Annotated in this window: 443 protein-coding genes, 2 tRNA genes, 1 other RNA gene and 2 pseudogenes (2 of these 448 running past the window's edge); 198 read left to right on the forward strand and 250 right to left on the reverse strand. The window is 59.6% G+C overall.

The genetic code is table 11. The features are described from left to right. The 5 genes from nrdR to WNZ14_RS16360 all read right to left on the reverse strand — a co-directional run. A protein-coding gene (gene nrdR, locus WNZ14_RS16340; protein ID WP_342869678.1) for a transcriptional regulator NrdR crosses the window boundary here: on the reverse strand, positions 1-294 show its 5' portion. 189 nt of this gene lie to the left of the window's left edge; only the first 294 of its 483 coding nucleotides appear in the window; it begins with the start codon at positions 292-294; its stop codon lies off the left edge, out of view. A gap of 6 nt (positions 295-300) precedes the next feature. Further along, positions 301-1,614, reverse strand: coding sequence for a serine hydroxymethyltransferase (gene glyA / locus WNZ14_RS16345; RefSeq protein WP_342869679.1), 1,314 nt, complete (start codon positions 1,612-1,614; stop codon positions 301-303). A gap of 245 nt (positions 1,615-1,859) precedes the next feature. Next, entirely contained in the window at positions 1,860-3,131 is a 1,272-nt protein-coding gene (locus tag WNZ14_RS16350) for a L,D-transpeptidase family protein (RefSeq protein ID WP_342869680.1), read from the reverse strand. A gap of 414 nt (positions 3,132-3,545) precedes the next feature. Further along, a complete protein-coding gene (locus WNZ14_RS16355) occupies positions 3,546-4,070 on the reverse strand; it encodes a MarR family winged helix-turn-helix transcriptional regulator (protein WP_342869681.1) in 525 nt (174 codons plus the stop codon). A 125-nt stretch (positions 4,071-4,195) separates the two neighbouring features. After that, a complete protein-coding gene (locus tag WNZ14_RS16360) occupies positions 4,196-4,642 on the reverse strand; it encodes a DUF6163 family protein (RefSeq protein WP_342869682.1) in 447 nt (148 codons plus the stop codon). A 232-nt stretch (positions 4,643-4,874) separates the two neighbouring features. Here WNZ14_RS16360 and hemB point away from each other — a divergent pair, with 232 nt between their 5' ends. Beyond that, positions 4,875-5,930, forward strand: coding sequence for a porphobilinogen synthase (gene hemB / locus WNZ14_RS16365; RefSeq protein WP_342869683.1), 1,056 nt, complete (start codon positions 4,875-4,877; stop codon positions 5,928-5,930). A 151-nt stretch (positions 5,931-6,081) separates the two neighbouring features. After that, positions 6,082-6,513, forward strand: coding sequence for an RDD family protein (locus WNZ14_RS16370; protein WP_342870261.1), 432 nt, complete (start codon positions 6,082-6,084; stop codon positions 6,511-6,513). Between the two features lies 1 nt (position 6,514). On the opposite strand, the gene WNZ14_RS16375 is transcribed toward WNZ14_RS16370, so the two are convergent. After that, the gene (locus WNZ14_RS16375; protein ID WP_342869684.1) at positions 6,515-6,985 is read right to left on the reverse strand and encodes an Lrp/AsnC family transcriptional regulator; all 471 of its coding nucleotides are present in this window, start codon (positions 6,983-6,985) and stop codon (positions 6,515-6,517) included. Positions 6,986-7,111: 126 nt separating this feature from the next. Here WNZ14_RS16375 and WNZ14_RS16380 point away from each other — a divergent pair, with 126 nt between their 5' ends. The 5 genes from WNZ14_RS16380 to WNZ14_RS16400 all read left to right on the forward strand — a co-directional run bounded on the left by WNZ14_RS16380 (position 7,112) and on the right by WNZ14_RS16400 (position 15,182). After that, complete coding sequence (locus WNZ14_RS16380) at positions 7,112-10,531, forward strand: indolepyruvate ferredoxin oxidoreductase family protein (protein ID WP_342869685.1); 3,420 nt, start codon at positions 7,112-7,114, stop codon at positions 10,529-10,531. 214 nt (positions 10,532-10,745) lie between these two features. Continuing rightward, on the forward strand, positions 10,746-12,566 hold the full coding sequence (locus WNZ14_RS16385) for an SLC13 family permease (protein WP_342869686.1): 1,821 nt from the start codon (positions 10,746-10,748) through the stop codon (positions 12,564-12,566). Positions 12,567-12,585: 19 nt separating this feature from the next. Beyond that, positions 12,586-13,335 carry an arginyltransferase gene (locus tag WNZ14_RS16390; protein ID WP_342869687.1) on the forward strand — a complete coding sequence of 250 codons (750 nt, stop codon included), beginning with the start codon at positions 12,586-12,588 and terminating at the stop codon, positions 13,333-13,335. Positions 13,336-13,437: 102 nt separating this feature from the next. Next, positions 13,438-14,349, forward strand: coding sequence for a DMT family transporter (locus WNZ14_RS16395; protein WP_342869688.1), 912 nt, complete (start codon positions 13,438-13,440; stop codon positions 14,347-14,349). Positions 14,350-14,447: 98 nt separating this feature from the next. Further along, the gene (locus tag WNZ14_RS16400) at positions 14,448-15,182 is read left to right on the forward strand and encodes a DUF3750 domain-containing protein (RefSeq protein ID WP_342869689.1); all 735 of its coding nucleotides are present in this window, start codon (positions 14,448-14,450) and stop codon (positions 15,180-15,182) included. A gap of 72 nt (positions 15,183-15,254) precedes the next feature. Here WNZ14_RS16400 and parC read toward each other — a convergent pair whose 3' ends face one another. Next, the gene (parC, locus tag WNZ14_RS16405; RefSeq protein ID WP_342869690.1) at positions 15,255-17,501 is read right to left on the reverse strand and encodes a DNA topoisomerase IV subunit A; all 2,247 of its coding nucleotides are present in this window, start codon (positions 17,499-17,501) and stop codon (positions 15,255-15,257) included. A gap of 169 nt (positions 17,502-17,670) precedes the next feature. Here parC and WNZ14_RS16410 point away from each other — a divergent pair, with 169 nt between their 5' ends. The 5 genes from WNZ14_RS16410 to WNZ14_RS16430 all read left to right on the forward strand — a co-directional run bounded on the left by WNZ14_RS16410 (position 17,671) and on the right by WNZ14_RS16430 (position 21,426). Further along, a complete protein-coding gene (locus WNZ14_RS16410) occupies positions 17,671-18,060 on the forward strand; it encodes an MAPEG family protein (protein ID WP_342869691.1) in 390 nt (129 codons plus the stop codon). Between the two features lie 102 nt (positions 18,061-18,162). Beyond that, positions 18,163-18,513 (forward strand): YciI family protein, encoded by a 351-nt coding sequence (locus WNZ14_RS16415; RefSeq protein WP_342869692.1) that lies wholly within the window; start codon positions 18,163-18,165, stop codon positions 18,511-18,513. Between the two features lie 5 nt (positions 18,514-18,518). After that, positions 18,519-19,784 carry an RNA polymerase sigma factor gene (locus tag WNZ14_RS16420; RefSeq protein ID WP_342869693.1) on the forward strand — a complete coding sequence of 422 codons (1,266 nt, stop codon included), beginning with the start codon at positions 18,519-18,521 and terminating at the stop codon, positions 19,782-19,784. A 135-nt stretch (positions 19,785-19,919) separates the two neighbouring features. After that, the gene (locus WNZ14_RS16425) at positions 19,920-21,125 is read left to right on the forward strand and encodes a hypothetical protein (RefSeq protein WP_342869694.1); all 1,206 of its coding nucleotides are present in this window, start codon (positions 19,920-19,922) and stop codon (positions 21,123-21,125) included. 145 nt (positions 21,126-21,270) lie between these two features. Continuing rightward, the gene (locus WNZ14_RS16430; protein WP_342869695.1) at positions 21,271-21,426 is read left to right on the forward strand and encodes a hypothetical protein; all 156 of its coding nucleotides are present in this window, start codon (positions 21,271-21,273) and stop codon (positions 21,424-21,426) included. Between the two features lie 103 nt (positions 21,427-21,529). Here the strand turns inward: WNZ14_RS16430 and aspS are convergent, their stop codons facing one another. Next, entirely contained in the window at positions 21,530-23,317 is a 1,788-nt protein-coding gene (gene aspS, locus WNZ14_RS16435) for an aspartate--tRNA ligase (RefSeq protein WP_342869696.1), read from the reverse strand. A gap of 233 nt (positions 23,318-23,550) precedes the next feature. Between aspS and WNZ14_RS16440 the strand changes: the two genes are divergently transcribed. Together WNZ14_RS16440 and rnd are read left to right on the forward strand one after the other, a co-directional pair. Beyond that, positions 23,551-24,834, forward strand: a complete 1,284-nt coding sequence (locus WNZ14_RS16440; protein WP_342869697.1) for an MFS transporter — start codon at positions 23,551-23,553, stop codon at positions 24,832-24,834. A gap of 15 nt (positions 24,835-24,849) precedes the next feature. Then, the gene (gene rnd, locus WNZ14_RS16445) at positions 24,850-25,995 is read left to right on the forward strand and encodes a ribonuclease D (protein WP_342870262.1); all 1,146 of its coding nucleotides are present in this window, start codon (positions 24,850-24,852) and stop codon (positions 25,993-25,995) included. 20 nt (positions 25,996-26,015) lie between these two features. Here the strand turns inward: rnd and WNZ14_RS16450 are convergent, their stop codons facing one another. Continuing rightward, entirely contained in the window at positions 26,016-27,311 is a 1,296-nt protein-coding gene (locus WNZ14_RS16450) for a cyclopropane-fatty-acyl-phospholipid synthase family protein (protein WP_342869698.1), read from the reverse strand. Positions 27,312-27,493: 182 nt separating this feature from the next. Between WNZ14_RS16450 and WNZ14_RS16455 the strand changes: the two genes are divergently transcribed. The 8 genes from WNZ14_RS16455 to WNZ14_RS16490 all read left to right on the forward strand — a co-directional run bounded on the left by WNZ14_RS16455 (position 27,494) and on the right by WNZ14_RS16490 (position 32,055). Beyond that, complete coding sequence (locus tag WNZ14_RS16455) at positions 27,494-28,114, forward strand: TetR/AcrR family transcriptional regulator (RefSeq protein ID WP_342869699.1); 621 nt, start codon at positions 27,494-27,496, stop codon at positions 28,112-28,114. Next, positions 28,111-28,590, forward strand: a complete 480-nt coding sequence (locus WNZ14_RS16460) for an SRPBCC family protein (protein WP_342869700.1) — start codon at positions 28,111-28,113, stop codon at positions 28,588-28,590. The genes WNZ14_RS16455 and WNZ14_RS16460 overlap by 4 nt, the downstream gene beginning before the upstream one ends. A 55-nt stretch (positions 28,591-28,645) precedes the next feature. After that, positions 28,646-29,323: a DUF899 domain-containing protein gene (locus WNZ14_RS16465; RefSeq protein ID WP_342869701.1), complete on the forward strand. Its 678-nt coding sequence runs from the start codon at positions 28,646-28,648 to the stop codon at positions 29,321-29,323. 44 nt (positions 29,324-29,367) lie between these two features. Further along, positions 29,368-29,847: a VOC family protein gene (locus WNZ14_RS16470; RefSeq protein ID WP_342869702.1), complete on the forward strand. Its 480-nt coding sequence runs from the start codon at positions 29,368-29,370 to the stop codon at positions 29,845-29,847. Positions 29,848-29,858: 11 nt separating this feature from the next. Next, positions 29,859-30,089, forward strand: coding sequence for a DUF4287 domain-containing protein (locus tag WNZ14_RS16475; RefSeq protein ID WP_342869703.1), 231 nt, complete (start codon positions 29,859-29,861; stop codon positions 30,087-30,089). A 23-nt stretch (positions 30,090-30,112) separates the two neighbouring features. Next, a complete protein-coding gene (locus tag WNZ14_RS16480) occupies positions 30,113-31,039 on the forward strand; it encodes a VOC family protein (RefSeq protein ID WP_342869704.1) in 927 nt (308 codons plus the stop codon). 21 nt (positions 31,040-31,060) lie between these two features. Beyond that, positions 31,061-31,414, forward strand: a complete 354-nt coding sequence (locus WNZ14_RS16485; protein ID WP_342869705.1) for a DUF1428 domain-containing protein — start codon at positions 31,061-31,063, stop codon at positions 31,412-31,414. A gap of 362 nt (positions 31,415-31,776) precedes the next feature. After that, complete coding sequence (locus tag WNZ14_RS16490; protein ID WP_342869706.1) at positions 31,777-32,055, forward strand: YrhK family protein; 279 nt, start codon at positions 31,777-31,779, stop codon at positions 32,053-32,055. A gap of 9 nt (positions 32,056-32,064) precedes the next feature. Here the strand turns inward: WNZ14_RS16490 and ppx are convergent, their stop codons facing one another. The 5 genes from ppx to WNZ14_RS16515 all read right to left on the reverse strand — a co-directional run bounded on the left by ppx (position 32,065) and on the right by WNZ14_RS16515 (position 38,568). Beyond that, complete coding sequence (ppx, locus tag WNZ14_RS16495) at positions 32,065-33,591, reverse strand: exopolyphosphatase (protein WP_342869707.1); 1,527 nt, start codon at positions 33,589-33,591, stop codon at positions 32,065-32,067. Between the two features lie 278 nt (positions 33,592-33,869). Beyond that, on the reverse strand, positions 33,870-36,083 hold the full coding sequence (locus tag WNZ14_RS16500) for an RNA degradosome polyphosphate kinase (RefSeq protein WP_342869708.1): 2,214 nt from the start codon (positions 36,081-36,083) through the stop codon (positions 33,870-33,872). 58 nt (positions 36,084-36,141) lie between these two features. Continuing rightward, entirely contained in the window at positions 36,142-36,846 is a 705-nt protein-coding gene (gene hdaA / locus WNZ14_RS16505; protein ID WP_342869709.1) for a DnaA regulatory inactivator HdaA, read from the reverse strand. Beyond that, positions 36,846-37,973, reverse strand: coding sequence for an AI-2E family transporter (locus tag WNZ14_RS16510; protein WP_342869710.1), 1,128 nt, complete (start codon positions 37,971-37,973; stop codon positions 36,846-36,848). Before WNZ14_RS16510 ends, hdaA begins: the two co-directional genes overlap by 1 nt. A 49-nt stretch (positions 37,974-38,022) precedes the next feature. Further along, a complete protein-coding gene (locus tag WNZ14_RS16515) occupies positions 38,023-38,568 on the reverse strand; it encodes a CDP-alcohol phosphatidyltransferase family protein (RefSeq protein WP_342869711.1) in 546 nt (181 codons plus the stop codon). 203 nt (positions 38,569-38,771) lie between these two features. On the opposite strand from WNZ14_RS16515, the gene purM reads away from it, so the two are divergent. The 3 genes from purM to WNZ14_RS16530 all read left to right on the forward strand — a co-directional run bounded on the left by purM (position 38,772) and on the right by WNZ14_RS16530 (position 41,900). Continuing rightward, positions 38,772-39,842, forward strand: coding sequence for a phosphoribosylformylglycinamidine cyclo-ligase (gene purM / locus WNZ14_RS16520; protein WP_342869712.1), 1,071 nt, complete (start codon positions 38,772-38,774; stop codon positions 39,840-39,842). Continuing rightward, positions 39,839-40,462 carry a phosphoribosylglycinamide formyltransferase gene (purN, locus tag WNZ14_RS16525; RefSeq protein WP_342869713.1) on the forward strand — a complete coding sequence of 208 codons (624 nt, stop codon included), beginning with the start codon at positions 39,839-39,841 and terminating at the stop codon, positions 40,460-40,462. The genes purM and purN overlap by 4 nt, the downstream gene beginning before the upstream one ends. Positions 40,463-40,628: 166 nt before the next feature. After that, the gene (locus WNZ14_RS16530) at positions 40,629-41,900 is read left to right on the forward strand and encodes a cyclopropane-fatty-acyl-phospholipid synthase family protein (protein WP_342869714.1); all 1,272 of its coding nucleotides are present in this window, start codon (positions 40,629-40,631) and stop codon (positions 41,898-41,900) included. A 28-nt stretch (positions 41,901-41,928) separates the two neighbouring features. On the opposite strand, the gene WNZ14_RS16535 is transcribed toward WNZ14_RS16530, so the two are convergent. The 3 genes from WNZ14_RS16535 to WNZ14_RS16545 all read right to left on the reverse strand — a co-directional run bounded on the left by WNZ14_RS16535 (position 41,929) and on the right by WNZ14_RS16545 (position 43,181). Next, positions 41,929-42,129: a hypothetical protein gene (locus WNZ14_RS16535; RefSeq protein ID WP_342869715.1), complete on the reverse strand. Its 201-nt coding sequence runs from the start codon at positions 42,127-42,129 to the stop codon at positions 41,929-41,931. Between the two features lie 44 nt (positions 42,130-42,173). Next, on the reverse strand, positions 42,174-42,554 hold the full coding sequence (locus WNZ14_RS16540) for a hypothetical protein (protein ID WP_342869716.1): 381 nt from the start codon (positions 42,552-42,554) through the stop codon (positions 42,174-42,176). A gap of 204 nt (positions 42,555-42,758) precedes the next feature. Continuing rightward, entirely contained in the window at positions 42,759-43,181 is a 423-nt protein-coding gene (locus WNZ14_RS16545; protein WP_342869717.1) for an organic hydroperoxide resistance protein, read from the reverse strand. Between the two features lie 121 nt (positions 43,182-43,302). Between WNZ14_RS16545 and WNZ14_RS16550 the strand changes: the two genes are divergently transcribed. After that, complete coding sequence (locus tag WNZ14_RS16550) at positions 43,303-43,773, forward strand: MarR family transcriptional regulator (protein WP_342869718.1); 471 nt, start codon at positions 43,303-43,305, stop codon at positions 43,771-43,773. A gap of 97 nt (positions 43,774-43,870) precedes the next feature. Here the strand turns inward: WNZ14_RS16550 and WNZ14_RS16555 are convergent, their stop codons facing one another. Together WNZ14_RS16555 and WNZ14_RS16560 are read right to left on the reverse strand one after the other, a co-directional pair. After that, entirely contained in the window at positions 43,871-44,830 is a 960-nt protein-coding gene (locus tag WNZ14_RS16555; protein WP_342869719.1) for a VOC family protein, read from the reverse strand. A 125-nt stretch (positions 44,831-44,955) separates the two neighbouring features. Beyond that, positions 44,956-47,094 (reverse strand): molybdopterin oxidoreductase family protein, encoded by a 2,139-nt coding sequence (locus WNZ14_RS16560; protein WP_342869720.1) that lies wholly within the window; start codon positions 47,092-47,094, stop codon positions 44,956-44,958. An 85-nt stretch (positions 47,095-47,179) separates the two neighbouring features. Here WNZ14_RS16560 and rlmJ point away from each other — a divergent pair, with 85 nt between their 5' ends. Next, positions 47,180-48,031, forward strand: coding sequence for a 23S rRNA (adenine(2030)-N(6))-methyltransferase RlmJ (rlmJ, locus tag WNZ14_RS16565; protein WP_342869721.1), 852 nt, complete (start codon positions 47,180-47,182; stop codon positions 48,029-48,031). 9 nt (positions 48,032-48,040) lie between these two features. On the opposite strand, the gene WNZ14_RS16570 is transcribed toward rlmJ, so the two are convergent. Further along, positions 48,041-48,646 (reverse strand): Crp/Fnr family transcriptional regulator, encoded by a 606-nt coding sequence (locus WNZ14_RS16570; protein WP_342869722.1) that lies wholly within the window; start codon positions 48,644-48,646, stop codon positions 48,041-48,043. A 43-nt stretch (positions 48,647-48,689) separates the two neighbouring features. On the opposite strand from WNZ14_RS16570, the gene WNZ14_RS16575 reads away from it, so the two are divergent. From WNZ14_RS16575 to WNZ14_RS16600, 6 genes are all read left to right on the forward strand, one after another. Then, the gene (locus WNZ14_RS16575) at positions 48,690-49,277 is read left to right on the forward strand and encodes a hypothetical protein (protein ID WP_342869723.1); all 588 of its coding nucleotides are present in this window, start codon (positions 48,690-48,692) and stop codon (positions 49,275-49,277) included. Between the two features lie 141 nt (positions 49,278-49,418). Further along, complete coding sequence (locus WNZ14_RS16580) at positions 49,419-49,841, forward strand: hypothetical protein (RefSeq protein ID WP_342869724.1); 423 nt, start codon at positions 49,419-49,421, stop codon at positions 49,839-49,841. 7 nt (positions 49,842-49,848) lie between these two features. Next, positions 49,849-50,559, forward strand: a complete 711-nt coding sequence (locus tag WNZ14_RS16585; RefSeq protein WP_342869725.1) for a ribonuclease — start codon at positions 49,849-49,851, stop codon at positions 50,557-50,559. Between the two features lie 39 nt (positions 50,560-50,598). Next, positions 50,599-51,195, forward strand: coding sequence for a glutathione S-transferase (locus tag WNZ14_RS16590; RefSeq protein WP_342869726.1), 597 nt, complete (start codon positions 50,599-50,601; stop codon positions 51,193-51,195). After that, positions 51,192-51,587, forward strand: coding sequence for a diacylglycerol kinase (locus WNZ14_RS16595; protein ID WP_342869727.1), 396 nt, complete (start codon positions 51,192-51,194; stop codon positions 51,585-51,587). The genes WNZ14_RS16590 and WNZ14_RS16595 overlap by 4 nt, the downstream gene beginning before the upstream one ends. Before the next feature lie 160 nt (positions 51,588-51,747). Next, positions 51,748-52,401, forward strand: a complete 654-nt coding sequence (locus tag WNZ14_RS16600) for a DsbA family oxidoreductase (RefSeq protein ID WP_342869728.1) — start codon at positions 51,748-51,750, stop codon at positions 52,399-52,401. A gap of 111 nt (positions 52,402-52,512) precedes the next feature. Here WNZ14_RS16600 and WNZ14_RS16605 read toward each other — a convergent pair whose 3' ends face one another. Continuing rightward, the gene (locus WNZ14_RS16605) at positions 52,513-53,151 is read right to left on the reverse strand and encodes an outer membrane protein (protein ID WP_342869729.1); all 639 of its coding nucleotides are present in this window, start codon (positions 53,149-53,151) and stop codon (positions 52,513-52,515) included. 275 nt (positions 53,152-53,426) lie between these two features. On the opposite strand from WNZ14_RS16605, the gene WNZ14_RS16610 reads away from it, so the two are divergent. The 4 genes from WNZ14_RS16610 to uvrC all read left to right on the forward strand — a co-directional run bounded on the left by WNZ14_RS16610 (position 53,427) and on the right by uvrC (position 58,721). Then, a complete protein-coding gene (locus tag WNZ14_RS16610; protein WP_342869730.1) occupies positions 53,427-54,365 on the forward strand; it encodes a calcium/sodium antiporter in 939 nt (312 codons plus the stop codon). A gap of 46 nt (positions 54,366-54,411) precedes the next feature. Next, positions 54,412-55,176 (forward strand): SDR family oxidoreductase, encoded by a 765-nt coding sequence (locus tag WNZ14_RS16615; protein ID WP_342869731.1) that lies wholly within the window; start codon positions 54,412-54,414, stop codon positions 55,174-55,176. A 223-nt stretch (positions 55,177-55,399) separates the two neighbouring features. Then, a complete protein-coding gene (locus tag WNZ14_RS16620) occupies positions 55,400-56,371 on the forward strand; it encodes a flagellin (RefSeq protein ID WP_342869732.1) in 972 nt (323 codons plus the stop codon). Between the two features lie 256 nt (positions 56,372-56,627). Further along, positions 56,628-58,721, forward strand: a complete 2,094-nt coding sequence (uvrC, locus tag WNZ14_RS16625) for an excinuclease ABC subunit UvrC (protein ID WP_342869733.1) — start codon at positions 56,628-56,630, stop codon at positions 58,719-58,721. A 62-nt stretch (positions 58,722-58,783) separates the two neighbouring features. Here uvrC and WNZ14_RS16630 read toward each other — a convergent pair whose 3' ends face one another. Beyond that, positions 58,784-61,333 (reverse strand): membrane-bound PQQ-dependent dehydrogenase, glucose/quinate/shikimate family, encoded by a 2,550-nt coding sequence (locus WNZ14_RS16630; RefSeq protein ID WP_342869734.1) that lies wholly within the window; start codon positions 61,331-61,333, stop codon positions 58,784-58,786. A gap of 364 nt (positions 61,334-61,697) precedes the next feature. Between WNZ14_RS16630 and pgsA the strand changes: the two genes are divergently transcribed. The 6 genes from pgsA (at position 61,698) to WNZ14_RS16660 (ending at position 66,218) form a co-directional block, all read left to right on the forward strand. Continuing rightward, positions 61,698-62,282, forward strand: coding sequence for a CDP-diacylglycerol--glycerol-3-phosphate 3-phosphatidyltransferase (gene pgsA / locus WNZ14_RS16635; RefSeq protein ID WP_342869735.1), 585 nt, complete (start codon positions 61,698-61,700; stop codon positions 62,280-62,282). Continuing rightward, complete coding sequence (moaD, locus tag WNZ14_RS16640) at positions 62,279-62,536, forward strand: molybdopterin converting factor subunit 1 (RefSeq protein WP_342869736.1); 258 nt, start codon at positions 62,279-62,281, stop codon at positions 62,534-62,536. Before pgsA ends, moaD begins: the two co-directional genes overlap by 4 nt. A 1-nt stretch (position 62,537) precedes the next feature. Further along, the gene (locus WNZ14_RS16645) at positions 62,538-63,035 is read left to right on the forward strand and encodes a molybdenum cofactor biosynthesis protein MoaE (protein ID WP_342869737.1); all 498 of its coding nucleotides are present in this window, start codon (positions 62,538-62,540) and stop codon (positions 63,033-63,035) included. Beyond that, on the forward strand, positions 63,035-63,742 hold the full coding sequence (gene ung / locus WNZ14_RS16650; RefSeq protein ID WP_342869738.1) for a uracil-DNA glycosylase: 708 nt from the start codon (positions 63,035-63,037) through the stop codon (positions 63,740-63,742). Before WNZ14_RS16645 ends, ung begins: the two co-directional genes overlap by 1 nt. Before the next feature lie 36 nt (positions 63,743-63,778). Further along, entirely contained in the window at positions 63,779-64,561 is a 783-nt protein-coding gene (locus WNZ14_RS16655) for a DUF4344 domain-containing metallopeptidase (protein ID WP_342869739.1), read from the forward strand. Positions 64,562-64,865: 304 nt separating this feature from the next. Then, positions 64,866-66,218, forward strand: a complete 1,353-nt coding sequence (locus WNZ14_RS16660; RefSeq protein ID WP_342869740.1) for a ferric reductase-like transmembrane domain-containing protein — start codon at positions 64,866-64,868, stop codon at positions 66,216-66,218. Positions 66,219-66,323: 105 nt separating this feature from the next. Here WNZ14_RS16660 and ndk read toward each other — a convergent pair whose 3' ends face one another. Next, entirely contained in the window at positions 66,324-66,746 is a 423-nt protein-coding gene (gene ndk / locus WNZ14_RS16665) for a nucleoside-diphosphate kinase (RefSeq protein WP_342869741.1), read from the reverse strand. Between the two features lie 256 nt (positions 66,747-67,002). On the opposite strand from ndk, the gene WNZ14_RS16670 reads away from it, so the two are divergent. Beyond that, positions 67,003-67,578, forward strand: coding sequence for a hypothetical protein (locus tag WNZ14_RS16670; protein ID WP_342869742.1), 576 nt, complete (start codon positions 67,003-67,005; stop codon positions 67,576-67,578). Between the two features lie 8 nt (positions 67,579-67,586). Here WNZ14_RS16670 and WNZ14_RS16675 read toward each other — a convergent pair whose 3' ends face one another. Continuing rightward, entirely contained in the window at positions 67,587-68,279 is a 693-nt protein-coding gene (locus WNZ14_RS16675) for a glutathione S-transferase family protein (protein ID WP_342869743.1), read from the reverse strand. A 166-nt stretch (positions 68,280-68,445) separates the two neighbouring features. On the opposite strand from WNZ14_RS16675, the gene WNZ14_RS16680 reads away from it, so the two are divergent. From WNZ14_RS16680 to WNZ14_RS16715, 8 genes are all read left to right on the forward strand, one after another. Continuing rightward, positions 68,446-69,459, forward strand: coding sequence for a zinc-binding alcohol dehydrogenase family protein (locus WNZ14_RS16680; RefSeq protein WP_342870263.1), 1,014 nt, complete (start codon positions 68,446-68,448; stop codon positions 69,457-69,459). 144 nt (positions 69,460-69,603) lie between these two features. After that, positions 69,604-71,484 carry an ABC-F family ATP-binding cassette domain-containing protein gene (locus WNZ14_RS16685; protein ID WP_342869744.1) on the forward strand — a complete coding sequence of 627 codons (1,881 nt, stop codon included), beginning with the start codon at positions 69,604-69,606 and terminating at the stop codon, positions 71,482-71,484. Between the two features lie 117 nt (positions 71,485-71,601). After that, positions 71,602-72,228: a DUF922 domain-containing protein gene (locus WNZ14_RS16690; RefSeq protein ID WP_342869745.1), complete on the forward strand. Its 627-nt coding sequence runs from the start codon at positions 71,602-71,604 to the stop codon at positions 72,226-72,228. Positions 72,229-72,543: 315 nt separating this feature from the next. Then, complete coding sequence (locus WNZ14_RS16695) at positions 72,544-74,325, forward strand: PAS domain-containing methyl-accepting chemotaxis protein (protein WP_342869746.1); 1,782 nt, start codon at positions 72,544-72,546, stop codon at positions 74,323-74,325. Positions 74,326-74,677: 352 nt separating this feature from the next. Continuing rightward, complete coding sequence (locus tag WNZ14_RS16700) at positions 74,678-76,459, forward strand: PAS domain-containing methyl-accepting chemotaxis protein (protein ID WP_342869747.1); 1,782 nt, start codon at positions 74,678-74,680, stop codon at positions 76,457-76,459. Between the two features lie 246 nt (positions 76,460-76,705). Beyond that, positions 76,706-77,962: an efflux RND transporter periplasmic adaptor subunit gene (locus WNZ14_RS16705; protein WP_342869748.1), complete on the forward strand. Its 1,257-nt coding sequence runs from the start codon at positions 76,706-76,708 to the stop codon at positions 77,960-77,962. Further along, on the forward strand, positions 77,959-78,693 hold the full coding sequence (locus WNZ14_RS16710; protein ID WP_342869749.1) for an ABC transporter ATP-binding protein: 735 nt from the start codon (positions 77,959-77,961) through the stop codon (positions 78,691-78,693). The genes WNZ14_RS16705 and WNZ14_RS16710 overlap by 4 nt, the downstream gene beginning before the upstream one ends. Beyond that, positions 78,683-79,897: an ABC transporter permease gene (locus WNZ14_RS16715; protein ID WP_342869750.1), complete on the forward strand. Its 1,215-nt coding sequence runs from the start codon at positions 78,683-78,685 to the stop codon at positions 79,895-79,897. Before WNZ14_RS16710 ends, WNZ14_RS16715 begins: the two co-directional genes overlap by 11 nt. Positions 79,898-79,933: 36 nt before the next feature. On the opposite strand, the gene WNZ14_RS16720 is transcribed toward WNZ14_RS16715, so the two are convergent. Together WNZ14_RS16720 and WNZ14_RS16725 are read right to left on the reverse strand one after the other, a co-directional pair. Beyond that, positions 79,934-80,383, reverse strand: a complete 450-nt coding sequence (locus WNZ14_RS16720; RefSeq protein WP_342869751.1) for a DNA polymerase III subunit chi — start codon at positions 80,381-80,383, stop codon at positions 79,934-79,936. 8 nt (positions 80,384-80,391) lie between these two features. Beyond that, on the reverse strand, positions 80,392-81,879 hold the full coding sequence (locus WNZ14_RS16725; protein ID WP_342869752.1) for a leucyl aminopeptidase: 1,488 nt from the start codon (positions 81,877-81,879) through the stop codon (positions 80,392-80,394). Between WNZ14_RS16725 and WNZ14_RS16730 the strand changes: the two genes are divergently transcribed. The 7 genes from WNZ14_RS16730 (at position 81,866) to rsmA (ending at position 89,864) form a co-directional block, all read left to right on the forward strand. Then, complete coding sequence (locus WNZ14_RS16730) at positions 81,866-82,282, forward strand: hypothetical protein (RefSeq protein WP_342869753.1); 417 nt, start codon at positions 81,866-81,868, stop codon at positions 82,280-82,282. The two genes, WNZ14_RS16725 and WNZ14_RS16730, sit on opposite strands and share 14 nt — an antisense overlap. Then, positions 82,246-83,451, forward strand: coding sequence for an LptF/LptG family permease (locus WNZ14_RS16735; RefSeq protein ID WP_342869754.1), 1,206 nt, complete (start codon positions 82,246-82,248; stop codon positions 83,449-83,451). Before WNZ14_RS16730 ends, WNZ14_RS16735 begins: the two co-directional genes overlap by 37 nt. Further along, positions 83,448-84,536, forward strand: a complete 1,089-nt coding sequence (gene lptG, locus WNZ14_RS16740; RefSeq protein ID WP_342869755.1) for an LPS export ABC transporter permease LptG — start codon at positions 83,448-83,450, stop codon at positions 84,534-84,536. The genes WNZ14_RS16735 and lptG overlap by 4 nt, the downstream gene beginning before the upstream one ends. Before the next feature lie 149 nt (positions 84,537-84,685). Continuing rightward, positions 84,686-86,899, forward strand: a complete 2,214-nt coding sequence (locus WNZ14_RS16745; protein ID WP_342869756.1) for an LPS-assembly protein LptD — start codon at positions 84,686-84,688, stop codon at positions 86,897-86,899. Between the two features lie 133 nt (positions 86,900-87,032). Further along, positions 87,033-87,974 (forward strand): peptidylprolyl isomerase, encoded by a 942-nt coding sequence (locus WNZ14_RS16750; protein ID WP_342869757.1) that lies wholly within the window; start codon positions 87,033-87,035, stop codon positions 87,972-87,974. 13 nt (positions 87,975-87,987) lie between these two features. Continuing rightward, entirely contained in the window at positions 87,988-89,034 is a 1,047-nt protein-coding gene (gene pdxA / locus WNZ14_RS16755) for a 4-hydroxythreonine-4-phosphate dehydrogenase PdxA (protein ID WP_342869758.1), read from the forward strand. After that, the gene (gene rsmA / locus WNZ14_RS16760; protein ID WP_342869759.1) at positions 89,034-89,864 is read left to right on the forward strand and encodes a 16S rRNA (adenine(1518)-N(6)/adenine(1519)-N(6))-dimethyltransferase RsmA; all 831 of its coding nucleotides are present in this window, start codon (positions 89,034-89,036) and stop codon (positions 89,862-89,864) included. Before pdxA ends, rsmA begins: the two co-directional genes overlap by 1 nt. A gap of 8 nt (positions 89,865-89,872) precedes the next feature. On the opposite strand, the gene gmk is transcribed toward rsmA, so the two are convergent. The 7 genes from gmk to fabD all read right to left on the reverse strand — a co-directional run bounded on the left by gmk (position 89,873) and on the right by fabD (position 96,460). Then, complete coding sequence (gmk, locus tag WNZ14_RS16765) at positions 89,873-90,529, reverse strand: guanylate kinase (protein WP_342869760.1); 657 nt, start codon at positions 90,527-90,529, stop codon at positions 89,873-89,875. A 2-nt stretch (positions 90,530-90,531) separates the two neighbouring features. Next, entirely contained in the window at positions 90,532-91,419 is an 888-nt protein-coding gene (locus tag WNZ14_RS16770) for a YicC/YloC family endoribonuclease (RefSeq protein WP_342869761.1), read from the reverse strand. 55 nt (positions 91,420-91,474) lie between these two features. Beyond that, complete coding sequence (gene mltG, locus WNZ14_RS16775) at positions 91,475-92,674, reverse strand: endolytic transglycosylase MltG (protein ID WP_342870264.1); 1,200 nt, start codon at positions 92,672-92,674, stop codon at positions 91,475-91,477. 143 nt (positions 92,675-92,817) lie between these two features. Then, positions 92,818-94,083, reverse strand: coding sequence for a beta-ketoacyl-ACP synthase II (gene fabF / locus WNZ14_RS16780; RefSeq protein WP_342869762.1), 1,266 nt, complete (start codon positions 94,081-94,083; stop codon positions 92,818-92,820). A gap of 100 nt (positions 94,084-94,183) precedes the next feature. Beyond that, a complete protein-coding gene (locus WNZ14_RS16785; protein ID WP_342869763.1) occupies positions 94,184-94,420 on the reverse strand; it encodes an acyl carrier protein in 237 nt (78 codons plus the stop codon). Between the two features lie 285 nt (positions 94,421-94,705). Then, a complete protein-coding gene (fabG, locus tag WNZ14_RS16790) occupies positions 94,706-95,443 on the reverse strand; it encodes a 3-oxoacyl-[acyl-carrier-protein] reductase (RefSeq protein WP_342869764.1) in 738 nt (245 codons plus the stop codon). A 72-nt stretch (positions 95,444-95,515) separates the two neighbouring features. After that, positions 95,516-96,460 carry an ACP S-malonyltransferase gene (gene fabD, locus WNZ14_RS16795; protein ID WP_342869765.1) on the reverse strand — a complete coding sequence of 315 codons (945 nt, stop codon included), beginning with the start codon at positions 96,458-96,460 and terminating at the stop codon, positions 95,516-95,518. A gap of 279 nt (positions 96,461-96,739) precedes the next feature. On the opposite strand from fabD, the gene WNZ14_RS16800 reads away from it, so the two are divergent. From WNZ14_RS16800 to WNZ14_RS16810, 3 genes are all read left to right on the forward strand, one after another. Next, on the forward strand, positions 96,740-97,006 hold the full coding sequence (locus WNZ14_RS16800) for a hypothetical protein (RefSeq protein ID WP_342869766.1): 267 nt from the start codon (positions 96,740-96,742) through the stop codon (positions 97,004-97,006). 119 nt (positions 97,007-97,125) lie between these two features. Further along, positions 97,126-98,052 (forward strand): calcium/sodium antiporter, encoded by a 927-nt coding sequence (locus tag WNZ14_RS16805; RefSeq protein ID WP_342869767.1) that lies wholly within the window; start codon positions 97,126-97,128, stop codon positions 98,050-98,052. Between the two features lie 104 nt (positions 98,053-98,156). Further along, positions 98,157-99,200, forward strand: coding sequence for an aldo/keto reductase (locus WNZ14_RS16810; RefSeq protein ID WP_342869768.1), 1,044 nt, complete (start codon positions 98,157-98,159; stop codon positions 99,198-99,200). 86 nt (positions 99,201-99,286) lie between these two features. Here the strand turns inward: WNZ14_RS16810 and WNZ14_RS16815 are convergent, their stop codons facing one another. Together WNZ14_RS16815 and WNZ14_RS16820 are read right to left on the reverse strand one after the other, a co-directional pair. After that, positions 99,287-99,676, reverse strand: a complete 390-nt coding sequence (locus WNZ14_RS16815; protein ID WP_342869769.1) for a hypothetical protein — start codon at positions 99,674-99,676, stop codon at positions 99,287-99,289. Between the two features lie 120 nt (positions 99,677-99,796). Next, complete coding sequence (locus tag WNZ14_RS16820; protein ID WP_342869770.1) at positions 99,797-100,159, reverse strand: helix-turn-helix transcriptional regulator; 363 nt, start codon at positions 100,157-100,159, stop codon at positions 99,797-99,799. 199 nt (positions 100,160-100,358) lie between these two features. Here WNZ14_RS16820 and WNZ14_RS16825 point away from each other — a divergent pair, with 199 nt between their 5' ends. Next, on the forward strand, positions 100,359-101,444 hold the full coding sequence (locus WNZ14_RS16825; RefSeq protein WP_342869771.1) for an alpha/beta hydrolase fold domain-containing protein: 1,086 nt from the start codon (positions 100,359-100,361) through the stop codon (positions 101,442-101,444). A 223-nt stretch (positions 101,445-101,667) separates the two neighbouring features. Here WNZ14_RS16825 and WNZ14_RS16830 read toward each other — a convergent pair whose 3' ends face one another. Continuing rightward, on the reverse strand, positions 101,668-102,144 hold the full coding sequence (locus tag WNZ14_RS16830; RefSeq protein WP_342869772.1) for a pyridoxamine 5'-phosphate oxidase family protein: 477 nt from the start codon (positions 102,142-102,144) through the stop codon (positions 101,668-101,670). 447 nt (positions 102,145-102,591) lie between these two features. Here WNZ14_RS16830 and rpsF point away from each other — a divergent pair, with 447 nt between their 5' ends. The 6 genes from rpsF (at position 102,592) to WNZ14_RS16860 (ending at position 107,499) form a co-directional block, all read left to right on the forward strand. Continuing rightward, positions 102,592-103,020, forward strand: a complete 429-nt coding sequence (rpsF, locus tag WNZ14_RS16835; protein ID WP_342869773.1) for a 30S ribosomal protein S6 — start codon at positions 102,592-102,594, stop codon at positions 103,018-103,020. An 11-nt stretch (positions 103,021-103,031) separates the two neighbouring features. Beyond that, the gene (gene rpsR / locus WNZ14_RS16840) at positions 103,032-103,280 is read left to right on the forward strand and encodes a 30S ribosomal protein S18 (protein ID WP_342869774.1); all 249 of its coding nucleotides are present in this window, start codon (positions 103,032-103,034) and stop codon (positions 103,278-103,280) included. Positions 103,281-103,430: 150 nt separating this feature from the next. Beyond that, positions 103,431-104,390 carry a DUF2232 domain-containing protein gene (locus WNZ14_RS16845; protein WP_342869775.1) on the forward strand — a complete coding sequence of 320 codons (960 nt, stop codon included), beginning with the start codon at positions 103,431-103,433 and terminating at the stop codon, positions 104,388-104,390. 24 nt (positions 104,391-104,414) lie between these two features. Further along, complete coding sequence (rplI, locus tag WNZ14_RS16850; RefSeq protein WP_342869776.1) at positions 104,415-105,008, forward strand: 50S ribosomal protein L9; 594 nt, start codon at positions 104,415-104,417, stop codon at positions 105,006-105,008. Between the two features lie 121 nt (positions 105,009-105,129). Next, entirely contained in the window at positions 105,130-106,035 is a 906-nt protein-coding gene (locus tag WNZ14_RS16855) for a uracil-DNA glycosylase (protein WP_342869777.1), read from the forward strand. Between the two features lie 180 nt (positions 106,036-106,215). Next, positions 106,216-107,499, forward strand: coding sequence for an MFS transporter (locus WNZ14_RS16860; protein WP_342869778.1), 1,284 nt, complete (start codon positions 106,216-106,218; stop codon positions 107,497-107,499). 46 nt (positions 107,500-107,545) lie between these two features. On the opposite strand, the gene WNZ14_RS16865 is transcribed toward WNZ14_RS16860, so the two are convergent. After that, complete coding sequence (locus WNZ14_RS16865; protein ID WP_342869779.1) at positions 107,546-108,457, reverse strand: DMT family transporter; 912 nt, start codon at positions 108,455-108,457, stop codon at positions 107,546-107,548. Positions 108,458-108,716: 259 nt separating this feature from the next. Further along, positions 108,717-111,014 carry a xanthine dehydrogenase family protein molybdopterin-binding subunit gene (locus WNZ14_RS16870; protein WP_342869780.1) on the reverse strand — a complete coding sequence of 766 codons (2,298 nt, stop codon included), beginning with the start codon at positions 111,012-111,014 and terminating at the stop codon, positions 108,717-108,719. A gap of 600 nt (positions 111,015-111,614) precedes the next feature. On the opposite strand from WNZ14_RS16870, the gene pepN reads away from it, so the two are divergent. Together pepN and WNZ14_RS16880 are read left to right on the forward strand one after the other, a co-directional pair. Then, positions 111,615-114,257 (forward strand): aminopeptidase N, encoded by a 2,643-nt coding sequence (gene pepN, locus WNZ14_RS16875; protein WP_342869781.1) that lies wholly within the window; start codon positions 111,615-111,617, stop codon positions 114,255-114,257. A gap of 366 nt (positions 114,258-114,623) precedes the next feature. Further along, positions 114,624-116,888, forward strand: a complete 2,265-nt coding sequence (locus WNZ14_RS16880; protein WP_342870265.1) for an ATP-binding protein — start codon at positions 114,624-114,626, stop codon at positions 116,886-116,888. Positions 116,889-116,962: 74 nt separating this feature from the next. On the opposite strand, the gene WNZ14_RS16885 is transcribed toward WNZ14_RS16880, so the two are convergent. The 33 genes and pseudogenes from WNZ14_RS16885 to WNZ14_RS17045 form a co-directional block, all read right to left on the reverse strand. Beyond that, the gene (locus WNZ14_RS16885; RefSeq protein WP_342869782.1) at positions 116,963-118,021 is read right to left on the reverse strand and encodes a putative zinc-binding metallopeptidase; all 1,059 of its coding nucleotides are present in this window, start codon (positions 118,019-118,021) and stop codon (positions 116,963-116,965) included. 266 nt (positions 118,022-118,287) lie between these two features. Beyond that, positions 118,288-120,102, reverse strand: coding sequence for a methyl-accepting chemotaxis protein (locus tag WNZ14_RS16890; RefSeq protein ID WP_342870266.1), 1,815 nt, complete (start codon positions 120,100-120,102; stop codon positions 118,288-118,290). A 326-nt stretch (positions 120,103-120,428) separates the two neighbouring features. Next, positions 120,429-123,455, reverse strand: coding sequence for a bifunctional [glutamine synthetase] adenylyltransferase/[glutamine synthetase]-adenylyl-L-tyrosine phosphorylase (locus WNZ14_RS16895; RefSeq protein ID WP_342869783.1), 3,027 nt, complete (start codon positions 123,453-123,455; stop codon positions 120,429-120,431). After that, positions 123,452-124,855, reverse strand: coding sequence for a HAMP domain-containing sensor histidine kinase (locus WNZ14_RS16900; protein WP_342869784.1), 1,404 nt, complete (start codon positions 124,853-124,855; stop codon positions 123,452-123,454). Before WNZ14_RS16900 ends, WNZ14_RS16895 begins: the two co-directional genes overlap by 4 nt. A gap of 6 nt (positions 124,856-124,861) precedes the next feature. Further along, complete coding sequence (locus tag WNZ14_RS16905; RefSeq protein WP_342869785.1) at positions 124,862-125,539, reverse strand: response regulator transcription factor; 678 nt, start codon at positions 125,537-125,539, stop codon at positions 124,862-124,864. A 165-nt stretch (positions 125,540-125,704) separates the two neighbouring features. After that, positions 125,705-127,270, reverse strand: a complete 1,566-nt coding sequence (locus WNZ14_RS16910; protein ID WP_342869786.1) for a Do family serine endopeptidase — start codon at positions 127,268-127,270, stop codon at positions 125,705-125,707. A gap of 194 nt (positions 127,271-127,464) precedes the next feature. Next, entirely contained in the window at positions 127,465-128,694 is a 1,230-nt protein-coding gene (locus WNZ14_RS16915; RefSeq protein ID WP_342869787.1) for a bifunctional alpha/beta hydrolase/OsmC family protein, read from the reverse strand. A 34-nt stretch (positions 128,695-128,728) separates the two neighbouring features. Further along, positions 128,729-129,211, reverse strand: a complete 483-nt coding sequence (locus WNZ14_RS16920) for a cytochrome c-type biogenesis protein (RefSeq protein ID WP_342870267.1) — start codon at positions 129,209-129,211, stop codon at positions 128,729-128,731. Positions 129,212-129,213: 2 nt separating this feature from the next. Then, positions 129,214-131,196 (reverse strand): heme lyase CcmF/NrfE family subunit, encoded by a 1,983-nt coding sequence (locus WNZ14_RS16925; RefSeq protein WP_342869788.1) that lies wholly within the window; start codon positions 131,194-131,196, stop codon positions 129,214-129,216. 66 nt (positions 131,197-131,262) lie between these two features. Further along, a complete protein-coding gene (ccmE, locus tag WNZ14_RS16930) occupies positions 131,263-131,733 on the reverse strand; it encodes a cytochrome c maturation protein CcmE (protein ID WP_342869789.1) in 471 nt (156 codons plus the stop codon). Next, on the reverse strand, positions 131,730-133,358 hold the full coding sequence (gene ccmI, locus WNZ14_RS16935) for a c-type cytochrome biogenesis protein CcmI (protein ID WP_342869790.1): 1,629 nt from the start codon (positions 133,356-133,358) through the stop codon (positions 131,730-131,732). The genes ccmE and ccmI overlap by 4 nt, the downstream gene beginning before the upstream one ends. Before the next feature lie 233 nt (positions 133,359-133,591). After that, positions 133,592-134,056, reverse strand: a complete 465-nt coding sequence (locus WNZ14_RS16940; RefSeq protein ID WP_342869791.1) for a hypothetical protein — start codon at positions 134,054-134,056, stop codon at positions 133,592-133,594. Between the two features lie 156 nt (positions 134,057-134,212). After that, positions 134,213-135,595: a HAMP domain-containing sensor histidine kinase gene (locus WNZ14_RS16945; protein WP_342869792.1), complete on the reverse strand. Its 1,383-nt coding sequence runs from the start codon at positions 135,593-135,595 to the stop codon at positions 134,213-134,215. Continuing rightward, entirely contained in the window at positions 135,592-136,278 is a 687-nt protein-coding gene (locus WNZ14_RS16950) for a response regulator transcription factor (RefSeq protein WP_342869793.1), read from the reverse strand. Before WNZ14_RS16950 ends, WNZ14_RS16945 begins: the two co-directional genes overlap by 4 nt. A gap of 145 nt (positions 136,279-136,423) precedes the next feature. Further along, positions 136,424-136,705: a hypothetical protein gene (locus WNZ14_RS16955; protein WP_342869794.1), complete on the reverse strand. Its 282-nt coding sequence runs from the start codon at positions 136,703-136,705 to the stop codon at positions 136,424-136,426. A 116-nt stretch (positions 136,706-136,821) separates the two neighbouring features. Further along, entirely contained in the window at positions 136,822-137,028 is a 207-nt protein-coding gene (locus WNZ14_RS16960) for a hypothetical protein (RefSeq protein ID WP_342869795.1), read from the reverse strand. Positions 137,029-137,058: 30 nt separating this feature from the next. Beyond that, on the reverse strand, positions 137,059-140,907 hold the full coding sequence (locus WNZ14_RS16965) for a glycoside hydrolase/phage tail family protein (RefSeq protein WP_342869796.1): 3,849 nt from the start codon (positions 140,905-140,907) through the stop codon (positions 137,059-137,061). A gap of 16 nt (positions 140,908-140,923) precedes the next feature. Next, positions 140,924-141,367, reverse strand: a complete 444-nt coding sequence (locus WNZ14_RS16970) for an NlpC/P60 family protein (RefSeq protein WP_342869797.1) — start codon at positions 141,365-141,367, stop codon at positions 140,924-140,926. Further along, positions 141,364-142,254, reverse strand: coding sequence for a DUF2163 domain-containing protein (locus WNZ14_RS16975; protein WP_342869798.1), 891 nt, complete (start codon positions 142,252-142,254; stop codon positions 141,364-141,366). The genes WNZ14_RS16970 and WNZ14_RS16975 overlap by 4 nt, the downstream gene beginning before the upstream one ends. Next, positions 142,251-142,892, reverse strand: a complete 642-nt coding sequence (locus WNZ14_RS16980) for a DUF2460 domain-containing protein (protein WP_342869799.1) — start codon at positions 142,890-142,892, stop codon at positions 142,251-142,253. Before WNZ14_RS16980 ends, WNZ14_RS16975 begins: the two co-directional genes overlap by 4 nt. A 9-nt stretch (positions 142,893-142,901) precedes the next feature. Then, positions 142,902-143,486, reverse strand: a complete 585-nt coding sequence (locus WNZ14_RS16985; RefSeq protein ID WP_342869800.1) for a phage tail tape measure protein — start codon at positions 143,484-143,486, stop codon at positions 142,902-142,904. Further along, positions 143,476-143,697, reverse strand: coding sequence for a rcc01693 family protein (locus WNZ14_RS16990; RefSeq protein ID WP_342869801.1), 222 nt, complete (start codon positions 143,695-143,697; stop codon positions 143,476-143,478). Before WNZ14_RS16990 ends, WNZ14_RS16985 begins: the two co-directional genes overlap by 11 nt. A gap of 2 nt (positions 143,698-143,699) precedes the next feature. Then, the gene (locus tag WNZ14_RS16995; RefSeq protein WP_342869802.1) at positions 143,700-144,113 is read right to left on the reverse strand and encodes a gene transfer agent family protein; all 414 of its coding nucleotides are present in this window, start codon (positions 144,111-144,113) and stop codon (positions 143,700-143,702) included. A gap of 7 nt (positions 144,114-144,120) precedes the next feature. Continuing rightward, complete coding sequence (locus WNZ14_RS17000; RefSeq protein WP_342869803.1) at positions 144,121-144,528, reverse strand: phage major tail protein, TP901-1 family; 408 nt, start codon at positions 144,526-144,528, stop codon at positions 144,121-144,123. Positions 144,529-144,577: 49 nt separating this feature from the next. After that, positions 144,578-144,976, reverse strand: coding sequence for a DUF3168 domain-containing protein (locus tag WNZ14_RS17005; protein ID WP_342869804.1), 399 nt, complete (start codon positions 144,974-144,976; stop codon positions 144,578-144,580). Beyond that, the gene (locus tag WNZ14_RS17010) at positions 144,973-145,329 is read right to left on the reverse strand and encodes a phage head closure protein (RefSeq protein ID WP_342869805.1); all 357 of its coding nucleotides are present in this window, start codon (positions 145,327-145,329) and stop codon (positions 144,973-144,975) included. The genes WNZ14_RS17005 and WNZ14_RS17010 overlap by 4 nt, the downstream gene beginning before the upstream one ends. Continuing rightward, the gene (locus WNZ14_RS17015) at positions 145,308-145,874 is read right to left on the reverse strand and encodes a head-tail connector protein (RefSeq protein WP_342869806.1); all 567 of its coding nucleotides are present in this window, start codon (positions 145,872-145,874) and stop codon (positions 145,308-145,310) included. Before WNZ14_RS17015 ends, WNZ14_RS17010 begins: the two co-directional genes overlap by 22 nt. Before the next feature lie 88 nt (positions 145,875-145,962). Continuing rightward, positions 145,963-147,204, reverse strand: a complete 1,242-nt coding sequence (locus WNZ14_RS17020; protein WP_342870268.1) for a phage major capsid protein — start codon at positions 147,202-147,204, stop codon at positions 145,963-145,965. Between the two features lie 249 nt (positions 147,205-147,453). Then, positions 147,454-147,927, reverse strand: a pseudogene (locus WNZ14_RS17025) (HK97 family phage prohead protease); the annotation flags it as partial. A gap of 45 nt (positions 147,928-147,972) precedes the next feature. Continuing rightward, on the reverse strand, positions 147,973-148,284 hold the full coding sequence (locus tag WNZ14_RS17030) for a DUF6107 family protein (RefSeq protein ID WP_342869807.1): 312 nt from the start codon (positions 148,282-148,284) through the stop codon (positions 147,973-147,975). A gap of 82 nt (positions 148,285-148,366) precedes the next feature. Next, positions 148,367-149,545, reverse strand: a complete 1,179-nt coding sequence (locus tag WNZ14_RS17035) for a phage portal protein (RefSeq protein WP_342869808.1) — start codon at positions 149,543-149,545, stop codon at positions 148,367-148,369. 247 nt (positions 149,546-149,792) lie between these two features. Next, complete coding sequence (locus WNZ14_RS17040; protein WP_342870269.1) at positions 149,793-151,022, reverse strand: terminase family protein; 1,230 nt, start codon at positions 151,020-151,022, stop codon at positions 149,793-149,795. 618 nt (positions 151,023-151,640) lie between these two features. Then, positions 151,641-152,228 carry a hypothetical protein gene (locus tag WNZ14_RS17045; RefSeq protein ID WP_342869809.1) on the reverse strand — a complete coding sequence of 196 codons (588 nt, stop codon included), beginning with the start codon at positions 152,226-152,228 and terminating at the stop codon, positions 151,641-151,643. Positions 152,229-152,511: 283 nt separating this feature from the next. Here WNZ14_RS17045 and WNZ14_RS17050 point away from each other — a divergent pair, with 283 nt between their 5' ends. Both WNZ14_RS17050 and WNZ14_RS17055 read left to right on the forward strand, forming a co-directional pair. After that, the gene (locus WNZ14_RS17050) at positions 152,512-152,721 is read left to right on the forward strand and encodes a hypothetical protein (RefSeq protein ID WP_342869810.1); all 210 of its coding nucleotides are present in this window, start codon (positions 152,512-152,514) and stop codon (positions 152,719-152,721) included. A 1,171-nt stretch (positions 152,722-153,892) separates the two neighbouring features. Beyond that, positions 153,893-154,135, forward strand: coding sequence for a type II toxin-antitoxin system ParD family antitoxin (locus WNZ14_RS17055; RefSeq protein WP_342869811.1), 243 nt, complete (start codon positions 153,893-153,895; stop codon positions 154,133-154,135). A 52-nt stretch (positions 154,136-154,187) separates the two neighbouring features. Here WNZ14_RS17055 and WNZ14_RS17060 read toward each other — a convergent pair whose 3' ends face one another. From WNZ14_RS17060 to WNZ14_RS17080, 5 genes are all read right to left on the reverse strand, one after another. Beyond that, a complete protein-coding gene (locus WNZ14_RS17060) occupies positions 154,188-154,583 on the reverse strand; it encodes a hypothetical protein (RefSeq protein ID WP_342869812.1) in 396 nt (131 codons plus the stop codon). Positions 154,584-154,677: 94 nt separating this feature from the next. Next, complete coding sequence (locus WNZ14_RS17065) at positions 154,678-154,968, reverse strand: addiction module antidote protein (RefSeq protein WP_342869813.1); 291 nt, start codon at positions 154,966-154,968, stop codon at positions 154,678-154,680. After that, complete coding sequence (locus WNZ14_RS17070) at positions 154,969-155,277, reverse strand: type II toxin-antitoxin system RelE/ParE family toxin (protein WP_342869814.1); 309 nt, start codon at positions 155,275-155,277, stop codon at positions 154,969-154,971. A gap of 105 nt (positions 155,278-155,382) precedes the next feature. After that, a complete protein-coding gene (locus WNZ14_RS17075) occupies positions 155,383-155,544 on the reverse strand; it encodes a DUF1328 family protein (protein WP_342869815.1) in 162 nt (53 codons plus the stop codon). 94 nt (positions 155,545-155,638) lie between these two features. After that, a complete protein-coding gene (locus tag WNZ14_RS17080; protein WP_342869816.1) occupies positions 155,639-156,091 on the reverse strand; it encodes a YcgN family cysteine cluster protein in 453 nt (150 codons plus the stop codon). A 180-nt stretch (positions 156,092-156,271) separates the two neighbouring features. Here WNZ14_RS17080 and WNZ14_RS17085 point away from each other — a divergent pair, with 180 nt between their 5' ends. From WNZ14_RS17085 to WNZ14_RS17095, 3 genes are all read left to right on the forward strand, one after another. Further along, complete coding sequence (locus WNZ14_RS17085) at positions 156,272-158,464, forward strand: PBP1A family penicillin-binding protein (protein WP_342869817.1); 2,193 nt, start codon at positions 156,272-156,274, stop codon at positions 158,462-158,464. Between the two features lie 174 nt (positions 158,465-158,638). Continuing rightward, positions 158,639-159,226 carry a DUF1214 domain-containing protein gene (locus tag WNZ14_RS17090; protein WP_342869818.1) on the forward strand — a complete coding sequence of 196 codons (588 nt, stop codon included), beginning with the start codon at positions 158,639-158,641 and terminating at the stop codon, positions 159,224-159,226. Next, positions 159,219-159,773: a DUF1254 domain-containing protein gene (locus WNZ14_RS17095; RefSeq protein WP_342869819.1), complete on the forward strand. Its 555-nt coding sequence runs from the start codon at positions 159,219-159,221 to the stop codon at positions 159,771-159,773. The genes WNZ14_RS17090 and WNZ14_RS17095 overlap by 8 nt, the downstream gene beginning before the upstream one ends. Positions 159,774-159,805: 32 nt before the next feature. Here the strand turns inward: WNZ14_RS17095 and WNZ14_RS17100 are convergent, their stop codons facing one another. Continuing rightward, complete coding sequence (locus tag WNZ14_RS17100) at positions 159,806-160,417, reverse strand: TetR/AcrR family transcriptional regulator (RefSeq protein WP_342869820.1); 612 nt, start codon at positions 160,415-160,417, stop codon at positions 159,806-159,808. Between the two features lie 90 nt (positions 160,418-160,507). Here WNZ14_RS17100 and WNZ14_RS17105 point away from each other — a divergent pair, with 90 nt between their 5' ends. Together WNZ14_RS17105 and WNZ14_RS17110 are read left to right on the forward strand one after the other, a co-directional pair. Then, the gene (locus WNZ14_RS17105) at positions 160,508-161,005 is read left to right on the forward strand and encodes an anthrone oxygenase family protein (protein ID WP_342869821.1); all 498 of its coding nucleotides are present in this window, start codon (positions 160,508-160,510) and stop codon (positions 161,003-161,005) included. Between the two features lie 153 nt (positions 161,006-161,158). Continuing rightward, positions 161,159-162,433, forward strand: coding sequence for an FAD-dependent oxidoreductase (locus WNZ14_RS17110; protein ID WP_342869822.1), 1,275 nt, complete (start codon positions 161,159-161,161; stop codon positions 162,431-162,433). A 167-nt stretch (positions 162,434-162,600) separates the two neighbouring features. On the opposite strand, the gene WNZ14_RS17115 is transcribed toward WNZ14_RS17110, so the two are convergent. Continuing rightward, entirely contained in the window at positions 162,601-163,053 is a 453-nt protein-coding gene (locus tag WNZ14_RS17115; RefSeq protein WP_342869823.1) for an Lrp/AsnC family transcriptional regulator, read from the reverse strand. A gap of 354 nt (positions 163,054-163,407) precedes the next feature. On the opposite strand from WNZ14_RS17115, the gene WNZ14_RS17120 reads away from it, so the two are divergent. Then, entirely contained in the window at positions 163,408-164,367 is a 960-nt protein-coding gene (locus WNZ14_RS17120) for a nucleoside recognition domain-containing protein (protein ID WP_342869824.1), read from the forward strand. Between the two features lie 3 nt (positions 164,368-164,370). Here WNZ14_RS17120 and WNZ14_RS17125 read toward each other — a convergent pair whose 3' ends face one another. Then, on the reverse strand, positions 164,371-164,604 hold the full coding sequence (locus WNZ14_RS17125; RefSeq protein WP_342869825.1) for a hypothetical protein: 234 nt from the start codon (positions 164,602-164,604) through the stop codon (positions 164,371-164,373). A gap of 149 nt (positions 164,605-164,753) precedes the next feature. On the opposite strand from WNZ14_RS17125, the gene WNZ14_RS17130 reads away from it, so the two are divergent. Beyond that, positions 164,754-165,911, forward strand: a complete 1,158-nt coding sequence (locus WNZ14_RS17130) for a hypothetical protein (RefSeq protein WP_342869826.1) — start codon at positions 164,754-164,756, stop codon at positions 165,909-165,911. A 103-nt stretch (positions 165,912-166,014) separates the two neighbouring features. Here the strand turns inward: WNZ14_RS17130 and WNZ14_RS17135 are convergent, their stop codons facing one another. The 4 genes from WNZ14_RS17135 to WNZ14_RS17150 form a co-directional block, all read right to left on the reverse strand. Continuing rightward, on the reverse strand, positions 166,015-166,797 hold the full coding sequence (locus WNZ14_RS17135) for an MOSC domain-containing protein (protein ID WP_342869827.1): 783 nt from the start codon (positions 166,795-166,797) through the stop codon (positions 166,015-166,017). A 14-nt stretch (positions 166,798-166,811) separates the two neighbouring features. Next, entirely contained in the window at positions 166,812-168,143 is a 1,332-nt protein-coding gene (locus WNZ14_RS17140; protein WP_342869828.1) for an amidase family protein, read from the reverse strand. A gap of 69 nt (positions 168,144-168,212) precedes the next feature. After that, entirely contained in the window at positions 168,213-169,079 is an 867-nt protein-coding gene (locus WNZ14_RS17145; RefSeq protein WP_342869829.1) for an NAD(P)H-binding protein, read from the reverse strand. 5 nt (positions 169,080-169,084) lie between these two features. Further along, positions 169,085-170,101, reverse strand: coding sequence for a nitronate monooxygenase (locus WNZ14_RS17150; protein WP_342869830.1), 1,017 nt, complete (start codon positions 170,099-170,101; stop codon positions 169,085-169,087). A 127-nt stretch (positions 170,102-170,228) separates the two neighbouring features. Here WNZ14_RS17150 and WNZ14_RS17155 point away from each other — a divergent pair, with 127 nt between their 5' ends. Then, positions 170,229-171,164, forward strand: coding sequence for a helix-turn-helix domain-containing protein (locus WNZ14_RS17155; RefSeq protein ID WP_342869831.1), 936 nt, complete (start codon positions 170,229-170,231; stop codon positions 171,162-171,164). A 76-nt stretch (positions 171,165-171,240) separates the two neighbouring features. Further along, positions 171,241-171,720: a GNAT family N-acetyltransferase gene (locus tag WNZ14_RS17160; protein WP_342869832.1), complete on the forward strand. Its 480-nt coding sequence runs from the start codon at positions 171,241-171,243 to the stop codon at positions 171,718-171,720. Positions 171,721-171,757: 37 nt separating this feature from the next. Here the strand turns inward: WNZ14_RS17160 and WNZ14_RS17165 are convergent, their stop codons facing one another. The 3 genes from WNZ14_RS17165 to WNZ14_RS17175 are packed head-to-tail and all read right to left on the reverse strand — an operon-like array spanning position 171,758 to position 174,877. Next, entirely contained in the window at positions 171,758-172,099 is a 342-nt protein-coding gene (locus WNZ14_RS17165) for a DUF1491 family protein (protein WP_342869833.1), read from the reverse strand. Then, complete coding sequence (locus WNZ14_RS17170) at positions 172,096-173,019, reverse strand: peptidoglycan-binding domain-containing protein (protein WP_342869834.1); 924 nt, start codon at positions 173,017-173,019, stop codon at positions 172,096-172,098. Before WNZ14_RS17170 ends, WNZ14_RS17165 begins: the two co-directional genes overlap by 4 nt. Further along, a complete protein-coding gene (locus WNZ14_RS17175) occupies positions 172,994-174,877 on the reverse strand; it encodes a PAS domain-containing sensor histidine kinase (RefSeq protein WP_342869835.1) in 1,884 nt (627 codons plus the stop codon). Before WNZ14_RS17175 ends, WNZ14_RS17170 begins: the two co-directional genes overlap by 26 nt. A gap of 456 nt (positions 174,878-175,333) precedes the next feature. On the opposite strand from WNZ14_RS17175, the gene WNZ14_RS17180 reads away from it, so the two are divergent. Beyond that, positions 175,334-175,657 carry a DUF5330 domain-containing protein gene (locus WNZ14_RS17180; RefSeq protein ID WP_342869836.1) on the forward strand — a complete coding sequence of 108 codons (324 nt, stop codon included), beginning with the start codon at positions 175,334-175,336 and terminating at the stop codon, positions 175,655-175,657. A 311-nt stretch (positions 175,658-175,968) separates the two neighbouring features. Next, positions 175,969-176,397 carry a SufE family protein gene (locus WNZ14_RS17185; RefSeq protein WP_342869837.1) on the forward strand — a complete coding sequence of 143 codons (429 nt, stop codon included), beginning with the start codon at positions 175,969-175,971 and terminating at the stop codon, positions 176,395-176,397. Here the strand turns inward: WNZ14_RS17185 and WNZ14_RS17190 are convergent. The 10 genes from WNZ14_RS17190 to WNZ14_RS17235 form a co-directional block, all read right to left on the reverse strand. Then, positions 176,360-177,190, reverse strand: coding sequence for a DUF6456 domain-containing protein (locus tag WNZ14_RS17190; protein WP_342869838.1), 831 nt, complete (start codon positions 177,188-177,190; stop codon positions 176,360-176,362). The genes WNZ14_RS17185 and WNZ14_RS17190 overlap by 38 nt on opposite strands. Continuing rightward, positions 177,177-177,623, reverse strand: coding sequence for a helix-turn-helix domain-containing protein (locus tag WNZ14_RS17195; protein ID WP_342869839.1), 447 nt, complete (start codon positions 177,621-177,623; stop codon positions 177,177-177,179). The genes WNZ14_RS17190 and WNZ14_RS17195 overlap by 14 nt, the downstream gene beginning before the upstream one ends. A 437-nt stretch (positions 177,624-178,060) precedes the next feature. Further along, positions 178,061-178,483 (reverse strand): MucR family transcriptional regulator, encoded by a 423-nt coding sequence (locus WNZ14_RS17200; protein ID WP_342869840.1) that lies wholly within the window; start codon positions 178,481-178,483, stop codon positions 178,061-178,063. A gap of 317 nt (positions 178,484-178,800) precedes the next feature. Next, positions 178,801-179,139: a monovalent cation/H(+) antiporter subunit G gene (mnhG, locus tag WNZ14_RS17205; RefSeq protein ID WP_342869841.1), complete on the reverse strand. Its 339-nt coding sequence runs from the start codon at positions 179,137-179,139 to the stop codon at positions 178,801-178,803. Then, complete coding sequence (locus WNZ14_RS17210; RefSeq protein WP_342869842.1) at positions 179,132-179,563, reverse strand: cation:proton antiporter; 432 nt, start codon at positions 179,561-179,563, stop codon at positions 179,132-179,134. The genes mnhG and WNZ14_RS17210 overlap by 8 nt, the downstream gene beginning before the upstream one ends. Next, positions 179,560-180,033, reverse strand: coding sequence for a Na+/H+ antiporter subunit E (locus WNZ14_RS17215; protein WP_342869843.1), 474 nt, complete (start codon positions 180,031-180,033; stop codon positions 179,560-179,562). Before WNZ14_RS17215 ends, WNZ14_RS17210 begins: the two co-directional genes overlap by 4 nt. Next, positions 180,030-181,598, reverse strand: a complete 1,569-nt coding sequence (locus WNZ14_RS17220; RefSeq protein WP_342869844.1) for a Na+/H+ antiporter subunit D — start codon at positions 181,596-181,598, stop codon at positions 180,030-180,032. Before WNZ14_RS17220 ends, WNZ14_RS17215 begins: the two co-directional genes overlap by 4 nt. Positions 181,599-181,611: 13 nt before the next feature. Continuing rightward, positions 181,612-181,989, reverse strand: a complete 378-nt coding sequence (locus WNZ14_RS17225) for a Na+/H+ antiporter subunit C (protein WP_342869845.1) — start codon at positions 181,987-181,989, stop codon at positions 181,612-181,614. Next, a complete protein-coding gene (locus WNZ14_RS17230) occupies positions 181,989-182,408 on the reverse strand; it encodes a Na(+)/H(+) antiporter subunit B (RefSeq protein ID WP_342869846.1) in 420 nt (139 codons plus the stop codon). Before WNZ14_RS17230 ends, WNZ14_RS17225 begins: the two co-directional genes overlap by 1 nt. Next, complete coding sequence (locus tag WNZ14_RS17235; protein ID WP_342869847.1) at positions 182,408-184,798, reverse strand: putative monovalent cation/H+ antiporter subunit A; 2,391 nt, start codon at positions 184,796-184,798, stop codon at positions 182,408-182,410. The genes WNZ14_RS17230 and WNZ14_RS17235 overlap by 1 nt, the downstream gene beginning before the upstream one ends. Positions 184,799-185,185: 387 nt before the next feature. Between WNZ14_RS17235 and WNZ14_RS17240 the strand changes: the two genes are divergently transcribed. Next, a complete protein-coding gene (locus tag WNZ14_RS17240; protein WP_342869848.1) occupies positions 185,186-186,448 on the forward strand; it encodes a PLP-dependent aminotransferase family protein in 1,263 nt (420 codons plus the stop codon). 41 nt (positions 186,449-186,489) lie between these two features. Then, positions 186,490-186,801 (forward strand): DUF1272 domain-containing protein, encoded by a 312-nt coding sequence (locus WNZ14_RS17245; RefSeq protein ID WP_342869849.1) that lies wholly within the window; start codon positions 186,490-186,492, stop codon positions 186,799-186,801. A gap of 158 nt (positions 186,802-186,959) precedes the next feature. On the opposite strand, the gene WNZ14_RS17250 is transcribed toward WNZ14_RS17245, so the two are convergent. From WNZ14_RS17250 to WNZ14_RS17290, 9 genes are all read right to left on the reverse strand, one after another. Next, a complete protein-coding gene (locus tag WNZ14_RS17250; protein WP_342869850.1) occupies positions 186,960-188,870 on the reverse strand; it encodes a methyl-accepting chemotaxis protein in 1,911 nt (636 codons plus the stop codon). A gap of 218 nt (positions 188,871-189,088) precedes the next feature. Next, complete coding sequence (locus WNZ14_RS17255; protein ID WP_342869851.1) at positions 189,089-190,282, reverse strand: acyltransferase family protein; 1,194 nt, start codon at positions 190,280-190,282, stop codon at positions 189,089-189,091. A 167-nt stretch (positions 190,283-190,449) separates the two neighbouring features. Continuing rightward, complete coding sequence (locus tag WNZ14_RS17260; protein WP_342869852.1) at positions 190,450-191,595, reverse strand: GGDEF domain-containing protein; 1,146 nt, start codon at positions 191,593-191,595, stop codon at positions 190,450-190,452. Between the two features lie 157 nt (positions 191,596-191,752). Beyond that, positions 191,753-192,772, reverse strand: coding sequence for a ketol-acid reductoisomerase (gene ilvC / locus WNZ14_RS17265; protein ID WP_342869853.1), 1,020 nt, complete (start codon positions 192,770-192,772; stop codon positions 191,753-191,755). Between the two features lie 75 nt (positions 192,773-192,847). Further along, positions 192,848-193,531, reverse strand: a complete 684-nt coding sequence (locus WNZ14_RS17270; RefSeq protein ID WP_342869854.1) for a TetR/AcrR family transcriptional regulator C-terminal domain-containing protein — start codon at positions 193,529-193,531, stop codon at positions 192,848-192,850. A 143-nt stretch (positions 193,532-193,674) separates the two neighbouring features. Next, positions 193,675-193,965: a type II toxin-antitoxin system RelE/ParE family toxin gene (locus WNZ14_RS17275; protein ID WP_342869855.1), complete on the reverse strand. Its 291-nt coding sequence runs from the start codon at positions 193,963-193,965 to the stop codon at positions 193,675-193,677. A gap of 3 nt (positions 193,966-193,968) precedes the next feature. Further along, on the reverse strand, positions 193,969-194,253 hold the full coding sequence (locus WNZ14_RS17280) for a hypothetical protein (RefSeq protein WP_342869856.1): 285 nt from the start codon (positions 194,251-194,253) through the stop codon (positions 193,969-193,971). Positions 194,254-194,333: 80 nt separating this feature from the next. Beyond that, positions 194,334-195,428, reverse strand: coding sequence for a nickel/cobalt transporter (locus WNZ14_RS17285; RefSeq protein WP_342869857.1), 1,095 nt, complete (start codon positions 195,426-195,428; stop codon positions 194,334-194,336). Further along, complete coding sequence (locus tag WNZ14_RS17290) at positions 195,419-196,072, reverse strand: DUF1007 family protein (RefSeq protein ID WP_342869858.1); 654 nt, start codon at positions 196,070-196,072, stop codon at positions 195,419-195,421. The genes WNZ14_RS17285 and WNZ14_RS17290 overlap by 10 nt, the downstream gene beginning before the upstream one ends. 250 nt (positions 196,073-196,322) lie before the next feature. On the opposite strand from WNZ14_RS17290, the gene WNZ14_RS17295 reads away from it, so the two are divergent. Beyond that, on the forward strand, positions 196,323-197,126 hold the full coding sequence (locus WNZ14_RS17295; protein WP_342869859.1) for a lipid II flippase Amj family protein: 804 nt from the start codon (positions 196,323-196,325) through the stop codon (positions 197,124-197,126). A gap of 22 nt (positions 197,127-197,148) precedes the next feature. On the opposite strand, the gene WNZ14_RS17300 is transcribed toward WNZ14_RS17295, so the two are convergent. Continuing rightward, a complete protein-coding gene (locus WNZ14_RS17300; protein WP_342869860.1) occupies positions 197,149-197,634 on the reverse strand; it encodes a hypothetical protein in 486 nt (161 codons plus the stop codon). A gap of 157 nt (positions 197,635-197,791) precedes the next feature. Then, complete coding sequence (locus tag WNZ14_RS17305; protein WP_342870270.1) at positions 197,792-198,157, reverse strand: helix-turn-helix domain-containing protein; 366 nt, start codon at positions 198,155-198,157, stop codon at positions 197,792-197,794. Between the two features lie 184 nt (positions 198,158-198,341). Here WNZ14_RS17305 and WNZ14_RS17310 point away from each other — a divergent pair, with 184 nt between their 5' ends. Next, complete coding sequence (locus WNZ14_RS17310) at positions 198,342-199,229, forward strand: SDR family oxidoreductase (RefSeq protein WP_342869861.1); 888 nt, start codon at positions 198,342-198,344, stop codon at positions 199,227-199,229. A 93-nt stretch (positions 199,230-199,322) separates the two neighbouring features. Here WNZ14_RS17310 and WNZ14_RS17315 read toward each other — a convergent pair whose 3' ends face one another. Then, on the reverse strand, positions 199,323-200,066 hold the full coding sequence (locus WNZ14_RS17315) for a pyridoxine 5'-phosphate synthase (protein WP_342869862.1): 744 nt from the start codon (positions 200,064-200,066) through the stop codon (positions 199,323-199,325). A gap of 200 nt (positions 200,067-200,266) precedes the next feature. Then, complete coding sequence (locus WNZ14_RS17320) at positions 200,267-200,539, reverse strand: hypothetical protein (RefSeq protein ID WP_342869863.1); 273 nt, start codon at positions 200,537-200,539, stop codon at positions 200,267-200,269. A gap of 250 nt (positions 200,540-200,789) precedes the next feature. On the opposite strand from WNZ14_RS17320, the gene WNZ14_RS17325 reads away from it, so the two are divergent. After that, positions 200,790-202,175, forward strand: a complete 1,386-nt coding sequence (locus WNZ14_RS17325) for a diguanylate cyclase (protein WP_342869864.1) — start codon at positions 200,790-200,792, stop codon at positions 202,173-202,175. A gap of 286 nt (positions 202,176-202,461) precedes the next feature. On the opposite strand, the gene WNZ14_RS17330 is transcribed toward WNZ14_RS17325, so the two are convergent. From WNZ14_RS17330 to WNZ14_RS17340, 3 genes are all read right to left on the reverse strand, one after another. Further along, on the reverse strand, positions 202,462-203,967 hold the full coding sequence (locus WNZ14_RS17330; RefSeq protein WP_342869865.1) for a globin-coupled sensor protein: 1,506 nt from the start codon (positions 203,965-203,967) through the stop codon (positions 202,462-202,464). A 410-nt stretch (positions 203,968-204,377) separates the two neighbouring features. Beyond that, positions 204,378-205,049, reverse strand: coding sequence for a spermidine synthase (locus tag WNZ14_RS17335; protein ID WP_342869866.1), 672 nt, complete (start codon positions 205,047-205,049; stop codon positions 204,378-204,380). A 49-nt stretch (positions 205,050-205,098) separates the two neighbouring features. After that, positions 205,099-205,530 (reverse strand): hypothetical protein, encoded by a 432-nt coding sequence (locus tag WNZ14_RS17340; protein WP_342869867.1) that lies wholly within the window; start codon positions 205,528-205,530, stop codon positions 205,099-205,101. Between the two features lie 412 nt (positions 205,531-205,942). On the opposite strand from WNZ14_RS17340, the gene WNZ14_RS17345 reads away from it, so the two are divergent. Continuing rightward, a complete protein-coding gene (locus WNZ14_RS17345) occupies positions 205,943-206,620 on the forward strand; it encodes a TorF family putative porin (RefSeq protein WP_342869868.1) in 678 nt (225 codons plus the stop codon). Between the two features lie 180 nt (positions 206,621-206,800). Here WNZ14_RS17345 and WNZ14_RS17350 read toward each other — a convergent pair whose 3' ends face one another. Both WNZ14_RS17350 and WNZ14_RS17355 read right to left on the reverse strand, forming a co-directional pair. After that, complete coding sequence (locus WNZ14_RS17350) at positions 206,801-210,409, reverse strand: autotransporter-associated beta strand repeat-containing protein (protein ID WP_342869869.1); 3,609 nt, start codon at positions 210,407-210,409, stop codon at positions 206,801-206,803. Positions 210,410-211,385: 976 nt separating this feature from the next. Then, on the reverse strand, positions 211,386-212,075 hold the full coding sequence (locus WNZ14_RS17355) for a hypothetical protein (protein WP_342869870.1): 690 nt from the start codon (positions 212,073-212,075) through the stop codon (positions 211,386-211,388). A 54-nt stretch (positions 212,076-212,129) separates the two neighbouring features. Between WNZ14_RS17355 and WNZ14_RS17360 the strand changes: the two genes are divergently transcribed. Then, positions 212,130-212,405, forward strand: a complete 276-nt coding sequence (locus tag WNZ14_RS17360; RefSeq protein ID WP_342869871.1) for a helix-turn-helix transcriptional regulator — start codon at positions 212,130-212,132, stop codon at positions 212,403-212,405. A gap of 112 nt (positions 212,406-212,517) precedes the next feature. Here the strand turns inward: WNZ14_RS17360 and WNZ14_RS17365 are convergent, their stop codons facing one another. Further along, positions 212,518-212,886, reverse strand: coding sequence for a helix-turn-helix domain-containing protein (locus WNZ14_RS17365; RefSeq protein ID WP_342869872.1), 369 nt, complete (start codon positions 212,884-212,886; stop codon positions 212,518-212,520). Positions 212,887-212,988: 102 nt separating this feature from the next. Between WNZ14_RS17365 and WNZ14_RS17370 the strand changes: the two genes are divergently transcribed. Continuing rightward, the gene (locus tag WNZ14_RS17370; RefSeq protein ID WP_342869873.1) at positions 212,989-214,110 is read left to right on the forward strand and encodes an NADH:flavin oxidoreductase; all 1,122 of its coding nucleotides are present in this window, start codon (positions 212,989-212,991) and stop codon (positions 214,108-214,110) included. Between the two features lie 91 nt (positions 214,111-214,201). Here the strand turns inward: WNZ14_RS17370 and WNZ14_RS17375 are convergent, their stop codons facing one another. Further along, on the reverse strand, positions 214,202-216,097 hold the full coding sequence (locus WNZ14_RS17375; protein ID WP_342869874.1) for a PAS domain-containing protein: 1,896 nt from the start codon (positions 216,095-216,097) through the stop codon (positions 214,202-214,204). A gap of 75 nt (positions 216,098-216,172) precedes the next feature. Here WNZ14_RS17375 and WNZ14_RS17380 point away from each other — a divergent pair, with 75 nt between their 5' ends. Then, complete coding sequence (locus WNZ14_RS17380; protein WP_342869875.1) at positions 216,173-217,039, forward strand: AraC family transcriptional regulator; 867 nt, start codon at positions 216,173-216,175, stop codon at positions 217,037-217,039. A 386-nt stretch (positions 217,040-217,425) separates the two neighbouring features. After that, positions 217,426-218,250, forward strand: coding sequence for an outer membrane beta-barrel protein (locus WNZ14_RS17385; protein ID WP_342869876.1), 825 nt, complete (start codon positions 217,426-217,428; stop codon positions 218,248-218,250). 76 nt (positions 218,251-218,326) lie between these two features. Here WNZ14_RS17385 and WNZ14_RS17390 read toward each other — a convergent pair whose 3' ends face one another. The 10 genes from WNZ14_RS17390 to WNZ14_RS17435 form a co-directional block, all read right to left on the reverse strand. Next, positions 218,327-219,085: an ABC transporter permease gene (locus WNZ14_RS17390; RefSeq protein WP_342869877.1), complete on the reverse strand. Its 759-nt coding sequence runs from the start codon at positions 219,083-219,085 to the stop codon at positions 218,327-218,329. Then, positions 219,082-219,876 carry an ABC transporter ATP-binding protein gene (locus tag WNZ14_RS17395; RefSeq protein ID WP_342869878.1) on the reverse strand — a complete coding sequence of 265 codons (795 nt, stop codon included), beginning with the start codon at positions 219,874-219,876 and terminating at the stop codon, positions 219,082-219,084. Before WNZ14_RS17395 ends, WNZ14_RS17390 begins: the two co-directional genes overlap by 4 nt. A 2-nt stretch (positions 219,877-219,878) precedes the next feature. Continuing rightward, positions 219,879-220,880, reverse strand: coding sequence for an ABC transporter substrate-binding protein (locus WNZ14_RS17400; RefSeq protein ID WP_342869879.1), 1,002 nt, complete (start codon positions 220,878-220,880; stop codon positions 219,879-219,881). A 254-nt stretch (positions 220,881-221,134) separates the two neighbouring features. Beyond that, positions 221,135-222,262, reverse strand: coding sequence for an ATP-dependent RecD-like DNA helicase (locus WNZ14_RS17405; protein WP_342869880.1), 1,128 nt, complete (start codon positions 222,260-222,262; stop codon positions 221,135-221,137). Between the two features lie 61 nt (positions 222,263-222,323). After that, entirely contained in the window at positions 222,324-222,785 is a 462-nt protein-coding gene (locus tag WNZ14_RS17410; RefSeq protein ID WP_342869881.1) for a GNAT family N-acetyltransferase, read from the reverse strand. Between the two features lie 24 nt (positions 222,786-222,809). Continuing rightward, a complete protein-coding gene (locus WNZ14_RS17415; protein ID WP_342869882.1) occupies positions 222,810-223,184 on the reverse strand; it encodes a nitrile hydratase accessory protein in 375 nt (124 codons plus the stop codon). Continuing rightward, positions 223,171-223,830, reverse strand: coding sequence for a nitrile hydratase subunit beta (gene nthB, locus WNZ14_RS17420; RefSeq protein WP_342869883.1), 660 nt, complete (start codon positions 223,828-223,830; stop codon positions 223,171-223,173). Before nthB ends, WNZ14_RS17415 begins: the two co-directional genes overlap by 14 nt. Next, positions 223,827-224,507 carry a nitrile hydratase subunit alpha gene (gene nthA, locus WNZ14_RS17425; RefSeq protein WP_342869884.1) on the reverse strand — a complete coding sequence of 227 codons (681 nt, stop codon included), beginning with the start codon at positions 224,505-224,507 and terminating at the stop codon, positions 223,827-223,829. The genes nthB and nthA overlap by 4 nt, the downstream gene beginning before the upstream one ends. Before the next feature lie 26 nt (positions 224,508-224,533). Further along, positions 224,534-225,127, reverse strand: coding sequence for a LysE family translocator (locus tag WNZ14_RS17430; protein ID WP_342869885.1), 594 nt, complete (start codon positions 225,125-225,127; stop codon positions 224,534-224,536). 205 nt (positions 225,128-225,332) lie between these two features. Next, positions 225,333-225,926: a LysE family translocator gene (locus WNZ14_RS17435; protein ID WP_342869886.1), complete on the reverse strand. Its 594-nt coding sequence runs from the start codon at positions 225,924-225,926 to the stop codon at positions 225,333-225,335. A 119-nt stretch (positions 225,927-226,045) separates the two neighbouring features. On the opposite strand from WNZ14_RS17435, the gene WNZ14_RS17440 reads away from it, so the two are divergent. After that, on the forward strand, positions 226,046-226,891 hold the full coding sequence (locus WNZ14_RS17440) for an aldo/keto reductase (RefSeq protein ID WP_342869887.1): 846 nt from the start codon (positions 226,046-226,048) through the stop codon (positions 226,889-226,891). 15 nt (positions 226,892-226,906) lie between these two features. On the opposite strand, the gene ilvN is transcribed toward WNZ14_RS17440, so the two are convergent. Both ilvN and WNZ14_RS17450 read right to left on the reverse strand, forming a co-directional pair. Then, a complete protein-coding gene (gene ilvN, locus WNZ14_RS17445) occupies positions 226,907-227,479 on the reverse strand; it encodes an acetolactate synthase small subunit (RefSeq protein ID WP_342869888.1) in 573 nt (190 codons plus the stop codon). Positions 227,480-227,505: 26 nt separating this feature from the next. Next, complete coding sequence (locus WNZ14_RS17450; protein WP_342869889.1) at positions 227,506-229,281, reverse strand: acetolactate synthase 3 large subunit; 1,776 nt, start codon at positions 229,279-229,281, stop codon at positions 227,506-227,508. Positions 229,282-229,595: 314 nt separating this feature from the next. Between WNZ14_RS17450 and WNZ14_RS17455 the strand changes: the two genes are divergently transcribed. Beyond that, the gene (locus tag WNZ14_RS17455; protein ID WP_342869890.1) at positions 229,596-231,563 is read left to right on the forward strand and encodes a DUF87 domain-containing protein; all 1,968 of its coding nucleotides are present in this window, start codon (positions 229,596-229,598) and stop codon (positions 231,561-231,563) included. A 138-nt stretch (positions 231,564-231,701) separates the two neighbouring features. Here the strand turns inward: WNZ14_RS17455 and WNZ14_RS17460 are convergent, their stop codons facing one another. Both WNZ14_RS17460 and miaA read right to left on the reverse strand, forming a co-directional pair. Further along, positions 231,702-232,475 carry a GGDEF domain-containing protein gene (locus tag WNZ14_RS17460; protein WP_342869891.1) on the reverse strand — a complete coding sequence of 258 codons (774 nt, stop codon included), beginning with the start codon at positions 232,473-232,475 and terminating at the stop codon, positions 231,702-231,704. A gap of 107 nt (positions 232,476-232,582) precedes the next feature. Further along, on the reverse strand, positions 232,583-233,482 hold the full coding sequence (gene miaA / locus WNZ14_RS17465; RefSeq protein WP_342869892.1) for a tRNA (adenosine(37)-N6)-dimethylallyltransferase MiaA: 900 nt from the start codon (positions 233,480-233,482) through the stop codon (positions 232,583-232,585). Here miaA and serB point away from each other — a divergent pair. Both serB and WNZ14_RS17475 read left to right on the forward strand, forming a co-directional pair. Beyond that, the gene (gene serB / locus WNZ14_RS17470; RefSeq protein WP_342869893.1) at positions 233,481-234,371 is read left to right on the forward strand and encodes a phosphoserine phosphatase SerB; all 891 of its coding nucleotides are present in this window, start codon (positions 233,481-233,483) and stop codon (positions 234,369-234,371) included. The genes miaA and serB overlap by 2 nt on opposite strands. Beyond that, on the forward strand, positions 234,368-234,922 hold the full coding sequence (locus WNZ14_RS17475; protein ID WP_342869894.1) for a GNAT family N-acetyltransferase: 555 nt from the start codon (positions 234,368-234,370) through the stop codon (positions 234,920-234,922). Before serB ends, WNZ14_RS17475 begins: the two co-directional genes overlap by 4 nt. 71 nt (positions 234,923-234,993) lie before the next feature. On the opposite strand, the gene WNZ14_RS17480 is transcribed toward WNZ14_RS17475, so the two are convergent. The 7 genes from WNZ14_RS17480 to WNZ14_RS17510 form a co-directional block, all read right to left on the reverse strand. Further along, positions 234,994-236,424, reverse strand: a complete 1,431-nt coding sequence (locus tag WNZ14_RS17480) for a DegQ family serine endoprotease (RefSeq protein ID WP_342870271.1) — start codon at positions 236,422-236,424, stop codon at positions 234,994-234,996. Positions 236,425-236,630: 206 nt separating this feature from the next. Beyond that, complete coding sequence (locus tag WNZ14_RS17485) at positions 236,631-236,813, reverse strand: DUF2065 family protein (RefSeq protein ID WP_342870272.1); 183 nt, start codon at positions 236,811-236,813, stop codon at positions 236,631-236,633. Positions 236,814-236,836: 23 nt separating this feature from the next. Next, positions 236,837-237,793, reverse strand: coding sequence for a protease modulator HflC (locus WNZ14_RS17490; RefSeq protein WP_342869895.1), 957 nt, complete (start codon positions 237,791-237,793; stop codon positions 236,837-236,839). Next, positions 237,793-238,917: an FtsH protease activity modulator HflK gene (gene hflK / locus WNZ14_RS17495; protein WP_342869896.1), complete on the reverse strand. Its 1,125-nt coding sequence runs from the start codon at positions 238,915-238,917 to the stop codon at positions 237,793-237,795. Before hflK ends, WNZ14_RS17490 begins: the two co-directional genes overlap by 1 nt. A 144-nt stretch (positions 238,918-239,061) precedes the next feature. Continuing rightward, entirely contained in the window at positions 239,062-239,589 is a 528-nt protein-coding gene (locus WNZ14_RS17500) for a dihydrofolate reductase (RefSeq protein ID WP_342869897.1), read from the reverse strand. Between the two features lie 8 nt (positions 239,590-239,597). Further along, positions 239,598-240,392: a thymidylate synthase gene (locus tag WNZ14_RS17505; RefSeq protein WP_342869898.1), complete on the reverse strand. Its 795-nt coding sequence runs from the start codon at positions 240,390-240,392 to the stop codon at positions 239,598-239,600. A gap of 157 nt (positions 240,393-240,549) precedes the next feature. Beyond that, positions 240,550-240,858: a DUF2853 family protein gene (locus WNZ14_RS17510; RefSeq protein WP_342869899.1), complete on the reverse strand. Its 309-nt coding sequence runs from the start codon at positions 240,856-240,858 to the stop codon at positions 240,550-240,552. Positions 240,859-240,974: 116 nt separating this feature from the next. Here WNZ14_RS17510 and ssrA point away from each other — a divergent pair. The 4 genes from ssrA to WNZ14_RS17530 all read left to right on the forward strand — a co-directional run bounded on the left by ssrA (position 240,975) and on the right by WNZ14_RS17530 (position 242,636). Continuing rightward, positions 240,975-241,360: a transfer-messenger RNA gene (gene ssrA / locus WNZ14_RS17515) on the forward strand. A gap of 238 nt (positions 241,361-241,598) precedes the next feature. Then, positions 241,599-242,162: an SspB family protein gene (locus WNZ14_RS17520; RefSeq protein ID WP_342869900.1), complete on the forward strand. Its 564-nt coding sequence runs from the start codon at positions 241,599-241,601 to the stop codon at positions 242,160-242,162. 12 nt (positions 242,163-242,174) lie between these two features. Next, on the forward strand, positions 242,175-242,369 hold the full coding sequence (locus WNZ14_RS17525) for a DUF4169 family protein (RefSeq protein WP_342869901.1): 195 nt from the start codon (positions 242,175-242,177) through the stop codon (positions 242,367-242,369). Positions 242,370-242,372: 3 nt separating this feature from the next. Continuing rightward, positions 242,373-242,636, forward strand: coding sequence for a ribbon-helix-helix domain-containing protein (locus tag WNZ14_RS17530; protein WP_342869902.1), 264 nt, complete (start codon positions 242,373-242,375; stop codon positions 242,634-242,636). A 41-nt stretch (positions 242,637-242,677) separates the two neighbouring features. Here the strand turns inward: WNZ14_RS17530 and WNZ14_RS17535 are convergent, their stop codons facing one another. Together WNZ14_RS17535 and WNZ14_RS17540 are read right to left on the reverse strand one after the other, a co-directional pair. Next, the gene (locus WNZ14_RS17535) at positions 242,678-246,685 is read right to left on the reverse strand and encodes an AsmA family protein (RefSeq protein ID WP_342870273.1); all 4,008 of its coding nucleotides are present in this window, start codon (positions 246,683-246,685) and stop codon (positions 242,678-242,680) included. A gap of 43 nt (positions 246,686-246,728) precedes the next feature. Beyond that, positions 246,729-248,144, reverse strand: coding sequence for an FAD-linked oxidase C-terminal domain-containing protein (locus WNZ14_RS17540; protein ID WP_342869903.1), 1,416 nt, complete (start codon positions 248,142-248,144; stop codon positions 246,729-246,731). A gap of 159 nt (positions 248,145-248,303) precedes the next feature. On the opposite strand from WNZ14_RS17540, the gene WNZ14_RS17545 reads away from it, so the two are divergent. Together WNZ14_RS17545 and WNZ14_RS17550 are read left to right on the forward strand one after the other, a co-directional pair. Further along, the gene (locus tag WNZ14_RS17545; protein WP_342869904.1) at positions 248,304-248,792 is read left to right on the forward strand and encodes a thioesterase family protein; all 489 of its coding nucleotides are present in this window, start codon (positions 248,304-248,306) and stop codon (positions 248,790-248,792) included. 209 nt (positions 248,793-249,001) lie between these two features. Next, positions 249,002-249,988, forward strand: coding sequence for a hypothetical protein (locus tag WNZ14_RS17550; protein ID WP_342869905.1), 987 nt, complete (start codon positions 249,002-249,004; stop codon positions 249,986-249,988). A gap of 115 nt (positions 249,989-250,103) precedes the next feature. On the opposite strand, the gene WNZ14_RS17555 is transcribed toward WNZ14_RS17550, so the two are convergent. After that, positions 250,104-251,918: a chloride channel protein gene (locus WNZ14_RS17555; RefSeq protein ID WP_342869906.1), complete on the reverse strand. Its 1,815-nt coding sequence runs from the start codon at positions 251,916-251,918 to the stop codon at positions 250,104-250,106. Positions 251,919-252,303: 385 nt separating this feature from the next. Here WNZ14_RS17555 and WNZ14_RS17560 point away from each other — a divergent pair, with 385 nt between their 5' ends. Both WNZ14_RS17560 and WNZ14_RS17565 read left to right on the forward strand, forming a co-directional pair. Continuing rightward, positions 252,304-252,558, forward strand: coding sequence for a DUF2164 domain-containing protein (locus WNZ14_RS17560; protein ID WP_342869907.1), 255 nt, complete (start codon positions 252,304-252,306; stop codon positions 252,556-252,558). A gap of 133 nt (positions 252,559-252,691) precedes the next feature. Further along, on the forward strand, positions 252,692-253,108 hold the full coding sequence (locus WNZ14_RS17565) for an MAPEG family protein (RefSeq protein ID WP_342869908.1): 417 nt from the start codon (positions 252,692-252,694) through the stop codon (positions 253,106-253,108). A gap of 52 nt (positions 253,109-253,160) precedes the next feature. On the opposite strand, the gene WNZ14_RS17570 is transcribed toward WNZ14_RS17565, so the two are convergent. From WNZ14_RS17570 to WNZ14_RS17590, 5 genes and pseudogenes are all read right to left on the reverse strand, one after another. Next, positions 253,161-253,943: a GGDEF domain-containing protein gene (locus WNZ14_RS17570; RefSeq protein WP_342869909.1), complete on the reverse strand. Its 783-nt coding sequence runs from the start codon at positions 253,941-253,943 to the stop codon at positions 253,161-253,163. Between the two features lie 197 nt (positions 253,944-254,140). Then, positions 254,141-255,547 (reverse strand): PepSY domain-containing protein, encoded by a 1,407-nt coding sequence (locus WNZ14_RS17575; RefSeq protein ID WP_342869910.1) that lies wholly within the window; start codon positions 255,545-255,547, stop codon positions 254,141-254,143. 44 nt (positions 255,548-255,591) lie between these two features. Continuing rightward, a complete protein-coding gene (locus tag WNZ14_RS17580) occupies positions 255,592-255,969 on the reverse strand; it encodes a hypothetical protein (RefSeq protein WP_342869911.1) in 378 nt (125 codons plus the stop codon). Positions 255,970-256,176: 207 nt separating this feature from the next. Then, positions 256,177-256,326: pseudogene (locus WNZ14_RS17585) on the reverse strand (Flp family type IVb pilin); the annotation flags it as partial. Between the two features lie 275 nt (positions 256,327-256,601). Further along, positions 256,602-257,318 carry an META domain-containing protein gene (locus WNZ14_RS17590; RefSeq protein WP_342869912.1) on the reverse strand — a complete coding sequence of 239 codons (717 nt, stop codon included), beginning with the start codon at positions 257,316-257,318 and terminating at the stop codon, positions 256,602-256,604. 930 nt (positions 257,319-258,248) lie between these two features. On the opposite strand from WNZ14_RS17590, the gene WNZ14_RS17595 reads away from it, so the two are divergent. After that, positions 258,249-259,430, forward strand: coding sequence for a DUF4062 domain-containing protein (locus tag WNZ14_RS17595; protein WP_342869913.1), 1,182 nt, complete (start codon positions 258,249-258,251; stop codon positions 259,428-259,430). Between the two features lie 2 nt (positions 259,431-259,432). Here WNZ14_RS17595 and WNZ14_RS17600 read toward each other — a convergent pair whose 3' ends face one another. Further along, positions 259,433-261,934, reverse strand: a complete 2,502-nt coding sequence (locus tag WNZ14_RS17600) for a UvrD-helicase domain-containing protein (RefSeq protein ID WP_342869914.1) — start codon at positions 261,932-261,934, stop codon at positions 259,433-259,435. A gap of 263 nt (positions 261,935-262,197) precedes the next feature. Between WNZ14_RS17600 and WNZ14_RS17605 the strand changes: the two genes are divergently transcribed. Both WNZ14_RS17605 and WNZ14_RS17610 read left to right on the forward strand, forming a co-directional pair. Beyond that, the gene (locus WNZ14_RS17605) at positions 262,198-262,758 is read left to right on the forward strand and encodes a glyoxalase superfamily protein (RefSeq protein WP_342869915.1); all 561 of its coding nucleotides are present in this window, start codon (positions 262,198-262,200) and stop codon (positions 262,756-262,758) included. Between the two features lie 82 nt (positions 262,759-262,840). Then, positions 262,841-263,752 carry a fatty acid desaturase family protein gene (locus tag WNZ14_RS17610; protein WP_342869916.1) on the forward strand — a complete coding sequence of 304 codons (912 nt, stop codon included), beginning with the start codon at positions 262,841-262,843 and terminating at the stop codon, positions 263,750-263,752. Between the two features lie 36 nt (positions 263,753-263,788). Here WNZ14_RS17610 and WNZ14_RS17615 read toward each other — a convergent pair whose 3' ends face one another. The 3 genes from WNZ14_RS17615 to WNZ14_RS17625 form a co-directional block, all read right to left on the reverse strand. Continuing rightward, positions 263,789-264,649 (reverse strand): polysaccharide deacetylase family protein, encoded by an 861-nt coding sequence (locus tag WNZ14_RS17615; RefSeq protein WP_342869917.1) that lies wholly within the window; start codon positions 264,647-264,649, stop codon positions 263,789-263,791. 201 nt (positions 264,650-264,850) lie between these two features. Further along, positions 264,851-265,324, reverse strand: coding sequence for a YchJ family protein (locus WNZ14_RS17620; RefSeq protein WP_342869918.1), 474 nt, complete (start codon positions 265,322-265,324; stop codon positions 264,851-264,853). 43 nt (positions 265,325-265,367) lie between these two features. Then, entirely contained in the window at positions 265,368-265,955 is a 588-nt protein-coding gene (locus tag WNZ14_RS17625; RefSeq protein WP_342869919.1) for a TetR/AcrR family transcriptional regulator, read from the reverse strand. Between the two features lie 109 nt (positions 265,956-266,064). Between WNZ14_RS17625 and WNZ14_RS17630 the strand changes: the two genes are divergently transcribed. Then, positions 266,065-267,060: an SDR family NAD(P)-dependent oxidoreductase gene (locus WNZ14_RS17630; RefSeq protein ID WP_342869920.1), complete on the forward strand. Its 996-nt coding sequence runs from the start codon at positions 266,065-266,067 to the stop codon at positions 267,058-267,060. A gap of 39 nt (positions 267,061-267,099) precedes the next feature. On the opposite strand, the gene WNZ14_RS17635 is transcribed toward WNZ14_RS17630, so the two are convergent. Continuing rightward, positions 267,100-268,074, reverse strand: coding sequence for a magnesium transporter CorA family protein (locus tag WNZ14_RS17635; RefSeq protein ID WP_342869921.1), 975 nt, complete (start codon positions 268,072-268,074; stop codon positions 267,100-267,102). Positions 268,075-268,077: 3 nt separating this feature from the next. Further along, entirely contained in the window at positions 268,078-268,491 is a 414-nt protein-coding gene (locus WNZ14_RS17640) for a carboxymuconolactone decarboxylase family protein (RefSeq protein WP_342869922.1), read from the reverse strand. 495 nt (positions 268,492-268,986) lie between these two features. Between WNZ14_RS17640 and WNZ14_RS17645 the strand changes: the two genes are divergently transcribed. After that, on the forward strand, positions 268,987-269,865 hold the full coding sequence (locus tag WNZ14_RS17645) for a dienelactone hydrolase family protein (protein WP_342869923.1): 879 nt from the start codon (positions 268,987-268,989) through the stop codon (positions 269,863-269,865). Positions 269,866-270,014: 149 nt separating this feature from the next. Continuing rightward, on the forward strand, positions 270,015-270,371 hold the full coding sequence (locus WNZ14_RS17650) for a DUF2267 domain-containing protein (protein ID WP_342869924.1): 357 nt from the start codon (positions 270,015-270,017) through the stop codon (positions 270,369-270,371). A gap of 87 nt (positions 270,372-270,458) precedes the next feature. On the opposite strand, the gene WNZ14_RS17655 is transcribed toward WNZ14_RS17650, so the two are convergent. Further along, positions 270,459-271,016 (reverse strand): iron transporter, encoded by a 558-nt coding sequence (locus tag WNZ14_RS17655; RefSeq protein WP_342869925.1) that lies wholly within the window; start codon positions 271,014-271,016, stop codon positions 270,459-270,461. Positions 271,017-271,231: 215 nt separating this feature from the next. Between WNZ14_RS17655 and WNZ14_RS17660 the strand changes: the two genes are divergently transcribed. Together WNZ14_RS17660 and WNZ14_RS17665 are read left to right on the forward strand one after the other, a co-directional pair. After that, positions 271,232-272,632 carry a TIGR03808 family TAT-translocated repetitive protein gene (locus tag WNZ14_RS17660; RefSeq protein WP_342869926.1) on the forward strand — a complete coding sequence of 467 codons (1,401 nt, stop codon included), beginning with the start codon at positions 271,232-271,234 and terminating at the stop codon, positions 272,630-272,632. A 172-nt stretch (positions 272,633-272,804) separates the two neighbouring features. Further along, positions 272,805-273,164, forward strand: a complete 360-nt coding sequence (locus tag WNZ14_RS17665; protein ID WP_342869927.1) for a hypothetical protein — start codon at positions 272,805-272,807, stop codon at positions 273,162-273,164. A 207-nt stretch (positions 273,165-273,371) separates the two neighbouring features. On the opposite strand, the gene WNZ14_RS17670 is transcribed toward WNZ14_RS17665, so the two are convergent. The 4 genes from WNZ14_RS17670 to WNZ14_RS17685 all read right to left on the reverse strand — a co-directional run bounded on the left by WNZ14_RS17670 (position 273,372) and on the right by WNZ14_RS17685 (position 276,597). Continuing rightward, positions 273,372-273,818, reverse strand: coding sequence for a hypothetical protein (locus tag WNZ14_RS17670; protein WP_342869928.1), 447 nt, complete (start codon positions 273,816-273,818; stop codon positions 273,372-273,374). A gap of 167 nt (positions 273,819-273,985) precedes the next feature. Next, on the reverse strand, positions 273,986-274,588 hold the full coding sequence (locus WNZ14_RS17675) for an SDR family oxidoreductase (protein ID WP_342869929.1): 603 nt from the start codon (positions 274,586-274,588) through the stop codon (positions 273,986-273,988). A gap of 21 nt (positions 274,589-274,609) precedes the next feature. Next, the gene (locus tag WNZ14_RS17680) at positions 274,610-275,224 is read right to left on the reverse strand and encodes a glutathione S-transferase (protein WP_342869930.1); all 615 of its coding nucleotides are present in this window, start codon (positions 275,222-275,224) and stop codon (positions 274,610-274,612) included. Then, positions 275,221-276,597 carry an NAD-dependent succinate-semialdehyde dehydrogenase gene (locus WNZ14_RS17685; RefSeq protein ID WP_342869931.1) on the reverse strand — a complete coding sequence of 459 codons (1,377 nt, stop codon included), beginning with the start codon at positions 276,595-276,597 and terminating at the stop codon, positions 275,221-275,223. The genes WNZ14_RS17680 and WNZ14_RS17685 overlap by 4 nt, the downstream gene beginning before the upstream one ends. A 229-nt stretch (positions 276,598-276,826) precedes the next feature. Between WNZ14_RS17685 and WNZ14_RS17690 the strand changes: the two genes are divergently transcribed. After that, positions 276,827-278,086, forward strand: coding sequence for a cation:proton antiporter (locus WNZ14_RS17690; RefSeq protein ID WP_342869932.1), 1,260 nt, complete (start codon positions 276,827-276,829; stop codon positions 278,084-278,086). Between the two features lie 78 nt (positions 278,087-278,164). Here WNZ14_RS17690 and WNZ14_RS17695 read toward each other — a convergent pair whose 3' ends face one another. Further along, positions 278,165-278,467, reverse strand: coding sequence for a hypothetical protein (locus WNZ14_RS17695; RefSeq protein WP_342869933.1), 303 nt, complete (start codon positions 278,465-278,467; stop codon positions 278,165-278,167). 225 nt (positions 278,468-278,692) lie between these two features. Here WNZ14_RS17695 and WNZ14_RS17700 point away from each other — a divergent pair, with 225 nt between their 5' ends. From WNZ14_RS17700 to WNZ14_RS17720, 5 genes are all read left to right on the forward strand, one after another. Beyond that, positions 278,693-279,316, forward strand: a complete 624-nt coding sequence (locus WNZ14_RS17700) for a LysE family translocator (RefSeq protein WP_342869934.1) — start codon at positions 278,693-278,695, stop codon at positions 279,314-279,316. A 205-nt stretch (positions 279,317-279,521) separates the two neighbouring features. Further along, positions 279,522-279,974 (forward strand): PilZ domain-containing protein, encoded by a 453-nt coding sequence (locus tag WNZ14_RS17705; protein ID WP_342869935.1) that lies wholly within the window; start codon positions 279,522-279,524, stop codon positions 279,972-279,974. A gap of 167 nt (positions 279,975-280,141) precedes the next feature. After that, on the forward strand, positions 280,142-280,744 hold the full coding sequence (locus WNZ14_RS17710) for a superoxide dismutase (RefSeq protein ID WP_342869936.1): 603 nt from the start codon (positions 280,142-280,144) through the stop codon (positions 280,742-280,744). A gap of 201 nt (positions 280,745-280,945) precedes the next feature. After that, positions 280,946-281,392, forward strand: coding sequence for a cytochrome c (locus tag WNZ14_RS17715; RefSeq protein ID WP_342869937.1), 447 nt, complete (start codon positions 280,946-280,948; stop codon positions 281,390-281,392). 40 nt (positions 281,393-281,432) lie between these two features. Further along, on the forward strand, positions 281,433-282,356 hold the full coding sequence (locus WNZ14_RS17720; protein WP_342869938.1) for a cytochrome c: 924 nt from the start codon (positions 281,433-281,435) through the stop codon (positions 282,354-282,356). A gap of 36 nt (positions 282,357-282,392) precedes the next feature. On the opposite strand, the gene WNZ14_RS17725 is transcribed toward WNZ14_RS17720, so the two are convergent. The 6 genes from WNZ14_RS17725 to WNZ14_RS17750 form a co-directional block, all read right to left on the reverse strand. Continuing rightward, a complete protein-coding gene (locus WNZ14_RS17725; RefSeq protein ID WP_342869939.1) occupies positions 282,393-283,484 on the reverse strand; it encodes a pilus assembly protein in 1,092 nt (363 codons plus the stop codon). 362 nt (positions 283,485-283,846) lie between these two features. Then, a complete protein-coding gene (locus tag WNZ14_RS17730; RefSeq protein WP_342869940.1) occupies positions 283,847-285,088 on the reverse strand; it encodes a pilus assembly protein in 1,242 nt (413 codons plus the stop codon). Positions 285,089-285,274: 186 nt separating this feature from the next. After that, entirely contained in the window at positions 285,275-287,380 is a 2,106-nt protein-coding gene (locus tag WNZ14_RS17735; RefSeq protein ID WP_342869941.1) for a S9 family peptidase, read from the reverse strand. A 630-nt stretch (positions 287,381-288,010) separates the two neighbouring features. Beyond that, entirely contained in the window at positions 288,011-288,511 is a 501-nt protein-coding gene (locus WNZ14_RS17740; RefSeq protein WP_342869942.1) for an anthrone oxygenase family protein, read from the reverse strand. Positions 288,512-288,587: 76 nt separating this feature from the next. Next, positions 288,588-288,983: a DUF4345 domain-containing protein gene (locus WNZ14_RS17745; protein ID WP_342869943.1), complete on the reverse strand. Its 396-nt coding sequence runs from the start codon at positions 288,981-288,983 to the stop codon at positions 288,588-288,590. A 33-nt stretch (positions 288,984-289,016) separates the two neighbouring features. Continuing rightward, complete coding sequence (locus tag WNZ14_RS17750) at positions 289,017-289,844, reverse strand: NAD(P)H-binding protein (protein WP_342869944.1); 828 nt, start codon at positions 289,842-289,844, stop codon at positions 289,017-289,019. A gap of 103 nt (positions 289,845-289,947) precedes the next feature. Between WNZ14_RS17750 and WNZ14_RS17755 the strand changes: the two genes are divergently transcribed. Next, a complete protein-coding gene (locus WNZ14_RS17755; RefSeq protein WP_342869945.1) occupies positions 289,948-290,988 on the forward strand; it encodes an AraC family transcriptional regulator in 1,041 nt (346 codons plus the stop codon). 38 nt (positions 290,989-291,026) lie between these two features. Here WNZ14_RS17755 and WNZ14_RS17760 read toward each other — a convergent pair whose 3' ends face one another. Beyond that, a complete protein-coding gene (locus WNZ14_RS17760; RefSeq protein ID WP_342869946.1) occupies positions 291,027-292,031 on the reverse strand; it encodes an asparaginase in 1,005 nt (334 codons plus the stop codon). A gap of 373 nt (positions 292,032-292,404) precedes the next feature. Between WNZ14_RS17760 and WNZ14_RS17765 the strand changes: the two genes are divergently transcribed. Both WNZ14_RS17765 and WNZ14_RS17770 read left to right on the forward strand, forming a co-directional pair. Beyond that, a complete protein-coding gene (locus WNZ14_RS17765; RefSeq protein WP_342869947.1) occupies positions 292,405-293,031 on the forward strand; it encodes a transglycosylase SLT domain-containing protein in 627 nt (208 codons plus the stop codon). Positions 293,032-293,142: 111 nt separating this feature from the next. Continuing rightward, on the forward strand, positions 293,143-294,021 hold the full coding sequence (locus tag WNZ14_RS17770; RefSeq protein WP_342869948.1) for an EamA family transporter: 879 nt from the start codon (positions 293,143-293,145) through the stop codon (positions 294,019-294,021). Here WNZ14_RS17770 and WNZ14_RS17775 read toward each other — a convergent pair. Further along, positions 294,005-294,757: an SDR family NAD(P)-dependent oxidoreductase gene (locus WNZ14_RS17775; protein ID WP_342869949.1), complete on the reverse strand. Its 753-nt coding sequence runs from the start codon at positions 294,755-294,757 to the stop codon at positions 294,005-294,007. The two genes, WNZ14_RS17770 and WNZ14_RS17775, sit on opposite strands and share 17 nt — an antisense overlap. Further along, on the reverse strand, positions 294,757-295,923 hold the full coding sequence (locus WNZ14_RS17780) for an acetyl-CoA acetyltransferase (protein WP_342869950.1): 1,167 nt from the start codon (positions 295,921-295,923) through the stop codon (positions 294,757-294,759). The genes WNZ14_RS17775 and WNZ14_RS17780 overlap by 1 nt, the downstream gene beginning before the upstream one ends. A 301-nt stretch (positions 295,924-296,224) precedes the next feature. Between WNZ14_RS17780 and WNZ14_RS17785 the strand changes: the two genes are divergently transcribed. Then, the gene (locus WNZ14_RS17785; RefSeq protein ID WP_342869951.1) at positions 296,225-296,668 is read left to right on the forward strand and encodes a hypothetical protein; all 444 of its coding nucleotides are present in this window, start codon (positions 296,225-296,227) and stop codon (positions 296,666-296,668) included. Positions 296,669-297,367: 699 nt separating this feature from the next. After that, positions 297,368-298,060, forward strand: a complete 693-nt coding sequence (locus tag WNZ14_RS17790) for a L,D-transpeptidase (RefSeq protein WP_342869952.1) — start codon at positions 297,368-297,370, stop codon at positions 298,058-298,060. A 71-nt stretch (positions 298,061-298,131) separates the two neighbouring features. On the opposite strand, the gene WNZ14_RS17795 is transcribed toward WNZ14_RS17790, so the two are convergent. Beyond that, positions 298,132-298,740, reverse strand: coding sequence for a glutathione S-transferase family protein (locus tag WNZ14_RS17795; protein WP_342869953.1), 609 nt, complete (start codon positions 298,738-298,740; stop codon positions 298,132-298,134). Between the two features lie 256 nt (positions 298,741-298,996). Between WNZ14_RS17795 and WNZ14_RS17800 the strand changes: the two genes are divergently transcribed. The 5 genes from WNZ14_RS17800 (at position 298,997) to betB (ending at position 304,394) form a co-directional block, all read left to right on the forward strand. Next, entirely contained in the window at positions 298,997-300,031 is a 1,035-nt protein-coding gene (locus WNZ14_RS17800) for a DMT family transporter (RefSeq protein ID WP_342869954.1), read from the forward strand. A gap of 128 nt (positions 300,032-300,159) precedes the next feature. Beyond that, complete coding sequence (gene betI / locus WNZ14_RS17805; RefSeq protein ID WP_342869955.1) at positions 300,160-300,753, forward strand: transcriptional regulator BetI; 594 nt, start codon at positions 300,160-300,162, stop codon at positions 300,751-300,753. After that, positions 300,750-302,288 (forward strand): choline-sulfatase, encoded by a 1,539-nt coding sequence (gene betC, locus WNZ14_RS17810; protein ID WP_342869956.1) that lies wholly within the window; start codon positions 300,750-300,752, stop codon positions 302,286-302,288. Before betI ends, betC begins: the two co-directional genes overlap by 4 nt. A 1-nt stretch (position 302,289) precedes the next feature. Further along, on the forward strand, positions 302,290-302,934 hold the full coding sequence (locus WNZ14_RS17815; RefSeq protein ID WP_342869957.1) for a glutathione S-transferase family protein: 645 nt from the start codon (positions 302,290-302,292) through the stop codon (positions 302,932-302,934). After that, positions 302,931-304,394 carry a betaine-aldehyde dehydrogenase gene (gene betB, locus WNZ14_RS17820; RefSeq protein ID WP_342869958.1) on the forward strand — a complete coding sequence of 488 codons (1,464 nt, stop codon included), beginning with the start codon at positions 302,931-302,933 and terminating at the stop codon, positions 304,392-304,394. Before WNZ14_RS17815 ends, betB begins: the two co-directional genes overlap by 4 nt. An 18-nt stretch (positions 304,395-304,412) precedes the next feature. Here betB and WNZ14_RS17825 read toward each other — a convergent pair whose 3' ends face one another. Both WNZ14_RS17825 and WNZ14_RS17830 read right to left on the reverse strand, forming a co-directional pair. Further along, on the reverse strand, positions 304,413-304,763 hold the full coding sequence (locus WNZ14_RS17825) for a helix-turn-helix transcriptional regulator (protein ID WP_342869959.1): 351 nt from the start codon (positions 304,761-304,763) through the stop codon (positions 304,413-304,415). 6 nt (positions 304,764-304,769) lie between these two features. Next, positions 304,770-305,015, reverse strand: coding sequence for a cytotoxic translational repressor of toxin-antitoxin stability system (locus tag WNZ14_RS17830; RefSeq protein ID WP_342869960.1), 246 nt, complete (start codon positions 305,013-305,015; stop codon positions 304,770-304,772). 136 nt (positions 305,016-305,151) lie between these two features. On the opposite strand from WNZ14_RS17830, the gene betA reads away from it, so the two are divergent. Further along, on the forward strand, positions 305,152-306,828 hold the full coding sequence (gene betA, locus WNZ14_RS17835) for a choline dehydrogenase (RefSeq protein ID WP_342869961.1): 1,677 nt from the start codon (positions 305,152-305,154) through the stop codon (positions 306,826-306,828). A gap of 43 nt (positions 306,829-306,871) precedes the next feature. Here betA and cysQ read toward each other — a convergent pair whose 3' ends face one another. Then, positions 306,872-307,705: a 3'(2'),5'-bisphosphate nucleotidase CysQ gene (gene cysQ / locus WNZ14_RS17840; protein ID WP_342869962.1), complete on the reverse strand. Its 834-nt coding sequence runs from the start codon at positions 307,703-307,705 to the stop codon at positions 306,872-306,874. Between the two features lie 226 nt (positions 307,706-307,931). Here cysQ and WNZ14_RS17845 point away from each other — a divergent pair, with 226 nt between their 5' ends. Genes WNZ14_RS17845 through cysN form a run of 3 tightly spaced genes read left to right on the forward strand, consistent with a single transcriptional unit; the run spans position 307,932 to position 311,199 of the window. Next, positions 307,932-308,747: a phosphoadenylyl-sulfate reductase gene (locus WNZ14_RS17845; RefSeq protein WP_342869963.1), complete on the forward strand. Its 816-nt coding sequence runs from the start codon at positions 307,932-307,934 to the stop codon at positions 308,745-308,747. Between the two features lie 20 nt (positions 308,748-308,767). Further along, complete coding sequence (gene cysD, locus WNZ14_RS17850) at positions 308,768-309,700, forward strand: sulfate adenylyltransferase subunit CysD (protein WP_342869964.1); 933 nt, start codon at positions 308,768-308,770, stop codon at positions 309,698-309,700. Continuing rightward, positions 309,700-311,199 (forward strand): sulfate adenylyltransferase subunit CysN, encoded by a 1,500-nt coding sequence (cysN, locus tag WNZ14_RS17855; protein WP_342869965.1) that lies wholly within the window; start codon positions 309,700-309,702, stop codon positions 311,197-311,199. Before cysD ends, cysN begins: the two co-directional genes overlap by 1 nt. A gap of 17 nt (positions 311,200-311,216) precedes the next feature. Here cysN and WNZ14_RS17860 read toward each other — a convergent pair whose 3' ends face one another. Next, complete coding sequence (locus tag WNZ14_RS17860; protein WP_342869966.1) at positions 311,217-312,137, reverse strand: LysR substrate-binding domain-containing protein; 921 nt, start codon at positions 312,135-312,137, stop codon at positions 311,217-311,219. Between the two features lie 322 nt (positions 312,138-312,459). On the opposite strand from WNZ14_RS17860, the gene WNZ14_RS17865 reads away from it, so the two are divergent. From WNZ14_RS17865 to sthA, 6 genes are all read left to right on the forward strand, one after another. Further along, entirely contained in the window at positions 312,460-313,113 is a 654-nt protein-coding gene (locus WNZ14_RS17865; RefSeq protein WP_342869967.1) for a malonic semialdehyde reductase, read from the forward strand. Positions 313,114-313,261: 148 nt separating this feature from the next. Then, complete coding sequence (locus WNZ14_RS17870; RefSeq protein ID WP_342869968.1) at positions 313,262-314,467, forward strand: MFS transporter; 1,206 nt, start codon at positions 313,262-313,264, stop codon at positions 314,465-314,467. Further along, a complete protein-coding gene (locus WNZ14_RS17875; protein ID WP_342869969.1) occupies positions 314,464-315,384 on the forward strand; it encodes an alpha/beta hydrolase in 921 nt (306 codons plus the stop codon). Before WNZ14_RS17870 ends, WNZ14_RS17875 begins: the two co-directional genes overlap by 4 nt. Before the next feature lie 10 nt (positions 315,385-315,394). Beyond that, positions 315,395-316,030 carry a hydrolase gene (locus tag WNZ14_RS17880; protein WP_342869970.1) on the forward strand — a complete coding sequence of 212 codons (636 nt, stop codon included), beginning with the start codon at positions 315,395-315,397 and terminating at the stop codon, positions 316,028-316,030. A gap of 323 nt (positions 316,031-316,353) precedes the next feature. Then, complete coding sequence (locus tag WNZ14_RS17885) at positions 316,354-317,004, forward strand: pyridoxamine 5'-phosphate oxidase family protein (protein WP_342870274.1); 651 nt, start codon at positions 316,354-316,356, stop codon at positions 317,002-317,004. Between the two features lie 171 nt (positions 317,005-317,175). Beyond that, entirely contained in the window at positions 317,176-318,594 is a 1,419-nt protein-coding gene (sthA, locus tag WNZ14_RS17890; RefSeq protein ID WP_342869971.1) for a Si-specific NAD(P)(+) transhydrogenase, read from the forward strand. Between the two features lie 4 nt (positions 318,595-318,598). On the opposite strand, the gene WNZ14_RS17895 is transcribed toward sthA, so the two are convergent. Genes WNZ14_RS17895 through WNZ14_RS17905 form a run of 3 tightly spaced genes read right to left on the reverse strand, consistent with a single transcriptional unit; the run spans position 318,599 to position 320,770 of the window. Next, a complete protein-coding gene (locus WNZ14_RS17895) occupies positions 318,599-319,021 on the reverse strand; it encodes a Fur family transcriptional regulator (RefSeq protein WP_342869972.1) in 423 nt (140 codons plus the stop codon). Further along, positions 319,018-319,863, reverse strand: coding sequence for a metal ABC transporter permease (locus WNZ14_RS17900; protein WP_342869973.1), 846 nt, complete (start codon positions 319,861-319,863; stop codon positions 319,018-319,020). Before WNZ14_RS17900 ends, WNZ14_RS17895 begins: the two co-directional genes overlap by 4 nt. Further along, on the reverse strand, positions 319,853-320,770 hold the full coding sequence (locus WNZ14_RS17905; protein WP_342869974.1) for a metal ABC transporter ATP-binding protein: 918 nt from the start codon (positions 320,768-320,770) through the stop codon (positions 319,853-319,855). The genes WNZ14_RS17900 and WNZ14_RS17905 overlap by 11 nt, the downstream gene beginning before the upstream one ends. Positions 320,771-320,870: 100 nt before the next feature. On the opposite strand from WNZ14_RS17905, the gene znuA reads away from it, so the two are divergent. The 3 genes from znuA (at position 320,871) to WNZ14_RS17920 (ending at position 324,193) form a co-directional block, all read left to right on the forward strand. Beyond that, positions 320,871-321,893 (forward strand): zinc ABC transporter substrate-binding protein ZnuA, encoded by a 1,023-nt coding sequence (znuA, locus tag WNZ14_RS17910; protein WP_342869975.1) that lies wholly within the window; start codon positions 320,871-320,873, stop codon positions 321,891-321,893. Between the two features lie 178 nt (positions 321,894-322,071). After that, positions 322,072-323,010, forward strand: a complete 939-nt coding sequence (locus WNZ14_RS17915; RefSeq protein WP_342869976.1) for a DUF808 domain-containing protein — start codon at positions 322,072-322,074, stop codon at positions 323,008-323,010. A 259-nt stretch (positions 323,011-323,269) separates the two neighbouring features. Beyond that, entirely contained in the window at positions 323,270-324,193 is a 924-nt protein-coding gene (locus WNZ14_RS17920; protein WP_342869977.1) for an NADP-dependent oxidoreductase, read from the forward strand. A 72-nt stretch (positions 324,194-324,265) separates the two neighbouring features. Here WNZ14_RS17920 and WNZ14_RS17925 read toward each other — a convergent pair whose 3' ends face one another. The 5 genes from WNZ14_RS17925 to WNZ14_RS17945 form a co-directional block, all read right to left on the reverse strand. Continuing rightward, positions 324,266-327,376 (reverse strand): efflux RND transporter permease subunit, encoded by a 3,111-nt coding sequence (locus tag WNZ14_RS17925; protein ID WP_342870275.1) that lies wholly within the window; start codon positions 327,374-327,376, stop codon positions 324,266-324,268. A gap of 74 nt (positions 327,377-327,450) precedes the next feature. Further along, positions 327,451-328,692: an efflux RND transporter periplasmic adaptor subunit gene (locus WNZ14_RS17930; RefSeq protein ID WP_342869978.1), complete on the reverse strand. Its 1,242-nt coding sequence runs from the start codon at positions 328,690-328,692 to the stop codon at positions 327,451-327,453. Positions 328,693-329,004: 312 nt separating this feature from the next. Beyond that, on the reverse strand, positions 329,005-330,168 hold the full coding sequence (locus WNZ14_RS17935) for an MFS transporter (RefSeq protein WP_342869979.1): 1,164 nt from the start codon (positions 330,166-330,168) through the stop codon (positions 329,005-329,007). A 144-nt stretch (positions 330,169-330,312) separates the two neighbouring features. Then, positions 330,313-330,660, reverse strand: a complete 348-nt coding sequence (locus WNZ14_RS17940) for an antibiotic biosynthesis monooxygenase (protein ID WP_342869980.1) — start codon at positions 330,658-330,660, stop codon at positions 330,313-330,315. Further along, a complete protein-coding gene (locus WNZ14_RS17945; protein WP_342869981.1) occupies positions 330,657-330,986 on the reverse strand; it encodes an NIPSNAP family protein in 330 nt (109 codons plus the stop codon). Before WNZ14_RS17945 ends, WNZ14_RS17940 begins: the two co-directional genes overlap by 4 nt. Before the next feature lie 70 nt (positions 330,987-331,056). Between WNZ14_RS17945 and WNZ14_RS17950 the strand changes: the two genes are divergently transcribed. After that, positions 331,057-331,743 (forward strand): winged helix-turn-helix domain-containing protein, encoded by a 687-nt coding sequence (locus WNZ14_RS17950; RefSeq protein WP_342869982.1) that lies wholly within the window; start codon positions 331,057-331,059, stop codon positions 331,741-331,743. 4 nt (positions 331,744-331,747) lie between these two features. Here the strand turns inward: WNZ14_RS17950 and WNZ14_RS17955 are convergent, their stop codons facing one another. Both WNZ14_RS17955 and WNZ14_RS17960 read right to left on the reverse strand, forming a co-directional pair. Next, complete coding sequence (locus WNZ14_RS17955) at positions 331,748-332,146, reverse strand: tautomerase family protein (protein ID WP_342869983.1); 399 nt, start codon at positions 332,144-332,146, stop codon at positions 331,748-331,750. Between the two features lie 75 nt (positions 332,147-332,221). Continuing rightward, positions 332,222-332,416 (reverse strand): hypothetical protein, encoded by a 195-nt coding sequence (locus WNZ14_RS17960; protein ID WP_342869984.1) that lies wholly within the window; start codon positions 332,414-332,416, stop codon positions 332,222-332,224. A gap of 104 nt (positions 332,417-332,520) precedes the next feature. Between WNZ14_RS17960 and WNZ14_RS17965 the strand changes: the two genes are divergently transcribed. Then, complete coding sequence (locus tag WNZ14_RS17965) at positions 332,521-333,426, forward strand: LysR family transcriptional regulator (protein ID WP_342869985.1); 906 nt, start codon at positions 332,521-332,523, stop codon at positions 333,424-333,426. Positions 333,427-333,472: 46 nt separating this feature from the next. On the opposite strand, the gene WNZ14_RS17970 is transcribed toward WNZ14_RS17965, so the two are convergent. The 3 genes from WNZ14_RS17970 to WNZ14_RS17980 all read right to left on the reverse strand — a co-directional run bounded on the left by WNZ14_RS17970 (position 333,473) and on the right by WNZ14_RS17980 (position 334,919). Further along, positions 333,473-334,288 carry an EAL domain-containing protein gene (locus WNZ14_RS17970; protein WP_342869986.1) on the reverse strand — a complete coding sequence of 272 codons (816 nt, stop codon included), beginning with the start codon at positions 334,286-334,288 and terminating at the stop codon, positions 333,473-333,475. Between the two features lie 178 nt (positions 334,289-334,466). Further along, positions 334,467-334,543 (reverse strand) — tRNA-Pro (locus WNZ14_RS17975). A gap of 127 nt (positions 334,544-334,670) precedes the next feature. After that, on the reverse strand, positions 334,671-334,919 hold the full coding sequence (locus WNZ14_RS17980) for a hypothetical protein (protein WP_342869987.1): 249 nt from the start codon (positions 334,917-334,919) through the stop codon (positions 334,671-334,673). Between the two features lie 316 nt (positions 334,920-335,235). On the opposite strand from WNZ14_RS17980, the gene WNZ14_RS17985 reads away from it, so the two are divergent. Then, on the forward strand, positions 335,236-336,204 hold the full coding sequence (locus WNZ14_RS17985; protein ID WP_342869988.1) for an efflux RND transporter periplasmic adaptor subunit: 969 nt from the start codon (positions 335,236-335,238) through the stop codon (positions 336,202-336,204). Then, on the forward strand, positions 336,201-339,419 hold the full coding sequence (locus WNZ14_RS17990) for an efflux RND transporter permease subunit (RefSeq protein WP_342869989.1): 3,219 nt from the start codon (positions 336,201-336,203) through the stop codon (positions 339,417-339,419). Before WNZ14_RS17985 ends, WNZ14_RS17990 begins: the two co-directional genes overlap by 4 nt. A gap of 41 nt (positions 339,420-339,460) precedes the next feature. Here WNZ14_RS17990 and mog read toward each other — a convergent pair whose 3' ends face one another. Further along, the gene (gene mog, locus WNZ14_RS17995; protein ID WP_342869990.1) at positions 339,461-339,988 is read right to left on the reverse strand and encodes a molybdopterin adenylyltransferase; all 528 of its coding nucleotides are present in this window, start codon (positions 339,986-339,988) and stop codon (positions 339,461-339,463) included. A 348-nt stretch (positions 339,989-340,336) separates the two neighbouring features. Here mog and WNZ14_RS18000 point away from each other — a divergent pair, with 348 nt between their 5' ends. Next, positions 340,337-342,145 carry a PAS domain-containing methyl-accepting chemotaxis protein gene (locus WNZ14_RS18000; protein WP_342869991.1) on the forward strand — a complete coding sequence of 603 codons (1,809 nt, stop codon included), beginning with the start codon at positions 340,337-340,339 and terminating at the stop codon, positions 342,143-342,145. An 86-nt stretch (positions 342,146-342,231) separates the two neighbouring features. On the opposite strand, the gene WNZ14_RS18005 is transcribed toward WNZ14_RS18000, so the two are convergent. The 6 genes from WNZ14_RS18005 to WNZ14_RS18030 all read right to left on the reverse strand — a co-directional run bounded on the left by WNZ14_RS18005 (position 342,232) and on the right by WNZ14_RS18030 (position 347,244). Next, complete coding sequence (locus WNZ14_RS18005) at positions 342,232-343,845, reverse strand: FAD-dependent oxidoreductase (protein WP_342869992.1); 1,614 nt, start codon at positions 343,843-343,845, stop codon at positions 342,232-342,234. A 124-nt stretch (positions 343,846-343,969) separates the two neighbouring features. Continuing rightward, positions 343,970-344,695, reverse strand: a complete 726-nt coding sequence (locus WNZ14_RS18010; protein ID WP_342869993.1) for a Crp/Fnr family transcriptional regulator — start codon at positions 344,693-344,695, stop codon at positions 343,970-343,972. A 348-nt stretch (positions 344,696-345,043) separates the two neighbouring features. Beyond that, the gene (locus WNZ14_RS18015) at positions 345,044-345,652 is read right to left on the reverse strand and encodes an SCO family protein (protein WP_342869994.1); all 609 of its coding nucleotides are present in this window, start codon (positions 345,650-345,652) and stop codon (positions 345,044-345,046) included. Between the two features lie 3 nt (positions 345,653-345,655). Then, positions 345,656-346,189, reverse strand: coding sequence for a copper chaperone PCu(A)C (locus WNZ14_RS18020; RefSeq protein ID WP_342869995.1), 534 nt, complete (start codon positions 346,187-346,189; stop codon positions 345,656-345,658). Positions 346,190-346,383: 194 nt separating this feature from the next. Next, complete coding sequence (locus tag WNZ14_RS18025) at positions 346,384-346,734, reverse strand: hypothetical protein (RefSeq protein WP_342869996.1); 351 nt, start codon at positions 346,732-346,734, stop codon at positions 346,384-346,386. Positions 346,735-346,914: 180 nt separating this feature from the next. Then, a complete protein-coding gene (locus WNZ14_RS18030; protein WP_342869997.1) occupies positions 346,915-347,244 on the reverse strand; it encodes a hypothetical protein in 330 nt (109 codons plus the stop codon). 220 nt (positions 347,245-347,464) lie between these two features. Here WNZ14_RS18030 and WNZ14_RS18035 point away from each other — a divergent pair, with 220 nt between their 5' ends. Beyond that, a complete protein-coding gene (locus tag WNZ14_RS18035; protein ID WP_342869998.1) occupies positions 347,465-347,908 on the forward strand; it encodes a hypothetical protein in 444 nt (147 codons plus the stop codon). A 70-nt stretch (positions 347,909-347,978) separates the two neighbouring features. Here WNZ14_RS18035 and WNZ14_RS18040 read toward each other — a convergent pair whose 3' ends face one another. The 9 genes from WNZ14_RS18040 to WNZ14_RS18080 form a co-directional block, all read right to left on the reverse strand. After that, positions 347,979-348,263 (reverse strand): copper-binding protein, encoded by a 285-nt coding sequence (locus WNZ14_RS18040; protein WP_342869999.1) that lies wholly within the window; start codon positions 348,261-348,263, stop codon positions 347,979-347,981. A 37-nt stretch (positions 348,264-348,300) separates the two neighbouring features. Continuing rightward, the gene (locus WNZ14_RS18045) at positions 348,301-348,783 is read right to left on the reverse strand and encodes a cupredoxin family protein (RefSeq protein ID WP_342870000.1); all 483 of its coding nucleotides are present in this window, start codon (positions 348,781-348,783) and stop codon (positions 348,301-348,303) included. 43 nt (positions 348,784-348,826) lie between these two features. Then, the gene (locus WNZ14_RS18050) at positions 348,827-350,188 is read right to left on the reverse strand and encodes a copper oxidase (protein ID WP_342870001.1); all 1,362 of its coding nucleotides are present in this window, start codon (positions 350,186-350,188) and stop codon (positions 348,827-348,829) included. Between the two features lie 21 nt (positions 350,189-350,209). Further along, positions 350,210-351,721 (reverse strand): TolC family protein, encoded by a 1,512-nt coding sequence (locus WNZ14_RS18055; protein ID WP_342870002.1) that lies wholly within the window; start codon positions 351,719-351,721, stop codon positions 350,210-350,212. Continuing rightward, positions 351,718-351,945: a hypothetical protein gene (locus WNZ14_RS18060; RefSeq protein WP_342870003.1), complete on the reverse strand. Its 228-nt coding sequence runs from the start codon at positions 351,943-351,945 to the stop codon at positions 351,718-351,720. Before WNZ14_RS18060 ends, WNZ14_RS18055 begins: the two co-directional genes overlap by 4 nt. 76 nt (positions 351,946-352,021) lie before the next feature. Further along, entirely contained in the window at positions 352,022-352,543 is a 522-nt protein-coding gene (locus WNZ14_RS18065) for a hypothetical protein (protein ID WP_342870004.1), read from the reverse strand. Beyond that, the gene (locus tag WNZ14_RS18070) at positions 352,530-352,943 is read right to left on the reverse strand and encodes a c-type cytochrome (protein ID WP_342870005.1); all 414 of its coding nucleotides are present in this window, start codon (positions 352,941-352,943) and stop codon (positions 352,530-352,532) included. The genes WNZ14_RS18065 and WNZ14_RS18070 overlap by 14 nt, the downstream gene beginning before the upstream one ends. Further along, positions 352,940-353,335 carry a Cu(I)-responsive transcriptional regulator gene (cueR, locus tag WNZ14_RS18075; RefSeq protein WP_342870006.1) on the reverse strand — a complete coding sequence of 132 codons (396 nt, stop codon included), beginning with the start codon at positions 353,333-353,335 and terminating at the stop codon, positions 352,940-352,942. The genes WNZ14_RS18070 and cueR overlap by 4 nt, the downstream gene beginning before the upstream one ends. A 69-nt stretch (positions 353,336-353,404) precedes the next feature. Then, positions 353,405-355,795 carry a heavy metal translocating P-type ATPase gene (locus WNZ14_RS18080; RefSeq protein WP_342870007.1) on the reverse strand — a complete coding sequence of 797 codons (2,391 nt, stop codon included), beginning with the start codon at positions 355,793-355,795 and terminating at the stop codon, positions 353,405-353,407. Positions 355,796-356,094: 299 nt separating this feature from the next. On the opposite strand from WNZ14_RS18080, the gene WNZ14_RS18085 reads away from it, so the two are divergent. From WNZ14_RS18085 to WNZ14_RS18095, 3 genes are read left to right on the forward strand one after another with little or no spacing between them, the layout of a single operon-like run. Further along, entirely contained in the window at positions 356,095-357,588 is a 1,494-nt protein-coding gene (locus WNZ14_RS18085) for an FAD-binding oxidoreductase (RefSeq protein WP_342870008.1), read from the forward strand. 16 nt (positions 357,589-357,604) lie between these two features. After that, the gene (locus WNZ14_RS18090) at positions 357,605-358,015 is read left to right on the forward strand and encodes a hypothetical protein (RefSeq protein ID WP_342870009.1); all 411 of its coding nucleotides are present in this window, start codon (positions 357,605-357,607) and stop codon (positions 358,013-358,015) included. Beyond that, entirely contained in the window at positions 358,012-359,091 is a 1,080-nt protein-coding gene (locus tag WNZ14_RS18095; protein ID WP_342870010.1) for a hypothetical protein, read from the forward strand. The genes WNZ14_RS18090 and WNZ14_RS18095 overlap by 4 nt, the downstream gene beginning before the upstream one ends. A gap of 47 nt (positions 359,092-359,138) precedes the next feature. Here WNZ14_RS18095 and WNZ14_RS18100 read toward each other — a convergent pair whose 3' ends face one another. Beyond that, entirely contained in the window at positions 359,139-359,498 is a 360-nt protein-coding gene (locus WNZ14_RS18100; RefSeq protein WP_342870011.1) for a cupin domain-containing protein, read from the reverse strand. 394 nt (positions 359,499-359,892) lie between these two features. Here WNZ14_RS18100 and fdhD point away from each other — a divergent pair, with 394 nt between their 5' ends. Genes fdhD through glp form a run of 4 tightly spaced genes read left to right on the forward strand, consistent with a single transcriptional unit; the run spans position 359,893 to position 363,144 of the window. Then, complete coding sequence (gene fdhD / locus WNZ14_RS18105; RefSeq protein WP_342870276.1) at positions 359,893-360,759, forward strand: formate dehydrogenase accessory sulfurtransferase FdhD; 867 nt, start codon at positions 359,893-359,895, stop codon at positions 360,757-360,759. Continuing rightward, positions 360,756-361,376, forward strand: a complete 621-nt coding sequence (mobA, locus tag WNZ14_RS18110) for a molybdenum cofactor guanylyltransferase MobA (protein WP_342870012.1) — start codon at positions 360,756-360,758, stop codon at positions 361,374-361,376. The genes fdhD and mobA overlap by 4 nt, the downstream gene beginning before the upstream one ends. After that, a complete protein-coding gene (mobB, locus tag WNZ14_RS18115) occupies positions 361,373-361,891 on the forward strand; it encodes a molybdopterin-guanine dinucleotide biosynthesis protein B (RefSeq protein ID WP_342870013.1) in 519 nt (172 codons plus the stop codon). Before mobA ends, mobB begins: the two co-directional genes overlap by 4 nt. Continuing rightward, positions 361,888-363,144 carry a gephyrin-like molybdotransferase Glp gene (glp, locus tag WNZ14_RS18120; protein WP_342870014.1) on the forward strand — a complete coding sequence of 419 codons (1,257 nt, stop codon included), beginning with the start codon at positions 361,888-361,890 and terminating at the stop codon, positions 363,142-363,144. Before mobB ends, glp begins: the two co-directional genes overlap by 4 nt. On the opposite strand, the gene WNZ14_RS18125 is transcribed toward glp, so the two are convergent. Genes WNZ14_RS18125 through apbC form a run of 4 tightly spaced genes read right to left on the reverse strand, consistent with a single transcriptional unit; the run spans position 363,145 to position 366,638 of the window. After that, a complete protein-coding gene (locus WNZ14_RS18125) occupies positions 363,145-363,960 on the reverse strand; it encodes a substrate-binding domain-containing protein (RefSeq protein ID WP_342870015.1) in 816 nt (271 codons plus the stop codon). Between the two features lie 32 nt (positions 363,961-363,992). Next, complete coding sequence (locus WNZ14_RS18130) at positions 363,993-364,778, reverse strand: ATP-binding cassette domain-containing protein (protein ID WP_342870016.1); 786 nt, start codon at positions 364,776-364,778, stop codon at positions 363,993-363,995. After that, on the reverse strand, positions 364,771-365,478 hold the full coding sequence (locus WNZ14_RS18135; protein ID WP_342870017.1) for an ABC transporter permease: 708 nt from the start codon (positions 365,476-365,478) through the stop codon (positions 364,771-364,773). The genes WNZ14_RS18130 and WNZ14_RS18135 overlap by 8 nt, the downstream gene beginning before the upstream one ends. Positions 365,479-365,480: 2 nt before the next feature. Continuing rightward, a complete protein-coding gene (gene apbC / locus WNZ14_RS18140; protein ID WP_342870018.1) occupies positions 365,481-366,638 on the reverse strand; it encodes an iron-sulfur cluster carrier protein ApbC in 1,158 nt (385 codons plus the stop codon). Between the two features lie 107 nt (positions 366,639-366,745). Here apbC and WNZ14_RS18145 point away from each other — a divergent pair, with 107 nt between their 5' ends. Beyond that, positions 366,746-366,991 carry a DUF3144 domain-containing protein gene (locus WNZ14_RS18145; protein ID WP_342870019.1) on the forward strand — a complete coding sequence of 82 codons (246 nt, stop codon included), beginning with the start codon at positions 366,746-366,748 and terminating at the stop codon, positions 366,989-366,991. 8 nt (positions 366,992-366,999) lie between these two features. Here WNZ14_RS18145 and WNZ14_RS18150 read toward each other — a convergent pair whose 3' ends face one another. Both WNZ14_RS18150 and WNZ14_RS18155 read right to left on the reverse strand, forming a co-directional pair. Further along, the gene (locus WNZ14_RS18150) at positions 367,000-367,698 is read right to left on the reverse strand and encodes a DUF3306 domain-containing protein (protein ID WP_342870020.1); all 699 of its coding nucleotides are present in this window, start codon (positions 367,696-367,698) and stop codon (positions 367,000-367,002) included. Continuing rightward, the gene (locus WNZ14_RS18155; RefSeq protein WP_342870021.1) at positions 367,691-368,215 is read right to left on the reverse strand and encodes a DUF3305 domain-containing protein; all 525 of its coding nucleotides are present in this window, start codon (positions 368,213-368,215) and stop codon (positions 367,691-367,693) included. Before WNZ14_RS18155 ends, WNZ14_RS18150 begins: the two co-directional genes overlap by 8 nt. A 162-nt stretch (positions 368,216-368,377) precedes the next feature. Here WNZ14_RS18155 and WNZ14_RS18160 point away from each other — a divergent pair, with 162 nt between their 5' ends. After that, positions 368,378-370,360, forward strand: coding sequence for a 4Fe-4S dicluster domain-containing protein (locus WNZ14_RS18160; protein WP_342870022.1), 1,983 nt, complete (start codon positions 368,378-368,380; stop codon positions 370,358-370,360). A gap of 112 nt (positions 370,361-370,472) precedes the next feature. Further along, positions 370,473-370,736 (forward strand): hypothetical protein, encoded by a 264-nt coding sequence (locus WNZ14_RS18165; protein WP_342870023.1) that lies wholly within the window; start codon positions 370,473-370,475, stop codon positions 370,734-370,736. 42 nt (positions 370,737-370,778) lie between these two features. Here the strand turns inward: WNZ14_RS18165 and WNZ14_RS18170 are convergent, their stop codons facing one another. From WNZ14_RS18170 to WNZ14_RS18220, 11 genes are all read right to left on the reverse strand, one after another. Then, positions 370,779-371,801 (reverse strand): DUF6352 family protein, encoded by a 1,023-nt coding sequence (locus tag WNZ14_RS18170; protein WP_342870024.1) that lies wholly within the window; start codon positions 371,799-371,801, stop codon positions 370,779-370,781. Continuing rightward, entirely contained in the window at positions 371,798-372,532 is a 735-nt protein-coding gene (locus WNZ14_RS18175; protein ID WP_342870025.1) for a biotin/lipoate--protein ligase family protein, read from the reverse strand. The genes WNZ14_RS18170 and WNZ14_RS18175 overlap by 4 nt, the downstream gene beginning before the upstream one ends. A gap of 8 nt (positions 372,533-372,540) precedes the next feature. Continuing rightward, positions 372,541-372,732 carry a DUF6494 family protein gene (locus tag WNZ14_RS18180; protein ID WP_342870026.1) on the reverse strand — a complete coding sequence of 64 codons (192 nt, stop codon included), beginning with the start codon at positions 372,730-372,732 and terminating at the stop codon, positions 372,541-372,543. 68 nt (positions 372,733-372,800) lie between these two features. Further along, on the reverse strand, positions 372,801-372,929 hold the full coding sequence (locus WNZ14_RS18185) for a hypothetical protein (RefSeq protein ID WP_342870027.1): 129 nt from the start codon (positions 372,927-372,929) through the stop codon (positions 372,801-372,803). A 19-nt stretch (positions 372,930-372,948) separates the two neighbouring features. Then, positions 372,949-374,106 carry a formate dehydrogenase subunit gamma gene (locus WNZ14_RS18190; protein WP_342870028.1) on the reverse strand — a complete coding sequence of 386 codons (1,158 nt, stop codon included), beginning with the start codon at positions 374,104-374,106 and terminating at the stop codon, positions 372,949-372,951. Between the two features lie 93 nt (positions 374,107-374,199). Next, positions 374,200-374,796: a formate dehydrogenase FDH3 subunit beta gene (gene fdh3B, locus WNZ14_RS18195; protein WP_342870029.1), complete on the reverse strand. Its 597-nt coding sequence runs from the start codon at positions 374,794-374,796 to the stop codon at positions 374,200-374,202. 12 nt (positions 374,797-374,808) lie between these two features. Further along, entirely contained in the window at positions 374,809-377,790 is a 2,982-nt protein-coding gene (locus tag WNZ14_RS18200) for a molybdopterin-dependent oxidoreductase (protein WP_342870030.1), read from the reverse strand. 51 nt (positions 377,791-377,841) lie between these two features. Continuing rightward, the gene (locus WNZ14_RS18205; protein WP_342870031.1) at positions 377,842-378,039 is read right to left on the reverse strand and encodes a twin-arginine translocation signal domain-containing protein; all 198 of its coding nucleotides are present in this window, start codon (positions 378,037-378,039) and stop codon (positions 377,842-377,844) included. A gap of 105 nt (positions 378,040-378,144) precedes the next feature. Then, a complete protein-coding gene (locus tag WNZ14_RS18210; RefSeq protein ID WP_342870032.1) occupies positions 378,145-378,927 on the reverse strand; it encodes a molecular chaperone TorD family protein in 783 nt (260 codons plus the stop codon). A 78-nt stretch (positions 378,928-379,005) separates the two neighbouring features. After that, positions 379,006-379,079, reverse strand: a tRNA-Gln gene (locus WNZ14_RS18215). Between the two features lie 216 nt (positions 379,080-379,295). Continuing rightward, positions 379,296-379,877 carry a biotin transporter BioY gene (locus WNZ14_RS18220; protein ID WP_342870033.1) on the reverse strand — a complete coding sequence of 194 codons (582 nt, stop codon included), beginning with the start codon at positions 379,875-379,877 and terminating at the stop codon, positions 379,296-379,298. A 176-nt stretch (positions 379,878-380,053) separates the two neighbouring features. Here WNZ14_RS18220 and WNZ14_RS18225 point away from each other — a divergent pair, with 176 nt between their 5' ends. Continuing rightward, positions 380,054-380,968, forward strand: a complete 915-nt coding sequence (locus tag WNZ14_RS18225) for an MBL fold metallo-hydrolase (protein ID WP_342870034.1) — start codon at positions 380,054-380,056, stop codon at positions 380,966-380,968. Between the two features lie 8 nt (positions 380,969-380,976). Here the strand turns inward: WNZ14_RS18225 and WNZ14_RS18230 are convergent, their stop codons facing one another. Then, positions 380,977-381,894, reverse strand: coding sequence for a DUF1499 domain-containing protein (locus tag WNZ14_RS18230; protein ID WP_342870035.1), 918 nt, complete (start codon positions 381,892-381,894; stop codon positions 380,977-380,979). Between the two features lie 178 nt (positions 381,895-382,072). Here WNZ14_RS18230 and WNZ14_RS18235 point away from each other — a divergent pair, with 178 nt between their 5' ends. From WNZ14_RS18235 to WNZ14_RS18245, 3 genes are all read left to right on the forward strand, one after another. Then, on the forward strand, positions 382,073-382,525 hold the full coding sequence (locus WNZ14_RS18235; protein WP_342870036.1) for a hypothetical protein: 453 nt from the start codon (positions 382,073-382,075) through the stop codon (positions 382,523-382,525). Positions 382,526-382,602: 77 nt separating this feature from the next. Continuing rightward, a complete protein-coding gene (locus tag WNZ14_RS18240; RefSeq protein ID WP_342870037.1) occupies positions 382,603-383,844 on the forward strand; it encodes an aconitase X catalytic domain-containing protein in 1,242 nt (413 codons plus the stop codon). Further along, positions 383,841-384,260, forward strand: coding sequence for a DUF126 domain-containing protein (locus WNZ14_RS18245; protein WP_342870038.1), 420 nt, complete (start codon positions 383,841-383,843; stop codon positions 384,258-384,260). Before WNZ14_RS18240 ends, WNZ14_RS18245 begins: the two co-directional genes overlap by 4 nt. Here the strand turns inward: WNZ14_RS18245 and WNZ14_RS18250 are convergent. Both WNZ14_RS18250 and ppdK read right to left on the reverse strand, forming a co-directional pair. Further along, on the reverse strand, positions 384,244-385,332 hold the full coding sequence (locus WNZ14_RS18250) for a YeeE/YedE family protein (protein ID WP_342870039.1): 1,089 nt from the start codon (positions 385,330-385,332) through the stop codon (positions 384,244-384,246). The genes WNZ14_RS18245 and WNZ14_RS18250 overlap by 17 nt on opposite strands. 175 nt (positions 385,333-385,507) lie before the next feature. Then, a complete protein-coding gene (gene ppdK / locus WNZ14_RS18255) occupies positions 385,508-388,180 on the reverse strand; it encodes a pyruvate, phosphate dikinase (protein WP_342870040.1) in 2,673 nt (890 codons plus the stop codon). A 458-nt stretch (positions 388,181-388,638) separates the two neighbouring features. Here ppdK and WNZ14_RS18260 point away from each other — a divergent pair, with 458 nt between their 5' ends. Continuing rightward, entirely contained in the window at positions 388,639-389,781 is a 1,143-nt protein-coding gene (locus tag WNZ14_RS18260; RefSeq protein ID WP_342870041.1) for a DegT/DnrJ/EryC1/StrS family aminotransferase, read from the forward strand. 31 nt (positions 389,782-389,812) lie between these two features. Here WNZ14_RS18260 and WNZ14_RS18265 read toward each other — a convergent pair whose 3' ends face one another. The 4 genes from WNZ14_RS18265 to WNZ14_RS18280 all read right to left on the reverse strand — a co-directional run bounded on the left by WNZ14_RS18265 (position 389,813) and on the right by WNZ14_RS18280 (position 395,942). Next, positions 389,813-390,760 carry an alpha/beta hydrolase gene (locus tag WNZ14_RS18265; RefSeq protein ID WP_342870042.1) on the reverse strand — a complete coding sequence of 316 codons (948 nt, stop codon included), beginning with the start codon at positions 390,758-390,760 and terminating at the stop codon, positions 389,813-389,815. Between the two features lie 148 nt (positions 390,761-390,908). Beyond that, positions 390,909-394,373: a chromosome segregation protein SMC gene (smc, locus tag WNZ14_RS18270; protein ID WP_342870043.1), complete on the reverse strand. Its 3,465-nt coding sequence runs from the start codon at positions 394,371-394,373 to the stop codon at positions 390,909-390,911. Positions 394,374-394,460: 87 nt separating this feature from the next. Beyond that, positions 394,461-395,216, reverse strand: coding sequence for a DsbA family protein (locus WNZ14_RS18275; RefSeq protein WP_342870044.1), 756 nt, complete (start codon positions 395,214-395,216; stop codon positions 394,461-394,463). Between the two features lie 195 nt (positions 395,217-395,411). After that, positions 395,412-395,942, reverse strand: coding sequence for a DciA family protein (locus tag WNZ14_RS18280; RefSeq protein WP_342870045.1), 531 nt, complete (start codon positions 395,940-395,942; stop codon positions 395,412-395,414). 177 nt (positions 395,943-396,119) lie between these two features. Between WNZ14_RS18280 and WNZ14_RS18285 the strand changes: the two genes are divergently transcribed. The 3 genes from WNZ14_RS18285 to WNZ14_RS18295 all read left to right on the forward strand — a co-directional run bounded on the left by WNZ14_RS18285 (position 396,120) and on the right by WNZ14_RS18295 (position 398,284). Continuing rightward, positions 396,120-396,302, forward strand: coding sequence for a PLDc N-terminal domain-containing protein (locus tag WNZ14_RS18285; protein ID WP_342870046.1), 183 nt, complete (start codon positions 396,120-396,122; stop codon positions 396,300-396,302). A gap of 270 nt (positions 396,303-396,572) precedes the next feature. After that, positions 396,573-397,670, forward strand: a complete 1,098-nt coding sequence (gene mutY, locus WNZ14_RS18290) for an A/G-specific adenine glycosylase (protein WP_342870047.1) — start codon at positions 396,573-396,575, stop codon at positions 397,668-397,670. Then, positions 397,667-398,284 (forward strand): HAD family phosphatase, encoded by a 618-nt coding sequence (locus WNZ14_RS18295; RefSeq protein WP_342870048.1) that lies wholly within the window; start codon positions 397,667-397,669, stop codon positions 398,282-398,284. The genes mutY and WNZ14_RS18295 overlap by 4 nt, the downstream gene beginning before the upstream one ends. A 19-nt stretch (positions 398,285-398,303) precedes the next feature. Here the strand turns inward: WNZ14_RS18295 and WNZ14_RS18300 are convergent, their stop codons facing one another. Next, positions 398,304-399,527 (reverse strand): FAD-dependent oxidoreductase, encoded by a 1,224-nt coding sequence (locus WNZ14_RS18300; RefSeq protein WP_342870049.1) that lies wholly within the window; start codon positions 399,525-399,527, stop codon positions 398,304-398,306. Between the two features lie 169 nt (positions 399,528-399,696). Between WNZ14_RS18300 and WNZ14_RS18305 the strand changes: the two genes are divergently transcribed. The 3 genes from WNZ14_RS18305 (at position 399,697) to WNZ14_RS18315 (ending at position 401,426) form a co-directional block, all read left to right on the forward strand. Further along, entirely contained in the window at positions 399,697-400,173 is a 477-nt protein-coding gene (locus WNZ14_RS18305; protein ID WP_342870050.1) for a ferritin-like domain-containing protein, read from the forward strand. Positions 400,174-400,467: 294 nt separating this feature from the next. Further along, entirely contained in the window at positions 400,468-400,830 is a 363-nt protein-coding gene (locus WNZ14_RS18310) for a MerR family transcriptional regulator (protein ID WP_342870051.1), read from the forward strand. Continuing rightward, positions 400,827-401,426, forward strand: a complete 600-nt coding sequence (locus WNZ14_RS18315) for a short chain dehydrogenase (protein WP_342870052.1) — start codon at positions 400,827-400,829, stop codon at positions 401,424-401,426. The genes WNZ14_RS18310 and WNZ14_RS18315 overlap by 4 nt, the downstream gene beginning before the upstream one ends. A 59-nt stretch (positions 401,427-401,485) precedes the next feature. Here the strand turns inward: WNZ14_RS18315 and WNZ14_RS18320 are convergent, their stop codons facing one another. The 3 genes from WNZ14_RS18320 to WNZ14_RS18330 form a co-directional block, all read right to left on the reverse strand. Beyond that, the gene (locus tag WNZ14_RS18320; RefSeq protein WP_342870053.1) at positions 401,486-402,607 is read right to left on the reverse strand and encodes an AI-2E family transporter; all 1,122 of its coding nucleotides are present in this window, start codon (positions 402,605-402,607) and stop codon (positions 401,486-401,488) included. Between the two features lie 78 nt (positions 402,608-402,685). Beyond that, complete coding sequence (locus WNZ14_RS18325) at positions 402,686-402,868, reverse strand: CsbD family protein (RefSeq protein ID WP_342870054.1); 183 nt, start codon at positions 402,866-402,868, stop codon at positions 402,686-402,688. Between the two features lie 308 nt (positions 402,869-403,176). Beyond that, on the reverse strand, positions 403,177-404,310 hold the full coding sequence (locus WNZ14_RS18330; protein WP_342870055.1) for a site-specific DNA-methyltransferase: 1,134 nt from the start codon (positions 404,308-404,310) through the stop codon (positions 403,177-403,179). A 362-nt stretch (positions 404,311-404,672) separates the two neighbouring features. Between WNZ14_RS18330 and WNZ14_RS18335 the strand changes: the two genes are divergently transcribed. Beyond that, positions 404,673-405,362 carry an HAD family hydrolase gene (locus WNZ14_RS18335; RefSeq protein ID WP_342870056.1) on the forward strand — a complete coding sequence of 230 codons (690 nt, stop codon included), beginning with the start codon at positions 404,673-404,675 and terminating at the stop codon, positions 405,360-405,362. 46 nt (positions 405,363-405,408) lie between these two features. On the opposite strand, the gene WNZ14_RS18340 is transcribed toward WNZ14_RS18335, so the two are convergent. Continuing rightward, entirely contained in the window at positions 405,409-405,972 is a 564-nt protein-coding gene (locus tag WNZ14_RS18340) for a hypothetical protein (protein ID WP_342870057.1), read from the reverse strand. Between the two features lie 156 nt (positions 405,973-406,128). Between WNZ14_RS18340 and thrC the strand changes: the two genes are divergently transcribed. The 4 genes from thrC to WNZ14_RS18360 all read left to right on the forward strand — a co-directional run bounded on the left by thrC (position 406,129) and on the right by WNZ14_RS18360 (position 412,422). Then, complete coding sequence (gene thrC / locus WNZ14_RS18345) at positions 406,129-407,532, forward strand: threonine synthase (protein ID WP_342870058.1); 1,404 nt, start codon at positions 406,129-406,131, stop codon at positions 407,530-407,532. Between the two features lie 19 nt (positions 407,533-407,551). Beyond that, a complete protein-coding gene (locus tag WNZ14_RS18350; protein ID WP_342870059.1) occupies positions 407,552-408,850 on the forward strand; it encodes a pitrilysin family protein in 1,299 nt (432 codons plus the stop codon). Between the two features lie 21 nt (positions 408,851-408,871). Next, positions 408,872-409,495 carry a GNAT family protein gene (locus WNZ14_RS18355; RefSeq protein WP_342870060.1) on the forward strand — a complete coding sequence of 208 codons (624 nt, stop codon included), beginning with the start codon at positions 408,872-408,874 and terminating at the stop codon, positions 409,493-409,495. A gap of 74 nt (positions 409,496-409,569) precedes the next feature. Next, complete coding sequence (locus WNZ14_RS18360; RefSeq protein WP_342870277.1) at positions 409,570-412,422, forward strand: EAL domain-containing protein; 2,853 nt, start codon at positions 409,570-409,572, stop codon at positions 412,420-412,422. A gap of 91 nt (positions 412,423-412,513) precedes the next feature. Here WNZ14_RS18360 and WNZ14_RS18365 read toward each other — a convergent pair whose 3' ends face one another. Next, positions 412,514-413,143 carry a YqgE/AlgH family protein gene (locus tag WNZ14_RS18365; RefSeq protein ID WP_342870061.1) on the reverse strand — a complete coding sequence of 210 codons (630 nt, stop codon included), beginning with the start codon at positions 413,141-413,143 and terminating at the stop codon, positions 412,514-412,516. Positions 413,144-413,295: 152 nt separating this feature from the next. Between WNZ14_RS18365 and WNZ14_RS18370 the strand changes: the two genes are divergently transcribed. Together WNZ14_RS18370 and WNZ14_RS18375 are read left to right on the forward strand one after the other, a co-directional pair. Then, positions 413,296-414,171, forward strand: a complete 876-nt coding sequence (locus WNZ14_RS18370; RefSeq protein WP_342870062.1) for a protein-disulfide reductase DsbD domain-containing protein — start codon at positions 413,296-413,298, stop codon at positions 414,169-414,171. Between the two features lie 93 nt (positions 414,172-414,264). Further along, on the forward strand, positions 414,265-414,750 hold the full coding sequence (locus WNZ14_RS18375) for a peroxiredoxin (protein ID WP_342870063.1): 486 nt from the start codon (positions 414,265-414,267) through the stop codon (positions 414,748-414,750). A gap of 34 nt (positions 414,751-414,784) precedes the next feature. Here the strand turns inward: WNZ14_RS18375 and rnhA are convergent, their stop codons facing one another. The 12 genes from rnhA to coxB all read right to left on the reverse strand — a co-directional run bounded on the left by rnhA (position 414,785) and on the right by coxB (position 424,238). Continuing rightward, positions 414,785-415,237 carry a ribonuclease HI gene (rnhA, locus tag WNZ14_RS18380; protein WP_342870064.1) on the reverse strand — a complete coding sequence of 151 codons (453 nt, stop codon included), beginning with the start codon at positions 415,235-415,237 and terminating at the stop codon, positions 414,785-414,787. Then, positions 415,234-416,214, reverse strand: a complete 981-nt coding sequence (locus WNZ14_RS18385) for a homoserine kinase (RefSeq protein ID WP_342870065.1) — start codon at positions 416,212-416,214, stop codon at positions 415,234-415,236. Before WNZ14_RS18385 ends, rnhA begins: the two co-directional genes overlap by 4 nt. A gap of 2 nt (positions 416,215-416,216) precedes the next feature. Beyond that, positions 416,217-417,215: a 4-hydroxy-3-methylbut-2-enyl diphosphate reductase gene (ispH, locus tag WNZ14_RS18390; protein WP_342870066.1), complete on the reverse strand. Its 999-nt coding sequence runs from the start codon at positions 417,213-417,215 to the stop codon at positions 416,217-416,219. Between the two features lie 31 nt (positions 417,216-417,246). After that, positions 417,247-417,612 carry a DUF1304 domain-containing protein gene (locus WNZ14_RS18395; protein WP_342870067.1) on the reverse strand — a complete coding sequence of 122 codons (366 nt, stop codon included), beginning with the start codon at positions 417,610-417,612 and terminating at the stop codon, positions 417,247-417,249. 69 nt (positions 417,613-417,681) lie between these two features. Beyond that, positions 417,682-418,410: an SURF1 family protein gene (locus WNZ14_RS18400; RefSeq protein ID WP_342870278.1), complete on the reverse strand. Its 729-nt coding sequence runs from the start codon at positions 418,408-418,410 to the stop codon at positions 417,682-417,684. A gap of 10 nt (positions 418,411-418,420) precedes the next feature. Next, positions 418,421-418,804 carry a DUF983 domain-containing protein gene (locus WNZ14_RS18405; protein WP_342870068.1) on the reverse strand — a complete coding sequence of 128 codons (384 nt, stop codon included), beginning with the start codon at positions 418,802-418,804 and terminating at the stop codon, positions 418,421-418,423. 101 nt (positions 418,805-418,905) lie between these two features. Further along, positions 418,906-419,781 (reverse strand): cytochrome c oxidase subunit 3, encoded by an 876-nt coding sequence (locus tag WNZ14_RS18410; protein ID WP_342870069.1) that lies wholly within the window; start codon positions 419,779-419,781, stop codon positions 418,906-418,908. A 62-nt stretch (positions 419,782-419,843) separates the two neighbouring features. Further along, positions 419,844-420,446, reverse strand: coding sequence for a cytochrome c oxidase assembly protein (locus WNZ14_RS18415; protein ID WP_342870070.1), 603 nt, complete (start codon positions 420,444-420,446; stop codon positions 419,844-419,846). A 10-nt stretch (positions 420,447-420,456) separates the two neighbouring features. After that, a complete protein-coding gene (locus tag WNZ14_RS18420; RefSeq protein ID WP_342870071.1) occupies positions 420,457-420,606 on the reverse strand; it encodes a hypothetical protein in 150 nt (49 codons plus the stop codon). Positions 420,607-420,608: 2 nt separating this feature from the next. Further along, positions 420,609-421,550 carry a heme o synthase gene (locus WNZ14_RS18425; RefSeq protein ID WP_342870279.1) on the reverse strand — a complete coding sequence of 314 codons (942 nt, stop codon included), beginning with the start codon at positions 421,548-421,550 and terminating at the stop codon, positions 420,609-420,611. Positions 421,551-421,688: 138 nt separating this feature from the next. Next, positions 421,689-423,344 (reverse strand): cytochrome c oxidase subunit I, encoded by a 1,656-nt coding sequence (ctaD, locus tag WNZ14_RS18430; RefSeq protein ID WP_342870072.1) that lies wholly within the window; start codon positions 423,342-423,344, stop codon positions 421,689-421,691. Between the two features lie 18 nt (positions 423,345-423,362). Continuing rightward, positions 423,363-424,238: a cytochrome c oxidase subunit II gene (gene coxB, locus WNZ14_RS18435; RefSeq protein ID WP_342870073.1), complete on the reverse strand. Its 876-nt coding sequence runs from the start codon at positions 424,236-424,238 to the stop codon at positions 423,363-423,365. A 379-nt stretch (positions 424,239-424,617) separates the two neighbouring features. Here coxB and WNZ14_RS18440 point away from each other — a divergent pair, with 379 nt between their 5' ends. The 4 genes from WNZ14_RS18440 to WNZ14_RS18455 all read left to right on the forward strand — a co-directional run bounded on the left by WNZ14_RS18440 (position 424,618) and on the right by WNZ14_RS18455 (position 429,108). Next, positions 424,618-425,148, forward strand: coding sequence for an invasion associated locus B family protein (locus tag WNZ14_RS18440; RefSeq protein ID WP_342870074.1), 531 nt, complete (start codon positions 424,618-424,620; stop codon positions 425,146-425,148). Between the two features lie 184 nt (positions 425,149-425,332). Beyond that, complete coding sequence (gene tldD, locus WNZ14_RS18445) at positions 425,333-426,748, forward strand: metalloprotease TldD (RefSeq protein ID WP_342870075.1); 1,416 nt, start codon at positions 425,333-425,335, stop codon at positions 426,746-426,748. 133 nt (positions 426,749-426,881) lie between these two features. Beyond that, complete coding sequence (locus WNZ14_RS18450) at positions 426,882-427,838, forward strand: AEC family transporter (RefSeq protein WP_342870076.1); 957 nt, start codon at positions 426,882-426,884, stop codon at positions 427,836-427,838. A gap of 202 nt (positions 427,839-428,040) precedes the next feature. After that, positions 428,041-429,108 (forward strand): polysaccharide deacetylase family protein, encoded by a 1,068-nt coding sequence (locus tag WNZ14_RS18455; RefSeq protein ID WP_342870077.1) that lies wholly within the window; start codon positions 428,041-428,043, stop codon positions 429,106-429,108. On the opposite strand, the gene pdxH is transcribed toward WNZ14_RS18455, so the two are convergent. Continuing rightward, positions 429,099-429,713 (reverse strand): pyridoxamine 5'-phosphate oxidase, encoded by a 615-nt coding sequence (gene pdxH / locus WNZ14_RS18460; RefSeq protein WP_342870078.1) that lies wholly within the window; start codon positions 429,711-429,713, stop codon positions 429,099-429,101. The two genes, WNZ14_RS18455 and pdxH, sit on opposite strands and share 10 nt — an antisense overlap. 38 nt (positions 429,714-429,751) lie before the next feature. Here pdxH and WNZ14_RS18465 point away from each other — a divergent pair, with 38 nt between their 5' ends. The 4 genes from WNZ14_RS18465 (at position 429,752) to WNZ14_RS18480 (ending at position 432,991) form a co-directional block, all read left to right on the forward strand. Further along, positions 429,752-430,210, forward strand: a complete 459-nt coding sequence (locus WNZ14_RS18465) for an RT0821/Lpp0805 family surface protein (RefSeq protein ID WP_342870079.1) — start codon at positions 429,752-429,754, stop codon at positions 430,208-430,210. 105 nt (positions 430,211-430,315) lie between these two features. Next, positions 430,316-431,347 (forward strand): DnaJ C-terminal domain-containing protein, encoded by a 1,032-nt coding sequence (locus WNZ14_RS18470; protein ID WP_342870080.1) that lies wholly within the window; start codon positions 430,316-430,318, stop codon positions 431,345-431,347. A 115-nt stretch (positions 431,348-431,462) separates the two neighbouring features. Beyond that, complete coding sequence (fabI, locus tag WNZ14_RS18475; protein ID WP_342870081.1) at positions 431,463-432,275, forward strand: enoyl-ACP reductase FabI; 813 nt, start codon at positions 431,463-431,465, stop codon at positions 432,273-432,275. Positions 432,276-432,400: 125 nt separating this feature from the next. Next, a complete protein-coding gene (locus WNZ14_RS18480) occupies positions 432,401-432,991 on the forward strand; it encodes a histidine phosphatase family protein (protein ID WP_342870082.1) in 591 nt (196 codons plus the stop codon). 51 nt (positions 432,992-433,042) lie between these two features. Here the strand turns inward: WNZ14_RS18480 and WNZ14_RS18485 are convergent, their stop codons facing one another. After that, positions 433,043-433,303 carry a DUF1344 domain-containing protein gene (locus WNZ14_RS18485; protein WP_342870083.1) on the reverse strand — a complete coding sequence of 87 codons (261 nt, stop codon included), beginning with the start codon at positions 433,301-433,303 and terminating at the stop codon, positions 433,043-433,045. Positions 433,304-433,525: 222 nt separating this feature from the next. Here WNZ14_RS18485 and aroC point away from each other — a divergent pair, with 222 nt between their 5' ends. Together aroC and ribB are read left to right on the forward strand one after the other, a co-directional pair. After that, complete coding sequence (gene aroC, locus WNZ14_RS18490; protein ID WP_342870084.1) at positions 433,526-434,620, forward strand: chorismate synthase; 1,095 nt, start codon at positions 433,526-433,528, stop codon at positions 434,618-434,620. Between the two features lie 10 nt (positions 434,621-434,630). Next, positions 434,631-435,731, forward strand: coding sequence for a 3,4-dihydroxy-2-butanone-4-phosphate synthase (gene ribB / locus WNZ14_RS18495; RefSeq protein WP_342870085.1), 1,101 nt, complete (start codon positions 434,631-434,633; stop codon positions 435,729-435,731). Here the strand turns inward: ribB and WNZ14_RS18500 are convergent. Together WNZ14_RS18500 and WNZ14_RS18505 are read right to left on the reverse strand one after the other, a co-directional pair. After that, complete coding sequence (locus WNZ14_RS18500; RefSeq protein WP_342870086.1) at positions 435,728-436,498, reverse strand: gamma-glutamyl-gamma-aminobutyrate hydrolase family protein; 771 nt, start codon at positions 436,496-436,498, stop codon at positions 435,728-435,730. The genes ribB and WNZ14_RS18500 overlap by 4 nt on opposite strands. Before the next feature lie 152 nt (positions 436,499-436,650). Then, positions 436,651-437,847 carry a winged helix-turn-helix domain-containing protein gene (locus WNZ14_RS18505; protein ID WP_342870087.1) on the reverse strand — a complete coding sequence of 399 codons (1,197 nt, stop codon included), beginning with the start codon at positions 437,845-437,847 and terminating at the stop codon, positions 436,651-436,653. A gap of 441 nt (positions 437,848-438,288) precedes the next feature. Here WNZ14_RS18505 and WNZ14_RS18510 point away from each other — a divergent pair, with 441 nt between their 5' ends. The 11 genes from WNZ14_RS18510 to WNZ14_RS18560 all read left to right on the forward strand — a co-directional run bounded on the left by WNZ14_RS18510 (position 438,289) and on the right by WNZ14_RS18560 (position 447,552). Further along, entirely contained in the window at positions 438,289-439,044 is a 756-nt protein-coding gene (locus tag WNZ14_RS18510) for a hypothetical protein (RefSeq protein WP_342870088.1), read from the forward strand. Positions 439,045-439,099: 55 nt separating this feature from the next. After that, a complete protein-coding gene (locus tag WNZ14_RS18515; RefSeq protein WP_342870089.1) occupies positions 439,100-440,026 on the forward strand; it encodes a histone deacetylase family protein in 927 nt (308 codons plus the stop codon). A 3-nt stretch (positions 440,027-440,029) separates the two neighbouring features. Continuing rightward, positions 440,030-440,275 (forward strand): exodeoxyribonuclease VII small subunit, encoded by a 246-nt coding sequence (locus WNZ14_RS18520; RefSeq protein ID WP_342870090.1) that lies wholly within the window; start codon positions 440,030-440,032, stop codon positions 440,273-440,275. A gap of 23 nt (positions 440,276-440,298) precedes the next feature. Further along, positions 440,299-441,222: a pirin family protein gene (locus WNZ14_RS18525; RefSeq protein WP_342870091.1), complete on the forward strand. Its 924-nt coding sequence runs from the start codon at positions 440,299-440,301 to the stop codon at positions 441,220-441,222. 108 nt (positions 441,223-441,330) lie between these two features. Beyond that, positions 441,331-443,262, forward strand: coding sequence for a 1-deoxy-D-xylulose-5-phosphate synthase (gene dxs, locus WNZ14_RS18530; RefSeq protein WP_342870092.1), 1,932 nt, complete (start codon positions 441,331-441,333; stop codon positions 443,260-443,262). Between the two features lie 316 nt (positions 443,263-443,578). After that, on the forward strand, positions 443,579-443,905 hold the full coding sequence (locus WNZ14_RS18535) for a metalloregulator ArsR/SmtB family transcription factor (protein ID WP_342870093.1): 327 nt from the start codon (positions 443,579-443,581) through the stop codon (positions 443,903-443,905). A 2-nt stretch (positions 443,906-443,907) separates the two neighbouring features. After that, a complete protein-coding gene (locus WNZ14_RS18540; RefSeq protein ID WP_342870094.1) occupies positions 443,908-444,372 on the forward strand; it encodes an SRPBCC family protein in 465 nt (154 codons plus the stop codon). A 19-nt stretch (positions 444,373-444,391) separates the two neighbouring features. Then, positions 444,392-444,814 (forward strand): GFA family protein, encoded by a 423-nt coding sequence (locus WNZ14_RS18545; protein ID WP_342870095.1) that lies wholly within the window; start codon positions 444,392-444,394, stop codon positions 444,812-444,814. A 182-nt stretch (positions 444,815-444,996) separates the two neighbouring features. Beyond that, the gene (locus WNZ14_RS18550) at positions 444,997-445,452 is read left to right on the forward strand and encodes a hypothetical protein (RefSeq protein ID WP_342870096.1); all 456 of its coding nucleotides are present in this window, start codon (positions 444,997-444,999) and stop codon (positions 445,450-445,452) included. 76 nt (positions 445,453-445,528) lie between these two features. Further along, a complete protein-coding gene (locus WNZ14_RS18555; protein ID WP_342870097.1) occupies positions 445,529-446,296 on the forward strand; it encodes a TlyA family RNA methyltransferase in 768 nt (255 codons plus the stop codon). Beyond that, entirely contained in the window at positions 446,293-447,552 is a 1,260-nt protein-coding gene (locus WNZ14_RS18560) for an RNA methyltransferase (RefSeq protein WP_342870098.1), read from the forward strand. The genes WNZ14_RS18555 and WNZ14_RS18560 overlap by 4 nt, the downstream gene beginning before the upstream one ends. A 268-nt stretch (positions 447,553-447,820) precedes the next feature. Here the strand turns inward: WNZ14_RS18560 and WNZ14_RS18565 are convergent, their stop codons facing one another. The 3 genes from WNZ14_RS18565 to WNZ14_RS18575 all read right to left on the reverse strand — a co-directional run. Next, on the reverse strand, positions 447,821-449,182 hold the full coding sequence (locus WNZ14_RS18565; protein WP_342870099.1) for a dienelactone hydrolase: 1,362 nt from the start codon (positions 449,180-449,182) through the stop codon (positions 447,821-447,823). Positions 449,183-449,306: 124 nt separating this feature from the next. Beyond that, positions 449,307-450,065, reverse strand: a complete 759-nt coding sequence (locus WNZ14_RS18570; RefSeq protein WP_342870100.1) for a crotonase/enoyl-CoA hydratase family protein — start codon at positions 450,063-450,065, stop codon at positions 449,307-449,309. A gap of 48 nt (positions 450,066-450,113) precedes the next feature. Further along, positions 450,114-450,686, reverse strand: partial view of an acyl-CoA dehydrogenase gene (locus WNZ14_RS18575; RefSeq protein WP_342870101.1) — the 3' end only. The gene runs 1,209 nt beyond the window's last position; only the last 573 of its 1,782 coding nucleotides appear in the window; its start codon lies beyond the right edge, outside the window — the gene reads right to left on this strand; the stop codon is at positions 450,114-450,116.

Genomic DNA, 450,686 nt, shown 5'->3' on the forward strand with positions numbered 1-450,686 from the left:
CGAGCTTTCCAGACGACGGACAATGCCTGACACGGCGCGATCAATCCGCTCGGGATCAACCGGCCGTTTGCGCAGCGCGATCTGGAAGGATTTTGCCAGCTTTTCGCGATCAAACGGCACCCGCCTGCCGGTTTTCTTGAGCACCTGCAGATCGCGCAGCTGTACGCGTTCGAAGGTGGTGAAACGACCACCGCAATCGGGACACACACGCCGCCTGCGGATCGCGGCGCCGTCTTCGGCGGGCCGCGAATCCTTCACCTGACTGTCTTCAGAACCGCAATAGGGACACCGCATCTCAGCTTACCCGAGATGGGGATAGAGGGGGAAACGGTCGGTGAGCGACATCACCTTGGCTTTCACGGCAGCTTCCACCTGGGCGTTGCCCTCTTCGGAGTTGGCAGCCTTCAGACCGTCGAGCACCTCGAGGATCAGCGCGCCAATTTCGCGGAATTCAGCTTCGCCAAACCCGCGGGTGGTTCCGGCCGGGGTTCCAAGACGAACGCCGGAGGTGATCGTCGGCTTTTCCGGATCATTGGGAACGCCGTTCTTGTTGCACGTGATGAAGGCGCGACCGAGAGCGATTTCCGATGCCTTGCCGGTGAGGTTCTTGGGACGCAGGTCAACCAGCATCAAATGGGTATCGGTGCCGCCGGAGACGATTTCCAGGCCGCCCGCGACAAGCGTTTCGGCCAGAACTTCAGCGTTGCGGACCACATTGCCGATATAGGTCTTGAAGTCCGGTGTCAGCGCCTCGCCGAAAGCCACCGCCTTGGCGGCAATCACATGCATCAAAGGGCCGCCCTGGAGACCCGGGAAGACGGCCGAATTGATCTTCTTGGCGATGTCTTCGTCATTTGTCAGCACGATTCCGCCGCGCGGACCGCGCAGGGTCTTGTGGGTGGTCGAAGTGGCCACATGAGCGTGGGGGAACGGGCTTGGATGCGCGCCACCTGCCACGAGGCCCGCGAAATGCGCCATGTCGACCCAGAGGATAGCCCCAACGGCGTCGGCAATGGCACGGAAGCGGGCGAAATCGATGCGGCGCGAATAGGCTGAGCCACCGGCGATGATGATGCGCGGCTTGTGCTCGTGGGCGAGCGCCTCAACCTGATCGTAGTCGATTGTGCCGGTTGCGAGGTCGAGGCCGTACTGGACCGCATTGAACCACTTGCCCGACAGGTTCGGCTTGGCGCCGTGGGTCAAGTGACCGCCTGCATCAAGGCTCATGCCGAGAAGCGTATCGCCCGGCTTGGCGAGCGCCAGAAGCACGGCCTGATTGGCTTGCGAACCTGAGTTCGGCTGGACATTGGCAAAACCGCAGTCAAACAGCTGCTTGATACGCTCGATCGCCAGTTCCTCGGCGATATCAACAAAATGGCAACCACCATAGTAGCGACGGCCCGGATAGCCCTCAGCGTACTTGTTGGTCATGACCGAGCCTTGTGCTTCCATCACGGCTCTGGACACGATGTTCTCGGACGCGATCAGTTCGATCTCGTGACGCTGGCGACCCAATTCACTTTGGATCGAGCCGAAAACTGCCGGATCGGCATCAGCCAGGGTGCGATTGAATGATGCATCTGAAGAGTGGGCGGCGGCGGTCGCGTTGGACATGTTCCGGGTTCCTTGTGTGACTCGGGGTATGGCTCGGGTCTGTCGTAACGCCGGCCAAAGGATTGGCAGCGTCCAAAGATGTGCTCGAATCCGGAACAGGTAACCCTGACCGGATGCGGCTGTTTACCCCCGTCGCATGGCGAGGGCAATATCCGCAGGTCTGATTGCGTCATTGTGCAGCGTGAAACAAAAAAACCGCCCGGAAGGGGCGGTTTTCAAGCTTGTCAGTCTGCTCTGAATCCGGTTCAGCGCAGCGCCAGTTCGTCCACGCCGTCGCGCTGGTAGACGTCGTCGCGGAACTGGACAACACCATCCTCGGAGGCCCAGGCGGTAAAATAGGTGAAATAGACAGGCACTGGCTCTGTCAATTCAATTTCGGTGTTCTCACGCGAGGCAATCGTTGCCTCGATGGCCTGACGGTTCCAGCCGGGTGTGTCCCGGAGCAGCCAGGTGTTAAGATCGCGCACGTTCTGCACGCGCACGCAGCCTGACGATTCGAACCGCATCAGCTTGTTGAACACGCCCTGCTGCGGGGTGTCATGCATGTAGACCGCATGCGGATTGTGAAAATTGATCTTGGTCGAGGACATGGCGTTGCCCTTGCCCGGATCCTGGCGGAACATTAGATCCGGCGCCTTTTCAGCGTTCCAGTCAATCGTTTCCGGAGCGACTTCCTCGCCCTTTCCGTCAAACAGACGGATGTTGTTGCGCGCCAGATAAGTCGGATCCTTGCGCATCAGCGGCACGATATCCTTTTCGATGATCGAGCGCGGCGAGGTCCAGTAAGGATTGAGAATGATCTCGTGGATCTTGGAATTGAGGATCGGCGTCTGACGGTCGATCTTGCCAACGATCGCGGTGTGACGCAGGGCGACGCTGCCGTTTTCCACAGCTTCGATCTGGGCAGCAGGAATATTGACCATGACATAACGGTCGCCCAGGAAGCCCGACATCGAGCGCAACCGCACCAGGTTGGTTTCGAGCTGGCCAAGACGGACATCTGCCGACACGTTGAGCGCCTGATAGGAATAGCTGCCCAGGACACCATCCGGCGGCAGGCCGTGACGGGCCTGGAATTTCTTCACAGCGCCATCGACATAAGAATCGAACGCGTTGGAAAGCCCGGCGCTCTGGTCGAGATCGCCCGAAGCCATCAGGCGCTGACGCAGGATACGAACTTCCGGCTCGGAAACGCCCATGCGCAACTTCTTGGTTGCGGGCACGAAGGGCCAGCCACCGCGCGCAACCAGATTCTGGTAATCGAAAACCGCTCGCTCGACAAAAGCAATGGTATCGGCGCTTGCGATCGGGTGGCGGGTGGCAGTCTCGGCCACGGAACGTGAGCTTTTCGCGTCGAACTGGTCATCCCAGCTGCCGCGACGGGGAGAATTGATGATCTCTTCAATGGCGGTTTGAGCCAGTGCAGGACCCGCAGTTATCGCAGCGGCCGCAACACCGGCAGCGCGTCCGATGAATCGGCGACGGGAGAGAGGGGCGGGTCCGTTTGGCTTGGTCATTCTTTTTCCACCATATATTCGATTCTAGCGTGAGGTCTGGAATGGTTACCATTCTCAACGTTAAAAATTGGGGACCAAAACCGAGCTTTCAAACCTGCAGCAACACTCTACGTGAGCAAGCGGCAAGATAAAAATCGCGCAGGTCCGCACCTGATCATCATGCTTGTTGTTAGCACATTTGCTCTCACGGCAATATGGCTAATTCATGGTCCGGCGCAGAACCACCCCTGGCCTCCTGCCCTGTCCCAATTCATTCCAACAGATGCCGGCCAAAACAGGCGTCGCAAACCTGAAAACCAAGCGCCCGCAGGGCTTTGACAAGGCAAAGTCTGTACGAATGCAACGAAACACAGACAGCAAAAAGCGGCGGGTTCGAAGCCCGCCGCTTTTTTTGAGTATGCACGCCATGAGGTTTTAGAGGCGGTACAGGATCTGATCGTTCCAGAACCGGTCAAGGCGCTGCATCAGCTTGTTGAGTTCCTCAAACTCGCTGGCGCCGATACCGCCGACCTTGGCGATCGAATTGATGTGACGGTCATAGAGGCCGCCGACGGTTTCGGCGATTTCTGTGCCATGCTCGGTCAGGCTGATACGCACCGCACGGCGGTCAACCCGCGAACGCTGGTGATTGATATAGCCAAGATCGACCAGTTTCTTGAGGTTGTAGGAGACGTTCGACCCCAGATAGTAACCGCGGCTGCGCAGTTCACCGGCGGTCAGTTCGGAATTGCCGATGTTGAACAGCAGCAAAGCCTGGACGGCGTTGATATCGGTACGGTTGGCGCGGTCGAACTCATCCTTGATGACATCGAGAAGGCGGCGGTGGAGCCGCTCGACCAGCTGCAGAGATTCAAGATAGAGATCACGAAGGCCTTCGGACTCGTCGTTTGCAACTGCAGATTTGGGTCCCGTCGCAAGTGCTGAATTTGTAAATGACATGATGACTGCCTCACTGTTTGTTGTGGCGGCTTTTGTTCCCGCCTTGAGACAGACCCTATCGAATACGCCTAAAATTCTACTTAAACTGCAAGCTTAACAGGGGGTTACCTTCGACTCACTGCCAATCAAAGTGAATCAGTTCTTACCTGCATCGCGTCCTGGCGGCGTTTGATGAAGAGAGCGACCCTAAATCCGATATAGACCGAGATCACCACGGCATGGGCAATGATTAGCGCTGGCCGCTCGCCAAACCACAGCGGCAAGCCCTTGTGCATGATGGTTTCCGATCCGGCCGCAACCACCCAGAGCACAGGCCCCCAGGAGACCTGCATCCACAAGCCGACCGCAGCCACCGGCAGCAGGACGGCGAGCGAGGCCGACGCCACCTGCCAATAGGACGGGATCAGGTCAAAGCGGTAGATGCCGTTGTCGGAATAGCCGATCAGTCGTCCCCAGTACTGCAACCCGGCGAGAAGGCAGCTGACAGCCACCAACCGCATGAACAGCCGGAAACTGGCTTCAAGCGCGCCTGTGCCAACTTCCGGGGCGGTGCCGATCTGCAATATCGCCAAAATGAGAACTCCTTGTCCGGGGCGCAGAGGTCTTGAGACGCGCCCGACGGGCTCATGTCATAGCCACTCCTGCGCACGCGGTGCAAGCCCGCGCAGCCTATAGAGATATGGAGTGAGATGATTTGTCCGGCTTGACCGCCCGGCCTCCAGTGCGGTCTAAAGCGACTGAAACGAACGTCAGTCAGCCAGTAGATGGCATCGGGCGCGACGGAAGCCAAGGGATGGGACGAGAATGGGCGAGAACTCCAGGAACACTGCCGCAGGGCTGAAAGTCGCAGCGGAAATCGATGTCGACGAGATCACCGGCCACCGCCGCATGCGCCGGTCCCGCGGCGCCGACTGGTCGCGCCGGATGGTGCGCGAGACCCGCCTGACTGTGGATGATCTGATCTGGCCGATCTTCATCATTCCCGGCACCAACATCCTCGAACCCATCGACGCGATGCCCGGCGTCAACCGGATGACTGTCGACAAGGCCGTGGAAGCAGCGAAAATGGCGGCCGATCTCGGCATACCGGCACTTGCCACCTTCCCCAATGTCGAAATGGAAAAGCGCGACGAGACCGGCTCGCATATTCTCGAGCCTGACAACCTGATCAACCAGACCACCCGCGCCATCAAGAAGGCCGTGCCCAATATCGGCATCATCACCGATGTGGCGCTTGATCCTTTCACCAGCCACGGCCACGACGGCATCCTGCGCGATGGCGAGATCGTCAACGATGAAACCGTGCGGCAGATCGCGGCGGGCGCAGTGCATCAGGCCGATGCCGGGGCTGACATCATTTCACCTTCGGACATGATGGACGGCCGCATTGGTGCGATCCGCCGGGCGCTGGATGCGGCAGGCCACCAGTCGGTCAGCATCATGTCCTATGCCACCAAATTCGCTTCCGCCTGCTACGGGCCATACCGCGAAGCCATCGGCACCTCGGGCCTCTTGAAGGGCGACAAACGCACCTACTATCTCGACCCGTCCAATGCGATGGAAGCAATCCGCGACGCCGGTCTCGACGTCGAGGAAGGCGCAGACATGCTGATGGTCAAGCCGGGGATGGTTTATCTCGACATCTGCCGCGCGCTCAAAGACACCTATGGCCTACCGACCTTCGCCTACCAGGTCTCGGGCGAATATTCGATGATCAAGGCCGGCCATGCGGCTGGCTACATCGACGGCGAGCGGATCATGATGGAGAAGCTGCTGGCTTTCAAACGCGCCGGCTGCGACGGCATCCTGACCTATTTCGCACCCGAAGCCGCGAAGCTCATCGCCAAGGGGCTTGGCTGAACAGCCGCGGTTAAGCGCCAAAACAAGCCTCAAACCCTTTAAGCAGAGGGTTTGAGTTCCTACATCTGGGTAAGAGCGGGCAATCTGTCCGTGCCGATGACAGGAGATGACCGTGAGCCAACCGTTCCCAGACAGCGCAAATGAACCCTCGATGGGTGCCTATGACGATATCGCGCTTTATGACGGCGTGCGCACCAAGCGCGTCATGGCGTTCTTTATTGATTACGCAATCGTGCTGGCGCTGTGCGTGCCAATGGCGATCCTGGTGTTCTTCATCGGCATCTTCACCTTGGGCCTCGGTTTCTTTCTCTACCCGATCCTGTTCCTGCTGGTGGTCATTCCCTATGTCGGCCTTTCGATGGGCGGACCAAACCAGGCGACGCCCGGCATGCGCATGATGGGCATCCGCCTCGTCCGCCTCGACGGCCGCCCGGTCGATTTCATGCTCGCCGTCGTCCATGGCGTGTTGTTCTGGGCGCTCAACGCCGTGCTGACCCCGTTCATTTTGCTTGCAACGCTTGTGCTCGATCGCAAGCGGACAGTGCACGACTGGATGCTGGGCACAGTGGTGGTGCGGGGGTAACTCACACCACCAATCGCGTCTCATGCTTCAATTGACGCAAGATCAAATTGGTCTTCACCGTCGAGACGCCCTCGAGCGAGAACATGAATTCTTCCAGAAACCCGTTGTAGGCCGCAAGGTCGCGGCAGCGGATGCGCAGGTGATAGTCGGCGTCGCCGGTGGTGGCGAAACAGTCGAGCACTTCGGGGCGGGTCATGACTGCTTCGATGAAATTTTCGACGTGACCAGCCTGATGGCGCGAGAGCACCACGTGGACCATGGCGTGGAAAGAAAGGCCAACCGCTTCGGGATCGATCAGCGCCGTGTAGCGCTCGATGACGCCCCCGTCTTCCAATGCCTTCACCCGCCGCCAGCAGGCCGACGCAGACATCGCGGCGCGGTCAGCCAGATCCTGATTGGAGATGCGGCCATCGTCCTGCAGGGCGTTGAGAATCTGTCTGTCGGCAGGCTGAATTTCAGTTTTCTCCGTCAAATTGAATAATCCTTTCGATTGATCCGCTCGAAACGGACATATTATCCGTTTCTATGCTAGAGTGTGGCCAATCTGGCAAGATCTGTCAGGGCAAAAGTGCTATGATAGCGGGCAGAGGAGCTGCCCATGACATTCCACACCCCTGCCCCATCCACTTACACACTCAGCGACCGCTATGCTTTGCAAACCGGCCGGGTGTTCATGACGGGCACGCAGGCGCTTGTCCGGGCGCTGTTTGACCAGGCGCGGCGCGACCGCGAAGCTGGGCTGAACACCGGCGGGTTCGTGTCGGGCTATCGCGGCTCGCCGCTCGGTGGTCTCGACATGGAGTTGTGGCGGCAAAAGGCGCGGCTTGCCGAGGGCAAGATCGAGTTCCTGCCGGCGGTCAACGAGGATCTGGCTGCAACGGCCGTGCTTGGTTCGCAGCAGGTGGAAACCAATCCCGAGCGCCAGGTCGAAGGGGTGTTCGGCCTCTGGTACGGCAAGGGTCCGGGTGTCGACCGCGCCGGTGACGCACTGAAGCACGGCAACGCCTACGGTTCCTCGCCGCATGGCGGAGTGCTGGTGGTGGCGGGTGACGACCATGGCTGCGTCTCGTCCTCGATGCCGCACCAGTCGGACGTGGCGTTCATGGCCTGGTTCATGCCGACGCTCAATCCGGCAAGTGTCGCCGAGTATCTGGAGTTCGCCGAATATGGCTACGCGCTGTCGCGCTACTCGGGCATGTGGGTCGGCTTCAAGGCGATTTCGGAGACCGTCGAGGGCGCGAGTTCGTTCATGTTGAAACCTGACCGCGTGTTCGCAAAGCCGGAATTTGATATCCCTGCCACCGGTCTGCACTACCGCTGGCCCGACCTGCCCGGACCGCAGATCGAGGAGCGGATGGAGGCCAAGAAGCACGCGGTGTTTGCGTTTGCCGAAGCCAACCCGATCGACCGGGCGATCTATGGCATCAAGGACGCCCGCTTCGGTCTGGTCACCACCGGAAAGGCGCATCTCGATCTGATGGAGGCGCTGAGGCTGCTCGGGCTTGATGAAGCCCGCTGCCGGGCGCTCGGCATCGATATCTACAAGGTCGGCATGGTCTGGCCCCTGGCGCGGCGGGATGCGCTCGATTTCGTTCGCGACAAGCGCGAAGTGGTGGTGATCGAGGAAAAGCGCGGCATCATCGAAAGCCAGTTCAAGGAGTATTTCTACGACTGGCCCGGCGACAAGCCGCAGCGCATGGTCGGCAAGCACGACGAGACCGGACGGCGGCTGATCCCCTGGACCGGCGAGTTGTCACCCAAGCAGCTGGTTCCGCTGATCGCCAGGCGCCTCGACGGCGTGTTCCCGAACGAGAATTTTGTCGCGCGGGCTGCGGAGATTATTGCAGAGCCCCATATTGCGCTCAGCGATCCGGGCGCTACCCGCACCCCCTACTTCTGCTCGGGCTGCCCGCACAACACCTCGACCAAAGTGCCCGAGGGATCGAAGGCGCTGGCCGGAATCGGCTGCCATTTCATGGCCAGCTGGATGGACCGCGAGACCTCTTCGCTGATCCAGATGGGCGGCGAAGGCGTCAACTGGGCGGCCTCCTCGCGCTTTACCGGCAAGAACCACATCTTCCAGAATCTCGGCGAAGGCACCTGGTATCATTCGGGCTCCATGGCGATCCGCCAGGCGATCGCGGCAGGTGCCAACATCACCTACAAGATCCTCTACAATGACGCGGTGGCCATGACCGGTGGCCAACCGGTCGACGGGCCGGTGAGCGTGCAGGCCATCGCCCATATCTGCCGCGCAGAGGGCGTCGAGCGCATTGCGCTGGTCTCGGATGATCCGGACAAGTTTGCCGCTGCAGACTTCCCGCGCGGCATTTCCATTCATGGGCGCGGTCACATGGACGCCGTGCAGCGCGAACTGCGCGAGGTTCCGGGCGTCTCGATCCTGATCTACGAGCAGACCTGCGCGACTGAAAAGCGCCGCCGCCGCAAGCGTGGCGAGTTGCCAGATCCGAAGACCTTCGCTGTCATCAATGATCTCGTTTGCGAGGGCTGCGGCGATTGCTCGACCGAATCCAACTGTCTGAGCATCGAGCCCAAGGAAACCGAATTCGGTCGCAAGCGGCAGATCAACCAGTCCAATTGCAACAAGGACATGTCCTGCCTCAATGGGTTCTGCCCCAGCTTCGTCACCATCGAAGGCGCCGAGCGGCGCAAGCCGAAGCCTGCTGATCTCGAAATCGAAAGCCTGATGCAGGCTGTCCCCCTGCCCGCTCTGCCAATGCTGGAAATGCCGTTCAACCTGCTGGTCACCGGCGTCGGCGGCACCGGTGTTGTCACCGTCGGCCAGTTGATCTCGATGGCCGCGCATCTTGAAGGCAAGGGCGCGAGCATTCTCGATTTTACCGGTTTCGCGCAGAAGTTCGGCTCGGTGCTGAGTTTCGTCCGCATCGGGCGCGATCCCGATCAGATCAACCAGGTCCGCATCGACACAGGCATGGCGGATGCGGTGATCGGCTGCGACATCGTCGTCTCGTCATCGCCAAAAGCATCCGGCACCTACAGGCACGGCACGTCCGTCGCGCTCAACACCGCCTCGATGCCGACCGGCGATCTGGTGCTCAAGCGCGATGCGCAGTTGAACATCGACGGCCGTGCATCTGCGATTGAAGCCGTAGTCGGAGCCGATAACCTCGCCGCGTTCGACGCCAATTCGGCGTCAGAGGCGCTGTTCGGTGACGCGGTGTTTGCCAATGTGATGATGCTTGGCTTTGCCTGGCAGCGCGGGCTGGTGCCGGTGTCGCTGGATGCGCTGTTGCGGGCGATCGAGCTCAACAATGTCGCCATCGACAAGAACAAGCGTGCCTTCATCTGCGGCCGGTTGATGGCGGCCAACCCTTCGGTCCTAACGACGCATCTCAATCCGCCAACCGACATCGCCACCTCGTTTGACGACGTCATTGCCCGCCGCGCCACGTTCCTCGAAGGCTACCAGAACGCTGCCTGGGCGGAGCGCTACCGCAGCCGCGTGACCAAGTTCCGTGCGCAGATGCCGGCCGCACAGGCGGAAGACCTGGCAAACAGCGCAGCAAAATCGCTGTTCAAGCTGATGTCCTACAAGGACGAATACGAAGTGGCGCGACTGCATGGCGACAAGGCGTTTCTGGCGAGCCTCACTGATCGTTTCGACGGCGACTTCAAGATTGTGCACCACTTCGCGCCACCTCTGCTCAGTAGCGGCAAGGATGCGCGTGGCAGGCCGCTGAAACGCAAGTTCGGCCCCGGCATCCGGCCGGTCCTGTCGGCTCTGGCGCGGTTCAAGGGCTTACGTGGAACTGCGCTCGATCCGTTTGGCTACACGGCAGAGCGCAAGATGGAACGCGGGCTGATTGGCTGGTTTGAAGGCCTGATGGCGCGGTGCGAGCAGGAGATCACGCCTGCCAATGCTCCCATCTGGGCGCAGGTGCTGTCGGCTCCGATGGAGATCCGCGGCTACGGTCCGGTCAAGGACGAGGCAACAACCAAGACCAAGGCAAAGGTGGACGCTCTGTTGTCTGCATAGCGCAGGGTAAAACCGGCCATCGGTAACAGGGTCGCCTGCCGAGATGGCAAGCGGCCCGGAGCCGTTGACCAGAGCATTCGTTTGCGGGTTTGGGCAACCGTTGCACCGACAATTGCGCCAGATCTGGCTCTGCGGAAATATTCGTCCTAGGCGCATGAGCATGCGACGCGGTAAAGTGGCAGGTAATCATCTGCACCGGAGTCGCACCGCATTCATGCCAGATTTCCACCTCATCGCCACGTTTGTCATCATCGCGGCCACCATCATCGCCTATGCGTCCGAACGCTGGCCGATGGAGACGGTTTCACTGGTGTCGCTTGCAGCTGTGCTGCTGCTGTTTGGCGTTGTCCCCTACAGCGGGCCATCCGGCGATGTTTTAGATACGCAACAACTTCTGGCAGGATTCTCCAATTCGGCGCTGGTCACTGTGATTGCGCTTCTGATCGTTGGACAAGGCCTGTTTGCAACCGACGCGATGGAGGCGCCGGCGCGGAAACTGGGCCGGATGGGCGGTGCAAGCACATTCCGGCCAATCCTGTTCATTCTCGTCGGAGCTGCGCTTTTCTCGGCGTTCTTGAACAACACGCCGGTGGTGGTGATCTTCATCCCGATTCTTGTGGTGATTTCGGCGCAACGCTCGATCTCGCCCAGCCGGGTGTTCATACCGCTCTCGTTCATCACCATCCTGGGTGGCATGACCACGCTGATCGGGTCTTCGACCAACCTTCTGGTGGCGGGCGTGGTACGCGATTACGGCTACGACCTCGGATTTTTCGACATCACCGGCATGGGCGTCATCCTGGCGCTGGTCGGTGGCGCCTATGTGCTTGGCGTTTTGCCGAAGCTGTTGCCTGAACGGGTTGCCGAGCTCTCGGCCGGGGCAAAATCCGGTGCGCAGTTCATCGGCGAGATGACGCTGACGCGAGACCATGCCTTTGTCGGGATCTCGGCCCAGGCCGGAATGTTTCCGGGACTGGGCGAATTGACGCTGCGGCTGTTGCAGCGCCGCGACGTGCCGGTGCTGCCGCCGTTCGAGGATCTCACGCTGTCAGTCGGCGACACGCTTGTGGTGACGGGAACCCGGAGAGCCTTTTCCAAGGCCCTGTCACGCGGGCGAGCAGGCCTAGAAAGCGAGGACGGCGCTTCGGAGGACACCCAGCAGGATCATCCACCCGGCCCTGATTATCATCTGGCCGAAGCGGTGATCTCGCCGGGTTCGCGCTATGCCGGCCGGACCATCCAGCTGTCGGGGCTGAGGCCTCAGTTCGGCATTTCGGTTCTTGGCGTCCAGCGCAAGAGCCGCATGGCGCGTTCCGCCATGTCCGATATCCGACTCGAGCCCGGCGACACCCTTCTGATCGGTGGTCCGATGGAGGCTATCAAGCTGCTCCGGGGCAATCACGACCTGCTGCTGCTCGAACATTCGGCCGAAGCCGTGCCGCAATCCCGCAAGGCCCGAATCGCTGTGGCGATATTTGCAGCGATCGTGCTGCTCTCGGCATTCTCGATCGTACCCATCGTGGTCGCGGCGGTCTGCGGCGCGGTGTTGATGCTCCTGACCGGATGCCTGTCGATCCTTCAGGCAGGCCGCGCCTTTGACCGGCAGATCTTCCTTCTGGTCGGCTCATCGGTGGCGCTGGCGACATCCCTTGAAGCAACCGGCGGCGCAGCCTTGATCGCGTCAAGCTCGTTGAGCCTGATGGAGGGCGCTTCGGCGGGCGTCATCCTGTCGGGCCTTTTCCTCGTTATGGCGGTGCTGACCAACGTGTTGTCCAACAACGCCACCGCCGTTCTCTTCACGCCGATTGCTCTTGGAATCGCCAAGGGTATGGGCGTTTCGCCCGAGCCGTTCATCGCAGCCGTGATATTCGCGTCGAACGCATCCTTCGCCACGCCGATCGGATATCAGACCAATTTGCTGGTCATGGGCCCCGGTCACTACAGATTCAGCGATTTTCTTCGCGCGGGCACGCCGCTTGTGCTCATCATATGGTTGACGTTTTCGTTAACTGCGCCATGGTACTATGGACTTTGACCTGGATCGAATCCAAGAGATGATGAACCACCCCATCAATTCGCCGCAGTTTTTTCTGACCGCGCCGTCGGACTGTCCCTATCTCGAGGGCCAGAGCGAGCGGAAGGTGTTTACCCATCTGGTGGGCGAAAAGGCCTCGGAGCTCAACGATCTCCTGACCCAGGGCGGCTTCCGCCGTTCGCAGAACATTGCCTATCGGCCTGCGTGTGAGACCTGCCGGGCCTGCATTTCCGTGCGCATTCTTGCCAACGAATTCAAACCCACGAAGTCAATGCGGCGCAACAAGGCAGACAATGGCGATCTGGTAGCCGCCGAATATCACGCCGAGCCCTCGGGCGAGCAATTCAAGCTGTTCCGGCGCTATCTCGACAGCCGGCACCAGAGCGGCGGCATGGCCGACATGAGCATTGGCGACTATGCCATGATGGTCGAGGATTCGCATGTCGACAGCCGCATCATCGAATACCGTGTGAGAACCGAGGGCGACGGGCTGCAGGAGCATCCGGCGGGCGAACTTCTGGCGGTCGCGCTGACTGATCGCATGGGCGATGGGCTTTCGATGGTCTATTCCTTCTACAATCCCGAAGCGGTGTCCCGGTCACTTGGAACCTACATGATCCTCGATCATATCGAGCGCGCACAGACCCTTGGCCTGCCGCATGTCTATCTTGGCTACTGGGTCAAGGGATCGCGCAAGATGGAATACAAGACCCGCTTCCAGCCTCAGGAACACCTGATGGCGCAGGGCTGGCAGCGATTTGGTTCGTAGCCGCCCCAACGACCTCCCTCTCATCCATTTCGAGCAGGTTTTCATCTGTTTCCCGAACAGCCAAGACTATATTCGTCTGTCATCTCCAAAAGGCCGCATCCAATGTCCGATCATCTCCAGCAAGCGGCCGACCATCGAAAAGGGCTGCTGATCACCGCGTTCGGCGGACTGGCGCTGACGATCGACATCCCCCTGATCAAGCTGTCTGAAGGCGAATCCTGGTCGGTGGTGGCTACGCGCGGCGGCATGACTTTCTTTGCTGCTTTGGTGATGTGGGCCGGACTGCGGCTGTTCACCTCCAATCGTGCGCCGATCATTCCGGGCCGCACGGGACTGCTGGTGACCGGCCTCTACGGCATTGCCGGGATCACCTTCCTGCTTGCGGTGTTTCACACCACGACGGCCAATCTGGTGTTTATTCTTGCCTTCAACCCGATGTTTTCAGCCCTGATGGGCTGGCTGCTGATTGGCGAACGGCCAAAGCCGCAAACCTTTGTGGCCATGGCTGCAATGACGTTGGGCGTCGGCCTCATCGTGTCCGATGGCCTGCAGGCCGGCAACATGATTGGAAACGGGCTGGCGCTGTTCACTTCGCTCTTGCTGTCGCTGATCATCACAATCAGCAGAAAGGCGCGCACCGGCATGGGCTTCGCCCCCTTGTTTGCCGCGCTGGTGCCCTGCCTGGTGGGACTTTACATGATCGGTGGCCCAACGAGTATCGTGCTGCCCCATCCGGGTTGGCTGGCGCTCAACGGCCTCATTGTCATTCCTGTCGCCTTCTGGTGCCTTGCGACGGGGCCAAAATACCTCTCCGGGCCGGAGGTGGCGATGTTCTATCTGCTTGAAACCATCCTGGCGCCGGTCTGGATGTGGTTGATCTTTTCGGAAGCTCCAACCCGGCTTGGCCTGATTGGCGGCGCCATCATCGTAACCGCACTGGTAGCGCATTCCGTGTGGCAATTGTCGGCGCACCGCCGCGCCGGGCGCAGCCTGGCGCCACGTCACCCGCTCTGATCCATTCATTCCGCTCCTCTGGCAAAGCCGGTTTCGCGCCCTAATCTCGTCTCATGGGAGTGATCAAACCCCTGTGTCGAAACCGCTTGGAACCCATTGTGTCCGGATTGAAGAAACTCCTTGTTATTGTGCTCGTGTGCTTTGTGGCGCCGGCGCTTGCATCGCTTGCCGTGCGCGCCGCCAGCTCGCAACCTGGTTCGTGGCGCAGTGCCGACTGGTCGTCGGCGGGCATATTGCCCGGGCCTGATAAAGACCCCGGCGCAGCAATCTATGTGATGGCCGCCAGAACCGGCGGTTTGAAGGGTGCACTGGCGGTTCACAGCTGGATTGTGACCAAGGCTGAAGGCGAAGGCTACACCCGCTACGACAAGGTTGGCTGGGGCAACCCGGTCCGGATCAATTCCTATCCTGCCGATGGGCGCTGGTATTCGAATGTTCCCGAGGTGCTTCTTGCCCTTCACGGCGCCGAAGCAGAGAAACTCATTCCCAAGATCGAAGCCGCGGTTCAGGATTATCCGTTCTCGGGTCGCGGCGATTACACGATCTGGCCGGGTCCGAACTCCAATTCCTTTGTCGCCCACGTGCTCAGGCAAGTGCCGGACCTGCACCTGGCGCTGCCGCCCGAAGCGGTTGGCCGCGATTTCCGGCCGTTCGGTCAATTCGTCACGCTCTCACCGGACTGGCACAATCTCGAGCTCTCGCTCGGAGGCTACGCCGGCATTGCTGTCGGCACGCTCTACGGGCTCGAGTTGAGACTCGGCGGGCTGGTGTTTGGAGTAGATATCACCAAACCCGGGATCAAGTTGCCGGGGTTTGGCCGGATCGGGCTCTAAGACTGCCGCAGAAACACCTCAACCACTTCAAAGCTGTGAGAGAGCGCTGGACCCTGTCGAGCGCCTGTCAGATCAGCTGAACTTGCCTGAGCGCGGGAACCCCTTGGGGACCAGACGGCCTGCCTGGGCGCGGTCGGCAATCCACTCTGTCAGCTCTTCTTTCTTGCGGTTGTGCATCCGGCCCGCACTGTCTTCCCAGGTCAGCCCATCTTCCATCGCAAAGCAACGAATGTCCGACACGCCGCCATCCTTGTAGCGCTGCAGGCGCACGCCCTTGCCGCGGCTCATCTCCGGCAATTGCTCGAGCGGGAAGATCAGCATCTTGCGGTTCTCGCCAATGATGGCGACATGATCACCACTCACCGGCACGCACAGCCTCATCTCCACCGGCAGGCTGACATTCATGATCTGCTTGCCCTTGCGGGTATTTGCGACAAGGTCACTCTCGGCCACGACAAAGCCGTTGCCGGCGGTCGATGCAACGAGCAGCTTGCGGGCAGTATCATGCACGAAAGCGGTCAGCACGGCCTGATCATTGTCCATGTCGACGATGATCCTGAGCGGTTCGCCATGACCACGTCCGCCCGGCAGCTTGTCGGCGCCAAGCGTGTAGGCCTTGCCGCCGGTGGTGACAATGACGATCTTGTCAGTGGTGTTGGCGTGGAAGGCAATCTTCATCGAATCGCCGTCCTTGAACTGCAATCCGGCATAGTCGGCCATGTGACCCTTCATGCCGCGGATCCAGCCCTTCTCGGAAATCACAACCGTGATCGGCTCTTTCTCGATCATCGCCTGCTCGATTGCAGCCAGATCGGCGACGGGAGCTTCGGCGAATTTGGTGCGCCGCGCGCCCAATTCGGTTTCCTTGGAGAAGGTCTTGCGGACGTTGCCGACTTCCCAGGCGACGGTCTGCCACTGCTTGGCGTCAGAGCCGAGCAATTCCTCGATCTCCGACTTCTCATTGGTCAGGCCATCAAATTCCTTGCGGATTTCCATTTCCTCAAGCTTGCGCAAGGATCTCAAGCGCATGTTGAGGATGGCCTCGGCCTGGACATCGGTCAGCTCGAAGGTTTTCATCAATTCGAGTTTTGGCTCATCCTCCTCCCGGATGATGCGGATCACCTCATCAAGATTGAGGTAGGCAATCAGGTAACCAGCCAGTAATTCCAGACGCCGCTCGATTGCCGCCAAACGGTGGCGCGACCTGCGCTGCAGTACTTCGCGGCGGTGGGCCAGCCATTCGCTCAGTACCTCGGCCAGGTTCATCACCTTGGGCACCTTGCCCATCGACAGCACATTGAGGTTGAGCGGAATACGGTTTTCGAGATCGGACAGTCGGAACAGCGATTCCATCAGCAGCGTCGGATCAACCGCGCGGCTCTTCGGGATCAGCACCAGACGGACGTCTTCGGCGGATTCATCGCGAACGTCGTCGAGCAAGGGCAGCCTGCGGGCGATCAGCAATTCTGCGATCTTTTCGATCAGGCGCGACTTCTGCACCTGAAAGGGCATTTCGGTGATGACGATCTGGTAGCCGCCACGGCCGGTATCCTCGGTCTCCCACTTGGCGCGGACCCGGAAGCCGCCGCGACCGGTCCTGTAGGATTCGAGAATGGATTCACGGCTGTCGATGACGATGCCGCCGGTCGGGAAATCAGGTCCCTCGACATATTGCAGCAAGTCTTCAACGGTCGCAGCCGGATTTCGGATCAGCGCCAGCGCCGCATCGCAGAGTTCGGCAGCGTTGTGCGGCGGGATCGATGTTGCCATGCCGACGGCAATGCCGGTGGCACCATTGGCGAGCAGGTTCGGAAACGCGCCGGGCAGCACCACCGGCTCGCTGTTTTCCTCATCATAGGTGGAGCGGAAATCGACCGCGTCCTCGTTGATGCCTTCGATCAGCAGTTCTGCGACCGCGGTCATCTTCGATTCGGTGTAGCGCATCGCAGCGGCGCTATCGCCGTCGATGTTGCCGAAATTGCCCTGCCCGTTGGCCAGCGGATAGCGGACGGAAAAATCCTGAGCCAGCCGCACCAACGCATCATAGATCGACTGGTCGCCATGGGGATGGAAGTTACCCATCACCTCACCGACGATCTTGGCGCACTTCTTGAAAGAGCCGTTTGACCTCAGCCCCATCTCGCTCATGGCGTAGACGATACGGCGATGCACCGGCTTCATGCCGTCGCGCACATCAGGCAGCGCACGGTGCATGATGGTCGACAATGCATAGGCCAGATAGCGCTCTTCGAGCGCCTTCTTCAGGTCAACGGCTTGAATGTGGTCGCCACCACCGGGCGGAAGCAGGCTTTTTCCCATGTGGTGGGGTTAAAGGAAGCGGTGATTCGGAGCAAGGGGCAGCCCGCATCTGCCACAACGCAAGTCATTTCCGTCCGCTTGTCGATTTCAGCACCGCCGGTTCGTCCAGATCATAGTGCGCCCAACCGGGAGCACGTCACGACAAACCTTGAACTGAGGGACAACACCGATGATGCACCTGACCAGCCTTTACGCCGTACCGCTCGGACTGATGATGATCGGGCTTTCTGCCTATGTCAGCGCCTTGCGGGCCAAAACCGGCACCTCCATCCTTGACGGCGGCAACATGGCGCTTGCCGAGAGGATTCGACGGCACGGCAACTGTGTCGAATACGTGCCGATGGCCCTGCTGTTGATGGCCTTCGCCGAATCCACCGGCGCCGCGCCTGTGTGGGTTCATGCTGCAGGCTTGGCACTTGTCGCTGGGCGGACCCTGCATCCGATGGGACTATTCCACGACAGGCCGGTCACGTTTGCCCGGATTGCGGGTGGTTCCCTGACATGGCTTTCCATGCTGATCTCAATGATCACTATTGTCATCAATCAGTGGGCCGGTTGAATTATTTTTGAACCTATGTCGAAACGGGATGAGCGCAATCGTCCCCTTGACGTAAACTCGGGCTCGAAGGGAGCCTCAACCCACCACGAAGAGGAAACAGACATGAAATACCTTGCACTCATCTATGCCGCCCCCGGAGCGGGACCGGACTATGGCACACCAGAATTTGGCCCCTACATGGACGGATACCGTGCAGCAACTGAAACCTACCAGCGGGATGGCGTAATGCTGGCGGGCGAAGCCCTGCAAGACACATCAACTGCCACCACCGTGCGCGTGCGCAACGGCAAGACCGAGACGATGGACGGGCCATTTGCCGAAACCAAGGAACAGCTCGGCGGCTTCTACATGTTCGACTGCGCCAATCTTGACGAGGCGATCAAATATGCGGCGATGATCCCGTCTGCGGAGCACGGGTCAGTGGAAGTCCGTCCGGTGATGGAGATCGAATAGGTCTTATGGCATCGGACCTCCCCAGCCAGGAAAAATGCGCGCGCGAAGCCATCGAGGCTCTTGCGCGCGCTGACACTGGTCGCCTGCTGGGCGCTCTGCTGCGTGACACGCGTGATTTTCAGCTGGCGGAAGACTGTCTTCAGGAAGCCATGGAATCGGCGCTTGTTCACTGGGCGCGCAACGGGTTGCCTGCAGCACCTGCCGGCTGGGTCTTGCAAACAGCGCGCCGCAAGGCCATCGACAGGTTCCGGCGCGTGCGCAATTTCGACCGCAAGGCCAAAGAGTACGGGGTGCTGATCGAGCTGGACCAGCAAACGGTGGAGAGCCCGGAGCCGCCTGTCATTCCGGATGAACGGCTCAGGCTGATCTTCACCTGCTGCCACCCGGCGCTTGACAGCAAGACCCGCGTCGCCCTGACATTGCGGACATTGTGCGGGCTGACAACACGGGAAATCACCCGCGCCTTCCTCGACAGCGAAGATGCGATGGCGCAGCGGCTGGTCAGGGCGCGACACAAGATCACCAAGGCCGGCATCTCGTTTGAAATCCCCGAACCAGCGCACTGGGCGGAGCGGCTCAATTCGGTGCTGTCGGTGATCTACCTCACTTTCAACGAGGGCTATTCTGCGACCGCAGGCTTGGGATTGCTGCGTCATGATCTCTGCCTGGAAGCAATCCGGCTGGGACGGCTGATGCTGGAACTGGTGCCGGACAATGCCGAATGCGAGGGGTTGCTGGCCCTGATGCTGCTCAACCATTCCCGCGCTGCAGCACGGCTTGATGACGAGGGGCAGATGATTTCACTCGACCAACAGGACCGGAGCAAATGGCACCGGGGTGAAATCGCTGAAGGCTGCGCCATGCTTGACAAGGCACTCCAACGCTCCTGCCCCGGCCTGTTCCAGCTGCAGGCCGCGATCAGTGCGTTGCATGCACAGGCACCCACTGCCGAAGACACCGGGTGGGCTGAAATCGTGCTGCTCTATGACGCGATGCACGCGCGCTCGGCCAACCCGGTTTACCTGCTCAACCGCGCGGTCGCTCTATCTTATGCGAACGGTTTGGACGCAGCGCTCGGTGCACTCAAGCCAATTGAGGCCGAACTTGACGGCTATCAACCGTTTCATGCCGCCAAGGCAGACTTCCTGCGCCGGATGGACAGAACCGAGGCGGCGCGGCAAACCTATCAGCGCGCCATTGAGCTGAGCCAAAACGAAAGCGAAAGGCATTTCCTGATGAGCCGAATGGCTTCCATGGATCAGCTTCGGTGACACCATTACCTGAGCCACATATGCACCATAATGCTGTGGACGATGACAGGATCAGCATCGACCTGTAAGATGGTCGGGGCACGTTCGATATCAGGATGCTGGCTAAGACCGCATCGCCAGCAGAAGGACTATCCGATGACAATCCAATTCACTTCAAAGCGTCTGTTTTCCGCATCCGTATTCGTGGCTGCACTGTCGGGCTTTACGATGCCCGCAATGGCGCTTGATGCCGATGATTTCGCGACGAAACTCTCCGCGATGACCAGCCAGACTGGAACCAAATTGAGTTTTTCCGCTGTCGAACCCGACGGCAGCACGGTCGTGCTCAAATCGGTACGGGTGGAATCGCCCGGCAAGCCGGCGTTCGACATGGGCGATGTCACCTTCAAGGGCGTCGAAGAAGAGGATGATGGCAGCTATTTTGTCGACGAAGCCGTGTTTGACACCATCGAGATCACCGAGAGGCAGAACAAAGTCTCCATCGACGGGATTGAGGTCAGCGGCCTGACGGTTCCCGTCGACGCCACGGCAAGCTCGCTCGACGGCATTGTTGGCTATGAAGGGTTCTCCACCGGTGAAATCAGTGTCGAGAACGCTGGCGCCAATGTCTTCTCGATGGCGGGTCTCGAACTGGACATCGAACGCGCTGACGACGAATCCCAGGTCAAGATGCTGATGACCGGATCGGATCTGAAGATCGATCTCAGCCAGGTCAAGGATCCCAAGGCAAAGGATGCCCTGACGCAGCTTGGCTATGAAAACCTGACTGGCGACCTCAAGCTGGATGGATCCTGGGACAAGCAGTCCGGGATCATCAACATGAAGGAATACTCCCTTACTCTTGATGACGTCGGTCGCCTTGCCCTGGCACTGGAAATTTCGGGCTACACGCCTGAGTTCATCACCTCGATGCAACAGGTCCAATCCGCTGCAGCGGCCAATCCAGATCCGCAAGCGGCACAACAAGCCAGAGGATTTGCCATGCTGGGCATGCTGCAACAACTCAGCTTCAAGTCAGCCTCTATCCGCTTCGAGGATGGGTCGTTGACCGAGAAAGCGCTCGGTTATGCCGGAAAGCAGCAGGGCGTTTCAGGAGACGACATGCGGATGGCGCTCAAGGGCATGCTGCCATTGATGCTCGGACAATTGGGCATTCCGGCGCTGCAGCAGCAGATTTCAGCAGCAGCCAGCACCTATCTCGACAACCCGGAAAACCTCACCATCTCGGCAATCCCTGCCAACCCTGTGGCGGTCCCGGTGCTGATGGGCGCCGGCATGGGCGATCCCCGTTCACTGGTTGATCTGCTCAACGTTCAGGTCACTGCCAACAAGCCACTCTGACCTGGTGCAAACACCCGCTGACACCTTGCGGCCCGGGTTGCTTGTTTGCGATCGGGGGCGCAGGGTAGGCCATGAACGATCAGCGATTTGCCGCCCGGACGGCGTGCTGATCGCCCCCTCCTCTCACCCGCACTGGACCCATTCAATGATACGTTTCAAGGCCACACCGCCTGTAGAAAAGCCTGCCGCCGCATCTGACGCAAAGCCCGCCAAGGCCGCAAGCAAGGCAAAGGCTGCCGCATCCAAGCCCAAGGAAGACCTGCTCGACCTTGATACGGATACGCAGGACGACAAGGACTGAGCGGACAGAACACGTCGCAGCTCAAGATCAAGAAAAAGCCCGGGAACCAGATGTTTGCCCGGGCTTTTTGATGATGTGAGTCCGCTTGACGCGGACTTTAGGACTACTCGGCTTTGGCCGGGATGGCGCGGAGCGAGAGTTCGCGCATCTGCGCCGGTGATGCAGGGCTCGGGGCGCCCATCAACAGATCCTGGGCCTGCTGGTTCATCGGGAACAGCGCCACTTCGCGCAGGTTCTTGGCGCCGACGATAAGCATGATCACCCGGTCAACGCCGGCAGCCATGCCGCCATGCGGTGGCGCGCCGTACTGGAACGCGCGGTAGAGACCGCCGAAACGCTCTTCAACATCAGCCTGGCTCAGACCGACCTTCTCGAAGGCCTTGACCATCAGTTCCGGCGACTGGTTCCGGATCGAGCCGGAAGCGATCTCGAACCCGTTGCAGACGAGGTCATACTGATAGGCCTTCAACGTCAACGGGTCCTGGTTGTCGAGCGCCTCCATGCCGCCCTGCGGCATCGAGAACGGGTTGTGAGCGAATTCCACCTTCTTGGCGTCCTCGTCCCATTCGTAGAACGGGAAATCGACGATCCAGCAGAGTTCAAACCGGTTCTGATCAACCAGGTTCAGCTCTTCGCCGGCCCGGGTGCGGGCGTCGCCTGCAAAGCGGGCGAACTTGGCCGGGTCGCCGGCGGCAAAGAAGCATGCGTCGCCGTCTTCCAGACCCATCTGAACGCGGATGGCTTCGGTGCGTTCCGGGCCGATGTTCTTGGCGATCGGGCCTGCACCTTCGAGATTGTCGCCTTCCTTGCGCCAGAAGATGTAGCCCAGGCCCGGCTGACCCTGGCCTTGCGCCCAGGAATTCATCCGGTCGCAGAACGCACGGGAGCCGCCGGTCTTGGCCGGAATTGCCCAGACCTCGACCTTGGGGTTGTTGGCAATCATGCCGGCGAAGACCTTGAAGCCCGATCCTGCGAAATGATCGGTGACGGCCTGCATCTCGATCGGGTTTCTCAGATCCGGCTTGTCGGAGCCGTAGGTTCGAATCGACTGGTCATAGGGAATACGGCGGAATTTCTGGGTCACCGGCTTGCCTTCGGCAAACTGCTCGAAGACACCGCGCATCACGGGCTCCATCGTGTCCCAGACATCTTCCTGGGTGACGAAGCTCATTTCGAGGTCGAGCTGGTAGAATTCGCCCGGCAGACGGTCGGCGCGCGGATCTTCATCGCGGAAACATGGCGCGATCTGGAAATAGCGGTCAAAACCAGCGACCATCAGAAGCTGCTTGTACTGCTGCGGCGCCTGCGGCAGGGCGTAGAACTGGCCGGGATGAATGCGGCTCGGCACCAGGAAGTCGCGTGCACCTTCAGGCGAGGATGCGGTCAGGATCGGCGTTGCGTATTCGGCGAAACCGATCTCGGTCATGCGGTTACGCATGTCGGCGATCACCTTGGTGCGGGTGACGATGTTCTTGTGCAAGGTCTCGCGGCGCAGATCGAGGAAGCGGTACTTGAGGCGCACGTCCTCCGGATAATCCGGCTCGCCGAACACCGGCAACGGCAGTTCCTTGGCGGCCGACAGGATTTCGATTTCCTGGGCAAAGACTTCGATCTCGCCGGTGCCGAGATTGGCGTTGATGGTGTCGGTCATGCGTTCTTTAACCACGCCGTCGACACGGATCACCCATTCGCCGCGCACGGTTTCAGCCAGCTTGAAGGCAGGCGAGTCCGGGTCGGCCACAACCTGTGTCAGGCCGTAGTGATCGCGCAGGTCGATGAACAGCAGGCCGCCATGGTCACGAACGCGATGCACCCATCCCGAAAGCCGGACCTGGGCGCCGGTGTCGCTCTTTCGAAGCGCGGCGCAAGTGTGTGAACGGTAGCGATGCATGGCATATCCTCGGTGGCTGGGACCAATGGCTTGAAACGGCGGATCGGCGGGGTGCGATTGACACGCACAACGCCGCCTCGGCGCACGGTAAAAATCGCGCGGAAAAGCGCATGACCCACCCGGTTTGTCAAGGTGAAACGGCGCAATCGGGCTGTGCATTGGCGGGATTTCACCACGACGTATCGATAAATCCAATATAGGGTCAGGTCTGAAATTCCAGCATCCGGTCCATCATGTCTTCACTCCGCCCGCTCTTCCCACTCCTGACCACCGCCGGCGTCCTGCTGGCTGGCAATGGGCTTCAGGGCACCCTGATCACCCTGCGCGGGTCAGCGGAGGGGTTTTCAACATCTGTTATCGGGCTTGCCGGCGCAGGCTACTACTTGGGTTTCATCATCGGTTGCTGGATGACACCGTGGCTGCTCAGGACGTCAGGCCACATCCGCTCATTTGCGGCGATGTCGGCGGTTGCGGCCTGCGCTTCGCTTGCCATGGTAATGGTCATCGATCCGTTCTTCTGGTTCCTGATGCGGCTGGTCACCGGGATCTGCTTTGCCTCGCTGTTTGCCAATGTCGAAAGCTGGATCAATTCGCAAACCACCAACACCAACCGGGCCCGGACACTGGCGATCTACCGATTTGTCGATCTGGGCGCGGTGACGCTGTCGCAATACATGTTGCCGGTGTTCGGCATCAATGGCTTCGAAGTCTTTGCGGTGATGACCATGCTCATCATCCTGTCGATCGTGCCGGTGTCGCTTGCCGACCGCTCGAACCCGGCCCCGCCTGCCCCATTCTCCTTCAGTCCAAAGCGTTTGTGGATGGTGTCGCCTCTTGCCTCGGCGGGCGCAATCACGGTGGGACTGACCACAGCCTCATTCCGCTCGGTCGGCCCGCTTTACGCCGAGAGCCTCGGATTGCAAGTCGGCGACATCGCCTCGTTCATGAGTGCGGGCATCATCGGCGGCATCGTGCTGCAATATCCGCTCGGCTATCTGTCAGACAAGATCGGCCGGCGTTCGGTTTTGCTGATGGCGACGGGCGGGTCGACCTTGTGCGGGATTTTCATGGTGTTGTTCGCGGGCAGCAGTGTTGCCATGAACCTGATCGGCATTTTCCTGTGGGGGGCATTCACCATGCCGCTCTACTCGTTGTCGGCGGCCCATGCCAACGACAAGGCCGAGGATGGAGAATATGTGCAGATTGCCTCCGGCCTGATGTTCTTCTGGGCGATCGGTGCGTCCATCGGACCGCTCCTGTCGGCCGTTCTGGTCGACTGGCTCGGTGCATCGGCGTTTTTCAGCTTCATTTGCTCCATGCACGGCGCGTTCGTCATCTACACGCTTGTGCGGATCTATCGTGGCTCTACCGATGAGCCCGAACGCGGCCAGTTTGCCGGATTGTTGCGCACGTCGCCGGTTTTTGCCCGCATGGCGGCGCAGTCGGTCAACCGTAAGGAACACCCTGGTAAGAAAGAGGCGGACGAAGGTGAAGACAAACCGGAAAAATCTCGCTAAATGCCAAACATGGACATGATTACAACGACCGAGGCGCTTGCCGCCTTTTGCGCCCGCCTCGCCAAACACGACTATGTCACCGTTGACACCGAGTTCCTGCGTGAGACCACCTACTGGCCCGAGCTTTGCCTGATTCAGATGGCAGGTCCCGACGATGAAGGCATCGTCGACCCCATGGCCAAAGGCATTGATCTTTCACCGTTTTTTGAGCTTATGGCGGACACGTCGGTGATCAAGGTGTTCCACGCGGCTCGCCAGGACATTGAAATCGTGGTGAAGCTCGGCGATCTGGTTCCACATCCGATTTTCGACACGCAGGTCGCAGCTATGGTCTGCGGATTCGGCGAATCGATTTCCTATGACCAACTGGTCTCGCGCATCACCGGCGCACCGATCGACAAGTCGTCTCGGTTTACCGACTGGAGCCGACGGCCGCTGAGTGACAAGCAGCTCGATTACGCACTCGCCGATGTCACCCATCTGCGCGACGTCTATCTCGAGCTTGTCTCCCGGCTGGAAGCAGAGGGCCGCGTCGACTGGGTGGCTGACGAGATGGCGGTGCTTGAATCGCGTTCAACGTATGAGATAGAGCCGGAAGATGCCTGGAAGCGGCTCAAAATGCGGGTCAAGAAACCGATCGAGCTTTGCGTGCTGCAGCATGTGGCGGCATGGCGGGAACGTGAGGCGAAGTCCCGCAATGTGCCCCGCGGTCGGGTGATCAAGGATGATGCGATCTACGAGATCGCACAGCAGCAGCCCAGCGATGCCGAAGCGCTGTCGCGGCTCAGGACAATCCCGCGCGGCTGGGAACGCTCGCAACAGGGCGCGACGCTGGTCGAAATGGTCAATGAGGCGCTTGAGACGCCAAAGGAAGACATGCCGCGCCTGCCACGTCAGAAGCAGACGCCAGAAGGCGCGCAGGCCTCGATCGAACTGTTGCGTGTGTTGCTGAAGCTGACGGTGGAGAAGGAAAACGTCGCTGCCAAGATCATTGCAACGTCGGATGATCTTGAAGCCATTGCAGTCGATGGCGAAGACGCAGACGTGCCGGCGCTCAAGGGTTGGCGCCGCGACCTGTTTGGCGATCGGGCGCTCAAGCTCATTCGCGGCGAACTGGCGCTGAGGTTTGCCAACAAGAAGGTCGAAGCGGTCGAGCTGTAAAGAGCCTTAGACCTCTCCGATTATCTGTAGAGATCAGCACGGGTTGGCGGAAGGCCAGCGGGTCCACGCCGCACCTTGGTGGTCACTGTCTGGTAGAGCCGGACAGTATTGCGCTCAAATGCAATCGAGCAGCCGCCGAGATAGACCAGCCAGAGCCTGGTCTTGACCTCCCCCACTTCAGCCACCGCAGCATCGTAATTGGCCAGCAGCCGATCATGCCAGAGCTTGCAGGTGCGCTGGTAATGTTCGCGCCAGTTCTCAACGTCATGGACCTCGAACCCGTGCTGCTCCAGCATCGTCACCGTGTTGCCGATGTGATCGAGTTCACCGCCCGGGAAGATGTATTTGGTCAGCAGTTTGAATTCCTTGTTCTTCTTGCGGAAGGTCTTGGCGTCCTTCTTGGCAGGCCGGGTGATGGCGTGATGCAGATAGATGCCACCGGGCTTCAATACCCGGGCGATGGTCGAGTAATAGGTCGGGTAATTGTCGATGCCGATGGCTTCGTGCATGCCGATCGAGGAGATCTTGTCGAACTCGCCCTCGACCTTGGCGTAATCCAGCAGCACGAAGTTGACGCTGTCCGACAGACCGAGCCTCTCCGCCCTGGCCTTGGCATATTCGAGCTGCCGCTCGGACAGCGTGACGCCGGTGACATGAACGCCGTAATTGGCCGCCGCATAGAGCGCGAGCGATCCCCAGCCGAAGCCTATGTCCAGCATCTTCTCGCCTGATTTGAGCCGCAGCTTACGACAGATCATCTCCAGCTTGTCGCGCTGCAACTGGTGAATGTCATTGTCCCAATCGGTGCAGTAGCCGCATGTGTAGACCATCTGGTCGTCGAGGAAGAGTTCGTAGAACGCATTGGAGACATCGTAGTGGTAGGCGATGTTCTTCTGGTTTTCCTCGGCGTTTCCGTCGGAGGGTTTTTCATCTGGCTGGTCGCTCAGCGGCCATGGTCCACCCTTGCCGACAAAAAGGAACTGGCGCAGCGTGTTGAACACCTGAAACTTGCTCAGTTGCTTGCGAATTTCGCGTGTGCGCACTTTCGGCCGCCGCGCCACCAGATCAAACATGTCGCCATTTTCGAAGTCGATACGCTTGGATACCCAGAGATTGAGCAGGGTTTCGGGATTTGGAGAGCGCAGCAAGGCGGCAATCAGACCCTCGTCGGCGAACCGGATCGTGAAAGCGCCTGGATTGAGGTCAACGGGAACGGTAGAGCCGTCCCAGAGACGGAACCCGATATCCAGCTCGAGAATGGCACGGGCATGGGCAAGGAGTTTGCGAAAGCTTTTCAACCGGCTGTTTGCACTCAATATTCCGTCTCCAACACACTTGCCTTGAATGGCTGTTTCTCGCGAAATTCCGGTCCAGCAAGTTCCTGTGCACTACACCTACGCAGGCTGACTTAACCCGGCACCAATTGGGTTGACAAGTTTGAACACCACTTGACTAGATACCGACCAGTCGGTATGTAAATTTTTGAAAAGGAACCTTGATGCAAGCTCGACCATCCCAAGCCAGAGAAAAACTCCTGACCTCCGCCTTGTCGGTAATCAGGGCGAAAGGCTTTTCAGCCACCAGCGTGGACGAACTTTGTGCGAATGCGGGGGTGACCAAGGGCGCGTTCTTCCATCATTTTGCGAGCAAGGAAGCGCTCGGCGTCGCTGCGGCCGATTACTGGTCGGAATTCACCGGCGCGCTGTTTGCCTCCGCCCCCTATCATGATCTCGCCGATCCGCTCGACCGGGTGCTCGCCTATATCGACTTTCGCCACCAGCTGCTGGCCGGGGAGCTGCCCGATTACACATGCCTTGTCGGCACCATGGTGCAGGAGACCTATCTGACTGCACCTGCGATCCGCGACGCCTGCCATGCCTCGATTGAAGGACACGCGCTCACGCTTGCGCCCGACATCCAGGCCGCGATGGACGCGCGCGGCATGCGCGACACAGGCTGGACCGCCGAAAGCCTGGCCTTGCACACCCAAGTGGTTTTGCAGGGAGCCTTCATTCTGGCCAAGGCCGATGATTCCGTTGCAGTCGCGGTCGACAGCATCGGCCATCTCAAACGATACGTGATGCTTTTGTTTTCAAAGCCAGAGGAGAAAACCGCATGAGCAGTCCAAGTTTCCCCACAGAGCGTGAACTGGTTATTTACCGCTATATCGATGCGCCGCGTGCACAGGTCTGGCGCTGCTGGACCGATCCGGAGCAGCTGGTCAAATGGTTCACGCCCGCACCGTGGAAGACCAAAAGCGCGACAATGGATGTCCGGGCCGGTGGCTCGTCGATGATCATAATGCAAAGCCCGGAGGGCGACGATTTTCCCAATCCGGGCATCTATCTCGAGGTGGTTCCGGGTGAAAAACTGGTCTTCACCGATGCCTATACCGAAGCTTGGGCGCCGAGCGAAAAGCCGTTCATGACCGGCATCCTGACATTCTCCGATGAGGGCACTGGCACACGCTACCGCGCAGTTGTGCGGCACTGGAGCGTCGAGGAGCGCAAGCGGCACGAGGAAATGGGTTTTCACGACGGCTGGAACAAGGCCACCGACCAGTTGGAAGCGACAGCCAAAAGCCTCGCAGGCTGAAGCACCGCTGCAACTGCCTGAAGGGGCGAGAGCCAAACGATTCATGGAGGAAAGCATGAACGCGATTGTCGATGAAGCAAGCTGGAGATCAGCTCATACCGAATTGCTGGACAGAGAGAAGGCCATGACCAGGGAGCTCGACCGGCTGGCTGCCGAGCGGCGGCGCTTGCCATGGATGCGGGTTGAAAAACCCTACCGGTTCACGGGCCCCGCAGGAGAGACCGATCTTGAGGGTCTGTTCGAGGGCCGCTGCCAGCTGATTGTCTATCACCACATGCTCAAGCCGAATGATCCCGCGCCCTGCCCCGGTTGCAGCATGGTCGGCGATCACATGCCGCATCTGGCGCATCTCAACACCCGCGACGTGACGCTTGCCTTCATTGCCCGCGCGCCTTCACCGGAAATAGAAGTCTACAAGCGCCGCATGGGCTGGTCGATGCCGTTCTACCAGAGCACTGACAGCTTCGGTCCGGATCTCGGCATTCACGGTGGCTTCGGCGTGAATGTGTTTCTGCGCACCGAAGATGGCATCATGCGGACCTACTATACCAGCTACCGTGGGGTGGAGATGCTCGGCACGCCGATGACACTGCTCGACATTACCCCATTTGGCCGCCAGGAGAACTGGGAAGATTCGCCCGAAGGCGTGGCCCAGGATGCGCCTTACCAATGGTGGCGGCGGCACGACGAGTATGACGCGCAGCCGTCGGCTCCCAGCGCTGCCCGGCGCTGAACCGACCCCAAACCTGACAGTTCAGTTCAAGCGGAGGATTCTCAATGCCAACCCCAGCAACAAGCCACAAACCGGATACGATGCGCCCGGTTTCACCCCATCTGATCTGCCGCGGCGCAGCTGACGCCATCGACTTCTATGTCCGCGCCTTCGGTGCGGTTGAAAACGGCCGCATGGCTGGCCCGGACGGCAAGCTTATCAACGCGATGATCACGCTTGAGGGCGGGACCATCATGCTGGTCGACGAGAACATGATGTTCAACCTGAAAAGCCCGATGACGCTCGGCGGAAGCGCGGTGTCAATTCATGTCTTCGTGCCCGATGTCGATGCTTTCGCCGCCCGCGCAGAGGCTGCCGGTGCGGAGATGATGATGAGGCCCGACGACCAGTTCTGGGGTGATCGCTTCTGCATGCTGCGAGATCCTTTCGGTCATGTGTGGAGCTTTGCCACGCACAAATTCGATCTGACGCCCGAGGAAATGCACGAGGCCGGAAAAGCCACGATGGCCGCCAACGGGAACTGAGGAAGACGAAAATGAGTTTTCAAGCCTATCTCGACACCATCAAGGCGCGCACCGGCAAGACCCCCGATGATTTTCGCAAACTGGCCGAAGAGCGCGGTCTGCTCGATGGCGGCAAGGTCGCTAAGGGCGTCAAGGCGGGCGACGTGGTTGCCTGGCTCAAGGACGATTTCGACCTCGGCCGCGGCCACGCCATGGCGATCTGGGCGCTGTTTTCAAACATCAAGCAAATGCCGTCCAAATGATTTGAGCGAACGGGAGCAATGAAGTGACAAATTCCGACACACAATACAGGCAGGGTATCACCCCATTCATCTGGTTCGACAGCGAGGCCGAAGATGCCGCACGGCTCTACACCAGCCTGTTTGCCAACAGCCGCATCACACACCTGAGCCGCTACAGCAGCGAGGGACATGATGCGCATGGACAGCCCGCCGGCAAGGTGATGGTGGCGGCCTTCGAACTCGCGGGTCAGCAGTTTTCCGGCCTCAATGGCGGCCCGATGTTCAAGCCCAACCCGTCGATTTCGTTCTTCGTCGAGCTCGACACCGAGGAAGAGGTAAACGCGTTGTGGGCAGGGCTTGGTGAAGGCGGCTCAGTGCTGATGCCACTCGACAACTACCCGTGGAGCCAACACTACTGCTGGCTCAACGACCGCTACGGCGTTTCCTGGCAGATCATGCTTCGCGCGAACCAGGATGGAGGTCAGACAATCACCCCGGTGCTGATGTTCACGCAGGAAAATCTTGGCCGCGCCACGGAAGCGATCGAACTCTACACAAGCACGTTCCCAAGGTCCGCTGCCGGTGCGGTGCAATTTCGGGAAGCTGCTGCAGCGGAAGAGCCGGCTACGGTACTTTTTGGCCGCTTTACGCTGTTCGGTCAGGATTTCATCATCATGGACGCCCCAGGCTCCCATGACTTCAGCTTCACTGAAGGCATGTCGCTGATGGTCTCGTGCGAGACTCAGTCCGAGATCGACCGCTACTGGGATCGCCTTACCGCTGATGGCGGCCAGGAGAGCCACTGCGGTTGGCTGAAAGACAAGTTTGGCGTTTCGTGGCAGATTACGCCGACCATCATGGGACAACTGATGGCGTCTACCGACCAGGCAACGGCTGACCGGCTTATGCGGGAGATGCTGACGATGCGCAAAATGGATATCGCGGCGCTCGAAGCGGCCGCCCGGGGTTAACTCAAGCGAAGGGAGAGAGAAATGGCATATGTAAGCGGGTTCATGGGATCGGTTCCGTCGGAGCGGAAGCAGGACTATCTTGACATGGCCACAGCGGCTGCAGAGGTCTTCAAGGAGCATGGCGCCACGCGGGTGGTGGAGACCTGGGGCGACGAGGTGCCGGACGGCAAGGTCACGTCGATGCCGATGGCAGTGCAGGCCAAAGAGGGCGAGATCGTGATCTTTTCCTGGGTCTGGTGGCCGGACAAGGCGACCTATAAATCTGGAATGGAAAAGGTGATGCAGGACAAACGCATGGATTATGATCCGGCGACCTTGCCCTTCGACATGAAGCGCATGATCTACGGCGGTTTCGACGTCATTCTCGACTTGTAGAGTGCACACGGCCATTCAGGCCTTGCCACCCCGGGATGCGGTCATGACCTCCAGTTCCATAGCTCGGGGAGTGCTTCTCGCTCTTGCCTCTCCGCCGAGCTTAACAAAATCATGCAATTGACCTTGCAATCGGCCGGAAACACCCCATATCAGGATCAACAAAGAAATTTGTCTCCAGCCTGACCACGGATGTACTGGCAGGTGTGTAGAGGCAGATCAGGAAGGTCGGTGCGAATTTCGCCCGGCCTTTTTCTTTGTCCACTCATCATCCAAGCGCGTTGTCACGCCCGGATCGAGCCAAACCTTGCGCTCATCGGCCTTCACCGCGACACTGGCGATGCCCGATAAGCAAAGAGGATCCCATGGCCCTATTCCAGCAAGACAGCGCAACACAGACACCGGAACAGCGTCGGCTCTACGCGGCCTATGAACTGACCTACACCCTCATCGATGCGGCGGCGGCGCTGTTCTTTCTGATCGGCTCGTTCCTGTTTTTCTATCCATCGCTGCAGAACCCGGCGATCTGGCTTTTCGTCATCGGCTCCGCCTGTTTCGCCTTGAAACCGGTTCTGCGCGTGGTCAGAGAGTTTCATCTTCTTGCCGCGGGCGACATAGATGATCTGGCCGCCCGCTACCAATAGAAAGCAGTTCTAGCAAATACGGAAGCCGAGTCGCTTGCCGGTCAGCTTGGCAAGCTGTAGCAGGCGGCCATCAAGCCGCTCACCGACGAAAGCCTCGCAGGAATGCGGCACCTTGAGAACAATATCGACATCGCCATCGGAGGCGGTGGCGGGCACGAATGCGAGTTGCGGCACCATGCCGGGCATCGAGGCCGAAAACAGATAGACAACCCGCAGCATGCCGCCAAGCAGCTTGGCATAGTCGAGATATTTGGGCCCGGCGATTGCCGCCAGATCGGAAGAAATGCCATCATCGCTGAGGCCCTCAAACCGGAAATAATTGGCCAACGCGATATAGGCACGGCCTGCATGGCTAATTCCGGTGAACGTGCCGTGGGCAATAATGTTGAGCGCCTGAGGGCCGCGGTAGTCTGGATGGGCGCGCCAGGAAATATCGGCCAGCAGACAGGCTGCCTGACGATAGCGGGATTCCTCCTCGCTCTCCTCAACCCCAAAAACCGGGAACATGCGGCCGGTCCAGGCGGCGAGCTCACGGGCATGTTCGGGCGAGCGGGCCCGCAGGATTGCGAGTTCTCCGGCAGCTGTCAGCAGCGGATCACGTGCGGCTTCCGCCGCGCCGAGCAGCGAGTAGAGATAGCCTTCGCGCACGCCCAACGCCGAGAAGCTGACCCTGGCGGCCTTCATGGCGATCAGGGTTTCCTGAAGTGCCACGGCGCCATAGGGCAACAGGCCGCGCCGGTTTCGGGAGATCGCCTTGATTGCGCTGATTTTGGACTGCTTCATCGCAGCCACTTCGGCCAGGAACTCGATCGCAGGCTTGGCGTCGATCTCGTAGGCCTGCATCATGTGAAGCGGGTAACCGGTGATGTCCATGTGAAGCTTTGCGATGTTTCGCCAGGTGCCGCCCACGGCGTAGAAGGTGCGCCCTTCCCCGCCCTTGAGCACGGTCGACTTCTTCAATGATTGCCGGGCAATGGTCCGAGCCCTCGATATCGAGTTTCCAGACATTTCAGCCAGCCTCAGACCACCCAGCGGAAGGGTTTGGCCGCCTGTGTGAACGGTGCCTTTGACATCGACGAGTTCAAGCGACCCCCCACCCAGATCTCCGGCGATACCGTCGGGTTTGTAGTAACCTGCAATAACACCAAGGGCAGAAAAACGGGCTTCCTCTTCGCCGGTCAAAACGCGGATACGGCTTCCCAGGATGGCTTCGGCCGAAGCTATGAAGCTTGCGCCGTTTTCGGCCTCCCGTGCCGCCGCGGTCGCCAGAACATGCAACTCGGATGCACGCGCCTGCTCGGACAGCGCCCGGAACCGCTTCAGCGCGGCAAGGGCACGCTCTATTCCGGTCTCGTCCATCTTTCCGGTCGCCACCAGACCTTTGCCCAGACCGCACAGCACCTTCTCGTTGAAAAGCACTGACGGCGCCCGGTTGAGCCCCTCGTAAATCACGAGGCGCACCGAGTTGGAGCCAATATCGATGACAGAAACGGGATGAATCCCCGGTAGCCGGCCTTGCGCTTCCGATTCCACCATATTTAAAGGGCTCTTCGGTTAGGGCGACGCGTTTCGCAGGAGCGAAGCGAGACCAGAAACAACAAATTCAGCGCCCTTATATATGGCATTAGCCTGAACTGAAACCCGCCAGAAATCTCCCGGTCCAGGTTATCCCGTATTGAGAGGTGCCCGAGCCCGCAGGTGGCCAAACAGGTGATGGTGTTTTGCTGAAGCGAGGTGTTGTTTACCGGCACCTGCAATTTCACCAGATCCACGGGCGCCATGACTGGCCAATAGCAATGCAAAGAAGCCACAAATCAGCGTTTGCTGCGTGACGCCCGGGCCAACCGGTCAGCGATCAGTTTCGGAGCGTTCGATTTCAGGGCTTCGCCTCTGCCGGACAGGCTTGGATTGGTCATGAAATACACCTGGGCATTGAATGGTTCCTCATCGACACCCGGTTCAATCCGGCGCGATGTTCCGTCCGGCAATATCTCGTAACTCTGTTGATTATCAATCATGTTGCCCAACATGATTTGCGAAAGCACCTGTTCATGCACAGTCTTGTTGACCATCGGCACCAGGGTTTCGACCCGGCGATCGAGATTGCGCGGCATCAGATCAGCCGAGCCGATATAGACCATCGCCTCCGAGGACGGCAGGCCATGGCCGTTGCCGAAACAATAGATCCGGCTGTGTTCGAGAAACCGGCCAACGATCGACTTGACGTGAATATGTTCGGAAAGGCCTGGAACCTGTGGCCTGAGGCAACAGATACCGCGCACGACGAGATCAATCTCGACGCCGGCTTGGCTCGCTCGGTAGAGCGCATCGATGATTTCGGGGTCAACAAGCGAATTCATCTTCATCCAGACTGCCGCCGGACGTCGTGCCTGGGCGTGGCAAATCTCGGCCTCGATATTTTCGAGGATCTTGTTGCGCAGGTTGAGCGGCGAAACCGCAAGCTTGACCAGACCTTCGGGCTCGCCATAGCCGGTGATGAAATTGAAGACGTGGGCCATGTCGCGGGCAATGACCGGATCACAGGTAAAATAGGACAGATCGGTGTAGATCTTGGCCGTAACCGGGTGATAATTGCCGGTGCCGAGATGGCAGTAGGAGACAAGTTTGCCCTCCTCGCGCCGAACGATCAACGACATCTTGGCGTGGGTCTTGAGTTCGATGAAGCCGAAGACAACCTGCACGCCGGCGCGTTCAAGGTCACGGGCCCAACGGATGTTGGCTTCTTCGTCAAAACGCGCCTTGAGCTCGACCAGAGCGGTGACCGATTTGCCGGCCTCTGCCGCATCGACCAACGCGCGTACGATTGGGCTGTCATTGGAGGTGCGATAAAGCGTCTGCTTGATCGCCAGCACATCAGGATCACGCGCCGCCTGGAACAGGAACTGCACGACTGCGTCGAAGGATTCGTAAGGATGATGGACGACCAGATCCTTTTCGCGAATTGCGGCAAAGGTGTCGCCGGCATGTTCGCGGATGCGTTCAGGGAACCGTGCGTTGTAAGGTTCGAACTTGAGATCGTCGCGCGGAGCCTTGGCAATTTCAGATAGCGTATTGAGCGCCAGCAGACCCGGCAGCACCGCGACGCGGTTTTCCGGAACATTGGTTTCCTTGACCACAAACTCGCGCAGGCTTTGCGGCAGCTCCGAATCGAACTCTATCCGGATCACCGAACCGCGACGGCGGCGCTTGAGCGCGCTTTCAAACAGGCGCACCAGATCCTCGGCCTCTTCCTCGACCTCGATATCGGAATCGCGAATGATCCGGAACGTGCCGGAGCCACGGACTTCGTAGCCGGGGTAGAGGGAGCTGATGAAAAGACTGACGACATCCTCAAGCGTAATGTAACGGATCGCGCCGTCAAGGTCAGGCAGACGCAGGAAGCGGTCGAGGGCGACCGGCAGACGGATAAGCGCGGTCATCGGCTCGTTGGCGGCCTTGGAGGCCAACTGCAGGCAGATGGAAAAGCCCAGGTTGGGAATGAACGGAAACGGATGGGCAGGATCAATCGACAGCGGGGTCAGCACCGGAAAGATCGATTGCAGGAACTCGTCCTCAAGCCAGGCCATATCGCCTTCCACCAGCACGGATGGACGAACGATATAGATGCCATCGGCAGCCAGGTTTTGCTGCAAAATGGCGAGAGACGCCTGTTGTTCGAGTTGCAATCCGTCAATTTCGCCGAGGATCTGTTCGAGCTGCTCGTTCGGCGACAGGCCATCGGGCGAGCGGTTGGTGATTCCTTCGCGCACCTGACCTTCGAGGCCTGCAACACGGACCATGAAGAATTCGTCCAGGTTGGCAGCCGATATCGACAGGAACCTGACCCGCTCAAGCAGCGGATGGGCAGCGTTGAGGGTCTCTTCGAGCACACGACGGTTGAACTGAAGCCAGGAAAACTCGCGATTGATAAACCGTTTCGGGCTGGTCAGCAGATCTTCCTGCGGGATGTCGGACGCGGCAAGATCAATGCGCAGTTCGCTTCCAGTTGTACCCTCATAATCGTCCATAATGCACTCCAACGCCCCGGTTCTGGAATTCACCGTCTATAGCACAAGAACGAAGGAACTATGACACTTCCATGTCGCTCGTTCCGCTGTCGAGTTCAGCCAGCACTTCGGCTGCCAGGGACCGGGTAATCTTGGACCCCCGCGCCAGCGCCAGCTGGTCGAGGCGGGTGACGACAAGGCGGGCTGCGGCCAGTGAGCGCTCCATTCGTGCAACCAGCCAGGCAATGATCTTGTCATCGACCACCACCTGTCGGTCGGCAAACAGCTTGACCATCACCTGGGCCAGTAATTCCTCATCCGGCTCGGCGATTTCAACAACCGTCGCAGCCTTCAGCCGGGACGCAAGATCCGGCAAACTCACGCGCCAACCGGCAGGCCAGAGCCTGCTGGTGATCAGCAGCGCATTGCCGTTCTCGCGGGCCGCATTGATAAGATGGAAAAGTGCTGTTTCATCGAAACCTGCATGGTCGATGTCCTCTATCAGCACAGGGCCTTGAGCCGCGGTTTCAAGCACCATCGGGTCAGGCTTGTCGATTTCCACTCTGGTGGCGCCGACACGGCTGGCCCATATGCTGGCAATATGGGATTTTCCGGATCCGGTAGGCCCAGCCAGAATGACCACCGGTGACGGCCAGTCGGGCCAGCGGTCAACAATTGCCACAGCCGCGTTCAAGCGGTCCGATACGATCAGATCGTCACGACCGGAGGCTGAGCCATGATCAAATTCGAGCGGCAGTTGCCGTGTGGCTGGCGTTTTGCCCATCAGTCACTCGCAATTCCGTCAGCGGTGTCTTCTGGCTCATGCGGCACACGTTGCGTGCCGTGATAGAGATCACTGTCGAGATAGCGGGAAATGGCAAAACGCACCAGCACACCAAACGAGGCAGCAGCAGGCACGGCGATCAGCATGCCGACGAAACCAAACAGCGCGCCGAACGCGAACAATGCGAACATCAGCCAGACCGGGTGCAGCCCGACCGACTTGCCGACCAGCCGGGGTTGCAGGATGTTGCCTTCAAAAAACTGCCCCACCGCAAAGACTGCAACAACGGCTCCGATCATCACGTAATCCGGCCAGAACTGCACCACCGCGACAACCACGGCCAGCACCAGTCCGACCATCGAGCCGACATAGGGAATGAAGCTGATCAGACCGGCGAAAAGACCGATCAGAAGTCCGAAATTCAGCCCGACGATCGAAAGCCCGACCGCATAAATCAGGCCAAGAATGATGCAGACGCTGCCCTGCCCGCGCACAAAGCCGGCGATGGTCGCATCGATCTGCTTTGCCAGATAGCGAACGGTTTCTACATGATCACGCGGCACCCATTTGTCGACCTTCGCAACCATGTTGTCCCAATCGAGAAGCAGATAGAAGGCGACGACGGGTGTGACCACGAAAAGGGCGGCGATATCGAGAAGCGCCATGCCCGAGTTCCAGATTTGCTGGAAGATCGTACCGACCAGACCGGCTCCTTCTTTCAGAAGCGCTGCAAAGCTGTCCTTGATCTGGCCAAGCTGATCACTGATCCAGCTCGGCAGCAGATTGGATTCCGACATCAGAAGCGTCTGCAGCTGGGAGATATAGCCCGGAATCTTGCCTCCCAGGTCAGCCGCCTGCGTTACCAGGATCGGGATAAGCACGACCAGCGACAGACCAAACAGCAGGATGAACGCGACGAGAATGGCCAGCGTGGCCATCATCCGCGAGAACCCGCGCCGTTCGAACCAGTCAGCCACCGGATCGAGGAAATAGGCCAGCGCCATGCCCGCGATAAAGGGCAGCAGGATCGAGCGGAACAACATCAAGAAGGCGACGAAGATGGCCAGCGCCACCATCCAGAAGAAGATTTGCCGGCGAAGCGCCGCCCGGTCTATGTGAGTGGTCATGATCACCTCGCTTGCGGACCCGCTTCAGCCGGCCATTTTCTGCCTTGTATCAATCGGATTCTTCCAGGCCAGCCATGTGCCTGAGCCAGGTGACGAGATAGGCGCTGGCCGAAGCGATGGTCAAGCCTGCAACCGCATAGATCATCCATCCGATAATGCCGTCAAGCCGGGCAAGTCCGGCCAGATCGGCCAGCACCAGAATGAGCAGGATGATCTGGAACATCGTATTGGCCTTTGAGACCAGCAGCGGCCGCAATTCAACCGGATGTTCCAGCAGACTGGAAAGCACCACGGCGCCGATGATCAGCGCATCGCGTGAAACGGCCAGGATCACCAGCCAATTGGGCACCACACCAAGCCATCCGAGCATGACAAACACACTGACCAGCAGGAACTTGTCGGCAATCGGATCGAGCCAGGTACCAAGCTCGGATCGCTGATTGAAATGGCGGGCAATGAAGCCGTCAAGGCCATCAGACGCGCCAGCCAGCATGAACAGCAAGAAAGCGATGAGCATCTCGCCGTTGATCATTGCAAGAATGATCAACGGAACCATGATGAACCGGGCAACCGTGATGAAATTGGGCAGTGTCATGGGCAACAAGCGATCCTGAGAGGTTGCGATATGGCGATCGACCAGCGCAATTCCAATGGGTTGCAGCATCAATAGCACGTTCGGGTGCAGTTTTCCCGGCGTTTGTGGCGTCCTCCCGCAAGCTCCGACTTGCGGAATTGTCCGCAAAATGCCATCCCCCGGGCATATGAAGCTCCTTTGAAACCCAGAGAGGGAAAGCCAAGATGGCGGATCGGAAAAACGGCCTCACCTATGCCCAGGCGGGTGTCGATATCGATGCTGGCAACGAGATGGTCAACCGTATCAAGCCGCTGGTGCGCTCGACACGTCGGCCGGGTGCTGATGGCGAGATCGGCGGCTTCGGCGGCCTGTTCGACCTTAAGGCTGCCGGCTTTTCCGACCCGGTTCTGGTGGCTGCCAATGACGGTGTCGGCACCAAGTTAAAAGTGGCGATCGAAGCAGGCATCCATGACACGGTCGGCATTGACCTCGTTGCCATGTGCGTCAACGATCTGGTCGTCCAGGGCGCGGAACCGCTGTTCTTTCTCGATTACTTCGCCACCGGCAAGCTTGATCCTGAACAGGGTGCGGCGATCGTCGCGGGCATTGCACAGGGCTGCATTCAGGCCGGATGCGCGCTGATCGGCGGCGAAACTGCGGAAATGCCCGGGATGTATCGCGACGGCGACTATGATCTCGCCGGATTTGCCGTGGGGGCTGCCGAGCGTGGGCAACTGCTGCCATCGGGCACGCTTTCGGAAGGTGATGTGGTTCTGGGCCTGGCCTCTTCCGGCGTTCACTCCAATGGCTATTCGCTGGTCCGCAGGATCGTCGAAATGAGCGGGCTTGCATATGACGCCTCGGCGCCATTCGATGCTTCAAAGAGCCTTGGGGCAGCTCTTTTGGAGCCGACCCGGATCTACGTCAAATCGCTGCTTTCAGTGATCCGGGAAACCGGGGCGATCCAGGCACTGGCCCATATCACGGGTGGCGGTTTCCCCGAAAACCTGCCCCGCGTCTTGCCCGAAGGGCTTGCCGCCGAGATTGATCTCGACGCGATCAAGCCACCGGCGGTGTTTTCGTGGCTCGCCAGAACCGGGGGAGTTGCGCCCGAGGAAATGTTGCGCACTTTCAATTGCGGCATCGGCATGATCGCGGTCACGTCAGAAGCAGACGCCGACCGGGTTGCGAGCGCACTTGAAGCCCAGGGCGAAAGCGTCGTCCGGCTTGGAAGGCTGAGCGCACGTGCCGACAACGGACCGGGCGTTGTCTACAAGGGAACCCTGTCGCTGTGAACGACAAGCAGAAAGTCCCTGTCGCCATACTGATTTCCGGTCGGGGATCAAACATGGGCGCGCTGATTGCCGCCTCGTTGCGCAGCGACTTTCCGGCGAAGATCGTTTCAGTGATCTCGGACAAGCCGGACGCCAAGGGTCTCGACCATGCCCGTGGCTTTGGCATAGAAGCGTTGGCGATCCCGCGCGGGGGTTATGACAGCAAGGCCGCTCACGAGGCTGCAGTCATGGCGGCACTGGATGCCTCGGGTGCGCGGATCATCGCGCTTGCGGGCTATATGCGGCTGCTATCGGGCGAATTTGTCGGCCGTTACGCCGGACGGATGATCAACATCCATCCTTCCCTGCTTCCTGCATTTCCGGGTCTGGCAACCCATGAACGCGCGCTTGCCAGCGGCTGCCGGGTGCATGGCTGCACGGTGCATTTTGTCACCGAAGGCATGGACGAAGGCCCGATCATCGAGCAGGAAGCCGTGCGCATCGAACGCGACGATACACCCGATACGCTTGCCGCCCGGGTGCTTGCGGCCGAGCACCGGATCTACCCTGTGGCGCTGGCCATGCTTGCGCGTGGCGAAGTGCGGATGGGCGGTGACGGGCGGACCCAGTACAGCGGCTGACGCCGACAGACGCCGGCGCCGGATTTCCCCGCGTCTCGTCCAGACCGGCAGGCCCGCCGCCGGAGCGAGCTTTTATGCCGGTTGCGCAGCCTGTGCTTTTGGTGGCAGGATAACCGGGAACATTTTTCGATATTGCCAGTTCTCCCTGTTTTGAATGGAGACGATAATGCCTTCACTTTACGGCCTGCTCGACAAAGCCATCAAGACCGGTCGATTGACGATGACCGACGCCAACGGTGAGGTTCACAACTTTGGCGGCAAGGAACCGGGCCCCGAGGCCGCGATCCGTTTCACCAAAAAGTCGACCGAGTGGCAAATCCTGCTCAATCCGGAACTCAATGCAGCTGAAGCCTACATGGATGGCGAGCTGCTGATGGACAGCGGCAGCATTCACGACCTGGTCAAGGTGTTTTACGCCAACAAGCGACAGTTCGACCATTCGCCCAGCCAGATCTTCTGGCAAGGACTGTCACGCAAGGTGCGGCGCTTTCACCAGCACAATGTGATTTCCAGATCACGCGCCAACGTCAAGGCGCATTACGATATCGGCGAGGATCTCTACAAGCTTTTCCTGGACCGGGACATGCAGTACTCCTGCGCCTATTTCCCCGAAGGCACGGCCACAATTGACGAGGCGCAAACGCTGAAAAAGCGACACATTGCAGCCAAGCTCAACCTCAAGCCGGGACAGAAGGTCCTCGACATCGGCTGCGGCTGGGGCGGACTGGCTCTTTACCTCGCCCATGTCGCAGATGTGGAGGTGCTGGGCGTGACGTTGTCAGAGCGTCAACTCGCTGTCGCCAGAAGGCGGGCAGAGATCCTCGGTGTCAGCGACCGGGTCAAGTTTGAACTTATCGATTACCGCGAAGTTCAGGGCAAGTTCGACCGGGTTGTGTCCGTCGGCATGCTTGAACATGTCGGCGTGCAATATCTGGCTCCCTATTTCCTGACCGTGCGCGACCGGCTGACAGCTGACGGCGTGGCTCTGATCCACTCAATTTCCAGCAAGTCTCCCCCCGGCGTGACTGGCCCTTTCATCCGCAAGTACATCTTTCCCGGCGGCTACGCGCCGTCATTGTCGGAAACCGTCGAAGCAATCGAACCCACAGGACTCTGGCTGCTCGATTGCGAAATCTGGCGCTGCCATTACGGCTACACCTTGCAACATTGGCGCAAGCGGTTCCTCGACAACCGCGACGCTGCGGTCAAGATCATGGGCGAGCGTTTCTGCCGGATGTGGGAGCTCTACCTGTCGATCGCCGAATGCGTGTTCCTGCAGGGCTCAAGCAATGTCTTCCAGCTCCAGATCGGCCGCGAACGCGACGCCGTTCCGATCACGCGGGACTATATCGGCGCGGAAGAAGCGCACATCGCCGGGCTGGAAACCGAATTTCTCGAGCGCGTTGTCGCCAGCGCAGCCCAGGCGCTGGCTGAATAGGGAGGGCCTCTGCGTGCCCCGTGCTGTTCTAACTTGGCTGCAGCCGGTGTGACTTCAATCGCTCTTGCAGCAGACGCAAGGCCTCTTCGGGACAGGAACAAAACGCATCCTGTGTCATGCCGCCTGTCTCGCCCTCGCAGTACTCGATGATGGCTGCTTCAGGCGTTACCTCACCAGACAGAACACGCGCCTCCAGTTCGGTGACGCCCAGATCGGCGCTGGCGGGCATGCTGCTGACGCAGGCACTCAAACACGCCAATGCCAGGGCGACTTTCATTCCGGCGTAGCCATTATCGCTTTCATGGCCTTGTCCGCCATGTAATACAGGCCGCGCCTGCTGGATTGATTGAAGTAGGCCAAACTCGTGAAAATGTTGCGGTTGTAAGGCGTGACATTGTTCTGGAGATCGACCTCGATCACGAGCCGTGCGCCCGGAAGCGCCCCGCCCTGCATCACATGAAGCAAGCCCATCTTTGGATGCGGACAGATTTCGTAGGGCGTTCCGTCGGCAGCCACTATATCGAAATGCGTGTGGCCGCCCTTAACATGATTGGACACGTATCCGCGGGATTTCTGCAAATGGGCTGCGTGTTCGAGCACTGTGGCGACATCGAATTGCCCAGCGTTGACCGGCGAGCAATTCACGAACGTCAAGACCAGTGATCCAAAAACAAGTTTCCGAAGCATGTGTCATCACCGCCGCATGAGTAATCTCAACTCTTGATTGTCCAGTATGACACATTGAAACTTCTTCGCAACCGTGCATGTGCGTTCAGCTTCCAACACAAACTGCCGCCAGCCGGTCCGTGTCGGTCCAGCTGGCGGCAGAAAATCTCAGCTCGTAAGCGCGCTCTGTGTTCAGGCGAGCTCTGGCGTGATGTTGAGCGTGCCGGATGTGGCGTGCGAATAGGGGCAGACCTTGTGGCCGCCGGCGATCAGGTCTTCGGCGACATCCTTCTCGATGCCGGGCAGATCGACCTTGATCTTGACGTCAAGGCCAAAGCCCGTGTCTTCGCGCGGGCCGATGCCGACCGTCACGGTGACATTGGCATCATCGGGAATTTTCACCTTCTTCTGGCCGGCATAGAACTTCAATGCGCCAAGGAAGCAGGCCGCGTAGCCGGTTGCGAAAAGCTGTTCCGGGTTTACCCCGCCGCCAGGACCGCCCATTTCCTTGGGGACAGCCAGATTGACATCGAGCGCGCCGTCGTGGGTGCTCGAGTGCCCGTCGCGACCGCCGGTGGCGGTGGCGGATGTGCTGTAAACAACTTTTGTGGGCATGATATATTCCTTCGTTTGCGATTTAATCGTACGCGATATATATGACAGAGATATGCTCGTTGCAAGTGATTGCGCTTCACGATTTCGGGAAACAGGCTTTGACTGACAGGAGAGCGCCACAATGACCGATGGTAAATTGCCCGATGGTTTCAGGTTGAGACCTGAATCCATGCTGTGCTTTGACCTCTACGCGACCCACCACGCGGTGGGACAGATCTATCAGCCACTGCTATCCGAGCTCGGGCTGACCTATCCGCAATATCTGGTCATGGTCGTGTTGTGGGAGCAGGACGGGCAGACCGTGGGCGAACTCGGCGCACGGCTGGACCTCGCATCCTCCACCCTCACCCCGCTGATCAAGCGGCTTGAGAGCCAGGGCATGCTTGAGCGTAAGCGCGATGACAAGGATGAACGCAAAGTTCGCGTGAAACTGACTGCAGCCGGACAGGCGCTTGAAGACCGGTCTGGGCATGTGCCCGGCTGCGTCGCGCAGGCGTTTGGACTGTCACTCGAGGACTTCGTCAAGTTGCACGAGATGCTGGGCAAGCTGAGGACTTCATTGAAGGCCAAGACAGGAGCCGAAGAAGCTTAGCACGCACCTTCAATAAAAGCGGGGGTGTGATCGGCTAAGCGTCCGCCGGTGCCGTATTCAGCATGTTGTGCAGTGCGGCCCTTGGGCAATGGCAACTTCAGCTTGCGATGAACCGGATTTTTGTTCCCCAAGGATCAAGTGTTTCGAGAGTGCTGCCAGATTCCTGGGTATCCGACCCATGGGCTTTCAACCGTTGGCGAAGGCCGTCCATCAGGCCGGGCTGGATCGAGAAGGCAGCGTCCTCCAGTCCCGACATCTTTTGCGGGCGCTGACCGGCGTTGCGGCTTTGCCAGATATTGGCCCCTATATGGTGGTGATAGCGACCGTTGGAGAAGAAGGCGGCGCTTTCGTTTGCAATCAACGCCGTCAGATCAAGGCCGGTTGCCTTGACATAGAAATCCTGCGCCAGCTGGGTGTCGCCAACCCGCATGTGGACGTGGCCAATTCGAAAGCCGCTGGGAGCGCTATAAGGCAACTCCGCGTCTTCGGGCAGTCCTTCGACCAGATTGTCGAGATCGAGTTGAGCGCTGCCCATGACGACCCTGTTGTCGGCCCAGTTCCAATTTTGGTGCGGACGGTCAGCATAGACCTCAATGCCGTTGCCTTCCGGATCGTTGAGGTACAGCGCCTCGGAGACGCTGTGATCGGCAAAGCCTGTGAACGGTACGCCATTCATGTAGGCCACGATCAGCCAGCGCCCCAAATCCTTGCGTGTCGGCATGAGAAATGCCGTGTGGTACAGACCGGCAGTCGTGGGATCGTCCAAATCGTCATCCGGGCGCTTGATCAGGGTGACCAGCGGTTTTCCATCCTTGCCCAAGGTCGTTTGATTTGGCTCAGCGCGGAGAACATCAAGACCGATAACAGCGTTGTAGAAATAGGTCATCTTTTCCAGATCGCGCACACGAAGCGACAGGGAATGGATGTGAATGGGCGTGGTGACCGCAAAGGACGGCTCCACGGGCGCGGCATTTGCTGCTGCGGTGTTAGCCAAAACCGGTGCGGCTGCAAGAAAATGCAGCGCTGCACGGCGGGTCACATCAAATGAATTGGCCATAATCTGTCCTTAACGATCAGCGTTTTGTCTCTGTCGTATATGGCAAAACAGGGCGACAGCTTAAAGCCAGCGGTTCGGCGTAAATTTGTTCACAAATACTGAACGACCAACCCGCAGTGGCCCTTTCAAGCCTTCTTTACCCATACCCGCGTGTCGTGGAACGCGGTGCCTCCGTAGGGCGCGCAAGAATCTGCACCCGTGAGCGTATTGATCCCCTCGCCGCCCTCAAAGGCGGAATTGGGCCAGAGGCCTTCATGGATGACAACACCGCGCCGCTGACCGGAATCCAGCTTTGCATGCATGGCAAGATCGCCGCGTGTATTCCCGAGCCGCACCCTGTCGCCGTCGGCGATCGCGAGTCGCGCTGCGTCCTCGGGATGGATCATCAGATCCGGGCGCTTTTCCTTGGCCTGTGACGACGGGGTTTCGGCAAAGGTGGAATTGAGGAAAGAGCGCGCTGGCGAGGTTGCCAGCCGGAACGGATGATCGGCGTTGGCGCTCTCGATCAGCTCAACATGATCGGGAAATTCCGGAAGCTGTTCAACGGGTCCCTGAGGCCCCATGCGCTTGGGCGGCTTGTTGGCCGCAGGTGTGCCGGTCCAGTCGGGCCGGAAGCGGTACTTGCCATCCTTGTGGGAAAAGCCGTTCAGAAAATGCGCGGTCTCGAAATCGGACTGAACGTCGGCCCACTTGTCTTCCCTGAAGGTTTCAAATGTGCCCAAGCCACGCTTCTCCAGCATGACGTCGATGTGTTCGCGCGGCGTCAGACCGAAGCCTTCACGATCTGCCACGCCGAGGCGCTTTGCCAGTTCCTCAACGACATGATGGTTGGGCATCGGGCCCTCGGGCGGGTCGACCAGTTTTGGCCCCAGCGTGATGTGCTGATTGCCGCCGCCACGATAGATGTCGTCATGTTCGAGGAACATGGTGGCGGGCAGGATGACGTCGGCATATTTGGCAGTATCGGTCATGAACTGCTCATGCACGGCAAGGAACAGGTCCTCGCGCCTGAGGCCCTCGATGATCTTTCGCTGTTCGGGCGCGACATTGGCGGGGTTGGTGTTCTGGACCAGCATGGCGGTCACAGGCGGGCCGCCATTCAGCGCTTCCGCATCGCCGGTCAGGATCCTTCCGATCTTGGATTGATCCAGCCAGCGCAGGCCGGGATTGAAGTTCTTTCGGCCTTCGAGCAGGGATTTGTCGAGCCGGAAGATGTCCGAATTGGAATGAAATGCACCGCCGCCTTCATACTGGTAGCTGCCGGTGACGACCGCGAGCGACAGCGCCGCGTGCATGTTGACGGCGCCATTGCGCTGGCGGGTGAAGCCGTAGCCCAGCCGGAAGAATGTCTTTTTGGTGGTGCCGACCAAACGTGCGAAGGCTTCGATCTCGGCCACTGGCACGCCGCAGATCGCTTCCGCCCATTCCGGCGTCCGGTCCTGCAGATGTGATTCAAGGCCTGCCGGGTCGTCACTGAATTTGTTGAGATAATCACGATCTGCCAAGCCCTCGCGAAACAGCACATGCATTACCGCGCAGGCAAAAGCGCCGTCGGTGCCGGGCTTGAGCAGCACCTTGATGTCGGCCTGCTTCATGGTCGGGGTGTCGTAGATATCGATGACCACGATCTTGGCGCCGCGCTCCTTGCGGGCGCGGATGGCGTGGGTCATCACGTTGACCTGGGTGGAGACGGCATTGGTGCCCCAGATCACAACGCAGTCGGATTTCGCCATCTCGCGCGGATCGGATCCGCGCATCGCCCCTGCCCCCATGGCAAAGCCGGTCCAGGCCATGTTGGTGCAGAAACTGTCGAACTGGTTGGAATAGCCCTTTGCATGGCGCAGCCGGTTGATGCCGTCGCGCTGCACCAGACCCATGGTGCCGGCGTAATAGTTGAGCCAGACCGTCTCCGGACCATGCTTGGCTTCTGCCTGCTCGAATTTTTCCGCGATCAGATCGAGCGCAGCATCGAAGCTTGCCTCTTTCCACTGTCCCTCGCCTTTTGCGCCGGAGCGGATCAGCGGCTTGAGCAGCCGGTCGGGATGATTGACCCGCTCGGCATAGCGCGCCACCTTGGCGCAGATGACACCGGCAGTGTAGCTGTTGGCCGCGTCGCCCCTGACCCTTCCGATGCGGTTGCGCGACAGCAGCTCGACTTCGAGCGCGCAGGTTGACGGACAATCATGCGGACAGGCGGAATGGCCGATGGCCGTGACCGCGTCTGGATCGTGGGCGGCGGAATCAATGGGGGTCGCGTCGTTCATGCTTTCTCTATAAGAGAATTTCCGACGACGCGCCACGCTAAGCGCGCGTCCATCAGATCAAATCAGGGACGTATCACGCCAGAAGATGAATTACCGCCACAGCTATCATGCAGGCAATTTCGCCGACGTGCTCAAACACGCGGTGCTGGCCCAGATCATCACCTATCTCAAGCGCAAGAATCAGGCGTTCCGCGTCATCGACACCCATGCGGGGATCGGCACCTACAATCTGAGCTCGGTCGAGGCGCAGAAGACCGGCGAATGGCGCGATGGCATTGGCCGGATCATGGACGCGACGCTGTCGGCTGAATTGAAAGCGTTCCTGGCGCCGTGGCTCGAAGCTGTCGAATCGCTCAATCCCAAGGGTGGCGTGCTGCATTACCCTGGGTCCCCCAAGCTCTCCCGGCTGGTGATGCGAAAGCAGGACAGGCTGACGGCCATCGAGTTGCATCCGGACGACGCGCAGATACTCAAGACCGTCTTCGAGGGCGATTATCAGGTCCGCGTGATCGAACTCGACGGCTGGCTGTCGCTCGGCGCGCACCTGCCGCCCAAGGAAAAGCGTGGCATTGTGCTGATTGATCCACCTTTCGAGGAAGATGGCGAGTATGACCGGATGATCGACGGGCTGGCGCGGGCGACGCGGCGGTTTCCGGGCGGCACCTACATGCTCTGGCACCCGATCAAGGCCGACAGCCCGCTTGCATCTTTCGACAAGAAGCTGATCGCACTTGGCAGGCCACGGACTCTGACGGTCCGTCTGATGATACGCGACAACAAAACCGCACCGGGGCTTAACGGATCCGGGCTGGTGATCATCAATCCGCCCTTCACGCTTGAGGCCGAGCTGAAACAGATCCTGCCCGAACTTGCCCGCCTGATGGCCCAGGGCCCTGGTGCTAAATCGGAGCTTGCAACGCTCGTTGGTGAGCGCTGAAACTTTCGTCTATCTGGACAAAACGTAGCTGCCCCGCCCGGTTTTGGTCAGCCTGCCGCACCGTACCAAGGCTGCCAACGCGCGGTAAACTGCCTCGTGGGTCAATCCGATTTGTGCGGCAAACGTCTTGATGCTGACGGTCAACATGCCGTCGCCAACTGCGGCGAACACCCTGTTGGTCGCATCGCGAATGGCAACGACCTCCAATCGCCGGCGATAATTCTGGATCTGACCGGCGAAACGAGCGGAGATCGCAATCGCGAAGTCCGGCTCCAGTTGCATTCTTTGTAAAACGGCAGATTTGTCGATCCGGACCAGTTCGGTGTCCGCAGCAGCGACGGCATCGCAATGATAGCTGTCCGAGAACAGCCCCGCCTCGGCAAAGGTCTCACGAGCACAAGCGCGGTGGATGACAACTTCATCGCCCTGAGAGGTGTATCTGAGCAAATCCACCTGGCCGGCAAGCACATAATACATCGCCGTCGCGGGATCATTCCGCCGAAAAAGGCTCACGCCCTTCTTCAAAAACTTCGGTGCGGATGCAGCAGATGGAAGCAGGCCAAACGTATGGGGGAGCATGACCAATAGAATATGATTGAAATCATATTCCAGCAAGCCTGTTTCAGCCTAGTCTTGGCTCAACATAGGAGACATTCGAATGAAACGCGTGCCCCTCGTCATCGCCGGTCTGGCTATCTTGGCAATAGCAGCAGTGCCGGCCTATCATCTGATCGCGGCCACACACGCCGAAACTGCACATAGCGGCAGCCACAGCATGCATTCCGCCAACGACGGATCAAGCCTGCCAACGGAAGGTGGTCAGTCCGCCTTTGCGGCGATTGCGGAAATTGTCGATCTGCTGGAAGCGGACCCCGATACCGACTGGGCAAAGGTCAATATTGACGCTCTTCGCGACCATCTGGTCGACATGAACAGTCTCATGCTGGAGGCCAAGGCCTCTTCGGCTGTCGAGAATGACACAATCAAATTCCAGGTTGAGGGCGAAGGCAAGGTCCTGCGCGCAATTCATGCGATGGTTCCGGCGCACGCCGCCGAACTCAACAAGACCGGAGCATGGACTGTGCAGGCAGTCACGACATCCACCGGTGCAATCCTCACGGTAAAAACAGAAACCTCAAGTCAGCTCGAAAAAGCAAAGGCCCTGGGTTTCTTCGGGCTGATGGCAACCGGCAGTCATCACCAACCCCATCACCTCGCTATGGCAATGGGCATGATGCAGCATTGAAATTACCTCCACGGCTCGCCCCAATGCCACATGAAGCGGAAGTGTTGCGCTAATAGGCTCAATGCTTTAGCGCTCCGCACTTGCCCAATCGCTGTGGCACACTTTATACCATGACTCGCATCCTGTTCTGGAGGACCGGTCATGACCATGAAACGCCTGATAATCGCATTTGCTACAACGCTTGGTGTCTCGCTTTCAAGTTTTGCAAGTCCTGCCGTAGCCTTCAATGGCGGCAATGTCCTTGCCTGCGACGCGCCACAGGTGCTGTCCCACATCCAGAACCGTTTCGTCTGGACAGACCGACACGTGCTCAAGCGCGGCCTTGCCATCGAGAGCATCCAGCGCGTGCACCCCAATCGCACCCGTTTTGAAGGTCAATACTGGTCGATCCCGCGGCTCTACTGCCACGGAACCGCGCATATGAATGATGGCCACAAACGCCAGATCTGGTGGCTGATCGAAGGCGGAATGGGCTTTGCCGGTCTGGGCAACAATCTCGAGTTCTGCATCTCCGGGCTCGACCCGCTCAAGGTTCATGGAGCGTGGTGCAGGTCGGTTCGCTGATCAGGCCATGACGAAAGTCAATCTGCTCCGGAGCTTGCTGGCCTTGCCGGTGCTGGCGCTTGCAGTTGCCTGCTCTGACGAAAGTGCGCCGCCGGCACAGGCAGGAACAAAGGTTGCGGTATCCACCGCCAGCAAGGCTCCTGTCGGATCAGGATTTGATTTTTATGTGCTGGCCTTGTCATGGTCGCCCGCCTACTGCCTCGTCGAAGGGGATCGCGCCAACCGGCAGCAATGCGCTGAAGACCGGGATCTGGGCTTTGTCGTGCACGGTCTCTGGCCGCAGAACGAATCGGGCTATCCGGAGTTCTGCCCTTCGCGCGAACCCGACCGGGTACCGTCCAGCCTGGGCCGCGATTATCTCGATATTGTGCCGACCATGGGACTTATCGGGCATCAGTGGCGCAAGCACGGATCGTGCTCGGGGCTTTCCCAGCGGGATTATTTCACAGCGCTGCGGGCCGCCAGCGCCCGGGTGAAGGTGCCCGAAGCCTTTGCGCTGGACAAACTTCCCGCACGCATCGACGCATTTGCGGCCGAGGACGATTTCATCGCTGCGAATCCCGGCATGACGCGCGACGGCATCGCCATCAGTTGCCAGCGCGGCCTGCTGCGCGAGGTCCGCATCTGCATGACGCCGTCCCTTGAGTATCGAGCCTGTGGCGAGGTTGACCGCGCCGGCTGTACAGTCAAGAACCTGAATGTCCCCGAGCCGGGCTGAGGCCCTCAAGCTGTTTTCACGCAAGAAGAGAAGATCATCATGAAAATCCTCTATTCACCTGCCTCCCCCTATTCGGCAAAGGTCAGGATAGCCGCCAAGTTTGCCGGACTCGATGTCGAAGCGGTGCTGACCGACACGAATGCGGCACCGGCCGAGCTGATCACCAACAACCCGCTGGGCAAGATCCCGACGCTCATCACAGATGAAGGACAGGCCATCTTTGACAGCCGTGCCATCATGCAGTTTGTCGACCGTTCCGGCGGCAAGCGGATCTATCCGCGCAACGCAGCAAAGCGTACTGAAGCCGAGGTCATGGAAGCCCTCTGCGACGGCATTTGCGACTGCCTGCTGGCGATCATGTACGAGCGGCGCTTCCGTCCTGCGGAAATCGTGCATCAGGAATGGATCGACAAGCAGTGGACCAAGGCGACCCGCGCCCTGGACTATCTCGAAGCCAATCTTCCGCGGATCACAAAGGCGCCGAATGGCGGACATTTTGCGGCCGCCGCGATGATCGGCTACCTGAACCTGCGGTTTGCCGGGCAGTGGGAACGCGGTCGGCCGAAGATCAAGCGCTGGAGCGCAAAGTTTGCGGCAAGCTTTCCCGAACTCGACGCAATGCTGCCAAAGGCGTGACACCGCGGCCGGACAAGCAGGTCGGGATCTCCCACATCTTTGCCGCCGCCAGCTACTCGCTGGGCGGCGTCAAACGGCTGTGGGGGGAGACCGCTTTCCGGCACGAGACACTGGCCTTTGTGCTTCTCTTAGCGGCATTCATGTTCGCGGGCGCGCCGCTGTGGGGCTACGTTGGCGCCGCTTTACTGTACTTGCTGACGGCTTCAGTTGAAGCGCTGAACACCGCTGTTGAAGAAATCACCGATCATGCGTCGCCGGAGTATTCCACTATGGCTCGGCATGCCAAGGATCTGGGATCTTTCGCGGTGTTCTGCCTCTTGCTCGCCAACGGCATATGGGCGGTGTTCGTGCTGGCAACGGTGTTGCTGCCGACTGGGTGGATGGCGGTCTGATGGTGGCCGGACGGCAGCAACACGCGCATTTTCTCGCCAAGCCACCACTTCACCAGGTCATGGGACAGGCTGGAATTATGGCCGATGAAGCTGGCATTTCCGGATGCACACATTATCTGTGACGGAAACTGGTGACCAAAACAGCAATATTGGAACTTTAATGACAGACCAAACACAACCGTTGCGCATCGATTTCATTTCAGATGTTGTCTGCCCATGGTGCGTGATCGGGTTTCGGCAGCTCGACAAGGCGCTGAAGGAGACCGGCACGGACTATGAAATTCACTGGCATCCGTTTGAACTCAATCCGGACATGCCGGCCGATGGCCAGAACCTGCGTGAACATCTGGCCGAGAAATACGGCGTCACGCCCGAACAGTCCCGGGAAAACCGGACGCGGCTGACCGAAATGGGCGCAAGCGTCGATTTCGAGTTCGGCTTCGGCGATGACATGCGCATGGTCAACACGTTCGATGCGCACCGGCTGATCCACTGGGCTGAGACACTCGATCTTGGCCACCAACTCAAGCAGGCGCTTTTTGCCGCCTACTTCACAGATAGCCGGGATGTGTCAGACCCGGCGGTTCTGATCGAAGTGGCCGAGAAGGTCGGGCTCGACGGCGTGGAAGCCAAGGCAGTGCTCGATGACCAGCGCTACGCTGAAGAGGTGCGGCAACAGGAAAACGTCTGGATCCAGAACAATATCCGTGGCGTGCCGGCGATCATTTTCGACAACAAGCATCTCGTCACCGGGGCCCAAGGGGTGGAGAACTACACCCAGATCCTCAAGCAACTTACAGCCACTCAATCCTGAACTAAGGCTTGAACTCGGGCCTGCACTCGGGCCTGTGTCCAAATCTGCCAGGAATCAAAAAGCCCGGACGATTTCTCGTCCGGGCTTTTCTTGTTCCGAGGTTCTGACGGATCAGAACTTCATGCCGATACCGACGCGAACCGAGTGATCGTCAAAGCCGGACGACACATTGGTGCCGCCAAGATTGTAGTTCTTTGACTGATAATCGGTGTAGCGGTACTCGATACGGGTGGTGATGTTTTCAGTCAGGAACGCTTCCGCGCCCGCACCGACTGTCCAGCCGACGTGAGTGTTGCGATCAGAACCTGCCGCACTGGTCAGCTTGGCGCTGGTCGCAGCGACACCGCCGGTTGCATAGATCAGGAACGGGTTGACGTCGAAGCCCATACGGGCCCGTACCGAACCGTTGAAACCCTGCTTGCCGGTCAGAGCGCCTGTAGAAAAGTCAGCGCCCGAGTAACCGATATCAGCTTCCGCGCCGTAGACGATGTTGTCAGACTGCCAGTTGTAACCACCATAGACGCCACCGCCGAAGCCGTTGGCGTTCTGGCCGGCAGCGGCACTGAACTCGCCCCATTTGTACTCGCCGTAACCGCCAAGATAACCGCCTGACCACAGATAGGCCTGCGGTGCTACTTCTGCCATCGGCGGCTGAGGTGGCTGTTCAACGATAGCGTCCGCGGCCAGCACAGGGCCGGCGAGCGGAAGGGAAAGGGCTGCGGCCAGCAGTGCCAGTTTACGAATACGCATGTCATTCTCCTTGTTTTTCCGGCCCGACACAAACAGCGGGCCTTGATAGCTGGCGACATTGGGATGCATGCCGCCGACACGCTGCAAGATGGACATTGAATGCGGCGGCCTCGAAGCAGGAATGTGGAGACTCCGCGGCAGAAAAAGGGCAGTCGCCGCTGTTGCTTTAGAGCAACAATTTTGCCGTGGCCCAAGCCTTGCATCCATTGCGAATGGCAAGCCACCTCCTATATGGGATCTGAACCCATTGAAACCGCGAGCGTTAATCCCCAAGCATGTTGAGCATTCTGACCCTGATCGCGGGACTGGTCGTCCTCGTTTTTGCCGGTGACTACCTGGTTCGGGGTGCTGTCGGCCTTGCCGAGAAACTGTCGATCGACCCGCTGATCATCGGGCTCACCATTGTGGCTTTCGGAACTTCGGCACCGGAACTCTTCGTTTCGCTGCAGGCCGCCTTCGACGGTGTCTCGGGAATCGCACTCGGCAATGTGGTCGGCTCCAACATCGCAAACGTGCTTCTGGTACTGGGCGCGCCGGCCATGCTGATGAGTGTCAACTGCCGTGAAAGCGGTATTGGAACATCGCTCGCCGTAATGATCGGCATAACGCTGACATTAATGGTGATGATGTGGCTGGGGCCGTTGGGCCGGCTGGACGGTGCCATTCTGCTTGTCATGATGGGTGCCTATCTCGCCTGGCAGATCAAGGCGGCAAGGCAGTGCGGTGCGGGCAACGTGCCCGATTACCATGATGAAGTGGCAGACCTTCCGCAGCAAACCTGGAAAACCACTGCCTTTATCATCGGCGGCCTGATCGGCCTTCCCATCGGCGCTTGGCTGACTGTTGACGGCGCCTCCCACATCGCGCGCATGCTGGGCGCTTCGGAAACAGCCATCGGGCTGACCATTGTCGCGATCGGCACGTCTTTGCCGGAACTGGTGACCTCTGTGATGGCGGCGTGGCGCAAGTCCGGCGCGGTGGCTATCGGAAACGTGGTCGGCTCGAACATCTTCAACATCGGCCTTATCCTCGGTGGCACCTCGGTGATCCTGCCAATTGATGTGGATCCGCGCATCGTCTCGATCGATATGTGGGTTATGCTGGCTGTCAGTCTTCTGGTGGTGGCGCTGGCACACTGGAACGTGCCGATCAAAAAGCTCGGTGGCATGGCTATGCTTCTGATCTTTGCGGCCTATATCCTCTCGGTATTCTGACGCTGAAAAGCAGCGTTCAGTCGCGGCAACACAACCGGGAAACAGCATGACATCTACAAAGGGGACAGTCCTTGTAACCGGTGCCGGGCGCCGGATCGGCAAGGCAATCGCACTGGATCTGACCGCCCACGGCTACAAGATCGCCATACATGCCAACAGCAGCGGCGCGGAAGCAGAGGCCGTGGCTGGCTTCATCCGTGATGCCGGCGGTGTGGCGGAGGTCTTTCTGGCCGACCTTTCAGAGGGCAAGGCTGCGCGCGAGCTTTACAAGAACGTTGCAACGCGGATGGGTGCCCCCGTTATCATCGTCAACAATGCGTCCGTATTCGAGGATGATGACGTCCGAGACTTCGATGAAGAGTTGTTTGACCGGCACTTCGCCATCCACGTGAAGGCCCCGGCGATCTTGGCCCAATCGATGGCAACCAGCCTGGCTGACGATCAGGAGGGGCTGATCGTCAACATCATTGACCAGCGAGTGTGGAAGCTGACGCCGCGCTTCTTCTCCTACACACTGTCGAAAGCAGCGCTCTGGACGGCGACGCAGACCATGGCCCAGGCGCTGGCGCCCCGCATCCGGGTCAATGCCATCGGCCCCGGCCCGACGCTTGCCAATGAACGGCAGAAAGCCGAGGATTTCGCCCGACAGACTGCAGCGGTTCCGCTCGGCCGCGGGCCAGAGCTCGCCGAATTCGGCGCAACCATCCGCTATCTGCATGAGGCAAGATCGGTAACCGGCCAGATGATCGCACTCGATGGCGGTCAGCATCTTGCCTGGGAAACACCGGATGTGAGTGGCGTCGGCGAATAATTACGCGCCGCCGGACATTTCCGCGGCCAGCAAATTGCTGCTCCTAATGCCGTGGGAGACCGCCCGACAAAAGCACAACGGCGGTGAATCATTGCGTATTTCCGTGTGTCGTTTACGCGGCATTTACTTTCGCGTGGCATTTTCTGCACATTGAATTTATTTGCTTTTTGACGAAAAGCACGCTCATCAAGCACATTTTCGCAGCGGTAATCACAGTGTTTTCATGACGAGTATCCTGACGAACAGCGCTGCTATCGGTGCACTGCAAACGCTTCGATCGATCAATAGCCAGATGGAGGCAACCCAGTCCCGAATATCAACGGGATACCGGGTTGCAAACGCTTCGGACGACGCTGCCTATTGGTCAATCGCCACGACGATGCTATCGGACAACAAGGCGCTTTCCGCAGTCGAGGATGCGCTGTCTCTCGGCGCGGCGACACTCGATACGGCCTATACAGGTATGGATGCGGCGATCGAAGTGATGGACGAGGTGAAGGCGAAACTCGTCGTCGCGCGCGAGCCGGGAGTCGACAAGACCAAGATCAACAAGGAACTGACCCAGCTCAAGGGGCAATTGCGATCAATTGTCGATTCCGCCACGTTCAATGGCGAGAACTGGCTGAAATGGAATACCGCAGCGGATTCCGTAGACAAATCACTGGTATCCTCCTTCACCCGCGGCGAGAACGGGCTCGTGACAGTTGGGACGACGACTTACACGGTCAGCACCGGCTTTGGCACCACCGGGATCAACTATCTCGTCGACAATGGCGGGACGGGCGAATACGGAATTCTGACGAGCAAGGCCTTTGCCACATCCGTCGGGGCAGGATCTGCCTATGTTCTGTTCAAGGGGGCAGCCAACCCGCCCTCCACCGTCGAAATGGTTCTGAACCAGACCACGACAGACGTTCAGATCGATGACATGATCAATACGGTCGATGCGATGCTGCAACGAATGATCGACGTGGCCTCGAACCTGGGTGCGCTGCAGACGGGACTTGAGCTAAAGGGCGACTTCGTGGCTGACCTCCGCGATTCGATCGAAACCGGCGTCGGCAGGCTGATGGATGCCGATATGAACGAGGAATCCACGCGCCTCAAGGCCTTGCAGACCCAACACCAGCTCGGCCTTCAATCACTTTCCATCGCCAACAACAACGCCCAGAACCTTCTTTCGCTGTTCCGCTGACCGCCTGGCTGGCAACGGCACATATGAGACCACGCCTCTCGAGTTTTCATTCCTCAATCGCGCTTCGGCAACCTGACGAAACGAAAGCAGGCGGCGGGGACCTTTCGCTCTCCCTGAAAAGCAACCTATCCGTCCGGCAAAAGTGATTCTGTTTCTGCTGTCGCGCTTGATAAACAATGCTGCTGACGCCAGATGACATGATCTTGCAACCACACTCTCTTGCCCGCAGCGCGCTGGAGGTTGATAAGATCGCTTAATGACTCGCACGCCAAATCCGACATCTCCCAAGCAATCCAAAGCCTCGGCTCAGGCTGACGGTGGCGTGATCTATGAGGAAAGCGATACCGACGAGGACGAGCAGTCCGAGATCGACGCTCCCCTGCCCGTTGATGTCGCCTCGGTCGCGGGCATGGAATGGAACGAAAGCCCCGGCGTTACCCCAGGCCTCAAGGGTGCCGAAGTCATCCAGGCCTTCGTCAAGCATCTGCCCAACCAGCCGGGCGTCTACCGGATGATGAACGAGACCGGTGACGTTCTCTATGTCGGCAAGGCGCGGAGCCTGAAAAAACGGGTAACGAACTACGCCCAAGGCCGTGGCCATTCCAACCGCATCACACGGATGATCGCGCAGACGACGAACATGGAGTTCGTCACCACGCGCACTGAAACCGAGGCGCTGCTGCTTGAAGCCAATCTGATCAAGCGGCTGAAACCTCGCTTCAACGTGCTGATGCGCGATGACAAATCGTTCCCCTACATCCTGATTACCGGCAACCACGCGGCGCCGGCGATCTTCAAGCATCGCGGTGCCCGCTCACGCAATGGCGCCTATTTCGGCCCCTTCGCTTCCGCCGGGGCTGTGGGACGCACGATCAATGCTTTGCAGCGGGCGTTTCTTTTGCGCACCTGCACCGACAGCGTCTACGAGAGCCGCACCCGGCCCTGCCTGCTCTACCAGATCAAGCGCTGCTCGGGCCCTTGCACCGGCGAGATCGATGGCGAAGGCTATGCCCGGCTGGTGGGTGAGGCGAAGGATTTTCTCTCGGGTCGCAGTCAGGCCGTCAAAGCCCAGCTGGCAACGGCGATGCAGTCAGCCTCTGACGAGCTCGATTTCGAGCGTGCAGCCATCTACCGGGACCGGCTTTCGGCGCTCAGCCACGTGCAGAGCCATCAGGGGATCAACCCGCAGACTGTCGAAGAGGCGGATGTATTCGCCATCCATCATGATGCCGGAATGGCCTGCATCCAGGTGTTCTTCTTCCGCACCGGGCAGAACTGGGGCAACCGCGCCTATTTCCCCAAGGCCGACCCGTCGCTGGCTCCGGGCGAGATCCTGGGAGCCTTCATCGGCCAGTTCTATGATGACAAGCCGACGCCGCAGATGATCCTGATCTCGGAGGATTTCGAGGACCGGGCGCTGCTTCAGGAAGCGCTCAGCGTGCGCATGGATCGCAAGACCACGATCACGGTGCCGCAGCGCGGCGAGAAGCGCGAGCTGGTCGATCAGGTGCTAAACAATGCGCGTGAGGCGCATGGCCGAAACCTGGCCGAAACCGCATCGCAGGGACGCCTGCTTCAGGGCCTTGCCGAAACCTTCAACCTGCCGCACGCGCCGAGGCGCATCGAGGTCTACGACAACTCGCACATCATGGGCACCAATGCGGTGGGCGGCATGATCGTCGCAGGGCCGGAAGGGTTTGCGAAGAACCAGTACCGCAAGTTCAACATCAAATCGACCGAGATCACCCCGGGCGACGATTTCGGCATGATGCGCGAAGTCATGCAGCGCCGCTTCTCGCGACTGATCAAGGAACACGGCGATAGCGGCCCCAACCAACCGGACGCGCCAGATGAAACCGACCCGGAGGCGATCAGCGCGTCGGTAATGCCAGCCTGGCCTGATCTGGTGCTGATCGATGGTGGCAAGGGACAGATGAGCGCAGTCAGGGCGATCCTCGAGGAACTCGGGATCGCCGACAAGATCACAGCCATCGGCATTGCCAAGGGTATGGACCGGGAAGCCGGACGAGAAAGGTTTTTCGTTCAGGGTAAGCCTGACTTCACTCTGCCGCCGCGCGATCCGGTTCTCTATTTCATCCAGCGGCTGCGCGACGAGGCCCACCGCTTTGCAATCGGCACCCACAGGGCGCGGCGCAAGAAGGAGATGGTCAGCAATCCGCTCGACGAGATCGCCGGAATTGGACCGACCAGGAAACGTGCACTGCTGCACCATTTCGGAACCGCAAAGGCCGTCTCACGCGCAGGGATCGATGATCTTGTGGCCGTCGAGGGGATTTCACAGGCGGTCGCCGAACTGGTCTACAATCATTTTCACGAGGAAAACCGGTAGATACCGGGACTGCAGGCAGAGAACCCTGCCGCCAGCGTTTGCCAGCGGCAGGGTTTGTCGTCTTACTCAGGCAGCGCATAGGCGATGATGGAATCGCCTGCCTTGGTGCCTGTCGAGCCATGGCCGCCGGCGACAACCACCAGATACTGTCGGCCATCAGCGCCAACATAGGTGGCAGGTGTTGCCTGTCCGCCAGCGGGTAGTCGGTCGCGCCAGATCTCCTCACCTGTCTGAAGATCGTAACCCCGGACATAGTAGTCGAGCGTTCCCGACAGGAAGGCGACGCCACCGCCGGTGATAATCGGTCCGCCGATGCCCGGCACACCCATCTCGAAAGGCAGCGGGATTGGGGAGAGATCATGGACCGTTCCGTTGACATGCTTGTAGACCGTCTTGCCATTGGTCAGGTCGACGCCTGCGACGTAGCCCCACGGCGGTGCCTGGCATGGCAGACCGAGCACGGAGAGGAACGTTCCCATCTTGGCGGCCCAGGGCGCACCGAAGTTCTCGTTGAACACAGGATCTGCATCTGAGGTGACGACGCGTTCCGTATCGTTGGAGCGGCTAACCAGCTTGGACGTGAAAGCCAGATAGACCGGCATAGCAAACATCACCTGACGCTCAGGATCGACCGCGACGGCGCCCCAGTTGAAGGTGCCGAAGTTACCCGGGTAGACGATGGTTCCGTCGGTTGTCGGCGGCGTGTAGCGGCCCTCATAATTCAAGCCCTGGAAGGCAATGCGGCAGGCCATCTGGTCGAGGATCGTCCCGCCCCACATGTCCTTTCCGGTCAGTTTGGGCGGATTGAACGAAATTGTGGAAACAGGCTGTGTCGGTGCGGTAAAATCACCCTCGACAGCGCCGCCGGGAGCCGGAACTTCCTCCACTGGCAGAACCGGTTCACCGGTCTCGCGGTTGAGAACGAAAATCTCGCCCTGCTTGGTTGGCTGCACCAAAGCTTTCACTGTGGCACCGTCAATGGTCAGATCGATCAGGCTCGGCTGGGCGGGAACGTCCATATCCCACAGATCGTGGTGGACGGTCTGGTAGACCCAACGCACTTCGCCGGTGTCCGCATCAAGTGCCGTGACGGAGGAGGAGAACTTTTCCACCGCCTCGCTGCGGTTGCCGCCCCACTGGTCGGGAGATTGATTGCCCATCGGCAGATAGACCAGATTGAGTTCCGGGTCCCAGGAACCGACGCTCCAGGAGTTCGGCGCGTTCTCGGAATAGGTCTCTCCCTCGGCGATTGGTTCGGTCGCCTCCGGACGCTTGGAATCAAAGTTCCACAGCAGTTCGCCGGTGTAGACATCGTAAGCGCGGATGACGCCCGACGGTGACGTGACGGAGGCATTGTCGTTGACCGTGCCGCCAACCACGAGCGCTGTTCTGGTGACAACCGGAGGCGACGTCGCATAGGCCGAGCCCGGCGTCACATTCGGCATGTTGGCCCAAAGGTTGATCGTGCCGTCCTCGCCGCCGAAGCCGGGGCAGATTTCGCCGGTCTGAGCGCTGATCGCTATCAGACGTCCGTCCGATGTCGGCACGAACAGCCGCTTGATGCACTCTGCACTTGGTTCAGTCCTTGACGCCGCCCGCTGATCGCGGGTCACCACAGGATTCGGATCGCCCGGCTTTGCAGTGCCTGCAACGACGTTCTGCGGCACACCGGCCGCCTGGGTGGTGACCTCCGAATTGCTCTCGCCTGCAAGAACAGCCTCCTGGTCGCCCATTGCAGTTGCGGAATTGCTGATGGATGAAGGCGTTGGCGCAGGGCGCGGATTGGCGACTCCGTCAAAATAACTCACGCCCCTGCAGGTCATGTGCTGCGTGGTCTTGGTTGGCGGCTGCTTGAGATAGGGATCGAAGCGCCATTTCTCCTCACCGGTTACCGGATCAAGCGCGATCACAGTGGAAAAAGGCGTACAGACATACATGGTGTTGTCGAAGACCAGAGGTGTGACCTCGTAGGTGGTTTCAGTCGGGTCTGTGTCGCCACGCACCTGATTGGTCTTGTAGGTCCAGGCCACCTTTAGCTTGCCGACATTGTCAGGCGTGATCTGCTTGAGCGGAGAATAGCGTTGGCCATAGGCCGTCCGGCCATAGGATTGCCATTCGCCCTCAGGAACGCCACCCGTCGCAACGTCTGCTGTTGCGCTCATGCGCTCATCCGGAAAAGTGCCGGCGACATCATGCGGGTCCTGCGTCATCGAAAAGATGCCGACGCCCGCCACGATCACCAAGGCCAGCGCCAATGCTCCGGCTGGCATGCCATAGCGGCGGGGTGACACGCTACCGGCATGAAGCGAGCGCACAACCGGTGGCAGCAACAACAGGATACCGATGACAGCGAGTAGCGAACCGCGTGCCGACAGCGCCCACCAGTCAAAGCCGACCTCCCACAGAGACCATCCAAGGGTGGCAATCAGCATCAGCGCATAGAGCCAAAGCGCAGCCGGTCGCCGCGCATACAAAAGTCCTCCGGTGATGAGAGCCGCCAGCCCCAGGACCAGGTAGAAGGGTGACCCGCCGAGCCAGGCGAGCCATCCACCGCCGGCGCAAAGGCCAGCCCCCAGAAGCAAAAGCAATACCGAGAGAACCAATCTGAACATATGTATGTCTCCAAAATTTTTAAACGCGCACAGGTGTAAGCACCCGGAGCCGAAATGGTTCCGAAGAAAAATTCATTGTTGAAAATGATGTCCAGGCGATCGCAAGGGCTTGGCCGAGTCGCCCGCATTGGGTGAGTTATTTCGTCTCAACCCGTAAGGTTCGCGTAGGCCATTTCGGGCCATTGGCGCATTACGGTCGCATTGGTCACACAGTTTTGAACGCAAAACGCAGGCTTGCCGCCTCAAGACGACTAATATGGGTCAGCTCGGGCAGTTCCGCATGGGGGCAAGGTGGATTATCGGTTGACCTGACGGGCCGCTCCCGCGCATCTTGCGCAAAATCCTGATACTGACGGGGTGCTTCATGGCGTCAAGCGCGCTTAACATACCGAATATGCTTACCTATGGACGGATTATCGCCGTTCCGCTGATCGTGCTGTGCTTCTTCATTGAAGGTCGGCTGCACGGCTCGGATCTGGCGCGCTGGAGTGCGCTGGCGATCTTTACCGTGGCCTCGATAACCGATTTCTTTGACGGCTATCTCGCCCGCATCTGGGACCAGACTTCCAACATTGGCCGGATGCTCGATCCTATCGCAGATAAACTGCTGGTGTCAGCGATCCTGCTGCTGGTCGCCGCCGACGGCACCATCGCCGGCTGGTCGATATGGGCTGCCATCATCATCCTGTGCCGCGAGATCCTGGTATCGGGATTGCGCGAATATCTGGCGGCGCTCAAGGTTTCGGTGCCGGTCACATGGATTGCCAAATGGAAGACCACCTTGCAGATGGTGGCGCTCGGGTTTCTGCTTGCCGGCCCCGCTGGCGACAAGGTCCTGCCCTACACCACTCAAATCGGCATCGGCATGCTGTGGATCGCGGCCGTCATCACGATTTACACCGGCTATGACTATTTCAAAGCCGGACTGAGACATGTGGTGGACGAATGAGCGTGCGGATTGTCTATTTTGCCTGGGTGCGCGAGCGCATCGGCAAGGGCTCGGAAGAGATCGATCTGCCTGACACGGTCGTCACAATCGGCGACCTGATCGGACACTTGTCGACGCTCGGCGAGGAATATGCCGCGGTTTTCGAGGTGCCCCAGGTGATACGTGCAGCCATTGACGAGGAGCATGCAGAGCATGACGAAGTCATTGGCAATGCAAGGGAAATCGCGCTGTTTCCACCGATGACCGGTGGCTGAGATGGCAACGCGCGACAATGCTGCAGGTAAGTCGACCGCTCCCATCACGGTTCGCATCCAGGCCGATGATTTCAACATCTCGCATGAAATCAGCGCGCTGACCTGCGAGCGCTCCGACATCGGCGCGGTGGTGAGTTTTACAGGTCTGTGCCGCGACGAAGGCGGTCGTCTTTCCGCGCTTGAACTCGAGCACTATCCCGGCATGGCTGAGCGTGCCATCCGGACGATTGCCGAAGACGCAGTTCAACGCTTCGCTCTCACCGGCATCACCGCCATTCACCGGCATGGGTCGATTGCGCCCGGTGGCAACATTGTGCTGGTGGTGGCGGCTGCGCCGCACCGGCAAGCGGCCTTCGACGGGGCCTCCTTCCTGATGGACTACCTCAAGACCGACGCGCCGTTCTGGAAGAAGGAACATCTGAAAGACGGTGGCGCAGGCGAATGGGTTTCGGCCAAGGATGCGGACGACAAGGCCAAGTTGCGCTGGCGGAACCAGTGATGAGCAGGACAGTCGAGCTTGAAGACGGCTGGAAAGCTGCGCTTTCATCCGAGTTGTCCGCGCCCTACATGGCCGAACTCCGCGCTTTCCTGAAATCCGAGATTGACGCAGGAAAACAGATTTTCCCGAAAGGTCCGGAGTATTTCGCAGCCCTTGATCTGACGCCGCTCGATCAGGTCAAGGTGGTGATCCTGGGCCAGGACCCCTATCACGGCGACGGACAGGCGCACGGTCTGTGCTTCTCGGTGCAGCCGGATGTGCGAGTGCCGCCCTCGCTGAAGAACATCTACAAGGAACTCGAGACCGATCTCGGTATCCCGAAAGCGAGCCATGGCTATCTCGAAAGCTGGGCGCGGCAAGGCGTGCTGCTGCTCAACAGCGTGCTTACCGTCGAGCGCGGTCTCGCAGCCTCCCATCGCGGGCGCGGCTGGGAACGCTTTACCGACGCGGTGATCGCCAAGGTCAACGAACTGCCGCATCCGGTGGTGTTTCTGCTCTGGGGCACATACGCGCAGAAGAAGGCCGACTTCGTCGATGCGAGCCGCCATCTGGTGCTCAAGGCGCCTCATCCCTCGCCGCTGTCCGCCTATGCGGGCTTTCTCGGCTGCAGGCATTTTTCGAAGGCCAACGCCTTCCTAACTGCAAACGGCATGGAGCCGATCGATTGGCAATTGCCTGAACTGCCGCCATTGACGAAGCTGACATAAAGTGGGCAACTCGCCCGAACGACCAAGGGTGACCATATGCGGTTTTCACGGCTCAAGATTACACTCATCAGTCTGGCCGTCAGCCTTGCGACCTGTTCAGTGGTCCGTGCAAATCCCGACACCCAGTACGACATCGCGCTCAGCAATATCATCCTGATCATGCATCACGAAATCGGCCACGCGCTGGTTGACCAGTTCGGCCTTCCGGTGATCGGGCAGGAAGAGGATGCGGTGGATGCCTTCGCCACGCTGATGGTGCTTGAAACCTATGACGAGCCCGCGCCGATCCTGCTCGATGCGGCGGCGACCTGGTTCGCCTTCGACAGGATCTTCAAGGCGGATGGTGGCGAGCACGCCTATTACGACGAGCACGATCTCGATATTCAGCGCGCCTACCGGATCCTCTGCATCGCGCATGGTTACGACACCGACACGTTCCTGGAGGAAGCCAGGAAACGGGCCATTCCCGATGAACGGCTTGAAACCTGCGAGTATGATGCAGCCCTTGCACTCGAATCCTGGGACCTGCTGCTGGCCGACGCGCTCAGGGACAGTGACAAGCCTGCCGGCAAGGTGTCGGTGGATCTGGCTGCAAGCGAGGATTATGACGACCTGCGACAGGAACTGAAAGACAGCGGCGTGATGACGGAAATCGCCGAATGGATCGACACTACCTACGACTGGCCCGCGCCCACAACGCTGGCCGCAGCCGAGTGTGGCGAGGTCAACGCATTTTATGACTCCGAAGAGCTCCGGATCACGCTTTGCTACGAGATGATGGACGAATTGCTGGTCGTGGCCAAGACGCTGGACCGCTGAAGAGCGGCAAAATGCTTTTTTCCCAACCCATTTGAAACCCCGTGCCTGATTGGAAGGCCTGGATTGGCATATACGCCGAGCCGGACCTGAGGCTGATACCGGCTGACCGAGGCAGGCAAGCGCAATCCACGCCCCCGACCTGAGATCGCGGCCAGTCGATCCAGCCATCCGAAATGCCAAGCGGGGTTGATCTGAAACAACTCACGTCCGTGCCGACCGTCCTATGACCAGAGTGGTTGCGGGTGATGGGGCTAACTCATGATCTCGGCGACAGGCATGCGAGATTCGTGAAAGGACCTTGGCCGTGAAGAACATCAAGATTGCCTTCTGGGGCGTATTGGCCCTCATCAGCCTTCTTTGGGTCGTGGCTGATCCGGCAGTGTTTGAGGCGAGCAGCGTGTTCGGGCTTCGCGGTTTCATGATGCAGTACAGCGGCGTGCTGGCCATCGGTTGCATGAGTTTTGCCATGATACTGGCGTTGAGGCCGCGCTGGCCCGAGCCGTGGCTGGGCGGGCTCGACAAGATGTACCGGCTGCACAAATGGCTCGGCATTTCCGCGCTGATCTTCGCCGTGGTGCACTGGCTGTGGTCCGAGGTTCCGAAATGGGCCATCGACCTGGGACTTCTTGCGCGCCCGGAGCGCGGCGAACGTCCGGAACTCACAAACCCGATCGCGCAATTTCTGTCCGGACTGCGCGACCCAGCCGAAGGGCTCGGTGAATGGGCCTTCTACCTCACCGTGCTTCTGATTGCCGTAGCCCTGCTCCCACGCATCCCCTACCGTTGGTTCTTCAAGACACACCGGATCCTGGCAGCAGTCTACCTGGTTCTGGTGTTTCACACCGTGGTGCTGACAACTTTCAGCTACTGGATCTCGCCGTTGGGTATTGCTCTCGCGCTGCTTCTGGCCGCAGGCAGCTTTGCTGCGGTGATCGTGTTGTTCCGACGCGTGGCGGCAGGGCGCCAGGTATCAGGAACGATTGTCGAACTGCTGCAGTTTCCGGGAGTCAAGGTGCTGGAAAGCCGGATAAAATTGCAGCCGGGCTGGCCCGGCCATCAGCCGGGCCAGTTTGCTTTTGCCACCTCCGACGCACAAGAAGGCGCCCACCCCTACACGATCGCCTCGGCATGGGATCCGGCAAATCCGGAAATAACCTTCATCATCAAGGGGCTGGGCGATCACACCAGCCATCTCGCCGAGAAGCTGAGCATCGGTCAGAAGGTCAAGATCGAAGGGCCTTATGGCTGCTTCACCTTTGAGGACGGCGCCAAACGGCAGATCTGGATCGGCGGCGGCATCGGCATCACGCCTTTTGTGTCGCGGATGAAGTATCTGGCGCACGCCAGAACGCATCAGCCGGACGCACCACCACAAGTGATTGACCTGTTCCACACGACGACCGATCTCGACGAGGATGCGCTGGCAAGATTGGCAGCCGATGCCGTGGAAGCAGACGTGCGGCTTCATATCCTGATCGATGCCAAGCATGGAAAGCTCACCGGTGAGCGCATCCGCACCGAGATTCCCAACTGGCGCGACGCCAGTGTCTGGTTCTGCGGACCGGTTGGTTTTGGCGACGCGATGAGAACCGACTTCGCCGCCCATGGTTTGGACATCAGAACCAGGTTCAATCAGGAACTCTTCAGCATGCGCTGAAGGTGTTTGCACTAAGACGACACGAAAAAGGCGGCCTTCGCGAGAAGGCCGCCTTTTGCATCTGGATCAAGCGCGCCGGTGAACCGGCGGTGCTCTTAGCTGGCTTCAGCCGACGATTTCGGTGCCGGCGAACCAGTAGGCGATTTCTTCGGCGGCGGTTTCGGGTGCATCCGAGCCATGGACCGAATTTTCGCCGATCGACAGCGCAAACGTCTTGCGGATGGTGCCTTCGTCAGCGTTGGCCGGGTTGGTGGCGCCCATGATTTCGCGGTTCTTGAGGATGGCGTTCTCGCCTTCAAGCACCTGAACAACGGTCGGGCCGGAGGTCATGCCTTCAACCAGTTCGCCGAAGAAGGGGCGGTCCTTGTGCACGGCGTAGAAGCCTTCGGCTTCGCGGGTGCTCATCCAGACGCGCTTGGAGGCCACGACACGCAGGCCGTTGTCTTCGAATACCTTGGTGATCGCGCCGGTCAGGTTGCGCTTGGTGGCATCGGGCTTGATCATCGAAAAAGTGCGTTCAATCGCCATTGTGTCGTTCCTTTAGCGGTTTGCCCGCCGGGAAGCGGGCCAAACGGGGTGCAAAAATCCGGGCAGACACGGGTCGGCCCGGAGTTGCGGCCTAAATAGCCGCATGCCCGATCATTCGCAAGGGGACATTGACATATGCGGGAGGTGCTGCAGGCGCAACAGGCCTCCCCTTGGGAAATTGGCCCTCTCCGTCTTCAGCTGCAGCCCGTATCCGGGATGGCTTGGAACAAGCACCAATACGTTGTAGATTCATGACATGTCTGACGCAGTGACAGCATCGGGGATCGTTGCGGTCGCGGTTTTCGGGTTTGCCCCCCAAAACAACGCGATGCTGGCGGCCGGGGCGGAGCGGACATTCAAGCCTGTCATCGATGGCATGATCGCCAGCATCTGCGGCTGGCTCTTGCTGTTTGGCCTGGCTCTGGGTGCCTTGTCCCTGCTGCCGGTATGGACCAGCAGCCTGGCCATCATCTTTGCGTCACTGGTGCTGGCAATGGCGGGATTGAGCCGATATCTGGCCGATCCGAGCAATCCCCGCCAGCCTGTGGTTTCGGCTGCCTCCCCGGCGCTTCCGCTGCACCACCTTCAAAGCCCGGAGAGCTGGGCTGTCGCCTTTTTTCTCGCCGGGTCAGCCATCAGCGGATCGATGACCTTGGCGGCCGCCTTTACCGGGCTGACGTTGCTGACGACGTTCGGCCTGAGCCTCTGGGCGATGGCGGGCTGGTCGGGTTGCCAGCACCTCACCTCGCAATGGCACCGGCGTCATCTCGACTGGACCTTTGGCATCCTGATGTTTGTCGCAGCCATTGCCTCGCTCGTGCCCGGAAACTGACCCCCGGTTCAGCTTGCCGCAGGCACCGAGCGACCCAGACCTTCATGCAGATCAAGGCAGCGCTCGAACCAGTCCGTCACCGCGTCGCCCTCCTCGAGCAATTTAGCCTTCGATGCGACCCTCGCCCATTGCAGCGCGCCAAAGACGATGTAATCGGCAAACCGCGGAGAGGAACCGCCGATCCAGGGCTGCGATTTCAGCATCACGCGGAGCGGCGTCAGCTTGGCAGAAAAGCCTTCGATCTCGGCCTCGCGGCGTTCGGCCACCTGTTCAAACGTCTTGCCCAAGCGGGCCTCGCGGCTTGGATGGAAATAGGCCTGATCTTCCGGCGCCAGCATGTCGTGGATCTCCCTGAGCGCGACAACATTGAGGGCCGGATGCAGGGTCGATTGCGACCAGCTTTCCACGAAGCGCGCCATGGCCTGACCGCCGTCGCCGCCAAACAGCGATGGTTTGTCCGGGTAGGTTTCCTCCAGATAGGCCGCGATCAGGAAGCTGTCGGACACAACCTGGCTGCCATCACGGATAACAGGCACCGTCTTGGAAACGCCGCCCTCTACCTCTGGCACCTTGGTGAAGCAGACCATATTGCGCTCGAATGGCAGGCCCTTGTGGGCCAGCGACATCGCTGTCTTCCAGCAATGCGGGCTAAAGGGCCGAGATACGTCAGCGCCGACAAGCTCGTGCAAAACAATGGTCATGATAGCTCCACCCTATTGAAAACAGGCACAGTCATGGCCGATGCAACCTGATTTGTCACCACTGGTTCGTATCGATTGCGGGACTTGCTTACATTCTCCAAATTTCGCAAGCTTCGCCGCATTCACAGCCGCAATCCAGCCTGAAGGCACTGAACACATGTCCCTGATGAAAAGCGTTGCATGCACAAGCCCGGGCCAACTCGAGATCCGTGAGGTTCCACGGCCTCAGCGCGGCGAGACCGAGGTGCGGGTCAGGATCCGACGCGTCGGCATCTGCGGCACCGATTTTCACATCTTCGAAGGCAAGCATCCATTTCTGGCCTATCCAAGGGTGATGGGCCACGAACTGGCGGCGGAAGTTGTCGAAACCGGCCCCGACAGCGCCTTTGCAGTCGGCGAGCATGTGATCATCAATCCCTATCTCTCGTGCGGCCAATGCCGGGCGTGCCGCACAGGCAAACCCAACTGCTGCAAGGCAATTGCGGTTCTCGGCGTGCATCGGGACGGCGGCATGTGCGAGGAACTCTGCCTACCCGAGATCAATCTGGTGCCCTCGGAAGGCCTGTCGCTTGATGCCTGTGCGACCGTGGAATTTCTGGCCATCGGTGCGCATGCCGTGCGCCGCGGCGCTATCGGCACTGAAGACCGGGTGCTGGTGGCCGGCGCCGGGCCGATCGGGCTGGGCGTTGCCATCTTTGCCAGACTTGCTGGCGCCGAGGTTTCCATTCTCGATCTTGATGCCGACCGGCTCAGCGAAGCCTGCGCGATTGCTGATGGTTGTCAGCCGATCCAGGCCGGGGATGGAGCCGAGGCCGAGGTCATCCGGCTGACAGGTGGGGAAGGCTTTGACGCCGTGTTTGACGCGACAGGCAACCTCGCTTCGATAGAAGCCGGATTTGCCAGAGTGGCGCATGGCGGTCGCTACATCCTGGTCAGCGTCGTCAACGAGACCTTGAGTTTTGCGGATCCGGAGTTCCACAAGCGGGAAATGAGCCTGATTGGCAGCCGCAACGCGACATCCGAGGACTTCAGAACGGTCATTGCCGCGCACAAGGCCGGGAAAATTCCGCTCGATCGCATCATCACCCACAGGACCGATTTCGACGGGGTGAGCGAAGACCTGCCGCGCTGGACACGCAACAAGGCCGGTCTGATCAAGGCGATGATCACGCTCGACTAGCTTTGTCGCTGCCGCTTCCCCTGCCCTCAAATTGCGTTGCCGTGGCACCACACCGGGCCATTGATGGCCCGGATTTTTCAGCAAGTTTTGCTGCCGCGCCCATCTCCGCTTGCAAATCCGCGCAGTTACGGCCAATAAGCCGACATGCTTACGATTACAGACCTTTCCGCACGCATTGCCGGGCGGCTTTTGATTGACAATGCTTCGCTGGCGCTGCCCGTGGGCATCAAGGCCGGGCTTGTGGGCCCCAATGGCGCCGGCAAGTCGACGCTGTTCAAGATCATCACCGGCGAGATGGCGACCGAGACCGGTCACACCTCCATCCCGAAGAACACCCGGATCGGACAGGTGGCGCAGGAAGCGCCGGCCGAGGACACCGCTTTGGTCGAGATCGTGCTGCGCGCCGACATCGAGCGCACCAAGCTGATGAAGGAAGCCGAGACGGCGACCGATCCCAACCGCATCGCCGAGATCCAGACCCGGCTGGTTGATATCGACGCCCATTCGGCTGAAGCCCGTGCCTCGTCGATCCTGGCGGGTCTTGGTTTTGACCAGGATGCTCAGCAGCGCCCTGCCTCGAGCTTCTCGGGCGGCTGGCGGATGCGCGTGGCGCTCGCCTCGGTGCTGTTTGCTGAACCTGACCTGTTGATGCTCGACGAGCCTACCAACTATCTCGACCTTGAAGGCACGCTGTGGCTGGAAGAATACATCCGCCGCTATCCGCATACCGTGCTGATCATCAGCCATGACCGCGACCTGTTGAACACTTCCTGCAACGCAATCGTGCACCTAGACCAGAAGAAACTGACGTTCTACCGTGGCGGGTTCGACCAGTTTGAACGGCAGAAGGCCGAGCGCGACGAGCACCAGATGAAGGCGCGCGAAAAGAGCCTTGCCGCGCGCAAGCACATGGAAGAATTCGTTGAGCGCTTCCGCGCAAAGGCTTCCAAAGCCCGCCAGGCGCAGTCGCGCATCAAGGCGCTCGAAAAAATGGGCACCGTCGACGCGGTGATCGAAAACAATGTCAGCGGCTTCTCGTTCCCGCGGCCTGATCGCGGCGTCGCCTCGCCTATCATCGCGATCGAGGGCGGCTCCGTCGGCTACACACCCGGCTCGCCGATCCTCACACGTCTTGATCTCAGGATCGATGCCGATGACCGCATCGCGCTGCTGGGCTCGAACGGCAACGGCAAGTCGACCTTCGCCAAATTCATCGCCGGACGGCTGCAGGCCGAAGGCGGCTTGATCCGCACCGCGCCGCAGCTCAAGACCGGCTTTTTCGCCCAGCACCAAATGGACGATCTGATCCCTGAAGAATCTGCCGTCGCCCATGTGCGCGCGCTGATGCCGGATGCGCAGGAAGCACGCGTTCGCGCCCGGGTGGCGCAGATGGGCCTGAAGCAGGACAAGATGAACACGCCGGCCAAGGATCTGTCCGGTGGCGAGAAAGCCCGCCTCTTGATGGGTCTTTCGGCGTTTCAGGCACCGAACCTGATGATCCTCGATGAGCCAACCAACCATCTGGATATCGACAGCCGTGCCGCGCTGATCCGGGCGCTCAATGATTTTCCGGGCGCCGTCATTCTGATCTCTCATGACCGCCATCTGATCGAAGCCACGGTTGACCGGCTGTGGATCGTTCGCGACGGCACCGTGAGTGCCTTCGACGGCGACCTGGAGGATTACCGCCAGGAAGTTGTCGGCGCTTCGAGCAAGAGCAAGAAGAGCAACGACGGCGACGGCGGCTCCAAGGCCGAGAAGCGCAAGCAGGCTGCCCAGGAGCGCGCAAACCTCGCGCCGATGAAGAAAAAGATCAAGGATTTCGAATCCTTGGTGGAAAGACTTACCAAGCAGATTCAGTCTCTTGATGCGGAACTTGCGGACCCGGCACAGTTTGCCGATGCGCCCTACAAGATCGCCCAGAAGACCAAGCAGCGCGGCGAACGGGCGGCGGAACTGGCCAAGGCCGAGGAAGACTGGCTGGCTCTCACCAGCGAAGTCGAGGAAGCCGAAACCACGGAATAGTCGGATAGTGCCGGTGTAACAGCCGGCCGTATCTGCCGCTTGCGCCCCATTGTTTCCCGCGATGAAAAGATCGTGCTAGCTTCTCCCCCGTCATACGCTTTTAGGGGGCTTGGGGGCATGACAGTAATGATCATGGCGAGGGCTGCGACATTCGTCCGGCGCCCGGCTTTTCGAAAACGTGACAACAACTGGCTGGTGATTATCCGGTCGGTTCTTCTATTTTGCCTGTCGCTTGTGATCGCCGGCTGCACCACCGGCAGGCCAGGCACGACCAACCGCTCCTATACGCTTTACGCGGAAACGAGGGTCGGGTTTGCGCAAAGTGTGCACTCCAGGGCGCCACGTGGCGGACGCGCTTTCGGCCTGGTCGAAATCACATTCCATCCGGATTACAAGCTTGTCGCAGGTGACAAGGGATGCCGGGCGACCGCACGGGACGTCGGTCTGGAACTGGTGATTGTGTTGCCGAAATGGCGAGATGGAAAGCCTGTTTCAGTATCGATCAAGAACCATTGGGCACGGTTCGAACGAACCATTCGCAACCATGAAATGACCCATATCCGTATTGCCAGGGATTATGCGGCGAAGATGCGCAGTTCCATTGCGGCTCTGACCTCCAGCACAAGCTGCAATGAGCTGGCGGGCCGGATCAGGAATAGCGTTATCCAGATCAAGGCGCAGCACCTGCGCGCCCAGAAGCGCTTTGATGCGCGCGAGCAAACCCGCCTGAACAGACTGTTGTAGGCGGCAATATCAAAAATCAAAAATCTTGAAATCGTTCAACTCGAACGATCCAGACCATACAAGATTCACGCTTGCGAAAGTTGCGACGCAGCAATTTCACACCATTAGAATGCACCTCAACATTTTGTGTTTCTAATGTACTGTTTTGTTAACTTTTCAGAAAAGTATTTTTGAGACCTTGAACCTCGAACGGACGCATGACGCGTCGAACACCGGTCAGCCACCCCCACACCAACTCGTACAATGGCTCAGAAGCGGTTTGAAAACCGTGCGGGCCCCACCTCATGTTGTCCATTTTTCAAGGAAGCTACTCCAATGGGCCTTAGTAACATCATTGCATCCGACGATAAAAACATCATCCAGGCTTTGAAAAAATCCCTCGCTGTGATCGAATTTGATCTGTCCGGCAACATCCTCAATGCCAATGACAGTTTCTGCCAGGCGATGGGCTACGATCTCTCCGAAATCAAAGGCAAGCATCACCGGATGTTCGTCGATCCTTCGGAGGCCGCCTCACCGGCCTATGCCGAATTCTGGAAGAAACTCGGCCGTGGCGAGTTTGACAAGGCGCAGTACAAGCGCATTGGCAAGGGTGGTAAGGAAATCTGGATCGAAGCCAGCTACAACCCGGTTCTCCGCGGCGGAAAGCCTTACAAGGTGGTGAAATTCGCCACTGACGTGACAGCACAGAAGCTCAAGTCTGCCGAAGATAGCGGCAAGATCGAAGCCATCTCCCGGGCCCAGGCCATGATCGAATTCAATCTCGACGGCACCATCATCACCGCCAACGAGAATTTTCTCCAGGCGCTCGGATACAGCTTGTCAGAGGTCAAGGGCAAGCATCACCGGATGTTCTGCGAAACGTCGTACACGCAGAGCGCCGCATATTCCGATTTCTGGAAGAAGCTCGGTAGCGGCGAGTTCATCTCCGACGAGTTTCTCCGTATCGGCAAGGGCGGGCGTCATGTCCACATTCAGGCTTCATACAACCCGATATTCGATGCCGATGGGAAGGTTTTCAAGGTCGTCAAATTCGCAACCGATGTGACACAGCGTGTGAACAATGTTGTTTCACTCTCGCAAGCGCTTGAGCTAATGGCGGAAGGCGATCTGACCGTCAACATACCCGACCCTTTCCAGCCTGCGCTGGAGCCGCTGCGGATCCATTACAACAAGGCCAACAAAGGGCTTTGCGATGCCATGCACTCGGTCTCCGAGAATGCCAGAATGATCTCCAACGGCTCCGAAGAAATTCGTGCCTCTGCAGATGATCTTGCCAAGAGAACCGAGAACCAGGCCGCATCCGTTGAGGAAACCGCGGCAGCTCTTGAGGAAATCACTAAGACTGTCGCCTCCTCCAGCCAGCGTGCCGAGGAAGCCGGCCAGCTTGTAGCCAAGACCAAGCAGGACGCCGAAACGTCTGGCATCGTTGTCGACAAGGCGGTTGTCGCCATGGCCGAGATCGAGGCTTCGTCCAAGGCGATCACCAACATCATCGATGTGATCGACGTGATCGCATTCCAGACCAACCTGTTGGCCCTGAACGCCGGCGTGGAAGCAGCCCGAGCCGGAGAAGCAGGTCGCGGCTTCGCCGTGGTCGCCCAGGAAGTCCGCGAACTTGCTCAGCGCACCGCAACGGCGGCGAAGGAGATCAAGGAACTGATCACCGCCTCCGGCGACCAGGTCAAATCCGGCGTTTCGCTGGTCGGCGAAACAGGCAAGGCGCTGGTCAACATTGTCGAACAGGTCAAGCAGATCAACGCCAATGTCGAGGCCATCGTCATCGGATCGCGTGAACAGTCGACCGGCCTGAACGAGATCAACACGGCCGTTAACGCCATGGATCAGGGCACGCAGCAGAACGCCGCGATGGTCGAGCAATCGACTGCAGCAAGCCACGGCCTTGCACAGGAAGCAGCATCACTCTTCCAGTTGCTCACACGGTTCAAGCTCGATGAAGGTGCTGCTCAACACCGTCCAAGAGCTGCCAACACCGGACGTGCTTCGCCTGCTCCGCAGGCAGCTCCGGCGCGCCAGCAGCGGGCGGCATTCAATGGCAATGCGGCTCTCGACACCTCTGAATGGGAAGAATTTTAAGCCCAGCTTGGAATTCACTGAAGCGCAGCAGATAGAGAAAAGCCCCCGAATCGCGAGATCCGGGGGCCTTTTCATGCACATAATCAGGCGCCGTGAGAGTTGGCGACCGCGCGACGAGAGTGCTCTGCTGGGGCCCACCGAGCCGACGAGCGCCGAAAAAACTGCCGCTTCGCATCAATTCCCACGGTCTGTTTCTTAATAATTCGGAAAAGTATTTCTGGGAATTTCAATGTCAGATTGGTGCATGACGCGCCAAATTCTCCTTCTACTTATCCTTGAGTTGGCACACCTGTTAGATCGCTGGTGTAAGTTTGAATGCTATTTTCAACCATTATCCACGGGAACACATACAATGAGCATCAGCGACATCGTTACCTCTGACGAAAAGAACATCGTCCGGGCGCTGAAGAAATCCCTGGCCGTCATCGAATTTGACATGGCCGGCAATATTCTCGATGCCAATGATCGTTTCTGCAAGGCGCTTGGTTACGAACTATCAGAGATAAAGGGCAAACATCACCGCATATTTGTTGATCCCGCAGAAGCCGCTTCGCCAGCATACTCAGAGTTCTGGAAGAAGCTTGGGCACGGAGAGTTTGACAGTGCCCAGTACAAGCGCATTGGCAAGGGCGGCAAGGAAATCTGGATCGAAGCAAGTTACAATCCGATTTTCCGGGGAAACAAGCCATACAAGGTGGTGAAGTTTGCCACCGATGTGACCGCCCAGAAGCTTCGGTCAGCCGAAGATCACGGCAAGATAGACGCCATTTCCCGCGCACAGGCCATGATCGAGTTCAATCTCGATGGCACCATTATCACCGCCAACGAGAATTTCCTCAAGACGCTTGGCTACAGCCTTGACGACATAAAGGGCAAACATCACAGCATGTTCTGCGAAACGTCGTTCTCACAGAGTCCTGACTATGCCGCTCTCTGGAAAAAGCTCGGCGATGGAGGATTCACTTCCGGCGAATTCCTCCGTCTCGGCAAAGGCGGGCGCAACGTCCATATCCAAGCGTCCTATAACCCAATTTTTGACGCGGATGGCAAGGTTTTCAAGATCGTCAAATTCGCAACCGACGTTACACAGCGAGTGAACAATGTTCACTCTCTTTCAGACGGACTCCAGCGCTTGTCCGACGGTGATCTTACACATCAGATCGCAGACCCTTACCGGGCTGACCTCGACCCGCTGCGGGTCAATTTCAACAAGGCAATCAAGGGACTCTGCAGCGCCATGCATTCTGTCTCCGAGAACGCCAGGATGATCTCCAGCGGCTCGGAAGAAATCCGTGCATCGGCCGATGACCTTTCCAAGCGAACAGAGAGCCAGGCAGCGTCGATAGAGCAGACAGCTGCGGCGCTGGAGGAAATCACCAAGACCGTCACCTCCTCCAGCAAGCGCGCCGAGGAGGCCGGTGAGCTTGTAGCCAAGACGAAGCAGGATGCGGAAACATCGGGTGTGGTGGTCGACAAGGCCGTTGTGGCAATGGCGGAGATCGAGGCTTCCTCCAAGGCAATCACCAACATCATCGATGTCATCGATGTCATTGCATTCCAGACCAACCTGCTTGCCCTGAACGCAGGCGTGGAAGCTGCACGAGCAGGAGAAGCCGGGCGCGGCTTTGCAGTTGTGGCCCAGGAAGTGCGTGAACTCGCACAGCGAACGGCAACTGCAGCAAGGGAAATCAAGGATCTGATCACCGCCTCGGGCGAACAGGTCAAGAGCGGGGTATCGCTCGTCGGCGAAACCGGCAAGGCATTGTCCAACATTGTCGAACAGGTCAAGCAGATCAACGCCAATGTCGAGGCCATTGTCACCGGGTCTCGCGAACAGTCGACTGGCCTGAAAGAGATCAATAACGCCGTCAACGCAATGGATCAGGGCACACAGCAGAACGCAGCGATGGTCGAGGAATCAACCGCAGCAAGCCACGGCCTGGCGCAGGAAGCGGCATCACTGTTCCAACAGCTCTCAAAATTCAAGGTTGATGCCGGTGCTGCTCAACACCGCGCAAGGTCTGGCAGCAGTGATCCGACTTCGTCCGCCCCGAAGGCAGCCCCGGCGCGCCAGCAGCGAGCGGCATTCAATGGCAATGCGGCTCTCGACACCTCTGAATGGGAAGAATTCTGATACGAGCCTCCCGAATTCAAACGCTAATCAGTATGCTGAGACAGCCTCCGGATCTTGATCCGGGGGCTTTTTTGTTGCTGACGAAAATCGGCCGGTTGTCGCGGTTGCTGAACAGCCGTTTACACATGCGTGTGTATGCCAAATCAGCGCCAAAATTGTTTTACGATGAAGATCGCGACTGTTGACCGACATCAAGCGCGGCGGCTGGCGGGGGTGCTATGGAAATCCGGGAAACGGGAACTCCACATGACACCCTCCAAATCCGACATCGAAACCATTGTCAAAACAGCGGAGCGCGGCCCATCTGTCTGGCGCCGGCTGATATGGGGGCTGCTGCTGGTTGTCGCCGCGGCCGGGCTCTGGTTCTGGTGGACCTCCGGTTCACGGCAAGACCTGCCGCTTTACATCACCCAGCCGGTCGAACGCTCGGACATCATCGTTCAGGTAACGGCTACAGGCACGGTGGAGCCGACCAACAAGGTCGAGATTTCGAGCGAGCTGTCTGGCACAGTCCGTTCGGTGGAAGCGGATTTCAATGATCTGGTCAAGAAAGGGCAGATCCTGGCGCGGCTCGACACCGACAAACTGGAAGCAAATGTCGAACTCGGCCGGGCTTCTCTGAGCGCCAGCCAGGCCCGCCTGGCCGAAGCGACTGCGACCCTCAATGAAATGAACGACAATTACGAGCGTGCCCTGCAGCTTGAGCAAAAGCACGTGACCACGCTGGAAGGCCTTCTGAAAGCCAAGGCAGCCCGGGACCGGGCGGAAGCCGCACGCAAGAGTGCGGAAGCTGACATCCGGGTCTCCGAAGCCAACCTCAAGATCAACGAAGCCAACCTCACGAAAGCCTGCATCTGTTCGTCGATTGACGGGGTGGTGCTTGGCCGCAATGTCGAGGTTGGCCAGATCGTGGCGTCCTCGCTGCAGGCGCCGGTGCTGTTCACGCTTGCGGCAGATCTCAAGAACATGGAATTGCGGGTCGACATCGACGAGGCCGACATCGGCAAGGTGAAGGTCGGCAATGAGGCCAGTTTCACGGTCGAAGCCTATCAGGGGCGAACGTTCCCGGCGGCGATCTCCGCATTGCGATTTGCACCCAAGACGGTCGATGGTGTGGTGACCTATGAGGCGATCCTGTCGATCGACAACGCGGAACTTCTGTTGCGGCCCGGCATGACGGCGACTGCCGACATCAAGGTTGCCGAAATCAGGGATGCGCCGGCAATTCCCAACGCGGCGCTGAGGTTCGCGCCGCCTGCGCAGGCGGAGGAAAGCAGTGGAACCGGCCTGCTGGGAATGCTGTTCAAGAATGCGCCAAGCCGGGCACCCTCCGCGGCAGCGAGTGCCAGCGCAGACGGTCACCGCACCATCTATGTCCTCCGAAATGACGCAGCTGAGGCCGTGGATATTTTGCCGGGCGAAACCGATGGCACGAAGACAGCAATCAGTGAGGGCGATGTGGCTGTGGGCGATCTGGTGATCACAGATCTGACCGAGCAATGAGCGCCGTTGAGGCGGATACGCCAAAACCGCTGATCCAGCTTCAGGGCATCACCAAGATCTACGGAACCGGCGATGCGGAGGTCCGGGCCTTGCGCGGCATCGACATGGAGATCAAGGGCGGCGAATTTGTCGCCATCATGGGACCCAGCGGCTCCGGCAAATCGACCGCGATGAACATCCTGGGCTTTCTCGACAAGCCCACCGGCGGGCACTATTTCTTCGGCGGCGCGGAGGTCGATCACCTCAGCCGCGATCAGCTGGCGCTGCTGCGCAGAAACTTTCTCGGTTTCGTCTTCCAGGGCTACAATCTGCTGGCCCGGACATCGGCGCTGGACAATGTCGAACTGCCGCTGATCTACAAGGGCATGCCCGGAGCCAGGCGCCGCCAGCTGGCGCGCGAAGCCCTTGCCAAGGTCGGGCTGCGCGGCCGCGAGGACCACGATCCATCCCAGCTTTCAGGCGGACAGCAGCAGCGCGTGGCTATTGCGCGAGCCATCGTCACCAACCCGGATGTGATCCTGGCGGATGAACCGACGGGAAATCTGGACACAGCCCGAAGTCACGAGATCATGGATCTCTTGACCGACCTTAACCGCAAGGACGGCATCACCATCCTGATGGTCACGCATGAGACCGACATGGCCGAGTATGCTGACCGGATGGTGCATTTCCTCGACGGGCGGATTGAATCGGACAAGGCCAACGAAAAGGGTGCGCCCGATGCTCTATGAAGCGGTACGCCTCGCGCTGCAGGCCATTCTGAGAAACGTGTTCCGGTCATTTCTGACAGTTCTGGGCATCGTCATCGGTGTCGCAGCCGTCATTGCCATGGTCACCGTCGGGCAAGGCTCCACCGATCAGGTGAAGGCCGATGTCGCAACGCTTGGCACCAACCTGTTGATGATCCGGCCCGGGCAGCCATCACGAGGTCCTGGGTCTGGTGTCGGCGGCACTGCCGCAAACCTGACGATGAAGGATGTCGATGCGATTGAACAGCAAATCGCCAGCGTCGCGGTGGCAACCCCAAGCAATTCGCGCTCTATGACAGCAATCTTCGGCAATGTGAACTACACGACCACGGTAACAGGCACTGACAACCGCTACCTGACAGCGCGCGACTGGGAGATCGCAAGCGGCCGTTCGTTTTATGAGAGCGAGCAGCGAACCGGATCCTCTGCCTGCATCCTGGGCAAGACGGTGAGCGAGAAACTGTTCGGAAACGGTGATCCGCTTGGCGCCAATATCCGATTGAAGCAGATCTCCTGCCGGGTCATAGGCACGCTCGAGGTCAAGGGCGCATCAAGCTTCGGAACCGACCAGGATGACATTATCCTGATCCCGATCCGGGCGTTTCAGCGGCGGATTGCCGGCAATCAGGACGTCTCGATGATCTACGCCTCGATCCGAAAAGGGATCTCCACCGACAAGGGCAAAGCCGACATCGAAAGCCTGATGCGCGAACGCCGCCGGATCGGGCCCTTCGAGGAAGATGATTTCAATGTCTTCGACATGAAGCAGATCACCTCAATGCTGACCGGCATCACCAGCGTGCTGACCGGATTGCTCTCAGCCGTCGCCGCCGTCAGCCTTCTTGTGGGCGGCATCGGCATCATGAACATCATGCTGGTTTCGGTAACCGAACGTACCCGCGAGATCGGCATAAGGCTGGCGGTCGGGGCGACCGAAAGACAGGTGCTGCTGCAGTTTCTGGTCGAGGCCATCGTGCTGTCGCTGATCGGCGGGCTGATCGGCATTCTGCTCGGGCTGGCGTTGGGCTTGCTCGGTTCAAGACTGCTTTCGATCCCGTTTGCACCGGATGCGACAATCGTACTGGCCGCGTTTGTGTTCTCGGCGCTGGTCGGGATCGTGTTCGGCTATTTCCCTGCCCGCCGGGCAGCGCGGATGGATCCGATTGAGGCTTTGCGACATCAGTAGACGGCAGAGGCTCAGGTCAAAACCAAACCGTCGAAGCTACGCTTTCTTCTCCCAGCGGCGTTCAGGTGTCTGCTGCCAGTAGGTCAAGGCATGGCCACCCGATTTCAGCGTCTTCCACTGGCTCCGAGCGGCATCGAGCTGGCTCTGGTCATGGCCGTCAAACATCATCACCAGACGATCAACGCCATCAAGGGCGGGAATGTCCGCGCCATCGGCGACGAAGCGAACGGTGGCCCCATTGGCTGCCGTTGCGTCGACGGTCAGAAGCACTGGCTGGCGCTCTGCATGGGCTGACTGATCCCCGCCATGCGGCAGGAAACTGTCCTCTCGGTAGGTCCAAAGATGCGCATCAAGCGCCGCACAGCGCTCCTCGCTGCTAACATGCACCGACACCCGCCAGCCGCGCTCGAGGCTCTTCTCGAGCAGCGGCGGCAAGGCGTCTTCAAGCCGGGACTCTGTCAGATGGTAGAACAGCACTTCCGCCATGAAATGCGTCAGCCCTCGTAGTTGGCGCGCACCAACTCATCGAGAAGCCGGACGCCAAAACCCGATGCCCAGGACTGGTTGATGTCGGTCGATGGCGAGCCCATGGCGGTGCCGGCGATATCGAGATGCGCCCAGGGCGTATCGCCAACGAAACGCTTGAGGAACTGAGCTGCGGTGATCGATCCGGCATAGCGGCCACCGGTGTTTTTCATGTCGGCGAACTTGGAATCGATCATCTTGTCGTAGGCCGGATCGAGCGGCAGACGCCAGACCCTCTCCTGGGTTGTTTCGCCGGCCTTGCTCAAGGCCTGGGACAGATCATCATTGTTGGAGAACAGGCCCGCATGGTGCTGGCCGAGCGCCACCATCACAGCGCCGGTCAGCGTTGCGAGGTTGATCATGAATTGCGGCTTGAAGCGTTCCTGGCAGTAGGTCAGCGCATCACACAGCACCAGCCGTCCTTCGGCATCGGTGTTGATGATCTCGATGGTCTGGCCAGACATCGAGCGGACAATATCACCCGGACGCTGCGCCGCGCCATCTGGCATGTTTTCAACCAGTCCGATGATGCCGATGACATTGACCTTGGCCTTGCGGGCGGCCAGCGTGTGCATCAGGCCGGTGACGGCGGCGGCGCCGCCCATGTCGCCCTTCATGTCTTCCATGCCTGCTGCGGGCTTGATCGAGATACCGCCTGTGTCGAAAACCACGCCCTTGCCGACAAATGCCAGCGGCTTGTCCTTGGGCTTGCCGCCCTGCCACTTCATGATTGCCAGCCGTGGCGGGCGCACGGAACCGAGCGAGACGCCGAGCAGGGCTTCCATCTTGAGCTTCTTCATTTCCTTCTCGGTCAGGATCTCGACTTCGACGCCTAGTGCTTCGAGCTCCTTGGCACGGGCGGCGAACTCGACCGGGCCGAGCACGTTGGCTGGCTCATTGACCAAATCGCGCGCCAGTTTCACGCCATCAGCAATCGCCTGACGACTGACAAAGGCCTTCTTGCAGCCCGCAGCGTCTTCATGCTGGATGACGACGGTGAGTTTGCGCGAACCGTTCTCGTCCTCTTCGCCTTTCTTGGTCTTGTAGAGATCGAAGGAATAGGCGCGCATCAGCAGGCCGAGCGCCATGTCGGCCGTTGCTTCGGGCGAAGCCGAGCCACCATCACCCAGCAGCACTGTCACTTTTTCGGCCTTGCGGATCAGCGTGAACATCTTGCCGCCAACACGCATCCAGTCATGCGGGGTGAGCTTGCCCGGATCCCCTGCCCCGACCAACGCGATGCGATCCGCCGACGCCTCAACCGGCGCAATGATATCAGCGGTCGAAAACGGTTTGCCGGTAAAGCCTGAAACCTTGACCGCCTTGTCGAGCTGACCTGCAGGGTCAACGCTGCGGGCTGCGGCCGATACAGGCTCGCTGAGGGACCCCAGGGCGACAACCAGTCCTCCAGATATTTTGGCTGTTTTGGAAAAACTGATTTCAATGCTCATCGACATGACGGCTCCAATGGATTCTCGTGATTTGTATGGCTGGCGATCTTCGCGTTTTCGCGGCAGAAGGCAAGAGCGGACCGGCAGAACAGGCGGCGAATGCCTGTTTGTTCATGACGAACCGGATTTGCGTCGAAAATTGGGCACTTCGCGGCCCGCCCGCGCCACGAACCGATGGACCTTGCGCGGCATCCCGCAAACCAATATTGCTTTTTCGGTGCGCCACCGGAATAAACCATTAACTGCGTTTGTTTGCCACACATTATCCAATTTGCGATTTGATAAGGCCGGTGCATGGTTGGGGTGGTCGAACCGGGACACTAACGTGCCGAACGAATCATGGTTCTGCTCGACCTGCTCCGGAAAGGCACAATGCAGCAGATTGAAAGTTACATATTTCGCCGCATGAGTTTGCTGACTTTCTGGTCACTCTCTGCGGTGACCTTGCTTGTCATGACCACGCAGGTGCTCGTTCGCGTCAATGTGCTGACCACGACCGGGCAAGCCTTTGGTGCCTTCATGCTGCTTGCAGCGACGCTGATCCCCTCTGTGTTCTCGATCGTGGCGTCGTTTGCCTTGCTGATCGGCGTGGGTCAGGTTCTCTCGAGCATGAATTCCGACAGCGAACTGGTGGTTGTAGAAGCTGCCGGTGTGCCGCCGTCAACCGTTCTCAAGCCTGTGCTTCTGCTTTCGGCATCGATCTCGATGATGGTGCTTGTCATGAGCAATTTCGTCGAGCCGTGGTCGAACAACAAACTCTATGATGTTCTCGCCCAGGCGCAGTCAGACCTGTTTTCGGTCGCTGTGCGCTCGGGCGCATTCATGAAACTCGAGGAAGGCCTCTACGTTCAGGTCAACGAGAAACTTGCCGGCGGCCAGTTGGGCGGTATCTTCCTCTCCGACAACCGCGCAGAAGACAACGAGACCATTTATTACGCACGCAGCGGCGTTATCAGGAAATCAGAAGAGACCGACACCAATATTCTCTACCTGGTGGACGGCGAATTGCAGCAGCGGGACCTGACCAACGACCGGATCTCGATCGTCACGTTTTCATCCTATGCGCTTGATATGGCGGCCTTCGTTCCAGCCGGCGGTGCGGCTGCGCGCAGGCCCAGCGAGCAATCAACCTTCTACCTTCTGAACCCGGACAAGGAAGATTACTACTTCACCTCCGCCAAGCACGTCATAACCCAGGAACTGGTGAAGCGGTTCTCATCATGGATGTATCCCCTGGCATTTGGACTGGTGGCGTTTTCGTTTCTGGGCAAAGCACGTTCGAACCGGAATGAACAGTTCCAGAATGTCGCCCTTGTTGCCGCCATCGCGCTTGGCAGCCGGGGTTTCGGGTTCTACAGCAACGAAGCGTCCGGCATCAGTGCGACCATGGAAGTGCTGTCTTACGGGATCCCGGCGCTGATCATTCTGCTGTTCGGCTTTCTGACCCTGACCGGCAGAACCCTGACTATCCCCAAGACATGGGCGCAGTTGAACTATCGTGTGGTTGAAACCGTCACGGGGCTGGTCGAGCGGCTTCAAGGCGGACGCAGGAAACCTGATGAAGGACAGTCGACATGAATGTCCTTTTCTCCACGATATCGCGCTATTTCTTCGTTCGATATATGTCGACTTTCCTGATTTACTGCCTTGGCTTGCTGCTTGTGATCCTGTTGGTGGATTTCAACGAGACCAGCCGTCGCCTTTCCCGAGCCGAGGATTACACCGTGACGCTGGGGCTTCTGATCTCTGCCTTGCGCCTGCCAACCGTGCTGCAGTTGATAATCCCCTTTGTGGTCCTGATTGCCTCCATAGCCACACTGATGCAGCTCAACCGCAAATATGAGCTGGTGGTCACGCGAGCTGCGGGTATTTCGGCATGGCAGTTTCTGGCGCCGCTGATCATCGCCAACCTCATGATCGGCGCCGTGTCGGTCACCGGATTGAGTACACTTGCCGCCAACGCCATGCAGAAGGCCGAAGACCTTGTCGTCGAGCGCAATCTGGGCAGTCAGCGATCGACAAATGTGGCTCCATGGCTGCGACAGCGCACCAAGGATGGTGACACCGTTCTGGGCGCCCGCGCCAGTTCCGAGGGCGGCACAAAACTGTCTGGCGCCACCTTTTTCCTGTTTGATAAGGATCAGCGTATAAAAGAGCGTCTGGAAGCGGAAAGCGCTGTGCTTGGCGACGGAGTCTGGGAACTGAAGAATGTGAAGAGAATTCGCGGATCACAGCCGGTGGAACTTCTGGATTCTGCAACCGTAGCAACCAGCCTGAAAGCCGAATTCGTTGGCGAATCATTGGCTTCTCCAGAAACCGTGCCGTTTTTTGAGCTGCGTGGGAAAATTGCAACGGCCAAGTCATTCGGCCTTCCAGCGACCACTTATGAGATGCAATTCCACCGTTTGGTGGCTCTTCCGGCGCTTTTGGCAGCGATGACATTGATAGCGGCAATGGTGTCGCTCAAATTTGTTCGCTTTGGCCAGTCTTTAACGGTGATCCTGGGTGGAATCCTGGCGGGCTTCGTGCTTTATGTCGTTTCCGAGTTGATCCAGGCGTTCGCGAACGCCGGGACCATTCCGCCGGTCGTGGCGGCATGGCTTCCGGTACTGGTCGCCTCGGCATTGGGGACAACAGTGCTTCTCCACAAGGAGGATGGGTAGTGGCGGGTGTGCGCCGGTCTAGAGTTCGTGCGTATGCTGGCGTCTTGTGCGCCGGTGTGGCCTTTTGCACCATTTTTTCCTTTGCCGCGCACCAAGCTGCTGCGCAAGCGGTAACGCCGGGCAACATCAGCATTCCCGAAGATGCGAAGATGCTGCTTGCAGCCGACGAGCTGATCTACAACAACGATACGGGCGTCGTGGTCGCCAACGGTGGCGTTCAGATCGATTACGGCAATTACAAGCTGGTTGCCGACCGGGTCGAATACAATCAGCAGAGTGGCCGTATGCAGGCATTCGGCTCTGTCGAGATGATCGAGCCAAGCGGAAACCGGATTTACGCCGACAATCTCGATGTAACCGATGATTTTGCCGACGGTTTTGTCAATGCGCTCAGGATCGAGACGCCCGACAACACCCGCATTGCGGCCGAAAGTGCTGAACGCGGTGACGGTCAGACAACCTTCAACAACGGTGTCTATACCGCCTGCGAGGCATGCGAGGAAAATCCCGAACGGGCGCCATTCTGGCAGGTCAAGGCCAAGCGCGTGATCCAGAACGGCGAAACCAAGACAATCCGTCTGGAGCGGGCGACGTTCGAACTTTTCGGGATGCCGATTGCCTACCTGCCCTATCTCGAACTTCCGGATTATGATTCCAAGCGGAAGTCCGGCTTTCTCACGCCAAGCTACGTGACATCAGAGAATTTGGGCACAGGTGTTTCCGTGCCATACTATTTGGCGATTTCGCCTTACATGGATGCGACGCTGACGGGCACCGGCTATACCAACCAGGGCTTTCTTGGCGACGTCGAGTTCCGGCAGAACTTTGCCAATGGCGAACACACGCTGCGCATGGCTGGCATATCGCAGCTCAATCCTGGCGATTTTGCCCCCGGCACCTACGACGCACTCAACACACGACGCGGCATGATTGCCTCGAAAGGACAGTACCGGATCAATCCGCGCTGGACCTTCGGCTGGGACGGGATGCTGCAGACGGACAATAATTTCTCCCGAACATACGGAATATCCGGATATTCCGCTAGCACAGTCAAATCCGAAGTTTACCTGAATGGTCTGTCAAACCGCAGCCATTTCGACCTGCGTGCCTACAGGTTTGACATACAGAACGCCCAAATCAGTGATCTGACAGAAAAGCAGCAGGCCAGGGTTCACCCATCGCTGGACTACAAGCGTACATTCTCCGATCCGATAGCCGGGGGCGAGCTGTCGCTCAACGTCAACGGCTATTCGCTGTCGCGCAAGGCTGACGATATCACTACCCGCACCGGTTTTGTGGCCGCTGACCCGCTCAATGCCGACCGCTACAAGGGCTTTGCCGGCACCAATTCCCGCCTGAGCACGGAACTCGAGTGGAAGCGGACATTCACAGCGATGAACGGCGTGCGCCTGACACCCATCCTTGCTGCGCGCGGAGATGTGAATTCGGTCAATATTGACACCGCCCCGACCGACTACAACGGCACCTTCGCCGGCAACGGCACCCATACACGTGGCATGGTGACAGCCGGTGTTGAAGCGACTTATCCGGTTCTTGTTACCACTGCCGGTTCAAACCATGTGTTTGAACCCATTGCGCAGGTTTTTGTCCGCCCTGACGAACGTCTGGCCGGCGGCATTCCAAATGAAGACGCGCAGAGCTTCGTTTTCGATACGACCTCGCTGTTCGAGCGTGACAAGTTTTCAGGATTCGACAGGACCGAGGGCGGCACACGTGCCAATGTCGGCGTGCGCTATAGCGGCAGCTTTGACAATGGCCTGAAAACGCAAGCCGCTTTTGGCCAGTCGTACCATCTGGCCGGCCTCAACTCCTTCGCAACGCCGGATCTTTCCCAGGCGACACGAAACGCAGGCCTTGAAAACCGCATATCGGATTACGTCGGCATGACCGGTATGTCGTTCAACGGGTTTTCGCTCGCCGCGTCAGCCCGCTTCGACAAGGATGATTTCCGCGCTGAACGCACAGAGCTCCGCGCCGGATTCAGCAGAAACCGGGTCAGCACCTCGATGACCTACACCGAGATCAAGGCGCCGCGCCCCTTTGTTGCCGGCGACGAAGATCGTAGGGAAGTGACCGGATATGCGTCGCTCAAGGTCCACGATTACTGGCGCGTTGCAGCCTCCGCCAGCTATGATCTGGTCGACAACAAGTTCAACACGAACGCCTTCGGCCTGCTCTATGAGGACGAGTGCTTTGCTTTTGCCCTCGCCTATGAAAACACGCGCGACGATGGCAATACCACTGCACGTGACTGGAAGGTTGGCGCACGGCTCAGCTTCCGCACGCTTGGCGGCCTGGGCGCAGGCGGCGTTGAAAACCCGTTGCTGAAACCGAATTTCTAAGATCTGGGAAACCAGCAGAAGCGCCGCACCGCTAGTACGCCTCGTTTTCGCCGCATGCGAGAGGCATTTACGGGCGACTTCGGATTTGCAAAACTGGATCTTCAGATTTGACCGGACAAAAGGACTAGGAAGCATGAACTTTCCAGCGATCTTTCGCCTTACCGGCCTGCTTTTGGCAGTTGTTGTAGCGCTGCCACTGTCGCTTGCTTCGACAGGTAGCGCGCGTGCTGCCAGCGAAATCAAGATCATCGTCAACAAACAGGCGATCACAAGTGTCGATATTGCACGCAGGGTAGCGTTTCTCAGACTGCAGCGCACAAGCGGAAACCTTGCCTCCAAGGCACGGGAACAGTTGATCGAGGAAGCCCTGAAGCTTCAGGAGGCCGCCCGGATGCGTGTGCTCGCCTCCGATTCGCAGGTTGATGCTTCTTTTCAGCGTTTTGCAGATTCAAACAAGATGACCCCCAAACAGCTCACGCAGGTGCTCAATCAGGCCGGCGTGACACCCAAGCACTTCAAATCCTTTATCCGGGTTCAGATGAGCTGGCCGCAGGTCATGGGTGCAATTGGCGGCGGTGGCGGCGGCTTGTCAACGCAAGACCTCGTCACCAAAATGCTTGAGCGCGGTGACAACAACAAGGCCTCCACCACGGAATATATACTCCAGCAGATCATATTCGTGGTGCCGGCCAACAAGCGGTCCAATTCTCTCCTGAACGCGCGCAAACGGGAAGCTGAGCAATTGCGCGGCCGCATTCAGGGTTGCGACAACTCCGCCTCCATGATCACAGGCCTGCGAGACGTATCCATGCGTCAGCTAGGACGCATCATGCAGCCGCAATTGCCACTGGACTGGAAAACACAGGTCGAAAAGGCCCCTACCGGCGGCGCAACCACCACTCGGATTACCGAGCGCGGCGTCGAATTCATCATCATATGCTCAGCCAAGACCGTAACGGACGACGTGGCGGCAGAGATGGTATTCCGCTCCGAGAACGAAGAGGCGGGAGAGTCCGAGGAAGCGAAGAAATACCTCGCGGAACTGCGCAAACGCGCGGTCATCGCAAACAAGTAAGGATTTTCCTGAAATGATCGGGCACCGCCGCGCGCTGGCTTTGACCATGGGCGACCCCGCTGGAATAGGCCCGGATCTGGCTCTCGCAGCATGGAAAGACCGGGCGCAGCTTGAATTGCCGCCTTTCCTCATGATTGGGGATCCGGCGATGCTGGCCGAGAGGGCAAATCTGCTTGGTCTGGATGTGCCCCTTGTCGAGGCCACTTCCGAGGATGCCGTTGCCAAATTCGGCACTGCTCTCCCGGTTCTGCCGGTGACACTGGCCAAGCCGGCGGTAGCCGGGACGCCGGATTCCGAAAATGCCGAGGCTATCATCGAATCCATCCGGTTGGGCGTCGAGTTGACAACAGCGTCCAGGACACGTGCAGTGGTGACCAATCCCATTGCGAAGTCGGTGCTCTACGCATCCGGCTTTAGCTTTCCAGGACACACAGAGTATCTGGCACACTTGGCAAGCAAGGCAGAGGGTCACGAGCTCATGCCCGTGATGTTGCTGGTGGGCCCCAGCCTGCGCGTCGCTCCGGTTACCATCCACATTCCGCTCAGTCAGGTTCCAGAGGCGCTGACCACACGGTCGATTGTGGACACCGCACGTATTGTTGCGCGGGACCTTGCATCACGCTTTGGCGTCATGGCGCCAAGGATTGCCATTTCCGGCCTTAACCCTCATGCGGGCGAGGATGGCGCTCTGGGCAGCGAAGACGCTGAAATCATTGCTCCGGCAATCGCTCAGCTGCAAGCTGAAGGAATCCGTGTCTTCGGCCCGCTCCCGGCCGACACCATGTTCCATGCCGAAGCGCGAGCAAATTATGACGCGGCGATCTGCATGTATCATGATCAGGCACTGATCCCGGCCAAGACGCTCGGCTTTCATGATTCGGTCAATGTGACCCTGGGCCTGCCCTTTATCCGCACGTCACCCGATCATGGCACTGCGTTTTCGCTCGCAGGCAAAGGCGAGGCCCGCCATGACAGTCTGGTTGCGGCCATGAAGCTTTCGGCCAAGATGGCGAACACGGAAGCCGAAACCAAGATCCTTACCGCATTGAGCAGGGCATAATGGCCTCGACACCTGATGGCCTGCCGCCGCTGCGCGACATTGTCGCCACCCACGGGCTTGCACCGAAAAAGGCGCTCGGCCAGAATTTTCTGTTCGACCTGAACCTGACCGCTAAAATCGCCCGGTCTGCCGGGGCCCTTGACGGCTTCACCGTGTTCGAGATCGGCCCTGGCCCGGGCGGACTGACGCGTGCGCTGCTGGCGCAAGGTGCTTCGCGTGTGGTGGCGATCGAGCGGGACCCGCGCTGCCTGCCGATCCTTGCCCAGATAGCGGATCACTACCCAGGCCGGCTTGAAGTCGTGGAAGGAGACGCGTTGGAGGTGGACCTGGCGGCTCTTGCCGGCGGCGCGCCTGCCAAGATCGTTGCCAACTTGCCCTATAATGTCGGCACGCAGTTGCTGATCAACTGGCTGACGGCTGATCCGGAACACCCGTTCTGGAGTTCGATGACGCTGATGTTCCAGAAGGAAGTCGGCCAGCGGATCGTGGCAGCACCGGGGTCAAACCATTATGGTCGCCTGGGCGTACTGGCCGGCTGGCTTGCGCATAGCGAGATCCTGTTCGACGTGCCGCCGGAGGCCTTCACACCGCCGCCAAAGGTGACATCCAGCGTGGTGCAACTGGAGCCGTTGTCAAAGCGCCTGCCCTGTGATCTCGACAAGCTTGAACGCGTGACGCAGGCAGCCTTCGGTCAACGGCGCAAGATGCTGCGGCAGAGCGTCAAACCGCTTGGCGGGGAGACGCTGCTTGCCCGCGTTGGCATCGACCCGACCCGTCGCGCGGAAACCCTCAGCGTAGAAGAGTTCTGCGCACTGGCGCAGGCGCTTTAGCCCAGAGCTCAGCCTTCAAGCAGTTCCTGCACGAAATCGAACAGGCCCGGACGGCGGTCGCGGCGCAAGCGTTCGGCCTGGACGATGGCGCGCACCGCCGAATAGGCCCGATCGAGATCATCATTGACGACCACATAATCATATTCGCGCCAGTGCTCGATTTCCGAGCGGGCGTTGGCAAGCCGCTGCTCGATCACTTCGTCGGCGTCCTCAGCGCGGCGATGCAGCCGCGCACGGAGCTCTGCCATCGACGGCGGCAGGATGAAGATCGAGACCACATCGGCGCTCATCTTCTCCTGCAATTGCTCGGCGCCCTGCCAATCGATATCGAACAGCATGTCGCGGCCTTCACCCATGGCAGTCTCGGCAGCTTCGCGCGGCGTGCCGTAGCAATTGCCGTGGACTTCCGCCCATTCAAGCAGCGCCTCGGAGTCACGCATGCGCTCGAAATCACGCTTGGATTTGAAGTGGTAATGCACGCCTTCAATTTCGCTGCCGCGGCGTGGCCGCGTGGTCACACTGACAGAGAGGCTGAGACCAGTGTCGTTCTCGAGAAGATTGCGGGCAATGGTTGATTTTCCGGCCCCGGATGGGGATGAAATCACCAGCATGAGGCCGCGCCGCTTGATGCGGGCCGAGGGAAGATGGGCAGGCGGCTGGCTCATCGCTACTCCAGATTTTGAACTTGTTCGCGAAACTGGTCTATCAGCACCTTCAAATCAAGGCCGATTGCGGTGACCGGCGCCGCATTTGATTTTGAACATATCGTGTTGGTTTCGCGGTTGAACTCCTGGGCCAGGAAATCGAGCCTGCGGCCTGCGGCAGCCTCCCCGGAAATCAGCGCTTGAGCGGCATCGACATGGGCCTTCAGCCGGTCGATCTCCTCGCGCAAATCAGCCTTGGTGGCGAGCAAAGCCGCCTCCATATGCAGCCTGTCACGATCAAGCGAGGCACCGGTATCCATCAGGCTTGCGACCTGTTCGGCGAGCCTCAAGCGAATTGCCTCGGGTGAGCGCGAGGGATCTGCCTCCACAGCAAGGGTCAACTCGCCGATGCGCCTCACCTGCAAACCCAGCACCTTTGCCAGTGCTGCGCCTTCCGACAGCCGCATTGACTTGAGTTCCCCCAGCGCGCTCATGAATCCGGCAAGCACAGCCTTGCTCCGCGTTTCACGGGCTTCTGCCGACAGTTGAGGATCGCGGAATTCGAGAACGCCCTTGATGTTGAGAATGCCGTCGAGCGCCGGCTTGCGGGCATCAATACGGTCTTCCAGCCTGTTGACCAGCTCGATCACGGCATCGAGTGCGGCTTCGTTGACCACCGCCTCAACTGCGGCACTGGCGGCGCTTACCGAGAGAGAGACCTGCAGATTGCCCCGTGACAGCGCTGCAGCAACAGCCTTCCGGATCGGCTGTTCCAGCGCCTCGAAGCCTTGAGGCAGTCTGAGCCGCACATCCAGGTTCTTGCCGTTTACCGAGCGGAGTTCCCACACGAAGCGGAAGCCATCAACTTCGCCCTCATGGCGAGAAAACCCCGTCATCGACTGGATCGCCATGCCTTCAGCCCCTTTTGCCCGAGTTAAGGCACCGTCCCAGCAGGGCGGTTGCCAGTCAATTGCCCTGCGTTGACGCTTCGCCGTCTGTGGCCTGGCTTGCGGCCGCCTTTGCTGCAGCTGCCTTTTCCGCAGCAACCGCTTTCTCACGCTCGGACTCGAGCCTGCGCCATCGTGCAACATTGGAATTGTGTTCGTCCAGCGTTTCCGCGAATGCGTGCCCGCCGGTGCCGTCGGCAACGAAGTACAGATCGTTGGTCCGAGACGGATTGGCAACAGCCTCCATCGCCTCACGGCCCGGATTTGCAATCGGTGTCGGCGGCAGCCCGTCGATCACATAGGTGTTGTACGGTGTCGGCTTGTCGATATCGGACTTGTAGATCGGACGGTCGGAGGGTTTTCCGGCGCCGCCGAACAGACCATAGATGATCGTCGGGTCCGACTGCAGCCTCATGCCCTTGTTGAGACGGTTTATGAAGACGCCGGCGACGCGCGGCCGTTCGTCGGCGCGAGCGGTTTCCTTCTCGACGATGGAAGCAAGAATCACCAGCTCCTCAGGGCTCGCGAGAGGCAGGTCCGGCGAACGGCGGGACCAGACCTGTTCAAGCGCCCTCGTCTGGGCCCTTGCCATCTGCTCGATGATTTCCGCCCGGGTGGTTCCGCGGGAGTACTTGTAGGTCTCCGGCAGCAGTGCACCTTCGGGAGGCATTTCCGGAGGCAAGTCCCCTTGCAGCATCTCATCTTCCCTCAGCCGGTCAAATACCTGCTGCACGGTCTGGCCTTCTGGCACGGTGAAGGAATGGAGGATGGATTTGCCGGACTGCATCAGCTCGATAATCTCGAGCATCGATGAGCGTGCCTTGATCTCGTATTCACCGGCCTTGAGCGTATCGTCGCCGAGAATGCTCTGAGCGCCCAATGTAAAGATCCGCTGGTTGGCGATGATGCCCTGGCGCTCCAGACCGGCGGCGATCTGTTTAAGAGCAGCGCCTTCGCGCACCATGAAATCCACCGTCTGATCGAGCGGTCCGCGCCCTTCAAACTCGGTCTTGCCGTACCAGAAAACTCCGATACTGACGATCGCGACGAAAATCATCAGCGACAGAATAAAGTTGAGGAACACCACAACCTGGTTGCGGGCGCGGCGAGAGCGCTTGGGCGGTGGCGGCGCCATCTCCGGCTTCAGGGCCTGAGACGGCGAGACCGGCACGATAGGTCCGGACTGTGCATTGTTTTTGTCACCAGCGCGGCCAAAGATGCCCTTGCCTTGATTGTTGCGGTCGTTCACGAGGTCAATCTCCGCAGAAATTAGAACAGGGCCAGTGCCCGATGCAGTGTTCTTGCCGCTCAATGTGGCGAAATGCCGGATCGAGAAAGAGGCTTCTCAACCCGGCCGATTTGTCATTGATTCTGAAAGCGCTTCAGGACAAGCGATGCGTTGGTTCCGCCAAAGCCGAAAGAATTGGACAGGGCCACATCGACCTTGCGTTTGCGCGCCACCTTGGGAACAAGATCGATCTTGGTCTCGACTTCGGGATTGTCCAGATTGAGCGTCGGCGGGGCGACATTGTCGCGAATGGCGAGCGCTGAAAAGACAGCTTCCATGGCACCGGCAGCACCAAGCAGATGGCCGATCGATGACTTCGTCGACGACATCGAAATTCCCGGAGCCGCGTCGCCCACAAGCCGCTCGACAGCGCCAAGCTCAATCGTGTCGGCCATGGTCGAAGTGCCATGAGCGTTGATGTAATCGATATCGGCAGGCGTGAGGCCTGCGCGCTTGAGCGCCATCTGCATGCACCTGTAGGCGCCGTCACCATCTTCCGATGGCGCGGTGATGTGGTAGGCGTCGCCCGACAGGCCATATCCAACCACTTCAGCAATGATGTTGGCGCCGCGTGCGAGCGCGTGCTCCAGCTCTTCGAGAACCACGATGGCAGCGCCCTCGCCCATGACGAAGCCGTCACGGTCACGATCATAGGGGCGCGATGCCTTTTCGGGGGTATCGTTGTAATTCGTCGACAGCGCCTTGCAGGCGGCAAAGCCAGCCAGGCCAATCCGGCAGATGGCAGCTTCCGCGCCACCTGCTACCATAACTTCGGCATCACCCAGCCCAATCAGGCGGGCAGCGTCACCGATGGCGTGCGCCCCTGTGGAACAGGCCGTTACCACCGCATGGTTGGGTCCACGCAGGCCGTGACGGATAGAGACCTGACCCGAGATCAGATTGATCAGGCGACCGGGAATGAAGAAGGGAGACACACGGCGCGGGCCCTTGTCGCGCAAGGTATAACCGGCTTCGACGATGCCTTCGAGTCCGCCAACGCCTGAGCCGATCATCACGCCGGTGGCGATCTGGTCTTCGCGGGTTTGAGGATGCCAGCCGGCATCCTTGAGCGCCATCTCGGCTGCGGCAACGCCAAAAAGAATGAATTTATCGATCTTGCGCTGTTCCTTGGGCTCCATCCAGTCATCCGGATTGAAGGCACCCTCCACCGATGGATCCGTGGGCACGGAACAGGCTATCTGCGCGGCAATATCGCTCACTTCGAAAGTGGTAACGCGGGAAGCACCGTTCTGGCCGGCGATCAAACGAGACCAAGTGATCTCGGTACCGCATCCGAGCGGAGAAACCACACCTGTGCCGGTTATGACAACTCTGCGCATCGTCTCAAGCCCCAGTCATGTCGAAATGCAAATAAACCGGCGCAGATGCTGCGCCGGTCCTGACAACGGACATCAGGTCCGCCGGTCAACTTTAGTCCAATCAGGCCTGAGCCGAGGAAATGAACTTCACTGCGTCACCAACGGTCAGGATGGTGTCTGCAGCGTCATCAGGGATTTCGACGCCGAATTCTTCTTCGAATGCCATCACCAGCTCGACCGTATCGAGCGAATCCGCACCGAGATCGTCAATGAAGCTTGCGCCTTCGTTCACTTTTTCAGCGTCAACGCCCAGATGTTCGATGACAATTTTCTTTACGCGGTCTGCGATGTCGCTCATGTCGTATTCCTCGACCTGTTTCACATTGTTGTTGCGCTTCGTTACCTGCGCAAGCATGGGTAATCAAGCTCGTTGCGCGCTTTTTATGCGCTATGTCCGGTTCCGTCAAAGCCGAAGCTGTGGATTGCAGCATATTTTGGCCTGACAAACGGGCATGCGCCGCGCTTACAGCGGGGGCGAAGTACCATGGTTTGACAACCGGGCAAAGCCGGAAAATACGCCTCAGCATGATTCCCGTCGCCATGGTGAACCCGTAAGCCGCGCCCAAGCCGGCGCGGAGGGCGATCAAACCATCAGCATTCCGCCGTTCACATGAATGGTCTGGCCGGTAACATAGGAAGCTTCATTGGAAGACAGCCAAGTGACAGCGGATGCGATTTCAGCACCCGAGCCCATGCGGCGCATCGGAATGGCGCCCATAATGGCTTCTTTCTGCTTGTCATTGAGCTTTTCGGTCATGGCGCTCTCGATGAAGCCGGGCGCCACGCAGTTGACGGTGACATTGCGCGTGGCGATTTCCTGGGCAAGGCTTTTCGAGAAGCCGATCATGCCGGCCTTGGCGGCGCAGTAGTTGGCCTGACCGGGATTGCCGGCAACACCAACAACCGATGTGATGTTGATGATGCGGCCATGGCGGCGCTTCATCATCGGATGGGCCAGTTCGCGTGTCAGGCGGAACACGGCAGTCAGGTTGACTTCCAGGACCTGGTCCCATGCGTCGTCACTCATGCGCACGAACAGGCCATCCTTGGTGATACCGGCATTGTTGACCAGGATATCCACACCTTCGAGCTGCTCTTCGGCCTTCTTGCCAAGAGCTGACACAGCGTCGCGGTCAGACAGGTCGGCAGGAAACATCATGACGCGATCGCCGAGGTCGGCAGCCAGTGCTTCCAGTCGCTCGACGCGGGTGCCATGAAGGCCGACGGTTGCGCCGCGGCTGTGAAGCTGGCGGGCGATTGCCTCGCCGATACCACCGGATGCACCGGTGACGAGAGCCTTGCGGCCGGTCAGGTCGAACATGGAAAGTCCTTTCGGGATATTTATCATCTTTAGCCTGAATGCAGGCCGTCATGTGAAGCGCTGTCGGTTTGCCTAACTGTTGAGTGAGGCCAGAAAAGGCTCGATGTCATCAGGACCGGCAATATTCAGTCCGGTGACAGAACGATCGATGCGGCGGGCAAGCCCGGTCAGGACCTTGCCTGCGCCGATTTCCGCCAGTGTATCGACGCCATTGGCGGCAAACCAGGCAACAGTCTCGCGCCAGCGAACCTGGCCTGTGACCTGCTCCACCAGCAATCCGGCGATCTCGTCGGGATCGGAAACAGGAGCCGCGCGGACATTTGCAATGAGAGGAACCACCGGAGCCGATTTCGACACACCGGCAAGCGCTTCACGCATGGCGTCGGCGGCAGGCTGCATCAGGCTCGAATGGAAGGGAGCCGACACAGGAAGCATCAGCGCGCGCTTGGCGCCCTTGGAAGTTGCAGAGGCCGCAGCGGCCTCGACAGCGGGCTTGAGCCCGGAAATTACCAGCTGGCCGCCGCCATTGTCATTGGCGACCTGGACCGCGCCCAGCGCCCGCGCTTCTGCACAGGCGGCTTCGACATCTTCATGCTCCAGCCCGATGATGGCTGCCATCGCGCCCTCGCCTGCGGGAACCGCTGCCTGCATGGCGTTGCCGCGAATGCGCAGCAGCCGGGCGGTGTCGGAAATCGAGAACATACCGGCGGCGCAAAGTGCCGAGTATTCGCCGAGCGAGTGGCCGGCAACATAGCTCGCCGCGCTGGCAAGGTTGAGGCCGCGGGCTTCGAGTACCCGGATCAAGGCCATCGATACTGCCATCAGCGCCGGCTGGGCGTTGGCGGTGAGCGTCAGCGTCTCCTCAGGGCCTTCAAATATCACGGCCGACAGCTTCTCGCCGAGCGCCGCGTCGACCTCGTCAAAGACGGCTTTCGCTTCAGGATAAGCGGCGGCAAGATCCTTGCCCATGCCGACTGCCTGACTGCCCTGTCCCGGAAAAGTGAATGCTATGGCCATATTTCGGCTCCGATCTATGATGTCCCGTTGGCGCTTCAATTCACATTCACAGCGCCGGTGTCAAGGCTGAGGCCCTGTCGAGGGTACGCCCAGGGTCCTGATCACTGCCTGAATGTCACCGGTTTGCGAACAGGAACAGTCGCTCATCAGGTGAGCCAAAATAGTCGGGTGAAAAATATTTTCCGCCGCGATTGCAGGCATCTTGAATTTGCCATGGATGGCAATCACATCTTGCCCGTTGCGCTCAGACCCAGCAGCGCCCTTTTCGGACACACCCAGATGTCGCACTCCGCGTCACACTCCGCCCCGGCCTCCAAAACAAAATTGGTAGCCTTCCTGACCGCCATCGGCGCCATCGTTCTGATCGGCGCAGAAATCTGGCTTGCCGCGCTCGCAGCGTTGTGGGCGGCCGATGGTTTCTTTGATCTGGCCACGGTTGGCGACCTGATCGCAATCGCAGTTATTGTGCCGCCTGCGCTTTGGGCGACCTGGATGACAGCCAAGCTCGCTATTTCGGCGGAAATGAACCCCGAGAACGCTGACTGATCTGGCAGCAACACGCTGCTGCTCTATTTTACGTCAGAAATCGAAGCGTTGGGCGTTGGTCACCAGCTGGACTGGTGACCTTTGCTTTCAATCGGGTCTTTGACCGAAGGAAAAACCTTATGCTGATCAGCTTGCTGTCGCTCGCCGCAGGGCTTGCGCTGTTGACACTTGGTGCGGACTATCTGGTGCGCGGCGCGATATCGTTTGCCAACCGGCTGGGCATGCCACCACTGCTGATCGGTCTGACCGTGGTTGGCTTTGGCACATCAATGCCCGAGCTTCTGGTCTCGCTGCAGGCGGCGCTCGATGGCGCGCCCGCCATTGCCGTGGGCAACGTGGTCGGCTCCAACATCGCCAACATCCTTCTCATCCTAGGCGTCGCCGCGATCATTTCACCGATTGCCGCACGGATCCCCAATCTCAAGCGCGATATGACAATGATGCTGGCGGCAGCCGTGGTCATGCTCGGGATGGGGTATTGGGGCTTGGTCAACTTGTGGCCCGGGCTCGCCATGTTCGCTTTGCTCGTCGCCTACCTCACCTGGGTCACCTATACAGACCGCCGCAGCCTGACCTCGGAGGAAGCCGAGCTTGTGGTCAAGCTCGCGGGCTGGAAAGAAGCGCTGTTCATTTTCGGCGGGCTGGCTGGCCTGTTCGTTGGCGCCAGCCTGCTGATTGATGCGGCAACGTCCATCGCCCGAGAGTTTGGTATCTCCGAGGCCGTCATCGGACTGACGATCGTCGCCGTGGGCACCAGCCTGCCGGAACTCGCGACGTCGGTGGTTGCAGCATTCCGCCGCAACGCCGAGATTGCGCTCGGCAATGTCGTCGGCTCCAATATTTTCAACATCCTCGGCATTCTCGGTATTACCGCGGTGGTGGTTCCGGTGCCTGTCGACAGCGCGATTGCATCGTTCGACATCCCCTTTATGCTCGGCGTATCCTTGGCCCTGGTTGCCCTGATCCTGATTGCCGGAAAGATCAGCCGCGGCGCAGGCGCCATCATGCTTGCACTCTACACGGGCTATGTCGCCTGGCTGTTCTGAACCCGGTTTGCCGCAGTGAACTGACTGTTTCACCCGACAGTGGGTTGCGCCGGGAAATGTCGCCGGTATTGTGCACGCAATTTACCAGCCAAGGGATACGACGCATGAAAATGAACCGGCTCGGACGCACGGATATGATGGTCAGCGAGATCTGTCTCGGCACCATGACCTGGGGCGAACAGAACACCGAGGTAGACGCCCACGAGCAGATGGATTTTGCCCTGACACAGGGCGTAAATTTCTTCGACGCGGCGGAAATGTATCCGACCCAGCCGACACGGGCAGAAACCCAAGGCCTGACAGAAGAGTATATCGGCAGCTGGTTTCGCAAATCCGGCAAGCGCGACGAGGTGATTCTCGCCACCAAAATGGGTGGTAACGGGGTGAGCTGGATTCGTGACGGACAGGGTTTCACCCGGGCCTCGGTCATGGAAGCCGTGGACGGCAACCTGAAGCGGCTGGGCGTTGATCATATCGACCTCTACCAGCTGCACTGGCCCAACCGCGGCTCCTACCATTTCCGCAAGCACTGGACATTTGATGCCAGCACACAGGACAAGGGTGGAGCAGTTGACGACATCCGCGAGACGCTTGAAGGTCTCGGCGACGCGGTGAAGGCAGGTAAAGTCCGCGCGGTCGGACTGTCCAACGAAAGTGCCTGGGGCACGATGCAGTTCGTTCGGCTTGCCGAAGAGCATGGCCTGCCGCGCGTTGCCTCGATCCAGAACGAGTACAATCTGATCTGCCGGGTGTTCGATACGGATCTCGCCGAAGTGGCGCATCACGAGGATGTCGGATTGCTGGCGTTTTCGCCGCTTGCGGCGGGCATCCTCAGCGGCAAATACCAGGGCGGCGTGATTCCGGAAGGCTCGCGCCGGAGCAAGGTGGACAACCTCGGCGGGCGCTGGCGTCCGGAAGCCGAAGCCGCGACACAGGCCTATCTCGACGTGGCCAAAAAGCACGGACTGGATCCATCACAGATGGCGATTGCCTTCTGCATGATACGGCCGTTCATGACATCGACGATCATCGGCGCGACCACGATGGACCAGCTCAAGACAGTCATCGGGTCTCAGGACGTTACTTTGTCGGATGCGGTGCTTGAAGACATCGCCACCGCCCGCCGCGCGCATCCGCTGCCGATCTGAACGGAAATGAATGACGGGACTGCCGGACGGCAGTTCCGTCGCTGCAAAGCTTGCAGCCGCTCAACCCTGCCTGGGCGCTGGTTAGACTACATGCCATCGAGGATTTCTCTCTTGGAGATGTAAGGCTTCTCGCTCTTCTTGGCTTTGCGCGGTTTCTTGCTTTTCTTGGCCTTGTACGGCTTCGCCCTGAAGTCCCGGATTTCCTTTTCACATCCCGCAGATGTGGTGCCGCAATACAATTTCATGCCCGGTCCGACGACAACATAGACGGCAAATGTGGCATTCGGGTCGTCTTTCGGGGTAAGCTTGTAATTTGTACTGCGCGAGAGTTCGTAGACCTCGTAGGTCGTTCCACTCACTTTGATCGGCGGCAGCTCTCTTTTCTCGGCTGTCCTGACTTCATCGATAAGTCCGCCGTCCGCACATCCCTGGATCACTCCTGCAATCAGGCAAACCAAACCGATTGTTCTGATCATCTCATCCTCGCCTCTTGCCGTTGTGATACCAGATACTGGTCCACTGGCCCCGACGAGTAATCATCAGATGTGATGAGCCGCCAATAACTGGCCGACATGGTTCGAACGAACAAGAAGCGTTCAAACGGCCTGGTGAAGTTTCCGCAGAAGATCGAGCTGGCCGTTGCTGCCGGTTTTTTCCAACAGCCGCCGCATATGGGTGCGTGCCGTGTTGACCGAGATACCCGCCATTTCCGAATGGGCAACCACCGTTAGCCCCTCAACCAGGCTTTCGAGCAATCTCTGCTCTGCCGGTGAGATACCATATTTATCTGAAAACGCTTTGAAATCAGGTAATTTTTCCGCCATCAGCGATCCCAGGCGCCTGGATAGATCCAAAACGGTCTGGTCCGGAAGATGTTCAAATATCTTGTTCATCCGCGCAAGTTCGGAGGGATGGTAGTCGAGATCAAGAAGCCCGGTATCCCTGACCAGACCAGGCAACGCAGCGCGCGCCTCAAGAACTCGATCCTTGTCGCCCTGCAGTTGGCCATTCGGCAATCCATCCCGCGCGCCGGGCCGCTTTGCCACCATGTGTATTCGCGCTCCCGGACCGCTGTTTTACAAACACATCCCCACTAACTAGAGTGATTGAAATGGTTTGTAGTCGCATTGATCGAATGAACATCTTGCGGGCGATAGAATGTCACAAACTGGGATTACCGCCAATTCCGATATTCTGAGCAATCTGACAGGCTCGCGCCTGGCGATGCTGGAAGCCACTGATCTGGCCCGCCGCTACACGATAAAGGCCGGTCTTCTCGGACGCGGCCTGGAACAACTGCTCGCCCGGGCGGAGAACCGGATCATCGAGCGGATCCTGATTTCGAGGCTGAAATTCGCGCTCAGGCAGGCAGGAAGCCTTGAGGCGGCGGAGTTGCATATCTCCCAAATGCGTGGCGGCTATGAAAGTGGCGCCGTTGAAACCCTGCCCAGTTTTCTGCCCCGCGGTCTGGGCAAAGCTGAAGCCGATCGCCCGCACCAGCAGAAAGAGAACCCGGACACGCCCAAACGCAAGACCAGCAACAGGCCGATCATTCTATATGTCGCGGGTGGCGGCTTCATCATGCCGCCGTCGCGCAAACAAAAGAACATGGTTCAACGCTTCGCCGAAGCCGTCGACTGCGAGATCCTGATGGTGGCGCACAGACTTGCGCCCGAGCATCCCTTTCCCGCGGCTCCGATGGATTTTGCCGCTCATTATCTCGGGCTTCTTGAACAGGGGCACCATCCCGAAAACATCTTTCTTGCAGCAGACACCGCCGGTGCCTCGATCGTGCTCGGGGCGGTGCAGATGCTGCAGCAGGATGGGAACCGGCTGCCTGCCGGCATTGTGCTGTTTTCACCGTGGTGCGACCTGAGCCTGAGCGGCTGGTCCTACATCACGCAAAGCATGTCCTCACAAAGCCCGTTCCGGATGGAAACAGCCGCATTCTGCGCCCGGCTTTATTTGCGGGATGAGCCGGTCACCTCGCCCCTTGCCTCACCGGTCTTCGCCGACCAGGCTGGCTGGCCGCCGATCCTGATCCATACCAGTGAGAATGATCTTCACTTCGACGATGCGATCCGGATGGCTGAAAATGGCCAGAAACATGGCTGCGACGTGCGTATCAACTACTGGGACTCACCACGGCATCATCTGGAAAGACTGTCGTCGGAGGCAGCCGCTCAGTCTTTTCGTGAAGTCAACGCGTTCATCAACCGTCACTGGCGGCCCGGACCCGCCTGATGCCGTGCCAGCCGAAATGGCCGACACTGCCAGCATCGCAGTCAGGCCAGGCAATCGATCCTGTGAGATGACCTGTTTGAAAAGACGGTGATATTTTCCGACGTTGAATGCGCCACCCAAGCCAGCTCGCTGCCGATCTGAGTGAAACACTATCCAAACAAAAAGCCGCCGAGTCTTTTCCAAAACCCGGCGGCTTCTTAATGCTGGCTTTCAAGACGCGAGATTACATCCGAACCTTGCCGCTGTCTCCCATATCGGGTTTGCCAAGGCCAACAGCCGCAGCGGCCATCTTGATGGTCGAAACCACATCGTGTGGGCTATCCCAAGCTTCGGCATCTTCTGGGACCAGCTTGATGAGGCGCAGCGTCGGATCCTGTGGTCCATCCCACCATGATTTCATCATAGGCGACCACAGTTCCTCTATCTTGGTGCGATCATTCGAGACAGTTGCCGTGCCGGTGATCGAGACGTAGTCGTTTTGCGACTGATCGGCATAGGCCAGAGTGACGATCGGGAATTTTTCCAGCTGATCGTCCTTGGCGCCGTTTTCATCGGTAAAGAAGTAGATGGCGTGCTCTTCAGGCTTGGACATATGTGCCATGGGCCGGGCGCGTTGGCGGCTGCCATCCCACGTGATGAACATGCAGATGTTGATGTCCTCGATCATGTCCCAGACATGTTCCTGATTGATCTCAGTCATAGGTGCACTCCTTTTAAATAATGTCTCGGCAGTGCAACGCGGGATCGACAAATTGGTTGCGTTTTTTCATGTTCAACCGATCAAATGAGCCGGCAGCCTGACCGACGCAGAGGAACGTCCCGCACGTGAAATCAGGGTGCAGAATTCCGGGACAATCCGTACCGGCCTGGCACTGTCCATCCCTGCTTGGCCATCCAGACTTGCAATACAGCGAAAACGGCGTATAAGCGCGATTGTTCGAACACCCGGTCATCTGGCTGGTGGCTGAACGGAGGGTGCGACCTTGAAAAAGGTTCTAGGGGCAACAGCGCTCCGGCCTCCCGTGTCTCCGCTCACGACCGTCTCGATACCACGTCTTTCTTGCCCGGCCCAAATGGCCGCCAGGACAAGTCGCTGGGGCTTAGCGCCGGATCCGGGTGATGTTAAAGCAAGAAAGGCAAGTCAATCATGGCTCTTTATGAACATGTATTCCTTGCCCGGCAGGATGTCTCCAGCCAGCAGGTCGAAGCCCTCGTTGATCAGTACAAGGGCGTGATCGAAGCTAATGGCGGCAAAGTCGGGCGCATTGAGCATTGGGGCCTGAAGTCCCTTACCTACCGCATCAACAAGAACCGCAAGGCGCATTACGCGCTGATGGACATTGATGCTCCTTCGGACGCAGTGAAGGAAATGGAGCGCCAGATGCGCTTCAACGAAGACATTCTTCGCTTCATGACCGTTTCGGTTGATGCCCATGAAGAAGGCCCGTCGGCCATGCTTCAGAAGCGTGACCGTGATGACCGCCCGCGTGGCGGTGATCGTGATCGCGGTGACCGTGGAGATCGCGGTGATCGTGGCGACCGTGGCCCGCGCCGTCCGCGCGAAGACCGCGAATAGGAGAATAGACCATGGTTGATATCAATCAGATCCCGACACGCCGTCCGTTCCATCGCCGCCGCAAGACCTGCCCGTTCTCGGGTGCGAATGCGCCGAAGATCGATTACAAGGACGTTCGTCTGCTGCAGCGCTATATTTCCGAGCGTGGCAAGATCGTTCCTTCCCGCATCACGGCTGTGAGCCAGAAGAAGCAGCGCGAACTCGCCCGGGCGATCAAGCGTGCACGTTTCCTCGGCCTTCTGCCTTACGTGCTGAAGTAGGACACTTTCGGAACCCTGCCTAACCGCAGGGTTCCGTTCCCATCTCGCGAACGGGCGCGGGATATGGGTCAGAAATTCCCGGGTTGGGGTTAAAGCGCGGAATGGGTCCGCAGCTCGCCTCTAACTGCTCAAAAAGCAGGACAGCGACACATGACACAGCAAAGCACATCGCTCCTTGTGGGCCTGCTCGCCGGCATATCCGCCGCGTTATTGCTTGTCAGCGCCGGATCACCCTCCAGCCTGTCGTTCATCCTGTTTGCCGCTGCAGCCCTTCCCATCCTGATTGCAGGTCTTGGCTGGTCCAACCTCGCTTCGATCGTGGCTGTCGCATCAGCGATGGCTGTGATCGGCTTTGTCACGACACCGCAGGCAGCACTCGTCTCTGCCGTCACCACGCTGGCACCTGCCGCCTGGATCGCCCACCTTTCAAACCTGGCACGCCCTGCCGAGGAAGTCGGCGGCCCGGACGGCGCCGTCATCTGGTACCCGCTGTCCGAGATCGTCGTCAGAATCGCATTGTGCGTCTGTATCGGTCTGGTGGCTGTCGGGCTGGCCATGGGATATGGCACCGACTTCGTCAGCGAACTGGTCGACATTTTTGTCTCCAGCCTCAAGGAAAGCAACGCAGGCTACCAGCCGACGCCAGACGGCATTGCAGAGATGAAGCAGTTCTTCCTCTACGCCCTGCCCGCGATCCAGGCCGCAATGTGGGTGCTGATCCTGCTTGCCGGCTGGTATATCGCCTCGGCGATCGTACGGCTGTCAGGTCGTTCGAAACGGCCCAAGGATGACATTCCTTCACAACTGAGAATGCCGCGCACGGGCGCACTTGCGCTTGGCGCGGGCGTGGTGATGAGTTTCGTCGGTGGCGGCATCGGCCTGATCGGCTGGACCATCTGCGGCGCATTCGGCGCTTCGTTCATTGTAGCAGGCTTCGCCATCGCGCATCACCGGACCCGCGGCAAGCCGGCACGAGGGCTGGTGCTATGGGCAGCTTACCTGTCGACGATCATCTTTACGGTGCCACTCGCATTCTTTCTGTTCCTCGGGCTGTTCGACACAGCCCGTACACTCACGGGGACCGGATCCGGCCCCCAATCAAAACCCTGAAAACCTCCTCGAAAGGACATCATCATGGACGTCATTCTTCTTGAACGCATCGCCAAGCTTGGCCAGATGGGCGAAACCGTAAAGGTTCGCGATGGCTACGCCCGCAACTTCCTGCTGCCACAGGGCAAGGCGCTTCGCGCCAACGCCGCCAACAAGACCCGCTTTGAAGCCGAGCGCTCAGTGCTTGAAGCCCGCAACCTCGAGCGCAAGTCGGAAGCCGAGCAGATTGCTGAAAAGCTCAACGGCAAGACTTTCGTGGTTGTTCGCTCCGCCGGTGAAACCGGTCAGCTTTACGGTTCGGTTGCTGCGCGCGACGTAATCCAGGTGCTGGCTGACAACGGCTTCACCATCGGCCGTAACCAGGTTGACCTGAACAACCCGGTCAAGACCATTGGCCTGCACACAGTGCCGCTGGCGCTGCACGCCGAAGTCACCGTCACTGTCACCTTCAACGTTGCACGCTCGGCTGACGAAGCCGAACGCCAGCTCAAGGGCGAAGACCTGTCGTCGGCCGACGCGATCTACGGCGTTGACGAGGAAGCTGCGGCTGAAGCAGCCGAAGCCGCAGCCAACGACCCGGACTACCTTGACGAGGAAGACGGCGAAGAAAACGCCTGATACCGCCGTCACCCGACCGCATTCGTCAAGACGCCCGGGACGCCCTGTCCCGGGCGTTTTGATATGCATGCTACCGGTCAATTTGCTTTCGCCGCTCGATGCTTTGCGGTAAAACGCTCCCATGGTCGCTTCCACACCTGACATGAGCCCGCAAGCGCTTGCAGCGCTGCTTTACTTTTACGCCGAAAGCGGCGTGGGAGAATTGTGTGAAGACGCGGCGATCGACCGGTTCGACCAATCTGCGAAAATCCTTCAGTCACGCAATCAATCTAGGCCGCAACCGGGTGCTGGCGCGCCAGCCGCAGCAGGCCAAAATCCCGCCAGGAATGCTCCACCAGCGACACGCCCCGGCCTGAAGGCCGCTCCTCCACCGGTCGCACCCGCGCCGCAAGCCTCACAACTGACAATCCCCGGTGCTGCCGCTTTCGAGGATGCCCGGGCGCTTGCCGCTAGTGCCAATTCAATTGCGGAATTGCGCGAGGCGCTCAATGGCTTTACCGGCTGCAACCTGCGCCACAGCGCCAAGACGATGGTTTTTGCCGACGGCAATCCGGAAGCCGACGTGATGTTTATCGGCGAGGCACCGGGCCGCGAGGAGGATCTGCAGGGCACGCCGTTTGTCGGGCGCGCCGGGCAGTTGCTGGACCGGATGCTCGGTGCGATCGGGCTCAGCCGCGAGACTGCCTACATCACCAACATGATTCCCTGGCGACCGCCGGGCAACCGGACCCCGGCGCCGCACGAAATCGAACTCTGCCGCCCGTTCATTGAACGCCATGTCACGCTGGCCGCACCCAAGATCGTGGTGATGCTCGGAAATGTCGCAAGCAAGTCGCTGCTCGGCACCGACAAGGGCATCCTGTCGCTGCGCGGAACCTGGATGGAGTACACGGCAGGCGAGATGCTGATCCCGGCGTTGCCGACCATGCATCCGGCCTATCTGCTCAGAAACCCCGCACAGAAGCGGCTCGTCTGGGCGGACCTGTTGTCCTTGCAGGAGCGGATGGAACAGCTCAACAGCGGCTGACATCCGCTGCCGTTTCGCGCGGGAATTCGGACAAATATTTTTGCGACGTCGCAATCGAGCCTTGCCGTCGTATTCGGACATGGCAAGGGTGCATTCAGAATCGTTAATGCAATCAGGTCTGCGTGATCCGGACAAACCGGGCTATGGGCAGGCCGCGCTCCGTTGGCAGGGAGAGCCGCCATGATCCAGTCCGTTCGATCGGTGGCGTCGCTGCTGCTTTCGACCTTTTTTCTGCTGACCGCGATGGGTCTGTCAGGCTACCTGATTCCGGTCAGGGCCGTTGCCGAAGGGTGGTCGACCTTCACCATCTCGCTGATTGCGACCGGCTATGCCATTGCGTTCACTGCGAGCTGCATCATCACGCCGCGACTTGTGCTCAAGGTCGGCCACGTACGGGTATTCGGCGCGCTGACAACAATCATGGCCATGTCGTACCTGTTGCATTCCCTTGTTGTGCATCCAGCCGTGTGGGTACTGACCCGCGCAATGGCCGGCTTCGCGATCGCCGGCGGATACATGATCATCGAAAGCTGGCTCAATGAAAAGGTCAGCAACGAGAACCGCGGGGCGCTGTTTTCTGTCTACATGGTGGTCAGCATGTCGGCTGTCATGGTCGGGCAGTACATTGTCCCGCTCGGCGACCCGAGCGGCCCGGTCCTGTTCATGGTCTGCACCCTGGTCTGTTCGATGGCGGTCATGCCGACGCTGCTGTCGACCGCCCAATCGCCGCAGCCGCTGACGCAGGTCAAGTTTGATGTGCCCGCGCTTTACCGTCGCTCGCCAGCCGCCGTCATCGGCACCTTGCTCGCGGGTCTGATCGCCAGTGCCTGGGGCGGACTGGGGCCTGTCTATGCCACCCAATTGGGGCTTTCGACCGCCGAAGGCGCATCGATGCTGGCGATCGCCATGATCGGCGGCGCGATCTTCCAGTACCCGCTGGGCCGCGCATCCGACCGGATGGACCGCCGCCGGGTGATGATTTTCGCGGGTTTCATCGGCATCATCGCCTGTGCGATCACGATGGTGTTCGGCGTCGACAACAGGATCATTTTCTTTGCCGGCATGCTGTTCCTGGGAACCGTCCTGTTTCCGATCTATTCGCTCAACGTCGCACACGCCAACGACCACGCAGAACCTGATGAGTTCGTTGAAGTCTCCAGCGGATTGATGATCACTTACGGGGTGGCGACAATGATCGGTCCGCTGGTGACGGGCGCTGCGATGGACTGGTTCGGACCGCATGCCCTGTTTGCGGTGATCGCGATCTGTTTTGCCGCCTATTCCGGTCATGCGGCCTGGCGCATCAGCCGCCGTGAACAGCCGTCGGAGGAAATGCGTTCAGACTTCCTGCCGATGGCGGCAATGCCCGATCTCACTCCGCAATCGGCGGAACTCGACCCGCGCTCCGACCCTGCCTACGGCGAACAGAGCATCGAGGATGAAGAAGAGCCAATCGCATCTTAGCGGAACGATTGGTTCCCAAACCCGCGCCCTCAAGACACAAGCGCATTCAGCCCTGAGGCGTGACCAGCTTGCGCTGGGCCTTGCGCTCCAGACCCAGCGCGTGCTCGCGCAAGATGACGAAAATGCCAGCGCCGACCACGATTGCGGTGCCGGTGAGCATGGTCCAAGTGGGAGCATCGCCGAAAATGAAATAGCCGATAAGGATGCCCAGCACGATCGAGGTGTATTCGAACGGCGCGATCGTCGACACGTCGGCATGACGGTAGCTCTGTGTGAGCAGGATCTGTCCCAAGCCGCCACAAAACCCGGCCAGCGCCATGAGGCCGAGGGTTTGCCAATCCGGCATGATCCAGCCGAACGGCAGCGAGGCGAGCGAAAGAACGGTAGCTGTCAGCGAAAAATAGAGAACAATCGTGGGCGTTTTTTCCGTCAGTACCAGCTTGCGGACCAGGATCATTGCGGTGGCGCCAAGCGTGGCGGAAACCAGTACAGCCGCCGCGCCAAGCGCTTCACTCGATCCGAAGCCCTCGCCAAACAGGCTCAACCTTGGCCAGGTGATGATCATGACGCCACCCAACCCCACGGCCACGGCTGACCACCTGAAGATGCGAACCTTTTCACCCAGGAAAAGCGCTGCAAACACAACCGTCAACAATGGCGTTGCATAGCCGATGGCAATCGCGTCCGGCAGAGGCAGCCGCATGATGCCGTAGAACGACAGGGACATGGCGGTGACGCCGACCAGACCACGCCTGACATGCGAGAGTGGATTTTCCGTTCGCCACGCCGTGTGCAACTGGCCGCGAAGCGCCAGAAATATCAGGATTGGAATGATCGCAAAGGCCGAGCGAAAGAACACAATCTGGCCAGCAGGCATGCCTTCTCCCGAAGCCTTTATCAGCGTCGACATGGTGACGAACACGGTGACAGAGGTGACCTTGAGCATGATCCCGATCATCGGCGATCCGTTTTGACCTATCGGAGATTGCGGCAAGGCGGCTTGTTCGGGAGCGGTGTGCGGGCGTTCGGTCACCTGTCTTCTTTCGTATTCGGAATTGCAGAAACCGGAATTTCCGGGTTCAGGATTCAATCATCAGGCGACATTGCCGAAAAACTTGGCATCAAGCTTGGCTGACCATAACGCGATCACCAGTGACCGTCCGATCAAAAAAACTGATGATCCCCCCACCTTGCGCTGATGACCCGTTGCTCGAGTTTCAGCCGTTCAGCGCTTCCCAGACGCGCTGCGGCGTGGCCGGCATCTCGATTTCCCGCACGCCGCGAGCCCGATAGAGCGCGTCAACAAGCGCGTTCATCGCTGCAGGACATGCCCCGATCGTACCCGCTTCGCCTGCGCCCTTGATCCCCATCGCATTTGTGGTCGAGGGAACGTTGCGGGTCTCGAAATCAAAGAACGGCATATCCTCGGCCCGCGGCACGGCATAGTCCATGAAGCTCGCGGTCAGCAACTGGCCGTCGTCCGAATAGACAACACCTTCGCTCAGGCACTGCGCGACCCCCTGAACAACACCGCCATGGATCTGGCCAAGCAGCAGAACCGGGTTCACCGTCATGCCAAAATCGTCAACGATGGTGTAGCGCGCGATTTCAACCTTACCCGTGTCGGGATCGATCTCGATTTCGCAGACATGGGTCCCGTTGGGATAGGTGGCCTCGTTCTGCACGACATCTGCAAGTCCGGTGCGGTCTTCGTCCGACTTGGCGGCCCTGGCCATATCTGCGTAACTGATGACGCGGTCGGTGCCGACGATGCGGGCCGAGCCGTCAACCAGTTCGATATCGGCGGCTGAGGCTTCAAGTTCATCAGCGGCGAGCTTCTTCATCTTCTCAGCCAGCACCTTGGAAGCAGCCGACACCGATACGCCACCCAGCGGGATCGAGCGCGAGCCACCGGTGCCGCCGCCCTTGGCGAGCTCGGCGGTATCACCCTGCCGCACCGTAATCTTCTCGAAATCGATGCCGATCTGGTCGGCGACAAACTGGCTGTAGGCGGTGGCGTGGCCCTGGCCGTTGGTTTGGGTGCCAATGTAAAGGGTTATCCCGCCATCAGGATCAAGCGTCAGCTTGGCGGGTTCAGATCCTGCGAAGGCGCAGGCCTCGATATAGACCGCGGTGCCCAGTCCGCGCAGCTTGCCGCGCGTTTCAGCTTCCTTTGCCCGTTCAGGAAAGCCGTCCGCGTCGGCCTTTTCAAGTGCGCGGGTCATGTGGCCATCGAACTCGCCGACATCATAGTTGCGCCCGCCGGGCGTGAGGTAGGGGAACTGTTCCGGGCGGATGAAGTTTTTCCGACGCAGTTCTGCCACCGGCATCTCAATTTCGCGTGCGGCAGCATCAATCAGCCGTTCGATCAGGAACGCCGCTTCCGGCCGGCCGGCGCCGCGGTAGGCATCAACCGGCGTGGTATGGGTGTAGACGCCGCGGAGTTTGAAATCGAGATTCTGGATGTCATAGACGCCGGTGGCCATGGTGCCACCGAAGGTCGGAACGAAGGGGCCGAACTGGCTGAGATAACCGCCCATATTGGCGAGAATATCGATCTTCAGCCCGGTAATCCGGCCATCCTTTTGCATCGCCAGCGATGCCGTGACGACATGGTCGCGGCCATGGGCGTCAGCAAGGAAGTGCTCGGTGCGATCGGCCACCCATTTGACCGGGCGACCGAGCTGGCGCGCAGCTTCAAGTGACAGCGGATATTCCCGGTAGTTGAAGACCTTGGTTCCGAAGCCGCCGCCAACGTCCCGCGTAACCACCCGGAAGTCCTCGAGGTTCATCTTGAACACATCATTTGCGAGCGTCCGGCGAATGGAGTGAACGCCCTGGGAGCCGAGCGTCAGCGTGAACTTCTTCGCCTTGTCGTCCCACTCAGCCAGACAAGCGCGTGTTTCCATGTAGTTGGAGACAAGCCGGTTGTTGATGAAATTGATGGTGGTCACATGATCGGCGTCAGCGAAAGCCTGATCGGTCTTGCCGATATCGCCAATACGATAGAGGTAGGCCTGATTGGTCTCGAGATCCGGCCAGACCAATGGGCTGCCCTCATCGAGGGCCGTCGCCAGAACGGTATGGGCGTCCTCAATGCTCCAGTCGATGTCTATGAGTTCCGAGGCTTCCTGAGCCTGGGCAAGCGTGTCGGCAACAATGAAGGCCACGGCGTCGCCGACGTGACGGACTTCGCCGTCGCACAACAAAGGGATATGTTTCTGGGCATGAGGAGTCCCGTCGGGCTGCTTGACAGTCGCCAGATTGGTGACCGGACCGAGGTGAGCCACATCGCTCGCCGTCAGGATCAGATGCACACCCTCATGGCCGCGGGCCGCGTCCAGATCATTGAAGACAAACCGCGCAGCAGCGTAGGCGGAGCGCAAAACGTAACCGCGCAATTCCCCTTCGGCCCGGATATCATCGGTGAAGGATCCCTCGCCCATGACCAGCTTCCGGTCTTCCTTGCGCAGCGCGGATGCGCCCACGCCAAATTTAGGTGTCGCGATGTTCATGGCAGGTCCCGGTGATGGATTGGATTTGCTTATCGCAGATGAGATTCTCCATCTATATTTAGTCGGGGTGGCCAGAATGTCGAGTGCCGGTTTCCCAAAGATCTGCGCCTCATCAGCATGGCGCACGCGTGCACCTGCCCTGTTCGTCCGGCTGCTCGCACATGTCTGAGTGACAGCTTACGGCAATTGATCTTGTCCTGCACCAAGGCTAACCCCACCACCGTGTGCGCCAATCGAAACTTTCCTGAGTGCCATTGAAGCAAACGCGCCCCGATTCAGGTTGACAGCCTGATTTCCCAATCCATTAGAACAAGCTTGCCGAATATTATAATAATCAAAAAAACATCATCATTTTTGAAAGTCCCGATTGCAGCTCGATCAGACCCCGACATCGGCCGGATAGTTAAAAACCGGAAAATAGGGCCAATAATAGTCAAATTATCGATGTTTTCGACCTTAAACACGGAAACTCTTCATCCGCTGCAACACCTTGGCACGATTGCCTTCCCGTCGATTGATGCGGGGGTATCTTAACCCGATGTCAGGATCCGCCATGATAGCGTCCCGTCCCATAATGGGAAACTGCGGGACACAAATCATATGCGGACTGAAACAGGACAAGTCTACAAGCTCAAGGATTACAGGCCCACCAACTTCGTGGTGGAGCGCATCGATCTTACCTTCGAGCTTGACCCAAAGGAGACGAAAATCGTCTCCCGCGTGATCCTGCATCGCCGCGAAGGCGTCGCCCCAGACGCTGCACTGGTGTTTGACGGAGACGAACTCACTCTCGACAGCCTGCAGCTGGACGGCAACGAAATCGAGCCATCGCTCTATGATGTCACGCCGGAAACCCTGACCATCCGTGGACTGCCCGAAAGCGAACCGTTCGAGGTCACCGTCAACACGACAATTTCGCCCGAAGCCAATACCAAGCTGATGGGGCTTTACCGCACCAATGGCGCCTACTGCACCCAGTGCGAGGCGGAAGGCTTTCGACGCATAACCTATTTCTACGACAGACCGGATGTCCTGGCGGTCTATACAGTCACCATCATTGCCGCCAAGGATGACGTCAAGCAGCTCCTGTCAAACGGCAACTTCCTCGGAGGCGGCAATTATGACGAAGGCCGCCATTTCGCAGCCTGGTTCGATCCGCACCCCAAACCGTCCTACCTGTTCGCACTGGTGGGCGCTGATCTCGGCCTGGTCGAGGACACATTCACCACCATGAGCGACCGCGAAGTGGCACTCAAGATCTATGTCGAACATGGCAAGGAAGGCCGTGCCGGCTACGCCATGGATGCGCTCAAGCGCTCGATGAAGTGGGATGAAGAAAAATTCGGTCGCGAATACGATCTCGACATCTTCCAGATTGTCGCAGTGTCGGATTTCAACATGGGCGCCATGGAAAACAAGGGGCTCAATGTCTTCAACGACAAGTATGTGCTGGCTGATCCCGAAACAGCGACAGACGCTGACTACGCCAACATCGAAGCCATCATTGCGCATGAATATTTCCATAACTGGACCGGCAACCGCATCACCTGCCGTGACTGGTTTCAGCTGTGCCTGAAGGAAGGTCTTACGGTTTACCGCGATCACGCATTTTCCGCAGACCAGCGGTCCGCCGCAGTCAAGCGTATTGCCGAGATCCGGTTGCTCAAGGCGCACCAGTTTCCCGAGGACGCGGGTCCCCTGGCGCACCCGGTACGCCCTGAATCCTATAAGGAAATCAATAATTTCTACACGGCCACGGTGTATGAGAAAGGCTCTGAAGTGGTGCGTATGATCCGTACCATTCTTGGCGCAGATGATTTCCGCAAGGGCATGGACCTCTACTTTGAACGGCATGATGGCGACGCCGCTACAATCGAGGACTTTCTCGCCTGCTTCGCTGAGGCCAGCGGTCGCGATCTCAAGCAGTTCGCATTGTGGTACAGTCAGGCAGGAACGCCATCGGTATCGGTTTCCACCGATTGGAACGAAGCAGCAGGAACCTTCGAGGTTACGCTTGAGCAGTCACTGGCGCCAACGCCGGATCAATCCCGCAAGGCGTTGATGCACATTCCGCTGGCCTATGGCCTGATCCTGCCGGACGGCGCGGAATTTGACGGCCAGCCCGATGCAGGCGACGCCGAAGGCGGCGTGTTTCATCTGACAAAACGCAAGCAAACCTTCACCTTTTCCAATGTCCCCGGCCGGCCGGTGCTGTCGATCAACCGCAGCTTCTCTGCCCCGGTCAACATCGCCATGGAACAAAGTGCTGCTGATCTGGCCCACATTGCGCGCCATGACAGCGACGGCGTGTCGCGCTGGCAGGCACTCAATGAACAGGCCATGCGGCATCTGGTGGCCGTTTCAAAACTGGCACGCGACGGGCGCAACCTGTCTTCGGCCAAGGAACTTGCCGAGATACTCATAGCCACGGCAGCTGATGAAAGCCTGGAACCGGCGTTTCGCGCCCAGGCGCTGGCACTGCCGGCGGAAAGCGATATCGCCCGCGAGATCGGCTCCAACATAGACCCGGACGCAATCCATACAGCGCGCGAAGCCGTGCTGTCGGAAGTTGCAAAGTCCGGCTTGGACGTCTTTACAAAGCTGGCCGACGGCGCGCCAACGGGCACATACAGCCCCAACGCGACCGATGCCGGTTTGCGGGCCCTTGCCGGCGCCGCCATTGCCTATGCCTCGATCGCCGAGGGGCAGCCTGCCCGCGCAAAGGCAGCTTACGACAAGAGCGACAATATGACGGTGATGTCGCAGGCGTTGCAGATTCTGGCTCATCAGTTCCCGGGCTCGAGCGAGACCGCTGACGCACTCGGCAACTTCAAGGCACGGTTTGCCACCGATCCTCTGGCGCTCGACAAATGGTACTCGATCCAGGCCATGGCACCTGGTTCGGACTCCGGTGTGCGGGTTGAAGAACTGCTCAACAGTTCGGACTTCGACCGAACCAACCCAAATCGCATCAGGGCGTTGATCGGCGCGTTCTCGGCCGGAAACCCGACCGGGTTCAATGCCGCAGATGGCACCGGTTACCGGATGCTGGCGCGTGAAGTGGTCGATATCGACAAGCGCAACCCGCAACTGGCCGCCCGCCTGCTGACCGCCATGCGGTCCTGGCGGTCACTGGAAGCCGGACGCCAGGAACTGGCCCGTCAGGCCCTCGTGTCGATTCGCGAAGCCGGAGAACTATCGCCTGATGTCGGCGATATCGTCGACCGGATGCTGGCTAACTGACGACCAGCCCCCTCGCCTGATTGAGAAGCTCATGTCTCGCCGCTGCCTTGGCACGACGAGGTATGAGCTTTTTATCATTTAGGTATATGATTTCTGAGCGCGGGGTTATGCAGCCTATGATTACCCCCAATGACTGCCGACTCGAATCCGATAAAAGATGTGCAAATTCAGAACCTTAAAGATTGGTTACTTTTTGCACTGGACAAGGCGAATCACCTTTGATTCATTAGGGTAGATTCGGAGATGCGGTAGTCCGGATCCTAACGGGGATATACAACAACTATGACGGATGCGCAGCACATACCTGCGGCCGAACGGCCGAATCATGCTCGCAAGGCTGATGCGAAGCGTGCGCCCAACGCCGGTATGTCTGGCCACGCCAAATTGTTTGCGCAGCCTGCTTATGAGCGCCTGATTGGGGCCGAGCCCTTTCTCAAGCGCCTCATTCCGGTGCTGATCGTCTGCTTCCTGGTCGTGGTCGCAGCGGCAAGATATCTCAATATAAGCGACAACCGGGACCGGCTGCTGATTGCGGCGGAACATGTAACCGCGCTGTCGCTGGCTGCGACACATGCAACCCTTTCGGCTGACCTGGCGCCGATCAAGCAATCCTTGCGGTGGGACACGGAAGCGCGGCTCAATCGCGTCATCAGCGTCATGCCGAACACTGGTGGCCGCTTCCTGCTGGTGCTGAACGCTGATGGCCGCGCGTTTGCCGCAACCGCAGGCGGGTATGATCTTGTTGGCAGGCAGATCTCGACGCTGATGCCGGAATTCTCGCCATTGCGGATGTTCGGGGACCGGGCGGGGGTGCAGGAGATCGATTTGAACAGCGAGCCGGTTCTGGCGGCGATGTCGTTCCTGCCTGACGGCGCAGGTTCGATCCTGTCGGTGACGCCGATTGCCGAAATCAACGATGCCTGGCGGCAATCGATTTCGGTCAATGTCACGCTGTTTATCGCTACATCCTCCATTCTGCTCGTCATTCTCTATGCCTATTTCAGCCAGGCCGGCAGGGCGCAGGAAGCCGATGACATCTACCTGGAGAGCCATCGGCGGGTCGACATGGCACTGTCGCGCGGGCGCTGCGGCTTGTGGGACTGGGATATGGCGCGGGGCCGGGTCTACTGGTCACGTTCAATGTACGAAATCCTGGGCCTGAAGCCGCGCGACAGCGTGATATCGTTTGGCGAGGCCTCGCATCTGATCCATCCCGATGATGGTGATCTCTACGAGATTGCCCAGAAGGTAGCGAGCGGCGACATCAAGCAGGTCGACCATCTGTTTCGCATGCGCCATGTCGACGGACACTATCTGTGGATGCGGGCGCGGGCACAGGTTGTCGATCCGACTTCGGCACAGACCCACCTGATCGGCATCGCCATGGATGTCACCGAGCAACATCGCCTGCAGCAACGCACCGTGGAAGCCGACCAGCGCCTGTTCGACGCAATCGAGAGCACGTCAGAAGCTTTCGTGTTGTGGGACCGCGACGACCGGCTGGTATTGTGGAACAAGCATTATCAGGAAATTCATGGCCTGCCGGCAGACAGTCTGGCGCCGGGAACGCCACGCTCGATCGTTGAAGCGGCTGCCACGCGCCCGGTGGTGGAACGGCGTCTGGCTGTCCCCTGCTCCAAGGGGCTTGCGCAAACCTACGAAGTGCAGCTCGGCGACGGACGCTGGCTTCAGATCAACGAGCGCCAGACGCGGGATGGTGGGCAGGTTTCGGTTGGAACCGACATCACGCCGCTCAAGCGCAATCAGGAACGGCTGCGCGAAAGCGAAAAGCGGCTGATGGCAACCATTGGCGACCTCACCTCCTCCCAGGCCGAACTCAAGCGCAAGGCAGCTGAACTTTCCGAGCTCAACCAGGATTACCAGGTCGAAAAGGAACGCGCGGAAGCAGGCAGCAAGGCCAAGTCCGAGTTCCTGGCCAATATGAGCCATGAACTCAGAACCCCGCTCAATGCCATCATCGGCTTTTCCGAGGTGCTGCAGGCGCGCATGTTCGGCCCACTCGGATCTGACAAATATTCGGAATATGCCGACGACATCCACAATTCGGGCATCCACCTGCTGACGGTCATCAACGACATACTCGACATGGCAAAAATCGAGGCCGGGCATATGCGGATGGATTGCGAGCAAGTGGACATGGCGCCACTGCTCGATGAGGCGCTGCGGCTGGTTGCCTTCCAGGCCGATAGCAAGGGGATCGAAGTTCAGCAGAAGATTTCCAAGCGGCTGTCGATGAACGCCGATCGCCGGGCGATGAAACAGATCCTGCTAAACCTGCTGTCAAACGCTGTGAAATTCACCGAACCAGGTGGCCGTATCCTGGTGCGCGCACGCAAGACTTCCCGTGCAGTGACATTGACCATCGAGGATACAGGCATCGGCATACCAAAGGCCCTGTTGAGCCGCATCGGTCAGCCATTTGAACAGGTGCAGAACCAGTTCTCCAAATCGACCGGCGGTTCCGGTCTCGGCCTCGCCATCTCGCGCAGCCTGGCCGAATTGCATGGCGGAGCGATGAAGGTGAGATCAGTTGAAGGCGTCGGAACAATCGTCAGTGTCCGTATACCGATTGAATGCCCGAAGACGGAAGACTGCGACGAGTCCGCCTGACATGCGTGGCACGTTGCCGTCACGCGCCACTGGTTTCATATCGGATCACAAGCACTGGCGATTGGTTCGGTCGTTCAACCCCTGTCGTGAATCAGGCCGTGTATGAATTCGAGCTTGGCGAAGATCGTGTCCGAGAGGACGAAGGGATAGAAGTCGCTCAGGCCGATGGACCGGTTCATGGCGTTCATGGCAACGGTCAGCGGCACCCACGCCTCCATGAGCGGCTTGAACTCAGCTGCGCCGTAAGGACCTGCATCCGACCAGCCGCCCGGCGTACGATTTACCCCTGCATCCGGCGTGTGCCCGTCAAGCCCGTACCATCCGGCTGTCTCCAGACCATCGACAATGTGGAAATAGTGCGCCCAGGTTTCGGCGAAATCCTCCCATGAATGTGCGCAGGCATAGGAACTGACATAGTACGCCTCCCAGCCTGAAGGTGCTCCATTTTCATAGTGACGTTTGAGCGCTTCGCCATAGTCCTCGCGCTCATCGCCGAAGATGGCCCGGTAGGGTTCGAGCTTCGACGAATTGTAGACCAGATGGTCCCAATAATAGTGGCCGACCTCATGGCGGAAGTGACCGATCAATGTCCGGTACGGCTCGCCCATGGCCTTGCGGTATTTTTCGCGGGTGGGGTCGTCGGCTTCTGCGACGTTGATGGTGATCAGGCCATGCTCGTGACCAGTCAGCACGCGTTTGGTCTTGCCATCGGCTGACAGCGTGTCGGCCTTGAACTCAAAGCGCAATGCCGTGTCAGGCTGACCAGCAAGATCGCCGACGCCAAGCCGGAATTTTTCGATCGAATAAAACAGCCGCCGCTTGGCTTCCTCAAGGGCCGCCCAATGGTCGCGGTTCTCTGTCGACGACAGATCCGGAATGACCAGCGTGTGCCGGCAACTCAGGCAATGCTCGTCTTCATCATCATTTTCGACCAGCCAGTTGCAGTAAATCTGCTGCCGGTTGGCGCAAGCCTTGTATTCCGTCGCGCCATCGTGCCACTTCAGATCATCCGCACCTGTGTAGAACATCTGGTCCCACGCCGGCACATAGCCCAGACGCGAATGGCAATTGACGCATTCGCTGTTGCGAAAATGCACTTCGTTGGAACAGTTGGGACAAGCATATCGGCGCATGGTTCATATCCATCGGCATGTTGGTGGTGGCCGTCACCGGCTATTGTAGCAAGGTCGCGTCTGATTGGGGCAGTTGTTTTCGGTTTGCGGTTTCAAAACCCAAGGTTCTGAAACACCTTTCGGTCCGCCTGAACGCTTGAAAATGGCAAATGTTCCGCTTCAGGCTCAGGCAAATGACGCTCTGCCGGAAATAAGATGCAGAACCGGCGCCTGCTTGATTGCAGACGCCGGTTCGATTGTTTGTAATTACTGCCTGGTTTCAGGCTTCAGGCCGCATGGCGGCGCTGTTGTCCGCCACCAGGCTGTGGCAGACGGAAGTTGCGCAGCATCGTATCGAGCTGAGCACTTTCCTGCGTCAGCGTCATGCTTGCAGCACTGGTCTCTTCCACCATGGCCGCGTTCTGCTGGGTCATCTGGTCCATCTGGTTGACAGCAGTGTTGACCTCGGCGAGCGCATTGGCCTGTTCCTTCGCTGCTGTTGCAATCGAGTTGACCTGTTCATTGACCTGAGTGACGAATTTCTCGATTTCCGAGAGAGCGTCGCCGGTCGACTGGACAAGTGCCACGCCGTTCTGAACCTCGTTGGCGGAGCTGGAAATCAACACCTTGATTTCCTGAGCAGCCGTTGCGGACCGCTGAGCCAGTTCGCGAACCTCCTGTGCGACGACCGCAAAGCCGCGTCCCGCCTCCCCGGCGCGTGCGGCTTCAACTCCTGCGTTGAGCGCGAGCAGATTGGTCTGGAAGGCAATCTCATCGATTACGACGATGATTTTCCCAATGCGGTCGGATTCATCCTTGATGCGGGTCATCGCCGAAATTGCTTCAGCAACGATCTTGCCCGATTTGTCCGTGCTCTGGCGGGTTTCGCCGACCATCCGGTTTGCCTCGGTGGCCCTCTCGGACGAATTGCGCACGGTGGATGTGATTTCATCAAGTGCGGCTGCGGTTTCCTCAAGCGAAGCTGCCTGCTGTTCTGTCCGGAGCGACAGGTTGTTGGCGGCTTCGGAAATCCCGTCGGCGCTGGAACTGACCACATCGGTGGACTGTGCAATGGCGCTGATGACATCACCAAGCGCGGCAACAGCCCGATTGAAGTCGTCCCTGAGTTTCGCATATTCCGGCGCGATGTTGTCGATCTGAACCGTCAGGTCGCCGCTTGCCAGCTTCTCAAGCGCACCGCCAAGCTTGGTCATGACATCGGACTGTGACTGGCTGATGTTTTCCTGACGACGGACACCGTCTTCACGCTCGGCATCGAGCTGCTGCTGCTGCTCGGCTTCGCGCACCCGCATCTGGGCACGTTCCCGCACCGAGTCGCGCAACACCAGCACCGAGGCCGCCATCTCGCCCACTTCATCCTTGCGAGCGGCCTCAGGAACATCACCGCTGACATCCTCGCGGGCAATATCCTGCATGGTCGCATTCAGGCTCCGGATCGGGTTGATGACGCTGCGAACCGTAGCATAGGCCATCAGCAGGATCGCCAGAGCGCCGAGGCCAAGGATAACCGCCGTATTCATTGCATTCTTGGCAAACAGCGCAGCAAGATCATCTCCGTACACGCCGGTGCCGACGATCCAGCCCCATGGCGCAAAACCCTCGACGTGAGAGTACTTGAGCACTGGCTCTTCAGCACCGGGCTTGGGCCAATAGTAATCGACATAGCCTTCGCCATCGGCCTTTACGACCTTGATGAATTCCTGGAAAAAGTATTTCCCTGTCGGATCCTTCAGACCTGCCAGATCAGTACCCTCAAGCGCGGGCTTGATCGGATGCATGACCATGAAGTTCGACATGTCATTGATCCAGAAATAGCCGCTGTCTTCGTAGCGCATCGGGCGGACCGCCTCCAGCGCGCGAGACTGGGCCTCTTCGCGGGACAAGGCACCGGAAGTCTCCAGCTCGTAATAGTGCTGAAGCATGGCAATAACGCTCTCATCGAGTGCGTTGAGTTTGGCTTTGCGCTCCATCACCATAGCATTGTGCGAGTCGTAAAGCTTGTAGACAGCCGCAGCGGTAAATACCGTCAGAGCCAATCCTACGAGGAAATACAATCGCGCCGAGATCTTGAAATTCTTCATCATTTTGTTGAACTGTGCCCCAATTGATCCATGACATTGTTGGCTACGATTCGCAAAATGGTCTTAATTTTAGATAAACATGAACTTCTCAATGCTGCGGCGCATCAACATAAGTGCAACACAGCGTGCCGAACGATGCGACATGGCTGTTTGCAGATGAAAAATTGGGCGTTCAGACGGCAAATTGTGCACTTAATGTCTAAACGACATACAGTGATGAACGTTGGCAGAAGCTAGAATACTGGCAAGGATTGAACAGTCCGTCCCAAGTGAGCGTGGCCACCTGACCGCAAGAATCCGCTCGTCGCGTTCAATCCTGCCGATTGTCAGCCTGTCACCTTCTTGAAAATAGCCCGGATACGTTTCGAGCTGGCCTTGAAGTCAGCCTCCAGACTCGCCAGGTCCGGCGCTTCCCCGGCGCGTATGACGAGATCAATCAATCCGGCCGGCGCTTGCTTTGGCACGAAATCGCCCTCTGCACAGAGGCGAACGATCTGGGCATGTCCGCTCCACAGAGCCAGCGCCTGGCGCAAACTCTCCGTTACCTCTTCGCCAAGCGCATCCGGACCGAGCGTTTTCAACGTCGCATCAGTGCTGGTGCATTCGTTGTGGTCGACGCTCAGGGTGGTTTGATCGGGATCAGTTCCAATGAGCAGTCCCGCAGCCTCATCATCTTCCGGCGCGGGCAGCCAGCCGTCGGCGCGGGCCATGAGCGAGAGAAACTGGGCGATGAATTCGATGTCGATCAGCCCGCCCGGAATGAGTTTGACGTCCCAGACGTCACGTGGCGGTTTTTCCTGCTCGATCAGCGCGCGCATCTCCGTCAGATCATCAAGCAGCTTGGTCCGGTCGCGTGGCCTCGCCAGAACTTCATCGATCAGGTCGCGGGCTTCTCTGCACAGGCTCGGCTCGCCGGCCAGGGCGCGTGCACGGATGAGTGCCATATGCTCCCAGGTCCAGGCTTCCTCGGCCTGATATTTTGAAAACGCCCTGATCGAGGTTGCCACCGGCCCCTTGTTTCCCGATGGCCGAAGCCTGAGATCGACTTCGTACAGGATGCCTTCGGCCGTGGGCGCCGAAAGTGCTGTGACCAGACGCTGGGTCATGCGGGTGTAGTAGCGCACCGGATCAAGCGGTTTGGGTCCGTCGGATTCATCGGCATCCGGATCATGGTCGTAGAGCAGGATGATATCTATATCGGATCCGGCGGTCAGCTCATAACTACCGAGTTTGCCCATGCCGAGCACGGCGACACGTCCACCGGCAACCCGACCGTGAGCTTCCTCCATGCCTTCCCGCACAGCCTCAAGGGCTGCGGCGATGATCAGGTCAGCCAGATGGGAGAAACTGCGTGCGGCACGTTCAGGCGAGATCGCTCCGGTGAGCAGCCGCACGCCAATGAGGAATTTCTGTTCAAGCGCCACAATCCGCAACCGGTCGAGGATCTCCTCATAGGCGCGGGCGCCCTCCAGAAAGGTTTCCAGGCGTTCGGCGAGATAGGCACGGGTCGGCAGCTCCGCCATCAGTCCAGGATCGAGCATGCCGTCAAACACATGGGGTTTGTGGGCGATGATATCCGCCAGCCGCGGCGCCGATGCCATGATTGTCACCATCAGCGACATCAGGCCGGAATTGTTGCCGATCAGCGAGAACAGCTGGATCCCGGCAGGCAGGCCGGAAAGGAATGCGTCGAACCGGATGAGCGCCTCGTCGGCGCGCTTTGTGGCCCCGAACACCGTGAGCAGCTCCGGGGTCAGTTCGGTCAGCCGCTCACGCGCCTCGACCGACTGGGTGGCCCGGTAGCGACCATAATGCCAGGTGCGGATGATGCGGGCTATGTCTGACGGCCGTTCGAAACCAAGCTCGGCCAGTGTCTTGAGTGTTTCAGGATCATCATCCTCGCCAGTGAAGACGAGATTGCCGACACCACTGGAAAGCCCCTGCTCTTTCTCGAACAGCTCAGCGTAGCACTCTTCAACGCGCGCCAGCACGGCCACATAAGTCTTGCCGAAACTTGCGATGTCAGCATCGCCCATCATCAGCGCTATGCGCAAGAGTTCAGCTTCGCTTTCCGGCAAGGTATGGCTCTGCTCGTCGCGAACCATCTGGATGCGATGCTCGACATCGCGCAGATACCAGTAGCTCTCCACCAGCAACCGGGCGGTCGCAGGATCGATCCAGCGCGCGCGCGCCAGTGCCACCAGCATCTCGTCGGTACGGCGCAACCGCAGTTTCGGCATCCGTCCACCGGCAATCAATTGCTGGGTCTGGACGAAGAACTCGATCTCGCGAATGCCGCCGCGTCCAAGTTTGACATTGTGCCCCTTGACCGCGATGTCGCCAAAGCCGCGATGGGCATGGATCTGACGCTTGATGGAATGGATGTCGGATATGGCTGCGAAATCGAGATACTTGCGAAAGACGAACGGGACAAGCTCCTTGAGAAACCGCTCACCGGCATCGATGTCGCCAGCCACGGGCCTGGCCTTGATGTAGGCAGCACGCTCCCAGTTCTGGCCTCGGCTTTCGTAATAGTTCATTGCCGCATCAAGTGGGAACGCCAGCGGCGTCGAACCAGGGTCCGGACGCAGGCGCAAGTCGGTGCGGAACACATAGCCCTCACCGGTGCGCTCCTGCATGATTCGCACAAGCCGCCGCACCATGCGGGCAAAGATCTCGCCCGCTTCGTCCGGATCGCCCACCACGCCTGCATCGGGATCGAAGAAGACAACGATGTCGATGTCCGAGGAATAATTGAGTTCGCGTGCGCCGTGCTTGCCCATGCCGAGCACGATCAGACCAGAGTGTTCGCACGGGTTCTCCGGATCAGTCAGGACAAGCTTGCCGGCATCATGCCCACCGCGCAGCAAATGATCGAAAGCCGCGCCCAGTGCGGCATCGGCAAGATCGCTCAGGGCTGCGGTCGTGTGCCGCGCATCGATCAGTCGGGCCAGATCATGCAGAGCCAGAGTGAGTGATACGCGCCGCTTGGCCCGGCGCAGATCCCGCATCAGCTCGGTTTCGCTGGCAAGCGTTCCATCGGCTCCGCGCCAGCAGCCACGGGCTTGCTCTATGGTAGAGGCCACCAGATAGGGGGCGGGCAAGGACAGGGCCAGCGCCAACGATTCAGGATCGATCAGCGCGGTTTCGCGCAGATAGGGAGACAAGGCGAGCGCCGCGAGCAGGAACTCACGCGGCGCGCCGTCCGTGGATAACACAGCGGCAATCTCGGGATGGTCGGCGGCAAGCGGCTTGAGGTCGGCAGCAACCGCCTTTGCAGCCTTCTGGGACGGCGCGCGAATTGGGCTCTTCGAAAGATCGGCAAGCGACTGCGATTCTGGTTTATCTGTCATTTCCCCCCCGGCAGCGCCATGATCGCAGCGAGACCGGGATTGTCGGTGGACCCGGACTGCGCGTCATCGAGCAGCAGTTGGCCACCATGCAGCGCCGCAACAGCCTGAACAAGGCTCAATCCAAGCCCTGTGCCGGGTTTTGAACGGCTTTCGTCGAGCCGAACGAAGCGCTGGACCACATCCTCGCGCCGGTTGGCCGGAACACCGGGGCCGTTGTCAGTCACCGCCAATCGCACCCCTTCCCCTGAACGCGAGAGCGTGATCGTAATTTCGGGGACCGGCGCATCGCCGACATATTTGATGGCGTTGTCGATCAGGTTGGACAGCGCCTGGGCCAGGAGCTCCCGGTTACCCAGTGTCTTGAGGCCGGGGGCAATCTGTGCCGTCAGTTTAACGCCGCCCTCTTCGGCCACCGGTTCATAGAGCTCGGTGGCGTCCTGGACGAGGCCGGACAGATCGACCTCGCTCATCTGTGCGGTTGATGATCCGGCCTCGACGCGGCTGATCATCAACAGCGCATTGAAGGTCCGGATCAGTTGATCGCTGTCGGCAATCATCTGCTCGAGTGCTTCATGCTGGGCAGCAGGTCCGCTATCGTCTGAAAGTGCGGCCTCGGCCCGGTTTCTGAGCCGGGTGAGCGGGGTTTTCAGATCGTGGGCGATGTTGTCGGAAACCTGCCGCAGCCCCTCGTTGAGCCGTTCTATCCGTCCCAGCATGGTGTTGAGCGACAGGCTCAGCCGGTCGAACTCGTCGCCCGACCCGTTGACCGGCAACCGCTGGGACAAATCACCGGCAAGGATCTTCTTGCTCGCTTCCGACATGTGGTCGATGCGCTTGAGCGCCCTTCGTCCGACAAAGAACCAGATCCCCAACGCGCCGACAAACATGATCGCCAGCGCCATCACCAGCGCCTGACGAACCAGGCCGCGCACCTGTTCGCGCTCGCCGAGATCCCGGCCAACCATCAGCCGCATGCCATTGGGCAGGAAGACGACCTGCGCCAGCGCCCGGTGATTTTCGTTGGATGTCTCGCCGATCCGCTGGTAGCGGAATGGAATGGCAGTCCAGCCTTCGGAATCGAGAACCCCTGGCTGCAGCGACGCGATGTTGCCGGCGATCAGATCGCCGGTGGGCGAGGCAATTGCATAGAGATTGGCCCCAGGCTGGCGCGAGCGGCGCTCGATAACGCGGACCAGACCGGCCACGCCGCCACCGCGATAGGCGTTGGCGACGATGCGCAACTCGTTGCCGATGGCGCTCTGGGTCCGGTCGCGCTGCATGCCTTCGGATATGGCGGTCACGTAGAAGACCAGTGCGACTGCGCACAGGGCGAACAGACCGAGATAAAGCGCCGACAGGCGGACAGCCGTCGTCGAAAGCATGGCGCGCAGACGGATCATGAATGCTCAGCCCCCGGCTTTCATCATGTATCCGGCGCCACGCACGGTGCGCAGCAACGGCTCGCCGAAGTCCTTCTCGATCTTGGACCTGAGCCGTGAGATATGGACATCAATGACATTGGTCTGGGGATCGAAATGATAGTCCCAGACATGCTCGAGCAGCATGGTGCGGGTGACCACCTGACCTGCGTTCTTCATCAGGTACTCGAGCAGCCGGTATTCGCGCGGCTGCAGCGGGATAGGCTGGCCGGCACGGCGGACCTCATGGCTCAGCCTGTCGAGTTCCAGATCACCAACCCGGTATGTGGTTTCCTGCTCGCGACCGCCCTTGCGCCGTCCGAGGATTTCGATACGGGCCAGCAGTTCGGAGAAGGCGTAGGGTTTGGTCAGGTAATCATCACCGCCGGCGCGCAAGCCGGTGACACGGTCATCCACCTGTCCAAGGGCCGAAAGAATGAGCGCGGGGGTGTCGTCGCCCTTGGAGCGCAATTCACTGATGATCGAGAGCCCGTCGCGCCTTGGCAGCATCCGGTCGACCACCAGCGCATCATAGCTGTTCTCGGACGCCAGAAAGTAACCCGAGTCGCCATCGCTTGCATGGTCAACGGTAATTCCCGCCTCGCGAAAAGCCTTTGACAGGTAAGCGGCGGTTTCCAGGTCGTCTTCTATGATGAGAATCTTCATGGCGTCATCCTACCGGTTCATCCCTGCCCCGCAAAGCCTGCAACACACGGACAGACAGGTGGACAGACGGCACAAAAAAACGCGGCGGCTATAGGGGCGGCCGCCGCGTCATCGCACCCGGCTCTCTTTGCAGAGTTACCGGATGCGACAAGATCAGGTTGTTACTCAGCCCTGATCTATCGGCAGGGCGACAAAGCGCGAACGGTTCTCGTTCTCGACCTGGAACAGGGCAGCCTTGCGACCATCCTTGGCTGCAGCATCGATGATGCTGACGACGTCGGAAGCATTGGCGACTTCCTGGTTGTTGACTGCCAGGATCACGTCACCGGCGCGAAGCCCGCGTTCCTCGGCAAGGCTGTCTGCCTCGACGGAGGTGATGACAAGGCCGCTTCCGGTTTCGGCCGGAACAACCGTCAGTCCGAAGCTGTCAAGCGTAGCTTCTGCTTGTGGTGTGGAAGGAGCCTGTTCGGTATCAGACGAAGCGGCGGCCATCTCTGTGGGAAGCGTACCAAGTTCAACCTTGATGTTCTCGCTCTTGCCGTTGCGCCAGACCGTGATTTCCACGGACTTGCCCGGGTCCATTGCCCCGATCTTCTTGGCGAGGTCACGCGGATCCTTGACGGTCTCCCCATCGACAGCCGTGACAACGTCACCGGCCTCGATACCTGCCTTGGCAGCAGGAGCATCCTTCTGCGGATCGTTGACCAACGCACCCTCTGCGGAGGCCAGACCGAGAGATTCAGCTATGTCGGATGTCACAGGCTGGATCTGCACTCCGAGCCAGCCGCGCTCGACCGAGCCGCTCTGGACCAAATCATCGATCACTGCGCGAGCAGTTGAGGCTGGGATGGCAAATGCGATACCAACGTTGCCGCCTGAAGGTGAGAAGATCGCGGTGTTGATGCCGATGACTTCGCCGTTGAGGTTAAAGGTCGGGCCGCCCGAGTTGCCGCGGTTGACGGCGGCGTCCACCTGGATGAAGTCATCGTATGGGCCTGCACCGATATCACGGCCACGGGCAGAGACGATGCCTGCAGTCACACTGCCGCCAAGACCGAAGGGATTGCCCACGGCGACGACCCAGTCACCGACGCGAACCTTGGAATCATCGGCAAAATCGACATAGGTAAACTTGCGGGCCTCTTCGACCTTGAGTACGGCCAGATCGGTGCGGCTGTCGCGCCCGACAAGCTTCGCGTCGAGCTCGGTGCCGTCATCCATGATCACCGTGAAGGCGGAGCCATCTTCGACCACATGGTTGTTGGTCACCAGCAGGCCATCTTCCGAAATGAAGAAGCCCGAACCCTGGCTGACAGGGCGGACTCGACCATGACCTCGCTTGCCATCGGGACCACGGCGGTCGCGTTCGGCACGACGGTCGTTCTTGCCATCCTGATCGCCAAAGCCACGGCTGAACTGGTCAAAGAACTTCTTCATCGGATGGTCGTCGGGGAGATCCTGGAACCCCTTGCCGTTGAAATCAAAGCTGAACGGTCCATCGTTGGAAACCGGGCTGACTTCGGCCTGAACGCGAACTGACACAACGGCCGGCGACACTGCCTGGACCACATCGGCGAAGCTAGGCGCCTGCGGCGCTTCAACGCGCACGGCATCGGCGAGAGCGCCGCTGGTCTTTGCCGGGATGCCCGTGGCGAGCATTGCTGCAGCGATGCCTGCAATCGCGGTCGTGGTGAGAAAGCTTCTGGAAAGCTTGCGGGGCGTATTCGACATGTCTCAACCTCTTGTTTGCTATCAAAGCCGTTTATCCGGCTTGTGATGACCACAGATAGGCCGATCCCCGTTACAGCAAGCTTTCCGGATCATTAAACCTTTGTAATGTTTACCGCCTTCTGTTCGCCACATTGTCGTCGTGACGGCGCTTCACCGCTCAAGATCGCCGCGAATGCTGGCTTTCCGGCAATATCTCAACTGAGTTTCGTGACAACCTTTGCGCCGTGCTCGAGCGTTCTGTGGACCGGACATTTTTCGGCGATCTCGGCGATCTTGTCCTCAAGCCCTTCAGGCAGCCCGCCATCAATCGAGATGACTCGTTCGAATCGATCAATCTTGCCGCCATTGGACCTTTCCGCCTCAGTGCATTCCAGACAGTCGGCTGCGTGGACCTTGTTGTGGCTGACCGTGACCGTCACCAGACCGAGTTCAAGCTTCTTGAAGCGCGCATACATGCGCAAGGTCATTGCGGTGCAAGCGCCGAGCGCCGCAGACATCAAATCATAGGGAGATGGACCGGTGTCAGCCCCGCCGACATCAACAGGCTCGTCGGCAAGAAACCGGTGCGGTCCGGCCTGAACGGAGACCTGGAACTGCCCCTGCCCTGTTTCACCGACCACGACATCATCGACCGGCTCATCCTCGCTGCGCGGTGCTTCGACGGGAAGGTAGCGCGCGACCCAGGAGGCGATGACACCAGCCACGTAGTTTGCATCCGCCGGGTCAGTCAGCAAGTGATCGGCGCCATCGAGCGAGACAAAACTCTTGGGGTGCTTGGCGGCGTTGAAAATCGCCGAGGCATTGTCGATGCCGACCACATCATCAAGCGGCGCATGCAAGATCAGCAATGCCTTTTTCATGTGGCCGATCCGCTCGGCCAGATTGGTTGAATTGAGGTCTTCGACAAACTGCCGCTTGATGGTGAAGGTGCGACCGCCAAGATTGACCTCGGCCTCGCCGTGCGCATGGATGTCATCAACGTGGTCGCCAAAATTGTGGATCACATGGCTCGCCTCCGACGGTGCACCAAGGGTGGCGACAGCCTTGACCGATTTGAGCTCTCCCGCGATTGCCAGCACTGCAGCACCGCCCAGTGAATGCCCGACCAGGATTTCCGGTGCGTCGTAATGGTCAGCCAGCCACTCGGCGGCAGCCCGCAAGTCGGCAACATTGGAGGAGAAGTTGGTCGAGGCGAATTCGCCGTCGCTCGAGCCCAGCCCGGTAAAGTCAAAACGCATGACGGCTATACCGGCGCGGGCCAGTTCGCCCGAAATTCGCTTGGCCGCAAGCGTATCCTTGGAACAGGTGAAGCAATGGGCAAACAGCGCCCAGGCCCGGATCGAGCCTGCGGGCAAATCAAGCCTTGCCGCCAGTTTCGCACCGGAGTGGCCTTCAAACTCAGCCTTGATGGTGTGAGCCGTCATGTTCTGCCCCTTTCAAATGATGGGGGTCGTGTTATCAGGCCCGGAGATCACGGTCTTTCAACACTTTCGCGAGCTCGGCCTGTTCGGCGTCGGTGAGCTCGCTGCCACTGGCTGCATCGACCTTCTTTTCCCGGCCACGGCCATTGACCAGCATGACGCCCGCGCCGATCAGGAAGATCGCCACCGGCGCCCCCCACAGCAGCAATGTCTGAACTGAAAACCGCGGCTTGAGCAGCACGAACTCGCCATAGCGCGACACAACGTAATCGATCACGTCCTGATCGCTGTCGCCCGCCACCAGCCGCTCGCGCACCAGAAGCCTGAGATCACGGGCGAGTTCCGCGTTGGAATCGTCAATAGACTGGTTCTGGCAAACCAGGCACCTGAATTCGAGCGACAAGGTTCGTGCCCTTGCCTCAAGCGCCGGGTCATCAAGAACCTCGTCGGGATTGACGGCAGCGGCCGGACCTATCAAGGCCAGCATCAGCAGGACTGCAGCCAGAGCCCGTCGAAACAGGGTCACGCTGCGGCCTCCTGAGACTTCTTCGAGCGGGCGCGGTTCGGCGCACCAATACGCAAGCGCCTGTCTGACAGGGACATCACGCCGCCTATCACCATCACGATGGTGCCGTACCAGATGAAGGTCACCCAGGACTTCCACCAAATTCGCACCACCAACCCGCCATTGGACTCGGGATCACCGAGTGCGATGTAAAGCTGGCTGGCGCCGAATGTCAGGATTCCGGCCTCCGTGGTGGGCATCTGGCGAGCCTGATAGAAACGCTTGGCCGAGGCCACCTGAGCGACTTCGACGCCATCACGCGAGACGGTAAATTCACCTGACTGCGCAGAGTAATTCGGCCCGTTATAATTGCGGATACCATCAAATCGCAGCTCATAGCCGCCAGCGCTGGCGGTGTCGCCAGGTTTCATCGCCAAAACGGTTTCGGTTGAGAACACACTTGCCGCGACGACGCCGATTACCGTGACGCCCAGCCCCATATGACCCAGCGCAGAGCCGAAGGCCGAACGCGGCAGGCCAATCAGGCGACTGACGGCTACGCCTGGGCGAACCCGGCCAAGGCCGGCACGCAAAGCCAAATCGGTGAATGCGCCCAGGATCAGGTACGCGCCCAGTGCAATTCCCAGTCCCGCAAGCACCGGTGCGCCGGTCTGCAGGAAAACGACCCCAAGGCCGACCAATAACGCGATACCGATGGCAAAATAGAGCCTGTGGGCTGCGCCAGCCAGATCAGCACGTTTCCACGCGAGCAGCGGTCCAAAGGGTACGGCCAGCAACAACGGAACCATCAGCGGACCGAATGTCAGATTGAAGAAGGGAGGACCGACAGAGATCTTGGTCCCTGTCGTGGCTTCGAGCAGCAGCGGATAGAGCGTGCCCACCAGCACAGTGGCGGCCGCCGTAGTCAGGAACAGATTGTTGAGAACCAGCGATCCTTCGCGCGAAATCGGCGCAAACATACCGCCAGCCTTCAATGTACCGGCCCGCAAACCAAACAGCGCCAGCGCGCCGCCGATGAAGATCACCAAGATGCCCAGAATGAAGACGCCGCGCGCCGGGTCGGTGGCAAAGGCGTGCACGGATGTGAGAACGCCGGATCGGACGAGGAATGTGCCGAGCAGCGAAAACGAAAATGTCAGGATGGCGAGCAGCACGGTCCAGATTTTCAGGGCTTCCCGCTTTTCCATCACCAGCGCAGAATGGAGCAGCGCTGTGCCCACAAGCCACGGCATGAAGGATGCGTTCTCGACCGGATCCCAGAACCACCAACCGCCCCAGCCGAGCTCATAATAGGCCCAGTAGCTTCCCATAGAGATGCCTGCGGTGAGGAAAATCCAGGCAGTCAGCGTCCACGGCCTCACCCAGCGCGCCCAGGCCGCATCAATCCGGCCCTCGATCAGTGCGGCAATCGCAAAGGAGAAAGAGATCGAGAACCCGACATAGCCGAGGTAAAGCAGTGGTGGATGGATCGCGAGGCCAATGTCCTGCAGGATCGGATTGAGGTCATTGCCCTCGGCCGGAGCCGGATCAAGCCGCAGGAACGGATTGGATGTCAGCAGCACGAAGAGCAGAAAGGCTACCGTGATCCAGGCCTGGACCGAGAGCACATTTGCTTTCAAGGTGTCAGGCAGATTGCGGCCGAACAGTGCCACAAGGCCCGAAAACAGTGCCAGGATCAGCACCCATAGCAGCATCGAGCCTTCGTGATTGCCCCAAACGCCGGTGATCTTGTAGAGCATCGGCTTGAGCGAATGCGAGTTCTCGACGACGTTCTGAACCGAGAAATCCGATGTGACATAGGCATTTGTCAGCGCCACAAACGCGATCGCGATCAGCATCAGGGACGTCAGCGCCGCCATCGGGCCAACCGCCATCAGTCCCGGTTCACGGCGCCGGGCGCCGATCAGCGGCACGACCGACTGGACCATTGCGGTCGCAAGCGCGAGGATAAGTGCGAAATGGCCGATTTCAGTGATCATGGCGTCATCTCCTCCAATGCCGCAGGGGCATTCATTACCGGCAGGCTATTGGGCATTACCGGCAGGCTATTGGGTTTGTGTCCCGACACCCGGCGCCGGATCGCCTTCCTTCCAGACGCCTTGCGCCTTCAGCGCATCGGCAACTTCCTTGGGCATGTAATTCTCGTCGTGCTTGGCCATTACGGTGTCAGCCATGAAAGTGCCTTCATCCGCCGAGAACGCGCCTTCGGTCACAACGCCCTGCCCTTCCCGGAACAAGTCCGGCAGAATGCCAACATAGCGCACCTTGACCGAGGCATTGGTATCGGTGACCAGAAATGTCACTTCCGAATTCGTGCCGCGCTCGATCGACCCTTTCTCGACCAGACCGCCAAGCCGCACCCGTGTGCCGGGCGCCACATGCTGGGCGATCACGTCGGTGGGGGAATTGAAGAATACGATCTGCTCACGCAGCGCGGAGGCTACCAGGGCTGCTGATCCGGCAAGGAACACCGCACCTGCGGCAATGATGGACAAGCGTTTCTGTTTGCGGTTCATTGGCTCTCCAGAACAGGTTCCAGGCCGAGTTGAGCGGCAAGTTCCGCCAGATTGCGGCCCCCTTCGCTTTCGCGCGGGAACGTCATACCGGCTCGCTCAAGCGCCGACTCCGCTGCTGTGCGATCTCCCAGAACAGCGTAAGAACGCACCAGCCGAAGCCATCCCTCAAGATTGTCCGGGTTCTCGGTCAGCTTCGCGTCGAGCGATTCAACCATCGTTCGGATCATCGACGAGCGGTCCTCAGCCGACATGCCTTGCGCTGCGGCGACATCGGCCTGGGTCGGTCCACGGGGGGCGTTGGGGGCATCGGATGCAATGCCTGCCCCATCCGGGGCCTGCAACGCAGTCGTATCAGCGCCGGTTGCCGGCAGAACAAACGGTGCCTTCACAGCCGCTGAAGGCTTGGCAACCGTTGCTTCCTGCGACGGAACTGCAGGTGCCATCTGGACCCCACCAAGTGTTGGCGTGGCGGTCAGGCCAAACTCACTGGCTATCGCGCTCAATTGTTGGCTCTCGGAGCCGGATGGCGCAAAGACGGCGAACGCGCGATCAAGTGCTGCCTGTGCCTTGTCGCGGTTTCCAGTCACAACATGTGAGCGCACAAGCCTCAGCCATCCCGCAATATTGTCGGGGTTGTCGGCAAGCTTGGCTTCCAGCCCCTCGACCATCGATGCAATCATGGACTGACGATCTTGCGGGCTCATGCTTTGTGCCGCTGCGATATCAGCGGCTGTGGGATTGCCGGGCGCGGCTGAGCCGGCGCCGGACAATGGCGCAGTTCGCGTGTCCGACTGCAGAGCGGCAAGCTGGCTTTGCACTGCCGGTATCCACGGAGCATCAGCCGGCGCGGTTTCCAGCATGCCGTTAAAGGCAGCGCGCGCTTCTGTCGTCTTGCCAGATTGCGCCAACGCGACAGCTAGAAAGAACTGTGGTCTCGGATCGGTGGAATCGAGTTCGCGTGCTGTCTGGAACGCCAGGCTCGCTTCTTCTGTCACGATCCCGCCCGAGGCAGAAAACAAGGCTTCGCCAAGACTTGAAAGCCTGGACGGCGACGGCCCAAGTATCGATATTGCCTTCTTGAAGGCTGTCGCGGATTTCTCATACAGCCCGGTTCGCAGATAGATGGGACCAAGCACATCCCAGCCACGACCATCTTCCGGGTTTTCTGCCAGATGCTGCTCTGCCTTGGCGATCAGCATGGCAATGTCATTTGTCTGCGGATCAGTCTGCAGCCGCGCCGAGAGCGGCAGTTGCGGCAAATCAGGCCGGCCGAGTTCCAAATAGGCAGTCAAAGCCGCGATCGGCATGAAAAGCGCAACCACAATGGCAGCGGCACGACGCCAGCCGCGGTTTTGGCCAGGCTTGCCGCCTGTATCGGACATCTCGCTCTTGCGCGCGGCTGTCAACAAACGGCGGGAGATTTCGGTCTTGGCCACTTCGGCCTGAACCGGATCAACCAGACCGTCAGCCAGGTCACGGTCGACTTCAGTTAACTGGTCTGAATAGACTTCAATATCATGTAACTCGGGAGCGTCAGACGCATCCGAGCGAGCGCGCACCACCGGCCCCAACAGGACCAGGGTCGCAACGGCAGTCATGACGGCGGCGATTACCCAAAACAACATGTTGCTTCAATATCCGAGCATTGCTTGTTTTCCAACAGTAATCGGTTCCTTAAACACGAATGGGGCGTTTGGTCGCGTATTTGAGAGCCACACATGAAGGAGCCGCGCAATAAGTGCTGAAAAATACTGATTTTCGGCATTCAGCTTGTCAGTCGGACACCCCGGCAAGACCAGACGCTTAGAGAATCCCGGCATTCGTTGTGAGACAGGCGTCACTTCGGAAAACGACCGGGTTAGCTCAGCGGTGTCCAGCTGCCATCGCTGTTGCGGCACGCAGCACCCTGACCTTTTACCGGCAATCCCCTGATAGTCGCGGTATGGGTGTATTGACGGCAATTCTGCTGGCCGACCTGATAGGGCGTGCCTGCAGAGACTTCACCGGCTGCGCCGCTTGACTGGCTTTTCCAGGCAATGACTTGGCCCAGCGGAGCTTTTTCCAATGCCTGATATTCAGCTTCCAGAGACCGCAACCGGTCTGGGCCCGTCAATGAACCTGCGGCATCCTGCGGCAAGATCCCGCCGTTCAGCGAGGCAAGAATAGAATCGCTGCCGGCAAATTTCGGCCCAGCAATTTTCGGCGTGGAAACCGGTGCGAATGACAAGGGCCGCACATTGCCCGTTCCGGTGCAACCGGCAACCACAACCGACAGGCAAGCTATAATGCCGAACTTTACCAAACTCGAGACTGAATATGCCATGCTGCCGCCGTCCTCATATATAGCGCGGTTGATTTTCAGGGTGTGAGATCGCCGCACACCTAGTTCATGCCTTGTTCCTGTGGCCGCATTGTGACGCAACGCTACGGAAAGCCTCAATTGTAACTGAATTGGGACCGTGAAACCTCACACTTCGGTTCAAGCCTCCGTGATCAATGCCGGCAGGGTCAATCGCGCCGAAAGGCCGCCGGTTTCGGCTTTTGCCAGCGCAAAACTGCCCTTGTACTCCGAGGCGATCTCACCCACGATCGAGAGGCCAAGACCGGTTCCGGGTTTGGATTCATCCAGCCGTCGCCCGCGCTTCATCGCCTCGCTCATTCCGGTATCATCTAGTCCAGGACCGTCATCGTCGATGTCGATACGAAACATCGGACGCTTTGCCTCTGTACCGGGTGCTGCCCGCAACCTGACCACCACCGTTTCGCGCGCAAACTTCGCGGCGTTTTCGACCAGATTGCCGAGCGCTTCCTCCAGGTCCTGGCTTTCCATGGCAAGCACCGCGTTGCGCGGTTCGATGTCGGTGGAGAAATCCAGATCCCGGTTCAGCTTGGCCATGACCCGCACCAGTCGCTCTATCACGGGCGCTGCTTCCGTTCGCGCCAAAACGCTGCCGCGCTGGGCTGCGATCCTGGCCCGGTCCAGATAGGTCTGAACCTGCGCCTGCATGGTCTCGGCCTGGGTGCGCACGAGAGCCGCATGTTGAGGCGTCATGTCGCGCGCTTCATTGATAAGAACGGCAATGGGCGTCTTGAGCGAGTGGGCGAGATTGCCGACCTGCATCCGGGCCCGATCGACTACCCGGTGATTGGCCTCGATCAACGCGTTGATCTCCCCCGCCAGTGGCGCAATCTCGCGCGGAAACGTCCCGTCCAGTTGCTGAGCTTCGCCTGCGCGAATTCGGCCCAGAGCCTGCCTGGCATGGTCGAGCGGTCTGAGCCCGTAGAGAATGGCAATGGCGTTGACGATCAGGCTTCCGATACCGAACAGGGCAAGCACCAGATAAAGGTTGGTCGAAAACGCTGCGATTTCCGTTTCCAGCACCTCACGGTTTCCGGCCACGCGAAAGCGCGCAGCGTGCCCCTGATTGTCAAGCTCGACCTCTGTCTCGATGACTTGCAGCAGATTGCCGTGACCGTCGTCGGCGGCATAACTGCGCTGATACCGGTCATTGAAAGGCAGCGCCTCGACCGATGGTGAAGCGATTGCCTCATCTCCTGCGGAGATCGACGCAAGTCTAGGGCCGTCCAGCGCGCCCAGCGGTTCAACCAGCCAGATCCAGCCGCTGCCGGGTTGATCAAACACCAGATCGCCCAGCTGCGGATTTCCCGACAGCCGACCCTCGGCATTGATCGTCACCGCATTGATGACGCTGTTGAGGTGGGCGCGCAACAGATCGGCAAAAGCCCGCTCGCTACCGGCGCGATAGAGCTGCGATATCACGATCCCGATCGCAACCAGGGCAATCACCGCCCAGACAGATGCAAACAGCAGGACGCGGGCAGTGAGCGAACCACTTTTCATCCGGGCTTGCCGGATTTTTCGCCCTCCGGCGGTGTCATCCTGTAGCCAAGACCACGCACGGTTTCGATCAGATCGACGCCGATCTTCTTGCGCAGACGCCCGACAAAGACTTCAATTGTATTGGAATCGCGATCAAAATCCTGATCATACATGTGCTCGACCAGCTCGGTGCGCGACACCACCTCGCCCATGTGATGCATGAGATAGGACAAGAGCCTGAATTCGTGGCTGGTCAGCTTGAGCGTGGTGCCATCGACACTCGCCTTGGACGCCTTGGTATCAAGACGCACCGGGCCGCAGGAAATCTCCGAAGAGGCATGTCCGGACGCACGGCGGATCAGCGCACGGATGCGGGCCATCACCTCTTCGACATGAAACGGCTTGGTCACGTAGTCATCCGCGCCCGCGTCAATTCCCGAGACCTTGTCGCTCCAGCGATCGCGGGCGGTCAGGATCAGCACCGGCATGATGCGGTCATTGGCGCGCCACTTTTCCAGCACCGTGACGCCGTCCATCTCAGGAAGGCCAATGTCCAGGATCACCGCATCATAGGGCTCGGTGTCGCCAAGAAAATGGCCTTCCTCACCATCATAGGCGCGGTCGACCACATAGCCCTGCTCAACCAGCGCTTCGGCCAGCTGCCGATTGAGATCCTTGTCGTCCTCAACAATCAATATACGCACGTGACCTGCCCCCGTCCTTTGTCTCTGCGCTCCATCCACCCATGGCGGCGCTATTCACTTCATACGATGCACCGACTCGCGCCTTGCGCACAGAGCAGACTGGCAAGGCCTGCCAGATCTTGCCCCGCTTTGCTCGTCCTTTTCCTTACTGAGGAACGGAAACGGTGACTTTTTTCGGTCGATCATTGCCGTTGCCCGGCACCAGTACGGTAATCACGCAGACAACCTGCCCGCCTTGCGTCTGGGCAGAAGCCGAAAGCAATTGTCCGCCGGTCTGGCCAACAACCTGGCTTGCAGCTCCGCCGCAGTCGGCGGCGATCCGGACAATGGCAGTCCCGTCCGGCGCGCGCATTTCCTGCGACACGGTGGTAACCGGTGACGCGGTTGCGACCTGCGCGGCGACTAAGCCAATACTGAGTAAGTTCATGATCATGATCAGCCCTGAAGCGGTTCGTATTTCATCTTGGAGCCAGTGATACAAGATCCTGCCTGAACCGCAAATGAATGGAAACCAGTGCTGTTGCTGATCCCTGCCAAGAAACCTCAGCCGATGCGGTTTTTCGCCGTGATCCGCCCGAATATGGCAATCAAACCGCCAATCGCAGCACCGAGCGAGGTCAAGAGCTCGATCAGAGCGTCGCGATCGGCATCACCGACGTCAACGCCCGCCAATCCAAGTCCTGCCGAAGCAATGGTCATGATGGCGCCCCACAGGGTCTTGGATTGACACCAGGATTTGATATCGGTCATGACAACTATCCTTTCAAGGTTTGCAAGAAATCAGAATACGCAAGTAGTGGTTCGTGCCACGCCCCACGGCACGCGCTTGCCCGCTTGCGCTGTGCGAAACGTCAGCGACGCTTGCGCCGTGCCGAAATCGGCAAGTTCATCTGCAACTGGATAGAGCCAGTCGGATGTATCAGTCTCGACGGTCCGCACCACCGTGGCTCCATCGAGGATCTCGATGCGGTAGCGCTCAAAACCCTCGTCATTGGTGATCTCGGCTGGCGTCCAGCTGTCGGCGGACAGCCGCCCACGCCTAATCCAAGAGAGCGCAATACCCTCCGCCTGCCTCCGGGCGCGAAGATGCACCGGCGACAGCGGTGTCAGCGCCCTCTCCCCGCCCGCAAACACAGTGGGCGCCCCACCGTCGGCAATGCCGCCCGTGGCTTCTGCGATCCAGTTGAATTGGCGGCCCGCCTCATCAAGCGATAGCCCGAGAGATTTGACCGTGCTGTCGAGAACGATGAAAGCGGCACCAGCGCTGGCGCCCGCATGCATGGCGTCATCGGTTCCCGCCTGGCCACGCAGCAGGCCTTCAAGCCGCCAACGCCCAGCCGCGATCTCTTCCGCGCTCTCAAACTGGATGATTTCCCAAGCGCCGGTGTCGGATCGAACAGCAACCGCATTTGCGCCATTCAGCACCGAAAGGCGGCTGGCGCTCGCCAGTCCGCCAAACCCGAGATCAACCACCAGCGCCGAACTGCGGTCGAACATACCTTCAATCTCTCCGGGCGGCAGCGCTTCCGCCAGCACGCCCAATTTCGCTGGCGCATCCAGCGTCACCCGGGCGGCATAGCCTTCGGTTTCAACAGAACTCGAGAGCACCATCTGCCGCCAGGGGATGGCCAAAGCGCCTGCGCGGACCCATCCGGTTTCCTCAGTGCCCGTGAGCACTGGCAGATCGAGGAAGACGATCTCCGGCGCAAAAGGCGCATTGGCGTCATTATCGGCACGTCCGGCAAATATCTCGAAGGATCCCGTCGCCACAGACCCGGCATGGGCCACTGCCTCGACGCGGCGGACCTCGCCGTCTTCTATGCGGGCAATGCGAAACCGGCTTTGCGGCGCGTTCGCCATGGCAAAGCGGACGGTGTCGCCGGGCTGAACTTTTGCTGCCTGCTGTGGCAGGGCAAAGCGCAGCTGGCGCCGTTGCAGCCGGTGATCCTGCAGCCAGCGGTCCGCAGTCATGCGGGCAAGCCCGGTGTCCACTGCCAGGCTCATCGGCAGGTCGTGCTGGCGAACGGGTTCGCCCTCAAGCCTGCGCGAGCGCGCCGAAGCGGGGGCGTAATCCACCATCGGGTCGGCGAAAAGCAAAACCGCCTCATTGGCGAACTCGCTCAATTCGCCGCGAATTTCATCAAACAGCGGCCCTTCCCCGGGCTCGGCAACGGCATAGATCTCGAGCGGAGCGGCGCCCAGTGTCAGCCGCGAGGCAAATTCCAGGCCCTCGGGTCCTTCGCGAACATCGATCGAGAACGCCTCGATCAGCGGCTGCAGCACCGCGCGCACCGAAGCCGGGCTCGAGATCACGTGACCGGTCACCATGCCGTCAACGCGATCAACATTGAAATCGGTCATTCCCGCCTCGGTCAGAATGGCCGCGATCAGATCCTTCAGCGCCACTGTCCCCAGACGCCCGTTGAGCCAATGGCCGGTGCGCCAGTTGGGGCCGTCAGACCAGACTTGTGAAGACAGCGGAAAAGCCGGGAACGGCCGCGCATCCCAGGTCCAGAGGTGAATGTGATCAGTATCGACCATGCCATCGAAATTCGCCGCTCCGGACCAATGGGCGAGATGGGCTTCAAGAAAGGCTCGCTGAGCCAGATCGTCGCGCGCGCCGGTCGAGTACCAGGGGAAAGCGCCTTCGGAGGATTTCGGATCTGGAAACAGGTTGGGCTGGTTTGCGCCCTTGTCCACCGCCGGGCAGCCCAGTTCGGTGAACCAGAAAGGCTTTGAGCCAGGCACCCAGGCGCTCGGAACAGCCACCTCGCTGCCGCTCACGCGATCAAAATGCTGGTTCTGCCACCAGCCACGCAGATCCTTGACGCGGTAGATCCAGTCCTTGCCCGCAAGGCCGTCGGTAATGGGAAGACGGTCGCGCGCGTTCCGCCCCGTCTCGCTGGCATAATACCAGTCATGGCCCTCACCACTGACGATGGCGGTCCGCATCGCATTGGTGTCATTGGCAAAGCTAGCGCCATCGGGGTTGCCCGCCGACAGATCCGCATCACGCCAGTCACTCAGCGGCATGTAGTTGTCGATGCCGATGGCGCCGATTGCCGGTTGCGCCCACAGTGGATCGAGATTGAAATACACGTCACCGGAGCCGTCATCGGGGCGGTAGCCAGCATATTCGGTCCAGTCGGCGGCATAAGTCACGGTTGTTGCGCCGCCCAGCATCGCCTTGGTATCAGCCGCCAGTTCGATCAACTCATCGATAAAGGGAAACGCGCCGGACTCGTCCCGCAGCCGGGTCAGGCCGATCATCTCCGAGCCAATGACGAAGCCATCGACGCCGCCAGCGGCAATTGCCAGGCCAGCGTGATGCAGGATGAAGCGGCGGTAGCCTTCGTCACCTCCGGCCCAGTTGACGCTGTCGCCCGAGACGACCACATCCGATACAAGCGTTGCGCCGCACAGTGCATTGATTTCGCTTCGCATCGCGGCAGTGCCGTTTGGCGTGCCGGGCCGTCCAGGCGCAACGCTTGCCGTCATGCGCCCCCGCCATGGATAGACCGACTGTCCGCTACCGCCACCAGGGTTCGGCAGGCTATTGCCCGCCGGCACATCCATCAGCACGAAGGGATAGAGTACCACCTTGAGCCCGCGGGCCTTGAGATCGCGGATCGCCTCGATGATCGACGTATCATCGGGTGTGCCGCCATAGGCCGGGCCGCCATTGCTGGTGCTGACCAGATGCGCGGTTGACCGGTCAAGACCACCCACTTTCCAAGGTCTGCTTTCGCCACTCCGCGCCACCACCTCGACACCGGGGCGAAACCGGCAATGGCTGGCGCGCAGATCATCGCCGAACCAGGCCGAGACCAGCGCCACCGACCCGAGATTGGGGCACAGCGCCTGCAATTCGTCTATCGACTGCGCCCAGTCGGTCGAGGCCTGGCGTATGTTTCGATTGAGCAGTCGCGCTGATCCCACGCCGAGGCTCTCACGCACCGGTGTGGTCGCATAGCCATGCTCAGTCGAGCCCGGAATCAGCGAAACCGCCCTGATCGCCGGTTCGAGCAAGCCCACCGGACGGACCACTTCAAACTGCAGCGTCGGGATGCGGTTGCCAAAATCATCGAGCGGCAACCGCTCGAACACCACATAGGCAAGCCCACGCCAGGCCGGCGCACGGCCTGTGCCCTGCTTGGCTTCGACCAGCGGGTCAGGCAATTGTGTCGCGGTGCCACGGTAGATCCGCATGTCCAGCGTTTCGAGATCAAGCTCGCGCCCGTCGGCCCAGACCCGCCTGATAAACGCGATCGGACCTTCGCACAGCCCGAGCGCAAAATTGGCGTGATAGTGATAGCTTTCAACCTTCGGCCCACCGCCCTTGCCGCCTTGCCTTTCCCGCGTCACCGTTTCCTCAAACCGCGTTGCCCAGATCAGCGCACCGGCAATCCGCATCGAGCCATGCACCCTCAGGATCGGCGAACCTTCATCGGCGGAGGGAATGCGGGCACCACTCAGACCGCGACCGCTAATGGTGCGGGTGGAATTGATCAGGCTGGTGTCGAGCATGCCACCGATGGTGGCGCCGATTGCCGAGCCGATGGCGGTGCCGACCGGGCCGAACACGCCGCCAAGGGCGGCTCCCGCCACCTGCAAAAGAATTGTCGCCATTTCGATGTCTCGCTTTTCAGTCTGCCAGCGGAATCCGGTGCACGGCCGCTATCCGGCGGCGCCAGGAAGGAACCAGCGCACTTTCGATGACGCCAACGGGTTCGTAAGCGTGGATGAAATGGTCAGGGCCCGACAGGATGCCCGCATGCTTGGCCGAAACCCCGGCGCGCCAGCGGAACAGCAGAATGTCGCCTGGGCTTGCTTCGGATAGCGGAATGGGGTCGCCGCAATGGCTTCGCGCGGCGATGATCAGTCGGTCGCTGCCCGCACGCTCGGCCCAGTCGGGCGCATAGGCCCCGGGGTCCTGCGAGGTGCTGCCCGTGTTCTCCGCCCAGACCCCGCGCACCAGGCCGAGACAATCGCAGCCCACGCCCTTGCGCGTTCCCTGATGACGGTAGGGTGTGCCGATCCAGGCGCGCGCCGCAGCCACGATGCGCTGGCCCTTAGCATCATCGCTCATGGCACGATTGGCCTGCCGTCATGCACCGTATCGGCATCGGCATAGCCATAGGCAAAATCGCTGCCCGGCAGATAGGGAAAGCCCTGAAAATTGAGCCCATTGGCGAACTTGGCTGAACAGGTTTCAAACGACTTGTCGCAGCCTGCCGACACCTGTAGCTGATCGCCGGGTTCTGGCAGCCGTGCCAGCGGCGACCACAGAGCAAGCCGCGCCCCGCCGCCTTCGATCGAATGGCTTGAGATGTCAGCGGACAATCCGCTCAGCAGCCCGGTCGCGAATCGGACGCGGCCATTTCCAAACCAGCCAGCAGGCTGGCCTTCCAGCCCGCTGACGATCAACGTCATCTCGTCGACCACCTCTGTGATGATGCCAGTCAGCCTGAAAGGCGCCACAGCGATATTCTTGGTGCAGCGCGCGTCACCGAGATCCGCATCGCAGCGACGTCCGTAAAGCCGCCCGTGCGGCTGGTCGAGCCGGGCCGCCAGGCTGCGCAATTCAACCGTGAAAGCCGGTCCGGCCGTTCGCACCTCGCCCAGCTCCCGGGTCGACAGCAGCACATGCTCGCCGGGGCTTTGCCAATTGACCAGAAAGGTCTCCACCCGCGCCCCGTCATAACGCCCCAGCGCAAGATCATCTGTGCTGATCGCCGCATCGGAAAAGGCGCCCGCCACATTGGCGGCGTCGGCCTCAAGCCCCAGCCCGCTCTCCACCTCGCTGGCGCGAAACCCGGTGGCGGCGGAAAACACCGTGCCACCGAATTCGAGATCGTGGTCATGTTCGGTGAAGCCCAGCACCAGACCATCGGTCCGGGTCAGCCGCCAGGCATGGCAGGTGGTGGTCGAAGTCTGATCGAGATGCGCCGACAGCGCTTCGGGAATGTCCCTCATGGCTTGATCTCCACCAATGGCACACTTGGCACCGAGCCCGCCTTGAAGGCCGCGAGGCTGATCTCGATGCGGTCGGTGTCGAAGCGCACCGGAATGTCGAATTCGTAGCCGGCGGTCACCTGGGCAACGGGCGCCGGCACTGAGCCGCGCGCAATCGTCACCAGGCCGGTGGCGTGATCCACGGCATAGTCGCTGGGGTCCAGAGCGAGGCCATCAACGGCCACCACGACGCTCCCCGCACTGGGCTTTTCGATCCGGCGGACGGTCGCGCCGGCTGCATCCGAGTAAGTCTTGCTCAGTTCAAACAGGGTCGTCACCCCGTCGCCGGTTCCGATCTGCTGGTCAATCGCGGTGACCGCCTGCCCCGGTGGCGCCGAGGCATGATCGACCGGATCGCGGAACCGAAAACCATAGAGCTGGCCGCGCCGCGCTTCGAAAAACGCGGTGAGCTGATAAAGATCATCCAGACCGCGCAGCCCGGTCCCAGCATCATAGCGCCGCCGCGCATCGGCCCAGCGCGCATTACGCGTCTCAGCGCCATTCGACAGCGCCACGATATCGGTGCGCCGTCCCGGCCCGCCGCTGGCGCCGAGCGACAGCCGCAATGGAAATTGCACTTCGTGAAAACCGTTGGTCATGTCTGCCTCCTACAAGCCACGCCGGCCACGGCCGACCGCGCGGGCCAGCATGGCGGTGACCTGGGCTTCGGATTTGGAAAAGCTCTGCACATCAGGTGTCGTCACATTGAAGGTCACCTGCACCGTTTGCGCACCACCACCCGAGGCAACGCCCAGCCGTCCGTCAGGCCCCCGGCTCAACGGGAGGATCGCTTCCGCCCCCGCCTCGCCCATCAGCCCGACATCGCCACCCTGCATCGGAAAATACGACGGCGAACCCACCACGCCACCATCGGCAAACGCGTTCACCCGTCCGGGCACACCCCCTTTGGCGAACGGCAACAGCTTGCCCAGACTTCCGGTCAGCCCCGAAATCGAGTTGCTGATCAGTCTGTCTAGGGGCTTTGTGCCCGCATCCAGCGCGATGCCGACCATGCGGGTGCCAAGCGTGCGCAGCACATCATCAAGACCACGCCCGTCCACGGTTGCGGATTTCAACGCACCCGACAACGCGCCGCCGAATGCATCGGCTTTCCGCGTCAACTCATCGAGCGCCCGGTCAGCGCCGTTGAGATCCAGTTCAACATTGATATTGAGGTTCGGCTCATCGGTCATCGTCAGCTTCCTTGTTGGGGCCGATATCGGGGAACAGCGCCATCAGGGCTTGAAGCCCGTCGCGAGTGGTCAATGACGGCGCATCCATTGCGCCGATCAGCATGGTCAGTTCGTTGAGGCTCAACCGCCAGAATGCATCAGGGGTCAGCCGCAGGTGGCCGAGGCCGAAGCGAAGCACGGACGCCCAGGGGAAAAACGTCCGGTCCGGCATCGTCACCTCCTTGCCACCTGCGGCCCGGGAGGGTTTTCCGGCCGCAACGGAAAGCGCCCCTCCCGATCTGCTAAAGTCTTTGAAGTCCCATCGGCCTCCGCGCCGCCAAAGCTCACCCAGAGCAGTTCCGTGGCGATGCGGGCGAAACCGGCCGCCCCGCCCTCGGTCGACATCTGGGCCACGTCCTCGTCGCTCAGCCGGTTCCCCGCACCGCGAAGACCCGCGCCGACAATGCGGATGATGTCGCCCGCCGAGAGCTGGCCCGCTTCGAACCGGCCCGCAAGTTCTGCGAGGTTTGAAACGCCAAAAGCGCTTTCGAGCTCCGCCAGCGCACCGAGCGTCAGGCACAAGAGCCGCGCCTCACCATCAAACATCGCCACGATCTCGCCGCGATGGCGGTTGGGGTGAATGTTCATCATCGCCTCACAATGCCGCAAAGCTCAAAGCACCGGCAGATTCCAGCGCGATCTCGAAGGTCATTTCGCCATCATGACGCCCTGCATACTCAAGCGCGATGATCTGGAACGGCCCGGTCACGGTTCCGAAATCCGGGATCGCCACCTGCCAGTCGCGGATCTCGCTGGCAAAAAATACCGTCCGCGTCAGCGCATCACTGGTCTGGTCCTTGAACAGCCCGCCACCCGACAACGACGCGCGCTGCACGCCCGCGCCGCCCAACAGCTCACGCCATCGACCGGCGGATTCCGCGTCGGTGATGTCGACGGCCTCGGCGTTGAACGCCAACCGCCGGGCACGCAGGCCGGCGATGGTCACGAAACTCCCGCCATCATCGATCTTGATGAGCAGGTCCTTGCCTTTCTGGGCGGTCATGGAAGTGTCCTTTCAAGCTTTCTTTCTGGTGTTTACGGATGCGCCGCGATCACGGCTCGGTCACCGCGCGGAACCTCAGCCGCGCCACATGCAGCCCGGTTTTTGGCGCGCGGCGGCTCAGTGTGCGCTCGTGCCTCAGATTGATCAGCGCCGCGCCCTCAAGCGTCAGACCGGTGTCATGCAATGCCGCACGGACCGCATCCGCCAGTTCGACTGCCTGCCTGCGCCCGTTCTGCTTGGTCCAAGCCTCGATCTCGAACCGGTGCTCGCTGGCGGTTCCATCTCCGGTCGAAAAATCGGAAGTCGCTATCTCGCCCAGCACCAGATAAGGCGGCTCGGCACGAGTGATCAGCCGGTCGAAAATCCGACCAGCGCCAATGATCGCGAGCACGTCCGGGTCTGACGCCAGACGGTCAACCACTGCCTTTTGCAATTGATTGGCGCTCATGGCTGGTTCTCCTCGCAGTCACAGACCAGATACCGGCGGGTCTCGTCGGGATCGCGAACGGTGCGGATCAGCAAATTGCGGCCCCGGTGCACAAAGCGCATGGCGTGGAGCACATTGTCGCGATAGCGGATGGTGACGCGATGCGTGATCGGCGCGGTCGCGGCACTTGCCTCTTCACGCGCCACCGCACGCAGCGGTTCAATCCGCCCCCAGAGCGCAGCCACCTGCGTCCAGCTTTCGCTCACGCCGCCCTGCCCATCGGGCAGTTCCGTGGGCGCCTCCAGCACCAGCCGCGCGCTCAGCCGTCCGGGATCAACAAACAGTGCGCCCATCACAGAGCCCGCCGCAGCCATGGCGCGATCAGCTGCTCGTAGCCTGGCGGAATGGAAGCCGGTTGCATGTCCGGCGTGACCGCGCCGCGGAATTCATAGAGGTGCGCTGCATGGATCAGGATCGCGCGCTTGAGCTCCGGCGGCACCTCGGTGCCCGAACCAAAGCCCGCAGTGAACTCGATCTCGATGCCGTTGATCGGCTGGCTCGGCCTCTGCCGCTGCCGGACCACCAGCCGTGCCGGTCGCGCCGCAGCGTCAAGCAGCAGTCCGCTCAGGCCCATGGTCTGGGCCACGCCGTCGGCGTCATAAACCAGAATCGCATCAATGGTTTGAACTGGCGTTCTCAGCAATTGAATCACCTCGCCGCGCGGCCAGTCGTCGAGCAAAAGCCGAAAGCCCTGGGTCATCAACGCCACGCCGGTGACCGCTTCCAGATGGGCCCGCGAGACGCGGATCAGGCTTTCCAGCAGCTCGTCTTCATCGCCCGCGTCGATGCGCAGATGCGTCTTCAATTCGGCAAGCATCACCGGCTCCGCCAGCGGCGGATCGGTCTGGATCAGTGTCATGGCAGTCTCCGGCAATAGGATGTGTTGGGTGTTCGAGTCCCTCCCCCGAACGTCGGGAGAGGGTTGCTCGGAGGGAGCGGAAGATCCGTCAGGCGGCGAATTTCAAAAGCTTGATCGCCTCGAAATTCTGCACCCCGCCGCCCACACGCTTGGTGGTGTAGAACAGCACATAGGGCTTGGCCGAATAGGGATCGCGCAGGATCCGCACCCCAGTCCTATCAACCACCAGGTAGCCGCGGCGGAAATCGCCAAAGGCAATCGCCAGCGCATTGGCAGCCACATCGGGCATGTCCTCGGCCTCGACCACCGGAAAACCCATCAGCGAGGCGGACTGACCCGCACCCGCCGGCGGCATCCAGAGATAGTTGCCATCGGCATCCTTGAACTTGCGGATCTGGCTCTGCGTCTTGCGGTTCATAACAAACCGCCCGTTCTGACGGTGCCCCGCTTTCAGCGCATAGATCAACTCGACCAGCCGGTCGGACGGATCGGTGCCGAAGGCGCCCGAAGCCCCCGTTGCGATATGGCCGAGATTGCCCCAGCTCCAGGCATCGTCGGCTACACTCGGATAGTCGAGAAAGCCGCGCGGCTTGTTGACCCCGTCGCCCGCAACAAAGGCAGCGCCTTCCTGCTCGGCAAACGCGGCTTCGACTTCGGCGGCAATCCAGCCCTCGATGTCGAGCGCGCCGTCCTCGATCAGCGAGGCGGTTGCAGCCGGCATGGCGTAGAGCTCCATGGTCGGGAATTGCAGCTCCGCCAGTTGGGGTGCCGCCGTCTGCGGCCGTGCATCGGTCTCGCCGACCCAGCCTGTCGCCATGCCATCAAGCGCGAACGGCTTCTTCAGCACCGCGCCCAACACCTGCCGCACCGTGGCAATCGAGCGGATCGGCGACAGCTCAGAGAGACGCCGGCCGATTTCGCTGTCGAGCTCGTCGGGCACCAGATAGCCGCCGTCCGGGTCGCTGCCAGCCGACATCGCTTTCAGTTCAGCCTGGCGCAGCCCGTTCTCGTCCCCGCGCCGCACATAGGCATCAAAAGCCTGGCGCACCGCGCTTGGCTGCGCCGCGCCACGTCCGAGATCAGGCCTCGCGCGTTTGACCAGCAGCGCGTCAATCGTGCGCTTCTGTTCATCGAGCGCGGTGTCGATGCGGGCCATCTTTTCCTCGGTGATCACATCACTCCCGCCGCGGCGTTCAATCTCCGCCAGCCGCTCGTCATTGGATTGCTTGTAGTGTTCAAACGCGGACATGAAGTCCTCGAAGGCTGCGGAGACATCGGCGTCGATGCTCTTGGTTTCGGGCGCGCGGGCCGCTTTGGTCCTGCAGGTCATGGGTCGTCCTTTCAGATGCTTGAGTTTGGTGGATGGAGCGGAACGGACCAGCCCGCCGGTGAGCGCGCGCAGGTGCCGTTCCAGTCGTTTGAGATCCTCCGGGCCAGCGTCCTGCCTGTCCGAAAGCGCGCCAAAGCCTCGGGCGATCAGCCCGCGCGCCTGGCGTCTTGTCAGCCCCGCATCCCGCGTGAGCCGGCGTTCAAGTTCGCGCACTGTCAGCGGTTCAGCCAGACCGGATGCAGCCTTGACCGCGGTCACCCGCGCCCCCGGCTGCATCGGGAATGTCACCACCGAGATCTCCCAGAGATCAGCGCTTAAAATTCGCCGCACCCCGGCCTTGGCCTCATTGCGGGCGCGCAGGGTCTGAAACCCAATCGACAGCCCGTCGAGCGCGCCGGATTTCATCAGCTCATGGACTTCCCGCGCCCGGGCCACACCGAGCGACAGCTTGCCCTCGACATGCAGGCCGCGTTGATCCTCGCGGATCGACAGCCAGCGGCCGATCGGCTGGTCCGGATCGTGCTGATAAAGCATGCGCACATCGCCCGCTCCTCGCCGCTTCAATGAGGCGGCAAAGGCGCCGGGCTCGATCACATCGCGCCCCAGATCCACCGCGCCGAACAGGCTGGCATAGCCCGAAAAACTGCCGTCACCGCTCACATCTTCCAGTGCCAGATCGACACGTTTTCGCTGCCGTCCGGATGCGCTCCAGTCAGTTGTCATGGTCTTGTCCTTGTTGGTGTCGAAGTGTTTTGAGATGCGCGCCGTTCAGGTTTTCGGACCGCGCCCGGTCCGGTCGGCAATCCGCGCTAGTGCGCCGAGCACCCACCAGGCGGTCATGCTTGCGGCGGCTGATCCGGTCAGCAGGGTTTCCGCCGGTGACAGCATGTCCGTCACTCCCATCCACTGCGCCAGCACCACGCCTGCCGGGCCTCCAAAGACCAGGCCGGAGACGATGCCGGCGATGGCACGGGCCACGGCTTCGCGCGCTCCTCTGGGCATCATGTAGGCGAGCGAGACCAGCGCGCCGGCCACAGCGCCCGCGATCCGTGCCGCCAGCATCGAAGGTTCAGGACCCATGCTCTGCATCGCCTCGCCTCCGCATTTGATGGTCAATTTCGGCTCAGAGATTGATTCAGGTGTGTGCGAGTTTGAATCCGGTTCAGCCCGCAACACGTTGATATCCCACGGCTTCCCGCTTCTCTTCATCCGTCAGGAAATCCGCAGCACCGACGCGGGCCCAGAGCCCGTCACGTTCAGCCGACAGGCCCGGCAGCCGGTCGGCGTCATAGTCGATCTTCAGTCCAGCTCCGTGAATGGGCTGCAGCCAGGCGGTCAGCGCCTGCGCCGTCCGGCCCACCAGCGGCAACACAGTTTGGCGGCAGAAGGCACGGTTGGCCTCCTGATAATTGGCGTAAGTCAGGTCGCCGGGGATGCCCAGAAGCATGGGCGGCACGCCGAGCGCCAGAGCGATATCCCGCGCCGCCCCGTTCTTGGCCTCGATGAAATCCATGTCGCGTGGGGTCAGTCCCATCGCCTTCCAGTCGAGCCCGCCCTCCAAGAGCATCGGCCGTCCTGCCCTTCGCGCACCCTGGTAGCCATCCTCGAGTTCGGCCTTCAGCCGTTCATATTGTTCCGGCGTCAGGTTGCCGCCGTCCTTGGGCTGATAGACCAGCGCACCCGATGGCCGGGCGGAATTGTCCAGCAGCGCCTTGTTCCAGCTCATCGCCGCATTGTGCAGATCGAGCGCCATCAGGGCTGCTTCCAGCGGAGCAAAGCCCAGATGATCATCGAGCGGATGAAACAGCTTCAAGTGCAGCAGCCCTGGCCCCTCCTCGGGCGACACGGCAAACCTCTGCCGCTTGCCGCCCGACTGATGCTCATAGGCCACCGGCCAACCGTCAGCACCCGCAATCACCCGCATCCGGTCTGGCCGCAGAAGCTGCAGTCCGGCGATGCGTCCGCCGGCGCCAACCGGGTTGATCCAGGCATTGCCCGAGAGCACCAGGTGCCCATAGAGCGTCTCGAAGAAACCGTCTCCAGCGCCATTCGGGTCGGGCCGCTGAAGCAGATCCAGCACTGGATGCCGCTCCTGTTCGCGACCACCGTCAAACACCAGCCAGGGCACCGAGGCCGCCGCCTCCGCGATCATCCGTGTCGCCCGGTGCGCCACCGGATTGCGCATAAAGCCTTCCCGCGCAATCGCGCCATAGCTGCGCCCGCTCCACTGCGCGCCCGTGTCACCCGACAGCGCTGCAATCGCGCCCGGCAACCAGCTTTTGGCGGCGGGCGCGCGAACCTGTTCTGCACGGGTCCAGGGAAGCCGAAATCCGAATGCCATGATGTCGCCCTTTCAAGCTCTGAAACCAAAAAGCCCGCCAGTTAGAAAACGTGGCGGGCAGATATTTACTCCGTCACCCCGGACCTGATCCGGGGTCCAGCGACCCTGCGTCTGCCGGGTCAGAGGCTCTGTTCAGCCCAAGGACTTCGACTGGCTGGATCCCGGCTCAAGGCCGGGATGACGGTGATGTGAAACCACGCCCAGCATTGCAGACGCCATGTCCCCGATCTGCCGCATACCAGCCCATTCACAGATGCCTTATCTGCGGTGCGCCTCGGCGGTTCAGCATCAGTTCGGTCAGCGCCCAGACCAGCGCATCGAGCCGGTCGGGCGAACGGCCTGACGACAGCCCGTCCGGCCCGAAATCGCACATCTGGTCTTCGAGGCTCGCAAAGTGGCCGGCATGAACCACCCGGCCCTGCTCATAAAGGGCTGCCACCGGTTCGGCGCGCAGCCACTTGCCGCGCGTCGCCCGCACCGTACGCACCGGCAGCGTCGGCTCGACGGTTCGAAGCACGCTCGTCACCATGTCGCCGCCCTGGTTGATTTCGGCCACCACGCAATCGGCGTCGAATCGGCGGTAAAGCCTGCTCACCGCACCCGCCCAGTTGGAGGGGCTTGCGCCCTCGACCGAGCCATCGGCCAGCACCACCGCGCGGCCTTCCGCTTCAAGCCCAACGGCAACAATGCCGCAGCAGGAATATCTGGCTTCGCTCACCGCCGGCGGATCGACCGCCACCACGATGCGCGCGAGCGGCCCGTGATTGCGCACCACAAGCGCCTCGATCTGGTCGCGCCGCCACAGCCCGTCCTCGCGGTCGGCAATCAGTTCACCATCCAGCTCCTGCCGCCCCAGCCGCGTGCCGCCATAGCGCGCCCGGATGGCGTCGAGAAACCCTGCCGCCAGATGCTGCGCATTGTCTTCGGTCCTGATCTGCGTCACCCGCGTGGCCTTGTCCTTCACCAGCGCCAGCATCAAGGGCGTCGCCCTTGGCGTGGTCGTCACCAGCTGGCGCGGTGAAGTGCCAAGGCGCAAGCCAAATTGCAGCATGTCCCAGGTATCGCGCTGGTGGCGCCATTTGCCGAGTTCGTCGCACCAGGCGAGATCAAATTGCGGGCCGCGCAGGCTTTCGGGGTCCTCGGACGAAAACATCTGCGCCACAGCCCCGGACGGCCACACCAGCCTGCGCCGCGTCGTCTCGAAGCTTGGCCGCTGATCCCGCGCCACGGCCATGATGCCCGACACCCCGTCGATCATCACCTCGCGGGCATCGCCAAAGGTTTCCGCCACCAGCGCAATCCGTCCATCCCGCCCGAGCCCCGGCACCTCGCCCGAGGCCAGTCCATGCACCCATTCCGCGCCCGCCCTTGTCTTGCCCGAACCGCGCCCGCCCATCATCAGCCAGGTGCGCCACGCCCCTTCGGGCGGCAGCTGCTCGGGGCGGGCTGAAAGCCGCCAGTCATGGGCATTGGCCATCAGCGCGGTGTCATCCAGCCGCAGCAGATGCGCGGACACAAGCGCGTCAACGCTCAATGCTTCGTCCAAACCATCACCATGCGAAACTGAGTCACGAAACCAGCCTATCTCGTTGTTTTCCATGAACTCCCGAGCACACTCGGCTTCCTGTTCGCTCTCGTCTTGCAAACCAAGATCCGGCGTCCACGTCGAAGCCGGCTCACAGCCGCCTCCCGGTCCAACCGCCGCCTCTGCAGCGTCAGGCTCATCCAACGCTGCTCCGGAATCCGGGTCATCTCGCACCGCTGCAGCATCCAGCCCACCCGGCATATCACTCGCTGCCTCGGTGTATGGCTCGTCCCGCACCGCTTCATTGATCGGCGCATCCACACCATCAGGCTTCTGCATCTGACGTCGCTTTGGCCCGCAGGCCAGCAGATTACGAAACGGAACCCGATAGCCCGGCACAGGGTCAGCCCAGACATTGCACCTCAGCGTCACCGCCATTGACCGGAGCGTCATTGCGTCTTCCTCCTGCCATCCAGCAGCAACCAATAAATCGGACAGTTGAAGTGGCGATCTCTCACTCCCCGTCATCCCGGCCCCGAGCCGGGATCCAGCGATCTGGCGTCTGCCGGATCAAGGGGCTCTTTCAGCCTCGGCACGATCTGAAATCTGCTCCCCGGAATTTTCACCGGCGCGCATCTCCGCCTCAGCCTCATCACGACTGGCCTCGCTCGCCGCCTGCTCACCAGCCCGCTCAACCGCCAGCCGCTCGGCCGCGGCGAGAATGAGCTGCCGCACCGTTTGCCGCAGTTGCTCGCGCTCATCAGCGCTCAGCGTCTGCCGGGCAGCGCTCGCCTGATCCTCGGCAATCAGTCGTTCCATCTGGTCGATCTTTTCGAGTGTCCGGGCAATCAGCGAGACCTGGTCGACCGCCGCCTTGCCTTCGACACCGTCCTCGCCCAGCCGCGCCGCTTCACGATCAAGCACGGCGCGCATCCGGGCGAGCATCGTCCTGGTACTCTCGGCCACAAGCGTCGGCGCGGGCGCATCTGCCCCGCCTCCATCCGCAGCTCCATCCTGCTTGAACTCGAGCGGCTCCAGCGCCAGCACCAGCTCGACCAGCCGGTCGATCAGCACCGCCTCGCGCCCGTTCGAGCACCCGGTCCAATCCTCCGGTCCGGACACAACTGTGCGCCCGGCCTGCAAAAAGCTGTCGGTCATCCCGTCCTCGCAAAATCCTGAAAACCGCCCGAACCGGCCAAACAAACCGAACCGGCCAGCAAAAAGCGCCCCGGAAACCCCAGAGGCGCTTTGCAAAAATCCTGGTGCCGCAGCAGCACCGCTTCCGGCGCACTTCTGTGACGATGACATAACCCTACCAGAGCACCGTCACACCGTCAAGGATTATTTTCCTATTTGCGCCCCTGAAGTACCAAGATGTAAAAAGGCATGGTTCTCCGGCGTGACAGGGCGGGCGGTACCTCAAGGAAACGGAGAGTTTCCCATGCCGACCAAAGACGAAAAGAAGACAGACAAAATTGAGATCAGGCCTGAGTTGATTGAGGCAGGCGTTGATCTGTTGATTGAGCCCGGTATGACGGGAGACCCTATGCCAGTTAGGGGCGGTATCAGGCTTATCGTGAAGGATATCCTGTCTCTATGTCTTTCGCCCGCCAATCTTCCAAAAACTTACGTATATCTTGGCGAGCTTTAGAGAATGACGCTGTCCTTGCCTCTATATCGCTTACCTTTAGATGTTTTGCATCTGTAGGGAAGTGACTCACGTGGAGTTCGTCGCTGTATTTCAGATTAAACTGCGTTCGCCTCTGATTATAGTATGGGACGAAATAATCGGTGAAATCGGACTCGCCGCGCTCCATCATTGTGATGACTGAGCCGTGAGCAATCTCAGCGCGCTTTTGAGCCTTCTTGTGTACTTTGTCTTTTAGACTGCGCCATCTAGTTGATAGCTCGGAGTAAGGTGGAGGGCGAAGCCTGTAGGTGATTATTGAGTCGCACCATCTTAAACGTGCATCAAATGAGATGACGGACCAATACCCAACGCTGGTCTCTATACCCACAACCCCATCGAGAGAGTGGGCATATTCAATCAACCCAAGAATCTCGTTTTCGACGTGATTCCAGGCTGTAAGACATTTGCCAACGTTTAGGAAAAGCTGATCCCGAAGCGAGATTTCTGTCATGTCAGACGCCAATCATAAAACAGACCAGGAGAAGGCCGACGAGGTCTTGAGCTGGGTGCTCAACAAGCGTCTAAACCGTACATTAACGAAGCAGTAACCGAATCGGGCGATCAAGAGAGGCAGGACGGCACTCCCGGAATGAAACACCGCCCTGCTTAGAAACAAGGGCTAGCCCTTATTTCCTCTTTATGGTCTGCACTACGTGCGTTTTGCTGTAGCGTTTCGCTTTAGCAACGGTCGTGAAACGACCGGTGATTGCGGAGCGACCAACTTTGATCTTGCGCATGCGTCTTCACCTCCTTTCCCGGACAGTGGTCCGCCAATAAAGACATGACCGGATGGTGTGGTGATCGATTCGAAAGATCGAATTTAAGATCATCATCAAGAAGCTAAGTGTCCACCTCTTTTTTCTTTCTATTGTGGAGAATTTTGCCTGCCTTCTTCTTAGGGGTGACCAACCTTAACAATCCGCCGGCAGGTTAGGTGCTTACCACGGATAGCATCAAGCGGCATTTCTGCACGCTAACCGTTCACGCCTTAAGACCTGAACGGCGTTTATAGCGGAAAATCGAATTCCGCGAGGTGGCTGCCCAGGTGAGCTCTGCCGAACCCTCCTCCATCCTCACAGTTCTTGTTAGTTCCTGTTAGCTCTGCTACATTTGTTCCATCAAGCACGAACCGATGAAAACACTCACCATCTCGCTCTCCCAGCAGCAGATCACGCGGCTGCAGCAGGCGGTCGCATCCGGGTCCTATGCCTCCAACAGCGAAGTGATGCGCGATGCGCTGCGGCTGTGGGAGCAGCGTGAGGAGCTGCGCGAGCTTGAAATCAACCGGCTCAAGCACGCCTATGACGAGGGAATGGTCAGCGGCGAAGGCCGCGCCGTGGATGCTCACTCCCTGCTTGCCGAGTTGAAAGCGTAGCGGCAAAGCTGGCTTTCGAGGGCGTCACGGAGTTGTCCCGCCGCGCGTCCCCTCAATGCCGCGGCTCTTCGGAAATACTGATCGCTTCGTCAATCTGCTCCCGCAGCACAGGCAAATCGGCCTTTGCCAGCTCGAGCGTCATTTCGCCTCCGCCCTCCAAAGCCAGCGTCAGACCCAGTCTGCCCTGCGGGTTCATCGCCAGCCCCATGCCGGTGGTCTTGAGAACCTGGAAATTGGGCTGGTCGTCTTCAGGCAAGTCGGAGACGACCTGGCCCAAAAGGCTCGCAAGCGCGGTGATTGTCGCAGGCACGATCCTGGCATCAAACTCGAGGCTGTATTTTTCTCCGTCGGCTGTGCCAAAGAGAAGCGCAACGGACCTGTTTTCCGGCCGTGCCTCCCCTGACACCACGGCTTCGAATTTCGGGGCTGCGTGCACATTTTCCGTCACTGTGAATTTCTCCTGCGGTTTCGCTGTAGCTTAGCAGCTATTTGCCGAGGCGTGACCGGGGCTGACGATTGCCTTGGTCGGTGCGGCGCCAAGATTAAGCCTCCTCAGGCTCCACCCTCACCTTGAGCCCCAGTGCCTTGATCACCCCGAAAAGCGTCGACATGCGGGGATCGCCTTTTTCGCTCAATGCCTTATAGAGTGCCTCTCTTGTAACGCCGGCCGTGCGGGCGATGTCGCTCATCCCGCGGGCCTTGGCTATGTCGCCCAGAGCTGCGGCAAACAGCGCCGAATCGCCATCAGCAAGGATCGCATCCAAATAGGCCGACACTGTCTCCGGACTGTCGAGAAATTCCGCCGCATCAAAGGGTTGGGTTGCAAGTGTCATTTAAAGCTCCTTGGCCATTTTCCATGCCATCTTGATGTCAGCCTGCTGACGGGACTTGTCCCCACCGCACAACAGAATGACCAACCTGTCATTTTGCTTCGCGACATAGATCCGGTACCCGGGACCATAATCCACACGCAGCTCGCTTACACCATGCCCCACGGGCTTGATGTCACCCGGATTGCCGAGCGTCATTCGCCTCATCCGCACCAATATCCGTGCCTTGGCTTCCCTGTCGCGCAACTTGGAAAGCCATTTCGCAAACACTTCAGTTTGACGAACCTCTATCACGCGTGAATTATAGTTCACGCATTGACAGCAATCAAGTTTTCTCCAAACACAAAAAAACCGCCGGAATAAACTCCGGCGGCCATAAGGTGTGCGTCTTCCTGAGTGGGTTCAGGTGCTATCGCACTAGGCGATGGCTATGATGCCGAGGACGGCGAGCAGGAACAATACCAGCACGATGCCGACCAGAAATTTTGCGCCGGTCAAAGCGGCGCCCGACAGACGTCCGAAGCCCAGAAGGCCCGCAACGGCTGCAACAATAAGCAAAATCAGGATCCATTGGATCATTGGATAGTCCCTCCGTTTGGCAATACGGAAAGACAACACCGAAGCAGCCGATTGGTTCCACGAAAGGCAAGCTATTGTCCGGCCGCAGTGCGGCTCAGACCTCCTCGCCGGGCCAGTCGACCAGGTAATCCTCGAAATCCTCGACATCGAGATCTGCCTCGGTCACCGTGCGGCCACGCACCGAGACACCGGCCTCATGCACCGTGTCGGGGTCGCCCGAGACCAGCGGGTGCCACCAGTAGAGATCAGCCCCTTCGCGCACCAGCCGGTAGCCGCAGGTCGGCGGCAGCCAGGTAATGGTGTCGACCTGCTCAGGCGTCAGGCCGATGCAGTCGGGCACGGTCGCCTGGCGGTTGTCATAGTCCTTGCAGCGGCAGCTCTCGCCATCGAGCAGGCGGCAGGCAATGTTGGTCCAGGCAATTTCGCCTGTATCCCAGTCCTCGAGCTTGTTGAGACAGCAGCGGCCGCAGCCGTCGCACAGGCTTTCCCATTCGGCCTTTGTCATCTGGCTCAGCGTCTTGGCCTTCCAGAACTGGTTGGCGTTCATTGCCGTTTTCCTTTTTTATCATCTGCTTGCGCGCGGGAGGGGCAGCGCGGCTTGTCCTTTGACCGAAAATGCGCCAAAAGCATAGATCGCAAGGGGCGTAAACTGTGGTGCTATCACGCATCACCGAGAAAGTAACATGCGGCGACCCAAATCGCCGCCGCCCGCAATGGACATGGACCCGTGCAAGACCCGTTCAATCAGGACAACCGTCCGCGCAAGCGCTCCAACATCTTTCTCCGCATTGATTCCTGGATCGATTCGTCGATCTGGAACGCCGGTTTCCGTGTTGGCGAGATCTGGGAAGAGATCACCATCTTCTTCCGCCGCTTCCGCACCCGAGGCGTCTGGAAGGCCGTGTTCGAGATCGCCGGCGAAGGCATGAATGCCGGCACAGCGGGCTTCGTGCTGCTTCTGGCGCTGGCGCTGCCGGCGTTCGAGGAAACGGCCGGCAACTGGCGGGCGCGCGATGATTTCGCCGTCACCTTCCTTGATCGCTATGGCAACGAGATCGGCCATCGCGGCATCATTCACGAGGATTCAGCTCCCGTCGACCAGCTGCCCGATCATTTCGTCAAGGCGGTGCTGGCAACCGAGGACCGGCGCTTCTTCGAGCATTTCGGCATCGATTTCCTCGGTCTCGCCCGCGCGATGACCGAAAACGTCAAGGCCAATTCGGTGGTCCAGGGCGGCTCGACCATCACCCAGCAATTGGCAAAGAACCTGTTTCTGACCAACGAGCGGACGCTCGAGCGCAAGGTCAAGGAAGCGTTTCTTGCCTTCTGGCTCGAGGCGAACCTGTCGAAAAAGGAAATCCTCAGGCTCTATCTCGACCGCGCCTATATGGGCGGCGGCACGTTCGGCGCTGCGGCGGCGTCGCAGTTCTATTTCGGCAAGGACATCACCGAGGTCTCGATTGCTGAAGCCGCAATGCTCGCTGGCCTGTTCAAGGCCCCTGCCCGTTATGCGCCGCATATCAACTTGCCGGCGGCCAGAGCGCGCGCCAACGAAGTTCTCTCCAACCTGGTGCAGGGCAACCTGATGACCGAGGGCCAGGTGATTGGCGCGCGGCGCAATCCAGCCAGCGTGATTGACCGCGGCGACCATGATGCGCCGGATTACTTCCTCGACTGGGCCTTTGACGAGGTCAAGCGCATCGCCGGCGGCTTCGACCAGCATTCGCTGATCGTGCGCACCACTATCGATCCGGGCATGCAGGAAGCAGCGGACGCGGCGGTGGAAGCGGGCCTGCGCCAGTATGGCAAACAGTACCGCGCCAGCCAGGCCGCTCTCGTGCTGATCGAAAACGGCGGCGCTGTGCGCGCCATGGTCGGCGGACGCGACTATGGCGAAAGCCAGTTCAACCGCGCCTCCCGCGCCCTCAGGCAGCCCGGCTCGTCGTTCAAGATCTACACCTACTCTCTGGCCATGGAAAAGGGCATGACGCCCGACAGCCCGATCACCGACGCGCCAATCCACTGGGGTAACTGGAACCCGCACAACTATTCCGGCGGCTATTCCGGCCGCATCGACATCAAGACCGCGCTGGCGCGCTCGATCAACACCATTCCGGTGCGTCTGGCCAAGGAGCGGCTCGGCGAGGATCCCATCGGCCAGATCATGGCGCAGGCGAAGAAGTTTGGCGTCGAGACCCCGATCCGCCGCGACGTCACCATTCCCATCGGCACCTCGGAAGTCACCGTGCTCGATCAGGCGACCGCCTATGCGGTGTTTCCGGCCGGCGGCTACCAGTCGCGCCGCCACGGCATCGCGCAGATCCTGAACTACAATGGCGATGTACTCTATGATTTCCAACGCGACGAACCGCCGGCCGAGCGCGTGCTTTCGGAAGATGCCGGCAACTACATGAACCAGATGCTGACCCGGGTTCCCTATGTCGGCACCGCCCGCCGCGCTGCCGTCGACGGTGTGCTGACCGGCGGCAAGACCGGCACCACCCAGGCCTACCGAGATGCCTGGTTCTGTGGCTTTACCGGCAACTTCACCGCTGCGGTCTGGTTCGGCAATGACGACTATACGTCATCGAACCGGATGACCGGCGGCTCTCTGCCTGCCATGACTTTCAAGCGGCTGATGGATTACGCCCACCAGGGCATTGAACTCAGGGCCATTCCGGGCGTCGACAACCCGCTGCCGTCCGCGAGAGCCACACCGCTGGTTGCCAGCGCCTCGACCGACGCCGACGGCAATGCGCTGCCTGCCCGGCAACGCTCGCGTTCGCTCAACCGGGAAACCACAGATGTTCTGCGCGGGCTGGTGGAGAAGCTCAACAGCGCCCGGCCACTGGGCGCACCAGAGCGCTTGGCAAAAGTCGAAAGCCAGCCTGAGCTGGTTCCAGCCACCGCCGAGCAATGAACCTCCGGGATGCTTTCCAGCAACAGTGCATATCCCGATCTTTTCAATCCAGGTGACTGGTTATTGACGCGGTATTGTGCTTTTTCCTCACGCGCGGCGATGTTCGCGCGCACGAGTGGTCGCCCCCGCGCGGCGAGCGCCACGCACCCTGTTTGACGAAGGAAGCCAAGCCACGTGTTTCGTCTGCCTGCCCTGGTTGTTCTGACGCTGGTGATCGCTTTTGGCGGTGGTGCCTGGTCTGCATCGTGGATGCTCAAGGCGACATCCGGTTTCGGCGCGATCAGCCTCGGCTCATGGAGCGCCTACCCCGAGCTTCAGACAGAGAAGGCCGATCCTTTCGCCAAGGCGCACCGCGCCGGTGACGGTCGCATTCTGCTCGGCCGGGCCGAAGGACTGGTGTTTACCGCCAAGACCGACGAAACCGGGGCTGCCCTGTCTGGACGATGCGCTTATGAAATCTCCGGATCAACACCGCCGGCGCGGTTCTGGACACTCACGGTCAAGGACGCCAGTGGCGAGCCGCTTGCGGAATCCCCGCGGCTTCCGACAAGCCTGAATTCCTGGACCACGCTTCGCAACACCGACGGCGCGTTCCGCATCCGGCTCAGCGCCTCCCCCACGCCCGGCAACTGGATCTGGCTCGACACTGACGGCAATGTCAGCTTCGTGCTGACCCTGCTTGATACGCCCACTGCGGCGTCGGTCAGCCTGGTTGAACTCGACATGCCCAAAATCGCAGCTATCGGGTGCTCCGATGCGTAGCGCGCTGCTGGCCATCGCGATCGGGTTGGTGGGCGCAGCTTTCATCCATATCGTCATCATTCTGGCGTTGCCGATGTGGACGGGCAAGGATGCATGGACGCGGGTGCAGGCGCTTGGCGAGATGAACCGGTTCTATTCGCTTGCCAATGAGCCCAACATCACCGGGCTCTACAACGAAAACCCCTATATCCGCAGCGCTGTCTGCCGGTTCGACATCACCGATGGTCCGGTGCGGATCATCGCTTCGGGGGACGTCCCGATCTGGTCCGTTTCCGCCTATGGCGTGTCATCGAATGAAACCTATTCGATGAATGACCGCTCGGCGATCGGAACCGGCGTCGACATCGCCTTGGTCACTCCGGCGCAAATGCTGCAGATGCGCCGGATCATGCCGCGGGCGCTTGAACGCGCGGTGCTGGTGGAGCTGAGCGAGCCGCAAGGCTATGTCGCCCTGCGCGCCGTAGCCCCGACGCCAAGCCAGAAACCCGCGGCGCGCGCCTTTCTTGCAAACGCGGTCTGCGCGAGCATCAGCATCGATCCGGCCTGAGTTGTATGTAAGCAGCGTGAGGTGAAACCAGATTACGGCTGGCCTGATGGTGAGGCAAGACGAAGGAACCGCTCATAGGCCTGTTCGGCACGGCGATTGATCGCGGCCTCGTCGAGTGGCGGTTCGCGGCCGATGACGCGGCGGATCTGCAGATCTCCGACCAGCAGGTTGAGATAAAGACCAACGGCCTCGCCGGTTGCGTCAAATTCAAGCGCACCTTCACGCCTTGCCCGCTCCATCACCTCGCCGATCAGCGGCGCAATGCTTTCCCTGCCCCGTTCGGAAATCACCGCCCCAAGCTCGCCTGTGGGGTCAGCAGCTGCGGCGCGGTTGAGCTGTATGGCGCGCGGGCTGACCAGAAGCGCCAGCAGGCGCGGCCCCAGCGCATGTAGAATGTCCAGCGGACGCTTGCCGCTGTCCAATCCCTCTTCCAGCAGAGCCTTGACCTCTTCCGCATTGCGCAGCACCAGCGCCTTGAACAGGCCGGTCTTGTCACCGTACCAGTTATACAGCGTCTCGTTTGACGCACGCGCCGCCTTGGCGATCGCCAGCATGGATGCCCCGGCATAGCCCTTGGCTTCCAGAACCGTATAGGCCGCCTCTTCGATCTTTTGCTGCCGGGAGGCCTTGTTCTCATCGCGCATCAGAATTTTCTCCAGATGATTGACGACAAGCGTAATTATGTTTACGGATATTTGCAACCGTACACTTAATTACGCCTATGGAGACCCATCATGCCCCAGATGATTACGACGCGGATATTGCCGCTTGCCTCGCTCTTGCTTGGCGCATCGATCTTCGGCTTCTTCTACGCCTGGGTGTGCTCCACCATGTGGGGCCTCGACGCCAGCGATCCGGCGATTGCCATTCAGTCGATGCAGGCCATGAACGCATCGGTGCGAAATGCGGTGTTCTTTCCGGCCTTTTTCCTCACGCCAGTGGTGCTGGCAATCACCTCCGTTTTGCTGGTCCGATCAGGTCAAGGCAAAGCCGGATTGTGGTTTGCGCTGTCGGCAGGCGTTTATGCAGTCGGTGGCTTCGGTGTGACTGCCCTGGTCAATGTTCCGATGAACGAGGCCCTGGCGCTGGTCGATGTCGCAGATGCCGGAAACGGCGCACCAGAGATCTGGCAAAGCTATTCGGAGCGCTGGCAGACATGGAACCAGGTTCGGACCGTGGCCAGCGGCGTGGCCGTCCTGCTGACTGGCTATGGCCTCCTCAAGATTGAGTGAAGTAACCCTTCCCGATCTCACACAATCCCGCCTCACAACCGGCAGAAATGCCAATTGATATCAATCAATGCGATCTGCCGACATCGGGTTTATATATAAACATTCATATATATAAACCGGTGTTCATTTACCGGCTCACGGGAGGCTAAGTGCATGAAAAAATCAAACATTGTTGTCCTCGGCGCAGGCCTTGGCGGAATTTCCATGGTCTTCGACCTGAAGGCAGAACTTGGGAAAGATCACCGGATCGTACTGGTCAACAAGACAGAGAGCTTTCAGTTCACACCATCAAATCCCTGGGTCGGCGTCGGCTGGCGCAACAAGGGCGACATCACAATCGAGCTCGCACCCTTGATGGCCAAGCACGGCATCGACTTCATCCAGGCTTCAGCCAGCAAGCTGCACCCTGAAGACAACCGCATCGAGATGGAGGACGGCAGCTCGGTCGATTATGATTATCTGGTGATCGCCACCGGGCCAGAACTGGCCTTCGACGAAGTCGAGGGGCTTGGCCCTGACGGATACACCCAGTCGGTCTGCACCGTCGATCATGCCACCCAAGCCAATGTGGCGTTCGAAGCGTTCTGCGCCGACCCCGGCCCGATGGTCGTTGGCGCGGTGCAAGGCGCATCGTGCTACGGCCCGGCCTATGAATACGCGATGATCCTCGACAAGGAACTGCGCACCCGCAAGATCCGCGACAAGGTGCCGATCACCTTCGTCACCGCCGAGCCCTATGTCGGCCATCTTGGCCTCGGCGGCGTCGGCGACACCAAGGGAATGCTCGAGCACGAGATGCGTCAGCGCAGCGTCCGCTGGATCACCAACGCCAAGGTGGAAAAGGTCGAGGCCGGCTCGATGACCGTTTCCGAGCTTAATGATGACGGCTCGGAAAAGACCAGGCACGAGCTCCCGTTCAAATATTCCATGATGCTGCCGGCCTTTCGCGGCATTGCAGCAGTCCGCGACATCGAGGGTCTGGTCAATCCGCGCGGCTTTATCATCGTCGACAAGCACCAGCGCAATCCGAAATTCCCCAACATCTTCGGCATTGGCGTGGCGATCGCCATTGCGCCGCTGGAGAAGACCCCGGTGCCCACCGGTGTGCCCAAGACCGGCTACATGATCGAAAGCATGGTGCTGGCCACCGCCAAGAACATCAAGGCGCTGCTTGAAGACCGCGCGCCCGAGGACGAAGCCACCTGGAACGCCTTCTGCCTGGCCGATTTCGGCGATCGCGGCGTTGCCTTCCTCGCGCAACCGCAAAACCCGCCGCGCAATGTCAACTGGGCAGCCGAAGGCATGTGGGTGCATCTGGCCAAGGTGGCGTTTGAGAAATACTTCATGCACAAGGTCCGCAAGGGCATCACCGAAACCTATTACGAGAGCGCGATCATGAAGATGCTGGCGATGCACAAGCTGAAATAGGCCTCATCCGCCGAAGCAATTCTGCGGGGCCGGGAGCCATCGACCTCGTGACCTCCCTGTCCCTAGAAAGTGGCAGTGACCGACCGTCCTGCGCCGTGTGCCGGCTCAAGAAACGCTGTTCGATGCTGTTTGTGAAATTCGGCTGGAAGCCGGGCCGGCGGCCATGCTCACAATGGAATCGCCGTTTCTTCCTTTGCCGTCCTTATGGCGATCATCGTGAAGAAACGGGCGACATTGGTCTGGTCTCTGAACAGCCGGTCGCAGAGCAAATCGAATTCTTCCATGTCGCGCAGGCGCAGCATCAGGACCACATCGGTTTCCCCAGTCACGGCATAAGCATGCGACACGGCCTCTTCCGCGCTGGCAGTTTCCAGAAACCGGCGCATGTGCTGCTCGCCGTGCAACTTCAGTTCCACGGTGACGAATGCCTTGATCATCCGCCCTGCTCTGGCCGGGTTCAGGATGGCGACGATCTTGTCGATCACGCCGGATTTGCGCAGCCTCTGCAGACGCCGCAGACAGCTTGAGGGAGACAGGCCAACTTCATCGGCCATGTCGACATTGGTGCGCGAAGCGTCACGCTGCATCAGGTTCAAAAGCTTCCGGTCGATCCGGTCCATCGTCGCACTCCAAATCCGCATCTGCATGTTTGCAATATTATTGCACCAAAGCGCAATCTTTGACCAAAAATTCGAAACGGATCCGGGTAGGCAAGAGGGGTAACCTCAAAGGAGCCGGCGATGCTGTTGCTGATGATAATGTTGACGCGACCCTCCAAAGACAAGCGTGGATGCGACCCGATGCAGGAGGACCGCTTCATGCACCAACATGGTGGATGGGGTCCGAGATTGATGTTTTTAAGTTTCGAGGCGGTTTCCGACCTGTTCAACCGCCTTCACGACATCTTCGCAGGACGACAGCGATAACTCCGCTCCCATGTCCCCGCCGCCCTAAAAAAACCGAAAGGAAACCAGATGCCGCCGTTCACGGATTTCTCGAACAACACACTGGATTCAATGAGAATCTATTGGGTCCTCGTGCGGATCATGGTTCCGATCACCATCATCACGGAGGTGTTGTCACGGGCCGGCGCGATCGAAGCGATAGCGCCGCTCTTTCAGCCTCTGATGAGTGTGGTCGGCTTGCCGCCGGAACTGGGGCTTGCCTGGCTGACGGCAATGATCGTTGGCATATGGGGTGCGGTCCCTCTTGTCTTCACACTCGTCCCCATATCTTCGCTCAGCACGGCGGACGTGACAGTGTTTTCAGCACTGATCCTGTTCGCCCATGGCCTGCCTATCGAGCAGAAGATCATCCAGATGGCCGGTCCGGGGATGGCGGCAACAACGGTGCTGCGGATCGCAGGCGGTTTGCTCTACGCTTTTCTGCTTCACCACGTCCTGCTTGCCACCGGCTGGTTGCAGGCGCCAGTCGCCCCTGCATGGACCCCGATGACAGCCACACCCGATTGGGCCGTCTTTTTCTGGGGCCTCGGAGAGACGATGGTCTGGATGCTTGTCATCCTGGTCGTCCTGTCCTGGGCTCTCCTGATGCTCAAGACCAGCGGACTTCTCGACCGGATGATGCAGTTTCTCTCACCGGTCTTGCGGCTTGCCGGCATCAACGGCGAAGCGGCGCACCTCACCGCCGTCGGGTTGTTTCTGGGGATTTCCTATGGAGCAGGTCTTCTGATCCGCGAGGCGCAATCGGAGGCGCTGTCTCCGCGGCAGATCTTCCTGTCCTGCGTTTTCATGGGTTTCGCGCACAGCGTGATCGAGGATACCTTGATCGTTATGGCGCTTGGCGCCGATATCCTCGGTGTGCTTGCCGGCCGGCTGGTCTTCGCCATTCTGGCCACTGCGGCGATTGCTGCACTGCTGCGCTACATGGACGACGAGGCTTTCTTTGCGCATATGTTCCGGCAGAAAGCATGAACCTCAGCCGTTCTTGCTGCGTCGGCGCTTCTTGCCGGTCGGCTTGTCGGGAGCTGTGTCATCAAACATCGGCTCGTGCCTGACAGGCTCCGGCAAGCCTGAACCAACATGCAGAGGCTCGCGACGGATTCCGGTGAACATCAGTACCTCGGCAGAGACGCCGGCGGTTTTGCTTGCGGATATCGCCGGATCTGCCTTGCGGCATCTCGCGAGATCAAAGGTCAATATTGTTGTCATTTCTTGACTCCAACCCGGTGGGACAGGAATTACGCTCAACATATTTATCCTTACTAATATTTGTCTAGACTTGACTTGGTTAACAGCTCGCTAACGCTTTTGAGATAAGTTGAAACGAGTATCTTGTTGCGTTTGTGTAAGGTGTGCCCGTGTCAGACAATTTCCGCGACCTCGAACGGCCAGATGGCGTCCGCCGCAAGGATGCAGTTCTGATGGCAGCCATCAGCGGCCTTGAATCCCTGGATCATCCGTCACGCCAGGATATGGCACGGTTTTCCCGCCTCTTCATCCCGCTCTACAAGACCGCCAGTCAGGAAACGTGCCGGACCGCTTCGGCGACATTGTCGCGGCTGTCGCGGGTTCCCGACGATGTGGCAGACATGCTGATCAACGAGCCGATTTCGATCGCCGCTCCCTTTATCGTTCACTATCCGCTCATCAACGAAAACGCCCTGACCCGGGCGGTGATGCGCCATGGGGCGCCGCATGCGCGCGCGGCTGCGCGGCGCTCGGACCTGTCGCCACAGGCCATCGCCAAGCTGCAGGAACTCAAGGACCCGTCCGTCGACGGACTGCTGGTGCTGCGCGAGCTGATCCCCGATCCCGCATCAGCAAGGCCGGCCACACCGGTGTCACGCCCTTCCGAGACTATACGACCGAATGTAGATGCGCCGCCGCTTGATCCGAGCGAAAAGCTCAGGGCGACGTTGCGCGCGCTTGTGGCAGCCAGCCCGACGCCAAAGTCGCCGCTCAATCGGCCGACCAGCACCCGCAAGGCATCTGGCGCAGTCGACGCACCCTCGCCTGCGCTTCAGGACGAAAAGACCGCTGCCGCATCGATGGCTGCCCGGCGCAGGGTGGGTGATGTGCGACTTGCGCAACTGGCGCGCCACGCAAAGACAGATCAGGAATCCTGGTTCGCCACCGCTCTGGCCGATGCCATGGGGGCAAGCTTTGCGCTTGCAGAACGCATCATGATGGATCTGTCTGGCAGACAGCTGGCAACGGCACTGATCGGTCTGGGCGCGCCTGAAGACACCATCAAGTCGGCACTTGAAAGCTTCTTTCCCCACCTCGCCAAACCGTCAGTCCGGCATACGCTGGCAACCGACCTGATCGAGGAGCTCGACAGTGAAAGCTGTGCCGCGCGTCTTCAGGCCTGGCAGCGCGCTGACAGCTACACCAACGGGGCAGCATCCCATGTACCCGCCCTGTCCGACGGCAAGCCGGTGCGCCAGAACACGGACCAGCGCGTATCGGCACGCGAGGTCCGCCGCCGCATCTCGCCGTCGCGCAAGGCCGGCTGAGCCGACCGTGCTTTTTATATCAGTGAGGCTTTGGCCCTCCGTTGCGGACCAGAACTGATGGCTCGCGACGGCCGCCTGGTTGCAGCCCGTCGCGCAGAAATTTCTAGCCTTCAACCAGTTCAATCGTGTCGCCCACCGAGATAGCACCATCGTTGAGGACCTCGGCATAAACGCCCATGTCGAAATGGCCGTAGGCCTTTTTCAGCAGGTTGGGCAGCTTGATGTCCCGCTCGGCGGTCTCCGGATTGACCTCCGTCGCCAGGCAGCGCTGGGTGCGGTGCAGGATGTTGAAGGTGACTTCGCCAACCCGAATATGGCGACCGACCATGTCGAGTTCGCTAAAGGCAGGCCAGCCTTCAAACACGATGTTGCCGCGGAAGCGACGCGCATCGACTTCCTTCGAAATTTCCTGCTCGAAGGCGTGCACCGAATCCATGTTGATGAACGAAATCGCGTTCATCAGGGTGGTAGAGGCAACAGAAGCGTCGGTGAAGCGGTGCGGAAAGGCCGAGGCGAAGAACGGGACTTCCTCCTCTTTCAGCTGCAGCAATTTGGCGAGGAAGTCACTGGCGCCGCCGGTTCCGGCTTCCGTGTTCATGTCGAACTCGAGCACCGGTGCGTCGCTGGTCTTGATCTTCAGCATTCTGGTCTGAGCATCAAACGCGGTTTCGAGACCGGCAAGCTTTGCGTGCTGCAGCAGGACGATGAACCGGCTCTTGGGCAAGGGCTTCGGATCGGCCGGATCGAAGCCGCTATTCTTCTTGGCAAAGCCGAACAGGCGGTCTCCGGGGAAGCCGTCGCCGGTTTTCAGGTCGACCTTCTGATGGCCTTGCGCGCTCAAGCCCTTGATCGGGTAGCTCGACAGCGACAGGATTTTTCCGTTCATGAGTGTCTCTTCCTTCAATTCAGTAGGGCTTCAATGGCGCGGCCGATGGCCAGCAGGGCGCGGTCGGAACGTGATGGCCCCACAAGTTCCATCGCGAACGGCAGCCCGTCAGCGCAGAGACCCGCGGGCAAAGTCAGGGCGGGCAGACCGGCGATGCTGGCAGGGAGTTCCCGGCGCGTCATCGTCGGAAACAACGGCAGGCTGTCGCCGTCAATGTCAATCATTTCCGTCTCGCCGATGGGCGGCGCCGACCGGGCAAGGGTCGGGAAGATCAGCGCATCGGCACCGGTTTGTTCAAACAAATCGGCAAAGGCCTTCTGCAAATCCGGCCGGTGCTGATCCATCGCCGCACGGTAGGCGTCTTCGCCCGGCATCTCGCCGCGGGCCATCTGCTGATAGAGACCTCGCACGTCAGGGCTGGCGATCCTGTCGGCAAACTCGGCCAATGTCAGCCCTGCAAGCTCCATGGCGGATGTCTGCCAGTTCCGTTCCGTCTCGAACAGCGCAATCGGAAACCCGGAGGCCTCTGTCAGGCTTTCGATGTGCGGCGCATCCGTCTCGACCAGCGTTACACCGGAAGTCTTGAGCCTGGTGAGAACAGACTTTCCGAGCGCACCCATTTCGCGGTTGATGCCGAGCCAGAACGGGTCCCTCACAACGGCCAGCCTGATCCGGACAACATCGCCAGCCTCGACCGCGCTCTCAGACATGATCGCTGCATCGAGCATCGCCAGATGCTCCATATCCGAGCCCATGATTGAAATCGTGTCGAGCGTGTCTGTCAATTTGAGAATACCCTCACCGGGGTAGCGGCCGGTTGTCGGGCGCAGACCGGTACAGCCGCAGAATGCCGCCGGGATCCGGCCTGATCCGCCGGTGTCGGTTCCGATACCGATCTTGAAGATGCCTGCACCGATGGCTGCGGCAGTGCCGCCGCTTGAACCACCGGTCATGCGGGTCTTGTCGTGCGGGTTGCCAACAGAGCCAAAGTGGGCATTGGCACTGGTGGTTCCAAAGGCGAGCTCGTGCATGTTGGCGATCGCCACCGGAATAGCGCCCGCGTCGCGAAGCCGTTGCACCACGGTGGCGTCCGCCTTGGCAACATTGTCGCGCAAAGGTGGGCAAGCGCCATCATGGCGCATACCCGAGACTGCAATGTTGGCCTTGACGATCAGCGGCAGGCCATGCAGCGGACCATGCGCCCCCTCGCCCGAAGCATCGAGTTCTGCTGCCATCGCCAAGGCAGATCCATCATTCAGCTCCGTGACCAAGTTGAGGCCGGCGTGGGCCTCAAGCTTCGCCAAGGCCTGGTTCACCGACTGTGTGGCCGACATTTTCTCGCTCAACTGCATTCCTCTCTCGGTCTCGTTTTATCAAAAATCCGGTTCCATCAGCTTGGCTTTATCCCTAGACACTTAAGGCTGAAAGCTTGGCAAATGCTCTTTCAAGAAGGCGTCCAGGGTTCGTGGTGCATCACCGGTCACGTCCATCACGTCATTGGTCACCTTTTCCTGCGCGCCGTTTCTGATTGCCACCATCAGATCGACGAGCAGGCTGGTTTTCCAGCGCGGCATCCCGGTCAGGATCGGCATGACCAGACGCGCAAGCGGCGCAGGCGGACTGCTGTAGCTCACCTTGGCGCCAAGAAGATGTGTGAGCTTTTCGGTGACGTCAGCAAAGCCATGGGCTGCAGGTCCGGTCAGCGTATAGGTCTTGCCGGCATGGCCTTCATCAATCAGGCAGCGGGCTGCAACCGCGGCGATATCCCTGACATCGACCATTGCAGTCCTGCCCTTGCCCATCGGCGCGGTGATCGCCTTGCTTTTCGCCACATCGCCGCTCATCAACAGCAACGACTGCTGAAAGAAGGTCGGCCGCAATATCGTGTAGCTCAACCCGCTGTGCTTGAGCGCATCCTCCACAGCGCGGTGCTGGATGCCGAAACTGACGGGCGGGCTCAGCCCTGCCGATTGGGCGGAAAGTTTGACCATATGCGGCAAACCACCTGCGCGAAGGCATTCGATCAGCGCCATCTCCGCCTTGTCCTGATCCCGGGCATCGGATGACGCCAGGAACACGCTGTCAAACCCGCCTAGTTTCGGGCCGAGCTGATCGAGGTTGCGGATATCGCCGACAATCGGGGTGATGCCACGCTGGATCATCCGACCGGCAGCAGCTTCATTCCGCGTGATACCTGCAACCTGATGCCCTTGCGAAACCAACTCATCGCACAGGGCTGACCCGACCTGACCGGTGGCCGTAAAGACGAGAATGCGGGCCATGATGGTCAGGCCCCGTATCTGGACAGAAGCTGCTTAGCTTCAGCACCCATACGTTCGACAATGTCTGCAGCCGATGGCAGATCCTTGATCAGGCCGAGCCCCTCGCCAGCCAGCATCGGCAGTTCGTCAAACGCACCTGTTGCACCCTGCATCGGGACCATGTTGGTGAAACGATGCAGCGGAACCTGCTGCCCCAGAAGATTCATTTCGCCAACTTGGGGGTGATGCTCAGGACCGACAGCAATCTCGTCCAGCTTGTCGCTCCATTCCGTCACCAGCGGTGTGCGCAGTACCCGGATCGGATTGAAGATCGGGTGCTCGCGGCCGAAAATGTGGGTGAGTGCGGTGCCGGTCGTATCGGCATCAACGATGCGCTGCTTGTATTCGTCGGCAACCGAGGCCTCCTTGGTTGCGACAAAGCGCGTTCCGATCCAGGCGCCATCGGCTCCAAGCATCAGCGCTGCGGCCAGTCCGCGACCATCGACAATGCCGCCTGCGGCCAGCACAAGCGCCTTGTCACCCACAGCATCCACAATGGCTGGTGTCAGGGCGATGGTGCCGGCGGTGCCATAATTGTGGCCACCAGCTTCCGTGCCCTGGGCGATCACCAGATCAATGCCGTCAGCCACAGCGGTCACGGCATCGGCCACCGAACCCACCTGTTCCCAGACATCGATGCCGGCGGCATGCATCTGGTCGATCCAGGCTTTCTGCGGATGCCCCCAGTGAAACGAAACCGCTTTTGGCTTCATTTCGCACATCAGGTCGATATGCGCCTGGGAGGTGAAAATGGTGATGAAGTTGACATGATAGGCGCGCTTCGTTCCGTCATTCATGCCGCCAACGAGCATCTGAACGCCCTCCGGCGGGATGATGCCGACGCCTGCGATCGAGCCCATTCCACCCGCTTCGCTCACCGCAATTCCCAAAGGCGGCGTCATGCCGGCAAAAGCCATTCCGGCCTGTACGATGGGGACTGAGAGGCCGTATTTTTGGGTAAGTCTGGTGCTGATCGTTGTCATTGTGGTTCCCTCGAAATTTGATTTTTCGTTGGTCCCAGCGAACGGCATCGCCTCGATCATGGCAAGACCGGCACTTGATCCAGAGTGCACTTTGACCTTATCTGTGCGCAGTCTGGAGAGAATGCGAATGCATCTTGAGCACCCACAGCAGACAAATTTGCCCCCGAAAGTCTGGTCGACAACAGGCTTCGCGAAGCCGTTTCGCTACTGGCAGGAGACGGTCAGCCAAGCCTACACCGCGCTCTCTCCAGAGCCCATCGACACCGATCCATTCCACGGTCAGATCAAGCTTTTCGAGCTTCCCGACGACGCCAGCATTTCCTCGATCAAGGCCGGCGCACAGGTCGTCAGGCGGACGAAAAAGGACATACGGCTTCAGGCCTGCGAAGCCGTTTTTGTCAATTTTCAACTGGCCGGGCAGAGTGCTGTTTCCCAGCGCGGAATAGAGGCTAAAATCGACGCGGGATCACTTGTCCTGCTCGATGCGACCGAACCCTTTGCGATGAAATTTGACCGCAACTTCGAGCAGGTCTGCCTGCATATGCCGAAATCCATTCTGGAGGAAAACGGCATCCGGGTGTCCGATTTCGTCGGGCGCGCGGTGACACGGCAATCTGGATTTGCCGCACCGCTTTTCTCTGCCATCGACGGTCTCACCGGTGGCATGCCACCGCAGCATGTGCTGCCGGGAATGATGCAGATGCTGGCCTTCGGGCTCACCAATGCGAGGCGAAATACCGTTGCGGATCAGCATCTTGCAATGGTTCAAAACTACATCCAGCAAAGACTTTCGGATACAGAGATTTCACCCGGTGCGACCGCCAGCCACTTCCGGATTTCAACCCGTCACCTGCACAAGCTGTTTGCGAGAGACGGCATGACGTTTGGAAAATTTCTTCTCGATGCCCGCCTGCTTGCCTGCGAAAAAAGGATCCTCTCATCCCGCGACGAGCCAATCAGCGACATCGCCTTCGCACACGGCTTCCAGAGCCAAAGCCATTTCTCGAGAGCCTTCCGCCAGAAGTTCGGGCGTTCGCCAAACCAGCTGCGCAAGACCTGCTGATCAGGGGTGTCTTGGGAAACAAGCCAACCGGCTGGCTCCTGATTGAGCCGACGCAGTCACGAGGATTTAAGTCGCTATGATGTTTCGGATTATTGAGCTGAACGAGACTGACATCGCTCAGGCGGTTCAGATCTGGCAGAACGGCTGGCACGATGCACATGCGAGTATCGTGCCCAAGGAACTCGTAGAGCTCAGGACCTCGGAAAGTTTTCTCCAGAGGTTGCGTGAGCACAGTGCAAATACACGTATCGGAACCAGTGACGGCGAGCCGCTTGGTCTGTGCATAACCGAAGGTGACGAGCTTTATCAGATGTATGTCTCGCCCAAGGCCAGAGGTCTGGGACTGGCACAGGCGCTGATGGTCGACGCCGAAGATCGCTTGCGGAGCGCCGGCCATTCATCAGTCTGGCTCAAATGCGCTGTCGGCAACGACAGGGCTGCACGTTTCTATGCAAAATGCGGCTGGACAAATGCTGGCACACGGACGGTCGAACTCGACACCACCGATGGCGTATTTCCACTTCAGATCTGGCGGTTTGAGAAGACATTGATCTAGACCCGAGATCTGCCCGGGTCATCAGGTCCGGTGGTCCCTACTCTTCAGCGAAAGGAAGATAGGTTTCCGGGCTGTCGGTTTCGATTTCCACCACCCAGATGTCGGGGTCGAACCGAGCTTCGCGGGCAATCATTTCGGAAACTTCGGCCTCGGGAACGCGGATTTTTCTGAGCTCGAACAGCCGGCCGCCCGTATGGTCACTTTCAAACGCCGTCTGGGGTGCAGGAGCGGCCAGGCTTTCGCTTCCATCGCGGTGCCGAATGCGGACGAAAATCGCGCCGGCTTCCTCCGATCCGCGTCTTTCAATGACTGCCATGTTGCCTTCTGCAAACAGGCGGCGGGTCAATGCGGAGACGAAGATACCGGCTTTGAGCCTCACAGCGCGCCGATCTCGAGCAGTTTCTTCAGCACGGTCTCGTTGGGCTCGCCGGTGACCGGGAGCCGGTAATGCTTTTCGAATGCACTGATCGCGGCACGGGTCTGTGATCCGGCCACACCGTCGACCGTGATGTCGGCATAGGCGATGTTGGACAGGCCGGACTGGATCTGCCGCACCAGTTCGCTCGGACCTTCCGCGATGACGGCCGGAATGGTCACCGGTTCGCCAACGCGCGTGTCGGATGCGACAACGGGAACAGGCCGGGGTTTGGGTGTCGGGCGTGTAGCTGGCTGGCTGCTCGCCACCTCGACCGGCGCGGCCTTGACCCTGCCCTTGTCCATGATGGCAAGCAGAGCCGTGCTCGCCTCACCGGTCTCGACGTAACCATTGGTCTTTTCCCAGGTCCGGATCGCGGCAGCGGATTTCGGACCCATCAATCCGTCAATGTCACCCGAATACAGTCCCATCTCGGCGAGGATCGTCTGCATCCTGGCGAGCACCGGATCGGAAGAAGGTGCGGCGGCCGCTTCAGCTATTGTCCGAGGCGCTTCAGTCGCGGGTTCGACATTGGGGACCGGGATCGAGGCAGTCGGCGTATCATCGCTGCGTTCAATCCGGTAGGTCGTCACGGTACGGGTCGGCGCGCCCTTGATCAGCGGCGTCAGCGCATCAGGCTTGGCGCGAGCGAGCGGAGGAGCCGAGGACGCCACATCCCGGGTCTTGAGGATCGGCGCGGGATGCTGTCCTGGCTGATGCCACAGAGCGTTGGTTGTGACAAAACCGAAAATCACGGCGAACGCCACACTGCCCCCGGCAAGCGAGGGATGAGCGGAGACGAGAGAGCCGAGCATTCCCAGAACACCCTGGCCCTTTCCGGTTTCATCATCAAACAAGTCAGGCGATACGCGCTGTCTCGGCATAGGCTTCATTCCTGGTTTTTGTATCAAGTCTGGCCAGATTTCCGGCCGATTTCCTGGCGGCTTTCGGCAGCAGCGGTGGAAACACCACGGCTGCTCCAGTTTCGCCGTCATCCGGCTCGGGATTGGCGCCAGAGCCGTCAGCAGGCAGCTCGATGGTCACCACGGTGCCCTCGCCTTCGCTGCTTTCGATGGTGAATTCGCCGCCGTGCAGATCCACGAGCCCCTTGACCAGCGACAGACCGAGACCTGTGCCTTCGTAGTGGCGACCGAGCTCGTTCTGGGCCTGGACGAAGGGTTCGCCGATGCGGGCGAGTTTATCGGCGGGGATGCCAATGCCTGTGTCGCTGACAACCAATTGAAGCCTGCCATCGCGGATGGCGGCGTCGACATTGACGACGCCACCGGTCTCGGTGAACTTGATTGCATTGCCGACCAGATTGATCAGGATCTGCTGCACCGCGCCCCTGTCGGCCACGACTTCGCTTTCACCACGCGCCAGCCTGCGGGTGAGCGTCACGCCGCGGTTGGATGCCTGCAGGCGCAACATCGCGTCACAACTGTCGATGACATCGCCGATCGGGAAGGCTTCGACGAACACTTCGTAGCGGCCCGCTTCGATCTTCGACATGTCGAGCATGGTGTTGACCAGTGACAGCAAGTGATGCCCCGACTGGTGGATCAGTCCGACATACTCGCGCTGGCGTTCATCGCTGAATTTGCCGAACATCTCGCGAGCGAGAATGTCGGAGAAGCCGATGATGGCGTTGAGCGGCGTGCGCAATTCATGGCTGACGGCTGCAAGAAAGCGGGTCTTGGAGGCATTGGCGCTTTCGGCTTCCTCGACAACCGCGTTGGTGCGGAAATAGTCGGCGACTTCGGCGGAGATGTCGCGGGTCTGGGCCATGACGCCGGCAAAGCTTCCATCCTCGTCCCGCTCGGCAGAGAGCTCAACAGCCACATGGACAAACTGAGAGGCTTCGCCGGGGCAGTCGAAACGAAGTTCGACCTGGCTGCGGGCCTCGCCACGGCGAAGACTGTCAACGGCATCGAGGAAGGCTATGCGGTCTGCAACGTGGATGCGATTGACAAATCCCTTGCCGGAAAAGTCGCCAATTAACCGGGTGAAATCGGCTTTATCAGCCCCTGAAACGCGCAGAACGTCGCCATGTGCATTGTGCAGCGTCACCAGGCCCGACAAACGGTCGAGGATATCGGAAGTGCGGATTTCGACCGGACGGTCAGTTTCAGCGACGACAATGACCGCAGCCGGTCTCGACCGCTCCATGCCGAAGGCAAGACCGCGGACCAGCGCGTAAAGGGCAAATGCAATCGCTGCAGCTGCAAGCGCGCCGTCAGGAATGGTTGCGGAGTGGCCGCCAGCGTCGACTGCCGCAATGGCCAGCACCGCCGTTAGAGCTGCCAGCAGTCCATGAGCGAGCCCCGACAACCGCCTGGACTGCATTGCAGCTTCCAGCGGCAGCAAGGCAAGAAGGGGCAGAAAGGGAGATGTCAGACCGCCGCTTGAAACGGCAAGCGCGGCAAGAGCAGCACTGACCGCCAAGAGAGCGGAGTTGCCGGCGATCCGCTCAGACCCTGTGGCGGCAAGCATGCCAGCCACAGCAATCGGCATTGCAGCGGCGGCAAGTGCGCCGGCAACAGCATGGGGCCAGGAGAATGCCATCAGCAGAACTGGAGCCGCGATCATCGGGGCAAGGATGATGCTTGAGAGGCAGCGCGTCATCGCACGCACCTGGCTTTCGTGAGCCTCGGCATCACGCGCGGCCGAACCCAGCCAGGATTCGGCGGTTTGCCGTCCAGCAAGCTTCATTCTGTCGATGAGGTTGTCCAATTTTGTCACTGCCGAATCCATACACGCCGCAGTTGTTTGTTGTTGGGGCAACATTGTCATCGTCGACTTAAGGAAAGGATAAGCCAGACAACCCAGATCTTCCAAAACCCGTCGATTTGGCGGGCGATCAGCCGTACAGGAGCGGCTTTGGCGATTATGGTTAATTGTTGCTTTCCGGGATCTGGGTGCCGCCCAATGCCCCGTCTTCAAGCTCAAAGCCGCTGAAAACGATCGCTTGAAGCGTTGCAGCCTGAAACAGGCCGTGCCGGATGCGGACGAGAACACCGCATTACAGGAGCCGATGAGCCCGTCTGGGCAATTGCCTAAAATTTTCGACAAATTTGGCTCAAATCGTATTGCCAGCTTCAAATCTGCCTTGAAGAATTTGCATCATGATCATCGTCAAGTTCGGAAAAACCCGAGCATCTCCGTCCAAAGATGGCGGGCAACAGGAAGGGCTAACCCATGTGGTTTCTAATCAAGGGAAGTTTCTGGTTTTCACTTGTGCTGATCACCTTGCCATTACTCGATTCCGATTCGCGGGAAGCGCTGGATGGCGCACCACCGCTTGAAGTCGGCCAGAGCATGGCCGCTGCCGTTGAGGCGTTCGACGACATCAGACAAATATGCGTTCGCAAGCCGGAAATCTGCGAAACCGGCAGCGAGACCTTTGCCGCGCTTGGGATGCGCGCCAAGGAAGGTGCGCGAATTGCCTACCAGTTTCTCGATACCAAATTCACTGACGCCGAACCCGACCTGGTGACAGGCTCACTGCCTGTGACCAACTAGTTATCTCGCCGCCTGCTCCTCTGCGGAGCAATCGGCAAGTTTGCCTGCCCGTATGTTAGATGATGCTAACCACTGCCAACTCAAGTCGCGTCTGACGCGCCGCCGCCGGGAACAGCCCTTCCTCCCGGCGGCGTTTTCTTTTTCAGCGCCAGGCACCGGCTGCCAGATGCCAGCCCCTCCCCGGATCGAACTTTCACCGTGGCGCGCGCAGCAAGCAACTCGACCTTCCAAAGGACAGATGAATTGCACCAGCACGGGGTGCATAATTGGGCAAACCGGCCTATATGACTGTCAAATTACAGGAACCAGAGATGTCTACGCTGCAAACCATCATTGACGATTTTGAGTATCTCGAGGACTGGGAAGACCGGTACCGCTACGTCATCGAAATCGGCAAGGCGCTCCCCGCAATGCCGCAGTCAGAACAGATCGACGAGAACAAGGTCAAAGGTTGCGCCAGCCAGGTCTGGCTTGTGGCTGAAACCAACCCTGGAGATCCCGGCGATCCGGTGATGGTCTTCCGCGGCGATTCCGACGCCCATATCGTGCGCGGCCTTGTTGCCATCGTGCTGGCGGCCACGTCCGGAGAGAAGGCGTCAGCGGTCGAAAGTCTCGACGAAACAGCGCTGATGTCACAGCTGGGCCTGGGTGAACACCTTTCGGCGCAACGGGCCAACGGACTGAGATCCATGGTCATGCGCATCAAGGCGCATGCTGCGGCCGCGCGGACGGACGGCTAGCTTCTCTGAACTTTCGCCGTGGCGCTGCGTAATGCCTTGCGAGAGCGGACAGCGCGGTTCTGAGCATCAATTTGGCTGAACGGGCCGGCCATTGTCGTTCGCGCTCGACCTCGGCCAGACCTTTGAGAAAACAGCACACATCGAGCAAGACGCCGGACAGTTCCGGCCCGACCTCCGCCAATGCCGCATCCACACGCATTCGCGCAGACAGGGCCGCTTCCGTAAACTCCGCCGCACCGCCAGCCTGTCCGGACTGGCGCCCCATCCGTACCGGTTCCCAGCTCTGACCGAGAGAGGGCTGCATTTGCCCACGGGTGAAGTCGATCCGCAGCCTTTCACCCGCTTCCACCTGTAGCGGCTCGAGGAACAGCTCACCGGCCCTGCCCTTTATCCGGGCGAGCGACGCGAGGGGGGATTCATCCAGATTGACCTGGAGTTTGCCGTGATCAGGATCAGAAGCCGTCACCAGGCTACGATGCTGGTCCTGAAAGGCGCTTTCGGGATCAGCCAACCAGCGCTTGAGAGCAGCGCGCCCTTCTGGCGTTGTTCTGTAGCTTGGCGCGGTTTGCGATGATGACAGCCGAGATCTCTCCACAGCGATCAAACCGCGTTCAAGGGCTGCCTTTAGAACCAGGGCATCAACCTTGCGTGCTGCTCCGTCACTGTGGATCAATTCGACCTTGCCTGGCTGCAGCGGTGCGGTGGTGGGCTCGCAGGTTGCGGGGCCGCGCGCCAGAAACCCCACAAGACTTGCAAGCGCCTTGCGCGACTGTCGGACCTCAGAGCTCTGCATTGTCGTGCCCCAGCGGTGCGAAAACAGCCGTGACACAACGTTCACACTGCTCGACAAAGCGGTCATAGCCAGCATCATCGCGCCGGTCCTCGACCACCGAGCAGGCATGCATGACAGTGGTACGGTCGCGCCCGAAGGCGGTGGCAATGGTCTGATAGGGAACAGACAGCACCACATGACTGAGATACATGGCAATTTGCCGCATGTGGCAGCGCGGCCTGCGGCGAGCCGCACCTTCCGGCAAATCGCGTTCACAGGCTGCCGCGAACAACTCCGCCACCAGTCGCCAGGTGACGCGACAGCGCAAGACGTCAACAAACGTGATGTGCCTTGCTGTATCGACCGGCGGCTCCTTGTCGAAGGCCTCAACCGATGGGCCGGCGAGCGCTGCGAAGGCAAGATCCGTGTCATTGCCGAGCAGGGAGCCGCTCAAAGAACCCGCCTCGATCGGGAGCGGTTGCGATCGGATCGTCGCGGCAAGGTTTCGCTGATTGGAACCTGGTTTATCTTTGCGTCGGTATGACATGATGAAAATCTCCGTTATAGGAATATTTTCTTACATGATATGCAGATCATGGGGACATGCAGCCACCCCTACCCTACAGCCTAGCGTTGATTTCTCTTTGTTTTTGGTGTTTCTGAACCGAAATATGAGGAATTTTTTCCTCACTCGCATTCCAGCCGGCCAATACCCGTCTGCAGGAAAGCTGCCATTGATGAAGCATCTGGCAGGCTAAAACAAAAAAACCGCAGCCCGGAGGCTACGGTTCTTGTGCTCGCATATCAGGCTTGCGCTCAATGCGAAGTCAGTTCTGGTTCCTGCTGATCCCGGTTCAGGGTTGACGACCGAACCGCTCGACCAGCCGGACCTTACTTGCCGCGCTTGCGCTTCTGGCCGAGGCCCATTTCCTTTGCGAGACGCGAACGTGCCTCTGCATAGGAAGGCGCAACCATGGGGTAATCTGCAGGCAGATCCCACTTCTCACGGTATTGCTCCGGTGTAAGGCCATAATGGGTCATCAGGTGACGCTTGAGCGACTTGAACTTCTGGCCGTCTTCCAGGCAGATCAGGTAATCACTCTGGATCGACCGGCGAACCGATACTGCCGGCTTGGGCTTTTCAACGACTTCTTCCACTGGAGTTGTCGCGCCACCAAGAGCGGCATGCACCTGAGAAATCACATTCGGCAAATCGTTTGCAGCAACAGAGTTGTTGCTCACATAAGCAGCGACAATTTCCGCAGTCAGCTCGATGAGCAAGTCCGCGCCATTGTCTTTGTTTGATTCAATCATAGTCTGGTCCTAACTTTTTTTCTAATGCACCAGCTGTCTGGCTCCTGAAGCAAGATGGTTACAAACAACGCAAGCTCCACCTGACAGGCTGCTGCGTTGGATGTACATTGTTTTATACTTTAAACAAGTACTATTTCTTGTGTGAAGGCCACCTCATTAATACAAATTTACATAAATTGACCGAAATTGGCAAAAAAGTGAAATTCAAACGCGAAACGCCACATTTTTAAATTTATAGGTTGCAATAAATATTATTTATTGCCGTAATTAATATTATTTATAAATTTGATATAATTCTAAACTGAACTTACTTATCTCTATCCCTGCTCTTTCGGCTCCATGTCATCCATGACCGAAGAAGAATGCAGCCGGTAGCCGACCGCATAGGCAGCTTTCGCCAGAAGATGCGTGGAAACCGGTGCTGTCAGCAGAAAGAACACGACGCCGGCCAGCGCCCGCGACATGGTACCGACATCGGTAGCATGAATGGCAAGTGCGATGAGCATAAGGCAAGATCCCATGGTCCCTGCCTTGGAGGCTGCATGCATGCGGGTATAGACATCCGGCAAGCGAAGCAGACCAATTGATGCAACCAGTGCAAAAAAAGAACCAATGACCAACAGCGCCGCCGATATCAGTGTGGCTACTTCATTCATTGTCTTGCCTTCCCGAAATCTTGTCGGCCGCAGCCTGCATTCCTGCCCCGTCTTTCAATCCGGGTCTGGTCGTTGATGCCTCCCTGGCTTCACGGCGTGAGGCAGATGCCGCCTGGCGTGCCTCGGTGATGAGGTCGTCTTCTGTCTTGCCACGCGAGAGAACGAACCGGGCAAATGCCACCGTGGCAAGGAAGCCGACCAGCCCCAGGGCTATGGCCACGTCGACATAGAGCGTGTAGCCGGTCTTGATGCCGATCACCGCAATAAAGCCGATGGCGATGGCAACCAGCATGTCCAGACCAAGAATCCGGTCCGGCAGCGTCGGGCCCTTGATGATCCGGTAAATGGTGATCAGGAACGACAGGCTCAATATGCCGAGTGAAAGGGTAACGGCGGATGCGAAGATGTCTGCAACACTGATCATCGGAACGCCTCCATGATCTTGCGTTCAAAGCCTTCCGCAATGTCGCGCCGGGTGCCGTCAGGATCTGACGCATCGATGGCGTGCACGTAGAGGATACGACGGTCATCCGACACGTCGACCGACAGGGTTCCAGGCGTCAGCGTGATGAGATTTGCCAGAATGGTGATCTCGAAATCACGGTCGACCCTGAGCGGATACGCAAAAATCCCGGGCTTGAGATTGAGGCGCGGCGACAGCACCATCACGGTAACCTTCCAGGCCGACAGCACCAGCTCGTAGAGAAACAGAAGCAGAAGGGAAATCACCCGCCGGGCACGGGAGAAATACCCGGTCGAGCCCACCTGTTCGCGAATAAGAGAGAGGGCAAAAATCGCCAGAACGAAGCCGAACACAAAATTGAGGAAGCTGAACGAGCCTGTGACGGCCGACCAGGCCAGAGCAAGCAGCACATTGACCAGAAACAGGCTCATTGCGACGCCTCCAGGGGAAAGACCGACAGCACATAGGCAGAGGGATCAATCAGCCCGCGTGCGGCATCCTGAGCCAGTGCCATCAGGGGCTCGGGCCAGACACCGGCGGCGACAGTGATCACGACGAGACCGGCAAGCGAGATTGTCGCACCCATCGGCAGCGGGCTCAAGGTGCCCGCATCCGCCCCCTCATTTGCCGCCGGACGCCAATAGGCCAAGGCCCAGATCCGGCCGACGGTGATGGTGGTGAGAAGCCCGGTCACCAGGATCGATCCGGCCAGCCACCAGGCGCCGATGTCGAGCGAGGCCTTGACCAGCATGATCTTGGGCCAGAAGCCGGAGAACGGGGGCAGACCCGCCACAGACAGGAACAGCATCAGCGTCATCCCCGAGATCAGGGCATTCCTGGCATAGAGCCCACCCGCCGAGGTCAACTCAAAACTGCCACCAAGTCGGGCCGCAATGCCGACCGCGAAGTAAAGCGCCGTCATCACCACCATGGAATGGGCGGCATAGAGGATCGCGCCAGACAGGCCGGCGGGGCTGCCAAGCGCAAGTCCGGCCAGCATCACACCGATGCCTGAAATCACGAGGAAGCCAAGCGAGCGGCGGATGTCATTCTGCGCAAGCGCACCCATGACACCCAGGATCATGGTCAGCGCTGCTGCGATGGCGATGAGGAAGGACAATTCCTCACGCTCGAACGGAAACAGCATGCCCAGGATCCGGAGCAGCGCATAGATGCCGACCTTGGTCAGCAGGCCTGCAAACAGCGCAGAGACCACCAGCCGCGGCGTGTGATAGGAGGCGGGCAGCCAGAAATTGACCGGGAACGCGGCGGCTTTCATGGCGAATGCCAGCAGGAAGAGCGTGACCAGCGTCATCAGCGGCGCAGTGCCGCGCAGCTCTGACGCCTTGATGGCGATGTCGGCCATGTTGAGCGTGCCGAAGAGGCCATAGAGATAGCCGGTTGCGACCAGGAACAGGGTCGTGGCGATCAGGTTGAGAAAGGCGTATTTGACCGCGCCGTCGAGCTGCTTCTTCTCCGAACCGAGTACCAGAAGCCCGAAGGAGGAAATCAGCAGCACTTCGAACCAGACATAGAGATTGAAGATGTCGCCGGTCAGGAACGCGCCGAGAATACCGGCCATGATAAGCAGCAGGAATGGATAAAACCCGTATCGGCGGCCGGTATCGTCGACATCGCTGCGACCGTAGATGCCGGCACCGAGTGCCACCAGCGCCGAGGTGGCCGCAAAAAACGCGCCCAGCAGATCGACGGTAAAGGAAATGCCAAACGGCGGCAGCCAGCGGCCCATGGTCATGGTGAGCGTGCCGCTCTGGACAACATGAGCCAGCAACCCGAGCGTCATCAGCACCAGCACGACCAGCGCCGGAATGGCGATCACGTGTTGGAGATCGGTGCGCTTGCGCAGCATCAAAAGCAGTGCGCCGATCAGGATGCACCAGATCACAGGCGCGATAATCAGCCAATCGGCGGCAGCCACCGGCTGCATGGTGTAGACAACAGAGAAATCTTGAAGACCTTCGCTTTTTCCAGCCATATCCGGTCTCCCCTCAGTAGCCGGTCGGCGGGGTTTTATCCCCCACCGGTTCGGCTACACGCATTTCATCGGAACTGTCGGTCCCAAGTTCCTGATAGGCGCGGTAACCCAGCACCAGCAGAAAGGCAAAGAACGAGAACGAGATCACGATTGCCGTCAGGATCAGCGCCTGCGGCAGTGGATTGGCGGCTGCACCCGTCAACGAATCGGCGTTGCCGGGAATGATTGGCGGCACTTCACGGGTGACGCGCCCGGCGGTGAAGATCAACAGGTTGACCGCATTGCCCAGGATAGCCGCCCCCATCAGGATGCGGATGACGTGCTTGGACAGGAACAGGTAGATGGCAACGGTGAAAAGCGCACCAACCAGAATGGCAAGGATCGGTTCCATCAGTCGCGGTCCCTTTCCTCTAGCGCCAGCGCAATCGAGCTGATGGCGCCGACAACCACGAGATAGACCCCGACATCGAAAACCAGAACGCTGGAGAGCGCCACTTCGACGCCGAACAGATGCGGATAGATCCACAGGCCCGACATGTAGGGCACGCTGGCCAACATCGACAGAACGCCCGCCATCGACGACATGAAAAGCCCGAAAGCCGCTATGGCCATCGGATGAAAATAGATCGCCCTTCGGACCGGGGCGACGCCGCAGGCAATGCCGTAGATCGCCAGCGCAGAGGCCGCGATCAGGCCGCCGATGAAGCCACCGCCGGGCTCGTTGTGGCCGCGCAGCAGCACGAAGATCGAAAACAGCACCATCAGGCTGGTGAGATAGGGCGCTATCGAGCGAAAGATGACCGTACGCATTATCTGGTCTCCTTGCTCAGTACCGGGCTCGGTGCGGGGCTCTGATCCGGGTCATTATCCGCCACTGTCACGCGCGATGAGCGGATGCGGATCAGCGACAGGATGGCAAGACCGGTGACCATCACAACCGCGATCTCGCCCAACGTATCTGTTCCGCGGAAATCAACGATGATGACGTTGACGACGTTCGCGCCATGGGCAACGACCTTCGAGTAGGCCGAGAAGAAGTCGCTCAGTGCCGTGTTGAACGGCTGCTGCGTCACGGCCATCAGATAGAGCATGAAGCCGCCGCCGCAGGCGATCGACACACTCATGTCGACAATCTTCTGCAGGGTTGGCCGGTGATCGGAAGCGTGCAGTTTGAGCCGGGTCATCACGAGAGCCAGAATGACAACGGCCAGGGTTTCGACCATGAACTGGGTAAAGGACAGATCGGGCGCACCAAACAGCATGAAGATCAGCGCCACGGCAAAGCCCTGGATGCCGAGCGAGACGATGGCCGTCAGCCTGTCGCGGGCATAGATCACGGCAAGCAGACCGATCAGCACGATCGCCATCACCACCAGCTCGTGGAACTGTGCGTCTTCCGGCCAGACCGGCATCGAAGGCCATTCGCCGTACCAGGCCATCGGCCCGATCAGGGCTACGGCAATCATCAGGAATGTCGCCGTCATGTAGATATCGAGCCGTCCCGGCTGGACAATCCGGGTCACCCAGACCGACAGACGCACGGCACCGGTGATGAACTGGTCGAAGCCGCGATCCGGGCCCCACCCGATGGCGGACAGCAGCGAAGCCATGCCTGCGCGCAAGTGGTCGAGCATACGGTAGGCGATGATGCCGAAGACGATGGTGACCAGCGACAGGATCAGCGCCGGGCCCATATGCGGGATCACCGAAATCGTCACAGTCTCAGCCTCGCCCGCCACTGCACTTGCCATCGGTGACGAGATGAAACGGTGGGTCAAGGGAGAGACCAGCGCTGCGACAAGTGCTGCAGCGCCAAGTGTCAGCGGTCCCAGCCACAGAAGGACGGGGCCTTCATGGGCAGCTTTCGGGGTTTTGACCGCGGGACCAAAGAACGGCTTGATGGCGACCGAAAAGCCGATGACGAACATCAGGCCATTGCCGACAATTGCCACCGCAACAAAGGCCAGAGACCAGGGATCTGTTGCCCAGAGCGCGTAGTAGATTTCCTCCTTGGCGAGGAAGCCGATGAAGGGCGGCAGGCCGGCCATCGAGATCGCCGCAGCCATCGCAGCAATGAAGGTGATCGGCATCGCCTTGCGCAGGCCGCCAAGCCGGGTCACGTCGCGGGTTCCCGCCTCGTGATCGATCAGACCTGCGACCATGAACAGACCGCCCTTGAACAGCGAGTGGGCCACCAGGTAGAGCACTGCCGCAGCAATGGCATGCTCGGAGCCGAAACCGGTCAGCATGACCAGAAGGCCGAGCGAGGAGACGGTTGTATAGGCCAGCATCAGCTTGAGATCGGTCTGACGGATTGCAAGCAGCGTGCCGACAATCAGCGTGGTGCCGCCAAACACCGGCAGGATGGTTTCCCACCAGACCGTGTCGCCGAGCACTGGATTGAGCCGCATCAGGAGATAGACGCCGGCTTTGACCATGGTGGCCGAATGCAGATAGGCCGAGACCGGCGTCGGCGCTTCCATGGCATTGGGCAACCAGAAATGCAGCGGGAATTGCGCCGATTTGGAAAACGCGCCGCCGAGAACCAGCAGCAGCGCCAGCAGGTAGAACGGGCTGCCGCGGAGTTCGTCGCCATAGCTCAGCAACAGCGAGATCTGGCTGACACCGGTGATGTTCCAGATCACCAGAAGACCTGCGAGCAGTGCCAGTCCGCCGCCGCCTGTGACCACCAGCGCCTGGATGGCGGCGCGGCGCGAGGCCTCGCGGGTGTGGTCGAAACCAATCAGCAGGAACGAGGTGATCGAGGTCAGTTCCCAATAGACAAACAGCATCAGGAAACTGTCGGAAATGACGACGCCCAGCATTGCGCCCATGAACAGCAGCATGAACGAGAAGAAACGGCCAAGCTGCTCGTCGCCCTTAAGGTAGCCGCCCGAATAGAGCATGATCAGCGCGCCAATGCCCGAAATCAAGAGCACGAATGTCAGCGACAATCCGTCAATCAGCCAGGAAAAGCTCACATTAAACGACGGAACCCATTGGAAACCACCGGTAACGATGCCGCCATCGGCTATCTCGGACGAAAAGCCAAGAAAATGGATGAAGATCGCCACCGGCGCCAGGGCCAGAACCCAGGCAGCATTGTGGCCGAGACGACGCGTCAGCCACGGGGCAATCACCGCCGCCAGAAATGGCAGCATCAAGACAATAAAAGTCGTTCCAGGCGCGCTGGCGCTCATCAATAATCCCCGGGGACGGCCCTCTGAAAATCCACTTGGCGTGGTCTTGCGTCCGTCACTTAGTCATCAGCTTGGACAAGAACAAGGCAATCCTTTTCATTATTGGTGGAAAAGCAATGCTGTATCGCTGCGAATGCACCAACTGCGTCAATCTAACCGATTCGCTGATGACAGCACGCCCCTCCCCGCAGTCGGCGACCAGAATTCTCAAATTTAGGTCAGTATTGTTGACATATTTTTCGATTCGTGATCATTGGTGCTTCCAGAGCGTCATGGGCGCATTTTTGTTGCGCCCGGACCACTCCACCTGAATTAAATGAACATGTAGCACGGCAATACGACAGGGCGCGCTTCAGCGAAGGCGGGCCGCACTTGGGAGGATAGGACATGACGACGCAGATGCAGGCTGAAGCGGCTGGAAAAACACTCTCCGGCCACGGCCTCGACTGGCCACACCTGTTCGCTACACGGGCGGAGCGGATGAAGGCCTCGGAGATTCGCGAACTTCTCAAGCTGCTCGACCAGCCCGACGTGATTTCGTTTGCCGGCGGAATTCCTGATCCCGCGCTGTTTCCAGCCGAAGCCTTTGGTGCTGCGCTGACATCTGCGCTGACGGGCGACACAAAGGGTGCGGCGCTACAGTACTCGGTCAGCGAAGGCTACAAACCGCTTCGCGAGTGGCTGGTCGCGCGCATGGCCTCGCTCGGCGTCGAGTGCACTGCCGACAACATCATGATCACCTCCGGATCGCAGCAGGCGCTCGATTATCTGGGCAAGCTGTTTTTGTCCAAGGGCGACACCGCGCTGGTCGGCTGGCCGACCTATCTTGGCGCGCTGCAGGCGTTCAACGCCTATGAACCCAGTTACGACCGCCTCACCCCGCTCGGCAACCGTTCTGCGGCCGACTACCGCGAGGCCGCTCAGGCCAATGGCGGCGCGGTGAAATTCGCATACGCTTCAGCCGATTTTGCCAACCCGACCGGCGAAACGCTCGCCCAGAGCGCGCGACAGAACATTCTTGATCTGGCCGAAGAACTCGACATCGCCGTCATCGAAGACGCGGCTTACCAGTCGCTGCGCTATGACGGCGAGGAAATCCCTCCCCTGCTGGCGCTCGATATCGAACGCACGGGCGGAATCGAGAACACCCGCACGATCTATTGCGGCAGTTTCTCCAAGACGCTGGCACCGGGCCTGCGCGTCGGCTGGGTGTGCGCCGCAAAGCCTGTGATCTCGAAGCTGGTGCTGATGAAACAGGCGGCGGATCTGCATTCGGCGACGCTCAACCAGATGGCGATCCATAAAGTGGCGTCGGACGGCTTCGATGCGCAGGTCGCCAAGATCAAGGCCACTTACCAGGCGCGCCGCGATGCGATGCTGGCAGCGCTTGCCCGCCACATGCCCGAAGGCGTCAGCTGGACCAAGCCCGACGGCGGAATGTTCGTCTGGGTCACCCTGCCCGAAGGTTTTGATGGCGCGGCCCTGCTCGCCGAGAGCCTCAAAGCCGAACGCGTCGCCTTCGTCCCCGGCAAGGCCTTCTTCGCCGACGGTTCAGGCGCCAACACGCTGAGGCTGTCGTTCTCGTGCGCAAGCGAAGCAATGATCGAGGAAGGCATCAAGCGGCTGGGGCGGGTTGTTCGGGGCGGCTAATCCCGGCCGCCAATCCTTCCTGTCTTACAGGAGACATCAGCATGGCACTCGAACTCAGACCGAACTGCGAATGCTGCGACAAGAATCTGCCGCCACATTCTACTGAGGCGCGGATCTGCACTTTTGAGTGCACCTTCTGCGCCGACTGCGTGGACACCGTGCTTCTCAACGTCTGTCCGAACTGCGGTGGCGGGTTTGCGCCGCGGCCGATCCGCCCGGCGACGGAATGGCGGTCGGGACTGTCGGTCGCCAAGCGGCCTCCGTCGGCGACCCGGAGGCAAATGTCTTATTCGGCGGAAGAGGTTTCGGCTTTCTCCGAGCGGATCAAGGACATTCCACCGGAAGAGCGCTGAGATCTTCATAGGAGAAGATCCCTTCAGGGAATAAGGCGAGCCCGCCTGCAAATCGCCGCTGCCATTGGAACTCAAAACCAAAAAAGCACGCACGCCATTTCTGACGTGCGTGCCTATGTTGTGTGCTGGCTGATCCTGAAGGCTGGCCCCCGTGTGGATCAGGCAGCCCTGCCGTAGGCCATGCCGGCGTTGGCGCTGCCTTCCAGCCGGAAGCGGGCGAGCTGATCCTCCAGCTGACGGGCCTCGCCGGCCAGGACGTGGCTCGACGCCGAGGTCTCTTCGACCATGGCGGCGTTCTGCTGGGTCATCTGGTCCATATGGTTGACCGCGGTGTTGATTTCGCTCAGCGCCGTCGACTGTTCCTCCGAGGCGCGAGCGATCGCGTTGACATGGTCGTTGACGTTGTTGACCAGCCCTTCGATCTCGCGCAGCGAATCCCCCGTCGACTTGACCAGCGATACGCCGCCCGTGACTTCCTCGGCAGAGCTGTTGATCAACGTCTTGATCTCCTTGGCAGCACTGGCGGATCGCTGCGCCAGTTCGCGCACCTCCTGCGCCACGACGGCAAAGCCGCGGCCGGCCTCGCCCGCGCGCGCCGCTTCCACACCGGCGTTGAGCGCCAGCAGATTTGTCTGGAAGGCGATCTCATCGATCACCGAGATAATCTGGCTGATCTTGCTTGAGGACTGTTCGATCCGGTCCATGGCGTCGATGGCATTGCGGACAATCTCGCCCGACTTGCCCGCGCTCGCCTTGGTCTCGCCCACCATCTGCGAGGCTTCCCGGGCGCGTTCGGTCGAGGTCTTGACCGTGGTGGTGATCTCCTCGAGCGCGGCTGCGGTTTCTTCAAGCGAAGCAGCCTGCTGCTCGGTGCGGCGGGCGAGCTCGTTGGAGCTAGACGAGAGTTCGTCCGAATTGCCGGTGATGGTGCTGGCGGTCGTGCGAATGCTCGCAATCGTCTGGCGCAGCGCGGCCATTGTCTGGTTGACGTTGACCTGCAATTCGGCGAAGGCGCCCTGGAACTGACCTTCCATTTCATGCGTCAGATCGGCGTCGGCGAGTGCTGCGATCACGCGGCGAACCTCGGTCACGCCCTTATCAACACTTTCGACCAGCTCGTTGACCGAACCGGCGAAGCGCTGCAGGTCTTCATCCTCATAGGCCTTGGTGATGCGGTGCGAGAAATCGCCTGCGGCGGCGGCGGCGACGATGCTGCTGATCGACAGCTGCAGGTCGCGGCTCTGCTCGGCCAGGACCTGTTCCTGAGCTTCCATGGCGCGCATATGGCGCTCATTGACCCGGAAGATCTCGAGCGCGCGTGCCATCTCGCCGATTTCGTCCTGCCGCTCCCTGTCGGTCACTTCGTTGTCGAGGCCCTTGCCGGCAGCCATGCCGGACATGACAGCAGTCAACCGGCGGATCGGATTGACGATCCCCCTGCGCGCCAGCAGGAAGCTTGCAGCAACGCCCAGCACAATGCAGATGGCGGCGGTGGCGACCAGCACCAGCATGGTGAAGCTCGATGCGGTGAGCGCGTTCTTGCGCGAGGCGTCCAGCGTGTTGGCGGAGTAGGTCGAGTATTCCTTGACCGCCGTTGTCACGGTCTTCTGGCCTTCGAGAACCTTGTCGAGTTCTGCCTGCATGATGGCGGGGTCCGCGCTCGCGGGCGACGCGGCAATGCCCACCATGGAGCGGATCTGGCCGAAATAGGCGTCCAGCGTTCCCCGGATCTTTTCGAGCAACTGCTTTTCGGTCGCGTCCGCGGTGGTGGCAATCTTCGGCAGGCGTCCGAGCATCTCTTCGGCGCGGCGATCGGTTTCGGCGGCGAAATCGGCTGCGCGCTCCGGAGCAAGAGCCATCTGGTAGGTCATGCGGGAAATCGCGATGATGTCGACCCGAAGATCCATCGCTTCGCGGGCAACCTCTTCGCGCGCTCCGGTATCCTTGAGAGAATCGCCGAGCGAGGACAGGCCCTGCGCGCCGACAGCGGCGATTGCCGCCGCAGCAATTCCCATAAGGGAAACAACGAGGCTGATCTTCTTGAGGATGGAGAGATTGTTGATCTGCATGTGCGGCTGGCTCCATGATGGCCTGCCATCATGGCTGGCGGCCCGCAGGCGCAAGCGCTGGGTTCATCCCGGCGTCAATGGCGGCGACCATGAAGCAGAAAGATTGCCAATTTATTTCGCAGTGCACAATAAACTTGATGTCGACCGATCGATCCTGCCCGGCGCGCTCGCTTTCGACAGTCCAGATGGAGCCGCCGGGGCTCTTGGCATTTGCCCGCTTACCCCCGCGATGGGTAGGCCCGGTCGGTAGACTTGAACAGTGAATGCGGTACCGGGGCAATGTTGGCCTTCTTCGAAATCACGCCGTTGAACATCAGCCTGGCGATAGTGCTGCGTTGGATCGCCAGGTGGATGCCATAGGCAATGAAGCCGGCGGCTGGCGCGATGATTGCGAACTCGAGGACCGGCGGCAGGTTCACCAACAGGAACAGCGTCGCCAGCACATAGATCACCGGATGGTGGAACAGGTAGATGGTAAACGAGGCATCGACCAGCTTGCGGACGTGGCCATTGGGATGGCTGAAATGCCGCCTCGACAGATTGGAGATGAAGCCCACAATCATCAGCGCACCGAAAATGCCCGCCATCACCGCCAGCGTATGGGTGAGAAGACCCGCATAGGGGATCTGAGACAGCGTCACCAGCACCACGCCCAGACACAACGTCGTGAGGCCGGGCTTCAGCAGCAGGTCGTGCACCGTCCGGCTGTAGAACAGCACCACGCCGAAGCCGAAATAGGGTGCGTAGAGATTGTAGTTGATAACGGCATTGCCGTAGTAGGGGCTCGCCCCGATGATGGCCGTCTGGGCCTGTGCGGCCAGCTGGCAGATCGCGGCGAAGGCCGCCAGCGAGAGAATTCGATTGTCACCAATCCAGGCGACCAAGCCTTCAACCCGCGCCCTGAGGCCTGCGCCACCGGCGATGGCATGCAGAAGCGCAAGCGCCACGCAGTAGGCGATCAGCACCCACAGGAACCAGACATGCGAAATCCACGGCTCGCCAAAATGGGTGAGTTGGCCGACAATGTGGCTCTTGAGCTCCGCCACCGGCAGAGCGCCGGTCACGGTGAGCGCCACGGATTGCACCACAATCTGGAACGGCAGTATCAGCAGTGTTGCAAACAGCAGCGGCAACCCGAGGCGGAGCAGCCGGCTTTTGATCCATGGCCAAGCGCCCTGACGGTCCAGCAGCATGATCGAGAACATGCCTGCGAGAATGAAGAACCCCGGCATGCGGAAGGTGTGGAGGAAATTGGCAAACCACGTCAGCAGCTGGCTCTTGTCGGGCGAACTGATCGACCATTCATGGCTGAGGGAATAGATCACCGCAGCATGAAACGGGATGCCCAGCACGAGATAGAGCGCTCGGGAAAAATCCCAGTAATGCAGGCGTTCCTGTTTTCCGCCCTGCATCGCCGTCCTCCTGCGTTTGTTCACATCCATCGTCGCTGGATGAAACTGATACGTGAGAACCGGTTAAGACCTGGTTCGGACCACGGGGCGGATTTGCGTCAAATTGCACAGATCGCCTTCAAGCCTTGCTCCGACTTGGGTTAGGGCTTGGGCTGGCGATCAACAGATCATGCCGCTTCGGCGACCGAAACCTGGTTGCGGCCGTTGTTCTTGGACCGGTAAAGGCTGCGGTCGACGGCCTGCATCAGGCTCCTGGCGCTGAGTTTCCCGCCGGTGCCGTGGTAAAGGCCTGCAGACACCGTCAACCGGAAACCCTCACTTGCGAAAGCCAGCGGCATGGCCTCGACCACGCGGCGGATCCGTTCCGCAGTCGCAAGCGCTCCATTGCGATCGACATCGGGCAGAAGTACGCCGAACTCCTCACCACCCAACCGGGCCAGGCAGTCGCCGTCCTTGAGGTTCTTCCTGATCACATCGGCGACCGCGACCAGCGCGTCATCGCCTGACACATGGCCATAGCGGTCATTGACCTGTTTGAAGAAATCCAGGTCGAGCTGCAAAACACCGAAGCTGGCGCTCGACCGCGCCGAGAGCATGGCCTCGAGGCGGCGATCGAATTCACGACGATTGTAGAGCCCGGTGAGCGGATCTCGGCTGGCGATGTCGTGCTGCTGCCTGGCGGTGCGCTCGAAGAATATGCCAAGCGCGAAGGCGCCGGCCAGGGTGACGAACACCAGCGATGCAAGAAGATGCGTGGTCAGCACGACATCATCGCTCAGCCCTGCCCCCATTGCCTTGCCAAGCGCGATGCCGTGAGTGGCGCGGATTGCGCCTTCGGCTGCCATCAGCAGAAAGGCAAGCACAAGGCCATATCGCGACATCAACCCGCCGAGCTCCCGGCCTGCATAGATGCGCGCAGTCATGGCCGCCATCGCGGCGACCAGCAGATTGGTGGAAACGTAGACGATGCCGTAGCTGTCGAAGATCATCGCCGGAACATTGATCACCACGAGCGCAGCAACCGGAATCCAGAGCCGGGAGATAGCGGCGGATTGTCCGGCAAACTGGCTTGCGGCGTTTAGGTGCACGCCAAAGCCAAGCAGCAGCAGGGCGTTGGGGACAACAAACACCGTCACCACGGGCAAGTGCGATTCAAGGGCAAAGAAACCGAGTGACAGGGCGAGCAGGAAGTTGGCAAGCGACCAGCTACGCCAGTAGGGCTGGTGAGCAGAGCTAACGGAAAACACAAGAAAGGCACCTGAAAAAACCAGCAGGATGGTCAGGTTGGCGCAAAAAAGTGTGAACGTCTCCATATCCCAGACTCCGTAGCGGCAAAGCAATGCGCCACCAATACTATACAGGTTAGTTCAGCATGATGAAATTTCGGTTAGTATATCGATTCAAATGTTAGTTAATACAAAAAGCCCGCCGATCCGGCGGGCTTTGGCTTCGACCTTATGCTTCTGCAGCTTAGTTCTTGGCCTTGTCGACCAGGGCGTTGCCCTTGATCCAAGGCATCATGCCGCGCAGCTTTTCGCCGACTTCCTCGATCTGGTGACGATCGTTGTTACGGCGGATGGCCTTGAAGCGGGCACCACCAGCCTTGTATTCCTGCATCCAGTCGGATGTGAACTTGCCGGTCTGGATGTCGGTCAGAACGCGCTTCATTTCAGCCTTGGTCTCTGAGGTGATGATGCGCGGGCCCGAGACATATTCGCCCCACTCGGCTGTGTTGGAGATCGAGTAGTTCATGTTGGCGATGCCGCCTTCATAGATCAGGTCGACGATCAACTTGACCTCGTGCAGGCACTCGAAATAGGCCATTTCCGGTGCATAACCGGCTTCTACAAGCGTTTCGAAACCGGCGCGGATCAGTTCGACCAGACCGCCGCAGAGAACAACCTGCTCGCCGAACAGATCGGTTTCGCATTCTTCGCGGAAGTTGGTTTCGATGATGCCCGAGCGTCCGCCGCCAACGCCGCAGGCGTAGGAGAGTGCCAATTCATGGGCGTTGCCCGATGCATCGTGGTGGATGGCGATCAGGCATGGCACGCCGCCGCCCTTCTGGTATTCGCCGCGCACGGTGTGGCCAGGGCCCTTCGGTGCAATCATGACCACGTCGACGGTCGACTTAGGCTCGATCAGGCCAAAATGGACGTTGAGGCCGTGAGCAAACGCGATGGCTGCACCGTCGCGGATGTTGTCGGCAATGTCAGCCTTGTAGATGTCGGCCTGCAACTCATCCGGCGTCGCCATCATCATCAGATCGGCCCAGCCAGCGGCTTCGGCAACGGTCATGACCTTGAAGCCATCGGCTTCGGCCTTCTTGACGGTCGGCGAACCGGCCTTCAGCGCAATAGCGACGTTGCCGGCGCCCGAATCCTTCAAATTGAGCGCATGCGCCCGGCCCTGTGAACCGTAGCCGATGATGGCCACTTTCTTCGACTTGATCAGATTGAGATCGGCGTCGTTGTCATAATATACGCGCATGAGACACTCCCGTTGGTTCGCGTTATTCTTGTTTGGTCAGCAACGGAGGTTCGCCCCGCCGCCTATCGTCTGGTTCTACCCCCGCCCGTAAAGGCTGAGGAATTGCTGTGCCGCCTTGGCGGAAATGGTTTCGATTTCTGTGGCATCGGGCCGGGAATCGTCGCCGAGCAGCGCACGGATCTGCGCATCGGCGACAACAAGGCCGAAAAAGGCATGAAAGGCTTCGCCCGCATCATCAAAAGACAGAAATCCTGCCGCCCTGCCCGCCTCGAACAAGGGCTCTAGCCGCCGCTTCATGGCGAATGGCCCGTTGGTGAGCACGATCGCGCCGAGCCGGCTCTTGCCCGATCCGGCATGGGAGACCGCAGCTCGGTTGAGCGCGATCGACAGGTCGCTGGTGATCACGCTCAGCCAGCTCTCGGCAAAGCCCGTAAGCGCTGCCTCAAGGCTCGCGCGCGTCAACCGGTCCTGCGGCAGTTTCGGCATCCGCACTTTTGAGGCCTGCCAGCGCACCGTGGCGGTCAACAGCCCGTCGCGGTCGCCAAACCACTTGTACAAGGTTTCCTTGGAGCAACTTGCGGCGCGGGCCACGGCAGCGACGGAAAACCCGTCGCCCTCTGCCACCATCAGCTTGAGCACCGCATCGAGCACTTCCTGCTGCCGCTCGGACGGCCCTTCGCCCACCGAGGCGCCAATGGCGGTCTCTGCAGGTTTGGCAGCGCTCTCAAGAGCGGCATCTGGGGCAAGGGTCAATGTCATGGCGGCGATGTACCGTACCGTACGGTACTGTGTCAAGCGGCGACTGGGTGAATGGCGCGGACAGCTTGCTTTGCACTTGTAGCCCTTTGGCATCTTGCCAAAAGCAAGCCTTCCCCGGCCTCTATCGGCCCTCGTCGCCCAGCCTATTCCCCGCCCCCGCTCCAGTCGGCGCGTGTATCGAGAACGCGCAGGATTTCAAGACGCTCTTCCAGGACTCGATAGAGAAACGTGAAAGGTGTTCTGGGAACGTGCAATTCCCGCACTTCATCTCCTTTTTCCGACGGGTGACCAATGTAAGGGTTGGCCTTCAGCAATTCCTGCAAAGAGCGAAACTGGGTCTCGGCTCTGATCCTGCCATCCGGAAAAACGCTCACATAGTAAGACTTGAACCAGCGCAGGTCCCTGGCTATGCTGGCAAGGAAGACGAGCTTCATGGCCTATGAAGGCTTTGTGAAAACATCAGGTTCAGGTTCGGGCAGTTCATTGCTGGTGCCGAGCGACTGAAACCACGCGTTCATTGCCTCTTGCGAGACAAATGCGCCTTTGTCAGCTTCAACGATCGCATCCTCGATAAGACGACGCTTGGCTACCTTGGCATCGAGCATCATCTTGATAGCACGCGTTGCGAGGTAAGCGGCGGAACGGTCTTCCAGCTTCGCTTCGGCCTCAAGACTTGTCTTGAGCTCTTCTTCCAAACGCAATGTGAACGGTACGGTGCCCATGGTGTCTGTCCCGACGTAACTGTCATCTGCTGTCTTACAGTGTATGCCCAACCGCGCAGACGTCAATCCTGACGAGACATCTACCCCGCCGCATGCATTGCCAGCGCGCCGGTCATCATCGTCAGCCCGAAAATCAGGATCAGCACGGAGGCTGCCAGTTGCAGGCCGATCGAGACGCGGGCGGCCAGCACCGAATTGACGGAGGCCGCGCGCAGCAGCGTGGAACGGGCAAAGACCGACAGCAGTGCGATTGCGGCGATGGTTGCGCCTGTGCCGAGCGCCATGGCCAGCACCGAGAGGATTCCCGTTGGCAGCAACCCGCCGGACAGCGAGAACACCAGCACGATCAGCGCGCCAGAGCACGGCCTGATTCCGACCGAAGCGATCAGTGGCAGCAGCCGTGGCCAGGGCAAGGCTTCGCCCTTGTCATAGCCAAGATTGACCGGCACGCATGCGCAGGATGCGGTGTGGACGTGGCGCACGGCCGAGCACAACCTGCGCCAGCCTTTGCCGATCTGTGCTGTCATCCCCTTGCCCGGCAGACCATCCGGCAAGACCTCTTCGCACAGATAGAGTCCGCTGGAGCCTGGCTGAGGGCCGCCAAAAGCCCGGCGCAGTCGGGTGACCAGCAGCATCAACCCGATCATGGCAATCAGGCCGTAGCTGGCAATCGCCACCATGTCGGTGATGCCTGCCATATTGGCGGCAGTGACATTGAGCAAAGCCGCACCGACAAGCACGATACCGATGGCGACCAGCGCCTGCATCAAGCTGGCAGCGAAGGAAATCAGCACCGCGCGGCGCAAGCTGTCATTGGTCGAAAGCAGATATGAGGAGATCACCGCCTTGCCGTGACCGGGTCCGACAGCGTGGAAGACGCCATAGAGCAGGCTCAGTCCCATGAGCCAGGCCAGCGCGCCGGGGCTTGCGGAGAAGTGGTCAACGGCATCGGTGAGCTCGGTGTAGAAATAGCTCTGCGCCTGCATCGCCTGAACCATAAGGCCCGAGAACGGGCCGGACCAATTCATGCCCCTCGGAGTATCAGGACTGGCCACGCCAAACGGTCCGGAAGCGGCGAGACAGGGATGAGACAGGATCAGCAGCGCCGGCAGAAAGCATGCGGTGAGCAATCTCGCCCGCATTGCCGGCAGGATGGTCTGCGGTCTCACTTGCATTCGATCAGAAACTCGTGTGCCAGGCCCTGAGCCGCATCCTGCAGGGCTTCGGGCAGATCGTGCTCATCGGCGGGAATGGCCGCCAGTTGCGCCATGATCTGGTCATCTAGCTCCTTGGGCGGCTGATAGTGCGCGGTGCAGCCTGACGCCTCCCCCTTGACCGTGACCGGCGTCTTGCCCGGATAGCTGAAGGCCACAAAATACTCCGGGTCGAGCACATCGACCTCGGTGGACCTGGCCAAGGCAACCGGCTGCACGAGCGGCAGAGTGAAGGTCAGCGTCAGGCGTCTCTTGCCCATCTTCAGCCCGTAATGCTCTGGCGGGGCGAACTCCACCTGCGTGCCCGCATCCTTGACATAGGTGAAGAAATGATAGGGCTCGAGCGCTTCCATGTTGGTCTGGGACAGCGGCTTGAGCTCGGCAGCGGAGAGCTTGTGGTCGCCGTTGGTGTCGAGCCCCTGCGTGGCGTAAGCCGAAAAAGGCGCATCGAATGTCCAGATATTGGTGATCGAGGTGAGTTTGCCGCCTTCGACATTGAGCTGGGCGACACCATCGACCCAGACATGCGGATGGGCCTGAACGGCTCCCATCCACGCCAATTGCGCTGCGAGCGCAACACCTGAAAAATTGAGGAATCTTGTCATGTCAGTCACCGCTTTGAGCCATTAAGGGTCCGGGAATGCGGCAGAATTCGGGCCGGCGGATGCCCCGATCGAGCAGAAGAAAAAGATAACATGGCGCCCCGCAAGAGATCGAATGCTGCATTTGCCGGGCCCCGGTTATTCTTCCCGGACCAGTTCAGATATACCCGCTTCCCTACTGCTTTCGCCGCAAATAAGCCCGAAATCATCCGACATCTCCGGTTCGGGCATTCGAGCTTCGGGCGGGCACGGCATGGACATTCAACTCTGGGCGATCATCGGACTTACCTTCGTCATTCATCTGATCGGGACGCTGGCTTTTGCATTCCGGATCGCCGGGATCCGCTCAGGTCAGATCGCCATCGCTTTTTCGCTGTTCAACGCGATGGTGCTGATCTCGCGGACATCGAATTCGTTTCAGGCGCCGCTGCTGGCCAAGCGGGTGGAAAGCTCCATTCTTGAGGCCGGATCCAGCCATCTGCAATGGGATTTCGCGCTGATTTTGGCGGCGGCGTCGGTCGCGACCATTGTCGGCGGATTGCTGATCCCCACGGTGCAGCGCGTAGCCACGGGTGCCGTCGCGAGTTTCAAGAAACGGCGGAATCTCGTCAGGCTAATGCTCAAGGCTCTAACCCCACGCGGGGCGGAGGTGGTTATGCAATCTGTGGCGTTGCCGCGTTACCAGAACCTGACTTCGCTAAGGGTCTCAACCGGATTTCCGGCCGTCTATATCGGGATGAACTTCGCCGCCACGGCGTTGTGGACGGTGGGTGTGCTTTCTGCGATCTACGCGGGCTCCATCGATCCGGAATTTCGGGTGACGGCAAGCTCGCTGTCAGCGGTTATCAACGGCGTGGCGACGATCATGATGTTCATCCTGATCGATCCCTATCTCGCAGGCCTGACCGACGACGTGGTCGAGGGCGGGGTAAGCCACGCCACCTATCGGCGGGTACTGGTCTGGATGGTGCTGAGCCGATTGGCGGGAACCTTGTTCGCCCAGATCCTGCTGGTACCCGGCGCGCACCTGATCGTGTCTGTCGCCAGATGGATCTAGGACCGGATAGCCGCCAAAGGATCTATTGCAGCAGACGGCAACGAACCATGGTGGCGGCAGGAGTAGCGGAAGTTGCGCTCAGGTAGAGCGAGCGGCTGGAGAGCATCTGCAGCGTGATGGTGCGCTGCGTGCTCGTGTTGCCTCTCGCCTTGCAGGTTGCATCCAGGCGGACAGAGGTCGAACCGGGTTCGCCCGGCTCAAATGTGCAGGTTTCAGCTGAGCGGCGAATGCTGTCGGGTGTGATGACGGCAAAGCCCTCAAAGGCGGTCTGATCCATCATTGCGCACTTGTCGCCATCCGTCGCCCAGACACCGACATAGGCCAGCCGGCTTTCACCGCGGTCATGGGTCAGCGCCGTATTTGTATCATCGTGCAACAGGCTTTGCGGCGGCAGGACCGCATCAAGATTGACCGCCGGCTTCTTCGGGCCCGAGTTCTGTGACGGCTGCGCAACGCAGCCCCAAAGCGCCAGCGACACAATCATGAGCGTGATCTTGGTTCGACTCATATCCACCCCGGTTCAAGCGTTATCGCCTTTTCGCCGAGCAGTCGGACAATTTCAAGATCTATCGCAGGCAAATCCCGGACAATAACCTGCGGCCAGGAGATTCACTATCCGGGTGTTCAAAGCAGGCAGCGGCGACCATATGTCGGCATCGGGCGCTTCAGGCTTTGCCGGCCTCATCAAACCGTTGTCTCGCTGCGTCCACGGCTGCAAAATTGTCGGTCGCCCAGACCACCAGATCATTGAGCGGGGTGAGCATGGATGTTCCCAACCCAGTCAGCCCGTATTCGACGCTTGGCGGTTTGGTGGCGTAGACTTTGCGGTAGACGTAACCATCGCGTTCAAGATCACGCAGCGTCTGGGTCAGCATGCGCTGTGAAATATCAGGGACCAGACGGCGCAACTCGCCGAAGCGGTAAGGCCGCTCGGCCAGGGCTTGCAGCAGCAAAGTGCTCCATTTGCCAAAAATGCCCTGCATCACCTGGCGCACCGGGCAATTCTCCAGCGATTGACCATCCTGCATCATACTGAGCCGGTCGGAGAATGAGATGTGCGCATCCATGGGTGGTTCCTTTCAGGTAACTATCAGCGGGAAAAATGCCTTCTTTCGCATATCCGCTGCATGCAATATGTAACGTAACTCTCAATATGAGAGCAACTTAATTTTTGAGACAACCCAACCGTGATGTCTCGCTCGAAAGGAAAACGATATGACTGGCAAACTGCTTGTAACGGGCGCATCGGGACAGCTTGGCGCGGCTGTCGTGCGTCACCTGCTCGAAACCTTCAAGGTGGCCGCTTCCAGCCTCGTCGCCGGGTCGCGTGACACGGCAAAGCTCTCCGACCTCGCCAGCCGTGGCGTCGAGATCCGCCGGGTCGATTTTGACGATCAGGCCTCGCTCACAGAAAGTCTTGCCGGTGTGGATCGCGTTCTGATCGTGTCCACCGATGCGCTTGATGCGTCCGGCACCCGTCAACGCCAGCATCTCGCAGCCGTCGAAGCCGCGAAAAAGGCAGGCGTTGGCCGCATCTTCTACACCTCGATGCCCAGCGCTGACGACAGTCTGATCACCTTTGCACCCGACCACCTGGCCACCGAAGAGGCAATCAAGGCTTCGTGTATTGCCTACAGCATCTTCCGCAATGGCTGGTACATGGAAAACCTGTTCATGGCGCTGCCCGCAGCCCTTGCCAGCGGCCAGTGGTACAGCGCCTCAGGCGAAGGCAAACTGGCTCACATCGCCCGCGACGACATCGCCCGCGCCATTGCAGGAGGCATCGCCTCGCCTGCAGCCGGCAATGTCACCTATACGCTGACCGGAGAGACCGCGCGTACCAGTGAGGAAATCGCTGCTCTTGCAAGCGAGGTCACCGGCAAGCCGCTTGCCGTGGTGCATGTCAACGACGAACAGCTGGCTCAGGGAATGGCCGGCGCCGGCGTTCCGGCACCCTACATCCCGACTTTCGTTTCCTTCGACGCCAACACGCGCGAAGGCAAGATCGCGATGGTGACTGATGACGCAGCCACGCTTTCGGGCGGAAAACTCACGTCGCTAAAAGACTTCATGGAAGCAAACAAGGCAGCCCTCGGAGCCTGATCCGTTGCCTTAAATCATGGCTCTGATCTCCGGCCATGAAACTGGCCTTCCTCTGTCGACTACAGATGGAGGGAGGCCAGACCAAATGAATGCTTACCCACAGGCCTTGATAAAGCGCCGGACGGTTTCGGCCATGCCGTACTCCATCGCGTCAGCGGTCAGGCCGTGGCCGATCGAGACTTCGAGCAGGCCCGGGAGCGCGCGGACGAGACCCGGAAGATTATCGACCGTGAGGTCATGGCCGGCATTGACGCCGAGCCCGAGCTCAGTGGCAATCTTGCCCGAGATCTCGAGTTTCCTGAGTTCGTCTGCAGCGCGCGCAGGATCATCATAGGTTCCGCCATAAGGGCCGGTGTAGAATTCGACACGGTCGGCGCCGGTGGCCTTTGCAGCCTCAAGTGCCGAGCGAGAAGCGTCGGGATCGCAGAACAGAGATACGCGGGCGCCATTTTTCTTCAAACGCTGGACGACGGAGCGCAGCACATTGCCCTTGCCCTCGAAATCCCAGCCATGATCAGATGTCGCCTGCGACGGATCGTCGGGCACCAGCGTCACCTGTTCAGGCGCATTGGCCTCCACAAGGTCGAGAAACTCTTCGGTCGGATAGCCTTCGATGTTGAACTCGGCCTGAGGAAATTCATCATCGATCAACGCGCGGATTTCAGGAAGATCGGAAAAGCGGATATGGCGCTCATCGGGCCTTGGATGCACCGTCAGCCCATGGGCGCCATTTGCCAGCGCGATGCGCCCCAGACCGGTAACGCTCGGCCATGGCAGATCGCGGCGATTGCGAAGCATCGCCACGGCATTGAGATTGACAGAAAGTTTCGCGGGCATGGTGGCCTCATATGCAATGACAACTCAAGGAGCCTGCGGCTCTCCCGTTTTCCTAAAGCATTGGCCAGCGATGTGAAATGAATTTCGGAAACGTCAGCATTCCGGATTTGAATGAATGGGTTCCCCACTCCCGCGAGCCCTACCGCCCAGAGGACCTGCCAGAGGACCGGCCAGCAAACCGGGCGGGATAAAGGATCAATTCAGGATTTGCGCCGCAGTCGGCCGGAATAGTCTTTCAACTGCTCATCATAGGATTCGATCATCCTGCGCTGGCGCTTCTTGCCAATCCGCAGTGCCCCCCAGAAAAACAGGAGTGTTATCACTCCGATCAGCGCAAAGATTGGGCCAGCAAGATCGCGGAGATCGGATGAGCCCAGTGTCTGCTTGAGCAGATGATCGAAATCGAGTGCATGAGCCGGCGCGGCAGTTATCAAGATCGTAGAAAGTGCAGCGATTGCGGACAGGGTGCGCATGAACATTTCCTCATTCAGATAATCCGAAAGCAACCTACGGCAAAACCATTAAGGAACTGAGCACCATTCCGGGAATGTCGCCCCCTGATCGGCACCGGCCTCTCAACAGGTATCCATTTATTAGTGTTTTATGTTCAATTTACATGCGGCAAACAAGCCGCATGGTGAGACTTCACCGACAGATATCGACCGCAGCATTTTTATTCCAATAATGCGAATGCCGGTTTCGCGGAACCAGACAGGACAGTGCATGCCGATCTATCCGTTGCCCGCAAAAGAAACCGAGCGCCTGGCCAGACTGCGCAGTTATGAAATCATGGACAGCCTGCCGGAAGAAACGTACGAGCGGATTACCCGACTTGCTTCCAAAATGCTGGATATACCGTTTGCGGCGATTTCCCTGGTCGACGGCGATCGGCAATGGTTCAAGGCACGAGTTGGTGTTAACCGGATCGAAATGCCAAGAGAGCTCTCATTCTGCGCACATGCCATTTGCCAGGATGAGGTCTTCGTGGTCTCTGACGCCACCAAGGATGAAAGATTCGCACGAAATCCGTTTGTAACCGGTGAACCCCATCTGAGGTTTTATGCCGGGGCTCCGCTGTGCACCAACGATGGGCTCAACCTGGGCGCATTGGCCGTGACCGACACGAGACCAAGGATCCTGAGTGAAGACCATAAGCAGGCCCTGGTCGATCTCGCGGCAATGGTTATGGACGCGCTGGAAACACGCCTGATCATTGATCGCGCTGAAACGGCGGAGCGCCGCTTCATCGACGCGATCGAGTCCCTGCCAAACGGCTTTGTCCTGTATGACAAGGACGACCGTCTGGTAATCTGCAACGCGCGTTATCGCGAGATGTATGCGCAGAGCGCGCCATACATTGTCCCTGGCGCCAGCTTTGAAGAGATCATTCGCAAAGGCGTTGAAAATGGACAATATCTCGATGCTCTTGGCAGGGAAGAAGCCTTTGTTGCCGAGCGCCTTGAAAAGCATCAGAATCCCGGAGAGCAAATCGAACAGCATTTGCCGAATGATACCTGGCTCAGTGTTCAGGAACGCCGCACCAGCGAAGGCGGCCTTGTCGGCTTCCGGATTGATGTCACCAAGCTCAAACGCCAGGAGCAGGAACTTGCCCGGCTCGCCTGGACCGACAGCCTGACTGATGCGATGAACCGGCACCGCTTCATGGAGCTGGCCAGCCAGGAAATCGACCGGGCCCATCGTCACGATAACGAAGTATCGCTGCTGCTGCTCGACGCAGACCATTTCAAACAGATCAACGACCGCGATGGTCACGCCGCCGGAGACGAAGTCCTCAAAGGCATGGTAAAACGTTGGAAACATGTCTTGCGCTCTCACGACCTTATTGGGCGCATTGGCGGTGAGGAATTTTGTGTTCTACTGCCCGAAGTTGGCCCTGAGGGGGCTGCAAAGGTGGCCGAAAAATTACGCGATGCGATTGCCGCGATGCCGTTTGCCTTCGAAGGTCAATTGCTCAGCGCGACTGTTAGTGTGGGGATTGCTTCACTCTCACCCGGCGATGACCTCTCGGGGCTGATGCGCCGTGCCGACAAGGCGCTTTATCAAGCCAAGGAAGCCGGCCGTGACTGCTTCATCCTGAGCGCGGCCTGAACACACGTCCCCCGACAATGCATCACGTTTAATGGGTGAAGAGCCGCACCAGATCTGCGTTCTGCGTTCTGCGTTCTCTGGCGAGTTTACCGGCCTGCCCTTATCGTTCCCCATAACAAAAACGGTCGCCGCGGATTTCATGGGATCGTTGCACCTCGCAGCTGAACGCGCCCTCGCAGAAGAAAAGTAAAAAGCGGAACCACCCGTTCGCGAGATCGGGTGGTTCCGCTGCCAGAGAGACGATCAAAGACCAAGCCGAGAAATGCGCCTGATCGCCCAGAGCCGATTACGCGACCCTTGCAAGCCTTGATTGGGACATGACCTGCTTGGTCTGACCGGAAACGGTGAAACGGGAGGCGAGCTCCGCAAGCGTCTGGTTGATCCCAAGCAGATTCTGGGTGGCGGCGTTGGTCTCTTCCACCATGGCCGCATTCTGCTGCGTGATCTGATCCATGGCATTGACCGAGCTGTTGATCTCGGAAATCCCTGTGGTCTGCTCCTGAGCTGCCTGCGAGATCGTGACAAAATGCTCGCTGATGACATTCACCTGATTGCCAATGCTGCCGAGCGCCTGTCCGGTCTTGTTGACAAGCTCAACGCCCGTAAGAACGTCGCTGAACGAGGCTTCGATCAGTTCCTTGATTTCCTTTGCCGCAGATGCCGAGCGTTGCGCGAGTTCGCGAACCTCCTGAGCGACGACGGCAAATCCCCTGCCCGCCTCGCCGGCACGCGCGGCCTCGACACCGGCATTGAGCGCCAGCAGATTGGTCTGGAACGAAATCTCGTCGATCACCGAGATGATCTGGGTGATCTTCTTTGACGATTCCTCGATCTTGCCCATCGCAGCGATAGCTTCGGTCACTGTCTGACCCGATTGCGCGGCCTGCTCGGACGTCTTTTCGACAACCATCCGGGCTTCCTTGGTGCGCTCGGCGGACTGCTTAGAGATCGTGGTGATCTGCTCGATCGCTGCGGCTGTTTCCTCAAGGGCTGCCGCCTGCTGCTCGGTGCGGCGCGCCATGTCATCGGTTGCGCCCGAAAGCTCGCGGGTATCGGAGGCCGATTGGCTGATCGAGGCGACAATATCGAGAAACGCCTCGTCGAGTTTTGAGACTGCCGTATTGAACTTGTTCTTGAGGTCGTCGAAATCAGCGCTGAGATTTTCATCGATCGAGGACCGCAGATCACCCTTGGCCAAAGACGTCAACGCGCGATCAAGGGCGGACAAAGCCAGGTCCTGCTCGGCCTTCAGGCTTGCGCGTTCGCGTTCCGCTTTGGCCCGCTCTTCGCTCAGCTCATCCAGGTAGACCGAGATCGCGTAGTCCATGTCGATCAGCGCTGCCTTGATGACCGCCGATACGCCCTTTGCGGCCTTATCAGCCTTTTTCGATGTCCCGAACCCCTTGAGTTCGGCTGCGATGATCCTGGTCACAAGCTCTTCGAGGATCAGCGAATAACCGCCGATATACCATTTCGGCTCAAGGCCCAGCTTTGCATGGATCTTGCCGATGCGTGTGACGCCATCAATGTAATCGTGGTCGAATTTTGCGGTGGCGATCAAGTCCCAATGATCAACCTGCTTCTGCTTGGCGTGTTCGATATGCGACGCATCACGGAAATGCCTGGCTGTCTCCGGATTGCTCGTTGCGTGGGTATAGAACCGGTCAAGCGCTGGTCCGACAGCCTGCGCAATAAGCGGTTTGAAGGTGGACAACACCTCCCGTTGCGGCTGGTCCATCCCGACGAAGACCAGCTTTTCGGACATTTCTTTTTGTTTGGAGGATTCACTCATTGCACTCTTCCCGATCAATTACCTTGAATGAGCGCGCAAAATTCCGCCGTTGTCAGGGCAAGCAACAAGATCTTCATGATCCTGAAGCCATATTTGTTTCATCATTACTAATAACTAATAAATATTGTCTGCTACTTTTTGCCCCCTCTCCGAATTATTCAAATATAACAATATCTTAACGCGCATCGACCATTATCTTTTTGATACGCAAGGTCACGCTGCACTTTTCAGGCCCATGCAGGAAGGTGCACTTTCGGAAGTCAATGCGGCAAGCCATACGCTGAGGGCCTCGGCACCTGCGTTACGACCTTATCGGATGGCGAGCAACAGTGCGGATGCCGCCTTGGATGGATATAAGCTGAATTATTACAGATGCTTGAGGCCGCCTGCGCTGCGGCGACTCGCGCAGATCAGGGTCTGGTTGCCATCCAGATCATGTGGCGGGCGCCGCGTTTCTTGGTGCTGGCCCGGGTGGGCACTTCGGCCACCTGAAAGCCTGCCTGTTTCAATCTCCGTGTAAAAGCGGGATCGGGGGCGGACGACCAGACAGAAAAGATGCCGCCGGGCAAAAGCGCCAGGTAGGCGGCCGCCAGCCCTTGGGCGGAATAGAGCGCATCGTTGCCCTTCCGCGTGAGCCCGTCGGGTCCATTGTCGACATCGAGAATGATCGCGTCCCATGCTCGATCGCTGCCTCGGATCAACTCGCCGACGTCGCCCTGATAGATCGTAACGCGCGGATCATCGAGACAGCTGTCAAACACTTCAGCCATCGGACCTTTCGCCCAGGCAATGACTTCAGGCACGAGTTCGGCGACCGTGATGCCAGCGTCCTTGTCCAGGTGCTTGAGTGCGGCACGAAGGGTAAACCCCATGCCGAGGCCGCCGATCAGCATGCGCGGCCCTGCCCTGCCCTCAAGCCTTTCCGACGCGAGATTGGCCAAGGCCTCCTCTGACCCGCTCAGACGACTGTTCATCAGCTCGTTTGAGCCAAGCATGATGGAGAATTCGTCGCCGCGGCGCATCAGCCGCAGTTCAACGCCATCTTCAAGTTCAACCGCATCAAGCCGGAGCCAGGGGATCATCGCTATTTCCGTCGTCTCGTTTGCCTAGGCGCCACTCAATGCAGGCGGTTCATTTGTATTCATATGTGTAGGAAGCACACATGTCGGCATCGCTGTCAGGCACGTCCTGAGTGTCGAAAACCGCCACAATTGTCAAACTCTCGTCCGACGGGTCGCCCCAACTGGCGACATAGGTTACATCGCTCTCGCCGCACAAATGGTTGCCATTGTTGAGCTCCGGGTCGGCCGGCGACTTGACGCTGTAGACCGACGCGCCAACCTCTTTGCCATCAACCATGAACGTGTCTCCTACCAGCTCGTCGAAAACAAGTTTTTCGCCATTCTCGAAAACAATTTCAAAATCATCGAACTCGATGTCGCCGGTGATCGCCATGGCCGTGTTTGAAATGGCGGCCAGACTGTCTGCAAAGGCGGGTGAAACGGCACAGACGGGAGCAGCGGCAAGCACAAGGGCCAGGCCTGCTAGACGAAGGCAAATCATCGGAAGCTTTCTCAGGGATGGCCGCGAAGTGCGACCGTTGGAGCGACAAGATAGGGCCGGACCGTTCGGCGCACAACGGGCAAAACATGCGACCCCTGAAGGTAGGGAACGCGCCGGTCGGAGGTCACGCAAGAATGGACAAAATGTGGCTGTCAACACCGTTTCCAGCCATTTTGTGCTGCACCGCGTGGTTTTCCGGCACCGCAATGCCCGCGGCTTGATGAAAACAGCGCTGGGAATACATTTTTTCTGCCAAAACAGCTTGTTACGCGCGCATGGGGCTGTGGTGCAGAAATATGACAAGCGCGGAGATTTCATCTTTGAAGAGCGTCAGCGTAGTAAAAGACGTTGTGAAACGCTCCCGTTTTCTGATCTCAATATCGCATTGCACAATCGTTTTCCGGAGTCTCCCATGAAACCCATTACAACCCTCGTCATCGCTGGCCTGCTTGCTGCAGCCGGTACGACGTCTACGCTTGCAGAAGACAACGCATTTGACGTCGCTTTTGGCGTTGGCGTTGCCAATAATTACATTTCACGCGGCGCAACCCAGTCCTCCGACGAGCCGATCATCGATGGCTATATGGAAGCCACCTACGGGATCGTCTACGGCGGCGTCTGGGCCTCCCGGGTCAAGACCGGAACCGACAACGTTGAAATCGACGTCTACGGCGGCATTCGTCCCGAATTCGGCCAGTTGTCGCTGGACCTGGGTTATGCGCGCTACTTCTACAACAAGTCGGGCAATGTGAACGGCGAACTCTACGGCAAGGCATCGTTTGCCGTCACCGATGATTTCTCGTTCGGCGCTGATGTGTACTGGGACCCGACGGCCAAGGCCAGCTGGGTCGCCGCCAACACCGAGTTCTCCGGCCTGCCTTACGAGATTTCATTCTCGGGGTCGGTTGGTTCGGATTTCGGCACCCAGAACCTCGGCTCGGACAAGATCGCCTGGGACGCAGGCTTCTCGCGCGGCTTCGTTGATGACACCGTCACGCTGGACCTTCGCTACTACGATTCCAACAAGGATCCGGCACGCTTCGTCGTCCGCCTGGCCTTTGACACATCGTTCTCTGCGTTCAAGAAGTAAGCATAATGAAGGCACAGCGTTGAGTGCGCGCAAGACGCCGCAACACCTCAATGTGTCATCTCAAAAAGCCAAAACGCTGTGTGCCCAACCGGACGCACAGCGTTTTGCTTTTCTGCCTATGAGGATTTGTTCAACTCAGGCGCCTGCCCCTGCAGGGCAAGACAAGCATTAGAACAAGCATCAGAACGCCAGCGACAGCCGGGCATTGAAGCCGTGGCTCTGCATATCCTTGGCCAGTTGACCCTTGTAGCTCAGGTCGAGCGCGGCGCCGCCGGCAAAGTTCATGCCGATGCCGGTCTCGATCAGCGCCATGTCACGCGCAAGCGAGGCGCCGTTGACGGTGAACGCGCTGCCGCCGGCGAAGCCATGGGCGAAACTGGCTTTCTGCGCACTGGCGTGCTGCCAGGCAACGCTGCCATTCACTTTGGCATCAAGGCCGAACAGCGAGACCGCCGTCTCGGCCCGCAGACCGATCCAGGAAAAGGTCACGTCATTGCCCTGGGCAGCGGCAGACAATGCAGTCGATCCACCGGTTTCAGAGAAGCTGCCATTTTGCAGATGTACATGGGCCAGGCCGGCAAACGGCTCGAACTTCGCGCCGTTGACGTTGAAGGCATAGCCGGTTTCGACGAAGGCCTGGGCGGTGAGGATGTCCTGGGTAGAGGTCAAGGACTGGGAGAAGCGGCCAGAAACCGCTGCCACACGATCGATCTGGGCCGAATTGTAGGCGCCGAGCAGGCCGGCCTTGTGGGTCCATGCGCCCGATGTTCCGCCCATGTAGATGCCGGCATGCAAGGTATCGGTCTCAGCCGTGGACGACAGCGCGCCGACCGACATGCCGGTGTTGGTGTAGCCGCCGAGGAGGCCGAACGTCAGTGCGTCGGAATAGACATTGTCGACCCCGAAGACGAAGCCACCGGTCGAGCTCTTGGCGGCGGACGCATTGCCGTCCTGGCCGAAGCGGCTCCAGCTGCCGATCGCCTGCCCCCAGAACGGTGACGCCGCATCAGCCGAAGCCTGATGAGAGATCACCGCGCTGCGCGCCAGACGGCTGTCGCTGATCAGGACAGAGCGAAGGCTTGCGTTGATCTCACCCGACAGACTATCGAAAGTCGTCTGCGCATCCGCGTCGCTGGAAGCGGTCGCTACCACCGCGCTGTAGATCGTGTTGGAGAATCCAAGCGCTTCAATGGCGGAAGCCGTGCTGGCCTGGTTGCCGGTCTTGGCCTTCGAGGCAAAATCGATGTCATTGCGCTTGAGCGTCAGGGCAATGTCATTGCCGGTGCCGCCAGCATAATTCAGCGACGGATCAAGGAACAGCAGGTTGTCTTTCACCGAGGCGAATGTTCCGATGATGGCGTCAGCGCCGTCATTTTCGATGATCGTGAACGGCCCCGTCGGCGTCTGGGCCCAGCTTGAATCCGTCGTCGGGGTGAGAACCAGATCCAGGTTCGTGCCGCTGACATCAACCGTACCGTTGACGACAAGCTTGTCTGCGCTGGGCGTGCCGGAGGCATCGCCGTCAACCTCGATCTCGAGCGTGCCGGTACCGGAATAGTTGCCGGCAATCGTCAGGATGCCGATCGAGTTGCCCGGCGTCAGCTTGCCTGCGTTGGTCACGGTTCCGGTGATGGTGCCGTGGCCGCCCAGCGCTGCGCCGCTTGTCACCGTAACATCACCGGCAAGGCTTGCGCTCTTCTTCGACGATGAAGACCCGACAACAAGCTTGCCCTTGGACACCGTCACGCCACCATCGATGTTGCTGCCCGCAGCATCAAGATTGAGCGTACCTGCTCCGGTCAGCATCAGTGCCTTGGTCCCGGATACAACGTTGGAAACAGTAAGCTGTCCGCCGATGAGATTGAGCTTGCCGTCGTTTGTGCCCATTTGCAAAGTGGAGATGGTCGCGTCGCCACCGCCTGACACTTTCAGTTCTCCGCCGCTGAGGTCGAACGAGGCCGAAGCCCCAAGGCTCTCGGCCGAAACAATCAGCTCGCCGTCGTAGACGGAGGTCTTGCCGGTCAGGCTGAAAGCCCCGGTCAGTGTCAGAACACCAGCACCCGACTTCTCCAGCGCGCCGTCTCCCGAGATCGCGCCGGAATAGTCTGCATCGGTGGCCTGAACAAAGCGCATGATCGCACCGCTCTCAACCTCGATAGCGCCGGAGATCGAAGAGGTGCTTGCGACCAAGCGTCCTGCCTTGACTGTCGTGCTGCCGGTGGAGCTGCTGGTGCCGGTTAATGTGAGCGTGCCGTTACCGGACTTCTCCAGCGCGCCGCTTCCCGAGAGCGCACCGGAATAGTCTGCATCGGTGGCCTGGTCAAAGTGCATGGTTGCACCGCTCTCAATCTTGATGGCGCCGGAAATCGATGAGGCGTTGGCGACCATCCGTCCAGCCTTGACTGTCGTGCCGCCGGTGTAGCTGCTGGTGCCGGACAAGGTGAGAGTGCCAGCGCCAGATTTGGCCAGCGAACCGGCGCCGCTGACCACATTGCTCAGCGTCGCATCGGTTGCCTCGTTGAATTCGACCGTCGCACCGGACGACACGGCAACAGCGCCGCGGATCGAACTCATAGAACCAACAAGCGTGCCACGGGTTACGGTTGTGCCTCCGGTGTAGGTGTTGGCTCCGGTTAGCGTCAGCGTTCCGAAGCCGGATTTGGCAAGCGAGCCGTCGCCGCTTACCACATTGCCCAGCGTCTTGTTGGTTGTCTCGTTGAACTCGACTGTCGCTCCGGACGACACGGCAACAGCGCCGCGGATCGAACTCGTCGAGCCCGCAAGCGTACCGCCGGTGATGGTTGTACCGCCGTAGTAGAAATTCTCGCCGGTCAATTCCAGCCTGCCGGAGCCGGATTTGACAAGTGAACCCGCTCCGCTGATAGTTTTGCTCTGCGTAGCGTCGGCTGCCTGCTTGAACTCGAGAAACGCTCCATTATCGATCGAAACAATGCCGCGGATCGAACTCGCAGAGCCAACCAGTCGACCTTCAGTGATGGTTGTGCGGCCGGTCACACCGGAAGTCCCGGTCAGGGTCAGAACACCAGCGCCATGCTTCTCCAGCGCGCCGGCTCCCGACAATCCGCCAGAATATTCCGCGTCAACGCCCTGATCAAATCGCAGGGCCGCACCACTCTGAACCGTGATATCGCCGGAAATCGATGAGGTGTTGGCGACCAACCGCCCAGCCTTGACCGCCGTTCCGCCGCTGTAGGTATTCGCGCCGGTCAATGTCAGCATGCCGGTGCCGGATTTGGTGAACGAGCCTGTGCCGCTGACCACATTGCTCAGCGTCCCATCACTTGTCTGGTTGAACTCGACCGCCGCCCCGGATGACACAGCAACAGCGCCGCTGATCGAACTTGTCGAACCAATCAGCGTACCAGCGGTGATCTTGGTGCCCCCGGCATAGCTGTTGGCGCCTGTCAAAGTCAGGGTGCCAGCGCCCGACTTGGCAAGCGAACCGGCGCCACTAACCACATTGCTCAGCGTCTTGGTGCCTGTCTCCTTGAATTCGACCGTAGCCCCGGACGACACTGCAACAGCACCACGGATCGAAACTGTCGAGCCGACGAGCGTACCGCCGGTAATCTTGGTACCCCCGGCGTAGGTGTTGGCGCCGGTCAAGGTCAGAGTGCCGTTGCCAGCCTTGGTGAGCGCACCAGCGCCAGAAACGATTCTGGAGAGGTTGTTGCTGTTACCGTTTGTATCAACAACGCCACCGGCGCTGCCGAGCGCAAAAACTCCATTCCCATGGACCAGGTCACCACCGCTCGCATTTGACCGCAAGGTTCCGCCGTCCAATGTCGCTGTTGTATTGAGGCCATAAAGCTCAACATCACCCGCCTCAAGGACACCTCCGCTCCCGACTGACAATGTACTACCGTTGCTTCTCAATAAAACGGTCTTATTTGTAGACGCCTTTCCGGAATTCTGAATTGACAAAGACCCAGTGCCACCGTTCCCGACTCTGATCCCATCCGCAACGTTCAGAACAGACCCAACACCATCCACCAAAACAGAGCCAGAGCCGTTGCTTTCCGCTATGGAAAGTCCGCCTCGATCCACCGACACTTCGGAAAACGTGGCCGTCGCACCATCAAGAACCTTGATGGTTCCGGTACCACTGGGGCCAAGAATCACGGAACCGCCTGCTTCAAGGCTGGAACCGTTACCGGTGACAATTACCGTACCTGTATCGCCTGACTGGATGCCAAGATGAAACGATCCGGCATCTGAAATTACGAGGGATGCTCCGTCTTTAAAGGTGATATGGCCGGTCCCGAACTGACCAACGTAATAAGTGCTAGCAGTCGTTGTCGTTCCGGTTTTTACCTGAGTTCCATTGACTATAATTTCCTGGGCCACCACGAAATCCGGCAGAGCAACCAATGCGGTCGACGCAACGAGGGCCAGCCGGATTGATCGGGACCACGCGGAATACGGCTGCGACGCGCCAGCAATGAACCGCCGCCCGGTTGCCGGTGAAAAGGACTTAAGCAAAAGCATGGAACGCCTGCACACAAGAAGGCGCTGAAACTTCAATTTTTCGAACGCCAGATTTAGCCACATCCGGGCGAATCATTACGCCCGAATCATTGAGGCCAGTTCGATCAAAAAATCAGCGAGTTAGCTCTAGCGGGACATGCAAATATTCATGCAAATTGCGACAGTCCGGCGGTTTTCCTGTCAGCCCCAAAATCGTGGGATTGACTAAACCCGACTGAAAAGCCATCCCCAGCTTCAAGCCATTTTTAACGACGACTCATTCCCAGCTGCGTTTCCAGCACAGGTTTTTTCGCATCCCGATACAGACCATTACCACTGCATGATTCAGATCCTGAAAACGATAATCCGAGTCCTGGAACTCGACGAAAGAGAGCTGCTGGATGAGGCGGAGCTGCCTGTCGATTTTCTGCGGGACAACAAGCGAGATGTAACGCCTCGACAGCGCCATGCCGCTGGACTGGCAATCGAGCGATTGAGCGGACGCGACGATATCGCTTACCATCTGGCCATGTTCAGGGCACGCACGCCGCGGCCCGGGGGCGCGTTGGCTTTTGCAAATTGCGACACCATAAAAAGCGGCATTGAAAGACTGGCAATTCTGAAGCCCGCCAACGATGGCAGTGCGCTTTGCACGCATATGCTGAGCGACCGCTTTCGGATCGAGATAAAGCCAGTGGCGCCGGATGTCGTCTTGCTGCATTGGGCGGTGTTGTGCGATATCCTCTACATCGTCGAGCTGTGCCGAAATTGCACCGCTCGGCATATTGTGCCCCGCGCTGTCGGCATGATGGATGCCTCGCGCATACGGCCTGAAGACATCGCTTTTCTCGGTGTCACGCCAGTCGAGTCCAAATGTGCTTTTGTGGAGTTTACGCTGCCTGATATCAGTTTGCGGCTTCTGACGGCACGTGATGATTTTACCGAAATGAACGCTGACCGGGGACACCCACCGCCTGCACCCAAACCGATAAGCCAACAGGTCAGTCAGGCCCTGGCGGAGATGCTCTCATCCAGGCGTTTCGGCATCGAGGATGTCAGTCATCACCTGAACATCAACGCGCGGAAGCTGCAACGCCTGCTCAGGGCCGAGGGAGGCAGTTTCCGAGATGTTCTCGACGAGACCCGCAAGGCGCTTGCTCTGGCGCATCTCAAGGAAGAGCATCGCTCCGTCGCCGAAGTTTCCCATCTCTTGGGCTACCATGACCCGAATTCATTCTACCGGGCTTTCAAGGGCTGGACCGGGACGACGACAACGAGCTGGCGCCACGAGGAATAGGCATGCTGTCCGCACTCGCTGTCGATGGCCGCAGTCGCTGTCGATGGAAGGTGCCCATGCGCTGCCATAGCGGCCTTCATAGACCGTAACGGCCTGGCAGTTGTGCGACGCTCTAGCGAGCGCGCCCGTCGAATTCGCGCCGTGCCGCCTCGACGGAGGGCATCTGTTCGATTGTCCAAGCATAGAGCGCCTTGAATGGCGGCTGCAGCGAGCGACCCAGCGGGGTGATTTCATATTCGACCCCCACTGGCGACGCAGGGATCACCCGCCGTTCCACCAGGCCGTTGCGTTCCAGGCGTCTGAGACATTCGGTCAGCGCCTTCTGGGTGATGCCCTCGAGGTGGCGCTTGATGGCGTTGAAGCGCATCGGCCCGGCATCAAGAACCGTCAGCACCATCATCGACCATTTGTCGGCAATCTGATCAAACAGCACCCGGCTCGGACAGGTGGCCGAAAAACTCTGGCAGGTGGTTTTCTCCATGGTGGTATCCTTCGGTATACTTGGTCAATTCAAAGTGCCGTCTTGATCCTAGGTATAAACTATATACCTAGGAGATCTCACTGAAAAGGACACACTGAGACCATGCCAACCACCCCTAGCACTGACAGCCTGTTTCGCCCCTTCCAGCTCAAGTCCCTGACACTCAAGAACCGTATTGTCATGGCGCCGATGACCCGGGCGTTCTCGCCTGAAGGAATTCCCGGCCAGAACGTTGCCGATTACTACCGCCGCCGTGCCGAAAGCGATGTCGGGCTGATCCTGTCCGAGGGGACCGTTATCGACCGTCCCGCCTCACGCAACGAGGCGGGCATTCCGTTTTTCCACGGCGAGCAGTCTCTTGCCGGATGGAAGAACGTTGTCGACAGCGTTCATGCAGCAGGCGGCAAGATGGGGCCGCAGATCTGGCACACGGGCGCCACCCGCGGCATGAGCGGCTGGGCGCCGGAAGCACCGGTAGAGAGCCCGTCTGGCCTCAATGGACCGGGCGACCCGAACGGTGTTGCCATGAGTGACGAAGACATCGCAGACACGATTGCGGCTTTCGCCAGCGCCTCAGCCGACGCCAAGCGGCTCGGCTTCGACGTGGTCGAACTGCATGGTGCGCATGGTTACCTGATCGACCAGTTCTTCTGGGCTGGCAGCAATGAGCGCAGCGACCGCTATGGCGGCGCGACCCTGAAGGAACGCGCCCGGTTTGCAGCCGAAATCGTGGCCGCCACCCGCGAAGCGCTCGGCCCGGACTACCCGCTGATCCTCCGTCTGAGCCAGTGGAAGCAGCAGGACTACAAGGTCAAGCTCGCCACCACGCCCGATGAAATGGCCGATTGGCTGCTGCCGCTCAAGGAAGCCGGCGTCGACATCTTCCATTGTTCGCAGCGCCGTTTCTGGGAACCCGAATTCCCCGAAGTGGATGGCGAGGAAGGTCTCAATTTCGCCGGCTGGGCCAAGAAGCTGACCGGGGCAACAACGATCTCGGTCGGATCAGTCGGCCTGTCCGGCGAGTTCCTGGCGGCTTTCGGTGGCCAGAAATCCTCCCCCGTGGGTCTCGAAGGACTGGTCAAACGCATGGAAGCCGAAGAGTTCGATCTCATCGCCGTCGGCCGCGCTATCCTTGGCGACCCGCAATGGGTAAGCAAGATCAAGACCGGCGACACCGAAGACCTGCAACCCTTCGATCCGGCCTCGATGGCCGAACTGGTCTGACAATAGCGCCGCCGGAACACAGGTTTCGGCGGCGATTTTCTTTGATGCAGGAAGCTGTGGTGATGGGTCGCGTCCGTCGACAACCGGTTGACTACGAGCCCATCTCTCCTCCGGCTCCGGCAAGGAGTTCTTTGCTGGGGCAGTCCAGTGCCCATTGGACGCCAGCGGGGTTGTATGTCAAATCCACGTTAGCGTTCAAACTGGCCTTGATGAGGCTTCCGGTCACCTTCGATCCGAAGCCACGCCGACTTGGGCGCTCGACAGTTGGGCCGCCGCTCTCGATCCATTGCAGGGTGAACCTTTGATCCGCAGTGTCATCCGACATGCCCCAGGAAATCTCGACACTCCCCTCAGGTTGCGAAAGTGCGCCGTATTTTCCTGCGTTGGTGGAGAGTTCAAAAACGGCCATGCCGATTGCCTGGGCCGCTGACGGGTTTATCGCCAGGTCCTGACCTTGCAAGATAATCCGGCTGTCTATCAAGTCGTTGAAATGGGCCAGTTGCGACCGGATGAGCTGATCAAGTGACACGCTTTGCCACCCCCCGGTCACCAGCAGATCATGGCTCGCGGCAACGGCCAGAATGCGGTTCTGCAGGCGATCGCGAAAATCGCGCGGGTCGCCATCCTCTGTGTTTCGGGCGATCACGGCCACCAGGCTCAACAGGTTCTTGGAGCGATGCGTGACCTCGCTCAGCAATGTGCGGATCTGCTCCTTGTGTGCATGCTGTTCCGAGAGATCATAGTAATAGCACACCACCCCGTCGGTCCCGTTGGGGAGCGCCACGCGTTCGATTTTCCAATCGTAACCCTCCTCCGCATCAACATTGCCACGCCGGCCCCTTGTGTCAGTCGACCGATAGGGTTCGCCGGTCGCCAATGTGTGGCGAAACCTCTCGATCAACTCCGTAGCCATTGGCTCAGGCCAAAGTATCCGAAGGATCTCGGCAAAATCCCGACCCAGGAGAGGCTCGACGTTCCGGAAGACACTCTCTGTGCCCTGACTGACTTGCACCAGGCGAAACTTGGAATCCACCAGATAGACGCCGAAGGGATTGTTTTCGATCAGCCGGAGGTATGATTGGTAGGCACTCCTCATCTGGCGGTCGGACAAGACCCGTTCGGTGACGTCCGTTGCGGCTGCGATAATGCCGATAACCGCACCAGTCTCATCGCGACGGGGTTCGACACAAAGATCAAAAAATGCCTCGGTCTGTCCAGCGGCAAAAGCCGGCACCTGCTTTCGAGTGGGCTGGCCGGTTTTTATGCAATCCTGCTTCACCAAAGTGAGCTCTGCAGCTGCATCGGCATCCATCAATTCCGCGTCGGTCTTTCCCAGCATCTGGTCGAAGCTCAAACCGAACCTGGGATTGAAGATCCATGTGTAGCGCAGATCCAGATCCTGCTCGAAGACAACGATGGGCGATTTCGAAAGAGCGAGTTCAAACCGTCGTTCGGTATCGCTGAGCTTGCGTTCGGCTCGGGCCTGTTCGACCGCTGCCCATGTCCGTTCAGCCGTTTCCGTGGCCGACAGGATCTGGTCCTCCGTCCAGATGGAAGGCTGCCGGTTGTGGATCGCCAGAACGGCTGTCAGCCTGTCATTCTTGATCAGGGGTATGTCGATCAAAGACCCGATGGAAACCGAGGTGAAGTGGGCCAGGGCATCGTGTAAATTGGTCCGGCTGTCAGACGTCACGTCATTTACGACCACAGCCTGTCCAGTGGCAAGCGCCTGCTCAAGCATCGGACCAAAGTCCGACATGCGATGGCGGCCAGCGATGCTCGGAATGCGGCCCTCGCTCCAATCTCGCTCGATCAGTGCGAATTCGCCGTCAATTTCGGCATAGGCAACCTGATCGGCTTTCAGATATTGTGCCAGCCGCCGACAGGCTGTTTCCTTGATCGCCTCAGGCTCGGCAATCGTTCTCAGCTCGTCGGCGAGCGAAAGCAGATAGGCGTGAGGGGAAACGAAGGTCACAATCTTGTCCACTATGCCCATATCCAATATCATTTCAAAAGATAAATATTAGTAGCAAAATTTCGTGTTTGAAAGCACATTTTCACAATGACCCAGTCCCTGCCTATCAATCCTGACCTAGAACTCGGCTTCCTGCCGCCGCAAGTGCGCAGTTCGGACCGACGGCTTGGCCAGTTTCCAGGTTTCAGCGTTGAGCGTGTGCGCCTTCCCGATGAGCAGTTCGAATACCGGATGTCGGGGACCTCGCATTATCTTGCCCTGCACGACATCGAATTAAGCGAGGGTGAAGTCGAGGTTTCGGGCGGAGTTCGGTCACAGACACGGTCGCTCGTCGACAAGCTGACCTTCGCTCCAGCCGGATGCGAAATTACCGGCTGGTCCAAGCCCAAGGCGCGTGACAACAATTTCACGGCGCTCTATTTCGATCCCAAGACACTCAACGAAGAACTGGGAAATGACTTCGCCGCGCAAGCCCCGGCACCGTCGCTTTACTTTCGCAATGCCGAGCTTGAGAGCACGATGAAAAAGCTCGCCAAAGCCATCTCTGTGCAGGCTAACGCAGTTTATCTTGAGTCCCTGAGCATTTCCGCAGCCAGCGAAGTTCTCCAGATACCGGCCATGGGGGTTCCTGGCACCTTCAGTGCAACCGAGCTCAATCGCCTGATAGATTATGTCGAAGCGCATCTGGCAGAGGACTTGTCGGTGGGGGACATGGCGAACGCCGTAGGTCTCAGCCGGTTTCACTTCTCTCGAGTGTTTCGGCAGACCACATCCGAGACCCCCTACCAGTTCCTGCTGCAACGCAGGGTCCAGAAAGCCCGCGACCTTTTGCTGTCGTCGAAATTGCCACTTGAGCATATCGCAACAATCTGCGGCTTTCGCACCCTCGCTCACTTCGATGAAGCGTTTCGTCGAATCGTCGGTACCAGGCCCTTTGCATTTCGGGGCAAGTAGGACGCCTCGGTGCGGGGTGGTCAGTAGCGTCGCGACGGAAACGTCAGTCGTGCTTCACCAAGCAGCCGCATAGCGTTGCCGCGCCATCATGGGCAATCCGGAATGGGTCACAAAGATCAAGACCGGCGACACCGAAGACCTGCAACCCTTCGACCCGGCATCGATGGCCGAACTGGTCTGATTCTAGCACCGCCGGAACGAGCGGTTCGGCGGCGATCCCCTTGGTCGGGCTTGCAAATCAACCAAGGGCTGCGAACGGATCAGAGTTCATCTTAAGACGCTATTTACCATAAGTGCTTATCGACTGGAGCTACTGGTACGAGGCCTCCCTGAATTGGTGCGGCTACACCGAGTTGTCAAAGATGGTTATCACGATGAAGCCTGTCATGAACGCAATTCTGGCACTGGGCCTTGCGACCCTGATCATACCCGCCCACGCGGCTGACCTTGACGCACCCTTTGTCGAGCTTCCGGAAATTGGAGCGACGTCAGGCTGGTATCTGCGCGGTGACGTCGGCTATTCCAGACCTCAGGAGGCAAAAGGCGAATGGGATTTCTGGAACCAGTTTGCGGGCGTTCAGGGGATTGATGACACCTATCGTTTCGACTCGCTCAAATTGCGCGGCTCTGCCTCAGTTAGCATCGGCGTCGGCTATCAGTTCAACGAACAGCTTAGAAGCGACGTCACACTGGACTTCTTTCACTCGAAGTTTGCAGGCAAGACCGAGTGCCCATTGATGATCAAATCCGATGCCGCGCACAGTCTGCCGTTTCCGTCCGACTGCCACTACAATGACGGTTCAACGGCGAGCGTCTGGACGGCGATGGCCAATACCTATGTCGACCTGATGCCCCTGGACGGCTTTCGCCCCTATCTCGGCGCAGGCGTCGGCGCCGCCTATGTCAAATACGGAACCATGTATGCGCAGGAAGTCTGCCCGCGTTGCTCTGCGACTTACACACGCTACACTGGCCAGCAGGAAGGCGTAGGCAGCGTGCGTCCGGCTCTAGCGCTCATGGTGGGCACGACCTATGACCTGTCCGACCGGCTGAAACTTGATGCAGGCTATCGCTTCCTGCACGTTTTCGGTGGAGACGCCTTCGAGTATGATTCCGCTGACCAGGCCAACGGCGCAAGCGGCATACAGATCCGCGATCAGGGCTTTAACGTTCATCAGATCCGAACCGGACTGCGTTACGCGCTCAATTGATCTGCAAACAAGGTTCCCGGCGCGGATTGCCTGCCCCTGCCCCTGCGCCGGGTCTTTGATCGTGTGCGATCACCACTCAAGTGGTGCGATCAGCCCAGCCAGCGAAAATCTTCTCAAGAGCTACCACCACGTAGTACAGAACGATGCCCAGAAACGCCAAGGCGATCAGCACGGCAAACATCAAAGGGTAATCCGAGTTGGTCTTGCCGCTGTCAAACAATGCACCCAGCCCGCGGCCGTGGGGCGAAACGATTTCCATCAGGTTGGTGCCGATGAAGGCAAGGGTCACTGAAACCTTCAGCGCACCAAAAAACTCGGGCAAGGTCTTGGGCAGTGCGATCTTCCAGAAAATCGTTGATTGAGATGCGCCAAGTGACCGCAGGATGTCTCGGTATTCCGGTTCCAGTGTCGACAGCCCTATGGAGACAGAGACCGCAATTGGAAAAAAGCTGATCATGAAGGCGATCAGGACCGTGTTGAAATCATGCGCGCCGACAAACATCAGCGCGACGATTGGCACAACGGTGGCTTTCGGCACTGCGTTGAAGCCGACCAGAAGCGGATAGAGCGCATCGCGCATCACCCGCGAAAAGCCCATGACCATGCCGAGCGCAATGCCAAAAACAACCGCCAGCAGCAGGCCCACGACTGTGCGCCACAGGGTTTGCCAACCCATGACCAGGAAAAGGTCCCAGTACTTCTCATAGGCCGGAATCAGATCGCTGGGCGACGCCATCTTGTAGTTTGGCCAGCCCATCACCCAGACCAGCGCTTCCCAGAGGACCAGAAACACGATGACTGCAAGAATGGGCACGTAAATCTGACGCGCCTTCATGCGGCAACCCCTGCAGGCGCCCGGCCCTGGGCGATCTCGATCTGATGGCGCAAGGTGTTGAGCATGGTCGCCGCCTCGGGAGTGTAGAGATGGTCGAGGGTACGAAGGCCGGTATCCGGAATATCGAGGACGTACTGGGTCTTGGCAGGCCGTCCGGACAAGACCACCACCTGATCGGCGAGAAAGATCGACTCGCGCAGATCATGGGTGATCAGGACGCCGGTAAATGGCTCTTCGGCCTTCACGCGGTGCATGATCTGCCACAGGTCTTCGCGGGTGAAAGCGTCGAGCGCGCCGAAAGGCTCGTCAAGGATCAGCACTTCGGGCGAATGGATCAGTGCGCGGCACAGCGAGGCGCGCTGTTTCATGCCGCCAGAGAGCTCCGACGGGCGCTTGTTCTCGAACCCTTCAAGACCTACGAGCGCCAGCAGCTTGCGGGCACGCTCTTCGCCCTGGGCTTTGGACAGCTTTGAAGGGACAATCTCCAGCGGCAGCAGAACATTTTGCAGAATGGTCCGCCACTCGAGCAGGACAGGGTTCTGAAACGCCATACCGACGTTTGAGCGCGGTGCGGTGATCCGGGTGCCATGCACGCTGACCTCGCCATGATCGGGGATCAAGAGGCCGGCAACAAGCCGGGTGAGGGTCGACTTGCCGCAGCCCGACGGGCCCACGACAGCCACGAAACCGCCTTCCGGTACCGACAGTTCAAGACCGTCAAGAACCGGAAGAGGCCCTGAGGCGGTGCGGTAAGAATGCCGCACCGCCTTGATGTCAATCAGGTTTTCCAAGCTCAGTCCGTCAGCTTGAACCCGCCGGCAGGCAGGTAGGCATCGGTGAAGTACAGCGCGGCATCCGGCGTTGTCGTGAAGGTGTAGGTCGTGGCGATCTGCTTCAGCGACTCGGCCATGCGGTCGTTGTCGATGACGCCAAATCCGTTTGCCTTCACAGCGTCGGTCAGCACATTGGCTTCAAGCGCCAATTCCAGACGACGCTGCTCCAGTGCCGCGTCCGCTGCCGGATTGCGTTCCATCAACATTGGAATGACGGCTGCCGGGTCGGCCACAGATGCCTTCCAGCCCTCGGCGGTTGCCGCCAGAAAGCCTTTCACTGCGTCCGGGTTCTTCTCTGCGAAATCGGTGTTTACGATGATGACGTTGCCGTAAAGCTTCACGCCATAGTCAGCCATCAGCAGGGTGACCAGATCATCCTCCGGCACGCCAAGGCGAGCCGAGTTCAGATAGGAGGTGAAAGAGAAACCTGTGATTGCAGCAACATTGCCCTCGGCCAGCATGGGCTCGCGGGTTGGAAAGCCAACAGGCTCAACGGTGATCTTTGACATGTCAAGATCGTTTGCGGCAGCAAAGATCGGGAACTGCGCCCAGGCGCCATCCGGCGGCGGTGCGCCCAGAACCTTGCCTTCAAGGCTCTTCGGATCGGAAATACCCAGCGACTTGCGGCCAATGACCGCAAACGCAGGCTTGTCATACAGCATCATGGCCGCGATGACAGGCGCGCCCGGGTTCTGGTCCAGAAACTTGATCAGGCTGTTGATGTCGGCCATGCCAACAGGGAAAGCGCCCGTTGCAACCTTTGGAATTGCGTCCAGTGATCCATTGCCGGCCTCGACAGACACGGTCAGGCCCTTGTCTGCATAATAGCCGTTATCGATGGCAGCAAAGAAGGGTGCCGCAGGCCCTTCGAATTTCCAGTCCAGGGCGAAAGGCATATCAGTTTCAGCATGGGCCGCGGTTGTGCCAAGAAGCACGACAGCCAGCAATGTACGAAGGAACATATGTGGATTCCCGTCAGGTTGAAGTTCAGTTAATAATGACCTGATCGACCATAGTTTTGGTGTTCGGGCGGAGTCAATAGAACGTCAGCAAGCGGAAGCGAAAATATTGGGCACTGTATAACTATTGAGCATTACGTTCAAAACGTGAGCAGTCATGCTGCCGATCGACGCTTGCGCGCAAAGATCCGGCAGCAAAAAACATCCTTGGTTTGCATAGGCATGAGGGAATTCCGGTTTTTGCGCGCAAAGCGCAATCACCTGACAATCACCAACCGCTCGGCAGCGCGTGTGATCGCGGTGTAGAGCCAGCGTTCTCGGCTGTCGCGGAAGGCGTAGCTTTCGTCGAAGAGGACGACCGAGTTCCACTGCGAGCCTTGCGCCTTGTGGACAGTGAGTGCGTAGCCAAAATCGAAATCATCGTAGCGCTTCTTGGTCTGCCAGGGCACTTCGAGATCGGGATCGTCGAAGGCGCTCTTCAAGAGCTTGATCTTGGCGGAGCCGCGCTCCATGTCGTCGTCTTCGGGACGGACCAGCAGGTTGATACCGGGTTTGACGGTCTCTTTCGATGAGGTCATCACCTGCCAGAGCGAACCGTTGAGCAGAGCCTTGGCGGGATCGTTCCTCAGGCACACCAGCTTGTCGCCGGCCTGCGGGAAGGCCTGGGTGAAGCCCTTGAGTTCGCGCAGACGCTGATTGTAGCGACGGCGGGTGCGGTTGGTGCCGACCAGCACCTGGTCGGCCTCAAGCACCATATCGCGGTCGACCTCGTTCTTGCCGATCACCTGGGCGGCACCATAGTCGCCATGCATGATCTCGCGGCCTTCGCGCACCTGCATGGCGAGATCGATAATCGGGTTGTCGCGGGCCTGACGGTGGATTTCGGTGAGCAGAATATCGGGCTCATGCTCGGTGAAATAGCCGCCGCCCGAGATCGGGGGCAACTGCCCCGGATCACCCAGCACCAGGATCGGCGTACCAAAACTCATCAGGTCCTTGCCGAGCGCCTCATCCACCATCGAGCATTCGTCGATGATGATCAGTGCAGCCTGAGCCAGCGGGCTTTGCCGGTTGATCGAGAACAAAGGCGAGACAGTGGTCTTGCCGGTCTCCTCGTTGGCGACCTCTTCCTCGCCCTTGGGCCGGTAGATGAGCGAATGGATGGTGCGGGCGTTCTTGGCGCCACGGGCGCGCAGCACCTGGGCTGCCTTGCCGGTGAAGGCTGCAAACAGCACTTCGCCTTCGACATTGTCGGCGAAATACTTGGCCAGCGTGGTCTTGCCGGTGCCGGCATAGCCGAACAGCCGGAAAATCGGCGTGCGGCCATCCTTGAGCCAGCGCGCGACGGCCTTGAGCGCCTCATCCTGTTGCGGTGAAAACTTCATGATCCCTCATGGCAGATTCGCAATCGCCGCGCGACCCGGCAATTGCGGGGCGACGGCTCTGTCAAGCTTTTGCGCGATAGACCAGAAAATCGGTGTTTGTCGCGAGCTTGTCGTAGAGCACCCGCGCGGCTGTGTTTGACGCATGGGTATGCCAATAGACGCTGGTCATGCCCTGGACACGGCAGGTCTCATAGACCGCCTCGACCAGTTGCCGGGCTACGCCGCGCCCGCGGCATTCCTCCGCGGTGAAAAGGTCCTGAAGGTAGCAGGTGTCTTCGATGTGTATGGTGTTGCGGTGAAAGATGATGTGGGCGAGCCCGACAAGACGGCCATCTGCCTCGGCGACAAGGCCATGGACCGGCTCGGAAGCCTCAAGCAACCGGCCCCAGGTCGCCGCTAGAACCGCAGGAGATAGAGCTGTGTCACCCTCGCGCCCGTAAAAAGCGTTGTAGCCTTCCCAAAGTGTCTGCCAATCGGCGCGGTCGTTCTCGCGGACCGGACGGACCAGGAAACGTGACTTCACAGCACACTCTCAGGTGTGTTCACGTCATTCGCCCCGCTCTGGATCGTTCTCCAATAGGATCGGCTGTCCGTGCGGCGTGGCGTGGGCGGCGCGCTGCCAGGATGCGGACAATGCCTCGACGATCTCCGGACCAGCCACGCCCTTTGCACCCAGAAGGGCTTCGAGCGCCGCCAGCCAATGCTGGTAGTAATCGCTGCCATCTGAAGCCGCGCCGGGTCGTGCGACTTCTTTCGAAAGAGCGGCCGCCCATTCGGTCCAGGTGAACAGACCACGCTGATGCAATCCGACAGCGAGCGCAAAGGCCTGCGCCTGCCAAGGCTCGGCAAACACCGGCGCATCCGGCCCGGCGCCCTGGGGCAACTGGAACGGCGTTTCGATGTCAGCCTCAGGCGAGCTCAAGATAGCTCTCCCAGGCATCGATCGAGACTGTCAGCGCCGGATCAGTCCCCTGCCCCCAGAGTTCGCGACCCTCGAAGCTGACTGTGTAGACATGCTGGGGATTTTCGCCCTTGCCGTGGGCATTGGTGTCGGGAAAGACAAAGGCCTCGCGCACCGCTTCGATGGTGCCAAGCTTGCCGCGGGCATAGCGCGGCAGCCGCGTATGGCCTTCAGGGTGTTCGTTGATGGTGCGCACGGTGTCGCCGGCCTTGAACTTCGGCTCGACTGCAATCTCCCGATTGCACGGCCCGCCGCGCGCCAGAACGCCCGCGACATCGTCAGCGTGCAGCACCCGTTTGGGTTTGACGCCGACCCAGATCTTGTGTCCTGCCTCAAGCTCGTCAGCGGAGACAAATCCATGCCGCTCGAGCAATGTCTCGAGCGCGCGGATCCAGATCTCGTAATAGCTTGCAGAATAGTAGATCGCCGGGTGCAGGCTTTCGCGCGCATGGCGGCTTTCGTCAATATTCCAGGCGCCGAGCGTGCCTGAGGCAAGCGTGATGGCGAGGGCATGGCGCTCCCAATCGCCATGGAAAACCGGCTCGTCGATTTCCGGCGCGACCGGGCCGAACCCCATCTGCCCGCCGAGATCGTGCGGCCCGTTCAAATTCCCGCTCCGAGATCCGCCACGGGTGGCCAAAGCGCGCCAGGACCGAGCGATCCCGGCCGGAGCGGCAGTCCCGTGCCGATCATGGAGTCGCGCGTCACAAGTTTCGCGAGTTCGTCTTCACTCAGGCCATCGGTTTCCACCGGGCGCATCGGCACCACCATGTAGCGCAGCTCGGCGGTGGAATCCCACACCCGGATGCGCGTGTCCTCCGGCAGCTTCAAGCCAAACTCCGCCAGCACGCCGCGCGGGTTGATCACCGCCTGGCTGCGGTAGGGCGGCGCCTTGTACCAGACCGGCGGCACGCCAAGCACCGTCCACGGGTAACAGGAGCAGAGCGTGCAGACGATGAGGTTGTGGGTGTCATCCGTATTGAACACCGCCTGCATGTGCTCGCCCTGGCGACCAGTGTAGCCGAGCGAGGCGATTGCCGCGGTTGCGTCGCGTTTCAGCCAATCGGCGAACTCCGGATCGGACCAGGCCTTGGCCACCACGCGGGCGCCATTGCGCGGACCGACCTTGTGCTCATAGGTCTCGACGATGGCGTCGATAGCGGCAGGATCGATAAGGCCCTTGTCGGTCAGGATCGTTTCCAGCGCCTTGACCCGGGCTGCGAACGGATCGAGTTCGTTGTCATGGTGGTGATCGTGATCATGGGTGTGGTGGTTGTCGGTCATGATGGCAGGTTAATCCTCCGCAGGCTCTACCGCAACATCGGCCAGAGGCTGAGAACCAACAGAACCGCCATGGTGATGTTGAACCATTTGAGCCGCACCGGATCGGACAGCCATGACCTCAGCGCCGAGCCGAAGCCGGCCCAGACCGAAACACTTGGAAAATTGGTCAGCGTGAAGGCAAGTCCGACGAGCAGTACGGTGAACGTGTGGTTGGCCGGGTTGGTGTAAACCGCCATTGCCGTCACCGCCATCACCCAGGCTTTCGGATTGACCCACTGGAAGGCCGCCGCTTGCAAGAGCGTCATCGGCTTGGCGCCAACCTTACCGTCAGGCAGCGCCCGAGAGGTGCCTATCTTCCAGGCGATATAGACAAGGTAGGCACCACCGGCGAATTTGAGCGCCGTGTAGAGGATTGGAGCGTTTTCCAGAAGCGCGCCCAGGCCGAAGCCGACACCGAGCAGCAGCGAAAAGAACCCCACGCCGATGCCCACCATGTGCGGCACGGTGCGGCGAATGCCGAAATTCACGCCCGAAGCAAACAGCATCATGTTGTTCGGCCCCGGCGTCACCGAAGTGACGAAGGCAAAAACGATCAGCGACAGAAAGGTTTCCAGTGACATTCGCATTCCCGCCAGCTGAATGCCAGCCAATGCTTGTTAAACGAGGTTTCGGGAGAGACAAACAAATTGTCGTCATGCCCACATTCCAGAATGTGATCAAAAACCGGATTCATCAATGCCGTGGCAAACGGATCGAGCTCATTTTCATGGTCCTGCTCATCTTGATGACGATGGTACCTGAGAGCGAATTTACCCTTGGCAAAATCTACCGCAGCATCGGCCAGAGGCTCGCCACCAACAGCACAGCCATCGTGATGTTGAACCATTTCAGCCGTACCGGATCGGCCAGCCAGGACCTCAGCACCGATCCGAAACCAGCCCAGCCAGACACGCAGGGCACCAGGGCAATTGCGAAAGCAAGCAAGATCAGCATCACCGTCTGGGCGTAATGGTCCGGATCTGTGTAGATCCCCATGGCCGTTACCAACATCACCCATGCCTTCGGATTGACCCACTGGAACGCAGCCGCCTCGATAAAGGTCAACGGCCGTGCGCCGACCTTGGCTTCAGGCAGCGTGTTGGACGTGGCGATTCGCCAGGCCATGTAAATCAGATAGCTGCCGCCCAGGACCTTGAGCACGAGATAGAGCGCAGGAAAGGTCGTGAGCAGCGCACCGAGCCCAAAGCCAACCCCCAAAAGAAGCGCGAGGAAGCCAAAACCGATGCCGACCATGTGCGGCACAGTGCTTCTGAAGCCGAAATTAACGCCTGAGCTGAACAGCATCATGGTGTTGGGCCCCGGTGTGCCCGAGGCAACCAAAGCGAAGGCGACAAGCGTCAGGAAGGTTTCGAGTGCCATATGCTTTCCCACCGGCTGTATGCCGGTCGATGCTTGTTAAACCAGATATCCGCCGAGACAAACGAATTGTCATCATGGCCACATTCCAGAATGTGATAAACACGGTACAGGAGATCCGCATGCCACTCCCCCTGCCCACAGTCACCTTTCCAGATGGGAAAGCCGTTCCCGCGCTCGGTCTGGGCACCTGGCACATGGGTGAAAGTCGCAGGGATGCCGCTGCAGAAATCCGCGCCATTCAGGCAGGCATCGATTGCGGCATGACACTGATCGACACGGCTGAAATGTATGCAAATGGCGGTGCTGAAACAGTGACCGGCGAAGCGATCAAGGGACGCCGTGACGACGTCTTCATCGTTTCCAAGGTGATGCCATCCAATGCCAGCCGTCAGGGAACAATCGCTGCCTGCGAGGCCAGCCTGAAGCGGCTTGGCACCGACCATATCGACCTGTACCTGCTGCACTGGCCCGGCCGTCATCCGCTGGGAAAGACCGTTGAAGCCTTTGAAGATTTGCGCAAGTCCGGCAAGATTGCCCGCTGGGGCGTATCCAACTTCGACAGCATCGCCATGAGGCAGCTTTCCGCCCTGCCCGGCGGCAAAAATTGCGCTGCCAACCAGGTGCTCTACAATCTCTCGACCCGCGGCGTCGAGTTCGACCTGTTGCCATGGATGTCGGAGCAGGCCATGCCGCTGATGGCCTATTCGCCGCTCGACGAGGGCCGGCTCATGCGCCATCCGGGGCTCGGAAAAATGGCCGGTCGCGCAGGCATCACACCTGCGCAGCTGGCGCTTGCCTTCCTGCTCGCCCGTGAAAACGTGATCGCGATTCCGAAGTCGTCAAATCCGCAGCGGGTGGCAGAAAACCGCGCCAGCGCCGAGATCGCTCTCACTGACGAGCAGATTGCAGAACTCAACCAGCTATTCCCGCCGCCGCGCTCGCGCCAGCCTCTGCAGATGATCTGAGATCAGATCCGCAGTTCACATCCCTTGCGGGCCGCGGTTCATGGCGGCGATGCCGGTGCGGCAGATTTCGACGAGGCCGAGGGGCTTCATGATCGAGATGAACTGTTCGATCTTGGAGACGCGACCGGTGATCTCGAAGATGAAATGCTCGGTGTTGGCGTCGATTACCTGGGCGCGGAACGCATCGGCAAGCCTCAGCGCCTCGACCCGGTTCTCGCCGGCGCCTGTCACCTTGACCAGCGCCAGTTCACGCTCAAGCGGCTTGTCATGGCCCAGCTCGACCGAGCGAACCGTGAGGTCAACCACCCGGTGAACCGGGACGATGCGTTCGAGCTGCGACTTGACCTGCTCAAGCACTTGCGGGGTCGCGGTGGTGACGATGGTGATGCGCGACAGATGCGCTTCATGTTCGGTCTCCGAGACCGTCAGGCTTTCGATGTTGTAGCCACGGCCTGAGAACAGACCGATGACCCGGGCAAGGACGCCCGGCTCGTTGTCGACCAGGACCGATAGAGTGTGGGTCTCCGGACGGGCGGTTTCGGCGGTCATGAAATAGGCCGAACCGGTGGGTTGATGCTGAGCGTTCATGAGATCAATTCCTGTTTAAAGGCGGCTCAAACGAGCGCGCGGCCTTTTGCATCAATGGCGTTGGCGACGGCTTCATCGGTGGCCTCGTCGGGCAGCAGCATGTCGTTATGCGCCTTGCCTGACGGGATCATCGGGAAGCAGTTTGCCAATGACGCCACGCGGCAGTCAAAGATCACCGGCTCAGGTGTGTCGATCATTTTGGTGATCGCGTCATCGAGGTCGGCGGGTTTGTCGCAGCGGATGCCAACGCCGCCATAGGCCTCGGCCAGCTTGACGAAATCAGGCATGGATTCGGTGTAGGAATGCGACAGCCGGTTGCCATGCAGCAATTGCTGCCACTGCCGCACCATGCCCATGTACTGGTTGTTGAGGATGAAGATCTTGACCGGCAGCTTATGCTGGACCGCACAGGACATTTCCTGAATGCACATCTGGATCGATGCATCGCCGGCAATGTCGATGACGAGACTGTCGCGATGGGCAACCTGAACGCCGATGGCCGCGGGGAAACCATAACCCATGGTGCCGAGACCGCCAGATGTCATCCAGCGGTTGGGTTCCTCGAAGCCATAGAACTGCGCTGCCCACATCTGGTGCTGGCCAACTTCTGTGGTGATGTAGGTGTCGCGATCCTTGGTCAGCTCATAAAGCCGCTGGACGGCGTATTGCGGCATGATCACGTCCTTGTTGGACGTGTAGGCCAGCGAATTGCGCGCTCTCCACTTGGCAATCAGGCTCCACCAATCCGCCAACTGACTGCGATCGGTTTTCTTCGATGCACGCCAGAGCCGGACCATGTCTTCCAGCACATGACCGATGTCGCCAACAATACCGATATCGGTGCGGACGATCTTGTTGATCGAGGACGGATCGATGTCGATGTGGATCTTCTTCGAATTGGGCGAAAACGCGTCAAGGCGTCCGGTAATGCGGTCATCAAAGCGGGCGCCGATGCAGACCATGACATCGCAGTCATGCATCGCCATGTTGGCCTCATAGGTGCCGTGCATGCCGAGCATGCCCATCCAGTTCTTGCCCGATGCGGGGTAAGCACCCAGCCCCATCAGGGTCGAAGTGATCGGGTAACCGGTGAGTTCAACCAGTTCACGCAACAACTGGCTGGCTTCGCGGCCGGAATTGACCACGCCGCCGCCGGAATAGATGATCGGACGCTTGGCGCCGGCCATCAGCTCGATCGCCTCGCGGATCTTGTCGAGATCACCGGAGACTTTCGGCTGGTAGCTCTTCTGCTCGATGACCGGCGAAGGAGGCGTATAGATGCCGGTGGCAAACTGAACGTCCTTCGGGATATCGACAACAACGGGACCGGGACGGCCGGTTGTGGCGATGCGGAAAGCTTCATGAATGACGCGGGAGAGCTGATTTACGTCCTTGACCAGCCAATTGTGCTTGGTGCAAGGCCGTGTGATGCCGACGGTGTCGCATTCCTGGAAGGCATCGGACCCGATCAGTGAAGTGGGAACCTGGCCGGTGAGGCAGACGAGCGGGATCGAATCCATCAGCGCGTCCTGAAGCGCCGTCACCACGTTGGTGGCGCCCGGACCGGAGGTGACGAGAACAACGCCCGGCTTGCCGGTTGAACGGGCATAACCTTCCGCCATGTGGCCGGCGCCCTGCTCGTGGCGCACCAGAATATGCTCGATGTCTTCCTGCTGATGCAATTCGTCGTAGATCGGCAGAACCGCTCCGCCGGGATACCCGAAGATGTGCTCGACGCCGTTGTCCTTGAGCGCCTGCAGAACCATTTCCGCGCCAGTCATTTCCATTTGCTTGCCGGCCATATCGCCTGACCCCTTGTTCAGTCTGTTTGTCGGGCTCAATAGCCCGGTTTAAGCCATAAAAAAAGGCCCCCGGAGGAGCCTGTGTTTCGCGCATGGGAGCTTTCGCCGGGTGGCTACGCCACCCTGCCCATGCGCGGTCCTACCACGAGAATGTTCGCGATCTTTTTCATGATTAACCTCGTATCGCCTCGCAAACCCGGCGTCAACGAATTATTTGCCTTAAAATCTGCTTCAAAATCCTCCACGCCCGAATTGTCGCAACCCCCCATTAACCTGGCAGTGCGATGCTAGCAGCAATGGAAATCGGGCAAACCATGGACAGCGCAACGACATCATCAGCTTCTGGCGAAGAAGACGGCCGCGCGCGCCGTGGAACCTATGCGCCGGGAAACCGGCTTATGGGCCGTGTCGTCGGCTGCTCCGGCTCGAAGGCGACCATAAGCGCGTTTGCAGGAAAAGACGGCCAAGACGGCAACGGCGTGGCAGAACTCTGGTCCGTGGGTCGGCTGATTTCGATCAGCGTTGGCGCCAACCGGGTGGTTGCGCTGGTCTGCTCGATGGGGACGGCAACGAGCGCATGGTCGGAAACCGAAGAGAATGTCATGCACATCGAGGTCGAGCTGGTTGGAGAAATTCGCTCCGGCGTGAGCGGAAAGCCCGAGTTCAGTGCCGGCATAACGCAGTATCCCTATCTCGGCGCAGTGGCTCACCGCATGCGCTCTTCCGATCTGGCCATCATTTATGATCCGGGCGTCAGCGACACCGCCGTCATCGGCAAGTTGACCCAGGACACCTCACTGGGCGCGTTGATCCACATCCCGTCGCTGCTGTCACGGCACTTCGCGGTTGTCGGAACCACCGGTGTGGGCAAGACCACAGCGGTGACACTGCTGCTGCACAAGGCGCTGGAGGCCGACCCTTCCCTGCGGGTGCTGATTCTTGATCCGCACAACGAGTTCGCCGCGGCTTTTCCAACTCAATCGGTCGTCATCGACACCGACACGCTGGATCTGCCGTTCTGGCTGTTCAAGCTCGAGGAATTTACCGAAGTGCTGTTTAGGGGACGCCCGTCCATCCCCGAAGAAATCGATGTGCTGCGTGACCTGATTCCCGAAGCCAAGCGGATGTTCAAGGGCACGACCGACACGGCGCTGATCCGGCGCGGACCGGAAAAATCCTCACTGACTGCGGACACTCCGGTGCCCTACCGGGTCGCCGATCTGCTTGCACTGATCGACGAACGCATTGGCAAGCTTGAAGGCCGCTCTGAAAAACCACATTTGCGCTCGCTCAAGGTGCGCATCCAGGCCGCCATCAATGATCCGCGCTACGAATTCATGTTCTCTTCGAACACGATTCACGACACCATTCTGACAACGATCAGTCACATCTTTCGCATTCCCGGTGACGGCAAGCCGGTCACCACTTTCCAGCTGGCGGGCATCCCGTCCGAGGTTGTCAACTCGGTTGCCTCCATCCTGTGCCGGATGGCCTTCGAGATCGCGCTCTGGAGTGCGGGCGGCGTGCGGATCCTGGTCGTCTGCGAAGAAGCCCACCGCTATGTGCCTGCCGATCCGAAGCTGGGCTTTTTCCCCACGCGTCAGGCTATCTCGCGCATCGCCAAGGAAGGCCGGAAATATGGCGTCAGCCTCGGGGTGATCACCCAGCGCCCGGGCGAACTCGACCCGACAATCCTGTCGCAGTGCTCGACGGTGTTTGCGATGCGGCTTTCCAATGACCGGGACCAGGACATCATCCGATCCGCCATTCCGGACTCATCGGCCTCGACCATGAGCTTCCTTTCCTCCATCGGCAATGGCGAGGCCATTGCCTTCGGCGAGGCCGTGGCTGTGCCGATGCGCATGGTGTTCGAACGGGTCTCTGAAACGGTGCTGCCACGTGCAAACTCCGGTTTGCAGCCGGTTCATCGTGGCGATCCGAACAGTGTGGACCTCGGCAAGATTGTCATGCGGATGCGCCATATCGATGAAAACCCGAGGGCTTCGGCTCCAGGCCCGGAAACAATCAGGCCGCAGCAACCTACGATCAGACCGCAGATGCCGTCCATCGACCCATCCGGTGACTTCGCCGCCGCACCGGCAATGCGGCGCAGCACCGACGGCTTTGCCAGCACGCCGAGCCCCCAGCACGGATATGGCAACCAGGCCGGTGAATACGGCGCAGAGCAACGCCCCGCATCCCAGGCCGCGCCACGCCCCGAACTCAACTCGCTCCGGTCGAGCCTGCTGAAGAAGCCGCTGTCCTCGCTGCTCAAGGACTGACGTCCTCAATTGCGGGCTTGCCGCATCATAGTGCGAGCGCTTAATCAAACGATCAGACGCAAATCCGCCGTGGCGGCAAGAGCCGCCCATGATCCGTTCTTGGCTTGAAAGCAGGTGGAACCGTGAATTGTCCGGTAATCAGGCTGCGCAGACGCGATTACGGCCCTGGCGCTTGGCTTCGTAGAGCTGCTTATCTGCGCGACGGTAGAGTTCTTCGCCGCTTTCAGCGCCATTCCAGATCGCCAGACCTGCGCTCACGGTTACTTTCAGGGTGACATTGCCGTTGTTGATTCTGAGCTCGGATACAGCTTGCCGGATGCGATCGGACAGATTGTAGAGCTGACTCTCGGTGATATTGGGCGACAGAATGGCAAATTCCTCGCCGCCCAGACGGGCAAGCACATCATGGTAGCGGGTGAAAATCTGCAGGCACTCAGCAACCTGCCGCAAGACCTTGTCGCCAATATCATGGCCGTGGGTGTCGTTGACCTTCTTGAAGTGATCGAGATCCAGGATGACCATGCCGATCGGCTTGTCGATATGACCGAAAGCCTCAAGGTACTCCGCAAGAGCCTCGTCGAAATAGCGGCGATTGTACATGCCGGTCAATCCGTCGGTGACGGCTGCATGCTCGAGCGATTGCGAACGCACGGAGAGGGATTCGGTCATTCTCTGCAGCTTGCCGCGTTCGCGCAGGCCATGGGACAGGATCGGAAAGACCAGCAGGCATCCGCAGATCGCTGACAGCCCGGCCAGCACCGCACCCATGAACGCAAAATTGGCAGCCGTCTCCACTCCGCCGATCACAACACCGCCGGTCGCAGCGGAATAAGCCGCCCACGAGAAAATTCCACCGACGCCAACGAGGACTATCAGCAGAAAAAAGAATAGTTCAGCCTTGTGAAAGCGCATAATCCCAACTGAATTCAAAGGTCTTCGAACGTCAGACTACCGCCAACCCTTTATGTTTGGTTTAACGCCGCCGACGATATCAGCCTTCGCTCCGTATTTTGTTCGCCTTAAAGGTGCAATCTTTGCCAGTTTTCACCCAACTGGTTGCGAAACCAGGTCATCTGCCGCTTGGCATATTGCCGCGTGGCCGTACTGGCCAGTTCGACCGCTCGATCAAGGGAGTGTAGACCAGCGAGATAATCAGAAATCTGGCTGACGCCGATGGCCTTCATGGCTGGATGCTGGGGTGGAATGTCAAGTGAAATCAGTTTCTTGACTTCATCGAGCGCGCCCTGCTCGACCATCGCGGCAAAGCGTGCATTGATGCGCGCATGCAAGAGCGGCCGCTCAGGTTCCAGCACGATGCAGTGCGCGCTGTCGGGATCGACGATCCTCGCCCCACCCCGCCCCTGGAACTCGGTGATAGACCGGCCAGTTGACCGCACCACCTCAAGCGCACGCAGGATGCGTTGCCGGTCAGCCGGGCGAAGCCGCTCGCCCATAAGCGGATCGAGCCGGGCAAGTTCGGCGTGCAGCGCCTCGACACCTTCGGTCTCAAGCCGTGCACGCAATTCGGTGCGGATCGGATCAGGGATCGCAGGCATCTCTGACAAGCCGCCAGTCAGGGCGCGGAAATAGAGCCCGGTGCCGCCGACAACCACCGGCAGTGCGCCCCGGGCGCGGATAGCAGCAATCGCCTGGGTTGCCTGATCAAGCCAGATGCCCGTGGAATAGGCCGTTCCGGGCGACACATGGCCATAAAGATGATGCGGAATCTCGGTCAGATCCTGCGCATCGGGGCGCGCGGTCAGGCGATCGAGCACGCCATAGACCTGCATCGAATCCGCGTTGACGATCTCGCCACCGAGGTCACGCGCCATCTCAAGCGCCAGCGCGGACTTGCCGCTGGCGGTTGGCCCGGCTATCAGAAGCGCCGAGATATCTTGTCGCAGGAGTTTGTGTTCCATGGCCCTCGTTGCCACGCTTGTCGCCAATCCGTCAAACCCTGTTCTTACGCCAGAGCTGGGCGAAGCAGCCTTCAACGCGGTGGATGGTGCCGGTCTCTACTGGCTCGCCGACGGCGTGGCCTGTGATATCGCGCTCAAGGATGGCGTTTCCGCCGATGAGGCTCTGAAGAAGCTCAGGGCGGTGATTGGCGACCGGCCAATCGATGCCGCTGTCCAGATTGCTGAATTGCGGCGCAAGAAATTCCTGATCGCTGACATGGATTCAACCATGATCGGCCAGGAATGCATCGATGAACTCGCCGCCGAAGTTGGCCTCAAGGACAAGGTAGCCGGGATCACAGCGCGCGCAATGAACGGCGAGATAGCGTTCGAACCCGCGCTGAGGGAACGGGTGGGCCTGCTCAAGGGACTGCCAGTCGAGGTGATTGGCCAGGTGATCGAGAACCGCATCACACTGACGCCGGGCGGGCTTGAACTGGTCGCAACGATGCGCGCCAACGGCCACTACACCGCTCTGGTTTCAGGTGGCTTCACCTCATTCACCTCGGTCGTGGCCGCAATGATCGGGTTTGACGAAAACCGCGCCAACATTCTCGAAAGCGAGAACGGGGTGCTCAGCGGCACCGTGCGCGAACCGATCCTTGGCAAACAGGCAAAGGTCGACGCGCTTGAGGACATTGCAGCCCGCCTCAACCTCGATCCCGCCGACGCGATCGCTGTTGGTGACGGTGCTAACGATCTCGGCATGCTCGACCGCGCGGGCTCTGGCGTGGCGTTACATGCCAAGCCATCGGTGGCAGCACAGGCCGATATCCGTATCGATCATGGAGACCTGACGGCCCTGCTCTACCTGCAAGGCTACCGGCGCACCGATTTCGTCACGTCATGACGCCGCTCACAACAGAGCGTCTGATCCTGCGCAACTGGCAGGAGCGCGATCGTGATCTGTTTCACCTGATCAATTCCGACGACCGGGTGATGGAGTTCTTCACGATGCGGCGCAGCCGCGCCGAAGCGGATGAACTGATGGACCTGCTTGAAGCCGGAATAGCAACGAACGGCTTCGGGTTTGCTGCAATCGAGATCGCTGGGACCGGGGAGACAGCTGGATTTGCAGGGCTCCACAGGACAAGCAAAGTACCTGGCGTTCCGGACGGAACCTTGGAGATCGGCTGGCGCCTGGCGCCGGCATTCTGGGGCAAAGGCTTTGCCACAGAGGCCGCCCGGCGCTGGTGCGAGTTCGGCTTTGGCGATCTGGGTCTTGACCGGATCATAAGCTTTGCGGTCGCGGGCAATCGTCGGTCCACAGCGGTGATGCGGCGGATCGGCATGACCGCGCGGCCCGATCTCGATTTCGACCACCCCAACGTGCCGGCCACGCATCCGCAGCTACAGCAGCATGTTATGTATGACATGCTTTCAGGCGACCCGCGCGGCTGAAAACGTTTTCCATAAGAAAATGAAAAAGGCGGCCCGTAAGCCGCCTCTTCTTTTGTTTTCAAGCGATGAGATCAGTCCATGCGGACTGTGACGAAACGCAGCTCGCCGGTTCTTCCAGCCAGCATCAGCAGCGCATTGCGGCGCCCGTCCTGCCTGAGGGCGGCGATCCGTTCTTCGACATCCTGGGGTGTCGTGACGATCTCCTGGGCGATCTCGACGATGACATCACCTGGCTCGATGCGCTTCTCCGCAGCCGCCGATTCCGGGTCGACAGCCGTGATCACCACGCCTTCAACATCATCGGCAATGGCAAATTCCTGACGACCGTCGTCGGTCAGTTCCGCCACCGTCATGCCGAGCACGTCCACGGTCGTGAGCGTATCGGGCAAGTCGGTTGCGCCACCATCGCCAGTCTCATCGGCACTTGCCTGTTCGCTGTCCTCCAGGCGTCCGAGCGTTACCTTGATGGTCTGCTCTTCACCCTTGCGAATGACGATGACGTCAACCGCCTTGCCGACCGGGCTTTCCGCGACAACGCGCGGGAGATCGCGCATGGAATCGACGTCCTTGCCGTCAAAGCGGATGATGACATCACCCGGTTCGATCGATCCGTCATCCACGGGGCCGCCGCGAATGACGCCCGCCACCAGGGCGCCCTTGGCACCGTCCATACCCAGGCTTTCAGCAATCTCGTCGGTCACCGGCTGAATGCGCACGCCGAGCCAACCGCGACGGGTTTCGCCAAACTCGCGCAGCTGGTCGATGACATTGACGGCAAGTTCAGTCGGAACCGCAAAGCCGATACCGATAGAGCCGCCTGATGGCGAGATGATTGCCGTGTTGATGCCGATGACCTCGCCCTTCATGTTGAACAGCGGACCACCCGAGTTGCCCCGATTGATCGCGGCGTCGGTCTGGATGAAATTGTCATAGGGGCCAGAATTGATGTCGCGGCCGCGTGCAGAGATGATGCCGACCGTAACAGTTCCACCAAGGCCGAACGGGTTGCCGATGGCCATCACCCAGTCGCCGATCCGCATCGTGCCGGATTCGCCCAGCGGAACCTCGGTCAAAGGCTTGACCGGCTTTACCTTCAGCACAGCCAGATCGGTCTTGGAATCGGCACCGACAAGCTCGGCCTTGAGCTTGGAGCCATCGGCGAAGTTGATTTCGATGTCGTCGGCACCATCGATGACGTGATTGTTGGTGACGATGATGCCTTCTTCTGCATCAATGACAAAGCCCGAGCCGAGCGAAGATACCTTGCGGCTGCGCGGGCCTTCACCCTGACGGTCCTTGAAGAACTCGTCGAAGAAATCCTGGAACGGAGACCCGTCCGGTGCCTTCATCTGTGGCTGCGTCCGTCCGCTGCCACCGACATTCTGCGAGGTTGAGATATTGACCACCGCATCAAGCAGTCCCTCCGCCAGGTCTGCCACCGAGGCGGGCCCCTGATTGGACTGCGCATGAGCCGGTGTCATGACGGGCGACGCCATCAGCATGGCTGCGGCCAGTGCCATCCCGACAGAGCGAAAGCGAATTGTTTTCATCGAGACGGTCTCCTTGAACGACATTCATTGGCAGTTCATGCCTACATCAGCACTTCGTGAGAAACTATAGCGCCAGTCCGGCCCGTCCAGTCCTCGCGTACACTATTACGCATGTCGGGACGCCTGTCGGGACGCATCTCTAGACGCATGTCGGCAAGTTACAGATGCCGCGCCAGATAAACCACACCGACCCCGATCGCCAGAGCGGCAACACCGAAAATCCTGAGGTGTTCATCGCCCAGTTTGGGCAATTCCTCGGCCATACGGCGTATAAAGGAAGGGGCCAGCGCATAGGCCAGCCCCTCCACTACAAGCACAAGTCCGACCGCCAGAAAGATCATACTCACTGGCGATCACCCTTCGATCAGTTTGCCGGTGCGGCCGGAGCAGCTGGTGCTGCCGCAGCGCTGCCGCTGGTGCCTGCCGTCGGGCCTGCGCTGACGCCTGCCGCACTGTTGTTGAAGTAGCGGAAAAACTCAGACGTCGGCGAGAGCACCATGGTGGTGCCTGTGTCGGCAAGAGCCTGACCGTAGGCGTTCATCGAGCGGTAGAACTCGAAGAACTCCGGATCACGCGAGAACGCCTCGGCGAAGATGCGGTTACGCTCACCATCGCCCTCGCCTCGGATGATTTCGGAATCACGCGCGGCTTCGGACACGATTTCGACAACCTGACGGTCGGCGATCGCGCGAATTCGCTGTGCTGCCTCGTTACCGCGTGCACGGATCAGTTCGGCTTCGGCAAGACGCTCTGCCTTCATCCGCTCAAACGTCTGCTGCGAGACTTCCTGTGTCAGGTCTGTCCGGCGGATACGCACATCGTCAATGCGCAGTCCGAGTGATTCTGCTTCAGGACGAAGCTGATCACGCACTTCACGCATCATCGATGTCCGTTCTTCGGAAAGTGCAGCTTCAAACCCGCGCAGACCGTAAACTGTACGAAGGGCCGAGTTCAGACGGGTACGGAGCCGGGATTCGGCTGCGACCTGATCGCCCGAAACCGTCTGACGGAACCTTCTGGCATCTGCGATCTTGTAGAGCACGAAGGCGTCGACTTCATAGAACTTGCCGCCCGAAACCTGAACACGGATGTTCTCGAGATCGAAGCGCAGCACACGGTCTTCAACATACTGCACTGTGTCAGCGTCGATGAAGGCGAAGGGAAGCTTGAAGTAAAGGCCAGGTTCGGTCTTCACGTCCTGGATTTCACCGAAGCGGACAACAACCGCCTGCTGACGTTCGTTGACAACAAACAGCGACGACCAGACGAGGAAGACGATGACAGCCAGAAGGCCAATGATAAAGGGAAGACGATTACCCATTAGTTTGTGCCTCCTGCATTCTTGCGGACTTCAGGCAGTGGCAAGTAAGGCACCACGCCGGAGCCGCCCTGGCCCTGCTCGATGATGACCTTGTCAGATCCGCCGAGAACCTTTTCCAGCGTTTCGAGATAAAGTCTGGATCGGGTGACATCCGGAGCCTTGGCGTATTCCTCATAGACCGAAAGGAAACGTCCAGCTTCACCGGTCGCCTCATTGACGACGCGGTCCTTGTAACCGGAAGCCTCTTCGCGAAGCTGGGCGCCTTCACCACGTGCCTGACCAAGTTTCTGGTTGGCGTACTGGTTGGACTCTTCGACGAAGCGGTCTTCATCCTGCTCGGCGCGCTGCACCTCGTCAAAGGCGTCAGCCACTTCACGCGGCGGTGCCGCATCTTCGATCGAAACCTGATTGACGACGATGCCCGAAGGAAACGCGTCCATTCCGTTCTGAATGATGGTCTGGACTTCGGCGGCGATCGCTTCACGATTGTCGCGGAAAATGTCCTGAGCCGGCCTGCGGCCAACCACTTCGCGCATGGCGCTTTCGGCAACCTGACGCAGCGTATCTTCGGGACGGGCGAGATTGAAAAGGAACGCCTTGGGGTCCTGCACCGAGTAGAGCAGCTTGAACTCGACATCGACAATGTTCTGGTCGCCCGACAGCATGAGGCCGTCGCTTGATCCCGTGCGGGAACTGCCGCCGGTATCCATTTCGCGTTCGACAATCGTGGCCAGTTCGACTGTTTCGAAAGGCCAGAAAATCATGTGCAGGCCTGGCTGCGACACTTCGTCCTTGGGCTTTCCAAAGCGCAACTCGACGCCGCGCTCGTCTGGCTGGACTGTGTAGACAGACTGCATCAGCCAAAGGCCAACAAGGCCCAGTACCACAAGACCGACAATCAGCTTGGTGCTGCCCGAACCGGGTCCACCACCACCACCTGGCAGGACCTGACGCAACTTGTCCTGGCCGCGCCGGATCAATTCCTCAAGATCTGGCGGATTGCCGCCACCGCCGCCGCGTGGCGGCTGGGGGCCTTTGCCCCACGGTCCCTGATTATTGCCACCGCCATTGCCGCCGCCGCCCCATGGGCCGCCGCCTCCTCCGTTTTGATTGCTCCAGGGCATCAATACCTCTTTTCGAACCGTGTTATGGTGCGGCCCGGACAAATTTCCGGAACACGCACACTGACCACGTTATAGGTATGGTACCCGACGCTTTCAACGCGGCATTATGTGTTCCGTGTCCGATTGCGGCTTATTCTGGTCGAATTATCGATCTTGACGCCGCCAGACGGCGAAACGGACCGAATGACTGTCTTTTTCGGCCTTTACCGGTTCGGACAGGCTGACCTTTTGCCACAGGCTCGAATCGATGTCCGGGAAGACGGTGTCGCCTTCGATATCGGCGTCCACTTCGGTGAGGAAAAGCTCGTCGGCGAGATCGATCGCGAGGGCATAGATTTCGCCGCCGCCGATCACAGAGATCTGGCTGGCGCCGGTGTTTTTCGCATGGCTTCGCGCAAGTTCGAGCGCGGCATCGATGCTCTCCACAGTCTCCACGCCTTCGGCTGAAAAGCCCGATCGCGAGACCACGATGTTGGCGCGCCCGGGCAAAGGCCTGCCGATAGACAGATAGGTCTTGCTGCCCATGATGACGGGGGTGCCCAGCGTCACCGCCTTGAAGTGCTTGAGGTCAGACGGCAGCCGCCACGGCATATCGCCATCGCGGCCAATCACCATGTTTTTGGCATGGGCAGCGACGAGAACAATTTTCACGTGAGCATCCTGGTCTGTCATGGTCTGGATCAAACCGCGATCGGAGCGGAAATCGCCGGATGCGGATCGTAGCCCTCGAGCTTGAAATCCTCATAGGTGAAGGCAAACAGGTCGGTGATATCCGGATTGATCTGCATGACCGGCAAAGCGCGGCTGTCGCGAGAGAGCTGCAGATGCGCCTGGTCGAAATGGTTCTTGTAGATGTGGGCGTCGCCTAGCGTGTGGACGAAATGGCCCGGTTTCAGGCCGGTCACCTGCGCCACCATCATGGTCAGAAGCGCGTAAGATGCGATGTTGAAAGGCACGCCCAAAAAGATGTCGGCGGAGCGTTGGTAGAGTTGGCACGAGAGTTTGCCGTCAGCAACATAGAACTGGAACAGGCAATGGCATGGCGGCAGCGCCATCTGGTCGACTTCCGCCGGGTTCCAGGCCGAAACAATGTGCCTGCGCGAGGATGGATTGGTCTTTATCTGATGGACGACATTGGCAATCTGGTCAATCGTGGTGCCATCGGGTGCCGGCCACGAGCGCCATTGAGCGCCATAGACCGGGCCGAGATCGCCGTTCTCGTCGGCCCATTCATCCCAGATCGAGACACCATTGGCCTTGAGATAGGCAATGTTGGTGTCGCCCTTCAGGAACCACAAGAGTTCGTGGATGATCGATCTGAGATGCAGCTTCTTGGTGGTCAGGACCGGGAAGCCTGCGGCCAGGTCAAAGCGCATCTGATGCCCGAACAGGCTGCGCGTGCCGGTGCCGGTCCGGTCGTCGCGGTCAGAACCCTGGTCGAGAACCAGGCGTAAAAGGTCGTGATATTGCTGCATGGTGGCCGCTTGATGATTCGAGGTGCCACTATACTAGACCGTTTGAGGCGCCGCCGAAACGACATCGGTTCATTGTCTCCGACAACACAACGGCGCGGAGCAAACAGCCCGCCCCGGCCTCCTCAGCCAGAACGGGCCTTGAAGAGTGGGAGGCGGATCAAAGATCGCCGAGTTTGCCGAGCTCCTTGGCAACCAGATAGTAGAAGGTGACACGCGCCTTGGAATTGTCAGCCTTCATCATCTCGCAGACCTTGGCGACCACATCGTCGGCAGCGGCACCGGTCACGCCGAGCTTCTTGCCGCACCATTTCTCAGAAACCCGTGCGAGTTCCGACGGATCAGAGCAAGCAACCATCGAAGAGTCGCGGCTCCTGAGCGCAATGCCCAAGTGCTTGACAATCTTGCCGATGATTTCATCGGATGCGCCGGCATCGTATTTCTTCACATCGGCTGCATAGTCAGTCATGGATAGTCCCCTTTGACTGGAAGCCGCTCCTCCCGGAACCGCATCCTGTTGGCCATTCAAGAGGTGCATGTTTGGCAATGTAGCAGATGCTGTCAATAGACAGTCGCTGCCAATACCCCCTTTTCATTGGCTGATGCGCACCCTATATTGGGCGTGCTGCGCAAGCAGCTATGACAATAAACGAGCGTTGCAATAAACCATTCGGACCCGGGGGCGGTACCCGGCGCCTCCACCATGATCCGGTCTTCTGGATCCGGCCAAAAGCCGAAGCCAGTCTGATGACCGGATGATGATGGGGGCGAAACAGGATCGACGAGGGTGTAAAGAGCGACTTTTTGTTCGGCATTGTACCACCGTCATCGGGCTAAACTTGTAGTTGCAAATGACAACTATGCGGAAGCTCGTCTCGCTGCTTAATTGCGGTGTGACACTTCAAACTAAGTCCTAGAGGGTCGCACTTCTGGGCGGGGTTCGGAGGTACCTGGCAACAGAAACCTCCACTTTCCCGACGCACGGACCAGGCCAGAAATTCAGATACTGGTTCTGCGAAATCGAGGTACCGGTCAGCTGGATAGAGCGCATTTATACCATTCCTGAATGCAATCAGGCTTTATCCTGCAACACAGCTTTCAAGCGCATGGGCTTTCCGGTAAGAAAGACAGTGAATCGGTGTGATCCGACCGCCGTCATCATCAGGAATTGGCTCTGAGCACCGGGCCCAGACAGGAAAGAACGCGCAGATGCCGCAAGACCACATTCGATACGACATTCTTGCCCAGGAAGCGCTGCGTGGCGTGATCCGCAAGGTGCTGTCCGAGGTAGCGGTGACCGGATACCTGCCGGGCGAGCATCATTTCTTCATCACCTTCCTGACGGAAGCACCCGGCGTGCGGATTTCGACCGCGCTCAAGGAGCGCTATCCGGAACAGATGACCATCGTGGTGCAGCACCAGTTCTGGGACCTCAAGGTCACGGAATCGCTGTTCGAGATAGGCCTTTCCTTCTCCGACAAACCAGAGAAGCTGGTGGTGCCATTTGCCGCCATCCGCGGCTTTTACGATCCGTCCGTCAACTTCGAACTGGAATTCGACACCGTGCTGGACGTTGCTGCAAATGATGGCGGCGACGAGGACGACGATGACCAGGCAGAACTGGCCGGCACCATCGAACGGCTGGTGGAGCCGGCAGCCAAGGACAAGACCGCCGAGGCGGCAGAGGCCGGCGATGGCGAAGCAGATCCGGACGCAGAGAAGAAGCCCGGCGCTGATGTCGTCTCGCTTGATTCCTTCCGCAAGAAGAACTGACCGGGTCGCCCGATGAGCGGTGACGTCATCAATCTGCGCATGGCCCGCAAGCGCCGCGACCGCGTCACCAAAGAGGCCGACGCCGAGCGCAACCGCTTTGAGCATGGCCGATCAAAGGCTGAGCGAGAGCTGGCACGCGCACGCAACGAAAAAGCCACCCGCGAGCATGACGCCTCCAAGCGCGAGCCCGACAAAAGCAGTTCCTGACGCATGACCGGCGGCTTCATCCGCAAGCACTCGGTCAGCATTCGCGGCCACCGCACCAGCATCACCCTCGAAGACGCGTTCATGGATGCGCTCAGGCAGATGGCCGATGAGCGCGGAATGGCCGTTGCTGCCCTGATTGCGGAAATCGACAGCGCGGAATCCGGTCCGGTCAACTTGTCCTCGGCGATCCGTCTGGCCGTGCTTGACTGGGCAATGAATGGGCGCCGTGAACCTGCTCCAACGGATGAGCTTCCCGTCGCAGACTGATTTTTCCGACAAACATCAAGTCAGACTGACCTGAGACAGCTTCAGCCGCCCGGTGCGATCAGGCTGCGGATCTGGTCGTCGACGCTGGGCAATTCATCAAATCGCAATTCGGGCAACTGCTGCGCCGGCGTTTCATCGGCAATGGCGGACGGCGGATCGGCCAGTGGGTCAGCCAAGGGGCGGCGCTCGACTGCATCGGCCGCATTTTGCCGCGCAGCTTCTTGCGCTGCGCGCTGAGCCGCTGCCTGCTCTTCGGCCTGCCGCTTTTGCTCTTCCGCAGCCTGACGCGCCGCTTCCTCGGCTGCGCGCTGAGCGGCCGCTTTCTCCTCGCGGGCACGCTTCGCCTGCTCCTCGGCCAGGCGCTTCTGCTCTTCTGCAGCCTGAAGCGCGGCCTCTTCCGCTGCGCGTTGAGCCGCAGCCTTCTCTTCCCGAGCCCGTTGCGCCTGCTCTTCGGCCAAGCGCTTTTGCTCTTCTGCAGCCTGACGCGCCGCTTCCTCCTCGGCAACCTTCGCGGCTTCTTCGGCGACCCGGGCAGCCTCTTCGGCTGCGACCCTTGCCGCTTCTTCCGCAGCCACGCGGGCAGCTTCCGCAGCTTCGCGTTGGGCCGCACGTTCGTTGAGCAGGGCAACCTCGCGCCGCAACCGCTGCTTCTCGACCACGCCGGCCTGGAGCAGTTCAACCTTGCGGCGTTCACGCTCGAAGGCGCGCATCGAGAGATAATTGGTCAACTGGCCCGCATCGATCGACACAGCCGGATCAACCAGCAAACCGCCAATGCCGAAGACCACCGATGGATCCCCACCCGCGACAGCCTCGACACCCGGATCAAAGGTCAGCCGCCAGTCCGACTGAAGACGCAAGCCGATCAGATCGACGCGTGCATCGCCCGACAGTTCGGCGTTACCGTCCTTGATCCCGGCGCTGGCAAAACGCATGACTCCACCGGTCAGGGTAAACGGCAGGCGAAGGGCTTCAGCCTTCATTTCGCCACCGGCGATGAGCTCGCTGACCATTGTGGCCACAGCGTCGGTCTCGATCTTGAAGCCCTCGCGGTCGGCGGTCCCGAGTATGCGGGCGAAGCCGCCGGAATCCAGCCCGGAGATGGTCAGATCCGCCGCTGTCAGTTCGCCGCCGCCGGCAAGCGAGGCCACCAGTTCACGCATGGACTTTCCGGTCCCCTCGAGACTGACGCTGGCACCGGCGGCACCAGAGACTGTGGAGGAGCCGCGAATGGCACGATCCAGCGCCGCAAGATCAGCACCTGTTGCGTCCACCTTGCCCGACAGGAAGACAGACCCATCGGCATTGCTCAGGGAAACACGCCCACCAAGCTTGCCGCCGAACCAGTCGGCTTCGGCATTCTCCAGCGCCACCAGCCCTGTGCTCGTCGATAAATCGGCCTTGAAATTCTGCGCAATGCCGCCGCGCCCCAGATCGATCTGACCCGCTTCAAGAGCGATTTGCATCGCCGGTTGGCCTGGCACAGGCGGCAGGAATGACTGATCACTCCAGGTCGCCCCATCGGCCGCGAACAGTTGCGGCCCGAGCGCGAGTTCACCGAGCCATTCCAGGGTCACAAAGTCGATCCGGAGCTTTCCCTTGCCTGAGAGATCAGGTGCGGCCCGGTCAAATTCGAGATTGCCCGCGAATGCATTGTCTTCGGCCTTGCCCTCCAGTTCCGACAGCAAGGCCATCTCGTCATTCAGGGCCAGGCTTGCCGTCATCGAGAGTGGCAAGCCGGCTCCTGCCTGAGGTGCGGAATAGCCAGACATGATGATGAGCGGCTCGATGTCGGCAGCGTCAACAACGAGATTGAACAGACCGGTGGCGGGTGCGGATGGCGGGATCCGACCATTGCCCTCAAGCGAGATACTCGACGCCGCTGTTGTCACTTTAACATCGATGGCCAGATCGCCGTCGTCGGCGCCGCCTGATGCAGCAAGTACGAGCGAGGCAGGCCCCTCACCTTCCAGTGGAAGCACCGCAAAACCCAGCTGCTCAAGAATGGGGTAGGCCTCGGGATTGTCCGCCTTGACGGCGATGGTGCGCGGTCCGTCGCCCCCCGGCAGCAGCCCGGTGCCTGACGCGGTGACGGTGTAGCTGCTGCCTCCAGCTTCCCCGGTGACATTCAGATCGGGACCTGAATTCGGATCAAGCTTCAGCCTGACTGCGGCACTCAACCCATCGAAGGCCGAACTGTTGGCGCCAAGTCGGCGAATGATCTGATGACCTCCACTGACCTGCTCGGCCAGGGCAAAAAGGCCAGCTGCGGTTGCGGCACTGAAGTCACCATTGATCTCGCCATTCGGGGTTGCGAATGAGCCCGAAAGTGAGCCGCTGAATTCTCCAGAAGCGCCCCCGAAATCCGCAAATTTCATGCGGTCTATTGTCAGCTCGCCGTCGCGCCAGAACATCGACGTGTCGACGCCGCTGACACTGTACTGGCCAAGGGTCAGGGTATCGGCGGTAATGCGGGCTGCGAGATTGTAGTCCTTCAGCGGACGAACCGCATTGCTTTCAGCGCCCGCCAACAATGTCAGCGCCCGCACGGCATCAACATCGAACGTGTCGCCTGACAATTCAACCGAAAGCGAGGGCACGCCGTTTTCAGGCTCCTCACGCTCGAGTCTGCCCTTGAGGATTGCGGGACCGACGGCGACTTCAAGCGATTCAAACCTCTGCAACCCGGACGACAGACTGACATTTGCGGAAAAGCCTGCGGCTCCAAGCCGCCGGATAACCGGATCAACATCGCCGACAAGCCAGTTGGCGAGGCCGGACGGCTGGGTCGAGGCGACGGTCAATGTTCCGTTGAAACTGGCGTCGCCACCCGAAACCAGACGCCCTCTCGCCTCGACGGTGGTGCGACCGGGAAGGTTGGCCGAGAAGTTTTCCACCAGCCAGGCATCGCCATCGGGCCGGGCTTCGAGCGCGATCTCTCGCAAGGTGGTGTCACCGGCAACGATTGCCGGCAGATTGAGCGCGATGCGCCCCGGCAGCGGCGGAGGCGGCAGACGGTCAATCATCTGGTTGATCAGCGCGATCCGCTCACCCAGCGGCACGGCGGCCGTTGCCCCCTCAGGCGCGGCTTCCTCGCCCGACAGCTGATCCATGTTGATCTGCTGCCCATCGGCAAGCAGCAGGAACTCCGGATTGGGGCCGGTGTCGATGGTGGCTTGTCCGGTGACGATGTAGGGATCTGCGGAAAACCCGATCTCGGCACGCCACTCCTTGATCGACAGCCGCTCATTGGTGGCGGCAAAATCGCCCTTGGCGACAAGCAGCGGTTTCTCGGAGACGACGGCTCCGGCGCCGGGATCAGAAAGAGCGGTAAACGTGAACAACCCGTCATAGAGCGGCTTGTTGTCCTCGATCCGTGCCTCGCCTTCGGTCTCCAGAAGCACAGGCCAGGAATCGGGCACCGCTCTTACGCGCATCCGGATCGAACCATCGGCCTGGGCAATACCGGTGGAGATCGAAACACCGCCGCGATGACCCGCAATCTCGCCCTCGGCCTCGACACTCCATGGACCAGACAATGATTTGGCCGAGACCAGCGCGTTGATGCCGCGCAGCCGATGGGTGCGGCCATTCTGGTCATCGACGATGGTGATATCGGCATCGCTGATATTGACACGCTCGAGCACCACAAGGTCGCCGGGCGGCGTAGGCTTGCGCTTGAGCGCCCAGTCAAGCGAGCCATCTTCAAGAACCCGCACAACGGCCTTGGGGGCCTCCATCCGCATATCGAAGATCAGAACCTCGCCACTCAGGAACGGCGCCAGTTCCGCATCCATCGAAAACCGGCTGATGGTCATGGAGGGCTCGGCCTCGTCGCCGACGACGACGTCGGAAAAAGTCACCGACGGGAACGGCAGCAGTCGCGCATCCGCATCGCCACGCACCTTGACCGGCTGACCGATGATGCGGCTTGCCTCCGCTTCAAATGCTGTCCGGTAGCTGCTCCAGTCAATAAAATAAGGACCGATAAGCGCCGCAAACAGCGCCAGCACCAACAACCCGCCAATGGCAACAAATACACGATTCAGCTTTCAATCCTCCGTGCGGTCAGCATAGCCGCTTGTGTTGGTTTCAGCTCTCGAACGAAAAGATCTTGCCCGGGTTCATGATGTTCATCGGATCCATCGCCTGCTTGATTTGCCGCATCACCGAGACGCTCTCACCCATTTCCTGCGAAAGATAGGACCGCTTGCCCTGACCTATACCATGTTCGCCGGTGCAGGTTCCATCCATTGCCAGCGCACGCGCGTTAAGCCGTCCGACAAAGTCTTCCGCAGCCTTGACCTCGGCCGGGACATCCGTGTCGAGCAAGACCAGAACATGGAAATTGCCGTCGCCTGCGTGACCGACAATCGGCGCAACCATGCCGGCTGCGGCAAGATCTTCCTGGGTTTGGACAACACATTCGGCCAGCCGCGAAATCGGCACGCAAACATCGGTCGAGATGCCCTTGGCGCCGGGCCGCAACTGCAGCGAGGCCCAGTAGGCGTTGTGCCGCGCCTTCCACAGTTCGGTGCGCTGTTCGGGATTGGTGGTCCAGACAAACTCACCGCCACCGCATTCAGCGGCGATCTCGGCAAACATTGCTGCCTGTTCGGCAACGCCGGCCTCGGTTCCGTGAAACTCGAGGAATAGCGACGGGACTTCCGGATTGGAGAGGTTGGAATAGGCGTTGCAGGCCTTCATCTGCAGCGCATCGAGCAATTCGATACGGGCGACCGGAATGCCCATCTGGATGGTCATGATCACGGCATTGCAGGCGGCCTCGACTGTCGGAAACGGGCAGACGCCTCCGGATATCGCTTGCGGAATGCCCTGCAGGCGAAGGGTGACGGATGTGATCACTCCCAGCGTTCCTTCAGAACCAACGAACAGCCGGGTCAGATCATAACCGGCCGAGGATTTGCGGGCGCGGCGCGCGGTGCGGATTTCCTCGCCCTCCGCCGTCACGGCTGTGACTGCGATGACGTTGTCGCGCATGGTGCCATAGCGCACCGCGTTGGTGCCCGAGGCGCGGGTCGATGCCATGCCGCCGATCGAGGCATTGGCGCCGGGATCAATGGGAAAGAAAAGCCCGGTGTCGCGCAGATAGGTGTTGAGCTGCTCGCGGGTCACGCCCGGCTCCACCGTGCAATCGAGATCTTCGGCGTTGACTTCGAGCACCCTGTTGAGGCGCGACATATCGATCGAAATCCCGCCATTGGGCGCATTGACGTGACCTTCAAGCGACGTGCCGGTGCCGTAGGGGATCACAGGAACCCGGTGGTCGGCACAGGCCCGAACGATCAGCTTGACCTCGTCCGCCGAGCCCGGGAACACAACCGCATCGGGCAGCTGACCGGGAATGTAGCTGGTGGTGTGGGCATGCTGCGCCCGCATCGCCTCCCCGGTCTGCAGATGTTCGCCAAAGCGCTGACGAAGAACGCCAATAACCGCTTCTATGCCTTCTTCATTGCGAAGGCCGGGCTCGACGTCGCTCAGACCCATGTCTTTTTCTCCGGTCAACCGTGTTTACATCAACTGCGCCAGATGCTTGCTGCTTCGACGCGATGAGGTAATGTGCAAACTGAGGCGCGCTTGTCCAGTGTGGGCGACGCCGCAGAGGAACATTAGTGGCCGCAGGCCGATATTGATAAGGTAGAAGCCATGTTTTTTGATGCCCCGATGGTCGCACCTGCGCGCGGACTGGACCCGGCCTGGCTCGATTACAACGGGCATTTGAACATGGCCTACTACAATGTGCTGTTCGACGAGGGTTCCGATCATGTCTTCGAGCAGTTCGGTTGCGGGCCGAGCTATCGGGCGCAACGCAACATGAGCTTTTTTACTGCCGAGGCGCATGTCTGTTACGTCAGAGAGCTCAAACCCGACGCGATGGTCCGCGCCAGTACGCAGTTACTCGATTTCGACGCCAAACGGATCCAGCTGTTTCAGGAACTCAGACATGTCGACGGGTGGCTTTCGGCCACCTGTGAAACCCTGCTGCTGCATATCGACATGAGCGGCCCCCGCACGATGCCGATGCCTGACGATATTCTGGCCAACGTCTCCGCAATGGCCGAAGCGCACAAGAACCTTCCCCGGCCCGAGCGCGCCGGAAAATCTATCGGGATCCCCCGTAAGCAGCCCGGCTGAGCTGCCCCAGTCGCTATTTCCAAGGCTTATGCAACGGCTTTTCGGGCCATGTAATCTCAGCTGCATGGCTGTCGCATTGAATTTCTTCTTAGAGCCGACTTTGACAAACGCAGCGGATTGCATGAACGTCTGTTGTCCGACAGCAAGGCACTAAACTGAAGCATGCAGGACTTCTAGGGCAGCTTGCTCGATACCTAAGGGTGTGAGAGATGAAATTCAAAGACAGGAACCTGCGAATTCTAGCCGAAGCCGTAATTGGCGATGCTCCAAATTTTCCATATCGTTCTAGCAGCAACATTACGCGTTTCTTCGAAGAATGCGATATGGACTACGCACACGATGGCTCTACACGGTGGGCTTGGACTTCTGGTGTACTTGCTGCACTTCTGGCCGAACCCTCCTCGGGACCATACGCTCTACCCGAGCGATTTGTGCATGTTTTTCGTGTCCTCATGCATAAGGCTGACGCGGAAGAAGATGACACTGACCGCGCCCTTGCGCTCGAACACATCAACAAGCCGTTTTCACGGGAAGGTTTCGAAGCTTACTATGGGGAAGATGAGCTTCTCTACATCAGGCACATCGGCACAAACACAATCTCCCAATCGGCGAACCCCCATCGACCCTTTACACCCAAAGAATTGGAGCGACGTGAAAATCTGAGCGGATATCTCGACAAATGCTCCGAAGACGAGCTGATAGAAGAAGTGCTGCTACCATTATTCCGGCAGCTAGGATTTCATCGCATTCAAGCAGCGGGGCACACTGACAAAGCTTTAGAATACGGCAAAGATATTTGGATGCGATACGTCCTGCCAACACAACATGTTCTCTACTTTGGAATCCAAGCCAAGAAAGGGAAACTCGACTCTGCAGGGATGAGCAAAGGCAGCAACAGGAATATATCTGAAATATATCAACAGGTCTTAATGATGCTGGGTCATGAAATATTTGACCCTGAGATAAGCAAGAAAGCCCTCGTGGACCACGCCTTCATCGTGGCAGGAGGCGAAATTACAAAGCAGGCCAAGAACTGGCTAGGTCAAAAGCTGGATTCCACCAAGCGAAGTCAGATCATGTTTATGGACAGGGATGACATCCTCAATCTTTTTACTGTGACCAATCAACCGTTGCCGTCTGGCGCGCTTCCTGAGCCCACTTACTCGTTTGGTTTGGATGACGACATCCCCTTCTAAACTCCGCAGTTAGTATTCTGAAAACGGACATTGGCGGGTTCGCATCAAACGGTGTCTTGTCCGCACCTCGGTCATTAGATCGGACTTTGCAAAAACCATCCCTTTTCCAACGGCCTTAGGAATAGTGGTTGCGCACCACTGCCTGCGCCAATTCCTCGCGATCGATGACGCCGACGACATCCTCGGCACGCGGCACGCCGGAAGCCGATTCAACGACGATGGCGTAACTGCGCTCGCGCCTGCTCATGCGGGTGACCACCGAGTTGAGGTTGGCGTCAGGCGTTGCGATGACGAAGTCCGTCTTCATGATATCGCCCAGCGTCTGTCCGCCGAAGCGGTCTGCCTGATAGGGAACGGTGGCGAAGCGGACGAAGCCGACGATGCGCTGGCCGTCGATGACGATGACGCGGTTGGTCTCGACATCCACGCTTTTCAGCGCTTCGGCAACGGTCATGCTCATTTCCAGCACATTGAAATTGCGCGACATCACCTCACGCGCCGGCTGGACCAGGAACATGTTGGTGGTGCGGTCGGTGGGAATGGCCCGGCCGCGCTTGCGCAGCTTGATGGTGTAGATGTCATTGGCAATCAGCGCGCGGCGCACACCCAAAGCCAGCGCGACGGCAAGCACCAGCGGCAGGATGATGTTGTAGTCGCGGGTCATCTCGAAGATCATGACGATCGCGGTCATTGCCGCGGAAGTTCCCGCACCGACCATGGCGCCCATACCGATCATCGCGAACATCGGCACCGAAAGCCCGGCGTTCGGCATCAGCCATTGCCCCGCGGTGCCGATGGCAGCCCCAAGTGTTGCGCCCATGAACAGGCTCGGTGAAAAGATGCCGCCGGAGGCCCCGGCCCCGAGCGAAATCGTGGTCGCGAGCATCTTGGCAACAAACAGTGCCAAGAGCAGCAACACGCCCATGTGGTTGTTGGACAGGATATCCTGGATCGTGGCGTAGCCGACCGAGAGCACATGGTAGTGCCCCGAGGTCAGCATGAAGAGGTATCCCATGAGACCCACCGCAGCCATGCCCATGACATTGCGGATATACTCGTTGATCTTCATTTCCTCGAACTTGTCTTCCATGAATTCGAGAACGCGCACGAACATGTAAGCTGCAAATCCCAGAGCAATGCCGGTGAAGGCAGCGAGGCCGATTTCGGCGAAATTCACCGCGCTTGAGGCCGGCATCTGGGTCCACAGCGGAATCTGGAAAGCCGCTTCGGCGCCAATGACCTGGCGGTAGGCATAGGTCGACGTGGCGGTTGCGGCGACAACCGGCAGGAAGCTGCGTGGCGAGATTTCAGGCAGCAGCACCTCGACCGCAAACAATACGCCTCCCAGCGGCGTGTTGAAGGTAGCCGCGATTCCGGCGCCGGCGCCGGCGGCAAGCAGGATGATCTTTTGCGAGCGGATCAGCCGGAGACGGCGGCCCAGTGTTGAGCCGAAGGAGGAGCCGATCTGGATGATTGGACCTTCACGGCCGACCGAAGCGCCGGTACCGATCGACAAGGCCGAGGCAAAGGATTTGACCACGGCGACGATGCCGCGAATGTTGCCGTCCTTGTGGTAGATCGCAAACATCACTTCCGGCACGCCATGGCCCTTGGCCTCGGGGGCGAAATTCTTCACCAGCCAGACCACCAGGAGGCCGCCGATGATCGGCACCAGAATGATGAACGGGCCCCACGGGCTCGGATCGCCGTAAGAATTCGGGTCCAGCTCGAAGGAGAAAAGTCCGTAGAAAGAGATATTGTAGATGATCGCGATCAGGTATTTGAACGCAATGGCGCCGCCTGCCGCAACCAATCCAACCAGGAACGCCAATCCCACCAGTACGGCCAGAACGACCTCACGCTCGTCAGGCGGCAGCCCCTCATCGCGAACGCTGGCGGGAGGCTGAACCGATGTGTCTGGAGAAGTCATGGGACTCTGGTTTGCTGGCAGGAGGTGGGGAACTCCATCCGGTTTAGCCCAGGGCTTTATACGATGACAACCCAAAACCGGGGAACTGCACCGGTTTGTGCCGAATTTCTGGCGATTGAGCCAGTTTGCCCTCTGTCACACCTCGCCCCCCCGCGCCGAGTGGGCTTGGTGTAGCTGAGCCTGGCGATCTTCGTGGTGCGGCAGAGCCTGGCGATGCCCCCTTCCCACCGTCGTGCGATCACGAGCGCCTGCGAAGATTTGTGCCCGACGCGCGACAGGCTTCAGCTGATCTGGTATTCGAAACCAACTGCGCCGCCGGACCACCCGGAATGGCTTCCGACCGGTCGCAGCACCTGCAAACTCAAGACAATGCCAAGAGAGACCAATGAAGCCGATCACATTCAGCCGCGAAGAAACCAAGGCCCTCGCCAGCGATATCCAGGACTATTTCCGCGAAGAACTGGATCAGGACATAGGCGCGCTGCCAGCCGAGATGCTGATGCGGTTCTTTGGCGAGAAGATGGGCGCGTATTTTTACAATCGCGGTGTTTACGATGCGCAGGAACTGGTCGCCAAGCGGATGGAAAGCCTTTCCTATGACGTGTTCGCGCTGGAGCAACCGACCAAGCACCTGCGCTGATTGAGTACCGTCGGCCTCAACCAAAAAGCGCCTGAAGGCTTTCGACCGTTTACTTGTCGCGCAAAATCCGTCATCGGCATGTCATCGGAATTCTACAGGTTTTCGCCCAAAGCCAAATTCACGGAGATCGACTATGCAGCCCCTCATCCCTGCCCTTTCGGCGGTCGGCATCTATGCCGCGCTCAACATGGCCATTCTGATCTGGATTGCGACAGAGACCGGCCGGTTGCGCGGCAAGCACAAGGTTTCCATCGGTGACGGCGGCGTCAAGCACCTGATCCGGATCATCCGCGGCCATGCCAATGCGATCGAGAACATGCCGATGTTCTTCATCTTGCTGCTTACCGGCGCGCTGATCGGCATGCCGGTCCTCGCAGCCCATGTGCTGGGCATTGCCTTCACCGTCGGCCGCGCGCTGCACGCATGGCACTTCATCCAGGAAGATGCACCGGGCTGGCAGCGCGGCGGTGGTTTTGGGCTGTCATTCCTGGCGCAGGTGGTGCTGCTGATCGGCCTGCTGGGGCACGGTTTGTGGACGCTGGCGGGATAGAAAACCGCACATCCCTTCCGGCCATATCTTCCGGCTCTATCTTCCGCACCGGTCAGCGGGCCATCCGGTCCTTGAGAATCAGCGCAGGCATTGTCTGTGTGGACTCAGCCAGGAAGTAGCGGTCACGGCCGCTGTGCTTGGCATGATAAAGCGCCGAGTCGGCAAGCTTGATGGTTTGTTCAAGCGACTGGTCGGCACGGTGAACTGCGCATCCGATGCTGACGGTCACATCAAGCTGCTTGCAGGCAATGACCTTGGCCTCCCTGCGCATCAGGTCGCACAGATTATTGGCTGCCGAAACAGCTTCGGCATCCGTTGCCCCGGGCAGGAACACGCCGAATTCCTCGCCTCCCAGGCGCCCGATCAGCGCGTCGGTGCTCAGCGCCTTGCGCAGAACCTCGGCGATCTTCTTGAGCGCCTCGTCGCCGACATCATGGCCGTGGGTGTCATTGATAGCCTTGAAATGATCTGCGTCCACCATCAGAAACGCGCCGCCCCGGTCAAGGGCGTCCTGTGTCTTGCCAAGGAGGTAGGCGCGGGTCAGCACGCCCGTGAGCGTATCATAGCGGACATAGTGATCCACCTTGTCGATGGTCAGGGTCTGCACGCGGAAAAGGTTGAGAACAACGATTGCGATAGGTGGCGTAATCAGCAGTGGGATCAGGGCAGCGGGGAAAAAGGCGACGGCAAAGAAACCAAAGTACCGCAGCCCCAGGAAAGTGAAGGGAATGGCAAAGGTGAGGACCGGGATCATCACCGCGAAGACCGTGATGATGGCCGCCATCTTGTAGACCTGACGCATGGTGCGTATTTCGAACATCTTTTCGATTGTCATCAGGCCAGTTGCTCCGCCGTAAGAATGCTGCGCGCGATCCTGCCGTTGTTTCTATCCTGTATCTGCTAATAAACGCTGAAACGTGTTGTTACATTCCTATCCTGGCGGTCGAGCTGCGGGTCCGGACAGTCAGATTGCCAGCCTGTGCCAATCGTGCCGCGCCGTTGCCAGCGCGGCACGATTTCGAGTTCAAAGCCTCAGGAGAGCGCGCGCTTGAGCGCCGGGATGCGTGACAGGATCAGCATGTCCAGCATCATGACCGTGAGCAAGGTCAGCCCGGCCATCGGAAACGCCATCGAGACTGCGAGCGCGACCAGCGTTGCGCCCTGCCAGAGCGGCATGTCGCGCGGAAGCGGCGGTGCGGACAGGCGCATCCCGCCCGGGCGACGTTTCCACCACATCACCACGCCGCTTACACACAGGAACAGCACCGACAGGCAGACAAGCGTGTTTGCCAGCACGCTCCACAGGCCCATGGTTCCCATGTGCAGGGCAATGCCCACAGCCATGGCCTTGCCTGCCCAGGAATAATCCTCGTAGCGGACATCGGCCAGGATGTTGCCGGTGTAGCGGTCGACATGAACCGTGCGGTCGGACATCGGGTCAGGACTGTCAGTGCTCATCGAATCCCGGCTGAAGGTATAGACGCCGGTGTCACCACTGGGCACATTCATCTGGTAGCGGCCATCAAACCCGATCTCGCGGGCAAGACTGTCCATCGTGTCAATTGTGATCTCGGACCCTGCAGGCATCATCGCCTCCCCCGCCTCGCTGCCAGATGCCGGCATCGGGGTCTGTTCCAGCGCCCAGGGAACCTCCTTGCGGCCGTGGTTCATGCTGGCGTGGGTCTCGTCGGAGAGTGGCACATTGTCCCATTTTTCCGCCGGGAACTGGCTCCAGGCCTGAACCATCTTCTCACCCCAGACACCTGCCCAGGAGAGGCCGGAGATGAGGAAGAACACAAGGAACAGCGAGAGCCAGAACCCCAGCACGCCATGCAGCGATCGCCACATCACCCTGCCGCCGCGTGCGAACGACGGGATCAGGACCGATCGCCATCCGCCAGTGCGTGGCCACCACATGTAGAGCCCGGTGGCAATCAGCACCATGCCGAGCGAGGCTGCGATTTCGATCATCCGGTCACCGGTCACGCCAAGCATCAGGTCGCTGTGGATGGTGTCGAAGACATCATACCATCCGCTTCTGCGGGGAAACTCTGCGAGAACTGTGGCCGTGTAGGGATCGACCACCACCATCGTGGCATCGCCCTCACGATCAACCCGGAAGATCGCCGCCAGATCATTGGCGCGCGGGGCGACATATTGCTTGAGCGTGCCGCCCGGAATGGCCGCAACCGCCGCCTCCGCCTGCACCGAGACAGCTTGCGCAACCTGTTGCGGCACAACGGCAATGTTCTCGCCGTCGCGCCCGTCGATATAGGCGATCCAGGCCATCGACATGCCGGTGATGGCAAGCACCATGAAGAACGGGATGACGTAGAGCCCGGCATAGAAATGCCAGCGCCACGCCGCGAGATAAAGCTTGTTGGTGCTCACAGGCGCAGTTGCCTGTCTGGACACACCATCGGAATCGATCGAGACCATCAGTCTCTCCTCTGACAAAAATCAAAATGTTGGGTTTGTTGAAGTCAGACTGAGAGAGGCGGCGCCCGGGCGTGTCTGCCGGAATCGATTTTCCGGGACCGCAGGATGGTGGTTTGGAAGGCAACGGCCTGCGCGCGGGCGTACATGACGGGAAAGACAGCAATGCCGATTGCAGGCAGCGTTGCCGCATGGATCTGCATCGACCAGTCGCAGGGCGCATGCGCCGGATTGCCAGCCGGATCGTCATCGCTGCTTGCGGAAACAGTCTCGATACCGGTTCCGGTACAGATGACAATCTCCATGCCCTCATCGGTAAACCGGGGCATGGTGTGGACCGAGAAAAACGAGAACAGCAGCAGGGGAACGAACAGGGTCGCGACGACCAGTCGTTTCACATCCAGCTCTCTGAGAGTTCTCATCATGCTGAAATCCCTACAGAAAGAATTCCGTCCGACATAGTCGTTTTTTGCAGAAATCCAGTGTTTTGGCAGAGCTTATTGTCCGGGCGTCCGTCAGTCATACCCATGACGAGGTGTTGCGAACGGGTCATATGGCGGGGATTGCAGGGCAACGAGGCTGGTCGCGCCACCTGTTTTCAGGTGTTCTTCGGAAGCAACTTCCACATTCTTCGATAGAAACCTGAATTTGTCGCTGATCGCGGTGCCGAGGGTCTCGGCGCCCGTAAGAAGAGCCACGGAAATGAGTGCTGCAGTAAGGGAGTATTCAATAGCGGTGGCGCCGGATTCGCATTGTGCGGCGCGGGTGCAGAGTACCTTCATCATGGAGGTCCCTTTCAAAACATTGTGCACGCTTCCGGTCCTGCATCGACCGGGCCCGATCAATCATTGACCAGACACGGGAAGGTTGCACGCCCCGCCTTTCAAAACCGTTCACGCCGCTGGTTAACAATGTGCCAAAATGAGACACCGGGTTCATTATGGGCCAACGCGCCTTGTCAGAGCGGCACAGGCCGGCCCAACAAGACGCCGCCGGGAGGCTGTCTCCCGGCAGTGCCAATGGTCTGAAGCATTCCCCGGACTGCAACGCGTGGCTGTCACATCCGCCTGATCTTCATCAGATCCGCGCCGGTGGCGGACTTGAAGGTCACAGTGCGACCGTCGCGAACCAGGATGCGGGTGGTGGCGAGGGCGCGGCGAAGACCGTCTTCAGCCGCCATCTGGCCCTGGCCGGAGCACATCATCTTTGTCTGCATCACCCGTCCGTCGGTGCGGACGCGGCCATCGCGGACCGAGATGCGGACCGAATGACTGTTGCAACCGATCGTCGCGCCGACTATGCCGCGATTGTCGAGCACAAACTGCGCCGCGGTTCCAAACGACCGACCGAGCTGAACCAGGAAGCCATTGTCGGCTGCAATATGGGTGATGCGGTAGGTGCCGACAACATCGCCCAAGTTGAGGCTGGCGCTCTGGGTCGGAGCCTGCGGCGCATCGAGCACGTCGATGAAGCGGAAGATCTCCCAGCCGGATGCCTGATCCGACACCGCCGCGAGATGGGAGCGCGGGCCGACGCCGGCGCGGACGAAACTGCCGCCCGTGTCGCGAAACGCCATTCTGTTGCCCTCAAGCGGGATCCGGACAAAGCGGCTGGCCCGACCGACATCAGGGGCGGCGGCGGCAAGCGTGCCGTTCACCACGGTGACATACTTGCCGGACTGGACCGACTGGAGGAAGACTTCCTCCGCCTTGGCAACCACCTGGGCGGCGAACAGAAAGCTGAGAGCGAGAAAGCTGCGAAGAATGTTTTTCATGGCCGGAACCCCTTGTTGACCATTGAGCGATGCCCTGTTGTGCCGCCACCCGATTGAACCAGCCTTGAACGGCAAATTTATCCGGCATTCATCGGCGTCAGCAAATTTGTAGGATGCAGCTTTAAAAAAGGGAACGCTAAAATGGCAATCGAGCCAGTGGCTTTCGCCACCAGCTCAAGGCGCAGGCAACAACGGGCAATATCCCCAACGACGCAACCGGCCCTGATCAGGTGCTCAACTGCCGCCCGGGGCTCCGGACTTCCTGGCTTTGGACCGTCTCCAGCCGAAGAGACCGCCGTTGCTGGCATCTCGGTGGATCTCTTCCCGTGGTGCTGCCCGAGCTGGAAGTGTTGGCGCCCGCGTGGCTTCGAACATGGCGTTGGCAATCAGGTTCAACATGGCTTGTCTCCTTGTGTAGGAGAACTTTAGGCCGGCCCATTGCATGCCAAAAACGAATTAAAATGCTTGTTATGATCAATTTACGTGATTGGAGGGAGTTGGCGCGATCCCGAAATCGAACGCCCATGGCACATCGTGTGTTCACCCCACAGTGCTTCCCTTATCGAGCAGACCGTGCTCAACGGCGCGGGCGTCTCGGTGATGGAAGCCTTTATCGTTTCCCGAGAGAGTGCGCATTCTCGATGGCCAGCCAAGCTTTCCGCCACTGCCCGAAGTTGCCATGTCAGTACATTACAACAACACGGCCTGCACGCCGCATATTGCAATATTCGCGGATTTTCTCGTGGGGAAATTGGGGAAGCCGCGCGAGGGCTGAGGGAGGTATACGATGGTGCTATCTGGCGCGCCGTTTCACAAACCCATCGAGCATGCATTTCTAGTCAAGCTTGCTTAGCAAGAATTGCAGGGGTACAAAAATGAACTACAATTTATAATTGCGTCATTTTCTTCAACTAACGGAGTTCCGCGCTGATGCCGAGAAAAGAAACTGTGTTATCCGTTTTTGTGGCATCCCCCAGTGACGTGACCGAAGAGCGCGATAAACTTGAAGAAGTGATTAGAGAACTGAATTTGAGCTGGAGCAAAAACCTCGGCCTCCGTCTCGAACTAAATAGGTGGGAAACCCACACTATGCCTGGCCGCGGGCTAGATGCACAAGATGTTATTAATGGTCAAATAGACGACTACGATGTGTTTATCGGCTTGATGTGGCACCGTTTTGGCACTCCAACTGGCCGATATGGATCTGGAACTGTTGAGGAATTCGAAATTGCGAAAGAGAAGATCGAAGATCCTCACAAAAACATTATGTTCTACTTCAGAAGCTCTCCGCCGACCACGATGGATGAAATAGATGGAGATCAGCTCGCACTAGTTCAAAAATTTCGAAAAAGTCTTGGCGACGAGGGGACATATTACTGGCCCTACAGAGATACATCTGCATTCGAAAAATTTATTAGAATTCATCTAACAACGCTCGTTCAAAAATGGAAAATAAACGACGAGAAATCAACAAATTTAAGCATTGCCAGGCCTTTAGAGGATCACCCTACTAAGCCATTAGAAGAAGAAATCGACGATATCGAACCGGGCATATTTGATATATTAGATGAAGTTGAAGACAAGATGCAGAATTCCCAAGATTCTCTTGAACGCTCTGCATCATATCTATCTGAACTAAGTGTCAAATTGAATCAACATACCGACAGCATTAATACCATCAGCAATGGCTCTCAAGCGAACACGAAAGAGGAAAGGCGAAAACTGCGGCGGGTCATATCCAGCACATCTTCAGATATGGACCAGTTTTCAGAGCGATTTGAGGCCGAGATTCCAATTTTTCGCAACAATTTTAACGAATCGATACGGCTTTCCACAATAGCTATTGAATTAGTATCCGATCTCTCTACAGATGAAGAATATAAAAATCAGCTATCTGAATACATTTCCCAGATTGATGAATTTGTTGAAATTATTAACGGAACTTGCGAATCTGCCTTGTCTTTTCGCGACACAATATCGAGCCTTCCAAGGCTAACGGGCGAAATAAACAAATCAAAGCGCAGAATAGTATCCGCGATTGATCTCTTTATGGTTGAAATGCGCTCTGGAGCAAACTTGGCTAAGGAGGCTGCTTCAATTTTTAACAAGTAGTACTAACCCACCCGCTCCACAAACCCATCCAGCACCCGCTTCTGCCCGGCCTTGTCGAAATCGATCGTCAGCTTGTTGCCATCAATTGAAGCAATATTGCCGTTGCCGAATTTGAGGTGGAAGACGCGGTCGCCGATGGAATAGGCGGAAGCCGTGCCTGTCGATCTTGCAACCAGTTCGCCTTCGATGGTGGAGCCGCGCGGGCCGCTTTCACCGTAGGCGATGCGTTCCACCGAATGGCCCGAACGGGTGCCCCAGTTGTCTCTTGCTGCGTCGGTCTTGTTGGCCTGGGCGCGTTTCCAGCCGGGCGTGTTGTAATTGCCGGCAAAAGGCTCTGCCTTGTCAAAGCGCGAGGCGCCGTAGGGGCCGCCGGATTGCCCGCCACCGCCGAAGCGTCCGCCCCGGCCATAGCCACCATAGCCGGTGTCCATTTCGGCCACCTCGACATGGGCCTCGGGCAATTCATCGAGAAAGCGCGAGGGCAGCGTCGATTGCCAGAGCCCGTGAATGCGGCGGTTGGAGACGAACCAGATGTGGCAATAGAGTTTGGCGCGGGTCAGGCCGACATAGGCGAGACGGCGCTCTTCCTCCAGCCCCGACCGGCCGCCTTCATCAAGCGCGCGCTGGTGCGGGAACAGGCCCTCTTCCCAGCCGGGCAGGAACACGGTTTCAAATTCCAGTCCCTTGGCCGAGTGCAGCGTCATGATCGAAACGGCGTCGAGATCCGGGTTGTTGTCGGTGTCCATGACCAGCGCCACGTGCTCGAGAAAAGCGCGCAGCGATTCAAAGCTGGAGATGGTCTCGACCAGTTCCTTCAGGTTTTCGAGCCGGGTCGGCGCATCGGCGGAGCGGTCGTTCTGCCACATCTCGGTGTAGCCGGATTCCTCCAGAATGGTTTCAGCCAGTTCATGACCCGGCGTGGTTTCCATCATGCCCTGCCAGCGGGTGAACATCTCGACCAGATCGCTGAGCGACTTGCGTGGCTTGGGCTTGAGTTCGTCAGTCAGGATCAGGTCGCGGGCAGCGGCCAGCATCGGCACGCCGCGGCCGCGGGAGACATCATGGACCTGGCGCACCGCCGCCTCGCCTAAGCCCCGCTTGGGGACATTGACGATGCGCTCGAAAGCCAGATCGTCGGCGGGCTGGCTGACCACGCGGAAATAGGCCATGGCGTCGCGGATTTCCTGGCGCTCATAAAAGCGCGGTCCGCCGACAACGCGGTAGTTGAGCCCCAGCGTGACGAAGCGTTCCTCAAACTCGCGCATCTGGAACGAGGCGCGAACCAGGATCGCCATGTTGTTGAGCGCGCGGCCCTTGAGCTGCGCCTGCTCGATCTCCTCGCCAATGGCGCGGGCCTCTTCTTCCGAATCCCAGGCGGCATGGACCTGCACGCGCTCGTGGTCAGGATCGGATTGCTCGGTGAACAGCGTCTTGCCGAGCCGGCCCTCATTGTGGGCGATCAGATGGCCGGCCGCACCGAGAATATGTTCGGTGGAGCGGTAGTTGCGCTCAAGCCGGATCACCTTGGCGCCGGGGAAATCCTTCTCGAAGCGCAGGATGTTTTCGACTTCGGCGCCGCGCCAGCCATAGATCGACTGGTCGTCATCGCCGACGCAGCAGATGTTGGGACGCTCCCCCGCAGGCCGCTGGGCGAGCAGTCTCAGCCACATGTATTGCGCGGTGTTGGTGTCCTGATACTCGTCGACCAGGATGAAGCGGAACTTCTTCTGGTATTCCTTGAGCACATCCGGATTGGCGCGGAACATGCGGATCGGCAGGCACAGGAGATCGCCGAAATCGACAGCGTTCAGCGTTTGCAGCCGTTCCTGATAGGCGGTGTAGAGCGCCCTGCCCTTGCCATTGGCAAAGCCGCGGCTGTCACCTTCGGGAATATCCGCAGGGCCAAGCCCCTTGTTCTTCCAGCCGTCGATCATGTTTGCGAACTGGCGCGGCGGCCAGCGCTTGTCGTCGATGCCGTCGGCCTGGATCAGCTGCTTGCAGAGCCGGATCACGTCATCGGTGTCGAGAATGGTGAAATCGGACCTCAGGCCCGCAAGCTCGGCGTGACGGCGCAGAAGCTTGACGCCGATCGAGTGGAAGGTTCCGAGCCAGGGCATGCCCTCGACCGCGCCGCCAACCAGAACGCCGACGCGCTCCTTCATCTCGCGCGCGGCCTTGTTGGTGAATGTCACCGACAGGATCTGCGAGGGATAGGCCAGCCCGAGATTGAGGATATGGGCAATGCGGGTGGTCAGAACCCGTGTCTTGCCGGTGCCCGCGCCCGCCAGCACCAGAACCGGGCCTTCGATGGATTCCACCGCATCGGCCTGCTCGGGATTGAGGCCGGAGATGTAATTGGGCGTTGGCTGGGCAGCACTGCGCGCCTGCTGGCTGGCGGCAAGCGCGCGGGCCGCAATTGAGCCACCAGCACTTGATGCTGGTGGCGTGCGCGGTGCCGGATCGTCGTCGCCGAAAAACGGGATATCATCGTCTGAATTGTTCATACCCGTGAATGTAGTGATTCGGGGCCGAAAGACCAGCAAGCAGCGCAATTTCAGCCCCGAACGCGGGGCGTGCCGGTGTGGGGTTGCAATTCATCCGGGAAATGGCAAAGATTGCTGCACGGCCTGATGCTGCCGGCAATCCGCACCCGAGAAGGGCAAGGCGAAAGCATCACCGATTTCGACAGGTTTCATCCTTCACGGCGAAACCGTCAGCAATGCGGATACTGACCGGGGCTTCGCCGTCGAAAAGGGTTGAAACACTCATGCGCACATATCTGGATTCCAAGGCGATGGCGAAAGCCATGCGCGAGCGGCTGGCTGAAAAGGGCATCAACATCGCCCACAGCGAGGCGCTGGAGATCGTCGCCCGGCAATTCGGGCTGGACACCTGGAACATACTGTCCGCCCGGATTGATGCTGCAACGAACGGGGCATCGGGATCAGCAGCGGAAGCCGAACTGCGGTTCGAAGGCGCGACGCCGATCTTCCGCATCTTCGATGTCGACAAGGCGCGGGAATACTATCTCGGGTTTTTGGGCATGACCGTGGACTGGGAGCACCGTCATGCACCGGATCTGCCGCTCTACATGCAGGTCTCGCGCGGTGGGTTGAAACTGCATCTGAGCGAACACTCGGGCGACGCAACGCCAGGCGCCAATGCCCTGGTTTTCTGCAGGGGTGTGGCGGCGTTGCACAGGGAACTGGCTGACAAGAACTACAGCTACAACCGGCCGGGCCTTGAACAACAGGACTGGGGCGCGGAAATGCAAGTGATTGACCCGTTCGGCAACCGGCTTAGGTTTACCGAACGCAAAGACGGATAGCGTTCATCCCCACACCCTCGCGGTGCTATCGCGAGGGTGTGAATGTGAGCTAGACTACTGCAGAACCGAGGATGACGGTCGCATGGATCACAAGCGTTTTCTGGCCAGCCTGTCTGCCGAGCAGTGCCGGGAACTGACCGAGACATCAGACGCGCGCGGGCTGATGCAACTGGCACTCCACCTGGGCGCCATCGGCGTGATGGCGGCATTGATCGTGGCGCGGGTGCCGTTCTGGCCGCTGTTTATGCTGCCGCAGGGCATCCTCCTGGTGTTCCTGTTCACGCTGCTGCACGAGGCCAGCCATCAGACCCCGTTCCGCTCTCGATGGCTCAACACGGCTGCAGCCCATGTCAGCGGATTTGTGATCTTTCTGCCGCCGCGCTGGTTCCGCTATTTCCATTTCGCCCATCACCGGTTTACGCAAATGCCCGGCAAGGACCCTGAACTGGCGTCCCCGAAGCCCGAAAGCTGGGGCCAGTATCTGCTTCATATCTCTGGCATTCCGGTCTGGATCGACCATCTGGGAACAATCATGCGCCATGCCGCCGGGCGCTGCCATGACGATTTCGTCCCGCACGCCAAACGCCCGATGGTGCGGCGCGAGGCATGGACGATGATCGGCGTCTATCTCGTCCTGCTTGCTGGCAGCATTGCGTCCGGCAGCACGGTGCTGGTCTTCATCTGGTTGATTCCTATGCTGCTGGGCCAGCCGTTCCTAAGGCTCTACCTGATGGCCGAGCATGGTCGCTGCGCCTATGTTGCCAACATGCTGGAGAATACGCGCACCACCTTCACCAATGCACTGGTGCGGCGGCTGGCCTGGAACATGCCCTATCACGCAGAACATCATTCCTATCCGGCGGTGCCGTTTCACAGGCTGCCGGATCTGCACAAGCTGGCGGCGGAGCATTTGGTCGAGACCGAGCCAGGCTACACGCATTTTCATAGGAGATACGCGCCCGCGATGAACCGCGATGTGGAGGCCAAGCAGTAGGAGCCGATTGAAGGCTCACCATTCCGCCACCTCACGTTACATCGCGCGGTATTTCGCCTCGCCGATCGCGGCAGACACAAGCGCCTTGGGTGCCCGGGAGCGGCGGTACTGCAGCGCCACGACCTTGTAGCCGCCGGCCTGCAATTGCGACAGCAGCGAGGGAAGCATGGCCGCTGTGCGTGCATGGATATCATGCATCAGGATGATGCCTTTGCGCCGGGCGCGAACACTTGCCATGGTGCGGTCGGCAATGGCTTGGGGGCTCGATTTGAAATAGTCCTTGGAATCGATATCGACATCGAGAATGACAAGACCTCGATTGGCAGCAGCACTCCGCAGCGCGCCGGTATCAGCCAGATAGGGGAAGCGGAAGAAGCCGACCTGGGTGCCTGTTGCCCGGGCGACCGCCGTATTCCCATTGGCTATGTCATCAAGCGCGCGTGTATAGCCCGCGGCTGCCAGGTTGGCGTGGTTGTAGGTATGTCCGCCAATGGAATGGCCGTGATTGATAACCCTTGCCGCAACCGCCGGGTAGCTGCTCGCCATCTGGCCGACCATCAGGAAGGTTGCCTTGACGCCGTACCGGCTCAGGATATCCAGAACCCTGTCGGTCTTGCCGGGCATCGGTCCGTCGTCAAAGGTCAGGATGACCTCCTTGTCGTGCAACTGGATCTCGGAAATCGAAGCCACACTCAAACTGCGTCCGGCCAATGGCCCGGAGCTTTTGTCAAATGTGGAAAACGGCGGCGCGTCCTGATTGCGGCCAAGAATTGATTGCTTGCCGACAACCGGCACATAAGCCGTTTTCGTGGCTTCCACGCTGGAAGGAGGCTTTGACGCACAACCGGCCGTAGCCAGGCAGACAAGGGCGCAAACGAAGGCAAGACGCGAAACCATGGCTCACTCAACTCATAACAGTGACGTTGCCAGATTTTCGCTGATTATGGTTAACCGAGCGTTGACGAGCCCAGGCTTTGCACCTTTGAAGAGAGATCGACGGCTGACTCCTTCAACAGTCAGCACGAGATCACACGCAGACAGAGCCTCAAGTGAACGATTGGCATCTTCGCGAATTGGGAAATGCAGGCGTGCCCCGCATCAGCCACAGCACTTCTTGTATTTCTTGCCCGAGCCGCAGGGGCACGGGTCGTTGCGGCCGATGCGGGCCGGGGCTGAAACGCGCGGTGCTGCGTCACGATCCCAATAGAGCCAGCGCCCATCGACGCCGCGGAATTGCGAGGTCTCTGTGAGTGCCGCTTCCTCTCCGTTGTGGCGATAGCGGGCGATGAAGCTGACCGTGCCTTCGCTGTCACCCTCCCTGCCCTTCCTGGTCCCGACAATCTCAAGCCCGAGCCACTGGGTGCCCAGTTGCGAGGCTTCGGCTTCCGCACGGTTGAAGACAAGTGCCGCAGGTCCGCCGGCGGTCGCCTCGATGTAATCGAGCTCGCCGAGCGCATAGGCCGCGTAGCGTGAGCGCATCAATGCCTCAGCCGTCGGCGCAAGCGTGCCCACGTGGTAGCGGCCGCAACAGGCAGGGTAGTCAAGCTTTGAGCCGCAGGGGCAAAGGGACATAGGATCAGGTCCTTGGCGCTTGGTTAGCGTGGTTTGCGGAGCATCAGCTGCGGTACTGGAAATCCGGCATCACATCCAGAATGTCGAGCTTGCGCATCATGTCCTTGTCGAATTTTCCCGACACGGAAAGTTGGGCGAAGCCGTGCACCAGGCTCCAGAGCATCATCTGGGCACGCAGATCGGCGTCGGGCTTGTCCGACTTGTCCCAATCCAGACCCTCGGACGCATCGCGCAGAATGACAAAGCTAGCTGTGACCTGAGCCAGCAGTTCCGGGTCGCCGCTGTTGGTCTTGTGTTTGGAAAACATCAGCTCATAGAGCGCCGGATGTGCCAGGGCGAATTCCACATAGCCCTGAAACGCGGCATTGCGGCGTTCGATCCGCGAGGCGTCTTCGCTGAGATCGCGCTGCATATGGGCGGTCAGCTGCTGGTAGCCACGCGCGGCAATTGCCGTCAGCAATCCGGCCAGATTGCCAAAATGGTTCTTTGGCGCGGTGTGGCTGACGCCGGCGCGTTCGGCGCAATTTCTTAGCGACAGGCCGGCAAGGCCCTGCTCCCTGAGAATATCCAGCCCCGATGTGATCAGGGTCTCCTTGAGATTGCCGTGGTGATAGGTCTTTGCGGTTGACATCAACAACTTATCCAACAAAATATTTCCACTGTAAATATCTCCTTGACAGCGCAGAACGTCGCAGGCATTTATATTTCCACTGGAAACATTCATGCCCCAGGAGGCACTCATGGCTGCGCGGACACCCCCTGTCACCAAACATTACACCGAACTGGTCAAGGGCTTCCCCTCAATGGCCGGCAAGACCGTGATGATCACCGGATCGACCTCGGGCATGGGGATGGTTCTGGCCAAGACCTGCGGCGAACTGGGCGCAAAGGTCGTTATGCTGAACCGCGCCTCGGAGCGTGCGAACAAGGCCTTGAAAGCCCTCACTGACAAGGGCCTTGATGCGACGCTTGTGGCTTGCGATCTGTCGAGTTTTGCCAGCGTTCGCGCCGCGGGCGAAGCCTTGCGGGCGCAATTTGGCGAAACCGGCTGCGATGTCCTGTGCAACAATGCCGGGATCATGGGCACGCCGGACCGGGCAACCAAGGACGGGTTTGACGAGCAGATGCAGGCCAATCACCTGTCGCATTTCCTTTTGACCCACGAGGTCTGGCCGCTGCTCGAGAAGGCGGCAGAACTGCGCGGCGAAGCCCGCGTGGTCAACCATTCCTCCGGAGCGCGTAACCGGCCGAACAAGCCGCTGATGGCGAAATATCTGCAGGCAAACGGCGGCAATCTGGGTGGCGACGGTTTTCCCGGCATGGACAAATGGGTGCGCTACCAGCAGAGCAAGCTCGCCAACCTGATGTTCACCTATGCGCTTGATGACCATGCCAGGGAGCGGGAGGGCAACCGGATCAAGATCTATTGCGCGCACCCCGGCGCCACGGACAGCGGCCTGCAAGGCAAGACCAAGACAGCCGGCGGAGATCGCTGGCTTGACCGCTACGTGCTCTGGTCGACGCTCAAAATTGCCCAGACAGTAGAGGACGGGACCTGCGGTCTCGCCCGCTGCTGCTGCGAGCAGGATCTGCCAAGCGGGAGCTTTCTGGGCCCGGATGCCAAGACCAAGCTTGCTCCCGCCCTGCTGCTACCGCCGGAACGCAATTCATCAGCCGAAAAACTGCTGTGGGATGAAAGCATGAAGGCGGTCGGGCTTAGCACGTTCTTCCACTGAGGGTCAGGCGACCCAAGCTTATCAGGCCCAATGCTGGTTCTAGAACCAGCCCTTGCGCTTGAACCAGAGATATGGGCCGAGCGCCGAGGCTGCCATCACCGCAAGTGCGATCGGATAGGCCCAGGGCTGGTTGAGCTCTGGCATGTCCTGGAAGTTCATGCCGTAGACGGTGCCGATGAAGGTCGGGGGCAGGAATACCATCGAGCCGACCGAAAGCACCTTCATCACCTGGTTCTGCTGCACTGAAATCAGACCAAGCGAGGCGTCGAGCAGGAAGACAATGTTTTCCGAGATGAAATCGGCATGCTCGGACAGCGACTGGATGTCGCCGGCAATGGCACGACAGCGCTGCTTGAGCGCCTTGTCGCTGGCGATTTCCGGCAACGTCTGCAGAAAACCGGCAACCCGGCTAAGCGACATCAGGCTTTCGCGCACCTTGGCAATGGTGCGCTGGTGACTGGCGATGACACTGAGCGTGGCTTCCAGATCGCGTGTGACGGCCTCGGGATTTTTGACAGCACCGCGGGAAAACACCTCCGTCGAAAGGGTATCGATTCGGCGCGAGCGGCTTTCCAGCACCTCGGCGCAACGGTCGATCATCGCCTCGATCAGACGGGTGAGCACATCGCGGCCATCGTGGCCGCAGAATTCGCGTTCGGCGTTGGTCGCGAAAACGGCGAAGGCCTTGGGCTCGGCATAACGGATGGTGACCAGCCGCTGGCCCGCCAGCACAAAGCCGATGTCGGCGATTTCGGCAAAATCGGTTTCCGATTTCCAGACCACGCTGGCCGTCAGGTAGGCGGCGCCGTTTTCAATGTAGAGCCGGCTTGAGGGTTCGATGTCGCGCAATTCATCGCGGCTTGGAACCTCGACGCCAATCAGCCTCTCGACCTGAGCCTCTTCCTGTGGTGTCGGGTGAACCAGATCCGCCCAGCACACCGTTTCAGGCAACGCCGCCTCGCCTGCTTCGGGCGTGACCAGAGAGATGCCATGAGGGTCAAACAGCCGGATCATTGTCTATTGACCGGGTTTGCTTGCGTCGAAAGCGTCATCAACCGGGACCTGCAGCGCGGTCGCCAACTGGTTGGTCTTGCCTGCCAGCCCGATGATGGCGAGCAATTCGCCGTACTGTTCTCCGGTCATGCCCTTGGCGCGCGCCGCTGCCGTGTGGGAATGAATGCAATAGGTGCAGTTGTTTGCGACCGAAACGGCGATGTAGATCATCTCCTTGGTCAGCGGATCGATCGAGGATGGCGTGCTGACCACTTCCTTCACTTCCGTCCAGGTCCGCTCGAGCAGACCAGGATCCAGGGCCAGCCAGCGCCACATATTGTTGATGAAATCGGTTCCGCGAGTCTTGCGGATGTCGTCGAAAACCGCCTTGACGCGAGCATCGGCTTCAAGGTCGGGGCGAGGCAATTGAGTGGTCACGTGATGATATCCCTGTTGTGTTGGAGGCAGTGAGCATGATTACGCCTGTTGGACAAGCAGGCCACACAAGATTGCGAATATCAGTTGCTCGTTGTTCTCGACCATAATGTGGTGACGTCGCCCTCGCTTGCAGGGAGTGTAAAATCCTCGCTGGCGCGATTTCTCTTCAGTGCATTGGCTGCAGTACCGAAGGCCTGAATATTTACCACTCGTTCACCTTATCCGGGCGGGCAGACGCCAGCTTCGCTTCAGGTAACTTGTTTATGGTCGCCATGATACTCATAGTGCTGTGGAATTCGGGGCTTGCTTTGTTGCGCCAAATCTAACGGCAGTGTGACTGGGCTATTTGCGGTTGGTATGCAGTTCGAAACGGGCAACCCGATCATCTATCGGTTTACCCAGAAATTTAGGGGTGAACCGCCATTTTTTGGCCGTCCACACATACTAAATTACAAATATCGCGTATGCATACGGATGGAAATCGGGAGAACGACCATGGCAGACAAACCAACCGTCACTCAGGCCATGATCCAGGCTTATGACGACTACACTCACCTGACGCTGGACCGCCGCGGTTTCATGGACAAGCTGACCAAGCTGGCAGGCTCTGGAGCTGCGGCTGCGGCAATTGCGCCGCTGCTGGCCGCCAACAGCGCGCATGCAGCAATTGTTCCCCCGAGTGACAAGCGGGTGGCGACGTCTGACGTCAGGTTCCTGGGCGAAACCGGCGTGATGGGCGGATATCTTGCCATACCCGCCTTCGCAACCGAACCAGTGCCCGGAATCCTGGTGATGCACGAAAACCGCGGCCTTAATGACCATATGCGCGACATCGCGCGGCGGCTGGCGCTTGAAGGTTACGCCGCATTGGCCGTCGACTTTCTCTCGCCTCTTGGCGGCACGCCGTCCGACGAGGACACGGCACGGGAAATGGTCAGCGAGCTGAAAAATCCGGAGACCATAGCCAATGCGGTGGCAGCACGGGCCTGGCTGGCAGGGCACCCGAGAACCACCGACCGGGTTGCCGCCATCGGGTTCTGCTGGGGCGGCGGACTTGTCAATGATCTGGCGGTGGCTGATCCGGAGTTGCGTGCAGGCATTGTCTATTACGGCCGCCAGCCCGCCACCAAGGATGTTCCCGCAATCAAGGCTGCGATGCTGCTGCACTACGCAGGCCTGGACGAGCGCATCAACGCCGGTCTTCAGGCCTACCGAGCTGCGCTGCTGACCAATGACAAAGTGTTTGGCATTCATGTCTATCCGCGGGTCAACCACGCGTTCAACAATGACACCTCTGCGGCACGCTACAACAAGGAAGCTGCGGATCTCGCCTGGTCACGGACGCTTGCCTTCCTGAAGGGCACAATGTTCTGATCTGACGGTTTGTTGTCACACCAATCTGTCATGATGACCGAACGCATACTTATCGGCGGATAACGCCTGAAAATCAGCTATCTGCCGCTTGCCTTGGCCAAACCTCACGTTTACGCTTACGTTAACGTCATACATTCGGAGGATTTCCCTTGAACGATCTCGTCTCTCGCATTGCCACCAATGTCGGCATCGATCCCGAAACCGCAGCCAAGGCGATCGGCGCCATTCTGGAGTTCCTGCAGTCGGAAGGCCCTGCCGACAAGGTCAAGGAAATGCTGGCATCCGTGCCGGGCTCCGCAGACCTTATCGCCCAGGCGCCAAGCGGCGGCATGCTGTCGATGGGCGGCGTCATGGGACTGGGCCAGAAGCTGATGGGCCTTGGTCTTGGCATGGGTGAAATTTCCAGCGTTGCCAAGGAAACCATGGGCTACGCCCGTGAAAACGGCGCAGGCGATTCCATCGACGAAATCGTCGCTGCTATCCCCGGCCTATCGCAGTTCGTCTGACACGGCTAGACACTGCAGGCATTTACCCAACTTGAAAAACCCGGCGGTCCGAACCGCCGGGTTTTTTCGCGCTTTGTAGCGCGCGGATCAGTCCTGGCCGGTCTTGATCTTCACATTGGCAAAGGTCACCTCGCAGCCATCGGCAAAGCGGTTACCGTTCTTCTTGTCGTGGCGCATGAAGGTCGGGGCTGCGAACTTGACATGCAGCTTGTAGGTGCCATCCCCCGGAACTTTCCAGTTGCGGCCGTAATGATAGAGATAGGGATGCCATAGTAGCGGCAGCTCGTGCGTACCCACGTCCGAGCCGTCGGGTGCGGTCAGCGTTGCCTCGATTTTCAGTGAAGGGATCAGCCGGCCGTCGGCGGCGTCTCGCACTGCGATCTCGACATGGGCGTTCTCTTCATCGGGCTCTTTCCAGACGAGCTTTCCGTCCGGACCTGGTTCATACATTCCCTCGGCCTCTTCCACCGCATAGGCGACCAGATATTCACCGACCTGAACCTCGCCACCATCATGGGCGATTTCATCGGTCATGTGCTTGAGAGTGCGGGTCAGAGCATCGCCCTGCGCAAGGCCCAGTTCGAGGCCCTTGCGGTCACCTTCGTCGCTGGCGGTAAGCGGATTGGTGTTTGCTTTGGCTTGCATGGCGCGTCTCCTCGTTGCTGTTTTTGATCTCCTTCAGTAACGCGAGGGGAGCCGAGATGTTCCGCCGGGACCTTGCTACCGGTTCGCTGGATCAATGTGCTTGAACTGCGCGAGGCTATGGAACTTGAACCAGGCCAGCCTGGTCTGCGCAGCAAGCCCCACCTGTCCCATAACGGCACAGATGGGTCTGGCACGGTTGTTGCAACCTTCCGCACATGAGCAAGAACCATCCCGTTTTGAGCCGCCGCAACCTTCTCTTGAGCCTTGCAGGAGCAAGTGCGGCCAGTCTTCTCGCCCCTTCGGCAGTTACCAGGGCCGTATCGGGAGATCTGTTCAGCCAGATTGACCTGCGGGGCGGGCATGATGCCGATCTCGCCGGCCTGCTGCCCGACGCGGTGGACGACCAGAGCCGCCGGTTCCAGAGCGCCATCGATGACGCAGCTGCCGCTGGCCGGATCCTGCGGTTGCCACCGGGCAGCTTCGTTATATCCAATATCGACCTGCCGGACGGAACCCGGATCATGGGTGTGCCCGGTGCAACGCGGCTGATCTATGGCGGGCGCGGCCATTTCATGCTGGCCGAAGGTGCACGGCGGATCGAACTGTCCGGCCTGGTACTGGACGGCGCTAACCAGCGGCTTGGCGGGCATGTCTCCGCGCTTTTGCATCTGCGCGGCGTCAGCGAAGCAGTGATCGAGGACATGGCGGTTGCCGGAGCGGACGGCCACGGCATCACGCTTGAGGCCTGCGCCGGGCGGATCAATCATTCCGAGATTTCCGGTGCACGGCTGGCTGGGATCTATGCCATTGAAAGCCGCGGGCTTGCGATCACCCGCAATGTCGTGCGTGACTGCGCCAATGGGGGCATTCTGGTGCACCGCTGGTCGGTGGGCGAAGACGCCACGCTGATTGACGGCAACCGGGTGATGCGGATTTCGGCGCGCGCCGGGGGCACCGGTCAGAACGGCAACGGCATCAACATCTTTCGCGCCGGCAACGTTATGGTGACCAACAATCTTGTGTCGGATTGCGCATTCTCGGCGATCCGGGCCAATTCGGCCAGCAACATCCAGATCGTCTCGAACCAGGCGATCCGTTCGGGCGAGACAGCGATCTACGCGGAATTCTCGTTTCAGGGTGCGGTGATTGCGTCGAACCTGATTGATGGCGGCACCGTGGGTGTGTCGGTTGCCAATTTCAACGAGGGCGGCCGGTTGGCTGCGATTACCGGCAACATCATCCGCAACCTGTCGACACAAGGCCCCTACTCGGCCGAATATGCCGGGTTCGGCATCGGCATGGCGATCGAGGCGGATGCTGCGGTCTCGGGCAATGTCATCGAGGGCGCCCCTAAATGGGGTGTGCTGATGGGCTGGGGACCGTTCCTGCGTTCGGTCAACTTCACCGGCAACACCATCCGCGATTGCGGCGCGGGTGTTGCCGTCTCGGTGGTCGAGGGCGCGGGAGCGGCCTTGATCTCGGGCAACATGTTCGACGCCACACCCGGCGGCGCCATCATTGGCTGCCGCTGGAACGAGGTGGTGACCAAGGATCTGGCAAAGACCGGCGCGGGTCAATTTACGCATCTGACACTTGAGCGGAATGCAGTGGCCTGAGGGGCTGGGCCGCTTGGCTTCGCCATCCCGAGCGAGGCGTCGAGGGTTCACGCATGCGCAGCGAAAAAGAAACCTTCAGTGTGCCCCGCCGGCCAATTGACACCGATTAATGGCGGGCGGATCTTCGCTCCATCCGCCGGCATGCGGGGTGGTGTCAACAGGGGTGAATCACATGAAAAAGCTGATTTGGGTTTGTCTGGCAGCAACGCTGGGAATGGGGAGTATTGCGAAGGCTGAAGTGAATGCCGGCACCTACACAGTCGAAGGCACCAACCTCGACGGCAGCAGCTATGGCGGAACGGCGACGATCACGCTCAGCTCGGATACGACCTGCCACATCCATTGGGCCACAGGCACGGAATCCGACGGCATCTGCATGCTCTATGGCAACGCATTTGCCGCGCGCTACGTCTTCACCAACGGCGGGGTTGGGCTTATTGTCTACGATGTGATGGAAGACGGCTCGCTTGAAGGCGCGTGGACCATTGATGGCGTTTCGGGCTCGGGCACAGAGAGGCTGATCCCGGAATGACAAAACCGGCCAGCGGCGTGGCTCGGCCCAGCTCACGCACAAAGGCATGAAGGCTGCTGCCTTCATGCCTTGAAGTGGCATCCTCGAGGGACCATCCGGTCAGGCGGACTGCATCTCGAGTGCCATGGCATAGAAACTGCCTGTGGTCGCGGCTTCAGCCAAAATATGGGGCACCCACTTCGGAGCCCCCACACTCAGCGCAAAAGCTCAGATCGATGGCATATCGATGTAGACCGTCAGGGTTCCGGTATCGGAGCGAGTGGCTGCGACAAGGTCCCTGATCATAACGTCCCTCTCGTCGAGGACTGCTTCCAACGTTTCGTTCCACGCGAATGCGGTCTGGACTTCGCCCATGCCATCTTCTGTGGAACCGAGCGTTTCTTCAAGCTCTTGCCGACCGGCTCCCGAGAAGCTTTCAAGGCTTACGAATTCGACCTCATCCGCCGCGGTGATGGCGAGAATTTCGTTAGAGCTGAGGCTGTTTTGCCTCAAATCTTCCAAAATGGCAGCATTGGATGGCCCGGTTTTCTGCCCAGCCATTTCACCGCTTGTGGTTTCTTGGGTGGCGAGGTCCTGAGCAGTAAGGTCGTTGGCATTGCCTGGGGCTGCTGCCAAAGCGACAAGAGTTGCGGATACGATCGATAGGATTTTCATTTCTTATCTCCTGTATTGGCTATTGGTTTTGAGTTTGTGTCTGATGATGCTGCGCCAGCGTTTCACGCGAGGGCGACAACCGCCGGATATCGTTCACCTCTGAGCGACATCCGGATTGCGTGCTGCAAGGGCATTTATGTGAACGCGACGTGGATTTTGCGCCAGGATCAGGCGGATTGCATCTCGAGTGCCATACCATCGAAACGGCCTGTGGTCGCTGCTTCGGCCAGCAATTGGGCCACGTCGGCGCGGGACGCCTGGCCGCCCTTGTCCACCTTTTCGCCAAGGATCACACTGTCGCTTCGACCGTCATCCGTCAACGCAACCGGACGCAGGATCGCATAGGTCAGGCCCGAGGCCTTTAGGTGTTCGTCGGCGTCGTGTTTGGCCTTGAGATAGTGGGCCAGATCGCCTTCGGGGTTGGACTGATCGGCGCCGACCGAGCTCAGCATGACAAAGCGGCTCACACCTGCTTCGCCTGCAAGGTCGACCAGACGTTTGGCGCCATCGCGGTCAACCTTATCCGTCATCTCGGGACCTGTGGACCCGCCGGAGCCTGCAGCGAAGATAACAGCATCCATGCCGTCACAGACGCCGGGTTGCAGATCGGTGAGGTCGCCGTTGCGCAGGTTCACGCCTTGAGGGAAGGCGCGGGTGTCAGACGTTTCGCGGACAAGCGCTGTGAGGTTATGGCCCTGATCAACAAGGTCCTGGACCAGATGCTGGCCGGTCTTGCCGGTGGCGCCGGCGACGAGGATGTTCATGCTCATAGTGTGTTCCTAACGGTTTTATCAATTGGGCGGGGCCATCGGGCCTGCGGCGTCCGTCGCCGCGATGTATCCGGGCTGGGTCTGCAGTGCCTGCCAGTAGGCCGAGACTTTCGGGTGCTCGGCGAGCAGATCGAATTTTGCCAGGAGCGACAGAATGTAGGAGATCTGGATGTCGGCCAGCATCAGGCGCTCCCCGAACAGCAGCGGGCCATCGCCCAGTTCGCTCGAGATGTAGGCGAGGTGCTTGTCGAGCGCCGCCTTGGCCTGATCCGGCGCGTCCTTGCCCTGAAAGGCAGGCATGATCGACTGCATGGCAACCCCTGCAAAGGTGGATTCCACGTAATCAAAGAGCGCCTCGTGCCGCCAGAAGGCTGGCGTGCCGCGCGGCGGCTGATGGCTTTCGTCACCATACTTGGCAGCAAGGTAGCGCAATATCGTGGCCGATTCCGCGATCATCTCGCCTCTGTCCTCGATCACCGGAGATTTGCCCAAGGGGTGAACCTCGGACAATTCTTCAGGTGCGCGGAACTTGGATGTCCGGTCATAATCGACCCGCTTGCAGGTCTGCCCGAGATCTTCGAGCAGCCAGAGCACGCGGGTCGCGCGGGAGAATTTGAGAGCGTGGAGCGTAATCATGGCAGGAAGATCGCCTTTGCGTTGACGAACTCCTTCATGCCGAAGCCGCCATGCTCGCGCCCGTAGCCGGAATCCTTGACCCCGCCGAACGGCATGTTCGGGTCAGCCGCGCCGAAGGAGTTGATGCGGATCATGCCGGTGTCGAAATGATCACGGGCCAGTTTGATGGCGCGTTCCTCATCCTTGCAGAATATGCCTCCGCCCAGGCCATAACGGCTTTCGTTGGCGAGGCGCATGGCATCCTCATCATCCTTCGCGCGAATGATGGAAGCGACAGGGCCGAAGATCTCGTCGTCATAGGCGGGCATCCCCGGCGCGAGGTCAGCCAGCACCGTGGCCGGATAATAGGCACCCTTCCGGTCTGGCGCAGTGCCGCCGCAAAGGACCTTGGCGCCCTTGGCGACGCTTTCATCGACCTGGGATTTGACCTTGTCGAACTGATCCTGGCTCGATAGCGGGCCAAGCTGGCTGTCCTTGCTGGTTGGATCACCCATCGAGATGTCTTTCATCTGGGCCACATAGGCCTCGACAAAGGCATCATAGATCTTGTCGGTGACAATGAACCGCTTGGCGGACACACAGGTCTCACCATTGTTGTAAAGTCGGCCCATGACCGAGAACTTCACGGCGGTTTCAAGGTCTGCGTCTTCGAGAACGAGGTAGGCGTCGTTCGATCCAAGTTCCAGAACGGTCTTCTTCAGTGCCTTGGCAGCTTCTGCGCCAATATGCCGTCCTGCCCCATCGCTGCCGGTCATTGTCACGCCACGAACCAGCTTGTGGGCAATAAGCTTGTCGCTGACGTCGTGGTCGATCACGACAACCTGGAACAGATCCTCCGGCAGACCAGCTTCAATGCACAGTTTACGCAGCAGCAGGGCTGAGCCCGTGCAGATGCTGGCATGCTTGAGCATGCATCCATTGCCGGCCATCAGGCTGGCGGCCAGCACACGGACCGGCTGGTAGAGCGGAAAGTTCCAGGGCTGGATCGAATAGACCACGCCGATCGGCTGGTAGCTCACCACGCCGCGCTTGCCTTCAGCACCATGGGTGCGTTCCTCGTCGGCCAGCGCCTGTGGGCCTGTCTTGGCAGAGTACTCAAGAATGGCCGCGCAGAGCTCGACTTCGGTATGTCCATCTTTCAGGAGCTTGCCGGTTTCCCTTGTCATCAGCGCAGCAATCTCACCGGCATTGTCGCGCAGTTTTTTCGCTATCTTTGTCAGGTAGGGAGCTCGCTCCTCATGGGACAGCTTGCGCCATTCCAGAAACGCCGCATGACACGCCTCAAGCCGTTCGGTGGCTTCTGTCTCGGTCATCAGGTTATAGGCCTGAATTTCTTCTTCGGTCGCGGGGTTGATGGTTGTGATCGTTGACATGTTCACTCCTTCTTGGAATTCGGTCGTCAACGAGCGGGGCTTCTATATGTTCCATTCCGAGTTACCTGCTCCGAGGGGCATTGTGACGCAGGTATCCATGAAAACCTGACGCCCGAGCAGACTGTGGTGGTTTGGGCAAGATGGTAGTGTCAGAGGTCATGCCAGCTATTCGCTGGATGGTTTTGCCTATAGGACAACGGCTTGCCATCCACCGGCACGGAAACAGACAATGCAAAACGAACCATTCTTCGGGCTTAATTCCTATCATGTCGCGCTGGCAGTCGTCGGGGTGATTGTTATCGCCGCACGGTGGCTGCCGCGTCTGGTCTCCAAGCGGGAGCCGGCGTCCGCGCCGTTGATGATCCTGTTTGGCGCCGGGGCCGCCTTGCTGATACCGGGACTACCACCGCTGCCCGACCCGCGCGACACGCCCCTGCCTTGGGAACTGGTGAGCGAACTTACAGTTATCGTGGCCCTGTTCGGTGCAGGTATGCGTATCGACCGTCTTCGCCCCTGGAAACGCTGGATAGGCACGTCGCGCATGCTCGGCATCGCCATGCCACTGACCATTCTGGCGGTGGCGCTGTTGGGGGTGGGGCTTGTCGGGCTGACAGTCGCCGGTGCGATCCTGCTCGGCGCAGTGCTGGCGCCAACGGACCCCGTGCTGGCATCGGATGTTCAGGTCGGGCCGCCGCATGAAGGCGCGGAGCACCCGGTGCGCTTTACCTTGACGACAGAAGCGGGCCTGAATGACGGGCTGGCTTTTCCCTTCGTCTATCTTGGCCTGATTGTCGCGGCCGAAGGTCTGAGTCCTGGAAGCTGGGCCCTCGACTGGTTCCTGCGCGATATTGTCTACCGCATCGCTCTTGGCATCGGCATGGGATGGCTCGGCGGCAGAGTGTTGGGGTACATCCTTTTTTCCGTACCGAGGGGATCAGTCCTCGCTGAAACCGGATCAGGCGTCATAGCGCTGGCTGGCGTGCTCTTGTGCTACGGTTCGACCGAGCTGATCGAGGGCTATGGCTTCATAGCGGTTGCGGTTCTGGGCCTGACATTGCGGCGGGTGGAGGAGGATCATGCTTTCCATCGGCAACTGCATGATTTCACCGAATCCATCGAGCATGCGCTGACCGCGCTGCTGCTGATTGCGCTGGGCAGTGTCATGCCAATCCTGTTCGCAGATCTGACATGGACGCACTTTGCGGTCGCCTTGTTGCTGATTCTGGTGATCCGCCCGCTGTCGGGATGGGTTGCCCTGCTCGGCACAGATCTCAAGCGACGGGACAGAGCCGTTGTGTCTGTCTACGGGGTCCGCGGCATCGGTTCTATTTATTACCTGTGCTATGCAGGCAGCCATATGGAATTTACCAACGAGGCCCCGCTCTGGTCTCTCATCGCTCTTGTCATCCTGATGTCGACAATCCTGCACGGCTTCACCGTGGGATGGGCCATGGACAGTCTGAAAGAAGAGGCGGTGAAGGGCAAATGACTTTCACATGCCCCTCATCCGTCAGGGCACTGGCCGATCGACAAGATCGAAGCCGGCCAGCGCCTCGGATGAAACTGTCTACACCGGCTTGCCGGTTTTCGGTAACGGCTTGAGATCGGGCGCATTGCTTCTGTCCGGGCCTCCGGTGTGGCTGCTCCGCGTGACCGAGACCGGATCACTGGCCGGAAACGAGTCCTCCAGTCCTTCTTCAAGATCGTCGTCGAGTTCCTGATCAAATGTAACGGGCTTGGTTTCACCCTTTGCAGCCTCCGTCGCGGCAGCTCTGGTCGCATAGGTCGGGGACCGGCGGCCATCAATAAGATAGGCCCAACCGCCTTCGCGCTGTTGGATTTCGTAATTCTGATTTTCCGTGGGGTACATCTTTCACGACCCAACGCAGTCAAGACCGCATCGTTCCTTAATCGGCTGCATCAGCGGAGATAAACCCGCATTGGCGGTTCGCGGCTGAAAGTGGACTTCCCCCCACGGTTGCCCCGTGCGGCTCCATTCGCACTACGCGTGGGTTCTTGGCAGTGGCACGCGCAGATTGACATCCGCCCTCGCCTGCGGCCACTCTTGCGCCATCACACGCCGGAGACCTGCACCATGTCGCTTGAATTCCTCATCACCACGCTGATCGTTGTTCTCCTGCCAGGTACCGGCGTGATCTATACGTTGGCGGCGGGGCTAACTCAGGGTGCGCGAGCCTCGATGCTGGCGGCGTTCGGGTGCACGCTCGGGATCGTACCGCACGTGGCTGCGTCGGTGGCGGGGCTGGCCGCCGTGTTGCATGCCAGCGCGATTGCCTTCCAGACGCTCAAATACCTAGGCGTTCTCTATCTTTTCTACATGGCCTGGCAGATGTGGCGCGACAGCGGCGCGCTGTCGATTGACGCGTCCGGGACCGACGAACTCAAACAACACAAGCCGATGCGGATCATTGGCGCAGGCATTCTGATCAATCTGCTCAACCCGAAGCTGACATTGTTCTTCCTCGCCTTCATGCCGCAATTCGTGGATGTGAGCGCAGCCAATGCCACGGTCGATATGTTCGGACTGGCGGCGGTGTTCATGGCGATCACCTTCATCGTGTTCGTGCTTTACGGCCTGCTCGCGGCGCAGGCACGCGACCATGTGATTTCGCGGCCCAAGGTGATGCGGTTGGTCAAGAGGTCCTTCGCGTCGGCCTTCGGGCTGATGGGGTTGCGGCTGGCGCTGGCGGAGCGCTGAACAGGCGGCAACTGATTGATCAGATTGCCTCTGGCCGGAGAGCCTCAGTCGGCTACTGAAGACCCAACTTTCCCGTTCTGCGGGATATCTGCAAGGCCGACACCTATAAATTAGATATTGCTTTAACACCATCCTAACCCGTTTCTGCCATACCAGCAGCGGGAGCATTTAACAGTACGCATCAAAGTGCAGATGGTAAAAAGCGATGGTGAACAGCCACGAACCGAATGACCCAACCGGTGAAGCCAATCCCGGCGATCACCGCGCGTCCCGCTCAAAAGTGCTCAAGGGCGCCCACGCGGCATTCAATCATGAATTCAGTGCCATTCCGTGCACCTTGCGCGACGTGAGCGCGACGGGGGCACGGGTGATATTCGAGGGTGGCTGGTTCGTTCCCGACAGATTCACCCTTCATGTCGATATCGACGGCTACAAGATCGAATGCGAACGCGTCTGGCAAAAAGGCAGCGAGTGCGGAGTACGGTTCGTGGGTGAGAAAATCATCACCGGAAAAGCGCGTCAGCAAGTGCTGACGCCAGAACCGCCGAGCGATAACATCGCGACCGTCACCGCACCTGCGCCGATATTTCGCGATCAGGCCAGACCGCTTGCGCCGAAGCGTCCGCAATTGGGTGGTTTCGGACGCAGGACACGCTGAAACACTGCCCGCAGACGCGACAGTTCAGTCCCTCCGCCAACCGCGTTTTCTGCAACTGGCCGGAACCTTTTTGGTGTGGCCCCGTTGCTACGGTGAGCCCGCCCCCTTATGTTGCAACTCATGACGGGGGTAACACCTCGCAAGCAATCACAAATTAGGAGAGACACATGGCCCTCGAACTGCCAGCCCTGCCCTACGATTACGACGCGCTTGCGCCGTTCATGTCGCGCGAGACGCTTGAGTTCCACCACGACAAGCACCACCAGGCCTATGTCACCAAGGGCAACGAATTGCTTGAAGGCAGCCCGCTTGCCGGCAAGTCGATTGAAGAGATCTGCAAGGCAGCCTTTGATGAAAAGAACGCCGGACTGATCAACAATGTTGGCCAGCACTACAACCACATGCATTTCTGGCAGTGGATGAAGAAGGGCGGCGGCGGCTCCAAGATGCCGGGCTCGCTTGAAAAGGCGATCAACTCGGATCTGGGCGGCTTCGACAAGTTCAAAGCTGATTTCGTGGCTGCCGGCGTTGGCCAGTTCGGTTCAGGCTGGGCCTGGCTCGCGGTCAAGGACGGCAAGCTCGAGATCATGAAGACCCCGAACGGCGAGAACCCGCTGATGCATGGCGCATCCCCGGTTCTGGGTTGCGACGTGTGGGAGCATAGCTACTACATCGACTATCGCAACGCCCGTCCGAAGTACCTCGAGGCGTTTGTCGACAATCTGATCAACTGGGATCATGTCGCAGAAATGTACGAAGCGGCTGTCTGAGCAAAGATACCGCACTGACTGAGAAAACCAGGAAACCCGGCGACACCTCGCCGGGTTTTTTTATGGCTGATCCAAGCTTGGTTTGATTTCGTACCAGATAACACACTGTTCACAAACTTTTGACTTCCCTGACATCCACAGAATGTAATCATGCACTAGGGGCACCATATCCAACCGATCAACCACCGCAGGAGAGACTTCATGAAATTTCGGACTTTGTTTGCCGCAGCCCTCATCGGCGCTGCAGCGTTTGCACCCGCAATTGCTGCCGACGAGCCGCAGGTTGTTCGCCAGGAAATGATGAAGAAGGTCGGTGGTGCGACCGGCGCCATGGCCAAGATGGTCAAGGGCGAAGTCGACTACGACGCCGCAGCAGCACTCGCGGCCCTGACAACCATCAGCGAAGTGGCAGCGACATTCGGCGACTATTTCCCCGAAGGATCTGAAACCGGCATGGACTCGGAAGCAGCTCCGGCAATCTGGACCGACATGGACGGTTTCAAGGCAAAGCTCGCAGCCTTCAAGGCTGATGCCGATGCTGGCGTCGCTGCGGCCCCGGCCGATCTGGATGGCCTCAAGGCCGTATTCGGTCCGCTGACCAAGAATTGCGGCTCCTGCCATGAGACCTATCGCCTGAAGAAGAGCTGATGCGTTCAGCCGATCACCTCCAATCTTCCGGGCGGCAGTCATGAAACGGCTGGCGCTCGGACTAGGTGTTGCCGCGATCGCAGGCGCTGGGCTGGCATTTGTGCTGACCGCGCCGAGGCCGGTTGCTGCTGAACGGCTCGAAGCGATTGCTGCTACTGGCGGCGATGCGGCAGCCGGGGAAACGATGTTCTGGGCTGGCGGTTGCGCCTCCTGTCACGCAGCGCCCGGAGCTGAAGGCGACGCCAAACTGGTGTTGTCGGGCGGCGTAAAGCTCAAGAGTGATTTCGGCACCTTCATCGCCCCCAACATCTCGCCTGATCCGCAAGCAGGCATCGGCGAATGGTCGATTTCTGATTTCGCCAACGCGATGCTGGCCGGCGTGTCGCCAGATGGCAGCCATTACTATCCGGCATTTCCCTACGGCTCCTACACGCGGATGACAGACGGTGACATCGCCGACCTGTTCGCGTTCATGAAGACACTGCCTGAGAGCAAGGTCGCGTCCCTGCCGCACGAGATCGGCTTTCCGTTCAACATCAGGCGGTCGCTGGGCGGTTGGAAATTGCTGTTCTTCACCGATCAGCCTCGTGTCCAACTCGCCAGCGATGACCCACAGATCAAACGCGGGCAATATCTGGTCGAAGGTCCGGGACATTGTGGAGAGTGCCACACGCCGCGAAACCCGATTGGCGGTTTTGTCAGCAATGCCTGGCTTTCGGGCGCCCAAAACCCTGAGGGCGAAGGGGTGATCCCCAACCTGACACCGGGCGGAAAATCGATCAGCAGCTGGAGCACCTCCGACATCGCCTATTATCTGGAAAGCGGCTTCACACCGGATTTCGACAGCGTCGGCGGGTCGATGGTGGACGTGCAGAAGAACATGGCAAAACTGAAAAGCGACGACCGGGATGCGATCGCCGCCTATCTGAAAGCCCTGCCAGAACGGCCAAACGGCTGGGAATGACAGCTGCAACCTGATCAGCTGCCAGCCGTGACCCGATTACTGGGTCAGGCGTGACGTGACCTGCGACGCCTGCTTGCCAATGCTCTTGAACGCCGCGATGAGATCGGCGCTGCTTTCAGCGTCGTAAAAGTGCTCCGAGCTGGTTGCACAATAGGACAGCAACTGCTTGCCGCGCGTCGGAGCCGCAAACGCTACCGTGTACACCTCAACGCCTGCGTCCTTAGCCTTGTCGCAGAGGATTCGGGTCGATGAATCGGCTGCACTGTAATTGTTGTCGCCGTCGGTCATGAAGACGATGAACTTCTGCGGTTCCTGGCCAGTGTTATCCGTGTGCTTCTTCGTTTCACTGGTCGAATTGACGTTGGTGTAGGCCCAGTTGAATGCTTCAGTGGAATCGGTTCCGCCATCGGCGGGCAAGGCATTGACAAAATCCCGGGTCTTTTTCGGCTTCCAGCTGAGCTTTTGCGAGCCGGTCATGTAGGTGTTGTAACTGGCAGCCCCGACCCGGACATAGTTGTGGCCGGGATCGGCAGTCTCAAACTGGTCGAGAAGGCCCCCAACAGCGGTCTTCAGCACATCGATCTTGCGCTGACCGTCAAGGTCCCAGTCCATCGAACCGGAACGATCCAGCACCAGTGCCATGGAAAAGGCGCCCTGGATTACGCCGGAGGCGCTCTCGGACTTGCCGACCACACCGACACTTATATCGGACCGGCCCATCAAATGCGCCATGGGGCTCAAAGCCTTGGTGCCGCTCAGGGAAACTGCCACCTGCCAAATGGTGTTGCCATTGTCCTTGACCGGGGTGATGGTGATGAGGGGGGTGACGCTCATGTTGGAGAAAGCCGGCAGATCTTCCTCCATCTGCCCCCGCAAAAATGTTGCGGCAAAGGCTTTCGCATCTTCCACACTGAGATTTTCGTCTTGCGACAACAGTGTCGAAGTTGCAAGCGCAGCACTGTCGGCCGCGTTCTGCATGCGGGTTTTCATAGACAACGCATCGGTGGTGTCGAGAGCGAGGCTTGCTCCGATGATAACAACAGGGAGGGTCAAACTCGCCATGATGGCGAAATTGCCCTGATTGTTGCTCAAAAGATCCGCAATCTTTCCGAACATCGACCTAGCCATCTCGGGACCCCGTTTTCGTCTGTCTTCTTGATGAAAACAAATACACCGGAACCCATAAGCGCGCGCTTAAACGAGACGTTCAAATTTTACAGAACACCAATATGATACAGGCTTGACGCTGTTTTCGCTGCTTATCAGCGTCAGATATAACTGAAGCAGGCAGGGCAAACTCGAATATGGTCAAACGCTTGCCGGCATTCTTGAGGTGAAATGTCTGCCCTGCATCAGCTCCGGGTGCCCGCTCTTCCACGCCAGCACTGTAAAACTGCTTCCATGATGTGCGCATCACGCTTTCGGTGTCTGTCCAGTGCTGGCGCGAAAACCGCTTTTACCAGATCGATTGCAGTCAAGAACGATGAGGTTCAGTCCGTCAACCGCGTAACCAGCTTGACTGCTTCCTCGCCGATAGCCTCGAAAGCCTTGGTGAGTTCATCGGCGCTTTGAGCGTCATAATATCTGGCAGAGCCCGATGCGCAGGCCGCGAGCAATTTCTGACCTCTGTCAGGAGCCTGAAAAGCAACAGAGAAAATGGTCACATCGGCATTCTTGGCATCGGTGCAGTATTTGAGTGTCTGCTTGTCGACGTAATCATCGTTTGAGGAACTACCGGTTTCATTCTTGCCGTCGGTCATGAAGACAATGAACTTGGACGGTTTCTTTGAGCCGTTCTTGGAATAATGCTCATTTATTTCGGTTGAGCTCACGACTTGTTCGTAGCCCCATTTCATCGCGGCTTCAGAGTTCGTGCGACCACCCGCAACCAGCGTATTGGCGAAGTCCGTAACCTTTGACTTCGTCCACGTCGGGCTCAGCTTGTCTTTGCTCGTCGTCTCGTTGTTGTAGCTCACCGCTCCCATGCGCGCATATTCATTGGTCGGATCGGCTTCCTCGATATGTGCCGTCAGATTGCCTACCGCTTCCTTGAGAACGTCAATTTTCGGGATATCGGTTTGCACGACTTCGGTTCCGCACTGGGTTGTTTCCTTGACCCATTTCCACTCGTTCCACCACCCGTTCCATACCTGTTTCCACATCCAGTCGGTGCAGTATTTGGGAACGGTCACGGACGTCGTCCTGCCCGAGGGATCGCCCATCGATCCGGAATGGTCGAGCACCAGGACCATGGACAGCGGATTGGAGGCATCGCGGGCGGATTCGGATGTGCCATTGATCGAGACATCGATGCTATCGCGACCGATCAGATGCGCCATGCCGGTGGTCTTCTGCGATCCGACGACCGCGACATCGACCTTCCACACCGTCTTCTTTCCGGTTCCTGTTTTGGTCAGAGTTACCGTTGGTACGGCTGAGAAACCGTCAAACGCGGACGAGTCGTCCGCAATCTGCCCGTTGAAAAAATTTACGGCGTAGCTCACGGCCTGGCCTTGGGTGATTTTTTCCTCGGCAAGCTGACTGGTCGTCGCCAACGCAGCACTGTCGGCAGCATTCTGAAGCCGCGTTTTCATGGACAGCGCGTTGGTCGTGTCAATTGCCAGGCTAGCGGCGACAAACAGGACCGGCAGCGCCAATCCGGCCAGCATCGCGAAATTGCCGTCTGTATTGCGAAACAATTTCGCGATCTTCATGATCGACGAATTGGTCATGCTGTAACTCCACATCATTGGAATACGATGTGAACACAGATACGCATGATCCATTAGGATCAACTTAAGTGAATTGGTAAAAACTTAGAGAACGAGAGATTGGATAATGCAGGCGGCTTCCCAACTGCCAGCCTGCGGAAAGGCTGGCTTGGTGCCCACCCGCAGGTTGCTGCCGCAGCGCAATATTCAGGCCTTGCCGACCACCTTGAGCGCAAATGCATATTCATAGGCAATCTCTTCAAGCCGCTGAAAGCGGCCCGACGCACCTGCATGGCCGGCTGTCATGTTGATCTTGAACAGAACAGGTGCCCCGCTGGTCGACACTTCCCGCAAACGGGCCACCCATTTGGCAGGCTCCCAGTAGGTCACGCGCGGATCAGTCAGGCCAGCAACCGCCAGGATCGGCGGATAGGCCTGCGCTGCGACATTGTCATAGGGGGAATAACCAGCGATGGTCTGATAATCCGCAGCCGAGACGATCGGGTTGCCCCATTCCGGCCATTCTGGCGGCGTCAGCGGCAAAGTGTCATCGAGCATGGTGTTGAGCACATCAACGAAGGGAACCGCAGCGATGATTGCGCCAAATGCGTCAGGCGCCATGTTGGCGACCGCCCCCATCAACATGCCACCGGCAGAGCCGCCCTGGGCTACTACGCGGTCATGCGAGGTGAAGCCCTCTTTGACGAGGTGCCGTGCCGCGGCGATGAAATCGCTGAAAGTGTTCATCTTGTTGGAGCGCTTGCCAGCCTCGTACCAGCCAAAGCCCTTTTCCTTGCCGCCACGAATGTGGGCTATGGCATAGACAAAGCCGCGATCGACCAGCGACAGACAATTGGTGTTGAAGCTCGCGGGGATCGATATGCCGTAGGAGCCGTAGCCATAAAGCAGGCAGGGCGCAGACCCATCAAGCGGGGTGTCGCGCCGATAGAGCAACGTCACCGGCACCTGTTCGCCGTCAGCCGCGGGCGCCATGACACGCCGCGTGATGTAGTCAGCCGGCGTGTGGCCAGACGGCACCTCGTCCCGCTTGAGGAGTGTGCGTTCGCGGGTGGTCATGTTGTAATCATAGAGTTCGGACGGCGTCGTCATCGACGAGTAGCTGAACCGCACCACGTCAGTGTCGTATTCCATCGAGCCTTGAAACCCGAGCGAATAGGCCTCTTCATCAAAGGCGATGGCATGTTGCTCGCCGCTTGTCCGATCCTGGATGACGATGCGCGGCAGGCCGTTCTCCCGCTCCATCCAGACTAGGTGGTTGCGGTAGGCGCTGACCGAAAGGATCAGCCTTCCCGGTTTGTGAGGAACGACCTCGCTCCAGTTTTCAGGCTCAGGAGAGCCCACCGGCGCCTGCACGATCTTGAAGTCCTTGGCCCCATCGGCATTGGTCAGGATGTAGAACACATCCCCACCTTCGCTGAGCGAATATTCGACGCCAATCTTGCGCTCTGCGACAAGCCGCGGTTTGGCTTGAGGATCATTGGCCGGCATGACCCAGCATTCCGAGGTTTCGTGATCGTTAATGCCGATCATGATGACATCGTTCAGACGTGTTCCGGAAACGCCCATGAAGAAGCCGGTGTCCGTCTCCTCGTGGATAAGGACATCCTCGCTCTGAGGTGTCCCCAGACGGTGATGGAAGATCTTGCTGGGACGATGGTTGTCATCGACTGCGGTGTAGAAGAACCCGGTGCAATCGGCTGACCATGCGGCTCCGCCGCCGGTGTTCTCGACCAGGTCAGAGCCGTCTTCGCCGGTAGCCAGATCCCGAACCTTGAGGGTGAAGAACTCCGAGCCCTTGTCATCATAGCCCCAGATCATCGCCGCGTGATCGGGCGAATGTCCGGTTCCGGCCAGCCGGAAATAGGCCTTGCCATCAGCCTCCAGATCGCCATCAAGCACAATCTGCTCATCGCCGCCGGTGCGCGGAATGCGGAAATATTTCGGCTGCTCGCCGCCGGTCACATAGCGGACGCCATATTGCCAGGGACCATCCGGCGATGGAACCGAACTGTCATCTTCCTTGATACGGCCGCGCATCTCTGCAAACAGCGTCTTCTGCAGAGCTTCCGTGTCAGCCATCGCGGCCTTCTGGTAAGCGTTCTCCGCTTCGAGATGGGCGCGGATCGCCGGTTCGAGAATGGAGGGATCCTTGAACATGGCCTGCCAGTTGTCATCGCGCATCCAGGCATAGTCATCAGTACGCGTGATGCCATGACGGGTGTCTGTGACAGCGTTCTTTTCGGCAACCGGGGCTGCGGGCAGGTTTTTGAATGGGGACAAGGAAGGCTCCATGGTCGGAAAAGGCGGGGCTCGAAAACAGCCGGTTACCCGACATAGAGGCGGTGGCATGACCGATCAAGGCAAGGGCGCAGGAAAAGAGCTGTCCCGCATCTGCCAAGCGCAATCATTGCACACGTTACAATCGCATGGATCGGGCGGCGCCCGTCTGTTGGACAAATTCAGATCATGCAAAATTCCCTAATTTTTTAGGGTATATTATGGAACCAATTTCATGACCCCGCGTTAAACGAAGCTGGTGAAAACTGTTGTGAAATGGAGCGGTTTATTGACTATTGCTGATCGAGAGCGAGCGGTTGCTCACTTGACTGAACTGATCCTAAACAACCCAGTTTTATCAGGATATTGCATAGCAATTGCCAACAGATTCGCCGGGCGACCATGCAATGACACCGCGGAACTGATCGATTATCACTGGTGGAATGCGCACAATACCGCACTGGCAGATCTATTGCGAGACGCAGCAGATGAGATCAACCTCTAGGCGTCAGGGTTCTAACAGATCACCAAAGCGGTCACGTTTGGCCGTGCGCCTGGGGCCGATCAGGACTTTTGTGTCTGGCGGAGATCAACCGACGGCGTTTGTTTGTCAAGCGGCCACCTCTCTGCGCCCAACCTCGCCACTCACCGGATAGCCAGCGCAGCAAGCGTCAGTCCTGAGGCGAGCAAACATGCCAGTGTCCTGAGGCTGTTCAAGGTGACCCAGCTTGTCATGTAGGTCTGTTTCCAGAAGGCAAGCGACTGGGGTGAAGCCCGATCGATCGCGGCCAGTTGATTGTTTAGTGGAACATTGCCAGCTGCAGTGACGGCAAAGACACCGACAAGATAGAGACCACCTGCCAACATCAACAGAGGTTTGGGTGTGCCATCGACATTGACCGCCGCATAGACAGTGATGATGAGCGAGACCAGCGTCAGTCCCATGAACAGAACCATGAATACCGAGCGCATGATCTCGACATTGATGACCTGCATGGACTCGATCCCGCCCTGGGCGCTGACAAGATTGAAGGAACGCATTATAAAATCGGAGAATGCCAGAAACACACCGCCAATGGCGGCGTAGGCGATAACGGATGCTGCACACAACAGAATGAACCAGAGAGACATAATCGTTGCTTTCATGCGGGGGCTCTTCGCCCCCTGTTTTTTGAACGGATGAGAGACAGCCTGTTGAGCTCACAGGCCGTGCGGGTGATTTTCAGCCTGCCCTGCGCGCCGAAATCAGAGCCGCCAGGCTTGCCGCACCGATGACCAGTTCGGCGATCATGACAGTGACGAGACCTCCATCCGGCTGGCCATCGAGACCGACGCTGAGAAACCGGGTTGCGCCATAGGCGAGGAACATGGTCGCCGCGAGCAGTGTTGATGCCATTGCAAATCTTGCAAACACCAGTCCCGCCAAAGTGAGAAGGCCCAACATCAGCACGCTTGCGCCCGAGGCGCGCAATTCGTTTGTCAGGCTGACATTGCCGGACAGCGAAATGCTGTAGGCCGAATAGAAGCCATCGGGTGAGATCAGGATCGACGAGCCTGTATAGATGGCGGTGACGCCTGCGACCAGAAGCACGGCTTTTTGGAAGACTGAAGAGTTCACGGGATTGTTCCTTATGGGGGGGCCAGGGGGATATCAGGCAGCCTTTTTCCAGACACCGCTGGCCGCAGCGCTGCGGCAGAAATCGGCAAAATCACGCGGTTCACGGCCCAGGGCACGCTGAACGCCGTCGGTGAGGTAGGCATTGTGCCCGTCGAGGGTTTCGCGGCAGATCTCTGTGAAGACATCGGCGATCAGCGGCCCGCCGATGCCGAGCATCGCTTCATGGAACTGCTCGAGCGTGATCGGCATATAGCGAACCGGGATGCCGGCGGCAGCGGAAATTTCGGCTGCGGCTTCGGCAAAGCTCAACAGCCGCGGACCTGTGATCTCGTAGAGTTCGCCATTGTGGCGGTTATCTGTAAGGGCTGCGACCGCTACGTCAGCGATGTCATCGACATCAGCCATCGGCTCCTTGATGTCGCCCGCTGGCATTGCCACAACGCCATCGAGCACTGGGCCCTGCAGGTAGCCTTCGGAAAAATTCTGGGCGAACCAGGCAGCGCGGACAAGGGTAAAGTCGAGACCGGAATTGCGCACGATATCTTCGCATGTGCGGGCATGCGCCTCTCCCCTGCCCGACAGCAGCACCAGTTTGCGCACACCGTTGGCCTTGGCCGCCACGGTCAGGGCTTCGATCTTTTCGGCAGCGCCGGGGAAGGCAAGATCGGGGAAATAGGAGACATAAGCAGCATTCACGCCCGCTAGTGCGGCTGCCCAGGTATCAGGCCGGTCCCAGTCGAACGGGATGGCTGAATTGCGGGAGCCCGGGCGAACAGGATAGCCCTTTTCGGACAGTGACTTAACGATGCGGCTGCCGGTCTTGCCGGTTGATCCTATGACGAGAATGGGTGTGGTGTGCATGAGAAGCTCCTTGCGCCTGATTGATGATGCAAAAGACTTAAATTCAAATTTCTGGATGAACAATGATTACAAATCTTCAATAATGTGCAGATCGTCCACAGCAATGGACAATCCGCAAGAACGCGGCTATTCCGGGTTCATGTCAAAACCTGATCCCAGCATTCCTGTGACCTCCGATCCGCTCGCCGAGACGCTGCACATGCTGCGCCTGACGGGAACGCTCTATTGCCGCGGCGAACTGACGGCACCTTGGTCGATTGCCATTCCGCGGCTTGAGGGTGTGATGTCTTTCGTTGTGGCAACCTCCGGGGCGCTCTGGCTGGAACTTGACGGCATGGAGCCGCAGCTCTTGTCGCAGGGCTGTCTGGCGCTGATTCCGCATGGCACGCCGCATGTGATTTCCAGTGCCGCCGGCCTCGCTGGCGAACCACTGTTTGATCTTCCTGTCGAGAAGGTCAGTGAGCGCTACGAGATCATGCGCCATGGCGGCGGCGGCGAGATGACACGGACGATGTATGGCGTGGTACGGTTTGATGATGTGGCGGCAGAGCATCTGGTCGGGTTGCTGCCGCAGATCATCAATATCGACGCCTGGGACGACCAGACCGGCGGCTGGCTGCAAAGCACACTTCGTTTCATCGCCAGCGAAGCGGCATCGCTGAAGCCCGGTGGCGAAACGGTGATCACGCGACTGTCGGATGTGGTGGTGATCCAGGCGATCCGGTCCTGGCTTGAAACGGCACCCACGACCGAGACAGGCTGGCTCGCAGCACTTCGCGATCCGCAGATCGGCAAGGCACTGGCGCTGATGCACCGCAGGCCGGGCGAAGACTGGAGCGTCGACACGCTCGCGGCCGAGGTTGGCATGTCGCGCTCGGCGTTTGCGGCACGCTTTGCAAATCTGGTCGGGCAAACGCCGCTGCGCTACCTGACCGAATGGCGGATGCGCGTGGCGCGCAGCCGGCTGATCGACACCGGGGACGGGTTGGCCGCCATTTCAGGCGATCTCGGCTATCAGTCGGAAGCGGCCTTCTGTCGGGCCTTCAAACGTGTCTTCGGACAACCACCGGGCAGCATAAGGCGCGCGGAACCTGGACGCGCCGGGCCGGTTTTCGCTATTCCGCAAGCTGCCAACGCAGGTTAGTCCCGGCTCCGGTCTGAGCCGTTTGACCTTGCTTCAGCTCAGGCCAGTTCACCTGCCGGGCGGATGCGGCCGACTTCGATGCCGTTCCAGTTCTTCATTGTCTTTCGCGACCAGCCATCAAGCTTTGCCGACAGGTCCTGATCGTCTTTGAAGAGCTTGGACAGGACCGCTCCGATCATCGCTTCAGCGCCGCGGGTTGCGCCGTCTTCACACTTGAGCGCGATGCCGTAGCCCTTCTCTGGAATGGTGGCGCAGAAGACGCCTTCGGCACCGGTCTTGGCAAAGATGCGGCCAGGCGCGAGTCTCATCAGCTCGGTGCAGGCGCGGCCGGTACCCGCAACATACCAGGGCTCGGCCATGCAGGCCGACATCAGGCGGTTCGCTGCCTTGGCGCGTTCCGCTCCAAGCCCCACGCCCGAAGCCATCCGGGCGAAACCGTGGGCGATCTTGTTGAGCGGTGCTGCGTAGGTCGGGATCGAACAGCCGTCGGTGCCGCAATTTTCATGGCCGAGGCTCGCGCCGGTAAGATCGGACATGACGTCGCGCACCGTCGTCTGGACAAAATGATCGTAGCCGACATAGCCGTAATGATCGACGCCCGCGTGGCACGAGAGGCAAAGAAAGCCTGCGTGTTTGCCTGAGCAATTGTTGCCGAGCTGGTTGGGCTTGTCGCCGGCGCGGGCCTGCTCGATCAGCACCTTCTGCTCGGAACTCCAGTGGCAGCCGCACTCGAAATCTGATTCCGAGAGGCCTGCGCGGGCGACAATATCGCCGGCCAGCCGCATGTGTTCGGGTTCGCCGGAATGAGAGGCGCAGGCAAGCGCCAGTTCCTTGTCGCCAAAACCGTAGCGGTCTGCAGCACCGCTCTCGACCAGCGCCAGCGCCTGCATCGACTTCACAGCAGAGCGCGGAAACACCGGGGTCTCGACCTCGCCCAAGCTCATCACCACCTTACCTTCACCATCCACGACAACAGCCATGCCGCGATGGCGGCTTTCGACCATCTGGCCGCGGGTGACTTCAACGAGAACGGGATTTGGCATGGCTGATTTCCTGGCACTGAACTGACAACTGACACCGGATCCTGCGTCCGGAATGTAGGGCCAGAGTGATCGCAGAAGCGAGCGCTTCGGGCAAGAGCTGTGCACAAAACCTGGGAGCGACAGACCGGCAGCACGGTTTTGTCTGCTTTCCTGAACCCCGCAAACGGTCGGCAGCTGCTGTGAACAGGATTGGTTAGAATTCTGAATTTGCTGGAGGATCGGTCTCCGGCAGACAGGCGGGGGTGGCTGTCCAGCGCCAAGCCAAATGCCGGAGAACACACCTTCCGCAAATGCGAATTGTCCACGCCCTGTCAGGCGCTGCCTAGACTTATGGCCATCACACCACCTGATCCCGCCAAGAATCGGAGACACCATGGCCAGGCTTTCATTTTTCGCATCCCTTATGTCATGGCTTACACAGCGGGCAGCACCCGATCCGGTCTTCCCGCCCGCGACCGGACCCGCGCCGATTTCTCCCGCAATCGAGCCCGACTTCGCGATCGCCTGGGGCGCGCGCGTCTCAGCTGCCTTCAAGCGCAAGGCAATCGAGATCGCACACCGTCTGGAGATGGACCCGAACCATCTGATGGCAATCATGGCGTTCGAGACCGGCCGGAGTTTCGATCCGTCCGAGACCAACCGCGCCGGTTCTGGCGCCACCGGGCTGATCCAGTTCATGCCCGCAACCGCCCGGGATCTCGGAACCACCACGGCTGCGCTTGCCACAATGAGTGCTGTTGACCAGCTCGATTATGTCGAGAGATACCTCAATCCCTACAAAGGCAAGATGGCCGATCTCGAAAGCGCGTATATGGCGGTGCTCTATCCCCGCGGCGTCGACAAGGAGCCAGGCTATGTGCTGTTTCGAAAAGGCTCGAAAGCCTACAAGCTCAACCGGGGGCTCGACACCAATGGCAACGGGTATGTGACCAAGACCGAAGCCGCAGCCAAGGTTTCTGTGCTTCTTGCTGAAGGGCTGCAACCCGGAGTGATTGGATAGGCCACAACCGCCACCTATCCCACCCCTCTCCCATCAGGTGGATTTCGCCATTGCGCCCGGCCCGCGGATCGCTAAGCTCAGGCCATATCCACCGGAATCTCCTTATCTCCCATGTTGCGTACAATCCTGATTACCCTACTGGGGCCGATGCTCTGGGGCACCACCTATGCGGTGTTCACCGAGACCCTGCCGGTCGGCCATCCACTGCTCACCGGCGCGATGCGCGCGCTGCCCGCCGGGCTGATCCTGCTTGCGCTCAATCCGCGCATTCCGCCGATTGCCGCATTGAAACGCCATGCGGTGATCGGGTTCTCCAATATCGGGCTGTTTTTCGCGCTGCTGTTTGTCGCCGCAGCCCGTATGCCTGGCGGACTTGCCGCGACACTCGGGGCAATCCAGCCGCTGGCGGTGATCCTGATATCAGGATGGCTGATAGGCCGCGCACCGCACCCGGTGCAAATCCTTGCGGGCATCGCCGGCGTGATCGGCGTCGGGCTCCTGGTGCTGTCACCCAACGCTCATCCTGACCCGATCGGGGTTGCGGCAGCCATAGGCGGGGCACTGTCGATGGCGATTGGCACGGTTCTGATTGATCGCTGGGGCCGGATGGGTACACCGCTTGAGACCACCACATGGCAGCTGATTTTCGGTGGAGCCATGCTGTTGCCGGTGGCGCTTATGGTTGAAGGACTGCCGCCTGCGCCGGGGCTCACGGAAATCGTCGGCTATGGCTGGCTGATGCTGCTCGGCACTGCGTTCGCCTATTTCGTCTGGACCCGCGGCATCGGCAAGATCGGACCGAGTGCCGTCTACCTGGCGCTCGCGAGCCCGGTGGTGGCAACCGCGATCGGCGCAGTCGCTCTGGGCGAATGGTTCAGCCCGCTGCAATGGGTGGGCATGGCGCTGGTGATTGGCGCCACGGCAGTAGGCGTTTCGATCGGGCGGCAGAAGGTTTCGCCGGTCACCACCCCCACTACCGCCCCGCAATGATCCCCGAGGATGAAAATCCGCCGTCAACGGTCAGTACATGGCCATTGATGTAGCTCGCCTGAGGCGAGAGCAGGAACAGGATGGCATCGGCGATTTCTTCCGGGCGGCCATAGCGGCGAAGCGGGATCTGGGCAGTCCAGCGCTTGCGGTCATCCATCGTGTGAAGATTTGAGATCAACGGCGTGTCGACCGGGCCGGGTGCGACCACGTTGACGCGCACGCCGCTGGCGCCCCATTCATTCGCCAGAACCTGGCTCATCAGGATGACGCCTGCCTTGGACGCGCCGTAGGCCACCCGTCCGGCGTTGGCCCTGATGCCCGAAGCGGAGGCGAGATTGACGATGGCGAGCGTATCGCCCATCTGGTCGAGGCAGGCGCGGCAGAGGATGAAGCTGCCGGTCAGATTGACATCGAGGATCTGGCGGAACACCTCGGCGCTGGTCTTTTCGGCAGGAATATCGCGGGCGATGCCTGCGCAATTGACCAGACCCGTGACCGGCCCGAACGCGCCGACCGCCTGGGCCAGACAATCGACCACCTCCTCCTCGTCCGTGACATCACAAGTTAGAACCAGCGCGTCTTCGCCCGACAGCCGGTCTTCCAAGCGGGCGACTGCTTCGGTACTGGCATCAAGAATGGTGACGGTGACGCCCTCGTCGATCAGCGCCAGCGCGGTTACCTCTCCGATGCCCGATGCGCCACCGGTGACAACAACGTGACCGGTGGCGCCTGGCATCAGCGAATCCGCTCGAGGATGGAGACGTAGTTTGCCACCGCAGCGCCGCCCATGTTGAAGATGCCTCCCAGTGTGGCGTCCTTGACCTGGATGCCGCCGGCCTCGCCGGTCAATTGCATGGCGGAGAGCGCGTGCATGGAGACGCCAGTGGCGCCGATCGGGTGGCCCTTCGCCTTCAAGCCGCCGGACGGGTTGACCGGCAAGCGACCGTTTTTCTGGGTTTCGCCGCTCATGGCGAGATCACCGCCCTGCCCCGGCTTGGCCAGCCCCATCGCTTCATACTCGATCAGTTCGGCGATGGTGAAGCAGTCATGGGTCTCGACGAAAGAGAGATCATCAAGCGACGTCTTTGAATTTGCGAAGGCGCGCTTCCATCCGAGAGCGCAGCCCTCGAAGGCGAGGATGTCACGCTTGGACATCGGCAAGAAGTCCTGAACATGTTCGGCGGCGCGGAACAGCACGGCGCGCGGCGCCTGCATGGCTGTCTGCACATCAGCGAGCACGATTGCCGCCGCACCATCGGAGACCAGCGAGCAATCGGTGCGCTTCAAGGGACCAGCGACATAGGGGTTCTTGTCGCTTTCGGCGCGGCAGAACTCGAAGCCCAGATCCTTGCGCATCTGCGCCCAGGGATTGTCGACGCCGTTCTTGTGGTTCTTGGCGGCAATGGCAGCAAGCCCGTCAGACTGGTCGCCATATTTCTGGAAGTAGCCATCGGCGATCTTGCCGAAGACGCCGGCAAAGCCCGCAGGCGTGTCGCCCTCCTCCGGCAGATAGGAGGCTTTGAGCAGGTTGGCGCCGATCTGCGGCCCCGGCGTCGTTGTCATCTGCTCGACGCCCACCACCAGCACCCGGCGGGCAGCGCCTGCGCGAATGGCCTTGATGCCCTGGTGCACGGCTGCCGAGCCTGTGGCGCAGGCGTTTTCGACACGGGTGGCTGGCTTGAAGCGGAACGCGTCATCGGCCTGAAGCACGAGGCTGGCGGTGAAATCCTGCGCAGAGAACCCGGCGTTGAAATGACCGAGATAAATCTCGTCGATATCGCCGGCCTCAAGCCCGGCGTGCTCTATCGCCTCGCGCGCCACTCTGGTGACCAGGCTTTCGACGGTTTCTTCAGAGTGTTTTCCAAAGGGCGTGTGGGCCCAGCCGATGATGCATGCGGACATATTTGGTCTCTCTCCCGGGAATCTTGTCTGTGTTGGCGCGCATTTTGAGCGCGCGGACGGCTTTGTAAAGAGCCAAGGGGGTTTTGCGGGATTTGAGAGTTTGGGAAACAGCCGGCAGTGACCGGCTGCTGTGCGCTCAGTGTTGCCGCGGCAAGGGCAGATCAGTCATGCGCCCACATCACATAACCCAATCTTCGAGGCCGTACAGAGCCGGGCGAATTTCCTCGAGAAGCGCCAACGGATCCCTCAACGAAGCCACAACATCGACGAAAACAGTCGGCAGTTCATTGAGGAAGCGAACGTGGAGCACATCGCCATTTCGTTCGACAATGGCGCAAGCGATGAGGAACTGCCTATCACCAATGCTGATGTAGAAATGATCAGGGATATCCTGCCTGCGCGATGTGGCCGACAGACCGCCCTCACCGATGTTGAGCACCCTAAGTTGGGCCTTGCTGGTTTTCCGAATTCCCTTGGCAGGAAAAAAGATATTGAAGAGGACAGAGCATTTGCGCCGCTCATGACTACGCTCGTCCGTATCGCGAGCGGCCCTGCTCAAATAGTTGGATTGGGGTTTTACCGTTGCTTTCCCATGGTTCATCGAAAATATTCCTCTGCTAAAATGGTCGCTGCCTCGGCGCGAAATATTGCGGTGGGCAGGGAACAACACTTCAAAACGTTGAGCCGTTGTCAGGGAGGCAACGCAGCATTTGCGGCTTTGGTTTCACGGAAATATCGAGAATGAGCGCAACGCCCTCTTTCCGGTTAATCGCGGGCAAAGAATCTCCATCAACCATTTGTTTTTATGTCTATATTTGGCGTTCACTCCTGCTTAACCATGGAGGGAGAAGAGAGTTCCAGATCGTCTGCGCCTAATCGCAACGCCACTATTTCACGGGCTTCAGCAGGCAAACTCCGGCGCAGTCTGCGAGCCCGGCTCTCAGGACTGGGGGCATTAATGGCGACTGCCTCACCAAATCTTGATCGGTGAATAGGCGGTCGGCACTGGAACTCGGCAGCATTATCGGTCAAGCATGGCACATGCGCATGCCCCGAATCCTGCTTTTGTGTCTGCTGGCCTTAACCCTCGGGTTGATGGGCCCTTTGGCGCGTGGATTTTCCTCTAAGATCAGTCCTGATCCGCTGACGATCGAGGCAACGCGCACAGGTGTGACCGCCAACAGCAACGGCAGCGCGACCGCTTCCAAGAGCTGCCAACGCGGCGTCCTGGGCTGGTCAAGCTGCAGCTTCGAAATCGGCTATGTGCCCAGGCCCCTGCAGATCGACATTGCCTTTGCGAGTCATGCTTTCGGACGCAATGTCGGCGGGAGCGTTGACGATCTGCAGAGCTCCAGGCTGTTCAGGCCGCCGCGTTTGAGCTGAACCGAATCCGGGCCCGTTAGCCGACGGTCCTGTTTTATTCAGCATCAAAGGACTTCTCTTTATGATTACCCGACGCTTTTTCCTTGGCGCGGCCTCGATGGCTGCGCTTTCAGGCTGCACCACGACCGGCAGTAGCCCAGACACCAACAAAACACTGTCTATCGAACCGGATACCGGGGTGATGCCCGCAGCCTATGGTCCGGTACTCGACAATGGTTACGCCATTCCCGCCGTACCAGCGGGCGTGGTGCCAAAGCAGTACTGGCGTCAGCGCGTCGCCAACCCGTTTCCCGAAGAGGTTGCGGGCACCATCATCATTGATCCGAACGCATTCTATCTCCACCTTGTCGAGGATGGCGGAACCGCAATGCGTTATGGTGTCGGCGTGGGCAAGCAGGGCTTCTCCTGGTCCGGTGACGCGGTGATACAGTACAAGCGCAAATGGCCGACATGGAAGGCGCCCGACGATATGGTGGCGCGCAACCCGAAACTTGAGCCCTACTCCGTCGCCAATGGCGGCATGGAACCGGGACTGATGAACCCGCTGGGGGCGCGGGCGCTTTATCTCTTCCAGAACGGCGAAGACACGCTCTATCGGCTGCACGGCAATCCGGAAGCGAACTCCATCGGCAAGGCGGTCTCATCCGGCTGCATCAGGCTTCTCAACCAGGATATAATCGACCTCTATGAACGGGTGCGCCCCCGCGCCAAGGTGATCGTCAGGCGATCCTCCATGCCGGCGATGCTGACATAGAGCCAGCAGCCAGATGCGGCACGCCGACCGGCGGCCCGATTGGGCCATCGGTCGGCGCCTGCTTTTGCAGATCAAGCCGCGAAGCACTCCTTGTCGTAGGCTACCAGCCGGGCTGCAGAAGGCCGCGCCTGGCAGCGCGCCACCCAGTCCCTGATCTCGGGCACGTCGGGCGTTGCATCAGGCATCCAGACGAAGGTCGAGCTCAGCAGCACGTCGGCTGCGGAAAATGTTTCACCTAGAATGTATGGAGTCCTGGCGAGTTGGCGGCCAAGCCGCGCGGTCATCTCGTCCACGCCGCGGAACGTGACATCAAGAAGCCGATGCGAAAGGCCCGCAAGCTTGAACACCATGACGGGCTCCATCACATCGCCATACCATGCAAGCCAGCTCAGATAGGCTCCCCGCTCAGGATGCCCGACCGGCCGACCAAGGCCCGCTTCGGGGAAAAGATCGGTGAGATAGAGAATGATGGCGCTTGATTCCCAGATCTCGACGCCGTCATGCACGAGAAGCGGCACCTTGCCTTCGGGATGAGGATTGGCGGGATCAGCGCCACCGGAGCCATCAAAGCGGGTGATGCCGACGATACGGATCTCGACCTGGTCGAGAACGCCAAGTTCATCGAGCAAACGCACGATACGGGAAGAGCGGGACTGCGGCGAATGATAGAGGGTAAGCATGGCAGGCATCCTGACTGAGGTTGATCGTGGCCCCAGGATATAAGCCCTCTCTTGTCAGATTTTGTCAGCATTGATGCAGACCGGCCAAGATGGCGCGCGCTGCCATCGCTCGACATTTTCCGCATCGTGTGTCGCGGACAGACGCGCATGATCGACAAAAATCGAGCATGGATTTATTATCCTTTACGCCAATTGCATAAAGGGGTTCGTCCCCACCGCTGTTTCCAGCAGACCTTATGAAAACCGGGGTTTCACTATGACAGCCGTCGCCTCTTTTGTGCCTGCCCAATCTTCCCGGTCGGTCCAGGGCGTTGCCTGCGTGCTTGGTGGTGCGTGGTGCTTTGTCGGGCAGGATCTGATGGTCAAGGAGCTGCTCGGGGCGCAACCCTTGTGGATGCTGATTTTCGCCCGCGCCTGCGTCTCGGTTCTCGTGCTCGCGCCGCTGATCGTCTGGCTCGGCGGCAAGCACAGGCTCTACACACCGCTGTGGCCGATCCACCTGGTGCGGGCGTTCCTGCTGACCGGCGGCTTCGCGATGTTTTACGCGGCCTTTCCGTTCATGCCGCTCGCGGAGGTCTCCACGATCTTCTTCTCAGCGCCGCTGTTCATAGGCATCCTGGCAGCACTTTTCCTGGGCGAGCGCATGGGGCCGCACCGGATCGGCGCGCTGGTGGTGGGCTTTACCGGCGTGCTGATCGCGATGGCGCCCGGCCATGCCAGCTTCCAATGGGTGGCGCTGCTGCCGCTGATGTGTGCCTTGACCTATGCCGCATCAATGATCCTGACCCGGCGGGTGGGCGACGGCGAAAGCAGCCTGACCATGGGGCTTTGGACCATCGGCGGGTCCGGGGTGATGATCTGGCCGCTCGGGTGGCTGGTCAATGCAGTCGTCCCGATGGGACCGGAATTTTATCACCTGCGGCTTGAGCTTATTGTTCCAGAGGCGTCGCAGCTGGCCAATCTGGCGCTGCTGGGCGTGGTGGGGATGACCGGCTACATTCTGCTCAGCCGCGCCTATCAGGTCGCCAATGCCAGCCTGATCGCGCCGTTTGACTATGCCTACCTGCCGTTTGCCGCAATGGCAGCCTGGTTTTTCTGGGGTGAGGTTCCGGCACTGAACACGCTTGCCGGCATGGCGCTGATCATCGGTGCCGAGCTTTATATCGGGTATCGTGAATTGCGCGCGCCCGAAAGAGCCGAGACACCCGCACCGGTGGGCGAAACCCTGATCGCAACCGGCGTTCCAGCCGTGACCGAAGACACCGAAATGCCAACCGCCGGCATTTTTTAGCGCCAAGCCAGACCCACGCCGACCCGTTCCCCAAAAGATTTTTTGTTGATTGATCACTCAATCAAAACTAGACTTGTGCTCTCGGCAAGGCCCTGACCTTGCCCATCCTGACCCAAGGAAGAGCGCATATGCCCAAGATCGGCATGGAACCAATCCGCCGCAAGGCACTCACAGATGCAGCCATCGAAGCCATCGGCGCGCGCGGTTCGATGGATGTGACGATGTCGGACATTGCCGGACGGGCCGGAGTTTCGCCTGCGCTCGCACACCACTATTTCGGCTCCAAGGACCAGTTGATCACCGCCTCTGTGCGCGCACTGCTGAGCGATCTTAGAAGCGATACGCTCAATGCCCTGAAGGCGGCGCGCAGCAATCGCGCGCGGATCTCGGCGATCATTGCAGTGAGCTTTTCCGACAAGCAGTTCTCAGAGGATGTGGTTGCCGCATGGCTGGCGTTCTACGTGGATGCGCAGCGAGCCCCTGAGATAAGGCGACTGCTGTCGGTCTATGCGCGGCGGCTGCATGCCAACCTGATGAGCGGGTTGACTCCGCTGGCCGGTCAATACGAGGCCGAGCGCATCGCCGAAGGCGCGGCGGCGATGATCGACGGGCTTTACATCCGCAAGGCGCTCGGCACCGGACCTGCGCGTCATGATGCGGTGGCGCTGGTCGAAGATCACATCGAAACGCAACTGCTTGAGATTCGCGGGAGAACAGTATGACGGACGCAGGGGCGAAAAGACCCAATATTCTCATCCTGATGGTCGACCAATTGAACGGAACACTGTTTCCCGATGGCCCGGCCAATTTCCTGCATGCACCCAACCTGAAGAAACTCGCAGCGCGCTCGGTGCGGTTTTCAAAGAACTACACCGCTTCGCCACTGTGCGCGCCGGGCCGGGCATCGTTCATGTCGGGGCAGCTGCCGCGCCGGACGCGGGTGTATGACAACGCTGCGGAATTTGCCTCCGACATTCCGACCTATGCACATCACCTCAGGCGCGCCGGCTATTACACCGGCCTGTCGGGCAAGATGCATTTTGTCGGGCCGGACCAGATGCACGGTTTTGAAGAACGGCTGACCACCGACATCTACCCTGCCGATTTCGGCTGGACGCCGGATTACCGCAAGCCCGGCGAGCGCATCGACTGGTGGTATCACAATCTGGGCTCGGTCACCGGAGCCGGTGTCGCCGAGACCTCGAACCAGATGGAATATGATGACGAGGTGGCATTCTTCGCGAACCAGAAGCTGCATCAGCTATCACGCACCAGTGATGATCCGTCGTCGCGACCATGGGCGTTGACGGTGTCCTTCACCCATCCGCATGATCCCTATGTGGCACGCAAGCAATTCTGGGATCTTTATGAGGGCTGCCCGGAACTCGAGCCCCGCGTTGCGCCCTTTGCCTTTGAGCAAATGGACCAGCACTCGCAGCGCCTCTACAAGGCCAATGATTCCGAGCGCTTCGATATCACGCAAGACAATGTCCGCCGCTCGCGGCAGGCCTATTTCGCCAACATCTCCTATCTCGATGACAAGATCGGCGGCATACTGGCGACGCTTGAAGCAACCCGCATGGCGGACAACACCATCGTGGTGTTCTGCTCAGACCATGGTGACATGCTGGGCGAACGCGGCATGTGGTTCAAGATGAGCTTTTTTGACGGTTCAGCCCGGGTTCCGCTGATGATCGCGACCCCAGGTGCGGAAGGCCGACTGGTTTCGCAGCCCACCTCCAATCTCGATATCACGCCGACGCTGGCAGCGCTTGCAGGCGTGTCGCTCGAAGATGTGGCGCCGTGGACCGATGGCGAAAGCCTGATCCCCGCCATGAATGGCGAGAAGCGCACCGCACCGGTGATGATGGAGTATGCAGCCGAGGGCTCGGAAGCACCCTTGGTGGCGATCCGCGACGGCAACTACAAGTTCGTCCATTGCGAGCTCGATGCACCTCAGCTGTTCGATCTCGATGCAGATCCGGACGAGCTCACCAATCTGGCAATGGACCTTGCGCACGCCGATCGGGTCTCAGCCTACATGGCTCAGGTTCGCGCAAAGTGGGACATGTCACGCTATGACGCCGAGGTGCGCGAAAGCCAGGCGCGCCGCTGGGTGGTCTATGAAGCGTTGAGAAACGGCAACTATTACCCCTGGGATTTCCAGCCGTTGCAGAAGGCTTCGGAGCGCTACATGCGCAACCACATGGACCTCAACATCCTCGAAGAATCGCAACGTTTTCCAAGGGGAGAATGACATGCTGACAGTCTATGGCAGGGCGACGTCCTCCAACGTGCAGGCTTTGATGTGGTGCATAGGCGAGCTCGGGCTCGCCTATGACAGACTCGACATCGGCCATGCCCATGGCGGCAACCGGACGCCGGATTATCTGGCCATGAACCCCAACGGGCTGATACCGGTGGTGCGCGATGACGGTGGCGAGCCAATCTTCGAGAGCGCGGCAATCGTGCGCTATCTCGCCTGCAAGTATGGCGACGAGACCTTCTGGCCTGGCGACCCCAACCATCGCGTCCAGATCGACATGTGGGCGGAATGGATCAAGACCAGCTTCGGGCCAGCCTTCGGTAACGGGGTCTTCTTCCCGATGGTGATCCAGCCCGTGGCGCAGCGCGACCAGAACGCGATCTCTACCGCGATCGAGAAACTCAAGCCTCTGGCGCTGATTCTGAATGCGCGGCTGCAGAAGGGCCCGTATCTCGACGGCGAGCGCTTCAGCTATGCCGACATCATTTGCGGCCATCTGCTGCATCGTTACTTCACGCATGAGTTTGACCGTGCGGACACCCCCGCCTTGAGGTCCTATTTCGAGACGCTGCAGACGCGGCCCTCCTATCGCGAGCATGCCATGGTTTCCTACGAGCCGTTGAGAGCCAAATCATGAAAGCACAACCGAAAGCCTCCCACCACATCGCCGGCGCCTATCTCGAAGACGATGCCGGTGCGGTAATTGAAAGCATCTATCCGGCCACCGGCGAGTTGAATGCCCGGCTGTACTCAGCGACGCCTGCGATCGTTGAACGCGCTGTCGAGGCGGCGAAGGCCGCGCAACCGGCCTGGGCCAAGCTCAAGGGTGTCGAGCGCGGGCGGATCCTTTTGCGCACGGCGCAGATCCTGCGTGAACGCAATGAAGAGATAAGCCGCATCGAGACGCTGGACACCGGCAAGGCCATTCAGGAAACCCTTGTCGCCGACGCGGCTTCGGCAGCGGATGCGCTTGAGTATTTCGGTGGCCTCGCTGGTGCGATCACCGGCGAACATGTCGATCTGGGCGGCGACTTCGTCTACACACGGCGTGAGGCCCTTGGCGTCTGCGCGGGCATCGGTGCGTGGAACTACCCGATCCAGATCGCGGCATGGAAATCAGCGCCGGCGCTCGCCTGCGGCAATGCCTTCATCTTCAAGCCGTCCGAAATGACACCGTTGACTGCCCTGCTGCTGGCTGAAGCCTTCAAGGATGCGGGATTGCCAGCCGGCATTTTCAACGTGGTTCAGGGCTATGGCGATGTCGGCGCGGCGCTCGCCTCGCACCCTGAGATCGCCAAGGTGTCGCTCACCGGCTCTGTGCCAACCGGCGCCAAGGTGCTGGCGGCAGCCGCCCCCACCATCAAGTCCGTGACCATGGAACTGGGCGGAAAATCGCCGATCCTCGTGTTTGACGATGCCGATCTCGAAAGCGCCATCGGCGGCGCGATGCTGGGCAATTTCTATTCGACCGGACAGATCTGTTCGAACGGAACACGCGTGTTTGTCCAGCGCGGTGCCTATGACCGCTTCCTCGAGCGGCTGAAAACCCGCACCGAGGCAATCCGCATCGGGGATCCGCTTGATCCCGACACGCACCTCGGACCAATGGTCTCGATGGCGCAACGCGACAAGGTGATGGGCTATATCGAGACCGGCAAACGTGAAGGCGCACGGCTCGTCACCGGTGGCGGCGTGCCTGTGCTGCAGGGTTTTGAAAACGGCGCCTATATCCAGCCGACGGTCTTTGCTGATGTCACCGACACCATGACGATTGCGCGGGAAGAAATCTTCGGCCCGGTGATGAGCGTGCTGGCGTTTGATGACGAGGACGAGGCGGTCACCCGCGCCAACGACATCCAGTTCGGATTGGCAGCAGGCGTCTTCACCGCGGACCTTACGCGTGCGCACCGGGTGATTGCTGAGCTTGATGCCGGCACCACCTGGATCAACACCTATAACCTCACACCGGTTGAAGCACCATTTGGCGGCGTCAAGCAATCGGGCATCGGGCGCGAGAATTCGCGCGCGGCAATCGAGCACTACACCCACCTCAAAAGCGTCTACGTGGCCACCGGGCCCGTCGACAGCCCCTACTGAGGCGCGTTGATGGCCTGGTCAGCACACGAGATCATCGAGATCGACACGAAGAGCAACGGCGATGCGCTTGAGCACATCAACCGAGCCAGTCTTCTTGCCGTTTTCTATATCGGACAAATACGGCTGGGAAATGCCGGCCGTTTTGGCAAGTTCGGTCATCGAGAGACCTCGGTATTTGCGGTAGGTTCGAACCCGGCTATCTGTTTCAGCAAGTTCGACGATCAGCGCATGGGGGAAGGTCTCTTCGCCCTCCCTGATGCGCGCCGTGATGGCGTTGGCTTCAAGTGTATCGATCATGTCCTCATAGTCATCTTCACTAACGAGAACGTAATTCTTGCCTTCGATCGTAAGCTTCTGAATCTCACCCATGTCATTTCATTCCTTGTAAATGCCGCCGCGCGGACCGGCACTGATCACCATGACGACGACACCCTGATCATCAATAATGACGCGATCCTGACCGACCCGGATGCGATGATAACCGCCGCCCTGCATCTTCTTTATGTCCACGCTCTCACCGCGAGCATAAGCCTCGATTCGGGACAGGATCGCCGCCTTGCGCTTTGGCTGCATGCGGTCGAGGCTTTTCTTTGCATCGCGGCTATATCTGATGGCCTTCATACCGGAAATATAGCCAATAGCTATACATCTATCAACACGGCTGCGAGAGCCCTCTTTTCAATTATCTCGCCCGCAGGGCAGGCAGCGTCCTGCTCACGCGGACAGAATTGAAAGGCCTTTGGCATTGGAGACCATCATGCAAGCAGATTTTGTTATCATCGGCGCAGGTTCGGCAGGCTCCGCGATGGCCGCGCGGCTGAGCGAGGATGGCAAGCATTCGGTGATTGTCATCGAGCATGGCGGGTCGGATTTCGGTCCTTTCATCCAGATGCCAGCCGCCCTCTCCTACCCGATGAACATGGGGATCTATGACTGGGGTTACACCACCGAGCCCGAAGCCAATCTGGGCAACCGGCGGCTCGCCGCGCCGCGCGGCAAAGTCATCGGCGGGTCGTCCTCGATCAACGGCATGGTGTTCGTGCGCGGCCATGCCGAGGACTTCAATCACTGGGCCGAGCAAGGCGCCAATGGCTGGTCGTTTGCCGATGTGCTGCCCTATTTCAAGCGCATGGAAACCTCGCATCAAGGCGGTGGCATCGGCGGCGAAGAGGGCTGGCGCGGCACCGACGGACCGCTGCATGTGCGGCGCGGACCTGCGGTCAATCCGCTGTTCAACGCCTTTATCGAAGCAGGCCGACAAGCCGGTTACGGGGTGACGCAGGACTACAATGGGTCGCGTCAGGAAGGCTTCGGCCTGATGGAGCAGACCATCCACAAGGGCCAGCGCTGGTCCACGGCGGAGGCCTATCTCAAGCCTGCGCTGAAGCGCAAAAACGTGAGTCTTGTCAGAGGCCTGGCGCGCCGGGTTGTCATCGAGAATCACCGCGCAACCGGTGTTGAACTCGAAGTTAACGGATCGATTCAGGTTGTTAAGGCGCAGCGTGAGGTGATCATCGCCGCCTCCGCGTTCAACTCGCCCAAGCTCTTGATGCTGTCGGGCATCGGACCGGGCGCGCATCTTGCCGAGCACGGCATCGATGTCATCGCCGACCGTCCCGGCGTCGGCGCCAATCTGCAGGACCATCTCGAGGTCTATATCCAGCAGGAGTGCATCCAGCCGATCACGCTTTACTCCAAGCTCAACCTCATCTCCAAGGCGATGATCGGGGCGCAGTGGCTGTTCCTCAGGCAAGGACTTGGGACCTCGAACCAGTTCGAGGCATGCGGCTTCATCCGCTCGGAAGCGGGTGTGCCCTACCCCGATATCCAGTTCCATTTCCTGCCCGGCGCGATCCGCTACGACGGCAAGGCCGCAGCCCCGATGCACGGCTTCCAGGCCCATGTCGGGCCGATGCGTTCGCCCTCACGCGGCGCGGTGACGCTCCGGTCTGCAGACGCCAAGGCGGCGCCTGTGATCCACTTCAATTACATGAGCCACGAGAAAGACTGGAGCGACTTCCGCAGGGCCGTGCGGATCACCCGAGAGGTGTTCGGGCAAGCTGCCTTCGATCCGTTCCGCGGCAAGGAGATCCAGCCGGGCAGCGACGTCCAGAGTGACGCCGAGCTCGATGGCTTCATCCGCGAGCACGCCGAAAGCGCCTATCATCCTTGCGGCACCTGCCGGATGGGAAGGGCCGATGATCTTCATGCGGTGGTCGATCCAGAGACCCGCGTCATCGGCGTCGAGGGATTGCGCGTTGCCGACTCCTCGATCTTCCCGCGCGTGACCAACGGCAACCTCAATGGCCCGTCGATCATGACCGGGGAAAAGGCAGCCGACCATATTCTCGGACGCACACCGCTGGCGCCCAGCAATCTGGAACCGTGGATGAACGCCGATTGGCGCGAGACCGACCGGTTGAAAAACGCCTAGCTTTTATCTTTGGATGAGATCTTGATCACGCCTGTCGGCGTGATCAACCGGCGGCCGCCTTATCAGGATGCTGGCCCCAGCAGACGAACCGGCCGCAATCGAAGTCGGAATTGTCGACGCCGTATTCGAGCGGCTTGCCGTCAAGACCGAGCGTGATGCCGCCCGCAGCGCGCAGCACTGCGTCGCCTGCTGCAATGTCCCACTGATGCAGGCAGACAAGCCGGGGATAGACATCGGCCTTGCCTTCGGCCACGAGGCAGAATTTCAGCGATGAGCCGATATGGGTTGTCTCATGCGCAGGCAACTTGTCGAGCCAGGCTTGCGTCTCGGGTTCGCGGTGGCTGAGACTGACGAGGGCGACCGGGGTCTTGGGAAGAGCACGGGTGCGGATTTCCTTCCGGTCGCGAATTTCGCCATCGGCGGTGACTTCCGCGACATAGGCCTTGCTGCCGGATCCGCTCCAGATGCGCCCCAGTGCTGGTGCATAAACAACACCAGCCACCGGCTTCAGATCGCGAATGAGCGCCACATTGACTGTGAACTCGTTGCGGCCGGCGATGAAATCACCGGTTCCGTCGAGCGCATCGACGAGGAAATAGGAGGCCCCGGTCGAGTTCGGGCATTTGCCGTCCTCCGCCATTTCCTCAGCGACCACGGGAACACCCGGAAACTGCTCGGTCAGATGCGCCAGAATGACGGCTTCAGCCGCACGATCGGCCTGGGTCACCGGCGTTGAATCCGATTTTATGGAGACCTTGGCACCACTGGCACGCGCGGCGAGGATTTCCCTGCCAGCAGCAATCGCCGCACGCTCGAAGGTATCGATCAGGTCCGGCAACGGCTGATGATCGGGATCGGCAAAGTCTGGGGCACCCATCGGCAATGGTCCAGCATCGGGTTACAGTTGACCTCTGGCGTCGCACGATTGGAACGCCCGGTCAATGTTCAGTGCAGCGCAACAATGGCAGTATTTGGACAGGTTTTTCTGTTGTACCCAGCCTAAGCGGAACAACAGACCTCAACGGCGGCAGCAAAAGGACTGTGATGCCTCGTTTTTGCGGGCGGGCGAGGCGAAAATCGCTGCCATAACCGGAGCCGCAATCATGTCCACGCAACAATCGCCCGCCGCTGCCGTCTCACGCGAGGCTTTCGGCCCTCAGTTCGCAGCCCAGCTCAAAGCCGAACTTGCGTCGATGCCGCTGCCGGGTCGGATTCTGCGAATCGCCAGCCTTGGTCGGGCGGTGTTCACCACGTCGCTCGGGCTGGAGGATCAGGTGCTGACATCGATCATCGCGGCAACCAAAGCTGACCTGCGGATCGTCACGCTCGATACAGGACGGCTGTTTGCAGAAACGGAAAAGCTGATGGGCGAGACCAAAGCACAGTACGGGCTGTCGATCGAGGTGTTCAAACCATGGAAGGACGAGGTCGACGGCTTTGTCGCGCTCTACGGCATGAACGGATTTTACGACAGCGTTGAGGCACGGCACGCCTGCTGCCATGCGCGCAAGCTGCAACCGCTGGGCCGGGCACTCGAAGACGCCGATATCTGGGTCACCGGGCTCCGCCGCGGTCAGTCGGGCAACCGGGCCAATTCGCCGCTGGCCGAGTGGGACGCAGACCGCAGCCTGCTCAAGATCAATCCGCTGGCCGATCAGACGCTGGAAGCGCTCCAGGCGCGCGCCAAGGCTGACGATGTGCCGATCAATCCGCTGCATGCCAAGGGCTTTCCATCGATTGGCTGCGAGCCCTGCACCCGCGCCATCAAGCCTGGCGAGCCCGAGCGCGCAGGACGCTGGTGGTGGGAGCAGGATGAACGCCGCGAATGCGGCCTGCATCTGTCGGCTTCCGTTTCCGGCTCCCGCGCCCAGGGCCAACCAAAAGTCACGACACCGGCATCCCAAGGGCCGGTCTCTTAAGATATCGCAAGGACACACACATGAAGGTCATTGAACACGGGCGCGGCAAGCCGCCGCTCGATCCACACCTCAAAGCGCTCGAGAACGAGGCGATCCACATATTCCGTGAAGTGGCTGCAGAATTTGAACGCCCGGTGATGCTCTATTCGATCGGCAAGGATTCGTCAGTTCTGCTGCATCTGGCACTGAAAGCGTTTCATCCCGGCAAGCTGCCATTTCCGCTGGTGCATATCGACACCGGCTGGAAGTTCCCGGAGATGATCGCCTTCCGCGATGCGGTGGTTGCCAAACACGGTCTGGAGCTGATCGCCCACACCAACCCGGAGGGGCTTCGTGATAATGTCACGCCGTTCAGCCACGGCTCGTCGCGCTACACCGACATCATGAAGACGCAGGCGCTGAAGCAGGCGCTCGACATGGGTCGCTATGATGTAGCTTTCGGCGGCGCACGCCGTGACGAGGAAGCTTCGCGCGCCAAGGAGCGGATCTATTCGTTCCGCACGCCTGATCACGCCTGGGACCCGCGCAACCAGCGTCCGGAACTCTGGTCGATCTACAATGGCATGATCCATCCGGGTGAGAGCGTTCGCGCGTTTCCGCTGTCGAACTGGACCGAGGTCGACATCTGGCGCTACATCCAGGCCGAACAGATCGAGCTGGTGCCGCTTTATTTCGCCGAACGTCGCAAGGTTGTCGAACGCGACGGCATGCTGATCCTCGCAGAAGACAAGCGGATGCAACTTCTGCCAGACGAGCAGGTGCGCGAGGAGCTGGTGCGGTTCCGCACATTGGGCTGCTTCCCGCTGACCGGCGCGGTCCGCTCGCAAGCCACCACGCTGGATGAAGTGATCGCTGAACTCGAGATCGCCACGGTGTCCGAACGTCAGGGCCGGGCGATCGACCGTGACCAGTCCGGATCAATGGAAAAGAAGAAACGCGAAGGCTATTTCTGATGAGTTCTCAATCACTTTCGCAGACCGCTGAACAGATTGATTCCGGCGATGACGCAACCGGTGCCGGGTCCCATGTCGAGGCACATCCGGAGACGGTGGCGCGGCAGGCTCGGCCGCTCAGGTTCATCACCTGCGGCTCGGTGGATGACGGCAAGTCGACGCTGATCGGCCGGCTGCTGTGGGACACCAAGGCGGTCAAGGAAGATCAGGCTGCGACGCTGAGGCGCGATTCCACCGGCAAACAGAACGAGCTCGGCCTGCCCGATTTCGCGATGCTGCTCGACGGTCTGCAGGCCGAGCGCGAACAGGGCATCACCATCGATGTCGCCTACCGCTATTTCGCCACCGACCGGCGCTCGTTCATCGTCGCCGACACGCCCGGTCATGTGCAGTACACCCGCAATATGGCGACCGGCGCCTCGACCGCCGATCTCGCCGTGCTGCTGGTTGACGCCCGCGCAGGCATTCTCGAACAGACCCGGCGGCATGCAACGATTGCGGCGCTGATGGGCATCCGGCAGTTCGTGCTGGCGGTCAACAAGATCGATCTCAACAACTACGACGAGGCCGGTTTCCGGGCCATTGCCCGCGACTTCAGGGAAATCGCGCTGTCGCTCGGCGTGCGCCAGGTCACAGCCATTCCGGTCTCTGCGCTCAAGGGCGAGAATATCGTGCTGCGTGGCGATGATGTGATGCCGTGGTATTCCGGACCCACGCTGGTCGACGCTCTGGAGAAAGCCACCCAGCGCACCGGCCAGACAACAGGCTTCCGACTGCCAGTGCAGCGGGTCTCGCGCCCCGGCGAAGGCTTCCGTGGCTATCAGGGCACCGTTGCCGGCGGCTCGATCAAGCCTGGCGACAGTGTCGTGGTGCTGCCTTCAGGCGTCGAAGCCAACGTCAAGGCCATCGTCACCTACGATCTGGTACGAAACGCGGCCGTCCACGGCGACGCGATCACGCTGGTGCTCGACCGTCCGGTGGATGTGGCGCGCGGCGACATGATTACGGCGATCGACCAGCGACCGCAGACAGGTCGTGCCTTCACTGCGCGAATGGTGGCGCTTTCGCCCGACGGCATTGTTCCCGGCAAGCGTTACTGGCTGAAGGCCGGTGCCCGCCGCCAGCGGGTGATGGTGCGCCCGACCTCGGCGCTGGATCTTTCGACCGGCAACTGGGACGACGCCACTTTCCTGGCCGTCAACGGCATAGGCGTGGTGGACCTCGATTTCGAGGACACCGCGATCTTTGATGCCTACGAGACCAACCGCGACACCGGCGCTTTCATCCTGATCGATCCGGAAACGCTGAACACGGTTGCAGGCGGCATGATCGACGGCAAGCGCTCGAAGTCAGGCCGGTTTGATGCCCTGCCTGATGCCGACCGCGCGACAGTGACGTTGCCGGCGCGGCTGCTCGAAGCATTCCTCAAGACCGAATTTGCGCGCTCACATGCAGGCGAGATCCGGGTGACGGGGCCCGAAGAGGCCGAAGGCGAATAAGTCGAGCCCGGTCGAGGTCAGCTTTTCGGGCCTCGACCGGGACGGCCCTTCCGTTGCTGCGTCAGGGCGAGGCCTGACTTCAGCGCATCCAGGAAGAACCGTATCTTTGGCAATGCGCCTCGGGAAGCTGCCGTGAGCGCTGTTATCTCCTGTTCCCGGGTTCGCCAGTCTGCCAGCAGTTCTCGCCAGCCTTCAGGGGCCACGAAGTCGGGCAGGAAGGCAAGTCCGCCAGTCCGGGCAGCGGCGGCAATGACCGGCTGCACGTCGTTGGCCATCATCCGGCGCGGGATGTTCACGGTTGCGACTTCCCCGCCTCTGGTAAAGGTGACTTCGCCCGCCTCGAGTGAACGACCGATGCCGAACATTGCAAGTGTTGTCAGATCGGCCGGGCACGTAGGCTCTGACCCGGACCAATCGGGTGACGCGTAAACCCGCGTTCGCGTCGAGCCGAGGCTCGTGACGCTCAGAGCCGGGTGTGGCGACTGCCCCACCCGGATGGCGACGTCTACGTCGTCTTCCAGCGGGTCGACCAAGCGGGTGGTCCATTCGAGGCAGATGTTCACCTTAGGGTGCTCGATCAGGAAATCTGCGAGAATTCCGCTGATGAAAGCCTGGCCAAGAATGACCGGCGCAGAGACTTTCAGACGTCCGGCTGGCTCACGCGCCATCTCGGCTGCGGCATTGAGCGCTGCGTCCGCCTGCTCAAGCATCAGTTGCGCGTGGTCATAAACGCGTCGCCCGACCTCTGTCAGCGCGATCCGGCGCGTCGTTCTGATCAGAAGCGGCAGCCCGAACCGCGCCTCGAGCTGCGCAATGCGTCGACTGATCGTCGCCTGTGGCGTGCCTGTCCGGCGTGCGGCGGCGGTAAAACCACCCGCCTCAACCACCCGGGCAAACAGCGCCAGATCATCCAGACCAAGATCGATCAATTCATCCATGGATTAAATATATCCATTTCGATGATCTAATCAATTCTGCTGCAAGCCTTAGATTTTTCCCCGTATGGAAGTCGAGGCAAGCGAAATTGAGCGGAACGGACAGCAGCAGAAGTGCCGGAGAAGCACCCGGCCGTGTGGGAGAAGGCCTCATCGCCGCACATCCAGATGCCGATGCGGGGCAGCGTCGCCGGCACGCGCACGCGGCCGAAGGCCGATACGTTCCGAGCCGGGGCCGCGGGCCAGACAGCTCTCTGATTTCCCTTCAGAAACTCAGCGCCGCAGGGGCCATCCTGCTGCCTCAACACAGCAAGAAGGACCAATCATGACCGACCTCCTCCCCGGCCAGGCGGAAGCCATCGCTGAAGTCAACGATTTGCGCGTGCGTATCACCCAAGGCGACCCTGACACTCTCGATCTGATCCTGGGCAAGGCTCACACGCATTATGCATGGACCGACAGGAAGGTGGAGGAAGCCACGCTGCGTGCCGCGTTCGATCTTGCCCGCATCGGGCCGACCTCGATGAACTGCCAGCCAATGCGCGTGGTCTGGGTGCGCTCACCAGAGGCAAAGACACGCCTGCTCCCGCATCTGATGGAGGGCAATCGCGACAAGACCGAGAAGGCGCCGGTGACAGCGATCATTGCGCATGACACGGCTTTTCACACGCAATTCGCAAAGATCTTTCCGATCAATCCAGGTGCTGCCGGGTTCTTTGCCGGCGATGTGGCGCTGGCGGAGGCGACCGCATTCCGCAATGCTACACTTCAGGCAGCCTATCTGATCATCGCACTCAGGGCGCACGGTCTCGACGTGGGCGCTATGTCCGGCTTCGATAATGCCGGAGTGGATGCTGAATTCTTCCACGGCGACACCTTCAAATCGAACTTCCTGATCAATGTCGGCTATGGCGACGCGAACGCAGTCTTCCCGCGCCTGCCACGGTTCGCCTTCGATGAGGTGTCGGAGATCCTGTGACGATTGAGACCCAAGATCTGAACCAGACATGAGCAGGACCCATGACCCATGGTTTTCAAGCCGTTGCCGTCTGCCTCGTACTGTTTGCATCGGCCTTTGCGGCAAAGTCTGGCCCGGTCACCGACACCGGCATTATCGAGGCCACCCCATGACGAGTGCGGAGAGCAGCAGTGGATCCAGTCCTGGGGGCGGTCCGGGCGCATTGGCCTCGGCAACCCTTCTCGGGGCTGCGACCATGACCATCATGGCAGGCGCGACAATTGCCCCGTCATTGCCCGCGATGGCAGAACATTTCGGCGCGGGGACCGAACTTCGCGTGCGGCTGCTCGTGACAATCACCGCGCTAGCGATTGCGATCGCCGCCCCGGTTGCGGGCTTTCTTGGCGACCGGGTTGGGCGGGTGCCGGTTCTGTTTGTCTCCGTCGCGCTTTACGTGGCGGCCGGCGGCGCGGGTCTGGTACTCAGTGACTTGCTTGCACTTCAGATCTCGCGCGTGGTTCTCGGATTTGCGGTCGCCGGCGTGATGACGTCGGTCAGCGCCCTGATCGGCGATCTTTACGAAGGTCCGGCCCGCGACCGGATGCTGGGATTTCAAGGTGCGGCAATGGGTTTTGGCGGCGTGGTCTTTCTGGGCCTCGGTGGGCTTCTGGCAGGCATAAGTTGGCGTGGTCCTTTTGCCATCTATCTGCTGCCGCTGGTGCTGTTGGCGCTCATCCCACTGGCGCTCGGCAGAGCAAGATCCGGCAGCAGCGAACCGGACAGTGCGGCTGGAAACGCATCCCCTCTCCCTATTGGAACTCTCGCCCTGATATGCACTGCCGCCTTCATCGGCATGATCGGCTTTTATGCGGTGCCCGTGCAATTGCCGTTTCTGCTGACCGAGCGCGGCAATAGCGCTCCCGCCTTCAGTGGCGCGATGATGGCCGGGATGACACTGGTCTCGGCCGTGACGGGCCTCGCCTATGGATGGGTCGCCAGAATGGTGCCGCTGCGCGGCCTTGCCGTGATGGCCTTCGCATCAATCGCCATCGGGCTTGGCCTGATCTGGCTTGGTAGCGGCACGACCTATCCCGGCCTCGCTGGCTTGGGCTTTGGCATGGGTCTGCTGATGCCGACATTGTCGCGCTGGCTTCTCTCCGTCACCCCGCCGATGGCGCGTGGCCGGGTGATGGGGGCGCTGACAACCGCGATCTTTGCCGGCCAGTTCGCTTCACCCCTTATCCTTGCGCCAGTGATCGCCAACTCCGGGCTTGCCTCCGGGTTTCTGGCAGCCTCAGTGCTCGCGCTCTTCGTCGCGATCCTGCTCGCCGCAACACGCCCCGCCACCACCACCACAGGGAGACCTGCAACATGAACCGATACATTCTCGCTACCCTTATCGCCGCACTGCCGGTGACGGCCTTTGCCCAGGACGCCGAGACGCGTATTCCCACCAATGGGATCGAGCTCAACGTCAAGGCATGGGGCGATCCTGAGAACACCGCCGTGGTGCTGATGCACGGCTGGATGGGCACCTCGCATACCTGGCGCAAGCTGGCACCGTTGCTGGCGGGCAACCGGTTTGTGATCGTGCCTGACATGCGCGGACATGGCGCATCGGACAAGCCGGAGGCGGGCTATGACGCAGTTGGACTGGCCGCAGACATCAAGGGACTTCTGAACCACTACGGCAAGAGCGAGGCCCATGTGGTGGGCCACGATATGGGCGCACTGGTGTCGCTGGCCTTCGCCGGGACCTATCCCGAAACGGCGCTCAGCATGACCTATCTGGACGAGCCACTGGTTGGCTACAATCTCGACCAGTTCACGGTCTACCGAGAGGAAACCTATGGCGGCTACTGGCACTTCGGTTTCAACAGTGCGCCCGGGCTTGCGGAAATCCTCGTTGACGGCAAGGAGCAGGCTTTCGTCGACTGGTTCGTGCCGCTGATGCATGCCCCGAACCCTGACGCTGTAACCGCAGCGGATCGCGCGAAATATGCCGAAGGCCTAAAGACAGAAAACGGAATCGCCGGATCGATAGGCTGGTACCGCGCGACCTTCGAAACGGCCCGGCAATTGCGCGCGCTTGGCGACGCAGGCATCGACGTGCCGATCATGGCCTGGGGCGGTGAATATGGCGTTCCAGTCACCCATGCCCAGTTCGAAGCGATCTCAACGGATGTACGCGGCGGCACGATCCCGGGCACGGGACACCTTCTCCCCGAAGAGGCACCTGACTTCCTCGCGACCGAACTCAATGCATTCTTTGATGAAACCGAAGCTCAATGAAGGAGAGACCATGCACACGATCAATACGCTTACCATCGAGAATTCCGTGCTCTGCCTGATCGACCATCAGCCATGGGTGGCGTTTCCTATCAACTCGATCACGCCGGAGCATCTGACCAACAATGTGCTGGGGCTGGCAAAGACCGCCAAGACCCTCGACGTGCCGACCATCCTGACGACGATCAACGGAAGGTCGGGGCCGCTGATGGATCCGCTGTTCCAGGGACTGACAGCGCTTTGGCCCGATGTCGAACCGATCGACCGTCACAATACCAATGCCTGGTCAGATCCCGCTTTTGTTGAAGCCGTCAAGGCAACGGGCCGCAAGAAGCTGGTCATGGCGGGACTCTGGACCGAAGTCTGTCTGGCCCAGACCGCGATTTCGGCGATGCAGGCCGGCTACGAGGTGTTCTTCGTCGCCGATGCGTCTGGCGGGCTTACGCCAGAATCGCATGAACGCGCGTGCCAGCGGATGATCCAGGCGGGTGCGGTGCCGATGAGCTGGTTCGCCGTAGCCGCCGAATGGACGCCAGACAACACGGCGGCCGAATACCCGCGGATGTATCCGATCGCTCTTGCCCATGGCGGCGGGCTGCAATGGGCGGTGGAATATACACTTGCCAACATTCCGCAGCAGGGAAGCTGAATTCAGTATCAGACCAGAAGGGCCGCATGCCTCTACCAGGAAGCATGCGGCCCGGCCTGCCTGTGTCCCCCGTCCATTCAGCTGAAAGGTTCGCCAAGACTTTTCTGGCGGCAGAGCGAGGCCACAGCTGCTGGTTGGTGTTTGGGACAGGTCCAACTCCTGAAGCGGCCAAATCCTTCTATCGGGTCTTGACTGATTGCAAACCACAGAGGTACGTACCTCATGGTGAGCTGAAATTGATCGTCTTCGGCGCACACATGTCTGACCGATCCATGGTGGTGGAGCGGAGCAGACCCAAGGGGCAGCTTCGGGAGGGCAATGCCATGAAGGACTTCACCGTCAATCCGGATTTCGTCATCAGGGACGAAGCCTCTCTTCGAAGTCTGTTTCAGGCGACGCACCCACTGGCTGCCCAGAAGTGTCAGAATTCACTCGACATCCACGCACAGAACTTTATCAGGCGGTCACCGTTCCTCTGCATCGGCACGCAGAACCTGGATGGAAGGGCCGATGTCAGTCCTCGCGGTGACCCGGTCGGCTTTGTCGAAATTCTCGATCAGCGCACCTTGGCGATACCGGACCGGCCCGGAAACAACCGTCTCGACAGTCTGGTCAACATTCTCGCCAACCCCAGCGTCGGGCTGCTGTTTGTCATACCCGGTTTTGACGACACATTGCGTGTGAACGGACAGGCCAGCCTGGTCACCGACCCAGAGCTTCTCAAGAGCATGCGCGTCAACGAGCGCACCCCGAAAATCGCAATCGTGATCAAGGTGACAGAGGTCTTCCTGCATTGCGCCAAGGCATTCCGGCGCTCTCACCTGTGGGATCCGGATCACTTTCAGGATCGCGCCGAGATGCCGTCCCTGATGAACATGATCCTGGACCAGACAACGGGCGCTCCGAGCGACGGCGACGAGATGCGTAAATTGGATGCTGGCCTCGAAGACGAGTACAAGACCACAATGTACTGAATTAGGCATTGAGTTTGGAGAGAACCCGGCAGGCTCGGCGTTCTCGCTGTCGGCACGATGAGCGTCAAACGATGGATTTTGCATTTGCCGCAGCGCAGCAAGGATTCCTTAGAAACTTCGTGTTCAAATTGATTAAAGCCTTAATCAAATTTGAACCTGGACGCTCTCCCCATGGAACATTACGACTTTATCGTCATTGGCAGCGGCCCGGCCGGGCGGCGGGCGGCTATTCAGGCTGCGAAATTTGGCAAGAAGGTTCTGGTGGTGGAGCGAGGCCACCGTGTTGGTGGGGTTTCGGTTCATACCGGAACCATTCCGTCGAAAACCCTGCGCGAGACAGCGCTCAATCTCTCAGGATGGCGCGAGCGCGGGTTTTACGGCCGGTCTTACCGGGTGAAGCAGGACCTGACGGCGGGGGATCTGCGCGCGCGGCTCGACATCACGCTCAACCACGAGATCGAGGTGCTCGAGCACCAGTTCGCCCGCAACCAGGTCACCACCTTGCGCGGCGATGCGCGGTTCAAGAACCAGACCACCATCGAGGTCGATGGCGAACAGGGTGAGACGTTCGAATTCTCCGCAGAGTCCATACTGCTGGCTGTCGGAACGGTTCCGTTCCGGCCGGGTTACGTGCCGTTTGACGGCAAGAACATCTTTGACAGCGACGAGATACTGAACCTTGACCACCTGCCCCGGTCCATTGCGGTCATCGGCGCCGGCGTCATCGGCATCGAGTATGCCACGATCTTCAGCTCGCTTGATGTGCATGTGACGCTGGTCGAGCCGCGCGATACGATGCTGGACTTCATCGACCGGGAGCTGATCGACGATTTCACCCATCAGCTCAAGGACCGCGGCATGGTTCTGCGCTTTGGCCGAAAGGCCGAGAAGATCAGCAAGCTGGAAGACGGCATGTGCGAAATCCAGATGGAGGGCGGCAGAAACATCCGCTCGGAAATGGTGTTGTTCGCCGCCGGCAGAATGGGCGCAACCACTGAGCTCAACCTAGAGGCATGCGGTCTCGAAAGCGACAGCCGCGGCCGGATCAAGGTGGATCCGAAAACATTCAAGACCGACGTGCCCAGCATCTATGCCGCAGGCGACGTGATCGGGTTTCCGAGCCTTGCCTCGACATCGATGGAACAGGGCCGGATTGCTGCCTGCCACGCGCTCGGACGGCCTGCCCACGAGCCACCGAAGTTCTTCCCCTACGGGATCTACTCGGTGCCCGAAATGTCGACAATCGGCATGACGGAAGAGGAAGTGATCGAGCGCGGAATTTCCTATGAATGCGGCATTGCCCGTTTCAGGGAAACATCGCGCGGTCACATCATGGGGCTCGATACGGGGATGCTGAAACTGATCTTCTCGCTCAAGACCCGCAGGCTTCTGGGCTGTCATATCGTTGGTGAGGGCGCGACGGAACTCATCCACATCGGCCAGGCCGTGCTCAACCTCAAGGGCACGCTTGAGTACTTCGTCGAGAACGCCTTCAACTATCCGACCCTTGCCGAAGCCTACAAGATCGCAGCGCTTGACGCCTGGAACCGGATGCCGGTGCCAGACACCCAGGGATTGATCTCAGCCTGAGCTTTCAGGCGCATCCCGAACATATACCGCGCAACTCTACCACGGCCTTCCTGACGGTGAAGCCATCAGTGACTGCAAGCGCGCGCAGACGCGTTTCGAGCCCCTCGTCGGAGATCTCGGTGACCTTGCCGCAGGTCTCGCAGATGGCAAAGGCGATGGTTTCGTGGCTGTCGCAGCCGGGATGGCGGCAGGCGACGAAGGCGTTGAGGCTTTCAAGCCGGTGGACCATGCCAGTCTCGACCAGCTTGTCGAGTGCGCGGTAGACCTGCAGCGGTGCGCGGAAACCATCGTCGCGCAACTGGTCGAGAATGGTGTAGGCCGACAACGGGCCATCAGCGCGCGAGAGTGCGCCAAACACCAGCGACTGGTTCTTGGTGAGATCGGACGGTGCACGTCCGTGTTCATGACTGTGTGCAACTTCGTTCATGAGGTGGATCCTTCCGATTTGGGTGGATGAGTGCGGCCGCGCGCAAGCCGCGCGATCAGTCCGCCGATTGGAGACATGGCAACCAGGAACAGGGCAAGGGCCGCGACCACGATGCTCGGGCCGGAGGGCGTATCCCATCTCAGCGACCCTTCGAGGCCGAGCACAATGGCCGCCATGCCGGCAAGCGAGGCGAAGATCGCCATCTGCTCGGGGCCAGAAGCAAAGCGCCGGGCTGTGGCTGCGGGAATGATCAACATGGCGGTGATCAGCAGCACGCCGACGATCTTGATCGACATGGCGATGACGGTCGCCATCAGGATCATGAAGACGAGATTTGCGCGGTCGGGATGCATGCCTTCGGCTTCCGCCAGTTCGGCGCTGACGGTGGCGGCAAACAGCGGTCGCCAGATCAGGGCCAGGACCACCAGCACGATAATGCCGCCGCCCCAGATGACCGCGATGTCCGTCGTGGAGACGGCGAGGATGTCACCGAAGAGCAGGCCCATCAGATCCATGCGGACCCATGTCATGAAGGCGAGCGCGACAAGCCCCAGGGCAAGGGCTGAATGCGACAGCAGACCGAGCAGCGCGTCAGACGAAAGCGTGGCGCGCTTCTGCAGCAACAGCAGCGCCAGCGAGATCAGCACCGAAACGGCAAAAACCGCAAGCGTGATGTTGACCTCGAAGAGGAAGGCGAGAGCGACGCCAAGCAGCGAGGCGTGCGACAGCGTATCGCCGAAATAGGCAAGCCTGCGCCAGACGATGAAACAGCCGAGCGGACCTGCGACCAAGGCAACGCCGAGGCCTGCGAGCACGGCACGGGTGAAGAAATCATCCAGCATTACGTCCCTCCCCTTTACCAACAGCGGATCCGGCGCTGCCGCTTGGCGAATGATGGTGGTTATGGTCGTGTCCGTGGTCATGATGGTCGTGACCGGCATGGTCGTCATCATGATCATGATGGCCATCGTCGGGATGGCAGCTCGCCGTCACCGAACCGTCAGCGTGGCGGACTGTGCCATCGGGCAGATGGGTGTGATCATGATTGTGCTCATAGACTGCGAGTGCCGCATCAACCCGGCCGCCAAACATCCGGCGGTATTCGTCGCTTGCGGCCACGGCGACGGGTGTGCCCTGGCAGCAGACGTGGCCGTTGAGGCAGATCACACGGTCGGTGGCGGCCATGACGACATGCAGATCATGCGAGATCAGCAGAACGCCACAGCCGATGTCGTCGCGGATCTTCTTGATAAGATCATAAAGGGCAATTTCGCCGCTATAGTCGACGCCCTGTACCGGCTCATCCAGCACCAGGAGATCGGGCTTGCGGGCGATGGCGCGGGCCAGCATGGCGCGCTGGAATTCGCCGCCAGAGAGATTGCGCACTTCCGACGCCAGCAGATGCGAAATTCCGGTGGCCTTGAGCGCCTGTTCAGCGGCTCCAGACGAGACGCCACCGGTCAGGCGCATGAAGCGCTTCACGGTCAAGGGCAGCGTCCAGTCGACAGAGAGTTTCTGTGGCACATAGCCAACGCGAAGGCCGGGCATGCGATCGGCAGAACCTTCGTCGGGCTTGATCACCCCGAGCGCAATCTTTGCGGTGGTCGACTTGCCCGAGCCATTGGGCCCGATCAAGGTCACGATCTCGCCCTTGCGGATGGTCAGATCAACCCCGCGCACCAGCCAGCGCCCGGCGCGTTCGACGCCGGCTCGCTCAAGCGAAATCAGGGGCGGTTGTGGCTGCAGCATGCCTGTTCCTCAGAAAAACGACTTTCCTATCTTGCCTGATGATATGACACACGTTATACCGTTACACAACAACGTAACTATATAACATTATGGAGTTCTCATGACGTCGCTTCGCTCCCTTGCCGCAAGTGCAGTACTTTCGCTTGCGCTGCTGCCACTCTGGTCAGCGCAGAGTTTTGCCTCGCCGCGCGTGGTCGCCTCGATCAAGCCGGTTCACGCGCTGGTCGCCTCGGTGATGGAAGGCGTGGGCACGCCAGACCTGATTGTCGGAGGCGCCGCCTCGCCGCATGCCTATGCGCTCAAACCCAGTCAGGCAAAGGCGCTGGAAAATGCCGACATGATCTTCTGGGTCGGGCATGAGCTCGAGAGCTTTCTTGAAAAGCCGATCGAGACGATCGGGTCCGGCGCCCGCGCAGTGGAACTGATGGATGTGGACGGTCTCAACCAGCTGCCATTCCGTCAGGGCGGCCCGTTCGAGGTGCATTCCCATGCCGATCATGCGGATGGCGATGATGCGCACAAGGGCGAGGACCACGCCGAAGCCGGCGGCGAAGACCATGACCATGACCATGATCATAATCATGATCATGATCACCATGAAGGCGGCTTCGACGCCCATCTCTGGCTTGATCCGGAAAACGCCAAGGTTTTCGTCAGCGCAATCGGCGAGGCGCTGTCGGAAAAAGACCCTGCAAATGCCGCCACCTATGCCGCCAATGTCGCCCGGACGAACCAGAAGCTCGACGCGCTGATCGAAGAGGTCAACGCTACCCTAGCCCCGGTGCATGGCAAGCAGTTCATCGTCTTTCATGATGCCTACCAGTATTTCGAAAAGCGCTTTGACATGGAGGCCGCCGGCTCGATCACGGTCAACCCGGAGGTGCGTCCGAGCGCGGAACGGGTTTCGGCAATTCAGGACAAGGTGCGCGAGCTCAATGCCGTCTGCGCATTCTCTGAACCACAGTTCGACAGCCAGTTGATCGACGTCGCCATTGAAGGCACTGAAGCCCGCACCGCCGTTCTCGATCCCCTCGGGGCGACGATTGACGATGGGCCGGAGCTCTATTTCCAACTGATCCGCAACCTTGCCACTTCAATGCACGACTGCCTGCAGGATCGCTGAAACTGATCTCCTGCCACGTCAATCAAGGATAGAGCTTGCGGAACCATTGTGGATTTCGCAAGTTCCCTTGAACAGGTCCCTGCGCAGGTTGGCGGGACTGGCCATATCGGGTATCCGGCAGCCTTGACGGGCCGGACAAGCCCGGGGTCTGATCAGGCGTAGACAGGAAATTGACACTATGAGCGGATTGCTAGCCCTTCTCGATGACGTCGCAGCATTGACCAAGCTGGCAGCAGCGCAACTCGACGACATCTCGGCGCAGGCAGCCAAGGTCGGCGTCAAGACAGCCGGGGTGCTGATTGACGATACCGCGGTCACACCGAAATATGTGCAAGGCCTGCCAGCTGCGCGCGAATTGCCGATTGTCTGGAAAATCGCGCGCGGATCGCTGTTCAACAAGCTCGTCATCCTGCTGCCGATCGCGATGCTGCTTAACGTGTTTGCGCCGTGGCTGCTGTCACCCTTGCTGATGTTTGGTGGCGCTTATCTGTGTTTTGAAGGCGCCGAGAAGATCTGGCACATATTCCACCCCGAACCTGTCCCGGTAGATACCGACAAGCCGATCGATCATGCGCATCTCGAACAGCAACGGGTCAGCGGCGCAATCAAGACTGACTTCATCCTCTCGGCTGAGATCATGACCATCGCGCTCTCATCAATTGAGGCCGACTCGATCTGGATGGAAGGCATGGTGCTGGCGCTGGTGGCCGTCGGTATCACGATAGCGGTCTATGGCAGTGTAGCGGTGCTGGTGAAGGCCGATGATGTCGGCTTGAAAATGGCACAGGGCGCCTATTTTGAGGCAACACGCAGCCTCGGCCGAGCCATCGTGCGCGGCATGCCAGCCTTCATGGAAACTGTCGCCAGCATCGGCACCGCTGCGATGCTGTGGGTTGGCGGATCCATCATCATTCACGGTCTCGAGACCTTCGACATCAACGCGCTCGGTCATTTTGTCCAGGACATGTCTGCCAAGGTTCGCGATGCGGTATCCATTGCGCCGGGTTTCCTCGGCTGGGCAACGGAAGCAGCGATAAGCGGGGTCTTCGGCTTGGCGGTGGGGCTGGTTCTGCTGGCGATCATGGGGCTTGGGTCACGCGTGTTTAAGCGCGGCTGACCGGCACGAAAATCTGCTCCGCGACAGTCGCCAACCTTAACAGTTGGCTCATTACTATGACGTGCCGGCCATTGAAGCGGAACTTCCAAGCAGCCATCTGCGTTGTACCGATAAGTTGCCTGATCACGAAGCTGCATTCCTCCTAAAAGGCGTTCCGGCATTCAGGCCCTGACCTCCCAATCACATGAGGCGCGTCGCTGCCCCGCCTTCCAACGGCAAGTCACTTCGCGTCGATTGCAGATCGCACAGGATACCCATCATGAAAGCCGCAATTATCAAAGATTATGCCACTGACGTCGTCATTGGCGATGTCGATACGCCGAAACTCAATGCTGATTCCGTGCTGGTAGAAGTGCATGCAGCGAGCCTCAATCCGATCGACAACATTGTTCGCGCAGGTTACCTCAAAGACATGATCCCAGTCTCGTTCCCGTTTGTGATGGGCTATGACGTTTCGGGCATCGTCACTGAAACCGGCGCCGACGTGACAAAGGTCAAGGTCGGTGATGCTGTTCATGCCCGTCCAAACCAGGACGATGCCGGATCGCTGGCCGAGTTTGCCCGGATCAAGGAAAACGAACTGGCGCTCAAACCTGAAAGCATCAGCCATGCAGAGGCTGCCTCAATCCCGCTGGCCGGACTGACCGCCTGGCAGGCTTTGGTCGACAAGGCAGACCTCAAGGCCGGCCAGAAAGTCCTGATCCATGCCGGGTCGGGCGGTGTTGGGACGCTGGCGATCCAGATTGCCAAGCATATCGGCGCCCATGTCGCCACAACCACAAGCGCCAGGAATGCTGATCTGGTGCGCTCACTCGGTGCCGACGAGGTGATCGACTACAAGACCGAGAGATTTGAGAATATTGTCTCGGACTACGATGTGGTGTTCGACATGATGGGCGACGACATCATGGCCCGCTCCTTTGGCGTTCTCAAGAAGGGCGGCATTCTGGTTTCGATCAAGGGACAGGACACCGACAACCTAGCCGAAAAGCACGGTGTCCGATTTGAGTGGTTCCTCATGTCGCCCAGCGGCGAACAGCTGTCCCAACTCGATGCCTTGATCGACAAGGGCGTCGTCAAGCCGGTGATCGACAGCAGCTACAAGCTCGCTGACATTTCGGCAGCCTATGACAAGCTGGCCGACGGACATGCGGTCGGCAAGATCGTCGTCGCCGTCAAGTAACTCACCTGAAATCTATCGCCTTCGTGGCCTGCGGGCCCTTGTGTCAAAACTGGACACTTGGGCCTTTTTGGTTCATTCGCCCGGTGAAAGCTCCGCTTGCCGGACCTTTCGCCTGTCCAGCTCGTCCGCTTCACGCAGTTCCGCGTCGAGCCGTCGCTCCTCTTGTGCGGACGGTGTGGCAAACCTGGCCAGCAGCAGGTAGGCCACCGGGGTCAGGAACAGCGTCGCGATCATGGCCAGACCGAGACCGCCGACGATGACCCAGCCGAGCGCGATGCGTGCTTCAGCCCCTGCCCCGAACGCCAGCAGCAATGGCACGGAACCGAGCACGGTCGAGATCATGGTCATCATCACAGGCCTGAGCCGGATGTTGGAGGCCTCCTCGATCGCAGAACGGATGTCCATGCCACGATTGCGCAGCTGGTTGGCGAACTCGACAATCAGAATGCCGTTCTTGGCCATGACGCCGACCAGCAGCACAAGCCCGATCTGGCTGTAGACATTGAGCGAGCCGCCGGTCATGGCCATCGCGAAGATGGCGCACGCGAGCCCCAGCGGCACCGTCGAGATGATGATGAAAGCACTGACGAAGCTTTCGAACTGAGCCGCCAGCACCAGCAGCACGACGATGATGGCAATGCCGAAGGTAATCAGCATGTCATTTGAGGACTGATCCAGCGTTGCCGCCTCGGCGAGCGGGATGATACGCACGCCTGCAGGCATCAGCGGTTCGGCAATTGTGACGGCTTCGGACCAGGCGTTGCCGAGAGCAAAAGAAGGTGACAGCCCGGCCGTGATCGAGACCGACCGCATCTGGCTTTCGCGCCTGAGATCTGGAGCAACAGCCTTTTCGGTCAGCGTCGCGATTGTCGACATCGGCACGATGCGGCCATCGCCTGCCTTGAGATAGATCGATTCGAGATCAGTCGGATCGTTGATCGGGTTGTTGGTAGACATCAGCTTGACCGGATACGAGCGGTCTTCGATGAACACCTGAGCCACTTCGCGGCCGTCGAGCAGGGCCTGCAGGGCTTCTGCCAGACCGTCGATATTGACACCGAGATCAGAGGCGCGGGCGCGATCGATCTGAACCGAAATCTGCGGCTGGGTGGTCTCGTACGATAGCCGGATCTGGTTGAAACGGGGATCCTGTTCCAGCTTGGTGACCATCTGCTGGCCAACATCGCCCAATTCATCATAGCTGTTGCCGACAAAGGCAAATTGCAAGCCGTTGCCTGCGCCGCGAATGCCCAAGCTGTTGGGCTGAATGGCGAAAGCACGCAAGCCCGGAACTGTTGCCACCGCGCGATTGAGCTCGGCGACAATATCGGCCTGAGAGCGCACCCGCTCACCCCAGGGAGCAAGGGTCAACACCATGAAGCCGTTGTTTGCTGAGCCACCGGTTCCGGCGATGGCAAAGATGTTGCGCACCTCGCCACTGTCGCGCAGCGGAGCCACCAGACGCTCGATCTCGGTCATGCGGGCACGGGTGTAATCCAGGCTGACGCCCTGCGGTGCCGAAATCCGGATGAGGGCCACCGCCCGGTCTTCCGGCGGCGTCAGTTCCTGTGGAATCGTCGGCAGCAGCGCCAGCGCCGAACCCGCTGCCAGCAAGGCAATCACAATCACGACCAGCGGCGCATCCAGCGACTTTCGCAGCAGAGACGCATACTGTTTTGACATGTAAGTGCCGAAAGCCACGAAACCGCTTTCCTTGTCGGATGCCTTCGACATATCGCGCCGCTTGATCAGCCTTGACGCCAGCATTGGACAAAGTGTGAGCGCAACGACGCTCGAAATCATCACCGTGAAGGCGAGTACAAATCCGAACTCGGTGAACAGCCCACCCGCCTGACCCGGCAAGAACGAGATCGGAATGAAGACTGCGGCAAGCGTGGCGGTGGTGGTGATGACGGCGAAGAAAACTTCGCGGGTGCCGATGACGGCCGCAGCGCGCACGCCCATGCCTTCATTGCGCTTGCGAACGATGTTCTCGAGCACCACGATGGCGTCATCGACCACCATGCCGGTGGCAAGCACCAAGGCCAGAAGCGTGAGAATGTTGACCGAAAATCCCGCAAGCCAGATCGCCGCGAAGGCACCGATCAACGACACCGGAAGCGTGACGGCAGGAATGAGTGTTGCCCGCCAATCGCGCAGGAAGAGGAAGATGATGGCGATGACGATGAGCACCGCGAGGATCAGTGTATTGCGGACCTCATCAATAGCACCACTGATGAAGGTGGCGTCATCGCTGGTCACCCGAATATCCACGCCCTCAGGCAGGATTGCCTGAATGGCCTCGGTTGCGGCGCGAACCCCTTGTGAGATCTCAAGCGTGTTGGACGCGGACTGGCGAATGATGCCCATACCCAGACCGGTGCGGCCATTGGCGCGCAGAACCGAATCGCCGGGGTCGGCACCGAGCGTCACATTGGCGACATCGCGGAACCTGATCCGGTCATTGATGTAGAGATCTTCAAAACCTTCCGGCGTGGTGACATCAGCCGTCGCGCGGACGACGATGTCGGAGGTCTGGGCGGTCAGCGAACCGGCAGGGACATCAAGGGCGACATTGCTCAACGCGCTGCGTAGGTCGGCAAGCGTCAGGCCAAAGGCTGCAAGACGAGACTGGTCGACATCGACACGGAAAATTTTCTCGCGGTCACCATAAACATTGACGTCGGCGACCCCGGGGACAGCCGCCAGGCGGTCGACCACCAGATCCTCGACAAGAATGGTCATGTCCTGGACATTGTAGCGGTCGGACGTGACGGCCAGCCGCATGACCGGGTCGGAATTGGCATCGGCCTTGACGATGCGCGGATCATCGGCGCCATCGGGCATGTTGTTGGTCACGCGGCCGAGCGCATCACGGACATCGGATGCCGCGACATTGAGATCAGTGCTGTCGCTGAATTCAACCGTCACGCGGCTGCGCCCCAGCGTCGACGTTGACGACATGGAAGCGACGCCCGAGACCCGCGCCACGGCCCCCTCGACTATGGCGGTCAGTTCACGGTCTACTGTTTCCGGCGAGGCGCCGGTGAAACCGGTCGTCACTGTGATCACCGGACGGTCTACATCTGGCAATTCCCGGATTTCGGCGCCGTAGAGACCTGCAAGGCCTGCAACAACAATCAGAAGGCTGATGACAATCGCCAGCACGGGGCGGCGAACCATGAGGGCTGCGCCTCCGCCTGTTTCCGGCGATACGTCCGGCTCTGACACATCGATGAGCTCTTCGTCACGCTCGCTCATGCGCCACTCCCTGTGCGGGTTTTTTCAGTTGTCGATCGCTGAGCCGTCGGCTCCTCGCTGGATCCCTGCTCTTCATTGCCGCCCGGCTTCTCACTGCCGCCAATGACGTTGACAGCGGCGCCGGGCCGGACGCTCTGCACGCCTTCCGTCACAACTTCATCGCCTGCCGCCAGATCAGCCTTGACCAGAACAGAATCGGAATTGCGCTGAATGATGGCAACGTCGACCCGGGCCGCCTTGCCATCCGTCACCTGCCAGACATAGGCGCCGGTGGAATCCCACTGGATCGCCAGCGGATTGACGGCGGGCCAGCGGTCCCCCTCAAATGCAACGGTCACCTCAAACGACATGCCGGCGCGCAGTGTGTCTTCCGGGTTGGCGATCTGGGCACGCACACGCAAGGTGCGGCTTGCCTCATCGACGCGGTTGTCGACCGCGAAAATCTCGCCGCTGAAACGTTCTCCCGGCCGTGAGCTGGCGCTTGCGGTAACAGCCTTGCCCACTTCCATGCCCGACGCGAACCGCTCTGGCACAAAGAACTCGATCAGAATCTGGCTGCGGTCATCAATGCTGGCGATCTCGCTTTGGCTGGTAATATAGTCGCCCGCGTTGACGGCAAGGATGCCAAGCGATCCGCTGATCGGCGCGGTGACAGTGCGCCGGGTCAGGTTGAGTTCGGCTTCCCTCAGCGCCACCTCTGCCGTGCCAAGTGCGTTCTGCGCCTGGTCGGCCTCCACACTGGAGGCGGCACTACTGGCAACAAGGCTCTGAAGACGATCAACCTTGGCCTTCGCATCGCTGACGGTGAGCTTGGCACGTTCGACAGCAAGTTCTTCCTGTGCGGCATCAAGGCGCATCAGCACATCGCCGCGCTCAACCTTGCCGCCCGGGCGCACCGGGATGTCGGCGATCTGTCCGGAAACAAGCGCCCTGACCGAAACCGACCGCACGGCCTGGCCGGTTCCGATGGCGGTGAGTTTGTCGTTGACGATGCCATCGCTGACCGGCGCAACAACAACAAGCGCCTCGCGTGCCCCCCTGGATCGGCCCGGGCCGCCTGCCTGCTGCCCGCCAGAAGATCCCCCCTTCGCCGCGTCTGCTGCGGGCGGAAAGAACGATATCCGTTCCAACCCGTTGCGGACAAGAACGTCATGCGCACCGGGGTAGGCCCAGGACCACGTCACGAATGCGACGGCGATCAGGACAAGCGAGACCAGCAGTTGTTTCCAGAGTTTCAAATTCGTATCTTTCAATAGGGCTCAGCGAGACCCGTGACCAACACATCTCGCCTGCTCGACTGCGGTCCGGATCAGGCATGCCAAAAGCTTCTGCTGCAAATCAATTACTTCACGCATGGAACATAGCGCGCTGCTCGCGGAATTCACGTTACCATTTAGACAGATTTGGAAAATTCGAAACACCGTTTTTTCATGGATCGAGGCAATCTACCGCAGACCCCGACTGCATTGGAACCACCGGCAAGCAAGCCTGCGCCATCAGGTCGGGCCCATGAGACATGGCGGCACAGCGTTGGCTCTGCCAGCCTCGTCTCAGTCGCTCGTGTCGGGACCGCGCATTCTGAGCGACACCTGCACCATCGCGATAGCGAGTACCGACAGCCCGACACAGATCCAGAAAGCATTGACGCCAATCACACCGAAAGCGATGCCAAAGCTCGAGACGACCAGGATCGAAAATCCCTGCATCATGACGCCAAACAGGCTCTGCGCTTCGGCAGAGATGTCTTCGCTGGTGCGCTTGGCTATGAAATAGAGGCATCCGAGATAGGAAAACGTGAAGGTCACGGCTTGACCAAGCTGCATCAGCACGATCACCCAGAGCGGTGGCGACAGGGTCATGCCGACCCATCGCAAGATTGAGACTGCGCCGGCAATCAGAATGAGAACGCGGGCTGGAAAGCGGATGTTAATGCGTTTCCAGGCAAACATGGTTGCAGCTTCCGCGGCCGCGCCAAGTGCGATCAAGGCGCCGATGGTGGTTTCCGATAACCCCTGCTGCTTCCAAACCAGCGACGAGAACGCGTTCATGACCATGTGATTGGAAAACAGGATGGCGCCGGCAATCACCGGCAACAAGACCCAAGGCTGGAACGTGGCAATGACTTCGCGCGACAGGAAAGTCCCTTCCGGCCGCGTGCGGGGCTGATCGGCATCGCGCAACCTCGGCAGGCCAACCGCAGCCAGGAACCGGATCAAGCAGGCAGCGGCCATCAACCAGACAAAAGACGATGCGCCAAACCAAAGGATCAGGTAGCCGGTGGCAAAACAGGTGGTGAGAAAGCCAACGGTCCCCCAGGCCCGCGTCGCTCCGAATGAAAAGCCGAGCCGCAACGACATTCGCATGGTCGCCGCATCGGCGACAGGGCCGATCAGCCCGGCGGGCACTGTGGTCATGGTCCAGATAAGAAGGATCATCCAGAATCCTTCTGCAAAACCGAGCAAAAGCGAGAAGACTGCTGCCAGACCGGTGCCAATGAGGATAGCCTGCTTCCAGTCTGACGCCCGGTCGGCCAGGCGGCCTACAAATACGCTGAACAGCAGCATGCCGGCCATGGGCAACGTGTTGATCAACCCGATCTGTGCATCCGTGATCCCCTGCTCGTTGAGCCAGATCGGCAGATAGGCAACGGTAACCGCAGCCGGCAGAAATGTCAGAATGTAATAACGGGTTGCCGCGATTTTCGGCTTTGCCATGGCGATACGGCTCCAAAATGGAAGCTGATTGGTGAGACTCATCGCCAAACCTGATTTCGGTTTAATTCATCCCTGACAGCAACTCCATCGAAACCGCACGGAAACGCACACATGTTTGGTCATCTGCTTGATGACCAGGGGTTGTCATTGCCGGTGTGTCTCGCGACTGTCATTGGGTGCCTCGTCCCTGTCATGCAGGCCGTAATCGCGCAACACATGCGCCACGCGAAGCCGGTAATCGGCAAACACGCCCGCCCTGCCCCGCGACTGGGCATTTCGGTGCGCATTCATAGTTCGCCAGCGCATGACGGCTTCCTCGTCGCGAAAAAACGACAGCGACAGGAGCTTGCCCGGAGTGGTGAGGCTTTCGAAGCGTTCGACCGAAATGAAGCCGTCGACCTCTTCGAGCATCGGACGCATAAAGGCAGCAATTTCAAGATACTCGGTGCGGCGTCCGTCCGCCGGCTCAACTTCGAAGATGACCGCGATCATGGCCGCACCAGCGCGGCATGCGGGCCGGAGGCAAGCTTGAAGAATGTCCGGTCCTCGCGCAGCAAGAATTTCTCGCGCTGGGCGAATTCGTAGTTCTCGCGGCCCAGCGGATCCTGAGACAGACGCTGCCGGTATGCCTCATAGGCGGCAAGGTTTTCGATGCAATAGACCCCGTAGGCCAGTGTCGAGGAGCCTTCGTGCGGGCTGAAATAGCCGATCAGCTCGGCACCGCATCGCGGTATGGCCTGCCCCCAGTTGCGGGCGTATTCCCCGAACTGCGCTTTCTTTGTCGGGTCGATGTGGTAGCGGATAAAGCAAGTGATCATCACGGTCTCCTTTGTGCGGAGACATCCATGCCACGTTGACGAGCGCTAATGCTTCGATTAGCATCGAAGTATGAAGGAAGGTCCGGACATTGCCCAGCTGGGCGCGCTGATCGGTGATCCGGCGCGCGCCAACATGCTCACCGCGCTGATGGCCGGTGGGGCCCTGACCGCGAGCGAACTTGCGGCCGAGGCCGGCGTGACAGTGCAGACGGCAAGCTCCCACCTCAAGAAGCTCGAAGCCGCCGACCTGCTGATCCAGCGCAAACAAGGCCGGCATCGCTATTTTGCGCTTGCGGATGATGATGTCGGCGCACTTCTCGAAACCATGATGGGCCTTGCCGCACGGCGAGGGCTGACGCGCACACGGACCGGCCCCAAAGATCCGGCGCTGAGGAAAGCGCGGGTCTGCTACAACCATCTGGCGGGAGAGCTTGGTGTCGCGCTTTATGATGGCCTGATGGCCTCGGAATTACTTGCAGAAATTGACGGCGAGCCGGTTTTGACGCCGGCTGGCCATTTGCGGATGGAAGGGTTCGGCATCGACATGGTGGCACTCGAAGCCCAGCGGCGGCCCCTGTGCCGGTCCTGTCTTGACTGGAGCGCGCGGCGCACACATCTGGCCGGTTCGCTTGGACAGGGCCTGCTTTCCCGCTTTGAAAGCCTTGGCTGGGCCAGCCGCGAACCGGCGTCACGGGTGGTGCAATTTACGGCTCACGGCGAGACGGAATTGTTGGCTGCCTTCTGCCCGCAAGAGTGACAATTCAGGCTGGAACCTGCGCCGGCGCGTACTGCGCGACACCTGCGCCAAAGCTCCAGTCGAGCGAGGTGTTTTCGGTCAGCACGACCATTATATCCTCCGGCCTTAATTGAGCCCTCGCCTGCGCCAGCCGCACGATCTCACGGTAAAGCGCCTGCTTCTGGATCTCGGTCCGCCCCATGCGGAAGGTGATTTCCACGATCACCGCCTCCTGGCTCCGCTCGACACCCAGGAAGGCGTGATCGACCAGCAGGCTTGTCGCATCAAGCCGGTGAACGACATGAAACAGGTCATCTGACGGCACGTTGGCATGCTCCACCAGCGCCTGATGCACGGCGGTGCGCAATCCGGCGATCCGGTCACCCGAAAGCGACTGCGGTATATTGAACTTGACCAGGGGCATTGTCGTCTTCTCCATGAGGTTTGATTGCGTTCGAAGGGGCCTTCGCGGACAGGTCGGCCGTTTTCTTATGCCGTTTCAGGCCGCCCAGAACGCTGCATCGTTCTTCTGGCGAGCACTCCGGCCGGTCAGCCTGTTCCAGACTGCAGACATCGCACTGTTGATGGCTTTGGTGCGCTCTTGATGGGCGCGCTCCCTGTACCGGTAGTAGTCAGGCGCAGGATTGATCGAATGGGAAGATAGGTGCGGGATCTGATGGTTGGGGCTCGACATGGCTGTCTCCTTCAAGCTTTCGTCCGTGGCGTTGAAGAGAGTTGTATTATTATTGCGGAAGATGATAATCTTCGTTTGATGATCAACACTCCGGAATACCAGTCATGAATAGGATCGCAGCATCCGACGAGATCGGCATCTTCGTGCGGGTGGTGGAGCGCGGCGGCTTCGCCGCTGCTTCCGAGGAAACCGGGCTGACGCCATCCGGCGTCTCCAAGGCTGTAACGCGGCTCGAGGACCGGTTGGGCGTCAAGCTTTTGCAACGCACGACCAGGCGGCTGATGATGACTGCGGAGGGCGAAACGCTGCTGGTGCGGGGCCGCGAGATCCTGGCTGCAATCGAGGCGACGGAGGCCGAGGTCATGGCCGCGCGCGGCAAGCCGAAGGGCACGATCCGGGTCAGCATGGGCACGGCCTACGCCAAGCATCGGCTGGCGCCGGTGCTGCCAAAATTCAGGGAGCTTTACCCCGAGATCGATCTGAATGTCTCAGTGGCTGATCGGCGCGTCGACGTGATCGGCGAGCAACTGGATGTGGCGATCCGCACAGGTCCGCTTACCGATTCAAGCCTTGTGGCGCGTCGGCTTGGCGAAGCCAGGCGCATCATTGTCGCAAGCCCGGCCTATCTTGCCCGGCATGGCGAGCCGCGACAGGCGTCCGACCTCAAGAACCACGACTGCCTGCTCATCACCGGCTTTGCTCGCCTTTCCGAATGGCCACTCATGGTTGAGGGCAAGGTGACACCGGTAGCAGTCAAGCCGGCGGTCACATGCGACAATGCCGACATTCTGGCGGAAATGGCCTTATCCGGCCTTGGCATCGCCCGTTTGGCAAGCTTCGTCATCGAAGATGCAATCGGGGACGGACGGCTCAAGCCCCTGCTGGTTGATTGCCACGCCTCAGAGCCGGTACCGATCACCGCACTGATGCCGCCGGGACGCCAAAATCTGCCCCGCGTGCGGGCCTTCATCGATTTCCTACTCGAACACACCCCGGAGCCCGTTCGCTGAACGAGGTCAGTTCAATGTGTGGTCAAGAATTACGCGGAAGCGTCAATCAGGCGAGTTCGTCCGCCAGATCTAGGTGTGACGGAGTATCGTCGACATCCTGTCGCGAAGATGTCTTGATCAATTCTGGTACGGGAAGTGCTCTGATTTCGGGTTTGGCTAAGAGATAGCCCTGCATCAGATCGACGCCAAGATCACACAGGACATCGAACTCCGCCTGTGTTTCCACGCCTTCGCAGACCGTGTCGATGCCAAGATCATGCAGCATGTTCAGGCTGTGGCGAAGTATGGTCCTCTTGACCGACGACTGATCGATGTCCCTGATCAAGTCCATATCCAGCTTGACAATGTCCGGCTGGAATTTAGCGAGAAGATCAAGTCCTGCGTAGCCCGCGCCAAAGTCATCAATCGCCGTCTTGAAACCCAGATTGCGGTAGGCGTGCAGAATATTGAGCAGATGTGCCGTATCGACGCGTTCCGCTTCGGTAAACTCGAACATGATCCGTTCGACCGGGAAACCGGTCCGCATTGCGGTTTCCAGGGTCAGCTTGATGCAGGCCTTGGGTTCATAGACCGCGTTCGGCAAGAAGTTGATCGACAGATAAGAGTTCTCTCTGGCGAGATCGAGCTCGGTTGCAAGCTCGATCGCCGTCACTCTGCATGTCTGATCGAAAGCATAGCGATTGGCGTCTGTGACCTGCGACAGGATGGCACCGGCACCCGCGCCATCAACGCCGCGCAAGAGCGCCTCGTAGGCGAAGATCGTGTTTTTGCGAACGTCCAGTATCGGCTGGAAAGCCATGGTAATCGGAAGCTCGAATCTTGCACCGTCACGGCACGCCTGGCATTTCATCCTGTCTGTCATAATGCTCTCTCAAATGCGTTTTGACTGCACTGTAAGCAACGAACCATTAAAAGACCGTGTGAGTTGCGAATGGCGCTCAGACCAATGTGAAGCCGCCAAGACAGAATTGGGCTTACCGGGTTTTCAATCAAAAGAGGGGATCAGTTTTGAGCCATCTCGGGAAGAAGCCTGGAAATTCTGGTCGGAGTGAGAGGATTCGAACCTCCGACCCCGTCGTCCCGAACGACGTGCGCTACCAGGCTGCGCTACACTCCGTGACCAGCGGCTGGCTTATAGACCGGCATAATCGCCGCCACAAGCCCCCGGCCCTTCAAAATCCGCGCTGAAGGAGGATGATTTTACCGGCGTCGCAGATGCCCGAACTGCCTCTGCCTTGTTTGGGCTATTTGCCATCTTCCGAAGGAGGTGTCTGGGGGGTGTCGGTCTTGTCCTCAAGCGGCGCATCAGCCTGGCCGGACAGGAAAAAACCCCAGCCGACATAGGCTGAAAGCGCCAGAAACAGCATCATCCAGCCTGAGGAGCCCGAGAAGAACTCAACCACGGTCCAGACCAGAAGAAGCACGAAAATGATGATCCGTCGCGTCAGCGGCCGGTAAAACGGATGACCAAAATCAACCAGTGCCCATCTCATGAGTTCGTCCTTCCAAAACATATGCTGGCTTGCAGCGAGGAGCTGACGTTGCAGGCCTCCCCCGGACACTTGCCAGTGTCCGGACACAAAAGCCGATCACCGGCGCGGGGTCAACAACCGATGATGCGGTTTTCCGCAGGCAGGTGAAGGCAGGTTTCTCCACGTTTTATTTTATATTTGCGATATTACATATAAGCGCCTATATGCATCACAACCAGACACCGGGCCATTGATCTCGCGCAATGACAGTTGATCCTTGCTCGATCATGGTCGCTCCGGTGTCCGCGTGCCCCGACCCTATGAAATGAGGCAATCTATGAAAATGCTCAGCTTTGCGCTTCTTGTCTCCGTCTCCGCCAGCATTGCGCAGGCCGAGACCCTGACGCTGTCGCCGACCGAAATCACCGAATGGAAAGCCGTTCAGGCGCGGGTCGAATCGCGCGACATCGTTCCAGCGCGGGCACGGATCGGCGGGGTAATAGAGGAACTGACGATCAGCGAAGGCGATCTGGTGACAGCGGGACAGCAGCTCGGTCTGGTCAAGGATGAGAAGATCGCGTTCCAGATCGCGGCACTTGACGCCCAGCTCGCGGCTTTCTCCGCCCAGCTCAAGACAGCAGAAGCAGAATTCACACGTGGCGAGACACTGATGAGCCAGGGCGTTGTCACACGGCAGCGGCTGACGCAGCTTTCGACCGATGTCGAGGTCACACGCAACCAGATCGCCGCAACGCAGGCCCAACGGGCTGGACTGACCCAGCAGGAAAGCGAAGGCGCGGTTGTTGCGCCTGCAGACGGGCGGGTGCTGACAGTTCCCGTCTTTCGCGGCTCGGTGATCATGCCGGGCGAACCTTTGGCAACGATCGGTTCGGGCGGCTTCTTTCTCAGGCTCGCCGTGCCAGAACGCTTTGCCGGCAACCTGCAGACAGATGCCAAACTTCGCATCACAATGGCCACCGGGGAAGCCTTTGGGCGGCTCGCCAAGATCTATCCGCAGATCGATAATGGAAGGGTGATCGCCGATGTCGAGGTCGACAAGCTCGACACCGCATTCGTCAACGCCCGCATCCTGGTTGAAGTACCGATCGGCACCCGCACCGCGCTGCTGGCACCCATCGACGCGGTGACGAGCCGCCACGGCCTCGATTTCATTTCGGTTGAAGATCACAACGGAACAGCGGTTGAACGGACGGTTATCCTGGGCGCGGCCCAGGACGGCGACAATGCCGGGCTCGTTGAAGTGATCAGCGGCGTATCCGCCGGCGACAAGGTGCTGCGGCCATGAAAACCAAAGATTCCGGATTGGGAATTGCGGGCCAGCTGACGCGCGCCTTCATCACCTCCCCCCTCACCCCGCTGTTCCTGCTGGCGGCCTTCGCCTTCGGCATCGTCGCACTGCTGACGCTGCCGCGCGAGGAAGAGCCGCAGATCTCGGTGCCGATGGTCGATATCATGCTCAGCGCGCCGGGGCTCAAGGCCGATGATGCAGTCAAGCTGGTCACCGAGCCGCTTGAGACAATCGTCAAGAGCATCGACGGCGTCGAGCATGTCTATTCGCAGACATCGGACAACAAGGTGCTGGTCACCGCACGTTTCATCGTCGGCACGGAAACCGATTCCGCCATTCTCAGGGTGCATGACAAGGTGCGCGCCAATCTGGACAGGATCCCGGTCGGCATACCCGAACCACTGATCGTCGGGCGCGGCATCGACGATGTCGCCATTGTCTCGCTGACACTGACTCCGTCCGCGGAAGCCGGAGACACGGTGTCTGCCACGGACCTGACCCGCGTTGCCCGCGAGCTCAGAACCGAACTCTCCAAGATCGACAATGTCGGGCTGACCTATCTGGTCGGTGACACCGACGAGATCATCCGCATTGCGCCCGACCCCAAAAGGCTGGCGCTGAACGGCGTGACGCTGCAGCAACTGGCGGCCAAGGTCAGTGGCGCAAACCGCGCCTTCCCTGCGGGCGAAGTCACCATCGATGGCAAGTCAGCCGAGTTGATGGTCGGCGAAACGCTTTATGCGCCGGCCGAGATCGGCAATCTGCTGATCACCACCCGTGACGGGCGTCCCGTCTACGTGCGCGACCTGGCCGAGATCTCATTCGCCACCGACAGCACCGCGCGGATCGTCGCAACAGTGACGCATTCAGAGGACGGAGTGGAAGGCGGCATCGACCGCAAGCCCGCCGTGACGCTCGCGATCGCAAAGCGCGCCGGCGCCAATGCGGTGCTGGTTGCCGAGCAGATTCTGGAGCGCACCGAGGCGCTTGAAGGCTCGCTGATACCCGATTCGATGTCCGTCGAAGTCACCCGCGATTACGGCGAGACCGCCAATGAGAAGGCCAACGAGCTGCTCTACCATCTGGGGCTTGCGACAGTTTCGATCATACTGCTGGTCTGGCTGGCTATCGGCTGGCGCGAAGCGTTGGTGGTGGCGATCGTCATTCCGGTGACGATCCTGCTCACGCTGTTCGCATCGCGGGTGATGGGCTACACGCTCAACCGCGTCTCGCTGTTCGCACTGATCTTTTCCATCGGCATTCTGGTTGATGACGCCATCGTGGTGATCGAGAACATCGCCCGTCACTGGGGCATGGGTGATGGCCGCGAACGCAAGCAGGCGGCGATCGAAGCCGTGGCCGAAGTCGGCAACCCGACCATTGTCGCCACCCTGACGGTGGTCGCGGCGCTGCTGCCAATGCTGTTTGTGTCGGGCATGATGGGCCCCTACATGAGCCCGATCCCTGCCAACGCCTCGGCAGCCATGGTTTTCTCGTTCTTCGTCGCCGTCATGGTCACGCCATGGCTGATGCTGAAGATTGCCGGCCCTGCACCGATGCATCACGGTCCCAGTGAAGGCGAACAAGCCGGAGGCGCGCTTGGCAAGATCTATCGTGCCGTGGCGCGGCCGATCCTGTCGAGCAAGACCAGCTCGTGGATCTTTCTGCTTGTCGTCGGCGCCATGACGCTTGCCTCGCTGTCGCTGTTTTATACCAAGCATGTGACGGTCAAGCTCTTGCCATTCGACAACAAGTCGGAACTCTCCGTGGTGATCGACATGCCCGAAGGCACCACGGTGGAAGACACCGACGCCATCGCCCAGGCCGTGGCCCGCGAAGCGCTGAAGCTTGAGGAAGTCAGGTCGACCCAGACCCATGCGGGGACTGCTGCACCGTTCAACTTCAACGGACTGGTGCGGCATTCCTTCCTGCGCTCGGAGAGCCAGATGGGCGATGTCGCGCTCAATCTGACCCCCAAGGGTGAACGGGACCGGTCAAGCCATGATATTGCGCTGGATATCCGCGCCCGCATTTCGAGCATTTCGCTGCCGCAAGGCGCCAGCCTGAAAGTTGTCGAACCACCGCCGGGCCCGCCTGTGATGGCGACGCTGCTGGCGGAAATCTATGGTCCGGATGCCGAGACCCGACGCGCGGTGGCGAGACGAGTCGAGGAGGCATTCCGTTCGGCAAACTTCATCGTCGATATCGACAATTCCTGGGGCCAGCCGGCCGACAGGGTGAGGGTGAAGATCTCGACCGACGAGCTGGAATTCTTCAAGGTGCAGGAACAGGACGTGTTCGACACCATCTCGCTCCTCAACACCGGTCAGACTGTGGGCTATTCGCACCGGGGCGGCGGCCGCACGCCGATTGCCATCCGCCTCGAACGCCCGCGTTCGGAGCGTGTGGTCAATGAGAGTTTCCTGACGACGCCGATCCCAGCCAACGTGCTGCCGGGTGACCGCAGCATCGTGGAACTGGGTGACGTGGTGAATGTCTCTCGTGAGACTTCATCCTTTCCGGTGTTCCGCCACAATGGCCGCGCGGCTGAAATGGTGATGGCCGAAATGGCCGGCGACTACGAAGCCCCGCTCTACGGTATGCTCGCCGTGCAGGATGCGCTCGACGCGATGGACTGGACCGGGCTTGAAAAGCCGGTGATCGCGCTGCACGGCCAGCCCGCCGACGAGCAAGCATCGACGGTGCTGTGGGACGGCGAATGGGAAGTCACCTGGGTCACCTTCCGTGACATGGGTGCCGCCTTTGGCGTGGCCCTGCTCGGGATCTACATCCTGGTGGTGGCCCAGTTCGGCTCGTTCAAGGCGCCGCTGGTCATCCTCACCCCGGTGCCGCTGACCTTCATCGGCATTCTGATCGGCCACTGGCTGTTCGGCGCGCCGTTCTCGGCCACTTCGATGATCGGCTTTATCGCGCTTGCCGGCATCATCGTGCGTAACTCGATCCTGCTGGTGGATTTCATCCGTCATGCCCATGTGCCGGGCACGCCGCTAACACCGGTGCTGATCGAGGCCGGCGCAATCCGCTTCAAGCCGATCATCCTGACAGCGCTCGCGGCAATGATCGGTGCGGCGGTGATCCTGACCGATCCGATCTTCCAGGGCCTAGCGATTTCGCTGTTGTTCGGTCTCGCCTCATCGACGGCGCTAACCGTGCTGGTGATCCCGGCGATCTACCGGGTGCTCAGGACCTGAGCCGGACCTTTGCACTGCAAACTTGACCCTGCTTCCGCCCGTCACTTCGACGGGCGGAATGCTTTCAGGACCTCGTCACGGGTCTCGATCCGCCCTGCCCCGATCAGATCGAGACAGAACGGAATGGCGGGAAACACCGCCGTCAGGCAGGTGTCGATCGAGCCCGGCTTGCCCGGCAGATTGACGATCAGTGTCTTGCCGCGGGTGCCTGCGGTCTGACGTGACAGGATTGCGGTCGGCACCTGTTCCAGGCTCACCTTGCGCATCAGTTCGCCAAAACCGGGCAGTTCCTTTTCCATCACCGCCTTCATTGCTTCAGGTGTAAGGTCGCGCGGCGATGGGCCGGTGCCGCCGGTGGTCAGCACCATGTCGACGCCATCGACATCACAAAGACGGACCAGCGTGTCGCGGACGCTTTCAAGCCCATCAGGGATAACATGTATGTGGATCTCAGCCGGGCTCGACATCACCCGTTCGAGCCAGGCCTTCACGGCTGGACCGCCCAGATCCTCGTATTCGCCGCGGCTGGCGCGATCGGACACGGTGAGAACGGCAATGCGAACGGTCATGACGGTGGCTCCTGGGGAATCAATGAGATGCGATATCTGCCGCAACAATCACCAGCTGGCAAAAAATGGCAACCACGCAAGAGGTTGCCTTGCTCCAATGCTGCTCGGGCCAGACAACACGCCCGATACACGCGCAGCCGATGCGGATTGTGGGAAATCTGACCTTTCTTTCTTATTCCTTCGTTAAATATTTAAGGAAATACTTAATCGCAAGAATACATACCCACAAAGCAACGTTGATAAATGCAATGTCAACAACCGCAGAGCAAATAGCCTGCCAATAACACTTATCGTAACGATAAATTGCTTCTTGGCATTGTATCCCATTTTGGATGGGAGGAGGAATTTATGATTTCGACCTTTGGCCTCACCAATGATTGCAAGAGCATCATGGAAGCCCTGTCACGTTCGCAGGCGATTATCCAGTTCGACATGACCGGAAAAATTCTGACTGCAAACAAGAATTTCTGTGCGGCTTTGGGCTATGATCTCAAGGAAATAGCCGGCAAACACCACAGCATGTTTGTTGATCCCCAAGAGGCGGAAAGCGCTGAGTACAAGGAATTCTGGCGTGAGTTGGCTGCAGGCAAGTTCGAGCGCCGGCAGTACAAGCGATTTGGCAAGAATGGCCGCGAAATCTGGATTGAAGCGTCCTACAATCCTGTCTTCAAAGGCGACAAGCCGGTCAAAGTCGTAAAGTTCGCGACCGACATTACCGCGAGCAAGCAGAAGTCAATCGAAGATGCAGCCAAGCTATCGGCAATTTCGCGCTCGCAGGCTGTGATCGAGTTCACACCGGATGGCAAGATCATCACGGCGAATGAAAACTTCTGCAGCACACTGGGCTATGATCTTTCCGAAGTCGTCGGCAAGCATCACAGGATATTCTGTGATCCGGCCTACACCAAGACGCCGGAATACGAATTGTTCTGGCAGGAGCTTGCTGCCGGCCGGTTCTCGTCCAACGAGTTCATGCGATTGAGCAAGACGGGCAAGGAAGTCTGGATCCAGGCCGCCTATAACCCGATCCACAATGACAGGGGCGAAGTCGTCAAGGTTGTGAAATTCGCTACTGACGTGACAGCCCGCATGACGGCAATCTCACACCTTGCCAGTTCGCTTCAGGCATTGGCGGGCGGTGACCTTACCCGCACGCTGGAGACGCCCTTTGTTCCGACGATGGAAAAGATCCGTCAGGATTTCAACGACGTGCTTGCGGAATTGTGCACGACCATGAAAGCGGTCGAAGCGAATGCCCGCAGCATATCATCAGGCTCAAGCGAAATTCGTTCGGCGACGTCTGACATGGCCAAGCGCACAGAGCGACAGGCTGCTTCGGTGGAGGAAACAGCGGCAGCGCTTGAAGAAATCACCACCAATGTTGGCGAGGCCACGCAAAATGCCGCCGCATCCGCCACTCTCGTCGCCGAAACGCGGTGTGATGTGGAACGATCAGGCGAGATCGTGACCGAGGCAGTGACCGCGATGAGCCTGATTGAAGCATCGTCGCAGCAAATGTCCAAGATCATCGGCGTTATCGACGAGATAGCCTTTCAGACCAATCTGCTCGCGCTCAACGCCGGCATCGAAGCGGCCCGCGCAGGCGAGGCCGGACGGGGCTTTGCCGTTGTCGCCCAGGAAGTCCGAGAGCTGGCGCAACGCTCGGCGAGCGCCGCAAAGGACATCAAGGAGCTCATCAATTCATCGAGCGAACAGGTCAAGTTCGGCGTATCGCTTGTCGACAAGGCGGGACAGTCACTGGGCGAAGTTGTCGGGAAAATCCAGAGTATCGACCTCAACATCAAAGCCATCGCAACCAGCGTGCACGAACAATCCGCCGGGCTCCGGGAAATCAACGAAGCGGTCAACGTGATTGACCAAGGAACCCAGCAAAACGCAGCCATGGTTGAGCAGACAACTGCTTCGACCCACGGCCTGGCACAGGAGGCCGAGGCGCTGTTTGAGCTGATAAGCCGCTTCCAGCTCGGCAATGCTCCGGATACCCGTTCAGTTAAGCCGCACCTTCGGGCAGTCGGCACGCCTGCCCCCTCCTCACGTAAATCCAGCTCTCCGCAACACGAGCTCACCGCTCATGTGAGTGCCAGCTTTGGCGGTGCAGCAACCACTGCCAAGGCAGAAAACTGGACAGAATTCTGAGAAGACCGCTGGAAGGCGACGTGCTCGTCCACTTGTCCGCAGCGCCCATCCAGTTGCCATGACGAGCCAGCCCGAATGCTCGATGATCAAGCCCGGGCAGAAGCCTTGATCATCTCGGCGGCTTTCTCAGCGATCATGATGGTAGGAGCATTTGTGTTGCCCCCGATCAAGGTTGGCATCACCGAGGCGTCGACAATGCGCAATCGCCGAACCCCTTGCACTTTAAGCTCGGGATCTGTCACGGCCATGTCATCACGCCCCATGCGGCAGGTGCCGACGGGATGGTAGATGGTGTCTGCCCGCGCCCTGATATGCCGCATCAATTCGTCATCATCCATGCCCTGCCGGGTATAGACTTCCCTGAGCCGATACTTGCTGAGTGAAGGTGCATCCATGATCTCGCGGGTGATCCTGGCGCCCTTGAGCAGAAGCTTCGCGTCGCGATCATCGGAGAGATATTTCGGATCAATGCGGGGCCCGCGCATCGGATCAGGACCATCGAGTCCGACCTCGCCACGGGAATGGGGTCTGAGCACACAGACATGGCACGAATAGCCATAGCCCATGTGCAGCTTGCGGGAATGATCATCCACCAGACCCGCGACAAAATGCAATTGCAGATCGGCCCGATCCAGACCTGGATCGGACTTGAGGAAGGCTCCACTTTCCGCACCTGGACTTGCAACAAGGCCGGAGCCGTCGCGCCTCCAGTCAAGGATTTGGCGCAGCAATTTGTAGGCGCCTATCGCGCCCAAGCCCAACACATCGGTATCGCGGGTCTTGGCGATGTAGATGTAGTCGAGATGGTCCTGGAGGTTCTGGCCAACCCCGGGAAGGTCCTTTAGGACTTCGATGCTGCGAGACCGAAGGTGTTCGCCAGGGCCTATTCCAGACAGCATCAGGAGCTGCGGCGAGTTGAACGTGCCGCCACAGAGAATGACCTCGGCACGCGCCCTCGCCGTCTGTTCCATATTGCCTTTGCGGTATGTTACGCCGACCGCACGGGTCCCTTCCATCACCACCCTGGTGGCATGGGCGCCGGTGATCACGGTCAGGTTGGGCCGGTTCATCACCGGATGCAGATAGGCGGCGGCGGCCGAACAGCGCTCGCCCTGCTTGCCGTCCTGCCAGAACTGGGTGACCTGATAGAGGCCCGCACCCTCCTGCTCCGGCCCGTTGAAATCATCGTTGCGGCGGATCTGTACTTCCGCCGCCGCGTCAACAAAGGCTCGGCTGATCGGGCGCGGACTTTGCTGCTCTGCCACCTGCAAAGGTCCGGTGTCACCGTGCAGTTCATCGGCACCGCGCACATTGCGCTCGGACTTTCGGAAGACCGGCAGCACATCCGACCAGCTCCAGCCATCGCAACCGGCCTTCGCCCAGTCATCGTAATCGGAGGGATGGCCGCGAACATAAAGCATGGCGTTCATGGCGCTCGAGCCACCAAGCGTACGCCCTCGTGGCTGGAAGCCGCGCCGACCGCCAAGCCCGCGCTGCGGAATTGTCTCAAACGCCCAGTTGTTGATTTTTGGCCGTCCCGGAAGCATCGCCAGGATACCGAGCGGCGCGCGAACCAGAATGCCTTTGCCGTCACCTCCCGCTTCGAGCAGACAGACCTTGATCGCTGCGTCCTCGCTCAATCGCGCGGCAAGCACAGAACCTGCGGATCCGCCGCCGACAATGACGTAGTCGAATTCCATAAAAGCCTCCTCCCAAAGACCGTCAGGAAACGAGACTAGAATAGAAGCAATCGATTTCAAACAGGAGTTGACGCAAATATCTCAAACGGAAGCTGCCAAAGGCTTTCGCCCGTGTGCCTATGGTCTAGAAGCCGGCGCGTTCCGACAGCCGGGTCAGGTCGGGCACGGTGACATGGCGGTTGTTGACGATGCGGATAACGTCGTCCTTGCGCAGCTTGGTAAGTTGTCGACTGACGGTTTCCATGGTCAGGCCAAGGAAATCAGCGATATCGACACGGCTCATCGGCAGATCAAAGGAGACCCATTCTTCTTCATTGTCCGGAAACGCGTGGGTGGCGATCAAGAGAAGAAAACTGCCGACTTTCTCGCCGGCGGTCTTGCGACCAAGCGTCAACATCCAGTCGCGTGCTTCATCGAGTTCGGTCAGGGTTTGCTCGAGCAGCTTGTGCTCAAGTTCAGGCATTTCGCCGATCATGCGTTCGATCGCAACCTTGGGGAACGAACAGACCTTCACATCCGTCGCGGCCTCGGCACTCACACCGTTTTCCTTGCGGAACGGACGGCCCAGAAAATCCGGCGCGAACTGCAGGCCCACGATCTGCTGACGGCCATCAGCCATCATTTTCGAGAGTTTGACCACCCCCGAAATGATGTTCGAGTAGCTCTTGGTCTGCAGGCTTTCACCAACCAGCTCCGTGCCCGGCTCCACCGTGCGTCTGGTCGAATGCTTGCTGAGTTGCAGAAGCTGGTCACTGGTCAGCGCCCCACAAACGCCGCGATGGCGGCTCTCGCAAGCCTGACAAAGCACCGGTGTTTCCGAATTGTGAACGTCTTTACGTTGGATATCCATGAGTCTCCCCAATCGAGCATACACTACTTCAACGCGTATCGCTAAAATAGAAACATGATGTCGCAGCTACCCATTTTCAGCACTTTTTACATCATCTTGTGCAATTTCGCAGCCGAGAATGCTGAGAATGGGCTTGCATTCCACTTTTTCCATTCGAAACGTCAGAAATTGGGAGTGCTGGTGCCGTGGAGCGTTTACCCGCGACCGTTTTCTCCAACCGCGATTCCGGGGATCCGGGACATTGAATAAATCCATCAGACAGCCGGCAACGAGCGGGTTCCCGTCGTCCGGCCTTTCGGCGGAAGACGGGAACCCGATAGGTGACAGCTCTGCCAACGGCAGAACAGCCTAGGCGGCCTGAGCAAGCCTTCTCAGTTTGGCGGTTGCCGTCTCCGGGCTTTCACCATAGGCAATCGTGCCCCTGAAAACGCCCTTCCGGTCAATCAGAAACACCGAAGCAGTGTGATCCATCGTGTAATCACCGTCATCGGTTGGTATCCTCGCTGCATAGACATGCCATGCAGCGACCACTCTAGCGATTTCATCAGGATCCCCGGTAATACCGGTGACCCGATCTGTAAAAGCCTCCGCGTAGCCTTTCATGATCTCGGGCGTATCACGTTCAGGATCGACCGAGATGAAGAACGCCTGCAGGTCGCGCCCTTCTTCACCGAGCGCATCGAACCAACCGGCCATTTCATAAAGCGTTGTTGGGCAGACTTCCGGACAGCGGGTAAAGCCAAAGAAGACGAGCGTCGGCTTGCCCTCAAAGGCGGCCTGGGTGATCGGTGCGCCGTTCTGGTCCACAAGCGCGAAATCGGTTCCGAGTTTCATTCCCGACGTCAGCGACTGCTGCGTGCCGCGGACAGAATATTGAAAGCCCAGGAAGCCGACGCAGAGCAGGAAAAGGGCGGCAGCAGCCGCCCATATCCCGGTTTTCAAGCCAAATCGCGGCATGGTTCAGCCGCCCTGCTTCATATTGCCATGATCCATCTTGCCGTGGTCCATCGACCCATGACCGTCGCTTTTCATGTCATCCTGCATCGCCTTCATGTCCTGAACCTTGAAGTCGAGCTCGATGGTACCGGCTTTCTCGAAGGTGAGCGTGACGTTGCGGCTTTCGCCATTCTTGAACTGGCTGTCGATGCCGATGAACATGACGTGGTAGCCGCCGGGTTTGAGAACAACTTCACCACCGGCCGGGATTTCGAGACCATCGGCGAGCTGGCGCATTTTCATGACTTCGCCATCCATGGACATTTCGTGCACTTCCACCCGTTCTGCGAAGGTAGCCTCGCCCGAAAGCAAGCGGTCGGGCTCGTTGCCGGTGTTGCGAATGGTCATGTAACCGCCGGACACCGGGGCGTTGGGCGGCGTTGCACGGGCAAAAGGGTGCTCGATTTCGAGCGAACCCAGCTTGTAGTCGTGGGCCGACACCACGGCGGTTGAAAGACCGAGAATGGCAGCGGAGAGAAGAATGGCAATGCGGTTCATGAGTGTTGCTTTCTGATTGAATGCCCGGAACGGGCGAGGCTTGATCAAGATGGAAAGACGCTTCGAGAAGCGGTTCCGGTAAGCGGGTAAAGGGGTGATGGCGCAGGCATGGACAAAGCGGTCCGACCGGCAAGCGTCCGGGATAAGCTCATGTCCCGCGACAATTGCAGGAGTGGGCTGTCCGTTCGGCGAGTTCAGGCGCTGAAGCGAGGGGGGCCGCGAGGAGAAGCGTTTTCACGCAAGAATGGCCGCGTTGAACTGACGTCCTGGGGGAGCGTCAGTTCCGCAGCCGCGCTCAGTCGGATGACCACATAGCCGTCAAAGGGGGACGGCAAATCAACCGAAGAGACAATGCGGCAGGCTTCGCAATGACTGGAGACAGAATGGTGGCCATCTTCTCCGCCATCCAGGCAGAGGTCGGGAAGAGTCCCATCGGGCAGAACATAGTCCGCGATATCGACGCCGGCATAGGCTGCAGCTCCAGCAGGCAAGGTGAGCGGCTGGTGGGCGAAGGCGACAAGCAGCAGCGACAGTGCGCACAACATGCGCACCAGTCCCGATCTGCTCAATAAACGCCGCTTGCCGATCATGTCACGATTACGCCCTTGGCCCGATGTTCGATCTTTCGAAGGATTATACGCCCGTCGCAGGGCTCGCAAGCCCTTCACATGGTCTGCGTCAAGATGCGCGAGCGCCTGCATCCCCTCCCACCTTTCGCCGGAGGTCTAGCTCTGCCTAAGCGCCAGACAGCCATTTGCCAGCGCTGGCAACACCAGCCAGGCACCGGCGCCATAGAGCGAGCTCCCCGCCTGATTACCAGTCATGTTGACGACCACAGTGTGGTTGCCGGTACGCAGGATTCGCGCCTCTTCCGGCATGTTTTCGACAATGGAGCGCTCGGGACCTATTGCCAGATAATTGTCGGAGACCGGCAGGAACCGGGCTGAGGCGGCCATAGTCAGAAACCAGACCAACAGGATCGCGACCAGCATTGCAATGTGGTTCGCGATGGCTCGGGCAGTCAATCCAGAATGGATATGTGTGTCAGAAGTCATCTGCAGGCATTATCATCTTCATTGGGTAAATGCCGCCACAATGATCGCTTCCAATCGGTTTTATGCCATGGTTTGCGCTTGGCTAGAGGCTGCACACGACACGGCACCCTGCACCAGTCGAGTGCTCGCGGCGCGATAGTTGACATTCCCCCAGCTGTAACCCTTAGGGTCATTTGATGATGCAATATAATTGCGCCTTCCGAAAGCTCGATTGGACCAGATGACCCGTCTCCCCGAATTCACGTTGATCGTGTTTTCCTTCCTGCTCCATTTCGTCTGGGAGTTCTGGCAGGCGCCAACTTACGCCGGAATGACCGATCTCAACCATTGGGATGGCATCAAGCTCTGCACCTCTGCCACCTTTGGAGATGTCGGCTTTGCCCTGACTGCGTTCTGGATCACCAGCGCCGCGGCACGATCCCGATACTGGTTTGCAGCGCCTAAGGCCTGGCAAACGCTTCTGTTCCTGGCGGTTGGCATCGCGCTGACTGTCAGCTTTGAATATTACTACACCACCATTTCCATGCGCTGGACCTACTCCGATCTCATGCCACTGGTGCCGCCGTTTGGCACGGGACTGAGCCCGCTTCTACAATGGATTTTCATACCGCTGGCAGTGCTGTGGTTGATGCGCAGACAGGTGCCGGCAGAGCGCCTCGACTGAAAACGCGAGCGCCCCTGAGCGGGTGTTGGCAGCGGGAAGCTCGGGCTTCCCGCTGCCCTGTTTGTGGAGACTACTTCAGCTCTGTCACGGTCAGCTTGCCCTTGACCCGGTCGGCGACGAATTCGATTGTGTCGCCTTCCTTCATCCGCTCAAGCATTGCCTCGTCTGCCGTGCGAAACACCATGGTCATGGCCGGCATCTCGAGATTGGCAAGTTCCTCATGGATGATGGTGACCTTTCCGGCCTTCATGTCGACTTTCTTGACCACGCCTTTGGTGTAGTCGGCGGCCAGGGATGCGGACATGCCGGCAAGCCCGATCACAGTGGCGATCATAATTGTTGCGAGTTTCTGCATTGGATTTCCTTCTTGTTTTGGGACTGGCTTCAAGTGCTCATTTGCCGGCGACGGTGATGTCACCCTTCATGCCGGATTCGTAATGACCGGGAATCAGGCAGGCGAATTCGAAGGTTCCGGTCTTGGAAAATGTCCAGATGATCTCGCCATCGGCACCCTCCACCAGCCGGATCGCATTCGGATCGTCGTGTTCCATTTCCGGGAACTTCGCCATCAGCGCCTTGTGCTCTTCGTTGTTGTGGTGGGTATCGAGCACAAACTCGTGCTCAAGTTCGCCGGCATTCTTGATGGCGAAGCGAATGGTCTCGCCATTCTTCACCTCAAGGAGGGCCGGTTCAAAGAGCATCCGGCCATCGTCCGTTTCGGACATGCTGACCATGATTGTCCGCGACACAGACGAGGCATCGCCTGGCTTGCCAACGTCCATTTCATCATGATGCCCGCCGGCATGAGTGCCGGAAGCGAAAGCCGGTGCTGCGAGCAACACGAGGGCCAGAGCGGTTCCTGTTATCAGTTTCATTGGGTTTTCCTTTTTGGGTAAAGAGTTTTGGGGCTGATAGTGGCTAACCTTTGCCGCCCTCAGGTTTTGGGGTGATCGTTGTCCTGGCGTCCGCGGCCTTGGCGAAATCGGGGAGTTCTCCGGTCCACTCATAGGCCTCGGTCCCGGGCGGATTTTCGTACCAGCCGGGGTCGCTGTAATCGCCGGCGGAGATGCCTTCGCGGACTTTGACGACAGAGAACATGCCGCCCATTTCGATTGGTCCGTGCGGCCCCCATCCGGCCATCATCGGCACGGTGTTGTCGGGGAGTTCCATCGACATTTCGCCCATGTCGGCCATGCCGGCAGTTCCCATCGGCATATATTCGGGCTGAACCGTCCGGATCTTCTTTGTCAGCGCGGACTTGTCGACCCCGATAAAGGTCGGCACGTCATGCCCCATGGCGTTCATGGTGTGGTGCGACTTGTGACAGTGGATGGCCCAGTCACCCAGGTACTTGGCGTCGAATTCATAGGCCCGCATCGCGCCCACCGGAATATCGATCGACACTTCCGGCCACCGGGCTTCCGGCCTGACCCATCCGCCATCGGTGCAGGTCACCTCGAAATCATAGCCATGCATGTGGATCGGGTGGTTGGTCATGGTCAGGTTGCCCACCCGCACCCGGACCCGATCGTTTTTCGACACCACCAGCGGATCGATATCGGGAAAGACACGGCTGTTCCATGTCCACAGATTGAACTCGGTCATGGTCATGATCTTCGGAACATAGGAGCCGGGATCGATGTCGAAGGCGTTGAGCATGATCAGGAAGTCGCGATCAACCGGCATGAAGGCCGGATCCTTCGGATGAACGATGAAGAAGCCCATCATTCCCATCGCCATCTGCACCATTTCGTCGGCGTGCGGGTGGTACATGAAGGTCCCGGATTTCACCAGATCGAACTCATAGATGAATGTCTTGCCTGGAGGGATATGGGGTTGCGAGAGGCCACCGACGCCATCCATGCCTGATGGCAAGATCATCCCGTGCCAGTGCACTGTTGTGTGCTCGGGCAATTTGTTGGTGACGTAGATCCGCACCCGGTCGCCCTCGACGGCTTCTATGGTCGGGCCGATGGATTGACCATTATATCCCCACAGGTAAGCGGTCATTCCCTCCGCGAGTTCACGTTCCACCGGTTCGGCAACGAGGTGAAACTCCTTGACCCCGTTGTTCATGCGGAATGGCAAGGTCCAGCCGTTGAGCGTGACCACCGGATTGTAGTCCGGTCCGGTTGAGGGCATCAGCGGCGCCTGGGTCAACGGGCTTTCCATCAGTGCCGCATCGGGCAAACCCATATTCGTTGTCTTCGACCAGGCGGTCGAGGAAACGAGTGCCGCTCCGGCTGCACTTGCACCGAGCAATTGGCGTCTGTTCATCATGGTCTTTTCCTTTCCGGAGGATTAGTGGCCGCCGCCGGCATCGCCGACAGATGGAGCCGAGCCGCTGCCGCCGGTGCCCGCACCGCCGCCATAAATCGCAGCGGACAGATTGATATCGGCAAGCCAGAACTCGCGTTTGGCGTTGATCGCCAGCAGCAAAGTTCCAACCTTGGCCCGTGTGTCGGCGAGGAGTTCGAAGGTGTTGGAGATCATGCCATTATAGGTCAGCAGCGATTCCTCCTCGATTGTCGTGCGCAACGGCACCACGGAGTTGAGGTAGTGCCGTGCGATCTCGTGGGTCGCGCTGTAGGCGGTGTACGCCGAGCGCGCCTCGGAGCGGACGTTGACGGCCTTTTCGGCAAGCTGATTTGCCGCCTGCATGTAGCCGAGTTCGGCCTTGCGCCGACGGGCCTTGCCGCTGTCGAAGATCGGGATCACGAACTCCAGCTCAAGCTGTGGCGTGACGACCGTTTTCCGGGTCTTGGTTTCCTCCAGATTGCCACTGACAATCTCGTATTCAGTCTCGATCTCGCGCTCGGCTTCGACTCCCGAAATGATCTCCAAATCCGTGACAAACCGTGTGGCATTGCTCAGGCCATAGCTCTTGGCAACAGCCTCAAGCTCGAGTTTTGCAACGCGCAGATCGACCCGGTTCTCAAGCGCTTCCTGCTCGATCCGGTCTTTCCTGATGACCCCGCGCGGCAGCTTTGGTAGTTTGTCAGGAACATAATAATCGACCTCGCTTCCCCACAGGCCCATGATCCGGGTGAGCTCTTCCTTCGCCAGCCGTGACGCCAGACGAGCTTCGGCCATCTGTCCCGTCAACTCAGCATTGAAAGCGTGTTCTCGCGCCTGCCCGGACTTTGCGAGCGCTCCGCTTTCACCCAGCTTCTGGGCCAGTTCAGAGGCAGCGTCTGCGGCGACCCTGGCTTGATTGAGATAGGCCACCGTCTCGAACGCCGAAACTGTATTGACCCAGGCCCTCCGCGTATCGTTGGCGACCTTGAGAGTGGCGTCGACCGCGCGCATCTGTGCCTGTCTGAACCGGGTGTCGGCGATGTCGACGCGTGCCCGCCGCGTTGTCATTGAAAGGATATTGGCTGCGATCATGCCTTCGATGGCGCGATAAGCCCCAAGCTCGGGCGCACCGATGCCAAGCAGACCGATGGAGACCTTCGGATTTTCGGGCAGGCTTTGCTGCCAGGCTTCGGCAGCATTCATGCCGATGTCGGCGTAGGCCGCCTGAAGTCCGCGGTTGTTCAGAAGCGCCACCTGAACTGCAGTGTCGGCATTGATCGACTTCTTGTGCACCAGGGCGTGGACCCGATCTGATATCGCCCTTGCCTGATCGTTGCTCTGGATCCAGACGGCATCCTTGCCACCCGTGTCCATCGAAACGGACGCCGCGACGGTGCCGAACCCGGCATCCCTTGCCGAAAAGCCCGCTATCTCCTGGTCGCTGACACAGCCGGTCAGAAACAAGGCAGCGGACGAAGCGACAGCGATGCGCCTTGACCTCCTGGACAAGCTCATGAGCCCGCACCAGGCGCCTGGCTGTCGTTCTGCTGTCGCCAGGGCTTCGGTTCTACTGGAACGCGATGGGCGTATCCGTCGAGAACGGTGTGAGAGCGGATCTTGCGAATGCCCGCGCCGGGATCAGCCGGCGAACTGACCGGCATGACATCGGCAGGCCCGCTCGCCGAGGCACAGCCGGCAAGCGCCAACGGCATTGCTGCCGCCAAGAGAAAACGAAACATGATTGTCCTACTGCGATAGAGAGTGTGATCAGCCGATCGGAATCGGCACGGTGCCCAGCAATGGGGCAGTCACACTTCAGGCGCGTGGAGGACGGTCCGGCAAAGCCATGGCCATGACGTCAAAACCGAGCATTGGCTCAATTTCGAAACTATCTGCAACAAATACTGCAGCTCTCTCGGGCTCAGGCGAGCAAATGGCAAAGGAACAGGAAACCGGGCAGCACTGGTCCGACGTGGCATGATGGTTTTGAGGATGCGAATCCTGATCGGCAACATGGTGAACATCACCCGCCTGATGATGGCTCATCATCGAATGCTCAGTCGGCGCTTGTTCAGTTGCGTGATGCACGTCATTAGCAACTGCGCCAGATCCAGCCATCATCGCAGCATGCAGGGCACCAGGCACGATGCTCGCAAAAACAAGCATCATCACCAGAAACAAATGCCCGCGGCCGGGTAGATGGCGAATGGATTTCTTCATCGCGAACAGTGTTGCCCCAACCGTCTGGCCAATACAATGGCTGAAACATTCACAAACGGGTGAGAACTCTTGTGGTGTCGCTGCGCCAACCTTGAAGTCAAATTCAATACACCCCATTGGCGCGCTGGATTTCGCGCACGTAGAAAACGATCTTGTCGAGTTCAGGGTCGGTGATCCCCTCGACCGGCGGCATGTCTCCGAATTGCCAATGGTGTGCGCGCACTCCGTTCCTGGCGGCCAGATGGAAGGACATGTCGCCATGATGGTTTGGCTCATAGATCTTGTGGATCAACGGCGGTGCGATACCGTCCTGTCCAGCAGCGTTCTTGCCGTGGCAGGAGGCGCATGAGCGATTGAACAACTGCTCGCCTTCCTGAGCGACCGGCGACAATTCGGGCACAAGAACGGACGCCATAGCAGCACCTGTGGGGGCTGGAACCGGTGCCTGAAGACGCAGATAGACGAAGAATGCAGCAGCCAACAGGACGACGGCGATCAGCAGGTTGCGCTTGTTCAAGCGTGCACTCCCCGGGAGATTTCGTTGATGATCGGGCAGTCGGGCCGATTGTCGCCATGACAGTCATCCGCCAAGGTCTTGAGCGTGCTGCGCAGGGATTTGAGTTCCTTGAGCTTGCGGTCGATTTCGCGGATCTTGTCCACCGCCAGCGCCTTCACATCCGAACTGGCGCGATCCTTGTCTTCGTAAAGCGACAGAAGCGAGCGGCATTCATCAATGCTGAAGCCGAGGCTTCTCGAGCGTTGTATGAAGGCCAGACGATGAACATCCTTGCCGCCGTAGTCTCGATAGCCATTGCCGGCGCGGGCCGGCTTTATGAGGCCGATATCCTCGTAATACCGGATTGTCTTGGCCGGCAGGCCGGTGGCATCAGATGCCTCGCCAATATTCATCGTGCGACTCCCGAATTTGCAGCCATTGTGCACTTCTCATCGATTATAAAGGTTCCACTGGCAGGAAGGTCAAGCATCGAGCTTGACCGACCGCAGACGCAGCGCGTTGGTAATGACGGACACCGACGACAGGCTCATGGCAGCCGCCGCAATCATCGGCGACAGCAATGTGCCGGTGATCGGATAGAGCAGTCCGGCGGCAATCGGCACGCCGACGCTGTTGTAGGCAAAGGCGAAGAACAGGTTCTGCTTGATGTTGCGAATCGTCGCCTCGGAAAGCCTGCGCGCCCGGAGTATGCCGCCAAGGTCGCCTTTCAAAAGGGTGATCCCGGCACTCTCGACAGCCACATCTGCCCCGGTTCCCATGGCAATACCGACTTCGGCCGCGGCCAGTGCCGGGGCGTCGTTAACGCCGTCGCCTGCCATCGCGACCTTGTGTCCGGCCTTGTGCAACTCGTCGACCAGCGCCTTCTTGTCTTCCGGCAGAACGCCTGCGCGAACCTCGTCGATGCCCAGTTGTTTGGCCACGGCGCGGGCCGTGGTCTCGTTGTCGCCTGTGGCCATGATGATCTTGAGACCAGCTTCATGCAGCGCCTTGATGGCGTCGCGTGCGGTTGCCTTGATCGGGTCAGCTACTGCAATGATGCCAGCGAGTTTGCCATCGATGGCGACATACATTGCGGTCTTGCCTTCCGCGCGCAGCGCATCGGCCTGCTTGTCAGCTGCCTTGGCGTCGACACCGGCAAATTCCATCATCGCCGCGTTGCCCAGTGCAATGCTCTGCTCGCCTGAACGGCCCGAAACTCCCTTGCCGGTGACCGCTTCAAAATCAGAGACTGCTGCCGCTTCGATATCGCGGCCTGCAACACCTTCGACAATGGCTTCGGCCAAGGGGTGCTCCGATCCGGATTCGATGCCCCGCACAAGCGCCAGCATTTGCGCCTCTGCGATTTCTCCAAAGGTGACCACGTCGGTCAGGGTCGGCTTGCCTTCGGTCAGCGTGCCGGTCTTGTCTACGACCAGCACATCGACTTTTGCCATCCGTTCCAGCGCTTCGGCGTCCTTGATCAGAACGCCAGCTTGCGCGCCGCGTCCGGTCGCCGTCATGATCGACATCGGCGTCGCCAGCCCCAAGGCACAGGGGCAGGCAATGATCAGAACGGATACGGCGGATACAATCGCGAAGACAAAGGCCGGATCCGGGCCGATCAGCATCCAGATCACAAATGACAGAACGGCCGCGATGACGACCGCCGGGACGAAATAGGAGGCAACCCTGTCGGCAAGTCCCTGAATCGGCGCGCGGGACCGCTGGGCGGAGGACACCATGGCCACAATGCGTGCCAGCATGGTCTCATCGCCGACTTTCTCGGCTTCGATGATCAGCGAGCCGTTCTTGTTCAGTGTGCCGCCGGTGACATGGTCGCCTTCGGCCTTCTTCACGGCAAGCGGTTCGCCGGTGAGCATGCTTTCATCCACCGAGGTGTGCCCGTCGATGACGACAGAATCCACCGGTATGGCTTCACCGGGACGAACACGAAGTCGATCGCCCGAAACGATGTTTTCAAGCGGCGCATCATATTCGTCGCCGTCCGGGGTTATGCGGCGAGCGGTCTTGGGCGCCAGGTCGAGAAGCGCGCGGATGGCGTCGCCGGTTCGTTCCCGCGCCCGGAGCTCAAGCACCTGCCCGACAAAGACCAGCGCGACGATCACCACAGAGGCCTCGAAATAGACGGGCATATGACCGCCCGGCATCTGCAGCCCTGCGGGGAAGAGATGCGGAAGAAAGGTCGCGATCGTCGAATAGAGGTAGGCCGCGCCGACGCCGATCATGATCAGCGTCCACATGTTCAGGTTCCAGGTCCTGATCGAGGTCCAGCCACGATGGAAGAACGGGCGTGCGGCCCAAATGACGACAGGCGTCGCCAATGCGAACTCCAGATAGAGAGTGAGCGTTTCGCCCAGCCACTGTCGGATCGGAAGCCCCAGCATCGGCGCCATTGTCAGCACCAGCAGCGGGATGGCAGCGCCTGCGCTGACCCAGAGCCTGCGGGTGAAATCGACCAGTTCATGGTTGGGACCGTCGGAAACACCGTCCATCGGCTCAAGCGCCATGCCACAGATCGGACATGTCCCCGGCCCCTCCTGCACGATCTCGGGATCCATCGGGCAGGTGTATTTTGCATTTTTGGGCGCGGGTTTCTTCTTCCGCGCCTTGTTGCCGGAAAGATAGAAATACGGGTCGCGCTCGAACTTGTCATGGCAGCCGGTCGAGCAGAAATAAAAATTATCGCCCTTGTGGCTGAGCGTGGGCTTGCCCTTGTCGAGCGCCACGGTCATGCCGCAGACCGGATCCTTGACCTTGCCGTCAACAGGCACGGTCGCTGCCTTGAAGAGCGCGTCAGTGTCTACGGGCTTGTCTGGTTGATCGTGTTCATGGGTGTGATGGGGATGATCCATAAGGCAATCCTTTTCGAACTGAAATGACCGTAATCCTTCCAGTCAATGGAAGGTCAAGCGGCAATGCAGACAATCTGAAGAAAGCGGTAACCAGTGCGGGATCTTCAGCCCCACCGGCTTCCGATTGGCCAATTGCTGCTTGGCCATTTCGGCGGCACATATTAATGTCCGGAACGATTTGAAGTCCGGGCTGAGGGAAATTCAGCCCATCCCCGACAATTAAACCATCTGATTGCATCCATATTGGGACGCAAACTTCATTTACCTCCGATTTCGACCATTATTTCGCGAGAAGCCTCATGAACAAGATTACACGGAGATCCCTCCTCGCCGGTGCGGGCGCAGTGGCCGGCGCTGTGGGCTACGGGATCTGGGAGCGCCAGACGATTCCATCCGGATTGCCGTTCCCCAAACTGCAGAGCGCGGATGCCGGCACCATTCTAGATGACGCCAGCCTGCTCAATCCGACACCGGTCGCGCGCCATCTGACACTGTCGGAAGCTCCTGACACGAAGCTTCTGGCGGCGCTCAGGACCGAATTGTCGGACGCAAAATCGGCAGTGCGGGCGTTCTCGGCAAGTGCTGCGCGGCATTCGATGGGCGGGCAAAGCCTGCCGCGCGATGGCACCGCCGTGACGTTTGAGCAGAGCATGCTCGAACCGGATACCGCTGCTGGCACCTACCGCGTTGCGGCTGGCGTGCGCTGGAGCCAGGTGATTGCGGATCTCGACAGAATAGGCTTTTCGCCGAAGGTGATGCAGTCGAACAATGATTTCGGCGTGGCGAGCACCTTCGCGGTCAATGCCCATGGCTGGCCGGTGCCGCATAGCGCCTTTGGCAGCACGGTGCGTTCACTCAGGCTGATGCGGGCCGATGGCGAGGTGATCACCTGTTCGAGGACCGAGAATGCCGACCAATTCAATCTCGCCATGGGCGGCTACGGGCTCAATGGCGTGATCCTCGATCTCGATGTCGAGATGGTGAAGAATGAACGGCTGGTTCCGTCTTTCGAAACCATCGCCGCGACCGATTTCGGAACGAAATTCACCGAAGCGCTTGCTGCTGATCCGTCGATCAGCATGGCCTACGGGCGGCTGGACGTGACCATCGACGGCTTTTTTGACGAGGCGCTGATGATCACCTACCGCGCTTCCGAGGATCAGGCGGATCTGCCGGCAGCGTCCGGCTCAGGCTTCATGAGCAAGGTGTCGCGCGACATTTTCCGCAGGCAGCTCGGCTCGGACCGGGCCAAGCGGCTCAGGTGGTTCGTCGAGACCGAAGTCGGACCGCGATTGAACAGCGGCGGCGTAACCCGCAACAGCATGATCAACGAACCGGTGGTGACACTCGATGACCGCGACCCGGGCCGAACCGATATCCTGCATGAGTATTTCGTCTCCCCCGCGCGGTTCCACGAGTTCATTGCAGCCTGTCAGGATGTGATCCCTTCGTCCTATCAGGAGCTGCTCAACATCACGCTGCGCTATGTGGCGACTGACACCGACAGCGTGCTGACCTATGCCACCGAACCGCGAATTGCCGCAGTGATGCTGTTCTCGCAGGAAATGTCGGAGCGCGGTGAAGCCGACATGGAGCGCATGACTTCGGCCCTGATCGAGCGGACGCTTGCTATCGGCGGGACCTACTACCTGCCCTACCGGCTGCATGCGACCGACGCCCAATTCCAGCGCGGCTACACGCGTGCCCGTGAGTTCGTCGCGCGCAAGCGTGCTGCCGATCCCGACCTTGTGTTCCGCAACGCGTTGTGGGACCGCTACATGGCAAAGCTTTGAGAACAGGACCGAATTCATGATCACCTTACGCTCGATATCGGCTGTCTATGCCATCGTGCTGCTGGGGGCTGCGAGCCTCAACTACATTCCGGGCCTGACCGATTCGGAAGGCCGCGCCTTCGGCATCTTCGCGCTTGATATCTTTGACGACCTGCTGCATGTCGCCTCTGCGCTCTGGGCGGCGATCGCTGCCTGGCTGGGGCGTGGGGCTGCGCGAAAATTTCTCCTGTACTTTGGCATTCTCTATCTTGGCGACGGGCTGCTCGGGCTTGCCACCGGGTCGGGGTATCTGGATCTCGGGATCATCAATTACGGCGTGGTCGATCTCGATTTCGGCTTCAAGGTCCTCGCCAACCTGCCCCATATCGCGCTTGGCGGCATTGCGGTTCTCTCGGCTCTTCTGGTTGAGCGGAACAAAGGCGCATGAGGCGGCTCTGGCGTATTCTGAAATGGACTGCTTTGGCGCTGGTGCTGGGCGTTGTCGCCCTATTGTCGCCGGTTGCCTATGTCGAGAGCTTCTGTCGCGCGGATATGGCCTCGCAGGATTACCAGCCACTGATCACCGACCCGGCGTTTCAGCGAGCCGAGGCCAACAGCTACCTGACCTACCCCGAGTGGCACATCGTCTATGCCTATGAGGGGCTGGCCAAGACGCTGGAGACAACAGACGAATACGCCTTCGATTACAGTGCCAGCATTGCCGGTTTCTGGCGCTCGTTCTGCGCCCTGAACCAGGAAGCCAACCGCCATGGCGGCGGTGATTTCAACACCCGCGCCACCATCCATGTGATCGGTGTCAGCTATACGCTCGAGCTGGTGCTGAAGGCGGCTTACGAGGAAACCATCGGCCGGCTGTTTGCCGTGCTGCGCGGGCCCGAGAAAACACCGCAGGATCTTTATGCCGCGCGGATGGCGGCGGATTATGCAAAATTCCTGCAGCAGGTGCCCTGGTACAAATACGACTTCGAGACCGCCAAGGCGGAACTCTGGGCCGAGCCGGTGACATCGTTCCTGCGGGGTTGGGAACGGCGGCTGGCGCTTGGCGGCGAATTCAGCGCCAAGACCGCCTATGCCGGTGTGATAGCGTCCGCCGTCGAGGCCTCGGGCGTCGCCATCCTGCGGATTCGAAGCGTCGTGACCGGGCTTGATGCCACAGCACTTGGATCAATCGAAGGTGTTGATGTGGTCGGAACGACAGAGGACGGGATCGTCATCGAAACGCCGCGTTACCGCGTCTTCACCCATATTCTTGAAGCCATTGTCGAGAATGGAGGCACGATCATCGAGATCGCCGGCAATGACGACATCATGCTCTCAGCTGTGGGCTGGGATGACCCGGATATCAAGAGCCTCAACCACGGCTCGATCCTGGCGCGGATCCCGCGTGACGGCTATGACGGCAGCGCCCGCTGGCTGATCGGCCTCAAGGTGTCCGAGATCGGACCGGCAATAGCCGAGCTCAAGGACAATGTCCTCGAGCTCGAGCATATCTATGATTATTGAGCGAGACCAAGCGGCCCGGAGCTGATGACCGGGCCGTCACCCGGATTTCAGGGCTTGCGGGTCATCACATAGGTCTTGCGGACCTGCTCGTGGATGGTCCATTCGCCTTCCCAGCCGAGCGGCAGGACCAGAATATCTCCTGGGCCGATCTTGCGCTCGTCGCCACCCTGCTTGCCCACAACCGTCGCTGTGCCCGAAAGGATGTGGCAGATTTCCGAGGATTTGGTCCGGTCGGCGGAAAAGCGCCCTGGCGTGCATTCCCAAACGCCGATCTGCGTCACGCCATCGTCCGATGCCCAGAGCTGCTTCGCCGCTTCAACCTGACCTTCGGTGAAGGTTGTTGGCTTTGGTTTGAACTGCCCCAGATCCAGGTTTGAAAGGTCGCCGAAGCTTTTCAGATCAATCATTGCGTTTTCCTGATGCTAAATGTGACATTTGGCCTGAACTGATGTCGCCTGTTCGGACTGAACATCGAGCAGCAAGCCTTTGTTAAAACTACGAAATCAATTCCACTTGAGTTCGAGGTAAGACACTCGGGCAGGACAGTCAACAATGAAGTCGCCGACATGACCGTCCCGAACTGCTTCTGCCTCGCCGATCTGGCAGGAGAGCTTCAGATCCAGATCTTCAGGAAAGACGCCAATCTCCGTGGGCTATTGTCGGGATCAGCCTGGTTTTGTCGGCTTTCAACGTCCTTGCGATTTGTTTTTGACTGAAACCGCTGTAGCATCGCCCCGCAATGCACTCGAAGCGAAAGTTGTCACATTGACGATAGCCAAACCGCCGTTCGACGACGGCTTTCTGCTCAGATCAGACCCTTCCGACCCAAGGCTCTCCGCAGAAGTGACCGGCGTTGACCACCTCGGCGCAAAGGTCACCACACGGGTGGTGACCGAAAAGGCCCTCACACTGTATCTCAACCGGCAGGAGATCGTCACCATGATGACGATTGGCGACCATCCGGACCTGATGGCCGTGGGCTATCTGCTGAACCAGAACATGCTGCATGCCGATGACGAGATCACGGCCATCGACTATGATGACGATCTCGAGGTGGTGGTGGTTCGCACCGAACGCGAGACCGATTACGAGGCAAAGCTGCAGAAGAAGGTGCGAACCTCAGGCTGTGCCCAGGGAACCGTCTTCGGCGATGTGATGGAGAATTTCGCCGACATCAAGCTGGCGCCGGATGCGCGGCTGAAAACCTCGTGGCTCTACGCGCTGACACACAAGATCAACACGGCGCCAAGCCTCTATCTGGAAGCCGGGGCCATTCATGGCTGCGTGCTGTGCCAGGGTGATGTGCCGCTGGTCTATATGGAAGACGTCGGCCGGCACAATGCTGTCGACAAGATTGCCGGCTGGATGTTCATGAACAAGGTCAGGGCAGACGACAAGATCTTCTACACCACCGGGCGGCTGACGTCTGAAATGGTGATCAAGACCGTAATGATGGGCATTCCCATTCTTGTCTCCCGTTCGGGCTTCACCGCCTGGGGCGTCGAGCTTGCGCACAAGGCCGGATTGACGCTGATCGGGCGGGCACGCGGCAAGCGCTTCCTGGCGCTCGCGGGACTGGAGCGGATCGAGTTCGACAGTGATCCGACAGAATCTGACAAAGAGGCCCCGCGTCATCGCCGCAAGGGCTCGTCCGAGGATGACACATGAGCACCACCATTGCAGGGCTGGTACTGGCGGGCGGCCTTTCGCGGCGGATGGGTGGCGGCGAAAAGGGCCTGCAATTGCTCGCCGGACAATCGATGATCTCCCGGGTGATCAGCCGGATCGCGCCGCAGGTCGATACGCTGGCGATCAATGCCAATGGTGATCGGGAACCCTATCTGCAGTTTGGCCTTCCCGTCCTGCCCGACACGATCGGCGGCCATGTCGGCCCGCTTGCAGGTGTGCTGACGGGGCTCGAATGGGCTGCGACGCAGCCAGGCATCACCCATATCGTCACTGCCGCGACCGATACGCCGTTCCTGCCGCTTGATCTGGTCGAGCGGTTTGCAGCAATCGCCGGCCCTGAGCGTATCGTTCTTGCCCGGTCTGGCGGCAATCGGCATCCGGTGTTCGGGCTTTGGCCGGTGGCATTGCGTCAGGATCTGGCGCAATGGCTCGGCACCAGCGACACCATGAAGGTACTGGCCTGGGCCAACCGTCATGACCTCGCCTTTTGTGATTATGAAGCGGGCGGAGACGGAACGCCCGACCCGTTCTTCAATGCCAACACGCCTGAAGAACTGGCCGAGGCGGAAGCCTTTGTCGCCAGAGCCAATGCATGAACCAGCGTATCTTCGGCATCACCGGATGGAAGAACTCCGGCAAGACCACGTTGACCTGCAAGCTGGTGGAGGAGTTCACACGACGCGGGTTTCGCGTTGCCACAGTCAAGCATGCGCACCATCTGTTTGACATCGACCATGACGGCACCGACAGTTACCGCCATCGGCAGGCGGGTGCTGGGGAAGTGGCCATTGTCTCCGGACGCCGCTGGGCGATCATGCATGAACTCGGAGAAGAACAAGAGCCATCGCTCAACGATATTCTGGCGCGACTGTCGCCGTGTGATCTGGTGCTGATTGAGGGCTACAAGCGCGAGAGCCACCCGAAGATCGAGGCGCGTCGACTTGCTGCTGCGGACCGGGCGCCGGTGCCGGATATCGACGCCAGTATTCGCGCCATTGCCGCCGATCATGACATTGCTGATGCCGATGTTCCGGTCTTCGCACTGGACGACATCGCCGCCATTGCCGATATGATCGCGCGCGAAACCGGATTGGGAGAGACTGCCGCATGACACCGCGCAAGCTTTTGAACGACTGCTTCCTTACTGACAAGGACCGGCTCAGCCACGAGGAATGCCTAGCGATCCTGACCGGCCGACTGTCAGTGGTGACAGGTATCGAGGAACTGCCGCTGGTCCGGATTTCAGGGCGCTGGCTTGCCGCCGATATCATCGCGCCGCGCAATGTGCCGCTGCATGAAAATTCCGCCGTCGACGGCTACGCCTTTGCAGCCCCCGCTAGCGGTTCCATGCCGGTGGTCGCGCGCATTGCAGCCGGAGACCTCGACAGCTACCGGCTCAAGCCGGGTCAGGCAGCGCGCATCTTCACAGGCGCGCCTATGCCCGAAGGCGCGGATACGGTAGCCATGCAGGAAGATTGCACGGTTGAGGGCGATCACGTCACGGTTCCACTTGATCTCAAACGCGGCGCCAATGCCCGCCGTGCCGGTGAAGATGTGGCAGAAGGCAGCGCGGTGCTGCAAACCAGCTCCCGGCTCAGACCGCAGGACATGGCGGCACTGGCGTCCTTCGGCCTGCCGCAGGTCAAGGTGCACGCGCCGATCCGGGTTGCGATCCTGTCAAATGGTGATGAGCTGCTCGAGCCCGGCGCCGAAATCGCACAGGGACAGGTCTATGATTCCAACCGCTCCATGCTGCACGCCCTGCTTGATACCCTGCCCTGTGAAATCACCGATCTCGGCATCCTGCCCGACGACGCAACGCTGATCGAGGCCACCCTGGCCGATGTTGCAAAGACCCATGATGTAATCCTGACCAGCGGCGGAGCGTCGCGCGGTGACGAGGACCACATCATCAATGCCATCGACACCCTGGGCACGCGCCATCTCTGGCAGATCGCGGTCAAGCCTGGCAGGCCAATGAGCTTTGGCCAGATCGGCGACTGCATCTTCCTGGGCCTGCCGGGCAATCCGGTCGCGGCCTTCGTCTGCTTTCTGCTCTATGTGCGCCCGGCGCTGACAGTGCTTGGCGGCGGGATATATCAGGAGCCAGTCAGGTTCCCGGTCGCCGCCGGTTTCGAGGTCCCGGGCAAGAAGCCCGGTCGCCGCGAATTCTGGCGTGGCTGGCTCGAGCCCGGACCTGATGGGCGGCCCGTCGCGCATAAATTCGCGCGCGACGGATCGGGGCTGATTTCCGGACTGAGACAGGCAAGCGGCCTGATCGAAATCACCGAAAGCGTGACATCGGTGGCAAAGGGCGAGCTGGTGTCGTTCCTGCCCTTTACCGGGTTTGGAATAGACGGCTGATCAGGGCTTTGCGTTGGGGAAGAACAGCTGCTTGCCGTCGAGCTTGTTGGCGGCGATCAATTCCTGCCCGTGCTCCGAAATCATCCAGTCGATGAACTGCTGGCCGAGATCCGCCTTGACGCTTGGGCACTTTTCGGGATTGACCAGAATGATGCCGTACTGGTTGAACAGCACGGGATCGCCCTCGACCTCGATCTTGTAATCGCCCTTGTTGCCGAAGCTGATCCAGGTGGCACGATCCGAGATCGTATAGGCGCCCATGCCGACACTGGCGTTCAGTGTCGCGCCCATGCCGGAGCCGGTTGCACGATACCAGTCTCCCGAGGCGGCCTTGGTGTCGATCCCGGCCTTGTCCCAGAGCTTGAGCTCCGCCTTGTTGGTGCCGGAATCATCACCGCGGGAGGCAAACAGCGCCGCCTTGTCGGCAATCGTCTTGAAGGCCGCGACGGCATCCTTGCCACCGGCAATGCCCGCGGGATCCGCGGCAGGACCGACAATGACGAAATCATTGTACATGAGATCGGAACGAGCCACGCCGAACCCGTCAGCGACAAATTTCTCTTCGGCTGATTTGGCGTGGACCAGCAACACGTCGGCATCGCAGTTCTGGGCGTTCTTGATCGCCTGCCCGGTGCCGACAGCCACCACGTTGACCGTGACGCCTGTCTCGGATTTGTAGATTGGCAGGATGTAATCGTAAAATCCCGAATTCTGCGTCGACGTGGTGGACTGCACCAGGATCGACGGATCCTCCGCAGAAGCGCCTGTTGCAAGCAGGGAGAGAAGTGCGGCTCCGAGCAGCGTGGTTTTCATCATATGAGATTCCTCCTGGTTAGTCCGTTTTTTGTTCAAAGAACAATATTGCCCGACAGATAGGCTTTGGCAGCCTCAGATGACGGGGTGGCGAAGAAAGCCGCAGCCGGACGATGTTCAACGAGCTGGCCGTGATGAAGAAAGGCTACATCACCAGCCAGGCGGCGGGCTTGACCCACATCATGGGTGACGAAAATAACCTTGGTCTGGTCGGCGCTTGATGCCAGCACAATCTGTTCGATCATCTGCACCGACGCAGGATCGAGGCTCGCTGTTGGTTCATCCAGCAGAAGAACCTTGGGCCGCGTCGCCAGCGCCCGCGCCAGAGCCAGCCGCTGCTGCTCGCCACCCGACAACAGCCGCGCCGGTTGCTGGGCCCGGTCGGCAAGGCCAACACGTGTGAGCAGTTCCTCACAGCGTGCCCGGCGCTCGGGTTTGGTTCCCGAACGGCGGCGCAGAACAAAATCAATGTTGGCTGCCACCGAGCGACGCAGCAGCACCGGCTTCTGAAACACCATCGCCTGCGTTGACCGGGTGGCTTCACCGCAGGCAACCTCGCCCCAGCTGATCCAGCCGCGCGTTGGCGCGATCAGTCCGTGAACCAGACGCAGGAACAGGCTTTTGCCGGCTCCGTTGGGACCCATGATGACGGTGACTGACCGCGGATCGAGCACAAGTCTCTCGATATTGACCAGCGGTTTTCCCGCAACTTCAAGCGCCAGCCGCTCGATCCTGAGAGCCCCCGGCAACACACGGTCGCGCGGCGTCTGCGGCCCCGCATCAGAGGCGGGTGTCGGGATCAGCGGAGCGGCGTCAGGCATAGGCCTGCCTTTCGGCAATCGCCCGCAGCGCGCCTGCGCCAAGATTGACCGAGACGGCGATGCTCATCAGGATGATCCCGAGCGCCAGCGCCATTCCGAGATCACCCTTCGAGGTTTCGAGCGCGATGGCCGTGGTCATCACCCGGGTAAGATGTTCGATGTTGCCGCCGACAATGATGACGGCGCCCACCTCGGCCACCGCGCGACCAAACCCTGCCAGCGCGACTGTGACTAGCCCGTAGCGCCCGTCGACGATCAGCGCCAGCATTGCGCGTCCGCGGGAAACTCCAAGCGAGCGAAACTGTTCGTCATATTCGGCCTGCAACGCCTCCAGAACCTGCCGCGACAGTGCCGCAACGATGGGCGCGATCAACAGGGTCTGGGCGATGATCATCGCCGTCGGGCTGTAGAGCAGGCCAAGCCAGCCCATAGGCCCGGCGCGCGACAGGGCGAGATAGACCAGCAGCCCGATCACCACCGGGGGGAACCCCATCATCGAATTGACAAGGGCAATGACAATCCCGCGCCCAAAGAACTTTCGCACCACCAGAAGTGCTCCGAAGGGAAATCCGATGAGGCATGAGAGAAAAAGCGCTGTCAGGCTGACCCGCATGGAAAGGCCGACAATTTCGAACAGGTCCGGATCGCCCGAAACGATCAAACCAAAAGCCAATCCGAATGCGCCTGCGAAATCCTGCATGGCTATCCCCGGTCTCCGGCAAGCATCCGTTCTTCACCCAGACGGGTCCAGATGCGGTCGGCAATGTCCCGATAGATCCGCGCCTGAACGCTATCGGGATCGGAAACAACGATAGGCGTGCCGTTGTCGGATGTTTCGCGGATCGCCATGACCAGCGGCACTTCGCCAAGGAACGGCACACCGATGCGCTCGGCCTCGGCATGGGCTCCTCCATGACCAAAAATATTCTGCTGGCCACCGCAATCAGGGCAAATGAATGAGCTCATGTTCTCGATGATGCCAAGAATGGGAACATCGACCTTGCGGAACATTTTCAGACCCTTGCGGGCATCGATCAAGGCAAGATCCTGCGGCGTGGACACAATCACGACACCTGCCAGCGGGACATTCTGTGACATCGTCAATTGCGCGTCACCGGTGCCCGGCGGCATGTCGACGATCAACACATCGAGTTCACCCCAGGCCACTTCGCGCAGCATCTGGGTCAAGGCCTGCATCAGCATTGGTCCTCGCCAGACCATCGCCGTTTCCTCGTCGACGAGAAATCCCATCGACATGACCTTGAGGCCGTAACCTTCGAGTGGGGTCATAATGCGGTTTTCACCGGCCTGCGGCCGACCTGATATGTTCAGGAGGCGGGGCATCGACGGACCGTAGATATCGGCATCAAGGATGCCGACCTTCATGCCATTGGCCTGCAGCGCCAGCGCAAGGTTGACCGAGGTGGTGGATTTGCCAACTCCACCCTTGCCAGACGCGACCGCGATAATCGCCCCTATTCCCGGCACGGGCGCCTTTGTTCCGGGTGCAGGCGGTGGTGACGGCGCGCGGCCCTGCATCGGCGGAGGCACGGCTGAAGACTGAGCCACGGACGGAGCACCCCTCACCGGGACTGGGTTGACTGCCTCCCCTTTCCGATTTGCGGTGAGCGTCACCTTTGCCCGGGTGACACCGGGCACAGACATTGCAGCTTTTTCAGCTGCTGCCCGCAATGGATCGAGCTGCTCGGCAAGATAGGCCGGGACGGAGATCGAAAAGGTGACCTCATCATCAGCGACGACGATACCAGAGACCAATCCAAGATCGACGATATTGCCGGTCAGGTTGGGTCCCTTGACCCGCTTGAGCTGTTCCAGAATCTGGTCTGTGGCGATTGTCACTGCGTACCCCGTGGTCGATAGTGCATCAGAGGTGTCGCACTGCACGTCCGGGTTCTTGTTCCGGTAGATGCGCTTTTACACCAATCGAGCGACGAGGAGAGCCGGGAATGGACAGCACCGAAACGGAGAAATTTGTCAGGCTTGCCGATCGGTTCATCCGTATCGCCAATACGGCCAACGCCAAGATCCCTGCCACCGACATTCACATGGCATTCCTGTATGGCGCTGCGCGTTACAATGCGTTTGTGGCCAAGAATGTGATCGAGGCAGAAGACCACGAGGCCTTTGTCACCGAAATGGTCGCTGCCTATACCGAGATGCTGCGCAATCATCTGGCCGACCCTAACGTGTGAAAATTGCCTCATCCATTCAGCCGATGTCTGATGGAAACGCGCTTTTGCTGCAGCGGCTCGGGATCTGCGGTCTCATAGGCTTCAGGCTTCACGTCGACCGCATCAGTCTCTATCGTCATGTCGGGTTCAGCATCACCGGGCGATTGAGCATCAGCGATCTTCGCTTCTTCGGTCGGATCTGCGTCTGCGTCCTGCCCCACATCGTGCGCGACATCCTCAGGCGCATCTTCTGACGCAATTTCAGTGACGGGCGCATCCTGGGTGAGCCGACCCGTTGCCTGCTGCAGCACTTTCTCGGCCTCAGTCAGAAAGCCACGGCCCACGTCCCATGATGATTTGTAGACCATGTGCAGCGGATTGTTGTAGTCCTCGTCATAGTCGTTCAATCCATCCAGATTGGCGAGCACAGGGTTGGAGTTGAAGAATTTCTGCAGTGCCTTCTTTCGCAACAGATCGGGCACGCCGCGCTTCATGAAGATCGAGAAATCAAAACCGTAGCCAGCCGCGTCCAGATCGACGGCTTCGGCCGCCAGACGGTTGGCCTCGGCTTCGGTGCGTTCGGCTTCCAGTTGCTCGTTGTCAATCTCGACGGGCTCAACCGGACCAACTGCAACCGCCTCATCGTCGGGGTCCACATCGGGATTGGTCAATTGCGCCTGCTTGCGCTTTGACCAGCGGGCCAGAAATCCTTGTTTGTCTTCAGCCATCCAGATCTCCACTGTCGGAGCGCTTGCGGCTCAGGAAAATCGGCTGTTTGCCAAATTTCTGTTCTTCGAGATCAAGCTTGTCGCGCCGCCGTTTCAGGAAGGGCGTTTCCACATGATAGGCGTCTAGAAACTCGAGGATTGCCTCGGCGATCTCGGGCGGCATCGGCAAGCGTTCGATGATGTCCTCGCTGCCAACTTCGTAGTCTTGAGCGGCGTGCGGAGAGGCCGTGACGCTTTGGACATACCAGTCGAGTGGATGCTGGTTTTCGCTGTCGCGTCGCAGCACCACATAGAGCGCCGGATTGCCGCTGTCGAAATTTTCGACATAGGAATCTGTGTCTGCTGCGTAACAGGTCAGATCGACGCGGCCCATGTAGTAGCGCGTCATTCGATCATCGCTGATCAGGATGTCGCCCGCATTCAGATCCGCGGGAGCAAGCATCACGCCGACCGGCATCCAGTAGTCTTTTGCCCACCGAGAAATCGACTGCCGCTTCTCGGCAATCACTCCCAGCATAATTGTCAGTTCCCGCGACACGCCGGTCAGTCCCTCCCCGGTCTTGAGGCAATCACGGTTGTCTCTTCCCGTTGAAAGTATAAGGTGTTTGCAGACGACAACAAGGGTGATCCAATGGTTTTAGACGCAACCAAGCTTTTTGTATGCAGCTGCGAAAAAACCATGTCCGTCGACCCCGCGAAACTCGGGGCAGCCTATGGTGAAGTCTCCGGCCACCACCAACTTTGCCGCAGCGAAATGGGTGTGATCGAGGCAGCCTTTGCGACCGACACGCCGATCTGTATTGCCTGCACACAGGAACGTCCGCTGTTTGAAGAGCTCGCTGCCGAGGTCGGACACCAGGGGCTGTCATTCGTCAACATTCGCGAGATGGCGGGCTGGAGCACCGACAAGGCTTCCGTGACACCTAAAATGGAAGCTCTGCTGACCGCGGCAAAACTGCCGACGACGCCAGCCCGGTTGCGGGCAATCGAAAGTGACGGGCTTTGCCTGGTGATCGGGGCCGGTCAGGCGGCTTTTGATGCAGCACAGCGGCTCAACCGCACCTTGTCCGTGACCCTGCTTCTGACCGGAACGGATGATCTGGTGTTGCCATCCGAGTTGCCGTTTCCGGTGTTTTCCGGCCGCGTGGCTTCTGCCAGCGGATCGCTGGGAGCTTTCCAGCTGGTTGTTGACCGCTATGCCGCCATGCTGCCGTCTTCCAAGGCAAGACCCGAATTTGCAATGGCGCGCGACGGGGCGAAAACCTCCTGCAGCGTCATATTCGACATGTCGGGTGATACCGCGCTGTTCACGAGAGCCCATGGCCGTGACGGCTATTTCCGGGCTGATCCGGGCAATCCCGTGACCATACTGGAAGCGGTGATCGAGGCTTCGGATTACGCGGGCAGTTTCGAAAAACCGATCTACGTGACCTACGACGCTTCGATCTGTGCCCATGAGCGATCAAAGAAAACCGGCTGCAGCAAATGCATCGACCAGTGCCCAGCCGGTGCAATCACCGGGCTGGGTGACGCTATCGTCGTTGATCCCGGCATCTGCGGCGGCTGCGGCAATTGTGCCGCCCATTGCCCCACCGGTGCGGTGGCCTATACCTATCCGACGCGGACCGACCAGATTTCGCGGGTACAGACGCTTGCCCGCACATTCCTGGCGGCCGGCGGCCAGGCTCCTGTCCTTCTGCTTCATGACGCTGGCCATGGCACACCGTTGATCGGGGCGATGGCGCGGTTTGGCCGCGGTCTGCCAGCCCGGGTCATCCCGCTAGAAATGCATGCAACGAGCGGTGTGGGTCACGATTTGATGGCTTCCGCGCTCGCCTCCGGATTTCGCCAGATCGTGGTGCTGGGCGACCCCCACAAGGCTGAAGAATTCGGCGCCGTTGGTGAGGAAAGTCAGTTGATGGAGGCGCTGCTGGCCGGCTTTGGCCACACCGGCGGTCGTGTCGTGACCCTGCTCGAAGCCGACCCGGATCAAGTTGAGACCGCGCTCTATTCCCTCCCCGACCTGCCGGAAATCACGCGCGCCGCCCCCAAACCGCTGGGCGGAAAGCGCGAAGTATCGCGCGCTGCGCTTGGTGTTCTGGCAGACGCCGGCAAGCCGGTTTCAGACATCGTGCCGCTCTCGGTCAGCGCGCCCTACGGCCTGGTTCTGGTTGATACGGAAGCCTGCACGCTGTGCATGGCCTGCGTGTCATCCTGTCCGGCGGACGCGTTGCGCGACACGCCCGATACACCGCAATTGCGTTTTGTCGAGGCAGCTTGCGTTCAATGCGGCATCTGCGAGGCAACCTGTCCGGAAACGGCGATCACGCTGCAGCCGCGTTACAATATTTCTCCCAATGTCATGCAACCCGTGACGCTGCATGCTGACGAACCGGCCTGCTGCACCTCGTGCGGAAAAGCCTTTGCAGCCGGCGGAATGCTGCGGGCAGTGGAACGGCGCCTCAAGGGCAACCGGATGTTTGACACCGACCAGCGGCGCGCGCTCATTCATATGTGCGAGGACTGCAAGCTCGAAGAGTTATCACGTGACGGCGCTGATCCGTTCGCTATCGCTCATTCTCGCCGCACCCGCACGACCGATGATTACCTTGAAGCGGGTCGCCGTGGGCTGACGGTCGAAGACTTCCTGAATGAAGACTAGCAACGCGATTCAGTCCGTTGGGGGCTGATGCATTGCCTCGCGACACAAGGCCATTGCGGGAACGACAGCACAGGCGCATAGCTAGCATCCATCAAGCCTTATGGAGGATATCATGCGCCTTTTTCCCGCTATCGCCATTCTCGCATCAATTCTTGCAACGCCCGCGCTGGCTGACACAGCCGGTGGCGTTGTTGTCGCCTTTGACCGTGTCGATCATGTGCTGGTTCTGGATGACAAGACCGTCTGGGATTTGACACCGGCCGGTGACCTTGTTCCCGAGGGACTGAGTGCCGGCAATCATGTCACCATCGAATACGATTCTGCAGGTGACAGCGGCGTCGGCAAGATCAAGGGAATCACGATCGACGCCAAGTAGGCCATGTCAACGCAAGCTTGACCTTCGCCAAGGTGCACTGAGCTACTGCAGCAGCGGGTTGAGCGGCAGGTTGATCAGCAGGTTCTGCGGCTTCATGCGAATGCGGTCATGGGCATCCACTGCCATCCCGAGAAAAGCCGGTTTGCGACGTATTCGCTCGAGCACCCGGTCCTGATCGAGAAACTCCATCCTGAACAGGGCCACAATGCTACCCTGCCCTTCCTCCGGCAGATATTGACCTTCGTAAAGCGCATTCATGATGCGGGTGGCTTCCGCATCCAATCCGACATGCCAAGACCAATGCTCGTCCTTGACTGACTGTAGCGGCTGCACCCTGACCCGCAGATCGAGAAAATGCCTGATCCAGCGTTCGATCAGCCGGGCAAAAGCATCCTGCCCGGGCTCCGAGAAACGGAAATCCAGAGCCAGGTCAAAATGGTCGGCACGGGCCCAATAGTCCTCGGCACCTTCAGCGTTGAGAATTTCGAGCGCAACATCGGTTCTCCTGGGATCGGTCAAGGCCAGGAGGGCTGCTTGCTGCGCGCGGGTTTCGACCACTTCAGCATCGGCCAGCATCATCCGCTCGTTGGAGGTGGTCGCGGTCTGCTCACGGAAGAACAACTCGGCTGCCCGCGCCACCGTTGCATCGCCTTCTCCCATGAGAATATTGCCCATGATCAGATGCGCCATCTGGCTGATGAACACCGGCGGGATCATAGGCGCGCCAGGAGCAAAGAGCGACACGTAGGCTGCCTCGATCGATCCCTTGGCGACCAAATGGTCGCGAAAACGCAGGACCAGCGCATAATTGTCCGCCGCATCGCAATCCGCAATTGCAGCGAGATCGGCCGGGCTCACAGGTGCGAATGGATCCGCCATCAGCCGCTCGAACAGCGCATGTTCAACCGCGCAGCTTTCCTCGACAGGATGGATTTCCGGACGCGTGTAATAGGCGCGCAGGAAATCTGCACTGACCGCAAGCCAGCGATTGTCCAGCCTGTGGGTGAGATGCTGCCCGGCGGATTTCCAGATCACGCCCGCTGCCTTTTCATTGATCTGTTTCACCCGGCCATCCCCAATCCCTGAGCAAGCGACAGGCCGTGAGCGCCTCCGGCGCCATCAAGCAACAAGCCGCCATCTTCATCTATGCCGATCATCCGGCCTTCGTGCTGAACCTTGCCCACTTGCACCGCGACCTTGTCTGTGGGCTGCATGCGACCTCGAAAATCCGGATGTGCGGCGCCAAAGCCGTCATGTTCCCAGGCATCGACCCAGGACAGGAAATGCCGCGCGATGGCCTCGATGACCTGGGTCCGATCAAGATCGCCGCACCCCTCTTCAAACAGCGCCGTGGCGTGCCTGGCGAGGCCCGGCGCGTCAACGATCGCGGCCGACAGGCTCATTGCAATGGAAAAGCCCAGCACGATGAATTCCGGCGTGTCCTCAAGTCCAGCACCCTCGGGGGCCTGCAAAAACACCTCGCCAACTTCGCCGCCATTGACCAGAAGCGTTGTCGGCCATCGATACATCAGCGCAAGGTTTGGCGGACCGATTGATCCGAGCGCATCGCCAATGGCAACCATCAGCAAGGGCGCCATCTGCAACGCCTTGGCAAGGGCGCACTCAGGCTCGAGGACAATTGCCGCCCGGGCATGGGTTTCGGCCATCGACCAGCACAGATCACCGGCACTGAGCTTACCCTGGCGCGCACCCTCCAGCGCGACGCGCAAAGGGTCATCCTCAGCGGGCACAGCATGGCCTTTCAGGAGCGGCGGGAATTCAGGGTCGGGCAGCATGCTCGCGGTCAGGGCAACTCGACTTCGCCGGTGACGACATGCTCGAGGTCGGTCCCTTCGGCTGTCAGCACCATCTTGAGCTTTAAGGGGCCTTCACCAGCAGCGCCGGACCGCACCAGCTCCTCGATCTGCTGCTGAGAAGTCACACCTACCTGCTTGAGGAATTTGCGCATCGACAGGTTAAAGGTTTCGTCGCTCATGATGTCACTTTCATATCTGGGTCGTTGTGCGGCAGCACAGCCTGTAAAGGCGTCGCTTGAGGGGCCTGTCAGTGCAGGCGCACATTGTCTGTCGAATAAGCCACTGCCGAGGGCGTCTCCCATAACGGTTTGAGACCAAACCGGGCACCTGCCACAACTACCAGCAGAACAACGACGCTGAGAAGGAATGCTTTCATGTTCTATTCTTCCCCATCATCACTCGGCTGGCGCGGCAACAATGCCGTCAGTCTTCTTCGCCATGACTTCATCGACCCATAGCGAATGGTGTTCCCTGGCCCAATTCAGGTCAACCTCGCCTGAGCCCATGGCATCATAGGCGCCCTGCATCCCGATTGTGCCGATATAGATATGGGCCAGGATCAGACAAATCATCGCGACCGAGATGATGCCGTGCCAGGCGCTGTTGAACTGCTGTTCCTGAATGGCGCTGTAGGGCGGCTGCGGCAATCCAAGAAGTGCAGGCACATCGATGCCGATATTGCCCAGAAGCGCGAATGTGCTCGAGAACAGATGATGCTCGAACGGAAACAGCAGGGCCCATCCCGAGACCGACAGCGAAAGCCCAAACAGCATCACGCCCCAAAAGATGATTTTCTGGCCGGCATTGAATTTCTTTGCAGGAGGATGGCTGGACTTGCCGATCAATCCGCCGCCCTTGGCCAGCCAGTTCAGATCGGTCCGGTCGGGGATGTTGTGCGCAATCCAGAAGACGAAGGCGAGAATGAGCCCGAGCATGAAGGCAAAGGCCGTGTAATTGTGCGTTGCCTTGAGGAAGCCTGACGTCGGCCCGAACAGATCCTTGCCTATGACCGGCATGACCAGTGAACGACCGAAAGTAAAGTTCAGGCCGCTGATTCCCAACGTTATGAAAGACAAAGCCATGAGCCAGTGGCTCATGCGCTCAAGGGTGGAAAAGCGCTTGATCTTGACGCCAGACATGCCGTGCTCAACCTTGATGCGTCCCCGGATGGCGAAGAACACTGCCAGAAGCACGATCGTGGCGAGCATCGCATAGCCCAGATAATCATGGATCGGGCCATTTCTGTAGAGCCGCCAGTCCTCGCCTTGCGACTGGATCATCTGGCCGGCGGACTTGTTCGGGATGGACACAGCGCCGGTCTCGCCAAGTCGGATATCGTGCCAGATTTCCGCATCGGACTGCGTGCCCTGGACGCCGCCCTGCAAAGGGGGGCCGGCCGGCGCGATATTTGTGGTCGCGTTTTCCGGCGGGCGCACAGTGCTCTGGGCGTTGGCCTGCAACGGCAGGCACAGCCCGACAAGAGCAAGAATGGCAAACACGATACCGGGTAGGAGATATCGCTGAGACGCGTGGCGCGTCCTGAGATTATTCATCGGTGAACTCCCGGGGTCAGAATATGATCTGGAGAGACCTGGCAGCCGAACATCCGTCCGCCTGCCAGGTTGGCTGCGATTGACAGCAACCGGTCAGCCACCACTCTTCTGGTCATAGGCTGTGCCCCAGCCCCATGCGCCGGCGCCGAAGCCGCGGGCCACCACACGCTCACGGTAGATCTGCGATACCGTGTCACCATCACCGGCCAGCAGCGCCTTGGTCGAGCACATCTCGGCGCAAAGCGGCAGCTTGCCTTCTGCAATCCGGTTGCGTCCATATTTCTGGAACTCGGCGGCAGAGTTGTCTTCTTCAGGACCGCCGGCGCAGAAGGTGCACTTGTCCATCTTGCCACGGGAGCCGAAGTTGGAGGCTTGCGGATATTGCGGCGCACCGAACGGGCACGCATAGAAGCAATAGCCGCAACCGATGCACAGATCCTTGTCGTGCAAAACGATGCCGTCGGCCGTGTGGTAGAAGCAGTCAACCGGGCAGACCGCCATGCACGGCGCGTCCGAGCAGTGCATGCAGGCCACCGAAATAGACCGTTCTCCCGGCTTGCCGTCATTTATGGTGACGACACGGCGCCGATTGACGCCCCAGGGCACTTCGTTCTCGTTCTTGCAGGCGGTGACGCAGGCGTTGCATTCGATACAACGTTCAGCATCGCAGAGGAATTTCATTCTAGCCATTGTATATCCTCCCTATGCCCGCTCGACGCGGCAAAGCGTTGTTTTTGTTTCCTGCATCTGCGTGACCATGTCGTAGCCATAGGTCTGCGCGGTGTTGCACGCTTCCCCAAGCACGATCGGATCGGCACCTTCAGGATACTTGTCCCTCAGATCAACGCCCTGGAACTGTCCGCCAAAATGGAAGGGACAGAAGACAATGCCTCGGCCCACCCGTTCGGTGACCATAGCCATGACCTTGATCTTGCCGCCTGACGGGCTGTACAGCCAGACCGTTTCACGATCCTTGACGCCCAGATTGTTGGCGTCGAAGGTGTTGATCTCGACGAACATGTCCTGCTGCAACTCTGCCAGCCATGGATTGGAGCGGGTTTCGTCACCGCCACCTTCATATTCGACCAGACGACCCGACGTCATGATCATCGGGAAGTCCTTGGAGTAATCGACATCCTGGATCGACTTGAAGGCCGTCGGCACGCGCCAGAAGGTCTTGTCGGCGATGGTCGGGTAATCGGCCACAAGTTCGCGATTGGGCGCGTAGAGCGGCTCGCGATGCAGCGGTACCGGATCGGGGAAAGTCCAGACCACGGCGCGTGCCTTGGCGTTGCCGTAAGGCGCGCAACCATGCTTGATCGCAACGCGTTGAATGCCGCCGGACAGATCGACCTTCCAGTTCACGCCGCCAACCTTCTCGTCGTAGTCAGACGGTATATCGCCCTGGTCGGAGGTCTCGCCGACTTCCTCCTCAGAGGGACGTTTTTCCAGGATGCCGGCGACATATTCGATCATGCGCCGCTCATACGGGGTGAGATCGACGTCCCAGCCAAGGCCCTTGAGCATGGCCATGGTGAATTCGGGATATCCATCTTCGATCTCGGAGCCAACCGGCCAGCTGTCTTCCGCCAGCAGGTTGTCGCCGTTGCGCTCGACGCCGAAGCGAGCGCGGAAACCCATCCCGCCCTGCGCGACCGGAATCGTCACATCGTAAAGGTTCGCCGATCCGGTGTGCTTCATCTCCGGCGTTCCCCAGCAAGGCCAGGGCAAGCCGTAGAATTCGCCGTCATGCGGTCCGCCGACGCCACGCAGGCTGGTCTTGTCGAAGGTGTACTGATGCTCCATGTGGGACTTCAGTCGCTCAGGTGACTGCCCGGTCATGCCGATCGTCCACATGCCCCGGTTCCACTCGCGCGTGATGTCCTCGACCAACGGTTCCTCGCCATTGACCTCAATGTTGCGGAACATCCGGTCTTCGAAACCGAACTTCTTGGCAAACTTGTAGAGGATGGTGTGATCCGGCAGCGATTCAAACAGTGGCTCGACCACCGCCTCACGCCACTGGATCGACCGGTTTGACGCGGTCACCGAACCATAGGTCTCGAACTGGGTCGAGGCCGGCAGAAGGTAAACGCCATCCTTGCGGTCCTGAAGCACTGCGGTCATCGTCGGATAGGGGTCGACAACGACCAAAAGGTCAAGCATTCCCATCGCCTTCTGCATTTCAGGCAGGCGGGTTTGCGAGTTCGGCGCATGGCCCCAGAACACCATGACCTTGGTGTTGTCGGGCTGCTCGAGGTTTGCCTTGGCTTCAAGAACGCCGTCGATCCAGCGCGACACCGGAATTCCGGTCTCGTTCATCATCGCCTTGTCCTTGCCGTCCTTGCCCTTCATGGTGGCAAAGCGGCCCTTGAGCCAACCGAGATCTTCACCCCATACGCGGGCCCAGTGTGCGTAGGCTCCCGCAGTCAGGCCGAAATAGCCCGGCAATGTGTCAGCCAGCACGCCGAGATCGGTCGCACCCTGCACGTTGTCGTGGCCACGGAAGATGTTGGCCCCACCACCGGACTTGCCGATGTTGCCAAGCGCCAGCTGCAGGATGGAATAGGCGCGCGTGTTGGACGAGCCGTTCGAGTGCTGTGTGCCACCCATGCACCAGATCAGCGTGCCGGGACGGTTGTTGGCCAGCGTGCGGGCCACCCGCTCGAGCTGCGAGCCCGGAACTCCGGTCACCCGCTCGACTTCTGCCGGGTTCCACTTCTTGACCTCGTCACGGATCTGATCCATGCCCCAGACACGGGTGCGGATGTAGTCCTTGTCTTCCCAGCCATTCTCGAAAATATGATACAGAATGCCCCAGATCAGCGCCACGTCGCTGCCCGGCCGGAAGCGGACGAACTCGTCGGCATGAGCTGCAGTGCGGGTAAAGCGCGGATCGCATACGATCAGCGGCGCATTGTTTTCTTCCTTGCACTTGAGCAGATGCAACAGCGACACCGGATGAGCTTCGGCCGGGTTTGATCCAATCAGGATCATCGACTTGGACTTGTGGATGTCGTTGTAGGAATTGGTCATCGCGCCATAGCCCCAGGTGTTGGCAACACCGGAAACAGTGGTCGAGTGGCAAATGCGCGCCTGGTGGTCGACGTTGTTCGTCCCCCAGTAGGCCGCAAACTTGCGGAACAGATAGGCCTGCTCGTTCGAATGCTTGGCCGATCCAAGCCAGTAGACAGAATCCGGCCCGGAGCTTTCGCGGACCGACAACATCTTGTCGCCGATCTCGTTGATGGCGTCGTCCCAGGAGACGCGCTGCCATTTGCCGTCAACCAGCTTCATCGGATATTTCAACCGGCGATCGCCATGCGCATGCTCGCGGACGGAAGCGCCCTTGGCGCAATGGGCACCCAGGTTGAACGGAGAATCATAGCCAGGCGCTTGACGTGTCCAGACACCGTTTTCGACCTCGGCAATCACCGTGCAGCCGACCGAACAATGTGTGCAGATCGACTTCTTGGTTTCGACTTTACCGGTGCCTGCGGCTGTCTGAGCTTCTGCTCGCTTGACCATTCCGCCCGAAAGCGTGGAAATGGCTGCAGCCCCACCGATGGTGAGACCCGAACGCTTCAGGAATGTCCGGCGATCGATCGCCGTTACTCCAAGCTCTGCTACCGTCGAGGACAGCCGGGGGCCTCGCGCAACCCCATTTGTCTTCTTCCTGAGCATATTATCCTCCGTTGAATTTGTTCCGTCACATAAGGCGGCCAGCGATGTTCCTCAGAAACGTGCGCTGGCGTAGTAGGCCTTGATGTGATCGGTTTCCCTGTAGCCCGCACCTGCCTGCGGTTCGGCAATATCGGTTGCCTCACTTGCATTGCCGGTGACCAGGGCCGCGCCGCTGGCAATCGTGCCAAGCCCGGCGAATTTCAGAAAACCGCGTCGGTCAGTCGTGGCGTCTTCTGTCTTTGCCTTCATGATGGTCTCCACTTCGCGACACCCTGGGCTTTCTTGAGCAATCTGGCCGGGGCGTCTCGGCCGGACTGCACTACACATTTACACAAGCACTCACCGCAAACGCGGCTACATTTCAAACGCACCCTGCTCGATTGCCATGAAAAGGCGGCCGATGCGGCCAACCGGTCTGAAAAAACGGGCCGACGGGCAGGCTTCAAGGTCCTTGAAGAAATGCGGCGTCCAGCTGCCCACATGCCTGTCGAAAAAACTCTTCTGCACTGTAACGGACTGCGCTGCACCAAAGCTGCCTTCGATCAACCCGGCCATCATTTCCATCAATGCGGCAACATGGTCTTCAGGATCCTTGACGTCATCGCTGCGGGCAATGCCGAGCGGACGCATGTCGTCACGCAAGCGGGCCAGCGGTTTTTCGTGCATGAATCCGGTGAGGTAATAAGAGCCGAACGGTGTCAGGATGCCCCTACCAAGACCGATGAAGAGAACGTCGTATTCGTCCCGACTGGCTGCCAGACCTGTCTCGGAAGCGGCCTTCGAAAGATCCGAGATTGCCTGGCCAAGCTCGGAGTCATCGCCCGTCATCTGGGTCAGGATCGAAAGAAGGGGGGCATCCGGCGGTTCACGCAACAAACGTGCAAGGAGCTTGTAGATATTGACCCGCAATTGATCGGCTTCATCAACCGAATCTATCGAAATAGCTTGTTGATTCAACACATGCGATCTCCCTAAAAAAGAAAAGACCACTTTTCTCCCCTCAAAGCAATCCAATTCGGACTTGCTGAAAAACAGCCACGCCTTTGGCCGACCAAAGCCACATGCCGGGCCCTTTCTGTTCATGGCAATTGCAATGCGAGGGACGCTTACGGACATAAGCTGGAAGATCAGTTGCACAGGCATGCTGGTCCGAAAACATGCTGCGACCGTGATTCTCGCGACAGGTTCATTTGATGGGAATCTCGAAGAAACGAATGGCTGGGGCGCCTGGATTCGAACCAGGGATGGCGGTACCAAAAACCACTGCCTTACCACTTGGCTACGCCCCAACAGTCACCCGGGCAGGCAAATCAGCTGCCCGGCGCAATCCGGAAGCATCCGGAAGCCTCGCGGGGATAGCAAAAGACGCGTGCGATCACAAGCGCGGAAACTGCCCCGGCTCAGAGATTTTCCACCGCAAACAAAAACCCGCGCAGCTTGTTCGCCACGCGGGTTTCAAATTCTTGATCAACCGGCCTGTGAAGCCGTGAAGATTGTTCCGGCGATCAGCGACGGAACATGTTGGCGATCTGCCAACCGGCAGGGACAACCGCAGCAGCGAGCGCTGCCTTGATCACATCGGTGGCGATGAACGGGCCGACGCCCCAGGCAAGCGCCTTCTCGGGACCGAAAGCAAGCGCGATCCAGGCGGCGCCGAGCAGCAGGATGATCGCAGTGCCTGCGAGGTTGACGGCAAAAAGCTTGAAGGCGTTGCGGTCAAGACCGCGATCGGCAGCCCAGCCAGTCAGGCCAGCGGCGACAACGAAGCCCGCGAGGTATCCAGTTGTGGGGCCCGCGAAATAGGCAAGACCGCCGCCATTGGTGAAGACCGGAAGGCCTGCGGCACCTTCGATCAGGTAGGCAGCAAGCGTTGCCAGAGCGAGCTTGCGACCGAAAGCAGCAGCGATGACAAAAATTGCCAGCGTCTGAAGCGTCGCAGGAACAGGCCAGAACGGAACAGTGATCTTGCCTGCCATCGCAATCAGGAGACTGCCTGACAGAACGAGTGCGGCATAGGTGGCGTAGCGCGCGGCAACACCTGAAGGCGCAAGGGTTTGGGCGAAGGAACGTGCGGGGACAGTTGCCATGGATCAATCTCCAGAAATTTCACAAGAGCGGGCCAAAGCAGCCGCCCATTGAAAGCGGTATATTGACTTACCCGCCTGACAGCAAGACAGTCCGGCCCAAATCCATGGCGGTCCACAAGTGGCGGCCACCCTACACCGGCTGACATGCCGAGTTCAGCCGGACACCGGAGACAATCGTGACAGAACCGCAGTTTGACAAGACTTTCGAGCCTTCGCATGGAGATTCGGTGCCCGTTGCGAAGAATATCCTGCGGGTGACGGCGCCGAATTCCGGACCGCTGACCTTCCATGGCACCAACAGCTATATCGTCGGCCGAGATACACTCGCCGTGATCGATCCGGGCCCTGAAGATGAAAGCCATTGGCAGACATTGGTGGCAGCCATCGCCGGTCGTCCGGTCAGCCATATTTTTGTTACCCACACCCACCGGGATCACTCGCCTCTCGCCGCCCGGCTGAAGGCCGAGACGGGAGCGACCGTTGTTGCCGAAGGCCCGCACCGCGCGGCGCGGCCGCTTTACACGGGCGAGGTCAATCCGCTCAAGGAAAGCTCGGACATGGATTTCGTCCCCGATATCGCAGCCGGCCATGGACATGTGGTTTCCGGGGACGGCTGGAGCATCGAAACACTGCACACGCCGGGCCACACCGCCAACCATGCGGCCTTCGCCCTCACCGGCGCTGACACAGACCTCGTATTTTCTGGCGATCACGTGATGGCGTGGGCGACATCGATCATTGCGCCGCCGGACGGAGCGATGAGCGATTTCATGACCTCGCTCGACATGCTGGCCGCCCGCGACGACCGCGCCTATCTGCCTGGTCACGGTGGCCCGGTGCAAAAGCCTCGGCAATTCGTCAGAGCACTCAAGACCCACCGGATCATGCGCGAGCGCGCCGTATTCGGCCGGGTTGAAAAGGGCGACCGGCTGATTGCCGACATGGTCAAGGTGATTTACCGCGAAACCGACCCACGGCTGCATGGCGCGGCGGCTCTTTCGGTGCTGGCGCATCTGGAAGATCTGGTCGGTCGCGGAGACGTGGTCACGGACGGGCCGCCGTCAATTAACAGCGAGTACCGCCTGCCCTGAGCGGAGGATCAGCCGCCGGCGATCCCGAGCAGGCGCACATCAAGATCATGCAGGAATGTGCGGATCAGGTCGGCATTGAGCCCGAGGTCATGATCTCCGTCCCGCGTTGCCGCGCGCATGTCGACAAAGGTGGTTTCCTCCTCTTCCGAAAGCCTGATCAGTATGTCCTGCGGAATGCCGAGCACAAGCGATTTTGTGCGGTACTGAACAACTGCAAAGGAGGGAAGCTGCTCGAGCGCGCCGTCCTCGATATTCGGTCGCGGCGCCGGCAGGGGCGCACGCGCAGGGTCCGCTTCACCAGTCGATACCGCAGCGCCATTCTCTGAGTCCGCACTTGCCACGGCCGGCTCAAGGCCATCAACGAGTGCATCGACCCCTATATTGGCGACCGGTGTCCACTTTCTTTCCTGCGCGACGGTCTGAACCGCCAGCAAGACACGGTCGATCGCCCCTTCGTAGCGCCGGCCGGTGATCTGTGCATAGGCGCGCGCCTGAAGCCTGCGTGCAGCGGGATCGGCACCATCAGAGCGGGGTATCCAGGACGGCACTATCTCCGGTGCCTCCAGCCATTGAGGCGGATTTGCCACATCGGTGGAAATATCGTGGATCCTGGGCAGAAGCACATAGCGACTGGCCGCCAGTCCGACCGGGATGAGGATGATCAGCGCCATGACCATGCCATTGAACGAGGCATGGCCGCCCTTGGCGCCGATGTGCCAAAGCATGAAGAAGCCGATGATCGAGAGGCCCAGCACAAGAACTGCAAGAACAGTCGCCAACAGAACGGCGGCGATTGTGTTGGGCATTTCCAGCATGCCTATCCGGTGCAAAAACAGCGCCATGAAGGCCAGCAACAACGCAAACCGTCCCAGCCTGCGCGACCAGGCTGCGGCAATTGATCTTGGTCGTTCTGGTCGGAAGGGCATGGCGCGGCCAGGTCTCCGGGACAGGTGGAGCGCGGGATGCGCGTCTGGTTGTGGTTGAATTCATTAGCGGTTCATGACTGTCGCGGCAAGCGCCTCACTTCAGCCATTCTTGAAAGGGATGTTTTAAGCGGGGGGCAGATCAAACCGGACAGGTTTTACGTTCCGAAGGAGATCCGCCATGGCGGTAGACGCCCTATCAAGGCCGGTGCACGGCCCGATAAAGCCCGCATCTGCACATACTCCCGGGGATGCACCCCTCGCCTCCCATCGCACCGATGATACCGCCCTCCCCCACCTGCCGCAGCAAACTGCCCCGCTGGCGCTGGATCTTGTGGAGCTTGATCTGGCCCTCGACCTCAGCGACATCGCGGATCGCGGCTTTGATGACGCCGTTCGCGATGCGGCCAAGGTCATCGGCGGCGAATTCCTTTTCGACCTTCCAGCTTCCGGGCTTGTCGATGACGCCCAGCGGATCGCACTTGTCTGTCTCTCGCGCGACAATGGCGGGCGCTTCGGCCTGGTGCTTCTCAGCGCCAATGGTGACCGGGTCCGCACGGTGGAAGCTGACGAAGCAACAACGGGACTGGTGCAGTTTGCCAAGGCCTTCGTGGCGGTGCTTGAAAAGCTCTGATTGCTGACTTGAAGCCTTTTATGGCCCGATCTTAAGGGCTAGTCTCCGTCCCGTAGTGCAAGCGATGGGGATGACGGGTGGAATTGAGTTCAGCAGACCGCGAGATCATCGATGGTGAACATGGCCGCGCTGCGGCGGATGCGATGCAGCTTGTGCTGAAATTCGCCGAGGCCGTCGGCGCACCCCGGTTGCTGCCCTGCGCCAGCGCCCATGTTGACGGATGCCTGTATCATGGCCAGGCAAGCCTTGATTTTGTTGAACGGTTTGTGGCGCTCGACGGTCGTGTCAGGGTTCCGACAACGCTCAATGTCGGTTCGGTCGATCTCATCCATCCAGAACTGTTTATCGGCGATGCGGCGCTCGGCGCGGCAGGCAAACGACTGATGGAAGCCCATGTCGAACTCGGCTGCACACCGAGCTTCACCTGCGCGCCCTACCAGACATTGCTCAGACCACGCTTCGGCGATCAACTGGCCTGGGCTGAATCCAACGCCATCGTGTTTGCCAATTCGGTGATCGGTGCCCGGACCAACCGTTACGGCGACTTCATTGATCTGGCCTGCGCACTGACCGGTCGCGTGCCCGACTACGGGCTTCACCGCAGCGAGTACCGCCACGCCAGGGCGGTCGTTGAAATTCATGGTTTTGATGGCGCCGAACCCGATCAGGCGGGAGGGCTAGCGGTGGCGGCAGGGCTTTTCATCGGCAAGCACTGCGGCGACACCATTGCCGCAATTACCGGGCTGCCCGCTTCGACCAGCGAGGATGATCTGAAGGCACTTGGCGCGGCGGCGGCATCTTCGGGTAGCGTGGCGATGTTTCATGCTGTGGGGCTTACGCCGGAAGCGCCGGATCTTGCAGGTGCAACGGGCGGGCTGGATGTCCCGGTGGTGGCGCGGCTTGGGCCGTCAGAGATCGCGGAGATACTGGCAACGCTGAGCACCGTGCCTGACTGGGCGGCGCTGACGGCCGTGGCGCTGGGCACGCCCCATTTCTCGCTGACCGAGTTTGACCGACTGATGCCGATGCTCGATCTCGCCCCCTTTGCGGTGCCAATCTATGTCAACACCGGGCGGCATGAGTGGGAGCGGTTGACCACTGATGGCCGCGCGGCGCGGCTTGAAGCAGCGGGCGTCACGGTTGTGGTCGACACCTGCACCTATGTCACATCCATCATCAGGGATCTGTCCGGAGCGGTGATGACCAATTCCGGCAAATGGGCCTATTACGCGCCGGGAAACCTCGGCGTCGATGCTGCCTTCGGCACGCTTGCCGACACGCTGCACTCGGCCAGGGCCGGACGGGTGGTGCGAGCATGAGCGCGCGCAGTCTGGTTCACGGCAGGGGCGAAGGGTCCGGCTTGAAGCTTGATGACCCCTTGAGCTTCTGGGGCGGCTTTGACAGCGCCAGCGGCAAGGTTATTGACCGGTTTCACCCGCAGCACGGCGTCTGCCTTAGCGGCGCGGTGCTATTCATGGAGCGTGGCCGCGGGTCGTCGTCCGGTGCGTCGGTGTTGGCTGAGGCTATCCGGCTCGCCACGGCGCCAGCAGCGATCATCCTGCTCGACGAAGACGCCATCATCACCACAGGCGCGCTGGTGGCGCAGATGCTGTACGGGATCGATTGTCCGGTGGTCGCCATCAGGGACAGGGCTGAATGGCAGAGGCTTTATGCTCTGCCCCGGCTTGTCGTGGAAGCCGGGGCAGAGGAAGTTCTTTTTACTCAGCCGCAATGATCGCGGACGAACCAGCCTGCTGGCTCGCAAAGGATCTCAGCACCAGCTGAGTGAGCGCCGCACCTGTGATCATCGACGCCAGGCCAAGCAGTGACGACACCGCCAGCACCGAACCGCCGGTCAGACCGGCGCCGATGGTGCAGCCGACAGCGAGGATGCCGCCAAAGCCCATCAGCACCGAACCTGCGGCATAGCGCCAGATCGACGGCACGCCCGGCTCGGAGAATGTCGAGATGCGGAACTCGCCAGACAGGAGAGCGGCGACAAATGCGCCCAGAACTGCGCCGATCAGGACGCCCTGATCGAGGCCTGCAAATCCACCTTCGAGCGCCAGTTCGCCGCTGGTGGCGAGAGGACGGATGAAGGACAGGCTTTCCGCCTGGATCGGCTCAAACACCTGAGTTGACAGCTGCCAGGTGAAGTACCAGCCCGCAGCAACGGTCAGGCCAATCATGACGCCACCGAAAAGCCGCGAGACGGACAGACGTGCCTTGAGCGCGAAACCGAGCGCGATCACGGCGAGAACTCCACCCAGCGCAATGCCTGCCCAGCGCTCGAGACCTGTGTGGACGAGAAGATCATTGCCGCCGATTGCAGCTGTGCTCCAGACGCCACCGATGCTGTCGCGCAATGGCACGAGCACGCCGCTGTAGGTCGCGAGCGCCGTCACAGCGATGATGAGAATCGAAAAGATACCGCGCAGATTGCCCGAGGCACTGAGCACCAGAAGTCGTGACACGCAGCCGCGTGCCAGCACCATGCCAACACCAAACAGAAGGCCCCCGGCAATGGCGCCGGAGAGGCTCTGCGCAGTCGAGAAGAAGCGGGTCTCCGACACGTCTATCATGTCTGCACCGAGCAGTGCCTGGACGGCCAGAATGGCTGCTGCAAAACCTGCGGCCCAAGTGGCGAGCGGCTTGAGATCGCTCTCGCCCATGGCCGAAAGCACCGCCGAGCGGGTGCAATAGCGGCTGCGCTGAGCAAACACGCCGAAGGCCAAGCCAAGAACGAGGCCGCCAACAAGTGCCGTGTAGGGTTCACCGATAAGCTCGATCAGAGGTACGAGATCCATCGCTTTAGTCTCCATAATTTGTATCTGCAAAATACAATCTATCGAGACTGATGGGATGGTCGGGACTTACAGCCAAACCGTGCCGAGTGGTTTTTCCTTCCCGGTAATCTCCCGAAAATAGAAATGCATTCCTCTCAGCCGGTTTCGGCGTGCGTATCGCACTGGCAAAGGCGGTCTAGGCGGTGCGCGTTTTCTCAATCGCAGCCTGAGCCGCAGCAAGACGGGCGATCGGCACGCGGAACGGCGAGCAGCTGACATAATCCAGGTCGATGGATTCACAGAACCGCACCGAGGCCGGGTCGCCACCATGTTCACCGCAGATGCCGAGCTTGATGTCGGGCCGGGTCGCCCGCCCCTTGTCGGAGGCAATGCGAACCAGTTCGCCAACACCATCGATATCAAGGGTGACGAAGGGATCCTGCTCGATGATCCCCTTCTGCTGATAGGTCATCAGGAAGGAAGACGCATCATCGCGCGAAATGCCGAAGGTGGTCTGGGTCAGGTCATTGGTGCCGAAGGAGAAGAACTCGGCAACTTCGGCAATGGCATGGGCGCGAATGGCCGCGCGCGGCAGCTCGATCATGGTGCCGACGAGATAGGTAAGATCGACACCGGACTCGCTAATAACATCCCGCGCCACGGCATCAATCCGCGCCTTGACGAAATCGAGTTCCTCGCGAAGACCAACAAGCGGCACCATGATTTCCGGCACAACCGGCGCGCCGGTGGATTTGGCGGCTTTGACTGCGGCTTCAAAAATGGCGCGCGCCTGCATCTCTGCGATTTCCGGATAGGAAATGGCCAGACGGCAGCCGCGATGGCCGAGCATAGGATTGAATTCATGCAGCTCATCAACGCGCTGGCTGAGCTTCTCGACCGAAACCCCGATGACGCTCGCAACTTCGGCTATCTCTTCATCTGTCTTGGGCAGGAATTCGTGCAACGGCGGATCGAGCAGCCGGATGGTGACCGGCAGGCCCTTCATGATTTCGAACAGCTCGATGAAATCCGAGCGCTGCATCGGCAGCAGCTTTGCCAGCGCATCGCGGCGGCCGTCTTCGGAACCGGCCAAGATCATCTCGCGCATGGCTGTGATGCGGTCGCCGTCAAAGAACATGTGCTCGGTGCGACACAGGCCGATGCCTTCAGCGCCGAAGGAGCGCGCGGCGCGGGCATCGGCAGGGGTTTCGGCATTGGTGCGGACCTTCATGCGCCGCGTGGCATCAGCCCATTCCATGATCAGGCCGAAATCACCCGACAACTCGGGCTGCAGCATCGCGACCGCACCCTTGAGCACCTGGCCGGTGGACCCATCAAGCGTGATGACGTCGCCTGCCTTCAGGGTGGCGCCGAGGGAGACCAGCGTGCCATTGCGCGCGTCGATGCGCAAACCGCCGGCGCCTGAGACGCAAGGGGTCCCCATGCCGCGAGCGACAACAGCCGCATGGCTGGTCATGCCGCCGCGCGAGGTGAGAATGCCTTCAGCGGCGTGCATGCCGTGAATGTCTTCAGGGCTGGTTTCAACGCGCACCAGAATGACCTTGCGTCCGGTCTTGGCCGCTTCGACCGCTTCTTCGGAGGTGAAGACGATTTCGCCGGTGGCAGCGCCTGGAGAGGCGGGCAGACCTGATCCGATGATGTCCCGGGTCGCATGCGGATCGATGGTCGGGTGCAGAAGCTGATCCAGCGATGCCGGGTCGATGCGCATGACTGCTTCTTCACGCGTGATCAGTCCTTCACCGGCCATGTCGACAGCGCTTTTCAAAGCCGCCTTGGCGGTGCGCTTGCCGGATCTGGTCTGCAGCATCCAGAGCTTGCCTGCCTGGATGGTGAACTCGAGATCCTGCATGTCGCGGTAATGCCGCTCGAGCCGGTCGCAGATGGCGAGGAATTCGGCAAAGGCCTCAGGCATCAGCTTCTCGAGCGATGGCCGGTCTGAACCGGCCTCGATGCGCGCAGCCTCGGTGATGGATTGCGGCGTGCGGATGCCGGCCACCACGTCCTCGCCCTGGGCATTGACTAGGAACTCGCCATAGAGCTCCTTGACACCAGTCGAGGGATTGCGGGTGAAGGCTACACCGGTGGCCGACTGATCGCCGAGATTGCCGAACACCATCGCCTGAACATTGACAGCGGTGCCCCATGAAGCGGGAATATCGTGCAGTTGACGGTAGGTGATGGCGCGGGCGTTCATCCAGCTTGCAAAGACAGCGCCGATCGCGCCCCATAGCTGCTGATGCGGATCCTGCGGGAACGGAACGCCCAGTTCCTCCTCGACGATCGCCATGTAGCGGGCAATGATTTCGCGCCATTCTTCAGCGCTCACGTCGGTGTCGAGTTCATGGCCGAGACGGGCCTTCTCGTCTTCGAGGATTTCTTCGAAAACCTCGTGGTCGAGCCCCATGACCACATCGGCATACATCTGGATGAAACGGCGGTAGCTGTCGAAGGCGAAACGCTCGTCACCCGAATCGCGGGCCACTGCCAGAACCGTTTCGTCGTTGAGGCCGAGATTGAGCACCGTATCCATCATGCCGGGCATCGAAGCGCGGGCGCCTGAACGGACAGACAGAAGAAGCGGCTTTTCGGGATCGCCGAAGGCACGGCCGGCTATCTTGCCGACATTGACAAGCGCATCGGTGACCGCGGCTTCAAGGCCTTCGGGCATCTTGCGGCCATTGTCATAATACCAGACGCAGGCGTCGGTGGTGATGGTCAGTCCCGGCGGCACAGGCAGGCCGAGATTGCACATTTCAGCAAGATTTGCGCCCTTGCCGCCTAACAGATTGCGATCGGAAGCAGAGCCTTCGGCCTGTCCGTCTCCAAAAGTGTAGACCCACTTTGTCATCACTCGACCTTCCCTCGTGCGCAACCGCGACTGTCGCCAGGCCAATGCACCCTATCCCCGATTGCCGGGTGGCTGCCGATCCAGCAAAACGCTGTTTACGATAACCCTTGCATGGGGTGCTAAGCGTATGGCGAGCGAAACACAATGCGCAATTGGGCCAAATGCGCGACTAAATCGATCCAAAAGATCAAGATGTTGATTGGCTTGTCCTGTGCGTGGCCGAAACGCGGATGGATACGGCGCGTGAGAGCGTATCCAAGTGCCCGTTCGGTCGTCCCCTGTAACGGCGCATCACCAAAAGCAATGCAAAGTGATTGTAACAACGACACAATCGCGCTTTGAACGAATGGTGGCTATGGACCCCGCTGCTGCTGCGCATTAACACGGTTGGCAATTCCGACCGTCCTTGGGCTCACAGTCGGACTCACTATCAGGTTTGAGCCCGGAGGCACTAAAGCATGTCGTCTGTATCCCGCGCACCAGTTCCATTCGTTGACCTTGGCGCCCAGAAAGCCCGCATCCGCGACCGCGTCGATGCTGCCATTGCCGGCGTGCTGGACCACGGACAATTTATCATGGGGCCGGAAGTTGCAGAGCTTGAAGCGCAACTCTCAGCCCACAGCGGCGCAAAGCATGTGATCGCCTGCTCGTCTGGCACTGATGCGCTGGCGATGGTGTTGATGGCCAAGAATGTGCGACCAGGCCAGGCGATCTTCTGCCCAGCTTTCACTTTTGTCGCGACTGCCGAGGTGGTGGCATGGCTTGGTGGGCATATCTGGTTTGTCGATGTCGATGCCGACACGTTCAACATGGACCCGGCCTCTCTCGAAATCGCCATCGCGGCAGCCAGGGACGCCGGACACGAACCGGTTGGCGTGATCCCGGTTGACCTGTTCGGACTGCCCGCCGAGTATGACGCGGTCTCGAAAATCGCCGCCCGTGAAGGGTTGTGGATCCTGGGCGACGCTGCGCAGGCCTATGGCGCTCGTTATCACAATCGCCGGGTCGGAACCCTGTCGATGGCGACCGCCACCAGCTTCTTCCCGGCCAAGCCGCTGGGTGCCTATGGCGATGGCGGCGCGATCTTCACCGATGACGCCGAACTCGCAGATACGCTGCGCTCGATCCTGTTTCACGGCAAGGGCGCCAACCAGTATGACAATGTGCGGGTCGGCATGACCGGCCGCATCGACACCATGCAGGCAGCGGTCTTGATCGAGAAACTGAAAATCTTCGACGATGAAATCGAAGCCCGCAACCGAATTGCGGCGCGCTACACATCGCTGCTTTCAGACCATGTTGCGACACCGAAAGTGCCCGGCGGACTGCTCTCTGTCTGGGCGCAATATACCATCAAGCTGCCTGAATCTGCCGATCGTGCCGCGATCCAGGCAAAGATGAAGGAGGAAGGCGTGCCGACGGCGGTCTACTACCCCAAGCCGCTGCACCGTCAGGACGCCTATAGCCACCACGGCATCGCCGGCGGCGAACTGCCGGTCACAGACCAGCTGGCTGCCACCGTACTCAGCCTGCCGATGCATCCCTACCTCGATGACGAGACCCAGGACAGGGTGGTGGCGGCACTGATTTCGGCTTTGTGAGACGCGGGAACGGTCGCAATCCTTTAACCGGCTAGCCCGCCATTGCGGCCATGCGGCGGATGAAATCGGCACATGCTTCGGGAGCAGTGACGGGGATCATATGTCCACGACCCGGCAACGTCTCACAGTGCAGGCCATAAGCCTGCATCGCGCGACCATGCACATCGGGTGACAGCAGCCTGTCATCCGTGCCGAAAAGAATGCCGCCGGGGACATCCAGTTCCGCGGCATAGCGCGCCACCTGATCCGACATTGACGCTGTCGCGCCCAGCAAATCGGCAGAGGCGCTGATGAAGGACGCAGGCCGCAAACCGAGAATGCCGCCCCCCCTCACCTTGAAATCACCAGGGGCCTTTTCCGGCGCAAACACCTGAGCGAGAACCTTCTCACTGGTCAGTTTGGCGATTGGTGCCGCCACTGTATGCCCGATCAGTCGGCGCAAGAATGCGGATACAACGACCAAAGATCTGAAGACAGCAGGCGGTTCAGGGATGACGGCTGCGAGCGGGGCCAGAAGGGCAAGTGCGCCAATTGGCCGCTTGCATTCCATCACCATCGCTAGCGCCAGTGCGCCACCAAGGGAATGTCCAACCAGTACGGGGTTTTGGACACCCAGTTTGTCCAGGAATTCGCAGACCATGCGGGCTTGCGCCGGCAACTGAGCCAGATCATCACGGATCCGCGTGGAATAGCCCGAACCGGGACGGTCTATGGTGATCACCCGGAAGTCGGACGACAATTGCCCCGCCAGCGCGTAGGTAAGATTGTGCATGGTGCCGGCCAGACCGTGGATCAGCACCAACGTCTGGCCGTCCCGCGGTCCTTCATCTGTGTAATGAATTGCGCCGCCACTCACCGGCAGGATTTGACCTGCTGGCGGTACTGTATTCTCTGCCCCCGCCGCAAGCCTGAGCGTCCACAGCCAGCAGATTGCGAGAAGAAGCAGCAGACAGGTCAACAACCAGAACACGACAGACATCAGGCTAAATCCTTACCCGGAGACATGGCAGGAACGCCCCTCTCCGGTGACCGACTATCTGCAATGGGAGAACAACCGTCAATCAGAACACCAGCGGCGATTTGCCGTTGGCGACCAACGAGCGCCGTGAATTGGGAACCATCAGCCCTCACACCGCTTCGCGCAGTTGCTCGGCTGTCTGCAGATCCACTGAAACCAGCTGGCTGACGCCCTGCTCGGACATGGTGACGCCGAACAGGCGGTTCATGCGGGCCATGGTGATGGGGTTGTGGGTGATGATGACGAAGCGGGTCTCGGTGGAGGCCGCCATTTCGTCCATCAGGTTGCAGTAGCGCTCGACATTGTGGTCGTCGAGCGGGGCGTCGACCTCGTCCAGCACGCAGATCGGCGCCGGGTTGGTCAAAAACACCGCGAAGATCAGCGCCATCGCCGTCAGCGCCTGTTCGCCGCCCGAAAGCAGCGTCATGGTCTGCGGTTTCTTGCCGGGCGGGCGAGCCAGAATTTCGAGGCCCGCTTCAAGCGGGTCATCGGATTCAATCAGCTGCAATTCCGCCGTGCCGCCGCCGAAAAGGTGGGTGAACAGCCGCTGGAACTGGGCGTTGACGATGTCGAAGGCAACCAGCAAACGGTCGCGGCCTTCTTTGTTGAGGCTCTGGATCCCGGCGCGCAGCTTCTTGATCGCGTCGATGATGTCTTCGCGCTCGGTGATGATCAGATTGAGCCGGTCCGAGAGCTCGGTCTGCTCTTCCTCGGCGCGCAGATTGACCGCGCCAAGACGCTCGCGCTCGATCTTCAGACGTTCCAGATTGCGCTCGACCTGCGCCGGATCAGGCAGCGCGGCATCGGCGGCAAGCCCCGTCTGACGCAAGGCCAGATGCGGTTCGCAATTGAGCGCTTCGCGAATGCGGGCCTCGCCCTCCTCGCGGCGTTCCCGGGCGGCCATCAGCCGTTCCTCGGCACGACCGCGCCCCTCGCGGCCCTGCGACAAGGCACCGATTGCCTCGGTTGCGAGCTTGTCGGCCTCGCGTGATTTTGTCTCGGCGATGGCCAGGTTGTCGGCTGCTTCCTGGCGGCGCTTTTCAACCTCTGAAAGCTGGGTCATCAGTTGCCGGCGGCGGGCTGCGATTTCATCCGGGGCTTCGGCGATGCCAGCGACTTCTGCAGCGGCTTCCGCCGAGCGTGCGGTCAGCGTTGCGAGATGGCTTTCGGCATTGGCGGCGCGCTCAAGCCAGTTGGCGCGTTCAGAACTGATCGCCTCAAGCCTGCGTGCCCGGGCCGCGTTCTCCCGCTCGAGCCCCTCATGGGCGGCGCGGGCCTCGGCAAGCCCGCCGCGATCGGTCGCGACCTGGGCATTGACCTGGGTCAGAGCCGCATCAAGCCCGGCCAGATCGGGACAGGCCTTGAGCGACTGCTGGGCCTGCTCAAGCGCTTCAACCGTCTCGGCAAGCTGCGCACCCACCTGGGCGCGGGATTCCGTCAGCACGGCACGGCGGTTGGACAGCTCGCCAGAAGCCCGTTCGGCGCTTGCCAGTTCATCGCGGGCGCGGCTCACATTCTTGCTGGCGTCGCGGATCAGATCGCGCGCGGCACGGCTTTCGTTGACGCGGGCGACGACCGCCGCCTCGCTCTGGGTCAGCGCTTCCTCCACCTGGCGCAGCGCCTTGGTGGCCTCTACGGCTTCGTCATTGAGGTCGGCCAGCCGGTTCTTCTGCTCCAGCCTGAGCGCGGCAGGCGTCGGCGCATCGGCGGAGGCGACATAGCCATCCCACCTGAACACTGCGCCATCGCGGGTAACCAACCGCTGGCCTGGCTTCAGCGACCCATGCAGCGCCTTGCCATGCTCGGCATCCGCCACAAGTCCGATATGGGCCAGCCGGCGGGCGAGTTCATCGGGCGCACGCACATGGGTGGAGAGCGGCGTTACGCCCTCGGGCAGTGCCGCATCCTGACCAGTGACCTGCATCTTCGCCCAATGAGCGGGAGCAGCAGGATCGAGAGGCAGATCGAGATCATCGCCGAGTGCTGCACCAAGGGCCGTCTCATAGCCGCGATCGACCTTTATCTGCTCGACCACCGGCGGGAACAGGTCCGAGCCCTGTCCGGCATTGAGCATTCGGGCAATGGTCTTGGCTTCGGTCTCGATGGCATTGAGCCGGGCCTTTGCCTCGGTCACCGGCTGCCGCGCCGCTGTTTCGGCCACGCGCGCCGCCTCAACTGCTGCTTCAATGCCCGCCAATGCGCTTTCGGCATCGGTCAGCGCCTTTTCGGCAATTTCGCTGTCGCGGCGCTTTATCGCTGGATCGGGAAGCCCGGCGATGCGCTCGGCAATGCCGGCAAGATCAGCATCCTGGCTGGCAATCTGGCGGTCAAGCCGGGCCTTGCGCTCGCCTGCCTCGCGGATGACGCGGTCAAGCTGGGTGCGCTCGGCAGCGGCTTCGGCCCGTTCGGCAGTCACGACACCAAGCGATGTCTCGCTTTCGCGGAGTTTTGCCTGCGCGGCTTCAAACTGAGCTTTCAGGGCTGAGGATTTCTCGCCACTGCCTTCCAGTGCAGCCTTTAGCTCGGCCTCTTCCTGCGAGAGACGCTGCATGATGCCAGCATTGTCAGCGATCAGGCGCTCCTCGCGCTCGATATCGGCCTTGAGCTGTGAAAGCCGTCGATCGAGCTCCTCGCGGCGGCGGGTGATGCGCTCCGCTTCCTCGTCGATCTGGGTGCGGGCAATCTGCAGCCGCTGCAAGGCAGCAGCGGCTGCAGCCTCCGCATCGCGCAATTCGGGAAGCTTGTGGGCGGCGATGGCCTGGTTCTTGGCGGCTTCCATCTGCGCCTGCGCCAGTTCGGCGACATGGGATGTGGCCTGGGAGAGCGCGCTTTCGGCTTCGCCCTCCTGGCCCTTGGCGATCGACCACCTGAGATGCAGAAGCGTGGCTTCGGCCTGACGCACTTCGGCCGAGAGGATCTTGAAGCGGTTCGCCTGCCGGGCCTGGCGCTTGAGGCTTTCGACCTGGGATTCAAGCTCTGACGTCACATCATCGAGACGTTCTAGATTGGTTTCGGCTGCCCGAAGCCTGAGTTCTGCCTCATGACGACGGGAATGCAGGCCTGAAATACCAGCCGCTTCTTCCAGCAACTGCCGGCGCGCCTGTGGCTTGGCCTGGATCAGTTCGCCAATGCGGCCCTGGCCGACCATGGAGGGTGAGCGGGCGCCGGTGGAAGCATCGGCAAAAAGCAGCTGCACATCCTTTGCGCGCGCTTCCTTGCCGTTGATGCGGTAGACGGAACCGGACTCACGCTCGATCCGGCGGGTGACCTGAATTTCGTCGGAATTGTTGAAAGCGGCAGGTGCTGTGCGATCCGAATTGTCGAGATAGAGCCCGACTTCTGCGGTGTTGCGGGCGGGGCGGTTGCCCGAGCCCGAGAAAATCACATCGTCCATGCCCGAAGCGCGCATGTTCTTGTAGGAATTCTCGCCCATCACCCAGCGCATGGCTTCGACAAGATTGGACTTGCCGCAGCCATTGGGCCCGACCACACCGGTCAGGCCGCGCTCGATCACGAATTCGGTAGGCTCGACAAAGGACTTGAATCCCAGAACCCGAAGCTTTGTGAACTTCATGACCGAGACTCCCGGTCATGTTCATCCGTCGACACGGCAAAGCATCCCTCGCGGCCTATCCGCAAAGGATTGCTGGGTACTACCCGCCTAGAGAAGCGGGTCGATGATCGCCGACATGATGTCAATCGACATGTTCCCCGGGTACCGCTTGCCATTGACGAAGAAGGTTGGAGTGGACTGCACCCCGAAATCGTCCCCGGCTTTGGTTCTTACAGTATTCACATCATCCAGAAGCTTCTGGTTCGTCAAGCAAGCCTCAAAGGACTCCTGTGTAAAACCCGCCAGGCGGGCAATTTGCAGCAGTGCTTCGCGGCCATCGGGCGCTGTCGCCCAGGTTCTCTGCTGCTTGAACAGCACATCGACCATCGGGAAAAACTGGTTTTCAGGTGCGCAACGGGCGAGCATGATTGCCGCGGCGGCGCGGGGATCGAACGGAAACTCGCGCAGCACGAACCGCACCTTGCCGGTATCAACGTATTTCTCGACCAGCGGCTTGAAGTTCTGTTCATGGAAGGCTGCGCAGTGCGGACAGGTCATGGACATGTATTCAACGATGGTGACCGGCGCATTCTCGTCGCCCATGGTCATTTCCTTGAGCGGGCCCGGTTCCATCAGCTTGGCAACGTCAACCTCACCATCAGGCTTTGGCGCCTCAACGGCGGCAGTCGTGGAGGCGGTGGTTTCAGGAGAGACGTCAGCAGCGGCGGTTTCAGTGGAAACCACGGCGGCCGAATTGTCGGAGGCTTGTGGTGTTTGATCAGACGAGTCCGAACAGGCCGTAAGCGCCAATGCGAGCAGCGAAACACTCGCAGCGGCGGTCAGTCGGGAGGTCAAACGGAACATGCAAATCACCCATTCTCTGAAAATTGTGGCCATAAACGCGCTCAAAACCGTGTCAAAGGCCTTCACGCGCCCGGCGCCCTGCCCGTTGCGGCGGACGCCAATCCTGCCTCAACTCCTATAACGTGAAATGTGGCCAAACAAGTGCAACATGATCAATGACACGTGATCACGGCCCGGCAGCGCGGTTTCAGGTCATCAACGACGCTTTGAATTGCGGCCGATCACGCCCGCACCCAGCCGCTCCAGTGACTCGCGTAAACGTGGATCTTCGACGCCTTCCAGCATGTCGGCAAGGCGGTTTTTTTCCTTTGCATCAAGCGGACGGGCTTTCGGTTTGCGCGTCGGGATATGGATCGCCTTCTGGACAATCCGGATCTGGGAGATCGCGCGAAAGCCGAAGAAGCTGTTGACCCGGGAGATGAGTTCGGCTTCCTGATGCATCAGGAACAGGGCGCGAGCACCCTCGCAGGCGATGGTCAGCAGGCCCGGCGCGAAGCCACCACCGGTTTCATCCGGACCATCCTGGCGCGGCCAGCGGATGCGCTCCGGCCTTGAGAATCCCGCAAACTGCTCACCGGCAATCTCGTCCCACGACCCCAGCAACAACGTGTTGATGCCGGCACGCTTGGCCAGGATCGGATCGATCAGGCCGTTGGCGATTTCGGCGATCTGAACGCCGCCCTTGCGAAAATGGGTTGGCTTGGCCACAACTCTGCCTCTGCTCATCCGCCAGCCTCGGTATGAGGATCGGGATAATCCGAATATTGTATCATTGAAAGCGCCATGCCTGCCAGACCTGCGGGACAACACTGCAATTGGGCATGAAATGGAACCATTGTCGGGCGAAACCGTTTGTATGACGAAGCGCGACATTCAGGCGCGATCATATATGGAGATTTTCACATGGGTTTTGAATACAGCGGCCTTCTGGGCATTATCATCTTGGTCCTCGACATCTGGGCGATCATCCAGATCGTTCAGGGTGGTGGATCGACCGGCAGGAAGCTGTTGTGGATCCTTGTTATTCTGTTGCTGCCAGTGATTGGCCTGCTGATCTGGCTTCTGGCTGGTCGGAAAAGTGTCTAAGTAGCAACGTCGCAATGACCTTGACTGGCGTCCCTCTGGGGGCGCCAGTCTTGCGTTTGCGGACATGCTTCCGCATGTGGCGTGATGCAAGACAGAATGCGGCTCATACCCGATATGCAGAGAAAACCAGCAGCCGGCCCATGATGACGGGAAAACCCGGCGGGCCGGATTGCTTCAGGCGGCCCGGCACGCCATGATCCGGCATTGTGTTCGTGGGGAAGCGCACTACTTCCTTCTAGCACGTCTCTTTCCCACCGCTGCATGAGTTCCATGTCATCTTCAAAGCCTTCCAATACCGCGTCCGGAATCGCCGCTCCGCTGCTTGTCTGGTACGACCGGCACGCCCGGGCGTTGCCCTGGCGGATAAGTCCGCAGGAAGGCGCCCATGGTGTTGTGGCTGATCCCTACCGGATCTGGCTGTCTGAAATCATGCTGCAGCAGACCACCGTTCAGGCGGTCAAACCCTATTTTGCAGCCTTTGTGTCCCGCTGGCCCACCGTCGAAGATCTGGCGTCTGCTGATACGGAAGACGTGATGAAGGCCTGGGCGGGGCTTGGATATTACTCCCGCGCCCGCAATCTCAAGCGCTGCGCCGATGTGGTTGCCATGGAGCACGGCGGGCGATTTCCAGATACCGAGGAAGGCTTGCTTAACCTGCCCGGCATTGGCCCCTACACGGCCGCGGCGATTGCAGCCATCGCGTTCGACCAGCCGGCTGCGGTGGTTGATGGCAATATCGAGCGGGTGTTCACACGGATTTTCGAGATCGCAACACCCCTGCCCTCGGCCAAGACTGAAATCCGTGGCCTTGTGGCCAAGGCAACACCTGCCAGCCGACCGGGTGACTTTGCACAGGCACTGATGGATCTTGGCGCGACACTCTGCACGCCCAAGCGCCCGGCCTGCGCACTGTGTCCGCTCACCGAGCCTTGCCAGGCGCGCCGATCCGGGCGGCAGGAGCAGTTTCCGGTCAAACTTCCGAAAAAGGAAAAGCCGGTTCGCCTTGGCGCAGCATTCGTGGCCGAACGCAGCGATGGTGCGGTGCTTCTGGTCAAGCGACCGGACAAGGGGTTGCTTGGCGGCATGAGCGGTATTCCAACGACAAACTGGACAGTTCGCGCAGATGGCGAAACCGGGACAAAAGCAGCGCCTTTTGCCGCTGATTGGCGCAGCAAGGGCGTGATTTCACATGTGTTTACACATTTTGAATTGCGGCTTGAGGTTTTTCATGCGGTTGTCACCAATATCCCCGACCATGATGGCTGGTGGAGTGATGGCGATTCGCTGCCCGGCGAAGCGCTGCCCACAGTGATGAAAAAGGCGTTGAGTGCCGCCTTCCCCGCATTGTTCAGAAAAGGCAAGACATGAGCGAGACCCAACGGCCGGTGAAGCATATCGTTTTCGATATCGGCAAGGTGCTGATCCATTACGATCCCAATATTCCGTTCAGCCGGTTGATCCCGGATGAAGCGGAACGCGCTGCCTTCTTCGCCAATGTCTGCACCCATGAATGGAACCTCGAACAGGACCGCGGGCGTAGTTGGGCCGACGCCGAAGCGTTGCTGATCGATCAGTATCCGGGCAAGGCAGACCTGATCCGCGCGTTCCGGATCCACTGGCATGAAATGGTCAGCCATGCCTACGATGACAGTGTCGACGTTATGCTCGACCTGATCCAGCAGGGTCGCGACGTAACCATGCTGACCAATTTTGCCGCCGATACGTTCAAGGAAGCGCGGGAGAGATTTCCCTTTCTGAAGGTTCCGCGCGGCGTCACTGTTTCGGGCGAGATCGGAATGATCAAGCCGGACCGGGAAATCTACGACACCCACGTCGCAAGCTTTGATCTGGACCCGGCGGCCTGCCTGTTCATCGACGACAGCCAGCCAAATGTTGACGGCGCCATTGCCGCAGGCTGGCATGCGGTGCATTTCACCAGCGCAGAAAAACTCAGATCGGATCTGTCAGCTCACGGGCTTTAGAACATACCGCAGACTGCGCTCAGGACGGAAACTTGAACAGGTCGCTGTCCGGGTCCGGCTTGCCTTCCACCTCGGCTCTGATGATTTCCGAGGCTATCTGGCTGAAGGTGATGCCGTTGCCGCCAAAGCCCATGACGGCAAAAGCCCTGTTCATCCCTGGAACACGGTCTATGTAGGGCAGACCGGTCGGTGTCACGCCGAAGCCTGCCGACCAGACGAATTCCGGCTCAGGCAGTTTGATGCCCATGAGATCCGAGAGCTTTTTGATGATGCGTTTGGGCTTGGACTTCATCTTCGCTTCTGAGTGATAGGCCTCCGGATCGTTTTCATCCTCGCCCCCGGCAAGAAGGCGACCATCGCGGGTCTTTCGGAAATAGAGATAAGGATCTGCGGCTTCCCAGACCAGCGTATCGGTGAGCCATTCCGGAAGCTCTGTCGACGGGGGCGTCGCTATCGCCCAGGTAGACGCAATGGAATGGCTTTTATTGGCGACGCTTTTGAGAAATTCGTAGCCGGTGCAGAAAATCACATGACCCGCTTCGAGGAGTGTGCCCGATGAGGTGGAGAGCGCCACCCTGTCGCCGATTTCGGCCACGTCGGTGACCTCAACGCCTTCCACGATCTCGACATTGCGCTGACGCGCCTCGCGCAGGAGCCCAGCCGCCAGTTGCGCAGGATTGCAGGAAGCCGATGTATCGCTGAGCAGCCCTGCCTTGCGATGTATGCTGTATGCCTCTTCAACAGACGCCCCGTTCAGATAGGTTACCTCGAGCCCGGCCGCCTGCCGCGCGCGGAACTCGGCACTGAGTTTTCTCGGTCCGCCACCCTCCCCGGCGAGATACAGGGTCTGCTTGGGCTGGTATCCGCAGGAAATCCCCAGCGCCCTCACTCTCTTGCCGAGCGCCTTGACCGATGCTGCAGATCGGCGCCAGGCGCGTGCGGCTGCTTCTTCGCCGATCATGCGGGAAAGGTCGCCCAGGGGTGTGTCGATTTCATGCTGGATCATGGCGGTGCTCGCCATGGTCGATCCTGTCACCGGTTTGCGGCGGTCAATGACCAGGATGGAGCGTTTGCCGTCGGCCAAGGCTTCTGCCGTAAGAGCGCCAGAGATTCCACCGCCCACGATGATCACATCATAGCTGGCCAAAGCACAGGATTTTGATGTGATAACGCTGATCAAGGGAGTAGACGCCCACAAGGGAGATGCGTCGCGAAGGTCTGTTTTTCGGGTTACGGCGTCCATCGGCAACTCCTGTGTGACAGCTGCTTTCAACCCGCCAAACGCGGTTTGGTTCCGCCGTAAAGTTGCTATTTTTACATCTGCCCGGTGAACGTGTTTTTTTGCTCGCTTGGCTGGAACGGTCGTTCAGATTGCGCGTTGAGAGCAGCCACCAACCAATGGAGACCAGGCTATGAAAACTCTCGCAGAAGCATTCGAACACACCCTCAAGGACATCTATTACGCAGAGAACGCCTTGACCAAGGCTCTACCCAAGGTCGCGAAAGCCGCCACCAGCAAGAAGCTCAAGGACGCCGTCGAGAGCCATCTCACGGAAACCAAGGAGCAGATCAAGATGCTCGACAAGGTCTTCAAGTCGATCGGCAAAAAGCCTGAAGGCGAGAAATGCGATGCCATCGAAGGTCTGATCAAGGAAACCGACGGTCTGATCGAGGAAGCAGAAGGCGAAGCACTCAACGCCATGCTGATCGGCGCCTGTCAGGCAGTCGAGCACTATGAGATCGCCCGCTACGGAACGCTGCGCGAATGGGCCAAGGTTCTCGGCTACTCCGAAGCCCACGACCTGCTGACAGGCATCCTCGACCAGGAAAAGGCTGCCAATTCGAAACTGACCAATCTGGCCGTCTCGGAAGTCAACGAGGCCGCCTGAGGTCTCTGAAGTCGCCCCTGTCAATTAATGCATTGGCGCGGGATATCACACGAGAGCATCAGGGCTGTGTTCACACGGCCCTGATGTTTCGTTTTGAACGACATCGTCGTTTCAAATCAGCTGGTCTGCAATCACGGGAGCAGCCGTTGGGTGGCGATGGCAGCACACGCTGCTCAGTCGACCCAATTCCTGATCAGCCTGTTGAAAAGCTCTTTCGGCAACGAAGGACGACTATCCCCTTGACCTAAACTAGCTTCAGGCCGGTATGGAGCTGGATTGAAAGGTCGTAGCAGGATGAAGATTTCGGAAGTCGCCGAGCGTTCAGGGCTCAGCATCTCTACAATACGATATTATGAGAAATCTGGCCTTTGCCCGGAAGTTAGGCGCGGTACAGATGGCCAGCGCCGGTTCTCGGCGACCGAAGCAGAGTGGTTTTCGCTGCTGGCATCGTTGCGCGCCACGGGCATGTCCCTGTCCGACATGCGCGCCTTTGCAAATCTCTATGCATCGGGACATGAAACCGTTCCGCAACGCAAAGCTGCCTTGCTGGCCCATCGAGAAAACCTCGATGGCAGGCAGGCGGAGCTGGACCGCTGTCGCGTCATCCTTGATAGGAAGCTTCAGACATATGACGAAGTATTGGAGAATCGAAAATGAGAATCATGGTGGTCGGCGCATCAGGCGATATCGGCAAGGCCGCGTGCAAAGAACTTGGCGCACGCCATGACATCATCACTGTCGGACGCTCTGGCGGAGCCTATCAGGTGGATATGGCAGATCTAGTCGCTGTGAAGGCGCTCTACCAGCAAGTTGGGCACGTCGATGCTGTGGTGTCCTGTGCGGGCGATGCGACCTTCGCATCGCTGGCCGACCTCGATGAGGATACGTTCATGGTCGGGCTGCGCCAGAAAGTCATGGGGCAGGTCAATCTGGTGCTCGCCGGACTGGACAGGGTCGCGGATGGCGGATCGTTCACGCTGACTAGCGGTGTGCTGGATCGTGACCCCATCCGAAAGGGAGTCAACGCTGCGACAGCGAACGGAGCCTTGGCTGGTTTCGTGAAGAGCGCTGCAATCGAGATGCCGCGTGGTCTCAGGATAAACGTGGTCAGTCCGGGTATGCTGGATGTTTCTGCCGAGAGATATGGCGAATGGTTTCGTGGTCACAAGTCGGTGTCATCCCACGATGTCGGGCTTGCTTACTCGAAATGTGTTGAAGGCGCCCTGACCGGGCAAGTGGTCATCGTCGCCTAGCCAGACCAGGCACAGCACGAAATTCACACGTGCCCACTTCCGGCTGTGGCCTTCCCTTCTCAGCTCGCGCTTGCCTCAACCGGATCTTCCTCGTCTTCTTCGACTACCGGTCGTCCCGATAGGAACTGACCGAGATCGTGCATCGATTCAAAGTTGTCGCACAGCACCTTGACGACGACCAATATGGGCACAGCCATCAGCGCGCCCAGCAGGCCCCAAAGCCAACCCCACACGGTGACAGTCAAGAAGACGGCTACGATGTTGAGTTCGAGCCTTCGGCCAACGATCATCGGCGTCAGGAAATTGCCTTCAAGTGTTGTCAGACCCAGATAGATGGCCGGGGCAATCAGTGCTGATCCAAGCGTCGGGTAGACCACCAGGGCTGTTGCGGCAATTGCCAAGGCGCCGACCCATGCTCCGATAAAGGGGAGAAAGTTCAATACAGCGGCTATACAGCCCCACATGAAGGGGTTTGGCATGCCATAAAGCCATAAACACAACCCAATTGCTGCGCCCAGGGCCGCATTGATGAGGCTGATTGTGAACAGATACCGGGACACCTGCCGTTCAACGTCATAAATCACACGCAACGCGCGTTTCTTCTCACTCATCAAGGGAAGGATGCCGACGATTTTTTCATAGAACAGAGTGCCCGTCGAGAGCAGGAACATTGCCAAGATCAGGGCAACGACAAAAGTGGTAAGCCCGACAAATGTCTTGGATGCAGCAGCACTGAGCAAGGCCGGTTGCTGGACAACCACCTTCTGGACTTCGGCGGTGTCGGTACCCTGCGCCAATGTCTGAACCTGATCGGATGCGTCCTTGACCGCCTTGATCTCGTCCCGGTATTCGGCAAATTTTTCCCTTATCTGGATGCCGGTTTCAGGCGCTGACGCAATCAGGTTCGAAACCGGACCGGAAAGCGAGTAGGCGCCGAACCCAAGGCCACCAGCCAGAACCAAGATAATCAAGAAGGCCGAAATTCCAGCGGGAATGCCACGCTTTTCGGCGAAGCGAACAATGGGCCTCAAGGTCAAAGCAATCAGAAGACCAAGAACCATCGGCATGACGACGTCTTGGGCGACAAACAATACCTGGGCCACGATGACAATGAAGATGCCGATCAGGACCCGTTTAATCGTTGTGATATCCGGATTGGTGAGAGGCGTCTGCGCATCCATTGTAAATCCCACCCATACAGTTAAAAAGGCCACGTCCTAGCGAGGGCGTGGCCAGTTGATTAATATCAGTTTTGAACGTCAAACCTTGTTGCCCAAAGCGCCCTTGATGTCGCCGGACACGTCCTGCGCCGCACCCTTGGCCTTTTGCGCCTTGCCTTCGGCCTGAAGGCTCTTGTTACCGGTGGCCTTGCCAAGCCCGTCTTTGGTCTCTCCAGCAACCTTGTTGCCTGCTGCCTTGGTCTTGTCGATCAACTTTCCCATACCGAAATCTCCGTTCGATTCCGCTGATTATGCGGCGCTGGTTACGCAAGATCTTGCTTGCTTGTAACAACGTGCGAAACGGGATTTGGTTCAATTCAAAATTGATGGATTTAGCCTTAGGGTCTTCAAGCCAAATTTTTGATCAGATCGTGGCCTTGATCGAGGTTTGCCCCATTAAGTAAGGCAGGCTCCATCTTGGCCAAGATCGCCTGAAACGGAGAGCACCCGGGATGTGCGAAACATCCCGGGTGCTGCATGGCCGGCGGTGACTGAAGGTACTTGACGCCCGCCGGATCTGTTTTCCGGACTTAGCCGGCGCGCGCCATCTCCTGTCGGATTGCGGCGCGGAAATCATCTATCAGCTTGAGGCCGTCGGGCGTCTCGACATGCCAGAAAGTCCAGCCGTTGCAGGCATCAAAGCCCTGCACCACAGCTCCAACCTTGTGGATTGAACCGGCCTGGCCATTGGCGACCAGAGTGCCATCGGCACGAACGATCGCCTGATGCTTGCGCTTGGCGTCAAAGAGCACATCACCTGGTTTGACGTGGCCTGCCTCGATCAGCACGTTGAAAGCCACCCGCGGCTCGGCGCGCTTGCCGGTCAGGACGGTGAGTTCGTTCTTGCCGAGCGGTTCGACAGCGTCGATCCGAGCGCGCGCTGCATCGATATAATCCTGCTCGCGCTCGATGCCGACAAAATGGCGACCCAGCCTGCGGGCAACAGCACCTGTGGTGCCGGAGCCGAAGAATGGATCGAGGACCACATCGCCGGGCTTGGAAGACGCCATCAGCACGCGGGCCAGCAGCGCTTCGGGCTTCTGGGTCGGATGAACCTTCTTGCCGTCTTCGCCTTTGAGGCGCTCGGCGCCGGTGCAGATCGGAAACAGCCAGTCCGAGCGCATCTGCACATCGTCATTGGCGGCCTTCATGGCTTCGTAGTTGAAGGTGTAGCTCTTGGCGTTCTGGTCGCGCGATGCCCAGATCATGGTTTCGTGCGCATTCTGGAACCTGCGGCCACGAAAATTCGGCATCGGGTTGGTCTTGCGCCAGACGACGTCGTTGAGCAGCCAGAAGCCGATATCCTGAAGCTGGGTGCCGACGCGGAAAATGTTGTGGTACGAGCCGATCACCCAGATGGTGCCGTTTGGCTTGAGCACCCGGCGGCAGGCCAGCAGCCATGCACGGGTAAAGGCGTCGTAGGCCGCGAAGCTCTCGAACTGGTCCCAATGGTCGTTGACCGCATCGACCATCGATTGATCAGGACGTGCCAGATCGCCACCAAGCTGCAGATTGTAGGGCGGATCGGCGAAGATCACATCGACGGAATTTGCGGGAAGCGCTTCGAGTGCTGCAACGCAATCACCCTTGATGATGGTGTCGAGCCAGGACTGACGCGTGGCATTGACGGCAGAAATTCCGGAAAGCGAAACAGAATGGGCCATTTGATACTCACATTACAAAACGCAACAACTGAGCATCATGGTTACCGAACAGGGTAAACATCTGGTGAATGGTGATGGGGTTGTTGTATTCAAGCCTCGATAAAGACACAAAGCCAGCAGCTTTGAACACCGATCGACTTCTCCGTTTGCACAGCGACGGATGCATTTGATCTGCCGCCGCTGTGCCAACAATTTCAGTCTGATAACCGCGATTGCGTGGTCAAGCGGCATTAGGTTTCCGCAGACATAATCCGTTCAGTCCGCAGCGTTGAATTTTCCAGCACTTGTCTGTCACAAAGGCTTGGTATAGGTCCGGTCGCATCTCCGATCTTCCCCGCTTGCCCCAAGACAGGAATATTTCCATGGCTGGTTTCGACCTCATCATCTTTGATTGCGACGGCGTGCTGGTCGACAGCGAAATCATCGCGGCGCAGGTGGAATCCAAGCTTCTGAGCGATGCCGGCTATCCGATCACCGCTGAAGAACTCGCCGAGCGCTTTGCCGGACTGACGTGGAAGGACATCCTGTTCGAGGTCGAGCGCGAAGCCAGCATTCCGTTTTCCGCCACGCTGCTCGACGCTTCGGAGGCGCTTCTGGACAAGAAGCTTGGAACGGAAGTGCGGGCCATCGACGGCGTCGCGGAAGCCATCGCTCGTATCCCCGGCCCGCGCTGCATCTGCTCCAATTCTTCGGCGCACAGGCTCAAGGCCATGCTCGCCCGCACCGGCCTCGACAGATTGTTCGGCGAGCACGTCTATTCAGCCAAGGAAGTCGGCGAAGGCCGCACCAAGCCTGAGCCTGATGTGTTCCTGCACGGCGCCAAGCAGTTTGACGTGAAGCCTGCCAAAGTGCTGGTGATCGAGGATTCGGTGCACGGCATTCATGCGGCAACGGCAGCAGGCATGCGCGTGGTCGGTTTTACCGGCGGATCACACAGCTATCCCGGCCATGCAGACAAGCTGACTGAAGCCGGAGCGGAAACAGTCATTCGCCGCATGACCGATCTTCCGGCCACGGTTGAGGCTCTCGCCGCATGGTCTGACCTGCTCTGAACCTCGCGACGAGCTTCAAATACCGAAAAGCCGCGGAATGACCTGACTATTTCGTGTTGTACGGCCCTGGATCAAATCCAGCATAGATCTTTGCCGTGCGGGATGCGCTGACCGGGAATGTCACATTGGCATTGGTGTAGATGAACTGTTCCGCCGGCCCGCCTTCGGCAATGGCGACGGCATATTTCTGCAGCTCGGAATAGAGAACGGTTTCGCCATCGAGCACGACCACACGCAGCGGCAGATTAACATCGCCCGTTTTGGCCTGGGGGCCTCCGACGACGCGGCCGGAGACAACAACAGTGACAGTCAACTGATCACCACTGATACGGCACTGCCGCGTGGTGTCGCTGATCGATGCCTGGTGGATCACCTTGGCCGGATCGCCATCACCGCCCTTGGAATAGGTGGTGTAGTATGCGGTTCCCTCACGCAGCGATACCGCAGGGCATGCGCCCTGAACCACCGCGGAGTTGCTTGCCGCATCAATCGTCGGCTGCTTATCGCCGCCGCCAGGACTTAGCACCGAACGAGGGTCGGCAGACGTACATCCGGCGATCAGGGCTGCGCTGATCAGGACCGGGGCGAAACGCAACAAACTTTGTGACACGATAAACCTACCTTCATTCACCCAATGCGAAAGACAATGCCTCTAACAGGTGTGTGGCCTTTGCATGACGACCGCCCATGGTCTATATCAGCCGCGCGGCGGAAAATCGACCGGCGTTATCTCATCTTGCGCGATCCGCGTCCACCACCGGAGAACATGTCTGTGGACTATATTTCGACACGGGGCGAAGCGCCCGCACTAGCGTTCAGCGATGCGCTTCTGGCAGGCCTTGCCCGGGACGGTGGTCTCTATGTTCCGCGCGAGTGGCCGACATTCACCCGCAAGGACATCCGGGCCATGCGCGGGCAAAGCTATCAGGAAATTGCTTTCCGCGTCATCGAGCCCTTCACCACAGGTGAAATCGAACCGGACGCACTGCGCGCCATGATCGATGAAGCCTATGCGACTTTCCGCCACCCCGCCATTGCGCCACTGGTGCAAAGCGGAGCTAATTCATTTGTGCTCGAGCTGTTTCACGGACCCACACTTGCCTTCAAGGATGTAGCGATGCAGCTCATCGCCCGCCTTATGGACCATGTTCTGGCCAAGCGCGGCGAGCGGGCGACGATCGTTGGCGCCACCTCGGGTGATACCGGTGGTGCTGCAATCGATGCCTTCGCCGGGCGCGACCGGACCGACATTTTCATCCTGTTTCCGGAAGGCCGGGTGTCGCCGGTACAACAGCGTCAGATGACCACGTCGAAGGCCACAAACGTTCACGCGATGGCTTTGAAGGGGAATTTTGACGATTGCCAGGACATGGTCAAAGCCATGTTCAATCACGGCTCGTTCCGTGACCAGGTGCGTTTGTCCGGCGTGAACTCGATCAACTGGGCACGTATCATGGCCCAGATCGTCTATTACTTTACCGCCGCCGTTTCGCTCGGAAGCCCGGACCGGAAGGTCTCGTTTACGGTTCCGACCGGCAATTTCGGCGATATTTTTGCCGGATACTGCGCCAAGCGCATGGGCTTGCCGATCGCCAGGCTTGTAATCGCCACCAATGAGAATGATATTCTGGCAAGGACGCTCAGAACCGGGCGATATGAGATGCGCGGCGTCAGCCCAACCACATCTCCTTCGATGGATATCCAGATTTCATCGAATTTCGAACGGCTGCTGTTTGACGCCAATGACCGGAACCCCGAAGCCGTGCGCCGGGCAATGTCCGGCCTCAAGCAATCCGGTGCGTTCGATATTGCCGAAACGGCGCTGAAAAGCATCCGCAAGGAATTCCGCGCCGGTCGGGCCAGCGAGCGTCAGGTAATGGCGATCATTCGCGATACCCAAGCCGAAACCGGCTATGTGCTGGATCCGCACACGGCGGTCGGCGTACATGTCGCGGCGCGGATGGAAAAGCCCGCCACGCCGATGATTACACTTGCAACCGCGCATCCGGCGAAATTCCCGGATGCCGTAAAAAAAGCCTGTGGTATTGACCCCGCGCTCCCGTCGTGGCTCTCTGACCTAATGCAACGGGAGGAACGGTTCAGCGTAGTGCCCAACGAGCAGGACGAGGTGGAAAACCATATCCTGTCGCTTACACGGGCCTCACAATGAGCCGGGGAAAGTGACAAGTATGACAGTCAAAACGACACGCCTGAGTAATGGCGTTACGGTTGTTACCGAGACGATGCCGCATCTTGAGAGCGTAGCTCTCGGTGTGTGGGTCAAATCAGGTTCTCGTGACGAAAACGCACAGGAACATGGTATCGCGCATCTGCTCGAGCACATGGCCTTCAAGGGAACCCACAAGCGTACGGCGCGGCAGATCGCCGAAGAAATCGAGAATGTCGGCGGTGAAGTCAACGCTGCAACATCGACGGAAACCACCGCCTATTACGCCCGGGTGCTCAAGGACAATGTGCCGCTCGCGGTGGATATCCTGCATGACATTCTGACAAATTCTGTTTTCGACGAAGCCGAGCTGACCCGCGAGAAGCACGTCATTCTTCAGGAGATCGGCGCTGCCAACGACACGCCGGACGATGTAGTCTACGACAAGTTCACCGAAGCGGCGTTCCGCGACCAGACCATCGGACGGCCGATCCTGGGAACGCCGGAAACGGTCAAGGCTTTCACACCTGACCAGATCCGCGCCTACCTTGCGCGCCACTACACCGGCGACCGTATCGTTGTGGTGGCTGCGGGCGCGGTGGATCACGATACATTCGTCAAGCTTGTCGACGACAGCTTCGGCCAAAGCATCAAGCCGACCGGAACGCTTCTGCGCACCATTCCAACCGCGAGCTACACCGGTGGCGATTATCGCGAAACGCGCGATCTTATGGACGCTCAGGTGCTGATCGGATTTGAAGGCCGCGCCTACCAGGTCCGGGATTTCTACTGCTCGCAGCTTCTGGCCAACATTCTGGGTGGCGGCATGTCATCGCGGCTGTTCCAGGAAGTCCGCGAGAAAAGAGGCCTCTGCTACTCGGTTTACGCCTTTCACTGGGGCTTTTCGGATTCAGGCCTGTTTGGCGTGCATGCAGCAACCGGCGCAGACGATCTGGCGGAGCTTGTTCCTGTCATTCTGTCTGAACTCGCGAAGACTGCCGATGGCGTTGAAGAGCAGGAGATCAGCCGGTCTCGGGCGCAAGTGCGGTCCGGCCTGTTGATGGCGCAGGAAAGCCCTGCGGCACGGGCGAGCCAGATCGCCCGCCAGATGCTGCTGTTCGGCAGACCGGTGAGCAATGAGGAACTGATGGAACGGCTGGCCAATCTGACACCGCAACGGTTGTCCGATCTTGCCGGGAAACTGTTCTTCGACACCCCGATCACGGTGTCGGCAATCGGGCCGGTGGACAACCTGCTGTCGGTTTCCGATATGGCTCAAACACTCGGTCAACACGGCGGGCGAACAGCCGCAGCCGAGTAAGCCCCAAGGATTGTCCCTGCCATGGCGCCTCCGGTGTTTCGATTCCGCAGCCGGACCCAGGAAGAGCTGCGGATCGAAGGGCAAAAAACCTTTCTGCGCAGCCCTGTCATCGGCGATTTTGCCGAATGGAGCCGGTTGCGTGCCGCAAGCCGATCTTTTCTCGAGCCCTGGGAACCACGCTGGCCCGAAGATGACCTGACCCGTAGCGCCTTCCGCTACAGGATCCGCCGTTATGAGTTGGATCGCGAAGCAGGCGCGACGCTGCCACTGTTTGTCTGCCTGAAGATGAATGGACGTATTGTCGGCGGGGCGACGGTGGGTTCAATCCGGCGCGGTGTGGCGGAATCCTGTTCGCTCGGCTACTGGATGGGAGAGCAGTATGCGGGCCAGGGCCTGATGAGCGATGCGCTTAAAGCACTCATTCCCCATGTCTTTGACAGGATGCAGTTGCACCGGATAGAGGCGGCCTGTATTCCGGACAATGCAAGGAGCCAGCGCCTCCTTGAAAAGGTCGGGTTTCAGCGCGAGGGATACTTGAACGGCTACCTGAAAATCAACGGCGCCTGGCGTGATCACCTGCTTTACGCGCTGATTGCCGAGGATTGGCAGTCTCTACGCGCGAAAGGACCCGGTTCCGGCGAATGAAATACGAATTCATTTTCAATCCCATCAGGCGTTTTGGGGCGTTGTCAGGCACTTGCGCTCAGGCAGCATTCGGCATGCTTTTTGTGTGCATGGTACTGGGCTTTGCGCCGGCGGCGCAGGCTATCGAGCCGGTCAAGATCAGCCGTGACGACACCGCGCTTGATCTGACGGCGACAACCGAGATCTACAAGCGCCGCGGCGAAGCTTTCCAGGTATCGACCGCAGCTGGTGCAGACGGGATTGTGCGCCGGATTGAAGTCCGTTCAAGTTCGCCGGAGCATTCAGGCGACTGGGCGGTGTTTGCCCTCGCCAATGTGACTGATGAGCAGATCGACCGGCTGATCGTGGCGCCGCATTTCAGGCTTGTCGGATCAGGCATGTTGTGGCCCGATCTCGGCTCGACCCGAATTCTCAGCATTACGCCGAGCGAAGGTTTTGCGCTCGACCAGGTTGAAAACAGCGAAGACGATGTCTTCCGCATCACCCTCAACCCTGGCACGGTCATCACCTTTGTTGCCGAACTCGCAGCACCAGAGCTGCCGCAGATCTACCTGTGGGAGCCGGATGCCTACAAGGACACGGTCAACGCCTATACGCTGTATCGCGGCATTGTTCTGGGGATTGCAGGTCTTCTGGCGGTTTTCCTGACCATCCTTTTTGTCGTCAAGGGCACATCGATGCTTCCGGCGACCGCGGCTCTTGCCTGGGCGGTGCTGGCCTATGTCTCGGTCGACTTCGGCTTTCTCTCCAAGCTCATCAGCGTGACGCCGGGTGATGAGCGAATATGGCGATCAGGAACCGAGGTGCTGCTGGCAACCGGCCTTGTGGTGTTCCTGTTCACCTATCTCAATCTCAATCGCTGGCACACCAACCTGTCCTATGTGACGGTCGCCTGGATTCTTGGCCTGGGCGGACTTTTTGCAGTGGCGATCTATGATCCGCCAATTGCGTCGGGCATTGCCCGGATGTCTTTTGCGGCCACGGCTGTCGCCGGTGTTGCGCTGATCGCCTATCTCGGCTTCAACCGGTATGACAGGGCGGTGATGCTGATCCCCACCTGGGCGCTGATATTGTGTTGGCTCTTCGGCGCTTGGGTCACGGTAACAGGGCAACTGGCCAATGACATTGTGCAGCCTGCACTTGGTGGCGGTCTGGTTCTTATCGTGCTGCTGATGGGCTTCACGGTCATGCAACACGCCTTTGCCGGCGGCGCCTATCACCAGGGCCTGTTCTCGGACATGGAGCGCCAGGCGATGGCACTGGCGGGATCCGGCGATACGGTCTGGGACTGGGACGTTGCCCGTGACCGGGTTGTCACCTCGCCCGACATGTCGCCACAGCTTGGCCTTTCGCCAGGTGCGCTTGCGGGCCCTGCCCGCAATTGGCTGCCGCGCATTCATGCAGACGACCGTGACAGATTCCGCACAACGCTTGATGTGCTGCTTGAGCACCGCAAGGGCCGGCTCAACCATCAGTTCAGGATGCGCGCCGAGGATGGACATTACCACTGGATGTCGCTGCGAGCCCGGCCCGTGCTTGGATCCAACAGCGAAGTCATCCGCTGTGTCGGAACCATCATCGATGTCACCGAGCAGAAGACCTCCGAAGACCGGCTGTTGCACAATGCCGTGCACGACAATCTGACCGGATTGCCAAACCGGCAATTGTTCCTCGACCGCCTGCAAACCGTGATCAGTCTGGCCGAGACCAATCCAAACGCCCGCCCAAGCGTGTTCATGATCGATCTAGACCGCTTCAAGCAGGTCAATGACAAGCTCGGCATGTCGGTCGGCGACACCATATTGCTGGCGTTGACTCGGCGGCTGAAACGACTGCTCAAGCCGCAAGACACGCTGGCACGGATTTCAGGTGACCAATTCGGACTGGTGCTCGTGTCTGAGCAAGAGGCGGTCAAGGTCGCCGCCCTCGCCGAAGCAATCTCCAAGGCGATCTCGGCGCCGATCGATTTTGCCGGGCAGGATATACGGCTCACGGCCTCGATCGGTCTGGTTACATGGGTGGAGAACAACGCCGTTCCCGACGACCTGATGAAGGACGCGGAGCTGGCGATGTATCAGGCCAAGCGTTTCGGCGGCAACCGGATCGAACCTTTCCGTCCGGCTTTCCGGACAGTCGGGTCAGACCGGCAGCGGCTCGAAAGCGATCTGCGGCGCGCACTGGAGCGAAACGAACTGACGCTGGTCTACCAGCCGATTGTCGAACTAAAGGATGCCGAGATTGCGGGTTTTGAAGCGCTTCTACGCTGGGAAGACCCAAAGCGCGGGACCGTTCCTCCATCAGAGTTCATTCCGGTGGCAGAAGCTTCCGACCTTATCCTTGAACTCGGTATGTATTCGCTCAAGCGGGCCGCCGAAGACCTCGCCACCTGGCAGACAGCCATAGGCGATATCCCGGTTTTCATGTCGGTCAACCTGTCGAGTGCGCAGTTGCTCAAGAGCGATTTGTGCAATGATGTGATCAAGGTTATTTCTGCAACACAGAACAAGCCGTCCCATTTCCGCCTCGAGCTCACCGAATCACTGGTGATGCACAATCCGCAGCAGGCGCTGATGACCCTGTCGCGGCTGGATGATGCCGGCATCGGGCTCACCCTCGACGATTTTGGCACGGGGCACTCATCGCTGTCTTATCTGACCCGTTTTCCGTTCAAGACCATAAAGATCGACAAGTCCCTGGTGGTCGACCAGTCCGACAAGGGCGGCATCCTGATCCGCTCGATCATCGATCTTGCCAAACATCTGGACATGCAGGTCGTTGCCGAGGGCGTTGCTTCCGAAAGCGACGCGATGAAGCTGTCGGAGATTGGCTGTGATTACGGACAGAGCTTCCTGTTCGGACCGCCAATCGGCTCGGACTCTGTTCAAAAGCTCCTAAGGGAGCGCTTTCCGGTGGCAAAGCCAAACTGACGCTGAAGTTTGATTGCCGCTTAACTGGCGGGCTCCCCTGCCCCAGGGGCCATTGCGAACCGGCTTGCATATCGGCCGCCTGAGACGTGTCTCAGGCGTGTCCCGCCTGATTGGACAGCATCGCCGGATGAATGCCCATATGGGCCAGAACACGGTCATATTTTCCGGAATGGTCCTGATCGAACACGAGATCGTCGCGTCCCGGGCAGCTTAGCCAGGTGTTGGCTGCGATCTCGTTTTCCAGTTGCCCGGGCGCCCAGCCTGCATAGCCAAGCAGCATGATACCGCGTTCGGGACCACGGCCCTCCTTGATGGCACGCAGGATATCCACGGTGGCCGTCAGGCAAAGATCGTCGGTCACCGGTATCGTCGACCCGCTCATGTAGTCATCGGAGTGAAGGACGAAACCACGGCCGGAATCCACCGGACCACCGAGCTGGATTGGAAAGTCCCGGGCGCTGTCTCCAGTGTTTTCCTTCAAGCCGTGATGATCGGTTGACTTGCCTTGGCTACCCAGATCGAGACTGTCGAGCAATTCGTGAAACTGAAGCGGTTGCGGCCGGTTTACAATGAAGCCCATGGCGCCATCATCAGAATGGGCACAGACAAAAATAACGCTGCGCTCGAAGCGCTCGTCGTTCATTCCCGGCATGGCAATCAGAAAATGGCCATCAAGACATCCCCTGTTGCCGCGGGACAACTTTTTTTCAATCCCGAACATGGATCAAGCCTAACAAGTTTCGGGGGTTTGGGAAGACCCATTAGGCAGATAGACACCTCGAATCTGGAATCCAGACACCGGTCACAGAAAAATGAGAAGCAGCACGGGTGTATTGATTGGATCTGGCTGCACCTGATCAGCTAGTATGACCCATGCTCAAACGAAGCTTCATTTCCGAGAAACGCCCATTGCTGCTTGGCCTTTTTGGTCAGGTGATAGCTCTTGCATTGAGTCTGGGGCCTGCATGGTCACTTGACAGTGGCTGGGCCGAAGCAGAGGGCGGACGCATGCGTCTGGTGATAGATCCCGTGACGCGGGACAACGGTACACTTGCCGGATTTCTGGACATTGATCTCGAGCCGGGCTGGAAGACCTATTGGCGCGATCCCGGCAGCGCCGGAATTCCGCCGATGCTGGACTTTTCGCAAAGCCAGGGCATCGCGTTCGAAGTGATGCACTTTCCCCCACCTGTGCGCGTTGATGATGGCTATGCAATCTGGGCTGGATATACCGCGCCGGTGCAGCTTCCGCTGATATTTAAGCTCACCGCATCGGGTGAGGCGCACATCCGGGCGCAGGCCTTTATCGGCATCTGCGAAAAGATCTGTGTTCCGTTCCAGGCTGAATTTATTATCGAAGTTCCGGCTGACATGGCCGCCGACCCCTCGGTGAGCCAAGCCGTAGACGCTGCATTTGCCCGCTTGCCCGCGGCAGCCGGAACAGATTTCAACATCGAAAAGGCTGTTGTGGACACGACCGGCAAGCAGCTCACCATTGCTGCAAGACTGCCCGCATTCCGGCCTTCGGGCGTTGCTCCGGAACTGTTTGTTGCCGGCCCCGAAGGCTTCGCCTTTGCGCCGCCCAAACTGACAAGCGACAACGATGGTCTGGCCGAGTGGTCGGTTCGCGTCGAGACGCCCTCTGGGATGGTCACAGAGGGCGACGCAGTCCCTCTCGACATCGTCGTGACACTCGGACAGCGCGCCGTGGAGCAGAGCGTTTCTGTCAGTCTTGTTGCGAAGAACTGATTCGCAGCTGGATTTCTTGAATGCAAGACTCGATATTTCCGCCGCAATCCCTAGATTGCAGCTGACATCAACGGCACACAAGGGAGCGCCGACATGACGATTTCTATTGGGGACAAACTTCCCGAAGCCACCTTCAAGGAGAAAACAGCTGACGGCATGACTGAAACAAAGGTCAGCGACCTTTTTGCCGGTAAAAAGGTCGTGCTGTTCGCGGTGCCAGGCGCATTTACGCCAACCTGCCACCTCAACCACCTGCCCGGCTATATCGAAAACCGCGATGCCATTCTGGCAAAGGGTGTCGACGATATCGCTGTGGTCTCCGTCAATGACGCCTTCGTCATGGGGGCCTGGGAAAAGGCCACCAATGGCACTGGCAAGCTGCGCTACCTTTCGGACTGGGACGCAAGCTTCACCAAGGCGATTGGCATGGAAGCCGATCTTTCGGCCGGCACGCTGGGGATTCGTTCAAAGCGCTATTCGATGATCGTCGAGGACGGTACCGTGACATCGTTCAATCTCGAGGAAACGCCCGGAACAGCAGTTACCTCCGGTGCTGCCGCTCTGCTCGAGCAGCTCTGATTTCCAAACCTAGATCAAATATCCAAACGGCGCCCTATCGGGGCGCCGTTCTGGTTTTGAAGGGCGCCATGCCCTCGCGTGCCAGTTCATCGGCACGCTCATTCTCCGCATGCCCGGCATGGCCCTTGACCCAGTGCCATTTGACCTTGTGACGCTGGTTTGCCTGATCCAGCGCCTGCCAAAGCTCGGCGTTCTTGACCGGCTTCTTGTCGGCAGTCTTCCAGCCGTTTTTCTTCCAGCCGAAAATCCACTTTGAAATGCCATCCATGACATATTTGCTGTCTGTGTGGAGATCCACTTCACAGGCGCTCTTCAGGGCATTGAGCGCCGAGATTGCCGCCAGCAGCTCCATGCGGTTGTTGGTCGTTTCCGCCTCGCCGCCCGACATTTCTTTCTGGGTCTCGCCGTGCCGAAGGATTGCGCCCCAGCCGCCAGGACCGGGATTGCCGGAACAGGCACCGTCGGTGAAAATGTCTACATGCTTCAAGATGTCAAATCCCTGGTGCGAAGACCATATTCCGAACCCGAGGCAACCTGGCTATGGAAGCGCAGCTTGCGGAGATACTCCAGCGGGTCCTTCTTGACCACCAGGGCGCCTTCGGGCGTGGTCAGCCAATCGTGCAGTCGTGTGAGGAAGAAGCGCAAGGCAGCACCTCGCGCCAGCAGCGGCAGCGCTTCCGCCTCGCGGGTGTCGAGCGGGCGGACGGAAGCGTAGCCATCGATCAGCGCCATGCCCTTGGTATGGTTGAACGCACCGTCCGGTTCAAAGCACCAGGCATTGAGACAGATGGCGACGTCGTAAGCGAAAAAATCGTTACAGGCGAAATAGAAGTCGATCAGCCCCGACAGGCGGTCTTCGATGAAAAACACGTTGTCGGGGAAGAGATCCGCATGGATCACACCTTCGGGCAGATTGCTCGGCCAGTCCTGCTCAAGGGTAGCCAGTTCCCGATCAATCTCGTCCCTCAATCCGGGCTGCACTTCATCGGCGCGTTCGCGCGAGCCCTCCCAAAGGGGGCGCCAATTGACCACCGTCAGTCCATTTACGCGCCGGATCGGGAAATCATTGCCGGCCACGTGCATGGCGGCCAAGGCGCGGCCGACTTCAAGGCAATGCGGCGCTTGCGGCTTGCGCAACCAGGCACCGTCAAGAAACGAGACCATTGCCGCGGGCCTGCCCGCCAGCTCACCAAGATGGCCCCCATCACGGCGTTCAATCGGCAGTGGGCAGCTCAAGCCCTTGAGCGAGAGATGATCCATAAGCCCGATGAAAAACGGCAAATCATCGCGATTGACCCGCTTTTCATAGAGCGTGAGGATATATGTGCCTTCACTGGTTTTAAGCAGGAAGTTGGAATTCTCCACCCCTTCCGCAATCCCCTTGTAGGACAGTAGCGTGCCGACATCATATTCTTCGAGGAACGCCTTGAGCTGGACCTCGTTGACATCCGTATAGACAGCCATGCTCAGCGCTCTCCGTTGACGAATGCCATGTCGGCATTGGTCAGATCGACGTCGCGAAGCTCCCGATTGACCAGGAAGTTTTCGGTTTCCTTCACGGTCTCCGCCAGTTCAATGCTGGCATCGAACCGGGCCTTGAAGGCGTCGATGATTTCGGCCACTACAACTTCAGGCGCAGAGGCGCCGGCGGACAATCCCAGAAGCCGGATGTCGCCGATGTCATCCCAGTCGATTTCATGAGCGCGCTGGAGAAGGATCGATTTCTTCGCCCCAGCCTTCAGCGCAACTTCCACAAGCCGCTTGGAATTGGATGAGTTGGGTGCACCAACAACCACGAACAGATCGCAGCCCGGCGCCGCCTGCTTGACCGCGTCCTGGCGATTGGTGGTGGCGTAGCAGATTGATTCAGCTGCCGGCGCGGTGATCTGCGGGAAGCGGGCATGAAGCCGGGCGATCACATCCGCCGTGTCATCCACCGACAGCGTCGTCTGGGTGACAAAACCAAGCATGGCAGGGTCAGCAGGTTCCAGAGCATCAACATCAGCCACGGTCTCCACCAGCGTCACCGCACCTGCAGGCAATTGCCCCATGGTGCCAATGACCTCTGGGTGCCCCTTGTGACCGATCAGCACGACATGTCGGCCCAGCCGCTCGTGCCGCATCGCCTGCTTGTGCACCTTGGAGACGAGCGGACAGGTGGCATCGAGATAGAACAGGTTGCGCGCTTCCGCATCTGCAGGCACTGACTTGGCGACGCCATGGGCTGAAAAGATGACAGGCTGGGCATGATGCTCAGCCGGTATTTCATCGAGCTCCTCGACAAAGATCGCGCCGAGCGTCTCCAGACCTTCGACAACAAAACGGTTGTGTACGATCTCATGGCGGACATAGACCGGCGCGCCATATTTCTTCAGCGCCAGCACCACGATCTGGATTGCACGATCAACCCCGGCGCAAAATCCGCGGGGGCCGCAAAGTCTGATTGTCAGCGGGGTTCGGTTCATTGGCTCATCAAGAGTTTCAGTCAGCACATTGTCAACCGGCAAGCAACACAACGATCAGCGCAATCGCGGCGGGCAGCGCCTGTATGACGAAGATCTTGCGCGAGGCTGTTGCGCCTCCATAAAGCCCGGCAACCAGAACACAGCCAAGGAAAAACAGCTTGAGCTGGAAGGCGACAGTCGCATCCGGATGGACCAGAGACCAGATCAGACCGGCTGCCAGGAAGCCATTGTAAAGACCCTGGTTCGCAGCCATGACCCTGGTCTGGGCTGCCTGCTCAGGCTTTGTGGCAAAGGCCTTCATGCCGCGTGGTGTTGTCCAGAGAAACATCTCCAGCACAAGAATATAGATGTGTTCGAGGGCGACCAATGCCACCAGAACCAAGGCCAGAATTGCCACCTGAGTTTCCCCTTCGTTTCATGTGTTTTATCCGGCTACCATGCCAGAGCGGTTGCGCGCCAGCCACGATCAGGATTTTCGCTTCAGCCAGCCAAAAACAGCTACACCTGCCAAAGCCAGCGCCAATCCATACCAGGTGATCGCATACTGGAGATGGCTGTTGGGCAAGTCGATAACGGTGACCCCGCCCCTTGGCAAGCCACCGGCGACAGGCGTCGAATCGGCATCCAAAAAGAAAGGCAGTACCTTGTCCGCCGGCAAATCGACAGACGCTGCCATTCGGTCGAGATCTTTCCAGTAGAAGATATTGCCTGCTTCGTCATTCTCGGGAACCATGAAGGACGGTTTTTCAGCCAGTTTGGCGCGTGCCAAGCCGTTGATCTGCTGCTCGCCGTCAATCAGGCTTTGTGGGCGGGTTGAGGCTTCCTTCCGATCGTATGGTACAAAGCCGCGATTGACGAAAAGGAAGCGGCCATCGCCGAGTTGGAGCGGCGTGTAGACATAGAATCCGGACTGGCCTTCAAAGGTCGCGAAAAAATGACGTTCCTTGTCATTGAGAAAACCACCAGACGCGCGGGCGGTTCGGTAGTCGATCGCTTCGCCAGCATCGAGCGCTGCTTCGATCGCACTCAGATCCGAAGGCTCCGCATTGCTGCGCTGTTCAATTGCTGCGAGAAGATCTTCTTTCCAGTACAGCCGCTTGACCTGCCAGGTCCCCAGGGAAATGAGAATGGCAAGTGCGACCGGCAGAAGCACCAGCCCGACCCAGAACCGCCGTTGGTGACGCTCAGGTTTCACTGACTCAACTTTAGCCACGATCAATCTGTCCCTCGGACGCGTTGTTGCGGTACTGAAGCGCGATCATCAGTCCCTTGAGAACGCGCAACAAGACCAGTGTCAGCACAGTTGAAAGCGGAATCCACATGATCAGATGCACCCACAGTGCAGGGCTGTAATTGACCTCGAGCCAGAGCGCGAGGCCGACAACGATAAAGCCGATGATCATGATGACAAAGACGGCGGGACCATCACCTGCATCGGCAAAGGAGTTGTCCAGACCGCAGACACCGCATTTCGGTTTGACATTGAGCAGGCCATTAAACAGAGCCCCGTCGCCGCAACGCGGACAACGGCCACGCAATCCGACTGACACCGGATCGACGGGAGGATAATGGGCCTCATCCTTGGTCATGCGTCGTCTCCTTTGTTGGGTCGAGATAAATTGAAGGGCTCAAATGCATGAGGCGGCAGGTTTCCCTGCCGCCCCACAGACTAACTTGATCCAGGCCGCTATCAGCCGTGGTAGATCGGCGCACCCCAGGATGCCCAGACGTAGATCGAGAAGAACAGGAACAACCAGACCACGTCAACGAAGTGCCAGTACCAGGCAGCAGCTTCAAAACCGAAATGCTGCTTGGGGGTGAAATCACCCTTCATTGCACGAATCAGGCAGACGATCAGGAAGATCGTGCCGATGAACACGTGGAAGCCGTGGAAGCCGGTGGCCATGTAGAAGGTGGCGCCGTAGATCGAATCCGAGAACGCATAAGGCGCATGGCCATATTCGTAGACCTGAACTGCCGAAAACAAGATGCCGAGCAAGATGGTCAGGATCAAACCATTGACCAGACCCTTGCGGTCACCATGCAGGAGCGCGTGGTGCGCCCAGGTGATCGTGGTGCCCGACAGCAGCAGGATGATGGTGTTGTAAAGCGGCAGGTGCAGCGGATCGAGGACCTCGATACCGGCTGGCGGCCACTGGCCGCCGGTGAAGGCAGCACGCGCCACTTGGTGCGCTTCATCGGGGAAAAGACTTGCGTCAAAGAAGGCCCAGAACCAGGCAACAAAGAACATCACTTCCGAGGCGATGAACATGATCATGCCATAGCGAAGGTGAATACCAACCACGCGCGTGTGGTGGCCTTCATGCGCTTCCCTGATGGTAGCGCCCCACCAGCCGAACATGGTGTAGAGAACTATAGCCAGACCGACAAGGAACATGACCGGATTGGCGATCGGAAGTCCCAGAAGCGAATCAGCTCCCTTCATTCCCTGCATCCAGCCGATGCCGCCAAGCGCCATGACGAGCGCGCCGACTGAACCTGTCAGCGGCCAAGGGCTCGGCGGAAGTATATGGTAGTCGTGGTTAGTTTGATGTGCGTCGGCCATGTCAGCTTTCCCCGATGGTCATCATTCATGCCCCGGACCACCCGTCCGGCGCAGTGTTGGTCTTACAAGGTATTCCTGTCTTGCACTGGCTCTGCCACCGCCGCAACCGGATTTTCCGGTGCATGAGGGAAGAACGTGTAAGACAGCGTGATTGTGTTGACATCCTTGGCGTCCAGATCGTCGACAATTGCCGGGTCGACGAAAAAGACAACAGGCATATCCATCTTCTCACCAGGCTTCAGCTCGTTCTCGGTGAAGCAGAAACACTGGATCTTGTTGAAATAGGCACCGGCGGACATCGGCGTGACGTTGAATGTCGCCTGGCCGTAGGTGGTCTGGTCGGATTTGTTTTCAGCCGTGTAGGAGATCTGGATGGTCTCGCCGATCTTGAGTTCAACCTCGCGCTGAACCGGCTTGAAGTCCCATGGCAGACCTGCGGCCACGTTCGAATCGAAGCGGACCCTGATCGTGCGGTCCAGGATCGTGTCGGACATCTGCTCGACCCGCTGCGTGGTGCCACCGTAACCGGTGACCTGGCAGAACAGCTGGTAGAGTGGAACGGCAGCATAGCTTACGCCAACCATCGATGCCACGAACGCAGAGCATGCAACGACGATGCGCATGTTCGTGCTGGTCTTTCTGGCTTCAGTCGGCTTCTCGCTCATCGTCTCTTCCTCACATAGGCCGGTCGAAGATGCCAGGGCCGACCTTGATGATCGTGACCACATAGAACATCACTGCCAGGACAGCCAGGACCACGCCAAGCGCTACAGAGCGCGAGCGTCGCGCCTTCTTCTGCTGTTCGGTGAGTTCAACTTCATCCATGATTATACCACCAGACCGAAGAATTTCGCCACCAGCGCATCAACCAGAAGTGCAGTGAAAATAGCGAAAAGATAGAGAAGTGAGTAGCCAAACAGCTTCTTGGCCGGGATCATCTTCTTGTCCCCGTCCGGCATGCGCCAGACCTGAATGGAATACCAGATGAAAGCCGCGCCGAGCACTGCGGCGATGACGCCATAGGCGATACCGGCGAAGCCCATGAGGGTTGGAACTACACCGCTTATCGCCGTCAGCACGGCGTACAGGACGATCTGGTTCTTGGTTGTGCGCTCGCCTGCAACATTGGGCAGCATCGGGACACCGGCGCGGCCGTAATCCTCGGACTTGAACAGCGCCAGGGCCCAGAAATGGGCCGGGGTCCAGAGAAAGACGATGGCAAAAAGTGCAATGCTTTCGAGCGAGATCGAATTGGTGACGCAGGCCCAACCGATGATCGGTGGAAACGCGCCTGCAGCGCCGCCGATGACGATATTCTGCGGCGTCGAGCGCTTCAGCCACATCGTGTAGACGACGGCATAGAAGAAAATGGTGAAGGCGAGCAGGCCAGCCGAGAGCCAGTTGACCATCAGGCCAAGCGTCGCCACCGAAAACACCGACAGAAACAGGCCAAAAGCCAATGTCGTTTCAGAAGAAATGCGGCCCGCGGGAATGGGGCGTTTTGCGGTTCGGCCCATCAAAAGGTCGATGTCGGCGTCGTACCACATGTTGAGCGCGCCGGATGCCCCGCCGCCAACAGCGATTGCCAGAATTGCAATAAAGCCGATCACCGGATGGATCTCACCGGGCGCCATCAGCAGACCGACCAGGGCGGTGAAGACAACCAGCGACATGACACGCGGCTTCAGCAGCGCGAAGAAATCACGCGCATCGCCATCGAGAACAGCCGCCGAAGCCGGCGCGGTCATAGCATCATGTTCGTTGGTCATTGCCATTGGCAAATTGCCTTTCTGTGAACTCCGGGTCTACCGGGTCCCGCAATCGGGGACCGGACACTCATGTCCGGTTGCAAGCATCAGACCGCCGGACGAACCCGGCGGTCTGGATTGAGTGCTGTCTGCGCAGATTTACTTGATGCGCGGCAGCTTTTCCCACTGGTGGTATGGCGGCGGCGAAGACAGCTGCCATTCCAGAGTGGTGGCACCCTCACCCCAGGGATTGTCGCCAGCAATGCGCTTCTTGGCGAAGGCTTCCCATACACCGTAGAGGAAGAACAGCACACCGATGCCGGAGATGTACGAACCGTAGGACGACACAGCGTTCCAGCCGGCGAATGCATCAGGATAGTCGATGTAGCGGCGCGGCATGCCGGCCAGACCGAGGAAGTGCTGCGGGAAGAACACCAGGTTCACGCCGACGAAGGTGACCCAGAAGTGGATACGGGCAACCGTCGAATTGTACATGTATCCGGTCATCTTCGGGAACCAGTAATACCAGCCGGCGAAAATGGCGAACACTGCACCCAGCGACAGAACGTAGTGGAAGTGGGCAACCACATAGTAGGTGTCGTGCATGGCGCGGTCGAGGCCTGCGTTGGCCAGCTGAACACCGGTCACGCCACCAAGTGTGAACAGGAAGATGAAGCCGACCGCCCAGAGCATGGGTGCGCGGAAGCTGATCGAGCCGCCCCACATCGTTGCAATCCAGGAGAAGATCTTCACGCCCGTCGGAACCGCAATCACCATGGTGGCGAAGACGAAGTAGCGCTGCGTGTTGAGCGACAAGCCGACCGTGTACATGTGGTGAGCCCACACGATGAAGCCGACTGCACCGATTGCAACCATCGCATAAGCCATGCCGAGGTAACCAAAAACCGGCTTGCGCGAGAAGGTCGAGATGATGTGGCTGACAATGCCGAATGCCGGCAGGATCAGAATGTAGACTTCCGGGTGACCGAAGAACCAGAACAGGTGCTGGAACAGGATCGGGTCGCCGCCACCTTCAGGAGCGAAGAATGCGGTACCGAAGTTACGGTCGGTGAGAAGCATGGTGATGCCGCCAGCCAGAACAGGCAGGGAGAGCAGCAGCAGGAATGCGGTGATCAGCACCGACCAGGCAAACAACGGCATCTTGTGCAGGGTCATGCCCGGCGCACGCATGTTGAAGATGGTGGTGATGAAGTTGATCGCACCCAGGATCGACGATGCACCAGCCACGTGCAGCGAAAGGATCGCGAAATCCATCGCAGGACCAGGCTGTCCGGTCGTCGAAAGCGGCGGGTAGATTGTCCAGCCGCCACCGGTTCCGTACCCGCCGGCAGGACCTTCGACGAACATCGAAAGCAGCAGCAGAATGAAAGCGGGAGGAAGCAGCCAGAACGAGATGTTGTTCATGCGCGGGAACGCCATATCAGGCGCGCCGATCATGATCGGAACCATCCAGTTGGCAAAGCCGCCGATCAGGGCAGGCATGACCATGAAGAAGATCATGATCAGGCCGTGAGCGGTGGTGAACACATTGTACATGTGCTTGCCGCCGTCGATGGCCGCATCGCCTTCGAAACCGTAGACCATTGCAGCCAGTCCGTGGAAGATCTGGATGCCAGGCTCCTGAAGTTCCATGCGCATGGCAATTGACAGCAGACCACCGACAATGCCCGCCATGATCGCGAAGATCAGGTAGAGCGTGCCGATGTCCTTGTGGTTGGTGGAATACATCCAGCGACGCACAAAGCCCTTGGGCTTGTGGTCGTGGTCGTCGTGAGCGACAGTTGAACCGGCCATTGGTCTCAGTCCCCTCTCTTAATTCTTGACGTTGGCTGCGACATCGACCGACTTGGCGTCGGATTCAATGGCGGCAACCAGGTTGCGATTGGCGGCTTCGATATCGTCAGCCGCGCCAGCAAGCCAGGCATCGAACTGGTCCTGGGCAACCACACGGATCGCGATCGGCATGTAGGCGTGGTCCTTGCCGCAAAGCTCGGAGCACTGACCGTAATACAGGCCCTCGGCTTCAGCCTTGAACCAGGTCTCGTTGAGACGACCAGGAACCGCATCCATCTTGACGCCGAACGCAGGCATCGCAAAGGAGTGCAGAACGTCTGCAGCCGTTACCAGCAAGCGAACCGTCTTGCCGACAGGCACAACGAATTCGTTGTCAACGGTGAGGAGGCGCGGGTAGACCGCCCGATCTTCCTTGCCAGCATCAGCGCGGTCGCCATCCTGCATCATCAGAGAGTCAAACGAGACTTCGTTTTCTGTCTGATACTCGTAGCCCCAGTACCACTGGTAACCCGTCGCCTTGACCGTGTAGTCAGCGGTCGGCGGCGAATACTGGGCGGTCAGCAGGTTGAAGGACGGAATAGCGAGCGCCAGCAGGATGACCACAGGACCAAGCGTCCATACTACCTCGATAAGCGAGTTATGGCTGGTCTTGGAGGGATTGGGATTGGCTCCAGCGCGGAACTTCACCATCACGTAGACCAGAAGTGCCAGCACGAAGAGTGTGATCGGCACGATAAACCAGAGTGTGTAGGTTTCAAAACTACGGATCTGGCTCATGATTTCAGTTGCGGCAGGCTGGAAGCCCATTTGCCATTCAACCGGCTGCGCTGCCAAAGCGGGGCTGGCGCCCAGCGAAACGAGCGCGGCAAGCCCTGCAGAAAGCTTGTTGGTCACGTTATGTCTCCCTCGAGTATCGTACCGCCTGCGTGACCAGACGGAATCCCTCAATTTGATTGGCGCTTCAAACCACAGAATGACATCGCCCGCAACTGTCGTCACCTGTTGATCATGCGGCATTTTTGCGCGGTCTTTATAAAGCGACGGATTTGACAGGCGAAATTCAACCCCAAAGCCCATTTTCTTGAGATTTCAGCCCTCGGCCGGTCTTTTGCTGCGAGCGTTTTCGCACAAGCGTCTTAACAATGATCAGCCAGCTTAGCCTCAAAGCCGCATTTTCGCCGCACAAAACAGCAGAGAATGACATCCAAGGGTTCCAATTTGCCCGCGCCCATCTACAAATTGAGCGATGATTCGGCCGTTCCGTGGAGTTGAAATGGCATTTGCACCAAAATCGAAACGTAGTGTCGGCGCTGTTTTCGCGTGTCTGATGCTTGCTGCTCCGTTGGGCCTTGCCAGTCAGGCCGCAGCCCAGCAGGCCGGCAAGGTCACGTCATCCCATGGCGCCTGGTCGATTGTCTGTGACACGCCCGCCGGCGCGCCGGGGGAGCAATGCGCGCTGATGCAGAATGTGATTGCCGATGATCGTCCCGAGGTCGGCCTGTCCGTGGTCGTTCTGAAAACCGCGGATCAGCAGGCGCGCATCCTTCGGGTGCTGGCGCCTCTGGGCGTCCTCTTGCCGTCAGGCCTGGGGCTCAATGTCGACGGCAAGGATATCGGCCGCGCCTATTTCGTGCGCTGCTTCTCCGACGGCTGTTACGCAGAGGTGATCCTTGATGAAACGCTGCTGACCACGCTGCGCGGCGGCACGACGGCAACCTTCATCGTGTTCCAGACGCCCGAGGAAGGCATCGGCATTCCGGTCGATCTGGCCGGCTTTACCGAAGGCTATGCGGCGCTTCCGTGACGAGACCATAAACTCACTCGAGGTTTGCGGGGTGCGAGACCACGGCAGCATCAGTGTGCCCGACCCGGCGGGTTGAATGACGGTCTCATGGGTGATTTTGCCGGTCGGCTCTTAGCGTCGTGTTTCAATCGTCGCTCGATCACCTATATACATGGGCAACACCGCAGCAAAAATGGACAAGATCATGCAGGATCCACTCGCCAGCCAATTCGACATTTCTGAAGCCAAGGTGGAGAGAATCGTCGCCGATGCACTCAAGGACGCCGACGATGGCGAGCTTTACTTGGAGTACGAGGAAACCGAATCTCTGGTGTTCGATAACGGCAAGCTGAAATCCGGCGCATACGCGACCGATCGCGGTTTCGGGCTCCGTTCGGTGCTTGGCGAGACTTCCGGGTATGCGCATGCGGGCGAATTGTCGGAAGCTGCACTGATGCGCGCTGCTGATGCAGTCTCAGCGGTCACGCGCGGCGCCAGCGGAACCTATTCCGAAGCACCCCAGCGCACCAACAAGTTGCTCTACACGGCTGACAACCCGCTCTCGGCACCTGGCTTTGAGGACAAGGTCAAGCTGCTGCAGACCATCGATCATTACATTCGCAACAAGGATGAGCGGGTCCGTCAGGTCTCGGTTTCGATCGCCGCAAACTGGCAGGTCGTTGAAATCATGCGTGCCGACGGTCACCGGGTGCGCGATGTGCGCCCCCTCGCCCGCCTGAACATCTCGGTGGTGGCAGGCGTCGGCGACCGGCAGGAAACCGGGTCCTACGGCATGGGCGGACGCAAGCTGTTCGGCGATTTCCTGACCGATGAAAGCTGGCGGCATGGTGCTGATGAAGCGCTTCGCCAGGCGCTGGTCAATCTCGACGCCGTTCCGGCTCCCGCAGGCACCATGGATGTGGTGCTCGGCGCAGGCTGGCCCGGCGTGATGCTGCATGAAGCGGTTGGCCATGGCTTGGAAGGCGATTTCAACCGCAAGAAAACATCGGCCTTTGCCGGTCTCCTCGGCCAGCGCGTCGCCTCCAAGGGGGTCACCGTCGTTGATGACGGCACCATCGAAGGCCGGCGCGGCTCGCTGTCGGTCGATGACGAGGGCACGCCATCTGGCTACAATGTGCTCATCGAAGATGGCATTCTCGTCGGCTACATGCAGGACCGGCAGAATGCCCGGCTGATGGGCATGAAGGCCACCGGCAACGGACGCCGTCAATCCTACGCGCATCAGCCGATGCCGAGGATGACCAACACCTACATGCTGTCGGGCGACAAGAGCCCCGAGGAGATGATTTCCTCGGTCAAGAAGGGGCTTTACGCGGTCTCCTTTGGCGGCGGCCAGGTTGACATCACCTCCGGCAAGTTCGTTTTCGGCTGCACCGAGGCCTATATGATCGAGGACGGCAAGATCGGCGCGCCGGTGACCGGCGCGATGCTGATCGGCAATGGTCCCGAAGCAATGCAGCGGATCTCCATGGTCGGCAATGATTCAGCGCTTGATACCGGCATCGGCATGTGTGGCAAGGGCGGACAGAGCGTGCCGGTCGGCGTCGGCCAGCCGCATCTTCTGATGAATGCGATGACGGTTGGCGGCACCCAGGCCTGATACAGCCTCCGAACAGACTGGCCCAACTGCCGGGTTTCCGTTTGAGCGGAAATCCGGTGGCTGACCGGTGGCACTGTTGCCAAACCAGTTGGCGGGGTATCTAAGCGACTGAAGATAAATCAACTCTTCAGTCATGCTCGATATTCTCTCCATCACCGCCCCCGTTTTCATCATGATCGCGATCGGATACGCGTCGGTGTATTCCGGCCTGTTCGAAGCCTCGGCCATGAAAATTCTCGGCAGTTATGTTGTGGTGCTGGCGCTGCCGGCACTGCTGTTCAAGGCGCTCTCGCAACGGCCCATCGCGGAAGTGGTCAACTGGAGCTACATGGCGGCCTATCTTTTCGGGTCGCTGGTGGTCCTGGCCTGCGGTTTCTTTTACATGCGGCTCATCCGGAAGGCTGAAACGACGGCTGCGGCGATCAGCACCATGGGAATGGTCTGCTCCAATACCGGCTTTGTCGGCTACCCGATCCTGCTTCTGATGCTGCCCTCAATCGCCGGCGTTGGCCTGGCGTTGAACATGCTGGTGGAGAATATCGTACTCATCCCCCTCCTCCTTGCGATCGCAGAGGCCGGGCACGGAACCCCTGCATCTGTCGGGAAAACGCTCACCCGGACATTTAGCAGCCTGGCCCGCAATCCAATCATCATCGGACTGGTCGCGGGACTGGCCGCAGCATCTTTCGACCTGAAACTGCCCGCGCCCTTGATGAAGCCGATCGACATGCTTGCCGCTTCGAGCGCGGCCGTGTCGCTGCTTGTCATCGGCGGCACCCTGGCAAGTGTTTCGGTTCGCGGCCTGACCGGAGAAATCGCGCCCACGGTCGCGGGCAAGCTGATTTTCCATCCAATGGCAGTGTTCGGCGCAACCGTTGCCCTTCCCATCGTGGGTCTGGCACCGCTATCTCCCGAAATGCAGGCAGCCGCTGTCATCCTGGCTGCAGTCCCAATGATGGGAATCTATCCGATCCTTGCGCAGCGTTTCGGGCGAGAACGCCCCAGTGTGGTCGCGATGCTAATGGCGACGGTGCTCTCGTTCTTCACACTCAGTGGTGTGCTCTGGGTGGTCAACACATATATCCTTTGAGTGACACCGAGTGCTGCGGCCAAACCGCCGTTCCCCTGCGTTCCGTTGAGGCGGTCCGCGGGGCTGGTGCGCGCCACCGACCAAGGAACCGGCCGCAATATGGCTAATCGCCCGGTGTTCCGGCAGGATTCAACAACGGTTAAGCCAAAGCTGGTAGTACGGTCCGGCACCAAGCGCTAGTTGCGCCTTTCGGATCGGGAATATGTTCGGACCCAGCACAGTCGCCGCACGTCGAATGCTCAAACGCACCGCCATTCAGAGCGGGCTTGAGGCGGTGTCTCTGGTCTCCAGGAGCGGTCTGATGTCCGGCGCACGCGGCATGGGTGCGATCTTCACCCTGCACCATGTCCGACCTTCTATCCAAAAGGATTTCGATCCTGCAGCGCACCTGACGATCACGCCTGAATTTCTGGATGCCAGCATCACCCGGCTCAAGGATGACGGCTACATTCCGGTGGCTCTGGCAGATCTGCCAGATTTCCTTGCCCAGCCCGACCGGCCGGGTCCAGCCATGGTCTTCACCCTGGACGATGGATACAGGGACAATGACCAGCATGCCCGTCCTGTCTTCGAGAAGCACGGCGTTCCCTATACGATCTTCATTTCAGGCGGTTTCGTCGACCGGACTCATTCGATCTGGTGGGAAACTGCAGAGCAACTTCTCAGCCAGGTCGACGAATTCACTTTCGACTTCGGAAACGGTCAGGAAACGCTCGCAACACGCAGCCTGATTGAAAAATATGCGGCCTTTGACCGCCTGAACACGGCCCTGGTTTGCGCGGGACAGGAGGCCACCGTCGAGCGACTTGACGAGCAGGCGCGCGCTGCGGGCATCTGCCCGACGGGCATAGTCGATCGTGAAGTCATGGATGAGGCCGAACTGCGCCAGCTTGCCGCCACTCCGCTGGCACATCTGGGAGCTCACACCATTTCGCATCTCAATCTGGCGCACCTGAACGCCGACCGGATGCGCTCGGAAGTCATCAGATCGGCGGAGCGCGTTGCCGAGATCACGGGCGAGAAGCCAAGCACGCTTGCCTATCCGTACGGGGATCGATCCGCAGCCGGGCCAAGGGAATATCAGGCAGCGCAAGCGCTCGGTTTCAAACTCGCGGTGACCACCAACCCGGGGACACTGCAGGGCAAAAGCCTCGAGAACCTGTTTTCGCTCCACCGCATATCTCTCAACGGCTATTACCAGAAATGCCGGTATGTTGGAGCGCTCGCGTCAGGCATCCCGTTCGCTCTGTCCGGATCTGCTCAAGGGTAGAGCCGGGTCTTGTCCCAGGCGCCGTCCGAGTGGGTGAACACCATGCGGTCATGCAGCCGGAAGGGCCGGTCATGCCAGAACTCGATCGATTGCGGAACAATGCGAAAGCCGGACCAGTGCGGCGGGCGTGGAATATCGCCGATCGCATGCCTGGCTGTGTATTCAGCCACCGCCTTTTCAAGCGCAAAACGACTTTCCAGCGGGCGCGATTGCTTTGACGCCCAAGCGCCTATGCGGCTGCCGCGGGGGCGTGATGCGTAGTATTCATCAGCTTCCGCATCACTGACCTGCTCCACCGGCCCGCGGATCCTGACCTGGCGGCGCAAGGTTTTCCAGTGAAAGCACATCGCGGCTTTCATTGACGAGAGAATTTCCTCGCCCTTGGCGCTTTCAAAGTTGGTGTAGAAAACAAACCCGCGCTCATCAAACCCCTTGAGCAGAACCATGCGGACATCAGGCAAGCCGTCAGTATCAACCGTCGCCAAAGCCAAAGCATTGGGGTCATTGGGCTCGGAGGCCGTCGCATCTTCAAGCCATTTTGCAAAAAGCCGGTAAGGTTCGGATTCTTCGGTGAAGTCACCAGTCGTTAACCCTGTTTCGGTCATAATGTTCTTTCATGCCTCCAGGCTGGAGTGGCAGTACGTTGGAACCTGACCTAACAGAAGCGATCAACCGGGAAAAGAGCACGAAGGTGCGCCGCGCGTTTTTGGCGCTGGCGTTGCCGGCATGCCTTGGCCTGTCTGCCTGCATGGGCGGTGGCTCTTCAGCAGTTTCGGCTCTTTCGCTTGATGAAACAACGACTGCCTCGATTGTTCGCTTGTCTGCCGAAAGCGAGATCATGTCCGACGAGACCTACATTCGTGATCTTGTCGGCGGGCTGAGTGAGCAGGAACTGTCGGTTACGCAGCCATGGTCGAATTCCCTGACAGGGTCTGCCGGGGTCATTTCGAGTGTCAAGATCGTGACGGACGGCGCCAGGACCTGCCGGCTGTTTGAGACAACCCGCCACAGTTTTGACGGCGTCGCGCTTCTCAATGGGCAGGCATGCCGCCGCCCGGACGGCGGATGGGACCTCGTCAGTCTCGATCGCCCCAATGGCTGATTAGAATATTATTCCGCGTTCCAGGCCATAAACCCATCTTCCATACACGGATGATTAGCAAATCGCCGTTAGGGTACCCGTATTAAGCCCATACGGGGATGTAACATGCGTAGTCCGTACACGGTGCTCGGCGTCAACACGACGGCGAAGGCTGAAGATATCAAGAGCGCTTACCGGCAGCTCGCAAAGATTTGGCATCCGGATCAGAATCCGGATGATCCACAGGCCGGAAACCGGTTTGCAGAGATCGCTCATGCTTACAAGCTGTTGATCGATCCCGAAACACGTCTGAGATTCGACCACGGTCATATCGATGCCATGGGTCGTCGCCAGGCGCGTCCTGCGCGCGGGTTCTCGGCCAATCCATTCAAGACGTTCAAGGAGAATATGGGGAAAGCCCCAAGCGCTCAAGCAAGTGGAGCCAGTCAGTCTGCTGATGCCATGGACGAAGCAAAGTTCGAGGATATGGTGGTCCATATTTTCGGTGACGCAGCGGCCAAGAAGACAAAAGAACAGGCAGCGCCTGACAGGGACCACACCGGACAGCGAACCAAAACGGACGCCCCGGGCATGGACGAGGATCCGCTCACCACGCTCGACAATCTCTTCAAGAAATGGAAATCGCGCCACAAGCCGAAGACCGTTCTCCCAGCGACCCATCATCAGGCTGAGATTACTCTGGAAACCGCGCTTGCCGGCCACGAAGACGAAATCGTGTTTGGTGAGGGCGAAACCGTGAGCTACACGATCCCGCCAGGCACTGTGGACGGCTCCGAAATTGTTGTCTCCTCGCCCAATCCACAGATTTATGGCGACGCAATTGTCACCGTGCGGCACCAGAAGCACCCACGATTGCGATCGTCGGGGAGTGATATTCACGGCGATCACCCGGTTGAACTTGCCGAAGCCGTGCTTGGTGGTTCATTTGTCTATGATGGCCTCGACGGTCCTTTGCGTATCGAGATCCCCGAATGGTCAGGCTCCGACACCGTGCTTCAGATCAAGGGCAAGGGGCTTCCCACCACCTTTGGACGACGCGGGATGTTGCACGTTCATTTGCGCGTCATGCTGCCTGAAAAGCCGGACCCTCACCTTATGGACCTGATGCGGTCAAGCAAGAAGGCTTGGTATCTCTAGGCATTCCGCATTACAAAAATCGAACGCTCGGCAGTTAAACCAATCGATTGCCCTGACTTGCGGCAGCACGCCCTGTGTGCGATAGCCTGCCCGATAATTTCGAGGGAGAATTGCAATGGCTGACACTTCCGGCCTGCTGAAAGGCAAACGCGGCCTGATCATGGGCGTGGCGAACAATCGGTCGATTGCGTGGGGAATTGCCAAGGCTTGCGCCGATGCGGGCGCCGAACTTGCACTCACCTATCAGGGCGACGCGCTCAAGAAGCGGGTCGAACCGCTGGCAGCCGAACTCGGCGCCATCGTCGCCGGTCACTGCGATGTCACTGACCTTGATACGATTGACGCCGTGTTCGCCGAAATCGAGAGCAAGTGGGGCAAACTGGATTTCGTGGTTCACGCCATTGCCTTCTCCGACAAGGACGAGCTAACCGGTCGCTATGTCGAAACCAGCCGTGAAAACTTCAACCGCACCATGGACATCTCGGTCTATTCGCTGACCGCTGTCGCCAAGCGGGCCGAGCCTCTGATGACCGACGGCGGTTCGATCATCACGCTGACCTATTACGGTGCCGAAAAGGTGATGCCGCATTACAACGTCATGGGCGTTGCAAAGGCAGCACTGGAAGCCAGCGTTCGCTATTTGGCGGTCGATCTGGGTGGTTCCAACATCCGGGTCAACGCGATCTCCGCCGGCCCGATCAAGACGCTTGCCGCCTCCGGGATTGGTGACTTCCGCTACATTCTCAAGTGGAACGAGTACAACTCGCCTCTCAAGCGCACCGTGACCATCGATGAAGTCGGAGATTCAGCGCTTTACCTGGTTTCCGACCTGTCGCGCGGCGTGACCGGTGAAATCCTGCATGTCGATTCGGGTTATCACACGATCGGCATGAAGGCCGTAGACGCTCCCGACATCAGCGTCGTTTGATTTAGCTGCGTTCAGGTGGGTTCACTTGGGCGCGCTTTGCATCTATTCAAAGTGACGAGCCTCGCATGCGCGTTCGAGCAAGCGCATGACACTCCAGGTCAAGCTCTCTCCAAGAGGAATGGTGCATGCTTCTCTATGTGATCCGCCACGGTCAGACGGACTACAACCGGGAGCAGCGACTGCAGGGCGCGCGCGATATCCCGCTTAACGACAAAGGCCGCGGCCAGGCAACCGCCAATGGCAGAGCGCTGGCTGGTCTGACTGCCCTGGAACTCCCCCTTGACGGTTTTGACTGGGTGGCAAGTCCCTTGGGGCGAACACGCGAGACCATGGAACTTGTTCGCAAGGCAGCAGGCCTGGATCCCCTCACCTATCGCACCGATCCGCTGCTGATCGAACTTTCGTTTGGTGACTGGGAGGGGCAGACACTGGTTGAGGTCGAGGCACACTCCCCCGACCTCATCAAGGAGCGGAACAACAGCAAATGGCGTTTCCGACCACCCGGCGAGCGGGCGGAAAGTTATGCCATGCTGGCTGATCGCACAGACAGGTTCCTGGCCACCATTGATCGGCCAACAATCTGTGTTGCCCATGGCGGCGTGATTCGCACGCTGTTCAACCGGATCGGAAAAGTCGAAGACGACGATGCCGCCGTCATCGACATTCCGCAAGATCGGGTGCTCAAGATTGATGGCGATTCGATCGGCTGGATCTGAACATACAGCCATAAAACACGCAGAGCTTTGCGGATGCGGGCTAAGCAGTGGCTACTGCACCAGCTCCAGATCGTTGATCATCCGCTTACCGTCAACAACGGTGTAGAAGATGACGACTTCGACGTTCTGGTCCAGGCCTTCGAAATTGAACTCGGCCGGAGCCTGATAAGTCTTTCCATCATTGAGCTTGATCGTCTGATCGGCGGTGGAAACTTCGGCGATCTTGCCGGTGGCATCGGCGCTTTGAGCCCAGGCGGAAACCGGTGCCAGCAGGAAAAAAACAGCCAAAACGGCGGAAATGGCGGTGCGCATAAGGCAGTCCTTGTCAATGTTTTGAGTTGCCTCTTTGAAGAGGCAGATTGTGGCAAAATTGATGGCGGCATGTGAGCGGTAAACAATTGGGTTGTCAACGAAACAGCTTCACTTTGCGGCTGGTTCAACAAAAAGGCTTCCCCCAAGGCCCCGACTTCCTCTAGAAGTCACGGTGAACCCTCAAATGCGGGCCTGTTCCGCGATATCCCATGGTTGCACAGCATGTCGCATAACACCTTCGGCCACCTGTTTCGCGTGACCACCTGGGGCGAAAGCCACGGGCCCGCACTTGGCTGCATTGTCGACGGGTGCCCTCCTGGCATACGCTTCACCGAAGCCGAGCTGCAGCACTGGATGGACAAGCGCAAACCGGGCCAGTCGCGCTTTGTTACCCAGCGGCGTGAGGACGATCTGGTCAAGGTTCTTTCAGGCGTCATGCGCGAAGACGACGGTGGGCTGATCACCACCGGCACGCCGGTCTCGATGCTGATTGAGAACACCGACCAGCGCTCCAAGGACTATTCGGAGATTGCCAAGCGGTACCGGCCCGGCCACGCAGACTACACCTATGACGTCAAATATGGCGTACGTGACTATCGCGGCGGCGGACGCTCGTCTGCCCGCGAAACGGCTGCACGGGTTGCCGCCGGCGGTCTGGCGCGGCTGGTTGTTCCGGGCGTCAATGTCCGCGCAGCGCTGGTGCAGATCGGCGAGCACAAGATCAATCGCGACAACTGGGACTGGGCTGAAGTCGACAACAACCCGTTCTTTTGTCCAGATCCCGAAATGGTCCCGGTCTGGGAAAACTACCTCGACACGATTCGCAAGGCGGGCTCTTCGGTCGGTGCAGTCATCGAAGTGGTGGCGGACAATGTGCCCGCCGGTCTTGGTGCGCCGATCTATGCCAAGCTCGATCAGGACATCGCCTCCAACCTGATGTCTATCAATGCCGTCAAGGGAGTCGAAATCGGCAATGGCTTTGAGGCGGCACGCATCACCGGCGAGGAAAATGCCGACGAGATGCGTATAGGCGCCGATGGCAAGCCTGTGTTCCTGTCCAACAATGCAGGCGGCGTTCTCGGCGGGATTTCGACCGGACAACCGGTTGTGGCGCGGTTCGCCGTCAAGCCGACGTCGTCCATCCTCAACGACCGGCGCTCGATTGACTCCGATGGCAAGGAAGTGGATGTGAGAACCAAGGGCCGGCACGACCCCTGCGTGGGCATTCGCGCTGTTCCCATCGGTGAAGCCATGGTGGCGTGCGCGCTTGCCGACCATTACCTGAGAGACCGCGGCCAGACCGGCCGCCTCGATTGAGAGATTACCCATGAGCTATGATCAAGCCCGCGTCGTTGACGCCATTCGCGCCTTTGAGGCCGGTGAAATCGTTGTCGTCACCGATGACGGCGGACGTGAAAATGAAGGTGACCTGATCGTCGCTGCGGTGCACTGCACACCGGAGAAGATGGCGTTTATCGTGCGCCACACCTCCGGCATTGTCTGCACCCCGATGCCGCGTGAGGAAGCCAAGCGGCTGAACCTCAACGCCATGGTGGCAGACAATGATTCCGCCCACACAACCGCGTTCACGGTGTCGGTCGACTACAAACACGGCACAACCACCGGCATCTCGGCCGATGACCGGACGCTGACGGCGCGCAATCTTGCCAATCCGAATGCCGGCGCCAACGACTTTACCCGTCCCGGCCATATATTTCCGCTGATAGCCCGCGAGGGCGGCGTGCTGATGCGGTCAGGCCATACCGAGGCTGCAGTTGATCTGTGCAAGCTCGCCAGCCTGCCCCCGATCGCTGTGATCTGCGAACTGGTCAATGATGATGGAACGGTCACACGCGGCGAACAGGTCGATGATTTCTCCGTCAGGCACGGCCTCAAGCAGGTCTCCGTGGCTGACCTGATTGCCTACCGCCAGCGCAAGGAAACGCTGATCGAGCACATCGAAAGCTTTGATGTGGAAACTGTGGCTGGCAAGGCGAAGGCCTATAGCTACAAGCTGCCATGGGACCCGATGCATCACTTGGCCGTGGTGTTTGGTGATATTCGTGACGGCGTCAACGTGCCGGTTCGGCTGCATCAGGAATCGGTGGTCAACGATGTCTTCTCCAAGCAGGAGCCGATGACCGCCATAATGAAGAAAATGGCATCCGAAGGCCGCGGCGTGGTCATCTACCTGCGCGAAGGCTCGGTCGGTGTCGGACCTCAGGCTTCACGCCGAACGACCGTTATCGAGGGCGAAGGCCACGCCGAAGCCAAGGCCCGCGAAGACGAGTGGCTTGAAATCGGCCTGGGTGCGCAGATCCTCAAGGATCTCGGAATCAGTTCGATCAAGCTCTATGCCTCGCGCGAACGTCACTATGTCGGGCTTGAAGGTTTCGGCATCCAGATCGCGTCGACCGAGATTATCTAGCGCCCGCGCTGGTAGGCCTTAACCGCGTCACCAAACGCCTGGAACAATGACTTGTTGATGGGATTGTCCTGCGGGTCATATTCGGCATGCCATTGGACACCGAGTGCGAAGCCTTCCGCATTCCTGAAGCGGATTGCCTCTATGGTGCCGTCTTCGGCAATTCCCTCGGCAATGATCTTTTCGCCGATCTCAAGCACACCCTGGCCATGAAGCGAATTCACCCGGATCAGGTCAGTCCCGAGAATGCCTGAGAAAATGCCATCTGGGGTCAGCCGAACTTCATGGCGATCAGCAAACACGACCGTTGGATCGGGATGGATTTCGCCGGTCTCGAGGCGGGGCATACGGTGGTTCATCCGTCCGGGCAGTTCGCGGATTTCCGGATGCAGCGAACCGCCTCCCGCCACGTTCATCTCCTGAAAGCCGCGGCAGATGCCGAACAGCGGAACTGATCTCGCAACACAGGCTTCGATCAGCGGCAAGGCAACCGAGTCCCGCCCCTCGTCATAGGGCTCGTGCCTGGGATCGGGCTCGACGCCAAACCGGGTCGGGTGGACGTTGGCCCTGGCTCCGGTGAGCAGAATGCCGTCCACGACGTCAAGCAAATCCGATATGTCGGTTATCTTCGGATCGCCCGCGAAAATCAGCGGCAGGGCGTCGACGACATCGACAACCGCCTGAAGGTTGTTTTGCCCGGCCATCTGGACGGTGAACCTGTTCTCCACGCTGTAGGCGTTGCCGATGACGCCGATGACAGGCCTGGCCATGTATTTGTCTCGCATTCGAATCCGGGCCGCGCGATGTGGCGTCCACAAAGGTCATGTTTTTCACACAAGGTGACTTTCAACAACTCTGTGCAGGCAAAAAAACCGGCCGTTTGTGACGTTTGTTCCATCACTTTGGTTTCCGGCACGGCGGTTTACAATCCCTGGCGCCAGCCATCGGCATGGACGATCTCGCTAACACCGGCGAAGCGGGCGACACGGGCGAGTTCTGCGTCGAGTTTGGCCATGCGTCCTGTCGAAGCGCGGATTTTGGGCTCAAGCCAAAGCCGTGCAACATTGAGCGTTCCCGCCTTCCGGTCGGCCTTCATGTCGATGCGGCCGATCATCCGGCCGCCCTCCAGCAAGGGGAAAACATAATACCCGTATTCACGCTTCGGCTCCGGCACGAAGACCTCGATCCGGTAGCGGAAGCCGAACAGGCGTTCGGCCCGGTTACGATCGCGCAGCAGCGGATCGAACGGGCTCAATACCCGGATGCGTCCGGGCGGCTCCGGCCAATCCTCCGGGTTCGCAGACAGTCCCGCCAGCGCAAAGGAGGCGCGTGGTTTGCCGTCACCGACACATTCGATCTCGACCTCCTCAAGCTGATCCCGGTTGGCGCTGACCCAGCTCTTTGCCTCCTCCGGCGAGACCAGGTTCCAGAACGCGGCAATCTCGCCATGAGTGGCAAACCCGAGCCGCTCAATGGCGCTGCGGCAGGCCCAATCGACAAAGTCCGCATGGGACACCTCGGCAGCCAGATGATGGGCGGGAATCACGCGCTCACTCAAATCGTAGATCTTCTGGAAATTCTGCCGACCGCTGATCGCCAGCTTGCCGGTCTGCCAGAGAAATTCGAGCGCAGTCTTGGATGGATGCCATTCCCACCAACCGCCGGACTTGTGATCGGGCTTCTGGATCTCGCGGGCGAGGATGGCGCCGTTTTCCAAAATCCTGGCGTAGGTTTCGTCAGACGCCCTGTCGAATTCCTCGCCATGCCATTTCGTCCAGCGTTTGCGCATCCCCTCTTCCTTGAGCGCAAAACGATGTTTCCAGTAGGGATAAAACGCGCAAGGCAGGATCGAGGCATCATGGGTCCAATGCTCGAAAAGCGCCCTGTCCTCTTCCAGTAACTCAGTGAGCTGTTTCTGTTTGAAAGTCTGGTTGCGGGAGAAAATGATCTGGTTGTGAGCCCGCTCGACAGTCGAAATGCTGTCGACCTGGACAAACCCCAGATCGTGGATGAGCTGCAGCAGATCACCCTTTGTCAGCGCGCGCGACGGCGATGCGGAAAGCCCCTGTTTGGCGAGGAAAATCCGTCGCGCCGCCTTGTTCGAGATCTGAATCACCATGAATCGACCTTACACGTGTTCTTGCTTTGTTCAAGAACCATGCCCGTAATTGGTAGCGCATGCCAGTCACAAGACCCCTGTCGGCACGACCAAGCCTCGGTGCTGGCTTCACAGCCTTTTCATCTGTAGATGTATGGCATGGCTCGTTCGACTTCTTCACTCCGGCTTTTCTGTGCCACCTGGTGGCGATCGGCCACCCGAAATGAGCTCAACAGGGCAAGATACCTGGTTCGGCTTCGGGGGATGCTGCCGGTCCTCGTTCTGTTTGCCGGTGGCCTTGTGACAGCTGCTCATGGCCAGACGGTCCATACCGTCAAAATCGCTGCGCCCGTTGAAAGGGTCGTTACGACTGGAAGCGGCACATTTATTGTGGCCGCCGGGCAGGCTTTTGCTGCGACGGCTTGTGACGCGGTTTCCGGGATCTGTCTGCAATCGTCACCCATGCCCTCGGACCTGGATCCAGCGCCTGCGGATGCGCTTGCCGACGGACGTATTGCAATCGCCCAAACGGGCGACATACGCCAGGCATGGTTTGCCCGGCCAACAGCACGGTACGCACACGGCGTTCTGGGCGACGCCATTGAAGCGGGATCGCTGGTCGTCGTCACGGCTTCGGGCAAGGTCCTGGAAGCGATTTTGCCGGTGGATCAAGTGTTCGAGGACATCACCCCACGGATTGCGGATCTTGACGGGGACGGAACCAACGAGGTGATTGCCATTCGCTCTTCCAAGGATGGTGGCGCTGCTGCGACGATTTTTGGCATTGTCGGAACCGAATTGAAACTGCGCGGTGCCGGATCGGAAAACGGGCGGCCCAATCGCTGGCTCAACATCGCAGGCCTCGTGCCGCATCCCGATGGCGGGCTGACACTTTACGGTGTGCGCACGCCCCATATCGGCGGTCGTCTTTTTGTACTGGATTTCAGGAACGGAAAGCTCTCCGAGAGCAATGATATCGCTACTGATGTGTCCAACCACATAATCGGCTCCCGCGAGCTCGGCATGTCAGCCACCGGCAATTTCGGTGGCCGCATGGAACTGATACTGCCCTCACAAGACCGCAGGCGCCTGAGATTTCCGCTCTCGGGGCGCGCCGACATCGCCCTGCCCGGGGCCATCGACAAGGCGATCGCTCTGGTGGATGGCCGCGTGCTCACTGCAACGGTCGACGGAACACTGATTGTTGTGTCCCCTTGAATTCCCATAGAAGTAGCCTCTGGCATCAGCCGCAATTCATCGCTAGATAGATTGCATGACAACATTCTATTACTCCAATCCCATTTGCCTCGAACACCTTGTACCGGCCGGCCATCCCGAACGGCCCGACCGGATGAAAGCGCTCGAGGCTGTCTTCGAACACGAACACTTCAACACGCTGGTGCGGCATCTGGCGCCCGAGGCTCAGGCCGAGGCGGTGCTGCTGGCTCACCCCGAGAGCTATCTCGAGAAGATCCGCGCTGCCATTCCCGAGACTGGGTTTTCACGGATCGATTCCGATACCACGGCCAGCCCGCGCTCGATGGAAGCGGCACTGATTTCCGTCGGTGGAGCCTTGGCGGCGGTGGATGCGGTGTTCAAGAAGGAAGCCGATAACGCGTTCGTCGCGACCCGGCCTCCGGGCCACCACGCCGAGAAAAACACTTCGATGGGTTTCTGCCTGTTCAACCAGGCAGCAATCGCGGCGCGGCATGCGCAGAAGGTGTACGGCGCCGAGCGAGTGGCGATTGTCGACTGGGACGTGCACCACGGCAACGGCACCCAGGACATCTTCTATGATGACCCGAGCGTGATCTATTGCTCGACGCACCAGATGCCGCTTTATCCGGGAACCGGAGCGCTCGGGGAAACCGGCAAGGGCAATATCTTCAATGCGCCGCTGTCGGCCAACGACGGAAGCGACCATTTCCGCGAGGCGTTCCGCACTCGTATTCTGCCAGCGCTTGAAGAGGCGCATGCGGATCTGATCATCATCTCTGCCGGCTTTGATGCGCATCACCGCGATCCGCTGGCAGAGATCAATCTGGTGGCCGACGACTTCGACTGGGCGACGGGCAAGGTGATGGAAATCGCCGGACGCCACGCCGGCAACCGGGTCGTCAGCCTGCTGGAAGGCGGGTATGATCTGGTGGGCTTGGCCGAATCGGCGGCAGCCCACGTTATCCGGTTGCAGGAGGGTTGATTGATGAGTGAAGCCAATGACATTTCGGCCATGAGCTTCGAGCTGGCCGTGGCCGAACTGGAACGCATCGTCGAACAGCTTGAACGCGGCGACGTGGCGCTCGACAAGTCGATCGAGATCTACGAGCGCGGCGAAGCCCTGAAAGCGCATTGTGAAAAACTGCTTTCCGCCGCCGAGAAGCGGATCGAGAAAATCCGCCTTGACCGTCAGGGCCAGCCCGCAGGAACAGAACCTCTCGACGCCGATTAAACCCGAGATCACAGGAGCATGGCATGAGCTTTTTCCCCGGAGGAGACCCGGAACCCGGCGACGCCCCTTCCTGTGACGCCATCGAACATCTGATCATCCCGTCCTCGCGCGACATTGGCGGTTTTTCGGTCAAGCGGGCGCTGCCGACCGCGCGCAGACGCATGGTCGGGCCTTTCATCTTCTTTGACCGCATGGGCCCCGCCATCTTGCGCGGTGATACGGCGATGGATGTGCGCCCTCACCCGCATATCGGGCTTTCCACCGTCACCTACCTGTTTGATGGCGCAATCCGGCACCGTGACAGTCTGGGCACCGAAATGGTGATCAAGCCGGGCGATGTGAACCTGATGACCGCTGGCCGGGGCATCGTCCATTCCGAGCGCACCCCCGACGAGATGCGTAGCGCGGATATGCCGATATCCGGACTGCAGACCTGGCTGGCGTTGCCGGACAATCTCGAAGAGATCGATCCGACATTTTCCCACATCGCCACCACCGAACTGCCCGAGATCAGCGACGCAGGCATTCAGGCGCGCGTGGTGATGGGCAGCTTTGGCGGGCTCACCTCGCCCGTGCCACAGCACGTCGGCACGCTCTATGTCGATCTGGCGCTGTTGCCATCCGCCTCGGCGCCGTTTGACGCAAACTGGGAAGAACGGGCATTGTACCTGCTCGAAGGCGAAGTCGAGATCGCCGGTGACCGGTTTGGCCCGGACCAGCTTCTGGTCTTCCGCCCCGGTGATGCGATTACCATCAAGGCCGGCCCCGCAGGCGCGCGGATGATGCTGTTTGGCGGCGACAGCATCCCGACCAAGCGGCATATCTGGTGGAACTTCGTCTCCTCATCCAAGGACCGCATCGAACAAGCCAAGGCTGAATGGCGCTCCGGGCGGTTCGACATCGTGCCCGGCGATGCCGAAGAGTTCATACCGCTACCGGACAAGTGACCGCTCGAGAGGGAGTGGCATGAGCGCGCAGACTTGTACGCTGGTGTTCGCACGGGTTTACAGGCGCAGCCTTCCGCGCTACCTCCAAGCGACAGAGAGGTTGACTGCGTGACCCAAGGCCCCACTACACCGTTGCTCGACACGGTTCATTATCCTGCCGACCTGAGAAACATCGATGACAAGCAGTTACCGCAGCTTGCTGACGAATTGCGGGCTGAGATGATTGATGCCGTGTCCCGCACCGGCGGGCATCTCGGCGCAGGACTTGGCGTGGTCGAATTGACCGTTGCCATCCACAAGGTATTCGACACGCCGCATGACCGGCTGATCTTCGACGTCGGCCACCAGTGCTATCCGCACAAGATCCTGACCGGAAGGCGCGACCGCATCCGCACGCTTCGTCAGGAAGGCGGTCTGTCCGGGTTCACCAAGCGCGGTGAGAGCGAGTATGACGATTTCGGCGCGGGCCATTCATCGACTTCCATTTCCGCAGGCCTCGGCATGGCGGTGGCAAGCGAGCTGCAGGGCAAGAAGCGCAACGTGATTTCCGTGATCGGCGATGGTGCGATGTCGGCAGGCATGGCGTTCGAGGCGCTCAACAATGCCGGTGCGCTCGATGCGCGGCTGATCGTGATCCTCAACGACAACGACATGTCGATTGCGCCGCCGACCGGCGCGATGAGCGCCTATCTGGCGCGAATGGCTTCTGGCCGCACCTATATGGGCATCCGCGAAGCGGGCAAGAAGCTGACCGCCTATCTCGGCAAGAACATTGATCGCGCCATCACCCGCGCTGTCGAGCATGCGCGTGGCTATGTCACCGGCGGCACCATGTTTGAGGAACTCGGCTTCTATCACATCGGGCCGATCGACGGGCACAATCTCGACCATCTGCTGCCGGTATTGCGCAATGTGCGCGACAATGCCGACGGGCCTGTGCTGATCCATGTGGTCACGCAAAAGGGCAAGGGCTACGCGCCCGCCGAAGCGGCATCAGACAAGTATCACGGCGTTTCCAAGTTCGACGTCGTCACCGGCGCCCAGGCCAAGGCCAAGCCCAACGCGCCGAGCTACACGACCGTGTTCGGCGAGACGCTGGCGCAGGAAGCGACGCACGATGACCGGATCGTGGCGATCACGGCGGCGATGCCCGGCGGGACCGGCGTCGACAAGTTCGCCAAGGTTCACCCGAGCCGCACCTTCGATGTCGGCATCGCCGAACAGCACGCCGTGACCTTTGCCGCCGGCATGGCGACCGAGGGTATGAAGCCGTTCTGCGCGATCTATTCCACCTTCCTGCAGCGCGGTTACGACCAGGTGGTCCACGATGTGGCGATCCAGAAACTTCCCGTGCGGTTCCCGATCGACCGGGCCGGATTTGTCGGCGCGGACGGTGCCACCCATGCAGGCACCTTCGACACGACCTATCTCGCCTGCCTGCCGGGCTTCGTGGTGATGGCGGCTTCGGACGAAGCCGAGCTCAAGCACATGGTGCGCACGGCAGCAAGCTATGACGAGGGCCCGATCTCGTTTCGCTACCCGCGCGGCGAAGGCGTTGGCGTCGAGATGCCGGAACGCGGGCAGATCCTTGAAATCGGCAAGGGCCGGATCCTGCGCGAAGGCACCAAGGTGGCGCTGTTGTCGTTCGGCACACGGCTTGCCGAATGCCTGGTGGCGGCTGAGGATCTCAATGCCGCCGGACTTTCAACCACCGTTGCAGATGCCCGCTTCGCAAAGCCGCTCGACCAGGACCTGATCCGCCAGCTGGCGCGCCATCATGAAGTGCTGATCACCATCGAGGAAGGCTCGGTTGGCGGCTTCGGCAGCCATGTGCTGCAGTTCCTGTCAAGCGAAGGCCTGCTCGACGGCGGCCTGCGCGTGCGCTCGCTGGTAATGCCCGACATCTTCATGGACCATGCCTCGCCAGAGGCCATGTATGCGCGCGCCGGTCTTGACCGCAAAGGCATTGTTGACACCGTGTTTCGCACTCTTAACGCGGAAAACCGGGCCGGCGCCCAGGTGACAGTTCTCAAGCCTTAGGCACCTGACCGGGCCGCACGGCCGATCGGCAAGTACCTGCATCCGCCTTTCACAGATCATGCCTGGGGCACGCCAGGGGGCAGATCGAAGGCCTCTCTCAGGATCCGAAATGGCCATGACAGAGCCGGATGGAGGGGCTGGACGCCTCTGTCAGCGTTTGCGCACGCGCGAATTCCTGACCTGATCGAAATTAAAGTTCTCCAATTTTTTCAACGCGATACTCGAGAAAACCAAGACGGTGAATCCGGATACTGAGAAAAAGATTCATCTTCTCGACTTTACATGCAGGTAAATACCTGCATATTCTGACCCCGAGATGAAAGAGACAACCAACACGGATCTGGTCTTCAAGGCGCTGGGCGACCCGACACGGCGCAAGCTGCTCGATTTTTTGTGCGAGCGGAACGGCCAGACGCTCAACGAACTGTGCGAGAATCTCGACATGGCGCGGCAATCGGCGACCCAGCATCTCGGCATTCTGGAAGCGGCCAATCTGGTGAGCACCACCCGACGCGGCCGGGAAAAACTGCACTTCATAAACCCGGTGCCGCTGCACGAAGTCTACGAGCGCTGGGTCAGGAAATTCGAGGTCCAGCAGCTCAGCCTGCTGCACCAGCTCAAAACCGAACTGGAAGGGAAATGACCATGAGCAGCGAGAAGACAACACTGATCTATGTCACCTACATCGCCTCGACGGCCGAGAAGGTGTTTGGCGCCATCACCCGCCCCGAGATCTCGAAGCAATACTGGGGCCACGAGAACGTCTCGGACTGGCAGGCGGGCTCGGACTGGGCGCATGTGCGCGACAATGACGAGCACACGGTCAATCTCGTCGGCAAGGTGGTGGAGATCGCCCCGCCCCGCCGGCTTGTCGTTTCCTGGGCGAACCACTCGCAGAAGGATGATCCGACGGCCTATTCGCGTGTGACATTCGAGATCGAGGATTACGACGAGATGGTGCGGCTCACCGTCACCCATGACGATCTTGTTGCCGGCTCCGGCATGCATCTGGGCGTCAGCAAGGGCTGGCCCATCGTGCTCTCGAGCATGAAGTCGTTCCTCGAAACCGGACGCGGGCTCGATATCTTCGCCAAGCCGAAGGCTGCGTGAGACGCGGGGAGCGGCCGGGATGACCACACCCTATACCGGCGGCTGCGCCTGCGGTTCTTTGCGCTACGAGATCGAGAGCGATCCGGTCTTTTCCAACCATTGCCAGTGCACGGATTGCCGCAAGCGCAGCGGCACCGGCCACTCGTCCTACCTCACCTTCCCTAACCGCTCGGCGGTGACGGTGAGAGGTGCGGCAAAGACATGGGCCATTCGCGCCGACAGCGGATATGACAAGCATCATGCTTTCTGCCCGGCATGCGGCACACCGGTCTACCTGACCTTTGACGCGATGCCGGGCATATTCACCATCCATGCCTCGAGCCTCGATGATCCCTCGCTCTTCGCGCCATCGGTGATCACCTATGCCCGCAGCGCACTCGAGTGGGACGACATGAACCCGGTACTCACAGCCTTTGACAAGAGCCCAGGTGCGGCCCAATAGGCACAATGCCGACACCCTGGCCAGCATTGTGCCTGAGGGATATAGGCGTCCACACAGGTTACAGTTCTGAAACCATAAGCCTTTGCCTGATCCTAACCATGTCCTTTCGGCGTTCTGAAACATCCCCCTGCTAGTGTTTTGCTCACAGCAGCAAGGGACTTCGGACTGTTTTGGCAATAACGATGGAAAAGGCGGGAAACTGCCATGCGCGCATGATCGCGGCAGTGTCGCTCGTCGTGGCGGGACTGGCATCGTCCGCTATTGCAGACACGCAACCGACCTATGACAAGCGCATAGAGGAAGCGGCGATCCGGATGCTGGTTCCCAAGCTCGGCGAGATGCGCGGGTCGCTGGATCCCAAATCGAATGAGTTTCTGAGGCCCATCGCGAACGAGCAGATCATCGAAAGACAGCAAGCGGTCATGGACACGCTACCGGTCGAGAGCGCGAAAGCACCTGAAGACGGGCCAGTCGTAAAGGATCGGCAAATCGTGACCAACCGGGAGAGCGCCAGCAATCGACCGGCAGGCAAAGCCCTGCAAGCCACCCGAGCGCCGCAAATCTCTGAAGACAGGGGAGAGGAACAAGCAGCGCCGTCGCAAGCCCGGCGAAGCAAGGGCAGCTTCCTGTTCTTCTGATATGCTTCTGGCGGGTATCCGCCTGGCGCGCACAAAGCGCTTGCCCTTGCGGCCCTTCCGGGCCAAGACGACTTTCATGGCAGACACTCCTCCCACAACTCCGTCCGAAAGGGACCGGCTCGACCAGGTATTGGTCCGGCGCGGCTTTTACGAAAGCCGGTCGCGGGCGCGTGACGCGATTGCGCGCGGTGCGGTGCGTGTCGATGGCAAAGCCATCTTGAAGCCGGGCGCGCTTTTCGCAGAGACTGCAGAGATCAGCCTGTCCGATCCGGCGCGCGACTATGTCTCCCGGGCGGCGCTGAAGCTGATCGCCGGTCTTGACAACTTCGGGTTTGATCCATCCGGACGCGTGGCACTTGATATCGGCGCCTCGACCGGCGGGTTCACGCAGGTGCTGCTGCAACGCGGCGCCCACCACGTCATCGCGGTCGACGTCGGCCACGATCAATTGCATGCGAGCCTTGGCTCTGACCCGAGGGTGACCAACCTCCAAGGCCTCAATGCGCGCGAGCTGAGCCGTCCGCATCTGGGCGGCCACGAGATCGGCGCGGTGGTGTCGGATGTGAGCTTCATATCACTCAAGCTGGCGCTGCCACCGGCGCTTGAGCTTGCAGCACCCGGCGCTTTCGCCGTACTGCTGGTCAAGCCGCAGTTTGAAGCCGGACGGGCGGGCATCGGCAAGGGCGGGCTGCTCAAGGATCCAGCGCACGGGCCGATCATCGCCGATGATCTTGCCGACTGGCTCAACACGCAGCCCGGCTGGCGGGCGGTCGGGCCGATCCCCTCGCCGATCGAAGGCAGCGACGGCAACCACGAATTTCTCATCGGAGGCGTCAAATCATGAGCGCTCAAAAGCTCGACATCACAAGACTTGGCGGACAAGGCGACGGCATTGCCGAAACGCCTCACGGCCAGATCTTCGTGCCGTTCACCGTGCCAGGCGACGTCATCAATGCAGCTGTCGAGAAAACCCGCGCGTCGCTGATCGCGGTACTCACCCCCTCGCCTGACCGGGTGACGCCGCCCTGCCCGCATTTCGGACCGGATGACGAGAACGCCGGATGCGGCGGCTGCGCGCTGCAGCATGTGGCCGACAGCGTTTATCAGGACTGGAAGCGCGGGCTGGTTGTGGCCGCACTCGAAAGCCGCAACATCGTGGCTGATGTGGCGCCGCTGGTCACCTGCGAACCGGGCACGCGGCGGCGGGTGGTGTTTGCCGCCAGGCGCACCGACAAGGGCGCGATCCTTGGCTTCAACCGCGCTTCGAGCCACCAGATCATCAAGGTTGAGACCTGCGTCGTTGCCTCGGAGCGGATCAACCAGGCGCTGCCGGCGCTCAGACGGCTTGCCACCGCAGTGGCTGTCGGCAAGGAGGCGTTTCGTTTCTACGTGCTTGATGCAGTGCCAGGCGTCGATATCGCGGTCGACGCCCCGTTCAAGCTCACCGAGCCTGACCGGCTCAGGATCATCAATGCGGTGCGTGCGGAGCAGGCCGTCAGCCGGTTGAGCTTCAATGATGAAATCCTCATCGAGAAGCAGCCACCACAACTCGATTTCGGCAGAGTAATCGTCAATCCCCCGCCAGGCGGCTTCGTGCAGGCGAGCAATCAGGCCGAGACCGTGATGGGCGATCTCGTTGTCGGGCACCTGAAAAAATCCAAGCGGGTGGCGGACCTGTTTTCCGGCTCGGGCACCTTCGCGCTCAGGCTCGCGGAACATTCGCACGTCCATGCCGTGGAAGCTGACGGGCCGTCGCTGGCAGCTCTCGACAAGGCGGCGCGGCGTTCGCAGGGACTGAAACCGGTGACGGTGGAGAAGCGCGATCTGTTCCGCCGACCGCTGATGCTGGCGGAACTGAAGGCCTATCAGGGACTGGTTTTCGACCCACCCCGCGCCGGCGCCGAGGTGCAGGTGGGCGACATCGCCCGCTCGACCGTCAAACACATCGCCGCCGTCTCCTGCAACCCGACAACACTGGCGCGCGATCTCGAGATCCTGATCAAGGGTGGCTACAAGCTCATGTCGGTCACGCCGATTGACCAGTTTCTTTGGTCGAGCCATGTGGAAGTGGTGGCGCTCTTGGAGCGGCCGAAGCGGTAGGGGCGCCGCTCCCTATGTAATTGGCTGGAGGCGGTTCTCGTTCCGCCGTCACCCCGGACTTGATCCGGGGGCCAGCCACCGCGGTTCCATGCGGTGAAAGGCTCTCGAAGTTGCCGCCTTTGTTTTCCCGGCTCGCGGACGCTCGCCTGCTGGATCCCAGCTCAAGGCCGGGATTACGGAGGTATTTGGGGCGATCTTCCGTCACTCGCTCAAACGAAAAAGGCGGCGCACCCGGTGCGCCGCCTTCCATTGTCGTCAGACGTGAGCCTTATTCGCCGGCCTTGAGCACTTCGTAGCGCAGGCCCCTGGGCGCGCGGGTGTCGAAGCCGGTCCATTGGGTGTGCTCGGGCTTTTTGGTGCCGTCCTTTTCCATGGCCGAGACGCCGTCGTTGGCATTGGGGGTCAGGTCGAGGAAGGCAGCCATTTTCTCATCACCCTTCAAATGAAGGCCGAGCCAGGCGGTGACGAAATGCTGGGCGATGTTGTTCATCCGCACCGTATCCCAGACCGCATCATCGTAGTGTTCGGCCACGTAGAAACCCAGGTCCTCGTCGAACTTGAAGGATTCGGCGGGAGCGGGCATGGTCGCGCCGGCATTGTGGTCGGCGTCAACATATGTCAGCAGCGCGCGATCGACGCTTGTGGCGCCCTTCCAGATGCTGCGGACGCCCGCCTCGTAACCGGCAGTCGCATCCATAGAACCGGCAACGAACAGGGCCGGCTTGTTGATGCCCTTGAGGGTTTCCTCGTCCCAGAAACCCTGCACCTTGCCCCAAGGAGCGAAGGCAACGATTGTCTTGACGCGGGGATCAGGCAGCGCGTTGTGGGTGTCGCTGCCGCTCAAGTGAACGCCAAGCGTGCCAAACGGCCCGCCCCAGGCATAATCGACAGCCTTCTGGGTGACACCGCCGCCGGCGCTGATGACGGCGCCATAGCCGCCCATTGAGTAGCCGATGATGGCGGCGTTGTCGGTGTTGGCGAGCCCCTTGAGGAAGTTGCCATCCTCACCGGTGAGACGCGCCAGTTCATTGAGCACGAACTTCTGATCGATCGAGCGGTTGACCAGGGTCGAACCGAAGGCCGCCTTGGTGCGGTAGGTCGAATCCGTGTGGTCGATAGAGGCCACGACATAGCCCTTGGAGGCGAGGTTTTCAGCCAGATGGGACAACAGGAAACGGTTGCCCGGATAACCATGCGAGATGATCACGAGCGGGAACGCGTCGGTGCCTGTGACCGGAGCCGCATCGCGCATGGCCTGACCGACCAGCGTCACTTCGGTCTTGCCGTCACGAAGGAATGCCTTGAGTTCGTGTGAGCCTTCGGCAGCACTATCGGCCGGATACCAGACCTCGACGGTTAACGGACGATCATAGCGCGGCCATTCAGCTGGCTTTTCCGCAGCAGGGTCGATTGCCAGAATGTCGATCTGGCCGGGATTGACCATCTCGATCGTGCGCACGCCGATCTTGTACTGGCCATAGGCAGACAGTTCCGGCGCATCATAGCGCTGGCCATCGATACGGTTGGTGGCGGGCGCGGGCGCGCCCTCGTGACTTGCGGCAAAAGCGTTGCTTGTAAAGGCTGCGATGGTCATGGCTGAGACTGCAATGAGTGGAGAAAATTTGAACATGAGATACCTTTCACATTTTCATAGGCGTTAGCGCCAGAGAGGTCTGGTAGCAGGTACGGTCTACGATCGCGTGACGCTATCGCAGCGTGCCCCCCAACACCAGATCGCGGGGCACGAAAGTGGATTACTTCTTGCGCGCCATGAAAGCCTGAAACGCGGCAAGTGCCTCTGCGCTCTTGAGCTGGGCAGCAAAATGCTCACCTTCCTCGCGGATGCGGGCGACAACAGCATCCGGGTCCGGTTTGACCAGACGGCGGGAAATGGCCAGCGCCTTGGGTGGTTTTGCCGCCAGATGCTCGGCAGCTGCAAACACTGCCGGTTCCAGCTCGTCAGCGCTGACGGTCCTGTAGATCAGGCCGGCGTGGGCGGCATCCTCGCCAGTAAACGGGATGCCTGCGGCCAGAAGCGCGAATGCCTTCTGATGCCCCATGACGGCCGGCGCCAGCAGGCTGGAACCGGCTTCGGGCACCAGCGCGAGGTCGACAAACGGGGTATGGAAGCGCGAGTCCGGAGTAGCAAACGTCAGGTCGCAATGCATGTGAATGGTGGTGCCGATGCCGATCGCCAGACCCTTGACGCCGGAGATGACCGGCTTGTTTACAGTTGCCAGGGCCGTGAGGAAATCAAACACCTCGGTACCCTTGGCGCCACCCATGGCGACCGCCATGAAGTCCTGCATGTCGTTGCCGGAGGTGAAGGCGCCGGGCGTGCCGAGCATCACGTGAACACGGACGCTGTCATCGGTCTCGCCATCGCTCAGGGCCTTTGCCATGGTCGAGTACATATCGCGGGTGATGGCGTTTTTCTTGTCAGGCCGGTTGAAGCGGATGACATTGATGGCGCCGGTCTCGCCGGCACGCTCGATCAGGATGTGGTCAGTCATGAATGTCCCTCTGGATATGGCGCCGGCCCGAGGGCCGGATCTTTCAAATCAGGCAAACACCGCGCTGGCGCCGGAAAGGCTCTCGGCACCGGCCGTGGCGCTTGCCGCAAGCCCCTTGGTCTCAGGCGCCAGATTGGCGGCGGCGAAACGGGCAAGAGCGGCCCTCCCCGCCGCTTCCGGCGCATCGGTGTCAGCCAGGGCTCCGCGCACAAGCATGGCCGTCGTCGCCGTCAGACCGAACAGCCTGAGATAGGGTGTGGCGCCAGCCAGGGCGTCAGTCTGGCGTCCGTCCGACGTGGCGGACTGCATGTAGGCGGTGACGGCTTCGAGATCGGCAATGGCCTGATCAAGATGATCGGCGACGCCTTCGAGCGCCGGCGAATTGGAGGCCCGTGCGGCATCTGCGTCGGCCTTGAAATCGGCGATGAAGGCCGCAACCGTCGCCCCGCCTGAAAGCGGCAGCTTACGCATGACAAGATCGATTGCCTGAATGCCGTTGGTGCCCTCGTAGATCGGCGCGATACGCGCATCGCGCAGCAGGCGGGCAGCACCCGTCTCCTCGATGAAGCCCATGCCGCCATGCACCTGTACGCCGAGCGAAGCCACTTCGAGGCCGATGTC

The organism is Hoeflea sp. AS60 (assembly GCF_038900115.1).
In the GTDB taxonomy this organism is placed as follows: domain Bacteria; phylum Pseudomonadota; class Alphaproteobacteria; order Rhizobiales; family Rhizobiaceae; genus Hoeflea.

Excerpts from the sequence above, each read along its gene's own strand:
- WNZ14_RS17670 (WP_342869928.1), bottom strand. The coding sequence starts at position 273,818 with ATGAAAATCCTATCGATCGTATCCGCAACTCTTGTCGCTTTGGCAGCA.
- WNZ14_RS17800 (WP_342869954.1), top strand. The coding sequence starts at position 298,997 with ATGACAGCCGTCGCCTCTTTTGTGCCTGCCCAATCTTCCCGGTCGGTC.
- WNZ14_RS17705 (WP_342869935.1), top strand. The coding sequence starts at position 279,522 with ATGGTGAACAGCCACGAACCGAATGACCCAACCGGTGAAGCCAATCCC.
- WNZ14_RS18320 (WP_342870053.1), bottom strand. The coding sequence starts at position 402,607 with ATGGATGCGCAGACGCCTCTCACCAATCCGGATATCACAACGATTAAA.
- WNZ14_RS16770 (WP_342869761.1), bottom strand. The coding sequence starts at position 91,419 with ATGGCGATCCAGTCGATGACGGGGTTTTCTCGCCATGAGGGCGAAGTT.
- WNZ14_RS17440 (WP_342869887.1), top strand. The coding sequence starts at position 226,046 with ATGCCACTCCCCCTGCCCACAGTCACCTTTCCAGATGGGAAAGCCGTT.
- WNZ14_RS17660 (WP_342869926.1), top strand. The coding sequence starts at position 271,232 with ATGAGCAAGAACCATCCCGTTTTGAGCCGCCGCAACCTTCTCTTGAGC.
- WNZ14_RS16610 (WP_342869730.1), top strand. The coding sequence starts at position 53,427 with ATGTTGAGCATTCTGACCCTGATCGCGGGACTGGTCGTCCTCGTTTTT.
- WNZ14_RS18040 (WP_342869999.1), bottom strand. The coding sequence starts at position 348,263 with ATGCAGAAACTCGCAACAATTATGATCGCCACTGTGATCGGGCTTGCC.
- WNZ14_RS18135 (WP_342870017.1), bottom strand. The coding sequence starts at position 365,478 with ATGCAGGATTTCGCAGGCGCATTCGGATTGGCTTTTGGTTTGATCGTT.
- WNZ14_RS18350 (WP_342870059.1), top strand. The coding sequence starts at position 407,552 with ATGACAGTCAAAACGACACGCCTGAGTAATGGCGTTACGGTTGTTACC.
- WNZ14_RS18020 (WP_342869995.1), bottom strand. The coding sequence starts at position 346,189 with ATGAACCGCATTGCCATTCTTCTCTCCGCTGCCATTCTCGGTCTTTCA.
- WNZ14_RS17950 (WP_342869982.1), top strand. The coding sequence starts at position 331,057 with ATGAAGGAAGGTCCGGACATTGCCCAGCTGGGCGCGCTGATCGGTGAT.
- WNZ14_RS18190 (WP_342870028.1), bottom strand. The coding sequence starts at position 374,106 with ATGAATAATCTCAGGACGCGCCACGCGTCTCAGCGATATCTCCTACCC.
- WNZ14_RS18065 (WP_342870004.1), bottom strand. The coding sequence starts at position 352,543 with ATGGGGTGTATTGAATTTGACTTCAAGGTTGGCGCAGCGACACCACAA.
- pdxH (WP_342870078.1), bottom strand. The coding sequence starts at position 429,713 with ATGACCGAAACAGGGTTAACGACTGGTGACTTCACCGAAGAATCCGAA.
- WNZ14_RS17480 (WP_342870271.1), bottom strand. The coding sequence starts at position 236,424 with ATGCTGATGGCGTCGCCCGTCATGACACCGGCTCATGCGCAGTCCAAT.
- WNZ14_RS17345 (WP_342869868.1), top strand. The coding sequence starts at position 205,943 with ATGAAACCCATTACAACCCTCGTCATCGCTGGCCTGCTTGCTGCAGCC.
- WNZ14_RS17815 (WP_342869957.1), top strand. The coding sequence starts at position 302,290 with ATGCTGACAGTCTATGGCAGGGCGACGTCCTCCAACGTGCAGGCTTTG.
- WNZ14_RS17690 (WP_342869932.1), top strand. The coding sequence starts at position 276,827 with ATGCAAAACGAACCATTCTTCGGGCTTAATTCCTATCATGTCGCGCTG.
- WNZ14_RS16590 (WP_342869726.1), top strand. The coding sequence starts at position 50,599 with ATGAAAATCCTCTATTCACCTGCCTCCCCCTATTCGGCAAAGGTCAGG.
- WNZ14_RS17990 (WP_342869989.1), top strand. The coding sequence starts at position 336,201 with ATGAAAACCAAAGATTCCGGATTGGGAATTGCGGGCCAGCTGACGCGC.
- WNZ14_RS17170 (WP_342869834.1), bottom strand. The coding sequence starts at position 173,019 with ATGCCGAGACAGCGCGTATCGCCTGACTTGTTTGATGATGAAACCGGA.
- WNZ14_RS17400 (WP_342869879.1), bottom strand. The coding sequence starts at position 220,880 with ATGTTCCTTCGTACATTGCTGGCTGTCGTGCTTCTTGGCACAACCGCG.
- WNZ14_RS17875 (WP_342869969.1), top strand. The coding sequence starts at position 314,464 with ATGAACCGATACATTCTCGCTACCCTTATCGCCGCACTGCCGGTGACG.
- WNZ14_RS17305 (WP_342870270.1), bottom strand. The coding sequence starts at position 198,157 with ATGATGCAGGATGGTCAATCGCTGGAGAATTGCCCGGTGCGCCAGGTG.
- WNZ14_RS17145 (WP_342869829.1), bottom strand. The coding sequence starts at position 169,079 with ATGGCCCGCATTCTCGTCTTTACGGCCACCGGTCAGGTCGGGTCAGCC.
- WNZ14_RS17635 (WP_342869921.1), bottom strand. The coding sequence starts at position 268,074 with ATGATCCGGCTGTTTGACCCTCATGGCATCTCTCTGGTCACGCCCGAA.
- WNZ14_RS16355 (WP_342869681.1), bottom strand. The coding sequence starts at position 4,070 with ATGTCATTTACAAATTCAGCACTTGCGACGGGACCCAAATCTGCAGTT.
- WNZ14_RS18375 (WP_342870063.1), top strand. The coding sequence starts at position 414,265 with ATGACGATTTCTATTGGGGACAAACTTCCCGAAGCCACCTTCAAGGAG.
- WNZ14_RS17000 (WP_342869803.1), bottom strand. The coding sequence starts at position 144,528 with ATGACCGCCCAGAAAGGCAAGGACCTGCTCATCAAGATCGATGATGGC.
- WNZ14_RS17680 (WP_342869930.1), bottom strand. The coding sequence starts at position 275,224 with ATGATTACGCTCCACGCTCTCAAATTCTCCCGCGCGACCCGCGTGCTC.
- WNZ14_RS17030 (WP_342869807.1), bottom strand. The coding sequence starts at position 148,284 with ATGGGTCCTGAACCTTCGATGCTGGCGGCACGGATCGCGGGCGCTGTG.
- WNZ14_RS18420 (WP_342870071.1), bottom strand. The coding sequence starts at position 420,606 with ATGGATGAAGTTGAACTCACCGAACAGCAGAAGAAGGCGCGACGCTCG.
- WNZ14_RS17360 (WP_342869871.1), top strand. The coding sequence starts at position 212,130 with ATGCTCTCATCCAGGCGTTTCGGCATCGAGGATGTCAGTCATCACCTG.
- WNZ14_RS16600 (WP_342869728.1), top strand. The coding sequence starts at position 51,748 with ATGACAGACCAAACACAACCGTTGCGCATCGATTTCATTTCAGATGTT.
- WNZ14_RS17320 (WP_342869863.1), bottom strand. The coding sequence starts at position 200,539 with ATGCGCACCCTGTCCGCAATCGCTGCACTTTCTACGATCTTGATAACT.
- WNZ14_RS17155 (WP_342869831.1), top strand. The coding sequence starts at position 170,229 with ATGCATCTTGAGCACCCACAGCAGACAAATTTGCCCCCGAAAGTCTGG.
- WNZ14_RS17450 (WP_342869889.1), bottom strand. The coding sequence starts at position 229,281 with ATGGCCGGCAAGCAAATGGAAATGACTGGCGCGGAAATGGTTCTGCAG.
- betB (WP_342869958.1), top strand. The coding sequence starts at position 302,931 with ATGAAAGCACAACCGAAAGCCTCCCACCACATCGCCGGCGCCTATCTC.
- WNZ14_RS17270 (WP_342869854.1), bottom strand. The coding sequence starts at position 193,531 with ATGACATTGACCCTTGCCCCAGATGCCGCTCTTGAGAGCGCTGCCAAA.
- WNZ14_RS16900 (WP_342869784.1), bottom strand. The coding sequence starts at position 124,855 with ATGATCCGTCTGCGCGCCATGCTTTCGACGACGGCTGTCCGCCTGTCG.
- ung (WP_342869738.1), top strand. The coding sequence starts at position 63,035 with ATGAGCAGGACAGTCGAGCTTGAAGACGGCTGGAAAGCTGCGCTTTCA.
- WNZ14_RS16810 (WP_342869768.1), top strand. The coding sequence starts at position 98,157 with ATGAAAATGAACCGGCTCGGACGCACGGATATGATGGTCAGCGAGATC.
- ilvN (WP_342869888.1), bottom strand. The coding sequence starts at position 227,479 with ATGAACGCTCAGCATCAACCCACCGGTTCGGCCTATTTCATGACCGCC.
- WNZ14_RS17295 (WP_342869859.1), top strand. The coding sequence starts at position 196,323 with ATGGACATTCAACTCTGGGCGATCATCGGACTTACCTTCGTCATTCAT.
- WNZ14_RS18055 (WP_342870002.1), bottom strand. The coding sequence starts at position 351,721 with ATGAGCTTGTCCAGGAGGTCAAGGCGCATCGCTGTCGCTTCGTCCGCT.
- WNZ14_RS18010 (WP_342869993.1), bottom strand. The coding sequence starts at position 344,695 with ATGGATATCCAACGTAAAGACGTTCACAATTCGGAAACACCGGTGCTT.
- WNZ14_RS16735 (WP_342869754.1), top strand. The coding sequence starts at position 82,246 with ATGCAGCAGATTGAAAGTTACATATTTCGCCGCATGAGTTTGCTGACT.
- WNZ14_RS16430 (WP_342869695.1), top strand. The coding sequence starts at position 21,271 with ATGATACGTTTCAAGGCCACACCGCCTGTAGAAAAGCCTGCCGCCGCA.
- mobA (WP_342870012.1), top strand. The coding sequence starts at position 360,756 with ATGAGCACCACCATTGCAGGGCTGGTACTGGCGGGCGGCCTTTCGCGG.
- WNZ14_RS16475 (WP_342869703.1), top strand. The coding sequence starts at position 29,859 with ATGAGTTTTCAAGCCTATCTCGACACCATCAAGGCGCGCACCGGCAAG.
- aroC (WP_342870084.1), top strand. The coding sequence starts at position 433,526 with ATGTCGCATAACACCTTCGGCCACCTGTTTCGCGTGACCACCTGGGGC.
- WNZ14_RS18310 (WP_342870051.1), top strand. The coding sequence starts at position 400,468 with ATGAAGATTTCGGAAGTCGCCGAGCGTTCAGGGCTCAGCATCTCTACA.
- fabF (WP_342869762.1), bottom strand. The coding sequence starts at position 94,083 with ATGCGCAGAGTTGTCATAACCGGCACAGGTGTGGTTTCTCCGCTCGGA.
- WNZ14_RS17900 (WP_342869973.1), bottom strand. The coding sequence starts at position 319,863 with ATGCTGGATGATTTCTTCACCCGTGCCGTGCTCGCAGGCCTCGGCGTT.
- WNZ14_RS16815 (WP_342869769.1), bottom strand. The coding sequence starts at position 99,676 with ATGATCAGAACAATCGGTTTGGTTTGCCTGATTGCAGGAGTGATCCAG.
- WNZ14_RS17865 (WP_342869967.1), top strand. The coding sequence starts at position 312,460 with ATGACCGACCTCCTCCCCGGCCAGGCGGAAGCCATCGCTGAAGTCAAC.
- WNZ14_RS17315 (WP_342869862.1), bottom strand. The coding sequence starts at position 200,066 with ATGCCCGCGAAACTTTCTGTCAATCTCAATGCCGTGGCGATGCTTCGC.
- WNZ14_RS17125 (WP_342869825.1), bottom strand. The coding sequence starts at position 164,604 with ATGACAACAATATTGACCTTTGATCTCGCGAGATGCCGCAAGGCAGAT.
- WNZ14_RS18500 (WP_342870086.1), bottom strand. The coding sequence starts at position 436,498 with ATGGCCAGGCCTGTCATCGGCGTCATCGGCAACGCCTACAGCGTGGAG.
- WNZ14_RS17980 (WP_342869987.1), bottom strand. The coding sequence starts at position 334,919 with ATGAGATGGGCACTGGTTGATTTTGGTCATCCGTTTTACCGGCCGCTG.
- WNZ14_RS17020 (WP_342870268.1), bottom strand. The coding sequence starts at position 147,204 with ATGACCTGCAGGACCAAAGCGGCCCGCGCGCCCGAAACCAAGAGCATC.
- WNZ14_RS17475 (WP_342869894.1), top strand. The coding sequence starts at position 234,368 with ATGACGCCGCTCACAACAGAGCGTCTGATCCTGCGCAACTGGCAGGAG.
- WNZ14_RS18355 (WP_342870060.1), top strand. The coding sequence starts at position 408,872 with ATGGCGCCTCCGGTGTTTCGATTCCGCAGCCGGACCCAGGAAGAGCTG.
- WNZ14_RS17120 (WP_342869824.1), top strand. The coding sequence starts at position 163,408 with ATGCCGCCGTTCACGGATTTCTCGAACAACACACTGGATTCAATGAGA.
- hemB (WP_342869683.1), top strand. The coding sequence starts at position 4,875 with ATGGGCGAGAACTCCAGGAACACTGCCGCAGGGCTGAAAGTCGCAGCG.
- WNZ14_RS17630 (WP_342869920.1), top strand. The coding sequence starts at position 266,065 with ATGGCTGCGCGGACACCCCCTGTCACCAAACATTACACCGAACTGGTC.
- WNZ14_RS16860 (WP_342869778.1), top strand. The coding sequence starts at position 106,216 with ATGATCCAGTCCGTTCGATCGGTGGCGTCGCTGCTGCTTTCGACCTTT.
- WNZ14_RS18550 (WP_342870096.1), top strand. The coding sequence starts at position 444,997 with ATGGAAAAGGCGGGAAACTGCCATGCGCGCATGATCGCGGCAGTGTCG.
- WNZ14_RS16550 (WP_342869718.1), top strand. The coding sequence starts at position 43,303 with ATGACCGATGGTAAATTGCCCGATGGTTTCAGGTTGAGACCTGAATCC.
- WNZ14_RS18405 (WP_342870068.1), bottom strand. The coding sequence starts at position 418,804 with ATGACCAAGGATGAGGCCCATTATCCTCCCGTCGATCCGGTGTCAGTC.
- WNZ14_RS17430 (WP_342869885.1), bottom strand. The coding sequence starts at position 225,127 with ATGTCACTGGAAACCTTTCTGTCGCTGATCGTTTTTGCCTTCGTCACT.
- WNZ14_RS17500 (WP_342869897.1), bottom strand. The coding sequence starts at position 239,589 with ATGACAGACCAGGATGCTCACGTGAAAATTGTTCTCGTCGCTGCCCAT.
- WNZ14_RS16710 (WP_342869749.1), top strand. The coding sequence starts at position 77,959 with ATGAGCGCCGTTGAGGCGGATACGCCAAAACCGCTGATCCAGCTTCAG.
- betC (WP_342869956.1), top strand. The coding sequence starts at position 300,750 with ATGACGGACGCAGGGGCGAAAAGACCCAATATTCTCATCCTGATGGTC.
- WNZ14_RS16945 (WP_342869792.1), bottom strand. The coding sequence starts at position 135,595 with ATGAAAAGTGGTTCGCTCACTGCCCGCGTCCTGCTGTTTGCATCTGTC.
- WNZ14_RS17035 (WP_342869808.1), bottom strand. The coding sequence starts at position 149,545 with ATGGCATTCGGATTTCGGCTTCCCTGGACCCGTGCAGAACAGGTTCGC.
- pgsA (WP_342869735.1), top strand. The coding sequence starts at position 61,698 with ATGGCGTCAAGCGCGCTTAACATACCGAATATGCTTACCTATGGACGG.
- WNZ14_RS17080 (WP_342869816.1), bottom strand. The coding sequence starts at position 156,091 with ATGAACGCCAACCAGTTCTGGAAGGCCAAGACGCTGAGCCAGATGACA.
- WNZ14_RS16985 (WP_342869800.1), bottom strand. The coding sequence starts at position 143,486 with ATGACCGATGAGCCGAACCTCAATATCAATGTTGAACTGGATCTCAAC.
- WNZ14_RS18015 (WP_342869994.1), bottom strand. The coding sequence starts at position 345,652 with ATGCCGCGATTTGGCTTGAAAACCGGGATATGGGCGGCTGCTGCCGCC.
- WNZ14_RS18535 (WP_342870093.1), top strand. The coding sequence starts at position 443,579 with ATGAAAGAGACAACCAACACGGATCTGGTCTTCAAGGCGCTGGGCGAC.
- znuA (WP_342869975.1), top strand. The coding sequence starts at position 320,871 with ATGACGTCGCTTCGCTCCCTTGCCGCAAGTGCAGTACTTTCGCTTGCG.
- WNZ14_RS17100 (WP_342869820.1), bottom strand. The coding sequence starts at position 160,417 with ATGCGCGATGAGAACAAGGCCTCCCGGCAGCAAAAGATCGAAGAGGCG.
- WNZ14_RS17570 (WP_342869909.1), bottom strand. The coding sequence starts at position 253,943 with ATGACAATCGAAAAGATGTTCGAAATACGCACCATGCGTCAGGTCTAC.
- WNZ14_RS18035 (WP_342869998.1), top strand. The coding sequence starts at position 347,465 with ATGACCCGTCTCCCCGAATTCACGTTGATCGTGTTTTCCTTCCTGCTC.
- WNZ14_RS17405 (WP_342869880.1), bottom strand. The coding sequence starts at position 222,262 with ATGAAGTTTTCACCGCAACAGGATGAGGCGCTCAAGGCCGTCGCGCGC.
- WNZ14_RS17385 (WP_342869876.1), top strand. The coding sequence starts at position 217,426 with ATGAACGCAATTCTGGCACTGGGCCTTGCGACCCTGATCATACCCGCC.
- WNZ14_RS18150 (WP_342870020.1), bottom strand. The coding sequence starts at position 367,698 with ATGGCTGAAGACAAACAAGGATTTCTGGCCCGCTGGTCAAAGCGCAAG.
- cysQ (WP_342869962.1), bottom strand. The coding sequence starts at position 307,705 with ATGGGTGCCCCAGACTTTGCCGATCCCGATCATCAGCCGTTGCCGGAC.
- WNZ14_RS16535 (WP_342869715.1), bottom strand. The coding sequence starts at position 42,129 with ATGCCCGCCAGCGCCGATCTGGGCGTCACCGAACTGGAGGCGCGTGTT.
- WNZ14_RS16350 (WP_342869680.1), bottom strand. The coding sequence starts at position 3,131 with ATGACCAAGCCAAACGGACCCGCCCCTCTCTCCCGTCGCCGATTCATC.
- WNZ14_RS17110 (WP_342869822.1), top strand. The coding sequence starts at position 161,159 with ATGAAAAAATCAAACATTGTTGTCCTCGGCGCAGGCCTTGGCGGAATT.
- WNZ14_RS17455 (WP_342869890.1), top strand. The coding sequence starts at position 229,596 with ATGGACAGCGCAACGACATCATCAGCTTCTGGCGAAGAAGACGGCCGC.
- WNZ14_RS17715 (WP_342869937.1), top strand. The coding sequence starts at position 280,946 with ATGAAATTTCGGACTTTGTTTGCCGCAGCCCTCATCGGCGCTGCAGCG.
- WNZ14_RS18440 (WP_342870074.1), top strand. The coding sequence starts at position 424,618 with ATGGCATTTGCACCAAAATCGAAACGTAGTGTCGGCGCTGTTTTCGCG.
- WNZ14_RS16980 (WP_342869799.1), bottom strand. The coding sequence starts at position 142,892 with ATGACCAACGGTTTTCACGAAGTGCAATTTCCATTGCGGCTGTCGCTC.
- WNZ14_RS16545 (WP_342869717.1), bottom strand. The coding sequence starts at position 43,181 with ATGCCCACAAAAGTTGTTTACAGCACATCCGCCACCGCCACCGGCGGT.
- WNZ14_RS18300 (WP_342870049.1), bottom strand. The coding sequence starts at position 399,527 with ATGGACGCCGTAACCCGAAAAACAGACCTTCGCGACGCATCTCCCTTG.
- WNZ14_RS18540 (WP_342870094.1), top strand. The coding sequence starts at position 443,908 with ATGAGCAGCGAGAAGACAACACTGATCTATGTCACCTACATCGCCTCG.
- WNZ14_RS17720 (WP_342869938.1), top strand. The coding sequence starts at position 281,433 with ATGAAACGGCTGGCGCTCGGACTAGGTGTTGCCGCGATCGCAGGCGCT.
- WNZ14_RS16425 (WP_342869694.1), top strand. The coding sequence starts at position 19,920 with ATGACAATCCAATTCACTTCAAAGCGTCTGTTTTCCGCATCCGTATTC.
- WNZ14_RS18160 (WP_342870022.1), top strand. The coding sequence starts at position 368,378 with ATGTCCGTCGACCCCGCGAAACTCGGGGCAGCCTATGGTGAAGTCTCC.
- WNZ14_RS17225 (WP_342869845.1), bottom strand. The coding sequence starts at position 181,989 with ATGGAACCGATCCTTGCCATTCTGGTTGGTGCGCTTTTCACCGTTGCC.
- WNZ14_RS18030 (WP_342869997.1), bottom strand. The coding sequence starts at position 347,244 with ATGACTTCTGACACACATATCCATTCTGGATTGACTGCCCGAGCCATC.
- WNZ14_RS18125 (WP_342870015.1), bottom strand. The coding sequence starts at position 363,960 with ATGATGAAAACCACGCTGCTCGGAGCCGCACTTCTCTCCCTGCTTGCA.
- WNZ14_RS18330 (WP_342870055.1), bottom strand. The coding sequence starts at position 404,310 with ATGGCCCATTCTGTTTCGCTTTCCGGAATTTCTGCCGTCAATGCCACG.
- WNZ14_RS16870 (WP_342869780.1), bottom strand. The coding sequence starts at position 111,014 with ATGAACATCGCGACACCTAAATTTGGCGTGGGCGCATCCGCGCTGCGC.
- WNZ14_RS17460 (WP_342869891.1), bottom strand. The coding sequence starts at position 232,475 with ATGCGCTTTCACAAGGCTGAACTATTCTTTTTTCTGCTGATAGTCCTC.
- WNZ14_RS18520 (WP_342870090.1), top strand. The coding sequence starts at position 440,030 with ATGAGTGAAGCCAATGACATTTCGGCCATGAGCTTCGAGCTGGCCGTG.
- WNZ14_RS16830 (WP_342869772.1), bottom strand. The coding sequence starts at position 102,144 with ATGACTGAGATCAATCAGGAACATGTCTGGGACATGATCGAGGACATC.
- ccmI (WP_342869790.1), bottom strand. The coding sequence starts at position 133,358 with ATGTTGTTTTGGGTAATCGCCGCCGTCATGACTGCCGTTGCGACCCTG.
- WNZ14_RS16575 (WP_342869723.1), top strand. The coding sequence starts at position 48,690 with ATGAAACGCGTGCCCCTCGTCATCGCCGGTCTGGCTATCTTGGCAATA.
- WNZ14_RS18220 (WP_342870033.1), bottom strand. The coding sequence starts at position 379,877 with ATGGCAACTGTCCCCGCACGTTCCTTCGCCCAAACCCTTGCGCCTTCA.
- WNZ14_RS17845 (WP_342869963.1), top strand. The coding sequence starts at position 307,932 with ATGTCCACGCAACAATCGCCCGCCGCTGCCGTCTCACGCGAGGCTTTC.
- lptG (WP_342869755.1), top strand. The coding sequence starts at position 83,448 with ATGAATGTCCTTTTCTCCACGATATCGCGCTATTTCTTCGTTCGATAT.
- WNZ14_RS16670 (WP_342869742.1), top strand. The coding sequence starts at position 67,003 with ATGTCTGACGCAGTGACAGCATCGGGGATCGTTGCGGTCGCGGTTTTC.
- WNZ14_RS18415 (WP_342870070.1), bottom strand. The coding sequence starts at position 420,446 with ATGAGCGAGAAGCCGACTGAAGCCAGAAAGACCAGCACGAACATGCGC.
- WNZ14_RS18185 (WP_342870027.1), bottom strand. The coding sequence starts at position 372,929 with ATGAAAGCATTCCTTCTCAGCGTCGTTGTTCTGCTGGTAGTTGTGGCA.
- WNZ14_RS16460 (WP_342869700.1), top strand. The coding sequence starts at position 28,111 with ATGAGCAGTCCAAGTTTCCCCACAGAGCGTGAACTGGTTATTTACCGC.
- WNZ14_RS17330 (WP_342869865.1), bottom strand. The coding sequence starts at position 203,967 with ATGAGTGAATCCTCCAAACAAAAAGAAATGTCCGAAAAGCTGGTCTTC.
- WNZ14_RS17615 (WP_342869917.1), bottom strand. The coding sequence starts at position 264,649 with ATGGTTTCGCGTCTTGCCTTCGTTTGCGCCCTTGTCTGCCTGGCTACG.
- WNZ14_RS17220 (WP_342869844.1), bottom strand. The coding sequence starts at position 181,598 with ATGGCTGGAAAAAGCGAAGGTCTTCAAGATTTCTCTGTTGTCTACACC.
- WNZ14_RS18085 (WP_342870008.1), top strand. The coding sequence starts at position 356,095 with ATGAACAAGATTACACGGAGATCCCTCCTCGCCGGTGCGGGCGCAGTG.
- WNZ14_RS16515 (WP_342869711.1), bottom strand. The coding sequence starts at position 38,568 with ATGACACTGCCCAATTTCATCACGGTTGCCCGGTTCATCATGGTTCCG.
- WNZ14_RS17645 (WP_342869923.1), top strand. The coding sequence starts at position 268,987 with ATGGCAGACAAACCAACCGTCACTCAGGCCATGATCCAGGCTTATGAC.
- WNZ14_RS17790 (WP_342869952.1), top strand. The coding sequence starts at position 297,368 with ATGATTACCCGACGCTTTTTCCTTGGCGCGGCCTCGATGGCTGCGCTT.
- WNZ14_RS18060 (WP_342870003.1), bottom strand. The coding sequence starts at position 351,945 with ATGTTTCGTTTTCTCTTGGCGGCAGCAATGCCGTTGGCGCTTGCCGGC.
- WNZ14_RS16955 (WP_342869794.1), bottom strand. The coding sequence starts at position 136,705 with ATGAACTTACTCAGTATTGGCTTAGTCGCCGCGCAGGTCGCAACCGCG.
- WNZ14_RS17825 (WP_342869959.1), bottom strand. The coding sequence starts at position 304,763 with ATGGGTGAGATTCAGAAGCTTACGATCGAAGGCAAGAATTACGTTCTC.
- WNZ14_RS17795 (WP_342869953.1), bottom strand. The coding sequence starts at position 298,740 with ATGCTTACCCTCTATCATTCGCCGCAGTCCCGCTCTTCCCGTATCGTG.
- WNZ14_RS17985 (WP_342869988.1), top strand. The coding sequence starts at position 335,236 with ATGAAAATGCTCAGCTTTGCGCTTCTTGTCTCCGTCTCCGCCAGCATT.
- WNZ14_RS16715 (WP_342869750.1), top strand. The coding sequence starts at position 78,683 with ATGCTCTATGAAGCGGTACGCCTCGCGCTGCAGGCCATTCTGAGAAAC.
- WNZ14_RS17605 (WP_342869915.1), top strand. The coding sequence starts at position 262,198 with ATGCGCACATATCTGGATTCCAAGGCGATGGCGAAAGCCATGCGCGAG.
- pepN (WP_342869781.1), top strand. The coding sequence starts at position 111,615 with ATGCGGACTGAAACAGGACAAGTCTACAAGCTCAAGGATTACAGGCCC.
- WNZ14_RS17710 (WP_342869936.1), top strand. The coding sequence starts at position 280,142 with ATGGCCCTCGAACTGCCAGCCCTGCCCTACGATTACGACGCGCTTGCG.
- WNZ14_RS17935 (WP_342869979.1), bottom strand. The coding sequence starts at position 330,168 with ATGGCAAAGCCGAAAATCGCGGCAACCCGTTATTACATTCTGACATTT.
- WNZ14_RS18045 (WP_342870000.1), bottom strand. The coding sequence starts at position 348,783 with ATGAAACTGATAACAGGAACCGCTCTGGCCCTCGTGTTGCTCGCAGCA.
- fabI (WP_342870081.1), top strand. The coding sequence starts at position 431,463 with ATGGCTGACACTTCCGGCCTGCTGAAAGGCAAACGCGGCCTGATCATG.
- WNZ14_RS17915 (WP_342869976.1), top strand. The coding sequence starts at position 322,072 with ATGAGCGGATTGCTAGCCCTTCTCGATGACGTCGCAGCATTGACCAAG.
- moaD (WP_342869736.1), top strand. The coding sequence starts at position 62,279 with ATGAGCGTGCGGATTGTCTATTTTGCCTGGGTGCGCGAGCGCATCGGC.
- cysD (WP_342869964.1), top strand. The coding sequence starts at position 308,768 with ATGAAGGTCATTGAACACGGGCGCGGCAAGCCGCCGCTCGATCCACAC.
- WNZ14_RS17135 (WP_342869827.1), bottom strand. The coding sequence starts at position 166,797 with ATGAACGGAAAAATCCTGTCGCTGTCGAGCTACCCGATCAAGGGCTTG.
- fdh3B (WP_342870029.1), bottom strand. The coding sequence starts at position 374,796 with ATGGCTAGAATGAAATTCCTCTGCGATGCTGAACGTTGTATCGAATGC.
- ribB (WP_342870085.1), top strand. The coding sequence starts at position 434,631 with ATGAGCTATGATCAAGCCCGCGTCGTTGACGCCATTCGCGCCTTTGAG.
- WNZ14_RS17390 (WP_342869877.1), bottom strand. The coding sequence starts at position 219,085 with ATGAAGGCGCGTCAGATTTACGTGCCCATTCTTGCAGTCATCGTGTTT.
- WNZ14_RS17520 (WP_342869900.1), top strand. The coding sequence starts at position 241,599 with ATGCCGCAAGACCACATTCGATACGACATTCTTGCCCAGGAAGCGCTG.
- WNZ14_RS16720 (WP_342869751.1), bottom strand. The coding sequence starts at position 80,383 with ATGGCGGAAGTGCTGTTCTACCATCTGACAGAGTCCCGGCTTGAAGAC.
- betA (WP_342869961.1), top strand. The coding sequence starts at position 305,152 with ATGCAAGCAGATTTTGTTATCATCGGCGCAGGTTCGGCAGGCTCCGCG.
- WNZ14_RS18315 (WP_342870052.1), top strand. The coding sequence starts at position 400,827 with ATGAGAATCATGGTGGTCGGCGCATCAGGCGATATCGGCAAGGCCGCG.
- WNZ14_RS17625 (WP_342869919.1), bottom strand. The coding sequence starts at position 265,955 with ATGTCAACCGCAAAGACCTATCACCACGGCAATCTCAAGGAGACCCTG.
- WNZ14_RS18080 (WP_342870007.1), bottom strand. The coding sequence starts at position 355,795 with ATGGATCATCCCCATCACACCCATGAACACGATCAACCAGACAAGCCC.
- WNZ14_RS17335 (WP_342869866.1), bottom strand. The coding sequence starts at position 205,049 with ATGATCCCCTGGCTCCGGCTTGATGCGGTTGAACTTGAAGATGGCGTT.
- WNZ14_RS16750 (WP_342869757.1), top strand. The coding sequence starts at position 87,033 with ATGAACTTTCCAGCGATCTTTCGCCTTACCGGCCTGCTTTTGGCAGTT.
- WNZ14_RS16555 (WP_342869719.1), bottom strand. The coding sequence starts at position 44,830 with ATGGCCAATTCATTTGATGTGACCCGCCGTGCAGCGCTGCATTTTCTT.
- WNZ14_RS18295 (WP_342870048.1), top strand. The coding sequence starts at position 397,667 with ATGAGCGAGACCCAACGGCCGGTGAAGCATATCGTTTTCGATATCGGC.
- WNZ14_RS18555 (WP_342870097.1), top strand. The coding sequence starts at position 445,529 with ATGGCAGACACTCCTCCCACAACTCCGTCCGAAAGGGACCGGCTCGAC.
- WNZ14_RS18025 (WP_342869996.1), bottom strand. The coding sequence starts at position 346,734 with ATGTTGTGCGCACTGTCGCTGCTGCTTGTCGCCTTCGCCCACCAGCCG.
- glyA (WP_342869679.1), bottom strand. The coding sequence starts at position 1,614 with ATGTCCAACGCGACCGCCGCCGCCCACTCTTCAGATGCATCATTCAAT.
- WNZ14_RS16530 (WP_342869714.1), top strand. The coding sequence starts at position 40,629 with ATGCCTTCACTTTACGGCCTGCTCGACAAAGCCATCAAGACCGGTCGA.
- WNZ14_RS16995 (WP_342869802.1), bottom strand. The coding sequence starts at position 144,113 with ATGAACATTCACCCCAACCGCCATCGCGGCGAGATCGTGGCGATGTTT.
- WNZ14_RS16490 (WP_342869706.1), top strand. The coding sequence starts at position 31,777 with ATGGCCCTATTCCAGCAAGACAGCGCAACACAGACACCGGAACAGCGT.
- WNZ14_RS16925 (WP_342869788.1), bottom strand. The coding sequence starts at position 131,196 with ATGATCACTGAAATCGGCCATTTCGCACTTATCCTCGCGCTTGCGACC.
- WNZ14_RS16370 (WP_342870261.1), top strand. The coding sequence starts at position 6,082 with ATGGGTGCCTATGACGATATCGCGCTTTATGACGGCGTGCGCACCAAG.
- WNZ14_RS17185 (WP_342869837.1), top strand. The coding sequence starts at position 175,969 with ATGTCTACGCTGCAAACCATCATTGACGATTTTGAGTATCTCGAGGAC.
- WNZ14_RS17945 (WP_342869981.1), bottom strand. The coding sequence starts at position 330,986 with ATGATCACTTGCTTTATCCGCTACCACATCGACCCGACAAAGAAAGCG.
- glp (WP_342870014.1), top strand. The coding sequence starts at position 361,888 with ATGACACCGCGCAAGCTTTTGAACGACTGCTTCCTTACTGACAAGGAC.
- WNZ14_RS16560 (WP_342869720.1), bottom strand. The coding sequence starts at position 47,094 with ATGAACGACGCGACCCCCATTGATTCCGCCGCCCACGATCCAGACGCG.
- WNZ14_RS17215 (WP_342869843.1), bottom strand. The coding sequence starts at position 180,033 with ATGAGCCTGTTTCTGGTCAATGTGCTGCTTGCTCTGGCCTGGTCGGCC.
- WNZ14_RS17485 (WP_342870272.1), bottom strand. The coding sequence starts at position 236,813 with ATGATCTTTCTGGCGGTCGGACTTGTGCTTGTAGTGGAGGGGCTGGCC.
- WNZ14_RS17895 (WP_342869972.1), bottom strand. The coding sequence starts at position 319,021 with ATGAACGAAGTTGCACACAGTCATGAACACGGACGTGCACCGTCCGAT.
- parC (WP_342869690.1), bottom strand. The coding sequence starts at position 17,501 with ATGGGAAAAAGCCTGCTTCCGCCCGGTGGTGGCGACCACATTCAAGCC.
- WNZ14_RS16705 (WP_342869748.1), top strand. The coding sequence starts at position 76,706 with ATGACACCCTCCAAATCCGACATCGAAACCATTGTCAAAACAGCGGAG.
- WNZ14_RS17595 (WP_342869913.1), top strand. The coding sequence starts at position 258,249 with ATGCCGAGAAAAGAAACTGTGTTATCCGTTTTTGTGGCATCCCCCAGT.
- WNZ14_RS16380 (WP_342869685.1), top strand. The coding sequence starts at position 7,112 with ATGACATTCCACACCCCTGCCCCATCCACTTACACACTCAGCGACCGC.
- tldD (WP_342870075.1), top strand. The coding sequence starts at position 425,333 with ATGCAGGATCCACTCGCCAGCCAATTCGACATTTCTGAAGCCAAGGTG.
- pdxA (WP_342869758.1), top strand. The coding sequence starts at position 87,988 with ATGATCGGGCACCGCCGCGCGCTGGCTTTGACCATGGGCGACCCCGCT.
- WNZ14_RS17565 (WP_342869908.1), top strand. The coding sequence starts at position 252,692 with ATGCAGCCCCTCATCCCTGCCCTTTCGGCGGTCGGCATCTATGCCGCG.
- WNZ14_RS17920 (WP_342869977.1), top strand. The coding sequence starts at position 323,270 with ATGAAAGCCGCAATTATCAAAGATTATGCCACTGACGTCGTCATTGGC.
- WNZ14_RS17180 (WP_342869836.1), top strand. The coding sequence starts at position 175,334 with ATGTGGTTTCTAATCAAGGGAAGTTTCTGGTTTTCACTTGTGCTGATC.
- WNZ14_RS17860 (WP_342869966.1), bottom strand. The coding sequence starts at position 312,137 with ATGGATGAATTGATCGATCTTGGTCTGGATGATCTGGCGCTGTTTGCC.
- WNZ14_RS16910 (WP_342869786.1), bottom strand. The coding sequence starts at position 127,270 with ATGTCGAATACGCCCCGCAAGCTTTCCAGAAGCTTTCTCACCACGACC.
- WNZ14_RS16845 (WP_342869775.1), top strand. The coding sequence starts at position 103,431 with ATGACACAGCAAAGCACATCGCTCCTTGTGGGCCTGCTCGCCGGCATA.
- ccmE (WP_342869789.1), bottom strand. The coding sequence starts at position 131,733 with ATGAACCGCAAACAGAAACGCTTGTCCATCATTGCCGCAGGTGCGGTG.
- WNZ14_RS16390 (WP_342869687.1), top strand. The coding sequence starts at position 12,586 with ATGATGAACCACCCCATCAATTCGCCGCAGTTTTTTCTGACCGCGCCG.
- WNZ14_RS18425 (WP_342870279.1), bottom strand. The coding sequence starts at position 421,550 with ATGACCAACGAACATGATGCTATGACCGCGCCGGCTTCGGCGGCTGTT.
- WNZ14_RS18260 (WP_342870041.1), top strand. The coding sequence starts at position 388,639 with ATGTCGTCTGTATCCCGCGCACCAGTTCCATTCGTTGACCTTGGCGCC.
- WNZ14_RS18510 (WP_342870088.1), top strand. The coding sequence starts at position 438,289 with ATGCCCTCGGACCTGGATCCAGCGCCTGCGGATGCGCTTGCCGACGGA.
- WNZ14_RS18155 (WP_342870021.1), bottom strand. The coding sequence starts at position 368,215 with ATGCTGGGAGTGATTGCCGAGAAGCGGCAGTCGATTTCTCGGTGGGCA.
- WNZ14_RS17590 (WP_342869912.1), bottom strand. The coding sequence starts at position 257,318 with ATGAAAAACATTCTTCGCAGCTTTCTCGCTCTCAGCTTTCTGTTCGCC.
- rpsR (WP_342869774.1), top strand. The coding sequence starts at position 103,032 with ATGGTTGATATCAATCAGATCCCGACACGCCGTCCGTTCCATCGCCGC.
- WNZ14_RS17055 (WP_342869811.1), top strand. The coding sequence starts at position 153,893 with ATGAAAACACTCACCATCTCGCTCTCCCAGCAGCAGATCACGCGGCTG.
- WNZ14_RS17700 (WP_342869934.1), top strand. The coding sequence starts at position 278,693 with ATGTCGCTTGAATTCCTCATCACCACGCTGATCGTTGTTCTCCTGCCA.
- WNZ14_RS16805 (WP_342869767.1), top strand. The coding sequence starts at position 97,126 with ATGCTGATCAGCTTGCTGTCGCTCGCCGCAGGGCTTGCGCTGTTGACA.
- ppdK (WP_342870040.1), bottom strand. The coding sequence starts at position 388,180 with ATGACAAAGTGGGTCTACACTTTTGGAGACGGACAGGCCGAAGGCTCT.
- rpsF (WP_342869773.1), top strand. The coding sequence starts at position 102,592 with ATGGCTCTTTATGAACATGTATTCCTTGCCCGGCAGGATGTCTCCAGC.
- WNZ14_RS17600 (WP_342869914.1), bottom strand. The coding sequence starts at position 261,934 with ATGAACAATTCAGACGATGATATCCCGTTTTTCGGCGACGACGATCCG.
- WNZ14_RS18200 (WP_342870030.1), bottom strand. The coding sequence starts at position 377,790 with ATGCTCAGGAAGAAGACAAATGGGGTTGCGCGAGGCCCCCGGCTGTCC.
- WNZ14_RS18450 (WP_342870076.1), top strand. The coding sequence starts at position 426,882 with ATGCTCGATATTCTCTCCATCACCGCCCCCGTTTTCATCATGATCGCG.
- WNZ14_RS16895 (WP_342869783.1), bottom strand. The coding sequence starts at position 123,455 with ATGACAGATAAACCAGAATCGCAGTCGCTTGCCGATCTTTCGAAGAGC.
- WNZ14_RS16675 (WP_342869743.1), bottom strand. The coding sequence starts at position 68,279 with ATGACCATTGTTTTGCACGAGCTTGTCGGCGCTGACGTATCTCGGCCC.
- WNZ14_RS16410 (WP_342869691.1), top strand. The coding sequence starts at position 17,671 with ATGATGCACCTGACCAGCCTTTACGCCGTACCGCTCGGACTGATGATG.
- WNZ14_RS18165 (WP_342870023.1), top strand. The coding sequence starts at position 370,473 with ATGCGCCTTTTTCCCGCTATCGCCATTCTCGCATCAATTCTTGCAACG.
- rlmJ (WP_342869721.1), top strand. The coding sequence starts at position 47,180 with ATGAATTACCGCCACAGCTATCATGCAGGCAATTTCGCCGACGTGCTC.
- WNZ14_RS18175 (WP_342870025.1), bottom strand. The coding sequence starts at position 372,532 with ATGCTGCCCGACCCTGAATTCCCGCCGCTCCTGAAAGGCCATGCTGTG.
- WNZ14_RS17300 (WP_342869860.1), bottom strand. The coding sequence starts at position 197,634 with ATGAGTCGAACCAAGATCACGCTCATGATTGTGTCGCTGGCGCTTTGG.
- sthA (WP_342869971.1), top strand. The coding sequence starts at position 317,176 with ATGGAACATTACGACTTTATCGTCATTGGCAGCGGCCCGGCCGGGCGG.
- WNZ14_RS17735 (WP_342869941.1), bottom strand. The coding sequence starts at position 287,380 with ATGGAGCCTTCCTTGTCCCCATTCAAAAACCTGCCCGCAGCCCCGGTT.
- WNZ14_RS18525 (WP_342870091.1), top strand. The coding sequence starts at position 440,299 with ATGAGCTTTTTCCCCGGAGGAGACCCGGAACCCGGCGACGCCCCTTCC.
- WNZ14_RS17160 (WP_342869832.1), top strand. The coding sequence starts at position 171,241 with ATGATGTTTCGGATTATTGAGCTGAACGAGACTGACATCGCTCAGGCG.
- WNZ14_RS17045 (WP_342869809.1), bottom strand. The coding sequence starts at position 152,228 with ATGACCGACAGCTTTTTGCAGGCCGGGCGCACAGTTGTGTCCGGACCG.
- WNZ14_RS18000 (WP_342869991.1), top strand. The coding sequence starts at position 340,337 with ATGATTTCGACCTTTGGCCTCACCAATGATTGCAAGAGCATCATGGAA.
- WNZ14_RS17065 (WP_342869813.1), bottom strand. The coding sequence starts at position 154,968 with ATGACACTTGCAACCCAACCCTTTGATGCGGCGGAATTTCTCGACAGT.
- WNZ14_RS17235 (WP_342869847.1), bottom strand. The coding sequence starts at position 184,798 with ATGAGCGCCAGCGCGCCTGGAACGACTTTTATTGTCTTGATGCTGCCA.
- WNZ14_RS17210 (WP_342869842.1), bottom strand. The coding sequence starts at position 179,563 with ATGATCAGTGTTGCAGACATCTTCGCATCCGCCGTTACCCTTTCACTC.
- WNZ14_RS16440 (WP_342869697.1), top strand. The coding sequence starts at position 23,551 with ATGTCTTCACTCCGCCCGCTCTTCCCACTCCTGACCACCGCCGGCGTC.
- WNZ14_RS16800 (WP_342869766.1), top strand. The coding sequence starts at position 96,740 with ATGTCGCACTCCGCGTCACACTCCGCCCCGGCCTCCAAAACAAAATTG.
- WNZ14_RS16470 (WP_342869702.1), top strand. The coding sequence starts at position 29,368 with ATGCCAACCCCAGCAACAAGCCACAAACCGGATACGATGCGCCCGGTT.
- WNZ14_RS17765 (WP_342869947.1), top strand. The coding sequence starts at position 292,405 with ATGGCCAGGCTTTCATTTTTCGCATCCCTTATGTCATGGCTTACACAG.
- ilvC (WP_342869853.1), bottom strand. The coding sequence starts at position 192,772 with ATGCGCGTATATTATGACAACGACGCCGATCTCAATCTGATCAAGTCG.
- WNZ14_RS17015 (WP_342869806.1), bottom strand. The coding sequence starts at position 145,874 with ATGACACTGATCCAGACCGATCCGCCGCTGGCGGAGCCGGTGATGCTT.
- miaA (WP_342869892.1), bottom strand. The coding sequence starts at position 233,482 with ATGGAACACAAACTCCTGCGACAAGATATCTCGGCGCTTCTGATAGCC.
- rsmA (WP_342869759.1), top strand. The coding sequence starts at position 89,034 with ATGGCCTCGACACCTGATGGCCTGCCGCCGCTGCGCGACATTGTCGCC.
- WNZ14_RS17505 (WP_342869898.1), bottom strand. The coding sequence starts at position 240,392 with ATGCAGCAATATCACGACCTTTTACGCCTGGTTCTCGACCAGGGTTCT.
- WNZ14_RS16510 (WP_342869710.1), bottom strand. The coding sequence starts at position 37,973 with ATGACCACTCACATAGACCGGGCGGCGCTTCGCCGGCAAATCTTCTTC.
- WNZ14_RS17580 (WP_342869911.1), bottom strand. The coding sequence starts at position 255,969 with ATGATGAGAACTCTCAGAGAGCTGGATGTGAAACGACTGGTCGTCGCG.
- WNZ14_RS16630 (WP_342869734.1), bottom strand. The coding sequence starts at position 61,333 with ATGTTCAGATTGGTTCTCTCGGTATTGCTTTTGCTTCTGGGGGCTGGC.
- WNZ14_RS18305 (WP_342870050.1), top strand. The coding sequence starts at position 399,697 with ATGAAAACTCTCGCAGAAGCATTCGAACACACCCTCAAGGACATCTAT.
- WNZ14_RS17290 (WP_342869858.1), bottom strand. The coding sequence starts at position 196,072 with ATGACAAGATTCCTCAATTTTTCAGGTGTTGCGCTCGCAGCGCAATTG.
- WNZ14_RS18275 (WP_342870044.1), bottom strand. The coding sequence starts at position 395,216 with ATGTTCCGTTTGACCTCCCGACTGACCGCCGCTGCGAGTGTTTCGCTG.
- WNZ14_RS17925 (WP_342870275.1), bottom strand. The coding sequence starts at position 327,376 with ATGGTTCGCCGCCCCGTGCTGGCGATTGTCATCAGCCTTCTGATTGTT.
- WNZ14_RS17075 (WP_342869815.1), bottom strand. The coding sequence starts at position 155,544 with ATGATCCAATGGATCCTGATTTTGCTTATTGTTGCAGCCGTTGCGGGC.
- cueR (WP_342870006.1), bottom strand. The coding sequence starts at position 353,335 with ATGAATATTGGCGAGGCATCTGATGCCACCGGCCTGCCGGCCAAGACA.
- WNZ14_RS16485 (WP_342869705.1), top strand. The coding sequence starts at position 31,061 with ATGGCATATGTAAGCGGGTTCATGGGATCGGTTCCGTCGGAGCGGAAG.
- WNZ14_RS16465 (WP_342869701.1), top strand. The coding sequence starts at position 28,646 with ATGAACGCGATTGTCGATGAAGCAAGCTGGAGATCAGCTCATACCGAA.
- WNZ14_RS17255 (WP_342869851.1), bottom strand. The coding sequence starts at position 190,282 with ATGCAGGGCGGAAAACAGGAACGCCTGCATTACTGGGATTTTTCCCGA.
- WNZ14_RS17240 (WP_342869848.1), top strand. The coding sequence starts at position 185,186 with ATGACGACGCAGATGCAGGCTGAAGCGGCTGGAAAAACACTCTCCGGC.
- WNZ14_RS18470 (WP_342870080.1), top strand. The coding sequence starts at position 430,316 with ATGCGTAGTCCGTACACGGTGCTCGGCGTCAACACGACGGCGAAGGCT.
- WNZ14_RS17250 (WP_342869850.1), bottom strand. The coding sequence starts at position 188,870 with ATGCAGATCAACAATCTCTCCATCCTCAAGAAGATCAGCCTCGTTGTT.
- WNZ14_RS16415 (WP_342869692.1), top strand. The coding sequence starts at position 18,163 with ATGAAATACCTTGCACTCATCTATGCCGCCCCCGGAGCGGGACCGGAC.
- WNZ14_RS16940 (WP_342869791.1), bottom strand. The coding sequence starts at position 134,056 with ATGGCATATTCAGTCTCGAGTTTGGTAAAGTTCGGCATTATAGCTTGC.
- ctaD (WP_342870072.1), bottom strand. The coding sequence starts at position 423,344 with ATGGCCGGTTCAACTGTCGCTCACGACGACCACGACCACAAGCCCAAG.
- nthA (WP_342869884.1), bottom strand. The coding sequence starts at position 224,507 with ATGACCGACAACCACCACACCCATGATCACGATCACCACCATGACAAC.
- WNZ14_RS17510 (WP_342869899.1), bottom strand. The coding sequence starts at position 240,858 with ATGACTGACTATGCAGCCGATGTGAAGAAATACGATGCCGGCGCATCC.
- WNZ14_RS18245 (WP_342870038.1), top strand. The coding sequence starts at position 383,841 with ATGAGCGCGCGCAGTCTGGTTCACGGCAGGGGCGAAGGGTCCGGCTTG.
- WNZ14_RS16690 (WP_342869745.1), top strand. The coding sequence starts at position 71,602 with ATGACAGTAATGATCATGGCGAGGGCTGCGACATTCGTCCGGCGCCCG.
- ppx (WP_342869707.1), bottom strand. The coding sequence starts at position 33,591 with ATGGTGGAATCGGAAGCGCAAGGCCGGCTACCGGGGATTCATCCCGTT.
- uvrC (WP_342869733.1), top strand. The coding sequence starts at position 56,628 with ATGACTCGCACGCCAAATCCGACATCTCCCAAGCAATCCAAAGCCTCG.
- WNZ14_RS16965 (WP_342869796.1), bottom strand. The coding sequence starts at position 140,907 with ATGGCGACAATTCTTTTGCAGGTGGCGGGAGCCGCCCTTGGCGGCGTG.
- WNZ14_RS17325 (WP_342869864.1), top strand. The coding sequence starts at position 200,790 with ATGCCGATCTATCCGTTGCCCGCAAAAGAAACCGAGCGCCTGGCCAGA.
- WNZ14_RS16885 (WP_342869782.1), bottom strand. The coding sequence starts at position 118,021 with ATGCGCCGATATGCTTGTCCCAACTGTTCCAACGAAGTGCATTTTCGC.
- WNZ14_RS18205 (WP_342870031.1), bottom strand. The coding sequence starts at position 378,039 with ATGAAGGCAAAGACAGAAGACGCCACGACTGACCGACGCGGTTTTCTG.
- WNZ14_RS17685 (WP_342869931.1), bottom strand. The coding sequence starts at position 276,597 with ATGTCAACGATCACAACCATCAACCCCGCGACCGAAGAAGAAATTCAG.
- WNZ14_RS17230 (WP_342869846.1), bottom strand. The coding sequence starts at position 182,408 with ATGCGTACGGTCATCTTTCGCTCGATAGCGCCCTATCTCACCAGCCTG.
- WNZ14_RS17780 (WP_342869950.1), bottom strand. The coding sequence starts at position 295,923 with ATGTCCGCATGCATCATCGGCTGGGCCCACACGCCCTTTGGAAAACAC.
- WNZ14_RS17870 (WP_342869968.1), top strand. The coding sequence starts at position 313,262 with ATGACGAGTGCGGAGAGCAGCAGTGGATCCAGTCCTGGGGGCGGTCCG.
- WNZ14_RS17830 (WP_342869960.1), bottom strand. The coding sequence starts at position 305,015 with ATGAAGGCCATCAGATATAGCCGCGATGCAAAGAAAAGCCTCGACCGC.
- WNZ14_RS18560 (WP_342870098.1), top strand. The coding sequence starts at position 446,293 with ATGAGCGCTCAAAAGCTCGACATCACAAGACTTGGCGGACAAGGCGAC.
- WNZ14_RS16970 (WP_342869797.1), bottom strand. The coding sequence starts at position 141,367 with ATGAGCGATGATGCTAAGGGCCAGCGCATCGTGGCTGCGGCGCGCGCC.
- WNZ14_RS16975 (WP_342869798.1), bottom strand. The coding sequence starts at position 142,254 with ATGAGGGACATTCCCGAAGCGCTGTCGGCGCATCTCGATCAGACTTCG.
- WNZ14_RS17115 (WP_342869823.1), bottom strand. The coding sequence starts at position 163,053 with ATGGACCGGATCGACCGGAAGCTTTTGAACCTGATGCAGCGTGACGCT.
- WNZ14_RS17730 (WP_342869940.1), bottom strand. The coding sequence starts at position 285,088 with ATGACCAATTCGTCGATCATGAAGATCGCGAAATTGTTTCGCAATACA.
- fabD (WP_342869765.1), bottom strand. The coding sequence starts at position 96,460 with ATGGCCATAGCATTCACTTTTCCGGGACAGGGCAGTCAGGCAGTCGGC.
- WNZ14_RS16915 (WP_342869787.1), bottom strand. The coding sequence starts at position 128,694 with ATGACGGCTCACACCATCAAGGCTGAGTTTGAAGGCCACTCCGGTGCG.
- WNZ14_RS17370 (WP_342869873.1), top strand. The coding sequence starts at position 212,989 with ATGCCAACCACCCCTAGCACTGACAGCCTGTTTCGCCCCTTCCAGCTC.
- WNZ14_RS17970 (WP_342869986.1), bottom strand. The coding sequence starts at position 334,288 with ATGACAGACAGGATGAAATGCCAGGCGTGCCGTGACGGTGCAAGATTC.
- WNZ14_RS17750 (WP_342869944.1), bottom strand. The coding sequence starts at position 289,844 with ATGCACACCACACCCATTCTCGTCATAGGATCAACCGGCAAGACCGGC.
- WNZ14_RS18370 (WP_342870062.1), top strand. The coding sequence starts at position 413,296 with ATGCTCAAACGAAGCTTCATTTCCGAGAAACGCCCATTGCTGCTTGGC.
- WNZ14_RS17695 (WP_342869933.1), bottom strand. The coding sequence starts at position 278,467 with ATGTACCCCACGGAAAATCAGAATTACGAAATCCAACAGCGCGAAGGC.
- WNZ14_RS18325 (WP_342870054.1), bottom strand. The coding sequence starts at position 402,868 with ATGGGAAAGTTGATCGACAAGACCAAGGCAGCAGGCAACAAGGTTGCT.
- hdaA (WP_342869709.1), bottom strand. The coding sequence starts at position 36,846 with ATGGGCAAAACGCCAGCCACACGGCAACTGCCGCTCGAATTTGATCAT.
- WNZ14_RS17775 (WP_342869949.1), bottom strand. The coding sequence starts at position 294,757 with ATGCCAGGCGCCACCGGTCACGTTGTTGTCACCGGTGGCGCATCGGGC.
- WNZ14_RS17040 (WP_342870269.1), bottom strand. The coding sequence starts at position 151,022 with ATGGCCAATGCCCATGACTGGCGGCTTTCAGCCCGCCCCGAGCAGCTG.
- WNZ14_RS17530 (WP_342869902.1), top strand. The coding sequence starts at position 242,373 with ATGACCGGCGGCTTCATCCGCAAGCACTCGGTCAGCATTCGCGGCCAC.
- WNZ14_RS16395 (WP_342869688.1), top strand. The coding sequence starts at position 13,438 with ATGTCCGATCATCTCCAGCAAGCGGCCGACCATCGAAAAGGGCTGCTG.
- WNZ14_RS18565 (WP_342870099.1), bottom strand. The coding sequence starts at position 449,182 with ATGTTCAAATTTTCTCCACTCATTGCAGTCTCAGCCATGACCATCGCA.
- WNZ14_RS17260 (WP_342869852.1), bottom strand. The coding sequence starts at position 191,595 with ATGGAGACGTTCACACTTTTTTGCGCCAACCTGACCATCCTGCTGGTT.
- WNZ14_RS16580 (WP_342869724.1), top strand. The coding sequence starts at position 49,419 with ATGACCATGAAACGCCTGATAATCGCATTTGCTACAACGCTTGGTGTC.
- ispH (WP_342870066.1), bottom strand. The coding sequence starts at position 417,215 with ATGAACCGAACCCCGCTGACAATCAGACTTTGCGGCCCCCGCGGATTT.
- WNZ14_RS16455 (WP_342869699.1), top strand. The coding sequence starts at position 27,494 with ATGCAAGCTCGACCATCCCAAGCCAGAGAAAAACTCCTGACCTCCGCC.
- WNZ14_RS17525 (WP_342869901.1), top strand. The coding sequence starts at position 242,175 with ATGAGCGGTGACGTCATCAATCTGCGCATGGCCCGCAAGCGCCGCGAC.
- WNZ14_RS17725 (WP_342869939.1), bottom strand. The coding sequence starts at position 283,484 with ATGGCTAGGTCGATGTTCGGAAAGATTGCGGATCTTTTGAGCAACAAT.
- WNZ14_RS16695 (WP_342869746.1), top strand. The coding sequence starts at position 72,544 with ATGGGCCTTAGTAACATCATTGCATCCGACGATAAAAACATCATCCAG.
- WNZ14_RS18130 (WP_342870016.1), bottom strand. The coding sequence starts at position 364,778 with ATGCCTGACGCCGCTCCGCTGATCCCGACACCCGCCTCTGATGCGGGG.
- WNZ14_RS17960 (WP_342869984.1), bottom strand. The coding sequence starts at position 332,416 with ATGTCGAGCCCCAACCATCAGATCCCGCACCTATCTTCCCATTCGATC.
- WNZ14_RS18570 (WP_342870100.1), bottom strand. The coding sequence starts at position 450,065 with ATGACTGACCACATCCTGATCGAGCGTGCCGGCGAGACCGGCGCCATC.
- mutY (WP_342870047.1), top strand. The coding sequence starts at position 396,573 with ATGTCATCTTCAAAGCCTTCCAATACCGCGTCCGGAATCGCCGCTCCG.
- WNZ14_RS18145 (WP_342870019.1), top strand. The coding sequence starts at position 366,746 with ATGGACAGCACCGAAACGGAGAAATTTGTCAGGCTTGCCGATCGGTTC.
- WNZ14_RS18515 (WP_342870089.1), top strand. The coding sequence starts at position 439,100 with ATGACAACATTCTATTACTCCAATCCCATTTGCCTCGAACACCTTGTA.
- rnd (WP_342870262.1), top strand. The coding sequence starts at position 24,850 with ATGATTACAACGACCGAGGCGCTTGCCGCCTTTTGCGCCCGCCTCGCC.
- WNZ14_RS17665 (WP_342869927.1), top strand. The coding sequence starts at position 272,805 with ATGAAAAAGCTGATTTGGGTTTGTCTGGCAGCAACGCTGGGAATGGGG.
- WNZ14_RS17540 (WP_342869903.1), bottom strand. The coding sequence starts at position 248,144 with ATGGGTCTGAGCGACGTCGAGCCCGGCCTTCGCAATGAAGAAGGCATA.
- WNZ14_RS17880 (WP_342869970.1), top strand. The coding sequence starts at position 315,395 with ATGCACACGATCAATACGCTTACCATCGAGAATTCCGTGCTCTGCCTG.
- ndk (WP_342869741.1), bottom strand. The coding sequence starts at position 66,746 with ATGGCGATTGAACGCACTTTTTCGATGATCAAGCCCGATGCCACCAAG.
- WNZ14_RS17005 (WP_342869804.1), bottom strand. The coding sequence starts at position 144,976 with ATGAGCGCCAATCAATTGCAAAAGGCAGTGGTTGACCGTCTGGCGTCA.
- WNZ14_RS17490 (WP_342869895.1), bottom strand. The coding sequence starts at position 237,793 with ATGGGTAATCGTCTTCCCTTTATCATTGGCCTTCTGGCTGTCATCGTC.
- WNZ14_RS17190 (WP_342869838.1), bottom strand. The coding sequence starts at position 177,190 with ATGCAGAGCTCTGAGGTCCGACAGTCGCGCAAGGCGCTTGCAAGTCTT.
- smc (WP_342870043.1), bottom strand. The coding sequence starts at position 394,373 with ATGAAGTTCACAAAGCTTCGGGTTCTGGGATTCAAGTCCTTTGTCGAG.
- betI (WP_342869955.1), top strand. The coding sequence starts at position 300,160 with ATGCCCAAGATCGGCATGGAACCAATCCGCCGCAAGGCACTCACAGAT.
- WNZ14_RS16420 (WP_342869693.1), top strand. The coding sequence starts at position 18,519 with ATGGCATCGGACCTCCCCAGCCAGGAAAAATGCGCGCGCGAAGCCATC.
- WNZ14_RS17955 (WP_342869983.1), bottom strand. The coding sequence starts at position 332,146 with ATGCCCCTGGTCAAGTTCAATATACCGCAGTCGCTTTCGGGTGACCGG.
- WNZ14_RS18230 (WP_342870035.1), bottom strand. The coding sequence starts at position 381,894 with ATGCCCTTCCGACCAGAACGACCAAGATCAATTGCCGCAGCCTGGTCG.
- WNZ14_RS16745 (WP_342869756.1), top strand. The coding sequence starts at position 84,686 with ATGCTGCTTGCAGCCGACGAGCTGATCTACAACAACGATACGGGCGTC.
- WNZ14_RS17280 (WP_342869856.1), bottom strand. The coding sequence starts at position 194,253 with ATGGGCACCGTACCGTTCACATTGCGTTTGGAAGAAGAGCTCAAGACA.
- serB (WP_342869893.1), top strand. The coding sequence starts at position 233,481 with ATGGCCCTCGTTGCCACGCTTGTCGCCAATCCGTCAAACCCTGTTCTT.
- WNZ14_RS17610 (WP_342869916.1), top strand. The coding sequence starts at position 262,841 with ATGGATCACAAGCGTTTTCTGGCCAGCCTGTCTGCCGAGCAGTGCCGG.
- WNZ14_RS18410 (WP_342870069.1), bottom strand. The coding sequence starts at position 419,781 with ATGGCCGACGCACATCAAACTAACCACGACTACCATATACTTCCGCCG.
- WNZ14_RS17285 (WP_342869857.1), bottom strand. The coding sequence starts at position 195,428 with ATGCAAGTGAGACCGCAGACCATCCTGCCGGCAATGCGGGCGAGATTG.
- WNZ14_RS16855 (WP_342869777.1), top strand. The coding sequence starts at position 105,130 with ATGGTCGCTTCCACACCTGACATGAGCCCGCAAGCGCTTGCAGCGCTG.
- WNZ14_RS17620 (WP_342869918.1), bottom strand. The coding sequence starts at position 265,324 with ATGTCCCTTTGCCCCTGCGGCTCAAAGCTTGACTACCCTGCCTGTTGC.
- WNZ14_RS18360 (WP_342870277.1), top strand. The coding sequence starts at position 409,570 with ATGCTTTTTGTGTGCATGGTACTGGGCTTTGCGCCGGCGGCGCAGGCT.
- WNZ14_RS16960 (WP_342869795.1), bottom strand. The coding sequence starts at position 137,028 with ATGACCGATATCAAATCCTGGTGTCAATCCAAGACCCTGTGGGGCGCC.
- WNZ14_RS16645 (WP_342869737.1), top strand. The coding sequence starts at position 62,538 with ATGGCAACGCGCGACAATGCTGCAGGTAAGTCGACCGCTCCCATCACG.
- WNZ14_RS16890 (WP_342870266.1), bottom strand. The coding sequence starts at position 120,102 with ATGAAGAATTTCAAGATCTCGGCGCGATTGTATTTCCTCGTAGGATTG.
- WNZ14_RS18505 (WP_342870087.1), bottom strand. The coding sequence starts at position 437,847 with ATGGTGATTCAGATCTCGAACAAGGCGGCGCGACGGATTTTCCTCGCC.
- WNZ14_RS17965 (WP_342869985.1), top strand. The coding sequence starts at position 332,521 with ATGAATAGGATCGCAGCATCCGACGAGATCGGCATCTTCGTGCGGGTG.
- WNZ14_RS17770 (WP_342869948.1), top strand. The coding sequence starts at position 293,143 with ATGTTGCGTACAATCCTGATTACCCTACTGGGGCCGATGCTCTGGGGC.
- WNZ14_RS17550 (WP_342869905.1), top strand. The coding sequence starts at position 249,002 with ATGAAATTCAAAGACAGGAACCTGCGAATTCTAGCCGAAGCCGTAATT.
- WNZ14_RS18455 (WP_342870077.1), top strand. The coding sequence starts at position 428,041 with ATGTTCGGACCCAGCACAGTCGCCGCACGTCGAATGCTCAAACGCACC.
- WNZ14_RS18180 (WP_342870026.1), bottom strand. The coding sequence starts at position 372,732 with ATGAGCGACGAAACCTTTAACCTGTCGATGCGCAAATTCCTCAAGCAG.
- WNZ14_RS16615 (WP_342869731.1), top strand. The coding sequence starts at position 54,412 with ATGACATCTACAAAGGGGACAGTCCTTGTAACCGGTGCCGGGCGCCGG.
- purM (WP_342869712.1), top strand. The coding sequence starts at position 38,772 with ATGGCGGATCGGAAAAACGGCCTCACCTATGCCCAGGCGGGTGTCGAT.
- WNZ14_RS17105 (WP_342869821.1), top strand. The coding sequence starts at position 160,508 with ATGCCCCAGATGATTACGACGCGGATATTGCCGCTTGCCTCGCTCTTG.
- WNZ14_RS17755 (WP_342869945.1), top strand. The coding sequence starts at position 289,948 with ATGGACAATCCGCAAGAACGCGGCTATTCCGGGTTCATGTCAAAACCT.
- mog (WP_342869990.1), bottom strand. The coding sequence starts at position 339,988 with ATGACCGTTCGCATTGCCGTTCTCACCGTGTCCGATCGCGCCAGCCGC.
- rplI (WP_342869776.1), top strand. The coding sequence starts at position 104,415 with ATGGACGTCATTCTTCTTGAACGCATCGCCAAGCTTGGCCAGATGGGC.
- WNZ14_RS17200 (WP_342869840.1), bottom strand. The coding sequence starts at position 178,483 with ATGATTGAATCAAACAAAGACAATGGCGCGGACTTGCTCATCGAGCTG.
- WNZ14_RS18100 (WP_342870011.1), bottom strand. The coding sequence starts at position 359,498 with ATGATTGATCTGAAAAGCTTCGGCGACCTTTCAAACCTGGATCTGGGG.
- fabG (WP_342869764.1), bottom strand. The coding sequence starts at position 95,443 with ATGTTCGACCTGACCGGCCGCAAGGCTCTCGTCACCGGTGCATCCGGT.
- WNZ14_RS16990 (WP_342869801.1), bottom strand. The coding sequence starts at position 143,697 with ATGCCGGACCGGACGTTTTTCCCCTGGGCGTCCGTGCTTCGCTTCGGC.
- WNZ14_RS16700 (WP_342869747.1), top strand. The coding sequence starts at position 74,678 with ATGAGCATCAGCGACATCGTTACCTCTGACGAAAAGAACATCGTCCGG.
- WNZ14_RS17760 (WP_342869946.1), bottom strand. The coding sequence starts at position 292,031 with ATGCCAAATCCCGTTCTCGTTGAAGTCACCCGCGGCCAGATGGTCGAA.
- WNZ14_RS18280 (WP_342870045.1), bottom strand. The coding sequence starts at position 395,942 with ATGAGCAGAGGCAGAGTTGTGGCCAAGCCAACCCATTTTCGCAAGGGC.
- WNZ14_RS17545 (WP_342869904.1), top strand. The coding sequence starts at position 248,304 with ATGTTTTTTGATGCCCCGATGGTCGCACCTGCGCGCGGACTGGACCCG.
- WNZ14_RS18265 (WP_342870042.1), bottom strand. The coding sequence starts at position 390,760 with ATGTCTGTCGTGTTCTGGTTGTTGACCTGTCTGCTGCTTCTTCTCGCA.
- WNZ14_RS16730 (WP_342869753.1), top strand. The coding sequence starts at position 81,866 with ATGCTCATCGACATGACGGCTCCAATGGATTCTCGTGATTTGTATGGC.
- WNZ14_RS18250 (WP_342870039.1), bottom strand. The coding sequence starts at position 385,332 with ATGGATCTCGTACCTCTGATCGAGCTTATCGGTGAACCCTACACGGCA.
- WNZ14_RS17675 (WP_342869929.1), bottom strand. The coding sequence starts at position 274,588 with ATGAGCATGAACATCCTCGTCGCCGGCGCCACCGGCAAGACCGGCCAG.
- WNZ14_RS16865 (WP_342869779.1), bottom strand. The coding sequence starts at position 108,457 with ATGATCGGGATCATGCTCAAGGTCACCTCTGTCACCGTGTTCGTCACC.
- WNZ14_RS17560 (WP_342869907.1), top strand. The coding sequence starts at position 252,304 with ATGAAGCCGATCACATTCAGCCGCGAAGAAACCAAGGCCCTCGCCAGC.
- WNZ14_RS16880 (WP_342870265.1), top strand. The coding sequence starts at position 114,624 with ATGTCTGGCCACGCCAAATTGTTTGCGCAGCCTGCTTATGAGCGCCTG.
- WNZ14_RS18090 (WP_342870009.1), top strand. The coding sequence starts at position 357,605 with ATGATCACCTTACGCTCGATATCGGCTGTCTATGCCATCGTGCTGCTG.
- WNZ14_RS17365 (WP_342869872.1), bottom strand. The coding sequence starts at position 212,886 with ATGGAGAAAACCACCTGCCAGAGTTTTTCGGCCACCTGTCCGAGCCGG.
- WNZ14_RS16500 (WP_342869708.1), bottom strand. The coding sequence starts at position 36,083 with ATGGACGATTATGAGGGTACAACTGGAAGCGAACTGCGCATTGATCTT.
- thrC (WP_342870058.1), top strand. The coding sequence starts at position 406,129 with ATGTCTGTGGACTATATTTCGACACGGGGCGAAGCGCCCGCACTAGCG.
- WNZ14_RS18095 (WP_342870010.1), top strand. The coding sequence starts at position 358,012 with ATGAGGCGGCTCTGGCGTATTCTGAAATGGACTGCTTTGGCGCTGGTG.
- WNZ14_RS16825 (WP_342869771.1), top strand. The coding sequence starts at position 100,359 with ATGTCACAAACTGGGATTACCGCCAATTCCGATATTCTGAGCAATCTG.
- WNZ14_RS16620 (WP_342869732.1), top strand. The coding sequence starts at position 55,400 with ATGACGAGTATCCTGACGAACAGCGCTGCTATCGGTGCACTGCAAACG.
- WNZ14_RS17905 (WP_342869974.1), bottom strand. The coding sequence starts at position 320,770 with ATGCTGCAGCCACAACCGCCCCTGATTTCGCTTGAGCGAGCCGGCGTC.
- WNZ14_RS18365 (WP_342870061.1), bottom strand. The coding sequence starts at position 413,143 with ATGTTCGGGATTGAAAAAAAGTTGTCCCGCGGCAACAGGGGATGTCTT.
- WNZ14_RS18005 (WP_342869992.1), bottom strand. The coding sequence starts at position 343,845 with ATGGAATTCGACTACGTCATTGTCGGCGGCGGATCCGCAGGTTCTGTG.
- WNZ14_RS18545 (WP_342870095.1), top strand. The coding sequence starts at position 444,392 with ATGACCACACCCTATACCGGCGGCTGCGCCTGCGGTTCTTTGCGCTAC.
- WNZ14_RS17310 (WP_342869861.1), top strand. The coding sequence starts at position 198,342 with ATGACTGGCAAACTGCTTGTAACGGGCGCATCGGGACAGCTTGGCGCG.
- WNZ14_RS16605 (WP_342869729.1), bottom strand. The coding sequence starts at position 53,151 with ATGCGTATTCGTAAACTGGCACTGCTGGCCGCAGCCCTTTCCCTTCCG.
- WNZ14_RS18235 (WP_342870036.1), top strand. The coding sequence starts at position 382,073 with ATGGCGGTAGACGCCCTATCAAGGCCGGTGCACGGCCCGATAAAGCCC.
- WNZ14_RS17940 (WP_342869980.1), bottom strand. The coding sequence starts at position 330,660 with ATGATCGCGGTCATCTTCGAAGTTGAGCCGGCGGACGGACGCCGCACC.
- WNZ14_RS17050 (WP_342869810.1), top strand. The coding sequence starts at position 152,512 with ATGCCGACCAAAGACGAAAAGAAGACAGACAAAATTGAGATCAGGCCT.
- mnhG (WP_342869841.1), bottom strand. The coding sequence starts at position 179,139 with ATGAATGAAGTAGCCACACTGATATCGGCGGCGCTGTTGGTCATTGGT.
- mobB (WP_342870013.1), top strand. The coding sequence starts at position 361,373 with ATGAACCAGCGTATCTTCGGCATCACCGGATGGAAGAACTCCGGCAAG.
- WNZ14_RS18480 (WP_342870082.1), top strand. The coding sequence starts at position 432,401 with ATGCTTCTCTATGTGATCCGCCACGGTCAGACGGACTACAACCGGGAG.
- WNZ14_RS16385 (WP_342869686.1), top strand. The coding sequence starts at position 10,746 with ATGCCAGATTTCCACCTCATCGCCACGTTTGTCATCATCGCGGCCACC.
- WNZ14_RS17010 (WP_342869805.1), bottom strand. The coding sequence starts at position 145,329 with ATGGCTGCGGCGGGCTCTGTGATGGGCGCACTGTTTGTTGATCCCGGA.
- WNZ14_RS17380 (WP_342869875.1), top strand. The coding sequence starts at position 216,173 with ATGACCCAGTCCCTGCCTATCAATCCTGACCTAGAACTCGGCTTCCTG.
- WNZ14_RS17150 (WP_342869830.1), bottom strand. The coding sequence starts at position 170,101 with ATGACAACGATCAGCACCAGACTTACCCAAAAATACGGCCTCTCAGTC.
- WNZ14_RS17655 (WP_342869925.1), bottom strand. The coding sequence starts at position 271,016 with ATGCAAGCCAAAGCAAACACCAATCCGCTTACCGCCAGCGACGAAGGT.
- WNZ14_RS17095 (WP_342869819.1), top strand. The coding sequence starts at position 159,219 with ATGCGTAGCGCGCTGCTGGCCATCGCGATCGGGTTGGTGGGCGCAGCT.
- WNZ14_RS18050 (WP_342870001.1), bottom strand. The coding sequence starts at position 350,188 with ATGATGAACAGACGCCAATTGCTCGGTGCAAGTGCAGCCGGAGCGGCA.
- WNZ14_RS17575 (WP_342869910.1), bottom strand. The coding sequence starts at position 255,547 with ATGGTCTCGATCGATTCCGATGGTGTGTCCAGACAGGCAACTGCGCCT.
- cysN (WP_342869965.1), top strand. The coding sequence starts at position 309,700 with ATGAGTTCTCAATCACTTTCGCAGACCGCTGAACAGATTGATTCCGGC.
- WNZ14_RS17885 (WP_342870274.1), top strand. The coding sequence starts at position 316,354 with ATGAAGGACTTCACCGTCAATCCGGATTTCGTCATCAGGGACGAAGCC.
- WNZ14_RS17340 (WP_342869867.1), bottom strand. The coding sequence starts at position 205,530 with ATGATTTGCCTTCGTCTAGCAGGCCTGGCCCTTGTGCTTGCCGCTGCT.
- WNZ14_RS18285 (WP_342870046.1), top strand. The coding sequence starts at position 396,120 with ATGGGTTTTGAATACAGCGGCCTTCTGGGCATTATCATCTTGGTCCTC.
- WNZ14_RS17740 (WP_342869942.1), bottom strand. The coding sequence starts at position 288,511 with ATGAAAGCAACGATTATGTCTCTCTGGTTCATTCTGTTGTGTGCAGCA.
- gmk (WP_342869760.1), bottom strand. The coding sequence starts at position 90,529 with ATGAGCCAGCCGCCTGCCCATCTTCCCTCGGCCCGCATCAAGCGGCGC.
- hflK (WP_342869896.1), bottom strand. The coding sequence starts at position 238,917 with ATGCCCTGGAGCAATCAAAACGGAGGAGGCGGCGGCCCATGGGGCGGC.
- WNZ14_RS18485 (WP_342870083.1), bottom strand. The coding sequence starts at position 433,303 with ATGCGCACCGCCATTTCCGCCGTTTTGGCTGTTTTTTTCCTGCTGGCA.
- WNZ14_RS16905 (WP_342869785.1), bottom strand. The coding sequence starts at position 125,539 with ATGAAGATTCTCATCATAGAAGACGACCTGGAAACCGCCGCTTACCTG.
- WNZ14_RS16680 (WP_342870263.1), top strand. The coding sequence starts at position 68,446 with ATGAAAAGCGTTGCATGCACAAGCCCGGGCCAACTCGAGATCCGTGAG.
- WNZ14_RS16685 (WP_342869744.1), top strand. The coding sequence starts at position 69,604 with ATGCTTACGATTACAGACCTTTCCGCACGCATTGCCGGGCGGCTTTTG.
- WNZ14_RS18385 (WP_342870065.1), bottom strand. The coding sequence starts at position 416,214 with ATGGCTGTCTATACGGATGTCAACGAGGTCCAGCTCAAGGCGTTCCTC.
- WNZ14_RS17555 (WP_342869906.1), bottom strand. The coding sequence starts at position 251,918 with ATGACTTCTCCAGACACATCGGTTCAGCCTCCCGCCAGCGTTCGCGAT.
- WNZ14_RS17435 (WP_342869886.1), bottom strand. The coding sequence starts at position 225,926 with ATGGCACTCGAAACCTTCCTGACGCTTGTCGCCTTCGCTTTGGTTGCC.
- WNZ14_RS16785 (WP_342869763.1), bottom strand. The coding sequence starts at position 94,420 with ATGAGCGACATCGCAGACCGCGTAAAGAAAATTGTCATCGAACATCTG.
- WNZ14_RS18335 (WP_342870056.1), top strand. The coding sequence starts at position 404,673 with ATGGCTGGTTTCGACCTCATCATCTTTGATTGCGACGGCGTGCTGGTC.
- WNZ14_RS16655 (WP_342869739.1), top strand. The coding sequence starts at position 63,779 with ATGCGGTTTTCACGGCTCAAGATTACACTCATCAGTCTGGCCGTCAGC.
- aspS (WP_342869696.1), bottom strand. The coding sequence starts at position 23,317 with ATGCATCGCTACCGTTCACACACTTGCGCCGCGCTTCGAAAGAGCGAC.
- WNZ14_RS16725 (WP_342869752.1), bottom strand. The coding sequence starts at position 81,879 with ATGTCGATGAGCATTGAAATCAGTTTTTCCAAAACAGCCAAAATATCT.
- WNZ14_RS17275 (WP_342869855.1), bottom strand. The coding sequence starts at position 193,965 with ATGAAGCTCGTCTTCCTTGCCAGCATAGCCAGGGACCTGCGCTGGTTC.
- WNZ14_RS17245 (WP_342869849.1), top strand. The coding sequence starts at position 186,490 with ATGGCACTCGAACTCAGACCGAACTGCGAATGCTGCGACAAGAATCTG.
- WNZ14_RS16585 (WP_342869725.1), top strand. The coding sequence starts at position 49,849 with ATGACGAAAGTCAATCTGCTCCGGAGCTTGCTGGCCTTGCCGGTGCTG.